At 64.2% G+C, this 364,206-nt stretch carries 369 protein-coding genes, 1 tRNA gene and 8 pseudogenes (1 of these 378 running past the window's edge); 156 read left to right on the top strand and 222 right to left on the bottom strand.

Annotation, left to right across the window (positions count from 1 at the left end):
- The 3 genes from EHH60_RS08860 to EHH60_RS08850 all read left to right on the top strand — a co-directional run.
- On the top strand, positions 1-525 hold a 525-nt coding region (locus tag EHH60_RS08860; RefSeq protein ID WP_148090213.1), incomplete at its 5' end, for a BA14K family protein.
- 242 nt (positions 526-767) lie between these two features.
- A complete protein-coding gene (locus EHH60_RS08855) occupies positions 768-1,190 on the top strand; it encodes a response regulator (RefSeq protein ID WP_124159036.1) in 423 nt (140 codons plus the stop codon).
- Positions 1,187-3,427 (top strand): CHASE3 domain-containing protein, encoded by a 2,241-nt coding sequence (locus EHH60_RS08850; RefSeq protein ID WP_199751353.1) that lies wholly within the window; start codon positions 1,187-1,189, stop codon positions 3,425-3,427. Before EHH60_RS08855 ends, EHH60_RS08850 begins: the two co-directional genes overlap by 4 nt.
- Here the strand turns inward: EHH60_RS08850 and EHH60_RS08845 are convergent.
- A complete protein-coding gene (locus tag EHH60_RS08845; protein WP_124159035.1) occupies positions 3,424-4,323 on the bottom strand; it encodes a DMT family transporter in 900 nt (299 codons plus the stop codon). The genes EHH60_RS08850 and EHH60_RS08845 overlap by 4 nt on opposite strands.
- Before the next feature lie 805 nt (positions 4,324-5,128).
- On the opposite strand from EHH60_RS08845, the gene EHH60_RS08840 reads away from it, so the two are divergent.
- The gene (locus EHH60_RS08840; protein WP_124159034.1) at positions 5,129-8,899 is read left to right on the top strand and encodes a vitamin B12-dependent ribonucleotide reductase; all 3,771 of its coding nucleotides are present in this window, start codon (positions 5,129-5,131) and stop codon (positions 8,897-8,899) included.
- Positions 8,900-9,378: 479 nt separating this feature from the next.
- Here the strand turns inward: EHH60_RS08840 and EHH60_RS08835 are convergent, their stop codons facing one another.
- The 9 genes from EHH60_RS08835 to EHH60_RS08795 form a co-directional block, all read right to left on the bottom strand.
- The gene (locus tag EHH60_RS08835) at positions 9,379-10,092 is read right to left on the bottom strand and encodes an ABC transporter ATP-binding protein (RefSeq protein ID WP_124159033.1); all 714 of its coding nucleotides are present in this window, start codon (positions 10,090-10,092) and stop codon (positions 9,379-9,381) included.
- Complete coding sequence (locus EHH60_RS08830) at positions 10,073-10,804, bottom strand: ABC transporter ATP-binding protein (RefSeq protein WP_124159092.1); 732 nt, start codon at positions 10,802-10,804, stop codon at positions 10,073-10,075. The genes EHH60_RS08835 and EHH60_RS08830 overlap by 20 nt, the downstream gene beginning before the upstream one ends.
- A gap of 32 nt (positions 10,805-10,836) precedes the next feature.
- Positions 10,837-11,814 (bottom strand): branched-chain amino acid ABC transporter permease, encoded by a 978-nt coding sequence (locus tag EHH60_RS08825; protein WP_502697399.1) that lies wholly within the window; start codon positions 11,812-11,814, stop codon positions 10,837-10,839.
- A 28-nt stretch (positions 11,815-11,842) separates the two neighbouring features.
- Complete coding sequence (locus tag EHH60_RS08820; RefSeq protein ID WP_109144605.1) at positions 11,843-12,712, bottom strand: branched-chain amino acid ABC transporter permease; 870 nt, start codon at positions 12,710-12,712, stop codon at positions 11,843-11,845.
- Positions 12,712-12,975, bottom strand: coding sequence for a hypothetical protein (locus tag EHH60_RS08815; protein WP_124159031.1), 264 nt, complete (start codon positions 12,973-12,975; stop codon positions 12,712-12,714). The genes EHH60_RS08820 and EHH60_RS08815 overlap by 1 nt, the downstream gene beginning before the upstream one ends.
- A 64-nt stretch (positions 12,976-13,039) precedes the next feature.
- Entirely contained in the window at positions 13,040-14,215 is a 1,176-nt protein-coding gene (locus EHH60_RS08810; RefSeq protein WP_124159030.1) for an ABC transporter substrate-binding protein, read from the bottom strand.
- A 32-nt stretch (positions 14,216-14,247) separates the two neighbouring features.
- Positions 14,248-15,690 carry a glutamine synthetase family protein gene (locus EHH60_RS08805; protein WP_124159029.1) on the bottom strand — a complete coding sequence of 481 codons (1,443 nt, stop codon included), beginning with the start codon at positions 15,688-15,690 and terminating at the stop codon, positions 14,248-14,250.
- A gap of 34 nt (positions 15,691-15,724) precedes the next feature.
- Complete coding sequence (locus tag EHH60_RS08800; RefSeq protein ID WP_124159028.1) at positions 15,725-17,083, bottom strand: aromatic ring-hydroxylating dioxygenase subunit alpha; 1,359 nt, start codon at positions 17,081-17,083, stop codon at positions 15,725-15,727.
- Positions 17,084-17,140: 57 nt separating this feature from the next.
- On the bottom strand, positions 17,141-18,826 hold the full coding sequence (locus EHH60_RS08795) for an amidohydrolase (protein WP_124159027.1): 1,686 nt from the start codon (positions 18,824-18,826) through the stop codon (positions 17,141-17,143).
- A gap of 218 nt (positions 18,827-19,044) precedes the next feature.
- On the opposite strand from EHH60_RS08795, the gene EHH60_RS08790 reads away from it, so the two are divergent.
- The 3 genes from EHH60_RS08790 to EHH60_RS08780 are packed head-to-tail and all read left to right on the top strand — an operon-like array spanning position 19,045 to position 21,458.
- Positions 19,045-19,368, top strand: a complete 324-nt coding sequence (locus EHH60_RS08790; RefSeq protein WP_124159026.1) for a 2Fe-2S iron-sulfur cluster-binding protein — start codon at positions 19,045-19,047, stop codon at positions 19,366-19,368.
- Entirely contained in the window at positions 19,365-20,603 is a 1,239-nt protein-coding gene (locus tag EHH60_RS08785) for an NAD(P)/FAD-dependent oxidoreductase (protein WP_124159025.1), read from the top strand. Before EHH60_RS08790 ends, EHH60_RS08785 begins: the two co-directional genes overlap by 4 nt.
- A 60-nt stretch (positions 20,604-20,663) precedes the next feature.
- Positions 20,664-21,458 (top strand): IclR family transcriptional regulator domain-containing protein, encoded by a 795-nt coding sequence (locus EHH60_RS08780; RefSeq protein WP_124159024.1) that lies wholly within the window; start codon positions 20,664-20,666, stop codon positions 21,456-21,458.
- Between the two features lie 28 nt (positions 21,459-21,486).
- Here EHH60_RS08780 and EHH60_RS08775 read toward each other — a convergent pair whose 3' ends face one another.
- The 5 genes from EHH60_RS08775 to EHH60_RS08755 all read right to left on the bottom strand — a co-directional run bounded on the left by EHH60_RS08775 (position 21,487) and on the right by EHH60_RS08755 (position 25,373).
- Entirely contained in the window at positions 21,487-21,828 is a 342-nt protein-coding gene (locus tag EHH60_RS08775; protein ID WP_124159023.1) for a 5-carboxymethyl-2-hydroxymuconate Delta-isomerase, read from the bottom strand.
- Positions 21,829-21,855: 27 nt separating this feature from the next.
- Positions 21,856-23,544, bottom strand: a complete 1,689-nt coding sequence (locus tag EHH60_RS08770; RefSeq protein WP_245454438.1) for an amidohydrolase — start codon at positions 23,542-23,544, stop codon at positions 21,856-21,858.
- Between the two features lie 206 nt (positions 23,545-23,750).
- Positions 23,751-24,032, bottom strand: coding sequence for a flavin reductase (locus EHH60_RS08765; RefSeq protein WP_349629060.1), 282 nt, complete (start codon positions 24,030-24,032; stop codon positions 23,751-23,753).
- A gap of 241 nt (positions 24,033-24,273) precedes the next feature.
- Complete coding sequence (locus EHH60_RS08760; RefSeq protein ID WP_245454436.1) at positions 24,274-25,044, bottom strand: ABC transporter ATP-binding protein; 771 nt, start codon at positions 25,042-25,044, stop codon at positions 24,274-24,276.
- 62 nt (positions 25,045-25,106) lie between these two features.
- Positions 25,107-25,373: a DUF2312 domain-containing protein gene (locus tag EHH60_RS08755; protein ID WP_025575662.1), complete on the bottom strand. Its 267-nt coding sequence runs from the start codon at positions 25,371-25,373 to the stop codon at positions 25,107-25,109.
- Between the two features lie 108 nt (positions 25,374-25,481).
- Between EHH60_RS08755 and EHH60_RS08750 the strand changes: the two genes are divergently transcribed.
- The 4 genes from EHH60_RS08750 (at position 25,482) to EHH60_RS08735 (ending at position 30,313) form a co-directional block, all read left to right on the top strand.
- Positions 25,482-26,264, top strand: a complete 783-nt coding sequence (locus EHH60_RS08750; protein ID WP_124159022.1) for a class I SAM-dependent methyltransferase — start codon at positions 25,482-25,484, stop codon at positions 26,262-26,264.
- Positions 26,265-26,603: 339 nt separating this feature from the next.
- Complete coding sequence (locus EHH60_RS08745) at positions 26,604-27,806, top strand: calcium-binding protein (protein WP_124159021.1); 1,203 nt, start codon at positions 26,604-26,606, stop codon at positions 27,804-27,806.
- A 258-nt stretch (positions 27,807-28,064) separates the two neighbouring features.
- On the top strand, positions 28,065-29,270 hold the full coding sequence (locus EHH60_RS08740; protein WP_124159020.1) for a calcium-binding protein: 1,206 nt from the start codon (positions 28,065-28,067) through the stop codon (positions 29,268-29,270).
- Between the two features lie 248 nt (positions 29,271-29,518).
- Positions 29,519-30,313 carry a transglycosylase SLT domain-containing protein gene (locus EHH60_RS08735; protein ID WP_124159019.1) on the top strand — a complete coding sequence of 265 codons (795 nt, stop codon included), beginning with the start codon at positions 29,519-29,521 and terminating at the stop codon, positions 30,311-30,313.
- 149 nt (positions 30,314-30,462) lie between these two features.
- Here the strand turns inward: EHH60_RS08735 and EHH60_RS08730 are convergent, their stop codons facing one another.
- The 6 genes from EHH60_RS08730 to EHH60_RS08705 all read right to left on the bottom strand — a co-directional run bounded on the left by EHH60_RS08730 (position 30,463) and on the right by EHH60_RS08705 (position 33,619).
- Positions 30,463-30,741, bottom strand: a complete 279-nt coding sequence (locus tag EHH60_RS08730; protein ID WP_124159018.1) for a hypothetical protein — start codon at positions 30,739-30,741, stop codon at positions 30,463-30,465.
- A gap of 177 nt (positions 30,742-30,918) precedes the next feature.
- A complete protein-coding gene (locus EHH60_RS37990) occupies positions 30,919-31,065 on the bottom strand; it encodes a hypothetical protein (RefSeq protein WP_245454435.1) in 147 nt (48 codons plus the stop codon).
- A 279-nt stretch (positions 31,066-31,344) separates the two neighbouring features.
- Positions 31,345-32,010: a cell envelope biogenesis protein TolA gene (locus tag EHH60_RS08720; protein ID WP_124159017.1), complete on the bottom strand. Its 666-nt coding sequence runs from the start codon at positions 32,008-32,010 to the stop codon at positions 31,345-31,347.
- 62 nt (positions 32,011-32,072) lie between these two features.
- Positions 32,073-32,477 carry a VOC family protein gene (locus EHH60_RS08715; RefSeq protein ID WP_124159016.1) on the bottom strand — a complete coding sequence of 135 codons (405 nt, stop codon included), beginning with the start codon at positions 32,475-32,477 and terminating at the stop codon, positions 32,073-32,075.
- Between the two features lie 212 nt (positions 32,478-32,689).
- On the bottom strand, positions 32,690-33,049 hold the full coding sequence (locus EHH60_RS08710; RefSeq protein WP_124159015.1) for a c-type cytochrome: 360 nt from the start codon (positions 33,047-33,049) through the stop codon (positions 32,690-32,692).
- 117 nt (positions 33,050-33,166) lie between these two features.
- Complete coding sequence (locus tag EHH60_RS08705; RefSeq protein WP_124159014.1) at positions 33,167-33,619, bottom strand: pyridoxamine 5'-phosphate oxidase family protein; 453 nt, start codon at positions 33,617-33,619, stop codon at positions 33,167-33,169.
- 167 nt (positions 33,620-33,786) lie between these two features.
- On the opposite strand from EHH60_RS08705, the gene EHH60_RS37470 reads away from it, so the two are divergent.
- Together EHH60_RS37470 and EHH60_RS08700 are read left to right on the top strand one after the other, a co-directional pair.
- Positions 33,787-33,960 (top strand): hypothetical protein, encoded by a 174-nt coding sequence (locus EHH60_RS37470; protein ID WP_018644642.1) that lies wholly within the window; start codon positions 33,787-33,789, stop codon positions 33,958-33,960.
- Between the two features lie 110 nt (positions 33,961-34,070).
- Complete coding sequence (locus EHH60_RS08700) at positions 34,071-34,421, top strand: zinc ribbon domain-containing protein YjdM (RefSeq protein WP_124159013.1); 351 nt, start codon at positions 34,071-34,073, stop codon at positions 34,419-34,421.
- 6 nt (positions 34,422-34,427) lie between these two features.
- Here EHH60_RS08700 and EHH60_RS08695 read toward each other — a convergent pair whose 3' ends face one another.
- The 3 genes from EHH60_RS08695 to EHH60_RS37985 form a co-directional block, all read right to left on the bottom strand.
- Entirely contained in the window at positions 34,428-35,348 is a 921-nt protein-coding gene (locus tag EHH60_RS08695; RefSeq protein ID WP_124159012.1) for a DMT family transporter, read from the bottom strand.
- A gap of 200 nt (positions 35,349-35,548) precedes the next feature.
- Positions 35,549-35,803, bottom strand: a complete 255-nt coding sequence (locus EHH60_RS08690) for a hypothetical protein (RefSeq protein ID WP_124159011.1) — start codon at positions 35,801-35,803, stop codon at positions 35,549-35,551.
- Positions 35,804-35,972: 169 nt separating this feature from the next.
- Positions 35,973-36,383 (bottom strand): hypothetical protein, encoded by a 411-nt coding sequence (locus EHH60_RS37985; protein ID WP_245454434.1) that lies wholly within the window; start codon positions 36,381-36,383, stop codon positions 35,973-35,975.
- A gap of 50 nt (positions 36,384-36,433) precedes the next feature.
- Between EHH60_RS37985 and EHH60_RS08680 the strand changes: the two genes are divergently transcribed.
- Positions 36,434-37,741 (top strand): M15 family metallopeptidase domain-containing protein, encoded by a 1,308-nt coding sequence (locus tag EHH60_RS08680; protein WP_124159010.1) that lies wholly within the window; start codon positions 36,434-36,436, stop codon positions 37,739-37,741.
- Positions 37,742-37,745: 4 nt separating this feature from the next.
- Here the strand turns inward: EHH60_RS08680 and pdxY are convergent, their stop codons facing one another.
- Together pdxY and EHH60_RS08670 are read right to left on the bottom strand one after the other, a co-directional pair.
- Positions 37,746-38,564 carry a pyridoxal kinase gene (pdxY, locus tag EHH60_RS08675; RefSeq protein ID WP_124159009.1) on the bottom strand — a complete coding sequence of 273 codons (819 nt, stop codon included), beginning with the start codon at positions 38,562-38,564 and terminating at the stop codon, positions 37,746-37,748.
- Between the two features lie 40 nt (positions 38,565-38,604).
- Complete coding sequence (locus EHH60_RS08670) at positions 38,605-39,246, bottom strand: FMN-binding negative transcriptional regulator (protein WP_124159008.1); 642 nt, start codon at positions 39,244-39,246, stop codon at positions 38,605-38,607.
- A gap of 262 nt (positions 39,247-39,508) precedes the next feature.
- Between EHH60_RS08670 and EHH60_RS08660 the strand changes: the two are divergent.
- Positions 39,509-39,808, top strand: a pseudogene (locus tag EHH60_RS08660) (O-methyltransferase); the annotation flags it as partial.
- Between the two features lie 180 nt (positions 39,809-39,988).
- Positions 39,989-40,333, top strand: coding sequence for a DMT family transporter (locus EHH60_RS08655; protein ID WP_124159089.1), 345 nt, complete (start codon positions 39,989-39,991; stop codon positions 40,331-40,333).
- 21 nt (positions 40,334-40,354) lie between these two features.
- Here EHH60_RS08655 and EHH60_RS08650 read toward each other — a convergent pair whose 3' ends face one another.
- From EHH60_RS08650 to EHH60_RS08635, 4 genes are all read right to left on the bottom strand, one after another.
- Positions 40,355-40,675, bottom strand: coding sequence for a hypothetical protein (locus EHH60_RS08650; protein ID WP_124159007.1), 321 nt, complete (start codon positions 40,673-40,675; stop codon positions 40,355-40,357).
- A gap of 72 nt (positions 40,676-40,747) precedes the next feature.
- A complete protein-coding gene (locus EHH60_RS08645; RefSeq protein WP_124159006.1) occupies positions 40,748-40,927 on the bottom strand; it encodes a hypothetical protein in 180 nt (59 codons plus the stop codon).
- A gap of 257 nt (positions 40,928-41,184) precedes the next feature.
- A complete protein-coding gene (locus EHH60_RS08640) occupies positions 41,185-41,466 on the bottom strand; it encodes a hypothetical protein (protein WP_124159005.1) in 282 nt (93 codons plus the stop codon).
- Positions 41,467-41,593: 127 nt separating this feature from the next.
- The gene (locus tag EHH60_RS08635; RefSeq protein ID WP_199751352.1) at positions 41,594-43,516 is read right to left on the bottom strand and encodes an FAD-binding monooxygenase; all 1,923 of its coding nucleotides are present in this window, start codon (positions 43,514-43,516) and stop codon (positions 41,594-41,596) included.
- 106 nt (positions 43,517-43,622) lie between these two features.
- On the opposite strand from EHH60_RS08635, the gene EHH60_RS08630 reads away from it, so the two are divergent.
- Together EHH60_RS08630 and EHH60_RS08625 are read left to right on the top strand one after the other, a co-directional pair.
- The gene (locus EHH60_RS08630; RefSeq protein WP_124159003.1) at positions 43,623-44,087 is read left to right on the top strand and encodes a MarR family winged helix-turn-helix transcriptional regulator; all 465 of its coding nucleotides are present in this window, start codon (positions 43,623-43,625) and stop codon (positions 44,085-44,087) included.
- A 118-nt stretch (positions 44,088-44,205) separates the two neighbouring features.
- Positions 44,206-44,637 (top strand): COG4315 family predicted lipoprotein, encoded by a 432-nt coding sequence (locus EHH60_RS08625; protein ID WP_124159002.1) that lies wholly within the window; start codon positions 44,206-44,208, stop codon positions 44,635-44,637.
- 62 nt (positions 44,638-44,699) lie between these two features.
- On the opposite strand, the gene EHH60_RS08620 is transcribed toward EHH60_RS08625, so the two are convergent.
- The gene (locus tag EHH60_RS08620; protein ID WP_199751351.1) at positions 44,700-45,296 is read right to left on the bottom strand and encodes a L,D-transpeptidase; all 597 of its coding nucleotides are present in this window, start codon (positions 45,294-45,296) and stop codon (positions 44,700-44,702) included.
- Between the two features lie 345 nt (positions 45,297-45,641).
- Between EHH60_RS08620 and EHH60_RS08615 the strand changes: the two genes are divergently transcribed.
- Positions 45,642-46,694: a hypothetical protein gene (locus EHH60_RS08615; RefSeq protein WP_124159000.1), complete on the top strand. Its 1,053-nt coding sequence runs from the start codon at positions 45,642-45,644 to the stop codon at positions 46,692-46,694.
- Positions 46,695-47,046: 352 nt separating this feature from the next.
- A complete protein-coding gene (locus EHH60_RS08610) occupies positions 47,047-47,283 on the top strand; it encodes a DUF6894 family protein (RefSeq protein WP_124158999.1) in 237 nt (78 codons plus the stop codon).
- 22 nt (positions 47,284-47,305) lie between these two features.
- On the opposite strand, the gene EHH60_RS08605 is transcribed toward EHH60_RS08610, so the two are convergent.
- On the bottom strand, positions 47,306-48,091 hold the full coding sequence (locus EHH60_RS08605; RefSeq protein ID WP_124158998.1) for an SDR family NAD(P)-dependent oxidoreductase: 786 nt from the start codon (positions 48,089-48,091) through the stop codon (positions 47,306-47,308).
- Positions 48,092-48,217: 126 nt separating this feature from the next.
- Between EHH60_RS08605 and EHH60_RS08600 the strand changes: the two genes are divergently transcribed.
- Entirely contained in the window at positions 48,218-48,610 is a 393-nt protein-coding gene (locus tag EHH60_RS08600; protein WP_124158997.1) for a hypothetical protein, read from the top strand.
- A gap of 111 nt (positions 48,611-48,721) precedes the next feature.
- On the top strand, positions 48,722-48,970 hold the full coding sequence (locus EHH60_RS08595) for a hypothetical protein (RefSeq protein WP_124158996.1): 249 nt from the start codon (positions 48,722-48,724) through the stop codon (positions 48,968-48,970).
- 21 nt (positions 48,971-48,991) lie between these two features.
- Here the strand turns inward: EHH60_RS08595 and EHH60_RS08590 are convergent, their stop codons facing one another.
- The 4 genes from EHH60_RS08590 to minC form a co-directional block, all read right to left on the bottom strand.
- Positions 48,992-49,177: a hypothetical protein gene (locus EHH60_RS08590; protein ID WP_124158995.1), complete on the bottom strand. Its 186-nt coding sequence runs from the start codon at positions 49,175-49,177 to the stop codon at positions 48,992-48,994.
- A 183-nt stretch (positions 49,178-49,360) separates the two neighbouring features.
- Positions 49,361-49,642, bottom strand: a complete 282-nt coding sequence (minE, locus tag EHH60_RS08585; RefSeq protein WP_124158994.1) for a cell division topological specificity factor MinE — start codon at positions 49,640-49,642, stop codon at positions 49,361-49,363.
- Positions 49,639-50,454, bottom strand: a complete 816-nt coding sequence (gene minD / locus EHH60_RS08580; RefSeq protein ID WP_124158993.1) for a septum site-determining protein MinD — start codon at positions 50,452-50,454, stop codon at positions 49,639-49,641. The genes minE and minD overlap by 4 nt, the downstream gene beginning before the upstream one ends.
- 19 nt (positions 50,455-50,473) lie before the next feature.
- Positions 50,474-51,172, bottom strand: coding sequence for a septum site-determining protein MinC (gene minC, locus EHH60_RS08575; RefSeq protein ID WP_124158992.1), 699 nt, complete (start codon positions 51,170-51,172; stop codon positions 50,474-50,476).
- A 267-nt stretch (positions 51,173-51,439) separates the two neighbouring features.
- Here minC and panB point away from each other — a divergent pair, with 267 nt between their 5' ends.
- Positions 51,440-52,261 (top strand): 3-methyl-2-oxobutanoate hydroxymethyltransferase, encoded by an 822-nt coding sequence (gene panB / locus EHH60_RS08570; protein WP_124159088.1) that lies wholly within the window; start codon positions 51,440-51,442, stop codon positions 52,259-52,261.
- Between the two features lie 23 nt (positions 52,262-52,284).
- On the opposite strand, the gene EHH60_RS08565 is transcribed toward panB, so the two are convergent.
- Positions 52,285-53,301: an ABC transporter substrate-binding protein gene (locus EHH60_RS08565; RefSeq protein ID WP_124158991.1), complete on the bottom strand. Its 1,017-nt coding sequence runs from the start codon at positions 53,299-53,301 to the stop codon at positions 52,285-52,287.
- A gap of 100 nt (positions 53,302-53,401) precedes the next feature.
- Between EHH60_RS08565 and EHH60_RS08560 the strand changes: the two genes are divergently transcribed.
- The 6 genes from EHH60_RS08560 (at position 53,402) to EHH60_RS08535 (ending at position 58,598) form a co-directional block, all read left to right on the top strand.
- The gene (locus EHH60_RS08560; RefSeq protein ID WP_124158990.1) at positions 53,402-54,049 is read left to right on the top strand and encodes a TetR/AcrR family transcriptional regulator; all 648 of its coding nucleotides are present in this window, start codon (positions 53,402-53,404) and stop codon (positions 54,047-54,049) included.
- An 84-nt stretch (positions 54,050-54,133) separates the two neighbouring features.
- Positions 54,134-54,904 (top strand): ABC transporter permease, encoded by a 771-nt coding sequence (locus tag EHH60_RS08555; RefSeq protein WP_124158989.1) that lies wholly within the window; start codon positions 54,134-54,136, stop codon positions 54,902-54,904.
- 15 nt (positions 54,905-54,919) lie between these two features.
- Positions 54,920-55,957, top strand: a complete 1,038-nt coding sequence (locus EHH60_RS08550; protein WP_124158988.1) for an NAD-dependent epimerase/dehydratase family protein — start codon at positions 54,920-54,922, stop codon at positions 55,955-55,957.
- Positions 55,944-56,765, top strand: a complete 822-nt coding sequence (locus EHH60_RS08545; RefSeq protein WP_124158987.1) for a GNAT family N-acetyltransferase — start codon at positions 55,944-55,946, stop codon at positions 56,763-56,765. Before EHH60_RS08550 ends, EHH60_RS08545 begins: the two co-directional genes overlap by 14 nt.
- A gap of 7 nt (positions 56,766-56,772) precedes the next feature.
- Positions 56,773-57,828 carry a dihydrodipicolinate synthase family protein gene (locus EHH60_RS08540; protein ID WP_124158986.1) on the top strand — a complete coding sequence of 352 codons (1,056 nt, stop codon included), beginning with the start codon at positions 56,773-56,775 and terminating at the stop codon, positions 57,826-57,828.
- Positions 57,816-58,598: an ABC transporter ATP-binding protein gene (locus EHH60_RS08535; RefSeq protein WP_124158985.1), complete on the top strand. Its 783-nt coding sequence runs from the start codon at positions 57,816-57,818 to the stop codon at positions 58,596-58,598. Before EHH60_RS08540 ends, EHH60_RS08535 begins: the two co-directional genes overlap by 13 nt.
- Positions 58,599-58,621: 23 nt before the next feature.
- Here the strand turns inward: EHH60_RS08535 and EHH60_RS08530 are convergent, their stop codons facing one another.
- The 3 genes from EHH60_RS08530 to EHH60_RS08520 all read right to left on the bottom strand — a co-directional run bounded on the left by EHH60_RS08530 (position 58,622) and on the right by EHH60_RS08520 (position 61,184).
- Positions 58,622-59,713 carry a TRAP transporter substrate-binding protein gene (locus EHH60_RS08530; protein ID WP_124158984.1) on the bottom strand — a complete coding sequence of 364 codons (1,092 nt, stop codon included), beginning with the start codon at positions 59,711-59,713 and terminating at the stop codon, positions 58,622-58,624.
- A gap of 124 nt (positions 59,714-59,837) precedes the next feature.
- Positions 59,838-60,095: a hypothetical protein gene (locus EHH60_RS08525; protein ID WP_024338019.1), complete on the bottom strand. Its 258-nt coding sequence runs from the start codon at positions 60,093-60,095 to the stop codon at positions 59,838-59,840.
- 66 nt (positions 60,096-60,161) lie between these two features.
- Complete coding sequence (locus tag EHH60_RS08520; RefSeq protein ID WP_199751350.1) at positions 60,162-61,184, bottom strand: DUF2778 domain-containing protein; 1,023 nt, start codon at positions 61,182-61,184, stop codon at positions 60,162-60,164.
- A 119-nt stretch (positions 61,185-61,303) separates the two neighbouring features.
- On the opposite strand from EHH60_RS08520, the gene EHH60_RS08515 reads away from it, so the two are divergent.
- Together EHH60_RS08515 and EHH60_RS08510 are read left to right on the top strand one after the other, a co-directional pair.
- On the top strand, positions 61,304-61,744 hold the full coding sequence (locus tag EHH60_RS08515; protein WP_124158982.1) for a DUF1810 domain-containing protein: 441 nt from the start codon (positions 61,304-61,306) through the stop codon (positions 61,742-61,744).
- 91 nt (positions 61,745-61,835) lie between these two features.
- Positions 61,836-63,917 carry a methyl-accepting chemotaxis protein gene (locus EHH60_RS08510; RefSeq protein ID WP_124158981.1) on the top strand — a complete coding sequence of 694 codons (2,082 nt, stop codon included), beginning with the start codon at positions 61,836-61,838 and terminating at the stop codon, positions 63,915-63,917.
- Between the two features lie 96 nt (positions 63,918-64,013).
- Here EHH60_RS08510 and EHH60_RS08505 read toward each other — a convergent pair whose 3' ends face one another.
- Both EHH60_RS08505 and EHH60_RS08500 read right to left on the bottom strand, forming a co-directional pair.
- Positions 64,014-64,604 carry an NADPH-dependent FMN reductase gene (locus EHH60_RS08505; RefSeq protein ID WP_124158980.1) on the bottom strand — a complete coding sequence of 197 codons (591 nt, stop codon included), beginning with the start codon at positions 64,602-64,604 and terminating at the stop codon, positions 64,014-64,016.
- A gap of 50 nt (positions 64,605-64,654) precedes the next feature.
- The gene (locus tag EHH60_RS08500) at positions 64,655-65,602 is read right to left on the bottom strand and encodes a helix-turn-helix domain-containing protein (RefSeq protein WP_124158979.1); all 948 of its coding nucleotides are present in this window, start codon (positions 65,600-65,602) and stop codon (positions 64,655-64,657) included.
- Between the two features lie 300 nt (positions 65,603-65,902).
- Here EHH60_RS08500 and EHH60_RS08495 point away from each other — a divergent pair, with 300 nt between their 5' ends.
- The 3 genes from EHH60_RS08495 to EHH60_RS08485 are packed head-to-tail and all read left to right on the top strand — an operon-like array spanning position 65,903 to position 68,521.
- Positions 65,903-67,015, top strand: a complete 1,113-nt coding sequence (locus EHH60_RS08495) for a DUF2336 domain-containing protein (protein WP_124158978.1) — start codon at positions 65,903-65,905, stop codon at positions 67,013-67,015.
- Complete coding sequence (locus tag EHH60_RS08490; RefSeq protein ID WP_124158977.1) at positions 67,012-67,341, top strand: PilZ domain-containing protein; 330 nt, start codon at positions 67,012-67,014, stop codon at positions 67,339-67,341. Before EHH60_RS08495 ends, EHH60_RS08490 begins: the two co-directional genes overlap by 4 nt.
- 58 nt (positions 67,342-67,399) lie before the next feature.
- Complete coding sequence (locus EHH60_RS08485; protein ID WP_124158976.1) at positions 67,400-68,521, top strand: HD-GYP domain-containing protein; 1,122 nt, start codon at positions 67,400-67,402, stop codon at positions 68,519-68,521.
- Positions 68,522-68,548: 27 nt separating this feature from the next.
- On the opposite strand, the gene EHH60_RS08480 is transcribed toward EHH60_RS08485, so the two are convergent.
- Positions 68,549-68,752: a hypothetical protein gene (locus EHH60_RS08480; RefSeq protein ID WP_124158975.1), complete on the bottom strand. Its 204-nt coding sequence runs from the start codon at positions 68,750-68,752 to the stop codon at positions 68,549-68,551.
- Positions 68,753-68,883: 131 nt separating this feature from the next.
- Entirely contained in the window at positions 68,884-69,561 is a 678-nt protein-coding gene (locus EHH60_RS08475; RefSeq protein ID WP_124158974.1) for a nitroreductase, read from the bottom strand.
- Positions 69,562-69,691: 130 nt separating this feature from the next.
- On the opposite strand from EHH60_RS08475, the gene EHH60_RS08470 reads away from it, so the two are divergent.
- Entirely contained in the window at positions 69,692-70,654 is a 963-nt protein-coding gene (locus tag EHH60_RS08470) for an alpha/beta hydrolase (RefSeq protein ID WP_124158973.1), read from the top strand.
- A 6-nt stretch (positions 70,655-70,660) separates the two neighbouring features.
- On the opposite strand, the gene EHH60_RS08465 is transcribed toward EHH60_RS08470, so the two are convergent.
- Complete coding sequence (locus tag EHH60_RS08465; protein ID WP_124158972.1) at positions 70,661-71,125, bottom strand: cupin domain-containing protein; 465 nt, start codon at positions 71,123-71,125, stop codon at positions 70,661-70,663.
- 201 nt (positions 71,126-71,326) lie between these two features.
- On the opposite strand from EHH60_RS08465, the gene EHH60_RS08460 reads away from it, so the two are divergent.
- Positions 71,327-71,575 (top strand): hypothetical protein, encoded by a 249-nt coding sequence (locus EHH60_RS08460; RefSeq protein ID WP_124158971.1) that lies wholly within the window; start codon positions 71,327-71,329, stop codon positions 71,573-71,575.
- Between the two features lie 144 nt (positions 71,576-71,719).
- On the opposite strand, the gene EHH60_RS08455 is transcribed toward EHH60_RS08460, so the two are convergent.
- From EHH60_RS08455 to EHH60_RS08445, 3 genes are all read right to left on the bottom strand, one after another.
- Positions 71,720-72,595 carry an MBL fold metallo-hydrolase gene (locus EHH60_RS08455; protein ID WP_124158970.1) on the bottom strand — a complete coding sequence of 292 codons (876 nt, stop codon included), beginning with the start codon at positions 72,593-72,595 and terminating at the stop codon, positions 71,720-71,722.
- A gap of 70 nt (positions 72,596-72,665) precedes the next feature.
- Positions 72,666-74,288 (bottom strand): ABC-F family ATP-binding cassette domain-containing protein, encoded by a 1,623-nt coding sequence (locus tag EHH60_RS08450; protein ID WP_124158969.1) that lies wholly within the window; start codon positions 74,286-74,288, stop codon positions 72,666-72,668.
- Positions 74,289-74,465: 177 nt separating this feature from the next.
- The gene (locus tag EHH60_RS08445) at positions 74,466-74,816 is read right to left on the bottom strand and encodes a hypothetical protein (protein ID WP_124158968.1); all 351 of its coding nucleotides are present in this window, start codon (positions 74,814-74,816) and stop codon (positions 74,466-74,468) included.
- A gap of 495 nt (positions 74,817-75,311) precedes the next feature.
- On the opposite strand from EHH60_RS08445, the gene EHH60_RS08435 reads away from it, so the two are divergent.
- Positions 75,312-76,085 carry a DUF3750 domain-containing protein gene (locus EHH60_RS08435; RefSeq protein ID WP_124158966.1) on the top strand — a complete coding sequence of 258 codons (774 nt, stop codon included), beginning with the start codon at positions 75,312-75,314 and terminating at the stop codon, positions 76,083-76,085.
- Between the two features lie 11 nt (positions 76,086-76,096).
- On the opposite strand, the gene EHH60_RS08430 is transcribed toward EHH60_RS08435, so the two are convergent.
- From EHH60_RS08430 to EHH60_RS08400, 7 genes are all read right to left on the bottom strand, one after another.
- Complete coding sequence (locus tag EHH60_RS08430) at positions 76,097-76,555, bottom strand: DUF2892 domain-containing protein (protein WP_124158965.1); 459 nt, start codon at positions 76,553-76,555, stop codon at positions 76,097-76,099.
- Positions 76,556-76,783: 228 nt separating this feature from the next.
- A complete protein-coding gene (locus EHH60_RS08425) occupies positions 76,784-77,488 on the bottom strand; it encodes a hypothetical protein (RefSeq protein WP_124158964.1) in 705 nt (234 codons plus the stop codon).
- A gap of 253 nt (positions 77,489-77,741) precedes the next feature.
- Positions 77,742-77,891: a hypothetical protein gene (locus EHH60_RS08420; RefSeq protein WP_007609497.1), complete on the bottom strand. Its 150-nt coding sequence runs from the start codon at positions 77,889-77,891 to the stop codon at positions 77,742-77,744.
- Positions 77,892-77,962: 71 nt separating this feature from the next.
- A complete protein-coding gene (locus EHH60_RS08415) occupies positions 77,963-78,784 on the bottom strand; it encodes a tetratricopeptide repeat protein (RefSeq protein WP_199751364.1) in 822 nt (273 codons plus the stop codon).
- 32 nt (positions 78,785-78,816) lie between these two features.
- A complete protein-coding gene (locus EHH60_RS08410; RefSeq protein ID WP_124158962.1) occupies positions 78,817-79,500 on the bottom strand; it encodes a substrate-binding domain-containing protein in 684 nt (227 codons plus the stop codon).
- 18 nt (positions 79,501-79,518) lie between these two features.
- Positions 79,519-80,220: a GrlR family regulatory protein gene (locus EHH60_RS08405; protein WP_124159087.1), complete on the bottom strand. Its 702-nt coding sequence runs from the start codon at positions 80,218-80,220 to the stop codon at positions 79,519-79,521.
- Positions 80,221-80,411: 191 nt separating this feature from the next.
- Positions 80,412-81,446, bottom strand: a complete 1,035-nt coding sequence (locus EHH60_RS08400) for a glutamine synthetase beta-grasp domain-containing protein (RefSeq protein ID WP_124158961.1) — start codon at positions 81,444-81,446, stop codon at positions 80,412-80,414.
- 539 nt (positions 81,447-81,985) lie between these two features.
- On the opposite strand from EHH60_RS08400, the gene EHH60_RS08390 reads away from it, so the two are divergent.
- Positions 81,986-82,189: a DUF2735 domain-containing protein gene (locus EHH60_RS08390; protein WP_061876531.1), complete on the top strand. Its 204-nt coding sequence runs from the start codon at positions 81,986-81,988 to the stop codon at positions 82,187-82,189.
- A gap of 109 nt (positions 82,190-82,298) precedes the next feature.
- On the opposite strand, the gene EHH60_RS08385 is transcribed toward EHH60_RS08390, so the two are convergent.
- Positions 82,299-82,625: an MliC family protein gene (locus EHH60_RS08385; RefSeq protein ID WP_124158960.1), complete on the bottom strand. Its 327-nt coding sequence runs from the start codon at positions 82,623-82,625 to the stop codon at positions 82,299-82,301.
- An 86-nt stretch (positions 82,626-82,711) separates the two neighbouring features.
- Between EHH60_RS08385 and EHH60_RS08380 the strand changes: the two genes are divergently transcribed.
- Entirely contained in the window at positions 82,712-83,455 is a 744-nt protein-coding gene (locus EHH60_RS08380; RefSeq protein ID WP_124159086.1) for a tyrosine-protein phosphatase, read from the top strand.
- On the opposite strand, the gene EHH60_RS08375 is transcribed toward EHH60_RS08380, so the two are convergent.
- Positions 83,456-84,205 (bottom strand): SGNH/GDSL hydrolase family protein, encoded by a 750-nt coding sequence (locus EHH60_RS08375; protein ID WP_124158959.1) that lies wholly within the window; start codon positions 84,203-84,205, stop codon positions 83,456-83,458. It lies immediately after the preceding gene.
- Positions 84,206-84,325: 120 nt separating this feature from the next.
- Between EHH60_RS08375 and EHH60_RS08370 the strand changes: the two genes are divergently transcribed.
- The 3 genes from EHH60_RS08370 (at position 84,326) to EHH60_RS08360 (ending at position 86,190) form a co-directional block, all read left to right on the top strand.
- Positions 84,326-85,006, top strand: coding sequence for an SDR family oxidoreductase (locus EHH60_RS08370; RefSeq protein WP_124158958.1), 681 nt, complete (start codon positions 84,326-84,328; stop codon positions 85,004-85,006).
- A gap of 96 nt (positions 85,007-85,102) precedes the next feature.
- Complete coding sequence (locus EHH60_RS08365) at positions 85,103-85,789, top strand: DUF2161 domain-containing phosphodiesterase (RefSeq protein WP_124158957.1); 687 nt, start codon at positions 85,103-85,105, stop codon at positions 85,787-85,789.
- Positions 85,790-85,884: 95 nt separating this feature from the next.
- Positions 85,885-86,190 (top strand): hypothetical protein, encoded by a 306-nt coding sequence (locus EHH60_RS08360; RefSeq protein WP_028182079.1) that lies wholly within the window; start codon positions 85,885-85,887, stop codon positions 86,188-86,190.
- An 80-nt stretch (positions 86,191-86,270) separates the two neighbouring features.
- Here EHH60_RS08360 and EHH60_RS08355 read toward each other — a convergent pair whose 3' ends face one another.
- On the bottom strand, positions 86,271-86,876 hold the full coding sequence (locus EHH60_RS08355) for a GNAT family N-acetyltransferase (RefSeq protein ID WP_124158956.1): 606 nt from the start codon (positions 86,874-86,876) through the stop codon (positions 86,271-86,273).
- A gap of 153 nt (positions 86,877-87,029) precedes the next feature.
- Positions 87,030-87,428: a PaaI family thioesterase gene (locus EHH60_RS08350; protein ID WP_124158955.1), complete on the bottom strand. Its 399-nt coding sequence runs from the start codon at positions 87,426-87,428 to the stop codon at positions 87,030-87,032.
- 118 nt (positions 87,429-87,546) lie between these two features.
- On the opposite strand from EHH60_RS08350, the pseudogene EHH60_RS08345 reads away from it, so the two are divergent.
- A pseudogene (locus EHH60_RS08345) lies at positions 87,547-88,322 on the top strand (cobalamin-binding protein).
- 47 nt (positions 88,323-88,369) lie between these two features.
- On the opposite strand, the gene kynU reads toward EHH60_RS08345, so the two are convergent.
- The 5 genes from kynU to EHH60_RS08320 form a co-directional block, all read right to left on the bottom strand.
- Positions 88,370-89,572, bottom strand: coding sequence for a kynureninase (kynU, locus tag EHH60_RS08340; RefSeq protein ID WP_199751349.1), 1,203 nt, complete (start codon positions 89,570-89,572; stop codon positions 88,370-88,372).
- 9 nt (positions 89,573-89,581) lie between these two features.
- On the bottom strand, positions 89,582-90,421 hold the full coding sequence (kynA, locus tag EHH60_RS08335) for a tryptophan 2,3-dioxygenase (RefSeq protein ID WP_124158953.1): 840 nt from the start codon (positions 90,419-90,421) through the stop codon (positions 89,582-89,584).
- A 33-nt stretch (positions 90,422-90,454) separates the two neighbouring features.
- Positions 90,455-91,264 (bottom strand): hormone-sensitive lipase, encoded by an 810-nt coding sequence (locus tag EHH60_RS08330; RefSeq protein ID WP_124158952.1) that lies wholly within the window; start codon positions 91,262-91,264, stop codon positions 90,455-90,457.
- Between the two features lie 340 nt (positions 91,265-91,604).
- Positions 91,605-92,882 carry an ArgE/DapE family deacylase gene (locus tag EHH60_RS08325; RefSeq protein ID WP_124158951.1) on the bottom strand — a complete coding sequence of 426 codons (1,278 nt, stop codon included), beginning with the start codon at positions 92,880-92,882 and terminating at the stop codon, positions 91,605-91,607.
- 55 nt (positions 92,883-92,937) lie between these two features.
- Positions 92,938-93,663: a pyridoxamine 5'-phosphate oxidase family protein gene (locus tag EHH60_RS08320; RefSeq protein WP_124158950.1), complete on the bottom strand. Its 726-nt coding sequence runs from the start codon at positions 93,661-93,663 to the stop codon at positions 92,938-92,940.
- A gap of 75 nt (positions 93,664-93,738) precedes the next feature.
- Between EHH60_RS08320 and pdxR the strand changes: the two genes are divergently transcribed.
- Entirely contained in the window at positions 93,739-95,208 is a 1,470-nt protein-coding gene (pdxR, locus tag EHH60_RS08315; protein ID WP_124158949.1) for a MocR-like pyridoxine biosynthesis transcription factor PdxR, read from the top strand.
- 66 nt (positions 95,209-95,274) lie between these two features.
- Positions 95,275-95,520 (top strand): DUF6719 family protein, encoded by a 246-nt coding sequence (locus tag EHH60_RS08310; RefSeq protein WP_124158948.1) that lies wholly within the window; start codon positions 95,275-95,277, stop codon positions 95,518-95,520.
- Between the two features lie 12 nt (positions 95,521-95,532).
- Here EHH60_RS08310 and EHH60_RS08305 read toward each other — a convergent pair whose 3' ends face one another.
- Positions 95,533-95,895: a hypothetical protein gene (locus tag EHH60_RS08305; RefSeq protein ID WP_124158947.1), complete on the bottom strand. Its 363-nt coding sequence runs from the start codon at positions 95,893-95,895 to the stop codon at positions 95,533-95,535.
- A gap of 32 nt (positions 95,896-95,927) precedes the next feature.
- Positions 95,928-96,092, bottom strand: a complete 165-nt coding sequence (locus EHH60_RS37465) for a hypothetical protein (protein ID WP_199751348.1) — start codon at positions 96,090-96,092, stop codon at positions 95,928-95,930.
- Positions 96,093-96,498: 406 nt separating this feature from the next.
- Between EHH60_RS37465 and EHH60_RS08300 the strand changes: the two genes are divergently transcribed.
- Positions 96,499-96,693: a hypothetical protein gene (locus tag EHH60_RS08300; RefSeq protein ID WP_124158946.1), complete on the top strand. Its 195-nt coding sequence runs from the start codon at positions 96,499-96,501 to the stop codon at positions 96,691-96,693.
- Here the strand turns inward: EHH60_RS08300 and EHH60_RS08295 are convergent.
- Positions 96,687-97,235, bottom strand: a complete 549-nt coding sequence (locus EHH60_RS08295) for a CreA family protein (protein WP_124158945.1) — start codon at positions 97,233-97,235, stop codon at positions 96,687-96,689. The genes EHH60_RS08300 and EHH60_RS08295 overlap by 7 nt on opposite strands.
- Before the next feature lie 208 nt (positions 97,236-97,443).
- Between EHH60_RS08295 and EHH60_RS08290 the strand changes: the two genes are divergently transcribed.
- From EHH60_RS08290 to EHH60_RS08270, 5 genes are all read left to right on the top strand, one after another.
- Positions 97,444-98,973 carry a L,D-transpeptidase gene (locus tag EHH60_RS08290; protein ID WP_199751347.1) on the top strand — a complete coding sequence of 510 codons (1,530 nt, stop codon included), beginning with the start codon at positions 97,444-97,446 and terminating at the stop codon, positions 98,971-98,973.
- A gap of 90 nt (positions 98,974-99,063) precedes the next feature.
- Complete coding sequence (locus EHH60_RS08285) at positions 99,064-99,633, top strand: glutathione peroxidase (RefSeq protein WP_124158943.1); 570 nt, start codon at positions 99,064-99,066, stop codon at positions 99,631-99,633.
- Positions 99,634-99,796: 163 nt separating this feature from the next.
- On the top strand, positions 99,797-100,822 hold the full coding sequence (locus EHH60_RS08280) for a polysaccharide deacetylase family protein (protein WP_124158942.1): 1,026 nt from the start codon (positions 99,797-99,799) through the stop codon (positions 100,820-100,822).
- Positions 100,823-100,829: 7 nt separating this feature from the next.
- Positions 100,830-101,381, top strand: coding sequence for a dihydrofolate reductase family protein (locus tag EHH60_RS08275; RefSeq protein WP_199751346.1), 552 nt, complete (start codon positions 100,830-100,832; stop codon positions 101,379-101,381).
- A 296-nt stretch (positions 101,382-101,677) separates the two neighbouring features.
- The gene (locus EHH60_RS08270) at positions 101,678-102,793 is read left to right on the top strand and encodes a helix-turn-helix domain-containing protein (protein ID WP_124158941.1); all 1,116 of its coding nucleotides are present in this window, start codon (positions 101,678-101,680) and stop codon (positions 102,791-102,793) included.
- Between the two features lie 3 nt (positions 102,794-102,796).
- Here EHH60_RS08270 and EHH60_RS08265 read toward each other — a convergent pair whose 3' ends face one another.
- Together EHH60_RS08265 and EHH60_RS08255 are read right to left on the bottom strand one after the other, a co-directional pair.
- Positions 102,797-103,249 carry a DoxX family membrane protein gene (locus tag EHH60_RS08265; protein ID WP_124158940.1) on the bottom strand — a complete coding sequence of 151 codons (453 nt, stop codon included), beginning with the start codon at positions 103,247-103,249 and terminating at the stop codon, positions 102,797-102,799.
- Between the two features lie 319 nt (positions 103,250-103,568).
- Entirely contained in the window at positions 103,569-105,878 is a 2,310-nt protein-coding gene (locus EHH60_RS08255; protein ID WP_124158938.1) for an NADP-dependent malic enzyme, read from the bottom strand.
- A gap of 246 nt (positions 105,879-106,124) precedes the next feature.
- Here EHH60_RS08255 and EHH60_RS08250 point away from each other — a divergent pair, with 246 nt between their 5' ends.
- Complete coding sequence (locus tag EHH60_RS08250; protein ID WP_349629057.1) at positions 106,125-107,876, top strand: hypothetical protein; 1,752 nt, start codon at positions 106,125-106,127, stop codon at positions 107,874-107,876.
- Positions 107,873-108,091, top strand: coding sequence for a hypothetical protein (locus tag EHH60_RS38660; RefSeq protein WP_349629056.1), 219 nt, complete (start codon positions 107,873-107,875; stop codon positions 108,089-108,091). Before EHH60_RS08250 ends, EHH60_RS38660 begins: the two co-directional genes overlap by 4 nt.
- Positions 108,092-108,286: 195 nt before the next feature.
- Here the strand turns inward: EHH60_RS38660 and aspS are convergent, their stop codons facing one another.
- On the bottom strand, positions 108,287-110,059 hold the full coding sequence (gene aspS / locus EHH60_RS08245) for an aspartate--tRNA ligase (RefSeq protein ID WP_124158937.1): 1,773 nt from the start codon (positions 110,057-110,059) through the stop codon (positions 108,287-108,289).
- Between the two features lie 188 nt (positions 110,060-110,247).
- Between aspS and EHH60_RS08240 the strand changes: the two genes are divergently transcribed.
- A complete protein-coding gene (locus EHH60_RS08240; RefSeq protein WP_124158936.1) occupies positions 110,248-111,720 on the top strand; it encodes a protein adenylyltransferase SelO in 1,473 nt (490 codons plus the stop codon).
- A gap of 119 nt (positions 111,721-111,839) precedes the next feature.
- Here EHH60_RS08240 and EHH60_RS08235 read toward each other — a convergent pair whose 3' ends face one another.
- Positions 111,840-112,373, bottom strand: a complete 534-nt coding sequence (locus tag EHH60_RS08235; protein ID WP_124158935.1) for an REP-associated tyrosine transposase — start codon at positions 112,371-112,373, stop codon at positions 111,840-111,842.
- Between the two features lie 192 nt (positions 112,374-112,565).
- Between EHH60_RS08235 and EHH60_RS08230 the strand changes: the two genes are divergently transcribed.
- The 4 genes from EHH60_RS08230 to EHH60_RS08215 are packed head-to-tail and all read left to right on the top strand — an operon-like array spanning position 112,566 to position 116,575.
- Positions 112,566-113,414 (top strand): phosphodiesterase, encoded by an 849-nt coding sequence (locus EHH60_RS08230; RefSeq protein WP_124158934.1) that lies wholly within the window; start codon positions 112,566-112,568, stop codon positions 113,412-113,414.
- Between the two features lies 1 nt (position 113,415).
- On the top strand, positions 113,416-114,366 hold the full coding sequence (locus tag EHH60_RS08225; protein WP_199751345.1) for a carbohydrate ABC transporter permease: 951 nt from the start codon (positions 113,416-113,418) through the stop codon (positions 114,364-114,366).
- Positions 114,363-115,232 carry a carbohydrate ABC transporter permease gene (locus EHH60_RS08220; protein WP_124158932.1) on the top strand — a complete coding sequence of 290 codons (870 nt, stop codon included), beginning with the start codon at positions 114,363-114,365 and terminating at the stop codon, positions 115,230-115,232. The genes EHH60_RS08225 and EHH60_RS08220 overlap by 4 nt, the downstream gene beginning before the upstream one ends.
- Positions 115,233-115,243: 11 nt before the next feature.
- Positions 115,244-116,575, top strand: a complete 1,332-nt coding sequence (locus EHH60_RS08215; protein ID WP_124158931.1) for an ABC transporter substrate-binding protein — start codon at positions 115,244-115,246, stop codon at positions 116,573-116,575.
- Positions 116,576-116,650: 75 nt separating this feature from the next.
- On the opposite strand, the gene EHH60_RS08210 is transcribed toward EHH60_RS08215, so the two are convergent.
- The gene (locus EHH60_RS08210; RefSeq protein WP_124158930.1) at positions 116,651-117,640 is read right to left on the bottom strand and encodes a zinc-dependent alcohol dehydrogenase family protein; all 990 of its coding nucleotides are present in this window, start codon (positions 117,638-117,640) and stop codon (positions 116,651-116,653) included.
- A 103-nt stretch (positions 117,641-117,743) separates the two neighbouring features.
- Between EHH60_RS08210 and EHH60_RS08205 the strand changes: the two genes are divergently transcribed.
- Positions 117,744-118,643 carry a LysR family transcriptional regulator gene (locus tag EHH60_RS08205; RefSeq protein ID WP_124158929.1) on the top strand — a complete coding sequence of 300 codons (900 nt, stop codon included), beginning with the start codon at positions 117,744-117,746 and terminating at the stop codon, positions 118,641-118,643.
- A 352-nt stretch (positions 118,644-118,995) separates the two neighbouring features.
- Positions 118,996-120,144 carry a ribonuclease D gene (gene rnd, locus EHH60_RS08200; RefSeq protein ID WP_124158928.1) on the top strand — a complete coding sequence of 383 codons (1,149 nt, stop codon included), beginning with the start codon at positions 118,996-118,998 and terminating at the stop codon, positions 120,142-120,144.
- A 348-nt stretch (positions 120,145-120,492) separates the two neighbouring features.
- Here the strand turns inward: rnd and EHH60_RS08190 are convergent, their stop codons facing one another.
- The 5 genes from EHH60_RS08190 to EHH60_RS08175 form a co-directional block, all read right to left on the bottom strand.
- Positions 120,493-121,875: an aspartate aminotransferase family protein gene (locus EHH60_RS08190; protein ID WP_124158926.1), complete on the bottom strand. Its 1,383-nt coding sequence runs from the start codon at positions 121,873-121,875 to the stop codon at positions 120,493-120,495.
- Positions 121,876-122,092: 217 nt separating this feature from the next.
- Positions 122,093-122,263, bottom strand: coding sequence for a hypothetical protein (locus EHH60_RS37460; protein WP_162832002.1), 171 nt, complete (start codon positions 122,261-122,263; stop codon positions 122,093-122,095).
- A 30-nt stretch (positions 122,264-122,293) separates the two neighbouring features.
- Positions 122,294-122,857, bottom strand: a complete 564-nt coding sequence (locus EHH60_RS08185; protein WP_124159084.1) for an isochorismatase family protein — start codon at positions 122,855-122,857, stop codon at positions 122,294-122,296.
- Between the two features lie 25 nt (positions 122,858-122,882).
- The gene (locus tag EHH60_RS08180) at positions 122,883-123,503 is read right to left on the bottom strand and encodes a GNAT family N-acetyltransferase (protein WP_124158925.1); all 621 of its coding nucleotides are present in this window, start codon (positions 123,501-123,503) and stop codon (positions 122,883-122,885) included.
- Complete coding sequence (locus EHH60_RS08175) at positions 123,490-124,107, bottom strand: hypothetical protein (RefSeq protein ID WP_199751344.1); 618 nt, start codon at positions 124,105-124,107, stop codon at positions 123,490-123,492. Before EHH60_RS08175 ends, EHH60_RS08180 begins: the two co-directional genes overlap by 14 nt.
- A 71-nt stretch (positions 124,108-124,178) precedes the next feature.
- Here EHH60_RS08175 and EHH60_RS08170 point away from each other — a divergent pair, with 71 nt between their 5' ends.
- Positions 124,179-125,219, top strand: coding sequence for a LysR family transcriptional regulator (locus EHH60_RS08170; RefSeq protein WP_124158924.1), 1,041 nt, complete (start codon positions 124,179-124,181; stop codon positions 125,217-125,219).
- A 51-nt stretch (positions 125,220-125,270) separates the two neighbouring features.
- On the opposite strand, the gene EHH60_RS08165 is transcribed toward EHH60_RS08170, so the two are convergent.
- Complete coding sequence (locus EHH60_RS08165) at positions 125,271-126,455, bottom strand: autotransporter outer membrane beta-barrel domain-containing protein (protein ID WP_124158923.1); 1,185 nt, start codon at positions 126,453-126,455, stop codon at positions 125,271-125,273.
- A 382-nt stretch (positions 126,456-126,837) separates the two neighbouring features.
- Here EHH60_RS08165 and EHH60_RS08155 point away from each other — a divergent pair, with 382 nt between their 5' ends.
- On the top strand, positions 126,838-127,044 hold the full coding sequence (locus EHH60_RS08155; RefSeq protein ID WP_124158922.1) for a cold-shock protein: 207 nt from the start codon (positions 126,838-126,840) through the stop codon (positions 127,042-127,044).
- 29 nt (positions 127,045-127,073) lie between these two features.
- A complete protein-coding gene (locus EHH60_RS08150) occupies positions 127,074-127,307 on the top strand; it encodes a DUF6678 family protein (protein WP_124158921.1) in 234 nt (77 codons plus the stop codon).
- Between the two features lie 172 nt (positions 127,308-127,479).
- Here the strand turns inward: EHH60_RS08150 and purN are convergent, their stop codons facing one another.
- Complete coding sequence (gene purN / locus EHH60_RS08145) at positions 127,480-128,133, bottom strand: phosphoribosylglycinamide formyltransferase (protein WP_199751343.1); 654 nt, start codon at positions 128,131-128,133, stop codon at positions 127,480-127,482.
- Positions 128,133-129,206: a phosphoribosylformylglycinamidine cyclo-ligase gene (purM, locus tag EHH60_RS08140; protein WP_124158919.1), complete on the bottom strand. Its 1,074-nt coding sequence runs from the start codon at positions 129,204-129,206 to the stop codon at positions 128,133-128,135. The genes purN and purM overlap by 1 nt, the downstream gene beginning before the upstream one ends.
- A 156-nt stretch (positions 129,207-129,362) precedes the next feature.
- On the opposite strand from purM, the gene EHH60_RS08135 reads away from it, so the two are divergent.
- The 4 genes from EHH60_RS08135 (at position 129,363) to ppx (ending at position 134,553) form a co-directional block, all read left to right on the top strand.
- Positions 129,363-129,905 carry a CDP-alcohol phosphatidyltransferase family protein gene (locus tag EHH60_RS08135; RefSeq protein ID WP_124158918.1) on the top strand — a complete coding sequence of 181 codons (543 nt, stop codon included), beginning with the start codon at positions 129,363-129,365 and terminating at the stop codon, positions 129,903-129,905.
- 121 nt (positions 129,906-130,026) lie between these two features.
- The gene (locus EHH60_RS08130) at positions 130,027-130,704 is read left to right on the top strand and encodes a P-loop NTPase family protein (RefSeq protein ID WP_124158917.1); all 678 of its coding nucleotides are present in this window, start codon (positions 130,027-130,029) and stop codon (positions 130,702-130,704) included.
- Positions 130,705-130,845: 141 nt separating this feature from the next.
- Positions 130,846-133,035 carry an RNA degradosome polyphosphate kinase gene (locus EHH60_RS08125; protein ID WP_199751362.1) on the top strand — a complete coding sequence of 730 codons (2,190 nt, stop codon included), beginning with the start codon at positions 130,846-130,848 and terminating at the stop codon, positions 133,033-133,035.
- A gap of 15 nt (positions 133,036-133,050) precedes the next feature.
- Positions 133,051-134,553, top strand: a complete 1,503-nt coding sequence (gene ppx / locus EHH60_RS08120) for an exopolyphosphatase (RefSeq protein ID WP_124158916.1) — start codon at positions 133,051-133,053, stop codon at positions 134,551-134,553.
- 56 nt (positions 134,554-134,609) lie between these two features.
- Here ppx and EHH60_RS08115 read toward each other — a convergent pair whose 3' ends face one another.
- From EHH60_RS08115 to EHH60_RS08105, 3 genes are read right to left on the bottom strand one after another with little or no spacing between them, the layout of a single operon-like run.
- Positions 134,610-135,971 (bottom strand): sensor histidine kinase, encoded by a 1,362-nt coding sequence (locus EHH60_RS08115; RefSeq protein WP_124158915.1) that lies wholly within the window; start codon positions 135,969-135,971, stop codon positions 134,610-134,612.
- On the bottom strand, positions 135,968-136,633 hold the full coding sequence (locus EHH60_RS08110; RefSeq protein ID WP_124158914.1) for a response regulator transcription factor: 666 nt from the start codon (positions 136,631-136,633) through the stop codon (positions 135,968-135,970). Before EHH60_RS08110 ends, EHH60_RS08115 begins: the two co-directional genes overlap by 4 nt.
- Positions 136,633-136,959: a PepSY domain-containing protein gene (locus tag EHH60_RS08105; RefSeq protein ID WP_124158913.1), complete on the bottom strand. Its 327-nt coding sequence runs from the start codon at positions 136,957-136,959 to the stop codon at positions 136,633-136,635. The genes EHH60_RS08110 and EHH60_RS08105 overlap by 1 nt, the downstream gene beginning before the upstream one ends.
- A gap of 229 nt (positions 136,960-137,188) precedes the next feature.
- Between EHH60_RS08105 and EHH60_RS08100 the strand changes: the two genes are divergently transcribed.
- From EHH60_RS08100 to EHH60_RS08080, 5 genes are all read left to right on the top strand, one after another.
- Positions 137,189-137,464, top strand: a complete 276-nt coding sequence (locus EHH60_RS08100; protein WP_124158912.1) for a PepSY domain-containing protein — start codon at positions 137,189-137,191, stop codon at positions 137,462-137,464.
- Between the two features lie 11 nt (positions 137,465-137,475).
- The gene (locus EHH60_RS08095) at positions 137,476-138,036 is read left to right on the top strand and encodes a cytochrome b/b6 domain-containing protein (RefSeq protein ID WP_124158911.1); all 561 of its coding nucleotides are present in this window, start codon (positions 137,476-137,478) and stop codon (positions 138,034-138,036) included.
- A 507-nt stretch (positions 138,037-138,543) separates the two neighbouring features.
- Positions 138,544-139,620 (top strand): efflux RND transporter periplasmic adaptor subunit, encoded by a 1,077-nt coding sequence (locus tag EHH60_RS08090; RefSeq protein ID WP_245454440.1) that lies wholly within the window; start codon positions 138,544-138,546, stop codon positions 139,618-139,620.
- On the top strand, positions 139,621-142,695 hold the full coding sequence (locus tag EHH60_RS08085; RefSeq protein ID WP_124158910.1) for an efflux RND transporter permease subunit: 3,075 nt from the start codon (positions 139,621-139,623) through the stop codon (positions 142,693-142,695).
- A complete protein-coding gene (locus tag EHH60_RS08080; protein WP_124158909.1) occupies positions 142,692-143,003 on the top strand; it encodes a DUF3240 family protein in 312 nt (103 codons plus the stop codon). The genes EHH60_RS08085 and EHH60_RS08080 overlap by 4 nt, the downstream gene beginning before the upstream one ends.
- Before the next feature lie 7 nt (positions 143,004-143,010).
- Here the strand turns inward: EHH60_RS08080 and EHH60_RS08075 are convergent, their stop codons facing one another.
- The 3 genes from EHH60_RS08075 to ndk form a co-directional block, all read right to left on the bottom strand.
- On the bottom strand, positions 143,011-145,347 hold the full coding sequence (locus tag EHH60_RS08075) for a TonB-dependent receptor (RefSeq protein ID WP_245454432.1): 2,337 nt from the start codon (positions 145,345-145,347) through the stop codon (positions 143,011-143,013).
- Between the two features lie 347 nt (positions 145,348-145,694).
- A complete protein-coding gene (locus tag EHH60_RS08070) occupies positions 145,695-146,555 on the bottom strand; it encodes a TerC family protein (RefSeq protein ID WP_124158908.1) in 861 nt (286 codons plus the stop codon).
- Between the two features lie 44 nt (positions 146,556-146,599).
- On the bottom strand, positions 146,600-147,022 hold the full coding sequence (gene ndk / locus EHH60_RS08065) for a nucleoside-diphosphate kinase (protein WP_035670008.1): 423 nt from the start codon (positions 147,020-147,022) through the stop codon (positions 146,600-146,602).
- Between the two features lie 312 nt (positions 147,023-147,334).
- Here ndk and EHH60_RS08060 point away from each other — a divergent pair, with 312 nt between their 5' ends.
- From EHH60_RS08060 to EHH60_RS08055, 3 genes are all read left to right on the top strand, one after another.
- Positions 147,335-147,592, top strand: a complete 258-nt coding sequence (locus EHH60_RS08060; protein WP_124158907.1) for a sulfur globule protein precursor — start codon at positions 147,335-147,337, stop codon at positions 147,590-147,592.
- A 211-nt stretch (positions 147,593-147,803) separates the two neighbouring features.
- Positions 147,804-147,977, top strand: coding sequence for a hypothetical protein (locus EHH60_RS37455; RefSeq protein ID WP_199751342.1), 174 nt, complete (start codon positions 147,804-147,806; stop codon positions 147,975-147,977).
- A 46-nt stretch (positions 147,978-148,023) separates the two neighbouring features.
- Positions 148,024-149,883 carry an ABC-F family ATP-binding cassette domain-containing protein gene (locus EHH60_RS08055; protein WP_124158906.1) on the top strand — a complete coding sequence of 620 codons (1,860 nt, stop codon included), beginning with the start codon at positions 148,024-148,026 and terminating at the stop codon, positions 149,881-149,883.
- Positions 149,884-149,972: 89 nt separating this feature from the next.
- Here the strand turns inward: EHH60_RS08055 and EHH60_RS08050 are convergent, their stop codons facing one another.
- Entirely contained in the window at positions 149,973-150,938 is a 966-nt protein-coding gene (locus tag EHH60_RS08050; RefSeq protein ID WP_124158905.1) for a tripartite tricarboxylate transporter substrate binding protein BugD, read from the bottom strand.
- A 189-nt stretch (positions 150,939-151,127) separates the two neighbouring features.
- Between EHH60_RS08050 and EHH60_RS08045 the strand changes: the two genes are divergently transcribed.
- Entirely contained in the window at positions 151,128-151,916 is a 789-nt protein-coding gene (locus tag EHH60_RS08045; RefSeq protein WP_124158904.1) for a class I SAM-dependent methyltransferase, read from the top strand.
- A gap of 42 nt (positions 151,917-151,958) precedes the next feature.
- On the opposite strand, the gene EHH60_RS08040 is transcribed toward EHH60_RS08045, so the two are convergent.
- The 3 genes from EHH60_RS08040 to EHH60_RS08030 all read right to left on the bottom strand — a co-directional run bounded on the left by EHH60_RS08040 (position 151,959) and on the right by EHH60_RS08030 (position 154,568).
- Entirely contained in the window at positions 151,959-152,444 is a 486-nt protein-coding gene (locus EHH60_RS08040; RefSeq protein WP_199751361.1) for a hypothetical protein, read from the bottom strand.
- 165 nt (positions 152,445-152,609) lie between these two features.
- Positions 152,610-153,062, bottom strand: a complete 453-nt coding sequence (locus EHH60_RS08035; RefSeq protein ID WP_124158902.1) for a DNA polymerase III subunit chi — start codon at positions 153,060-153,062, stop codon at positions 152,610-152,612.
- A gap of 6 nt (positions 153,063-153,068) precedes the next feature.
- A complete protein-coding gene (locus EHH60_RS08030; RefSeq protein WP_124158901.1) occupies positions 153,069-154,568 on the bottom strand; it encodes a leucyl aminopeptidase in 1,500 nt (499 codons plus the stop codon).
- A 338-nt stretch (positions 154,569-154,906) separates the two neighbouring features.
- Here EHH60_RS08030 and lptF point away from each other — a divergent pair, with 338 nt between their 5' ends.
- The 9 genes from lptF (at position 154,907) to EHH60_RS07985 (ending at position 164,870) form a co-directional block, all read left to right on the top strand.
- Positions 154,907-156,076: an LPS export ABC transporter permease LptF gene (gene lptF, locus EHH60_RS08025; protein ID WP_124158900.1), complete on the top strand. Its 1,170-nt coding sequence runs from the start codon at positions 154,907-154,909 to the stop codon at positions 156,074-156,076.
- Complete coding sequence (gene lptG, locus EHH60_RS08020) at positions 156,073-157,170, top strand: LPS export ABC transporter permease LptG (RefSeq protein WP_028178692.1); 1,098 nt, start codon at positions 156,073-156,075, stop codon at positions 157,168-157,170. Before lptF ends, lptG begins: the two co-directional genes overlap by 4 nt.
- The gene (locus EHH60_RS08015) at positions 157,170-159,659 is read left to right on the top strand and encodes an LPS-assembly protein LptD (RefSeq protein ID WP_199751341.1); all 2,490 of its coding nucleotides are present in this window, start codon (positions 157,170-157,172) and stop codon (positions 159,657-159,659) included. Before lptG ends, EHH60_RS08015 begins: the two co-directional genes overlap by 1 nt.
- Before the next feature lie 61 nt (positions 159,660-159,720).
- On the top strand, positions 159,721-160,656 hold the full coding sequence (locus EHH60_RS08010) for a SurA N-terminal domain-containing protein (protein WP_124158898.1): 936 nt from the start codon (positions 159,721-159,723) through the stop codon (positions 160,654-160,656).
- Positions 160,656-161,693, top strand: coding sequence for a 4-hydroxythreonine-4-phosphate dehydrogenase PdxA (pdxA, locus tag EHH60_RS08005; RefSeq protein ID WP_124158897.1), 1,038 nt, complete (start codon positions 160,656-160,658; stop codon positions 161,691-161,693). The genes EHH60_RS08010 and pdxA overlap by 1 nt, the downstream gene beginning before the upstream one ends.
- Positions 161,693-162,547, top strand: a complete 855-nt coding sequence (gene rsmA, locus EHH60_RS08000) for a 16S rRNA (adenine(1518)-N(6)/adenine(1519)-N(6))-dimethyltransferase RsmA (protein ID WP_124158896.1) — start codon at positions 161,693-161,695, stop codon at positions 162,545-162,547. Before pdxA ends, rsmA begins: the two co-directional genes overlap by 1 nt.
- 25 nt (positions 162,548-162,572) lie before the next feature.
- Entirely contained in the window at positions 162,573-163,631 is a 1,059-nt protein-coding gene (locus EHH60_RS07995; RefSeq protein WP_124158895.1) for an alcohol dehydrogenase, read from the top strand.
- Between the two features lie 74 nt (positions 163,632-163,705).
- The gene (locus tag EHH60_RS07990) at positions 163,706-163,942 is read left to right on the top strand and encodes a hypothetical protein (protein ID WP_124159080.1); all 237 of its coding nucleotides are present in this window, start codon (positions 163,706-163,708) and stop codon (positions 163,940-163,942) included.
- Positions 163,943-164,150: 208 nt separating this feature from the next.
- Positions 164,151-164,870, top strand: a complete 720-nt coding sequence (locus EHH60_RS07985) for a Crp/Fnr family transcriptional regulator (protein ID WP_124158894.1) — start codon at positions 164,151-164,153, stop codon at positions 164,868-164,870.
- 11 nt (positions 164,871-164,881) lie between these two features.
- Here the strand turns inward: EHH60_RS07985 and EHH60_RS07980 are convergent, their stop codons facing one another.
- Positions 164,882-165,619 (bottom strand): Crp/Fnr family transcriptional regulator, encoded by a 738-nt coding sequence (locus EHH60_RS07980; RefSeq protein WP_124158893.1) that lies wholly within the window; start codon positions 165,617-165,619, stop codon positions 164,882-164,884.
- A 154-nt stretch (positions 165,620-165,773) separates the two neighbouring features.
- Here EHH60_RS07980 and EHH60_RS07975 point away from each other — a divergent pair, with 154 nt between their 5' ends.
- The gene (locus EHH60_RS07975; RefSeq protein WP_124158892.1) at positions 165,774-166,010 is read left to right on the top strand and encodes a hypothetical protein; all 237 of its coding nucleotides are present in this window, start codon (positions 165,774-165,776) and stop codon (positions 166,008-166,010) included.
- A 16-nt stretch (positions 166,011-166,026) separates the two neighbouring features.
- Positions 166,027-166,728 (top strand): Crp/Fnr family transcriptional regulator, encoded by a 702-nt coding sequence (locus EHH60_RS07970; RefSeq protein ID WP_124158891.1) that lies wholly within the window; start codon positions 166,027-166,029, stop codon positions 166,726-166,728.
- A 20-nt stretch (positions 166,729-166,748) separates the two neighbouring features.
- Here EHH60_RS07970 and EHH60_RS07965 read toward each other — a convergent pair whose 3' ends face one another.
- Together EHH60_RS07965 and EHH60_RS07960 are read right to left on the bottom strand one after the other, a co-directional pair.
- The gene (locus EHH60_RS07965) at positions 166,749-167,126 is read right to left on the bottom strand and encodes a low affinity iron permease family protein (RefSeq protein WP_245454431.1); all 378 of its coding nucleotides are present in this window, start codon (positions 167,124-167,126) and stop codon (positions 166,749-166,751) included.
- 16 nt (positions 167,127-167,142) lie between these two features.
- The gene (locus tag EHH60_RS07960; protein WP_124158890.1) at positions 167,143-167,757 is read right to left on the bottom strand and encodes a cupin; all 615 of its coding nucleotides are present in this window, start codon (positions 167,755-167,757) and stop codon (positions 167,143-167,145) included.
- A 325-nt stretch (positions 167,758-168,082) separates the two neighbouring features.
- On the opposite strand from EHH60_RS07960, the gene EHH60_RS07955 reads away from it, so the two are divergent.
- Complete coding sequence (locus EHH60_RS07955; protein WP_124158889.1) at positions 168,083-169,078, top strand: dienelactone hydrolase family protein; 996 nt, start codon at positions 168,083-168,085, stop codon at positions 169,076-169,078.
- A gap of 78 nt (positions 169,079-169,156) precedes the next feature.
- Here the strand turns inward: EHH60_RS07955 and EHH60_RS07950 are convergent, their stop codons facing one another.
- Positions 169,157-170,140: an ABC transporter substrate-binding protein gene (locus EHH60_RS07950; protein WP_124158888.1), complete on the bottom strand. Its 984-nt coding sequence runs from the start codon at positions 170,138-170,140 to the stop codon at positions 169,157-169,159.
- A gap of 777 nt (positions 170,141-170,917) precedes the next feature.
- Between EHH60_RS07950 and EHH60_RS07945 the strand changes: the two genes are divergently transcribed.
- A complete protein-coding gene (locus tag EHH60_RS07945) occupies positions 170,918-172,141 on the top strand; it encodes a hypothetical protein (protein WP_199751340.1) in 1,224 nt (407 codons plus the stop codon).
- On the opposite strand, the gene gmk is transcribed toward EHH60_RS07945, so the two are convergent.
- From gmk to EHH60_RS07900, 9 genes are all read right to left on the bottom strand, one after another.
- A complete protein-coding gene (gene gmk, locus EHH60_RS07940) occupies positions 172,074-172,733 on the bottom strand; it encodes a guanylate kinase (protein WP_124158886.1) in 660 nt (219 codons plus the stop codon). The genes EHH60_RS07945 and gmk overlap by 68 nt on opposite strands.
- 3 nt (positions 172,734-172,736) lie before the next feature.
- Positions 172,737-173,624, bottom strand: coding sequence for a YicC/YloC family endoribonuclease (locus tag EHH60_RS07935; protein ID WP_124158885.1), 888 nt, complete (start codon positions 173,622-173,624; stop codon positions 172,737-172,739).
- A 113-nt stretch (positions 173,625-173,737) separates the two neighbouring features.
- Positions 173,738-175,012, bottom strand: a complete 1,275-nt coding sequence (gene mltG / locus EHH60_RS07930; RefSeq protein WP_124158884.1) for an endolytic transglycosylase MltG — start codon at positions 175,010-175,012, stop codon at positions 173,738-173,740.
- A 126-nt stretch (positions 175,013-175,138) separates the two neighbouring features.
- Complete coding sequence (gene fabF / locus EHH60_RS07925) at positions 175,139-176,404, bottom strand: beta-ketoacyl-ACP synthase II (RefSeq protein WP_124158883.1); 1,266 nt, start codon at positions 176,402-176,404, stop codon at positions 175,139-175,141.
- A gap of 108 nt (positions 176,405-176,512) precedes the next feature.
- A complete protein-coding gene (locus EHH60_RS07920) occupies positions 176,513-176,752 on the bottom strand; it encodes an acyl carrier protein (RefSeq protein WP_008551805.1) in 240 nt (79 codons plus the stop codon).
- Between the two features lie 310 nt (positions 176,753-177,062).
- Positions 177,063-177,800: a 3-oxoacyl-[acyl-carrier-protein] reductase gene (gene fabG, locus EHH60_RS07915; RefSeq protein WP_124158882.1), complete on the bottom strand. Its 738-nt coding sequence runs from the start codon at positions 177,798-177,800 to the stop codon at positions 177,063-177,065.
- An 11-nt stretch (positions 177,801-177,811) separates the two neighbouring features.
- Positions 177,812-178,771 carry an ACP S-malonyltransferase gene (fabD, locus tag EHH60_RS07910; protein ID WP_124159078.1) on the bottom strand — a complete coding sequence of 320 codons (960 nt, stop codon included), beginning with the start codon at positions 178,769-178,771 and terminating at the stop codon, positions 177,812-177,814.
- A gap of 173 nt (positions 178,772-178,944) precedes the next feature.
- Complete coding sequence (locus EHH60_RS07905; RefSeq protein WP_124158881.1) at positions 178,945-179,970, bottom strand: fatty acid desaturase family protein; 1,026 nt, start codon at positions 179,968-179,970, stop codon at positions 178,945-178,947.
- 3 nt (positions 179,971-179,973) lie between these two features.
- Positions 179,974-180,672 carry a TetR/AcrR family transcriptional regulator C-terminal domain-containing protein gene (locus tag EHH60_RS07900; protein ID WP_124158880.1) on the bottom strand — a complete coding sequence of 233 codons (699 nt, stop codon included), beginning with the start codon at positions 180,670-180,672 and terminating at the stop codon, positions 179,974-179,976.
- 341 nt (positions 180,673-181,013) lie between these two features.
- Here EHH60_RS07900 and rpsF point away from each other — a divergent pair, with 341 nt between their 5' ends.
- From rpsF to rplI, 4 genes are all read left to right on the top strand, one after another.
- Entirely contained in the window at positions 181,014-181,490 is a 477-nt protein-coding gene (gene rpsF, locus EHH60_RS07895; protein ID WP_124158879.1) for a 30S ribosomal protein S6, read from the top strand.
- A 5-nt stretch (positions 181,491-181,495) separates the two neighbouring features.
- Positions 181,496-181,735 (top strand): 30S ribosomal protein S18, encoded by a 240-nt coding sequence (gene rpsR, locus EHH60_RS07890; RefSeq protein WP_007592020.1) that lies wholly within the window; start codon positions 181,496-181,498, stop codon positions 181,733-181,735.
- A gap of 133 nt (positions 181,736-181,868) precedes the next feature.
- Positions 181,869-182,846: a YybS family protein gene (locus EHH60_RS07885; RefSeq protein ID WP_124158878.1), complete on the top strand. Its 978-nt coding sequence runs from the start codon at positions 181,869-181,871 to the stop codon at positions 182,844-182,846.
- A 48-nt stretch (positions 182,847-182,894) separates the two neighbouring features.
- Complete coding sequence (gene rplI, locus EHH60_RS07880; RefSeq protein WP_124158877.1) at positions 182,895-183,494, top strand: 50S ribosomal protein L9; 600 nt, start codon at positions 182,895-182,897, stop codon at positions 183,492-183,494.
- Between the two features lie 114 nt (positions 183,495-183,608).
- Here the strand turns inward: rplI and EHH60_RS07875 are convergent, their stop codons facing one another.
- From EHH60_RS07875 to EHH60_RS07865, 3 genes are all read right to left on the bottom strand, one after another.
- On the bottom strand, positions 183,609-184,076 hold the full coding sequence (locus EHH60_RS07875; protein WP_124158876.1) for a PaaI family thioesterase: 468 nt from the start codon (positions 184,074-184,076) through the stop codon (positions 183,609-183,611).
- Between the two features lie 11 nt (positions 184,077-184,087).
- Complete coding sequence (locus tag EHH60_RS07870; RefSeq protein ID WP_124158875.1) at positions 184,088-184,684, bottom strand: TetR/AcrR family transcriptional regulator; 597 nt, start codon at positions 184,682-184,684, stop codon at positions 184,088-184,090.
- A 108-nt stretch (positions 184,685-184,792) separates the two neighbouring features.
- The gene (locus EHH60_RS07865) at positions 184,793-185,737 is read right to left on the bottom strand and encodes a hypothetical protein (RefSeq protein ID WP_199751339.1); all 945 of its coding nucleotides are present in this window, start codon (positions 185,735-185,737) and stop codon (positions 184,793-184,795) included.
- A gap of 277 nt (positions 185,738-186,014) precedes the next feature.
- Between EHH60_RS07865 and EHH60_RS07860 the strand changes: the two genes are divergently transcribed.
- A complete protein-coding gene (locus tag EHH60_RS07860) occupies positions 186,015-187,265 on the top strand; it encodes a cyclopropane fatty acid synthase (RefSeq protein ID WP_199751338.1) in 1,251 nt (416 codons plus the stop codon).
- Positions 187,266-187,274: 9 nt separating this feature from the next.
- Here the strand turns inward: EHH60_RS07860 and EHH60_RS07855 are convergent, their stop codons facing one another.
- Positions 187,275-187,481, bottom strand: coding sequence for a transcriptional regulator (locus tag EHH60_RS07855; RefSeq protein ID WP_124158873.1), 207 nt, complete (start codon positions 187,479-187,481; stop codon positions 187,275-187,277).
- Between the two features lie 548 nt (positions 187,482-188,029).
- On the opposite strand from EHH60_RS07855, the gene EHH60_RS07850 reads away from it, so the two are divergent.
- Both EHH60_RS07850 and alr read left to right on the top strand, forming a co-directional pair.
- A complete protein-coding gene (locus EHH60_RS07850; RefSeq protein ID WP_124158872.1) occupies positions 188,030-189,541 on the top strand; it encodes a replicative DNA helicase in 1,512 nt (503 codons plus the stop codon).
- 46 nt (positions 189,542-189,587) lie between these two features.
- A complete protein-coding gene (gene alr, locus EHH60_RS07845; RefSeq protein ID WP_199751360.1) occupies positions 189,588-190,835 on the top strand; it encodes an alanine racemase in 1,248 nt (415 codons plus the stop codon).
- Positions 190,836-190,945: 110 nt separating this feature from the next.
- Here alr and EHH60_RS07840 read toward each other — a convergent pair whose 3' ends face one another.
- Complete coding sequence (locus tag EHH60_RS07840; protein ID WP_124158870.1) at positions 190,946-191,167, bottom strand: cysteine rich repeat-containing protein; 222 nt, start codon at positions 191,165-191,167, stop codon at positions 190,946-190,948.
- Positions 191,168-191,207: 40 nt separating this feature from the next.
- Between EHH60_RS07840 and EHH60_RS07835 the strand changes: the two genes are divergently transcribed.
- A complete protein-coding gene (locus EHH60_RS07835) occupies positions 191,208-191,978 on the top strand; it encodes an exodeoxyribonuclease III (RefSeq protein WP_124158869.1) in 771 nt (256 codons plus the stop codon).
- A 265-nt stretch (positions 191,979-192,243) separates the two neighbouring features.
- Here the strand turns inward: EHH60_RS07835 and EHH60_RS07830 are convergent, their stop codons facing one another.
- The gene (locus EHH60_RS07830; protein WP_124158868.1) at positions 192,244-193,020 is read right to left on the bottom strand and encodes a potassium channel family protein; all 777 of its coding nucleotides are present in this window, start codon (positions 193,018-193,020) and stop codon (positions 192,244-192,246) included.
- A gap of 516 nt (positions 193,021-193,536) precedes the next feature.
- Between EHH60_RS07830 and EHH60_RS07825 the strand changes: the two genes are divergently transcribed.
- On the top strand, positions 193,537-194,262 hold the full coding sequence (locus EHH60_RS07825; protein ID WP_124158867.1) for a sulfite exporter TauE/SafE family protein: 726 nt from the start codon (positions 193,537-193,539) through the stop codon (positions 194,260-194,262).
- A gap of 11 nt (positions 194,263-194,273) precedes the next feature.
- Here EHH60_RS07825 and EHH60_RS07820 read toward each other — a convergent pair whose 3' ends face one another.
- Both EHH60_RS07820 and EHH60_RS07815 read right to left on the bottom strand, forming a co-directional pair.
- Positions 194,274-196,334: a putative bifunctional diguanylate cyclase/phosphodiesterase gene (locus tag EHH60_RS07820; RefSeq protein ID WP_124158866.1), complete on the bottom strand. Its 2,061-nt coding sequence runs from the start codon at positions 196,332-196,334 to the stop codon at positions 194,274-194,276.
- Positions 196,334-197,482 (bottom strand): ABC transporter substrate-binding protein, encoded by a 1,149-nt coding sequence (locus tag EHH60_RS07815; protein WP_124158865.1) that lies wholly within the window; start codon positions 197,480-197,482, stop codon positions 196,334-196,336. The genes EHH60_RS07820 and EHH60_RS07815 overlap by 1 nt, the downstream gene beginning before the upstream one ends.
- A 196-nt stretch (positions 197,483-197,678) precedes the next feature.
- Here EHH60_RS07815 and radA point away from each other — a divergent pair, with 196 nt between their 5' ends.
- From radA to EHH60_RS07790, 5 genes are all read left to right on the top strand, one after another.
- Positions 197,679-199,124: a DNA repair protein RadA gene (radA, locus tag EHH60_RS07810; RefSeq protein ID WP_028178043.1), complete on the top strand. Its 1,446-nt coding sequence runs from the start codon at positions 197,679-197,681 to the stop codon at positions 199,122-199,124.
- A 167-nt stretch (positions 199,125-199,291) separates the two neighbouring features.
- A complete protein-coding gene (locus EHH60_RS07805) occupies positions 199,292-199,921 on the top strand; it encodes a CvpA family protein (protein ID WP_124159076.1) in 630 nt (209 codons plus the stop codon).
- A gap of 28 nt (positions 199,922-199,949) precedes the next feature.
- Entirely contained in the window at positions 199,950-201,473 is a 1,524-nt protein-coding gene (purF, locus tag EHH60_RS07800) for an amidophosphoribosyltransferase (RefSeq protein ID WP_124158864.1), read from the top strand.
- Positions 201,474-201,604: 131 nt separating this feature from the next.
- Positions 201,605-202,345 carry an SDR family NAD(P)-dependent oxidoreductase gene (locus tag EHH60_RS07795; RefSeq protein WP_124158863.1) on the top strand — a complete coding sequence of 247 codons (741 nt, stop codon included), beginning with the start codon at positions 201,605-201,607 and terminating at the stop codon, positions 202,343-202,345.
- A gap of 338 nt (positions 202,346-202,683) precedes the next feature.
- Positions 202,684-203,910, top strand: a complete 1,227-nt coding sequence (locus EHH60_RS07790; RefSeq protein WP_124158862.1) for an ABC transporter substrate-binding protein — start codon at positions 202,684-202,686, stop codon at positions 203,908-203,910.
- Positions 203,911-204,051: 141 nt separating this feature from the next.
- Here EHH60_RS07790 and der read toward each other — a convergent pair whose 3' ends face one another.
- From der to EHH60_RS07755, 7 genes are all read right to left on the bottom strand, one after another.
- Positions 204,052-205,434 (bottom strand): ribosome biogenesis GTPase Der, encoded by a 1,383-nt coding sequence (der, locus tag EHH60_RS07785; RefSeq protein WP_124158861.1) that lies wholly within the window; start codon positions 205,432-205,434, stop codon positions 204,052-204,054.
- A 50-nt stretch (positions 205,435-205,484) separates the two neighbouring features.
- On the bottom strand, positions 205,485-206,024 hold the full coding sequence (locus tag EHH60_RS07780; RefSeq protein ID WP_124158860.1) for a hypothetical protein: 540 nt from the start codon (positions 206,022-206,024) through the stop codon (positions 205,485-205,487).
- A 46-nt stretch (positions 206,025-206,070) separates the two neighbouring features.
- Positions 206,071-206,724: a tetratricopeptide repeat protein gene (locus tag EHH60_RS07775; RefSeq protein WP_124158859.1), complete on the bottom strand. Its 654-nt coding sequence runs from the start codon at positions 206,722-206,724 to the stop codon at positions 206,071-206,073.
- 166 nt (positions 206,725-206,890) lie between these two features.
- Positions 206,891-208,483, bottom strand: coding sequence for a class I adenylate-forming enzyme family protein (locus EHH60_RS07770; protein WP_124158858.1), 1,593 nt, complete (start codon positions 208,481-208,483; stop codon positions 206,891-206,893).
- A gap of 72 nt (positions 208,484-208,555) precedes the next feature.
- Complete coding sequence (locus EHH60_RS07765; RefSeq protein ID WP_124158857.1) at positions 208,556-209,140, bottom strand: NnrU family protein; 585 nt, start codon at positions 209,138-209,140, stop codon at positions 208,556-208,558.
- 196 nt (positions 209,141-209,336) lie between these two features.
- Positions 209,337-209,879, bottom strand: a complete 543-nt coding sequence (locus EHH60_RS07760) for a UCP034077 family protein (RefSeq protein WP_124158856.1) — start codon at positions 209,877-209,879, stop codon at positions 209,337-209,339.
- Positions 209,880-210,037: 158 nt separating this feature from the next.
- Positions 210,038-211,660 carry a peptide chain release factor 3 gene (locus EHH60_RS07755; protein WP_124158855.1) on the bottom strand — a complete coding sequence of 541 codons (1,623 nt, stop codon included), beginning with the start codon at positions 211,658-211,660 and terminating at the stop codon, positions 210,038-210,040.
- A 157-nt stretch (positions 211,661-211,817) separates the two neighbouring features.
- On the opposite strand from EHH60_RS07755, the gene sugE reads away from it, so the two are divergent.
- Complete coding sequence (gene sugE, locus EHH60_RS07750) at positions 211,818-212,132, top strand: quaternary ammonium compound efflux SMR transporter SugE (protein ID WP_124158854.1); 315 nt, start codon at positions 211,818-211,820, stop codon at positions 212,130-212,132.
- Here the strand turns inward: sugE and EHH60_RS07745 are convergent.
- From EHH60_RS07745 to EHH60_RS07715, 7 genes are all read right to left on the bottom strand, one after another.
- On the bottom strand, positions 212,125-213,132 hold the full coding sequence (locus tag EHH60_RS07745) for an inorganic phosphate transporter (RefSeq protein ID WP_124158853.1): 1,008 nt from the start codon (positions 213,130-213,132) through the stop codon (positions 212,125-212,127). The genes sugE and EHH60_RS07745 overlap by 8 nt on opposite strands.
- Before the next feature lie 69 nt (positions 213,133-213,201).
- Positions 213,202-213,846: a DUF47 domain-containing protein gene (locus EHH60_RS07740; protein ID WP_124158852.1), complete on the bottom strand. Its 645-nt coding sequence runs from the start codon at positions 213,844-213,846 to the stop codon at positions 213,202-213,204.
- A 155-nt stretch (positions 213,847-214,001) separates the two neighbouring features.
- Positions 214,002-214,970 (bottom strand): branched-chain amino acid ABC transporter permease, encoded by a 969-nt coding sequence (locus tag EHH60_RS07735; protein WP_124158851.1) that lies wholly within the window; start codon positions 214,968-214,970, stop codon positions 214,002-214,004.
- A 1-nt stretch (position 214,971) separates the two neighbouring features.
- Positions 214,972-215,835: a branched-chain amino acid ABC transporter permease gene (locus EHH60_RS07730; RefSeq protein ID WP_124158850.1), complete on the bottom strand. Its 864-nt coding sequence runs from the start codon at positions 215,833-215,835 to the stop codon at positions 214,972-214,974.
- Positions 215,836-215,907: 72 nt separating this feature from the next.
- On the bottom strand, positions 215,908-217,131 hold the full coding sequence (locus tag EHH60_RS07725; RefSeq protein WP_124158849.1) for an ABC transporter substrate-binding protein: 1,224 nt from the start codon (positions 217,129-217,131) through the stop codon (positions 215,908-215,910).
- Between the two features lie 113 nt (positions 217,132-217,244).
- Positions 217,245-217,991 carry an ABC transporter ATP-binding protein gene (locus tag EHH60_RS07720; RefSeq protein ID WP_124158848.1) on the bottom strand — a complete coding sequence of 249 codons (747 nt, stop codon included), beginning with the start codon at positions 217,989-217,991 and terminating at the stop codon, positions 217,245-217,247.
- Positions 217,984-218,739: an ABC transporter ATP-binding protein gene (locus EHH60_RS07715; RefSeq protein ID WP_014495850.1), complete on the bottom strand. Its 756-nt coding sequence runs from the start codon at positions 218,737-218,739 to the stop codon at positions 217,984-217,986. Before EHH60_RS07715 ends, EHH60_RS07720 begins: the two co-directional genes overlap by 8 nt.
- 307 nt (positions 218,740-219,046) lie before the next feature.
- Here EHH60_RS07715 and EHH60_RS07710 point away from each other — a divergent pair, with 307 nt between their 5' ends.
- Positions 219,047-219,727, top strand: a complete 681-nt coding sequence (locus tag EHH60_RS07710) for a hypothetical protein (RefSeq protein WP_124158847.1) — start codon at positions 219,047-219,049, stop codon at positions 219,725-219,727.
- Positions 219,728-219,739: 12 nt separating this feature from the next.
- On the opposite strand, the pseudogene EHH60_RS07705 reads toward EHH60_RS07710, so the two are convergent.
- A pseudogene (locus EHH60_RS07705) lies at positions 219,740-220,090 on the bottom strand (ArsC family reductase); the annotation flags it as partial.
- A 100-nt stretch (positions 220,091-220,190) separates the two neighbouring features.
- Here EHH60_RS07705 and EHH60_RS07700 point away from each other — a divergent pair.
- On the top strand, positions 220,191-220,562 hold the full coding sequence (locus tag EHH60_RS07700; RefSeq protein ID WP_124158846.1) for a tRNA-binding protein: 372 nt from the start codon (positions 220,191-220,193) through the stop codon (positions 220,560-220,562).
- A 6-nt stretch (positions 220,563-220,568) separates the two neighbouring features.
- Here EHH60_RS07700 and EHH60_RS07695 read toward each other — a convergent pair whose 3' ends face one another.
- Together EHH60_RS07695 and EHH60_RS37450 are read right to left on the bottom strand one after the other, a co-directional pair.
- Positions 220,569-221,273, bottom strand: a complete 705-nt coding sequence (locus tag EHH60_RS07695) for a glutathione S-transferase family protein (protein WP_124158845.1) — start codon at positions 221,271-221,273, stop codon at positions 220,569-220,571.
- A gap of 89 nt (positions 221,274-221,362) precedes the next feature.
- Positions 221,363-221,509 (bottom strand): hypothetical protein, encoded by a 147-nt coding sequence (locus tag EHH60_RS37450; RefSeq protein ID WP_199751337.1) that lies wholly within the window; start codon positions 221,507-221,509, stop codon positions 221,363-221,365.
- Positions 221,510-221,675: 166 nt separating this feature from the next.
- Here EHH60_RS37450 and EHH60_RS07690 point away from each other — a divergent pair, with 166 nt between their 5' ends.
- The gene (locus EHH60_RS07690; RefSeq protein WP_124158844.1) at positions 221,676-221,888 is read left to right on the top strand and encodes a hypothetical protein; all 213 of its coding nucleotides are present in this window, start codon (positions 221,676-221,678) and stop codon (positions 221,886-221,888) included.
- A 2-nt stretch (positions 221,889-221,890) separates the two neighbouring features.
- On the opposite strand, the gene EHH60_RS07685 is transcribed toward EHH60_RS07690, so the two are convergent.
- Positions 221,891-222,556, bottom strand: a complete 666-nt coding sequence (locus EHH60_RS07685) for a DUF429 domain-containing protein (RefSeq protein ID WP_124159075.1) — start codon at positions 222,554-222,556, stop codon at positions 221,891-221,893.
- 1,218 nt (positions 222,557-223,774) lie between these two features.
- On the opposite strand from EHH60_RS07685, the gene EHH60_RS07680 reads away from it, so the two are divergent.
- Positions 223,775-225,100 carry a TROVE domain-containing protein gene (locus EHH60_RS07680; RefSeq protein ID WP_124158843.1) on the top strand — a complete coding sequence of 442 codons (1,326 nt, stop codon included), beginning with the start codon at positions 223,775-223,777 and terminating at the stop codon, positions 225,098-225,100.
- Positions 225,101-225,209: 109 nt separating this feature from the next.
- Entirely contained in the window at positions 225,210-226,550 is a 1,341-nt protein-coding gene (locus tag EHH60_RS07675; RefSeq protein ID WP_124158842.1) for an RtcB family protein, read from the top strand.
- Positions 226,551-226,633: 83 nt separating this feature from the next.
- Here EHH60_RS07675 and EHH60_RS07670 read toward each other — a convergent pair whose 3' ends face one another.
- From EHH60_RS07670 to EHH60_RS07655, 4 genes are all read right to left on the bottom strand, one after another.
- The gene (locus tag EHH60_RS07670) at positions 226,634-227,821 is read right to left on the bottom strand and encodes a serine hydrolase domain-containing protein (RefSeq protein ID WP_124158841.1); all 1,188 of its coding nucleotides are present in this window, start codon (positions 227,819-227,821) and stop codon (positions 226,634-226,636) included.
- Positions 227,822-227,890: 69 nt separating this feature from the next.
- Positions 227,891-228,583, bottom strand: a complete 693-nt coding sequence (locus tag EHH60_RS07665; protein ID WP_199751336.1) for a GNAT family N-acetyltransferase — start codon at positions 228,581-228,583, stop codon at positions 227,891-227,893.
- A 4-nt stretch (positions 228,584-228,587) separates the two neighbouring features.
- Entirely contained in the window at positions 228,588-228,935 is a 348-nt protein-coding gene (locus tag EHH60_RS07660) for a Lin0512 family protein (protein ID WP_124158839.1), read from the bottom strand.
- Positions 228,936-229,107: 172 nt separating this feature from the next.
- The gene (locus EHH60_RS07655; protein ID WP_124158838.1) at positions 229,108-230,772 is read right to left on the bottom strand and encodes an acetolactate synthase large subunit; all 1,665 of its coding nucleotides are present in this window, start codon (positions 230,770-230,772) and stop codon (positions 229,108-229,110) included.
- A gap of 154 nt (positions 230,773-230,926) precedes the next feature.
- Between EHH60_RS07655 and EHH60_RS07650 the strand changes: the two genes are divergently transcribed.
- Together EHH60_RS07650 and EHH60_RS07645 are read left to right on the top strand one after the other, a co-directional pair.
- The gene (locus tag EHH60_RS07650; RefSeq protein WP_124158837.1) at positions 230,927-231,799 is read left to right on the top strand and encodes a bifunctional helix-turn-helix transcriptional regulator/GNAT family N-acetyltransferase; all 873 of its coding nucleotides are present in this window, start codon (positions 230,927-230,929) and stop codon (positions 231,797-231,799) included.
- A 55-nt stretch (positions 231,800-231,854) separates the two neighbouring features.
- Positions 231,855-232,241 carry an ester cyclase gene (locus tag EHH60_RS07645; protein WP_124158836.1) on the top strand — a complete coding sequence of 129 codons (387 nt, stop codon included), beginning with the start codon at positions 231,855-231,857 and terminating at the stop codon, positions 232,239-232,241.
- Between the two features lie 21 nt (positions 232,242-232,262).
- Here EHH60_RS07645 and EHH60_RS07640 read toward each other — a convergent pair whose 3' ends face one another.
- From EHH60_RS07640 to EHH60_RS07630, 3 genes are all read right to left on the bottom strand, one after another.
- Positions 232,263-233,483 (bottom strand): MFS transporter, encoded by a 1,221-nt coding sequence (locus EHH60_RS07640; protein ID WP_124158835.1) that lies wholly within the window; start codon positions 233,481-233,483, stop codon positions 232,263-232,265.
- Positions 233,484-233,953: 470 nt separating this feature from the next.
- Positions 233,954-234,937: an NAD(P)H-quinone oxidoreductase gene (locus EHH60_RS07635; protein ID WP_124158834.1), complete on the bottom strand. Its 984-nt coding sequence runs from the start codon at positions 234,935-234,937 to the stop codon at positions 233,954-233,956.
- Complete coding sequence (locus EHH60_RS07630; RefSeq protein WP_124158833.1) at positions 234,934-235,485, bottom strand: hypothetical protein; 552 nt, start codon at positions 235,483-235,485, stop codon at positions 234,934-234,936. Before EHH60_RS07630 ends, EHH60_RS07635 begins: the two co-directional genes overlap by 4 nt.
- Positions 235,486-235,608: 123 nt before the next feature.
- Here EHH60_RS07630 and EHH60_RS07625 point away from each other — a divergent pair, with 123 nt between their 5' ends.
- Together EHH60_RS07625 and EHH60_RS07620 are read left to right on the top strand one after the other, a co-directional pair.
- Complete coding sequence (locus EHH60_RS07625) at positions 235,609-236,526, top strand: LysR family transcriptional regulator (protein ID WP_124158832.1); 918 nt, start codon at positions 235,609-235,611, stop codon at positions 236,524-236,526.
- Positions 236,527-236,593: 67 nt separating this feature from the next.
- The gene (locus EHH60_RS07620; protein WP_124158831.1) at positions 236,594-237,055 is read left to right on the top strand and encodes a cupin domain-containing protein; all 462 of its coding nucleotides are present in this window, start codon (positions 236,594-236,596) and stop codon (positions 237,053-237,055) included.
- 18 nt (positions 237,056-237,073) lie between these two features.
- Here the strand turns inward: EHH60_RS07620 and EHH60_RS07615 are convergent, their stop codons facing one another.
- On the bottom strand, positions 237,074-237,646 hold the full coding sequence (locus EHH60_RS07615) for a DUF308 domain-containing protein (RefSeq protein WP_245454430.1): 573 nt from the start codon (positions 237,644-237,646) through the stop codon (positions 237,074-237,076).
- 90 nt (positions 237,647-237,736) lie between these two features.
- Complete coding sequence (locus EHH60_RS07610) at positions 237,737-238,321, bottom strand: TetR/AcrR family transcriptional regulator (protein WP_124159073.1); 585 nt, start codon at positions 238,319-238,321, stop codon at positions 237,737-237,739.
- 76 nt (positions 238,322-238,397) lie between these two features.
- On the opposite strand from EHH60_RS07610, the gene EHH60_RS07605 reads away from it, so the two are divergent.
- The 4 genes and pseudogenes from EHH60_RS07605 to EHH60_RS07590 form a co-directional block, all read left to right on the top strand.
- A complete protein-coding gene (locus EHH60_RS07605; protein WP_124158830.1) occupies positions 238,398-238,895 on the top strand; it encodes a peptide deformylase in 498 nt (165 codons plus the stop codon).
- A 192-nt stretch (positions 238,896-239,087) separates the two neighbouring features.
- Positions 239,088-240,947 carry an alpha/beta fold hydrolase gene (locus EHH60_RS07600; RefSeq protein ID WP_124158829.1) on the top strand — a complete coding sequence of 620 codons (1,860 nt, stop codon included), beginning with the start codon at positions 239,088-239,090 and terminating at the stop codon, positions 240,945-240,947.
- A gap of 85 nt (positions 240,948-241,032) precedes the next feature.
- Complete coding sequence (locus EHH60_RS07595; protein ID WP_124158828.1) at positions 241,033-241,866, top strand: alpha/beta fold hydrolase; 834 nt, start codon at positions 241,033-241,035, stop codon at positions 241,864-241,866.
- Between the two features lie 50 nt (positions 241,867-241,916).
- A pseudogene (locus EHH60_RS07590) lies at positions 241,917-242,271 on the top strand (LysR substrate-binding domain-containing protein); the annotation flags it as partial.
- Positions 242,272-242,306: 35 nt separating this feature from the next.
- Here EHH60_RS07590 and EHH60_RS07585 read toward each other — a convergent pair.
- Together EHH60_RS07585 and EHH60_RS07580 are read right to left on the bottom strand one after the other, a co-directional pair.
- The gene (locus tag EHH60_RS07585) at positions 242,307-242,669 is read right to left on the bottom strand and encodes an ArsR/SmtB family transcription factor (protein WP_124158827.1); all 363 of its coding nucleotides are present in this window, start codon (positions 242,667-242,669) and stop codon (positions 242,307-242,309) included.
- Entirely contained in the window at positions 242,669-243,331 is a 663-nt protein-coding gene (locus EHH60_RS07580) for an SRPBCC family protein (protein ID WP_124158826.1), read from the bottom strand. The genes EHH60_RS07585 and EHH60_RS07580 overlap by 1 nt, the downstream gene beginning before the upstream one ends.
- Before the next feature lie 182 nt (positions 243,332-243,513).
- On the opposite strand from EHH60_RS07580, the gene EHH60_RS07575 reads away from it, so the two are divergent.
- Positions 243,514-243,858: a EutQ-related cupin domain-containing protein gene (locus tag EHH60_RS07575; protein ID WP_124158825.1), complete on the top strand. Its 345-nt coding sequence runs from the start codon at positions 243,514-243,516 to the stop codon at positions 243,856-243,858.
- Between the two features lie 25 nt (positions 243,859-243,883).
- Here the strand turns inward: EHH60_RS07575 and EHH60_RS07570 are convergent, their stop codons facing one another.
- The 4 genes and pseudogenes from EHH60_RS07570 to EHH60_RS07550 form a co-directional block, all read right to left on the bottom strand.
- A complete protein-coding gene (locus EHH60_RS07570) occupies positions 243,884-245,143 on the bottom strand; it encodes a serine hydrolase domain-containing protein (RefSeq protein WP_124158824.1) in 1,260 nt (419 codons plus the stop codon).
- Between the two features lie 191 nt (positions 245,144-245,334).
- A pseudogene (locus tag EHH60_RS07565) lies at positions 245,335-246,401 on the bottom strand (linear amide C-N hydrolase).
- Positions 246,402-246,658: 257 nt separating this feature from the next.
- On the bottom strand, positions 246,659-247,669 hold the full coding sequence (gene cydB, locus EHH60_RS07555) for a cytochrome d ubiquinol oxidase subunit II (RefSeq protein WP_124158822.1): 1,011 nt from the start codon (positions 247,667-247,669) through the stop codon (positions 246,659-246,661).
- A complete protein-coding gene (locus EHH60_RS07550; RefSeq protein WP_124158821.1) occupies positions 247,666-249,114 on the bottom strand; it encodes a cytochrome ubiquinol oxidase subunit I in 1,449 nt (482 codons plus the stop codon). Before EHH60_RS07550 ends, cydB begins: the two co-directional genes overlap by 4 nt.
- A 188-nt stretch (positions 249,115-249,302) precedes the next feature.
- Here EHH60_RS07550 and EHH60_RS37975 point away from each other — a divergent pair.
- A pseudogene (locus tag EHH60_RS37975) lies at positions 249,303-249,395 on the top strand (NADP oxidoreductase coenzyme); the annotation flags it as partial.
- 27 nt (positions 249,396-249,422) lie between these two features.
- Here the strand turns inward: EHH60_RS37975 and EHH60_RS07540 are convergent.
- The gene (locus tag EHH60_RS07540; protein WP_124159072.1) at positions 249,423-250,076 is read right to left on the bottom strand and encodes a glutathione S-transferase; all 654 of its coding nucleotides are present in this window, start codon (positions 250,074-250,076) and stop codon (positions 249,423-249,425) included.
- Positions 250,077-250,190: 114 nt separating this feature from the next.
- Between EHH60_RS07540 and EHH60_RS07535 the strand changes: the two genes are divergently transcribed.
- Complete coding sequence (locus tag EHH60_RS07535; protein ID WP_124158820.1) at positions 250,191-250,754, top strand: TetR/AcrR family transcriptional regulator; 564 nt, start codon at positions 250,191-250,193, stop codon at positions 250,752-250,754.
- A 36-nt stretch (positions 250,755-250,790) separates the two neighbouring features.
- On the opposite strand, the gene guaA is transcribed toward EHH60_RS07535, so the two are convergent.
- A complete protein-coding gene (guaA, locus tag EHH60_RS07530) occupies positions 250,791-252,389 on the bottom strand; it encodes a glutamine-hydrolyzing GMP synthase (RefSeq protein ID WP_124158819.1) in 1,599 nt (532 codons plus the stop codon).
- A 145-nt stretch (positions 252,390-252,534) separates the two neighbouring features.
- On the opposite strand from guaA, the gene EHH60_RS07525 reads away from it, so the two are divergent.
- Positions 252,535-252,906, top strand: a complete 372-nt coding sequence (locus tag EHH60_RS07525; RefSeq protein ID WP_124158818.1) for a nuclear transport factor 2 family protein — start codon at positions 252,535-252,537, stop codon at positions 252,904-252,906.
- 18 nt (positions 252,907-252,924) lie between these two features.
- Here EHH60_RS07525 and EHH60_RS07520 read toward each other — a convergent pair whose 3' ends face one another.
- Positions 252,925-253,377 carry a winged helix-turn-helix transcriptional regulator gene (locus EHH60_RS07520; protein ID WP_124158817.1) on the bottom strand — a complete coding sequence of 151 codons (453 nt, stop codon included), beginning with the start codon at positions 253,375-253,377 and terminating at the stop codon, positions 252,925-252,927.
- A gap of 95 nt (positions 253,378-253,472) precedes the next feature.
- Here EHH60_RS07520 and EHH60_RS07515 point away from each other — a divergent pair, with 95 nt between their 5' ends.
- The 3 genes from EHH60_RS07515 (at position 253,473) to EHH60_RS07505 (ending at position 255,601) form a co-directional block, all read left to right on the top strand.
- The gene (locus EHH60_RS07515; RefSeq protein WP_124158816.1) at positions 253,473-254,735 is read left to right on the top strand and encodes an MFS transporter; all 1,263 of its coding nucleotides are present in this window, start codon (positions 253,473-253,475) and stop codon (positions 254,733-254,735) included.
- Positions 254,736-254,800: 65 nt separating this feature from the next.
- Positions 254,801-255,133 (top strand): DHCW motif cupin fold protein, encoded by a 333-nt coding sequence (locus tag EHH60_RS07510; RefSeq protein ID WP_124158815.1) that lies wholly within the window; start codon positions 254,801-254,803, stop codon positions 255,131-255,133.
- A 258-nt stretch (positions 255,134-255,391) separates the two neighbouring features.
- A complete protein-coding gene (locus tag EHH60_RS07505) occupies positions 255,392-255,601 on the top strand; it encodes a cold-shock protein (RefSeq protein ID WP_015686739.1) in 210 nt (69 codons plus the stop codon).
- A gap of 119 nt (positions 255,602-255,720) precedes the next feature.
- Here the strand turns inward: EHH60_RS07505 and EHH60_RS07500 are convergent, their stop codons facing one another.
- Positions 255,721-257,022 (bottom strand): RsmB/NOP family class I SAM-dependent RNA methyltransferase, encoded by a 1,302-nt coding sequence (locus EHH60_RS07500; RefSeq protein ID WP_124158814.1) that lies wholly within the window; start codon positions 257,020-257,022, stop codon positions 255,721-255,723.
- Between the two features lie 27 nt (positions 257,023-257,049).
- Positions 257,050-257,472, bottom strand: coding sequence for an MAPEG family protein (locus EHH60_RS07495; protein WP_124158813.1), 423 nt, complete (start codon positions 257,470-257,472; stop codon positions 257,050-257,052).
- 288 nt (positions 257,473-257,760) lie between these two features.
- Here EHH60_RS07495 and EHH60_RS07485 point away from each other — a divergent pair, with 288 nt between their 5' ends.
- A complete protein-coding gene (locus tag EHH60_RS07485; RefSeq protein WP_124158812.1) occupies positions 257,761-258,603 on the top strand; it encodes a metallophosphoesterase family protein in 843 nt (280 codons plus the stop codon).
- A gap of 14 nt (positions 258,604-258,617) precedes the next feature.
- Here EHH60_RS07485 and EHH60_RS07480 read toward each other — a convergent pair whose 3' ends face one another.
- From EHH60_RS07480 to guaB, 3 genes are all read right to left on the bottom strand, one after another.
- Positions 258,618-258,914 carry a hypothetical protein gene (locus tag EHH60_RS07480; RefSeq protein WP_124158811.1) on the bottom strand — a complete coding sequence of 99 codons (297 nt, stop codon included), beginning with the start codon at positions 258,912-258,914 and terminating at the stop codon, positions 258,618-258,620.
- A 152-nt stretch (positions 258,915-259,066) separates the two neighbouring features.
- Positions 259,067-260,089, bottom strand: a complete 1,023-nt coding sequence (gene curA / locus EHH60_RS07475; RefSeq protein ID WP_124158810.1) for an NADPH-dependent curcumin/dihydrocurcumin reductase — start codon at positions 260,087-260,089, stop codon at positions 259,067-259,069.
- Positions 260,090-260,320: 231 nt separating this feature from the next.
- Positions 260,321-261,814 carry an IMP dehydrogenase gene (gene guaB / locus EHH60_RS07465; RefSeq protein ID WP_124158809.1) on the bottom strand — a complete coding sequence of 498 codons (1,494 nt, stop codon included), beginning with the start codon at positions 261,812-261,814 and terminating at the stop codon, positions 260,321-260,323.
- A 380-nt stretch (positions 261,815-262,194) separates the two neighbouring features.
- Between guaB and EHH60_RS07460 the strand changes: the two genes are divergently transcribed.
- Positions 262,195-263,685 carry an MFS transporter gene (locus EHH60_RS07460; RefSeq protein ID WP_124158808.1) on the top strand — a complete coding sequence of 497 codons (1,491 nt, stop codon included), beginning with the start codon at positions 262,195-262,197 and terminating at the stop codon, positions 263,683-263,685.
- A gap of 105 nt (positions 263,686-263,790) precedes the next feature.
- On the opposite strand, the gene EHH60_RS07455 is transcribed toward EHH60_RS07460, so the two are convergent.
- On the bottom strand, positions 263,791-264,477 hold the full coding sequence (locus tag EHH60_RS07455) for an RlmE family RNA methyltransferase (RefSeq protein ID WP_124158807.1): 687 nt from the start codon (positions 264,475-264,477) through the stop codon (positions 263,791-263,793).
- Between the two features lies 1 nt (position 264,478).
- Positions 264,479-265,564, bottom strand: coding sequence for a Ppx/GppA phosphatase family protein (locus EHH60_RS07450; protein WP_124158806.1), 1,086 nt, complete (start codon positions 265,562-265,564; stop codon positions 264,479-264,481).
- 209 nt (positions 265,565-265,773) lie between these two features.
- Between EHH60_RS07450 and EHH60_RS07445 the strand changes: the two genes are divergently transcribed.
- Entirely contained in the window at positions 265,774-268,146 is a 2,373-nt protein-coding gene (locus tag EHH60_RS07445) for a xanthine dehydrogenase family protein molybdopterin-binding subunit (RefSeq protein WP_124158805.1), read from the top strand.
- A gap of 124 nt (positions 268,147-268,270) precedes the next feature.
- Here the strand turns inward: EHH60_RS07445 and EHH60_RS07440 are convergent, their stop codons facing one another.
- Positions 268,271-269,071, bottom strand: a complete 801-nt coding sequence (locus tag EHH60_RS07440; protein ID WP_124158804.1) for a hypothetical protein — start codon at positions 269,069-269,071, stop codon at positions 268,271-268,273.
- A 104-nt stretch (positions 269,072-269,175) separates the two neighbouring features.
- Here EHH60_RS07440 and EHH60_RS07435 point away from each other — a divergent pair, with 104 nt between their 5' ends.
- The 3 genes from EHH60_RS07435 to EHH60_RS07425 are packed head-to-tail and all read left to right on the top strand — an operon-like array spanning position 269,176 to position 272,564.
- Positions 269,176-269,667 carry a YaiI/YqxD family protein gene (locus EHH60_RS07435; RefSeq protein ID WP_124158803.1) on the top strand — a complete coding sequence of 164 codons (492 nt, stop codon included), beginning with the start codon at positions 269,176-269,178 and terminating at the stop codon, positions 269,665-269,667.
- Between the two features lie 2 nt (positions 269,668-269,669).
- A complete protein-coding gene (locus tag EHH60_RS07430) occupies positions 269,670-271,481 on the top strand; it encodes an ABC-F family ATP-binding cassette domain-containing protein (RefSeq protein WP_124158802.1) in 1,812 nt (603 codons plus the stop codon).
- 3 nt (positions 271,482-271,484) lie between these two features.
- On the top strand, positions 271,485-272,564 hold the full coding sequence (locus tag EHH60_RS07425; RefSeq protein WP_124158801.1) for a D-TA family PLP-dependent enzyme: 1,080 nt from the start codon (positions 271,485-271,487) through the stop codon (positions 272,562-272,564).
- A gap of 112 nt (positions 272,565-272,676) precedes the next feature.
- On the opposite strand, the gene EHH60_RS07420 is transcribed toward EHH60_RS07425, so the two are convergent.
- The 8 genes from EHH60_RS07420 to EHH60_RS07385 all read right to left on the bottom strand — a co-directional run bounded on the left by EHH60_RS07420 (position 272,677) and on the right by EHH60_RS07385 (position 281,863).
- Positions 272,677-273,894 carry a BaiN/RdsA family NAD(P)/FAD-dependent oxidoreductase gene (locus EHH60_RS07420; protein ID WP_283811810.1) on the bottom strand — a complete coding sequence of 406 codons (1,218 nt, stop codon included), beginning with the start codon at positions 273,892-273,894 and terminating at the stop codon, positions 272,677-272,679.
- A complete protein-coding gene (locus EHH60_RS37970) occupies positions 273,891-274,808 on the bottom strand; it encodes an SDR family NAD(P)-dependent oxidoreductase (protein ID WP_124158799.1) in 918 nt (305 codons plus the stop codon). The genes EHH60_RS07420 and EHH60_RS37970 overlap by 4 nt, the downstream gene beginning before the upstream one ends.
- A gap of 121 nt (positions 274,809-274,929) precedes the next feature.
- On the bottom strand, positions 274,930-275,409 hold the full coding sequence (locus EHH60_RS07410; RefSeq protein ID WP_124158798.1) for a MaoC family dehydratase: 480 nt from the start codon (positions 275,407-275,409) through the stop codon (positions 274,930-274,932).
- Positions 275,410-277,122, bottom strand: a complete 1,713-nt coding sequence (locus tag EHH60_RS07405; protein WP_124158797.1) for an AMP-binding protein — start codon at positions 277,120-277,122, stop codon at positions 275,410-275,412. It lies immediately after the preceding gene.
- A complete protein-coding gene (gene mmsB / locus EHH60_RS07400) occupies positions 277,122-278,129 on the bottom strand; it encodes a 3-hydroxyisobutyrate dehydrogenase (RefSeq protein WP_502697398.1) in 1,008 nt (335 codons plus the stop codon). Before mmsB ends, EHH60_RS07405 begins: the two co-directional genes overlap by 1 nt.
- On the bottom strand, positions 278,039-279,106 hold the full coding sequence (locus EHH60_RS07395; protein WP_124158795.1) for an enoyl-CoA hydratase/isomerase family protein: 1,068 nt from the start codon (positions 279,104-279,106) through the stop codon (positions 278,039-278,041). The genes mmsB and EHH60_RS07395 overlap by 91 nt, the downstream gene beginning before the upstream one ends.
- Positions 279,103-280,248, bottom strand: a complete 1,146-nt coding sequence (locus tag EHH60_RS07390) for an isobutyryl-CoA dehydrogenase (RefSeq protein WP_124158794.1) — start codon at positions 280,246-280,248, stop codon at positions 279,103-279,105. The genes EHH60_RS07395 and EHH60_RS07390 overlap by 4 nt, the downstream gene beginning before the upstream one ends.
- Before the next feature lie 118 nt (positions 280,249-280,366).
- Positions 280,367-281,863: a CoA-acylating methylmalonate-semialdehyde dehydrogenase gene (locus EHH60_RS07385; protein ID WP_124158793.1), complete on the bottom strand. Its 1,497-nt coding sequence runs from the start codon at positions 281,861-281,863 to the stop codon at positions 280,367-280,369.
- A 102-nt stretch (positions 281,864-281,965) separates the two neighbouring features.
- Between EHH60_RS07385 and EHH60_RS07380 the strand changes: the two genes are divergently transcribed.
- Positions 281,966-282,877: a LysR family transcriptional regulator gene (locus EHH60_RS07380; protein WP_124158792.1), complete on the top strand. Its 912-nt coding sequence runs from the start codon at positions 281,966-281,968 to the stop codon at positions 282,875-282,877.
- A 20-nt stretch (positions 282,878-282,897) separates the two neighbouring features.
- Here the strand turns inward: EHH60_RS07380 and EHH60_RS07375 are convergent, their stop codons facing one another.
- Positions 282,898-283,518: a TetR/AcrR family transcriptional regulator gene (locus EHH60_RS07375; protein ID WP_124158791.1), complete on the bottom strand. Its 621-nt coding sequence runs from the start codon at positions 283,516-283,518 to the stop codon at positions 282,898-282,900.
- A gap of 64 nt (positions 283,519-283,582) precedes the next feature.
- A complete protein-coding gene (locus EHH60_RS07370) occupies positions 283,583-284,116 on the bottom strand; it encodes a PaaI family thioesterase (protein WP_199751335.1) in 534 nt (177 codons plus the stop codon).
- 156 nt (positions 284,117-284,272) lie between these two features.
- Here EHH60_RS07370 and EHH60_RS07365 point away from each other — a divergent pair, with 156 nt between their 5' ends.
- From EHH60_RS07365 to EHH60_RS07355, 3 genes are all read left to right on the top strand, one after another.
- Positions 284,273-285,043, top strand: a complete 771-nt coding sequence (locus EHH60_RS07365; protein WP_124158789.1) for an enoyl-CoA hydratase — start codon at positions 284,273-284,275, stop codon at positions 285,041-285,043.
- Between the two features lie 277 nt (positions 285,044-285,320).
- Positions 285,321-286,517: an acetyl-CoA C-acyltransferase gene (locus EHH60_RS07360; protein WP_124158788.1), complete on the top strand. Its 1,197-nt coding sequence runs from the start codon at positions 285,321-285,323 to the stop codon at positions 286,515-286,517.
- 115 nt (positions 286,518-286,632) lie between these two features.
- Positions 286,633-287,922, top strand: coding sequence for an MFS transporter (locus EHH60_RS07355; RefSeq protein ID WP_124158787.1), 1,290 nt, complete (start codon positions 286,633-286,635; stop codon positions 287,920-287,922).
- A gap of 139 nt (positions 287,923-288,061) precedes the next feature.
- Here the strand turns inward: EHH60_RS07355 and EHH60_RS07350 are convergent, their stop codons facing one another.
- Positions 288,062-288,556 carry a hypothetical protein gene (locus tag EHH60_RS07350; protein ID WP_124158786.1) on the bottom strand — a complete coding sequence of 165 codons (495 nt, stop codon included), beginning with the start codon at positions 288,554-288,556 and terminating at the stop codon, positions 288,062-288,064.
- Positions 288,557-288,913: 357 nt separating this feature from the next.
- Here EHH60_RS07350 and EHH60_RS07345 point away from each other — a divergent pair, with 357 nt between their 5' ends.
- Complete coding sequence (locus EHH60_RS07345; protein ID WP_124158785.1) at positions 288,914-290,389, top strand: FAD-binding oxidoreductase; 1,476 nt, start codon at positions 288,914-288,916, stop codon at positions 290,387-290,389.
- A 920-nt stretch (positions 290,390-291,309) separates the two neighbouring features.
- Here the strand turns inward: EHH60_RS07345 and EHH60_RS07335 are convergent.
- The 3 genes from EHH60_RS07335 to EHH60_RS07325 all read right to left on the bottom strand — a co-directional run bounded on the left by EHH60_RS07335 (position 291,310) and on the right by EHH60_RS07325 (position 295,756).
- A complete protein-coding gene (locus EHH60_RS07335; protein ID WP_124158784.1) occupies positions 291,310-293,007 on the bottom strand; it encodes a GMC family oxidoreductase in 1,698 nt (565 codons plus the stop codon).
- A 285-nt stretch (positions 293,008-293,292) separates the two neighbouring features.
- Entirely contained in the window at positions 293,293-294,852 is a 1,560-nt protein-coding gene (locus EHH60_RS07330) for an acyl-CoA carboxylase subunit beta (protein ID WP_124158783.1), read from the bottom strand.
- Positions 294,782-295,756, bottom strand: coding sequence for an IclR family transcriptional regulator (locus EHH60_RS07325; RefSeq protein ID WP_199751334.1), 975 nt, complete (start codon positions 295,754-295,756; stop codon positions 294,782-294,784). Before EHH60_RS07325 ends, EHH60_RS07330 begins: the two co-directional genes overlap by 71 nt.
- Before the next feature lie 94 nt (positions 295,757-295,850).
- Between EHH60_RS07325 and EHH60_RS07320 the strand changes: the two genes are divergently transcribed.
- The 4 genes from EHH60_RS07320 (at position 295,851) to glsA (ending at position 301,591) form a co-directional block, all read left to right on the top strand.
- Positions 295,851-296,072: a biotin/lipoyl-containing protein gene (locus EHH60_RS07320; protein WP_124158781.1), complete on the top strand. Its 222-nt coding sequence runs from the start codon at positions 295,851-295,853 to the stop codon at positions 296,070-296,072.
- Between the two features lie 166 nt (positions 296,073-296,238).
- Positions 296,239-297,405 (top strand): TAXI family TRAP transporter solute-binding subunit, encoded by a 1,167-nt coding sequence (locus EHH60_RS07315; RefSeq protein ID WP_124158780.1) that lies wholly within the window; start codon positions 296,239-296,241, stop codon positions 297,403-297,405.
- 244 nt (positions 297,406-297,649) lie between these two features.
- Positions 297,650-299,722, top strand: coding sequence for a TRAP transporter permease (locus EHH60_RS07305; RefSeq protein ID WP_124158779.1), 2,073 nt, complete (start codon positions 297,650-297,652; stop codon positions 299,720-299,722).
- 21 nt (positions 299,723-299,743) lie between these two features.
- Positions 299,744-301,591 (top strand): glutaminase A, encoded by a 1,848-nt coding sequence (gene glsA / locus EHH60_RS07300; RefSeq protein WP_124158778.1) that lies wholly within the window; start codon positions 299,744-299,746, stop codon positions 301,589-301,591.
- A 242-nt stretch (positions 301,592-301,833) separates the two neighbouring features.
- On the opposite strand, the gene EHH60_RS07295 is transcribed toward glsA, so the two are convergent.
- The 14 genes from EHH60_RS07295 to EHH60_RS07230 all read right to left on the bottom strand — a co-directional run bounded on the left by EHH60_RS07295 (position 301,834) and on the right by EHH60_RS07230 (position 314,775).
- Complete coding sequence (locus EHH60_RS07295) at positions 301,834-302,136, bottom strand: nucleoside triphosphate pyrophosphohydrolase family protein (RefSeq protein ID WP_124158777.1); 303 nt, start codon at positions 302,134-302,136, stop codon at positions 301,834-301,836.
- Positions 302,137-302,162: 26 nt separating this feature from the next.
- Positions 302,163-302,690, bottom strand: a complete 528-nt coding sequence (locus tag EHH60_RS07290) for a carboxymuconolactone decarboxylase family protein (RefSeq protein WP_124158776.1) — start codon at positions 302,688-302,690, stop codon at positions 302,163-302,165.
- 474 nt (positions 302,691-303,164) lie between these two features.
- The gene (locus tag EHH60_RS07285) at positions 303,165-303,524 is read right to left on the bottom strand and encodes a Zn-ribbon domain-containing OB-fold protein (RefSeq protein WP_124158775.1); all 360 of its coding nucleotides are present in this window, start codon (positions 303,522-303,524) and stop codon (positions 303,165-303,167) included.
- Positions 303,521-304,657, bottom strand: a complete 1,137-nt coding sequence (locus tag EHH60_RS07280) for a thiolase family protein (protein WP_124158774.1) — start codon at positions 304,655-304,657, stop codon at positions 303,521-303,523. Before EHH60_RS07280 ends, EHH60_RS07285 begins: the two co-directional genes overlap by 4 nt.
- Positions 304,658-304,804: 147 nt before the next feature.
- Positions 304,805-306,004: a CaiB/BaiF CoA transferase family protein gene (locus tag EHH60_RS07275; protein ID WP_124158773.1), complete on the bottom strand. Its 1,200-nt coding sequence runs from the start codon at positions 306,002-306,004 to the stop codon at positions 304,805-304,807.
- Positions 306,005-306,133: 129 nt separating this feature from the next.
- The gene (locus EHH60_RS07270) at positions 306,134-306,340 is read right to left on the bottom strand and encodes a hypothetical protein (RefSeq protein WP_124158772.1); all 207 of its coding nucleotides are present in this window, start codon (positions 306,338-306,340) and stop codon (positions 306,134-306,136) included.
- A 122-nt stretch (positions 306,341-306,462) separates the two neighbouring features.
- Positions 306,463-307,632 carry an acetyl-CoA acetyltransferase gene (locus EHH60_RS07265; protein ID WP_124158771.1) on the bottom strand — a complete coding sequence of 390 codons (1,170 nt, stop codon included), beginning with the start codon at positions 307,630-307,632 and terminating at the stop codon, positions 306,463-306,465.
- A 60-nt stretch (positions 307,633-307,692) separates the two neighbouring features.
- Positions 307,693-308,343 (bottom strand): bifunctional 4-hydroxy-2-oxoglutarate aldolase/2-dehydro-3-deoxy-phosphogluconate aldolase, encoded by a 651-nt coding sequence (gene eda, locus EHH60_RS07260; RefSeq protein ID WP_199751333.1) that lies wholly within the window; start codon positions 308,341-308,343, stop codon positions 307,693-307,695.
- Positions 308,344-308,353: 10 nt separating this feature from the next.
- On the bottom strand, positions 308,354-309,322 hold the full coding sequence (locus EHH60_RS07255) for a sugar kinase (protein ID WP_124158769.1): 969 nt from the start codon (positions 309,320-309,322) through the stop codon (positions 308,354-308,356).
- A gap of 23 nt (positions 309,323-309,345) precedes the next feature.
- A complete protein-coding gene (gene denD / locus EHH60_RS07250; protein WP_124158768.1) occupies positions 309,346-310,332 on the bottom strand; it encodes a D-erythronate dehydrogenase in 987 nt (328 codons plus the stop codon).
- Between the two features lie 64 nt (positions 310,333-310,396).
- On the bottom strand, positions 310,397-311,323 hold the full coding sequence (locus tag EHH60_RS07245; protein WP_124158767.1) for a carbohydrate ABC transporter permease: 927 nt from the start codon (positions 311,321-311,323) through the stop codon (positions 310,397-310,399).
- On the bottom strand, positions 311,316-312,233 hold the full coding sequence (locus tag EHH60_RS07240) for a carbohydrate ABC transporter permease (protein WP_370140920.1): 918 nt from the start codon (positions 312,231-312,233) through the stop codon (positions 311,316-311,318). Before EHH60_RS07240 ends, EHH60_RS07245 begins: the two co-directional genes overlap by 8 nt.
- A gap of 101 nt (positions 312,234-312,334) precedes the next feature.
- Complete coding sequence (locus EHH60_RS07235) at positions 312,335-313,654, bottom strand: ABC transporter substrate-binding protein (protein ID WP_124158765.1); 1,320 nt, start codon at positions 313,652-313,654, stop codon at positions 312,335-312,337.
- Positions 313,655-313,707: 53 nt separating this feature from the next.
- The gene (locus EHH60_RS07230; protein WP_124158764.1) at positions 313,708-314,775 is read right to left on the bottom strand and encodes an ABC transporter ATP-binding protein; all 1,068 of its coding nucleotides are present in this window, start codon (positions 314,773-314,775) and stop codon (positions 313,708-313,710) included.
- 202 nt (positions 314,776-314,977) lie between these two features.
- Between EHH60_RS07230 and gntR the strand changes: the two genes are divergently transcribed.
- The 5 genes from gntR to EHH60_RS07205 all read left to right on the top strand — a co-directional run bounded on the left by gntR (position 314,978) and on the right by EHH60_RS07205 (position 320,121).
- On the top strand, positions 314,978-316,078 hold the full coding sequence (gene gntR, locus EHH60_RS07225) for an HTH-type transcriptional regulator GntR (RefSeq protein ID WP_124158763.1): 1,101 nt from the start codon (positions 314,978-314,980) through the stop codon (positions 316,076-316,078).
- A 123-nt stretch (positions 316,079-316,201) separates the two neighbouring features.
- Positions 316,202-318,031: an IlvD/Edd family dehydratase gene (locus EHH60_RS07220; protein ID WP_124158762.1), complete on the top strand. Its 1,830-nt coding sequence runs from the start codon at positions 316,202-316,204 to the stop codon at positions 318,029-318,031.
- 134 nt (positions 318,032-318,165) lie between these two features.
- Entirely contained in the window at positions 318,166-318,897 is a 732-nt protein-coding gene (locus EHH60_RS07215) for an SDR family oxidoreductase (RefSeq protein WP_124158761.1), read from the top strand.
- Between the two features lie 120 nt (positions 318,898-319,017).
- Positions 319,018-319,764, top strand: a complete 747-nt coding sequence (locus EHH60_RS07210) for an SDR family NAD(P)-dependent oxidoreductase (protein WP_124158760.1) — start codon at positions 319,018-319,020, stop codon at positions 319,762-319,764.
- Positions 319,765-319,788: 24 nt separating this feature from the next.
- The gene (locus tag EHH60_RS07205; protein ID WP_124158759.1) at positions 319,789-320,121 is read left to right on the top strand and encodes a hypothetical protein; all 333 of its coding nucleotides are present in this window, start codon (positions 319,789-319,791) and stop codon (positions 320,119-320,121) included.
- Positions 320,122-320,201: 80 nt separating this feature from the next.
- Here EHH60_RS07205 and EHH60_RS07200 read toward each other — a convergent pair whose 3' ends face one another.
- Entirely contained in the window at positions 320,202-321,113 is a 912-nt protein-coding gene (locus EHH60_RS07200) for a DMT family transporter (protein ID WP_124158758.1), read from the bottom strand.
- A gap of 86 nt (positions 321,114-321,199) precedes the next feature.
- Between EHH60_RS07200 and EHH60_RS07195 the strand changes: the two genes are divergently transcribed.
- The 3 genes from EHH60_RS07195 to EHH60_RS07185 all read left to right on the top strand — a co-directional run bounded on the left by EHH60_RS07195 (position 321,200) and on the right by EHH60_RS07185 (position 323,305).
- Complete coding sequence (locus EHH60_RS07195) at positions 321,200-322,066, top strand: LysR family transcriptional regulator (RefSeq protein WP_124158757.1); 867 nt, start codon at positions 321,200-321,202, stop codon at positions 322,064-322,066.
- Between the two features lie 77 nt (positions 322,067-322,143).
- Positions 322,144-322,824, top strand: coding sequence for a site-2 protease family protein (locus EHH60_RS07190; RefSeq protein ID WP_124158756.1), 681 nt, complete (start codon positions 322,144-322,146; stop codon positions 322,822-322,824).
- Positions 322,825-322,882: 58 nt separating this feature from the next.
- The gene (locus EHH60_RS07185) at positions 322,883-323,305 is read left to right on the top strand and encodes a hypothetical protein (protein ID WP_124159069.1); all 423 of its coding nucleotides are present in this window, start codon (positions 322,883-322,885) and stop codon (positions 323,303-323,305) included.
- On the opposite strand, the gene EHH60_RS07180 is transcribed toward EHH60_RS07185, so the two are convergent.
- From EHH60_RS07180 to EHH60_RS07155, 6 genes are all read right to left on the bottom strand, one after another.
- Positions 323,293-324,105 (bottom strand): energy transducer TonB family protein, encoded by an 813-nt coding sequence (locus tag EHH60_RS07180; protein WP_124158755.1) that lies wholly within the window; start codon positions 324,103-324,105, stop codon positions 323,293-323,295. The genes EHH60_RS07185 and EHH60_RS07180 overlap by 13 nt on opposite strands.
- Before the next feature lie 9 nt (positions 324,106-324,114).
- Positions 324,115-324,573, bottom strand: a complete 459-nt coding sequence (gene exbD, locus EHH60_RS07175) for a TonB system transport protein ExbD (RefSeq protein WP_124158754.1) — start codon at positions 324,571-324,573, stop codon at positions 324,115-324,117.
- A gap of 3 nt (positions 324,574-324,576) precedes the next feature.
- Positions 324,577-325,533, bottom strand: a complete 957-nt coding sequence (gene exbB, locus EHH60_RS07170) for a tonB-system energizer ExbB (protein WP_124158753.1) — start codon at positions 325,531-325,533, stop codon at positions 324,577-324,579.
- Positions 325,530-326,219 carry a Fe2+-dependent dioxygenase gene (locus EHH60_RS07165; RefSeq protein ID WP_124158752.1) on the bottom strand — a complete coding sequence of 230 codons (690 nt, stop codon included), beginning with the start codon at positions 326,217-326,219 and terminating at the stop codon, positions 325,530-325,532. Before EHH60_RS07165 ends, exbB begins: the two co-directional genes overlap by 4 nt.
- 2 nt (positions 326,220-326,221) lie before the next feature.
- Positions 326,222-328,621 carry a TonB-dependent receptor gene (locus EHH60_RS07160; RefSeq protein ID WP_124159068.1) on the bottom strand — a complete coding sequence of 800 codons (2,400 nt, stop codon included), beginning with the start codon at positions 328,619-328,621 and terminating at the stop codon, positions 326,222-326,224.
- A gap of 205 nt (positions 328,622-328,826) precedes the next feature.
- The gene (locus EHH60_RS07155) at positions 328,827-329,066 is read right to left on the bottom strand and encodes a hypothetical protein (RefSeq protein ID WP_028170951.1); all 240 of its coding nucleotides are present in this window, start codon (positions 329,064-329,066) and stop codon (positions 328,827-328,829) included.
- 376 nt (positions 329,067-329,442) lie between these two features.
- Here EHH60_RS07155 and EHH60_RS07150 point away from each other — a divergent pair, with 376 nt between their 5' ends.
- The 3 genes and pseudogenes from EHH60_RS07150 to EHH60_RS07140 all read left to right on the top strand — a co-directional run bounded on the left by EHH60_RS07150 (position 329,443) and on the right by EHH60_RS07140 (position 334,385).
- Positions 329,443-330,609, top strand: coding sequence for an efflux RND transporter periplasmic adaptor subunit (locus EHH60_RS07150; protein WP_124158751.1), 1,167 nt, complete (start codon positions 329,443-329,445; stop codon positions 330,607-330,609).
- Positions 330,606-333,752, top strand: a complete 3,147-nt coding sequence (locus EHH60_RS07145; RefSeq protein ID WP_124158750.1) for a multidrug efflux RND transporter permease subunit — start codon at positions 330,606-330,608, stop codon at positions 333,750-333,752. The genes EHH60_RS07150 and EHH60_RS07145 overlap by 4 nt, the downstream gene beginning before the upstream one ends.
- A 64-nt stretch (positions 333,753-333,816) precedes the next feature.
- Positions 333,817-334,385: pseudogene (locus tag EHH60_RS07140) on the top strand (invasion associated locus B family protein).
- 9 nt (positions 334,386-334,394) lie between these two features.
- Here EHH60_RS07140 and EHH60_RS07135 read toward each other — a convergent pair.
- A complete protein-coding gene (locus EHH60_RS07135; RefSeq protein ID WP_199751332.1) occupies positions 334,395-334,757 on the bottom strand; it encodes a DUF1428 domain-containing protein in 363 nt (120 codons plus the stop codon).
- Between the two features lie 299 nt (positions 334,758-335,056).
- On the opposite strand from EHH60_RS07135, the gene EHH60_RS07130 reads away from it, so the two are divergent.
- A complete protein-coding gene (locus tag EHH60_RS07130) occupies positions 335,057-336,832 on the top strand; it encodes a site-specific integrase (RefSeq protein WP_124158748.1) in 1,776 nt (591 codons plus the stop codon).
- A gap of 3 nt (positions 336,833-336,835) precedes the next feature.
- On the opposite strand, the gene EHH60_RS07125 is transcribed toward EHH60_RS07130, so the two are convergent.
- The 11 genes from EHH60_RS07125 to EHH60_RS07080 all read right to left on the bottom strand — a co-directional run bounded on the left by EHH60_RS07125 (position 336,836) and on the right by EHH60_RS07080 (position 345,352).
- Positions 336,836-337,270: a hypothetical protein gene (locus tag EHH60_RS07125; RefSeq protein ID WP_124158747.1), complete on the bottom strand. Its 435-nt coding sequence runs from the start codon at positions 337,268-337,270 to the stop codon at positions 336,836-336,838.
- Positions 337,271-337,339: 69 nt separating this feature from the next.
- Positions 337,340-337,501, bottom strand: a complete 162-nt coding sequence (locus EHH60_RS37080) for a hypothetical protein (protein ID WP_158626721.1) — start codon at positions 337,499-337,501, stop codon at positions 337,340-337,342.
- A gap of 47 nt (positions 337,502-337,548) precedes the next feature.
- Complete coding sequence (locus tag EHH60_RS07120) at positions 337,549-337,782, bottom strand: hypothetical protein (protein ID WP_124158746.1); 234 nt, start codon at positions 337,780-337,782, stop codon at positions 337,549-337,551.
- 56 nt (positions 337,783-337,838) lie between these two features.
- Positions 337,839-338,336 (bottom strand): hypothetical protein, encoded by a 498-nt coding sequence (locus EHH60_RS07115; protein WP_124158745.1) that lies wholly within the window; start codon positions 338,334-338,336, stop codon positions 337,839-337,841.
- 132 nt (positions 338,337-338,468) lie between these two features.
- Positions 338,469-338,729 carry a hypothetical protein gene (locus tag EHH60_RS07110; RefSeq protein ID WP_124158744.1) on the bottom strand — a complete coding sequence of 87 codons (261 nt, stop codon included), beginning with the start codon at positions 338,727-338,729 and terminating at the stop codon, positions 338,469-338,471.
- 1,135 nt (positions 338,730-339,864) lie between these two features.
- Positions 339,865-340,338, bottom strand: coding sequence for a hypothetical protein (locus tag EHH60_RS07105; protein ID WP_124158743.1), 474 nt, complete (start codon positions 340,336-340,338; stop codon positions 339,865-339,867).
- Between the two features lie 145 nt (positions 340,339-340,483).
- Entirely contained in the window at positions 340,484-342,742 is a 2,259-nt protein-coding gene (locus EHH60_RS07100; RefSeq protein ID WP_124158742.1) for a phage tail tape measure protein, read from the bottom strand.
- Positions 342,735-343,049, bottom strand: a complete 315-nt coding sequence (locus tag EHH60_RS07095; RefSeq protein ID WP_124158741.1) for a gene transfer agent family protein — start codon at positions 343,047-343,049, stop codon at positions 342,735-342,737. The genes EHH60_RS07100 and EHH60_RS07095 overlap by 8 nt, the downstream gene beginning before the upstream one ends.
- Complete coding sequence (locus tag EHH60_RS07090; protein WP_124158740.1) at positions 343,042-343,443, bottom strand: HK97-gp10 family putative phage morphogenesis protein; 402 nt, start codon at positions 343,441-343,443, stop codon at positions 343,042-343,044. Before EHH60_RS07090 ends, EHH60_RS07095 begins: the two co-directional genes overlap by 8 nt.
- A gap of 3 nt (positions 343,444-343,446) precedes the next feature.
- Positions 343,447-345,072 (bottom strand): terminase large subunit, encoded by a 1,626-nt coding sequence (locus EHH60_RS07085; protein WP_124159067.1) that lies wholly within the window; start codon positions 345,070-345,072, stop codon positions 343,447-343,449.
- Positions 345,047-345,352 carry a P27 family phage terminase small subunit gene (locus EHH60_RS07080; RefSeq protein ID WP_245454427.1) on the bottom strand — a complete coding sequence of 102 codons (306 nt, stop codon included), beginning with the start codon at positions 345,350-345,352 and terminating at the stop codon, positions 345,047-345,049. Before EHH60_RS07080 ends, EHH60_RS07085 begins: the two co-directional genes overlap by 26 nt.
- A 119-nt stretch (positions 345,353-345,471) precedes the next feature.
- On the opposite strand from EHH60_RS07080, the gene EHH60_RS07075 reads away from it, so the two are divergent.
- Entirely contained in the window at positions 345,472-346,239 is a 768-nt protein-coding gene (locus EHH60_RS07075) for a hypothetical protein (RefSeq protein WP_124158739.1), read from the top strand.
- Between the two features lie 2 nt (positions 346,240-346,241).
- Here the strand turns inward: EHH60_RS07075 and EHH60_RS07070 are convergent, their stop codons facing one another.
- The 18 genes from EHH60_RS07070 to EHH60_RS06985 form a co-directional block, all read right to left on the bottom strand.
- On the bottom strand, positions 346,242-346,559 hold the full coding sequence (locus tag EHH60_RS07070; protein WP_124158738.1) for a phage head closure protein: 318 nt from the start codon (positions 346,557-346,559) through the stop codon (positions 346,242-346,244).
- The gene (locus tag EHH60_RS07065; RefSeq protein WP_124158737.1) at positions 346,556-346,978 is read right to left on the bottom strand and encodes a DUF3168 domain-containing protein; all 423 of its coding nucleotides are present in this window, start codon (positions 346,976-346,978) and stop codon (positions 346,556-346,558) included. The genes EHH60_RS07070 and EHH60_RS07065 overlap by 4 nt, the downstream gene beginning before the upstream one ends.
- Position 346,979: 1 nt before the next feature.
- Positions 346,980-347,267 (bottom strand): head-tail connector protein, encoded by a 288-nt coding sequence (locus EHH60_RS07060; protein WP_124158736.1) that lies wholly within the window; start codon positions 347,265-347,267, stop codon positions 346,980-346,982.
- A gap of 2 nt (positions 347,268-347,269) precedes the next feature.
- A complete protein-coding gene (locus EHH60_RS07055; protein ID WP_124158735.1) occupies positions 347,270-347,641 on the bottom strand; it encodes a hypothetical protein in 372 nt (123 codons plus the stop codon).
- Positions 347,638-347,979 (bottom strand): HNH endonuclease, encoded by a 342-nt coding sequence (locus EHH60_RS07050; protein ID WP_124158734.1) that lies wholly within the window; start codon positions 347,977-347,979, stop codon positions 347,638-347,640. The genes EHH60_RS07055 and EHH60_RS07050 overlap by 4 nt, the downstream gene beginning before the upstream one ends.
- The gene (locus EHH60_RS07045; RefSeq protein WP_124158733.1) at positions 347,979-348,554 is read right to left on the bottom strand and encodes a hypothetical protein; all 576 of its coding nucleotides are present in this window, start codon (positions 348,552-348,554) and stop codon (positions 347,979-347,981) included. Before EHH60_RS07045 ends, EHH60_RS07050 begins: the two co-directional genes overlap by 1 nt.
- A gap of 5 nt (positions 348,555-348,559) precedes the next feature.
- On the bottom strand, positions 348,560-349,720 hold the full coding sequence (locus EHH60_RS07040) for a phage major capsid protein (protein WP_158626720.1): 1,161 nt from the start codon (positions 349,718-349,720) through the stop codon (positions 348,560-348,562).
- A gap of 20 nt (positions 349,721-349,740) precedes the next feature.
- Positions 349,741-350,238, bottom strand: coding sequence for an HK97 family phage prohead protease (locus EHH60_RS07035; RefSeq protein ID WP_124158731.1), 498 nt, complete (start codon positions 350,236-350,238; stop codon positions 349,741-349,743).
- 2 nt (positions 350,239-350,240) lie between these two features.
- A complete protein-coding gene (locus tag EHH60_RS07030; RefSeq protein ID WP_124158730.1) occupies positions 350,241-350,510 on the bottom strand; it encodes a hypothetical protein in 270 nt (89 codons plus the stop codon).
- A 65-nt stretch (positions 350,511-350,575) separates the two neighbouring features.
- Entirely contained in the window at positions 350,576-350,857 is a 282-nt protein-coding gene (locus EHH60_RS07025; RefSeq protein ID WP_124158729.1) for a hypothetical protein, read from the bottom strand.
- The gene (locus EHH60_RS07020; protein WP_124158728.1) at positions 350,847-351,173 is read right to left on the bottom strand and encodes a gene transfer agent family protein; all 327 of its coding nucleotides are present in this window, start codon (positions 351,171-351,173) and stop codon (positions 350,847-350,849) included. The genes EHH60_RS07025 and EHH60_RS07020 overlap by 11 nt, the downstream gene beginning before the upstream one ends.
- Positions 351,173-351,841 carry a tail assembly protein gene (locus EHH60_RS07015; RefSeq protein WP_124158727.1) on the bottom strand — a complete coding sequence of 223 codons (669 nt, stop codon included), beginning with the start codon at positions 351,839-351,841 and terminating at the stop codon, positions 351,173-351,175. The genes EHH60_RS07020 and EHH60_RS07015 overlap by 1 nt, the downstream gene beginning before the upstream one ends.
- Positions 351,841-352,995, bottom strand: coding sequence for a phage portal protein (locus EHH60_RS07010; protein ID WP_245454426.1), 1,155 nt, complete (start codon positions 352,993-352,995; stop codon positions 351,841-351,843). The genes EHH60_RS07015 and EHH60_RS07010 overlap by 1 nt, the downstream gene beginning before the upstream one ends.
- Before the next feature lie 310 nt (positions 352,996-353,305).
- A tRNA-Gln gene (locus EHH60_RS07005) sits at positions 353,306-353,379 on the bottom strand.
- A 204-nt stretch (positions 353,380-353,583) separates the two neighbouring features.
- Complete coding sequence (rnz, locus tag EHH60_RS07000) at positions 353,584-354,486, bottom strand: ribonuclease Z (protein ID WP_124158725.1); 903 nt, start codon at positions 354,484-354,486, stop codon at positions 353,584-353,586.
- 30 nt (positions 354,487-354,516) lie between these two features.
- The gene (locus tag EHH60_RS06995) at positions 354,517-355,500 is read right to left on the bottom strand and encodes an antibiotic biosynthesis monooxygenase (RefSeq protein WP_124158724.1); all 984 of its coding nucleotides are present in this window, start codon (positions 355,498-355,500) and stop codon (positions 354,517-354,519) included.
- Positions 355,501-355,511: 11 nt separating this feature from the next.
- Positions 355,512-356,909, bottom strand: a complete 1,398-nt coding sequence (guaD, locus tag EHH60_RS06990) for a guanine deaminase (RefSeq protein WP_124158723.1) — start codon at positions 356,907-356,909, stop codon at positions 355,512-355,514.
- Positions 356,910-356,923: 14 nt separating this feature from the next.
- Complete coding sequence (locus tag EHH60_RS06985) at positions 356,924-358,141, bottom strand: multidrug effflux MFS transporter (protein ID WP_124158722.1); 1,218 nt, start codon at positions 358,139-358,141, stop codon at positions 356,924-356,926.
- Between the two features lie 381 nt (positions 358,142-358,522).
- On the opposite strand from EHH60_RS06985, the gene EHH60_RS06980 reads away from it, so the two are divergent.
- Entirely contained in the window at positions 358,523-360,019 is a 1,497-nt protein-coding gene (locus tag EHH60_RS06980) for an amidase (protein WP_124158721.1), read from the top strand.
- Positions 360,020-360,165: 146 nt separating this feature from the next.
- Here EHH60_RS06980 and EHH60_RS06975 read toward each other — a convergent pair whose 3' ends face one another.
- A complete protein-coding gene (locus EHH60_RS06975) occupies positions 360,166-360,654 on the bottom strand; it encodes a hypothetical protein (protein ID WP_124158720.1) in 489 nt (162 codons plus the stop codon).
- Between the two features lie 107 nt (positions 360,655-360,761).
- On the opposite strand from EHH60_RS06975, the pseudogene EHH60_RS06970 reads away from it, so the two are divergent.
- A pseudogene (locus tag EHH60_RS06970) lies at positions 360,762-361,287 on the top strand (MFS transporter); the annotation flags it as partial.
- 133 nt (positions 361,288-361,420) lie between these two features.
- Here EHH60_RS06970 and EHH60_RS06965 read toward each other — a convergent pair.
- Positions 361,421-362,026: a TetR/AcrR family transcriptional regulator gene (locus EHH60_RS06965; RefSeq protein WP_124158719.1), complete on the bottom strand. Its 606-nt coding sequence runs from the start codon at positions 362,024-362,026 to the stop codon at positions 361,421-361,423.
- A 200-nt stretch (positions 362,027-362,226) separates the two neighbouring features.
- Between EHH60_RS06965 and EHH60_RS06960 the strand changes: the two genes are divergently transcribed.
- Together EHH60_RS06960 and EHH60_RS06955 are read left to right on the top strand one after the other, a co-directional pair.
- Positions 362,227-363,471 (top strand): efflux RND transporter periplasmic adaptor subunit, encoded by a 1,245-nt coding sequence (locus EHH60_RS06960; RefSeq protein ID WP_124158718.1) that lies wholly within the window; start codon positions 362,227-362,229, stop codon positions 363,469-363,471.
- A 178-nt stretch (positions 363,472-363,649) separates the two neighbouring features.
- On the top strand, positions 363,650-364,206 hold the start of the coding sequence (locus tag EHH60_RS06955; protein WP_124158717.1) for an efflux RND transporter permease subunit. It continues 2,632 nt past the right edge of the window; 557 of the gene's 3,189 nt are visible here — the first part of the coding sequence; its start codon is at positions 363,650-363,652; its stop codon lies off the right edge, out of view.

Raw genomic sequence — 364,206 nt, 5'->3', positions numbered from 1 at the left:
GGCGGCGGCGGCGGGAATTTCGGGGCCGGGGCCGCGGCACGTCCGAGCGGAGGCGGTTTCGCAGCCGGCACCGGGATGCGTCCAAGCGGCGGCAGTTTCGCAGCCGGCACCGCGATGCGTCCGAGCGGCGGCAGCTTCGTAGCCGGCGCGACACCCCGTCAGTCCTTCTCGCCGTCCTTCAGCGGCACCCGCAGCGTCGCGACCGCGGGCAACTGGCAGGGCGGAAGCAACTGGGGCGGCCGTCATTGGCATCATCATCGTCACGGCGGCTTCTGGCCAGGCTTCGCGACCGGCGTCGCAGTCGGCGGCCTCGGCTCGTACGCTTATTATGGCGGCTACGGCGGCGGATACGGCTATTACGATGATCCCTATTACTACGGCAGCTACTATGACGAACCGTCGGTTGCTGTGGTGCAGGATGGCGGCGGCGACTCCGCTGCCTATTGCGCGCAGCGGTTCAAATCGTACGACCCGGCTTCGGGCACCTATCTCGGCTACGACGGCCGGCGGCATCCCTGCCCGTAAGCAGACCGCCTGGGCATGAGGCAAAAGGCGCCGCAGCGATGCGGCGCCTTTCTCGCAATCGGCGTATCCCTCGCTCCGCCAGGGCTCCGTCCCGCGGCTGCCAGAGGAAGGAGAGAACCGGTGCAGACGACCTTATGCACTGCGCCGTGCATATCCTTGCGGGCCCAATCCAAAATTGACCGGACACACGATTCGCGGATATCACCAAATGCAGTGGGGACTTCGATCACCTGGGAAGTGTCATGCCGCGTGTTCTCGTGGTTGATGACGATCCGATGGTCGGCGCGACCATCGAGGTCCTCCTCCAACGTCAGGGCTTCGACGTCACGCTAGCCGACGGCGGCGAAACAGGACTGGCTGCGCTGGAATCGCAGGCCTTCGACGTGATGCTGGTTGACATCTTCATGCCGCATATGCGCGGATTCGAATCCATCCGCATCTTTCACGAGCGCGCGCCGACCACTCCGCTGATCGCAATGTCGGGCTACGCCTTCGCCTCATCCGCCGCGCCCTCTCCCGATTTTCTCCGCATGGCGCTGGAGCTTGGCGCAACGCGCTGCCTGCGCAAGCCGTTCACGCCGGAAGCGCTGCTGACCACGATCCGGGAATGCCTCGCCGGCGCTGGCGAGAGCGCACAGCCGAAGGACAAGAAAGAGGCCCCTTGATTCCAACGCAGCGCGTCATTTTCGGTGCTGGACTTGCCATCCTCCTGATCATCGCCGCGGCCTCGATCGCCCTCGACGTCAAGTCGCGGTCCGACGCGACATGGGTCAACCATACCGCGCAGGTGCAGAAGAAGATCTCCGATCTGCGCGTGCTGCTGCGCCGTGCCGAGAGCGCTGCGCGCGGCTACGAGCTCTATCGCACCCCGGGCTTCAGCGAGGACTTCCAGACGGCGCACGCCATGATCGCGCCGGCGCTCGCCGACCTCAAGCGCGACGTGCGCGACAATCCCGATCAGGTCGCGCTGCTGGAGGGCACCGAACCGCTGGCGCTGCGCCGGATGGAGATCGCCGCCACGGCGATGCGCCTCCGTGCCGAGAACGACCAGGCCGGCATTGCCGCGCTCAACAGCAAGGCCGAGGGCCGCGGCCTCATGGACACGGTGATGGCCAATCTCGACCGTCTGAGCGCCGCGGAAGAGCGCCTGCTCACCGAGCGGTCCCAGGATTCGCGCCGTACCGGCATTGTGCTGCTCGGTATCGACGTCGCCGGCGCCGTGCTGATCCTGCTCCTGGTCGCGCTGGTGATGCGCGAAAGCCGGCGCACCACGGGTGAGCTCCAGAGTTCGCTTGAGCAAACACGAGCCGCCAAGGCGGCGCTCGAGGAAGCGGTGGCGGAGCGGACCGAGCACCTGGTCACCGCACATGACGAGCTGCGCCTGTCGGTCAACGTGCTCCAGAGCACGTTTCGCAGCATGGCGGAGGCGGTGCTGGTCATCGACGACGAGGGTAATGTCCTTCTGTCCAATCCGGCCGCCGAGCGCATGCTGTTGCATCGCGCCGGCATGAATTTGAACAATCTGCGCGCGCTGTCCGATGTGTTTCACGGCGACGGCGTCACGCCGCTCGAGGCCGACGAGCTGCCATCGACGCGCGTGCTGCGCGGCGAGCAGTTCGAAGAGCTGGAGATGATCGTCCGCCCGCACAGCGGCGATCCTCCCCGCCATCTCATGATCAGCGGCCGGCCGATGCGGGACGGGCAAGGCAATGTCTCGGGCGCGGTGCTGGTCTATCACGATGCCACCACCTCGCGCGAGACCGAGCGGCAGCTGCACCAGTCGCAGAAGCTGGATGCGATCGGCAAGCTCACCGGCGGCGTCGCGCACGACTTCAACAACATGCTGACCGTCATCTCCGGCAACACCGAGACGCTGGTGGAGAGCCTGAAGGACCAGCCCGAGCTTCAGCGCACGGCACGGCTGATCGACGACGCCGCCGAGCGCTGCGCCGAGCTGATCCAGCATCTGCTGGCGTTCGCGCGCCGGCAGCCGCTCGAGCCGCGCAACGTCGAGATCAACGCCGCGATATCGGACATCGCAAAGCTTCTGCGCCCCACGCTCGGTGAGCAGATCCAGATCGAGACCGTGCTGGAACAGGGACCGATGACGGCGCATATCGATCCGTCCAGGCTGACCAATGCCGTGCTCAACATGGCGATCAACGCCCGCGACGCCATGCCGAACGGCGGCAAGCTGCTGCTGGAGACCCACCGCGTCGTGCTGGACGAGGCCTATGCGCAGGCCAATGCCGACGTGACGCCCGGCCCCTATATAATGCTCGCGGTCAGCGACACCGGCACCGGCATGTCGGTGGAGACCCAGCAGAAGGCGTTCGAGCCGTTCTTCACCACCAAGGAGGTCGGCAAGGGATCCGGCCTCGGCCTCTCCATGGTCTACGGCTTCGTCAAGCAGTCCGGCGGCCACATCAAGATCTACAGCGAGGAAGCGCACGGCACCACGATCAAGCTCTATCTGCCGCCCGGCGAAGGCATGGCGGAGGTGACCGCTCCGGTCGCGCCGCAGGCCGAAGGCGGCGCCGAGACGATCTTCGTCGTCGAGGATGACAATCTCGTGCGCAACTTCGTCACCGCGCAGCTGCAAAGCCTCGGCTACAAGACCGTGGCCGCGTCCGACGCCAAGTCCGCGCTGGAATTGATCGAGGCTGGCCAGAAGTTCGATCTCCTCTTCACCGACGTCGTCATCCCCGGCGGCATGAGCGGGCGCGAGCTCGCCGAGAAGGTCGCAGCACTCCGCCCGGGGCTAAAGGTGCTCTACACCTCCGGCTACACCGACAATGCCATCGTCCATCATGGCAAGCTCGATGACGGCGTGATGCTGCTGACCAAGCCGTACCGCCGAAACCAGCTCGCCGAGATGATCCGGAAGGCGCTGGGGAGCTAACCCCGCGTCGCCAGCACCACCGCCGCCAGCGTGAACACCAGCCCCGCGATCTGCCCTGCCCCGAGCGGCTCGCCAAGTGCGACCGCCGAGGCCACCACGCCGATCACGGGCACCGCCATGGTGCCGATCGCGGCGACCGAGGCCGGCAGGCGCGCGAGTGCGGCGAACCAGCTGACATAGGCGATGCAGAACTGCCCGACGACCGAATAGACCAGGAGCCACCAGCCGACCGGCGTCACCTTCGATAGGTCCGTGGTCTCGATCAGGAGGCCGACGATCGAGATCGGCAGGCAGCCGATCCCGATCTGCCAGGCCGCGGCCGTGATCGGCGGCAGCTGGATCGGGTACTTCTTCGAGAGCACCGTGCCCAGGGCGAAGCCGAACGCGCCGACCAGCACCATGATGATGCCCGGCAGCTTCGAAGTGCTTGCGGCAATGCCGTTGCCGCCCATGATCGAGCCAAGCCCCGCAAAGGCCAGCACCAGCCCCAGCGTGCGCAACACCGTCGGCCGCTCCCCGAGCACCGGCCAGGCGATGATCGAGGCCCAGACCGGCATGGTATAGGCGATCAGCGCCGCCTCGCTCGCCGGCAGCCAGAGCAGCGCCAGTCCCATCAGCACCATCCAGCCGGTGACGTTGAGCGCGGCTGCGGTGAGCAGGCGCGGCCAGACCCCGCCCGGAACGCGCAAGCTCTGCCGACGCATTACCGCGAACAGCGCCAGCAGCACCGCCCCGAGCACGCCGGTGACCCCGCGCAGCGTCAGCGGCGGCAGCTCACCGAGCAGGAATTTGGTCACGGGCCAGTTGAAGCCCCAGCCGATCGAGGTGATCGCGAGGAACATCAGGCCGGCCGGGGCGATGCGCGGCCGCGCATCCCGGCGAGTCGAATCATGCATGTCAGGTGGTCCGGCGAAAATCGGGCTCAGCTTGGCCCGGATTCGCTGGCCAAACCACCGCCGCAACGGGCATGCCTGCCCTCACCTTCCGTAGGGCTACGTGAGTCCCCCCGACGCAATCCCGGTCCTGAAAAATATACCTGCCCTGTGAACAGCGGGATGAAGCCTCCGCAGCTCACCTGATGCAAATTTTTTCGGTTGGGAATCCCTGAGGACTCACTGATACTTGGGCCCACAACAGGCGCGGCGAAGACCCCTGTTATCCCCCACAATCCACCATATTTAGTATTTGATTCAGGAACTCGCACTAGTTCTTGACGGGCGCAACGGAGAGTCCTAGCTTTCGGTCCGTTCGGCGCGAGTGAGTTTGCGTCCCGCCGGCACTCCCCCAAAGGGTCACGCAAATCTCAGCTCCGCCGGCCAGCCAAAGGCAGCGGCATGAGGGCTTGTCTGCCCTCGACATGCGGACTCCCGGGGGCGCCAGAACGGGCCGGCAACAGGCTCGGAAGGCAGACTTCGCGGTGGTGCCGAAGTGACACCTGCGTGAAGTGAGACAAGTTGCGGCGTTGTGGGGCGTTGAACGCATGTCGCGCACATCCCCTTGGGGGCGGATGGGTGTGGACGTGCCGGCGGGATGATCGATGCACGCATCGACGTCGCGCCGGGAAAAACAGGGCCGGATCCACCGGCTGAACTGCGGAACCTCGAGGCCGGACGGCCGGAAGGAGCCGCGAAACGAAATGTCGACCCGGCACGCCCACAACGAGGGGCGGGACCGGTCATAGATTAAGGACGGGGCAAGACCATGCGGATTGAGCGGCGCCACACCACTTCGGGACAGTCACCTTATGCGGGAATCGAATTCCGCCTGACCACGTCGGAGATTCGCAATCCCGACGGCTCGGTCGTGTTCAAGCTGGAGAACGTCGAGGTGCCGGCCGAGTGGTCGCAGGTCGCCTCCGACGTGCTCGCCCAGAAATATTTCCGCAAAGCCGGCGTTGCCGCGCGCCTGAAGAAGGTCGAGGAGGAATCCGTCCCCTCCTTCCTGTGGCGCTCCGTGCCCGACACCGATGCCCTAAGCCAGCTGCCCGAGAAGGAGCGCTACGTCAGCGAGCTCTCGGCCAAGCAGGTGTTCGATCGCCTCGCCGGCTGCTGGACCTATTGGGGCTGGAAGGGCAAGTATTTCTCGACCGATGACGATGCCCAGGCCTTCTATGACGAGCTCCGCTACATGCTCGCCAGGCAGATGGTCGCGCCGAACTCGCCGCAATGGTTCAACACCGGCCTGCACTGGGCCTACGGCATCGACGGCCCCGGCCAGGGCCATTATTACGTCGACCCCTTCACCGGCAAGCTGACCAAGTCGAAGTCGGCCTACGAGCATCCGCAGCCGCACGCCTGCTTCATCCAGGGCGTCGGCGACGACCTCGTCAACGAGGGCGGCATCATGGATCTCTGGGTGCGCGAGGCGCGCCTGTTCAAATACGGCTCCGGCACCGGCTCAAACTTCTCGCGCCTGCGCGGCGAAGGCGAAAAGCTTTCCGGCGGCGGCCGCTCGTCCGGCCTGATGAGCTTCCTCAAGATCGGCGACCGCGCCGCCGGCGCGATCAAGAGCGGCGGCACCACGCGTAGAGCCGCCAAGATGGTCGTCGTCGACGTCGATCACCCCGACATCGAGACTTATATCGACTGGAAGGTGAAGGAGGAGCAGAAGGTCGCCGCCCTCGTCACGGGATCCAAGATCAACCAGAAGCACTTGAAAGCGGTGCTGAAGGCCTGCGTGAACTGCGAAGGCTCGGGCGACGACTGCTTCGACCCCGAAAAGAACCCTGCCCTGCGCCGCGAGATCAAGCTCGCCCGCCGCAGCCTAGTGCCCGACAATTACATCAAGCGCGTCATCCAGTTCGCCAAGCAGGGCTACAAGGACATCCAGTTCGACACCTACGACACCGACTGGGATAGCGAAGCCTACCTCACCGTTTCGGGCCAGAACTCCAACAACTCGGTCTCGCTCAGGGACGACTTCCTGCGCGCCGTGGAAACGGATGGCGACTGGAATCTGACCGCCCGCACCTCGAAGAAGGTGACGAAGACGCTGAAGGCGCGCGACCTCTGGGAGAAGATCGGCTACGCCGCCTGGGCCTCGGCCGACCCGGGCCTGCACTTCAACAGCACGATGAACGACTGGCACACCTGCAAGGCGTCCGGCGACATCCGCGCCTCCAATCCGTGCTCGGAATACATGTTCCTGGATGATACGGCGTGCAACCTCGCCTCGGCGAACCTGCTGACGTTCTACAACACCGAGACCAAGCGCTTCGACGTCGAGGGCTACGAACACCTCTGCCGGCTCTGGACCATCGTGCTGGAAATCTCCGTCATGATGGCGCAGTTCCCGTCGAAGGCGATCGCCGAGCTCTCCTACGAGTTCCGCACGCTCGGCCTCGGCTACGCCAATATCGGCGGCCTCCTGATGACCATGGGCCTGCCCTATGACTCCAAGGAAGGCCGCGCGCTCTGCGGCGCGCTCACCGCGGTCATGACCGGCATCACCTACAAGACCTCGGCGGAGATCGCCGCCGAGCTCGGCACTTTCCCCGGCTACAAGAAGAACGCCGCGCACATGCTGCGCGTGATCCGCAACCACCGCCGCGCCGCGCATGGCCAGTCCAACGGCTATGAAGCGCTCAGCGTCAACCCGGTGCCGCTCGACCTCGTCTCCTGCCCGCAAGCCGACCTCGTCAGCCATGCCCAGGCGGCCTGGGATGCGGCACTCGAGCTCGGCGAGCAGCACGGCTATCGCAACGCCCAGACCACGGTGATCGCGCCGACCGGCACGATCGGCCTCGTCATGGACTGCGACACGACAGGCATCGAGCCCGACTTCGCCCTCGTCAAGTTCAAGAAGCTCGCCGGCGGCGGCTACTTCAAGATCATCAACCGCGCTGTCCCCGCAGCGCTGCGCGCGCTCGGCTATCGCGAGAGCGAGATCGCGGAGATCGAGGCCTATGCCGTCGGCCACGGCTCGCTGGCGAACGCCCCCGGCATCAACGTCACCACGTTGAAGTCCAAGGGCTTCACGGATGAGGCGATCGCCAAGGTCGAGAAGGCCCTGCCGACGGCCTTCGACATCAAGTTCGCCTTCAACAAGTGGACCTTTGGCGAAGACTTCATCCGCGACCAGCTCGGCATCGGCGCTGAAGCGATCGCGGCCCCCGGCTTCGACCTGCTCCAGGCCGTCGGCTTCACCAAGCGCGAGATCGAGGCGGCCAACGTCCACATCTGCGGCGCGATGACGGTGGAAGGTGCCCCGCACCTTAGGCCTGAGCACTATCCGGTGTTCGACTGCGCCAATCCCTGCGGCAAGATCGGCAAGCGCTATCTGTCGGTCGAGAGCCACATCCGCATGATGGCGGCGGCGCAGCCCTTCATCTCGGGTGCGATCTCCAAGACCATCAACATGCCGAACGACGCCACGGTCGAGGACTGCAAGTCCGCCTACATGCTGTCGTGGAAGCTCGCGCTGAAGGCCAACGCGCTCTATCGCGACGGCTCCAAGCTGAGCCAGCCGCTCAACTCGCAGCTCATCAGCGACGACGAGGACGAGGACGATGCGGTCGAGGCGCTCCACGAGAAGCCGATGGCGGCGCGCGCCACGCACGTGGCCGAAAAGGTCGTCGAGAAGCTCGTCGAGCGCATCATCGTGATGCGCGAGCGCGAGAAGATGCCGGATCGCCGCAAGGGCTACACCCAGAAGGCGGTCGTCGGCGGACACAAGGTCTACTTGCGCACCGGCGAGTATGACGACGGCCGTCTCGGCGAGATCTTCATCGACATGCACAAGGAAGGCGCGGCGCTCCGCTCCTTCATCAACAACTTCGCCATCGCGGTGTCGCTCGGCCTGCAATACGGCGTGCCGCTGGACGAATATGTCGACGCCTTCACCTTCACCCGCTTCGAGCCGGCGGGCCCCGTGCAGGGCAACGACTCAATCAAGTACGCGACCTCGATCCTCGACTACGTCTTCCGCGAGCTCGCGGTGAGCTATCTCAGCCGCTTCGACCTCGCCCACGTCGATCCCAACGAGACGGGCTTCGACGCGCTCGGCAAGGGCGTCGAAGAAGGCAAGGAGCCGGACGAGGACGGCGGCCATCACGCCACCAAGCTGGTCTCGCGCGGCCTCACCCGCTCGCGGACGGACAACCTGTTCGTGATGCGCGGCGGTTCGACCGCGGTCTCGCAAGGCAACGACAGCGCGCCCTCAGGCGGCAGCAAGGTCACGGCGATGGCCTCGCACGGCGCGAGCGCCCGCGTCGGCGACGCCCTGGAAGGCGCCGTCGCCCTGAAACAGGAAGCCCAGCACGACCTCTCGCCGACGGAGAAGCTCGAGCAGCTCCAGTGGAGCAAAGCCGGCACCGCGCAAACGCTCGTCCCCACCAAAGCCGAGCGCCGCGCCGAAGCCAAGGCCAAGGGCTACGAGGGCGAGATGTGCTCGGAGTGCGGCAACTTCACGCTGGTGCGGAATGGGACCTGCATGAAGTGCGATACTTGCGGAAGCACAACCGGCTGCAGTTGATATTCCGACTTGCATGTGGGGTGGGTAAAAGTTGTTCACCCCGCATACTCTTGTGCCCACTGTGCCCGGCTTTGGATGTCCATTCCATAATCCGAGTAAGCGACTGCCCACCGTCCGCGGTGGGCTTTCGTCTTTAAAATCTCCGTCCATGCCAAGACGGAGGCACCAAAGCTCAGAGGGCAACTGCCGCAGCCGGTCGGCAATTGGAGCCGATCAGCGCGCATCGTACAGGCATCGCGCAGCGCGTGGCAGGTGCTCTCGCCGGCTTTGGGCCTTGCGAGAGGCTGCTCGCTTCAGAGACTTTCTTCAGCCGCAAAAGCACGCACTGATCTTCAGCCGTTTTCCCCTGATGGCCTCGTGAGATCGTCGGCGGCGACCCAGGCAATCACCAGTCAGGTTGCGAATGGTCAGGACAAGCGCTCCTCGAAAAGGTGATACGAGCTTGCCCATTTTCTCAATGACAAGGAAAACCGCATGCCTTAATGCACCCCAACACCGAGCAAGCGGTCGACCATCTTAGGGTCGTCGCGTAGCTGCGAGCATTCCCCACTCCAGACCGCCTTGCCGCGTTCAACCACCATGACATGATCAGCAAACCGCAGCGCTCGTTCGATCTGTTGCTCGACCAAAACGATGGTCATCTCACCAGAACTCGCCAGCGCGGTGATGATTTCCATGATCTGATCGCAGATCACTGGCGCGAGCCCCTCGAGCGGTTCATCCAGGAGGAGAACTGAAGGTCTTCCCAGCAGCGTCCTGGCGAGCGAGAGCATCTGCTGCTCGCCGCCCGACAATTGCGTCCCGAAATGGCGTCGACGTTCGGCCAATCTCGGAAACAATACGTAGACCTCTTCAAGCGCATCTCGACGGCGGTCCTTGAGTCCCGCGACCAGATTTTCTTCCACCGTCAGCGATCGGAAAATGTCCCGTGTCTGCGGCACGTAGCCCAGGCCCAGCTGAGCGCGTGTAGACGCCTTGGAATCTGTAAGATCGACCTCGCCGAGGAATACTTTTCCCCCATGATGTGTTGTGAGACCCATCAGCGATGCGAGCAATGTCGTCTTGCCGACTCCGTTGCGGCCAAGGACGCTGAGACGGCCTCCAGGCAACACCTCGAAGGACATCTCATCAACGACGCGCGTGGGGCCGTACCCAGCACTCAAACCTTTGACTTCAAGACGCGTGGCGGGCATCTGCGTAGCTACCTAGATAAGCTCGACGGACTTCCTGATGGTGCGTGACTTCTCTCGGATCGCCCTGGAAGATCAGCTTTCCGTTGGCGAGAACGAGCACACGGCGGGCAAATCTGAAGACCAGGTCCATGTCATGCTCGATCATCAAAACCGCAATATCAGATGGCAATCTGTCGATCGCCTCGATGATCTTGGAGGACTCCTCTGACGGCACCCCTGCCGCAGGCTCGTCCAGGAGCAGGACCTTCGGCTCGAGAGCAAGCCCGATTGCCAGGTCAAGAAGGCGCTGCTGACCGTACGCCAGTTGCGAGACCTGCCTATCCGCCAGATGGGCGATACCGAGCGTTCCAAGGGCCCGCTCCCACTCCCGGCGAACGTCCGGCCGATCTATCGGGGAGGAAAATATATTACTCGTGAGCCCCTTTCGTTGCATCACGGCGAGCGCGACGTTCTGCGCGACCGTCAGGCTCTTGAAGAGCCTCGTAATCTGAAATGTCCGGACCAAGCCGGCATCGACGCGATCGGAAATCGGCAGCGCGGTCACATCAACACCGGCGAGGTGTACGGCGCCTTGTGAAGGGGTCAAGTCACCGGAGATGACGTTGACGAGCGTGGTTTTGCCCGCGCCGTTCGGGCCAATCAACGCGACCCTTTCTCCCTTTCCGATACTGAAGGAAATATCATCGTTCACCCTCATCCCGCCGAAGGACATCGAAACGTTTCGCAGCTCAAGCAGGGACTGGCTCACGGGCGCCTCCTCATCACGTACGTGGCGCGACCAGCAAGCAAGCCCCCCAGGGATACCAGGCCTTTGGGGGCGAACAACACGACCGCAATCAGCAACGCACCGACCATGGTCATCCAATGGAATGGATTCGCGGCCGAGACATAGTGCTCGAAAACCTGGAAGACGATGGATCCGATCAGCGCGCCCCACAGACTGCCTGCGCCACCCAGGACGAGCATGACGAGAGCTTCAGCCGACCGCTCAAATCCGATGCTATCGAGTCCTACGACGCCCGTATTGATGGCGTTGAGAGCACCCCCAATTCCGCCAACCACCCCCGACAGGCCATACATCAGCACGAGCCGGGGATACACGCGGGCACCGATCATCCGTGCCCGAAGGCTGTCATCCTTGATTGCCTGACAAAGAAGGCCGAAGGGAGAGTGCACGATTCGAAGCAGCACCACGAAAACGACCATGAGCACCGCAACGGAGAATACGTAGCCGGTGCGGCCGTACATGTCGAACGCATAGATCCCGAAGAGTCGTCCAGGCGAAATGCCGGACAATCCGTCGCTTCCGCCTGTGACGCTGGACAGTTTATTGGCTAGCGCCGCGATGAGCTGTCCGACGGCAATGGATAGCACGAGTTGGGGGAGACCCCTGAACCTCGTGACAAGGGCCCCTGAGACCAGCCCCATCAGAGCACCAGCCACCGCCCCCACGAGCAACAGCAGCAGGGGGTCGGAATGTCCGGCAAGGCAGGCGTTACCAACGACATAGGCGCTCACACCGTAGATCGCCGCATGCCCGAGGGTGGCGACACCGCAATATCCCGTGACCAGATCGAGCGACAGCACCAGAAGCGTGATGCTGATCAGTCGCGTCAGAAACGCGAGGTCATCAGGAAAAAGCGTGTAGCCGAGCGCTCCGAGCGCCAGCGTGATTGCGACGGCGCGCAGCTCGAGCGGGACGGAGAAACGAGGCGCGCTCACGCCATTGACCAGGATTCGATCGGTCACGTCAGTGTCTCCTGCCCAAAAGACCGTTCGGAAACAGAAACACGACCAGGATGACCGCAAGATAGAAGAAGAACTCACCATATTCGGGTGCAAGGTACTTGCCGGTCGTGTCCGCAAGGCCAAGCAATATCGATGCCGCCACGGCGCCCGGTATCGATCCGGCGCCGCCGACCGAGACGACGACAAGGAAAGTCACCATATATCTGAGCGCGTAAAATGGTTCGACGGGCAAGAGTTCGGCGCCCACCACACCTCCGAACGCCGCCAGGCCGACCGCAAGCGCGAATGTCGCGGAAAAAAGGATCTGCGTCTTGATTCCGAGCGACTCGGCCATATCACCGTTGTCGACCGCGGCGCGCAGCCGGATCCCGAACTCGGTGCGGTCGATCAGTAGCCAGAGCAAGCCTGCGGTGCACACTCCGCAAATCATCACGAAGATCCGATGAGCTGGGATCATTCGGAAACCGAGATCGACGGGACCGCTCAGCAGCGGAGGCAGCGGAATGGATTTGGTTGTCGGGCCAAGAATGTAGTTGGCAACGCCGATGATGACGAACGCAATGCCGATCGTGAGCAAAATCTGGGTCAGCTCATCGGACTTGCGATAAATCCGGCGGTAGAGAAGAAACTCGAGCGGAAAGGCGATCGCGATGGTGCCCAGGACCGCCAGGACAATCGCGAGCGGATATCCAACTCCTGCGTTCTTGAGCGCGAAAGACGCGAGATATCCCCCGATCATCGCAAATGCGCCATGGGCGAGGTTCACCACCCTCATCAGGCCCATCATGATGGACAGCCCGATGGAGATGATGAAAAGCACCATGCCGTACGAGAGGGCATCCAGCCCGATGCTGAGACCCGTCCACGCCATTAGTTGAATACTTCTACGGCTTTGCTGATATGGAGCCGTCCGGCAGCGATCCCGAACAGATGGATGTGTGCGTCCGTCACGCCGGGTATCACAGTTGCTCCGCACAGATCGACCGTGGCGTCTGCGGAGGGGGCCTCGTCCTGAGGGCCGACAAAACCAATGGCGCCATTTTGCGTCACCAGCGTAGCGGCCGGAATCCGGTCGCTGGCATCGCGATAGATGCGACCGTTGACGAAGCGAATAGACTGCGACCGACCACTCATTCTGGGCCCTTCTCCGACACGATGAAGAGATTGCTCGCGAGATTTACTTCGCGAGCGATCCGCTCTAGTTCTTCGCCAGGCCCCAGTCCGGCTGCGCATCGAACGTTTGCAGCTCCTTGTTGAGGAACTTGCCGTCCTGCTTCACGACTTCGCGCAGATACACGTTCTGACGAATATGTCGGGTATCCGGGTCGATCGACACGGGTCCGCGCGGACTGACCCATTTCATACCCTTCACGGCCGCAAGGGCTTTGTCCGGATCCTTTTGACCGTTCGTGGCCTCAACCATCTTGTAAATGAGCCGAGCACCGTCATAGGCGGCGACAGACGCCATGGTGATGTCGTCAGGCTTGGCGCCAACCTTGATCATATCGGCCAGGAAGGTTTTGTTCTCTGGCGAGTCATGCGAGACCGCGTAGTGGTAAGTCGACAAGATGCCCTCGCCGCTGTCACCGATATTCGGAAGGTCGGGCTCGGTCACGACATCACCCGTGGACAACAACTTCACACCGGACGCTTTCAGTCCGTTGTCGATATAGGCCTTGACGAATCCCAGGGTTGGCGGACCGGCCGGCAAGAACGTGAAGATCATGTCTGCGCCGGAATCCTTGATCCTTTGCATGATCGGGCCGAAGTCGGTCGTATTGAGCGGCATCCTGATCGATTGGACGATGGTGCCTCCATCTGCCTCGAACGTCTTTTTGAAGGCTGCTTCAGCATCGATGCCGGGGCCGTAATCGCTGACGGCGATCGCCACTTTCTTGGCCGCTCTGGCCTTCGCCACCTTTGCCGCGGGGACTGTGTTCTGCCACATCGTAAAGGACGTCCGCACGATGTAGGGGCTCTTCTCGACGATCGCGGACGTAGCGGCGTTCATGACGACCATAGGTACCTTCGCTTCCTCAAGAAGTGGAGCGACGGCCAGGGCGTCCGGAGTGAAGTACAGTCCCGCGATGTACTGAACCTTCTCCTTGACGATCAACTCCTGAGCCAATGATTTCGACTTGGCGGGGTTCGGCGATTCTTCGTCGCGGTAGACAAACTCGATCTGATGACCGCCGACTTTCGATCCATGCTCGGCCACCCAGGCGTCAATGCCGTACTTGAAGTTCTGGCCGAACAGGGCATACGGACCGGACATGGTGCCAATGATCCCCACCTTGATCGTGTCGCACTGCGCCGGCGACATCCAGGCAGTGGCAATCGCGACGACCCCAACAAGTCCAAACCTCAAGCTCATCTCTGTCTTCTCTCCGCTTCAGTGATGCTGTTTCAGAACATTTCAAAATATTCTCGCTGCTCCCACTCGGTGACCGTGGATTGGAAGCGCTCGATTTCCGCGTTCTTGATGAAAACGTAGTAGTCGACGAATTTCTCTCCCAGAGCCTCGCGGAAGAAGGGGTCATCGCGCAACGCAAACACCGCCTCGCGCAAGGAGGTCGGCAGGAGGTTCGCCTTGGTCTCGTAGGGAGTGTCCGCCGACGGACCGGGATCGAGCTGGCGATCAATGCCGTTGAGGCCGGCCAGAATCTGCGACGCCATGTACAGATAGGGGTTTGCGGCCGGCTCGCCGATCCTGTTTTCGAGCCGGGTGGCTTTGTCGTCGGGACCGCCCAGGACGCGGATCATGACGCCCCTGTTGTCGCGTCCCCAGATCGCCCGATCCGGAGCCAGCGAATAGGAACGGTAGCGCTTGTAGCCATTGATCGTCGGCGTCGAGAAGACCGCGGATGCCCTGGCATGCTCCAGCAACCCGGCCATATAGTGCTTGCCAAGTTTCGACAGACCGGCCGGTTCGCTCGTCATGAACGCGTTGACGCCGTCTGTTCGCGAGACCAGCGATTGGTGAAGATGCCACCCCGATGACATCACGTTCGGTATCCGCGGCCGGCACATGAAGGTCGCGTGATAGCCGTGGCGGTTGCAGATCTGCTTCACTGCCGTACGAAACAGCACCATGGTGTCCGCCGGCTCAATGCCGACGGTGGGCTGAAACACGAACTCGCATTGGCTCGGCCCGTACTCCACCTCGATCGACCGAAGCGGCAAGCCCAGCGCCACGATGTTTTGCCTGATCAGCTCGAGCGCAGGCTCCATCTGGTCGTAGCGTTGCTCCGTCAGGTACTGATAGCCCTGCGAAAGCAGGCTGACCTCCGGAGGCTCACCGGGTTGACCGGGACTGCCGGCGTCCCAAGGGGCTAGTCGGGGATTCTCGACTTTGAAGATGTGGCATTCGACCTCGAGGCCCGCTTTGAAGTCATAGCCCCGGTCTTTGAGCTGCCCCAGCACGGATTGGTACAGGCCCCTGGAGGCGAAGGGCACGGGTCGTCCGTCGGAGAAGTAGAGGTCGCAAAGCACCCACCCGGTTTTTGGTGCCCAGGGGAGAACCTTGAAGGTGGTGGGATCGGCGACCATCACGACGTCGCCTCCCCCCTGCATCTCGTTCATCCCAAAGCCGCCGCCAGCGGTGAAGACGGGAAACACCGTGCGGTGAGAGGTGTCCTTCGCGAGCAACGTCGTCGTTATCGAGCAGCCGCTCTCGATCGACGAGAGCGCCTCGGAAGCGACCAGCGCCTTGCCGCGCAAGATGCCGTGCTGGTCCGGGAAGGAGAGCCGGATCGTATGCAGCTCCTGCTCCTCAGCCATCCGCCGCATGCGGATGGCAGCCTCCTTCTGTTCGGTCGACCAGAGGCCGTGCTTTTCGACGAAACTCAACGACATCTCCTTTGCTGAGCTGGGCCGGCCTGGGTCATTCGGCGGCGGTCAGGTGAGGCACCTTCTTGGCGAGCTCGGCGGGCACCGGCGCGGCCCAGGGAGCGCCCCGACGGCGCTTGACGTCCACTTCCATCCAGTAGGTTTCCCAGCCCTTCGTCGGACCGATGCCGTCCATTGTGGCCGGCCCCTGGATGCTGCGCGCGCTGGCAGCGTCGAGGAACAACAGCGGCTTGCCCCCGGAGGCCACCTTCTCGATCTCCTGGCGAAGCAGCCGGCGGTACTGAATGATCGCCTTGTCGGATTGCCCGAGATGCTCACGCGTCCGGTCCTGAATGGCGCCCATCGACTCGACGGCCCACTGGTCATGGACGTTGATGTCCGCGCCCATGCCGGTGTAAGTCTCGGTCGCCTGCTCGTGCGGGTCGAAGCCGTAGTCGTTCGACTTGTTCTTCCGCGAGCGGTATTCCGGCAATTCGTAAAGCTCGAGGCGCTGGGCGCGCATTTTCGCCTTGTCGACGGGCGCGGCGTAGCTGGTGAAAATCGCATACCAATAGCAATTCTCGTCGTCGACGGGCACATGCCACTGGGTAATCGTCATCTCCGTGCTCATCGGAATGACGAACGCATGCGGGAATAGCTGGTTGGTGACGCGAACGTGGGTGCGCTGCTCGTCGATTTCTCGCAAGGCGATGAGCCGCAGGCCGTATTCAGTGTGCTCGACGTTGATGATCGGCCGGTCGTATTCGCGCAGGACCTTCGTCATGGGCATCTCCGAGTCGGCCGACGCACCGCGGAACTGCTTGCCGTAAGCCGCCGATACATCCTCATCCTCGAAGAACCGGTGAAGGAACGAGGCGTGAGCCGGGTCGATGCCGACTTCCAGGGCCTGCAGCCAATTGCATTCGATCAGGCCCTTGAAGGCGAAGGTGTATTCGCCCGGCGCGGCGAAGCAGTCGATCTCCGGAAACGCCGGCGGCTCGCCTTCACCCAAATACGCCCACAGGATTCCCCCCTTCTCCAGGACAGGATAGGACCGCTGCTTGATGTTCTTGCAGAGCGAGGAGTTTGCGGGCTCGGCGGGCGTCTCGAGACACTGTCCCGTGGCATCAAACAGCCACCCGTGGAAGGCGCAGCGCAGACCACCGTTCTCGAGCCGGCCGAAGGCAAGGTCGGCGCCCCGATGCGGGCAGTCGCGATCGAGCAGGCCATAGCGCCCCGTTTCGTCCCTGAACAGAACGAAGTTCTCACCGAGAAGCTTGACGGCCTTGATCGGGCGCCCCTCCTCGAGTTCGTCGACAAGTGCAGCAGGCTGCCAATACATCCGCATCAGCTTTCCCGCGGGCGCCTTTGGTCCGACGCGGGTAATGAGGTCGTTCTGCTCTTGGCTCATCATGACTTGGATCTCCTCTCTCCGGCTTCGAGATGCGTCCTCCGGCTATCGGGACGCGGACTAACGCTGAAACACGATCTTGCCGCCGACAATCGTCAGGTCGGCTTTGATGTCTTTGATCTGCTCCTCGGGGACCGTCATGAGGTCCGCCGACAACGCGGTCAGATCCGCCAGTTTTCCCGCCTCGATCGTCCCCTTCTCGTTCTCCTCGAACATGTAGTGCGATGCCGCGCTGGTGTAGAGGCGCAGCGCCTGCTCGCGGCTGACGGCTTCGTTCGCTCCATAAACGCGTCCGGCGGGATCCTTGCGGGTCACCATGATGTACATATTGATGAAGGGATTGATCGTGTTCACCGGGAAGTCGGTGCCTGCGCCGAGGCTGTTCAGCCCCACCTTCTCGATGAGAGTTCTGGTGGGCACGGCCCGATTGGCGACCGCCGCACCCAGGAAGCGCTCGACGGTCGCCGCCTTGTCCCACATGAACACGTTCTGGAAGTCGACTCTGACACCGAGGCGCTTCGCGCGCTCCATTTGCTCCGGCACTATCAAGCTTCCATGGATCAGGACGAAACGCCGATCCTTGATCGATTTTTCCTTGTCGGCCGCTTCGAATGCATCAAGGACTTGGTCGATGCCCTTGTCGCCGACGGCATGGATACCCACGCGCCAGTTGTGGCGATTGCAAATGGACAGCAGCTCCTTGAGACGTTGCGGCGATTGCTGGGCAATGCCGTGGTAGTCATCATGCGAGTCTGGATAGGCCTCGCGCATGAGCGCCGTCTTGAGCGTCATGCCGCCATCGTAGAGGATCTTGATTCCGGCGAACTTCAGCCAGTCATCGCCAAAGCCCGACGAGGCGCCATTGCCTTGCATGATGGCCTCCCAGGCCGCGTTCTCGGCGGGGGGCTCCGGGCGCCACATGAGGCCGACCCGTAGCGTTGCTTCACCCGCCTGCGCCACTCGCTGCAGGGCCGCGATGTCCCTGGGCGAGGTGGCCCCTTCTACGGCGCTGGTGATCCCGAACGAGTTCAGCACACCTTCCGCGAGCTTGAATTGGCGAAACTCGTCGTCCGCGGTCCACTCCGGAACGGCCTTTTCGACCTGATCGATCGCCGTCTCGACCAGAACGCCGGTCAGGTCACCGGCACTGTCGCGCTCAAACGATCCGCCGCTTGGGTTTGGCGCGGCCTTGGTTACGCCGGCCTTCTCGAACGCCATCGAATTGGCCATCGAGAAGTGGCCAACGGTCCGCAGATAGACCGGATTGTTCGGCGCGACGCCATCGATCTCCTGACGTGTGAGGTAGCGCTTTTCCGCGAGTTGTGACGGCGGATGCCAGGCGCTTCCGATGATCCACTCGCCGGGCTTCTTCTTCGCCACGAACTGCTTGATGCTTGCGAGGGCATCCGCAACAGTCTTGGCGCCGCTCATACTCACGACGTAGTCGGACAGACCGGCGGCCCTGAAATGCGCGTGCGTGTCGATCAGCCCGGGAATGACAGTCTTGCCCTGCAAGTCGATCGTGCGGGTGCGATTTCCGGCCAACGCCTTGATCGTCGCGGTGTCTCCTACGGCCAAGATTTTTCCGTCGCGAACGGCAAGCGCTTCCGCAACCTTTGACTGACCGTCCATGGTGAGAATCTTGCCGTTGATCAAGGCCAGCGAGGGGGCGTTGGGCTCCTGCTGCTGGGCAAATGCCGCGCTTGATGTCAGCACAACTCCGAGGATCGCCGTCGTCAGCTTCATCGCGCCTTCCTTGTTTGTTCGGTAATCGAACAACCGGTCGGTTTACATCAGAATGACTCCAATGTGACGAGCTAGCAAGCAAAATATTTCCGCAACCTCTGCCCAATGCAACCGCATCGGCGCCAACCAGATCGAGATTGAGAGGTTTTTAGAATTGCTGTAACCGATGAACGAACTTATGTTCTTATAACGAACAACTGCAAAGGAATTGAGGTCGGATGCCGCGAGTGAGATTTGTCCAGCGGGACGGCAGCGAAAAATCCATCGAGGTCGGACGCGACCTGAGCGTGATGCTCGCGGCCGTTCGCAACGGTATTCACGGTATCGACGGCGAATGCGGCGGCAGTCTCGATTGCGCGACCTGTCACGTCTACGTCGATGAAGAACAAGCAAGCTCTCTCCCCCAGCCGGACGAAGAAGAGCTCGAGTTGCTATCCGCCGTGTCGGGAGAGCGAAGGCCGAACAGTCGGCTGAGTTGCCAGCTGAAGGTGCTGCCCCCTCTCGATGAGTTGGTGGTCCATGTGCCGGCGAGGCAGTCATGACGGGACTGGTCATCATCGGCGCCTCATATGCCGGGGTTCAAGCCGCTCTCACTGCTCGTGACGCCGGCTATTCTCAGCCCATCACCATTGTGTGCGACGAAGAGTGGTTGCCGTATCAGAGGCCGCCGCTATCCAAGGACTTCCTTCTCGGGCGCATCAGCGAGCAAAATCTGATCTTGCGCGACGAGACCTTTTTCGAAGGCAAGCAGATCGATCTCGTTCTTGGGCACCGCGCCACGCTGCTTGATTTGCGCGCGCGACAGGTCACTCTGGCCGGCGACAAAGCTCTGGAGTTTGAAAAACTCCTCATCGCCACAGGCTCGCGCGCGCGGCGCATCGCGGTCGAGGGCGCGGACTTCGATGGGATCTTCTATCTGCGTTCAGTGAACGATGCGATCGACCTGAAGGCACGTCTGGCCGATGCCGCGGAGATCGTCATCGTCGGGGGTGGCTTTATAGGGCTGGAAGTTGCGGCCTCCGCGGCAAAGCTGGGCAAGAAGGTCACCGTCGTGGAAGCAAGCAGCCGCCTGCTTGAGCGTGCGGTCTCGCCGGTCTTGTCGGCCTTTCTTCTTGATACGCATGTGCGGGCTGGCGTCGACGTGATGCTCAACGAAACGATTACGTCCTTCAAAGGAAGCGATCGAAAAGTTTCCGCTGTCGTGCTGGGCAACGGTGCCAGTGTCCGCGCCGACCTGGTGCTGGTGGGGATTGGCGGTGTCGCCAATGACGAGATCGCGCGCTCGGCTGGGCTTAGATGCACGAATGGAATCGTTGTTGACGAGCACGGACAATCCGAAACATCGGACATCTTCGCGGCCGGTGACTGCGCCAACCACTTCAACCGCTTTTGCGAAAGCTGGGTCAGATTGGAATCGGTGCAAAACGCCCAGGATCAAGCGAAGGCCGCCGGATTTGCGATCGCCGGGACTCGAGCGCCCTATGAGAGTGTGCCGAGGTTCTGGTCCGACCAATACGACGTCAAACTGCAGATTGTCGGGCTGGCCGGACAGTATGATCGGCAGGCGGTCCGAGGTGCGGTCGACGACGGAAGGTTCTCGGTCTTCTACTATCGCCAGGGCCGATTGGTCGCGGTGGACACCGTCAACCGGCCAGGCGAGCAAATGGCAGCCCGACGCCTGATTGCCGCGGGGATCTCCCCTGCACCGGAGCAAGCCGCAGATCCTTCCTTTGACCTCAAATCCCTGGTGACAGCCGGAGACAAGGCTGGCGCCTAGCCCGCGGATTTGTGATGGTTCTCACTTTCGAGAGGCCGCCGACAGGGACCGCCCAATAGAATGCCCAGACTGAAGCGTACGGAAGAAGAGGAAAAGGCGCGCGAGGGAAGCGAGTTCATCGAGACCCTGGATCGGGGTCTTCGCGTGATACAGTCATTTGGCATCGATCGCCGTCCAATGACCCTCAGCGACCTGTCTAAGAGCGCGAATCTTCCGCGGGCGACGGTGCGCCGGATCCTGATGACCCTCGTAAGATCCGGATTCGTCGTGGGCGACGAGCGGTTGTTTTCGCTTACGCCCAGGGTGCTGCTTTTGGCTTCGGCCTATTTGACGTCGAACCAAATCAGCACCGTGATGCAGCCGTTGATGGACGAGGTCGCCGGCAAGGCCAAGGAGGTCTGCTCCCTTGCGATCCTGGATGGCGAAGAGGTCGTCTTCATCGCCCGTTCGAGTCCGGCGCGGGTATTTTCGACGGGACTGGACATAGGATATCGACTGCCGGCTTTCTGCACGTCAGTGGGACGCGTTCTGCTGGGCAGATTGGCCAACGACGAGCTGACGAGAACGGTCGACGGCATGAAGCTGGCGGCTCAGACCCAGTCGACGCTGGTCGACAAATCGGCAGTGATTGCGACAATCATTGCCGACCGCACCAAAGGGTACAGCCTTGTCGATCAGGAAGCCGAAGAGGGCTTTCGGTCGATATCGGTGCCAATTCGCCGCTACGATGGCGCAGTCATCGCAGCCGCAAATATTGGGGCTCATGTCGATCGCATCACGACCGGTGAGATGATCGATCGCTTCCTGCCTCTTCTCAAAGAGATGTCCCTCGCCGCGCAGCCCCTGCTCGTCTGAGAAGCTGCCGCCTTTCGGCGAGCCCCCGTCATTTCAGCCGTTTCTTGTAGGCGACCGGGTCCATATCACGGACATCCACGCTTATACTGACCACATCCGGGCATCGCTCAGTCATCGTCCGTCGAAGGCTCGTACTCAGCTCGACCTTCTGGTCGGGCGACCGACCTTCGAGCAAGTAGACCGACAGATGCACGAAGCTGTCACGCTTCCCGGCAACCAGGAAATCGTTGTAGACGCACGCTCGCACCTTGACGTCCTCCGCCTTCATGATCCCCGTTCGCCAAGCGGCTTCAAAGACCGCTTCCATCAAGCCTGCTACGTCGTCGCGAGCGAGCGCCCCTTCCGAATATTCGATCACCAGGTGCGGCATGACATTATTCTCGTTTTCAGGTCGCGTTCATGAGATGACCCCACCGTCGTAGACCGTTCGCCCCTCAACGATGGTCCGCACAGCCGTGATGTCCTTTATGCCTTCTTCCGGAATCGTCATGATATCGTCGGACAGAACGACCATATCGGCATACTTGCCCGGTTCTATCGATCCGACTTTGTCCTCTGAAAACGAATATCGAGATGCTGCGCTCGTGTAGAGCTGGATAGCTTCCTTCCGGCTGATCCGTTCTCCTTCTCCATACACGTCGCCATTCTTGTCGCGGCGGGTCACCATGACATACATATTGACGAATGGATTTAGGAGGTTGATCGGATAGTCGGTACCTTGCCCAATCAAGTTCAAGCCCATGACGTCGATCATGGTTCGCATGGGGAAGGCCCTATCGGCGGTATCTTTGCCGAGAAATTTCGCCACGACAGCCGCCTTGTCCCAGAGGAACGAGGTCTGCGCGTCGACACGCACGTCCAATTTCTTGGCACGCAGCATTTGATCTGGCCGCATAAGGCTGCCATGGATGACGATAAAGCGCCTTCCCTTGATCGACCTCTCAGCATCCGCGAGCTCGTAGGCGTCCATGACACGGTCGATGGCGGCGTCCCCAACGGCGTGGACACCGACGCGCCAGCCATAGCGATTGGCCGCTGCAACCAGGGCATTGAACCTGGATGGCTCGATAACGATGGTCCCCTTGTATTCGCGATCGTCGGGGTAACCGTCCCGCATCGCGGCTGTTCGCAATGTCATCCCGCCGTCGATCTGAAGCTTGACGCCGGAATAGCTCAACCAATCATCGCCGAAGTCTGAAGCTGCGCCGATGCGAGAGAAGAACAGCTCCCATTCTTCGATCGTCATGCTGGGATTGAGACCGCCCGTCGGCGCGTACATGGCGCTGATGCGCAAAGACGCATGTCCGGTTTGCCGGACTCGCTGATGGGCGCGGAAGGTTGCGGGATCGACTGCCGCGCTAATTGCGGAGGTCAGCCCAAATTGATTGAAGTATCGCATCGCGAACTTCATCTGCTCATCGCGATCCTCGTCCGACCATTCGGGCAGAAGGCCGTGAACAAGGTCCTCCGCGGCCTCCTCCAATGTACCGTTCGGCTCGCCGGTGGATTTGTCGCGATGGATGATCCCGCCATCCGGATCAGGCGTGTCCTTCGTTATCTTTGCGAGGGCCAATGCCTGCGAGTTGACGAGAGTGAAGTGGCCAATCGGCAAGCACACCGGATTGTGGGGAGCGGCCCGATCGAGCTCCTCGCGCGTCAAGAAGCGCTTTTCGGCCAATTGCGAGACCGGGTGCCATTGTGCACCGCGCACCCATTTCCCCTTGGGCAATCTGCCAGCGTGCTCCCCGATACGAGCCAATGCCTGCTCGACCGTGGTGACGTCGTTCAGCTGCACCGTGTACCTGATCAATCCCGCCTGCTCGACATGAGCATGGGTATCGATCAGGCCCGGAAGGACGGTTCGACCGCCCAAATCGATAACGGCCGTGTTCGGGCCCGCGAGCGCAGACATTTCATCGATCTTGCCGACCGCGACGAAGCGGCCGTCTCGCACGGCGACCGCGCTCGCCACGCCAAACAGCGGGTCAACCTTGAGGAACTTGCCGTTGGTGTAAATCGTGTCCGGCGTGCCGATGGACTCGCTGCGGTTCGCGCCGCGGGCACTATGGCCACGTAAATCCATCATCCATCCATTTTGTTGTCAGTTCGACTACCGAACATTCGTTCGTACTTGTCGTCTTTACGACTCCGGTTCGCAATTGTCAAAAAGATGGCGATCGTCCAGGACGACAGATTGCAGCTGCACAGTAAGGAACGCGCTGAGCGACCGCGTGACGATTCTTTTCCATGACATGGAGGCCACTGGAACGGCTGGCGATAGCCGCCGGCCCATCAGGATCGGCCAAGAGCCGATTTGGGACCAGCTTCAGCCGGATTGATCACTCCAATCGCGTGGTAGGCGCGGCCGAAATAGATCAGATTGTCGGTGCAGCCCGATCTTTGCAGCGCGACGACCCGGCAGAACAGCACATCATGCGTGCCGACATTGACGATATCGGCAATCCGGCAGTCGAACGCGGCGGCACAGTCGACCAGCACCGGCGCACCCGTTGCGAGTGTCGACCAATCCGCGGCGGCGAACCGCTCTTCGGCAGGCACCTTGCCGCCGAACAGGCGGGACAGTTACTCGTGCCTCGCCGAGAGCACATTGACGCACACCGCCTTGTTGCGCATCACGATCACCCAACCAAGCCCGCCATGCGAAGGCGACGCGCAGTGCCTGCCTGAGCGCCCCGCGCCCATCGCATGGTCCGCAGGAAGCCTCGTGCGTATAAGGCGCGGCCCGCCCATGGCTACGCGCCTCACGACTCGCGCGCTTCGGGGGGAAATGCCACGACATCGTCAGACCCCACGATCAGACGGATTCGGCACCGGCCGGGCAGGACGACAAGGCCGCGATCCCCGGCGCGCGCAGCAGGACGGGCGCGCGCGCAACGCCGGCGACTTCGATGTAGAGATCGATGTGATCGCCCTGGAAGACCTGTGTCGTCACTGTTCCACGCAACGATCCCGGCGTGCTTCCCGACGTCACGGCCAGATGCTCCGGCCGAATGAAGACGTCCACATCGTCACCGATGGCAAGCTTCGCGAGCGGCGCCGCCGGAACCTCCAGGCGCATGTCGCCGACGGAAACAGTCGCGGCCTCTCCGCGCCGCTCGACGAGACATCCGGTGAGAACATTCACATTCCCGACGAAGGATGCAACGAAGCGATCCGCGGGACGGCAATAGACATCACCAGGCGCGGCAATCTGACGTATCCGCCTCGCCGACATCACCGCAATACGGTCTGACATCGACAGCGCCTCGCCCTGGTCGTGGGTCACGAAGATCGTCGTGACGCCGAGCTCGCGCTGGATCTGCTTCAGCTCGACCTGCATCGACCCGCGCAGATTCTTGTCGAGCGCGGAGTACGGTTCATCGAGCAAGAGCACCTTCGGCTTGATCACGAGCGCGCGCGCCAGTGCGACGCGCTGCTGCTGACCGCCCGATAGCTGCCGCGGCTTGCGGTCACGGAATCCGTCCAGCCTCACCAGCGCCAGAGCCTCGTCGACCCGGCGCGCAATCTCTTTCCTGTCGATGCCGCGGGTCTTCAGACCGTAGGCGATATTGTTGGCGACACTCATATGCGGAAAGAGCGCGAGATCCTCCGATCGCGGCCATCTCCTCGCCGATCAGACCGATCGTCTCACGCCGCTTTCGCCTGCTCCGGCGAGGCCGTCTCCATCGCGCGCATGTAGAGGTCGAGCAGGCTTTCGCGCTCGTCGCGCTCGTTCTTGTCTTCCTTGCGCAGCTTGATGATCTCCTTGAGGATCTTCACGTCGAAGCCCTCGCCCTTGGCCTCCGCGAAGACTTCCTTCTTCTGTTCGCTCAACTCCTGCATTTCGCTGTCGAGGTTCTCGATCCGCTCGACGAAGGAACGGATCTTGCCGCCGGGAATGGTGATGTCGGACATGGTGCCTCTTTGCTGACTGAGGTCGTGAAAATGACCGCAAAGAAATGACCAATGTGTTAACCTCGCCCCCGCGCATAGCCTGATGAAGAGCGCCGAGGGAGCCGTTCCATGCCCGAGCTTCGCTTCGATGACGGTGCCGCCTCTGAGCAGGTGATGGGAGTCTGGAGCCGTTCGGTCGGCGAGGTCTTTCTCGACTGGCTTAGGCCTGCGCAAGGGCTGCGCTGGATCGATGTCGGCTGCGGCAGCGGCGCCTTCACCGAGCTCATCCTGGCACGTTGCGCCCCCAGCGACCTGCAGGGCACCGATCCCTCCGAGGGACAGCTCGCCTTTGCCCGCTCGCGTCCCGGCGCGCGCGGCGCCGTGTTTCAAACGGGCGATGCCATGGCACTGCCCTTTGCGACGGCGAGTTTCGATGCCGCAGTGATGGCATTGGTCCTCGTCTTCGTGCCGGATCCGTCGAAAGGTATCGCGGAACTGGTGCGGGTCGTTCGTCCCGGCGGCCTCGTCGCGACCTACATGTGGGACATGCTGGGCGGCGGATTTCCGCTCGATCCGATCCTCGATGAGATGCACGCGATAGGGCTGTCGCCGACGCGTCCACCGCGTATGGAGGTGTCCACGCTTGCCGCGCTTCAGAAGCTTTGGCCCGCGGCCGGGCTGCAGCAGATCGAGACCCGCGAGATCACCGTGCAGCGGACGTTTCGCGATTTCGACGAGTTCTGGAACGTGGAGACGAAGGCCCCCTCCACCGCGCCGGTGATCGCGGCCATGCCGGCGGCCGATGTCGCCCAGCTCATGCAGCGCGTGAGGGCGCGCCTGCCCGCTGACACGGATGGCCGCATCACCTGCAGCGCCCGCGCCCACGCGATCAGCGGACGCAAGCCGGGCTGAGGATGTGAGGAAGCAGGACGACAGCCCCTAGGAAGGGTGGAGCGAAGCAAAGTCCATCATCACCCTGATCGAGCAAAAATGATGGGTTTCTTCGCTGTACCTATGCTGCGCGCTGGAGATGGATCATCAAACCTTCACGGGAGGCGCCATCTTGCCGAGGCGGTCTCGACGAACGCCGCCGCGGTTCCATGCACGCCATCAAACTCTCTCCCGAATTCCTACAAATCTCCGCCATCTACCAAAGGTAGATTTCTCCCACGAAGCGTGGTCAACAACGCGACTTGCAAGAAACTCTGCAGGCGTAAGGCTCGCTTCCGACAATGAAATGGGAGTTACGCCATGCAGCATCTGCCGAACGACACCTTCGACGTCGCCCTCGATCAGTTTGGTCAGATCGAGACCGTCTATGGAGACCCCGGCTTTCCCGCAGCCAAGGACGTCTGGGGCGGCAACGATACCGTGACGGCCACCGTCACGGAGCTCAATACCCGACTGACGATTTTCGGCGACGACCACACGATGCTGCTTGGTCACTCGCAAGGCGGCAATGACACGCTCATTGCCGACATCGGCGGCGGCTGGAACACCGGTCTCGTGGTCGGCGATACCCAATCGATGATCGACGACGCCAGGGGCGGCAACGACACCATCGTCGCGGATGCCTATGGCACGGTCTACACCACTGTCTCGGCCTTCGGCGATGTCGCGGGCGACATGTCGGGCAATGCGCAGGGCGGCCATGACGACATTACCGGCTCGATCGGGTGGCGCGGTGGCGCCAACCTGTTCGCCGGCGATGCCGGCGGTTCCATGATCGACACCTCGCACGGCGGCAACGACACGCTCGACGTCAGCGTGCTCACCACGGACGGCGGGGCGACTGTCAGCGGCGACGCCATCGGTGCCCTGCGCGGCCTTGCGCAAGGCGGCAACGACAGTCTGACCGTCACGCTGAACGGCGACAGCCCCATCTCCGGCGCATCCCTGTCGGGGGATTCGTCGACGTCCCTGATGGATTTTGCCCAAGGCGGCGACGATGTCCTCACCGTCCAGATCGAGGGCCAGTACGCGGATGCGATCTCGTCGCTGTTCGGCGACGCGCCGATCATGACGGGTCATTCCCATGGCGGCAACGATATCCTCAACGGCGGCGCCGGCCGGGACTTCATGTATGGCGATGCGCGGATTTATGAACCCGCATCTCCCGGCTCGATCACCGGCGGCATCGACACGCTGAACGGCGGAGCCGGCGACGACCAGTTGTGGGGCGGGGGAAACAGCGACCTCTTCGTCTTCAACACCGGCTCCGGAAACGACACGATCAACGACTTCGATCAGGGCAACAAGGCCGTCGGCAGCACCGCTGTGGAGCACGATCTGATCGACGTGCAGGACTACGGCTTTGCCGACTGGACGGCGCTGTCCAGCCTGATTAGCGACAACGCCGCCGGCGATGCCGTGATCCATCTGTCGGCCCATGATGCAATCACGCTGGACGGCGTCCAGGCGGCGAGCCTGCATCCGACCGACTTCATCATCTGAGGAATCGAATCGAAAAGCGGCGATTGTCGCCCCGTGGCGCACAGGGGGCGACATCGGAGATTGCAACGGGACGATGACGGGTTCCCGTCGCGCGGCGCTGGCAATCTTCACCGCCATCGAACTCTGTCCCGAATTCCAGCAAACCCCTGCCATCGACCAGAACTAGATTCGTCTCCGTGAAGCCTGGTCAACAACGCGTCCTGCAAAACTTCGGCAGGCGTCAGACCGGCTTCCGACAAATGAAATGGGAGTTACGCCATGCAATATCTGCCGAACGACACCATCGACGTCCTGCTCGACCAGTTTGGTCAAATCGAAACCATCCACGGCGACCCGAATTTTCCGACCACCACGGACGCCTGGGGCGGCAACGACACCGTGACGGCGACCATCAGCCAACCCGAAGCAGAGGTCACGATCTTCGGTGAGGACGACACGACGTTGCATGGCCACTCCCGCGGCGGCAACGACACGCTCACGGTCAACTTCAACTACGGCTGGAACGCAGCCCTGGTGGTCGGCGATGCCCAGGCGATGACCGATGACGCCAGGGGCGGCAACGACACGATCAGTGTCGATGACGACTCGCTGTACACCAACGCGCATGCTTTCGGCGACGTCGTCGGCGACATGTCGGGCAATTCGCATGGCGGCAGCGACGTCATCACCGGCGCGGTGGGCTGGCGGAGCTACGACAATGTGTACGCCGGCGATGCCGGCGGTTCCATGACCGGCACGGCGCAGGGCGGCAATGACACGCTAGATATCACTGTGGACACCCTGCAGGGCTTTGCGACGGCTAGCGGCGATGCCATCGGCCCCATCGGTGGCGATGCGCATGGCGGCAACGACAACATCACCTTCACCTTCGGCACCGAGGTCGTCATGACTGGCGGATTTGGCTACGGAGATTCGGTGACCTCGCTGACCGACAATGCCCGAGGGGGGAATGACATTCTCACACTCGAATTTGATGGCGTCGACACCATCCGCTTTGCGCACCCGGAGCTCTACGGCGATGCACCGACCATGTCCGGCAATGCCCAAGGCGGTAACGATATCCTCACCGGCGGGGCAACTCACGATCACCTCTATGGCGATGCCGCGAGCTATGCCCCCGCCACGCCGGGCTCGATCACCGGCGGCAGGGATATCCTCAACGGCGGCGCCGGCGATGACCAGCTTTCCGGCGGTGGCAACAGCGACACCTTCGTCTTCAACACCGGCTCCGGCAACGACCTGATCACCGACTTCGACCAGGGCAACAAGGCGGTCGGCAGCACCGTGACCGAGCACGACCTGATCAATGTGCAAGATTACGGGTTTGCGGACTGGGCGGCGCTGTCGAAACTGATCAGCGACAATGCCGCGGGCGACGCCGTGATTCATCTCTCCGCCAGCGATTCGATCACGCTCGACGGCGTCCAGACCGCGAGCCTGCACCCGATCGACTTCCTCATCTGAGCAGGTTGCTCCGGGAGCAAAGCGAGGCGATACTGATCCACAACGAGCTCCTTCGCAGAGAACAAAAACCCGCCGGCGAGGCGGGTTTTCTTCTAGAACGGCCTTGTCCTGGGGAGCCCGCCCAAAACGGCCGCCGAAGGATGGCCCTGGAGCCGTTCTCAAGATGCGGAAGCTACGGTTTCGGTTCACGTCGGGTAGACAGCGTCAACCAGGTCCACAGTTTCCTGCAATTGCACGCTCACAACGCCATGGCAACGAAAAGCAAGAGCCTCCTGCCCAGCCTTCGCAGCGTTCGGCGTGGCGCCCGGTGGGTGCGAACGAGGTTCGCGCGCGCACCGCGGATGGTTCGCATCGCAGGCAGCGTGGCGGTGTTGCTTGCGGCTCTCGCGCTTGTGAACATCGCCTATCAGTTGATCCGCAAGCCGACCGAGTTGTTCGTCCTCATCGGCAACGTCCTCGACAAGGAGCCGGCGGAGACCTGGGCGAGATACGGGCCCCTCTTCCGCAATCATTCCACCGCGACGGTCACGCCGGAATTGCTGGCCGCGCTGGCGCAGGTCGAGAGCTCGGGTAATCCGGTGGCGCGCACCTATTGGCGCTGGCGATGGAGCTTCAATCCGCTGGCGATCTACCGGCCTGCCTCCAGCGCGGTCGGCCTGTTCCAGATGACCGACCCGGCCTTCGCGGAGGCCGCGCGGTTCTGTGTCCGCGGCAACGCGGTCACGCAGACCGGCTGCGGGTTCACGGGCTTCTACATCCGTACGATCCCGAGCCACGCCGTCGAGCTGGCCTCGGTGTATCTGGACCGCCAGGTGGCCGTGGTTCTCACCCTCGCGGGCGATGTGAAGGCGAGCACGCAGCAGAAGCAGGATCTGGCCGCCTTCATCCATCTCTGCGGCGCGGGTCCAGCAGCGGCCTATGTGCGGCGCAAGTTTCAGATGATCGCGGGGAAACGTTGCGGTGATCACCTCGTCGCGGGTTATCTCGCCAGGGTCAATGCGATGAAGCGGCAGTTTCTGCGGCTTGCGGCGGAGGATCCTTAGGGTGGGTTAGGCTGCACAAACGCAAAGTGCGGCTGCTGGCGTAACCCACCTCTTTTCTCCGGTAACAGAAGTGGTGGGTTACGCTACGCGAACTGCGCTTTGCGCCGTCGCACCCTACGCACCTATCAATGAGCCGCGTTCGGTGGCCTTCACCACCAATACGGCCAGCGCCATCCCTCGTAACGAACGTAAGACGGCACCAGCGGCGGACCGTAGGGATCGACCTTGTCGTCTTCCGGGCGATACCGGTAGCGGGGAATGATGTTGTAGTCCCACGGCGTGGGCCGCAGCACCGGCGCCGTGACGATCAGCCTCTCCTGCGGTGCACGGACCACTTGCTTCCGCGGCTTTGCTTCGGCAGCCGATGTTGCAAGGCCGCTCAGCACCAGGGCCGTTCCGAGCGCGTAGGCGATAGTCATTTTCTTCATTACATTGGTCTCCTTGCCGCCAGAGTGCAAAAGGACGGACAGCAAGGCAAGCGAATTCGCGCGCGAATTTTGCGGGAATGACCGATCCCACTCTTCCAACGCCCTGCGTCGTTGCGAACGAAGCTCCGGACTGTCTCAGCAGGCATGCCACGGCCAAGCGTCGGCCGCGCGCGAGCCTCACGCGCCGCCTTCATCATCCAACAGCGCGAGCGCCCGCGGCACCTGAGCGCGATCCGCGACCAGCACATATTCCTGTCGCGAGAGGCTGGCGCCGCTCGCGAGCACGATCGAAGTCTTCGGGCAAAGGCCGAAGCATCCGGTCATGACCAGCTTTGCCGGCTTGCCACCGTCGCGCTTGCTCGCCTTGAGTTCGGACTTCAGCGCACGCCTGACGTCGCCGCCCTCGTCGGCACTTTCGGCATACCAGGACCGGCGCCGCGCGGCGCGATCTGGCGATCATCGAGTCTTGCGATTTCGGCATTGCAGATTTCGAGGGCTTTTCAGGCACTACAGACCAATATGGGGCTTCACCTCATATAGGGATGGAACCGCGATCTTGCTGCCTGGGCGAAGCGATGCACGGTGGATCGGCGCTCGCGGACCCTACTCGCGCGCGCGACGCAGCGCCTGCTCCAGCTTCATTCGCTGCTTGTCCCAGCGGCCCTGCTCGGCCTCGGCGCGTTCGTCGAGCGCGATCCGCTCGGCCTCGATCTCCTCCGCCCGCGCCTCGTGCTCCCGCCTCGCTCTATCCAGCGCCGCCTGCGCTGTCGCGACAGCCTTCTCCCGGCGCTCCCTGGCGCGAGCGGCCTCCTCTTTCCGGCGCTCGTCCTCGCGCCGTCGCTCTTCCTTCTCGAATGCCGCGGCAGCCTTGCGCGCCGCCTGATCGTCGATCTTGCGCGATGCCTTCCGTGCCGGCTTTATGGTGCGCCTGTTCGATCGCGAGTTGCTCTTCGACCTGCCATTGCGCTTGCTCCCGGATCTGGCCTCGCTCTCGCCGAGATCGGTCGGCAGCTCCGCGCTCTCGGTGAACGGGCCGTTCGAGCCGACCGGACGTCTGAGCACGACACCCGGCTTCGCCATGGCCGCCGCGACGATATCGGGATCTTCGGTCTCCTTCGCGACGCCCTGATGGAACAGGTTGGAGCTGGCGCCCCAGGCCTGCAGCGCCGCCTTCATCGAGGGCGCGGCGATCGCCTGATCGTAGAAGCCGAGCGAGGTCTGGTAGGTCTTGAGTTTCCTCGTCGATCTGCTTTTCGCTTCTTTTGGCATGCCGCCCTGATTCTGGCTTCGCTGTCCGCTGGCGATCGTAGCAGGCGCAGTCCGGTCGCGAACTACGAACTTCCCAACAACGCGTCATAGCCTTTCTCGCTGAACGCCAGCAGACAGAACCCGTGCCCGAACGGATCGGCTAGCATCGCGATCCGGCCATAGGGCGCATCGCGCGCGGGCGCCTCCAGGATCGCACCCGCACTGAGCGCACGCGCCACGGCGGCCTCGACGTCGTCAACGACGACGTCGATATGCACCGGCGTCCAGTGCCGCTGGTAGCGCCGGCGATCGCCGCCGGCGCCGATCGTACCGGCCTGCTTGGTCAACAGATACACCGGCGCCGGCCAGCCGTTGAGCTCGACGAAGTCGGCGCCGAAGCGGCGGCCGACCGTCAGGCCGAACGCTTCGGTGTAGAAGGTCGTGGCTGTCCCGACGTCCGGGACGTCGATGTTGAGGAGGAAGGTCATGGCGGGCTCGTCGGCGAGGTTTCCGGATGAGCGGAAGCTACGCACCAAACGCCGAGACGTCGAGGGGACTCCACCGTGACATCATGCAACTGTTTTGCGCGACAGGCCAAACGTAATTCGGTATTATCGAAGTCAAATCAAATCCCGAATGATTCCATGGCGATGTCTACTGTGCATGGGGTTGTTTTCGCAGATATCGTCTGGCCGGGCCTTCAATCGCCCCTCAGGCTCAGGATATACGCCGAGAGCGCCTCGGCCTGTTCCGGCGAGATCACCAGGTTCGGCATGTTCTGGTGGCTGGTCCGCCAGAACACCTTGAGCGACAGCGCGGTGGTGCCGTGCCGTTCCGCGATGGACTGGAAGCTCGGGGCCTCGTCGAACACTCCGGTCATGTGCGGCTCGACGGCGTGACACGTTTGGCACCAGGCCCGCGCCAGGCGATGTCCCTCCGCGATCGTGCGCGAGCCGGGCCTTGGGGCCCCCGCGGCGGTGTGGACGACGCTGAAGAGAAACAGCACCGACAAGGCGATCAGGATGACGATGCCGATGTAGATTCGAACAGTGTGCGACATGGCCAGACCTCACTGAATCATCGGCCCAGCCTAGATTTTCACCGGAAGGCCTAGTTGATCTGCCTCAAGCGAGGGGCGGATGGCCGCTCTCGCCTTCGCAGCTTGCCGCCCACCTCCTCAGCACGTCACAAGGTCGGTGTGACCGAATCCCTTGGAATAATCGAGCAGCGAGATCACCGTCGGTGTGAGACGGATCAGCCGCACCTCTGAAGGTTTCGGCACGGTGAGGCCGGAGGCCTTCTGCTCGGGATAGCGCGCCATCAAAAGCGCGATCGCCTTCTCGGCTTCGGCCGGATCGGTCACGGCCACCGCCCGCGCCGCCATGGACAGGCCGGTGATCTCCATCACTTGCGCCGGGTCGTCGTCGATCGCCAGCGAGACCCGGTCGTCCCGGGACAGGTTCTGCGCCTTCTGGCTGTCGATGCCGCAGAGGAAGTAGATGGTGAAGCCTTCGTTGGCATAGCCAACGGTCGTCACCTGCGGCCAGCCATCCGGGCGAATGGTTGCGATCCGCATCGTGCGGTGCTGGTCCAGCAGGGCCTGGATTTTTTGTCTGAGCATATTGTCCATCGCACGGCCTCCGGTGGTCATTTCCCAAGAGGATACGACCCTCACGCGCAATGCCGTTGACGCTGCTCAATCCCGCGCGGGCGACGTTGGCTCATTGATCATGCCGCTCGCCAGGATCACGGCGACCGCTTAGGCTTGCGCTCAGTTACGGTGCAGGAGGCATCACCATGAACGGCAATCGCTATTACGGCGTCCGGGTCGAAGGCGCCAAATACGGCGTGGGATTCGGCTCGGCGCTCGCCATCGCGATCTCCTACACCAACAACCATTCGATTCTGTGGGCAATCATCCACGGCATCCTGGGTTGGCTCTACGTGATCTTCGTCGCGCTGTTTCGGTGATATCGCACCGGCAGGCGAGCCGCGGCCGGCGCGGCTTGCAGCTTTTCCTTGCTTTCCCGGTTCCCGTCTCTACGGTCGCGCCGCGCACGAACCGTTGAGACGAGACAGACATGACCGACACGATGAAATGCCCGGCCTGCAGCTCCGAGCACGCCTATCAGGACCGCGATCTCTGGGTCTGCCCGGAATGCGGCCATGAATGGAGCGGCGCGGCGGAAGCAGCCCCGGACACGGCGCAGGATGCGGGCGTGCGCGATGCCAACGGCAATGTGCTCGCCGACGGCGACAGCGTCATCGTGATCAAGGATCTCAAGATCAAGGGCTCGTCCTCGGTCGTCAAGGGCGGCACCAAGGTGCGCAACATCCGCCTGCAGGACGCCAGTGACGGCCACAACATCGCCTGCAAGATCGACGGCATCGGCGCGATGAATCTGAAGTCGGAGTTCGTGCGGAAGGCGTAAGGTCCGCTAGCTTTGCCGCTGGGCCAGATAGAATCCGCACAGCACCGTCACGAGTCCCGCCGTCTGCAACATCGTCGGCGGCTCCCCGAGCAGCAGCCAGCCGGTGAGCAGCGTCAGCGCCGGCACGCAGGCCGGAAACACCGCGGCGCGGGCCACGCCGAGACGCTGGACCGAGACGGCATAGAGATAGAGCGCGGCGGGCCCCGCAAGCACGCCCTGCGCCAGCGCCTGGATGGCGTTCTCGGTCACGCCGATCGCCGCAATATGGGCAAGGCCCACGGTTGCGACGTAGAGCGGCAACAGCAGCAGCGACAGCACGTTGATCACGAGCGCAGCCGACACGGCGGAGACGCGCCAGCGGCGCAAAGCCGCACCGAAGCCGGCGAACATGAACCCGGTGAGCACGAAGATCAGATCGCCCTGCACCCCGTCGGTGCCGATATGGCCGATCGATTCCGCGCCGATCACGCCGAGGCCGCCGACGATGACGATCGCCCCGGCGAGGCGCGAAGCGGAGATCCGCTCCTTCAGCACGACCGCCGCGAGCAGGAGGCCTCCCAGCGTCGCGCAAGAGGGCTGGATCACGCTGCCATGGCCGAGCGGCACGAACAAAAAGCCGGTGTAGGAGATCAGCGACATCACGGGGCCGCCGAGCACCATCAGCACGAGGCCCCTGCGCCAGCCGATGCCGCAGAGATCGGAGATGCCCGCACGCGCGACCAGCGGCAGGAACGCGATTCCCGACCAGACATAGCGATGCACCAGCAGGTCGATCGGCGTGAAGCCGATCTTGAGGCCGTGCCGCGTGGCGGCAAAGCCGAGCGCCCAGAACAGCGCCGCGGCAAGGCCGCAGACCACGCCGAGCAGTGCCGGCGCTGCGTCATTTTTCTGAGTGAGAGCGTCAGCACCGCTCGTCCGCTGATCCATGGATCAAGCGATATGTCGGCGCGCTGAGCCGCTCAACCCACGCGGCTGCAGGACTGGCACGCAGGCATCGCGACGATGCCGCGTTAGGACGGTGATTGCCGCACACGCAATGATCGTGCGGCGGCGGCGTGTCAAGGGCCGCACGAGGCGGCGAAATCTCGGTCAGCGCGAGATCCCACCTGCCTCAGGCGAACGTAGGCTTAGCGGGCTGCGCCCGTGGTCACGTCCGCAGTCGTCACCTTGCGGGGGCTGAGCACCTTCGCCTGGTGGACCGAGGCGATCGTGGTGGGCGCGGCGACCTGCTGCTCGACATGCTGAGCACCGAGCACGCGCACCTGCAGCGGGGAGACCGGCAGACCGTTGGCCTCGTAGGTCGGCAACTCGGCAGCGAAAGCGGCGGTGCCGCCCACGATGGTCAGGATGGCGGCGGCGATCGACAAAGTCTTCTTGTTCATGGTGATGCTCCGAGGGGGAAGGTCGGAGCCTATTTAGGCGTGTTTTGCTGCATTGCGACATGTCTTGTTGCATTGCAACATCGCGCGCGGCGCATGGCGATATGCCTAATGCGTACAAGGTCTTGGGCGGATCACGCTGGCGGCGACATGGCGTTTCCGTGGGCGGTGCTCAGCCACCGAGCACGTTGCCCCAACCATCAAACAGATAGGTTTTCCAGGCCACGGTTCCGTCCCCGCCGGGCCTGCTGGAGCGGCGATAGTCATCGGCCTGATCGGCCGTCCAGGTGATGATCGTATCCGAAAGACGATCGTGCAGGATGGCGGGCTCGGCGGGATCGAAGGCGTCCATGGGACGAAGCGTGGGATGCGTCATGGCGCCTCCAACGCGGCAGCGACCGCAAAGTTGCGGCACGGCCTCGGGCAAAGCACCGGGTGGAACCGCGCGTTGCAGCTCGGCAACACCCAGCGCGAAAAGCCCGCATCCGCCGATTGCGCCATTGCGCCGCCACACCATCCCCCGAACAATCGACGAACTGCGTGCCTTTCCGTGCAAGACTGTTTCGTCAACTGTTTGCATCATGACTGTTCGAACAAGATGGTTCGGACAGAACCGTTTGGAGGCAGGGGATCATGAACGATCGGCGGTCTCTTCTGGTGGCGGTATCGTGTCCCTCAGCCGTTCTCGCCGGCTGGCTGGTGTTGTCTCTTTCCGCCTATGCGCCTGCCCTCATCGAGAACAGCGGTGCCAATGCGGCTGCTGTCTCGCACGTCAAGGATGTCGGTCGCCTTGACCTCGCCGACGTGCCGCGCGCTGCAACGATTGAGGACGGCATCGCCTTGACCGCCGACATCGCCGCCGCCGTCGCTGCGGCGCCTGCCCCGGCGGCGACTGCGCAGGAAACGCCGGAGGGGCTCGCCTTTGCCATCAAGCTCGCTTCGGCCGACCCGGCACTGATCCTGCCGACAGAAGCGGCGCCCGCGCCGCAGATTTCGCCTGAACCGGAAGCCATCGTCGGCGAGGCTGCCCCTGCTCCCGCGCCAGAGCCCGTCAAGCTCGCATCCGCCGATCCCACCGAGATCGTGACGACGGACGCACTGTCGCCTGCGGCAATCGCGAGCGGCCCCGTCACGCCCGCAAGCAAGGCCTCGCCGCCGGCGGACACCGTCGCCGTGCTCGACGAATGCTTCGTCATGGAGGCCTGCATCGACCGCTACCTCTGGGCGCTCTATCAACGCACGGCCAAGGAGGACACGATCAAGGTTCAGGAACGGCGCGCCGTCACCGTCAAGCGCAAGGGCAAGACCGTCACGGTGATGCGCAGCTTCACGAAGCTTGTCGATCAGGACTTCGGCTGGAAGGATCCGAAGGCGGCCGAGCGCGCCGGCATGTCGATGATGGACTACGTCATCGGCGGCATGGACAAGAGTTTCAAGAAAAAGCTGTTCCGCACGCTGCTCGCGGCCGAAGCCGCCGGCCTGTCGCCCGGCATCACCAGCGCATTCCGCGACGACTATCGCCAGTCGATCGCGAGCGGCCTCAAGGCCGCCTCCGACCGCTCCTATCATGGCGGCAGTACGCGCGGTGGTTATGGCCACGGCATGGCGGCCGACATCGTCAGCACCCAGGGCGATAACCGCGCGCAGCGCTGGGTCTCGACCGAGATCCTGTGGAAGTGGGTCGACGCCAACGGCAAGGCGTTCGGCATCGGCCGCCCCTATCTTGGCCGCGATCCGCCGCATGTCGGCCCGATCGACGGGAAGGAATACATCTCGCGCCGCGGCGTTGCGACCGACAGCAAGGAAGCCGCGAACGTCAAGCCGAAGAAGACGCGGGCTGCCGCCAGCGGCAAGCCGCCTAAGGCGCACGCCGCACGCGAGCAGAAGACCCCGGCCAAGCAGCAGAAATCGGCGCAATCGGCCCTCAAGCCCGCGACCTGAACCCTCAGGCGTCGGGCCCGCGCGTCGGCAACGGCACGAGCCGTATCTCGGCGGAGCCGGCTTCTTGCGTGCGCACCAGCACCGCAAAGATCGTGTCGACCGCAAGCCGTACGGCCGACTCCATCGCTTCGCCCTTGGCCAGATGCGCGGCGATCAGCCCGGTGAGGAGGTCGCCGGTGCCGTAGGGCCGGATCGGCAGGCGCGGCGTCGCAAAGCAGGACAATCGCCCGCCCGCGCACAGGATCGTCTCCACCTGCCCCGCCACTGTGTCAGCGAGCGTGCAGCCGGTGGCCACGACGTCGATGTGACCCGCCCCTGCCAGCGCGGAGCACGCCGCGCGGAGGCCCTGGACATCGGCAATGGTGAGACCGGAGAGCAGCTCGAGCTCGAACTGATTCGGCGTCGCGAGGTTTGCCGCCGGCAGCAGCCGGTGCCGGACCACGTCCAAGATGCCATCCGCCACATAGACGCGGCCGTCATCGCCGATCACGGGGTCGCAGAGATAGACCAGCTTCGGATTCCGCGCGAGCGCCCGCTCGACGAAATCGGCGATCACGGCGGCGTTGCCGGACGAGCCGAGATAGCCGGTGACGAGCACCGCAGCCTCGTCGACCAGGCCGCGCTCCTCGACGCCCTTCAGGAGATCGGCGACGAGTTCGGTCTCCAGCATCCGCCCGCGCAGGCTCGGATAGCGTGGATGGTTGGAGAGCAGCGTCGTCGGCACCGCCGCAACATTCACGCCCTCCGCCTGCATGGCGTAGGCAGCCGCGCTGTTGCCGACGTGGCCGTGCACCACCTGGCTCTGAATGGAGATAACGAGCATGAGAAAGGTCCGTAAGGTCAAACGTTGCGCGGGGCAAGCGTTACGGCATCTCGTATTCAAGCCCCTGCCGCAGCGCCTGCATTTTGCGCGCCAGCCGCCGGTGACCCGACTCCTCCGACCGCGCCAATCGATCGGCGACCGCGACATGGTCAGCATCGCTCTTGTGCTGGTTGAGCTTGGCCTGCCCTTCGACCTCATCCACCACGAGATCGACGACGCGGATCGCAGCCAGCATGCTCTCGCGCTTGCCCGGCTCCATCTGCGTGAGGTCCCAGGGTTCTTTGGGTAAGCGCGCCTCGGAGACTGCGAGCAGCGCATCGCCGTGTCCGCGGTTCTCGTCGAGCCCCCGTAGATGAGCCACGCCCGACAGGTGCACCGCTTCGTAAAGCCAGGTCGAGACGTTGTCGCGTGAGGCATACCAGTCGTTGGAGACATAGGCATCGTCGCCCGTAACGATCAGCAGAAATCGTCTGCTGCCATCGGCCAGCGCCACAAGCGGATTTTTGGCGGTGAAGTGAATCTGCACGACAGTGTGCCCGTCGCGCTCGATCAGCACGAATGGCACGTGCGAGGCCCGCGGACCGCGCTCGTCCGTCGCCACGATCACGCCGAAGCCGCGAGATGCGGCAAATTCCAGCGCGCGCTGCGTCTCGATGCGGAACTGGGCGCGGAGAACGTGCATGGCGCGAGGACTCGATGAATGGATGGCGAACGCGGCGAGGCTAACCCATAATCCCCCGAAATCTGAACAACAATCGACCTTCGACCGCCTGCCGGCAATTCCTCAGCGCCGCGAAAACCTCGCAAGACAGGCGCAAAACATGCGATCTCCGCCTCAATCCGCATCTGTTCCGAAAAACTCTTGCCGACTTCGCTCAGCGTCCTCGTGATCAGGTCGCCGGCGATGGTGCGCGTCGCATCCGAAGCTTTGGGCAGCGCTTCGCGCGCGGGCCCGGAACAACCTTTCGGCCGGCGGCGTGATCGATCTCGTCGACATTCACGAAGGCGATGCTTGACGACACTGAAATCCGATCTGCCAGAAACCATCGATCTCGTGCTGCTCGACGGTGCCAACGCTCTCCCCGGATATCCTCGATCTGGTCGAAGACCGTCTCGAGCCGGGCGCGATCGTCGTCGCCGACAACGCCGACGACAGCCCAGACTATCTCTCCCGCATGCGCAAGCCCGGAAGCGGCTATATGCCCACGGCCTTCGCCGACGACGTCGAGCTTTCGGTGCGGATCGAATTGAAGCCACGTTCGACCGTCGCTGTGTCACGGAGCCGCTGCGCGAATCATTGCGCGGCGGCTTGGTCATCCGGTCCGACCGCGGAGCCTTTGTGCCGCGCTCCAAGCTGTCGCAGGCACGTCACCCCGGCGTGGTACGCGCCGTCATATGTCAGCCATCGTCGGCCCCGTCTCCGCATGAGCTCCGTCTTCAACGCCTATTCGGCTCTCGCCCTCGCCATCGTGTTCGAGGTCACCGCGTCGGCGTTCCTGCAGCAGTCCGCCCAGTTCACCCGTCCCTGGCCGACGCTGGCGATGGTGCTGTTCTACGTCGCCTCGTTCTACGCGCTGTCGGTGGCGATCCGGGTTATCCCGTTGAGCATCGCCTATGCGATCTGGGGCGGGGTCGGCATCATCCTGACCGCCACCGTCTCCTTCGTGCTGTTCCGCCAGATACTGGACGCCGCAGCCTTCGTCGGCATCGCGCTGATCGTGTCCGGGGTCGTGGTCATCAACCTGTTCTCGGACACCACGGTGCGTTGATGGCGGCCAATGCCGGCACGCCTATTGGCTCTGCACCGGCTTGGGCTGACGTGGCGCGGATCGAGACGACTTTGCGCCAGCCTTGGCCGCCCCCCGGGGCGGCGACTCGTCGACCGACACGAGGTAGGCGGCGAGTGCTTTGGCGGAGTCGGCACTGGTTGCGTAATGGTCCTTCAGGAACCAGGACAGCGTCAGAGTGAAGCGGCCTTTGGCCAAGCCGCGCGGGCTGCGATGGCAGGTCGCGCAGCCTTCAGCGAAGAGCTTCGCCGGCGGTTTACCGGCATCAAGATTTTGCGCGGCCGCAACCGTCGCCGTCAGCATTGCGGCGGCCGCAAGCATCATCGAGGGCGCGATCAGGTCGCACCAGGATCGAAACTGCGACGTCAAATTGTCGTCCTCTCGCCCGTCTCGCGATCACGCCGCCGACAGCTGATCGAATTCGGGCGGGGCGTAGGCTTTGCCGTCCTGGTCGGTGATGACGACCCGCCACCCCTCGCTCGCCCACACTTTCGCTTTCGCTACGATGACCAACCGGCTCTCGCGGGCGAAGCTGTACTTCTCGTTGTCGCGTTCTGCGACCATTTTGTAGGCCAATTCGCATCCCCTTTGCGTCGCCCTGCGCCCTACCTCGTCGTGGCAGCGGGCTTTGGCGGCAATTCGCCGGGAGCGTGGCAATTTGGTGCCATCCGCAGACGGTAGGCCGGCCCCGTGCATCGGCAACGGAGCCGATCCTGCTGCGTCGGATCGGCGCTAGAGCATGACCCGGAAAGGTGCGGAGCGGTCCTCCGGAAAGATCATGCGCAAAAAGCAGCTTGAAGCGCGATGACGATTCATCCAAATCTCATCGCGCTTTAATGCACGCGGATAATGTGGGGGCGGCCGAGATTGATCAGGCCCTGCACCGCCGAGAGGCGGTCATCGAGGGCCGCAATGGTGAGCAGCAGATTGTTGCGGCGCTCGTCGAGCACACCCATCTCGGCACCCGTGAGCTTTGTGCTCGCCCGTTCCTTGTGGATCGCTTCGAGGGATTTGCGCAATCCGGCAATCAGTCCGGTGAGCTGCTTGGCCTCCCTGGTCATCGACCGCTTCGCGACATTTTGCTGACGGCGCGTCTCCGCCTGGCTCTGTCTCATCTCATCCTCCCGTGCCCCGCTGCCCCGAGTGGATGCTTACATCTTTGGGTACACATCTTACGATCGATGAAATCTGCCCGCGAAGATCTTTCTTAAATTGTAAGCGCAGGGAACTCGACGCCGGCAGTCAGAGCACCTTCAGCATGAAGCGGTCGAAGTACGATGCAAGCCCGGCATAATCGTCGAGCGGCAGCACATTCGCGACATACTGGTCCGGCCGCACCACGACCATGCAACCGCTCTTTCGATCGATGCCTCGCATTGCGAAGATGTCGTGGCCGCCCTTGAGGTCCGGACAAAACATCTTTTCGTAGTCGATCAGACCATAGCGGCCCTTGCGCGGGAGCAGCAGCGACGGCATCGCCGCGACGGCAAGCTGACGATGATCCTGCTGGAAGACGGCACGCAGGTCGATCACGCTGTCGACGTCGGCGCCGGCAGACGTGTATCGCCGCAATGGTGATTCCCGAGCCTCGGTGAGGAAGCCGCACAGCGCGCGAATGGCGGAGCCGGCGGCCGCAGGATCTTCCGCGGGTGAAAACGCGTAGATGCGGAAACGGCCGTCGGCCTGCGCGGCGTGGCCGAGATGGACCGGCTTGGCGTCCGCCAGCCGGATCACCGGCGCGGAATGGAAGCGCTTGCCGATCACGAGGCCTTGCGCGAGGTGCTGATGAGAAGCCGCGCCGGTGAGCACCGATGGCCTGTAATGCGTAGCCGTACCCGCGGTGTAGCGCCCGTGCCTGACGAAATAGTCCTGCGTTTTGGCGGCATCGGCGCCGCCGGCTTTAGCGGCGGAGGCGAGAATCCCTGCCCATTCGCGGTCGAAATCGATCAGCTCTTTCGCGACCGCCTGGCGCTCCGCCGAATAGGAATGCAGCAGGCTTGGGGCGCACTGCCTCCTCAGCACGGCAGCGAGCTTCCAGCCGAGATTGAAAGCATCCTGCATCGAGACGTTCATGCCCTGCCCCGCCTTGGGGCTGTGCGTATGGCAGGCATCGCCGGCGATGAAGATGCGCGGCAGGCGCGTATCGGTCTCGGCCTCCGGCACGTCGTCGAACTTGTCGGTGAGGCGCTGGCCGATCTCGTAGACCGACCACCAGGCGATCTCCTTCACGTCGAGCGTATGCGGCTTCAGGATCCGCTGCGCCTTGGCGATCACGTCGGCGGCGGTGATGTTGCGGTTCGCAACGCGCTCGCCGACATCGAGTTTTGCGAGCTCGACATAGATGCGGACCATGTAGCCGCCCTCACGCGGAATGATCAGCAGGCTGCCGTCCTTGGACGACTGGATCAGCGACTTGAAGCGGATGTCAGGAAAGTCGGTCACCGCCAGCACGTCCATCACACCCCAGGCATGATTGGCGGAATCGCCGTGCAGCTCGCGCCCGATCGATTTGCGCACGATGCTGCGTGCGCCGTCGCAGCCGATGACGTAGCGCGCCCTGATCGTCTCGATGCGGCCCTCGTTCGCGGCATCGACGCGTTCGAGGCGCACGGTCACGGCATGATCGGCGGCATCACCGGCAGGATCGACGTGGAGATCAAGCACCCGTCGGCTGTAGTACGGCTCGACCTTCGCCGGCGATTTGCGCATGACGTCGAGGAAATGGTCATGGATGCGCGCCTGGTTCAGAATGACGTGCGGGAGTTCGGACAGCCCGTCCTCGACGTCCTGAACCCGGCCGCTGCGGATGATCTTCTCCGGCGTCCGCTCATCCGGCTTCCAGAACGTCGTTTCGTTGACCCAATAGGCTTCCTTCAGCACCCGCTCGCTGAAGCCGTAGGCCTGGAACATCTCCATGGTGCGGCAGGCGATGCCGTCCGCCTGACCCACCAGCAACCGGTCCGGCTTCTGCTCGACGATGCAGGTCTTGATGTCGGGGAATTGCGCAAGCTGGGCGGCGAGCGTCAGGCCGGCAGGCCCGCAGCCGACGATGAGAACATCGACCTCGCCCGGCAGGGCGCCCGTTGCGCCCGATGCCTGAACGCGCTCGGCGGGATCGGCAATTTCGGGATCGCCCGGCTGAAATCCATTCAGATGGAATTGCATGAGCACCTCTCCCGCCAAATTTCTGTTTGGATATTGCTCAGTATGCTGACTATCAGTATACTTGTCAATGACGCTCGAAACCTGCCTGCTCTCCGCGGAGACTTCGGTGAAAGACAACAACGACATGCCCGGGCATCTGGCGCGCCGCTTCCAGCAGATCGCGGTGGCGGTGTTCCTGGCCGAGGTCGAAGACGCCGGATTCGATCTTACGCCGGTACAGTACGCCGCGCTCGCGACCATCAAGGCCAATCCGGGGCTCGACCAGGTGACGCTCGCCGGACTGATCGCCTACGATCGCACCACCATCACCGGCGTGATCGACCGCCTCGTACAGAAGGGCCTCGCGGAGCGCCGTCCCTCCAGCCGCGACCGCCGCGCGCGGGAGCTTCAAATCACCGATGAAGGCCGGCGTACGCTGCGCAAGATCACGCCAGCCGTCGAATCTGCGCAGCGCATCATGCTGCGTGGCCTCAGCGCGAAGGAGGGCGAGGAGCTGATGCGGCTGCTGCGCAAGGCCATTGCCGCCGCCAATGAGCTCAGCCGGGCCCCGCTGCGCGACGTTCAGGTCTGATCCCGGACCGCATCGGTCATTGTCGCAGCGCACGAAACCAGGAACTAACCTTCGCCTGCTAACGTCAGCCGCATTGGGCGCTTAACGCGCGATTAACTTTGCGGGGCGGAGTTTCGGAATGCTCAGGTTCCTCGTTATGACCGCAGCCATGACGCTCTCGACCAGTCATGCAGTCGCAGGCGGCCACGGCGGCGGCGACCCTCCTCCGCCGAAGGTCGAGGCGCCGGCAGCTCCGGCGAAGGTAATCCTGACCAAACAGGGCCCAAAGCTCGTCGATCTCAATGGCATGACGCTTTATACTTACGAGCGCGACACCACGGGTAAGACGTCGAACTGCAACGGCAAGTGCACCGAGAGCTGGGTTCCGCTGGCGGCGACGGCCGACGCCAGGGCCGTCGGCGACTTCACCGTGATCAGCCGCAACGACGGCAGCAAGATGTGGGCGTACCGCTATCGTCCGCTCTACACCTCACCCACCGACAAGGCGCCGGGCGATACCAACGGCAATGCCACGACCTTGCAATGGCGGATCGCGCGGCCCGAGAACTAGGGCGAGAACATCGGCGGATGACGGACGATCCTGCGACGGAATGCAACGATCCGCACAAGCCCTCACCCGCGCCAGCCCACGCCCATCTGCGCCTGCGCGTTCTGCCCTGGCGGCAACACCACGACCGTCGAATTGAGCTTTACCCGGTCGTAGAGATCGATGACATCCTCATTGCGCATCCGGATGCAGCCGGACGAGATCGCCTGGCCGATATATTCGGGCTGGTTGGTGCCGTGGATGCGGTAGAGCGTGTCCTTGTTGCCGACATATAGATAGATGCCCCGCGCGCCGAGCGGATTGGCGGGACCGCCGGGAACGCGCGCCGGATACGGTCCGAGCCGCGCCTGGATATCCGCCGTCGGAACCCAGTCCGGCCATTCCGCCAGGCGGCCGACCCGCGCGACGCCGGAGAACGCCATGGCTTCCTCGCCGACCGCAACGCCGTACCGGATCGCCTTGCCGTCGGGGAGCACATAATAGAGGTAGCGCGCATCGGTATCGACCAGGATCGTGCCTGGCTGTTCCTTGCGGTGGTAGTCCACGATGTGGCGGAGATATTGCTCAGGCACCTTCGCCTGAGCGTAAGGCGTATGCGCCAGCAACTGACGGTCGCGCGGCGTCATGCTCGCATCTGTCGATGGCGAGAGTGTCGTCTGCATGCAGCCGCCAAGCGGCAACAAGACTGCGACGAACAAAACGAGTAGAGATCTTGGCACCGCCGGCCCCCCGATAGCGGATCGCAGCACCCCCAGCACCGCCACATATCGCCAAAATCGTGCTGAAAACAAGGCGGGAGAGGAACACGTGCGCGTGTTCGATCAGCCGGGTTCCATCACCACAAACGGCGGAAGACCGTCGCATCATCTCCATCCCCTCGCCTTGCTTTGGTCAAACCCGGCTGGACTCGTGCGCCACGGGGCTCGGGATGGGCTCACCTCAACCGATCGGCGCCGCGCCAATGCGGACGACCTAGGCTTCAAACACCAGGCTTCAAAGGAGTTGCGATGCTCGCGACGCTGAATGCCAAGCAAATTGTCGATGAGATCGTGAAGGACACGGTCAAGGACAACGACCCCCACGACGCGGTTCAGATCTCTCCCGAGATCGTGCTGGCCTCGCGGCCCACCAGCGCGTCCCCTGCGCTGGCGCCGGAGATCGCGCCGCGTCCGGAGCCCAGGTTCACTCCGGAGCCCAAGCTTACTTCGGAGCCGAAGTTCACGCCGGAGCAGACGCGCGCGCCCGAGCCCATCATCCACGTCGTCTACGGAAAGCCCGCCGCGGCACCGTTTGTCGACACGGCTGTCCGCGTCACGTCCAGCGACGGTCCTGTCGTGCAGAAGCGATCCTCGCTCGGCAAGTGGCTGCGCGGTGCGTTCGTCGCGTTCCTGTTTGCCGGCGCCAGCGTGGCCGCCAGCATCGCGTGGGAGAAGCACGGCGACACGGCAACGCAAATGCTGGCCGAATGGACGCCGGCACTGGCTTCGCTGATACCCGCGACCTCGCTGCTACCTGCGACATCGCAGACCACGCCGGTGGCCGCCTCGCAGGCCGCACCGCCCACAGTGGAAGCCACTTCGGATCAAGCGGCCGACCAATCTGCAACGCCGCCCGCCGCTCAGCTTGCCGCGGTCGCGCCTGCCCCGACACTGCCCGTCGACACAACGCAGTCGATGCAATCGATGACGCGCGATCTCGCCGCGATGGCGCAGCAGATCGAGCAGCTCAAGGCCAACATCGCCGAGCTGAAGGCGGGACAGGAGCAGATGGCGCGTGAGATGACGAAGCCACCCGCACCGAAGCCCCAGGCCGAGGCGAAGCCACCGGTCGATCCCCGCGCGCGCGCGTCGGTGCTTCCGCCGCGGCCTCCGGCGCCGCCGGTTCGCAAACCGAAGCCGGCCGTGTCGCAGACCTACGTGCCGGCTTATGCGCCGACGCCGCTCGCGCCCCCGCCGTCGCAGTCTGCCGCGGCCTCACCACCAGCTGCGCCGGTCACGACGACACAAGCCGTTGCCGATGACGATGGGCCGGTCGTGCGCCCGCCAATGCCGCTGCGATAAAGCGACAACGTCGCGCAGGCTGTCCGAGTCGGTGTGATAGGTTGAGTCCGGGCGATTACGGGAGCGAGGCCGCGCATCTTTCGCTCAAGAGAAAAGGCCGTCGGGATCTATGCCGCCGGCCTTCTCTTGCAGCTGCCGGTTCCCGGAGCCCGGTTCTGCTGCAATTCCATGCCTTATGGTCGCGCAAGCATATTTAATAAAATGTTAACGCACTCACACGTTGCACATCATTTCTGAGCCATAAGCACAGAGATTGCGCGGCCTGTTCATTCGGCAGCTATCGACTCAGTGGTATCATCCGAGATGTGTTGAGACTTGCACTGAAGCTCAGATCGTCACACGGGGAATCCACATGCCCTACTACTATTTCGATCTTGTGGTTGGTGAAGAGTTCAAGAACCAGGGGGGAATCATCCTCGAAGACATCGAGGTTGCCTCCGATCGCGCCGATCAGCTGGCGTGCGAGCTGTCGCAGGTGAAGCCGGAGCTGCAGCAAAAGGGTTGCGCGGTGCGCGTCACCGATCGCGATCACAACGAGCTTTATCGCACGCCGCTCGATCCGGTGCCGGCCTGGCAACGCCAGGCATAGCGGTTTCAAGCGAACTGGATCTTTACTCTTCAAGCGTCGGCGGCTCGAACCAATTCGTCAGCGACAATCCACCGTCAACGACGAAGGCGGCGCCGGTGACGTAAGCGGAGAGCCTGTTCGACAGCACTGTGAGCGCCATCGGCACGAGGTCCTTGGCCTCGCCGAGACGCCCGAGCGGAATGTGCCGCGCCAGCGCGGGATCTGCAACGAATCCACCGGCCGCGATCGCACCGGGCACCAGTGCGTTGACGCGGATATCGTGGCGGCCAAACGTCTTGGCCAGCTCCTTCACCAGCATCCCCAGCCCCGCCTTGGCCGTCGAATAATGCGGCAGGTTGCGCGGGGTGCCCGCATGCAGCGAGGTCAGCAACAAGAACGAGCCCGGCCGTTTCGCCGCGATCAGCCGTTTTGCGAGTTCACGCCCGAGGTGAAAGCCGGCATCGAGATTGACGGCATGCATCTCCTGCCACGTCCTGCGATCGACCGCGAGGGCATGATCGGCCTCGCGCCGCGGCGGCGAGGCGCTGTGGACGAAATGCGTGACCTCGCCCAGCTCGGCATATGCGGCGGCCAGCAGCTCATCGCAGGCCTCGAGCCTGGCGAGATCGCCGACCCAGGGCACGGCCAGTGCGGGCCTCTCGCTCGCGCCGATCGCGGCATGCACCCGCTCCGCGCTCACATCGGCAAACACCGTCCGCACGCCCTCACCGACCAGTGCCTGCGCGATTGCGCGGCCGATGCCATTCCCTGCGCCGGTGACGAGCGCGGTGTCGCGTGCGGAATCGAAGGGCGTGCTGAACAGGCTCATGTCGTGCTCCGAGGCTGGGGAGCGGCAGGTTAGCCCACCGCCTGGACCGACGACAATTGTGCCTCGCACCATTGCGGAGCGCCGTGCCGGGCGCTAGCCTCTCAAAAAACGGAGGAGGTTCCAAGGATGCGCACCGGTTTTCTGATGGCGGGCCTGCTGCTGCTGACCGCGCCGGCCCATGCGGCCGACGCGCCGCCGCGATCGGTCTATGTGACCATGGTCTTGCAGGCCTTCGCGGCCAAGGTCGAGTGTCCCAACACAGACCTCGTCTATCAGGACCTGGTGCAGAAGGCGCAGCAGATGCACCTGCCCGACGGCACCACGGAGAAGGTGCGCAAGGCGATCGCCTGGATGCACACCGGCGGCAAGATGGGCGAGAAACAGGACGATGATTTGATGGCCGAGGTCGCGGTCGCGACCCAGGCGACCGACATGGATCAGCGCCGTCTCGGCATGTCCGGCTGGTGCGAGGCCCAGAAGACCAACCTCGCCGGCCTGATCCGAAGCAAGGGCGGCTAAGCTAGCACACCATTCGTGCTAAGCACGCCGCGACGGAACCTCCGCTGCGGCCCAAAATCGTCACAATCCTCGAAAGCATGCGGCCTCTTCGAATCCGAACAGGAGGTCCTCATGCGGAGTATCCATTTCGTTTTCGCCGGCGCGATTGCAGCCACCACGGTGCTGGTTGCGCCCGTGCTGGCGAGGAATTCCGACGCCCAGAAAGGCCAGGAAAAATCCACCTCGTCGTCCTGCAGTGCCTATCAGCAGGCGCCGGATGGCTCGTGGGAGCCACTCCCCTGCAAAGAAACAGGCGAGCGTGGGCAGCCGCAGACACAGAACCGAACGTCGCCCCAAGGCGCCGATCGCGGGGAACGTTGAAGCCGATCGCGCTGACGAATGTCAGCTCTGATGCGGGCCGCGCATGATCTTCATGGCGTCGGCTATGTGACGCCACTCCCTGGCCTCGTCGGCCTCGCCGCGGCTCTCGCAGGCCTGGGCTTGCTCGGCGGCCTTCGCGATCGCAACAAAACCGTGCTGTTCGAGCATCTGCCGGGCAACGGTATGGACCTGGACCTCGGACATCATGGGCGCTCTCCCGTTTGAGGGAACTGCGGTGCAGTGCACAACTGCCACCGCGGGTGTCTCACAACGATCGAGGCCCGGAGCTCGTTCCGTCCCGTCGATGTGAGCCAAGACAAAGGCGGCCCGCCATGCCCGGCGGACCGCCCTTTCACCCACCCCAGAACTTTCAGTCTTCGGCCGCGGCCCCTACGCGACCGCCGCCTTCTTGCGCTCGAAATCGTTCGGCACCTCGATATCGACCTCCAGGGTCGAAACCTCGTCGCCGCGCTCGAGCCGGACGATGACCTTGGTCGGGTCCAGCGCCACATGCCTGGACACGACGGCGAGAATTTCCTCGCGCAGCACACCGAGCAGATCGGGCTGGCCGCGCATTCCACGTTCATGGGCAAGCAGGATCTGCAGCCGTTCGCGAGCGACGGGAGCCGAGGCCTTCTTGCCGCGGAGAAGTCGAAGCAGACCCATGCTCATGCAGCCCTCCGTCGCAGCAAACGATCCATCAGACCTCGGCGCTCGGCAGGAACATGCATCGTCACATTCTCGCCGCAGAGGCGCTTGGCCGCGTCCATATAGGCCAGCGCCGGCGCTCCATCCGCGTTCGACAAAGTCACGGGCGTACCGACGTTGGACGCCTTCAACACGTCCTGGCTCTCGGGGATGATGCCGAGCAAGGGCGTGGCAAGGATCTCGAGGATATCGTCGATGGTCAGCATCTCGCCGCGCGCGGCCCGGGAGGGATCGTAGCGGGTGATGAGGACGTGCTTCTCGACCCGCTCGCCCTTCTCGGCCCGCACGGTCTTGGAATCGAGCATGCCGATGATGCGGTCGGAATCGCGCACCGAGGAGACTTCCGGATTGGTGACGATCACGGCCTCGTCGGCAAAGCGCATCGCCATGGAGGCGCCGCGCTCGATGCCGGCCGGGCTGTCGCAGATCACCCAGTCGAAACGGCTGCGCAGATCGGCGATGACCTTGCCGACGCCCTCTTCCGTCAACGCGTCCTTGTCGCGGGTTTGCGATGCCGGCAGCAGCCAGAGATTCTCCAGCCGCTTGTCACGGATCAGCGCCTGCGGCAGCTTCGCAACGCCCTGCACCACGTTGATGAGATCGAACACCACGCGGCGTTCGGCGCCCATCACGAGGTCGAGATTGCGCAAGCCGACGTCGAAATCGACGACGACGACCTTGTCGCCGCGTTGCGCGAGCGCCGCTCCCAGCGCGGCTGTCGTCGTGGTCTTGCCGACCCCGCCCTTGCCTGATGTCACGACCAGTACCTTGGCCATCTCAATTATCTCCTTCTGGTCAGTTCAGCGCAGTAATTCGCATGGTGTTGCCTTGCAGGAAGGCCTGGGCGGGTCGCCCGCGCAGGGCCTCGTCGATGTCGTCGGCGGTCTGATAAAACCCATCGATTGCAAGCAGTTCGGCTTCGATCTTCTGACAATAGATGCGCGCGCTCGTGTGACCGTTCACGCCCGCCATGGCGCGGCCGCGCAGCGCGCCGTAGACGTGGATGGAGCCGCCGGCGACGACCTCGGCGCCGGAACCGACCGAGCCGAGAATGGTGACGTCGCCTTCCGGGAAGATCACGGTCTGGCCCGAGCGCACGGGGTTTTCGAGAAGCAGCGAGGTCGGCTTGGTCTCCACTTTCACGTCGGCCTTCTTCGGCGCGCTCGGCTCGATCACGCAGCTGCGGCCGCCCGACAGCAGCGGCGGCATCACGGAGGTCAGCCGGCTCTCCTCCACGCCCTCGATGCCGAGCACGCGGATGTTGCGCTCCTGGAGGCTGGTGAGCAGATGGCCGATGCCGGCCTGGCTGAGATCGACCGAGGACAGGTCGATCACCACGGGCCGGCCGGCAAAGAAGCCCGGCGACCGCGCAATGGTGGCGTCGATCTCATGCAGCCAGTCCTGGACCGGAACCGTCGGCGTGAACACGAACGCCACATAGGAGCGTCCGCGCAGGCGCACCATCTGACGTTGGACTTTTGCTGCAGCCTGCATAGCGGCCGACTCGTTCCCTGTTATTGAATGGTTAACGATGCGGCGGATATGGTTAACGACCAGTTAATTTCCCGTGGCATCACGTGGAAAGGTGAACCGCTGGACCGCCGCTGGCTTTTCCGGGTCGCGCTGCGAGCAGTCACGCGGAAGCGATCATGTCCACCACCCTCGGATGTCGTACCATCCATGTGGTTGCTGGCCCGGCTGCCCGGATTGACACGGTCGTGCCATCTGGTTTCGATGCGCGTCCCGCAGACGGAGCCGATCATGTCAATTCAGTCCTCCATCAGACGCAAGACAGCGCCGGACATCCGCGCCCGCAAGCAAGGCGAGCCGGTCGTCATGCTGACCTCCTATCATGCGCACACGGCAGCGCTGGTGGATCAGCATTGCGACGTCATTCTGGTCGGCGATTCCCTTGGGAACGTCATGCACGGCTTCGAGACGACAGTGCCGGTCACGCTCGACATGATGATCCTTCAGGGCGCGGCCGTGATGCGGGGATCGAAGCGGGCGCTGGTCGTGGTCGACATGCCGTTCGGATCGTATGAAGCCTCCAAGGAGCAGGCATTCAATTCCGCGGTACGGATCATGAAGGAAACGCAGTGCGGCGCGGTGAAGCTTGAAGGTGGCGTCCGCATGGCGGAGACGATCGCATTCCTGTCCGGGCGTGGCATCCCGGTGATGGGTCATATCGGCCTTACGCCGCAATCCATCAACACGCTCGGTTCGTTTCGCGCCCAGGGGCGCAACGAGATCGACTGGGGGCCGATCGAGGACGATGCGAAGGCGGTCGCCCATGCCGGCGCGTTCTCAGTCGTCGTTGAAGCCGTGGCCGAGCCGTTGGCGCGCAAGATCACGGAAACGATCGCGATCCCCACGATCGGGATCGGCGCGAGCGCGGCCTGCGACGGCCAAGTGCTCGTGCTCGAGGACATGCTTGGGCTCTCGCCTCGAACCCCTAAATTCGTTCGGCGCTACGGCGATCTCGGTCCGGCCATCGAAGCGGCGGTCGAACGGTATGCCGCCGACGTGCGGTCGCGTGCCTTTCCCGGACCGGAACACGTCTACGACATGAAGAAGGGCTGACGCAGCCAGCAGTCAAGCGCCGCTCACTTCTTCACCTTGCTCGCATCCATCTTGATGTTCGGATCCAGCATCTTCGTTGTGAACGCCGTCGTCACGTCGAACGGCTTCTCCATGCCGAGATAGGTGTGGACGAGCTCGTAGTCCTTCTTCATCCGCTCGCCGTCGATCCAGCCGAGCCCCTTGGTGGTGGTGAACTCGTCCGTCATCAGGAACTTGATGCGCTCCCACTGGCGTTCCTGGTTGGCGCGGTCGAGCCCCGAGACCTGCTCGAGCAGCGCGTTCAGGCACGGGGCCACGTCGGCGACGCAGGCCGCAAAGGCCTTCTGCGTGACGCGCACGAAGTCTTCGACGACCTTCGGATTCTTCTGCAGATAAGCTCCGTTGACGATCAGCGAATTGCCGTAAGGGTTGAGCCCGATGTCCTTCCAGTTGACGTAGCCGAGATCGGCACCGAACTCGATCACCTTCAGGTCGTGCTCGTTGTAGAAGTCGCTGATGATATCGACGGTGTGGCTCTTCAGCGCCGCGATCTTGGCGGTCGGCCCGACATTGACGAAGCCGACGGAGTCGGGCGCAAGCCCTGCCGCCTTGGCGAAGGCCGGCCACATCACGCGCGAGGCATCGCCGGGCGGGTTGCCGATCTTGTGCCCGGCGAAATCCTTCACGCCGTTCACGCCGTAGCTCTTCAGCCAATAGAAGGTCTGGCCGGTATTGGCATAGACGCTCATCACCGCGACCGTGTCGGCGCCCTTGCTCTTGGCCACCAGCATGGTGGCGAGATCGGCGACGCCGAAGGGCGAGCCGCCGGAGCCGACCTTGGCCGCGGAGACGCCGGAGCCCTTGCCGGTCTCGATGGTGAGATCGATGCCCGCCTTCTCGTACCAGCCCTGCGCCTTGGCGTAGTAATACGGCGAGTGGTCGGCCGTCGGCGTCCAGTTCAGGATCAGATTGACGGCCTCTCCCGCATGCGCGGGCGCCGCCGGCACACCGAGCGCGAGAGCCAACACCAGGGCCGAGCCCGCCGCCTGCAAACGCTTCATCGTATCTCTCCTCGTTGCCGCGACCCGGCTTGTCGCTCTCCCCTTGTGAGGATACCAATGCAACAAGCCCGCCCTCCGCTTGTCAACTGTTTGGTTGGAAATGCCCGCAAAACGATCTGGCGACACCGTGCCGCAGCGCCGCGACCCCGTCGCCACCCGCAAGAAGCTCCTGACCGCGGCGCGCCAGGAATTCGCCCGGCACGGCCTTGCGGGCGCTCGTGTCGACGAGATCGCCGAGCGCGCCGGCGTCAACAAGCAGCTCGTCTACCACTATTTCGGCGACAAGGACGCGCTCTACCTCGCCGTGCTCGAATGGGTCTATGAGGACATCCGCGAGCAGGAGCGCAGGCTCAATCTCGAAGGACTGCCGCCGGAGAAGGCGATCCGCAAGCTGATCGAAGCTTCGTTCGACCATCTGGCGGCAAACCCTGATTTCATCGTGCTCCTGAACGACGAGAACCGCGGCGGCGCCCGCCACGTCCGCGGCTCGACCCGGCTGGAAGCGATGCACTCACCGCTCGTCAAAAGCGTCTCCCACATCCTCAACGAGGGGGTGCGCTCGGGCGTATTCCGCAAGGGGATCGACCCCGTCCAGCTCTATATCTCCATTGCCGGCCTCAGCTATTTCTTCTTCTCGAACACGCCGACGCTGTCGGCGATCTTCGGCAAGGACCTGTCGAGCCGGGCCCAGCGGCGCGCCCGCCGCCGGCACGTCGCCGATCTGGTGCTCCAGTCGCTCCGGCCCTAATCAACCAATTGGTTGAAACTTCCCTCGAGTCCGGCTAGGGTTGCGACCCGCGGCAGGGTTGGCTGCGAGCAACGGGAGCAATCGGTGGCAGGAGACGGGGCACGCAGCTGGCGCAGCTTTGCGATCGTCCTGATCGTGCACCTTGCCGTGCTCATGCTGTGGCAGGTCGCGGTCGACGCCTTCCACGTGCCGAAATTCATCCTGCCCTCGCCGCTTGCGACAATTCAGACATTGGGAACCACGGGCTACGCCTGGGGTGCCAATACGCTGGTGACGGCGATCGAGATCCTCGGCGGCTTTGCGCTCGGCGCATTCGTCGGCGTCGCGCTCGCCGTGATCTTCAGCTGGGCACCGCTGCTCAGCCTCGTGCTGCTGCCGCTGTTCGTCACGCTGAACATGATTCCGAAAGTGGCGCTCGGCCCGCTCTTCATCGTCTGGTTCTCCTACGGCATCGTGCCGAACATCCTGATTGCCTTCAGCATCTGCTTCTTCCCGATCCTGCTCACCACCGCGCGAGGATTGCGCGAGGTCGAGCCTGATCTGCTCGATCTCGTCAAATCGCTGCGCGGCTCGCGCTGGACTCTGTTCCGCAAGATCCAGCTGCCGGGATCGCTGCCTTACGTGTTCTCCGGCATGAAGGTCGGCGCCATCCTCGCGGTCGCCGGCGCCATCGTCGGCGAGTTCATCGCCTCCGAGCGCGGGCTCGGCTACCTCATGATCCAGGTGCAGTCCTCGCTCGACACGCCCGCGATGGTGATGGCGGTCGTGCTGCTCACGTTGCTTGGTGTCGCTCTCTACGGCCTGGTCCTCGCCCTCGAACGCATGTTCGTGGTCGGCGACGCCAGGCAGAACTAGCACTGGGATAAATTCATGCTGCTCACCCGCCAGACGCTGCCGAAGACCATTCCCGACATCGCTGCGCTCGACGACCTCCTGTGCCGGCCGAGCCAGGCCCTGATCGACGACCTCAGGAAGGTCGAGGGCGACATCATGATCCTCGGCGTCGCCGGCAAGATGGGCCCGACGCTGGCGGGACTTGCGAAGGCGGCCGCGCCCGATCGCCGTATCATCGGCGTCGCCCGCTTCAGCGACGCCGATGTGAAGGACTGGCTGCACGCGCGCGGGATCGAGACGATCAACTGCGACCTCATGGACGAGAAGGCGATTGCGGCGCTGCCGAAGGCGCCGAACATCGTCTTCATGGCCGGCCGCAAGTTCGGCGCCGAGGGCGATCTGTCGCTGACCTGGGCGATGAACGCGCATGTGCCGGCGCTGGTCGCGCAGGCCTTCCCTTCCTCGCGCATCGTGGCGTTCTCGACCGGCTGCATCTATCCGTTCGTGCCCGTCGACGGCAAAGGCTCGACCGAAGACATGGCGCCGAACCCGCCCGGCGAATACGCCCAGTCCTGCGTCGGCCGCGAGCGCATGTTCGAATATTTCTCGCGCAAATTCGGCACGCCCGGGCGGCTGTTCCGCCTCAACTACGCGATCGACATGCGCTATGGCGTGCTGCACGACATCGCGACGAAAGTGCTGACCGGCACACCGATCGACGTCGGCCTCGGCCATGTCAATTTCATCTGGCAGGGCGATGCGTCCTCCCAGGCGCTGCGCTGCCTCGCGCATTGCACGACGCCGACCTCGCCGATCAATGTCAGCGGCCATGAGATCTTGGCGGTCCGCGATCTCGCGCAAAAATTCGGCGCAAGGTTCGGCCGCGCGCCGGTGCTGACCGGCAAGGAAGAGCCGACGGCCTGGCTGACCGACACGTCGAAGGCGGTCGAACTGTTCGGCCTGCCCGTCGTTGACACCGAGCAACTGATCGCCTGGACCGCGGATTGGGTCTCTCGCGCCATGCCGAGCCTCGGCAAGCCCACCAAATACGAGGTGCGCGATGGCCGCTACTGACGGGCCGCGCATCGTCCGGCTCGGCGTCGAGGACGCCGCGGCGGGCCTTGTGCTCTCGACCGAAGCGCACTGGAACCAGACTGTCGAGGACTGGCGCTTCTTCTCGAGCGAAGGCTTCGTGTTCGGCATCCGCGACGGCGCACGGCTGGTCGCGAGCGCGGCTCTGCTGCCCTATTCCGGCAACAATGCGTGGATCAGCATGGTGCTGGTGACGGAAAGCCACCGCCGCCGCGGCTTTGCCACGCTGCTCGTCGATGCTTGTCTCGATACGGCGCGCAAGAGCGGGCTGACCTGCTGGCTCGATGCGACGCCTGACGGCGCCAAGGTCTACGGCCCGCTCGGCTTCACCCCGACTTCGCAATTGCGCCGCTTGAAGCTGGTGAAGCCGGGACAAGCAGCCGCAGCGGCCCCGTCAACGGCAACGCTCGATGCGCTTCGCGATCGGGACCGGCGCGCGACCGGCCTCGACCGCAGCGCCCTGCTCTCCGCCTTCGCGCGGCGGCCTGGCTCGCGCATCGTCTCCGCGAACGGCGCCATCGCGCTGGTGCGGGACGGCCGAGCCGCGTGCCATATCGGTCCGCTGTTCGCGGATCAGACCGCAGCCGCGCTGATCCTGGTCGACGCGATCGCGCAATCGCAGGATGGACCGCTCCTGCTCGACGTCGTCGCGTCGCAAGGAGCGTTCCTCGAAGGACTGACGGCGTCCGGCTGGACCATCGAACGTCCCTTCCAGCGGATGCGTCTCGGCCCCGCCACCATTACCGCGAAGGAAACGCCATTCGCCGTCGCCGGCCCTGAATTCGGATGAGGACATCATGCACCACAGCCAGATCAACAGCGCCGTCCGCAAGCTGATCGCCGAGGGCACCGTGCTGCCGGCGCATCCGCTCGCCCTCACCGCCGAGCGCCAGCTCGACAAGACGCACCAGCGCGCGCTGACGCGCTATTACATCGATGCCGGCGCTGGCGGGCTTGCCGTCGGCGTGCACACGACGCAGTTCGCGATCCGCGACGTCGGCCTCTATCGCCCCGTGCTGGAGCTTGCCGCCGAGACTGCCGCGAACTGGACCAAGCGACCGCTGGCGCTGGTTGCAGGCCTCGCGGGTCCGACGAAGCAGGCGGTTACCGAAGCCCGCACGGCACGGGATATCGGCTATCACGCCGGCCTGCTCAGCCTCGCCGCGATGAAGAACGCGTCCGAGGACGAGATCATCGCGCATTGCACGTCCGTCGCCGCCGAGATTCCGCTGGTCGGTTTTTACCTGCAACCCGCCGTCGGCGGCGTCGTCCTGTCCAGCCGGTTCTGGCAGCGCTTCGCCTCGATCGACAATGTCATTGCGATCAAGATCGCGCCGTTCAACCGCTACAGGACCCTCGACGTGCTCCGCGGCGTCGCAGCCGCCGGCGCGCTCGACCGCGTCGCGCTCTACACCGGCAATGACGACCATATCCTGCTCGACCTGATGCTGCCGTTCGATCTCCGCGACAAGGGCGTCACCACGCGGACCTATTTCAAGGGCGGCCTGCTCGGCCACTGGTCGGTCTGGACCGCGAGCGCGACCAAACAATTCGAACGCTGCAAGGCGGCGCGGCACAAGGACAGCGTGCCCGCCGACCTGCTCGCGCTCGATGCCCGCGTCACCGATTGCAACAGCGCCTTCTTCGATGTCGCCAACAACTTCCACGGCTGCATCGCCGGCTGCCACGAAGTGCTGCGGCGCCAGGGCCTGATGAAAGGCTTGTGGTGCCTCGATCCCGACGAGGGCCTCAGCCCCGGCCAGAAGGAGGAGATCGATCGCGTCTGCCGCGAGCACGCCGACCTCAGCGACGATGCCTTCGTCGCCGCGAACTTGAACAAATGGCTGGCATGAGCTCGGCCCCCTTCATCAGCCTGCAAGGCGTCCGCAAGGTCTATCGCAGCGGCGGCACCGAGTTTCTCGCCGTGTCCGACGTCACCATGGACATACAGGAAGGTGAGCTCGTCTCGCTGGTTGGCCCGTCCGGCTGCGGCAAGACCACCGTGATGAAGATCCTGGCCGGGCTACACGGCGCTGACGGCGGCACCGTCAAAATAGGCAATGCCAGGAGCCCGTTCGATCCGACCCGCGACATCGGCATGGTGTTCCAGCAGGCGCTGCTGTTGAAATGGCGGACCATCCTGGACAACGTGCTGCTGCCGGCCGAGATCGTCGGCCTGCCGATGAAGGCCGCGCGCGAGCGGGCACGCGACCTGCTCAACCTCGTCGGGCTCGCCGGCTACGAGCAGAAATATCCGCAGCAGCTGTCCGGCGGCATGCAACAGCGAACGGCGATCGCACGCGCCTTCATACACGATCCGAAGCTGATCCTGATGGACGAGCCGTTCGGCGCGCTGGATGCGCTGACGCGCGAGCAGATGAATCTGGAGATGCTGCGGATCTGGCGCGAGAGCGGCAAGACCATCATCTTCGTCACCCACTCGATCCAGGAAGCCGTGTTCCTGTCCTCGCACTGCGCCGTGCTGACGGCGGGCCCGGCGAAAATGGCCGACTATTTCGCGATCGACCTGCCCTTCCCGCGCGACCTTCCGCTGAAGACGACGGACGCATTCGGCGCCTATGCAAGACGCATCTATGCGAAGCTGGGGCTGGGCGCGGCGTAGGACACCGCGCCCCGTTCTTGCGATCAGCTCTTGTTGCGCATCTTGCTCAGCAGGTAATTGTCGTAGAAGTTCTCCGCGATCTGCGTATAGAACAAGAGCTCCTTCATATACGCGTCGTGGCTCTCCTTGGTCCGCTTGAACAGGTCGCTCTTGGCGGCGAGCTCGTTCAGATGGTCCTGGGTCGCGTTGTAGCAGGCCTCCAACACCGGTTGCGGGAAAGCCTTCAGCTCCGCGCCGCCGGCGATCAGCCGCTTCAGCGCCGCCGGATTCACGCTGTCGTATTTCTCCAGCATCCAGGCGCCGGCCGCTGCGCCCGCCTGGTTGACGATCGCCTGGTACTGCTTGGGCAGCGAATTCCACTTCTCGTCATTGACGATCATGTGCAGCATGGCACCGCCTTCCCACCAGCCGGGGAAGTAGTAATATTTGGCGACCTTGTAGAAGCCGAGCTTCTCGTCGTCATAGGGGCCGACGAACTCGACGGCGTCGATCGTGCCCTTCTCCAGCGCCGGATAGATATCCCCTCCCGCGATCTGCTGCGGCACGACGCCGAGCTTTGCCAGCACGTGGCCGCCCATGCCAGCGATGCGGAATTTGAGACCCTTGAGGTCGTCGACCGACTTGATCTCCTTGCGGAACCAGCCGCCCATCTGGGTGCCGGAATTGCCGCAGAGGATCGCATGCGCCTTGAACGGCTTGAGCGCCTCGTTGGTGAGATCAGCGCCGCCGCCGAAGTGCCACCACGATTCTTGATGGCGATGGTTCATGCCGAACGGCGCGCCGGTCGCATAGGCCAGCGCCGGCTCCTTGCCGATGTAGAAATAGAGCGGGGTCTGCGCCATCTCCACCGATGCGGTGCTGACGGCATCGAGCGCCTGGAGGCCCGGAACGATCTCACCGGCCGCAAAGGTCTGGATCTGGAATTTGTTGTCGGTGGCCTCAGCCACGTATTTCGCAAAGGTCTGCGCCGTACCGTAGATGGTGTCGAGCGACTTCGGAAAGCTCGAGGTCAGGCGCCATTTGATCTCGGGCGCGCTCTGCGCGATCGCGGGTGCAGCAACCAGCGTCGTCGCGCCGGCGACGGCGCCGCCCTTCAGAAATGTACGGCGTTTCATGATGTGGACTCTCCCTGGAAGTAGATTTCGAACATATGGGCTTTGTGGCGACGGTCTTCGCGGACCGTTTGCCCGTTCCTGTAGCGGAGTTCAAGTTACGAGGAGAAGGCCCCGTACGGAGCTCTCAGAGCAGCTTGGCGCTGACGAACAGCGCGCGCACGGCGTTGGTCGCCTGCACCGCCAGCATAGCGTTGCCGGCGGCGCCTTCCAGGGCCGCGACCGCGTCCTCGTGCAGGGAGCGAAATTCCATCCACTCGACCGACTTGAAGTTGGTGAGGAATTGATAGGCCTGACCGACGGTCGCGATCGCCAACGTGTCACCGTTCAGCTTGATCTTGAACGTCGTGCGCAGCGGGGTTTCGGAGCTTGATGGATCACTCATGGGCTGCTTCTGGACGAGGACGGCTTAACGAAGGGGAAACGGCAGCCCCGCCGTCGCAGGCGATGGTCAGGAATTGGTGCTCGCGCGCTGCGAAGCGGTGGCCGCCCCGCGCAGGCTCGGCACCACGACCAGGCGGTTGAACTCGCCATTGTCGTAGGCCTTGATGAAACGGTCATAGTCCTTGATCGAGACGCAACCGTTGGAATCGCCGCGCGGCCCAAGCAAGTAGTTGTGCGTGAGCAGACCGACGCGGCCAAGCGCACTGGTGCCCTCAGTCGGCGTCATGCGCAATGCCCGGACGCCGTGGAACGGCTTTTCGCGCGGCTTGAGATCGTACGTCGCCGGCGGCGTCGCGCCGACCATCCGCCGGTCGACATGGTCGGGGTTGTCCATCAGCGCACCCAGGCCGGAATGCGCTTCCAGTGCCACGCCGCTCGGCAGATAGACCGCCTTGGCCGAGATGTCATAGACCGCTGTCCGCGAGTCATAGCCTAGGGCGGCGAGATCCGGCGCCTTCGACAACAACCCGCTATCCGGCGTCAACGAAGCCAGCTTGATCTTGTCGGTGAACCTTTCGAAGAAGTTGCGGTTGTCGGCCCTCGAGCCGGTATCGGCATAGGCTTGGCTGGAGGCGATCTGGGCGGCCAGATCCGCCTGGACCGGACGCGAGCGCGGCATCGGGATGGCCTCGGCCCGCTGCGAGGGCCTCGCCTCTTCGGCTGCAGACGACTGTTCGTCATCGGTCAGCATCGAGCGCCAGTCGTCGCCCTGGAGCTTCTGCGCGAGCATCGCCTTGGCATCTCGCAGCTTGAGCTGGACCGCGTTCACCGCGGAGCGCTCGAGCGCCCGCAGGCCGAACTCGCGGGCCGGCGGGCTGCCGGAGGCGGACGCGAAACGGTCTTCGAACGAAGGGGCATTGGCCGGCGGCAAGGCGGCGGAGACCAGCGGGGTCGAATCGCCGATATCGGACACCCACGCGGCCGCGCCAAGCGCCAGCGCAAGCGCTGCCACAGACAGTAGAATCGTCTCGGCCCGCCCGACACGGCGGCGCGACAACAGCCTCTCGGCGTTTGCTGCGTCGGAAACCATCAGATCCCCAAATCGACCCCGGGGGTGCCCACCCCCACCCGGAGACTCTATACCAGCTACCACATTGGGAGCCAAAAGTTAGGCATAATCGCGGCCGGAAAGCCTCCCGAAGGTATCCAATGACCGATCCGTTCGATCTCAACCGCTTTGTCCGTGCCCAGGAGCCGGTCTATCGCGACGTCCGGGCCGAGTTGACCCGGGGCCGGAAGGAGACTCACTGGATGTGGTTCGTCTTCCCGCAGGTCGGAGGTCTCGGCTTCAGCGCCATGTCGCAGCGCTACGCCATCAGGTCCCGCGCGGAGGCCGAGGCCTATCTCGCCCATCCCGTCCTCGGGGCGCGCCTGATCGAATGCACGAGGCTCGTGCTTGCCGTCGAGGGCCGAACCATCAACGCGATCCTCGGCGCACCGGATGACGCTAAATTCCGCTCGTCGATGACGCTGTTCGGCGCGGTGTCCGACGAGCCCGTCTTCGATCAGGCGATCGCCCGATATTTTGCGGGTGAACGCGACGGTGCCACGCTTGAGATCCTGTCGAGGCTCGACCGCGCGTCCGGCTGAATTGGCCGCCGGGGCGTAACCCGAGATTAACACGGGCTATCTATCGTCCGTGCAACTTTAACTCTCGTCGCACGCCATTGCCGGACAGATCATGAAAATCGGTACGCTCCTGACCAGCGCCATTGTCTCGCTCTCGACCGTCGGCGGCGGCCTCGCCGTCTACGTCGCCGTGACGAAATACGAGACCATGGAACGGGTCGGCGAGGCGCAAGGCCGCCTGGCCATCGTCCGCGCTGTCAGCGATATCCCGCGCTATCTCAATCCAGAGCGCGGCTTTTCCACTAACATTCTCTACGGCCCTGCGAGTATTGACCCGGCACTGCTCACTGAGCAGGACAAATTGCGCAAGCAGACCGACGGCGCCCGCGACAGGATGAACGCACGACGCAAGGAGCTGCCCGGCTCCTTCGACGACGGCAGCACCATGGGCAGCAATATCGACGGGATCGATGCGAAATTCACCGCCTTGCGCGAAGCCATCGACAAGGCGCTCGCCGGACCGGCGGAGGCCCGCAAGGACGCGGCCAAGAAGATCGTCGCCGACAATGCCGTGCTCAATGCAGGTGTGACCGCGCTTCTCAACGAGCAGGTCCGCCGCATGGCGATCCTCAATGGCGATGCCTACCGACAGGCCAGCTACGCCAACATCGCCATGACATTGCGAGACGTCGGCGGCTTCAATTCCAGCCTCCACAAGAATCTGGTCGGCGGCAAGAAACCGGCAACCGACGCCGAAAAGGCCGACATCGCCCGCTCACAGGGCCGTAACGACCAGATCGTGATGGCGCTGCAGGAACTGCGCGGAAATCCGTCAACCCCTGCGAACGTAGCCGGGGCCCTGGAGAAGTTCAACGCGATCTATGTCGAGGAGTTCGGTCGCGAGCTCAAGCTGGTGAAAGACGGCGCCGTCACCGGCAAATACGAGCACGATATGGACACCTATTACGCCGCAACACAGCGCGGCCTCGGCACCATCATTGGCGTTCGCGATGCCTTCTACGACAATGCCGAGCAGATTCTCGCCAGCGCATCTTCGGCCGCCCGCACCAGCTTCATCATCGCCCTTGGAGGTCTCCTTGCCGTGCTGATCGCCAGCGCCGGCCTGATCGTGATGGTCCGCCGCCGCGTCTGCGCCCCGATCGTCGGCTTGACGACGCGCATGACAAAGCTTGCCGATGGCGACGTTGCCGGCGAGATCCCCGGCGCCGAGCGCTCCGACGAGATCGGCGCGATGGCGGCGGCGGTTCAGGTCTTCAAGGACAACATGATCCGGGCCGACCGGCTCGCCGCCGAAAAGCAGGCTGAGAACGATGGCAAGATGCGGCGCGCGCAGGCGCTCGACAGCCTCACGCTAGCCTTCGAGGCGAAGGTCACCGAACTCGTCGGCGGCCTGTCCCAGGCCTCGGCGACCATGGAAAGCACCGCGCAGTCGATGACCTCGACGGCAGCGCAGACCAACAGCCAGGCCGCGGTGGTCGCCGCCGCCTCCGAACAGACCTCGAGCAACGTGCAGACCGTCGCCAGCGCCACCGAAGAGCTGACCTCCTCGATCGCCGAGATCGGCCGCCAGGTCGCCCAAAGCACCGAGATCGCCGCTCGCGCTGTCGACAACGCGCGCCGCACCGGCGACACCGCCCGCGCGCTCGCCGAGGGCGCGCAGAAGATCGGCGACGTCGTCACGCTGATCCAGAGCATCGCCGAGCAGACCAACCTGCTCGCGCTGAACGCGACCATCGAGGCCGCCCGCGCCGGCGATGCCGGCCGCGGCTTCGCTGTGGTCGCCTCCGAAGTGAAGTCGCTGGCCGGCCAGACCGCCAAGGCCACCACCGAGATCTCCGAGCAGATCACGGCGATCCAGACCGCAAGCGACGAGACCGTGGCCGCGATCCGCAACGTCGCCGACGTTATCGCCGAGATCGATCAGATCGGCACCGCCATCGCCGCCGCGATCGAGGAACAGGGCTCGGCCACCAAGGAGATCGCCCGCAGCGTCCAGGAGGCCGCCCGCGGCACCCAGGAGGTCAACAGCAACATCTCCGGCGTGCAGCGCGCCGCCGACGACACGGGAGCTGCCGCGAGGGAGGTGCTGGGCGCCGCCGAGCAGCTCTCGACGCAATCGCGCGATCTCGCCGGACAGTTCGACCGCTTCCTCGGCGAGGTCAGGGCCGCTTAAGCACGATACGGAAGAGTGCGCAGCGGTTTTCCGAAACGATCATGCTGAAACGAAAACCTGAAGCGCGATGACGGTTCATCCTGGTCGCATGGCGCTTCAGTAAGGCGGCGCCTTCCGCGCCCGCTGCGCTTTCGCCGCCTCGATCCACCACAAGAGATCGTCGGCAAAGCGCGGGAACGAGCGCTCCAAGGCCTTGCCGCCCTCTCCGATCGGCTCTGCATCCGCCGACAATGTCTGCGCGATCGGGCCGACGCCGATTGTGCTCGACACCACCACCATGCCCATTTCCGACAGCGTGCCGTGCCAGGCCGTCGCGGCGCGCGCGCCGGACAGTCGGCCGGCGGAATAGCTCACGATCGCGGCCGGACGCCAGAACCACTCTTCGAGGAAGTGGTCGGTGAGATTCTTCAGGCCGGGCTGGATGCCCCAATTGTACTCGCCGGTGACGAAGACGAAGCCGTCCGCGTCCCGGATCTGCCCGGCCAGCTTCTCCAGCGCCTCGGGCGCCGAGCCCTTGGGATATTCCTTGTACATACGGTCGAGCATCGGCAGGCCGATCGCTTTGGCGTCGATGAATTCGACTTCCTCGCCGCGGCCGCGCAGCCGATCGATGACGAAGTTCGCCAGGCGGATGCCCATGCGGTCGGAACGGTAGGAACCGTAGAGAACGAGAATGCGATTGCTCATGGCCGGACGGTAGCACGAAACCGGTGTCCGATCCTACCCGGTTTGGCGAACTATCGGCCGCGACCGCGTCCCAGCGTTTGCGACGGCGACTCGCCGAACTGGTCGCGGTAGCTTCTGGAGAAATCACTGAGGTGCCAGAAGCCAAACGCCAGCGCGACCGCCTTGACGCTATCGGCCCCGGCGAGAAGCCGCCGCCGCACCAGCCACAGCCGGCGCAGGCGCAAATAGCGATGCAGGCTCATGCCCCGATAGCGGCGGACGACGTCGTGCATGGTGCGAACGGACAGCCCGAGCTTGCGCGCGATCTCATCGCTGTAGATCGGCTGCGACAAATCCTCGGTCAGCAGTGCGCGGATGTCGTGGAACATCCTGAAATTCCGCCCGTCGTTGGGGCCGAGGGTCCAGCGGGCCGAGACGACGGTTTCGAAGACCTCGTCGACGGCTCCGAGCAGGGACTCCTTCATCGCCGCGCCCTTCGACGAAAGCTCCGGCGCCTCGGCCGGGCCGGAGGCCTCGGCCAACACCTCACGAACCACGGTGCGCAGCCGGTGCAAGCCGGCCGCGGAGACCTCGAAAATCTTGAAGCTCGAGAGCGTGGGCGGCCAGCCTCGATCCTGCACCTCCGGTCTGAACACCACCGAGGCGATTTCTCGCTGCACCTCCTCAACGGTGGTGTAGGCCGCGCCGCCGCTGCCGATGACCACGACCGGCCGGGCGCGTTGCGAGCCATTGAAGCGAACGGGGACGTCGAGGTCGTCCATCGTGAAGCCGATCGCCGTGCAATTCCCGACGAGCTGTGCATCAACGACCCGCGGAAACGCGTGCGTCAAATTCACGTCGCAACCGGGCAACGACAGGATCGTCTGCTCAGCCGAAATCTTCCGTACGAAAGGCGTGAAATCGAAATTCAGCCCGCGTATGGCACTTCGAAATTCGTCGACGTCTGAAAAGCGAAAAGTGTTGAGTGCCAGTCTCGGCACATCGTCAATGCTGTTCATGAAAATATGAAACGCAACGTGGCGTAGACGTGCGTCCGGCCGCGACGCCGGTTCGTTTCCCCCTTCGGTTTTCCGTTACCTTGAAAGGATCAATCTTAACGTGTCCTGACCAATTAGCGAGGAGCCAGTTGAAAGAAAAAGCGGGCACGTCTGTCTCTCGCCAAATTTCGATAGCGTTTCCCGCCCAGTTGACGGTGCCGGATTACCCGACTTTCGATCCCTAAAATTCAAAATTAACGACTTTGAGGCGCAATAGCCGTCGTTTGATCGTCAAAGTTATTTCGAATTTCAGGCCCTGCCATGACGGCAAATTCGCCTGCTGATGTTCTGGTCGAATTGGAGGACGCGGTCGCAACGTGTCCGCTAGACCGCTGCGCGCGCGTTCTCTCCGGCATCATGCAGCTGCTCGCCAGCAGCCGCGACCGGTCCCAGGAATTGCTCGCCAATGTGGTCGACGGCGTTCTGCTGCGACTGACGGAGCGGGTCGAGGCCAGTGCGCTGATTGAGCTCAGCACGGCACTTGCGGAGCTCGCGGTAGCTCCGCCGAAGACGGTGCAACGTCTCGCCTCACACCACGATCCGAAGGTGGCGTGCCCTGTCTTGCTGAGATCGCAGTCACTGTCCACGGCCGATCTCAAGTCGATCGCGGCCTCGAGCGACGAGCGGCAGCAACGCGCGATCGCAGCCCGCGCGCCTATCGATCCGCCGGTGATCGAGACGCTGATCGAGGGCGGCGCCCGCAGCGTTTGCATTGCGCTGATCGCCAACACAGAGGCACGATTCTCTGACGCTGCCTACGCCAGGCTCGTCGAGAAGTGCCTGACGGATGATGAACTCACGAAGGCGCTGGCGCTCAGGCCGGACACGCCGGATCCGATCATGCGAAAGTTGCTGTCGGCCTCACCGGCTCCGACATCCGGCACAGGGACGAAGGCGACCGTCTCGCCTCCAGCCGCAACGGCCGCGCCAATCGTCCCCAAGCTGCCCAGCGCGGCCGCCTATGCAAGCGCGCGCCCGGAGATCGTCGCGCTGAACCGCATCGGCAAGCTCAACGATTCCACGGTCAACCGCTTCGCCATCCGCGGCGAGACCGCCAACCTCGTCACGGCGCTATCGGTGCTTTCGGGGACTCCCATCGAAATCGTCGAGCATGTCATGACCGACGACGATTGCGAGGGTCTCGTGATGGCCTGCCGTGCCTCGCGGCTGAACTGGCAGACCACGTTGGCCATCTTGAGCAATCGCTGCGGCAGAAGGCTTTCCTTCGCCGAACGCGAACGCGCGCAGCACATTTTCGAGACACTGCTTCTGTCGACCAGCCAATGGACGGTGCGCTGGGGAGAAATTGCCGCGAACGCCAAGGAGAGCAGTCGGGAACATCGCGGTGCAAAAAAGATGGGGATTAACCGATGAAATTCGACGGTCGCAAGGCCTCTCGCGTGAAAATGGACCACAGGCAGCCGGTCAACCTCATGGGATCGGACGGCACCTGGCGACGCCGTTGCGTATTGCTCGACGTGTCGCAAAGCGGCGCCAAGATCGAGGTCGAGGGCACGCTCGACGTGCTCCAGGCCAAGGAGTTCTTCATGCTGCTGTCGTCGACCGGCCTCGCCTATCGGCGCTGCGAACTGGTCTGGATCGACGGCACCACGGCTGGAGTCCACTTCGTGACGGCCGACGGCAAGAAGAAACCTGCAGGCACACCAGCGCCTGCGCAGACCGCGGCTCAGAGCAAATAGATTCGAATATTCCACCCGCTGTTTGACATTGATACAGTCGAAAAGTGCAGGTCAGATCGTGCAGCACGCGCCAACCAGATCCGGCCCGGTCAATGGTGAAGGCGGCATCCGTCAGTCGCGAACGGATCGCCCCTTCCTGCACGTGCTGGCGGACACGTCCGACAAGCTTTCGGGCGTCTGCTCGATCCTCGAAGAGAAATTCACCATTGCTGGCGAGCGGCTCGTTGCCGATTCCAAGCTGTCGCAGACGCCGGCCGCCATCGTCATCCGCGCGGAGCTCCGCGACGTCGACAACATCGCCGCGATCAAGAAGCGCGCCACCAAGCTGGCGAAGGCCAGGAAGCGCATCTTCCTGCTCGAGCACGCCTCCCACGTCTGCATCTCGCAAGCCTACGCGCTCGGGGCGACGCTGGTCCTTCCCGCCACAGTCAGCCGGACCAGGCTGCTGGCGGCGCTGGCCGATCCGGCCGACGGCGTACCCGCTTCGTCAGGCGACACGTCGCAACCTGGCAACGCCGTCGAGACCGCCGCGACCGCGATCGCATCGATGTTCACGGCTGTGACCCTCGGCCAACCGCTCGACGTCGACGGCGCCAGGGAAGCCGGTCGCCAGATTGCCGACCGTATCACCCAGCATGGCCTGACGGAATGGCTCATGACGGTGCGGCGCCATCACGAAGGAACCTATCAGCATTGCCTGCTCGTGACCGGCGTGGCCATCGACTTCGGACTGAGCCTCGGCGTCGGCAGGACCGACCTGGAACGTCTCTACTCGGCTGCCATGTTCCACGACATCGGCAAGGCGCAGATACAGCTCGCCATCCTCGACAAGCCGGGCCGACTCGATGCCGCCGAACGCGCGCTGATCGAAACGCATCCCGCCGCCGGCTACGAATTTCTCAAGGGGCATCACGGGATCTCGCCGGAGATACTCGATGCCGTCCGCCATCATCACGAGTACCTCGACGGCAGCGGCTATCCCGACGCGCTCTGCGCCGAGAGCATTGGCGACATCGTACGAATTCTAACGATCTCGGATATTTTTGCGGCGCTGATCGAGCACCGGCACTACAAGCCGACCATGCCGCGCGCGGAGGCCTACAAAATCCTGTGCGGGATGAATGGGAAGCTGGAAAAAGCACTGGTCCACTCATTCAAGCCGGTCGCGCTCACGCGGTGAGCGCGGCAGACCCGCCTCGAACGCGGCCTAATGGGTGGCGCGGTAGCTGGCGCGGTGCGGGATGGACCGGCAGGCCAGCCCCTCGGCCAGCAGCTTCATGTCCTCGTGCCGGCCGCTGCGTATCAGCCGGCCGAACTCTTCGGCTGTGAAAGGAAGACTTGGATCGTCATCGATCGTGTGCCGCACTCGCGGACCGAAGAACCGTCGAACCAGGCTAGCCAGCCGCCGCATGTCAATTCCCTCGCGCCAGCAACAAACCTATCAGTCCGCATATTGTTCCTCCTGCACCCTCGAGATTGCAAGAGGCCACTCGCGACACCGCAGCAAAAATTTCCGCCAGAGAATAATCTCCTCCTGTCGTGCTAATCGGCAAAACCCACGTAACGCACGAACTCGTCGTTGTGCTCGCGGTCCGAGCGAACGGCATTCGCGGCGAAGCTGTCGTCGGGATAGCCCATCGCGACGCAGGTCATGATGACCTCATTCTCCGGAATCCTGGCGACCTCGCGCACGATGTCGGAACGCATGATGCCCTGTCCGTTGATCACGGAGCCGAGGCCGCGGTCCCACGCCGCAAGCACGATACCGTAGCAGAGCGCGCCGAGATCGAAATGGCAGACCGCGCCGGGATCGAGGACACGGTCGTAAGTCAGCACAAGCGAGACCGGCGCGTCGAACTGGCGGAAGCCGCGCAGCACCCAGTCCTGCCGCATCGGCTTGTCGTCACGCGCGATTCCCATCGCGCCGAACAGCTTCTTGGCGATGTCGACCTGGCGCGTGCGGTGCACACCCTGATACTCGCCGTGGCTGACGATGTCGCGTTTGACCGTGGCGCCGCTGGCCATCTCCTCCATGTTGCGGCGGCGCACCTCTTCCAGAGGTGTGCCGGTGAGCACGTGGACATGCCAGGGCTGTGTGTTCATCGACGACGGCGCGCGCTTGGCGCTTTCGATGATCGCCTCGATCACCGCGCGCGGCACCGGCTCGTTCCGGAAGCCGCGCACGCTGCGGCGCGACTGGACCAGCGTTTCGAATTCCACCTCGTGAACCTCCCTGCCTCGTTCGTTGCAGCGCGGTGCCGGTTGCCGACGCGGCGCGCAAAACCTATGCTCACGACCAAGCAAGACCAAAAACTCTGTGTGGACCCGCCACACCCCGTGAGGACTCAAAATGGCCGCGCCGCTCGATCCCGTCATCGCCCAGATCATTCCGCTCATGCCGATGCGCGATCCCACCACGATGACGCCACAGAGCGCCCGCGATTCCTTGCGCGCACTGGCTGCCTCGCGCGCGGCCATACCGCCCCCGCCCGTCGATAGCGTGCAGGACGTCAAGGTGAAAGGCGGCGCCGGACCGCTCGATGCACGTATTTATCGGGCCGGCACCACGCCGGCACCGACCGTGGTGTTCTTCCACGGCGGCGGCTGGGTTGCCGGCGACCTCGAGACCCACGACCGGCAGGCGCGCAATCTTGCGATCGAGACCGGCGCGGTGGTCGTCTCCGTCGACTATCTCCGTCCGCCCGAGACGCGCTTTCCCGGTGCGTTCGAGGATGCCTTTGCCGCCGTGAGCGACGTGTTTGGCCGCGTCGCGGAATTTGGCGGCGACGCAAGCCGCATGGGCGTTGCCGGCGACAGCGCCGGCGGCAATCTCGCGGCCACCACCGCGATCGCCTGCCGCGACGCCGGCATCAGGCTGGCCGCGCAATTGCTGGTCTATCCCGTGACCGATGTCTTCGGCGCTTACGCCGATGCGGGCGAGAACGCGCGCTTTCCGTCTCGCGCCGAGAATGCCGAAGGCTACTTCCTTACGCGCGCCACGATGGAATGGTTTTGCGGCCACTATCTCGCCGATCCCGGCCATGCCGCGGACTGGCGCGTCTCGCCACTGCGCGCGGGATCCCTTGCCGGCGTCGCACCCGCGGTCGTGACCACCGCCTGGTTCGATCCCTTGCGCGACGAGGGCGCCGCTTATGCGCGGGCACTGGAAGCCGCCGGCGTCCGCGTCAAGCATCATGAGGGCCCCGGCCTGATCCATGGCTATTTCGGCATGGGCGATGCCTCCGAGGTCGCACGCGCCGAAGCGCAGCGCGCACGCGCTGACTTCAAGGCACTGCTCGCGCGGGGTGCCTGAAGTCGGTCAGATGCTCCGCGCGCGCTGCGCCGCGGTGTGCCCCCACGTCTCGTCCCAGTCCTGACCGGAGGCGTCGACGACGCGGCCGTCGGCTTCGAAAAACTTGTTCGGCACCTGGAAGATCGCCAGGATCAAGGCTCCGTCCGGACACCACGCGGCGTGCCGGCTGCCCGCCTCGCGCCAGATGAATTCGCCGGCCTTGCATGCGATCCCCTCGGCCGGGCCCTCCTTGTCGACAAGTGCGCCTTCGATCACCCAGCTCTGCTCGATGCCGACATGCTCGTGATCGGGCAGCACCGATCCCGGCGCAAAGCGCATCAGGGCGGTCATCAGGCCCGTGCGGCGATCGAACAGCAGCGTCTTGGCCTCGCACCCCGGAAAGCGGGTCTTCTGCCAGTCCATGTCCTGGGGCCGAACCAGGTGGGAATGCCGATCGGCCAATCGTTCGCCCCTCGGGATCGTGGCGTCCATAACGATGCTCCATCCAGCCAAGCTGATCGAAGCTAGCAGGATCGCCCGCCGGGGTCAGCGAGCAGTGCAACAAGGATGGACGGCCACCGACCGCGCCCGAAAAATCGGTACGTCGACCGGACGACGTCCGCTCATCCTGCTTGATTGCGCCATGATTCCCGGCTCCAATCTCCCGGCCATTTCTGGTTTCAGGAGACACCCATGATGAAGCGGATTTTCCTCGCAGCGATTGTTGTCACCTTTGCAGCGGGCTCGGCATTCGCACAAGAAACCTGCGAGAGCAAAGCGATCGGCAAGGACGGCAAGCCGCTGGCCGGGGCCGCCAAGTCCTCGTTCCTGAAGAAGTGCAAGGCCGACGCCTGCGCACCCAAGGCCGTCGGCTCCGACGGCAAGCCGCTCGCCGGCGCCGCCAAGAACAGCTTCATGAAAAAGTGCGAGACCAGCGCGTAAGGGCGCTGCGAGTTCGTTGATTCTTTAGCGAGCAATTGCTCCACGAACTCATCATGCCCGGGCTTGTCCCGGGCAACCATGTTCTTGCTTCCGCGCGGCAAAGCACGTGGATGGCTGGGATAAGCCCGGCCATGACGGAAAGAGTCACTCCCGCTTGAAGCGGTAATCGAACGCCCCATCCAGCGGCCTGATCCATCCCACCGTCGGCGTCGGAAAATGCACCGGCAGGATCAGCGTGTCGGTATCCGCGACGGAGGCGAAGAACTTCCGCCGCGACACCGCCGACTGCTTCGGATCCCAGTCCGGCTTCGCCGACCAGTCCGGCTCGCGGCACTGGATCTGGTGATGCATGAGATCGCCCGCGATCACCGCACTGTGGCCTCTGGAGAATATGTTCACGCAGCAATGGCAGGGCGAATGCCCCGGCGTCGGTGTCAGCGTCACGGTATCGTCGAGCGCGTAATCGTCATCGACCAGCAGCGCCTGCCCGGCCTCGACGATCGGCAGGCAATTGTCGCGGAAGACCGTGCCCGGCGGATTGCTGCCCTTGGCATGCTCGGCTTCCCAGGCCGCATATTCGCCCTTGTGGAATACGTATTTCGCGTTCGGAAACGTCGGCACCCAGCGTCCATCGCGCAAACTCGTATTCCAGCCAGTATGGTCGATGTGCAGATGCGTGCAGAAGACGTAGTCGATCTGCTCGAAGCCGATGCCGAGCGCGAACAATTCGTTGCGCCAGCGTTCCTTGCCGGGAAAGTCGAACGGCGGCGGATGACCCTTGTCCTCGCCGGTGCAGGTATCGACCAGGATGGTATGGCGCGGCGTCCGCACCACGAAGGTCTGATACGTAATAACCATCATACCGCACTCGGCGTCGAACACCTCCGGCTCCATCGTCGGCAGATGGCGGGCGAACACGCGCTCGTCATAGGCCGGGAAGAAATCCTGCGGCCGCCGCCACGGCCCTTCCCGCTCGATCACCGCATCGATGGTAATGTCGCCGATCCGGAGTTGCTTCATGGTTGTTTCGCTCCCTTTTTTCGAGGAGCGTAGCGCGAGGCGTCAACGCGTCAAGCCGCGCAGCGGAATGCTAGCTCCGCAGCCCCGGAGCCTCCTGACCGGTCCGCGCGACGTATTCCGTATAGCCACCGCCGTACTGATGAATCCCCTCCGGCGTCAGCTCCAGCACGCGGTTCGACAGCGTCGCCAGGAAGTGCCGGTCGTGCGAGACGAACAGCATGGTGCCCTCGAAGTCCGACAGCGCATTGATCAACATCTCCTTGGTGGCGAGGTCGAGATGGTTGGTCGGCTCGTCCAGCACCAGGAAGTTCGGCGGGTCGAACAGCATCTTGGCCATCACGAGGCGCGCCTTCTCGCCGCCTGAGAGCACGCGGCAACGCTTCTCGACATCGTCGCCGGAGAAGCCGAAGCAGCCGGCGAGCGCGCGCAAGGAGCCCTGCCCCGCGGTCGGAAACGCATATTCGAGTGACTCAAACACCGTCTGCTCGCCGTCGAGCAGGTCCATCGCGTGCTGGGCGAAATAGCCCATCTTGACGCTGCCGCCGAGCGCCACCGAGCCCTCGTCCGGCTCGCTCGCACCGGCCACCAGCTTGAGCAGCGTCGACTTGCCCGCGCCGTTGACGCCCATCACGCACCAGCGCTCCTTCCGGCGGATCATGAAGTCGAGCCCGTCATAGATGCGCTTAGCTCCATAGCCCTTGTGCACGTTCTTGAGCGCGACGACGTCCTCGCCGGAGCGCGGCGCCGGCGGGAAGTCGAACGCGACGCTCTGGCGGCGGCGCGGCGGCTCGACGCGCTCGATCTTGTCGAGCTTCTTGACCCGGCTCTGCACCTGGGCCCCATGCGAGGCGCGCGCCTTGAAGCGCTCGATGAACTTGATCTCCTTGGCGAGCATGGCCTGCTGTCGCTCGAACTGCGCCTGCTGCTGCTTCTCGTTCTGCGCCCGCTGCTGCTCGTAGAATTCGTAGTCGCCGGTATAGGTGGTGAGCGAGCCGGAATCGATCTCGATCACCTTGGAGATGACGCGGTTGATGAACTCGCGGTCGTGCGAGGTCATCAGCAGCGTGCCTTCGTAGTCGTGCAGGAATTTTTCCAGCCAGATCAGGCTTTCGAGGTCGAGATGGTTGCTCGGTTCGTCGAGCAGCATCACGTCGGGACGCATCAGGAGAATGCGCGCCAGCGCCACGCGCATCTTCCAGCCGCCGGAAAGTTTTCCGACGTCGCCGTCCATCATCTCCTGGCTGAAGCCGAGACCGGACAGCGCTTCGCGCGCACGGCCGTCGAGCGCGTAGCCGTCGAGCTCCTCGAAACGATGCTGCACCTCGCCATAGCGCGCGATGATCTCGTCCATCTGATCGGCCTTGTCTGGATCGGCCATGGCGGCCTCGAGCTCGCGCAGCTCGGCCGCGACCTCGCTGACGGGGCCGGCGCCGTTCATCACCTCGGCCACCGCGCTGCGGCCAGACATCTCGCCGACGTCCTGGTTGAAATAGCCGATGGTGATGCCGCGATCGGTCGAGACCTGCCCCTCGTCGGGCAGCTCCTCGCCGGCGATCATCCGGAACAATGTGGTCTTGCCGGCGCCGTTCGGCCCGACGAGGCCGATCTTCTCGCCCCTATTCAGGGCGGCGGAGGCTTCGATGAACAGGATCTGGTGGCCGGCTTGCTTGCTGACGTTGTCGAGGCGGATCATGAGGTCTTTTGGGGGATTTTTGCGTTGCAGCGTCATAGGCCATGCGGGCTTCCAGGGGAAGCCCGGCACCAGCGCACCACCCCGGCCGCAATACCGTCGTTCAGACCGCAGCTTTCGGGATTAAAGACCCGATGACCCACCTCCTGGTGGTCGAGCCGCCGCCGGTCTTGACGATCGTCACTTCTTGAGGATGCCCGTATTGGTATTTCCGAGCTGCTGGATGGCAGCGTTTGCGGCGGGCGTGTTGTAACTCGGTCGAGATCCACCGCCTTCCTGATCAGAAGGGGTAGCACCGGGTCTTGCGCCCGTCGTTCTCCGGTTTTTTGCATCGAGGGTGTTGGGGCCTGGCGAACCGCCAGTTCCGCTGAGCGTCGTCCCGTTCGAGAGCGTCGAGCCACCCGCGCCGCTCGAACCAGCCGTGCTCGCGCCGCCGGATGAAGAACCGCCTGAAGAGCCTCCCGAGCTTTGTGCCATGGAGAACGAAATGGTGCCCAGAAGAATGATCACGACCGCCGCAAGAAGCCTCATTTGTCCTCTCCCTCGATCCGTTGCCAGCTCCGAAATCGCTGGGTTCCTCGTGATGAATCGCGCACACGCGCAGCTCCTATCGACGGCGAGCGATCCATGCTCCGGCTAGAAAAGCCACAAGCAACGACCTCAAAGGCGCCTTGACTGTCACCTGGCGCAACTGGTCGGCCCATCGCTTCGCGGTGTCCGACGAGGGCGAACGAAGTTGCGGGCCGAAAGCCCGTGTTTGCTCTCGGGGCCCCGACCGGGGGCTGGACGTCTGCTGTATGCCGCCCTGATCGTCCGTCAGCCCGGAGGCTTCGGTCATTGCCGCGGCGTCCTTGATGTCCATGCGCGCGCTCCAATCCTGGTCCGTTGCGGAACTACTTGATCCCAGACGCCCGTCCGGCTCTGATGACAAGCGCGTTGGGAACCATGGGAGCAGCTATGGCGCCGGCATTCGTGCGAACTATATGATTTCGAAGGCCCTGCCGTACTGCTCCCTTGAAGAAACCCTTGCTCATCTTTCTGTTCCTCGTCATCGCACCGCTCACCGCATCGGCGGCGAGATATTTCTGGCTGGGCGATGACCGCCAGAATTGGCAAACGGCCGACCGGTCGAGTGCGGGTCTTCTGGCCGCCGCAGCCGATCATCGCGAAGCCGTGATACGGGTGTTCGGGGCGAGAACGGTGAGATGGCGCAGCATCTTCGCGATTCACACCTGGATCGTCGTCAAAGAGAAGGATGCGGCGACCTACACCCGCTATGACTACACGGCGTGGGGCGAGCCGATCCGCACCAACGGCTTCGCTCCGGACGGGCGGTGGTTCGGCGCTGTGCCGGAAACCATCGTAGCCGTCGATGGAGAGCGCGCGGCGGCGCTGATCCCGAAAATCCGATATGTGATCGAAAACTACAAGTTTCGATCCTATGGAGATTACAGCGTCTGGCCTGGTCCCAATTCGAACACCTTCGTGCAGGCGGCACTCGACTCCGTCCCTGAGCTCCGCGCCGTCCTGCCGCCGACCGCGATCGGCAAGGACTTCCCGTACACCGGCAAATGGTTCGGCCTGACGGCGTCCGGCACGGGCATCTACGCCTCGCTTGCCGGATACATCGGCTTCTCGCTCGGCTGGGTCGAAGGTCTGGAGATCAATTTCTTCGGCGCCGTGCTCGGGCTCGACATCCGACGCCCGGCGCTCAAGCTGCCTGGGCTCGGCCGCTTTGGGGTAACGCCAGGCCTGTGCCGGCAAGGATTTCAAGTCGGGCCGTCGGCTGGTTCACGCTAGCCTCGGCGGGGCTAGGTCGAAACGGCCAGGTTCGCCGAGCCGGTGGAAACTCGGAGGGCCTCATCCGCACTCTCGGCTCGGTGCCCGAAATCGCCTCTCAGCGCCATGAGAGCTCGGCGTTCCTCCTCGATTTCATAGGAAGTGCGAAAGCCCAGCTTCCTCAACACCGGGACGGGAGGGCACCAGCCTTGGATGGCGTGCTGAAACAGAAAGCTCGTCACCAACGCCGGAAGTGCAAGCCAGCGCCGGCTGTTGGTGGCGGCCAGCGCGACGCCGGCGAAAGCGATCACCGCGGCATTGGCTTCGATCGCTCTCTCGATATCCCATTCTTCGTCGATTTCTCGTAGGCGGACGGGGATTTGATCGCGGTGCTGGGCGAAATAGGCAACGTTGGCCTGCATCGTGCGTTTGATGCGGCGGTTGTCGGTCTCGGATGAATGGAGAGGCACCCGGTTTCGCGTCGTCGTCATCAAAGCCTCCACGCGCTCGCCCGACTACGCATGAGGTTCTGGTTTGTTCCTAAGCCGTTGCCATCGGTCAGGTCGCGATTGCCGCTCCGATCATCCGGAGATTGGCTCCGTGCCGATGTAAAACGCGGTCTCGTCCCCCAGAGCTGCCCCGCCCAAGAAGAACGTTCAATCTGCCGGCATCCGTCTCCGCGATTTCGAGTGGCCGACAGTGCAAGTACAGGTCGCCGTCTACGCCCTTCTCATCAGCTTGAGCGAGGCTGCAAGGCGCAAGCTTCGCTTCCCCGCGAGCGCGATGCCTTCGAACTCGCCGCTGTCTTCCGTGCAGGTCCCGGAGAAGCCGATCCCCACCTCGAGGCCGCCGAACACCGGGTTCTCGCCTTTCGCCGGCGTGTGCTCCTGGTTCAGCATCTCGCCCTTCCAGCGGCCGTCCGCCGAGGAATAGGAGCCTAGATAGTAGAAGAACGCATCGCCGCCGAGGATGCGGCCATCGATCAGGAGCATGACGCCGGAGAGGCCGGCCTCGACGCCATCGAGCGCACGCAGGCCCATCCCATAGAGTCCGTTGGCGATGCCGCCCTGCCCGATCGTGCCGCGCGGCGGCAGCGCGCCGTCATCGAGCCGCGTGAGGTTGGCCCAGAAAGGAGCGCCCGGCATGGTGTCCGCGCCGCCTTCCAAACGAATCTGGTTGCCGTAGAGCCGGCCGCGCGCTGCGATCGAGGCGACATCCGCACCCATCAGCGGCTTGTAGCTGGGGTCCAGATTGTGCCGCTCGGTGATGACCTGGGCGATGATCTCGCCGTCACGCTCGACATAGCTGCCAAGATGCGCAAAGCCCGAATTGCCGCCCAGCATCTTGCCGTCATGCAGGCACATGATGCTGCGGCCGAACCCGTCGTTGACGCCGTATTCAACCTTGTAGAGCCCGTCCAGCAATGCCCTGAATCCACAAATCGGAAAACAATTGTCGGCTACCTAGCATCGTCGCCGCACTGAAACCACCGGCTTTTCCGCGCAGCACCGGCCACGGAACGCACGTCCACCACGATGCCATCATGCCCCTGTTTTGCCCGACGGGTCAAATCGACTTCGCAAAATCCGCATGCGTGTGATTTCAACGGCTTGGCTACTGTGCATGGGGTTGTTTTTTCGACTTTTGTCTCCGGATCGCGGAAAAGGCCCTCACGCGTCAGTGACGCTTGAAGTACTGCACCTCGCGCTCGTGCTTCTCGGCGGCTGCACGGCTCTTGAACGTGCCGAGATTACGACGCTTGCCGGTCTTCGGATTCACCTTGCGGGAATAGAGGCGGTATTCGCCCGATGCCAGTTTGCGGATCATGATCGCGCTCCGTTTTGTCCGGACGTCAACGACGTACGCGCGAGCCAGGTTCCGTCAGGTCCCGGCTCTGCTCAGAAGCACAACGTGGTGACGAGCTTGCCCTGCTTGTCCTTGATCGCGTAGGGACAGCGAATGCGCTCCAGCGCCTTCTTGGCGTCCTCATCGCCGAGCGCTGCGGCGCGCTCGTAATAGGCTTTCGCGGCGTCCTTGTCCTTCGGACCGCCGCGGCCTTCCTGCGCGAAGGCGCCCATCCGCTCCAATGCGCCGGGATGGTTTTGTGCCGCCGCCTTCTCGAACAGTGCACGCGCCGCGGCGTCGTCCTTGGCACCGCCCGTGCCTTCGGAGAGCATCAGGCCGAGCTGGTACTGCGCTTCTGCGTTGGTCTCGGCAGCCTTGCCGAGCAGCGCGCGTGCCTGCGCGGGATCGGCCGGCGCGGCACCACCTGCGCCGCCGAGCGCGGCAAGATTGCTGACGCCACGGGGATTGCCGGCCTGCGCCGCCTTCTCGAACAGCTTTCGCGCTTGCGCTTCGTCCTTGGCGACGCCCGAGCCGGTGGCATAGACGACACCGAGCTCGACCATCGCCGCACTCGATCCCTTGTCGGCGGCCTTGCGCCAGGCCGCGATCGCGTCGGCCGTCTGCCTGTTGGCCGCATAGGCGCGGCCGAGCGCGAACATGGCGCGCCGCGAGGATGGCGCGGCCTGCCTGCAGAACTTGATGGCGGTCGCGATGTCGGAGGACGCGATCTCCGCCACGCCCTTCACGTCCGCCGGCTTGTCGGGATCGCTGGGATCGCCAGCGACCCGGTCGCATAGAACGAGATCGGCCGACTGCGCCTGCGCCGTCAGGGGCACGGCGAGCGCGAAGAGCATGGCAAGGAGGTAAGTCCGCATGGTCATCACGTTGCGTCTCCGCCTCGGCAAATTCAAGGCTCAAGTCCCGACTGGCGCAGGACGGGGGCGACCTCCGGCGACGCCAGATGGCGCAGCAAGCGATCCGCGGCGTCGGCATGTTTCGCGTTCGTCATGCGGCCGGCGGAGAACACGGCCGGCGTCTGCAAATCGTGCGGGATCGGGCCGACGACCTCGATGCCGCCGACCTGCTTCAGCTCGCTGATCTGCTGCACGGCGAGGTCCGCCTCGCCGGTCACGAGCCGCTCCGCCGTAAATCCCTGCTCGACGATGGTGGCCTTGGCGTTGATCTCCGCCGCGATCCCCATCCGCACGATCAGCTGGGCGAAGTACACGCCGCTCGCACCGAGCCGCGAATAGGCGACGGACCGCGCTGCGAGCAGGGTTGCGCGCAGCGCCGCCTCGCTGCCGATACCGGGGTGCGCCTGCCCGGCCCGCACGGCGATGCCGACGAAGGACCGCGCCAGATCGGCCGCGCTCTCGGCAATCACGCGCCCCTCGCCGATCATCTCGTCGAGCCCTTCGCGGGTGAGGATGACGAGGTCGGCGGCCTCGCCCTCGCGCAACCGCTTCAGCAGCGCCAGGGTCGGCGCGAAATCGGCATCGACATGGATGCCGGTCGCAGCCTCGTAGGCAGACGACAGGCTGCGCATCGCGCCCATGAGGCCGAGCGTCGAGAGCATACGAACGTTTTCCATGAGCAGTTCCTGGCGCGATCAGGCGCGATGCATCAGCTTGAGCGTGGCGGTGAGGCGCAAGCTGCGCTTGCCGGCCAGCGCCGTCGCCTCCAGCACCACCTGTTCGCTGTCATAGCTGCCGGAGAAGCCGATGCCGACCTCGCGGCCGCCGAAGATCGGATCGTCCTTGGCCGGCGTGTGCTCCTGGTTGAGAATCTGGCCCTTCCAGCGGCCGTTCGCGGCGGTGTAGCTGCCGAGATAATAGAACGACGCGTCGCCGCCGAGGATGCGGCCCTGGTTGAGCAGCATCACACCGGTGAAACCGCCGCCAAGACCGTCGAGCATCCGCAGATGGAGCGAGTAGAGACCATCGGCGATGCCCGCTTCGCCGACGCCGCCGGCGATCGGCACTTCGTCTTCGGTGATAGGCGTCATCAGCGATTGGAAGGGCACGCCGGGCAGCTCCTTGAGCTCGCCCTTGAAGCGATAGAGATCGCCGTCGGCCCAGCCCTTCGCGATCAAGGTGGCATCGTCGGTGCCGGCCATGGCGCGGTAGCTCGGATCCGGGTTATGGCGGACGGTGTTGATCACGACGTCCACGCCCTCGCCGGACTTCACGTAAGTGCCGATATGGGCGAAGGCCGAATTGCCGCCGAGCATCTTGCCGTTGCCGGCATGCATCACGCTCCGGCCGACGGCATCGCCGAGCTGAAATCTCACCTTGTAGAAGCCTTCAAACACCAGCCGTGTCCCCGGCCCTGCGCGCATCTGCCTCCACTATCCCGCGTTCGGCGGCGATCGACAAGTTTCGCGAAGCCGAGATCGGCAGACACAGGAACGGCTTCCATCCAAATGCAAAAATCCGCCGGAGCCTTTGCTCCGGCGGATTGAGCTCCAACCCGGGCCAGCCCCCAGCCCGGGCCGGGAGGATCTTAGGCCGCAGCCTTCTTGTCGGTGGGCACGGAAGCGATCGTCTTCAGGATCTGCGAAGCGATCTGGTAGGGGTCGCCTTGCGAGTTCGGACGGCGGTCTTCCAGATAGCCCTTGTAGCCGTTGTTGACGAAGGAATGCGGAACGCGGATCGAGGCACCGCGGTCGGCAACGCCGTAGCTGAACTTGTTCCACGGCGCAGTCTCGTGCTTGCCGGTCAGACGCTTGTCGTTGTCCGGGCCGTAGACGGCGATGTGGTCCATCAGGTTCTTGTCGAAGGCGGCCATCAGTGCCTCGAAATACTCCTTGCCACCGACCGTACGCATGTACTCGGTCGAGAAGTTGGCGTGCATGCCGGAGCCATTCCAGTCGGTGTCGCCGAGCGGCTTGCAGTGGAATTCGATGTCGATGCCGTACTTCTCGGTCAGGCGCAGCATCAGGTAGCGGGCCATCCACATTTCGTCAGCGGCCTTCTTGGAGCCCTTGCCGAAGATCTGGAATTCCCACTGGCCCTTCGCGACTTCCGCGTTGATGCCTTCATGGTTGATGCCGGCAGCGAGGCAAAGGTCGAGATGCTCTTCGACGATCTTGCGGGCGACGTCGCCGACGAACTTGTAGCCGACACCGGTGTAGTATGGGCCCTGCGGCGCCGGATAGCCGTATTCCGGGAAGCCGAGCGGACGGCCGTCCTTGTAGAAGAAGTATTCCTGCTCGAAGCCGAACCAGGCGCCGGCGTCGTCCAGGATGGTGGCGCGCTTGTTGGACGGATGCGGGGTCTTGCCGTCCGGCATCATGACTTCGCACATCACCAGCACCCCGTTGGTGCGCGCACCGTCCGGGAACACCGCGACCGGCTTCAGCACGCAATCGGAGCTGTGGCCTTCGGCCTGCTGGGTGGAGGAGCCATCGAAGCCCCAGAGCGGAAGCTGCTCGAGCGTCGGGAACGACGCGAATTCCTTGATCTGAGTTTTGCCGCGCAAATTCGGAGTCGGCGTATATCCGTCGAGCCAGATGTACTCGAGCTTGTACTTGGTCATTGAGCCTCTCTGTAGATGATGCGAAAGGTTGGGGGCCTGGAGGCCCCCGCACGTTTTGTACCCGGCCATCATCGGCCGGCGCTTTCCAAGCATTTTACGTGCCAAAAAGCCGCAGGACGGGCGGTTTTCCACCGCGGCCGGCCCTCCCGCGACCCCGGCGAACCACTCACGGCCCTGTGCGTCATAGCCGCGCACCTTCCCGTGAAGCTGCACTGCAAAATCCCTCGGAAAACGCCCGATTCTGGAGCAGTGAGCATCGCCCCGGAAGCTGCCGACTAAACGCGCATCAACGTCCGGCAATTTTCGCAAACTCTTCGGCCCCTCTCCGGCAACCTTCGGAATGGCCCACGCGTTGGTCAGCGGCATCGTGCCTTCGAGGATGCAGAAGGCCACCTGCCTACAAAATGGGCGGAAACTGATTTCCTTTTCAGCACTTTCCAATCCGGGAAGCGCGGCCGATATGGGGATTCCAGTAACCACAATCGAACGAGTCGGGCGCACCATGGAGGCCAAGGCGCTTCGACCAAGGAGAAATCGTAATGATGAACAATGGTCTTAGTCACGGATCTGCGAAGATCTACCAATTCCCCGTCGGCGGCCGTGCGGCGCTCGGGGGACGCCGTTATGGCGAGACCCGCCTTCCTGCCGATCACGCCTCGCTGCCCTCGAACGTCTCGATCTGCAGCGACAGCTGGTATCACCAGGATGCGGTCGACGAAGCCAAGCCGAAATGGGATCGCTGATGCCAGCCACGGAACTGACAGTGCCGGGCTTTCGCAAGCGACCGGCGACGGTTTGAAAGAGGGTCGAAACAACGGCGTTTCGGCCCTTTTTTAATTCCAGCGCCCCCGGCTAGATCCCGGGCTTTTCGACCACCGCGCATGCCGTGACCGGCCGCTTCAGGTGCTTGACCGTGGCAGGTCCGGTCTTGGGAATCCTCAGCGTGACTCCCGCCCCCGAATAGCGCGCCCCCGAAACCGCCAGCCGCTTGGCGAGCGTGACGGGCTCGCCATCGATCTGGAGGAAGGCGCGCTTGTCGTAGTCATAAAACCCGACGATGAACTGCGTACCATCGGCGCAGCGGTAGGTTTGGAAGGTCTGCGCATCGGCCTGCCGCGCACCGGGCATTGCGCCCGCCAGCATGCTGACCGTTAAGGCAATGGCCTTGTGCCGGCCCATGATCTCCCCCTGTAATAGACCGCAAGGACGCCAAAGGTGCATCCAGTGGAACCATAACCCAAGCTGACCCCATGCAAGACTCCTCGCTGAAAGACTCCCCTGCCCGTCATCTCGCCCTCCAGGGTGCGAGCAATTTCCGCGACCTCGGCGGCTACCCGACCATGGATGGCCGCACCACACGCTGGCGGCACATTTTCCGCTCCAACCATCTCGGCCAGCTCACTGCTGCCGACATCGAGGTCATCCGGGCGCTGGGCGTGCGCAGCGCCTTCGATTTCCGTGGCCTGGAGGAGCGCGCGGCCGGCATCTGCGTCGTGGACGAGATCACGGTGCATTCGCTTCCGATCGAACCGACCGTCGTGGCCGGGCTGCGCGCCGAGCTCGCGAAGGGCACGCTGACCGCGGTCGTGGCGCTCGAGCTCATGCGCGAGTCCTATCGCAATTATGTGCGCCACAACACGCACAGCTTCCGTGCGCTGTTCGGCCATCTGCTAGAAGACCGCGCGCCGCTGGTCATCCACTGCACCGCCGGCAAGGACCGCACCGGCTTCGCCAGCGCGCTGATCCTGCATGCGCTCGGCGTGGCGGACGAGGTCATCGCCGAGGATTATCTCTTGACCAACCGGCACTACAGGCGAGACCCGTCGAACGCCTCCGATCTGCCCGCAGATGTTCTCGACGCGATCGGCAGCGTCGAGGCCTCGTACCTTGCAGCCGCTTTCGAAGCGGTCGGCAGCGAATATGGCGATGTCGAAACCTATTTGCGCGACGGGCTCAAACTCGGCACGGCAGAGCAAGACGCGCTGAAGGCGCGCTATCTGCAAGCGTGATCAGGGCTTCACTTCGGCCGCTAACCAGCCCGCCGCGCTGGTCGCATCCGTAATCGCTTTGCACAAGGCTTTGGAAAGCTGGAGCGTGCTCCAGTCGCCCTGATGAAGCATGTCGGGCAGATCGGTCGGATCGAGCATCTGCTCGAATGACACGCCGTTCTGCACATGCCAATGCCGCATCAAGGCCCATCGCTGAAACAGGTTCACCTTCGCGGCTCTTGCGATCTCACGGATCGCCGACACGATCTCTTCGGAGAGCTCGGCGTAGTCGTCCCGAAGCATGGCGGTCACGTATTGCGGATCGATCAATACGACATCCATCGCAGGCTGACGCGACGGAAGCAATCGCTGCACCCCTTTGGTGATCGCGCCGACGACATCCTTGAACTTGTACTTCTCCTTGTGAAAAACAGCATTGGTTCCGACCTGCCAGAGCACCAGCGACGGGGCGTCGCGAAAGATGTCGGAATTGAACCGCTCGAGTTCTTCCGGCGCCTCCTGACCACCCTTGCCACGGTTGAACACGTCGATCCGCACGTTCGGTAACGGTTCTGCGTAATGCCGCCTCAGATACATTTCGAGACGATAGGGGTAAGGCACAACGTCCTCCCGCCCTGCCGTCGAAGACGACCCCATTGCCACGACACGAACTGGCCCTTGTCCGTGCAGCGCGTCGTAGAAATTTCGCAGCGGATGTTCGAGCTTGATGATGCCTTCGGGAAAGTCCACGGCCGGCAGACTCTCGGACATATCAATCCTTCCCGCCATTCAAGGTTGCAGCGACCATTCAGCCTTGAAGCCGCCGCCATTGCAAGTCCAATTCGGACCGCGCAAATAGTCGGCGCAGTTTTCGACGGACGGAGAAGCACCGTGCAGGGAAAAGTCATCATCGTGACCGGCGCGCTCGGCGCACTCGGCAAGGTCGTTGCCGAGGCCGCGCTGGCGCGCGGCGCGCGCGTTGCCGGCATCGATCACGCGCCTTCGCAATTGTCAGCGACGCCCGAACGCATCGAGATCGGCGGTGTCGACCTGTCCGACGCAGCGCAAGCGAACAACGCCGTTGAGACGGCCGCAAATCATTTCGGCCGGCTCGACGCACTGATCAACATTGCCGGCGGCTTCGCCTTCGAGACCGTTGGCGACGGCGACATGAAAACGTGGCAGCGCATGCATGCGCTCAACGTACTCACCGCGCTCAATGCCTCGCGCGCGGCGCTGCCGCATCTCGCCGGGTCCAAGGTTGGCCGCATCGTCAATATCGGCGCGATGGGCGCGCTCCAGGCCGGCAGCGGCATGGGTCCCTATGCGGCCTCGAAGGCCGGCGTGCATCGCCTCACCGAGGCGCTCGCCAACGAATGGAAAGGCAAGGTCACCGTGAATGCCGTGCTGCCCTCGATCATCGACACCGCGGCCAATCGCGTCAACATGCCAAAGGCCGATTTCTCCAAATGGGTGACGCCACAGGAACTCGCCGAGGTGATCCTGTTCCTCGCCGGCGATGCCGCAAGCGGTGTCACCGGTGCGCTGATCCCGGTGGGCGGGCGGATGTAAGTCGAAGCTTGTCGGCAGCATCGGAGCGGCTGTGATTCAATCTGGACCGAGAAGGCCCTAGACTGCTCCCGACCGATTCTCCGACCGGACGCTCCCTTGGAAACCGCACTCTATCTTCCCGTCAAACGCTTCCTCGAGGAGCTTGGCTTCACGGTCAAGGGCGAGATCGGCGGCTGCGATCTCGTCGGTCTCAGCGCCGGCGATCCGCCGGTCGTGGTCATCGGCGAGCTCAAGCTTGCCTTCAATCTCGAGCTGATCCTGCAGGCGGTCGACCGTGCGCCGGCCGGCGACGAGGTCTGGATCGCGGCGAAGATGTCGGCGCGTGGCAAGGGACGCGAGAGCGATGCGCGCTATCGCAATCTCTGCCGCCGTCTCGGCTTCGGCATGCTCGGCGTGACCGATCGCGGCCAGGTCGAAGTGCTGGTGAAACCGCCGACTGCGGCGCCACGCCGCGAGCCGAAGGTGCGCTCGCGCCTCGTCGCCGAGCATCAGCGGCGCCAGGGTGATCCCGTGCTCGGCGGCAGCACCCGCGCACCGATCATGACGGCCTATCGGCAGCAGGCTCTGGCCTGCGCGTCGGCGCTCGCCGAAGGCCCGAAGCACGTGCGCGAGCTGCGGGAACGCTGTCCCGATGCCGGCAAGATCTTGCTTAACAATGTGTATGGCTGGTTCGAACGCACTGAGCGGGGGATTTACCGGCTCACCGAAGCCGGAGACGCAGCCCTGAAGCGCTGGCCTCAGCAACGGGTGGAGGTCGTTGCAGGTGCTGTGTCACCGCCATGACACCCGAACGGTGCATAGCTGAGCTGCCACACCGATTTCATATTGCAATGCAACATTCAGGGCACTAGGTATCCCGGCATCAAAACGAGGCCGTTATGAGCGCAGACTGGAACACCAAATATGGCACGCGGCGCGTGCGCCACGATCCGCCCACCCTGGACGAGGCGATCTTCGCCGCCGTTGGTATCACCGACGATCAGGCGCAGCAGGCCGAAATCGCCGCAGCCTTGATGGGAATGCCGCTCGACGTCGTCCAAGCCGAGGTGAAGAAGCAGGCCCGCACCAACAGCCGTATCACTGCCACGCGCGTCATCGCCGGTGAACAGGGCGCGCAGCGCTCCGTGGTGGTCGAGCGCCGCGTCGTCCGCCGTTTCGGCAACGACAAGCGCACCGGCACCTGAGCGTTCACTTCACTACCCAGAATACGAAAGCGGACCGGCCGTGCCGGTCCGCTTTTTGATTCCTGGCCGTTACTCTCAGGCTATGCGGCGCGATTGCCGTACATGCTCGAGATCAGCTTCCAGCAAGTGCTGTTGAAGCTGAGAAGAGCGCGCCCGGCTATGAACGGCGAGGCCGCGAGATCGGCGAGTTCGGCCTTAGGGGTCTTGGCGAGGTCGATCGTACCGGTCGATTCGCCCTGGCGGAATGCCAGATGCGCCCCAAACTTCCTGGCGAGCGCCCGCATCGCGTGATTCTCGGCGCCTGTGGTGATGCGCAGCTGCTTGTAGCCTTTCCAGCGCGCCTCCGCGATCAGACGACGGAACAGCACCGTGCCGACACCCTGGCGGCGTGCGGAAGCTTCCACGCTGAAGGCGACCTCGGGCAAGCAACCATCTTCCGGGGGATGCAGCTCGGCCGCGCCGCGGACCACGCCATCGACGATATAGGCAACGATCACGGTGCCGTCCTCGGCGCAGCGGGCGGCGTAACGCTCGATGAAGCTGTCGTCGAGAAAACCGTTGAAACGGTCATGTCGGCTGCCGGCATCAAGCCTCAGCAGATGGTCGCGCAGGAGCGGCAATTCTTCCTGCTGGATCAAGGTCCGTACATAGCCGGGAACGGTGCGGACCGTCTCTTCAAGTACCACGTCAGAACTCCTCTTGGTGTCCCTCGAGGAGGCGTTCGAATCCCTAGGCCTCTCATATTGTGCATCGCACCATAATTTTCAAGACGGGGACCTGCCCAAGTTAGAAGGCACCGGAAGCGACTAATTCGTTAATAAAATCAAGCCCCCGTAGTCCTACAGGACCAGCTGCGTCTGGGTCACCACGGCGACCAGCTTGCCGTCCTCGGTTTCCAGCCGGGTGGTCCAGATCTGGGTCCGGCGACCACGATGAATCGGAGTGGCCGTGGCGATGACCATGGTTCCCTCCTTGGCCCCGCCGATGAAATTGGTCTTGCTCTCCAGCGTGGTCGTGCCCTTGGCGTCCTCGGGCAGATTGATCACGGTCGCCGCCGCGCCGACGGAATCGGCCAGCGCCATCACTGCCCCGCCATGGATGGTATGGTGAAGCGTGCAGAGATCGGGCCGGACCGTCATCCGCGCCACCACGCGGTCCTTCTCGGCCTCGACGAACTCGACGCCCTTGAACTCGGCGAACGGCATCTTCATCGCTTTAAGTCTCTCGAGCGGCGTCATTACATCTCCTCCCAATTGCTTGTTGTCTCAGGGTGAATTGCTTCGCGCGGCAAAGCAATGACCTCCGAGGTAAGCGCGGTGCTGACATATGCGCCGCGTTCGCGCATATGCTCCCTCCATGCGCCACTTTCCGCCCCGCCGCGTCGTCTGTCTCACCGAAGAGACGGTCGAGACGCTCTATCTGCTCGGCGAGCAGGATCGTATCGTCGGCGTCTCCGGCTACGCCGTGCGCCCACCGCAGGTACGGCGCGAGAAGCTGCGAGTAGCGGCTTTCGTCTCCGCGGACATCCCGAAGATCCTGGCATTGGAGCCGGACCTCGTGCTGGCGTTTTCCGATCTCCAGGCCGGCATCGTCGCTGACCTCGTCCGCGCCGGCATCGATGTCCACGTGTTCAACCAGCGCGACATCGCAGGGATCCTGGCGATGATCCGCACGCTCGGTGCACTGGTCGGAGCCGCGGGGTGCGCGGAGCACCTCGCACAAGGTTTCGAGCGGCGCCTCGCGGCGATCGCAGCAGCGCCCCGCCCTTCACCGCGGCCAAAAGTCTATTTCGAGGAATGGGATGATCCGTTGATCTCGGGCATCGGCTGGGTCTCCGAGCTGATCGAGATTGCCGGTGGCAAGGACGCCTTTCCGGAATTGCGCCATCGGCAGGCGGCGAAGGATCGCATCATTTCACCGGACGCCGTGCGTGAGGCTGCGCCTGACGTGATCCTCGCATCATGGTGCGGCAAGAAGGTCGTGCCCGCTCGCAGCAGCGCGACGGATGGAGCGGAATCCCGGCCGTACGCGACAATCGCGTCGTAGAGATCAAGTCTCCGGTGATTTTACAGCCGGGACCCGCGGCGCTGACGGACGGACTCGATGCGATCGTGGCGGCGTTGTGGTGGTGAACGCGCCCAATCTGTTCGTCGCAATGACGTCTGAGGAGTCGTCTTCCTCACGTCACCGCGTTGACAATCTGGTACTCCGGCCGACGCCAGACCTCGCCGACGATGACATCCTCGATGACCTCGGCCGCCTTCATCACTTCGCGCTCGCCGACATAGAGCGGCGTAATCCCAAACCGCATGATCTCGGGGGCGCGGAAATCGCCGATGACACCGCGGGCGATCAAGGCCTGCATCGCGGCATAACCACCATCGAAAGCGAAGGAGACCTGGGAGCCGCGACGTTCATGTGCGCGCGGCGTCACCAGCTTCAGGGATGGGCAGCGGCGCTCGACCTCGGCAATCAGGAGATCGCCGAGCGCGAGCGAGCGCGCGCGGACTTCGGCGAGGTCGACGCGGTCCCAGATGTCGAGCGAGGCCTCCAGCGCCGCCATCGCCAGCACCGGCGGCGTGCCCACGCGCATGCGCTCGACGCCGCCGGCGGCGGCATAGGCGAGCTCGAACGCAAACGGCTTCGCATGGCCCATCCACCCGGACAGCGCGGCGCGAGCGCTGTCGGCGTGGCGCGGCGCGACGTAGAGGAAGGCCGGCGCGCCGGGACCGGCATTGAGATATTTGTAGGTGCACCCCGCGGCAAAATCGGCGCCGCAGCCCGCGAGATCGACCGGCAGCGCACCGGCCGAATGCGCGAGATCCCAGACAGTGACGATGCCGAGAGCATGCGCTTTCGCCGTCAGTCTCGCCATGTCGTGGCGGCGGCCGGTGCGGTAGTCGACCTCGGTGATGTAGAGCACCGCGACCTCCTCCGACAACGCGGCCTCGATCTCCTCCGGCGGCACCAGGCGCAATTGATGGCCGCGCCCGAGCGTTTCGATCAGGCCCTCGGCCATATAGAGATCAGTCGGGAAGTTGCCGGTATCCGACAGGATCACCTTGCGCGAGCCATTCATGTCGAGCGCGGCCGCGAGTGCCTGATAGACCTTGAGGGACAGCGTGTCTCCGACCATCACCGAGCCGGCAGCAGCACCGATCAAGCGCGCGATGCGATCGCCGACGCGGCGCGGCTGGACGTACCAGCCGGCGGTGTTCCAGGCGCGGATCAGCTCGTTGCCCCATTCGGTCGTGATGACGCGATTGACGCGCTCGGCGACGCCCAGCGGCAGCGCGCCGAGCGAGTTGCCGTCGAGATAAATCACGCCGGCAGGCAGATGAAACAGAGCCTTGGTGTCGTCATAGACGCGATATCTGGTCATGGGCATTTTCTATAGAATCGTACGCACGCGCCAGAGTTCGGGAAATAGCTCGACCTCCAGCATGCGCTTGAGATAGCTGACGCCGCCAGTGCCGCCGGTGCCGCGCTTGAATCCGATGACGCGTTCGACCGTCGTCACGTGGTTGAAGCGCCAGCGGCGGAAATAATCCTCGAAATCGACCAGCTTCTCGGCCAGTTCGTAGAGCATCCAGTGCGTCTCCGGCGCCTCGTAGACGATACGCCAAGCCTGCAGCACGCCCTCGTTGAAGCTGTGCGTCTCGCGAACATCGCGCGCCAGCACCGCGGCAGGCATCTTGAGCCCGTTGCGGTCGGCAAGCCGCAACACCTCGTCATAGAGGCTGGGCGCCGCGAGTTCAGCTTCGAGCAGCTTCGTCGTCTCCGCATCGTGCGCGTGCGGCTTCAGCATGGCGTGGTTGCGGTTGCCGAGCAGAAATTCGATCAGCCGGTATTGGCGCGACTGGAAGCCCGAGGATTGCCCGAGTTGCGAGCGGAAGCGGGTATACTCGCTGGGAGTCATCGTGCGCAGCACGTCCCAGGCGCCGTTGAGCTGCTCGAAGATGCGCGACATCCGCGCCAGCATTTTCATCGCAGGTTGCACCTCATCCCGCGAGATCGCACTTCGCGCCGCACTGAGCTCGTGGATGGCCAGCCGCATCCATAGCTCCGTGGTCTGATGCTGGATGATGAACAGCATCTCGTCATGCGCCTCCGACAGCGGATGTTGCGCTCCCAGGATCGCATCCAGCGCAAGGTAGTCGCCATAGGACATCCGCCGGGTGAAATCGGTCTCGGCGCCCTCGCTCGTGGGATCGTAATCGCTGGACGTCATGCCAGGTCCTTTCGATCGATCTTCCATGCTTCGTCAGTCGAGGCCGATCAGGCGGGCGGTGATCGGCGACGACGGATCCTTCAGTCCGTCGATCACGGTGAAATGGTTGAGGCCGGGATCGATGACGAGGTGGGTCGGCACGTCGAAACCGGTCCAGACATTGGCCATCAGATCGGACTGGCGGATGAATTCGGGCCGCTCGCTGCCGCCGACCCAGGCAGTCACAGGCGAACGCCCGCGCGGCAGATGCAACGCCGCGCTTTCCAGCGTCGCCTCCTCGATCGTCATGCGCAGCGTCTCGTTCATCTTCGTCTTCAGCAGCGGACGCAGATCGTGCAGGCCGCTGATCGAGAGCGTGCCGGCGATGCGGTCGTAGACCGCGGACTCGAGGCCGCCGTCTTCGCACAGCATGCGCGTGACGAGATGGCCGCCGGCGGAGTGGCCCGCGAGCCGGATCGGCCCCGAGACCAGCGAGGCCGCCTTGGCGATCGCGGCCGCAATTTCCGCGGTAATATCGGAGATGCGCGCGGCCGGCGCCAGCGTGTAGCTCGGCAGCGCGACCGTCCAGCCCTGATGGCGCGCGCCTTCGGCGAGATCGGTCCACGTCGATTTGTCGAAGCGCATCCAGTAGCCGCCATGAACGAATACGACGAGACCCTTGCTGTCGCCGTCGGGCAGGATCAGGTCGAGCTTCTGGCGCTCGCCAGCGCCATAGGCGATGTCCGGGCGAAACTCCTTCAGCCCGTCGCGGTAGGCCGCCGCCCGCTCCGCCCACAGCGCCGGCATCTTGTCCGAGCCCGGGATATGGGCCGAATTGGCGTAAGCGTCATCCCAATCGCGCATTGCTGCTCCTGAGGACCCGTCCAGCGAACCGGACACCAGTCTGCCACCGGCACGGCCGGCATCCTAGTCTTTATTTTAAGCTTAAAGCATTTGGATGCGCCCCTGTTTCGGACAGCGCGCGTCCCGACGGCGACGCCGTAGGATGGGCAAAGCGACAGCGTGCCCTGCTTCTCTTTCGAGGTTGAAGAACGGATGGTGGGCACAGCGCAAGAGCGCCCTTGGCTACCCTACAGGACTATCATCCGTCATTGCGAGCGCAGCGAAACAATCCAGTCTGTCTCCGCGGCAACAGCCTGGATCGCCTCGTCGCAAGGGCTCCTCGCAATGACGGCGGAGAGGCCTACGCCTTCTCCACGCCACACCATTCCGCGATGAACAGCGCCATCGCCTTGGTCGTCTTCTTCAGCGACTCCAGGTCGACGAACTCGTTGAAGCCGTGCATCTCGCCTCCACTGGCCCCAAAACACAGGCTCGGAATGCCGTGGTTGAGGCCGTAGAAGCGCGTGTCGGTCAGCGCGGTGAAGACGAGGTCCTCTGGCATGCCGCCATAGACCTTGTTGAAGGCCCTGCCGAACGCAGCCTCAGGCTCCGCCGCGTCGGTCAGTTCATAGCCTTCCGATAGGAAGCCCGACCATTCGATCTCCGGCGGATTGTTGGCGAGGAAGCGGTGGTTTCGCGCTGCAGCAGCAACGCAAGCCATGATCTCCTTCTGGTGATCGGCGATCGACCAGCCCGGCAATACCGCAATCCGGCAGTCGACGTCGCACCAGGCCGGCACGCTCGAGGCCCAGTCGCCGCCCTTGATGATGCCCGGGTTAAAGTTGATGGGATGATTGAGCGTCTTGAAATAACGGTCGGCCTTGGCGCGCTCGTTCCATTCGATCTCAAGCTTTTGCAGTGCCTGGATCAGGTGATACGCCGCCATGATCGCGTTCGCGCCCGAACCGGCGAAGGCAACGTGGGTCGGATGCCCCTTCACGCGCAGGCGAAACCAGATCACGCCAACCTGCGAGCGCACCATCTTGCCACCGGTCGGCTCCGGAATGAAGCAGGCGTCCGCGCGATAGCCGCGCTGCAGCGTGGAGAGTGCGCCGACGCCGGTGCTCTCTTCCTCGATCACCGATTGAAAATGGATCCGCGCCGTCGGCCTGAAGCCGGCAGCCTTGATCGCGTCCAGCGCATAGAGCGCACCGATCGTGCCCGACTTCATGTCGCAGGCGCCGCGGCCGAACATCTTGCCGTCCTTGACGACCGGCGTGAATGGCGGCGTATCCCACAATTCCAGCGGGCCGGCCGGCACCACGTCACAGTGCCCCTGCAGGATCAGCGATTTGCCGCCATTGGTCTGCGGACGGTAAGTACCCACCACGGAACGAGCCTTCGAAAAATCGTGCTCGATCGGACCGAAGCCGCGCAGATCCTTCAGATCGTCGACATTGATGCGCCAATCGTCGACCTCGTAGCCACGTTGCCGCAGGAGATCGCCGATCATGTCCTGGCACGGCCCCTCCGCCCCGCGGGTGGAAGGGATCGCGACGAAATCGCGGGTGGTTGCAAGCTGAGCTTCGAAGCCGCTATCGACGGCGTCAAGAATTCTCTGCTGCGCTTCGGCATTCATCAGGGCAACTCCAGGCATTTCAATGGTTCCCAAGGAGTGCGCAAACTAGCCGATTTCAGCCGTCCGGGTACTCCACAAAATAAGCATCCCGCAATGCATCTTCGAGCAGCCGGCCTTCGGAATAGCCATTCAGCGTCGCAGGCCGGCTCACACCGTCAAGCAGGCGAGGGCACGGCTCTGGGGCGCCGAGTACGGTGCGGACCGGAATGCGCTCCGCATAAATCGGCAACTCATAGTCCTCATCGTCGTCAGCGACACCCTTGGCGCGGATCTTGGCTGAGGCCTCCTCGATCTCCATGGCGATAAAGAACGTTGCCTTGATCTCCTGCGTGGTGCTCTGTCGCAGGCCGGCGGTGCGATGCGGAAAGAAGCGGTCGACCATGGCGATCACCGCCCGCTCCTTCTCCTCGGGGTCGGTGACGAGATAGGCCGTGCCGAATGCCATGACCGCGCGGTAGTCGGCGGAATGGTTGAAGCCGCAGCGCGCCAGCACGAGGCTGTCGAGATGGGCGACCGTCAGGCAGACGCGCTCGCCCTTCGTCTGGTTGCGCAGCATGCGGCTGGCGCTCGAGCCGTGCCAGTAGAGCTTGGTGCCCTCGCGCCAGAAGAAGGTCGGCGTGCAATAGGGCTGGCCGTCGATCACATAGGAGACGTGGCATAGCATCGAGGAATCGAGGATGCGATGGACCGTGGCGTGATCGTAGAAGCCTCGGTCGTGCCGGCGTTTCACCTGGTTGCGCGCCGACGTCGGATAGGAATTTGAAGTCTCGGTCTGGCTCACGGCCGCTCCTGATCGGATTGGAAGAATTCCAGAGCCGTTGTACCCGCGCATTTGGTCTGCGATAGTTCCAATTCCATGCAAAAAATTCCGACCAATTCGTCCTCGCCCGCCAAGACCGAGCTGCCGCTCGACCTTACGGGGCCGCACATCACGGCCGGCGCTTCCGCCGCGCACCGGCTTTATCAGGCGCTGTGCGAGACGATCGTCTCCGGCCTCATCAAGCCCGGCGAGCTGCTGCCGCCATCGCGGGCTCTGGCCAAGCAGACCGGCTTCCGGCGCAACGCCGTTGTCACCGCCTATGAGCGCCTGATCGCCGACGGCCTTGCAGACGCAACCGTCGGCTCCGGAACGTTCGTCGCCGCACGAATCCCTGCTCGGGCGGCCGAGCCGAACAAGCCGAAGGTGGTTGTCGAAATGCCCGGGCAAGGCGCGTTTGCGCTCGGCTGCACCCATATCGACGAGCGCGCGGTGCAGCGCTTTCGCGCCTTCGTCGGCCGCCGCATGCGTGCGTTCGGGGCCGAGCACCTGCATTATGGCGATCCCCGCGGCAGCGGCGAGCTCCGCGCGGCGATTGCCGATCATTTGCTGTCAGCGCGCGGCCTGCGCTGCGATCCCGATCAAATCATGCTGACGTCGGGCACGCTGCACGCGCTGCGCATCGTGCTGAGCGCGATCCTGAGATCCAACGACCAGGTATGGTGCGAGGACCCCGGCTATCCCGCCGCGCGAACAACCATCGCGCATTGCGGCTATCGCGCCGTGCCTGTCCCCGTCGACGAGCACGGGATATGTGTCGCCAACGGCCGTATCGCGGCGCCGTCCGCGCGCGCAGCTTACGTCACACCGTCGCATCAATTTCCACTTGGCGTGCAGATGTCGATGTCGCGGCGGCTCGAGCTGCTGGATTGGGCAAGGCAGGCCGGCGCATTCGTGCTCGAGGATGATTACGACAGCGAGTTCCGCTATGACGGCGCACCGCTGATGTCGCTCGCCGGCATCGATCGCCTCCAGCGCGTGATCTACCTGGGCACGTTTGCCAAGACGCTGTTTCCGGGCCTGCGCATCGGCTATTGCGCCCTGCCCGAGCGTCTGATCGCGGACGTGACGGCTGCGCGCGCGGCGCTCGACCGCTTTCCCGGCACGCTGATGGAAGGCGCGGTGGCCGACATGCTCAATTCCGGCGCTTTCGCCGCGAACCTGAAGCGCGTGCGAAAACTCTACCGCGAGGCGCGTGAAGCGCTGGCCGAAACGCTGGAGGCCAAATCAGACCGCGCGCTATCCGTGCCGGTGCCATCACAGGGCCTGCATCTTGTCGCCCGGTTCGATCCGTCGATCGACCCGTCTGTGGCAGCGCAAGCCAAACGAGCGGCCGGCGCCGAGGGCTGGCTATTGGCCGACACTTATTCGCGCGCGCGTCCACTGCCCGGCTTCGTGCTGGGGTTTTCGGGACATGCAGTTCCACAACTCGTAGCGTCCGCCGAGCGGCTCGCGCGGGAATCGCGCTCGGCCTTGCGCGCGAAAAGCAGAGCGGGCCGGCGAGCGTAACCAGGCTTCACTATCAGAATCGCTAATCCGCCCCTACATTGCGGCATCATTCCGGGAGCTTCCGTCATGTCACTCCGTCGCGCCGCCTGCTTTTCGCTCCTGATCGCCACCGTGCTTGCTCCGACGGCGCGTGCAGGCACCATCGGGCGCGAGCAGGACATCGTCGATCTGAAGCTCGGCCAGCGCGTGCTCGTGGACGACGGAACCTGCCCCGCCGGTCAGGTCAAAGAGGTGCGCGGCGCCAAGATGACGGACAAGGGTGTCTCGCGCACGAGTTCCTGCGTGCCGCGGCAGGGTCCGAGAACGAGATGATCTGCTGACAAGCTACTTCGCCGGATCGAACATGCACTGCAAGGTCGGCTTGGCGATCTTGGTGAAAGTCGGCCCGATCTCACCCCGCTTGGATACCGGTACCCAATCGGTCTCGATCGTCGGCACGCCGGTCTCGGTGATGCCGCGCAGCAGCGCCTCGCGCAGATCGCGGTCCTCGACGGCAGCGGCGGCATGGTCGTGGAGGCAGCCGCAAACCGCTTCCGGATGCTCCCAGCGCCCGAGCATGTGCGGCGCGCACTGGCGCACGAATTCGCTGCGTGGATCGGGTAGCCGGTAGGGTGTGCGAACCTGCGCCTGAACGGAACCGATCGTCAGAAGAGACACAAACGCCGCGGCGCAGAGACGAAGCAACATGATGGCCTTACCGGCTTTTGTCTTGTGTGCGGTCAAAAGCGTGCGGCGACCATGATCGGCTGTGCTGGCGTGATCGTGACGGGCGAGCCGCTGTACTGGAAGGTACCGATACCGGGGAGATTCCCTTCAGGCGTTCCCGCAAACGAGGGGCCGACGAGCACGAACCCGAAAGCAAGGATGAAGGTGAGCGCGCGCATGATTTATCTCCAAATTCCGTGGCCGGCCGTGCGCCGTCGTCGTTGTGACGCTGATAACCATAGGCGGTTTCGCGCGTGATGCGCGAAAAGCTGAAAATGGTTTCGTCTCAGTGAGAATTGTTTCATCCGGACCGAGACGACGAAACAATTCTCGGAAAACGCCAGTCATTTCAGTGAGGTCAGGCTGCAGCTCAAAGTGGCCCGGCAAGTTCCTGCCTCAGCGCGGAAACGCACCTTGCACCGAGGCCGTCATGCTCCCGCCTCGAGCGCTTCACACGCATTTTACGTTTTTCTGCTGAAGAGAGGGCGGCGAACGAGGGCTGGTCCTTGAATCAGGGGCGGTTCGGCCGCGACCCAAGCCATCGAAACCGAGAGGCCCGATTCATCGGGCGCGTTCACGTGAGGAATGGCCACCATGATGGCGGGAAATCGCGCAACGCCGCGCGATGCGGATCCAGCGAAAGATCGCGGAGATGAACCACCAGTTCGCGGCAGCGCCGGCCAAATGGCGCTGCAATCGAGCCGCGGGTTCGAGGCTGCGCCGCAGATGTTCGTGCGGCTGACCGGTTCGCATCTCGCGAAGCCGGGCAATCGTCACTGATTGAAGAACTCGCCGCACTTCTGGACGTTTGCGTCCGCCGGTCCCCATGGCATGATCGGCACGGTCGAGGTCGAGTTCTTGGGCGACCCCTCGATCAACTTGTCCGAATAGACCATGTAGACCAGCACGTTGCGCTTGGCGTCGCAGCCGCGCACGATCTGCATCTTCTTGAAGAACAGCGAGCGCCGCTGGCGGAACATGTCGTCGCCCTGCTCCATCTTGTGCTTGAACCTGATCGGGGCGACCTGGCGGCAGGCGAGCGAGATGTCCGAGACCTCCTCGGCAAGGCCCAGCCACCCCTTGAAGCCCCCCTTCTCCGGCACCGTGAAATGACAAGCGACGCCCTCGACTTCCGGATCGTCGAGACCATAGGTCGCGAGCTTGTCGTTCGGGCTCATCCATTTGAACACGGTCGAGCGGCGGAAGATCAGATCGGGCTCGTCGGCGGCATATGCCGACGCCATTGGCGCGGTCAGAGCCAGGAGAAATAAAGCGAGGCCTTTCAAGCGGATGCTGGAAAGACCGGGGAAACGAGATGACATGAAGCTCTCCGGTAACACGTCCCTGCAATGTAGGAACGCGAGAGCCCGACAGGAAGGCGACAGGCAGTCGGGCGCGGCCGCCGTTTACCGCTCCGTGAGGCTTTTCTGCTACGGCTTGGACAAAAGTAGCTGATCGCAGAACCACCCTGCTGGTGAACGCGTATCCCCTTTGCGAGACTAACGTCTGATTTGGGTTGTGGATTCGAGGATGAACAGCGTGAGCGGGTCGGGTTCTTCCGCCAAGTCGGCGCGGCTTTGGCAGGTCGTCGTTTTGACGGCGGCGGGTGCGATCGGCACGACCAGCCACGCAGACGCGGCGTTCTACTATTGGACGGATTATTCCGACGGCTCCTATTACGCCCGGCAGCGTCCCGAGCCACTGCGCCAGAAGCCGCAGAAGAGCCGCACAGTCGGCAAGAAAGAAGTTAAAGCCGAGAAGGAAGCCGGCACCAAGCCGCAAGGACCGCTCGTTATCGTCGTGTCGATCGACCGGCAGAAGGTGACGGTCTACGACAGCAAAGGCGCGTTCGCAGAATCCCCGGTGTCGACTGGCATGAAGGGCCATTCGACGCCGATGGGTGTATTCAGCGTCATCCAGAAGCACAAATTCCACCGCTCCAACATCTATAGCGGCGCACCGATGCCGTACATGCAGCGGATTACCTGGTCCGGCGTCGCCATGCATGCCGGCGTGTTGCCGGGTTATCCGGCCTCGCACGGCTGCATCCGCATGCCGATGTCGTTCGCGGTGAAAATGTGGAATTGGACCAGGATGGGCGCGCGCGTCATCGTCGCCCCCGGCGAGATGACGCCGCAGAGCTTCTCCCACCCCCTGCTCGCGTCCGTGCGAGTGCCGCCGCAGCCCACGGTGAGCCTCGAACCGCAGACCAATGCCGTCGAGAAGGGCGATAAGGGTGCCGCCGAAGCCGATCCCGTGGAGACGAAGACTGCGAGCGCCGACAGCGTGCTCGAGCTGCGCGCGTCGGTCGGCCACGCCGTGATATCGGATGTGACCACTGGCAGAGCGCCCGCACGCGACGAAGCCGTCGCACCGGCCGATAAGGCCAGGATCGCCGAGGCATCTGATTCGGCCAAGCCAAGTCGCGACAACAAGCCCGCCGACAAGATCGAGGCCGTCAAGTCCGAGCCGGTCAAGACGGAGGCGGTGGACTCGGCGAAGACACCTGGTGCACCGGCCACGTCGCCGACGATGACTGCTTCGCCCGACGCAAAGAAGGACGAGACCCGCGTTGCCGACCCGGCGCCGGCCGCAAAACCGGAAACGCCCAGGCGGGCCAGCCAGATTGCCGTGTTCATCAGCCGCAAGGATTCCAAGCTCTATGTGCGGCAGAATTTTGCACCGCTGTTCGAGGTGCCCGTCACGATCGCCGCGAGCGACCGGCCGCTCGGCACGCATGTCTTCACCGCCGAACTCGACAAGGCGGATGCCAATTCGCTGCGTTGGTCCGTGGTGTCGCTGCCCGTCTCCACCCGTTCCGCGGCACGCGCGGACGACAGCCGCCGCGAGCGCGGCGCCGCCGTGATCCCCGTCGCCGTCAGGCCGGTGGTCACGCCGGACAGCCCGGCCGAGGCCCTCGACCGCATCTCGATCCCCGCGGAGGCCATGGCGAAGATCAACGAGATGCTGACGTCCGGCGGCTCGATCATCGTCTCCGACCAAGGCATCAACCAGGGCGAGACCGGCGAAGGCACCGATTTCATCGTCCGCCTGTACTAGGCTTCGCCGTTCCCGATAACGCGGTGTTGAGCAGTCCGGTCGTGCCGGCGGGGTAACATGCGGCCCGGATCATTTCGGGGGGACGCCGTCATGATGAATCGCAGGACCATGCTCGTCGCAACGTTCGCGGGCGCGATCGCGCCGGCAACCCGCGCGTTCGCCGATGTCGGCATGAGCCGGATCTCGGCATACGCCTTCTCCTTCCCCGCATTGTCAGGCGACGACATCCGCCTCGCCGCGTTCACCGGCAAACCGCTGCTGGTCGTGAACACCGCCTCGCTCTGCGGCTACACGCCGCAATATGCCGGCCTGCAAGAGCTCTGGAACGAGTTTCGCCCGCGCCGGCTCACCGTGGTCGGCGTGCCCTCCAACGACTTCGGGGGCCAGGAACCCGGTGGCGCGAGCGAGATCACGCAGACCGCGCACCACCAATATGGTGTTACCTTCCCGGTTGCGGCCAAGGCCGTGGTGGTCGGAGCGAAAGCGCATCCATTCTACAAATGGGCCGCCGAGGCGCGGCCGAAGGAAGTTCCGAGGTGGAACTTCCACAAATACCTGATCGGCCGCGACGGCTACATCGCCGACGTCTTTTCCTCCGCGGTCGAACCGGCCGACACGCGGATCAAAACGGCCATTGCGAGGGCGCTGGCCGACAGTTGACGCAAGCGCCGCATCCGGCTGGGCACAATTGGGCCCGGGCGTCAAACAGCCGTTGCAATGGCGATGCCGCACCATCTAGGCTAGGATCGTTTGGGGCAGGACGGTTTTTGCCACAGGCGAAAAGCCGCGGCGGGACAACGGGGCCAATCTCGAGGACAACACCATGCGTGTGGCGGCAGGACTGATTTTGGCAGGCGCGATGTCGGTTGCGATGACCGGCGCAGCATGGTCGCAGACACCGGCCGCGAAGCCGGCAGCCGCGACGCAAGCCGCACCGGCGGCAACGCCGGTCGCATCGGCGCCCGCGACGGCTCCGGCCGCCGCTCCCGCGACAGGCGCCGCGCCAGCAGGCTTCGTCAATCCGCCCCCGCCCAAACAGCCGCCGCAGCCGGCACGCGCGGCCTGCAACACGCCGGGCGCGCTCGGTGTCGCCCGCACCGTTGAGATCGACACCACGGGCGGTCCCGGCTTCGGCTTCGAGCATTTCAAGGAGCTCGACTTCCTGCGCGACCACGAGGTGGTGCTGACCTTCGACGACGGCCCCTGGCCGCGCAACACGCCCGCGGTGCTGAAGGCGCTCGCCGACGAATGCACCACCGGCATCTTCTTCTCCATCGGCAAGCACGCGACCTATGAGCCGGAAATCCTGAAGCAGGTCTACGCGGCAGGCCATACCGTCGGCGCCCACACCTGGTCGCACGCCAACCTCAACAACAAGAAGCTCACCGAAGCGCAGCGTAAGGACGAGATCGAGAAGGGCTTCAGCGCCGTGAGATGGGCGCTCGGCGGCATCTCGCCATCACCGTTCTTCCGCTTCCCGGCGCTCCAGCATCCGGCGGAGATGGTCACCTATCTCGGCAACCGCAATGTCGGGATCTTCTCCTGCGACATCGACTCGTTCGATTTCAAGGCTTCCAAGCCCGAAAAGGTGGTCGAGACCGTAATGAAGAAGCTCGAGACCAAGGGCAAGGGCATCATCCTGATGCACGACTTCCAGAAGCACACCGCGGAGGCGCTGCCCGAGTTGCTCAAGCGGCTGAAGGCCGGCGGCTACAAGGTGGTCGCGATGCGCGCCAAGTTCCCGGCATCGACGCTGCCGGAATACGACCAGGAGCTGCTCAAGGACATCAAACTGCCGACGGTGAGCCAGCGCCCGGTCAACTCCGTGGTGACGACCGTTTCCGAATAGAAGGCCGTTGTCTTTCCGTATCGAAGGCTACGTGATCGTCTCGGCGGACGGCATGCTTGCCGACGCCGATCGCGTCATGCCCGACAGCCTGAAGTTCGAATCCGACAAGCTGTTCTTCGAGCAGGCGCTCGATCGCGCTGCGCTGATCGTACATGGCCGGCACTCGCACGAGCAGCAGCCGAATTCGCCGAAGCGCAAGCGGCTGATCCTGACCCGCAGGATCAGGGACCTCACCGTCGATCCGGAGATGCCGAATGCGACGCTGTGGAATCCGCAGCACGCAAGCTTCGAGGCGGCCTGCGCCTTCGCCGACATCGCCTCCGGCATGATCGCGATCATCGGCGGTCCGGTCGTGTTCGACATGTTCATGGACCGCTACGACACGTTCTGGCTGTCGGAGGCTCCGCACGTGCGGCTGCCCGGCGGCGAGGGCTGCTTCGTCGGCGTGCCCCAGCGGACGCCTCACGAGGTGCTGGCTGCGCATGGGATGAGGCCGGGTGCGCCCTACCTCCTCGACGCGGCGCATGAGGTGACCGTGACCCCGTGGCGGCGGGGTTAGCCTGCCGGCAGCGCCGGCGCTCCCGCCGGCTTCAACTCAAAACTGGAAAACAACCCCATGCACAGTACCGGCAACAGAATACCGTTTGGTATCTTGCTGGTTTGGTGAGCTAAAATTGGTCCCGCCGCCGGCCAGCGCAAAGCCGGCTAGCATATTTGCCGAGACCTGATAATCGGCCCCGACGGCGGTCGTGGCGCTATAGCCAACGTCCGAGGCGCGGCGTCAATACGAGCTGACGACTGAGACACACCGCATCAATAGACTGAGACAAAAGAGCAAGACTGACCACGGCGAGAATGAGCGACGACTGCACGACCACAGGTCCGACGGACGCCTCCGGATTGAACGATGATGTCGGCCCGATATCGTCCCTGCTGCCGGCATTCGGCTTCAGCGCCGATCAGATGGAGACGGAGGCGAACGTCGCAGCGTGGCGGGAAGCCGTCGCCACGCTGTTCGAGGTCGACGAGCTCGCCGCCGGTGAACCTGGCCCATTTCGCGCCGACCTCAGCTCCTACGCCATGGGACCGGTGCTGATCGGGCTGAGCCGTGCCAGCGGCCAGCGTTTCCGTCGCACCCCCGAAACGATCGCGCGCAGCGGCGTCGACCATATCATTCTCCAGCTCTATCTGAAGGGCGGCTATGACGGCGTCGCCGGCACCCGGCCAATGCACGTGCGCGCCGGCGACATCTGCCTGTTCGATCTCGCCCAGACGCTGGAGACCAAGGCCACGGCGTTCGAGAACGTCACGCTGGTCGTGCCGCGCCCGATGTTCGGCGCCCATCTCTTGCGGGTCGACGATTTGCACGGCCTTGTCCTGCCGGGCAGCAGCGTGATCGCACGATTGCTGGCGGGGCATCTCACCGCCCTCTTCGAATTTGCGCCGCGCATGAACCTCGACGAATGCCAATCCGTGGTCGAGGGCACGGTGTCGCTGCTGGCCGCATGCCTTCGCAACGAAATCGAACGGGGTGAGGCCCATGTCGACCATAGCGTCGCGGCGAGCCCGTCCCTGATGCGGATCCGCCAATACATCGAGGCTGGCCTTGGCAGTGAGGATCTGTCGGCCAATTCGATCGCCGCCCATTTTGGGCTGTCCCGAGCCTCGCTGTACCGGCTGTTCGCCCCGGTCGGCGGCATCGCCGACTACATCCGCAGCCGCCGGCTGCACCGCGCCTTCTTCGACCTCGCCAATTCCGGTGCGCGCGGTCCGCGGATCAGCGAGGTTGCGCGGCGCTGGCAGCTCGGCACCGACGCGCATTTCACGCGCTCGTTCAAGGCGGCCTATGGCATCACGCCCCGCGCCGCGCGCGAGGCCGCATTGCTCGGCCTGCAGCACGGCAGCGATGGAGCGAGCAGCGCAACGATTTCCCGCTGGATGCGCGAGATCGCGCCCCCGAGAGCGGATTGACCGCTAGACGTCGCCGTAGGCCGCCTCGGCCGGACGCGTGGCGCGGCCGTAGCCGATGATCATGCAGAGCGCGCCGATGATCGACAGGTTCTTGAGCGCGTCGACCAGCATCTTGGCGTTGTCGGGCGGGGTCTGGTTCCAGAAATCGTAGAACAGGACGGTCGCAACGCCGACATAGATGATCAGCAGCATCGCGAAGAAGCGCGCGCCAAGATTCAGCGCGATCATCAACCCCGCGACGATCTCGATTCCGCCGACCGCGATCGCCAGCAGCTGCGGCGTGGTCATGGCCGTGGCGGTCTCGACCTGCTTGGCGTAAGGCGAGATGACTTCGGGCACCACGAGCTTGGTGGCGATGAAGTCGGCGGTCTCCTGGATGGCAAAGAGCTTGGTCGCGCCCGTGTAGATGAACAGCACGGCGAACAGGATTCGCCCGAAAGTCACGAACGCTGGCATGATCGGCCTCTTGGCAAAGCGCTACAGCACGGAACGCTTGAAGGGATTATGAAGAGTCGTGCGCCGGTTTACAAACGGGGAAATGGAGAACTGCGAGGAATTCAAAAGAGAGCGGCGCTCCGCTCGGTTGGCGCTCTCTAGCGGAATCGAACCGAGAGCGGTGATCGGCCAAAACGCCCTCGGCGTCATGGCCGGGCTCGACCCGGCCATCCACGACTTGCCTCGCGGGACGAAGAACGTGGATGCCCGGGACAAGCCCGGGCATGACGAGTCTCGCGGTGCGAACGCCTCTCAAAGCCGTCCAGGGAGTGCTAAGCAGCTACGTGAACAACGTCGGCTGCTGCCGGGCGGCGCGCTCCTGCGCTTCGACGACTGAAACAGCCGTCATGTTGAGGATGCCGCGGGCAGTCACCGACGGCGTCAGGATATGCGCGGGGTGCGCCGGGCCGACCAGGATCGGACCAACGGGGAGCGCGTCCGCCAGCGACTTGATCATCTGATAGGCAACGTTGGCGGTATCGAGGGTCGGCATGATCATGATGTTGGCCTCACCCTCCAGCTTGGAGTGCGGCAGCACCATTCTTCGCGCAGTGGCGGAGAGTGCAGTGTCGCCCTGCATCTCGCCGTCGGCCTCGATCTCCGGATGCTTCTCCTTCAACAACTGGGTCGCCCGCCGCATCTTGCGGGAGGATTCGGTGTCGTAGCTGCCGAAATCCGAGTGCGAAACGAAGGCGATCTTCGGCTTGATGTTGAAGCGCTGCACGTGAACCGCGGCGAGTGATGCGATCTCTGCGAGCTCTTCCGCGGTCGGGTTGGGCCGAACTTGCGTGTCGGCGATGAAGAAGGCGCCCTTGCTGGTGATCAGCAGCGCCAGCGCCGCGTAGTCGCTGATCCCCGGCGAGAAGCCGATGATCTCGCGGACATGGCGCAGATGGCTCATGTAGCGGCCCTCGACGCCACAAAGCATGGCATCCGCCTCCCCGCGCGTCACCGCGAGCGCCGCGATCACGGTGTTGTTGGTGCGCACGACCGTGCGGGCGGCATCCGGCGTGACGCCGCGGCGGCCGGCGACCTCGACATAAGACTGCACATAGGAGCGGTAGCGCGGATCGTCCTCGGGATTAACGAGGTCGAAGTCCTTGCCGGCGCGGATCGAGAGGCCGAAGCGCTTGATGCGCGCCTCCACGACCGAAGGACGGCCCACCAGGATCGGCCGCGCCAGATTCTCCTCCAGCACCACCTGCGTGGCGCGCAGCACGCGCTCGTCCTCGCCTTCGGCATAGATCACCCGCACCGGCTGGGTCTTGGCCTTGGCGAACATCGGCTTCATGACGAGGCCGGAGCGGAAGGCGAAGCGCTCGAGCAGCGCGGTGTATTCGTCGAAATTGGTGATAGGCCGCGTCGCGACGCCCGACTCCATCGCCGCCTTGGCAACAGCCGGCGCAATGCGCAGAATCAGGCGCGGGTCGAACGGGCTCGGGATCAGCGAGCCCGGGCCGAACCCTTGGGTCTCGCCGGTGTCAAAACCCTGCGCGACGGCATCGGACGGCGCCTCGCGGGCGAGCTGCGCGATGGCTTCGACGGCGGCGTGCTTCATCTCCTCGTTGATGGCGGTGGCGCCGACGTCGAGCGCGCCGCGGAAGATGAAGGGAAAGCAGAGGACGTTGTTGACCTGGTTCGGATAGTCGGAACGGCCGGTGCAGATCATGGCATCGGGGCGCGCCTTGCGCGCCTCCTCCGGCATGATCTCCGGCACCGGATTGGCGAGCGCCATAATCAGGGGCTTGTCGCCCATCGCCTTGGCCATCTCCGGCTTGAGCACGCCGGGTGCCGAGAGCCCGATGAAGATGTCGGCGCCGCCGATGACGTCGGCGAGCGTGCGCTTGTCGGTCTTCTGCGCATAGACCGCCTTCCAGCGGTCCATCGAGGTGTTGCGTCCCTCGTGCACGAGCCCATCGATGTCGCAGACCCAGATGTTCTTGCGCTGCGCGCCCATCGACACCAGAAGATTGAGCGTCGCGATCGCCGCGGCCCCTGCCCCCGACGCCACGATCTTGACCTCGGACAGCTTCTTGCCGTTCAGCCTCAGACCATTGCTGATGGCGGCGGCTACAATGATGGCGGTGCCGTGCTGGTCGTCATGGAAGACCGGAATCTTCATGCGCTCCTTCAAGCGCGCCTCGATCTCGAAGCACTCCGGTCCGCGGATGTCCTCCAGATTGATGCCGCCGAAGGTCGGCTCGAGCGCCGCCACGGTCTCGACCACGCGGTCGATGGTGTCGGCGGCGATCTCGATGTCGAACACGTCGATGCCGGCGAATTTCTTGAACAGGACCGCCTTGCCTTCCATCACCGGCTTGGAAGCCAGCGGGCCGATATTGCCGAGGCCAAGCACCGCGGTGCCGTTGGAGACCACCGCGACCAGATTGGCGCGGGTGGTGAGCGTGGCCGCCTCGGCCGGGTTCTTGGCGATCTCGGTGCAGGCCGCGGCAACGCCCGGAGAATAGGCAAGCGCGAGGTCGCGCTGGTTGGCAAGCGGCTTACTTGCCTGGATCTCGAGCTTTCCGGGGCGCGGCAAACGATGATAGGCCAGCGCCGCCTGGTGGAGATCATCAGAGTAGGAGGACATGCGGAGTCTCGCCTCGCGTTACCGGCATCAAAATGCATGATCCGGGCTGCCGCCCAAGCGGAACGGTATTTCCGGGTCATGGAAACGGGATGAAGCACGCCGGGTGCCCCGGTGGCAACATCCGATTGCGTCCCCGTCAACAGGGCGCGCATTCAACTGTCTGAAAACCATAGCTTTCCCTGGACCGCGCGGCGTTTGCCGAATATGGCAGGTTGCGCGGTGCGGAACGAGCAACTGGAGCTGGGAATGAAGCGAATCCTGATCGGCCTGATTGTGGCAGCCGGGCTCGGCGTAGGCGGATGGTTCGGCTTCAATTTCTACGCACAGCATCGCGCCGCCGCGGAGGTCGAGGCTGCGTTCGAGCAGATCCGCTCAGGCGGCGGCAAGGCGAGCCATGGCAAGATCGCCTTCGAGCAGTCGAGCCGGACGCTGACAATCGAGGACATTGCAGTCGATCCCGGCAAGCCGTTGCAGGGGCACGTCAAGATCGGCGCCTTCAAGAGCACGGGCGTCCGCCAGATCGGCGAGACGCGCTTTGCCGCTGACGGCATCGACCTCTCGGGTATCGAGATCGCGTTGGACGAAGTCGGCCCCGGCAAGTTGAAACTGGCCTACAAGATCCCGCAGATGACGCTGCGCGACTATGCGGGCCCCCTCCGCGTCCAAAACGCGCCGGCATCGGGCTCCCTCAGCGACATGTACCGGTTCGTGCTCGACCAGTTCGCGAGCGTGACGGCAACGTCCGTGATGATTCCGTCCATCAACATCAGTTTCGACGCCGGCAGCAGCAATGGCAGCGGTGAAGTGGTCTATTCGGGCCTCACGCTCCAAAACCTCGGCCGCGGCAAAGTCGATGCAATGAAGATGGACCGCGCCACCTTCACGATCAACGTTACGCAGCCGAGCAAGGCGGACAAGCTGACTGGCGAAATCTCCGACATGATCGTCAATGATTTCGACTCGACCCCGATCCTCGCCGCACTCGATCCGCAGAGGCGCAGTGACGACAGCTACCGCAGGGTCTACCGGCAAATTTCCACCGGCCCTTATGTCCTCAAGTCCGCGCTGGGAATGCGTATGGATATCGACGGCTTCGCGATGGAAAACATCGACGTGCAGCCGTCGAAGCTCCATTTGTTCGAGATGTTTAACATGCCGCTGGACAAGTCGGCCCCGCCAACGCCGGCGCAAACGCGCGAGCTGATGGAGAAAGTCGCCGGATTCTACGACGGTATTCGCATCGGCAAGGCCGAGATCGGCAAGACCTCGATTGGCACACCGCAAGGAACAGCGAAGATCAATGCGATCCGCTACCGGCAGGGCGAATTCGCGATCGAGGGCGTCGATGCACCCTCGCCGCAGGGCCAGTTCAAGATGGAGCGCTTCGCGCTCAAATCTCTCAGCATGCCGAACCTGATGCGCTGGGCCTCGGGTCTCACCAATCCCGGGCAACCGCCCTCGCCCGATCAGATGCTCGGCCTGTTCCGCGTGCTCGAAGGCGCCGAGATCAAGGGCGTGGTTGCGCCGCATAACAACGCGCGGCAGCCGATCACCATCGACACGATCAGCCTGAACTGGGGCCAACTGGTGGAATCGATCCCAAGCAAGGCCAACCTGGTCGTGAAGATGGTCACGCCGACCGATCCCGCCAATCCGGCGCTGCAGCCGCTGATCGTGGCAGGCGTGGACAAGCTCGCGATCGATCTCGATCTCGGCGCGGCCTGGGAGGAATCATCGGGCGCGTTCGCGCTTGCGCCTGCCACGCTCGATCTCGGCAACCTCGCCAAGGCGCAGGCGCGTCTGGCGCTCGCCAATGTGCCACGCGGCCTGTTCACCACCGATCCGGCGCAGGCCATGAGCCAGGCCGAGCACATCGAGGCCGGTCCGATCGAGCTCTCCTTGCGCGACAGCGGCGTGGTCGATCTCGCAGTGGCACACAGTTCGCGCGCATGCAGAAAGTCAGCCGCGACACAGCGCGCAGCGCCATTGTCGAGATGATCCGGACACAGGGCGAGACGGTCGCCGCCTCCAATCTCGATGTAAAGGCCGCGGTCGACGCACTCGCCGGCTTCGTCGAGACGTCAGGGCAAACGCTGACCATCAAGCTGACGCCATTCGGCAAGCTGCCGATGCTTCAGCTGATCGATGTCCTCAACAACGAACCCATCATCGCGCTGGCGCAGTTCAGGATCGAGGCGTCGACGGGGCTGTAGGGCGAGCTCTCACGTGTCCCGGACGCGGTGCAGCGCGCCAGCGCTGCTGCGCAGAGCCGGGACCCAGAGTGCTTCCTGTTCGCTGAGAGATGGGTCCCGGCTCTGCACCACACCGCTGACCGGACGATGCTTCGCATCGCCGGGACAGCGCTGCGTTGCGTCCGGGGGCACGAGATCGAAGTCTCGCTGAACCCCTCACTTCTGCGGCAGGTTCACCCGCACATGCAGTTCGCGGAGCTGCTTCGTCGTGGCTTCCGAGGGCGCGCCCATCAGGAGGTCCATGGCTTGCTGGTTCATCGGGAATAGCGAGATTTCGCGCAAGTTCGTGGTGCCACAGAGCAGCATCACGATGCGGTCGACACCCGCGGCCATGCCGCCATGCGGAGGGGCGCCGTACTGGAAGGCGCGGTACATGCCGCCGAAACGCTCGACCACTTCCTGCTCGCCGTAACCTGCGATCTCGAACGCCTTCACCATCGCCTCCGGCACGTGGTTGCGGATGCCGCCGGAGGCGATCTCGTAGCCGTTGCAGGTGATGTCGTACTGGAACGCCTTGATGGTCAGCGGATCCTGGCCCTTCAGGGCCTCGAGGCCGCCCTGCGGCATCGAGAACGGGTTGTGCGAGAAGTCGACCTTCTTGTCGTCCTCGTTGTACTCGTACATCGGGAAGTCCACGATCCAGGCGAGCTCGAACCGCTCCTTGTCGGTGAGGTTCAATTCCTCGCCGACCTTGTTGCGGGCCAGGCCTGAGAACTTCCAGAACTTGTCGGGATCGCCGGCGACGAAGAAAGCGGCATCGCCTTCCTTGAGGCCGAGCTGTGCGCGGATCGCGGCGGTGCGCTCAGGCCCGATGTTGTTCGCGAGCGGGCCTGCGCCCTCGCCGCCCTCGCGCCACATGATGTAGCCGAGGCCGGGCTGGCCTTCGCCCTGCGCCCACGAATTCATGCGGTCGCAGAACGCGCGGCTGCCGCCGCCCGGTGCCGGGATCGCCCAGACCTGGTTCTTGGGGTCTTCGAGCATGCGCGCAAAGACCTTGAAGCCGGAGCCGCGGAAATGCTCGGAGACGTCCTGCATCTCGATGGGGTTGCGCAGGTCCGGCTTGTCGCTGCCGTATTTGCGCAAGGCTTCCGCGAACGGAATCCGCCGCCAGCCCTTCGTGACCGGCTTGCCCTTCGCGAACTCTTCGAACACACCGGTGATGACAGGTTCCATCGCCGCGAACACGTCTTCCTGGGTGACAAAACTCATCTCGACGTCGAGCTGGTAGAACTCGCCCGGCAGACGGTCGGCGCGCGGGTCCTCGTCGCGGAAACAGGGCGCGATCTGGAAGTAGCGGTCGAAGCCCGACATCATCAGCAGCTGCTTGTACTGCTGCGGCGCCTGCGGCAGCGCGTAGAATTTTCCCGGATGGATGCGCGAGGGCACCAGGAAGTCGCGCGCGCCTTCCGGCGAGGATGCGGTCAGGATCGGCGTGTTGAACTCGAAGAAGCCCTGCCCCTCCATGCGCCGGCGCATCGACTTGATGATCTCGACGCGCGTCATGATGTTCTGGTGCAGCTTCTCGCGACGCAGGTCGAGGAAGCGGTACTTCAAGCGGATGTCTTCGGGATATTCCTGGTCGCCGAACACCGGCAGCGGCAGATCGCCGGCCGGGCCCAGCACCTCGATCTCGCTGATATAGACCTCGACCTTGCCGGTCGGCAGATCGTCGTTGTCGGTGCCCTCGGGGCGGCGGCGGGCCTTGCCGTCCATCCGCACCACGAATTCCGAGCGCAGCTTCTCGGCCAGCGAGAACGCCGGCGAGTCCGGGTCGACCACGCACTGGGTCAGACCGTAATGGTCGCGCAGGTCGATGAACAGCACGCCGCCATGATCGCGAACGCGATGGACCCAGCCTGACAGGCGGACCGTCTCGCCGATGTTGCTCTCGCGGAGCGCGCCGCATGTATGTGACCGGTAGCGATGCATGGTCGTCCCAAAATCAATGTCGGAGGATGCGAATCGAACGGCCTGTCACGGCCGGTCCGAGATTGCGGCAGGGTTTACCCCGGGAGGACCAAGGCGGCAACCAAGGGAACGCCCTGTTTTGGGCCGGAAGTGCCCATTTTCAGGGGCCGAGCCTTTGCCATCAGGCGTTCCAGCCCTATCTTGAGCCTATGACGGTGCATTTCCCCTTCCAGAACTCCTATTCGGCGCTGCCGGACAGCTTCTTCGCCCGCGTCGCGCCGACCCCCGTGGCTGCGCCCGGGCTGATCAAGCTGAACCGGCCGTTGGCGGTCCAGCTCGGGCTCGATCCAGACCTCCTGGAGACCCCTGAGGGTGCCGAGATCCTGGCCGGCAAGACGGTTCCCGCCGGAGCCGACCCCATTGCCATGGCCTATGCCGGCCACCAGTTCGGGCAGTTCGTACCCCAGCTCGGCGACGGCCGCGCCATCCTGCTCGGCGAGGTGATCGACAGCGGCGGTGTCCGTCGCGACATCCAGCTCAAGGGCTCGGGCCCCACCCCGTTCTCCCGCCGCGGCGACGGCCGTGCCGCGCTCGGGCCGGTCCTGCGCGAATACATCGTCAGCGAGGCGATGTACGCGCTCGGCATCCCGACCACGCGCTCGCTCGCCGCGGTCGTCACCGGCGAGCACGTGATCCGCGAGACGGCGCTGCCCGGCGCGGTGCTGACCCGCGTCGCCTCCAGCCATATCCGCGTCGGCACCTTCCAGTTCTTCGCCGTCCGCCGCGACACGGAGGCCATTCGGCGGCTCGCCGACCATGTCATCACCCGCCACTATCCGGACCTGCTTCAATCGAAGCGGCCCTATCACGACTTGCTCGCGAGCGTTGTCGCGCGCCAGGCCGAGCTCGTGGCGCGCTGGCTCCTGGTCGGCTTCATCCACGGCGTGATGAACACCGACAACACGTCGATATCAGGCGAGACCATCGATTACGGCCCCTGCGCCTTCATGGACGCCTACAACCCCGCGCAGGTCTTCTCCTCGATCGACGAGATGGGCCGTTACGCCTACGCCAACCAGCCGCGCATCGGCTTGTGGAATCTGACGCGCCTCGCCGAATGCCTGCTGCCGCTGTTCTCCGACGAGCAGGAGAAGGCGGTCGCGGAGGCCCAGGACATTCTCGGCGCCTTCTCCGACCAGTTCAGCGCGGCCTATCAGGTCGGCCTGCGCAGCAAGGTCGGCCTGTTCACGGAGCGCGACGGGGACGATGCGCTGATCCAGGACCTGCTGGATGCGATGGCGAAGAACCAGGCCGACTTCACCCTCACCTTCCGCAAGCTGGGTGACGCCGCGGCCGATGACCGCGCGGACGTGCGCGCGCAATTCATGGAGCCCGCCGCGTTCGACGAATGGGCCGGCCGCTGGCGCGCGCGCCTCGCGCTGGAGCCGCAAAGCGCCGTCGAACGGCAAGCCGCCATGCACTCCGTCAATCCGATGTTCATCCCGCGCAACCACCGCGTCGAAGCCGTGATCCGGGCCGCGGTGAACGACGACAATTACGAGCCGTTCGAGGAATTGGTGAAGGTGCTGGCGAAGCCGTTCGAGGATCAGCCGGACTACGCCGCCTATGCCGATCCGCCGCTGCCGGACCAGCGGGTCCTGCAGACGTTCTGCGGGACGTAGGCACAACCGTGGTGCGTAGGGTGGATTAGCCGAAGGCGTAATCCACCACCTCTCTCAACGACCGAAGGTAAAGAGGTAGATTACGCTTCGCTAATCCATCCTACAGGCCAACCCAGCCATCACACCCGCTCACCAAACTCACCGACGACCTTGTTGTCTCCGCCCCAATCCTCCGGAAACAATCCCGCGCGGACATCGCGATGAAAGGACGAGTAAGGCCAGTCACAAACCTTCGAGACGTGACCGTGCTTGACGGGATTGTAGTAACAATACTCGACGTGGCGTGCGTAATCGGCCTCATCGCGGATGAGATGCTCCCAAAATCGGCGCTGCCAGATGCCGCGTTCGTTGCGTGCGGCACGGACTGCGCTCAGCCGCTCGTTCGCCGGCAGTGCTTTTGCAAAACGTGTCTTGATCAACCGCCAACGGGCTGAAAAATTGGCGTCACCCTTTGGAAGTTTCCAGATCGCGTGCAGATGATCCGGCAAGACCACAAAAGCATCGATCTCGAATGGATGGCTTTGGCGCGTTGCGGCCACCGCTCCGCGTAGGATTTCGATCTTGTCCGTCAAGAGCGCTTGGCGTCGGTTGAGCAAATTCACCGTGAAGAACCAGCATCCCCCCGGAACAAATGCGCGGCGATAGTTGGACATGAGCACTCAATAGCACAACTTGACGTTGGCACACAGAGGTGGATTACGCCTTCGGCTAATCCACCCTACGACGTCGGCCGCCTGTGGAATGGGGAACCGCTGTTATCAAACTGAAACATACGCACTCTAATGGGCTGGCAGGGTCGTCTTGCCGGAGGCGTCCATCCTCTAACGGTCCCGACATAGCGCGCCATGCCCTTCAAATTCATCCACATCACCGACACGCATCTCGCGAACCCCGGTTCGACGCTTTATGGCCTCGACCCGCGGGCCCGGCTGGACGCTGCGATTGCCGACATCAACCAGCATCAATCCGACGCCGCCTTCGCGGTGGTGACAGGCGATCTCACGCATTGGGGCGAGGCTGAATCCTACGCCAATTTCGCCGAGGCGATGGCGGCGCTGAAAATTCCCTACATCGCGATGGTCGGCAATCACGACAAGCGCGTCACCTGCCTCGATGCGCTGAAGGCCGCGCCGCGCGATTCGAACGGCTTCGTGCAGGGCACGCGCACCACCGAGCACGGCCTGTTCGTCTTCCTCGACACGCTGGACGAGACCAGCCATGCCGGCGAGATGTGCGCTAAGCGCCTCGGCTGGCTGGCGAGCACGCTTGCGGCTGCGCCCGCGGACATGCCGCTCGTCGTATTCATGCACCATCCGCCCTTCCCGGTCGGCGTGCATGCGATGGACGAGATCGGGCTGAAGCAGAGCGCGGAATTTGCCGAGGTGATCGCGCCCTATCGCGCGCGCATCCGCCATCTCTTCTTCGGCCATGTGCACCGGCCGATCTTCGGCAGCTACGGTAAGATCCCGTTCTCGACGCTGCGCGGCACCAACCATCAGGTCTGGTTCGAGCTCGACCAGAGCGCGCCGCACCTTGCCAGCCACGAGCCGCCGGCCTACGGCGTCGTGCTGATCGACGACGAGAACCTCGTCGTGCACAGCCATGACTTCCTCGACCAGAGCCTGCGCTTCCCGTTCGCCCCGCCCGCGGGAATGGATGGCCGCGACTACGCGCTCAGTTTCCCGGCGCGGTGAGATGAGCCTCGCCGAACCCGCGACTCTCTCCGTCGCGACCCCGGCAGCGCCGCGCCTGCACATCCTCAGGCACGTCACGAAGCGTCTCAAAGCCTCGCTGCCGGCCTATCTGCTGCTGTTGCCCTCGCTGGTCTCCCTCGCGCTGTTCACGTATGGCGCGATGGGCCGCGTGCTCATCGACGCGCTCTACCAGCGCGCCACACCGAAGGCGCCGCTGCGCTTCGTCGGTCTCGACAACATCGCAGCGGTGCTGGCCGATGCTGCCTTCACCGGGGCCGTCGTCAACAACCTGATCTACGCCGTTGGCACGGCGGCGCCGAGCATCGCCCTCGCGCTGCTGTTCGCGCTGGCGCTGGCGCGCACCCATGCCGTGAACAGCGCGCTGCGCGCTGCGCTGTTCCTGCCGGTGCTGATCCCGATGGTCGCGGCGTCCGCACTGTTCCTGTTCATCTTCCTGCCCAATGTCGGCCTGCTCGACTACTACATCGGCCGGCTGCTTCCGGTGCTGCCGAACTGGCTCGGCGACCCCGACATCGCGCTCTATGCGATCATGATCATCACGATCTGGAAGAACGCCGGCTATTACATGCTGTTCTTCCTCGCCGGTCTCCAGGCCGTGCCCGAGGACGTGATGGAAGCCGCGCATCTCGACGGCGCCGGCCCATATCAGCGCCTGCGCCACATCATCCTGCCGGAGCTCAAGCCCACCTTTCTGTTCGTCACCGTCATCGCCATCCTCAATGCGGTGACGCAGGTCGACCACGTCTTCGTCATGACCCAGGGCGGGCCGTCCAATTCGACCAATCTCGTGCTGTTCTACATCTACCAGCAGGCGGTGGAGCATTACGACATCGGCAAAGCCTCGGCGGCGACGCTGCTGACGCTCGCAGCGCTGATGGGCCTCACCGCGCTCTCCTTCCGGACCATGGCGAACCGCGAGGGCGGGCCATGAAGCTGATCGACCGCCTGTTCAGGGACGCCCCGCTCGCCACCCGGGGCGAGATCACGCCCAAGCTCGGCTTCGCGCTGACGGTGCTGCTTGCGATCGTCTGGCTGATCCCGTTCCTGTGGATGGTCGTGGCGACGCTGCGCCCGGCCTCCGACGGCATCAACGCCATGGCCGAGCTGATGCCGAGCCTGAAGCCGACGCTCGACAATGTCAGGGATGCCTGGGAGATCGGCGATTTCCCGCGCTACACGCTCAACACCACGATCATCTGCGCCGGCATCCTGCTGGTGCAGTTCGTCACCATCACGCTGGCGGGCTTTGCCTTCGCCCGCCTCGACTTCGCCGGCAAGACGCTGATCTTCTACCTGTTCCTGATGCAGCTGATGCTGGTGCCGGTGCTGCTGATCGTGCCGAACCTGAGGCTCGTGGCGCAGCTCGGCCTCTACGACACGCTGGCCGGCGTGATGATGCCGTTCTTCGCCTCGGCTTTCGGCACGTTCCTGATGCGCCAGGCGTTCGAGGCGATCCCGACCGAGCTGGAAGACGCCGCCCTGATCGACGGTGCCAGCCTGCTCCAGCGCATCCGCCACATCTACGTGCCGCTGTCGATGCCGAGCTTCTCCGCGTTCGCCATCATTTCGGTGACCAGCCACTGGAACGACTTCCTGTGGCCGCTGATGGTGATCAATTCGCCCGACAAGCGTCCACTCACGGTCGGCCTCTCCGTCTTCACCAAGACCGCGGAAGGGACGCAGGCCTGGGGCACCATCGCCGCGGGCACGCTGATGGTGATCGCGCCGCTGCTCGTCACTTTCCTGATCTTTCAGAAACGCTTCATCAGCTCTTTCGTCACCTCAGGCATCAAATAGGAGATTTTCCGATGCTGTTCTCCCGCAGGCTCATGCTCGGCCTTGCCATGATAGGCACCATGGCAGGCGCCCTCGCCTTTCCGGCGCTGGCCGAAGGCCCCACCGAGGTCGACCTGTTCTTCCCCGTTCCCGTCGACGGCAAGCTCGCCCGCGACATGGGAACCCTGATCAAGGAGTTCAACGAGACCCATGCCGACGTCAAGGCGACCGCGGTCTACACCGGGTCCTATGACGATACGCTGATCAAGACGCGCGCCGCGATCAAGGCCGGCAAGCCGCCGGCCGCCGTGATCATGTCGGCCAACTTCCTGCTCGACATGCAGATCGAGAACGAGCTCACCAATCTCGACAGCCTGATCGCCGCCGACGGCACCACCAAGGAGAAGTTCCTGGGCCAGTTCTTCCCGGCGCTGCAGGGCAATGCGGTGATCAACCGTTCGGTCTACGGCGTGCCCTTCCACAATTCGACGCCGCTGCTATACATCAACGCCGACAAGGCCAAGGAAGCCGGCCTCGATCCGAACAAGCCGCCGCAGACCTGGGCCGAGCTCACCGACTGGGCCAAGAAGCTGACCAAGCGCGAGGGTGACAAGGTGACCCAATGGGGCATCGCGATCCCCTGCGCCTACGATTATTGCGGCTGGATGATGGAAACGCTTACCATGAGCAATGGCGGGCGCTACTACAACGAGGAGTTCGGCGGCGAGGTCTACTACGACACGCCCTCGATGCTCGGCGCGCTCACCTGGTGGAACGATCTCATCCATAAGCACAAGGTGCATGCGCCCGGCGCCACGCCCGGTCCGGCCGTGAGCACCTCCTTCGTCTCCGGCAATGCCGCGATGATGATGCTGTCGACGGGCTCGCTCACCTACGTGCGCGACAACGCCAAGTTCGCCCACAAGGTCGCCTTCATCCCGCGCAACGTCCGCAACGCCGTGCCGATCGGCGGCGCCTCGCTGATCATGCCGGCAGGGCTCGAGGCAGACAGGCAGAAGGCCGCCTGGACGCTGATCAAGTGGATGACCTCGCCCGAGAAGAACGCCTGGTGGAGCCGCGCCACCGGCTATTTCGCGCCCAACATGGCCGCCTACAAGACGCCCGACATGGTCGAATTCCTGGGCAAGAACCCCGACGCCAAGACCGCCGTCGAGCAGCTCGACGTCGCCAAGCCGTGGTTTGCGACCTACAAGACCGTCCCGGTCCGCAAGAACCTCGAGGACGAGGTGATGCTGGTCCTGAACGGCAAGAAGCAGCCGAAGGAAGCCCTCGCCGCGGCCCAGAAGGCCGCCGACGAGACGCTCAAGCCGTACAACGCGGAGACGTCGCTGAAGCTGCCGTAGGGCCGGCGACAACGCGCATACGACCTCGGCGCTCCACAGCGTGGAGCGCCGAATCCGTCGCTCGGCGAGGCGATCTCAGATCGTCACCACGATCTTGCCGAACTGCGTGTTGGACTCCAGAAAGCGGTGCGCCTCGACGATCTCCTCGAACCGGAACGTCCTGGCAATGATCGGCGTCAACGTTCGGTCCGACAGCCCATCGAGAATGAACGCCTTTGCCTTCGCAAGTCGCGCAGGATCGCGAATGATCTCGTGCACGAGGTAGCCGCGCAGTGTCAGGCTCTTGCCGAGCACGTTGAAGAGCGGGAACGGCGTCGGTTCGGAGCTCAAGCCGCCATATTCGATCAGGATTCCGCCCGGCGACATCGCCGCGGTCAATGGCTCGAATGCGGGGCCACCGACGGCGTCGAATATCACGCGGACGCCCTTTGAACCGGCGATCTCCAGCAGTTGCGCTCCGATAGGCTCCTCGTCCGAGACGACCACGTGAGCGGCGCCGGCATCGAGCAAGGGCCGCCGCTTGATCGAGGTCCGCGTCAGGGCGACCGGGACAGCGCCGATCCGGTTCGCAATCTGGATCGCCGCGAGCCCGACACTGCTCGATGCCGCCGTGATGGCGACGACGTCTCCTCGCATGAGTCCGGCAATGTCGACCAGCGCGCCGTAAGCGGTCAAATACTGCATCCACATCGCAGCGGCTGCCTCGAAGCCAAGCTCCGGCGGATGCTTCACGACGAGCTCGGCCGGAAACGTCGCTAGCTCGGCATAGGCCGGCCATCGCACCATCGACAGCGGCGGGACGATGCTCACGGCATCGCCTGGCACGAAGCTGGTCACATCATCCCCGACCGCTCCGACGACGCCTGCCGCCTCCAGACCCAGCCCCGACGGAAATGTCGCGGTCTCGATAAAAGTCCCCTTCCGCAACAGGGCCTCGGCACGGTTGAGACCGAGTGCCCTGACGCCGATCTGCACCTCGCCGCTTGCCGGCGGTGGAACATCGACGGTCTCGATGCGCAGCACTTCGGGACCACCATGTTGATGAAAGCGAACGACGCGGGCCATGGATACACTCCAAAACAGTTGAACTGAACGGAGCTATGCCGATCCGGCAGAAACGGATAAATCGCCTGGCCAAGCGAACAGTCGAAACCAGGAGTTTTCAATCATGGACCGCCTGACCAGCATGGCCGCCTTCGTCAGGGCTGTCGACCTAGGCTCGTTCGCGGCCGCGGCAGACGCGCTGGAGATGTCGGCGCCGATGGTCGGCAAGCATGTGCACTTCCTCGAAGAGCGCCTCGGCGTCCGCTTGCTCTACCGCACCACGCGGCGCCAGAGCCTGACCGAGGCCGGCCAGGCCTATTACGAGCGCTGCCGCGCGGTACTCGCCGAGGCGGAAGCCGCCGACGCCGTCATCACCGACGAGTCCTCCGAGCCGCGCGGCAGGCTGCGTGTGACCATGCCGGCCCTGCTGGGACGGCACTGCATCGCTCCCTTGCTGATGAAGCTCGCGCGGAAGTACCCGCATCTCGAGCTCGACCTCTCGTTCGGCGATCCGATCGCTGACATCATCGAGGCCGGCTACGATCTTGCGATCCGGACCGGCGATCTCGACGACCAGTCCGGTCTGATCGCGCGACGGATCGCAAGCCAGCGCATGGTGGTGTGCGGAGCGCGCTCGTATTTACGGACCAACGGCAAGCCAAAATCACTCGACGATCTCGCTGCACATCAGGCGATCATCTATCGCCGCTCAGGGCGCGTCAGGCCGTGGCTGTTCCCGCAGCAAGGCGAGTCTCCGCGCGAGATCATGCCCACAGGCAGGCTCAGGCTCGACGATTTGGAGGCGATCGCCGATGCCGCCGCGCAAGGCATGGGGCTCGCATGGCTGCCTTACTGGCTGGTTCGCGAACGCCTCGACACCGGTGCGCTGGTCCGCCTCTTCGGCGGACAGCGTGAATTCCTCTACGACTGCCACGCGCTGTGGCCCCGTTCGCCCCGGCTGCCGCCAAAGGTCCGCAGCGCCGTGGACACGTTGGCCGCCGCCCTGCCGAAGCTGATGACGTGACAGTGGCCTTGCCGCCATTAACTCCCCGTCCACCATCCGGCCTGCCCTGCCGCCGGTAACCACGAGAATTAACAGACCCTCAACGCACTCCCTACAAGTCTATCAATGTTTCTGGAGATTTCGCCGTGGATCTGTTGGTTATCGAGTTCCTGGGGCTGGCGCTGGTCGCCATGTGCGTGATCGTGGTGGCACTGCCCTGCGCGCGAAAACCCTCGCAGCGGGTTCGCTACGAATAGGATTTTGGTCAGAAAGTCCCGATTCCGGCCCGATGCAAGGCTCGAATTCGCTTAGAGCCCCTTGACATCACAGCACTTTCGGCAGAACGGCTGATACCAAGTGTCATGGGCCGTTCATGGATTTGATTACCACCACCGCTGACCTCGCGGCTGCCTGCAGCCGGCTGGCCAAGCACCCCGTCATCACCGTCGATACCGAGTTTCTGCGCGAAACCACCTATTACCCGCTGCTGTGCGTGGTGCAGATGGCAAGCGCCGAGGAGGCCGTGGTCATCGACACCCTGGCCGAGGGGATCGACCTCAAGCCGTTCTTCGAACTGATGGCCAATGAGGGCGTGCTGAAGGTGTTTCACGCCGCCCGCCAGGACATCGAGATCATCTGGCACCAGGCCAATATCATCCCGCATCCGGTGTTCGACACCCAGGTTGCCGCAATGGTGCTCGGCTACGGCGACAGCATCGCCTATGACGCGCTGGTCGAGAAGGTTACCGGCCACCGCCCGGACAAGACCCACCGCTTCACCGACTGGTCGCGCCGGCCGCTGACCAAGGAGCAGATGCATTACGCGGTGTCCGACGTCACCCATCTGCGCGATGTGTTCGCAGCGCTCGACGCCGACCTGAAGAAGCGCCGCCGCAGCGAATGGGTCTCCATCGAGATGGAAGTCCTGACCTCGCCGAGGACCTACGACTTCCACCCGGAGCGCGCCTGGGAGCGGCTGAAGACGCGGGTCCGCAAGCCCAAGGATCTCGCGGTGCTCATGGAGGTCGCGGCCTGGCGCGAGCAGGAGGCGCAGAGCCGCGACGTACCGCGCGGCCGCGTGCTGCGCGACGAGGCGATCACCGACATCGCGACCCACGCGCCGACCACGCTGGAAAAGCTCGCACATCTGCGCTCGGTGCCGAAGGGGTTCGAGAAATCCAAATGGGGCGCGGATATCATCGCCGCTGTCGAGCGCGGACTGGCGCGGGATTTCTCGAAGCTGCCCAAGCTGGAGAAGCCGCGCAACAACTCCAACGGCGCGGCCATCGTCGAGCTGCTGAAGGTGCTGCTGCGGATGACCGCCGAGCGCCACGCCGTCGCAAGCAAGGTCATCGCGACCGTCGACGATCTCGAAGAGATCGCTGCGGACGACGAGGCGGATGTACCGGCCTTGCGCGGCTGGCGCCGCGAGCTGTTCGGCGATGCCGCCTTGAAGCTCAAGCGCGGCGAGCTGGCCCTTGCGATCGAGAAAGGCCGCGTGATCGGGGTTCAGCGGGCGTAGGGCCTCGTTGCCAACTGCCAACGCGAAAGCAATGTTGCACCGTTATCCTGAGGTGCGAGCCGTGCGGTGCGAAGCACGGGACGGGGAGCCTCGAAGGATGCACGCCCCCGCTGCTGGAGCAGGGACGTCGCCCTTCGAGGCTCGCCGAAGAGGCGAGCACCTCAGGGTGACGGCTTTGGGATTTGGGCTTATTGCTTCCACCCCATCATTGCGAGGAGCTCTTGCCAAGAAGCAATCCAGACTGTTCCCGAGGAGGAATTCTGGATTGCTTCGCGGAGCCTGTCATCGGGCCGCGCTCTGCGCGGACCCGTTGGCTCGCAATGATGGAATTTGATGCGACAGCGTGCCCTACGCCGGCGTCAGCTTGGCCACTTCGCCCTTCATGTCGTTCAGCACACCAGAGATCGACGCGACCAGATCGTCGATCTGGGCCTTGGTCGTGATCAGCGGTGGGCAGATGGCGATGGCATCCAGCATGTTGCGCGAGATCACGCCGCGCTCCTGGAGCATGCGGCTAGCGATGCCACCGATAGCGCCCGGCGTCGCCGCTGCGGTCTTGCGGCCCTTGTCGAGCACGAGCTCGAGGGCTGCGATCATGCCGACGCCGCGGACCTCACCGACCAGCGGATGGCTCGCGAGCTCGCGTAAGCGGCCCTGCATGTAGCCGCCGAGCTCGGCGGCATGCGCGACCAGGCCGCGCTCCTCCATGATCTTGAGGTTCTCAAGCGCAATCGCAGAGCCGACGGGATGGCCGCCCGCGGTGAAACCGTGGCCGAGCACGCCGATCTTATTGCTCTCGTCCGCGATCGGCTCAAACATGCGATCGTTCAGGATGATCGCCGACAGCGGGAAATAGCTCGAGGTAATTTGCTTGGAGACCACGATCGCGTCGGGCTTGATGCCATAGGTCTCGCAGCCGAACATCTTGCCGGTGCGTCCGAAGCCGCAGATCACCTCGTCGGCGACCAGCAGGATGTCGTACTTCTTCAGGACCTTCTGGATCTTGTCCCAATAGGTCGCCGGCGGCACGATGACACCGCCAGCCCCCATCACCGGCTCACCGAAGAAGGCGGCGATCGTATCGGGCCCCTCCTTCTGGATCAGCGCATCGAGCTCCTCGGCGCGGCGCGTCGCGAAGGCTTCCTCGCTCTCGCCGGGCGCGCCGTCCTTGTAGAAATGCGGCGAGCCCGTATGCAGGATATTCGGCAGCGGCAGGTCGAATGAGCGGTGGTTGTTCGGAAGGCCCGTGAGGCTCGCTGAGGCGATGGTGACGCCGTGATAGGCGCGCAGGCGGCTGATCACCTTCTTGCGCTGCGGCTGGCCGAGCGCATTGGAGCGATAGGCGATCAGCTTCAAGACCGTGTCGTTCGCCTCCGAGCCGGAATTGGTGAAGAATACCTTGCTCATCGGCACCGGCGCGAGCGCGACCAGCTTCTCGGCGAGGTCGATCGAGGGCCCATGCGATTTGGCGGAGAATGTGTGGTAGAACGGCAGCGCCTGCATCTGCCTGTGCGCCGCCTCGACCAGCCGCTTCTCGTTGAAGCCGAGCCCGACGCTCCATAGGCCGGCCATCGCTTCGAAATAGCGCTTGCCGGTCGCGTCGAAGACATAAGGCCCCTCGCCGCGCTCGATCACGAGGGGGCCCGCCTGCTGATGCGTGCGCGCGTTGGTGTAGGGATGGAGCTGATAGGCCACATCCCGGGCCTCTTGCGAATTGGGCAGCATGGACATTTGCGAAGATCCTTGAAAGCGTCACGTCGCAGGCAGAGCCGGCGTCATCACTTGATGGCAGGTACCTTGGCTATTGCGACAGCGCAAAACATGCAACGCCAATTCATCGGCAGCAAACGCTCAGCAGCGATGCACAAAGCCGCATGTCACAAATCCGCACATGACAGAACCGCTCATGGGCAGAACCGCAAACGACAGAACCGCGCGGGGGCAGCTCTCACGCCGCGCCGTCATCGCCACCATCGTCGGCGGCGGCACCGGCTTCCCTCACCTCCACCAGCGCCATCGAGAGCAAGTAGAGTGTCGTGGGCAGACCAAGCCTGCGCGCCCTCTCGGCGGCACGCGACAGGTCGCTCGCCAGCTCCTTGAGCTCCTCTCCCCGTGACAATCTCTCACCCCATCCGCCAGTTGCGGACGCCTACACCGCAACGGCGCCGCTGGTTCTGATCAGTTCGGCGCTGGACTGCATTGTAGCAAAATTTCCAATGACATTCACTACCGCATACCTGTAGGCGGCGGCATCGTCCGTGCCCGGCTGACGGCAAGCCGCGGCGTCAGTGACCACCTGGTAGCGATGGCTGCGATGAAACCCGTCGACGGCGGTGGCCAGGATCGTCTCGTCCAGGGAAAAGCCGATCACAATGCAGCGCGTGGTGCGGATGCTGGACATGTAGTCTACGAACCGCGACGAGCTGTAGGCGGACGGCAGCGGGTGCTCGAACGTCATCTCCCCCGGCCGCGGCCTGGTTTCCGCGATCCAATCGGTCAGCCCCGATGCCGGATTGAACCAGGCCGCCTGCGCGATGCGCTTCAGATGCATGACCGGCCACAGATTGCTGCGCCACAGCGTGAGGAGTTCCAGGCAACGCGCCGTCACCGCATCGCCGTCGAGGACGACATGACGACGGCCCGGGGTCAGATATTCGACCTGAAGATCCGCACAGACCAGGATCGGCGGATCATCATGCATGGAAGCCAGCATTTTGTTGCGCGCAGCTGCACCAGTTTCAACGGTCGGCAAATGCGAGGTCCCGCAGCGGTGAGGTCACCGCCCGCCCCGCCGAGGCATCAAGCACGCCCGGCCGGTCCCAATCGCCCTCGGGACGGATAATCACATAGGGATCGCTGTCCAGCGTGATGGCGTCCGGACCCGGCTCGATCTCCAGCAGCATTTCTGTGTAGGAGAAATCCGAGAACGTGATCTTGCGGTTATGACCGAGCGGCTTGGCGCCGAAATGGGCCCAGAAATCGACCAACCGGTCCTGCGCCTGGCCGTAGATCTTGCGAAAACCCTTGCGCTTCACATAATCGACACTGGCCTGGACCAGCTTGAATGAGACGCGCGAGCGCCGATACTGGTGACGCACCGCAAGCCGCTCCACCTTGGCGAAATCGCCGAAGAAGCGCACCCGCAGGCAGCCCGCAGGCTCATTGCCGACGAAGCCGATGAAGTGCGCGGCGACCATGTCGTTGCCGTCGAACTCCTCCTCGAACGGACAATCCTGCTCGGCGAGATAGACCGCCGAGCGGATGGCCGTCACCAGCATGAGATCGTTCGGATCGCGCGCGAGGCGGATGGTGATGGCGCGGGAACAGGGTTTGGCGAGAGGAATCCTAGTACCGTGCATCTGCAATGCTCCTTGATTGGATGATCGCGCCTGGCATGCCCACCGGCTGCCGATGCCAGGGACGCTCGTAGCACCAAAGGTCGGGTTGGAAGCTCGGGACCGGCACAAAGCCCGTCGACTTCATGATGTCGCGGCCGGCCACCGTTGACGGCTGCGCATAGCAATCCGCGCCGCGAAACCTTATCTGCCGGAGATGAGCCGCGGCCTTGCCGAGACCGGCGATGCCGCGGCCCGTCGCCGCGATCGCCCAGATGTAGATGGCTGCGACGTCCTCGTTCGCCGACGCGAGATAACACGTCTCCGGCGCGGTGAGACAGATCTCGTCGAGCAGCAGCGCATCGTGCCCGCGATCATTGAGAAACAGGAAGGCCATACCGCCGACGAGGTTGCCTTTCCGGCTGAACGTCAGGATACTCTGCGGGTCGAACGTGAAGTACCTCGCAAGCTCCGCTGCGCCGATCTGCACGCCCGGCACGAGCCGGTGTGCCATATCCGAAAGCGCCGCAATTTCGGAGAATTGCGCGCAACGGACCTCGACATCCGGGCTCAGCGGCAAGGCATCGAATTCATGCCTTGCGGCAAACGGGCCCCTTTCCATACTCATGTCACGCCTCTATCGTTCGAGGCTTTCGTGCCCCGCTATGACGACGAGCTTAGCGGTTGGGGATCAGGAGTATGCAGCAGTTATTGCACCGGGGTGCTGCGATGATGCAGCACCGTGAAGAAGCCCTGGATGCGTCCTGGGACGATTTGAAGCTGTTTTTAGCGTGCGCAAAATATAAAAGTTTTCGCAATGCCGCCGAGGAGCTCGGGCTCACCTCCACGACCTTGATGCGCCGCGTCGACCGGCTCGAAGAGAGCATCGGATGCAAGCTGTTCCTGCGCGACCAGAGCGGGCTCACGCTCAGCGATGAAGGCACCGCAATGATCGCCGACGTTGCACATATGGAGCGTCATGCCTTCAACGTCTTCCGCCGCGCCTCGCGATCGTCGAACGACACCTCGGGCACCGTGCGCGTCGCGGTGACGGAAGGCCCCGGCAATTTCTGGATCCTGCCGCGACTGATCGACTTCCAGAAGACCTACCGCAAGATCACCGTCGAGCTGCGTTGCGCGATGGAGCAGGCCGACGTCGCCCGGCTCGAATCCGATATCGCGATCCAGCTCGAGCCGCCGACCAATCCCGATCTGATCGTCACCAAGCTCGGTCGCCTGCACATCTATCCCTTCGTCTCCAAGGAATACGAGAACCTCTACGGCGTACCGGCAACGCTCGCCGAATTGAAGAACCACCGCATCATCAAGCAGAGCGCGCCGCAGGTCGACGACGGCGCCTATGCCCGCGTGCTCGGACTGAACTCGCTCGAGGGCATCGTCGGCATCAAGACCAACTCGTCGGTCGGCGTGCTCTATGCCGTCGAACGCGGCGCCGGCATCGGCTTCCTGCCGACGGTGTCGATCGCGCTCGGTGCGCCGCTCGTTGCGGTCGATCTCGGCGTCAGCCACCACGCCGATCTCTGGCTCACCTATCACAGGGAGTTTCGCACCTCCGAGCGTCACAAGATCGTCGTCGACTGGCTGAAGAAAATCTTCGATGCCAGGACCTATCCCTGCTTCCGCGACGAGTTCATCCATCCGAATGCGCTGGTGCCGATGATGACAGCCGTGCGCGAGGGGTTTGGATTGGCGGGCTATGTCGCGGCAACGCCGACGTGAGCATGATCTCGTCGGAAAACCGCTACGCACTGTTCCGAATCATGCTCGCGCTCACCATTTGTATTCGAAGCCGACCGTACCCTGGTGCAACGTGAGCTCCTTGCGGAACTTGCCGTCGTAGTTGACGTACAGCCGTGCCACGTTGGTCAGGCTGAGCGAAGCCGAGGCACCGGCATCCGCGCCGTAACGGCTCTCGCCGATGCCGGGCACCACGATGCTCTGGGTGCCCAGGCTGACCTGAATGGATCCCAAGTCCTGGTGGACATTGTCGACGAACTTGCTGTAGGCGGAGAGGTCCAGAATCTTCTGGTCGAAGATGAAGTAGCGGCCGATCTCGGCGCCGATCATCACGCGTGCGCGGGAGAGCGCCGTCGAACCGACGTTGAGCGGGTCGAGCCCACCGGATTCCTGGAACGCGGCACTGGTGGCGCGCACATATTCCAGCGCGCCCTTGGGCACGATGCGCATCTGGTCCTTGGTCCAGTAGTAGCTGATCTCGGTCAGCGCACCGTCGACCGCGGCGTGATAGCCGGAGGTCGCAAGGCCAAGACCGGTGTCGCGGCTGGAATGGACCTTGCCGAAACCGTGCACCAACGCAAAGGCCCAGGTCCAAGGGCCCTTGTCCACCGAGCCGTTGAAGCCGAACTGAGTGAGATCGAGCGTTGCGGACTGCAGCGCGAGCGGCACGTCGATGTCGGTGTGGCTCTGGTCGATGGAGAAGCCGATGTTGACACCGGGCGCGAGCCGCGCGCCGAGACCGGCGACGCCGCCAAACGTTCTGCGCTTGTCGCCGACGAAGTCACCCTGCGCGTCGGTCCGGACTGACATGCCGTAGCCTTCGAACCAGGTACGGTAGCGCGGATCTTCCACGCTCGCGGAGGCACCGCTGCCTCCGGGATTGGTCCGGAACGATCGGTTGAAACCATTGGCGGCCTGGTTGCCCAGCCGCTCCAGAAATCCCGAGCCGAAATTGAGCATGCTGTTGCCGGCCGACTGATCGTAATTGATCGCCGTCGGCAGCGGGATCGGCGTCGGCGACGGTGTGGGCGTCGGGGTCGGAGTGGGTGTCGGGCTTTGCGCGAGGACGGATGTCGCGGCCGACATCGTTACGACCAGCGCAAGCGCCATATCTGCCAAGGCCTTGGCTGCAAAGGTGTTGGCGACCGCAGCGATCCGGCGGACGCGGTCCAGCCCGATCGTCTGCCGTGTCCCGGACGGCTGCGAGGTGCAGCGCATGGCGACTAATCCCGAAGCAAATGTGGCGGCCAGCAAAAATGCAACACGAGCGGCTCGCGCTATGTGGCGATTTGTGCCGAACTGCAACGAAGGGTCAACCGGTTGGCCCGCTGCCGCTAAGGCTATTGCCCTCGATTGTGGTTCCGCGGCCACAGGTCGCAAATAGCAGATGATGGCACCGATCGCGGTCTTGAAATTCGCGCTTTGCTTGCTAACGCGCGCTTTTCATGTTGCAATATCGGACACAATCGGAATTGGCCGCTCTGCTGTGCGTTTCGCGACATTGAGACTCAAGACTCGAACAGACTTCCGGAAGCCCGTTTGTGGCGTGGCACGCGAAAAGCGGCCGCGTCTTTTTTGTATCTAGTGGAGGAGACTAACGATGCCGCAGAAGGGCACCGTCAAATGGTTCAACCCGACCAAGGGCTATGGGTTCATCAAGCCGAATGGCAGCGACAAGGACGTGTTCGTCCATATCTCCGCCGTCGAGCGTGCCGGACTCTCCACCCTCAACGAAAACCAGGTGGTTGAATTCGACCTCGTGGAGAACCGCGGCAAGACATCCGCGGAGAACCTCAAGGTCTCCTGATGTCTCTCGAGCCTGACAAGCGAGAGATCATGACGTTGCCCCCGGCTCTGCCGGGGGATTTTGTTTGGAGCGAGCGCATGGCTCAGCAATCCGGATATTGCTTGGTCGCCAATAACACTAAATGGCGCGAGCTGCGCGAGGCCGTGCTCGATCTTGCCTCGTCCGATCAACCTCGATTTCGCTGCAAAAACCTGGAAACCGGAGGCCCGAGCCAGTGGGACGGCGAGTGGTTCTATCACTGGACGAGCAGCGGATCGGCTTAGATGGAATGGGCTGAACTATCCACCGAGACTACGCAGCAACGCGAACTTGTCCGCGCAATCCTGAAACGCATCCGCTTTGCGGGAGAGGAAACGGCCGCGGGTTTCCGCGTCTACGGATATGTCCGCAATGGCGAGGCAGTAGGTTACATCGCGTAAGCCTGAAGTGCCCGGCTCAGCCCACCACCGGCGCAATCAGGAAATTCTCCGACGCCGCGCTGCCCGTCGTCTTGCAGACATCGCCCTCGATCTTGACCTTGCCGGTTGCGAGCAGCCGCAGCGCTTCGGGATAGATGCGGTGCTCGACTTCGAGGATGCGCTCCGACAGCGTATCCGCCGTGTCGTGGTCGCTGACGGGCACCGCGCCCTGCATCACGATCGGGCCGGCGTCGGTCTCGGGGATGACGAAATGCACGGTGGCGCCCGACAGCTTGACGCCGGCGCGCAGGGCCTGGCCGTGCGGATCGAGGCCGGGGAAGGACGGCAGCAGCGAGGGATGGATGTTGAGCATCCGCCCGTACCAGGCCCTGGTGAATTCCGCCGTGAACAGGCGCATGAAGCCGCCGAGACAGATCAGCTCGATGCCGTGCCGGTCGAGCGCTGCCTGCAGCACCTTCTCGAAGCCTGCGCGGTCCTTGCCGAACGGCTTGCTTTCGATCACCTCGGTCTTCACGCCGCTTGCCCTCGCCCTTTCGAGTCCGAGCGCATCGGGCTTGTTCGAGACGACGAGCGAGATCTCCGCCGGGAAATCCGGCGTGCTGGCTGCCCTGATCAGCGCGGCCATGTTGGAGCCGCGCCCGGAGATCAGGATGGCAACGCGGCGCTTCATCACAGCGCCAGATCGAGGTGGCCGTTATAGACGACGCGATGCTCGCCTTCGGCCGGGATCACGGTGCCGAGCTGCGCCACGGTCTCGCCGGCGTCGGTGAAGACCTCGACGACCTCATCGACCTTGTCGGGCTCGACGATCGCGATCATGCCGATGCCGCAATTGAAGGTGCGCAGCATTTCCAGCTCGGCGATGCTGGCCTGCGCGGCCAGCCATTTGAACACCGGCAGGACCGGCAGGCGCGCGAGGTCAATGCCGACGCCGAGATGCTTCGGCAGCACGCGCGGGATGTTGTCGGTGAAACCGCCGCCGGTGATGTGGGCGAGCCCCTTCACCGCGCCGGTTTCGCGGATCGCACGCAGGCAGGATTTGACGTAGAGCCGCGTCGGCGTCAGCAGCGCGCCGCCGAGCGTCATCACGGGCGCGAACGGCGCCTGTGCCCCGAAGCCGAGGCCGGATTGTTCCACGATCTTGCGCACCAGCGAGAAGCCGTTGGAATGCACGCCTGATGAAGCAAGACCGATCACGGCGTCGCCAGCGGCGATGTCCTTGCGCGGCAGCAGCGTACCGCGCTCGGCGGCGCCGACGGCAAAGCCGCCCAGGTCGTAATCGCCGTCCTTGTAGAGGCCGGGCATCTCGGCGGTCTCGCCGCCGATCAGGGCGCAGCCGGATTCGCGGCATCCCTCCGCAACGCCCGCGACGATCGCGGCGGCGGCCTCCGGATCGAGCTTGCCGCAGGCGAAATAATCCAGGAAAAACAGCGGCTCGGCGCCCTGCACCACGAGGTCGTTGACGCTCATGGCAACGAGGTCGATGCCGATGCCGCCATGCAGCCCGGTCTCGATCGCGATCTTGACCTTGGTGCCGACACCGTCGGTCGCGGCCACGAGGACGGGGTCCTTGAAACCGGCCGCCTTGAGGTCGAACAGGCCGCCGAAGCCGCCGATCTCGGCGTCGGCGCCCGGCCGTGCGGTGGCGCGCACCATCGGCTTGATCAGGTCGACGAGGCGGTTGCCCGCGTCGATATCGACGCCTGAATCGGCGTAGGTGAGGCCGTTTTTGCGGTCGGTCATGCCCGATTTCCAGTGGGTTTGCGGCTGGTTACGTCGAATTCCGGGGACACGCAATGGCTCGCATGGCGCCCCGCCCTATACTATGTAGATATCAACCGGTTCAGCCTCCCGAGGGGGTCGGATTCGAGGTCAGGCCGGGTGCCGGGAAGCGCTTTCGTGAGTATTCCGAACATCATTACCCTGGGCCGCATCATGCTGGTCCCGATCATCGTCTGGGCCATCGTGTCGAGCCAGATGGAGGTGGCATTCGCCGTCTTCTTGATTGCCGGCGTCAGCGATGCCGTGGACGGCTTCTTGGCCAAGCGCTTCAATATGACCAGCGAGCTCGGCGCCCTGCTCGATCCTCTCGCGGACAAGGCGCTGCTGGTCTCGATCTACATGGCGCTCGGCATCTGGGGTGCGATCCCGCGCTGGATCGTGATCCTGGTGGTCTCGCGCGACATCATGATCGTCGCCGCCGTGATCGTATCCTGGCTGTTCGACCGGCCCGTCGAGATGAAGCCGTCGAAGGTGTCCAAGCTCAATACCGTGGCACAGGTGGCGTTCGCGGCGCTGGTGCTGGCGGCGCTTGCCTTCGGCTTCAAGCCGGCACCTTATGATATCATCCTGATGGGCCTCGTCACGATCTTCACGCTCTCCTCGGTGTCGCTCTATCTCGTCGAGTGGCTGCGGCACATGAGCACGATCGAGGCCAAATGAGCCGGGATGCGGCCCTGCAAAAGGCCAAGTCTCGCAAGATCAAGTCTCGCAAGATCAGTCTCGCAAGATCAAGTCGAACCTCTTCAAACGGGCCGGCGCGCCGGCATGGAGCAAAGCAAGCGTGGCAGGCCGCGTCCACCCCCGACAATTGGCGTTCTCACTGCCGCATGCGGAGAGCCTCAGCCGGGACAACTTCCTCGAAGGCCCCGCCAATGCGGCCGGTCTCGGCCTGATCGACAGCTGGCCGGAATGGCCGAACCGGATCATGTGGCTGGCCGGCCCGGAAGGAAGCGGCAAGAGCCATCTCGCCGCGATCTGGGCCGAGGAAGCCGGCGCCCGCTCGACCACGGCCAATTCACTGACCGCGGCAGCCGTTCCGGGCGCGCTCGCTACCGGCGCGCTGGTGGTCGAAGATCTCAAGGCCAGGAGTTTTGACGAGCGCGCCCTCTTTCACCTGATGAACCTTGCCCGCGAGGACGGCGCCTACGTCCTCCTCACCGGACGCGAGGCGCCGGCTTCGCTGGAGGTCGAGCTTCGCGACCTGCGCTCGCGGCTGCGGGCTGTTCCGGTGGTCGCGCTGCTGCCGCCCGACGACCAGCTCTTCCGCGGCCTGATCGTCAAATTCTGCGCCGACCGCCAGCTCACCGTGGACGAGAGCGTGGTCGGCTACCTCGCCACCCGCCTGGAGCGCTCCTCGGCGGCCGCCCGGCAGGCCGTGGAGCTGCTCGACAGCGAAGCCCTGCGGCTCGGCCGTCCCGTCACCCGGGCGCTGGCCGCCGAGCTGCTCCGGGACGCCTGATCGGCCCGCGCCTGAAGCCCGCTTGACCCGGCGGAGCGCCGGAACATCAATGTCATCGAAACGTCATCGGTGTAACACATGCTCCCCGGGGTTTTGCGCATAAGTCGCAAAGTGAGGCGAGACAGGATGGACCGACTTCTGATGGACTCTGCGCAAGCCATTGAAACCAAAGAAAAACCACCGGAGACCGAGGGACTCCCGGCGATCGCATCCAGCCCCGAACGGTTCATTAACCGCGAGCTGTCCTGGCTGCATTTCAACCGCCGCGTCCTAGAGGAATCGGTCAATCCCAGCCACCCTGTGCTGGAGCGGGTGCGGTTCCTGTCGATTTCGGCGAATAACCTCGACGAGTTCTTCATGGTCCGCGTCGCCGGCATCAAGGCCCAGGTGCGCGAGGGCATTGCCGAGCGCAGCCCCGATGGCCTGACGCCGTCGGAACAGCTCGCGCTGATCAACCGCACCGTCTCCCAGCTCGCCTCGGACCAGCAGGCGATCTGGCGCGACCTGCGCAGCACGCTGGCCGAGGTCGGCATCGTGCTGGTCGACGGCAAGGACGTCACCAAGGCGGAACGGACCTGGATCGAGGACTATTTCCTCAACAACGTCTTCCCGCTGCTGACGCCACTGGCGATCGATCCGGCCCACCCCTTCCCGTTCATTCCGAGTCTCGGCTTCACCATCGCGCTCCAGCTCACGCGCGCCGCCGACGGCAAGCAGATGAACGCGCTGATCCGCATGCCCGGCAAGATCGACCGCTTCATCCGCCTGCCCGCCGAAGGCACGGTGCGCCTGATCTCGCTGGAGCAGGCGACCGCCCTGTTCATCAACCGCCTGTTCCCCGGCTACAATCTGCACGGTCAGGGCTCCTTCCGGATCATCCGCGACTCCGAGCTCGAAATCGAGGAAGAGGCGGAGGACCTCGTCCGCTTGTTCGAGACAGCGCTGAAGCGCCGCCGGCGCGGATCCGTGATCCGGCTCGAGATCGACGCCAAGATGCCGGAGGAGCTGCGCAGTTTCGTGCAGCATGCGCTATCGGCGGCCGACGACGAGGTGTTCCTGGTCGACGGCGTGCTCGCCATGAACGAACTCTCGCAGCTCACGCGGCTCGACCGGCCTGACCTCGAATTCACCCCTTATGTTCCGCGCCACCCCGAGCGCGTGCGCGAGCATGGCGGCGACATCTTCGCCGCGATCCGGCAGAAGGACCTCATCGTCCATCACCCCTATGAATCCTTCGACGTGGTGGTGCAGTTCCTCCAGCAGGCCGCGCGCGACCCTGATGTCGTCGCGATCAAGCAGACGCTCTACCGCACCTCCAACAACTCGCCGATCGTGCGCGCGCTCGCGGAAGCGGCGGAAGCCGGCAAATCCGTCACGGCGTTGATCGAGCTGAAGGCGCGCTTCGACGAAGAAGCCAACATCCGCTGGGCGCGCGATCTCGAACGCGCCGGCGTGCAGGTCGTCTACGGCTTCCTCGAATTGAAGACTCACGCAAAACTTTCGATGGTGGTGCGCCGCGAGGGTGGCAGCCTCACGACTTACGTCCATACCGGCACCGGCAACTATCACCCGGTCACCGCGCGCATCTACACCGATCTCTCCTATTTCACCTCCGATCCGACCATCGGCCGCGATGCCGCGCGCGTGTTCAATTTCATCACCGGCTATGCCGCGCCCAGCGACCTCGAGAAGATGGCGGTGTCGCCGCTGACGCTGCGCAAGCGTATCATCGAGCACATTCAAGGCGAGACCGCGCATGCGCGGCACGGCCGGACCGGCGCGGTCTGGATGAAGATGAACGCGCTGGTCGACCCCGACATCATCGACGCGCTCTACGAGGCCTCCCAGGCCGGCGTCCAGGTCGAACTCGTGGTGCGCGGCATCTGTTGCCTGAGGCCCGGCATCCCCGGCCTGTCGGAGAACATCCGGGTCAAGTCGATCATCGGGCGCTTTCTCGAGCACGGCCGAATCTACTGCTTCGGCATGGGCCAGGGCCTGCCGAGCGCGAAAGCGGCTGTGTATATCTCGTCGGCCGACATGATGCCGCGCAACCTCGACCGCCGCGTCGAGGTGCTGTGCCCGCTGCAGAATCCCACGGTGCATCAGCAGGTTCTCGAACAGATCATGGTCGCGAACCTGAAGGACAATGAGCAGAGCTGGCAATTGTTGCCGGATGGGTCGTCAACGCGTATGAAGACCGCGAAGGGCGAGGAGCCTTTCAACGTCCACAACTACTTCATGACAAATCCGAGTCTGTCTGGCCGTGGAAAGTCGCTCAAAGAATCCTCGCCGCGTCGTCTCACGCGCCGGAACGAACGCCATCACTCCTGATCGGGGATTTGCGACGTGAAGCGGCCGCGCAAGCGCGGCTCGAGCGTCGCGGTTATCGACATCGGCTCCAACTCGGTCCGTCTCGTCGTCTACGAGAGACTGTCGCGGAGCCTCATCCCGATCTTCAACGAGAAGACGCTGTGCGGCCTCGGGCGCGAGGTGCAGAGCACGGGCCTGCTCGCGCCCGACGCCGTCGACAAGGCGCTGACCTCGCTCAAGCGTTTCCGCGCATTGTGCCGCGTGATGCAGGTCGGGCGCGTGTTCGCGATTGCGACCGCTGCCTGCCGCGACGCCTCCAACGGCCCCGACTTCATCGCCAAGGCCGAGCGCATCTGCGCGGTGAAGATCGAGATCCTGTCAGGTCCGCGCGAGGCGCGGCTGTCGGCGCTCGGCGTGATCTCCGGCATCCATCTGCCCGACGGCATCGTCGGTGACCTCGGCGGCGGCTCGCTCGAGCTGATCGATGTGCGCAAGAACACCGTGCGCAGCGGCGTGACGCTGCCGCTCGGCGGGCTCGCGCTGCAGGACCTCGCGCACAAATCGCTCAAGCGCGCCGATCGCATTGTGCGCGAGGAGCTCGACGAGGTGCCGCAGCTCACCGCGGGCCGCGGCCGCACCTTTTATGCCGTCGGCGGCACCTGGCGCGCGCTCGCGCGCATCCACATCATCCAGAGCGGCTATCCGCTCCAGGTGATGCACGGCTATTCGATTTCGGCCGCCGAGGCGCTCGACTTCTCCCGCCGTCTGCGGCGTCTCGCTGCCGCCGACATGCTCGCGGACATCGAGATCGTCGCCGATGCGCGGCGCCCGCTCCTCACCTATGCGGCGCTGGTGCTCGAGCACGTCATCCGCGTTGCAAAACCCAGGAACATCGTGTTCTCGACCTTTGGTGTGCGCGAGGGCCTCCTGCACGAGAAGTTGCCGGAGGCCGCACGCAACGAGGACGGGCTGATCTGCGCGGCCGAGGAGCTGAACCAGTTGCTGTCACGCTCGGCGAAACACGCCCGCGAGCTGATCGCCTGGACCGACCGCCTCGTGCGCGTCGTGAAGCTGCGCGAGACGGAAGAGGACCGCCGCCTGCGCCATACAGCGTGCCTGCTGTCCGACATCGGCTGGCGCGTGCATCCCGACCATCGCGGCGAGCAGACGCTCAGCCTCGTCGTCAACGGCAATTTCGGCGCGATCACCCACACCGAGCGCGCCTTCGTCGGCCTGTCCGTGTTCTATCGCTATGCCGGCCTCAGCGAGGAAAACCAGCCGCCGACCAACATGCAGGAACTGCTGACGCCGGCCCAGCTCGAACGCGCCCGCCTGCTGGGCGCTGCATTCCGCGTCGCGCATCTGATCTCGGCGGCCCGTCCGGGCGTCCTGCCGGCCACGCATTTCCGCAGCGTGGGCCGCAAATTGATGCTGGTGTTCGAGCACCGGCTCGGCGACCTCGTCGCCGACCGGGTCGGCAGCCGCTTCCGTCAGCTCGCCCGCCTGGTTGGCCGCGCCGGCTCGATCGTGAGGCGCTGACAAACACAGACAATGCAACGCTGCCTGGCCATCGGGGCGCGCAACGAGCAGGCTGGTCAGAGGCGGCGGCTGTCCTCCGGCGCGACGATGGCTTTCAGTCCGCCGAGTTCGGAATCGGTGAGAACAAGCTGCCACCCGTAGGCACTGAGCACGTCCTGAACGATAGCGAGTCCGAGTCCGGCACCTTCACCGCGCTCATCCAGCCTTACACCGCGTTCGAGCACGCGGGCACGTTCAGCGGACGCGATTCCCGGGCCGTCGTCCTCGATAGAGATCGCCGGATTCGCGGTAGCATCGGCGGCAATGCGTACCTGGCTTTTGGCATGACGGGCGGCATTTTCCAGAAGATTGCCCAGCACTTCGGCCAGATCAGTGCGATCGAGCGGCAGGCTCGGCTCGCCCTTTATACAGGTCTTGAATTCCAGCCGCTGCGCAGCGGGCGTGCGCGCCAGCGTTAGCATCAGGGACTGAACAAGCGGTCTGAGGGGCGTGGAAATACCGCGCTGTCGTGCCGTCCCCCGCGCCCGGGCGCGCGCCAGCTCGCGGTCGACGCGACGGCTCATCGTATCGCCGACGGCTTCGATTGCCTGGGCGACGTCCTGCTCACCTCGCTGACGCAAAAGCGCGACATCGGCCGCGAGTGCGGCGAGCGGCGTCTTCAGCCCATGCGCCAAGTCGGCGGCGCGGCTGCGCGAACGCTCGATCTCGCGTTCCTGGGCGTCGATCAGGCTGTTCACCTCTTCCACCAGAGGCCTGACCTCGGCAGGGACATCAACGGGAAGATGCTTGCGTTGCCCGGAGCGGACGTCCGCGACGCCACGGCGAAGTGCGTCGAGCGGACGTAAGCCCAATCCGACCTGGATCGAGGTGGCCGCCGCCAGCACCACCCCCAGCACGCCGAGCGCCAGCGCCAGATCCTTGGCGAATTGCGAGGCGGCGGCCGTCACGCGGGCGAGGTCGGCCGCCACAGCGACACGCACCGGCGCGCGGCGGTCCCCCATGGTGAGCAGCACGCGGCGTTCGCTGACCAGGAGCCGTGCGTTCGCGGGCCCAACGATGACATGATGGTGCAACTCGCGAGGCGACGGCTCGTCCTGCGGCAGGTCCAACGCCGTGTCCCACAGCGAACGTGAACGCAGCACCTGACCGCCGTCGTCTGATACCAGCCAGTACAAGCCCGAGAGAGGATCGGAAAAGCGAGGATCGGTCGGCGGCCGGCCCACCACCAGCTTGCCCTGCGCATCGACATCGATGCCCGAGACGAGCTGCTTCAGATAGACGTCGAGGTCGTCACCGATGGTACGCGTGACGTGGCGTTCGAACAGCAACGTCAGCCCGGCGCCGGCAATCGTCAGCGCGATCAGGATAGCTAGGAGTCCGCCAGCGACCAGTCGCAGCCGCAGCGAGCCCCAGCTCATGGCGTCGTCTCCGGTACCAGATAGCCGAAGCCGCGCCTGGTCTCGATCAGGTCGGCACCGAGCTTCTTGCGCACTCGGCCGACCAGCACTTCGAGCGCGTTCGACTCGTGGTCCTCGCCGTGGCCGTAGACGTTTTCGTCGAGCTCTTGCTGCGACACCACGCGGCCGCGGTGGTGCAAGAGAAAGGCGATCAGGCGGTATTCCAACGGCGACAACGCGACGGGCACGCCGCGCAGCGTCACCTTCATCTGACGCTCGTCGAGTTCGACGTCGCCGGCGACAATCCGTGGGGAAGCATGCCCCGCCGAGCGGCGCACGATCGAGCGCAGCCGCGCCAGCAATTCCTCCATGCGAAACGGCTTTGGCAGGTAGTCGTCGGCGCCCGCGTCGATACCATCGACGCGCTCGGCCCAGCTGCCGCGCGCCGTCAGGATCAGCACCGGCATGGACCGTCCGTTCGCGCGCCAGCGCTTGAGTACCGCCAGACCGTCCATTCCGGGCAAGCCGAGATCGAGGACGACGGCGCCGTAGTCCTCGGTGTCACCGCGGAACCAGGCTTCCTCGCCATTGCGGACGGTCTCGACCACGTAGCCGGCTGCGCGCAGCGCCCTCTCCACATCGGCCGCGATCCGTCGGTCGTCCTCCACGAGCAGCAGGCGCATCACTTCTCCTTGATGCGTTCAATCTCGCCGCTGCGCGCGTCCACGTACGCTTCGTAGAGGCGGCCCTTGTCGTCGATGAGGCGAAACTCATAGATCCAGCGGCCGCGCTCACGTTCTATTTCGACGCCGGCGACCTCGCCCGGCAGCTTGCCACGGACGGAAGCGAGAATGTCGGCGAGTGACTTGATTTCACCCGCCTCGACCGCGCGGCGAACCGCGTCGGGCGCGCCTTTGTCGCGGTCGCTTGCTGCCGCAGGCACAGAGGCGAGCAGGATGCCCGCCAACAATGGCGCTGCGAGGAATCCCAGAAAGCGAGCTGGTTGCATTAGCGAAGACTACCGCAACCGACCTGACAAATCGCTGACGTGGATCAACGTAGTCCGGCGGCCCGCTCGCTGCCCGCGCTATTGGGAACTGGCCGATTGTCTCCTGACCGGTCGATTGGCTGACAATTCACTGACATGACCCAACAGGTGGCGGTCAGGGCTCTTCTGCCAATGTCCGCACATCGCCTCGCCGCATGACGCGGCCGGGCGCCACAAGCCGGAGAGAACCATGCGCAAGATCGCCATCTTCACCGCTACCGCAGCCTTGCTCGCAGCCGCCGCGACCGCTCATGCCGGCAGCCTCGGGCGGCCCTGCACTGCAGCCCCGCAGTCAAGTTGGCTGTCGCTCGAACAACTGCAGGCCAAGATTGAAGCCCAAGGCTACAAGGTTCAAAAGACCAAGCTCAAGAATGCCTGTGGCGAACTCTACACCATCGACAAGTCCGGCGGCCGGGTCGAACTGTTCGTCGATCCGACTAGCGGCCAGATTGTCGGTCAGCTGTGAGGGGAAGCACCATGAGCGCCATCCGCGACGCAATCGTGGCCGACGGGAAGCCGCCGGCCACGATCAAGGTCTGGGACCCTTTCGTGCGCCTGTTCCATTGGTCGCTGGCCGCACTGTTCCTGCTCGCTTATGCGACCGGCGACGAGATAGAGAATGTCCATATCGCCGCCGGCTACACGGTTGCCGGGTTGCTTGCGCTACGGATCGTGTGGGGCTTCGTCGGGCCGCGCCATGCGCGCTTCAGCGACTTCTTGCGTTCGCCGCGCGCCGTGCTCGCCTATATGCGCGACGTGGCGCTGCTTAGGGCGCCACGCTATCTCGGCCACAATCCAGCGGGTGGCATCATGGTGGTGGCGCTGATCGTGACGCTAATCGGCACCTGCACCACCGGTTACATGATGACCACCAGCAGCTTCTGGGGAGCAAAATGGGTCGAGGAGGTCCATGAAGCGTTCGCCAACCTCATGATCGGCCTCGTCGTCGTCCATGTGCTTGGCGTCCTGTTGGCGAGCTTCGAGCACAGCGAGAATCTGGTGAAGGCGATGATCACGGGAAGGAAGCATCCATCGTAACCGATGTCGGGGAGCCGATACGAAAGGTTCTCGCTATCTCTCGACGAATCGGCTCCCGTTCCACGCAGCGTTCGGCCCTTGCCGCTCCCGTCCAGAACTTCAAGGAAGGCCTGATCGCGGGAAGAAGCCGAACGTCGTGTGCGTGGACGGCCAGCACACGCCCATAGCTCCGCTTTTCAAGACATACAACTCGTGCAGGCAACCTGCGGACCTGCAATGAACCGCCCTGTTGCGACAATGGAAATCGTCGAAATGAAAAGCCAGAAATTCAGCTCTCGGCACGGTCAGATAGAGAGCAAAGCGTCGGGCGGCAGCGATCGGGCCACCGCACGCAATTGGGAAGCTCGCTTGAGCCGCTTGAGGCAGATCAACTCACCAACGCGGTGGTGGAGTAAGCCAAACGTGCAATCGAACAGCACTTCGCTCGCCGGTGAGCGTGGGACATTCCTCATGCGAGTCCGCCACGAAATTCTCCTTCCCGCCTCTTCTCGGGGCGCGCTCGCTCGCATGCTCGTTGCAATTGCATTGAGCTTGTTTCCTTCCATGGCGATGGCTGAGGATGAGCTGAAGCTGAGCGATGCGCAGGCGCGCAATCTCGGAGTGCGTGTTACCCATCCGATCGCGATCCGGACCGATCTGACGCTGCCCTATCCCGTCCAGATCGTGATCCCCACGCAGCAAATGTGGGTCGTCAGCGCGCCAGTGGCCGGCATGGTCGCCACTCTCCTCGTCGGGCGCGGTGACCGGGTCTCGGCCGGCCAGCCGCTTGTCACCCTGGAAAGTCCAAGTTTCGTCTCCCAGCAGCGCGACTACCTGCACGCGATCGCACAGGAGCATCTCGCCAGCCAGCAACTGAAGCGGAACGTCGATCTGTTCGAGGGCAAGGCCGTGCCGCAACGCGTGCTGGAGGCCAGCCAGGCTGAAGCACGCCAGGCTGCTCTCGTGGTCGCCGAGCGACGCCAGATGTTGCATCTGAGCGGGATGTCCGACGAGGCAATTCTTCGGCTCGGCCAGGAGGCGGCGATCAGCGCGACGCTCACGGTCAATGCGCCGCAAACCGCATCCGTCGTCGCGGTCACGGTGTCGCCGGGGCAACGGCTCGAGCAATCAGCGCCGCTCGTCAAGCTGGCGCGGCTCTCACCGCTATGGGCGGAAATCGCAGTTCCTGCGGCCAATATCCACGCGATCCGCACCGGCGCGAACGTCGAGATTGAGGGTTATTCCACCCCCGGCAAGGTCGTGCTGGTCTCCGAGACCATCGACCCTGCCACCCAGACCATCCTGGTTCGCGCGGAATTCCCCAACGACGGAGAACTGCATCCCGGTCAGACCACCGCTGCCCGCATCGGCTTTCTCTCCGCCGGCGAAAGCGCGTGGGAGATTCCCTATAGCGGGCTGGTGCGGCGGGGCGAACGGACCTCGGTGTTCGTTGCTAGAGCCGGTGGCTTCCGGCTGGTCCCGGTCAAGCTTGTTGCGGACGACCAGGACCATGTCGTGGTGTCCGGTCCCATCACGGAGCAGGACGAGATCGCGATCGGCGGCATCTCGGCGCTTCGCGGCATTCTCTCGGGCCTGGGGCAATAGATGCTCCGGCGCCTGGTTGCGTTCGCGCTTTCGCAGCGATTGTTCGTTCTGCTGAGCGTGCTGCTGCTGGTGGGCGCCGGCGCCGTCCTCCTGCCCGGCCTGCCGATCGACGCGTTTCCCGATGTCTCTCCGGTTCAGGTGAAGATCATCATGAAGGCGCCGGGCCTGACGCCCGAAGAGGTCGAGCAGCGCATCACGGTCCCCGTCGAGCTCGAACTGCTCGGATTGCCGCACAAGAAGGTCCTTCGTTCGACCACGAAATATGCACTGGCCGACATCACCGTCGATTTCGAGGACGGCACCGACATCTACTGGGCGCGCAACCAGGTATCGGAGCGGTTGTCGAATATCGCGCGTGATTTCCCCGAGGGGGTGAGCGGAGGACTTGCACCGATCACGAGCCCCCTAGGCGAGATGTTCATGTTCACGATCGACAGTCCCGAGCTTTCGCTCGCCGAGCGCCGGACCCTGCTCGATTGGGTGATCCGTCCCGCGCTGCGGACGGTCCCCGGCGTTGCGGACGTCAACGCGCTCGGCGGCTATGTCCGCGCCTTCGAGATCGTGCCGCGTAACGATGCGCTCGCCGTGCGCGGCATTTCCTCCGACGTGTTTCGCCGCGCCATCGAAGCCAATAGTCGCAACGACGGCGCCGGACGGGTGAACCAGGGCGAGGACAGCGCCCTGGTCCGGATCGAAGGCAGCATCCGATCGATCGAAGACATCAAGGCCATCGTCGTCGACACCCGCGAGAGCGTGCCGATCCTGGTCAACGACGTGGCGAGCGTCAAAGTCGGGACGCTGACGCGCTATGGGGCAGTCACGTCGGACGGCAACGGAGAGACGGTCGAGGGACTCGTCCTCGGCTTGCGCGGCGCCAACGCCGGTCAGCTCGTCCGCGACGTGCGCGCCCGGCTCGCCGAGCTGCAACGCTCGCTGCCGAAAAGCGTCTCCATCAACATGTTCTATGACCGCAGCCACCTGGTCAACCGCGCGGTCGGCACCGTGGTGCGGGCGCTCGGCGAGGCGACCGCCCTCGTCATCGTTCTCCTGCTGCTTTTCCTCGGCAACTGGCGGGCCTCGCTGGTGATCGCTCTCAGCCTGCCGCTGGCCATCGTCATCGCATTGATCGTCATGCGCGTGGTCGGGATGTCGGCCAACCTGATGAGCCTCGGCGGACTTGCGATCGCGATCGGCATGTTGATCGACGCGCTGGTCGTCGTGGTCGAGAACATCGTCGGCAATCTCGGCAAGCACGAACCGGGAAAAGCTGCTCCGGTGATCCACCTGGTGTACCGGTCGGTCTGCGAAGTCCTGGAACCGGTAGCCTCGGGCGTCCTCATCATCATCATCGTGTTCATACCCCTGCTGACGCTGCAGGGATTGGAGGGGAAGCTATTCATCCCGGTCGCGCTCGCCATCATCTTCGCGCTCACCGGTTCACTGCTGCTGGCGCTCACCGTGATCCCGGTCATGACCTCCTATGTGCTCAAGTCCGGGTCGCATCGCGATCCCATGCTGGTCCGTGCGGCGCAACGAATCTACGCGCCTGCGTTGGACTGGGCCCTGAAGAACGAGCGTAAAGTGATGACTGCGGCGCTGATCGGCCTCGTCGCCGCGGGATTCGCCTATACCAAGCTCGGCAAGACCTTCATGCCGACGATGGACGAAGGCGACGTCATCGTCAGCGTGGAGACGTTGCCTTCCGTCAATCTCGACGAGTCGCTCGCCATGAATACGAGACTCCAGAAGGCACTTCTGGCCGTGCCTGATATTGCCGGCATCGTCGCGCGGACCGGGTCGGACGAACTCGGCCTCGATCCCATGGGCCCCAACCAGACCGACACGTTCCTCGTGCTCAAGCCCGCTGCCGAGAGACAGACCGATAATCGCGAGGCCCTGCTGCAGAAGCTCCGCGAGGTCCTTTCCGGCTTTCCGGGAATCTCGCTCAGTTTCACCCAACCCATCGACATGCGCGTGCAGGAGATGATCAGCGGCGTACGTGGCGACGTCGCCGTGAAGATCTTCGGCCCCGATATCGCCAGGCTGAACGAAGCTGCGGCCAAGCTGTCCGCCATCCTGTCCAGTATTGACGGCGCCGAGGACGTCTACACCACGCTGAACGAAGGCGCTCAATATTACACGGTTGCGGTCAACCGCATGGAGGCCGGCCGCCTCGGCCTGACCGTGGATTCCATCGTCAACTCGCTCCGTACGCAGATCGAGGGTCGAACGATCGGGACGGCGCTCGAGGAGGGCCGCCGCACGCCCATTCTCGTCCGCGGCAGCGAGACGACCAGGGAGGCGCCGACGCTGCTGGCGAGCCTGGCGCTGACGCTCGCATCCGGACAGCATGTCGCGCTGTCGCAGGTCGCGCGAATCCAGCGCGTGGACGGGCCGGTAAAGATCGACCGCGAAGACGGCGCGCGCATGAGCGTGGTTCGCGCCAATGTCCGCGGCCGCGACATGGTCGGCTTCGTCGAAGCGGCCCGCCAGAAGGTTGCGACCGAACTTTCGCTCCCAAACGGCTACCGGCTGACATGGGGCGGGCAGTTCGAGAACCAGCAACGCGCAGCCGCACGCCTGTCCATCGTGGTCCCCGTGGCGATCGGTCTCATCTTCCTGCTGCTCTTCACCACATTCGGCGCCATCCGGCAGGCCTTGCTGGTGCTGGTCAACATTCCCTTTGCCCTGATCGGGGGCGTCTTCGCACTGGTCCTGACGGGCGAGTATCTGTCGGTGCCGGCCTCGGTCGGATTCATCGCGCTACTCGGTATCGCCGTCCTCAATGGAGTCGTTCTGGTGTCCTACTTCAACCAACTCCGGGCCCATGGCCTGGGCGAGGATCGCATCGTCGTCGAAGGGGCCATGCGCAGGCTCCGGCCGGTGCTGATGACCGCGAGCATCACGGCGCTGGGCTTGATCCCGCTGCTGTTCGCGTCCGGGCCGGGGTCCGAAGTGCAGCGACCGCTCGCGGTCGTCGTGATCGGAGGGCTGATGTCCTCCACTCTGCTCACCCTGATTCTCCTGCCGATCCTGTATCGCCGCTATGGCGGAACGTCGAAGATGGCGAAATGACCGACCAGCCGGTCTGTCTCACCCTGATCGTACCGCGTCAGCTCCGCGAGGAGGTGCTCGACTATCTCGCCGAACAGACCGACCTCGTTTCGGGATTCACTGCGTCGCACGGAGCCGGTCACGGCGCCGAAGTTCGATTGCAGACGGCCGCCGAACGCGTGAAGGGCCACGCCGATCAGACCGCCGTGCAGATGATCCTGGCGGAAAGAGATGCCGGCAGCTTGCTCGACCGGCTGCGGGTCTCATTTGCCGGAACCAAGCTCGTCTATTGGACGATGCCCGTGACCGAATTCGGCACGATCAATTGAAATCACCTCAGAAGTCGGTCGACATCGACAAGAGCAGGGTTCGCGGCGAGCCTTGCGCCAGTGCGGAGAAGCTTGCGACGCCGGCCCAGTAGTTGGTGTCGAACACATTCTGGACCAGAGCCCGAACCGTCACGGGCCGGTTATTGATGCGCGTGTTGTAGCGCGCGCCCAGGTCGAGCCTCGTCCAGGCCGGAACAACCTGGGTATTTGCCCGATTGAGATATTGCTGCCCGGTATAGATGGTGTTTGCGACCAGCGTCAGCCCAGGAGCAAACGGGGTGTCCCATTCGGCGGACAGATTGGCCTGCACCTCCGGCACTCCGATCGGAGTCCTCCCGAGCTCGGACAACGTGCTCGTCTTCGTCAGCTCCGCGTCGATCAACGTTACGCCGCCGAGAACCCGAATGCCCGGCTGCACTTCTCCGAATACGGTGAACTCCACGCCGCGATTGCGCTGCTCTGCGTCGGCCCGGAACACATTGCCTGCACTCGTTTGTCCGGACGGCTTGGTGATCTCGAACAGGCTGACCGTCGTTGCGAGCGTGCCGAAATCGACCTTGACGCCCGCTTCCTTCTGCTTGCTGAAATACGGCGCAAGAACCTCGCCTTGATTGGCCGCCGTCGTCGGTGCGGTATCACCCTTGCTGAGCCCTTCGATGTAGTTGGCGTAGAGCGAAACGTTACTCCAGGGCTTGACCACCACGCCGACCATCGGCGTGTACGCCGTCTGATCGTAGGCGGAGGTCACGGCTCCCGTGGTGGTGTTGTAGTTGTTCGACTTGACGCCCTGTTGCCTGACGCCGAGGGTCAGCTGAAGGCGTTCCTGGAAAACCGACATGGTGTCGGCCAGCGCAAGACCGGTCAGCTCGGTGTCCGACAGTTTCGGCACGGTCGCGGGAGCCGGAACGAGCTGCTGGGGACGAGCGATCGGCGCGTAGATGTTGGACAGCACCGGCGTGCCGTTCACCGTGCCGCGCGAAACCTCGTCCATGTAGTAGCTGCCCTGAAAGGTCACGGCGTGACTGATCGCTGCGGTGTCGAACCGGGCGCGCAGGCCGGCGTCGGCCACGTTCCTGTCTATGTCGAACTTGAAGCGTCCTGGTATCGACGTGGTATTGCCGGCCGCGTTCAGGATCGTCGGCGTGCCAAAAAGACGGTCGACCTGGGTCCTGCCGCCTCCGGCGTCGGCGAACACCGTCACAGACTCCGTCACATCGTACTCGGCGCGGGCCAGCAGCGAGTTGTCGTGAACCTTGGCCCATTCCCAAGACTGCGTGACGTTGCGCCGCCCGACCGGTGCGGTCGGGACGGCCACGCCGGTTGCGACCAGGAACGGCCTCGTGGGCGCGTCGAATTTTTCTTCCTGATCGATGAAGTCGAGCGAAGCTCTGAATTTCTCACCGCGATAGTCGAACGCCGCGGAGCCGACATGCGCCTCCCGGGTCTGGTTGTCCAGCGGCGTATCCCCATTGTGATAGCTGCCGTTGACGCGAATGCCGAATTCGCGGCTCTCGCCGAACCTTCGGCTCACGTCGATATGAGTGCCGAGCTGGGTGTTCGTCGCGTAATCGGTCGTGACCCGCGTTAGGTCGACGTCCCCTGCCCGCTTCGGAACGATGTTGATGGTGCCGCCGACACTGCTGTTCGGCGCCATGCCGTAGAGCAGCGCGGTCGGGCCCTTGATGATTTCGATGCGCTCGACATAGTCGGTGAACACGCGGTAGTTCGGTGCAACGCCGTAGACGCCGTTGAACGCGATCTCTCCGACATTTCCCTCGCCGATGGGAAAGCCGCGGATGAAGAAGGAATCGAAAATGCCGCCGGGCTGGCTCCCTAAGCGGACCGAGGGATCGTTGGTGACGACATCGGCGACGGTGACCGCCTGTTGATCTTCAATCTTCTTCGCCGTGTAGCTCGTGATGTTGAACGGCGTATCCATGAAATCCTTGTTGCCGAGCAGGCCGACCTGGCCTCCACGTGCCACCTGCCCGCCTGCGTAGGTCGGCGGCAGTGCACCGGGCTTCGCAGCCGTCGGAGTCGCTTCCGCCTGCAACTTGGCCCGATCATTCGCAGGCGCGACGCGGCCCGCCCTCCTGACTGGATTGGCCCGTTGACGCACGCGCGGCTTCGGTGCGTCCGCGGTGACGGTCACCGCCGGCAACGTGCTTCCCCCCGCCGCCTCGGGCGTGGCGCTCTGCGCGCTGGTGCTGTGCAGGACGCCGTCGCTGCAAAAGGCAATGGAGACTACGGAAACCGCGAAGGCTCTCGGGCTGGCGCACGTCAGAAGCGTCTTGATGCGAGCGGCAACAACGGCAACAGGACGACAAAGCACTTTCGACGACATCGCACCTTCCGATTTCATGAACATGAACGTCGGGGCGAGGTGCCGTGGGAACCTTCATCGAGTCAACGAAAGTACCCTTGAATCTCAGTAGTTTATAATAAGACAAGATCTAAATCGCGTGAGGGTTGCGCAGGACGACTCTCCACGCAACGTCCGCGCGCACGACGCGAGCTCCCGCGAAGCGCGATGCAGGCCGGTCATACGAACGCAACGATGGAGTGATTCGGACGCCTGCGCCGAACCTGCGGCTGGTGATCGCTCGCGTCCTGCCGACGCGGCACGCGTCTCGGTGATGTGGTCGCCTCTCATCGCTGGAGAGAAAGGCCGCGCCGATCAGCGCCGCAGCGTCACTCCGCGGAGGCCTTGGCGTGGCGCTCGGAGGATTCGAGCGCTGCCTGAGTCAGGCTGCGTCGGCGCCAGATGTAGCCGACCGCCAGCACGACCACGACGCCGAGCACGGCGCAGAGATATTCGCCGCCTGCCCCGCCATGGCCGAACTGCGGCGGGATGCGCAGCGCGCCAAGCATGCTGTCCAGCGAGGTGCCCAGCGGGCCGTCGAGCAGCGTGTGCAGCTTCGGCGTGACGCCCGGGTCGGTCGCGATCACCTCGCCCGCGATCCAGCCGAGCAGCGCAGCGCCAGCCCAGACCAGGACCGGCAGTCTTGCGAGCAGCGCCATGATCAGCGCGGCGCCTGCGACGATCAGCGGCACGCTGATGGCGAGGCCGAGGATCAACAGCGGCACGCTGCCATTGGCCGCGGCAGCGACCGCAATGACGTTGTCGAGACTCATGACGATGTCGGCGACCACGACGATCTGGATGGCATGCCATAGATGCGAAGCGGACTCGACGTCGTCCTCGTCCTCGTTTTCCGGCACCAGCAGTTTGGCCGCGATCACGATCAGCGCGAGACCGCCGATGAGCTTGAGGTACGGCAGCCCCATCAGGGTGGCGACGATGCCGGTGAAGATGATTCGCAGCATCACCGCTGCGCCGGCGCCGAAGATCATGCCCCAGAGCCGGTGGCGCGGCGAGAGACCGCGGCAGGCGAGCGCAATCACCAGCGCGTTGTCGCCGGAGAGCAGGATGTTGATCCAGATGATCTTACCGACCGCGAGCCAGAAGGTCGGTTCGGCCATCTCGTTGCGGAACTGGGTGAAGAATGCCCCGATCGTAGCGGGATCGAAGATCTGCCAGAGCCAGTCCACAATCAGTCCTTTCGCCCGTCGTCCCTAACCTGTCGGCCGATGGATCAGCCGACGATCTCGTTGCCCGAGAAGAACTGCGCGATCTCGATCGCGGCGGTCTCCGGCGCGTCCGAACCGTGCACCGAGTTCTCGCCGATCGACTTTGCGTAGAGCTTGCGGACGGTGCCCTCGGCGGCCTTGGCCGGATCGGTCGCGCCCATCACCTCGCGGTACTTGGCGATAGCGCCCTCGCCTTCCAGAACCTGAACCACGACCGGGCCGGAGGTCATGAACGCAACGAGCTCGCCGAAGAACGGGCGCGCCTTGTGGACGGCGTAGAAGGTCTCGGCCTGCTCCTTGGTCATGCGGATTCGCTTCTGCGCGACGATGCGCAGGCCCGCCTTCTCGATCACGGCGTTGACCGCGCCGGTCAGGTTACGCTCGGTCGCGTCGGGCTTGATGATCGAGAAAGTGCGTTCGATGGCCATAATCTTGTCCCTTGGGAAGAAAGCGGTGGTTCGGAGTTGCGGGGCTTATATCGGCGCCTTTGCCGGACGGCAAGCGACCGGCGAAACGGCCCTCGCAGGCGCTTCGGCGCGGGGGCGGGCTCCCAATTCAGCATGGATGACAACAATTTCACCCAGATGAACCCAATCTGAAACCGCCGTCAGGGATCGGTTCAGCTTCACCGGCGTAAGGTCGGGCCCATCGAAACCGAAGCCTGATCACCAGGCGGACCGTTTCGGCGGCCTTTCGATCGACGCGGCCCCCGCCGCGCCGGCAGTTTTGAGGAGATCACCATGTTGAGGAAACTTTCGCTTGCCGCTGTCGCTGCGGTTGCGCTCGGTGCCGCTCTGGCCCCGACCTCGGCCTCCGCTCACTGGCGCGGCGGCGGCTGGGGCTGGCACGGCGGCGGCTGGCACCACGGCTACGGCTACGGCTGGGGCGGCCCGCGCTTCTATGCCCCGGTCTCCTACGGTTATGGCGGCTGCTATGTGCGCCGGCTGGTCCCGACCCCCTGGGGACCTCGCTGGCGGCTGATCAACCGCTGCTACTGAGCCCGTCAGCACCTTTCCGAGGTACCTAAGCCCCCCAGGTGCCTTCCAGGAGAAGCCCCGGCGCCCCCTCGCCGGGGCTTTTCCTTGAGCGGAAAAGGCGCAGTTCATACAATTTTTGCGAGAATGCCTGGCATGGCCCGCCGCCGGCGAAACTATTTGGGCGGCAATGACTTGGTACCGTGTCCTTACCTTGAGAGCACGGAACCTCGCGATGGCTGGCCTGCTTGCCGATGACAGCGAACAGATCGACCGGCGCACCAGCCGCTCGATTTGCGATGCCGTGGGCGAGCGGCTGCAACAGAGCCTCCGGCCAGAACCTCGCCTCCCGACCCATCTCGAGCAACTCCTGAACGAGCTGCAGCGGCGCGAGCGGGAGCCACACTGACGGAAAAACGAGTTGCGTTCGACGCGCCTTGCGGTGACAAGGCCGCATGCTCGCTATCACCGATCTCTCCATCCGTCTCGCCGGACGCCTTTTGATCGACCAGAGTTCCGTGCAGATCACGCCCGGATCGCGCGTCGGCCTGGTCGGGCGCAACGGCACCGGCAAGTCGACGCTGTTCAAGGTGATCCGCGGCGAGCTCGCGGCCGAGCACGGCTCGGTGACCCTGCCGCCGCGCTGGCGCATCGGCAGCCTGGCGCAGGAAGCGCCGAACGGCCCCGAAAGCCTGATCTCGGTCGTGCTCAAGGCCGACCTCGAACGCGATGCGCTGCTCGCCGAAGCCGAGAGCGCGACCGACCCGCACCGGATCGCCGAGATCCAGACCCGGCTGGTGGATATCGACGCGCATTCGGCGCCGAGCCGTGCGGCCGCGATCCTCTCCGGCCTCGGCTTCTCCGCCGCGGACCAGTTGCGTCCCTGCGCCGAATTCTCCGGCGGCTGGCGCATGCGCGTCGCGCTCGCCGCCACACTGTTCGCGGCTCCCGACCTTCTGCTGCTCGACGAGCCCACCAACTATCTCGATCTCGAAGGCACGCTGTGGCTGGAGGATCACCTCGCGCATTATCCGCGCACGGTCATCGTGATCAGCCACGACCGCGACCTCCTGGAAAGCTCGGTCGACCAGATCCTGCATCTGGAGCGCGGCAAGCTCACGCTCTACAAGGGCACCTACTCCTCGTTCGAGGAGCAGCGTGCCGCGCGCGAGCTGCTCGATGCGAAGGCGGTCAAGCGACAGGAGGCCGAGCGTGCGCGCCTGCAGGCCTTCGTCGATCGCTTCAAGGCCAAGGCCTCCAAGGCGACCCAGGCGCAATCGCGCGTGAAGATGCTGGAACGGCTGAAGCCGATCACGGCGCTGGTCACCGAGGACGTGCGCGAGATCAGCTTTCCCGCGCCGGAGAAAATCCTGTCGCCGCCGATCATCGCGGTCGACAACGCCTCGGTCGGCTACGATCCGGCAACGCCGGTGCTGAGCCGCATCACCCTGCGCATCGACAATGACGACCGCATCGCGCTGTTGGGCGCCAACGGCAACGGCAAGTCGACTCTGGTCAAACTGCTCGCCGGACGTCTCGCGCCGTTCTCCGGCAAAGTGACCCGCGCGGACAAGCTGTCGATCGCCTATTTCGCGCAGCATCAGCTCGACGAGCTGAACGAGGACGCCTCCGCCTACGACCATGTCCGCAAGCTGATGGGCGACGCGCCCGAAGCCAAAGTGCGCGCACGTGCCGGCGCGATCGGCTTCTCCGGCAAGGCGGCCGACACCAAGGCCGGCAAATTGTCGGGCGGCGAGAAGGCGCGGCTGCTGCTCGGCCTTGCCACCTTCTTCGGCCCCAACATGATCATCCTGGACGAGCCGACCAACCATCTCGACATCGACAGCCGCGCCGCGCTCGCCGAAGCGATCAATGAATTCCCAGGCGCCGTCATCATGGTCTCGCACGACCGCTATCTGATCGAGGCCTGCGCCGAGCGACTCTGGATCGTCGCCGACCGCACCGTGACCAATTACGACGGCGATCTCGACGAATACCGCCGCTTGGTGCTGTCCACGCGCAACGCGGAAGCCCCGCGCGAGCGCAGCGCCGCGAGCGAGAAGCCGCAGCGCGTGAGGTCGGACAATCGCGGCTCGCTGAAGAAGCGCATCGCGGAAGCCGAGGCCGAGATCGCCCGCGTCAGCGAGATCATCACGAAGATCGACACTGCGCTCGCCCTGCCCGACATTTTTACGCGCGATCCCAAGCAGGCCGCGCAACTGTCGAAAGCGCGCGCCAATGCCGCCGACGCGCTGGCGCGGGCGGAGGAGCAGTGGCTGGAGGCAAGCACGCAGTTCGACGAGGCGGCGGGGTAGACTCAAAATCTTGAAAACAACCCCATGCACAGTACGGGTAGCAAATTACCCGACTACAAGTCACTGAGCTGCATGTTCTTACGGCTGGCTTAGTCCGCATACTGCCCCGCCGCCTTGATAATCGGCGCCCAGCGGTCGATCTCGCTGTTCAGCATCGCACCGAGCGCCTCGGGCGTCGCCTTGTCCTGCGGCACCGGCTCGGTGTTGATGTCGTTGAACCGTGCGACCAAGGCGGGATCCTTAAGAGCGGTCTGGAGCGCCGCCGTCAGCTTCTGAACGTTCGCGGGCGGCGTGCCCTTGGGAGCGTAGAGGCCGTGCCAGACGCCGAGCTCGAAACCCTTGAGGCCGGCCTCGTCGGCGGTCGGCAGGTCAGGCAGGCTCTTCAGCCGCTCCTTGGTGGTGATCGCGTAGGCCTTGACCTGCTTGGCCGTGATCGGACCGGTGGTGTTCGTCGCCTGGTCGCAGGTGAGATCGATCTGCTTGCCGAGCAGATCGTTCATGATGGGACCGTTACCCTTGTAGGGCACCGTGGTGAGCTGCTTCTGGATCGCGGTCATGAACAGCATGCCGCACAGATGTGATGCGGCGCCGAGCCCGGCGTTGGCGTAAGTCAGCTTGTCGCCTTGCTGCTGGGCGTAGGCGACCAGTTCCTTGAGCGTGTTGGGCGGGAAATCGGAACGCGCGATGATCGTCATCGGCGCGTTGGTCACGAGCCCGATCGGCGCAAAGGCCGTCTTCGTGTCATAGCTCAAATTGCGGTACAGCGTCGCGGCGGTCGAGATGCCGACATGATGGATCAGCAGCGTGTAACCGTCCGGCTGGGCGCGCGCAGCACGGGTCGAGCCGATGGTGCCGCCGGCGCCGGTCGCGTTCTCGACGATGACCTGCTGTCCCAGGGATTTCGCCATGCCGGCCGCGGTCAGGCGTGCGATGGTGTCGGTCGGTCCGCCCGCGGCGAAAGGAACCAGTATGGTGATCGGCCGGATTGGATAGTCCTGTGCGACAGCCGCACTGAGTGGCAGAAGCAGCGCTGATACGAGGGCAATGAACCACATAGTTTCCTCCGGATTGTTGTTGACGCCATACAAGCGCATTCCGGGACGCGCGGCCATCACGAAAGCGGTGCACGCTGGAGGCGCATCTGCTGCGGCACATCGCACGTCATGCGGCTTCATGGTACGACGTAGGCGCTGACTTTTTTGCCAAAGGATATTTTGAATCGTCAATCTTCAAGGAGATCCCGGATGTCGTCACCCGAACCGATCAAATTCACCGACGGCGCGGCTTACGAACGCTTCATGGCGCCCTGGAGCCGATCCGCCGGCAATCTGTTTCTCGACTGGCTCGCGCCCCGTCCGGGACTGGCCTGGGTGGATGTCGGTGCAGGCAACGGCGCGTTCACCGAACTCCTTGTTGCAAGATCCGCCCCTTCGTCGGTTTGCGCGATCGATCCCTCCGACGCGCAGATTGCGACGGCGCGAGAAAAGTTGTCGGCAAAGCAGGTCGAACTCTCGATCGGCGATGCGATGGCCTTGCCCTACGAGCCCAACCGCTTCGACATCGCGGTGATGGCGCTGGTGTTGTTCTTCGTTCCCGACCCGCGCAAAGGCGCCGCGGAAATGGTCCGCGTCACCAAGCCAGGCGGCCTGGTCGCGTCCTACACCTGGGACATTTTGCGCGGCGGCACGCCCACCCAACCATTATGGGAGGAGTTGGATGCACTTGGCATCGCGGCAGCGCGCCCGCCGAGCGCGGACATCTCGCGTTTCGAGGCGCTGAAGGCGCTCTGGGCAGAGCTCGGTCTGCGTGACATCGAAACCCGCGAGCTGGTGGTCGAGCGAACGTTCTCCGACTTTGACGACTACTGGCTCTCCATGGTCGTGAGCAGCCCGACGGGCATCGTGGGAAAGCTATCGGAAGCCGAGGGTGCGGAGCTCAAACGTCGGCTCCAGGCGCGACTGCCGGTAAGCGCGACAGGCGTTATCACCGTTCATGCCTCGGCCACGGCAGTGAAGGGGCGCAAAGAGGCTTGATGACCTGGACGGTCTGCGCAGTCGGCAGCCAATCGAGCCCGCCTACCCGTGCTTCTTCTTCGGCTTGGTCGCCTTCGGCACCGGCTGCGGCTCGGGATTGCCCTCGATCGAGGACAGGCGTCCGGCCGTGAACGTGTAGATGCCGGCGCGCGGGCCGGTGGTCCAGGTGACGACGGCGACGCGTCGGCCGATGGCGTCGGTGGACAGGTTGACGTTCGAAGGCGCGCCGATGCCGCGCACCACGTCGCATTCGGTATGCCCGAGCGCGACCGTGCCGCCCATCGGAGCGGGGGCCGTCGTGGACGCATTGGCGTCGGCCGGCCCGGGAGGCGGCGCCATGCCGGGACAGGCGCCGTCGGCGCTGACGAGGTCCTCGGCTCCCACCGGCTTGTCAGGTGTCAGCGGCGGCGATTCGATCGAGATGTTCTTGATGAACAGACGGCCCGGCTTCTGGAACCATTCTGCGTCCTTCGACAGCAGATCAGTGCCGCCTGAGCAGCCCGCAACCAGCGGTGCTACGGCGGCCAACGCAATCATGAGCGAGCCGGGAAGCTTTTGATGTCGCACGATAAAGTAATTCCCCGCCTGAAGGACCAGCCCTAGACGATTGTCCCAACATCCCTTTGCGGCACGAAGGTGACAAAAGCCAGCATCGTTCACAAACTGCAAATTATCATTAATTGCTGACGGCCGCTAATTCCGCTTCTGCCACCGGCCCCGCTCATCGGCCTGCCAGTAGGTGACATCAAATCCCCGCGCCTTGCAATCGGTCCAGGCCGCGCGGGCGAGCGCAAGCGCATCCGGATCGTCGCCGTCGAACAGCAGCACCATGCGCTCGTAGCCATGCGAGTCCTCCGGCAGCGCGGCGTTGTCGATCAGAAAGCGGACATTGGCACCATTTGGATTCCCCCCCTCGATCGCCAGCACGATCGGCTGATCGGCAACGTCGTTCACCCGCCATGTCGCGTGCGGCAGGAACGAATCGTCGCGGTAGGTCCACAAATGCGAGTCGAGCGCATCGGCGCGTTCCTCCGAGTTCGACTGCACCACGACGCGCCAGCCGCGCTCGAGCGATTTCTCGAGAAGCGGCGGCAACACATTCTCCACCGTCATGTTTTGCAGATGGTAGAACAATACTTCAGTCATCTCAGGTCATTTGCGCTCGTAATGGTCGGAGACCAGCCGATCGAGCAGGCGGACGCCATAGCCGCTTCCCCAGCTCTGGTTGATGTCGGTCTTCGGCGCGCCCATAGCGGTGCCCGCGATGTCGAGATGCGCCCAGGGCACACCGTCGACGAAGCGCTGGAGGAACTGTGCCGCAGTGATCGAGCCGCCATGGCGGCCGCCGGTGTTCTTCATGTCGGCGAACTGGGAATCGATCAGCTTGTCGTATTCGGGGCCGAGCGGCATCCGCCAGACCTTCTCCCCACTCTCGACGCCGGCCACGAGCAGCCGGTCGGCGAGCTCATCATTGTTGGAGAACATGCCGGCGTGCTCGGTGCCGAGCGCAACCATGATCGCGCCGGTCAGCGTCGCCAGATCCACCATAAATTTCGGCTTCACTTTCTTGGCGACGTACCAGAGCACGTCGGCCAGCACGAGGCGGCCTTCCGCGTCGGTATTGATGATCTCGATGGTCTGACCGGACATCGAGGTCACGATGTCGCCCGGCCGCTGGGCGTTGCCGTCGGGCATGTTCTCGACGAGACCGATGGCGCCGACGACGTTGACCTTGGCTTTACGCGCAGCGAGCGCATGCATCAGGCCGACGACGCAGGCCGCGCCTCCCATGTCGCCCTTCATGTCCTCCATGCTGCCGGCCGGCTTGATCGAGATGCCGCCGGTGTCGAAACAGACGCCCTTGCCGACGAAAGCGACCGGCGCCTCGCCCTTCCTGGCCCCGTCCCAGCGCATGATCACGGTGCGGCTCGGCCGCGCCGAACCCTGGCCGACGCCGAGCAGCGCACCCATGCCGAGCTTCTGCATCGCCTTGACGTCGAGCACCTCGACCTTGACGCCAAGCTTGCGGAGCTGACCGGCGCGGCGCGCGAACTCCTCGGGGAAAAGCACGTTCGGCGGCTCGTTGACGAGGTCGCGCGCGATGATCACGCCGTCGATGACGTGGGCGGCCGAGGCAAACGCCTTCTTCGCGGCACCGGCATCGCCAACCGCGAGCGAGACGTCGGCGCGCGAGCCGCCCTCCTCGCCCTCCTTCTTCTTCGTCTTGTAACGGTCGAACTTGTAGGTGCGTAAGCGCAGGCCCGAGGCGATCGCCACCGCCTGCTCGCTCGTTATGGCGCCGCCGGGCAGCTCCGCCACGATGGTCATAGCGCTGGTGCCAGCGGGCAGCTTGCTCGCTGCCACCCCGCCGAATTTGAGGAAATCGTTCGCCTTCAGGCCGGTCGCCTTGCCGGCGCCGATCACGATCAGCCGGGTCGCCTTCACGCCCTCCGGCGCCAGAATGTCCAGCGCGGCCCCGGTTTTACCTTTGAAGGCGGCCGCAGCAGCCGCACGCTTCACAAGATCGACAGCGCCACCCAGTGCCTTGGCCGTCGCCGGGCCGAGCTTCAGGCCGTCATCGCAGAACACCACCAGGATGCCACGGGGGGCGGCAGACAAGGGGACAAAGCCGACCTTGATGGCATCGGACATAGATAACTCCTTTGCTGGATGTAACTTTTCGCCGTTCGGCGGTGCCGGTCCCAGCCGAAGCTGAACGGCGATTCACTGAGGCTTGCCCTACTATGGGCCAGCGGGCTGCCCGATGCCAAGCGCTGCCGTGGCCGCCCGGCCACAACCTGCGAAATATTAACCACAAAGTGAAGGTGCCACGGGGCAGCCATTTTGTTGACGGATCAAAGGGATGGTAGTGAGAAAGTGAACCGCCGGAAGAGCTGATGGCCAACCTTGGGGATCCCCTGATCGGGGATTGGTTGGACAGCTGGAATTCTGGTCGACATCGGGGCTGATGGGGATTCGTGCGGTAGCGCATGGGGTCGATCGATAGGTATATTTTCCGCACGACGCTGGCGTCGTTTGCGCTGGTCCTGGTCAGCCTCACCGGCGTGATCTGGATTACGCAGGCGTTGCGCGGCATCGACCTGATGACGAGCCAGGGTCAGACCATCCTCACCTTCCTCGGCATCACCAGCCTGGTCATTCCCGCCCTCGTCCTGATCATCTCGCCGATCGCGCTGATGATCGCGATCTCGCACACGCTGAACAAGCTCGCGACCGATTCCGAGATCATCGTGATGAATGCCGCCGGCTTCTCGCCGTTCCGGCTGTTCTATCCGTTCTTCTATGCCACCTGCGTGGTGGCGCTGCTGGTTGCCTTCATCGCGGCCTATCTCGCCCCCGACGGCATGCGGCGGATCAAGCAGTGGGACGCCGAGATCACCGCGGACGTGCTCACCAACATCCTCCAGCCCGGCCGCTTCGCCCAGCTCGACAAGAACCTCACGATCCGGATCCGCGAGCGCCTGCCCGGCGGCATCCTCGCCGGCATCTTCATCGACGACCGCCGCGATCCGAACGAACGCGTCTCGATCGTGGCCGAGCATGGCGAGGTCGTGAAGAACGACACCGGCTCGTTCCTGGTGCTGGAGACAGGCAATCTCCAGCGCTTCGAGGCGGGCAAGCGCGATCCAGCGCTTGTGGCCTTCGGCCGCTACGGCTTCGACATGTCGAAGTTCTCGGGCCAGGGCCGCGACGTCACCCTCGGCATCCGCGAACGCTATCTCTGGGAGCTGTTCTCGCCGTCCGAGGACGATCCCGTCTACAAGCAGATTCCCGGCCAGTTCCGTTCGGCCCTGCACGACAGCATCTTGGCGCCGATCTATCCCTTCGCCTTTGCGGTACTGACCTTCGCCTTCCTGGGGGCGCCTCGCACCACCCGCCAGAGCCGCAATTTCTCGATCAGCTCCTCGATCCTCGCGGTGTTCGGCCTGCGCATGGCGGGCTTCGCCTGCTCGGTGATGGCGGTGAAATCTTCGGGCGCGGTGCTGGTCCAATATGCGATGGTCATGGGCGCCATCGGCCTCGGGTTGTGGATGATTGTCGGCGGCGTCGTGGTCGAGCCGCCCCCTGGCCTGATGGAGGCCATCAACAGGTCGAACGCACGGATCGCGCGGCTGTTCGGACGCCCGGCCGCCGCATGAGCATGCTCACCAACACACTCGGGCGCTATTTCGCCGGCCGTTTCGTGGTGGCGGCGCTCGGCGTGTTCGCCAGCATCTTCCTGCTGCTGGTGCTGGTCGACTACATCGAGATGGTGCGCAAGACCTCGGGCCTCGCATCCGCCTCCGCGATCATGGTGGCCGAGACCTCGCTGTTCCGGGTGCCGCAGCTGCTGGAGAAGCTGACGCCGTTCTGCATGCTGATCGGCGCCATGACCTGCTATCTCGCCCTCTCCCGCCGGCTCGAGCTCGTGGTGGCGCGCGCCGCCGGCATCTCGGCATGGCAGTTCATCTCGCCGGCGCTCGGCAGCGCGCTCTTGATCGGTGTGATCGCCACCGTCGCCTACAATCCGATGTCGGCCAATCTGCGCGAGGCGTCCAAGCGCATGGAAGCCGAGCTGTTCGGCTCGGCGCCCGGCGGCGGCATCCAGGACGCCTCAGGCTTCTGGCTCAATCAGGTGACCAGCGATGGCCAGACGATCATCAATGCGGCGCGGAGCGAGCAGCAGGGCATCCGGCTCACGGGGCTCACGCTGTTCCGCTTTGACCCGGACCAGCACTTCAAGGAACGAGTCGAGGCGCGCGAGGCGACGCTCGAGGCCGGCCGTTGGCTGTTCAAGGGCGTCCGCCGCTTCTCGCTGGACGCGCCGCCGATCGAGCAGGCCAGCCTGGAGATTCCGACCACGCTGACCGAGGCGCAGGTCCGCAACAGCTTTTCCACACCCGAGACTGTGTCTTTTTGGCAACTACCGAGCTACATCCGCTCATCCGAAAGCTCGGGCTTCGCGACAGCCGGTTACCGACTCCAGTATCAGAAGCTTCTGGCACAGCCGTTTTTGCTTGCTGCCATGGTGATGCTCGCGGCCTCCGTGTCGTTGCGCTTCTTCCGGATGGGCGGCGTGCAGAAGATGGTTTTGAGTGGCGTGGGCGCAGGCTTTCTGCTCTACGTTCTGTCGAAAGTAACTGAGGATTTGAGCAAGGCTGAGTTGATGCATCCGATCGCTGCGGCGTGGTTGCCCGTTGTGGTGGGCGGCCTCACCGGCTTTTTGGCCTTGCTCTATCAGGAGGACGGATAGTGACTGCCGTCCACCGAGGGCTCGTGTCTCGTTTGACGCGACGCACGTTGGTGCGCGCGAACGAGTGCGGCTGGTCCATTCGCAGGCTCCTGATTGCTGTCGTCGCGGCGTCCTCGCTCGGCGGGCTGATCGACGTTGCCGCCGTGGCACCGGCCCATGCCCAGAGCTTCACCTACAATCCGCGGCCGCCGCGTGCGAAGCCGCCGAAGGTCGCCAACGACAACCAGATGCTGGTTCAAGCGACCGAGGTCGACTACGACTACAACAATTCGCGCGTCTCCGCGGTCGGTAATGTCCAGCTGTTCTACAACGGCACCAGCGTCGAAGCCGACAGGGTCATCTACGACCAGAAGACCAAGCGGCTGCATGCCGAAGGCAACATCCGCATGACGGATGCCGACGGCAAGATCACCTATGCCGAGATCCTGGATCTCTCCGACGATTACCGCGACGGGTTCGTCGATTCGCTGCGGGTGGACACGGCCGACGAGACCCGCATGGCCGCGAGCCGCGCCGACCGATCCAGCGGCAACTACACGGTGTTCGAGAACGGCGTCTACACGGCCTGCGCGCCGTGTAAGGACGATCCGAAGAAGCCACCGCTGTGGCAGGTCAAGGGCGCGCGCATCATCCACGACCAGCAGGAGAAGATGCTGTATTTCGAGACCGCACAGCTCGAATTCTTCGGCGTGCCGCTCGCCTACATGCCTTACTTCTCGACGCCCGACCCGACCGTGAAGCGGAAGAGCGGCTTCCTGATGCCGGGTTATATTGCCGGCACCGATAATACGGGCTATGGCGTCGAGGTTCCCTATTATTGGGCGATCGCGCCCGACATGGACGCAACCTTCACCCCGCGCTTCCTGTCGCGGCAAGGCGTGCTGCTGCAGGGCGAATTCCGCCAGCGCCTGATCGACGGCGCCTACCAGATCCGCGCGTACGGCATCAACCAGCTCGATCCCGGAGCGTTTGCCGGGCAGCCCGGCGACCGCGACTTCCGCGGCGCCATCGACACCAAGGGTCAGTTCGCATTGAACGACAAATGGGTCTGGGGCTGGGACGGCGTCCTGATGTCCGACTATTATTTCTTCTCGGACTACCGGCTCTATCAGTACCGCGATCCGCTCGGCTCGTTCCTGCTTCTGCCGACGGAAGCGCTGTCGCAGCTCTATTTGACCGGCGTCGGCAACCGCAGCTTCTTCGATGCGCGCACGATGTACTGGCTGAGCTATTCAGGTAACCAGAGCCAGGTGCCGATCGTCTATCCGGTGATCGACTACTCCAACGTGCTCAACTATCCCGTGTTCGGCGGCGAGTTCAGCTACAAGACCAATTTCGTGAACCTGTCCCGTGACGAGGCGGTGTTCGATCCGATCACGACGGTCGCCAACACGAGCAGCCTGTGCACCACGGCGTCGGCCGATCCGCTGGCCCGTACGCCCTCGCAGTGCCTGCTGCGCGGCTTCCCCGGCACCTATACCCGCCTCACGGCGGAGGCGCAGTGGCGCAAATCCTTCACCGATCCGCTCGGCCAGATCTGGACGCCGTTCGCCAGCCTGCGCGCCGACGCGATCAACTCCTCGGTCTCCAACCAGCCCGGCGTGGCGAATTACCTGCCCGTCGGCGATACCCAGGCGTTCCGCCTGATGCCGACCGTCGGCCTGGAGTACCGCTATCCCTTCATCAACATTCAGCCCTGGGGCTCGACCACCGTCGAGCCGATCGCGCAGATCATCATCCGCCCGAACGAGACCTATGCCGGCAAGCTGCCGAACGAGGACGCCCAGAGCATGGTGTTCGACACCTCGAACCTGTTCAGCGTCGACAAGTTCTCCGGCTACGACCGCGTCGAGGGCGGTGGCCGCGCCAATGTCGGCGTGCAGTCCACCACGCAGTTCGACCAGGGCGGCGCCGTCAAGGTGCTGTTCGGCCAGTCCTACCAGCTGTTCGGCCTGAACTCCTTCGCGGTCCAGGACACCATCAATACCGGCCTGGATTCCGGACTCGACAAGCCGCGGTCCGATTACGTCGCAGGCGCCAGCTACTCGCCCAACAGCACCTACACGTTCAGCGTCCGCTCCCGCATGGACGAGCAGACCTGGAACGTGCAGCGCTTCGAGGCGGAAGGCCGCGCCAACTTCAATCGCTGGTCGGTCAGCATGCTGTACGGCAATTACGCAGCGCAGCCGGAGCTCGGCTATCTGACGCGCCGCGAAGGCATCCTGACCACGGGCTCGCTGAAGATCGCGACCAATTGGGTGGTGTCGGGCTCGGCGCGCTGGGACCTCGAGGCCAACAAGATCAACCAGTATGTGGTCGGGGCCGGCTATGTCGACGATTGCTTCGTGCTGGCGGCGAACTATGTAACTTCGTATAGCTATTCGGCGGGCAACGCACCGCCCGTGCTGAGCCACGCGTTCATGTTCCAAATCGGCCTGCGCACGCTGGCAAACTCGTCGACGACCAGCGGTCCCACCGGCCTCCAGTGAACGGTTTGAAGTGCCGGCCGCGTTTGCCTCATCACGACGCGGCTGACCTGCGAGCGACATCATGACGATCCCATCGACTGTCTTCCGCCTCCTTCTCGCCCTCGGTGCGGGGCTGATGCTGACCGCCCTGCCCTCGCCGTCGCGCGCGCAGAACATCGTCGTCATGGTCAATGGCGATCCGATCACCGATTTCGACATCGAGCAGCGCTCCAAGCTCGACCAGCTGACGACGCAGAAGACGCCGAGCCGGCAGGAGGTCATCAACGAGCTGATCGACGACAAGGTGAAGCTCAAGGAAGGCAAGAAGTACGGTGTCGACCCCGGCGTCTCCGACATCAACCAATCCTATGAAGGCATGGCGCAGCGCATGCGCATCACGCCGGATCAGCTCACCAAGTCGCTCGAATCCAAGGGCGTCCGCCCCGAGACGCTGAAGGGCCGCATGAAGGCCGAGATGGTCTGGACCAGCCTGGTGCGCGGCCGCTACAAGGAGCGCCTCCAGGTCGGCGAGCGCGACGTCGCGCAGGCCGTGCAGGCCCAGACCGGCGAGAAGCTCCAGGTCGAGGGCACCGAATACAAGATGCAGCCGATCGTGCTGATCGTGCCGCGCGGCTCGTCCGCTGCGTTCCTGGAAACACGGAAGAAGGAAGCCGAGACCTATCGCGCGCGCGTCGGGAGCTGCGAGGAGGCCAATTCGCTGTTCCGCTCGACACCGAACGCGACCATCCGCGACACCGTCACCAAGACCACCGCGGAGCTGCCCGAGCCGCTGCGCAAGGTGCTCGACGACACCCCGATCGGCCACCTGACCGCGCCGGAGGTGACCAAGGCTGGCATCGAGATGGTGGTGCTGTGCTCGCGCAAGCCGACCATGATCGACACGCCGAAGAAGCGCGAGGTCCGCGAGAAGATGTATCAGGAGAAGTACGAGAAGACCCAGAAGGCCTATCTCGACGAGCTCCGCAAGGCGGCGATGATCGAATATCGCAACCGCTGATGGCCAAGCCCCCCTCAGAGCCTTCCGCCAGGTCCGCAGCCAAGCCTCTTGCCCTGACCCTGGGCGAGCCCGCCGGTATCGGCCCCGACATCACGATCGCGGCCTGGCTGAGGCGCCGTGAGCTGAACCTGCCCGCCTTCTACCTGCTCGGCGACGAGGCGCTGATCGCGCAGCGCGCCAAAGCACTCGGCGCCGACATCAGGATCGCCGCGGTGAGCCCCAGTGAGGCCGCTTCCACCTTCACCGATGCCCTGCCCGTGGTCGCGACCGGCGAGCGCGCGACCGCCGAGCCCGGCAAGCCCGACGCATCCAGCGCGCCGGCCGCGCTCGCCTCGATCCGGCAGGCAGTCGTCGATGTGCGCGCAGGCCGCGCCGGCGCCGTGGTCACCAACCCGATCGCAAAGAGCGTGCTCTACCGCGCCGGCTTCCGCCATCCCGGCCACACCGAATTCCTCGCCGAGCTTGCCGCAGAGAACGGCCGCGTGCCGCAGCCGGTGATGATGCTGTGGTCGCCGCAGCTCGCCGTGGTGCCCGTGACCATCCACGTCGCGATGCGCGATGCGCTGGCCCAGCTCACGAGCGCGCTGATCGTCTCGACCGTACGCATCGTCGCTACCGAACTGAAATCCCGCTTCGGTATCGCAAAGCCGCGCATCGCGATCTCCGGCCTCAATCCGCATGCCGGCGAAGACGGATCGCTCGGCCACGAGGAGCAGACCGTCATCGCCCCTGCGCTGAAGGTGCTGCGCAACGACGGCATCGAAGCCAGGGGCCCCTTGCCCGCCGACACCATGTTCCACGAGGCCGCGCGACAGACCTATGACTGCGCGGTCTGCATGTATCACGACCAGGCGCTGATCCCGATCAAGACGGTCGCCTTCGACGACGCCGTCAACGTCACCCTCGGCCTGCCCTTCATCCGCACCTCGCCCGACCACGGCACCGCCTTCGACATCGCCGGGACGGGCAAGGCCAATCCGGCGAGCCTGATCGCGGCGCTCAAGCTTGCGAGCCGCATGGCCGCTTCGCAAAGCTGATGGGCGCGATCGATGACCTCCCGCCGCTGCGCGAGGTCATTCGCCAGCATGCGCTATCGGCCAGGAAATCGCTCGGCCAAAACTTCCTGCTCGACCTCAATCTGACCGCACGCATCGCGCGTGCGGCCGCGCCGCTGGACGAGGCAACGATCGTCGAGATCGGCCCGGGCCCGGGCGGGCTGACGCGGGCGCTGCTCGCGCTCGGCGCCCGCCGCGTCATCGCCATCGAGCATGATGAGCGCGCGATCCCCGCCTTGCAGGATATTTCGGCGCGCTATCCCGGCCGGCTCGAGATCGTGCATGGCGACGCCATGACGTTCGATCCGCGCCCCCTGCTCTCGGGCGAACGCGCAAAAATCGTCGCCAACCTGCCCTACAACATCGCGACCCAGCTTCTCATCAACTGGCTCACCATCGACCCCTGGCCGCCCTGGTACGAGATGATGGTCCTGATGTTCCAGCGCGAGGTCGGCGAGCGCATCGTCGCGCGCGAGGACGAGGAGGCCTATGGCCGGCTCGGCGTGCTCGCCAACTGGCGCTGCGAGACCAGGATCCTGTTCGACATTGCGCCGTCCGCCTTCGTGCCGCCGCCCAAGGTCACCTCCTCCGTCGTGCGCCTCGTGCCGCGTCCGGAGCCGTTGCCCTGCGATCGCAGGCTGCTCGAGCAGGTCGCCGCTGCTGCGTTCGGCCAGCGCCGCAAGATGCTGCGGCAAAGCCTGAAGTCGCTCGGCGTCGATCCCACGCGGCTGGCGAGCGCCGCCGGCGTCGATGCGACGCGGCGCGCCGAGACCATCCCGATTGCCGGCTTTGTTGCCATGGCGCGTGAATTGGCGGATATACGCAGCGAAACGTGACAATCAGAATTTCGGAGGAAGGAATATGGCGTTGATGCGTCGGCAATCCCTGGTCAAGTTCGATGCGCCGCTGTGCGAGACCATCGTGGATACGCCCAAACCGCAAGGCCGCGAGGTGCTGGTGCGCATCGAGCGCTGCGGCCTCTGCCATTCCGACCTGCACATCCAGGACGGCTATGCCGATCTCGGCGGGGGCAAGAAACTCGACACCACGCGCGGCATGACGCTGCCCTTCACGCTCGGTCACGAGATCGCCGGCGTCGTCGACGAAGTCGGCCCGGACGTAGCCGCCGGCCTCGTCGGCGCCAAGAAAGCCGTCTTCCCGTGGATCGGCTGCGGCCAGTGCCGCGATTGCCGGAACGGCGACGAGAACCTCTGCGTCAAGCAGCGCTTCCTCGGCGTCTCCATCGACGGCGGCTTCGCCACCCACGTGCTGGTGCCCGACGCCAAATATCTGCTCGACTACGATCCCCTCCCCGTCAACCAGGCCGCGACCTTGATGTGCTCCGGCGTCACCGCCTACGGCGCGCTCAAACGACTGGTCGACCGTCCGCGCCAGCGCAACCTCTTGCTGATCGGCCTCGGCGGCGTCGGCATGATGGGCCTGTCGTTCGCGCAGGCGATGTTCAAGCAGCCGATCACGGTCGCCGACCTCTCACCGGCCGCGCGCGACACCGCGCTGAAGAACGGCGCGGCTGTCGCCTATGACCCGGCCGAGCCTGATGTCATCAAGCGCATCCTCAAGGAGACCGAGGGCGGCTTCGACGAAATCGTCGATTTCGCCGGAAATGAGAAGTCGATGGCGTTCGCGGTTGCCGTCGCTGCGCGCGGCGGCAAGATCGTCGTCTCCGGCCTGATGGGCGGCCAGTTCACGCTGCCGATGGTGCAATGGGTCTACAAGCGCATGACCATCGAAGGTTTCATGGTCGGCACGCTCAGCGAGGCTCACGAGCTGATGGCGCTGGCACGCGCCGGCAAGATCAAGCCGACGCCGATGCGCGAGGAGCCGATGGGCGACGTGCAGAAATGGATCGACGAATTGCGTGCCGGCAAGGTCGTCGGCCGCATCGTGCTGACAAACTGACGGAAGCGCGGCGGGCACGACGCAAGTCTGGCCCGCCGCACGGAACGCCTTCGGCTGCGCTGCGTTGGCAGCGCATGTCGATCCGTTGCACCGTTGAAAGCGCATTCTTCATCGCCTGGAGCTGCCTGGAAAAGAGCGGCGAGCTCGGCCCGCCTGACGCGAGCGCGAATTTCCTGCTCGATGCCATCGAAGCCCAGCTTCGAACCGGCGAACGCCGGCAGTTGATGCTCGCCAACAAGGCGATCGACGCCTACCGCGCGGCTGCGGCACAAGACCGATCGTCGCGAGACCGCGGAGCGCACTTCGGCTGACGATCGTCGTCGCCCCTCGGACGCGCCGTTCCGGCGGTGTTCGGGCTTGAAGCCGCGATGATGCCGGCAATCTCCGGAAGCCCGGCAAGCCGAGGCCAAATTTTCAACGCGCTGACGTCCGTTGTGTGCACTTTGGAACCGTCGGTTCCTCCGCGGAAACGTAGGTTTCCCGCTGGCGCCGATTCCGGCCCGCCCAAGAGAACACATTGTGACCGGTCGGCCCCAGAACGATCTGCTCCGGCAGCTCCCCCCTCAAGATTTTGAGCTGCTCGCGCCTCACCTTCAGCCGGTCGAGGTCGAGGCGAGCCACATCCTGCACCACGCCGGCGACGGCGTCGCGGCGGTCCATTTTCCCTGTGGTCCCGCACTCGTGTCGTTCGCCGTGCCGGTCGAGGACGATCGCGAGGTCGAAAGCCTGCTGGTGGGGCGTGAGGGTGCGGTGGGCATTGCCCCCGGCCGCACCGTTTCGATCGCCTATTCGCGCATCGTCGTGAAGCTCGGCGGCACCCTTCTTCGGCTGCCGCTGCGGGCGTTCGAGCAGGCGCAGCAGAGGTCGCCCACGCTCCATGAGGTCTTCTCGCGCTATGCCGACTGCCAGTTCGCGCAGCTGCTGCAGGCTGCGGCCTGCAACGCCGCGCATTCGATCGAGCAGCGCGCAGCCAAGTGGATCATCTCGGCGCAGGAACATATCGGCGGAGCCGAGATCCCTCTCACCCACGAGCAGCTCGCCGGCATGCTGGGCGTCTCCCGCAGCTATGCCAGCCGCGTCATCCAGATGCTCAAGGCGAGGCGTATCCTCGCGACCCGCCGCGGCGCCATCCTGATCCTCGACGCGTCGGCGCTCGAAGCAAGAGCCTGCTGTTGCAAAAATTGGGTGAACAAGTATTTCGACGAGGTGCGGGGCGCAGCGGCAACTGCAGAGGGCTAGTGCCCTTCGTCTCACGCACGCGGCGGCGACTGTCGCTTCTGGTGCAGATAGACCGGGCTGAAATCCCCGAGCCGCTGCAATTCACGCCATTTCGACACGATCAGCTCGCCCTCGCGCAGGTCCATGGCTCCACTCCGCCTGAGGTCGGCGAGCGTCCGGTTCACCGTCGCGATCGCCATGCCCAGCGCCTCGCCGAGCTGGGCCAGGCTGATGGGCACGCGGCAGCGATTGCCGCGGACCAGCTGCGCCGCGCGGGCGCGGTAGAACAGCTCGCAGAACAGGTGCGCCATGCGCGCCTGCATCGGCCGGGCGCTGTTGTTGGTGATGGCCTCGCGAAAGATCGCGGCATCGAGCAGCGTCTCGCGCCAGACGGCCAGCGCGAAGGTTGGCCGCCGCCGGAAGGCGATGAACAATTCGCGATGCGGGATGAAGGCGACTGTGGCCGCCCCCAGCGCACTCAATCCGTGGTCCATCTGGTCGATGAACAATCCCTGCGCATCCGGAAGGTCGCCGATGAGATGGAACGCCAGATACTGCCGCCGGCCGCTCCCGAGCAGGTGGTAGCGCGCGACCATGCCCGAGACGACCAGCACCGAATGTTCGGGTTCGTCGCCCTGGCGGATGAAATCCTCGTTAGGTTCCAAATCGCGCTGCGTGAAGGTGAGCGCGCGGATTTCCGCGATGTCCTCCTCTGCCAGAGCGGTATGCTCGGAAAGGTTCCGGATCAGTACGTCGTGCGCGTTTTCCATGTGGCCGCCAAAAATCGCGCCGGTTCTATCAATTGATACGTCCGGCTTGCATTCAGCGGACTAGAACGCTGGTTGGAAGCACAGGTTGCTAATCGGCCTGCGACGTACCGGATCGCAGCCACACATCCCAATCTCGGACCGAGCCGGATTTCTCATGAGCCCTACGACCATCCTGGAGCGCATCCGCGTGCTGTTCGCATCTGACACGGGCGGGCACCTCGACAGCATCAGCGACGCCCTCCTCAAGGGAACGCTGCAGGAGCCGGCCCGCCCGATGTCGGATCAGGAGCTGGCCCGCGCCATTCGCGAGTTCCGCTCGGTGCCGGTCTCGGATCGGACCATCGCAAGACTCTCGCGGCGCCTGCTCGTGGCGTCCCGGCGGGACGTCTGAGCACGCCACTCGTCTCATGCCGCATCCGAAGTTCATCGCGCGTCTCCAGGCGATCGAAGGCCTGTCCGAGGACGAACGCCGGCAGATCGCAGGCTTGCCGTCCACGCTGCGCCAGGTCGCGGATGGCGAGATCGTGCTGCGCCAGGGTGAGGCCGCCTCACGCTGCGTCTTCGTCGTCAGCGGCTTCCTCTACCAGGCACGTATCGTCGGCGATCGCAGCCAGATCCTTGCCTTCCACGTTCCCGGCGACATGCCGTGCCTGCACACGCTGCTGGTCTCGTCGCTGGATGCGGACCTCGTCGGGCTCGGCCCGACCATCGTCGGCACCGTCGCGCACAACCAGCTGCGCCAGCTTCTCGACGGTTCGATCCACCTGACTCGCGCCTTCTGGCGCGAGACGCTGATCGACGCGGCGATCTCGCGGCAATGGATCGCGCGCCTCGGCGCACAGGCGGCACTGCCCAAGGTCGCGCATCTCATCTGCGAGATCTCAGCAAGGCTGGAGGTCGTCGGCCTCGTCAAGGACGGCAGTTTCCAGATGCCGATGACGCAGCGGCACGTTGCGGACGCCTGCGGGCTCTCGATCGTCCACGTCAATCGCACCATCCAGGAGCTGAGGCATCGCGGGCTGATTGCATGGGAAGGCAGCGAGATCGAGCTGCTCCAGCCCGACGAGCTGCGCAAGCTTGCGGACTTCAGGCCAGACTATCTGAGCTGAGCGAGCCGGCATACGATGCGCTAGCTCGTGCGTCGAATTTCCTCCCGCTGGGTCTCGACCTCCTCGGCGTCCTCGTCATCCACCTTCATCAGTTCGTCGCGGCCAGCGGCCTTGAGCAGCTCGTCGAGCTTGGCGTGAATCGCCTGGGTGTCGCGGTGCTCGGCGCGCTGGATCACCAGCGTCATGCCCCATGTCGCCAGCGTCGCGAACGAGTGCCATTCGAGTCCGTTGCCCAGCGTGATCCAGGCGATGCCATAGACCACGTAAACGGCGAACGCGGCCGGGCGCGAGGTGGCGACGCCGATCTCGGTGAGCCAGCCTTTTGACTTCGGAAGAGACATGTGCGGCAACTCGCCTGGAGCGCCGGCGTTCCCGGAGAAGCCGGGATGCGTCGGCACGCGCGCATCCAATCCTTCACGATCGCGGCGGCTGCGTCCGCCAGTGTTGGACCAGCGCCCCGCCGGGTCCGAGGACAGGATCTGTCTTCGGCTTGCGGACCTTGGCGATGCGCTTGACGGCATCGGGACGCTCCCGCGTATCCGTGCACTCGTCGTACGTGCCCTCCTGCGGGTACGCTCCGACTACAAGAAAGTCCCGGCTGGACTCGATCAACCGGTGTCCCGTGCCCGCGGGCAGGACCAGAACGTCACCGGCTTTCACATTGAGGATGCGGCCCTTGATGCCGCCGCACTCGATCCTGGCCGTGCCGCGCGCCACGCCCATCACTTCGTGGATTTGCGAATGATAATGAACGAAGTCGTATACGGTGTCGCGCCACGACCGGCCCCAGCCATTCGAGGCGAACAGCGTGTCGATGATGACCTCGGGCGGAAAACGCCGGCCCTTCAGCTTTACCGCCCCGCGATAAAGCAGCGCCGGAAGTTTCGGATTGTTCGGCACGATGCCATCGTCGCGAAAATGGATGGCTGTCGGTTTCCGCGCCCGCACCAGCGCCCGCAGCGTCGCCGCATCGGGATGCTCTTCAACGAGCTTCCTGGCAAAGTTCTTGATCTGATCCTTGACCGGCATGCTTGCTCCTCAGCCGCGATTCAACGACGACGGGGGCGAGAAGTTTCGAGGTGGAACGGGCCTGATCGGGAGGGCTAACAGGGGACATTGCACGCGGACACGTAGAGCAGGATCAAGAAGTGTGTCTGCCCAGCAATTTTGACGGCGGGTGGTGGACCTTGGGCCACAAGCCGCGGTCAACCCTACAATCTTGGTATGTCCCAACTCCCGCCCGCTGCCATAGCGGCGGCTCTCGAGTTATTCAGCTCGATGCCAAGAACGGAGGTGGCTTTCGCAGAACCGGCTGAGTAGTTTGTCCGAGCAACGCGAAGCAAAGGCACCCTCGATGTACCGCATCTTGTGCTTAGTGATGGCGGCGTTCGCATATGGAACGGCGACTGGACATTGTCAGACGTCGCAGCCAGGCACGACCACAATCACGTTTCAATCCGCCACCTATGGCGACATGCGCCAGCTTTTGGCGCAAGAGGCGACGACGGGGCCGGTGACGATCAAGGCTATCCTCGCGTTTCCCGAACAGACCAAGGATCACTACCCCGCCGTCATCGTCGTGCACACACTCGCCGGCTATCGCAACGCGAACGAGGGTTATGTCGCCGCCGGATTGCGCAAGGCAGGCTTCGCCACATTGACCTATGACAGTTTTGCTGCGCGCGGAACCACGGGCACAGCACTGCAGGGATCACCTGGCTATCTGCCTATTGGCGTTGCGGATGCATATGCCGCGCTGCGCTTTCTTTCCGCCGAAAACCGGATCGACGCGAGGCACATTGCGATCATCGGGTTCTCGTATGGCGCTGAAGTAGCCCATCTTGCAGCAATGGAGGCACTGCGATCGGCGCTCAATCCCGGACCAAACCGGTTTGCCGCCCACGTCGCATTCTATCCTGGCGGAACTTTTGGCGCGATTGCGGGACCGGGCGCCTATACTGGCTCCCCGGTGCTGATGCTGCTGGGCGAAAAGGACGATAATCTGCCGGTGACAAAGATTGAGAATTACTTGGTCTACGCCCGCGTCGCCGGTGCGCCCGCTCCGATCCAGACTGTAATTTATCCAGGCGCCTACCATGCCTGGACAGTCCCCGATCTCGCTACTGCCCGCTTCTACCCGGACCTCGTCAGCACGAAAAAATGTCCGTTCATCCTGCTTGGACCGAAGCGGCCGGTCTCACTAATCGATGGCGGGCCGAAGCCATTCGATCCAGCCGCCTTTGGTGCCTGCCTCGCCGCAGCGCCCGGCTATTGGATGGGGTTTGACGCTGCGGTTCGCGCTCGATCGATCGCTGATATGATCTCCTTCCTTCAACGAATCCTGCCGTAGAGCCAGATCAGCGTCATTGCTGCATATCGTGGAGGGTGTTGCCAGTTCGCTGATGGCCAGAGCCGGACTCCCGAGGCGTCACTCGATGACCTGGTCGGCCGTGGCCAGCAGCGAATGCGGAACGGTGAGACCGAGTGCTTTCGCGGTCTTCAGATTGATGACCAGCTTGAGACGAGTCGGCTGCTCTATGGGCAGATCGCCGGGCTTTGCGCCTTTCAGGATCCTGTCGACATAGCCGACCGCCCGCCGGAAATGATCGGGAAAATCCGGTCCATAGGAGAGCAGCAGGCCGTAAGGGACCTGTTCAGCGTTTGATGCAATTGTCGGCACCTTGTGCGCCATGGCTGAGGCACCCACCTGTACCCGTTCATTGTACATCGGCGGCCCAACAGCAAATGCGCCATCGAAGCTCTCGCGTGCAATGACCGAAAAGGTCGGGTCAATCTCATCCGCCGTCGTCACTTCGAACACTTTTATCAGGCATCCCGCAGCTCCTCCCGCTCTTTCGTTAGCGATGGCGGTGGGCTTGGAAGACGGCTCTCGCGGATCGAGCACGAGGGCCAGGCGGGTCAATTTCGGAACGATTTCCTTGAACAGCGCAAGCCGCTTGCCGGAGAGATCAACGGTCATCAGTGAAAGTCCGGTCACATTGCCACCAGGACGCGCGAGGCTCTCGACCAGCCCCCTGCCGACCGGATCCGGGTCCGCGACAAGTACGATGGGAATAGTGCTGGTCGCTCGCTTAGCCTCCCTGGCGCCAAGTCCCGTCACGGCGACAATCACATCGACTTTGCCTTCGGCAAGTTCCTGCGCCAGGGTGCGAAATCGTTCCGGCTGCTCGGCAGGAAAGCGGTGCACCAGTTGGATATTCTTGCCGTCGACGTAACCAAGCTCCTGAAATGCCTTGGTCAGGACGACCAGATATTCCTCTTCCTGCTTGGCGTCGGCGGCATGCCAGAGAACGCCGACGCGCGGGTTCGGTTTGCGTCGCTGCGCGCGCGAGGTTAGTGGCCATGCTGCAGCAGCGCTTCCGAGAAGCGTGATGAATTCGCGGCGTTTCATTCGATCACCTCACCACGTTTGGCTGAGCTGCGGACCGCATTGGAGCACGATCCAACCGACGTGAAACACAGGTTGCTACGAGTTGTCCGCTAATGCTGCTCCATGAACGCAAGCACCGCTTGATCATAGACGCCGGCGGCGGCACCGGCGAAAGGTATTGCTAGACGACATTTCTGCCTCCGCGCAATGGCGGTTCGCTCTGTCGGATCTCGTCTCGGAGACGTCCTCAACTACGAATTCTTGCACGATTCCGACAGGCGACCAGGAGAACAGATTGCGCACTCATTGTGAATGAACACCGGGGAAGATCTTTTTCAGAAAGCACGATTGCCCTCCGAAGAGAATGTCCGCCCCAGGCCACACGCGGCGGCCGAGGCGAGCGCGTCCCCGCGTCCGGGTGACCCGTAGCCTATCGTCGTGCGTCAGTGGCGCTGCGCCCTTTGGCCTCCATCGGGCCGGACCGACAGCAATCGCCGGCGACACACGCCGCGAGATCGCGACGGTATGTCCGCTCGCCGGGTTCGAATGGACAGGCCGCATCGCACGGCATATATCACGCCGCTTTCCGTCGGCACGTGGCATCGCTCCGACGACTGCGGCGGAACCTGGAGGTCAGCCAAGCAGTAAGACTGAAAAAGCCTGACATCGCCGCGGAACGAGCGCGCCGCAGGCCCGATTCAAGCCACATCCTCTCCGGATTTGCGGCTCATTGCCACCCAACTCTTTGACGAGAAAGGGCTGGTTGAAAGTTGCGTCATGCGTAACCGGGAGACCAGGATGGGCAACCGAACCGCAAAATTCATATCTGCGCTTGTTGGCAGCATCATTGCCGGCACACCACTGGCTGCCGTGTCGCAGAACGCGCCGACCCCATCGAGCGCTGTCAGCGCAGCCTCCGACTGCCTCACAGCACCAAAAGGCGCCGCGCCACAGGGACAGCACTGGTACTACCGCCTCGAACGCACGACCAAGCGGCAATGCTGGTACCTGCGTGCCGCCGGCGACAAGGACAGCGTCAAAACCGCCCAGACCGCGCAGACCACGAGCGATACTCCGACGACAGATGCGCCGGCGCCGCAGCAGCACGCGGTGCAGGACGCGCGCGCCGAATATCTGACGCCGCGGAGCGGCGCCGCCGCCCAGAAGACGCCGAACGCGCCCGCGCAAGCTGCCGCCCCGACGCCGGTACAACAAGCCGCGGAGCAGACCGCTGACGGCAACGCGCAGCAACCCGCTGCCGCTACGCCCTGGCCCGATGTCTCCGCAGCCTCCGCTCCGCCTGCGCCGCCGGCACCAACCGTCGTCGCAGCACCCGCGCAGCCGGGCGCAAAGCCGTCAAAATCTCCCTCCCCGGTTGCGCTTGCTGCCGCAGACGGCACGGCCGACAAGCCGACCGGCTCGCTCCAGACGCTGCTGCTCGTGATCGGCGGCGCACTGGCGCTCGCCGGAATGCTCGGCAGCGTCATCTACCGTTTCGCCGGCGCGCGCGTCCGCCGCCAATCCGCCGACCGTCACGGACACTGGGGCGATCGGGAGATGCAGGACCAGGACGGAGGCCGTGCGCCCTGGCTCCCTTCAGCGCCGGCCGACACCCAGCCGCTGCACCCCATCGACTTCGACGCGGTACGTCCGCAACCGAAAAAGCAAACGACGAAACTCGCCGCGATCGGCCGCGAGATGGAGCTGATCGACGCGCGGAGGCAACGTGCCGCCACCCCGGCCGAACCTATCGGGATCAGAAGAGACAAGGTCGAGACGAAGGCGGTCGACAAGAAAATCGAGTCCGTGGCCACAGCTCCCCGGCGCGCCGCCAACGAGATCGGCGAGAATCGCGATGACGCGCCGGCAGGTCGTGACGCCGATGCCGTCGACATCGAGGTCATCACGACGATGCTCGAACAGCTGGCGAAGGAAGGGCCGCGCCTGTCGCGGCCTAACCTTGAAGCTGACCTTGCAAACTTCGCACGAAGCCTACGAGGCCAATCCGCCGCTCGCGCTTGAGGCGTTCGGCCTTCAGGATCGACTGCACCTCGGAGAAGGCCTCGTCGACGTCGTGATTGATCACGATGTAGTCGTACTCGGCCCAGTGGCTCATCTCGTGGCTGGCGCGGCTCATGCGCTTGCGGATCACCTCGTCGGAATCCTGCGCCCGCGAATGCAGCCGCTTCTCGAGATCGGCCGCCGAGGGCGGCAGGATGAAGACGCTGACGACGTCCTCGCGGGCCTTGTGCTTCAATTGCTGCGTGCCCTGCCAGTCGATGTCGAACAGCACGTCCTGCCCGGCCGACAGCGCCGCCTCGACAGGACCACGCGGCGTGCCGTAGCTGTTGTCAAACACCGTCGCCCATTCCAGGAGCTCGTCGGCCTTCACCATGGCATCGAACGTGGCCTTGTCGACGAAGGTATAGTCCTTGCCGTTGACCTCACCCGGGCGCATCGGCCGCGTGGTCGCCGAGACCGACATTTTCAAGCCCGGCATCCGCTCGATCAGCAGACGCGACAGTGTCGTCTTGCCCGCGCCCGAGGGCGAGGACAGCACGAACATCAATCCGCGCCGCTCGACACCGTCAGTTCCGTGACCGCCCGTCGTCATCGATCACTCCAGATTCTGGACCTGCTCGCGGAACTGCTCGACCACGTTCTTCATGGCCAGCCCCCTGTTGGTCAGCTCGATGTCGTTCGACTTCGAGCAGCAGGTGTTGACCTCGCGGTGAAACTCCTGCGCCAGGAAGTCGAGCTTGCGCCCCATCGGGCCGCCCTTGCCGATCAGCTCGCGCGCCTGCGCGATGTGCGAGGCGATGCGGTCGAGCTCCTCGCGGATATCGGCCTTGGTCGCGATCAGGATCGCCTCCTGCATCAGGCGGTCGGAATCGAAACGGTCGGAGGTGTCGAGCAGGGCTGCAATCTGCTCGGCGAGCTTCGCCTTAATCGCCTCCGGCTTGCGGCCCGGCGCAGCTTCCGCCTTGCTCGCAAGCTGCTCGATCTCGTCGACACGCTGGGTCAGGATCTGCCCGAGCGAAATCCCCTCGCGCCTGCGCATCTCGACGAGGTCGGCGAGCGCCTTGTCGAAGGCTTCGGCCGCAGCGGCACGCGCGGCCTTGTCCTCCTCCTCGTCGCCCTCGGGCTCGGCGATCTCGACCACGCCCTTGATGGCGAGCAGGCCGTCGATGCTCGGCGCCACCGCGTCGACCTTGCCGGAGATCAGCGCGGCGGCCTTGAGGACCGCATTGAGCACGTCCTCGTTGATGCGGACCGTGGCGGCCGCATTGGTGCGCTTGACGTTGAGATTGGCGTAGACAGTTCCGCGCGACAGAAGCTCACCGGCGCGCTTCTTGGCATGGGCCTCCAGCTCCTCGAACCCCTGCGGCAGCCGCACCCTGAGGTCAAAGCCCTTGGCGTTGACGGATTTCAATTCCCATTCGAACGTGTACGGCCCGCTCGCGCCGTGGCTTCGGGCAAAGCCGGTCATGGACGACAGCGCCATCGGTTCAGATTCTCCAGGAACACGGGATTCGCAAGGCTATCAAGCCACGCGAATCTTAAGACTATTTTGCCGGAAAGTGGAATCCGCAATGTCCGCAGGCAAGCTCCGCAAGCCTAGCGCTGGACCACCGGCGGCGAGGACTGCACCGCGCCCTGTCGGGCCGGCGCGGGATTGGCGGGGCGCGTGGCCGGCGGCTTTCTCTGCTGGCTCGGCCGCGCCGGCGTGGTCGCGGTCGGCGTGTCGGCGGCAGCCGGCGCGCTGGCCGCCGGCGGCTGCGCCTCCTCGGCCGGCTCGACCGTGTCATTCTGAATCTGCTTCTCCATCGCGCGCAGTTTCGCAACGTTCTTCTGGTGCGCGTCGTAGGTTTCGGTGAAGGCATGCCCGCCGGTGCCGTCGGCGACGAAATAGAGATCGCGGGTGCGGGCCGGGTTGGCGGCAGCCTCGAGCGAGGCGCGGCCCGGATTGGAAATCGGGCCCGGCGGCAGGCCGTCGATCACATAGGTGTTGTAGGGCGAAGGCTGCGTGATCTCGCTGCGCTTGATCGGGCGGCCCAGCGTGCCCTTGCCGCCGACGAGGCCATAGATGATCGTCGGGTCGGATTGCAGCTTGATCCTCTGCTTCAATCGGTTGACGAACACCGCGGCGACGCGGCTGCGCTCGTCGGGCTTGCCGGTTTCCTTCTCGATGATGGACGCCAGCGTGACCAGCTGCTCCGGCGTCTTGACCGGAATGTCCGGATTGCGGCGCTCCCAGATCTCGGCCAGCACGCGCTTGTGCGCCTGCTGCATGCGCTGGACCACCTGCTCGCGCGGGGTGCCGCGCGGGAATTTGTAGGTCTCCGGCAACAGCGTGCCTTCGCGCGGCAGCTCGCGCACGCTGCCGGTGAAAATGTCGTTGTCGGACAGCCGCGCCACGATCTGCTCGGAGGTCAGGCCTTCCGGAATCGTGACGGAATGCTGCACCACCTTGCCCTCGACGATGGTGGCGATGACGTCGCGCAGCGATGCGTTCTTCTGGAAGGAATATTCACCCGGCTTGAGGTCCGAACTCGCCTTCAACGCGGCAACGCTGGCGATGAACACCCAGGGATTGACGTCGGTCACGCCTTCCCGGTTCAGCGTCTCGGCGATGTCACGCTTGCCCGCGCGTTGCGGGATGTTGACGATCTTGTCGTCCTTCAGCGGTCCCGGCGCCTCGAGCATCTGGCGGCCGTAATAATAGACGCCGCCGGCGCCGAGCATGGTGATCAGCAGAAGAGTGATAATGGCGTTGCCGACGATCACGAGCGGATTGCGCGCGCGGTCCGATCGCCTGGGCGGCGGCGGGAGCTGCTCGGGCTCGAGCGCGGCCCGCGGACTCCGGGGTGAAATGGGCGGCCTTTCACTCATCGAGACAACCTGAATCCTGCCGGTTCAATCGCGGCCCGACAATCGCTTGCCCTGCCAAAATGCACGCGCCCACGTCCATGACTATCGCCGAATGCGGCAAAACGGTGGTTTCGTCCCAAACGCAAACTAACTGGCCAAGCGGCGGAAGATCACCGACGCATTGGTACCGCCAAAACCAAAAGAGTTCGATAACGTGACGTTGACCTCACGCTCCTTAGACTTGTGCGGCACGAGATCAATCGCAGTCTCGACCGAGGGATTGTCGAGATTGATCGTTGGCGGCACGACGTTGTCGCGAATCGCGAGGATCGCGAAGATCGCTTCGATCGCACCGGCCGCGCCGAGGAGATGGCCGGTCGACGACTTGGTCGAGGACATCGCAACCTTGGAGGCGGCATTGCCGAGCAGACGCTCGACCGCGCCGAGCTCGATCTCGTCGCCGAGCGGCGTCGAGGTGCCGTGCGCGTTGATGTAGTCGAGATCGGACGGCGTGAGGCCGGCGCGCTTCAGCGCCGCCGACATGCTGCGGAAGCCGCCGTCGCCGTCGGGCGACGGCGAGGTGATGTGATAGGCGTCCCCCGACAGGCCATAGCCGATCACCTCGGCATAGATCCTGGCGCCGCGGCGCCGGGCGTGATCGAGCTCTTCCAGCACGAGGACGCCGGCGCCCTCGCCCATCACGAAACCATCGCGGTCCTTGTCGTAGGGACGCGAGGCCTTCTCGGGCGTCTCGTTGAAACCGGTCGAGAGCGCACGCGCGGCATTGAAGCCTGCAATGCCGATGCGGCTGATCGGCGACTCGGCGCCGCCTGCGACCATCACATCGGCATCGCCGAGTGCGATCAGGCGGGCAGCATCGCCGACCGCGTGCGCGCCGGTCGAGCAGGCCGTGACCACGGCATGGTTCGGCCCCTTCAGCCCGTGCGCGATCGAGACGTAGCCGGAGGCGAGATTGATTAGACGGCCCGGAATGAAGAACGGCGACACCCGGCGCGGTCCGCGCTCCTTGAGGAGGATGGCGGTTTCGGCGATGCCGTTGAGGCCGCCGATGCCGGACCCGATCATGGTGCCGGTCGCGCACTTGTCTTCTTCAGTCTCGGGATGCCAGTTGGCATCCTCGAGCGCCTGGCCGGCCGCGGCCATGCCGAAGATGATGAAGTCGTCGACCTTGCGCTGGTCCTTCGGCTCCATCCACTTGTCGGGATTGAAGCTGTCGTTGGTCCCGTCGCCGCGCACGACCGTACAGGCGATCTTGGTCTGAAGATCGGAGACATCGAAGCTCTCGATCCTGCGCGCACCGCTTTCGCCGTTAAGAATGCGCTTCCAGGTCGGTTCGACGCCACAGCCGAGTGGCGAGACCATGCCGAGGCCCGTGACGACAACCCGCCTCATATCCGAAAACTCCGCATCGAAAGATTCACGGCCAATAACAAGAAACCGGCTGACCGCTGCGAAGCGGCCCGTCCGGTTTCAATGTTGTCCCCGCGAAAATAGAAGAGCTTAGCTCTTCGCGTTCTTCTCGAGAAACTTCGTGGCATCGCCGACGGTGAGAATCGTTTCCGCGGCGTCGTCCGGAATCTCGCAACCGAATTCCTCTTCGAACGCCATCACCAGCTCGACGGTGTCCAGACTGTCGGCGCCGAGGTCGTCGATGAAGCTCGCGTTGTCGACAACCTTCTCGGGCTCAACACCAAGGTGTTCGACCACGATCTTCTTAACCCGCTCGCCAATGTCACTCATTGCTTAACCTCGTGTTGTTCCCTGTAGACCCGACCCCCCGGGACGATACGAGCCGTCGTGGTCGTTTGACTGCCTTCGCTTACGAACTTGATTTGGCCCATCCTAACCGATGCAGGCCCCGGCGAAAGACGGCCAAAGGCTCCGCATCGCCAATATACAGGGTTTCAAAAACCTGCAATGGCGTTCTTTGCCCATCCGTTGAAGGTCCGGTTATCATACTTCAATTGCCTTGACTACAAGCCTCATTTCGCTCCGGAAACGGCCGTTTGCCGCATCGGGCACCGCCTTGACGGCGGTGCGGCACGAGGCGTCAGATCATGGCCATGCCGCCGTTGACGTGGATGGTCTGCCCGGTGACATAGGATGCTTCGTTCGAACTCAGGTAGACCGCGGCCGCTGCGATGTCCTCGGGCGTCCCCAGTCGGGCGGCCGGAACCTTGGTCAGAATCGCTTCGCGCTGCTTGTCGTTGAGGGCATCCGTCATCGGCGTCTTGATGAAGCCGGGTGCGATGCAGTTCGCGGTGACGCCACGCTTGGCGTATTCGGCGCCGAGCGTCTTGATCATGCCGATCAGGCCTGCCTTCGACGCAGTATAATTGCCCTGTCCCGGATTGCCGGTGACCCCGACCACGGAGGTGATGGCGATGATGCGGCCGAAGCGCTTGCGCATCATCAGCTTGGTCGCGGCGCGCGCCAGGCGGAAGGTCGCGGTCAGATTGACGTTGATGACCTCGTCCCAGTCCTCGTCACGGAGTTGCACGAAGAGATTGTCGCGCGTGATGCCCGCATTGGCGATGAGAATGTCGACCTGACCCATCGCCGCTTCCGCAGCCGGCACCAGCGCCTCGACCTCATCGGCCTTGGAAAGATTGCATGGAAGCACATGGACGCGCTCGCCGAGCTTGCCGGCAAGCTCGTCCAGCACCTCCTTCCGCGTTCCCGATATCGCGACGGTGGCGCCCTGCGCGTGCAGCGCCTGCGCGATCGCGCCGCCGATGCCTCCGGTCGCTCCGGTGACGAGCGCCTTTCGGCCAGTCAGATCGAACATTGATGACTCCTTTAGGCCTGCTTCGCAGCGGTCAATGCATCCTTGGCGGCGGCAATATCGTTCGGACCGCCGACAGCAATGCCGACGGCACCGTCCGCAATGCGCTTGACCAGACCCGTCAGCACCTTGCCGGCGCCGATCTCGAAGAAGCGGGTGACGCCCTGCCCGGCCATATAAGCAACCGACTCGCGCCAGCGCACCGTGCCGGTGACCTGCTCGACCAGGCGGCGACGGATCTCGTCGGGATCGGTGATGGCGCTCGCCAGCACGTTCGACACCAGCGGCGCGGCCGGTGCCTTGATCGTGACCTTGGCCAGGGCGTCCGCCATGGCGTCCGCAGCCGGCTGCATCAGCTTGCAATGGAACGGCGCGGACACCGGCAGCAGCATCGCGCGCTTGGCGCCCTTGGCCTTGGCGATCTCGACGGCGCGATCGACCGCGGCCTTGTCGCCCGAGACCACGACCTGTCCGCCGCCATTGTCGTTGGCGGCCTGGCAGACCTGTCCCTGCGCCGCCTCGCCCGCGACCTCCATGGCGGCTTCGTAGTCGAGACCGAGCAGCGCGGCCATCGCACCGGCGCCGACCGGGACGGCCTTTTGCATTGCGAGACCGCGCGTGCGAAGCAGACGCGCGGTATCCGAAACGGTCAGGCTGCCGGCCGCAGCCAGCGCCGAATATTCACCAAGGGAGTGGCCGGCCACGAAGGCCGCATCTCGTCCCACGGAAAAACCAGCCTCAGCCTCGAGCACGCGCAGCGTGGCGACAGATACCGCCATCAGCGCCGGCTGGGCGTTCTCGGTGAGTTGAAGGGTTTCGGCCGGACCTTCCCAGATGATGGCCGTCAGCTTCTCCCCAAGCGCGGCATCGACCTCGTCGAACACGGCGCGTGCCACCGGAAAGGCGTCGGCCAGGGCCTTGCCCATGCCGAGGGCCTGGGAACCCTGCCCAGGAAATGTGAATGCAGCCGTCATCGGCGCTCCCTGCTTGTCGGGCATGGTCCCTCTCGAGAACCGGCAGCCGATTACGCACGGCCTTGGGCCATGGTTCCGGATCATGCTCCAAAGGGGGCCGTAGACACCGTCCGGGGCTGCACTGTCAAGCCGAGATGGGAGCTTCGACCAGCATTCAACGGGGAATGCGCCCCTTAGAACCCGCCGGCGGTCTGGTTGGCATCGACGTCCGCCCCGGCCTGCGCGCGGCGCGCACTGTTGACGAGTTGCCCCGGCCGATCCTCGCGGTTCGGCCTGGCCGTCGCCAGCCGCAGCACCGCCGCGTAATTCGGCTGCACTTCCATGCGGCCGGCATATCGGCTCTCACTGAGGAGGCGATGCACCTTAGGCAGATTGTAGCAGGGCACGTAGAACAAGAGATGATGCTCGAGGTGATAGTTCACGTAGTACGGCGCGATGAACAGGCGCTCGAGGAGATTGGCATGCGTGGTGCGGGTATTGCGCAGGGGATCGCTGCTATCGGGGACGACGGCGTGCTCTGCAATGTTGCGAATGCGGGTGATGACCATCATCCAGGTCAGCAGCGGCACCAGCCAGAGAAGCGGATAGGCCCACCACACACCAGCCGCGGCGAGCGCGGCAAACATGATCGCATTGACCACACATTGCGGGCCGAGCTTCTCCCAGAAATGCGCCGCACGCTGCCGCCATGACCAGTCCTTTGGCCCGAGCGCGTTGAGCAGTTGCGCCTTGCGCTGCTGATAGCCGGTCTGCCCAGTGATGTCGCGAATGAACTTGCGGCGATAGCTCAGCCTGGTGATCGGAAACGGCGCCGACAGCACGAGATCGGGATCGTCCTCGTGCTGGGTGCGCGCGTGATGCTGCAGGTGATAGCGCCGGTAGCTGCGCGTCTCCGCAAACAGCGGATAGGCGCAGAACCACTGGCTCAGTGCCAGATTGGTCTTCTCGTCGGCGGACAGGCAGCCATGCGCACCGTCATGCATCAGGATCGCAAGGCCGAGTTGGCGCGAGCCGATGATGGCGACGGCGAGGACGTAGGTGATCGGATTGGGCCACCACGCGACCAAGGCGATCGCTGCTGATATCAGCGCCCAGGCGTGCGCGATCAGCGCAGCGCCTTTCCACGTCACGCGCCGGCGCACATCGGCCAATTGATCGTCGGTCAGGAAATCGCGGGCACGCATGCGAAGCGCGGTCATGGCCTAACCCTCCCCATTCGAATTGCTGGATGCGCCGGCCTCCTCGACGAGACGCAGGCGCCCGGTGTCGTCGGCGGATTTCGCCTGCTCGCCTAGCACGCGCAGCATCTCGGCACAGAGCTCCTCGGGCGAGCGGCCCATGGCGTTACCTTCGAGAATGACGCCGATGGCGACGGCCCAGAACCGCCGCGAGCTTTCGTCGGGCGCGCGCAGCGAGCGCCAGCCGTGCCGCTCGACCTGCCCCGCATAAGCGCGCGTACCCTCGCTGTGCAGACGCTCGATGGTGCGCTCCACGAGGGGCGCGAGATCCTGGCGACGACGCGTCAGCGTCAGCGCTTCGGCGAAGAAGGCAACCGAATCGCTCGCCGTCACGGACTTGGCCAGCGCGTGGGTGTATTCCCCAGGCGTGCGCGCCTTCAGCGCCGCCTGCTCGGTGGCGCGCGCCAGATACAAGAGATCGCGGCAGGCGCATTCGACGAACAGCGCCTCCTTGGTGCGGAAGTAATAGGTGATCTGGCTCGGGAACGCGTCCGCGGCGGCCGCAATGTCGGTGATAGCCGTGCCGGACAGCCCGCGCTCCCGAAACAGCGGGCTCGCAGCATCCAGGAGCAGCGACCGCATTTTGCGGCCGGCCGAGCGCGTCGCACGCGCGGCGTGCTTGGGGTCGCCCTCGAGCGGCTCATGGGCCAAGGTCTCTACCATGGAGGTCCTCTGCGTCGATTTGTTTGTATGACAGACAAACAAACGGGTCAAGGGATATGATGGTATGGGAGGATGGTCCGGCTTCGCCGGCGTGGGATCCGGCCGAGGCTTGGCCCCAAAACTTGCAAAGCCGGCCAAAATCCGTATAAGGCGCGCATCCGCAGACCCCGGCCGGGAGCTGAACGGACGGTCTCAGCAAATCATTCGTGATTTTGGTGTGGCAGGGCCAGTCGGCCCGTCGTCCCGTGTTTCCGCCTTCTGAGCTTCATCCCAGAGTCCTTTCCGAAGGTCTCTTAAGGGCTTGACGCCGGGCGATGCGCCAACATGAGGAAAGGACGTCCATGCCTCTTTACGAGCATGTTTTTCTCGCGCGTCAGGACGCGAGCCCGCAGCAGGTCGAAGAGCTGACTGCGCAGATGACCGGAATCGTCGAAGGTCTCGGCGGCAAGGTCACCAAGACCGAGAATTGGGGCGTGCGCTCCCTCACCTACCGCATGAACAAGAACCGCAAGGCGCACTTCGTGCTGCTCAACATCGACGCGCCGTCCGCGGCGATCGCCGAGATCGAGCGCCAGGAGCGCATCAGCGAAGACGTGATCCGCTATCTCAGCGTCCGCGTCGAGGAGCTCGAGGAAGGCCCGTCCGCGATGATGCGCAAGGCCGACCGCGATCGCGAACGTGACGACCGTGGTGGCGGCTTCCGCGGCGAGCGTGAAGGCGGCTTCCGTGGCGGCGATCGCGACGGTGGTGGCTTCCGCGGTGACCGCGGCCCGCGCCGGCCGCGCGAAGAAGCTGAAACCACGACGGAAGGGGAGTAAGAACAATGGCTGAAGCTGGTGCACGTCGCCCGTTTTTCCGTCGTCGCAAGAGCTGCCCGTTCACGGGCGCCAATGCGCCGAAGATCGACTACAAGGACTCCAAGCTGCTGATGCGTTACGTCTCCGAGCGCGGCAAGATCGTGCCGAGCCGCATCACGGCGGTGTCCGCGAAGAAGCAGCGTGAGCTCGCCCGCGCCATCAAGCGCGCGCGCTTCCTGGGCCTGCTGCCCTACGTCATTCGCTAACACGACCAATTCGACCGGCGGCCATCGCGCCGCCGGTCGCAACTTTTCGAACTCATAAGGCTTCCGGGTCGTCCGGTCGCCGATGGTTGGGGCAAGCGACGCCTCTAACCGCTCGAAGGGAGCGGGACAGCTGATGATGGCTTTTGGACTGATAGCCCTGATCGCCGGCGCCGCGTCGGCCCTGATGTTCGCCTCGATCATCTCGGGCGCGCTGATCTCGCTCGTCCTGTTTTACCTCGCACCTCTGCCGCTGATGGTCGCCGCGATCGGCTGGGGACCACTTTGCGCGAGCCTCGGCGGCATTGTCGCCGCGATCGGCCTCGGCGCCCTGTTCGGCCTGCCCTACTGCATCGCCTTCGCCGTCACCGTCGCATTGCCGGCCTGGTGGCTTGGTCATCTCGTCCTGCTCGGCCGGCAGGTGGGAAGCCTCGCGCCGGACGCAGCCGCCGAACCGCCGGCAAAGCCCGAGATCGAGTGGTATCCGATCGGCCGCATCCTGCTCTGGATCGCAGGCTTTGCCACGCTGACCACGATGGCCGCCCTGCTCACGCTCGGCACCGACGCCGAGACCATCACCGGCACGCTGCGGCGCGGCCTGATGCGCCTCCTCCGCGCCACCGACCCGCAAACCTCGGGCGAAGCCAGCCAATTCGTCGACGCGCTGGTGCGGATCGTACCGGCCGGCGCCACCATCATCGCGATGATGACACTGACTCTCAACCTCTGGCTCGGCGCCAAGGTGACCGCGACGTCGGGCCGGCTGCGCCGTCCCTGGCCGGATCTGAAGACGGCAGAGCTGCCGCCAATGACCCTGGTGGCACTCTGCATCGCGCTCGCCTTGTGCTTCACCGGCGGGCTGCCTGCCACCGTCGCGCAGATCGCCACGGCCGCGCTGATGATGGCCTATGCGCTGACCGGTTTCGCCGTGCTGCATACGCTGACGCTCGCGCTGAAGAGCCGCACGTTCTGGCTCGGCTCGACCTACGCCGTCGTCGTCGTGTTTGGATGGCCCGTGATCGCGATGGTGATCCTGGGTCTTGCGGATGCCGTGTTCGGTTTTCGCGAGCGCTTCCTGCGCAGCCGGCAGCCGCCCCCGCTGCCAACCCCTTAAGTCCCCCCGAAACTGAAACCTACAGAGCACTTCAAGAGGAGAACGAATATGGAAGTCATTTTGCTGGAACGCGTCAACAAGCTCGGCCAGATGGGCGAAGTCGTGAAGGTTCGCGACGGCTACGCTCGCAATTTCCTGCTCAAGCGCGGCAAGGCGCTGCGCGCCACCGCCGACAACCGTGCCAAGTATGACGGCATGAAGGCCGAGCTCGAAGCCCGCAATCTCCAGGCCAAGGGCGAAGCGTCCAAGGTCGCCGAGAAGATCCAGGGCAAGAACATCATCGTGATCCGCCAGGCCTCCGAAGCCGGCCAGCTGTTCGGCTCGGTCACCGTGCGCGACATCGTCATGGCGTTCGAAGCCGACGGCGTCCACCTCGAACGTCCGCAGGTGCAGCTCGACGCGCCGATCAAGACCATCGGCAAGCACACGGTCACGGTTGCGGTTCACCCCGAGGTCGAGGTCGAGATCACCGTCACAGTCGCGCGCAGCCAAGACGAGGCCGAGCGCATCAACCGCGGCGAGGACATCTCGACCCGCAACGAGGATCGCGATGCGGCGGCCGAGGCGATCGCCGCCGCCGGCGAGTTCTTCGATCCGGAAGCCCAGCACGACGAAGTCGAGCCGGCCCCTGCTGCGGAAGAGAAGTAAGCCACAAGCCGTCATGCGCGGGCTTGCCCCGCGCAATCCATCGTCAAAGGATCTTTTTGATGGATTGCCGGGTCAAGCCCGGCAATGACGAAGAGACAACGAAGCCCGGCTGCCTCACGCGGCCGGGCTTTTCGTTTTGCCGGCGACGTCTTCGTTCAGCATCGCGATCGAGGCCAGCGCCGTTGCCGTGTGCTTCTCGACGCCGTCGCTGACGCAGAACACATCGGCGGCAACCACCGCGACCTGTCGGCCCGGCTTGATCACCTTTGCCCGGCAGATCAGCTTTTCGCCGACCGCTGGCGACAATAAATTGAGCTTGTATTCGGCCGTCAGCGCCGGCTGGCCGCGGGAGGTGGCGGCAGCGATCGTCGTGGCGTTGTCGACCAGGAAGGCGGTAACGCCGCCATGAAAGAAGCCGTGCTGCTGAAGCAGCTCGGGCCGGCGCTCCACCGCGATGGTGCAGGTGCCGCGCGACAATTCGCACAGCTCGGCGCCCACCAGGTTCATAAAGCCCTGCCGGCCGACATTGGCGTGGATGCGCTCGGCAATCGGTGCGAATTCCGGATCAGCTTCGGCCCGCATGCAGTCTCTCCCTATTTCTTGATGATGCGATCGAACGGCCTCAGCGCACGATTGGCGCAGGCGATCAGCGTATCCGCCTCGATGCGCGGATCGGTGCGGTCGCGACCCGACAGAAAGGCACGGCAGAAGATCTGCGCCGGACCGATCAGCTGGCTGACGAACATCACCGGCGTCATCGGCAGAAGCTCGCGGCTTGCAACCAGCGGCGCGCGCCAGCGCTCGATGCCTTCGGCGAGCCGCGCGTTCTGCGCGCGCTGGGCATCGCGCACGTCCTCGCCCCATTCGCTGCGCGAAATCTCGAAGAGGTAGCGCGCCTCGCGCCGGCTGGTGACGACCCAGTCGAGATGGGCCCGGATCAAGCGATCGATGCCCTGCTCCGCATCGGGCGCAGGATCGAGCGCGGCCAGCACCGCGGCATGGTAGTGCCGCAAGACCTCGAGAAACAGCGCGCCGGCGAGCTCCTTCTTCGAGCCGAAGACGTGAAAGAAGCTGCCGTTGGAGGCGCGGGCCCGGGCGCGGATCGCGGCCACCGTCGCGGCTTCGAAACCGACGCGGTCGAACACCTGCAGCCCGGCCGCCAACAGGTCGTCTCGCACGCTCGTCGCCATCGCCATCTCCTGGAGTCTTACTCTAGAGCAGTACTCTAGTGCGGGTCAATATGATACGGAGGCCGCGATGAAGGCGGCCTCCGTATCAAGCTAAAGAACGTCGCGGACTTAGCGCGAGATTGGCGGTGCGGGCGGACCGGATGACTCGGCTGGAGCCGCGGGCGGAGCTGCAGCGGCCGCGGGCCGTGCCGGCTCCTGCTGCGGCTTGGCTGCCGGTTCGGGGCTGGTCGCAGGCGCGGCCGGCTTGGAAGCAGCCTCTTCCGCCGGCTTGGGCAACGCCGGCTCGGCGGGCTTTGCCGCGGCAGGTGCAGCCGGCGTCGCCTGCGGGACCGGGTCGGATCGCAATGCCGGAGCTTCGCTGCCGCGCGGCTCGACCTTTGAGCTATCCGGCTTGGTCTCAACGGGAGTCTCGGTTGCCTTGCCGCTGTCGGGCTCGGCCTTGGCGCTGTCAGGCTTGACGGTCTGAGGCCTTGGCTCGCTCTTCTTGTCCTCGGCAGCCGGCGCGGCGGCATCGACCTTCGGGGCTTCCTCAGTGCCCGGCTTAACGCGCCGCTTGCCTTTGCGCGGCTCGGGCGCTGCCTGTCCCTCCGGCGGCGCGCTTTCCCCGGCGGGCCGCGCAGCGCGTTTCTGGCGCGCGCCCTCGGGCGCCGGAGTAGCACCCTCGCCGTCCGGCTTGGCGGCCTCTTGCGAACGGTGGCGGCGGCCCTGATGCTCAGGCGACTGGCCCGGAGCAGTATTGGCTCCGTCCTTCTTGCCGTCCTTGGCCTGGTAGCGGGCGTCGGTGGCACCGTTGGAGATCAGATAGGAGGCAAGGACGCCCGCCATGTCAGAGCTCGTCGTGTAGTGCTGGCGCAGGAATCCGGGCAGCGAACCCGGCGCCACGGATTTCAAAAGTCCGCGCGGGCTCTTGTGGCAGGCATTGCAGGTCTGCGCGAAAAGCTGGGACGGGGTCTTGCCGGCCTCGAGGTTCGTCGCCTGCGCAAAAACGGTATCGGCCGCGCCGAAGCCGGTCAGAAGCAATACCGTCGCGAGGCTGAGCGCTCGGCTCGACATTCCCATCATCTCCATTGAATTTACGCGAATGCAGCCGGCCTCCGGCGCGGCGCGGTCAACCTTTTAACCGATTGAGCTGCGAATGGAAGCAGGCTCCGCGCGCAAGGATGTGATTAAGCTATTTTCGAATATCGGCTTTGAATACAGCGCAATAGCGCGGCCGGAACCGCATCGCTAGATTTGGATGCAAACGCATAGGAACCGCTGCGGCGCCTGGGCGTCAGATGTGAAGGCCGGGTTAGTCGCATCTTTCGGGTTCGCTCGAGAGGACATGTCGATGGACCGTTTGTTACGCAGATTCCTGTCTCAGTTCATCCGGCGCGGGTCGATGACGGTGACCAGCGCAAACGGATCGAAGTTCACCGTCGGCGACGGCTCCGGCGAGCCGGTCGCGGTGCGCTTCGTCACCGCGGACGCGGAGCGGAAGAGCCTCGTCAATCCCGAGCTCGGGCTCGGCGAGGCCTATATGGACGGCGAGTTCGTGGTCGAGCGCGGCACCATAGCAGATGCCCTCGCGATCCTGCTCGATCAACCCGACCTATTGCCGCACTGGGCGAAACCGTGGTGGCACCTGCGCTACCTGACGCGGCACCTGAAGCAATTCAATCCCCGCACCCGCTCCCGCCACAACGTCGCCCATCACTATGATCTCGACGGCCGGCTCTATTCGCTCTTTCTCGATGCCGACAAACAATATAGCTGCGCCTATTTCGAAACGCCCGAGACGCCGCTCGACGACGCGCAACTTGCCAAGAAACGGCACATTGCAGCGAAGCTCCTGATCAAGGACGGTCAGCGCGTGCTCGACATCGGCTCCGGCTGGGGCGGCCTCGGGCTCTATCTCGCCGAGATCGCCGGCGCCGATGTCACCGGCATCACGCTGTCGACCGAGCAGTTGCAGGTCGCCAATGCGCGCGCTGCCGAAAAGGGCCTGACGGACTCGGCCAGATTTCAGCTCCAGGATTATCGCGACGTTGACGGTACGTTCGACCGCATCGTCTCGGTCGGTATGTTCGAACATGTCGGGGCAAGGTTCTACGACGCCTATTTTCAGCGCTGCGCCGAATTGCTGAGCGAGGACGGCGTCATGCTGCTGCACGCGATCGGCCGTTCGCAGGGCCCGGACTCGACCAATCCCTGGATCGCCAAATACATCTTCCCTGGCGGCTACATCCCCGCCCTGTCGGAGGTGCTGCCGGCGATCGAGCGTGCGGGCCTCCTGGTCTGCGACATCGAGATTCTGCGCCTGCACTATGCCGAGACGCTGAAGGCCTGGCGAGAGCGCTTCATGGCGCGGCGCGAGGAGGCGGTGCAGCTCTACGACGAGCGCTTCGCCCTGATGTGGGAGTTCTACCTGGCCGCCTGCGAGATGACGTTCCGCAAGCAAGCCATGATGAACTTCCAGATCCAGCTTACCCGTCGCCAGGGCGTGGTGCCGATGACCCGCGACTACATCCAGCGGGAGGAAGCCCGGTTGCGGGCGCGTGAAGGCTCCGCCGTGCCCAGACTCAAGCTGGCTGGTGAATAGACCCTGGTCCTAGTGACGCAGGGTCGACATCAGGGAGGTCCGGACGGAGGCCGTTAGCGCCAGTTGCGCGCGCAGCTGGATCAGGATCTCGGGCGCGAGCGGCTGGCGACGGACGTCGGGCCGTTCGGCGTGCTCCATGGCCGCGATTAACCCGGACAGCCAGAGCCGGCTGCCGGCCTCGCTTTGCCAGTTCAGGTGCTGCCGTTCTGGCTGCATCGCTCGCCTCATGTCCCTGTTGGCGGGGGAATAGGACAATCCCGGGCCGGCCTTGCTGTTCCGCATTATCCCCGAAAGAATCCGGGGAGATGTGATCTGCTTCACACAAGTCTGGTCGGGCCTGTCTTAGACCGTCGCCATGAGCAAAGAGACCCGAACCTCATTGGACGTGCCGGACGACCTCCGTACCGATTATGCCCTGATCGCCACCGGCGTTGGGGCCGCCCTGGTTGCGCTGGTCTACCTCCTGCTGGTCTGAACCGAGCCGAATGCGGCCAGCGTGCGTCATTTCGCGCGCTCTCAATAGGTCTCTCAGTCAGTCGATAGGGTTCATGGGTTTCAGGATTTTTCCATGGCACGCTCGCGGCCTCCTGGGACGAGTAAGTTCCGCGGAAATCCGTCAAGCGCGGCGCATGCTGCGACTGCTAATCATCCACCATTTTAACTGAGCGGTTGATAGCGGTCAGCTTTTGCTTCCGCTTTCGCCTAAGGCGGCGCTTTATCCCGGCCCCGCATCCGCCCAAGAAAATTGCTAAGCACGTCCGACCATGGCCCTGACTGATTCGAACGTTCTCAAACTCGCGCCCGATGCCGGAACTCCCGCCTATCGGAGCGCGCCGCACAATATCGAGGCGGAACAGAGCCTTCTGGGCGCGATCCTAGTCAACAACGACGCCTTCTACCGCGTCTCCGACTTCCTGGAGGCGAAGCATTTCTTCGAGCCGCTGCACCAGACGATCTTCGAGACCGCCGGCAGCCTGATCCGGATGGGCAAGATCGCAACGCCCGTCACGCTGAAGACGTTCCTGCCCGCCGATACCGATGTCGGCGGCATGACCATCGGACAATATCTGGCGCGGCTCGCCGCCGAAGCCACCACCATCATCAATGCGCAGGACTACGGCCGCACCATCTACGACCTCTCGCTCAGGCGCGACCTGATCGGCATCGGCGAGGACATGGTCAACGTCGCCTATGACGCGCCGGTCGATTTCCAGCCGCGGGCGCAGATCGAGGACGCCGAACGCAAGCTTTACGAGCTCGCCGAGTCGGGCCGCTATGACGGCGGCTTCCAGAAATTCTCGCAGGCGCTGGCGGTCGCGGTCGATCTCGCCGCCAAGGCGTTCCAGCGCGACGGAAAGCTGTCCGGCATCTCGACAGGCATGCGCGACCTCGACACCAAGATGGGCGGCCTGCAGCACTCCGACCTCATCATCGTCGCGGGCCGTCCCGGCATGGGCAAGACCTCGCTCGCGACCAATATCGCCTACAATGTCGCACGAGCCTACGTTCCGGAACTCCAGGCCGATGGCACCACGAAGGCCGCCAATGGTGGCGTGATCGGCTTCTTCTCCTGCGAAATGTCGGCCGACCAGCTCGCCACGCGTATCGTGGCCGAGCGCACCGGCGTTCCCTCCTCCCACATCCGCCGCGGCGGCATCTCGGAAGCCGATTTCGAGAAGATCCGGGAGGTCTCGATCGAGCTGCAATCGCTGCCGTTCTATGTCGATGCCACCGGCGGCCTGTCGATCGCGCAGCTGATGGCGCGCGCGCGCCGGCTGAAGCGCCAGAAGGGCCTCGACCTTCTCGTGATCGACTACATCCAGCTTCTGTCCGGCTCCGGCAAACGCGCCAGCGACAGCCGCGTGCAGGAAATCACGGAGATCACGACCAGCCTGAAGGCGCTCGCCAAGGAGCTCAACGTTCCCGTGATCGCGCTGTCCCAGCTTTCACGCCAGGTCGAATCCCGCGACGACAAACGGCCGCAGCTCTCCGACTTGCGTGAATCCGGATCAATCGAGCAGGACGCCGACGTTGTGCTGTTCGTTTACCGCGAGGAATATTACCTCGCGATGAAGGAGCCCCGCCCAGGCACGCCTGAACACGAGAAGTGGCAGCTCGACATGAGTCTTGCGCACGGAAAGGCCGAAGTCATCATCGGCAAGCAGCGCCACGGCCCGACCGGCACCGTCGATTTGGCGTTCGAAGCCTCGGTTACGCGGTTCGGCGACCTTGCGCCTGACAGTCAGCTGCCGGCTCGCAGCGACAACGACTACTGAGTTCCTTGAACCGGACCGGCCACTTGCGTAAAACGGCGCCATGACAATGGCGTCCGACCCGAAAACGATCCCGCAATCCGGCCCTCTCTCCGCAGATGCCAACCAGGCTGCTGCGCTCGCCGCCTATGGCGGCGTGCTGACCGTCGATCTCGACGCGATCATCGCCAATTGGCGCAAGCTCGAGAAGACGGCGGTACCGGCCGAATGCTCGGCGGTGATCAAGGCCGACGCCTATGGTTGCGGCGCCGAACAAGTGTCACGAGCCCTGAGCAAGGCGGGCTGCAGGACCTTCTTCGTCGCCACCCTCGAGGAGGCGCGCAAGGTGCGCGCCGCGGTGCCGGAGCCCACGATCTACGTGCTCGGCGGCTATTTCCAGAACACCGGCGAGCACTACGCCAGGATCAATTGCCGTCCCGTGATCGGCGATCTCAACGAACTCGCCGAATGGGACGTATTCTGCCGCCGGAGCGGCTGGACCGGCGGCGCGGCTGTTCACATCGACACCGGCATGAACCGGCTCGGCCTGACGCTTGCGGACGCGCAGGCCATCATTCCTCGCATCAATGCCGGCGATCACGGCATCACACTGGTGATGAGCCATCTGGTCTCGGCCGAGCAGCTCAACAGCCCGCTGAATGCCAAACAGCTCGCGACCTTCCGCAGCATTGCCAGTGAATTCTCAGGCGTCCCGGCGGCCCTCGCCAATTCCTCCGGCATCTTCCTCGGCGCGCCATTTCAGTTCGACCAGGTGCGACCGGGGGCTGCGCTCTACGGCGTCAACCCGACGCCGGAGGCCGATAATCCCATGCAGCCGGTCGTCGAGCTCAAGGCGCGCATCGTGCAAATCCGCAATATCGAGCGCGGCGAGAGCGTCGGCTATGGCGGTACCTGGACCGCGCGGCGGCCGACGAAACTTGCGATCATCGCGGTCGGCTATGCCGACGGCTATTTCCGCGCCGCCAGCTCCAATGACGGCACCCGCGGCGCCGAAGTCATCGTGGCCGGCAAGCGCTGCCCGATCGCGGGCCGCATCTCGATGGACCTCATCGCCATCGACATCACCGACCTGCCGCCGAACGCGGCACGGCGCGGCCACATGGTCACGCTGCTCGGCGACGGCATCACCGTCGACGAACTCGCACACCATTTCGGCACGATCGGCTACGAGGTGCTGACCAGCCTCGGCCGCCGTTATGCCCGCATCTACAAGGGCGGCGATGCGGTGGAGCCGCTGGAACGGCCGGCGCCGCCGACGGGAGCCGAGCAGCCGCACTCCTCGCCGCCAATCGAGTAGCCGGCAGCCCCGCTGCCGAACTGAGCGCCGGGGTCCATCTCTCCGCATGGACTTGCCGACCTCCGTGTCCGGGCTCGCGCTACGCACGTCCGGGACACGGAAGGGATTGCTTACTTCTTCTTCCTGCTGTCCAACGCCGTCTTGCAGGTGTCGCTGAGCTGGTCGCGCTTGCCGTTGAGGCAGGCGACGACGCGGCCGCCGCCCGGCGCGATGCCGGCGCAGAATTTGTCGTAGTCCGCCTTGCACGCGCCGCGCGGATCGGACGATTGTGCCGATGCGCCTCCGGAGAACGCGACGACGAGTGCGATGGCAACAAAACTCAATTTGGACATTGTATCTCCGGGTACGGAAGGCGGGAGCCGGTAGCTCTACATGAAGATCGCGACATTCAACATCAACAACATCAACCGACGCCTGCCCAATCTGTTGGCATGGATGCGTGTCGCAAAGCCCGATGTCGTCGCGCTTCAAGAGTTGAAGGCAAGTGATGGCGAATTTCCGGCGGCTGCGATCGAAAAGGCCGGCTACGGCGCGGTCTGGTGTGGACAAAAGACGTGGAACGGCGTCGCCATCCTGGCCCGTGATGCCGAGCCCATTCTCACCCGCGAGCGCTTGCCGGGAAAGCCTGAAGATCTCGAAGCCCGCTACATCGAAGCCGCCGTGCGCGGCATCATCGTCACCAGCATCTACCTGCCGAACGGCAATCCGCAGCCGGGACCGAAATTCGACTACAAGCTCGACTGGTTCGCACGGCTCAAGCGCCACGCCAGAACGTTCATCAAGCAGGACCTGCCCGTCGTGCTCGCCGGCGACTACAACGTCGCGCCAACCGAGATCGACATCTACCCGACGCGCTCGTGGGACAAGGATGCGCTGATCCAGCCGAAGAGTCGCGCGGCCTTCGCGTCGCTGGTCGAACAAGGTTGGTGCGACGCGGTGCGCGAGCTGCACCCGGGCCAGCGCATCTACACGTTCTGGGACTACAAGCGAAACCGCTGGCCGCGCGACGCAGGCCTGCGGCTCGATCATCTCCTGCTCAGCCCTGCCCTCGCCCCGCGCCTGGCAAAAGCCGGCGTCGACAAGAAGATCCGCGCAGAGGATGGCGCAAGCGATCACGCGCCGGCATGGGTGGTGCTGCGGTGATCCTCATCACACATTCCTGCCGTCGATCACGTTCACCGGCACGGCATCCAGATCGAAATCGTAGCCGGCCCTTCCGCCGGCATGCTCTCAACAGCGGGTCGGTCAAAACAAAAAATTGAAAAACAACCCCATGCACAGTAGCCGACCCCTGTCCGCTCAATGAACTACGGTTATTCCGAAATACATCGTTGATCCATCGGGCAAAACACTGGCATGATGTCACCATCAAAAGACGTCCATCCGCATCGCCGGCAGTTAGAGCCCTTCAGGTTGCCCCTTCGTCGGGGATATTGAGAATCTTGCCGCAGGCCTTGCAATGCACGGCGTCGGCATCGTGCCTCTGGAGCCCGCAAGTCGGGCATGGAAATCGCACCTTGTGGGGACTGAGGAGCGCGCGGGCGAGATTGAAGAACAGCGTCACGCCGAAGATCATGATCACGACGGTGATCAAGCGGCCGAACGTGCCTGACAAGGTAATGTCGCCAAAGCCGGTCGTCGTCAGCGCGGTGACGGTGAAATACAGGGCATCGGCATAGTTTCGGATATCGTCGTTGCGAAACTTCTGGGTCTCGTACACGATTCCGGTCATGACGAAGATGAAGACGGCGAGGTTCGTGACGGCGAAGATGACCTCTTCGTTGCGACGAAAGAACGGAGAATCGATGCGCAGCCTCACCAGCATCTGGTAGTCGCGAAGCAGCCCCAGCGTTCGCAGGATCCGGAGAAAGCCGCCTGCCTCGCCGGCAAGCGGTGCCAGGAAGGATACGATCGCAACCATGTCGGCCCACGTCGCGAGTTGACTGAATTTTCGAAACGGATGCGGATCGACGAGGAGCCGTGCCGAGAAGTCAGCAAGCAGCATGACGCCGAACAGGACATCGAGCGTTTCAATGATCTCACTGGGCTGCAGGAACGAGGTTGCGATGATGAACAGCACCGTCACGATATCGAAGGCGAGCAGCGCATAGCGGAAGCGTACGCCGCTCGGCGTTGCGCCCTCGTAGAGGCGACGGACGTTGCTTCTGAGAGACGTGAAGGTCATTGAATCATGATTGCGACTTGCACCGCTGATTGCAACTCTGAACGCGCGGCAAACTCCAACCCGATCGCTGCCATCTCCGGCTGAAACAGGAGATCATCTGCCGACCTGAGGGGCGGCCCGGACGATTCAGGAACGAGAAAGTCGACTCGGCGTTCAGCTCCGTTTCGGGAGCTGAATGCTCTAATCCGAGGAATACCGGAAGCTCGCCGAGCAATATCGCGCGCGCCAACGATGCAAGATCGGCTCGTCGATGTTCTTCTGAGCGTCTCCGCCTATCCCGCAGTGGCGGGCCGGCTGGACCTCCTTTGCGTCCAACGAAAACCAGGAGAACGGCAGGATGGCCGGTCGGGACGTCTCGGACCGAGTCCGTGCCCTGAAGCGAGTGGCGGGACAGGGGCTGTCTCGAAAGGAACCGTTGGGAGTCTCGTCACGGCCTGCGGTTTCACTGAGCGCGCCCGGCATTCGCCCTCGCCGCCGCCTCCGGTTACACTGCTCCGATTCCGGGAGCGACCGCCCTTGGCCTTTCTCTTCGTCCTCAGCGTCGGCCTCGTCGCCGGCACCATCTCCGGCATCGTCGGCACCGGCTCGTCGATCATGCTGATGCCGGTGCTGGTCTATGCCTATGGGCCGAAGGAGGCCGTGCCGATCATGGCAGTCGCCTCCGTGATGGCGAACTTCTCGCGGATTCTGGCCTGGTGGCGTGAGGTCGATTGGCGGGCCTGCGCGGCCTATTCGGTCACGGGCATTCCGGCCGCAGCGCTCGGCGCGCGGACGTTGCTGGCGCTGCCCTCGCACGTCGTCGATCTCGCCATCGGTATCTTCCTGATCGCGATGGTGCCGGTGCGGCACTGGCTGGCGCGGCATGACCTCAAGGCCAATCTCTGGCATCTGGCCGTCGGCGGCGCAGTCATCGGCTATCTCACAGGCATCGTGGTCTCGACCGGCCCGCTCAGCGTGCCGCTGTTCCTGTTCTACGGCCTCAGCAAGGGCGCCTTCCTCGCCACCGAAGCGGCCTCGTCGCTCGGGCTCTACTTCGCGAAATCGGTGACATTCGAGCGCTTCGGCGCACTGACCGGCGACGTCTTCATGAAGGGCCTGATTGCGGGCTCCTCGCTGATGTCGGGCGCCTTCATCGCAAAACGCTTCGTGCTGCATCTGAAGCCGGACGTGTTCCGCCTGGTCATGGACGCGATCATGATCGCAGCCGGGCTCTCGATGCTCTGGAGCGCGGCTCAGCCCTGAGACGGCCGCGCTCAGGCGGCGAATTCCGGAGCGATCGATGGGCTCTCGGAGATGCCGCGTCCCGGCACCGCCGGCTGCCGGCGGAGCCATTGCAACAGGGCCTCGAGCGGCTGCGGCCTCTGATAGAGGAAGCCCTGCCCGAACCTCACGCCCATGTCACGCATCGCCTCGGCCTGCTCGGCGCGCTCGATGCCTTCTGCGACCAGGGTCAGCCCCAACGTGCCGGCAAGCGATGCGATCACGCCGACGATGGCCTTGTCCTCCGCGCTCTCGGGGATCTCCCGGATGAATGCCTTGTCGATCTTGACCTTGTCGAGCGGGAAGCGCCTGAGATGAGCCAGCGAGCTGTAGCCGGTACCGAAATCGTCGAGCGCGATCGTGGCACCCAAGCGCCGCAGGCGATGCAGCGTTTCGGAGGCGCTGGCGATGTTGTTGATCAGCGATCCCTCGGTGATCTCGAGCTCGAGAGATGAGGCCGCAACATCGAAGCGCGCACAGGTCGCACGCAGCTCGGCGGCGAGCGAATGGTCGGCAAGTTCGGACGGCGGCAGGTTGATCGCGATCCGGATCTGCGGCCTGCCGGCGGCGGCCAACCGCTGCAAGGCCCGGCAGGCATCGGTCAGCACGTAGCGAGTCAGCCGCGCATTGTTGCCGCTGCGCTCGATCAGCGGCAGAAATTCGCCGGGGCCGATCACGCCATGCTCAGGATGCCGCCAGCGGATCAGCGCTTCCAGACTGACAACCTCGTGGGTTTCGAGATCGACCTGGCTCTGGTACCAGACCTCGAACTGTCCCTCGGCGAACCCGGTGGGAATGGCGAGCTCGAGATCCCTCCGGCGGCGATAGTCGCGCTGCAGCGCCTCGTCCAGTACGGCGACCGTGCCGGGCGCCTTGCTCTTGGCATGATAGAGCGCGATGTCGGCGAGCGTCGGCAGATGCGACAGCTCCGGATCGTCGGCGCGACGCACGGCAAGCCCGATGCTGGCGCGCGGCACCACTTGCTTGTCGTGGAGGCGGATCGGCTCGGAAATGGCGTCCAGCACCTGCTGAGCGAATGCGTGCGCGGCCTGTTCGTGGCTCACCTCGGGACGAATGACGACGAACTCGTCGCCGCCGAGCCGTGCAACCCAGTCCTCCACCTCGACCGCTCCGCGAAGACGCTCCGAGATCTGAACCAGGAACTTGTCGCCGGCCTCGTGACCGAAGGTGTCGTTGATGCCCTTGAAGTCGTCGAGATCGATGAAGCAGAACGCGACCAGCGTATCCGGCGAGCCCCCGTCCCGGCTTGCCACGGCCAGGCGCTCGGTCAGGGAGCGCCGGTTCGGCAGCCCCGTGAGCGGATCGTGCGTCGCCATGTGCCCGAGCCGGTCCAGCGCGCCTGACGTCGTGTGCTGCATGGCGTTGAAGGCGCGCGCGAGCTGGCCGAATTCGTTCGAGGACGTGACGTCCGCCGGATAGGCCCGGCCATCCTGCTTGCTGCGCTGGATCGCCGACATCATGGCCGCCAGCGGCCGGCCGATGAAGACGTTGGCGGAGATCCGCATGGCGATCAGGGTCGCAACGGTTGCGAGCAGGCCGACCACCAGCAGCAGCACCAGGCGGCTGCCCGCATCCGCGTACAACGTCGCGCGCGAATAAGCGATGGCGATGCGACCGGCCTGAACGGCCATGTTGCCATTGCTGTAGCGGATCGGGCGCGAGATTTCGACGACCTGGTCGTCGGGCCGGGCGACCACGCGGGCAATCGCGGCGCCGGTATCGTCATAGACGGCCGCCGCGATGGTCTCGTCGTGCATGATCTCGTTGAGCACGCCCGTGACCTGGTCGTAGCGCATCTTCCACAGCGGTTCGGCGATCAGCTCGGCCCGGCTCTCGGCGACCCGGACCATGCGGGCGTCGAGCTGCCTGACGCGCGACCAGAAGCTCGATGCCTCGACACCGGCAGAGGCCAGAAGTTGCACCAGCAGCAGAACGGGCACCGTGGCCCAGATCATCGCGTGGACGACCGAGCGCAGGCGCGGCGCTGGCTGCTGGTCGCGATCCGGATCGGTCATCGCCTCATCCTTGCGCATCAGTCCGCAACGCCTTCGGGAAGCGGCAGCGACGAGATCAGCGCATCGAGGGAGAAGTCATATTGGCCGCAGCGTCCGGCCTTGGCCCGGAACCGCGTAAAATCGATCCGGTCGAACGCACGCATCCTGATGAGGTCGCCAACCGAAGCGAGGTTGTCGCGCGTGATCGCAGACGTCTTGACCTCGACATGGGGCGAAACGGCCGCGAAATCGCAGCCATCGGCATAGTCGCGCAGGAGAACGATCGACCAGCCGCCGAGCAGGAAATGCCCGCCGTCGGTCAGCAGCAGACGGCCCGCCTTGATCTCGCGCAGCGCGTCCTCCGACCAGTTGAGTCCAACGACCTTGATGTTTCGACCGGGCACGAGGCCGGCAGCGATCGCAGCGCGGAGCGCGCCGAGCGCCATCGGATCGTTTCCGGCCCATATGCCGGCAGGCCGGATCTCCTTGCGAGAAGCCCAACCCAGGTAGTTCGCCGTGACCCGCTCGGCCTCCGATTGCGTCCAGTTGGCGAACAGCAGCCGGTCCACCACGACGTCAGGCGCGGCATCCACGGCCAGCTTGAGGCCGGCGTTACGGGCAATCGAGGCCGGAGTGATTTCGTCGCCGCCGATTCCGAGAATATGGATCTTGCCGTCGGGGCTCTGCCATTTCTCGGCACGCGCCGCCCCGATCAGCGCATTGGCCATCCGTGCACCCGCGGTCTGCAGATCGGTCGTGATGTCGCCGAGCCAGGTCTTGAGCTTCTCGCGCGGCGGTCCAAAACGCGCCGCATCCTCGCCGATCAGCGTGTTCGAGAGCAGCAGCGTCTTGACGCCTGCAGCCTCGGCCGCCTCCAGGATCGGGACGGCAGCGGACTCCTCGTTCGACAGGATGAGGAAATCGGGCTTGTCGGGACGTGCCACCACGCCGAAGCCGAGCTCCTGCATGGTGCGGTAATTCCGCTCACTGGTCAGCACCTCGACATGCGCGTCGAGCCTGCGGCCGGCGGCCTGCATGGTCTGCGCGACCATGTCCCAGTAGACCTCGCCGGTCTTGCCGGGATTGACGAAGACGATGTCGAGGGGCTTGGCAAGGCTACCGCCGGCGGACGCGATAACGCCGCAGACGATGCCCGCAGCGAGCAATATTCGCAGGAATCTCGTCATTTCTCTTCGCCGGCCCCCATTGGTCCTAGGGTGGACCCGCGTCCGCTAATACTTCGCAAAATCAACCCGGCCACAGCGGCACAGAGCTAATGAACGGTATATCTATCGTGTCGGATTGAGATAATCGAAGCGCAGGCCATCGCGGCCGCCGTTCCGTGCTATCCAGCAAGTTGAAACCTCGACTCATCTGTTCCCCATGGCCAAGAGCACCCTCTCCTTCGTCTGCCAGAACTGCGGCGCGGCCTATAACCGCTGGCAGGGCAAGTGCGAGTCCTGCGGCGAGTGGAATACACTCGCGGAAGAAGACACGAGCGGCAGCGTTCCGGTGTCGATCCGCTCCAAACGCAAGGGCCGAACGTTCGCGCTGGAGAGCCTTGCCGGAAAAAGTCCGGATGCGCCGCGCCTGTCCTCAGGGATGACCGAGCTCGACCGCGTCACCGGCGGCGGCTTCGTCCGCGGCTCGGTGCTGCTGGTCGGCGGCGATCCTGGAATTGGCAAGTCGACGCTGCTGACGCAGGCGACCAGCCTGCTGGCGCGCGCCGGCCACCGCGTGGTCTACATCTCCGGTGAAGAGGCGGTCGCCCAGGTGCGCCTGCGCGCCGAGCGGCTCGGGCTGTCGGACGCACCGGTCCAGCTCGCCGCCGAGACCTCCGTGGAGGACATCGTCTCGACGCTGTCGGAGGGCGCGGTGCCGCGGCTGATCGTGATCGACTCGATCCAGACCATGTGGACCGACACGGTGGAATCGGCGCCCGGCACGGTGACGCAAGTACGCGCCTCGGCGCAGGCGCTGATCCGTTTCGCCAAGAAAACCGGCGCCGCCATCATCCTGGTCGGCCACGTCACCAAGGACGGCCAGATCGCAGGTCCCCGCGTGGTCGAGCACATGGTCGACGCGGTGATGTCGTTCGAGGGCGAAGGCTCGCAGCAATTTCGCATCCTGCGGGCCGTGAAGAACCGTTTCGGCCCGACCGACGAGATCGGCGTGTTCGAGATGACCGGCCTCGGCCTGCGCGAGGTCACCAACCCCTCTGAGCTGTTCTTGTCCGAGCGCGATCTCGGCACGCCCGGCACCGCAGTCTTTGCGGGCATCGAGGGCACAAGGCCCGTCCTGGTCGAATTGCAGGCGCTGGTGGCCCCGACCTCGCTCGGCACCCCGCGCCGCGCCGTGGTCGGCTGGGACCCGAGCCGGCTGTCGATGGTGCTGGCGGTGCTGGAGGCGCATTGCGGGGTCAAGCTGTCCGGCCACGACGTCTATCTGAACGTCGCCGGCGGCCTGCGCATCCACGAGCCCGCGGCCGACCTCGCCGCCGCCGCGGCGCTGGTGTCGTCGCTGGTTAATGCGCAGTTACCCACCGATGCCGTCTATTTCGGCGAGATCTCGCTCTCGGGCGTGGTCCGCCCCGTGGCGCAGACCCCGGCGCGGCTGAAGGAGGCGGCAAAACTCGGCTTCCAGCGCGCGGTGCTGCCCGAATCGGCACGCGGCGAGACCGGCGGCGATGCCGGATTGTCGCTGAATGCGGTGAACAGCCTGACGACCTTGGTGGCCGAGATCGCCGCCCGCGGCTCCCGCCGAGGCGAATCGAACGCCCCGGCAGAGAAAAATGCCACACCGGCAAGATTCCGCCGCGGAGAGGGTTAGGTGGAGGTGACGCCGGAGGCCCTCGCCGCTATACAGCCGTCACAAAAGCAGCATGGGATTGCGTGGTTGCGGCCTTGCCGGGAACGCCGTCTGCCCTTCTTTTAGGGCAGCGGCCAAACACCGATTCGCTGAGCGCCTTCGACAGTACGAGCGGACCAGACCAGCCGATGCCAGTAACACTCCTCGACCTGATCCTGCTCGGTGTGATGCTGATCTCGGGCCTGCTCGCCATGGTCCGCGGCTTCATGCGCGAAATCCTGTCGATTGCGGCCTGGGGCGCGGCGGCGATCGTGACGCTGTACTCGTTCTCGAAGCTGCTGCCGACGGCCAAGACCTATTTCAACAACGACACGGTCGCGAGCGTCGTCGTGGTCGCCGGCGTGTTCGTAGGCACCCTGGTCGTGGTCTCCGTGATCACGGTGCGCATCTCCGACATGATCCTGGATTCGCGGATCGGCGCGCTGGACCGCACCCTCGGCTTCCTGTTCGGCCTGGCTCGCGGGCTTTTGATCGTCGTGGTCGCCTTCCTGTTCTTCACCTGGCTGGTTCCGGACAAGCAGCGTCCGGACTGGGTCACGGGGGCCAAGTCCCGCGTGGTGCTCCAGGGAACCGGGGACTGGCTGATGGCCCTCTTGCCTGACGACCCCGAGAACACCATCTTGAAGAGATTCAAGAAAAACAAACCAGATGATGATCAAGCTGAATCCGAGCAGCAGCCTTCGGGCAGTGCCGACGGATACAGTAAATCGGCTCGTGACGGCATGAAGAAGCTGATCGAGAAACCTGCGGCGCGTTGATTGGCCCCTAAAGAAAGGCGCGGACGAGATGCGACACCCTGACCAGGACGCCCAGTTTGATCTTGATCTCAGGGCCAGTTCGGGCCCGGCCGCGCTCGAGCTTCAGGACGATCTGGAGGGGGATACGCTGCGCGAGGAATGCGGCGTGTTCGGCATCTACGGTCACCCTGATGCGGCCGCGATCACCGCGCTCGGTCTTCACGCCCTCCAGCACCGCGGCCAGGAAGCCGCCGGCATCGTCTCCTACGACGGCAGCCGCTTTCACTCGGAACGCCGCCTCGGTCTCGTCGGCGACACCTTTTCCCGCCGCGAGGTGATCGACCGCCTGCCCGGCAATGTCGCGGTCGGCCATGTCCGCTATTCCACCACCGGCGCCACCATCCTGCGCAACGTGCAGCCGCTGTTCGCCGAGCTCAATGCCGGCGGTCTCGCCGTCGCCCATAACGGCAACCTCACCAACGGCCTGACGCTGCGCCGCGAGCTGGTGCGGCATGGCGCGATGATGCAGTCGACCACCGACACCGAGGTGATCCTGCACCTGGTCGCGCGCTCCAAGCGGAGCCGCTTCATCGAGCGCTATATCGACGCGCTGCGCGAGATCGAAGGCGCCTATGCGCTGGTCTCGCTGACCAACAAGAAGCTGGTCGGCGCGCGCGATCCGCGCGGCATCCGCCCGCTCGTACTCGGCGATCTCGACGGCTGTCCGATCCTGACCTCGGAGACCTGCGCGCTCGACATCATCGGCGCGCGCTTCGTGCGCGACATCGAGCCCGGCGAAGTCATCGTGTTCGACGAGAGCGGCCAGGACATCCACAAGCCGTTCCCGCCGATGGCGCCGCGTCCCTGCATCTTCGAATACATCTACTTCTCGCGTCCGGACTCCATCGTCCACGGCCGTTCGGTCTACGAGGTGCGCAAGGCCTTCGGTGCGCAGCTCGCGCGCGAGAGCCACGTGCCGATCGACGTCGTCGTGCCGGTGCCGGATTCCGGCGTGCCCGCCGCAGTCGGCTACAGCCAGCATTCCGGCGTGCCGTTCGAGCTCGGCATCATCCGCAACCATTATGTCGGCCGCACCTTCATCCAGCCGACGCAGGCGATTCGCGAATCCGGCGTGCGCATGAAGCATTCGGCCAACCGCGCTGCGATCGAAGGCAAGCGCATCATCCTGATCGACGATTCCCTGGTGCGCGGCACCACCTCGAAGAAGATCGTGCGCATGATGCGCGATGCCGGCGCCAAGGAAGTCCATTTCCGCCTCGCCTCGCCCCCGATCCTCTATCCCGACTATTACGGCATCGACCTACCCGACCGCGGCGGCCTGCTGGCGGCGACTCATTCGCTGGAGGAGATGCGCGAGATCATCGGCGCGGACTCGCTCGCCTTCCTGTCGATCGACGGCATGTACCGCGCCATGGGCGAGCCCGGCCGCGACCCCGCCAATCCGAAATTCTCGGACCATTGCTTCACCGGCGCCTATCCGACCCACCTCACCGACCAGACCCAGACCGAGCCCCAACCGCGGCAATTGTCGCTGCTGGCCGAGGCGAGCTGACGAAGGCGTCACCCCGGGGCGGTCCGTAAGGACCGAACCCGGGATCCTGGGTCTGGTGCTTTGCACCATCCCGGAATGACAGGTGCCGTGATGGGGCTTGTCCCGGCCATCCACGCCTGTAAAACCCCGCCATGACCAAGTCCCTCGCTGACCGCATCGCTCTCGTTACCGGCGCCTCGCGCGGCATCGGCTTCGCCACGGCCAGGGCGCTGGCCAAGGCGGGTGCGCATGTCGTTGCGGTGGCGCGCACGCAGGGCGGGCTGGAAGAACTCGACGACGAGATCCGCAAGGACGGCGGCAGCGCCACGCTGGTGCCGCTCAACCTCAGCGATTCCGACGGCATCGCGCGGCTGGGCGCCAGCCTGCACGAGCGCTACGGCAAGCTCGACATCCTCGTCGGCAATGCCGGCGTGCTCGGCCCGTCCTCGCCGCTCGGCCATATCGAGCTGAAGACGTTCAACGAGGTGATGGCGGTGAACGTCTCCGCGAACTTCCAGCTGATCCGCTGCATGGAGCCGCTGCTGAGGCAGTCGGACGCCGGGCGCGCCGTGTTCATCACCTCCGGCGCCGCCAGTAAGGCGACCGCCTATGTCGGCCCCTACGCCGCGTCCAAGGCCGCGCTGGAAACGCTGGCCCGCGCCTGGGCGCAGGAGACGGCGAATACGAAGCTGCGAGTCAATTTGCTCAATCCCGGCCCGGTCCGCACGCGCATGCGCGCGACGCTGATGCCGGGCGAGGATCCGGCGACGCTCGACACGCCCGAGCAGGTCGCCGAATTCATCGTGCCGATGTGTGGGCCTGGCTGGACCGAGACCGGCAAGTTCTACGACTACAAGACCCGCACCGTGATGAGCTTCCGCGCGCCGGCCTGATTGACCCGATTGCCTCCCCACGATTGATGGCCCGCGCTTAGGCGGCAGCAACGTCGGCAGTTCGGTCACATCGGGCACGGCGATCGATGCCAAGGGTAACGACTATACCGCCGAGGCCGATATCGGAAAGCACATCCGGAAATTCAAGCTGACATCAGCGCGCTCAAATAGCGTCTCAACGCATTTTGCCCGAAGGTTAACCGACGGATGACGCTACGACGCAGCGTCATCCAGCTTTAGGCGCATTGCCGCCGGCCGTGGGACAGGCTAGAGCCATCAGCCGGAACAAGGCTCCGCAAGAGAGCCGTCCGCATATTTGACAATGGAGGAAACCTTTTATGACGACGACGTTCGCGCGCCGCTCCGCGGCCCTTCTGGCCTGTGTCGCCTTCAGCTTTGCCACATCCGCCTTCGCCCAGGACAAGACGGTCAAGATTGGCGTGCTCAACGACATGTCGAGCCTTTATGCCGATATCGGCGGCCCGAACTCCGTGGTCGCGATCAAGATGGCGGTCGAGGATTCCGGCCTGCTCAAGAAGGGCTGGAAGATTGAGGTTTTGAGCGGAGATCACCAGAACAAGCCTGACGTCGGCGTCAATATCGCCCGGCAGTGGATCGACAACGAGAAGGTCGACGCGATTGCGGACACGCCGAGCTCGGGCGTAGCGCTCGCGGTGAGCAATCTCGTCAAGGAGAAGAACGCGGTGCTGCTCAATTCGGGCGCGGCCACGGCAGACCTCACCGGCAAGGCCTGCACGCCCAACACCATCTCCTATACCTACGACACCTACATGCTGGCCAACGGCACCGGCAAGGCGCTGACCAAGGCCGGCGGCGACAGCTGGTTCTTCCTGACCGCCGACTACGCGTTCGGTCACGCCCTGGAGCGCGACACCAGCGCCGTGGTCACCGCCAACGGCGGCAAGCTGCTCGGTGGCGTCAAGCACCCGCTCAACACCGCGGACTTCTCCTCCTTCCTGCTTCAGGCGCAATCGTCGAAAGCCAAGATCATCGGCCTCGCCAATGCCGGCGGCGACACCACCAACGCCATCAAGCAGGCCGCCGAGTTCGGCATCGTCCAGGGTGGCCAGAAGCTCGCCGCGCTGCTGCTGTTCATCAACGACGTGCACTCGCTGGGCCTCAAGACCGCGCAGGGCCTGACCTTCACTGAATCGTTCTACTGGGACCTGAACGACAAGACCCGCGAATGGTCCAAGCGCTTCTCGGCGCTGGCCAGCAAGAACGCGATGCCCTCGATGACCCAGGCCGGCAATTACGCGATGGTGCTGCATTATCTCAAGGCGATGGAAGCGCTCGGGGGCAATCCCCATGACGGCGCCAAGGTCGTCGCCAAGATGAAGGAGCTGCCGACTGACGATCCGCTGTTCGGCAACGGACCGCTGCGCGCCGACGGCCGCCGCCTCATCCCGGCCTATCTGTTCGAGGTGAAGAAGCCCGAGGAGTCGAAGGGCCCGTGGGACTATTACAAGCTGGTCGCCACCATCGCGCCTGAAGACGCAGCCAAGCCGCTCAAGGACAGCGACTGCCCGCTGGTGAAGAAGTGACCGCGTAGCGGTTACGCGACGTCACACAGATCATGCCCGGGCTCGTCCCGGGCATTGGCGTTTCGGACTGTCTTCGTCGCCGCCAGCGATCGCGCCGGACTGGCGCAGCGCCCTGCGCTGTCGCCTCGCCGGAGCCGTCGCTCACGACGGCCGCTTGCGCTTGTGCGCGAAAGGATTGGCCTTCTCGCGAAGAGTGATACGCACCGGCGTGCCCGGCAGCTCGAAGGTCTCGCGCATGGAGTTGGTGAGATAGCGCAAGTAGGATTGCGGCACCACGTCCGCACGCGAGCAGAACAGCACGAAGCTCGGCGGGCGCGCCTTGTTCTGGGTGATGTAGTTCAGCTTCAGCCTGCGGCCGGACACCGCCGGCGGCGGATTGGCCTGGATCGCCTGCTCGAACCAGCGATTGAGCGCGGCCGTCGGCACGCGCCTGTTCCAGACCGCGTAGGCGTCCTGGATCGCCTGCATCAGGCGGTCGATGCCCTCGCCCATCAGGCCTGAGACGGCGACGATAGGCACGCCCTTGAGCTGCGGCAGCCAATGGTCGGCATCGCGGCGCAGGCCCGAGATCGCGCCGCCCCCCTTGGTCTCCATCAGGTCCCATTTGTTGACGGCGAGCACGACCGCCCTTCCCTCGCGCTCGATCAGATCGGCGATGCGCAGGTCCTGCTCCTCGAAGCGGTTCTGCGTGTCCATCATCAGCACGACGACCTCGGCAAAGCGCACCGCGCGCAACGCGTCCGCGACCGAAAGCTTCTCCAGTTTCTCCTCGATCCGCGAGCGTCGACGCAGGCCTGCCGTGTCGAAGACGCGAAAATCGCGGCCCTTCCAGTGGATCTCGACTGCGATGGAATCGCGCGTGGTGCCGGCCTCCGGGCTGGTCAGCAGACGCTCCTCGCCGAGCAGATGATTGATCAGCGTCGATTTGCCGGCGTTGGGCCGGCCGACGATGGCAACCCGGATCGGACGCGTCGCGGCCTCCTCCTCCGAGAGCGGCGCATCCTCCTCGCCCTCGTCCTCGTCGACGGGCTCCGGCATCAGCTTGGCCAGTGCGTCATAGAGCTCGCCCATGCCCTCGCCATGCTCGGCGGATATCTGGATGGGATCGCCGAGGCCGAGCGCAAAGGCCTCCATCGCGCCGGCATCGCCATGCTTGCCCTCGCTCTTGTTGGCGATCAGCAGCACCGGCTTGTTGGCCTTGCGGGCGAAATCGGCGAAGGCGCGATCGGTGGGCGTGAGGCCGATGCGGGCATCGATGACGAAGAACAGCGCGTCGGCCTGCGCGATCGCAGTCTCGGTCTGCTCCTGCATGCGCGCGGTCAGCGAGCCCCTGGCGCCCTGGTCGAGGCCGGCGGTATCGATGATCGTGAACTGGAGGTCGCCGAGCCTGGCCTCGCCTTCGCGGCGGTCGCGGGTGACGCCCGGCAGGTCATCGACCAGCGCGAGCTTCTGTCCGACCAGGCGGTTGAACAGCGTCGATTTGCCGACATTGGGCCGGCCGATGATGGCGATCGTGAAGGACATCGGTCATTCGTGCGCTGCCGAGGCTGCGCCTGTCAATGCAATGGGAAATATCAGCGCGAGAAGCTGCCGCTCGGCAGCGGCGCCGGGAAGGCGCTCTGGGTTTGCTGCTGCGCGGGCTGGGCGGGCTGCGCCTGCTGGACGGGCTGGTCCGGCGGCGGCGCGGTGGTGCGCCTGCGGACGATCTTGTGCTTGGGCGGCGGAGCGGCCGGCGCGGCCTCGGGCTGGGCTTCGCCGTCGACCTCACCGGCCGGCGCTTCGGCCGGCGCGGCGGCGACCGGCTGTCGCGATTTCGCGGCCTTGGCGCCCTTCGCCGGCTTGGCCGGCTCCGGTGGCGGCTCCGCAGGCAAAGCTGCGACGGCAGGCGCGTTCGGATCGGGCTGCTGCTGCGCGCCCTTGTACAGCTCCTTCGGCACGCCCTGCTCGAGGCCCGGCACGCCCTCCGGGAACACCGGCTTGCGGTCGCCCGGCAGCTTCTTCTTGGTGTCGAGGAAGTCGAGCATGTCGCTTGGATCGAAGCTGGAGCAGCCGCCCAGCACGCCGGTGAAGGCGATGAGGACGGCGGCTGCGATCAAGCGTGGCGTGCGGCGCATCTTGTGTCTCGTCTCAAGTCAGAGGGCCGTCGTCAGCTGTTCTTGCTCAGCTCTTGGCGACGGGCGGCAGCAGAGCCTGGAGCGCCTCGGCACGCGAGCGCAGGCCGGGCGGCGTTTCGCCGTCTCCGTCAATCGCGTCGAGCCATTTGCGGGCTGCGGTCATGTCGTTGTTGCGCCAGGCCGACAATGCCAGCATCTCGCGGGCGCTGTGGCGGAAGGTCGATTTCGGTGCGGCGGAGGGCTCCAGCCGCTGCTGCATGTCGGCGTAGCTGGCGCTGTCGAGCAGCAGGCCGGCGGCGCGGATCTTCGCCAGATCCTGCCACTCACCGCCAATGCTGCGGTCGGCGGCAATGTCGTCATACATCTTCGCGGCGGCCTTGGGATCGCGGCTCGCGGCCTCGGCGGCAGCGCGCAGCCGCGCCAGGGTTCGATAGCCCGACGGAGCCTTGGCGGCGAGCTCGGTGAAGGCCTTCTCGGCGTCGGCGTGCTTGTTCTGCTCGGACAGCTCGACGGCCTTCTCGAAGGCGGCGCCGGCCTCAGCGGCCTTCTTGGCCTCCAGATATTGGTAGCCGCGCCAGCCACCGACGGCGGCCACGACCAGCACCATCAGGGCGATGAAGTAGATCGAATACTTGTCCCACAGCTTCTTGAGCTGTTCGCGACGTACTTCCTCGTCGACTTCGTTAAATAATTCAGACACTTATCTTAATCCCATGCCCGTCCGGGTGCGCGCGCCAAAGCGTTCGCGTCAGGAATCCCGTCCCCACGTGGCCGCGGGGTACCCTAACGATATGGCGGTGGCAAGGCAAAGCGAGGCCGATCAAGGCGTTAACCACCCGGGGCAGGCCCGGAGAACCCCGTCCGGCTCAGCTTCCGAGCAGCTCCCGCAGCTGCCGTTTCAGCACTTTGCCATTGGCGTTGCGCGGCAGCGGCTCGGCCGTGATCGCCAAGGTCTCGGGAACCTTGTAGTCGGACAGCCGCTCCGCGCACCAAGCCCGCAAGTCGGTGTCGGCCACCGGCGTGCGTGTCACCACCACGGCGTGGACGCGCTCGCCCAACACGGGGCACGCCTTCGCAATGATCGCGCTCTCGACCACGGCGGGATGCCCCGCCAGCACGGATTCGACCTCGGCCGAATAGATCTTCAGGCCGCCACGGTTGATCATGTCCTTCTGCCGGTCGAACACGCGGACAAACCCCTCCCCGTCGACCGAGCCGAGATCGCCCGAGTGCCAGAACCCGCTGGTGAAGCTTTCGGCCGTGGCTTTGGGGTTATTCCAGTAGCCTTGGATGACGGAGGCGCTCTGGATCCAGAGCTCGCCGATCTCGCCAGGAGGAAGCTCCCGCCCGTCCGGTCCCATGGCAATGATGCGCGCGCCCGGACACGGCAGGCCGACGCTGTCGATGTGGCTCGCCGTCAATTCGCCCGGCATGATCGTCGACGGCGACGTCGTCTCGGTCGCGCCGTAGCAGTTCATCAGCTTCAGGCCGGGAATCTTCGCCTTGAGCTTCTCGATGGTCGCGACCGGCATCGGCGCGCCGCCAAAGCCGCCGATGCGCCAGCTCGACAGATCATAGCTGTCGAAATCGGGCTGGAGCAGGCAGAGATTGTACATCGCCGGCACCATCACCGTGTAGGTGACGCGCTCGCGTGCGGCGAGCTTGAGGTAATCGGCCGCCTTGAATTCTGGCATGATGATCAGCGCGCCGCCGCAGCGGATCATTGTCGTGATGTTGGCGACGACGCCGGTGACATGGCCGAGCGGCACCGCGGCGATCGAACGGTCGACGTCCGTCAACTGCAGGCAGGACACGAACACCATCGAGGAATGAACGATGTTGCAATGGGCCAGCATCGCGCCCTTCGGCTTGCCTGTCGTCCCCGAGGTGTAGAGGATCATCGCGGTGTCCTCCTCGCTCGTCTCGACCGGCGCCGGCGCCGGGGGGTTGTCGGCGAGCACGGCGAAACGCGACCGAGCCGGATCCTCGTCGACGGCGATGCGATGGATGACATCGGGCACATCCTGCGCATCCGGCAGCCGCTCGGCGAGCGAGGCCTCGTGGATCAGGATCTTTGCGCCGCAATCGGCCAGCACATAGGCGATCTCCGGCTTCTGCTGGCGGGTGCTGAGCAGCACCGTCACCAGGCCCTCATGCGCAGCGGCGAATAGCAGCAGGGGAAATTCGATGCGGTTGCCGAGCAGGATCGCGACACGATCGCCGCGCCGCAATCCGAGCTTGCGAAATCCCGCTGCAATCCGTGCGGCCTGCTCCACGGCCTGCTGCCAGTTCAGGCGGACATTCCCCGCGATCAGCGCTTCACCGCTGGCGTTGCGGGCGCAGGCTTCCGCGATCATCGCCCACAGGCTCGCCGGCCGATCCCGGAAGGCGGGCACGACCCGATCGCCAAAGCGCGCTTCATACCGCATCGGCGGGATCTGCGAATGCGACCAATCCATCGAAGGCCCTCTGCTTGTTGCTCTTACCAGCTTCCGCGCATGGACATCCGGGTCTCGTCTTGTGCTGACCGGCTAGACACCGATGACGGGAACACCGATCACGACCGGATGGAACGCGAACGCAAGCGCCAAATAGGCGACGATGCCGACCGCAACTGCGATCAGATCGTTGGTGATGCCGCCGACCGGAATCGGCGGGCCGCCGGCGTCGGTGCGATGCTTGAGCGAAATACGGTCATACACCGCCCAGCCCAGGAACGAGCCGAACAGGATGATCGAGCCGAGATCGCCGTTGGCGAGCAGGTGCGCGGCGGCCCACAGCTTGATGCCCGCCAGCATCGGATGCTTCAAGGTCGCATAGATGCGGCCGCGCAAGTAAGAGGCCACCACCAGGATGACCGCCGGCAGCATCAATGCGAGCGTAATGTGCTTCATGGCCTTCGGCGGATACCAGACGTCGATCCAGCCCGTGGCGCGATAGTGGGCATAGCCCCAGATGATCATCGCGAGCCCCGCCAGCGAGATGAGCGAATAGAGGATCTTGTAGGATCCCTCGCCGAGCCTTGCGATCGCCTCGGCGCGCATCTCGCGTTTGGTGGTGAACACATGCGCCGCAAAAAACAGCGCAAGCCCCAGGATCATGACCAGCAGACCCACGACATTCTCCCCTTTTGACCAGCGCCCCAGCCTCTGAGGTATCATCGATTGGCTCGCTGTCGCAACTCTTCCTCATGGTGAGGAGGCGCTCAGCGCCGTCTCGAACCATGCAGGCCCGGCTGTGCGACAGCGTCGCCTTTCATCCCTTCGAGACGCGCGCGGTGCGCGCTCCTCAGGATGAGGAGACAGAGCGGTGCTACTTCGCAAGCTCGCGATTGTCGACGTAGCGGATCGCGATCGGCTTGCCGGCCAGCGCGCCGCCAAAGCTGCTGGTGAATTTCAGCGGCAGGCATGCCTTCAACGATGCGTTGATGGCATCGAGATAGGTCGCGCGGGTGTCGGCGGGGACACCCGCAGTCGCAAATGTCATGCGCGGCGGGCCGATCAGACCGCCCGATCGGTTGAGGCTGAACCGCACCGACATCTGCATGCCCGCCCGCGCATGGTCAGCGGGAGGAGGTGACCAACACGAACGCAGCTCGGCGAAGAGGTCGCCGATCGTATCAAGGTCATGATCGGGCCGCCGGTACTTCGCAATGTCGGCTTGCGCAGGAACGCTCTCGACCGTGAGCTGGAGAGTCTCGCCGAATGGAAATGGAATTTCGGTGATGCAAGGTCCCTGAAAAGGCCCGCCGCACGGCTCATACGAGAACGGCTCCTCTTCGAGAGGGCGGCGCCACGCGTCGGCCGATGCCGGCAGGATCGTCACAAGGAGGAGCACAAGGATGAAGCGCCACATGACCACGAAACCACAGGACCCATCCCGATGGAAATCGGCACCGGCCGCCCCGGTATCAAGCCTGCGCTCGTTCACATACGCGTTCAAATCCGCTCTTGAGGTCATGCCGGGGCATGGCAGCGGACAGTATGGCTGCACGGCGGAGGGACGTGGCTGCCCTACCCCTTCTTCTTGACGTCCTTGACGTTGCTGAACTCGATGCCCTCGGCGCGCTCCCTGGTGTAGCCGAGATAGAATTCGTTCCGGGCGAGATACACGGGATCGCCGTCGACGTCGTCGGCGATGCTGGAGGTGTTGGCAGCGATGAAGGCGTCGAGCTTCTTGCGGTCCTCCGAGGAGACCCAGCGTGCCAGCTGAAATTCGCTGACCTCGAACTCGACCGGCAGCGAATACTCCGCCTCGAGCCGAGCCTTCAGCACGTCGAGCTGGAGCGCACCGACCACACCGACGAGAGCCGGCGCGCCGTCACGCGGGCGAAACACCTGCACCACGCCCTCCTCCGACATCTGCTGCAGCGCTTCCTTCAGCTTCTTCGCCTTCATCGCGTCGGTGAGACGGACGCGGCGGACGATTTCCGGAGCGAAGCTCGGCACGCCGACGAAGTTGAAATCGTCCCCTTCCGTCAGCGTATCGCCGATGCGCAGCGTGCCGTGGTTGGGAATGCCGACGACGTCGCCGGCGAAGGCTTCGTCCGCCACGGAGCGATCCTGCGCGAAGAAGAATTGCGGGCTCGACAGCGGCATGCTCTTGCCGGTGCGCACGAGCTTCGCCTTCATGCCGCGGCTGAGTTTGCCGGAGCACAGCCGCGCGAAGGCGATGCGGTCGCGGTGGTTCGGATCCATGTTGGCCTGGATCTTGAACACGAAGGCGCTCATGCGCGGATCGGTGGCCTCGACCTTGCGCTGGTCGCTGTCCTGCGCACGCGGCTCGGGCGCGAACTTGCCGAGGCCTTCCAGCAGGTCGCCGACGCCGAAATTGCGCAGCGCGCTGCCGAAATAGACCGGCGTCAGATGGCCTTCGCGGAACGCCTCGAGCTCGAACGGCTTTGACGCCTCCGTGACGAGCTCGAGCTCGTCCTTCACGGCGGAGACGTCGAGATTGGCGTTGAGCTTGGCCAGTTCTTCGATCTCGATCTGCTGCGCCGCACCGGTCTTGGCGCCGCCGCCTTCGAGCAGGCGCACGCCGCCATTGACGACGTCATAGGTGCCGAGGAAGTCGCGGCCGCGACCGACCGGCCAGGTCATCGGCGTGGTGTCGAGCGCCAGCGTCTTCTCGATCTCGTCGAGCAGCTCGAAAACGTCGCGGCTCTCGCGGTCCATCTTGTTGATGAAGGTGATGATCGGAATGTCGCGCAGGCGGCACACCTCGAACAGCTTCCGGGTGCGCGCCTCGATGCCCTTGGCGGCGTCGATCACCATCACCGCGGAATCGACCGCCGTCAGCGTGCGATAGGTGTCTTCCGAGAAGTCCTCGTGGCCCGGCGTGTCCAGCAGGTTGAACACCAGCCCTTCGAACTCGAAGGTCATCACCGAGGTCACGACCGAGATGCCGCGTTCGCGCTCGATCTTCATCCAGTCGGAACGCGTATTGCGCCGCTCGCCCTTGGCCTTGACCTGGCCGGCCAGATTGATGGCGCCGCCGAACAGCAGCAGCTTCTCGGTCAGCGTGGTCTTGCCGGCGTCGGGGTGGGAGATGATCGCAAAGGTCCGCCGCCGCGCCACTTCTGCGGCAAGCGGGGAACGGGCCGGCGATTCGGCTGTGGTGATGGCGATGTCGGACATGGCGGGAGCGTGTGGCAGGGAAAACGGGCCTGATCAAGCCTCATTTGGTGATTGCGGAGCCATTCGGCCAGTCCCATATCGGCTTTCGGGAAGGACGGCCTTCCGTTTCTCAGCACCTCAGCCGCGGGGACGACCCTGCCTTGAATGGAGGGCCGTCATGGCCTGGAGCATCCTGTTCGTCGCCGGCCTTCTCGAGATCACCTGGGCGATCGGCCTGAAATACACTGAGGGTTTCACCAGGCTTCTGCCGTCGGTGATCACCTTGGCGGCCATGGCCGGCAGCGTCATCCTGCTTGGACTTGCGCTCAAATCGCTCCCGGTCGGAACCGCCTATGCGGTCTGGACCGGCATCGGCGCGGTGGGCACTGCGACGCTCGGCATCGTCCTGTTCGGCGAGCCGGCAACGGCCTTGCGCCTTGCCAGCATCGCCCTGATTGTCGCCGGGATTGCCGGACTGAAGCTCGTCACTTGACGAAGATCTGGACCAGCCACCAGGTCAGCGCCGCGACGATGGCTGAGGCCGGGATCGTGATCACCCAGGCATAGACGATCGAGCTCGCGACGTTCCAGCGGACGGCCGAGACGCGGCGGGCGGCGCCGACGCCGACGATGGCACCGGTGATGGTGTGGGTGGTCGAGACGGGAACTCCGAGATAGGTCGCCATGAACAGGGTCGCGGCGCCCCCCGTCTCGGCGCAAAAGCCCTGCATCGGCGTCAATTTCGTGATGCGCAGGCCCATGGTGCGGACGATGCGCCAGCCGCCCATCAGCGTGCCCAGCGCCATTGCCGCCTGGCAGGACAGCACCACCCAGAACGGCACCGAGAACTCGCTGCCGAGATGACCCTGCGAATACAGCAGCACCGCGATGATGCCCATGGTCTTCTGCGCGTCGTTGCCGCCATGGCCGAGCGAATAGAGCGAGGCGGAGGCGAATTGCAGGATCCGGAAGGCACGATCGACCGCGAACGGCGTCGAGCGCACCGAGGCCCACGACACGATCGCCACCAGCATCATCGCCAACAGGAAGCCGACCAGCGGAGACAGCACGATCGCCAGCACCGTCTTGGACAGGCCGCCCCACACCGCGGCCGAAATCCCCGCCTTGGCCATGCCGCCGCCGACGAGGCCGCCGATCAACGCGTGCGACGACGAGGACGGAATGCCGAGCGCCCAGGTCACGAGGTTCCAGACAATCGCGCCGATGAGCGCTGCGAAGATCACCTGGGCATCGACGACCGCGGGATCGATGATGCCGGTGCCGATGGTCTGGGCGACGTGCAGTCCGAACACCATGAAGGCGATGAAATTGAAGAAGGCGGCCCAGAACACCGCGAATTGCGGCCGCAGCACGCGGGTCGAGACGATGGTCGCGATCGAATTGGCGGCGTCGTGCAGGCCGTTCAGGAAGTCGAACAGCAGCGCGACGGCGATCAAGCCGACCAGGATGGGAAGACCCAACGCGGCGTCCACGGCGGCCCTGCCCTAAAGTTGGCGCATGATCTGAACGGAAAACCGCTGCACACTGTTCCGGATCATGCGCTAAACCTGCTCGATGACGATGCTGTTGATCTCGTTCGCGACGTCGTCGAAGCGATCGGCCACCTTCTCGAGATGGTCGTAGATCTCGACGCCGACGATGAAATCCATCGCATTGCCCTCGCGATGCTTCAGGAACAGCTCCTTCAGGCCGATGTCGTGGAGATCGTCGACCCGGCCCTCCAGCTTGCCGAGCTCTTCGGTGATCGCGGTCAGCATGGCGACGTTCGGGCCGATCGACTGCATCAGCGGCAGCGCACGCCCGACCAGATTGGCGCATTCGATCAGGAGCCCGCCGATCTCGCGCATGGGCGGCTCGAAGCTGCGGACCTCGAACAGCATGACCGCCTTGGCCGTCTGCTGCATCTGGTCGATGGCATCGTCCAGCGACGTGATGAGGTTCTTGATGTCGCCGCGGTCGAACGGAGTGATGAAGGTGCGCCGCACCGCCGTCAGCACCTCACGGGTAATGTTGTCGGCGTCGTTCTCGAACTGGTTGACGCGCTGGCAATAGACCGGCGTCTCCTCGCCCCCATTGAGCATGCCCTGGAGCGCGATCGCGCCCTGGATCACGGTCTGGGCATGCCGGTCGAACAGGTCGAAGAACCGTTCTTCCTTGGGCAGGAACGCACGAAACCAACGCATCATGGGGATAGGCTACCGGTTAGAATGGTCAGGCCCCGGAGGGCTGTCATGAAACTGTCATAGACCATTTTCGATCCGCGCGCGTGTCATCTCACGCCCACGGAGCCGGGTCATCCACCGCTTTCACGCATCAATGAAATTGATGCAATTTCAACTACTTATAGCGATCGACGGAAGTAATGCGCGATTTCGCCGATGACGCCGCGGCGGAAGGTGAGCACGCAGATCACGAAGATCGCGCCCTGGATCACCGTCACCCACTGTCCGAAGCCCGCCAGATATTGCTGCATGGCGATGATGACGAAGGCGCCGACCACGGGTCCGAAAATGGTCCCAAGACCACCGACCAGCGTCATCAGCACGACCTCGCCCGACATCGACCAGTGCACGTCGGTGAGCGAGGCGTTCTGGGCCACAAACACCTTCAGCGCACCGGCAAAACCGGCCAGCGTACCCGACAGGACGAAAGCCAGGAACTTGTACTGGTCGGTGCGGTAGCCGAGCGAGATCGCCCGCGGCTCGTTCTCGCGGATCGCCTTCAGGACTTCGCCGAACGGCGAGTTGATGATGCGGAAGATCAGGAGGAAGCCGGCAAGGAAGCCGGCCAGCACGACGTAATAGAGCACCGTCGGCTTGGAGAGATCGAAGACGCCGAACATGTACCCCTGCGGGATGCCCTGGATGCCGTCCTCGCCGTGGGTGAATGGGACCTGGAGATAGATGAAGTACAGGAGCTGCGACAGCGCCAGCGTGATCATCGAGAAATAGATGCCCTGGCGGCGGATCGAGATGTAGCCGGTGATGATCGACAGGACGAACGCCGCGGCGATGCCGACGAGGATGCCGAGCTCCGGCGGCAGCGCCCACACCTTCAGCGCATGCGCGCTGCAATAGCCCGCTGTCCCTAAGAACATCGCGTGGCCAAAGGACAGCAGGCCGCCGTAGCCGATCAGCAGATTGAAGGCGCAGGCGAGCAGCGCAAAGCACAGCGCCTGCATCACGAAGAAGGGATAGACGCCGGTGAACGGCACGGCCGCCAGCAGCAGCGCCATCAGCACGAACACGATCATCTCGTCGCGCATCGCGCGAGGGGTCACCGGCAGCGTGTCGTCCGTCAGGGTTGTCATCTCAGGCGGCCCTTCCCGTCAATCCCGTTGGCTTCACCAAGAGCACCAGCACCATCAGCACGAACACGACGGTGTTGGAGGCCTCGGGGTAGAAATACTTGGTCAGGCCCTCGATCACGCCGAGCGCGAAGCCGGTGATGATGGAGCCCATGATCGATCCCATGCCGCCGATCACGACCACCGCGAACACGACGATGATGAGGTCGGCGCCCATCAGCGGCCGCACCTGGTTGATCGGCGCCGACAGCACGCCGGCGAGTGCCGCAAGGCCGACGCCGAGACCGTAGGTCAGCGTGATCATGCGCGGCACGTTGATGCCGAAGGCGCGCACCAGCGTCGGGTTCTCGGTGGCGGCGCGCAGGTAGGCGCCGAGCTGCGTCTTCTCGATCAGGAACCAGGTCGCAAGGCACACGACGAGGGAGAACACGACGACCCAGCCGCGATAGATCGGCAGGAACATGAAGCCGAGATTCATGCCGCCCTTGAGCTGGTCCGGAATGGCATAGGGCAGGCCGGAGGAGCCGAAATAGTTCTGGAAAACGCCCTGCACGATCAGCGCGATGCCGAACGTCAGCAGCAGGCCGTAGAGGTGATCGAGCCCCGTCAGCCATTGCAGCATGGTCCGTTCCAGGATCATGCCGAAGATGCCGACGATGATTGGCGCGAGCAGCAACGCCCACCAGTAGCTGATCCCGCCGAGGTTCAGCAGGAAATAGGCGACGAAGGCGCCCATCATGTAGAGCGCGCCATGGGCGAAATTGATGATGTTGAGCATGCCGAAGATTACGGCAAGCCCGAGACTGAGCAGCGCGTAGAACGAGCCGTTGATCAGTCCCACCAGTAGCTGAGCGTATAGAGCCTGCATCGATCCCGCACCCGGTCCCTTCGGCGTTCCCTGAAAGTCGCCCGCGGGCCTCAAGGCCTGCGGGCCGTTATCTTACTTCTTCAACAGCGCGCACTTGCTCGCGGACAATGGCGTGAAAGCCTGGTCGCCCGGCACCGTGCCCACCAGCTTGTAGAAGTCCCATGGCCCCTTGGACTCCGAGGGCTTCTTCACCTCGAACAGATAGGCGTCGTGGATGGTGCGGCCGTTGGGCTGGATCTCGCCCTTGGCGAACAGATCGTCCTCGGTCGGCATCGACTTCATCTTCTCGACGACCTTGACGCCGTCATGCGGGTTGCCGCCGAGCGCTTCGAGGGCCTTGAGATAGTGGCGCACGCCGGCATAGACCCCCGCCTGCACCATCGTGGGTGGCGCGTTGTTCTTCATCTTCTCGGCGAAGCGCTTGGAGAACGCCCGGGTCTTGTCGTTCATGTCCCAGTAGAACGTCTCGGTGAAATTGAGTCCCTGCGCCGTCTCGAGGCCGATCGCCTTGACGTCGGTGAGGAAGAGCAAGAGGGCCGCGAGCTTCTGGCCGCCCTTGACGATGCCGAACTCGGCCGCCTGCTTGATCGTGTTGGTGGTGTCGCCGCCGGCGTTGGCAAGGCCGATGATCTTGGCCTTGGAGGCCTGCGCCTGGAGCAGGAAGGACGAGAAGTCCGGCGTGTTGAGCGGATGCTTGACGCCGCCGATCACCTTGCCGCCGTTGGCCGTGACCACCGCCGTGGTGTCGCGCTCGAGAGCAGCACCGAAGGCATAGTCCGCGGTCAGGAAGAACCAGGTGTCGCCACCTGCCTTCACCAGCGCCTGGCCGGTGGTGTGCGCCAGCATGTAGGTGTCGTAGGTCCAGTGCACGGTGTTGGGCGAGCACTGCGCGTTGGTGAGATCGGAGGTCGCCGCACCCGAATTGATGTAGACGCCGTTCTTCTCCTTGATGACGTTATTGACGGCGAGCGCCACGCCGGAATTCGGCACGTCGACGATGACATCGACCTTGTCGACGTCGAACCACTGCCGCGCGATCGCGGTGCCGATGTCCGGCTTGTTCTGGTGATCGCCGGAGATGATGTCGATCTTCCAGCCCTTCGCAGCCAGGCCGGAATCCTCGACGGCCATCTGCGCGGCGAGCGTCGAGCCGGGGCCGCCGAGGTCGGCGTAGAGCCCGGACTGATCGGACAGCGCGCCGATCTTGACCGTCTTGTCCTGCGCCGACGCGACGCCTGTTGCGGCGAAGGTGAGCGCGGTGGTCAGCAGCAATGACGCAATCGACCTGGTCTTCATGCAACTTTCCTTTTTGAATTTTCTCGTTGGCAGCTCTTCAACTCGAGCACGATCTCTTCGGAAAACCGCTACGCACTTTGCGCTGACGTGGCCCTCCGGATCCCGATCATGCTCTAGACGCCCAAATAGGTGTGGAGCTTGTCCATGTTGGCGGCAAGCTCCGCGTTGGAGAATCCGTCAATGATCTTGCCGTGCTCGACCACGTAGTAGCGGTCGGCGACGGTGGATGCGAAGCGGAAGTTCTGCTCGACCAGGAGGATCGTGAAGCCCTCCTTCTTGAGCCGCGCGATGGTGTGACCGATCTGCTGGATGATGACGGGCGCGAGGCCCTCGGTCGGCTCGTCCAGCATCAGGAAGCTCGCGCCGGTGCGCAGGATGCGCGCGATCGCGAGCATCTGCTGCTCGCCGCCCGACAGCTTGGTGCCCTGGCTGCTCAGCCGCTCCTTCAGGTTCGGAAACAGATCGAAGATCTGGTCGAGCGGCAGTCCGCCCTCGCGGACGACCGGCGGCAACATCAAATTCTCCCGCACGTCGAGGCTGGCGAATATGCCCCGCTCTTCCGGGCAGAACGCGATGCCCATGCGCGCGATCCTGTCGGAGGTCGCGCGAATGATCTCCTGGTTGTTGAACTTCACCGAACCGGAGCGCTTGCCGATGATGCCCATGATCGACTTCAGCGTGGTCGTCTTGCCGGCGCCGTTGCGCCCGAGCAAGGTGACGACCTCGCCCGCGTTCACGTCGAAGTCGATCCCGTGCAGGATGTGGGACTCGCCGTACCAGGCTTCGAGGTTGCGGACTTGAAGGATGTTTCCGCCGCTCGCAGCCCTGGCCGGAGCCTCGGCGATCGCAGTGTCAGGCATGACCGGCTCCCAGATAGGCTTCCTTGACGCGCTCGTCCTTGGTGAGCTCGGAGTAATGACCCTGCGCGAGCACCTGCCCGCGCGTCAGCACGGTGATGATGTCGGAGAGATTGGCCACGACGCTCAAATTATGCTCGACCATGAGAATGGTGTATTTCGCCGAGATACGCTTGATCAGCGCCGCGATCTTGTCGATGTCCTCGTGGCCCATGCCGGCCATCGGCTCGTCGAGCAGCATCATCTCTGGGTCGAGCGCGAGCGTGGTTGCGATCTCAAGTGCGCGTTTGCGTCCATAGGGCATTTCGACCGCGGGCGTGTTCGCAAACTCGCTGAGGCCGACATCGTTCAGCAACTCGCGCGCGCGATCGTTGAAGCGATTGAGCACGGACTTGGAACGCCAGAAATCAAACGAAGAGCCGTGCTGGCGCTGCAGCGCGACACGGACGTTTTCCAGCGCGGTGAGATGCGGAAATACCGCCGAAATCTGGAATGAACGCACAAGACCCAAGCGGGCCACGTCGGCCGGCGCCATCGCCGTGATGTCCTGCCCCTTGTAGAGGATCTTTCCGGCCGACGGTTTGAGGAACTTGGTCAAAAGATTGAAGCAGGTCGTCTTGCCGGCCCCGTTCGGGCCGATCAACGCATGAATGCTCCCACGGCGAACCTTGAGCGCAACGTCGCGGACGGCGAAGAAGCCCGCAAACTCCTTGGTCAAGCCTTCCGTTTCGAGAATGAACTCATCGGCCAAACAGATTTCCCCCTGCCCGCGAGGCGCGTGGCTGTCCTTGTTGCTTCGGCTGTCCGGAGGACTTGCAGCCCACCCGGGGCGCCGCCTCCGGGCGCGGAATATGCCGGAGGTGACGGGGGTTAGGCAAGGCGGAAAGCTGAGCAGATCAGGCCTCCGGCTGGGGTACAAATGCTCCCTTAGTCGGAGACGTCTCGATGTCGTGCCTGCCCGGCCTCCCGGTTCGCAAGGCACCGGTCATCAAGCCGTCGTTAACGGTCTTTCGTTCCGTACGCCAGCCTTCATCAAAAATTTTCCCACAAGCGGGATCATGCGCGCCTCTTCACGTGCGGAGAATATTGCTTTGGATTTTGCAGGCGCCGCTCCCTCCGTCGTCATGTCGATCCGGCAACGCGATCTCCTGAACACGTGGCTGCGACTTTATGCACGCCAGCAGATCGCGTCGGCGATCTGGGAGTATCAGCCCGCGCGACTCGAGGAGGAGCTCTCGGATCTCATCTACTATACGGTGGAATTTTCGACGCCGAAGCCCCGCCTCATCATCCAGAGCGAGGGCACACGCATCTCGCACGCCTATGGACATACCGGCAAGGGCGTTCTGCTCGATGATTATGTCGGGCCGCGGCTCGCCCCGTTCGTGATGCCGATCTATCATGAATGTGTGGCACGCGGGCTGCCCGTCTACAGCGTTGCCAACGTCGAGGACATCTACGGGCGCATGGTCGCCTATGAACGGCTGCTGCTGCCCTTCCAGACCGACGGCAAGGTCTGTCACGTCATCGCCTCGATCAAGACCTTCTGCGAGGACGGCGGCTTCGAGATCAAGAATCTGATGCGCGGAAATGACGCGCTGCCGCGTCCAAAGATGCGCGCCGTGATCGATCGCGAGCTGTTACATCGCGCCCCGGGCCGCATCGCGTCCGCCGAGACGGTCGAGTTCTGCGACCAGCAGGGTCCGGGCATCACCGCCGAGATCATCGAGCTGAACTAGCGGTCGGCGCGCTTTGCCGCCGACCTCCTTTGCATAGACATCCGGCTTGAAGCCGACCAGCAGCTTGCCGCCCATTTCCAGCACCGGCCGCTTGATCATCGATGGTTGCGCTAGCATCAACGCCAACGCCTTTTTCTCACTGAGGCCTTCCTTGTCGGAGTCGGGGAGCTTCTTGAAGGTCGTCCCGGCGCGATTGAGCAGCGTCTCCCACCCGACCTTGTCGCTCCACTGCTTGAGCTTGTCCTTCTCCACGCCCGCCGCCTTGTAGTCGTGAAACTCGTAAGGCACGTCATGGGCATCGAGCCAGGCACGGGCCTTCTTCATGGTGTCGCAGTTCTTGATACCGTAGATGATGTTGGGCAAGACGTTCCTCGCGCATGGCGTATCGTGCTGTGCGTGGTGTTGTACGAAACTCCGGCTCGCGCGACAATATTGCGGACCACCCTCTCCGAACGGACATCCCATGCACGTTACCCACGATCCCGCAGCCGCCGCCTCGCCGACCATCGACTTCAACAGCTTCCTCGCGGTGGATGTCCGTGTCGGCACCATCGTCGACGCCAAGCCGTTTCCGGAGGCGCGCAAGCCCGCCTGGCGTCTCTGGATCGATTTCGGACCCGCCATCGGCGTACGCAAGAGCTCGGCCCAGATCACCGAAAATCACCCACTCGAAACCCTCGTGGGGCAACAGGTTGCGGCCGTCGTCAATTTCCCGCCGCGCCAGATCGGCCCAGTCGTCTCCGAGGTGCTGACGCTCGGCTTTCCCGACGCAAACGGCAAGGTCGTGCTGGTGCAGCCGAGCAAGCCTGTGCCAAACGGCGGACGCCTGTTCTAGGGAAGATCACGGCCGCTTCGGAATGTTCAGCCCGCGCTGTACCGCCGGACGCGCCAGCCCGCGTTCGAGCCAGCTACCGACCGCCTTGAACTGGCCGAAATCCACGAGATCGCCGGCGCCGTAGAATCCAATGAGATTCCGCACCCAGCCGAGCATGGAGATGTCGGCGATGGTGTAGTCGTCATCCATGAACCACTGCCGGCCGGAAAGGTGCATCTCCATCACGCCGAGCAGGCGTTTGGACTCATTGACGTAACGTTCGAGGGGCCGCTTGTCCTCGAAATCCTTGCCGGCGAATTTGTGAAAGAAGCCGACCTGGCCGAACATCGGCCCGATGCCCCCCATCTGGAAGTGCACCCACTGGATGGTTTGATAGCGGCGAGCGGCATCCTCCGGCAGAAGCTTGCCGGACCTCTCCGCGAGGTATTGCAGGATCGCCCCGGACTCGAACAGCGGCAGCGGCCTGCTCCCGGGACCGTTGGGATCGAGGATCGCGGGGATCTTGCCGTTCGGATTGAGCGACAGAAACTCCGGTGTCTTCTGATCGTCCTTGCCGAAATCGACCAGATGGACTTCGTAGGGGAGTCCGATCTCCTCCAGTATGATCGAGACCTTGACGCCGTTCGGCGTGGGCAAGGAATAGAGCTGAAGCAGTTCGGGATGTTTCGCCGGCCAACGTTTGGTGATGGGAAAGGCGGACAGATCGGACATCGGGACCTTTGGTGCATGGACTGAGGCATGCTCAATCTAGGCGAGGCGCCGTGCGGCGCAAGTCACACTTCGTCCCGGCTAACCTGTGCCTATGGCGGCAGCGTTGCCACCACCACGGTCGGGGTCGTTGCTTCATGCTGGAGGCGATACTCGACGAACCATTCCCCCGTGATCAACAGCAGGGCCGTAAAGGCGATCGTCAGCATCGCGGTCGCCAATTGGCGCACGTCGTACATGGCATTTTGTCCCTCGACAGCCCTTGGCGTAAAACGTCGGCTCAAGCGCCACGTTCCGAAGTGACACGAAAATATTGCTATTTTTCCCCGTATTTTGCTGCGAGGCCTTCGCGCTGTTCCGGCATCCCGCACAGGGACCAATGGCGTCCTCGAGCGTTGTTGCTGGATGAACATCGAAAAACGCGCCCTGCTCGATCACGCCGAACGCTGTCGCCGCGTAGCGAACGAGCTCGCTCACAGCGAAGCCGCGCAACGGCTGCGAGCGATGGCCGACGAGTACCAAGCGAGAGCAACAAGACTGGACGACGAGGACGTCTCCTCGAATCCCGGCCGCAATGGTCACGGCCACTTCGAAGACAATGGCGATCGGGAGGACTGACTTCAAAAATTGATCTCCATTCGCAAGCCGCGCGGATCGAACTCCTCGCCACCAACGCGCTGTGTGCTGTCACGTGCCGCGACCGCGCAGGCACAGGCGTCGATGAGATCTTCGCGGCCGATACCCGTGCCGTGGCGTTGCGTCAGCCATTTCTGCAGGCGCGTGAAACCGCGTTGCGCCAGCAGCGCTATGCGCTGCTCGCGGCCCTGCGCCGACGTCTTCCTTGCGAGACGCACTCGCCCTGCGAGATTCCAGAAGATCAGCTCCGGATGCGCTTCGCCGATCGACACCTGCCGCGTTGGCGTCATGGCTTCGTCGACCTCTCTCATCTTGTCCCGGATGTTCCAGAGCTGCGCCGATACTCCCCTGCCCTTGCCTTCATGCGTCCAGTAGAAGCGGTTGGCCGCCGCCATGTCGCGAAAGCTCCAGAGGTCTCTCCGCGCGCCAAGAAACACGGCAGGGCCGATCAGCTCGCGCGCACGCAGATCGCACGCGCGATAGCCGCCTGGATTCAAGCCGATCGGCATGTCGATCATCGCACGCACATGCGGCAGCGCGAGCAGGCGCGTCAGGCCCGGCGAGTAATCGAAGCCATGATCGCCACGCTCATCGATCCAGGCAGCGACCCAACCGAAGCGAAATCCGTCGAGACCGAGATAGGTTGGCACGACAGGCATCCGTGTCTTGTCGTCAATGTCCTGCAATTTCCACACGCGCCTTGCTTGACATCCGCAAGTTGCGGGCGTATGTCCCGCGCCCTCGCAAGCACTTCCGCTTGCGACAGACACCATGAACCGAGCGATGTCATACCGCTACGAAAGAATTGTCCGCATATCGAATGGCCTACGGCCAGTCGATTTTGCATGCCCGGCTCGTGGGAGCGATCGTGCCTGACCGCAAGATCGACCGTCCGCTTCTCACGGACCCTCCCGAGCCTGCCGCTCCGGAGGGTTTTTTGTTGCCCGCCGCGCGGCCCTACCGAACATCCCGGCGATGGCCGGAACGAGAGACCCGGATCTCGGGGCTCGCGCTGGAGAGGCGCGCGCCCAGGTGCGCGGGGCCTGCCGGAGGGAACGAGGCGATGAGCCGGACACCGATGGCAGAGCGAACCCAAAGGGTTCGCAACATGCGGCGCGTCGACAGCGCCGCAAACGAATTTTTGTAACTCGGTATGCCGTGAGAGATCGCGGCTCAACCGACGCTGGTGGTGAAGATGTCGGATACTTCTCCACCCGGCAAAGCGGGTATGCCTCCCGCCTTTGACACACGCACCGGGATGCGGCCTCGGAAAAGGTACGCACGCGGCCCGGCACGGGATCCGTCCGCAAGGAGGGCGACTGTGTTGTCGTCACTGAAAGCCGATATCGCCCGTTCCCCAGCGTACCCATCAAAGGCGGACGCGAAAGCATCGGCCTGGCGGTGGTGAAGATGTCTGTTACTTCGGTAGAGCGCCGTCCCGGCTTGCCGGGACGGAGGTCGTGGGTTCGAATCTCGCCGGCTGAAATGCCGTAGCAGTTCTTGCTCTTCGGAGCGGCAACAGCATCGCCCGTTCCCCGCCAACCCCATCACGATCCGTGGTGAAGATTCCTGTTACTTCGCCTGCAACGCGAGAGGTCGCGGGTTCGAATCCCGCCCGGTGTCCCATGCACCGGTAGCTCAGAGGATAGAGCGCTTTCCGGCGAGCTTCGGCTCGTCGGGTACAGCAATCGCCCGTTCCCGGATCGTGTCCCTTAGCCACCGCCGGTGGTGAAGAGCGCTGTTACTTCGGTGTCGGAGGTTCGAACCCTCCCGGACGCAAGTCCGTAGCTCAGTGGGTAGAGCACGAACAGCCTCGCTTGTTCCCCGGCCCCCTTTTCATTCGCCCATCAACCCAAGAGGAGGCCGTCATGGTCAGGCTCAACAAGATCGCTCGTGCCTTCACGCGGGAGGGCGCGCGCGCAATCCGCTTCACGCCCGAGATGGAGCTGAAGCGCGCACTGATGAACTGCCTCCTGTGGGAGAACCAGTTCTACGAGGACGGCGTCGCCATCGCCGACCGCATCAAGGCACTCGTGCCCAAGGTCGCGCCCGCGCGCGTCGCGCAGCTTGCGATCGAGGCGCGCGAGGTGATGAAGCTGCGGCACGCGCCGCTGCTCGTCATCCGCGAGATGGCGCGCAGCGAGAAGCACCGCACCCTCGTCGCCGACACGCTCGCCCGCGTGATCCAGCGGCCCGACGAGATGACAGAGCTGCTCGCGATCTACTGGGCGGACGCGCTGGGGCCCCAGCAGCAGCGCAAGCGTCAGCCGGTCTCCGCGCAGGTCAAGAAGGGTCTTGCCCGCGCGCTGACCAAGTTCGACGCCTATCAGCTCGCCAAGTGGGACCGCGACGGCTCGGTGCGGATCAGGGACGTGCTGTTCCTGGTGCACGCCAAGCCCAGGGATGCCGAGCAGGAGAAGGTGTGGAAGCAGCTCATCGAGGGTGAACTGCCTTCTCCCGACACCTGGGAGGTTTCGCTCTCGGCCGGCAACAGCAAACGCGAGACCTTCGAGCGGCTGATCGCGGAGCGGAAGCTCGGCGGCCTGGCGCTGCTGCGCAATCTGCGGCTGATGCAGAACGCGCAGGTCCCGCGCGAGACCATCGCAGGCGCGCTCGAGGCGATGCGGACGGATCGTATCCTGCCCTATCGCTTCATCACGGCGGCGCGCTATGCACCGGACTTCGAGCCCGAGCTCGAGGCTGCGATGCTCAAGTCGGTCAAGGACCATGTGCGGCTTCCGGGCCGGACGCGGCTCCTGATCGACGTGTCCGGCTCGATGTTCACGCCCCTCTCCGCGCAGTCGGAAATGACGCGTGCGGAGGCGGCGTGTGGTCTTGCCATCCTCGCGCGCGAGATCTGCGACGAGGTCGAGATCTTCACCTTCAGCAATGAGGTCGTGAAGGTCCCGCCCCGCCGCGGCTTCGCGCTGCGGGATGCGATCATCAACTCGCAGCCGCATGGCGGCACGTATCTCGGCAAGGCGGTGACGGAGATCGACCGCAAGGGCGATCGCCTGATCGTCTTCACCGACGAGCAGAGCCACGACCAGGTGCCCGAGCCCAAGGCGCGCGGCACCATGGTCAACGTAGCCTCGTATCAGCATGGTGTCGGTCACGGCGCCTGGACCCGCGTCAACGGCTTCTCCGAGGCCGTGGTCGCGTGGATCGCAGCGTCCGAGACGGCGTTGAACTGATGCGCGACGACAACGGCCCCGGACGCGAGACGCGCCCGGGGCCAGCGAAATCTCTGAAACGATCCGCCCCCCCGTTATGGTGCGCGCGGAATGACAAGGACCTAGGACCATGCGACGACCCGATCCCTACATGGAACGCGCCCGCGAGCTCTGCCTCGCCGCCGGTATCGATCCCGACTCGCGCGTCGGCGAAGGACGCGGCCAGCCGGCCTGGTGCCTGTACAAGGACGCCGCGCGCAAGGAGCATCTTGCCCGCGAGGCCAATGCGACCGCGAGCTCGATCGCCGCGTTCCGGACACAGGACGCCCGCTTCCAGAATGCGCCGCTGAAGGTGTTCGGCCCGCACGAGGAGGCGACGATTGCGCAGATGCGCAATTGCATGGCGATCGGCAACGTCGTCTCCGGCGTGATCTGCGCCGACGGCCATCTCGGTTACGCCCAGCCGGTCGGCGGGGTCATCGCCTATGAGAAGCAGGTCAGCATCTCCGGGGTCGGCTTCGACATCGGCTGCGGCAACATGGCGGCTCGGCTCGACACCCGCTTCGACGACATTGCGGAGATCGCCCCCACGATCATCCGCGACGTCGCCAAGGTGATCTCGTTCGGCGTCGGACGTGCCAACGCCGAACGGGCCGAGCACAACCTGTTCGACGACGGCGACGCCTGGCGCGAAAGCGACATGGAGGACTACCGTCAGAAGGCGGTGAAGCAGCTCGGCACGGTCGGATCGGGCAACCACTATGTCGATCTCATGCGCGACGAGGAAGGCTTCGTCTGGATCGGCGTCCACTTCGGAAGCCGCGGCCTCGGACATACCTCCGCGACGCGCTACCTCAAGGCCGCCGGCGGCAAGGACGGCATGAACGTCCCGCCCGCCGTGGTCGACGAGGACAGCGAGCTCGGCCGCCGCTACATCGCGGCGATGCAGCTCGCCGGGCGCTACGCCTATGCGGGCCGCGAGTGGGTGGTCGAGCGCGTCCGCCGGATCATCGGCGGCAGCGTGACCGAGAGCGTGCACAACCACCACAATTATGCCTGGCGTGAGACCCACGACGGCAAGGATTTGTGGGTGGTGCGCAAGGGCGCGACGCCGGCGTTTCCCGGCCAGAAGGGGTTCGTCGGCGGCTCGATGGGCGACGACGCCGTCATTCTCGAAGGCGTCGACAGCCCGGAAGCCAGGGGCTCGCTCTACTCGACCGTGCACGGCGCCGGCCGCCTATTCGGACGACGTGAGGCGAAGCGGCGCTTCTCGCGCGACGAGATGGACCGTTGGCTGAACGAGCGCGGCGTCACCTTGATCGGTGCCGACCTCGACGAGAGTCCGATGGCCTATCGCCGCCTACCGGACGTGCTGGCGCAACACGCCGGCACCGTGAAGGTGCTGCACACGTTGCGGCCGTTCGCCGTCGCCATGGCCGGCGAAGGCGAGTTCGATCCCTGGAAGGACTGACGACAACGACGAGCGGGAGGGCCAACCCTCCCGCTCGCTTTGCCCTTGTCGCAGCCCGACAGACGAACGAGCCGCCTCTCGCGTCAGCCCGCGCCGACTGCCTGAAAGGCCAGGCGCTTGAACTCGAAGAAGAACGGATTCCAGAAGCCCATGTAGCGCTGGGCCATCAGCACACCCGCAGTATTGGCCTCGGGGCAGATCCACCAATGGGTGCCGGCAAGACCGCCCCACTGGAATTCGCCGGTCGAATTCGGAGGGTCGAACGGCGCCGGCGCAAAGGTCACGGCGCCGCCGAGACCGAAGCCCTTGCCGGGGATCGGCCCGAGAGTTGCGAAACGGATGGTCTGGCCGGCGGGCAACTGGTTCGTCATCATCTGCCGCAGCGTGTCCGGTTTCAGTAGCGCATCAGACCCGGGTAGCAGCGCACGCACCAGTGCGAGCATATCAGGCAAGGTCGAGACCAGACCGCCGCCGCCCGAGAGCCTCGGGAACGGCCGCCGATAGGCCTGCGGAAAGGGAAGATTGTCGGCACGCGTGAGACCCGGCTTCGTAGGATCAAGCACGTCAGCGCCATTGTAGAGCGCGACCAGTCTGCCCTGCTGCGCCTCCGGCACGTGGAACCCGGTATTGATCATGCCGAGCGGCTCGAAGATGCGCGCTTTGAGAAAGACATCGAGCGCCTGGCCGGAGACGACCTCCACGACACGGCCGAGCACGTCGGTCGCCACCGAATATTCCCAGGCCGTGCCGGGATGATAGGACAGCGGCAGATCAGCCAGCCTGTCGATCAGGTCCGAGAGCGGGGTCAGAGGATTGAGCACACGTGCATCGTTGTACCCCTTGAACAGCACCGTGCCGGGATCGAAGATGCCGTAGCTGAGGCCGGAGGTGTGGGTCAGAAGCTGGCGGATCGTGATCGGGCTCTTCGCCGGCTCGACATCGGCAAGGCTCGAAGCGCCCTGCTTCAGCACCTTGCGATTGCCGAGCTGCGGCAGGAATTTTTCGACTGCGTCATCGAGCCCGATGCGGCCTTCCTCCACCAGCAGCATGATCGCGCAGGTGATGAAGATCTTGGTGTTGGAAAACGCGCGGAAGATATGGTCGGGCCGCAGCCCAGTGTTGGCCTCGCGATCGGCAAAGCCGACGCATTGCTGATCGACCACCTCGCGGCCGCGCAGCACCGCCCAGGATACGCCGGGAATGATCTCCTGGTCGACGTAGCGTTGCATCGCCGTCCGTACGGCGGAAAAATCAGGTGTCCTCGCGTCCATGTATTCCCCCCAATTGTGGTTGGGATCGATATAGCGCGATTTGCCGGGATATGAAGCCCACAGTACAGCTCATTCCTGCTTCATCAGCACGGTGACCTGCAGCCGGCGCCGAATCCGCATGCCCTGCCGCTGGTACAGCGCAATGGCGGACGTATTGCTCGAGAACACGTGCAGAAACGGGATTTCGCCGCGCGCCTCGATCTGGCGCGCGATGGCGGCGAGCAACCCCTGTGCGTAACCGCGGCCGCGATGATCGGGATGTACGCAGACCGCCGTCATCTCGGTGAAATTGCCCGGCTTCATCCGCTCGCCGGCCATGGCGACCAGCTCGCCGCGCGCGCGGATGCCGAGGAAGGTGCCGAGCTCGTGCGTCCGCGCCGCGAACGGCCCGGGCTTGGTCAGCTCGGTCAGCGCCATCATGGCGGGAACGTCAGTCGCGCTCAGGCGGATGATCTCGGCATCGCGCAGCGCAGTGTCGGCGGGCGAGCCGATCATCTGTTCGCCGGGTTCGGCGAGCAGCACCTTGAAGCCGGCGGGAATTTCGACCGGCTCGGGCGTGAACAACACCGCGACTTGCGAGCCCGACATGAGATCGCCGAGTGCCGCAAAACTTGCCGCCGACATGTCCGCCATATCGGCAAACGGCGTCATGTCTACGGGATAGCGCAGAGCCCGCGGCCCGCCCTCGGCCAAATGCTTCTGGCTCGTCGTCAACGCGCTCCAGATCGGACGATCCAGCAGCGCCTCATCGCTCGCGGACATCGGCCTAGTCCTTGTCGAAGCTGACGATGACGGCAGCATTGGCAATCAGGATGGGATCGTTGGCCACTTCCGTGGCCGAGGGAATCTCCAGCCCGCCCTTGACGGCAGTCACTGTCACCGTGCCGTAAGGCAGCTCCCTGGCGACGGCTTCCTTGTCCACGCTTTCCGGATTGGGCACGCCGATCGTGACATCGACGAACATGTCGTTTGCGGTCTTGCCGATCATCCGGAAGAAGCCGAGGCTCGAATGCCTGATGGCATCCGACACGGCACGCTTGGCCGCCTTGGTGGCGTCCCTGCCGTGAACGTCGACGCCCATGCCCATCTCGGTGACACAACGAACGCGAGTCATTTCATAGTCCTGTGGTTGTTTGAGTGATTGAATGATTATGAGTGTCGGCGATGTGAGACCGCGATACAAGTTCGGTCATCCTCTCCTGTCCCGGACGCGCCGCAACGCTCTCGCGTTGCTGCGCAGAGCCGAAGAGGCGCTGCGCTGCGTCCGGGGCACGAGTCCGCGGTCCTCACGCCTTCGATTTCTCATGCGCGCGCAACTCGTCGACGAGCACCCGCACGTTCTCCGAATAGTCGATCGGGATCGAGACCAGATGCACGCCGCCCTCCTCGAATGCCGCCTCCAGAGTCGGGACGAAGCGGTCGATGCTCTCGATCCGATGCCCTTTCGCCCCGTAAGCCTTCGCGTAGAGGACGAAGTCGGGATTGCCAAAGGTCATGCCGTAGTCGGCGAAGTGATCGACGGCCTGCTTCCAGCGGATCATGCCGTAAGCGTTGTCCTCCAGCACGAGCACGACCAGATTGAGCTTGAGGCGGACCGCCGTCTCCATCTCCTGGCTGTTCATCATGAAGCCGCCGTCGCCGGCAACGGCGAGCACGCGGCGGTCGGGATAGAGCATCGCGGCCATCATCGCCGACGGCAGGCCGGCGCCCATGGTCGCCAGCGCATTGTCGAGCAGCAGCGTGTTGGCGACGCGAGTGCGGTAGTTGCGCGCGAACCAGATCTTGTACATGCCGTTGTCGAGCGCGACGATGCCGTTCTCAGGAATCACCTGGCGGATGTCGTGCACGATGCGCTGCGGCGTCGGCGGCCAGCGCGCCTCGGTGGCACGATCGGCAATATGCCCCAGGATCTCTTCGCGCAACGGGAGCAGCGCCGCGGCCTGCGGCAGCTTGCCTTCGAGCCGATCCGCCAGCAGCTCCAGGCTCGGGCCAACGTCCCCGACGACCTCGGCATCGGGGAAATAGACCTGCTCGACGCTCGCCGGCGTGTAGCTGACGTGAATGACCTTCGGGTCCGAAGGCCCCATGATGAAAGGCGGCTTCTCGACGGGATCGTGCCCGATGGCGACGATCAAGTCGGCGGCGTCGATCGCATCGTGGACGTAATCCCGCTCGGACAGCGCCGCAGTACCCATGTAGAGGTTGGTGCCGCCGGGCACGGTCCCCTTGCCCATCTGCGTCGTGAAGAACGGAATGCCGGTGCGACGCACGAAACTCGCGATGCCGTGCGTCGAGCCCGGCCGGCTGGTCGCCGCGCCCATCATCACCAGCGGACGCCTTGCGGCCAAAATCAGATCGGCGGCCCGATCGAGCGCGACGCGATGGGCAACCGGAATTTCGATCGGATGAACCGGGATCACGGGAACCGGCGATACTTCGTCACCCGCGATGTCCTCGGGCAGTTCGAGATGCACCGGCCCAGGGCGCTCCTCCATCGCGGCGCGGAACGCATCGCGCACCACGGTGGGAATGCTGGAGGCACTGACGATCTGCCGCGACAGCTTCGTCAGCGGCTTCATGGTCGCGACCACGTCCACGATCTGGAAGCGCGCCTGCCGGCTGCTCATGATCGGCTTCTGGCCGGTGATCAGGATCATCGGCATCGCACCGAGATGCGCGTAGGCGGCGCCGGTCGACAGGTTGAGAGCACCAGGGCCCAGCGTCGACAGACAAACGCCGGGCTTGCCGGTCAGCCGCCCATGCGTGGCCGCCATGAAGGCGGCGGCCTGCTCGTGGCGGGTCAGGACCAGCTCGATCCTGGAGGCGCGCAGCGATTCGACCAGATCGAGATTCTCCTCGCCGGGTATGCCGAAGATGCGATCGACACCTTCATTCTCCAGGGCGGCGACGAATAGATCCGAACCCTTCACCTTGCGCTCCTGCCCGCTCATGTCGTCTCCGCTTGCCGTGCCGGCTCTTGAGTTCCAGTAGAGCCTGCGCATGGTAGTCGCCCGCAGCCAGGTAACAACTCACAATGAGGAGCGCGCCGGCCGACCAACTCTCGGCCGATTGACAGCCCCGGATATCTGACTAAAGTCAGATATCATGCTCGACCCCGTCTCCCGCGTCCGCCGCTTCAACCGGGCCGTCACTTCTGCTGTCGGTGCGCTCGACAATTCGTTCCTCGGGCGCAGCCGGCCGCTTGGGGCGGCGCGGGTGCTCAATGCGATCGGGCACGGGCGCTCGGACGTGGCGGAAATCCGCGACTATCTCGGTCTCGATTCGGGGTTGATGAGCCGGCTGCTCCGCAGCCTCGAAGACGAAGGCCTGATCGAGACCACCGCGCGTGAAGACGATGCCCGCCGGCGCATGGCAAAGCTCACGCGGGCGGGCCGTCGCGAATTCGCGGCCTATGAGGCGCTGTCGAACGCGCAGGCTGAAGGCTTCCTCGCGCAACATTCGCAGCGCGAGGCGCTTCTGGCGGCGATGGACCTGATCGCCTCTGCACTGACGCGCGAGCGCGTCACGCTGGACGAGATCGATCCGCGATGCGAGGAAGCGCGCTACTGCCTCGGCGAATACTATGCCGAGCTCGGCCGTCGCTTCAGCCAAGGCTTCGACGTCTCGCTGTCGCGCGATCCCGATGCCAAGGACATGCGCCGCCCGCGCGGCACCTTCATCGTCGCGATGTCGGACAGGCTGCCGATCGGCTGCGTCGGCTTGAAGGGAAGCGATCACGGTTATGCCGAGATCAAGCGGCTGTGGGTGGCGCCTGCCGCGCGCGGATTGCGGCTCGGGCGGCGCCTGATGCATGCGGCCGAGAGCGCGGCGCGGGAACTCGGCATCACGCTGCTGCGGCTCGACACCAACAGCGCGCTGCCCGAAGCCGGTCAGCTCTATCGCAGCACGGGCTGGCGCGAGATCCCCCGCTTCAACGATGATCCCTATCCGGACCTCTTCTTCGAGAAGCGCCTCTGAGCCGGACCGGTTCGCGATGTCAGCGCGTTATGATCGAAGCCCCAGGAGCTTCGATATGACGAGAGACGACCTTGCCGCCATCTACCGCGACTACATCGCCTGCCTGAATCGGCGGGACTGGCCGGCCCTCGGACAGTTCGTGCATGAGGAAGTCATCCACAACGCCCGGCCGCTTGGGCTGGCCGGTTATCGCGCGATGCTGGAACGGGACGTTCGGGAAATCCCGGATCTGCGGTTCGACATCGAGATGCAGATCTCCGATCCTCCCCGCATCGCGGCCCGGCTGAAGTTTGATTGCACCCCGGCCGGGACATTCCTGGGTCTTGCGGTCAATGGAAGGCGCGTGTCCTTTTGCGAGAACGTGTTCTACGAGCTTCAGGACAGAAAGATCCGGCAGGTCTGGTCGGCGATCGACAAGACCGCGATCGAGGCGCAGCTCTGACGCCGCGCCTCGAGCAGGAGCTCACGCCGCCGCCGGCGCCACCTCCCCTTGCGGCTTAGCAAAGGGGCGGAACGTCATCGCCATCAGGAAGGCACCCAGGCCCATCGCCCAGGAGGCGATATAGAGCCAGGCATAGCTCGAGAAGGCGTCATAGATCAGGCCGCCGGCGAGCGGACCGGTCGCCATGCCGAGGCTGCCGGCCATCGCCGTGCCGCCGATCACCGTGCCCATCATCTTGAGCGGGAAGTTCTCGCGGATGAGGACGGCGTAGAGCGGCATGGTGCCGGCATAGATGAAGCCGAAGATGGCGCCGACCGCATAGAACGTCGTGAGCTGATGCGCGAAGACATAGGCGAGCGCGCCGAACGCCTGCAGCAGGAGGCCCGAGACCAGCACGCGCTTGGCACCGAAGCGGTCGCCCATCAGCCCGAAGGCGATGCGTCCCCCGAGGCCGGCAAACCCCTCGATGCTGTAGATCGTCACCGCCGCGACCAGCGGTATGCCGCAGCTCACGGCGTAGCTGACGGTGTGGATGATCGGGCCGGAATGGGTCGCGCAGCAGAAGAAGTTGGTGGCAAGCAGAATGAGGAATTGCGGCGAGCGCAGCGCTTCGCCCATCGACATCTCGCCTTGCGCAGCGCCCTCGCCCGCCGGTGCGGCCGCTGCCTGCACCAGCGCGGGCGGACGGCGCACCAGGAACGAGACCGGGATCATGATGGCGCCGACCACGAGCGCGACGATCTGCATCGAGGTCCGCCAGTCGTGGCCGGAGACGAGCCAGGCCGCCAGCGGCGACATCGTCATCGGCGCCATTCCCATGCCGGCGGAGACCAGCGACACCGCGAGGCTGCGATTCGTGTCGAACCAGCCGGTGACGGTCGCCATCATCGGCGCGAAGATCGCCGCACAGGCGGCGCCGACGAGAAGGCCGAATACGACCTGGAACACGAGGAGCGAGGTCGCGTGGCTCGCCGCGAACAGGCTGAGCGCAAGCACGGTCGACCCCGTCAGCACCACCGGCAGCGGCCCGAACCTGTCCGACGCCGTGCCCCAGGCCATGCTAGTGAAAGCCATCGCCAGAAAGCCGATCGTCATCGCGCTGGAGGTGCCCGTCACCGACCAGCCGGTGTCCTTTGCGATCGGCTGCAGGAACACCGGCAGCGAAAACATGCCGCCGATCGCGACGCAGCCGAGCAAGCCGCCGGCGGCGACGATCACCCAGCGATAGTTGGAAGAAGTCATTGCGGTCTCCCGTCAGGTCTGTCCGGGTGAAAGACGAAGGGGAACGGCGCCGGCCGACAACGGGTCACGTCATTTTTTCCGCACGCTCTTGTGATCTGCCAACAAGAAAGTCGAAAACAACCCCATGCACAGTAGCCGGCCGCTGTGAGATCAATGACTTACCGATCCAGGAACACTGCCAACTTAGCGGATCCCCTTTCCCGTGGCCGACATCATCACAGACCGGTTTGACACGTCGGGCAAAACAGATCGAGAATCATGGTGAAACCGTGCTCCATGCTGGGATTGCGCGACCTTCCCCAAGGCAAGCGACAACGGCCATCACAGGGTCAACGGGGTCGAACGTGACGGCGGTCTATTTCGCGGTCGGCTCGCGTTCGCCTGAGACCCCGCGACGTGCCCCGATTCGACAGGATGAGCGTGAATTTGGACGGCCGGTTCGTGCACAGGGACGATACCCCGGCCCGCGCTCAATCCACCACCAACACAACCTTTCCAAATCCTCCGCCGCGCTCCACGCTGCGATGGGCGTCGGCGGCGCGTTCGAGCGGAAACACCTGGTCGACCAACGCTTTCAGTCCCCTCGACGCAAACAGCGGCAAGAACCCTTCAGCGAAACGACGGACCATCGCCCGCTTTTCGTTCATGCTTCGCGATTTCATGACTGTGCCCACCAATTGCAGGTGGTTGTGGAGCAGCAGATTGAGCGGAATCGAGGCGGCGTGCTGACCGCTCAAAATGCCGACCTGAACCAGGGTTCCGCCCGGCCGAAGGCTGCGAAGGTTGCGCGGCAGGTAGTCGCCGCCGATGAAATCGATCACGGCCTCAACGCCGCGATGATCGGTAAGCCTCGCGACGACACTTTCGAAATCGTCGGCACGATAGTCGATCACGGCGGCTGCGCCGATGCTGCCGACATCCGCCAACCGCGAAGCGCTCGCCGTTGCGTAGATGGTGGCGCCCAGCGCATGGGCGACCTGCACGCAGGCGGAGCCCACTCCGCCCGCGGCACCGTGAACCAGGACGGTTTGACCTTGCCCGACGCCGGCAACATGTGAGATCGATTCGACGGCTGTGACGAATGATTCCATGATCGCCGCGCCTTCGACGAACGAGAGATTGCCTGGAATCCTTGTCGCCATGCGACGGTCGACCCGGGCGAATTCGGCATACGCCCCCCCGCCGACGATCGCCATCACACGCTGCCCGATCGATACGTCGTCGACTTCGCTGCCGACGCCAACGACTTCACCGGCCAGTTCGAGGCCAAGCAGGGTGCTCTCGCCAAAGCTCTGGTTGCCGTAGGCGCCGTTTCGCTGGAGAATATCCGCGCGGTTGACGCCTGCCGCCTTCACACGCACCAGCAGGTCGTGGGGACGAACCTCCGGCCTCGGCACTTCGGCCAGGCGGAGAACCTCCGCCGGACCGAAACCGTCATAGACGATGCCTTTCACTTTGCCTGCCCCTGCGCATGGGCCTCGGCGCGCCGCGCGATGCTGGCGGCGAATAACGGCGTCTCGCGGCGATTGTGGTCGCTTCCGGCCGCTTGGCGGGCGTTGGCAGCGTCTTCGAAGGAAATGCCGTGCTTGTCCAGGAATGCCGTGAAGACATCGGTCGGATGTGCCGTGACGCTGTTCGTATAGCGTGTGCGCTTGTCATCGATGGTTTCGGCCTTCAGCTCCCAGATCACGTTGACCTGGGTCCGGCCATTTGTCGTAAACACGTCCGAGATTGAATTCATTCGGCAGTACGTCTTGCCGGCCTCTTCCGCGACGTAGTGTTGGATCACCAGCCCGGTGCCGATCTGCTCGACATTGATCATCATGCGGTGTCCGTCGTCCGTGGTGCTGACGCCGGCCGCAATGTGATCGGGCGGGCAGCAGCGCAGATATTCGGCTTCGGAGAGCGTGAACAGCCATTCGGCGATGTCCATCCGGTCGAGCGGCATATCAATCACCGCGGTGTAGGCCGATTGCGACAGGATGCGATCGAGAACCTTCATGATAATCTCCTTTCATTCAAGGGCTTGGACCAGTAAGGCCCACCTTCGAGAGAGGAGATACGGCCTTTGAGGATTGGTGATAATGAACGTTGAGCTCGAAACCCTTTTGCGAAAGGCGCAAAGATGAAAGACCCGCGTTTTGCGGAACATCTGGCCATCTATGTTGACGTGGTTCGTGGCGGGAGTTTCTCCAGCGCCGCACGTCATCGCGGTGTGACACCCTCGTCCATCGTCAGGCAGATCGACGCGCTCGAGCACAGCGTCGGAGTGCCCCTGCTGGTGCGCTCGACACGCGCGCTCGCGGTGACCGACGCCGGAGAACGACTGTTCGAGCGCGCGCAGCGGTTGCTCGACGACCTTGCCGACACGCACGCCGAGATCGCCGCTTTCGATGGTGCGGTCGCTGGTGTTCTTCGCCTTGCCTGCTTTCCCACCTTTGGCAAGCGCTACGTGATCCCTACCCTGGAAACGATCATGCGGGATCATCCCGGCCTCACGGTCGAGCTCGATCTCACGGAGAGGCTCGCTGATCCCGTGCTGGAGCGGCTCGATGCAGTGATCCGGATCGGCGAACTAGCCGACAGCACTCTCATCGCGACCAAGCTGGCATCGCAGAACAGGATGCTGGTCGCCGCTCCTGCTTATCTCGATCGTCACGGCATACCGACCGAAACGAAACACCTCGCCGGCCATCGGCTAGTCGACAAATTGCACGGCGCCGACCTGCTGGGCTGGACGGACGTGCTTGGTCACCCGGCGGGCGCAGCGCCCGGGCCGCAAGCCGTGTTTCGGTGCGACGACTTCGAAGCGATGCGGCTCGCGGCACTCGCCGGCATCGGCATCGCATTCCTGGCAGACTGGGTTGTCGGGACGGACATACACGCCGGTTCATTGACACGAATCCCGCTCGACGACGAACGGTGGAATGAGGCAAAGGCCGGCGTCTATCTGTTGCGAGCTCTGGCCCAGCCGTCTGCCAAACTGACGATCCTGACTGCCGCGTTGCGGGATTCAATCGGGTCGCCGCCGGTGTGGGCGTAGTATCCACGCCAATTACATCATGACCACCCGCCCCATCGTCTGTCCCTGAATTCAGGAAATCCCATCCATGCCGAAGATCGACATAGCTGCCGTGCCGCTTCGCAAGGGGTCCGGCTACCCTGCGCCCTTCAGCACTCCCTGTGCCGAGCGCATCCGGCAGCGTCTCGGCGATGCCGGCGGCCTGAAGGATTTCGGGATCAACCTGATGCGCCTGCCGCCGGGCGGCTGGTCGAGCCAGCGGCACTGGCATTCGCACGAGGACGAATTCGTCTACATCCTCGAAGGCGAGGTGACGCTGATCGAGGACGACGGTGAAACGGTGCTGCGCGCCGGCGATTGCGCGGCCTTCCCCAAGGCAAGCGGCAACGGCCATCACATGATCAACAGGTCGAACGCGACGGCTGTCTATCTCGAAGTCGGCTCGCGCTCGCAAGCCGACCTCATCACCTGCTCGGACATCGACATGATGAGCCCGGCGTCCGACGGCCGCTTCCTGCACAAGGACGGCACGCCCTATCCGGACGCGTGAAGCGTCTGGAGCAACGCCTCACATCGCCGCGCTACGGCGCCACGTGCTGACGGTGAGCCAGACCGCCGAGACGAGGAAGTAGAGCGCGCCGACCGCAGCATAGCCCGCGACGTTCGCGATCGATGGCACCGCAGGCACCGAGGCCTGAAAGATGAAGAAGCCACCCGCCAGCGCCGACTGGCCACCGCTGAGCACCATGGCCCATTGCGCGCCGAAACGCTTCCAGCGCCGCACGGCCGTGCCGAGCTGGAGCAATCCGGACAGGATCGCCCAGGCCCCGAAGATTCCGAGCACCCAATTCATGCTCACCTGCAAGGCGAGGATGACCGCGACGGTGGTCGCCAGACTGACATTCAGGACCTGCGTGCGGTTCTGGTTCAAGCCGCCGCTACTGAGCCCGTCGAGATAGTTGGCGGCAGCGTCCCAGGCCGGATAGGCGACGAGCAACGCCGCTGCGATCACCGCGGACGTTGGCGCGATCACGAAGGCCGCAATGACCCAGGCGACGGAAAACGCGGCGCGCAGGAAGTAGTATTGCTTAAGCCATTGCGCCTGGTCGGCCGCCTCCAAAGCCATGTCACGATCTTCCATGTGCCTTTTCCTTACCTACTAGTTGGTAGTTTGTGTGCGACACGAAATACCCGAGCCGCCCTGAGCGGCATGGGCCTGTGTCGATCCTCGTCAGTGCCTGGTGGAAAGCCGGTCCAGCAGCGGCCGGATGATGGTGCCGAACATCTTTGGATCGCCATAAGCGCGCGCCGACAGCATCGCGCCATGAACGGTCGCCATGAATCCCTCCGCCTCGACCCGTGCCGTGCTGGAGAGGTGGAGCCGCCCCTGCCGCTTGCCGCGTTCCATGACCGATGCCAGCCAGGATGACAGGACGCGGAAGTGCGCGCGGACTTCGAGCGCCACCTCCTCAGGCAGGATCGGAAGCTCGCTGGCAAGGAGCGCACATACGCAGAACGGGGCTGTCGCGTCCTTGATGCATGCCTCCCAATACCCCACGTAATTTCTGAGCTGCTCGGCGGGATCAGCGACATTGCGTTCGAGGGCCGACAACCCCGCCTGGGCCTCCTCGCGATAGCGAGCCACGAGGGTGCGGACCAGGTCAACCTTGCTGGCGAAATGGTGGTGGATGCTCGGCTTGCGGATGCCCACGACATCGGCGATGTCGGCGTAGCTGAAGCCGTTATAGCCGCCCGCGATGATCAACGTGCGGGCGCAGGCAAGAATGTCGTCGGCCGTGGATGAAGGCATGCTCATGGCAGGACATCTACCTTCCAGTTGGTAGACATTCAAGGCGGGGTGCATCAATGATCCGTGAGTGGTAGGAGCCTCCATGACCGTTCGTCCCCTGCTCCGCTATCCCGATCGTCGGCTGGCGATCGTCGCCCGTCCCGTCACCGCTTTCGACGACGGCTTGCGCGACCTCGCGCAGGATTTGCTCGACACGATGCGAGCCGCGCCCGGCATCGGCATCACCGCGCCGCATATCGGCGTGCTCTTGCGTGTCGTGGTGCTGGAGCTCGATGCCAGGGACGGCCCGCAGACCTATGTCAATCCGGAGATCACATGGGCCTCGCCCGAGATGATCCTGCACCGCGAAGGCAGCGTCTCGATGCCCGGGGTCAACGACGAGGTGCAGCGCCATGCGCGGGTACGGATCAGCTACCAGGATCTCGATGGCGACATGCACCGCGAGGAGTCGGAAGGTTTGCGCGCCGTGTGCCACCAGCACGAGATCGATCAGCTCGACGGCTTGTTCTGGATCCAGCGGCTGTCGCGGCTGAAGCGGGAACGGCTGGTGAAGAAATTCGAGAAATTGTCGCGAGGGTGAAATCCGGCGGCCCCACGTCGATCCCGGTTCCTGGAAGACTCCGCCACGTCGGCAGGACCGACGACGCCCCGTCGCGCGGCACACATCGCTTGATTTGAAAGAGGAACCTGACCGTCTGGGAAGTGGTCGCTGAGACCGACCTAACAATCATATCCGGAAGAAACCCGATCGCGCCGCCGCCGTTGGTCGGGGATGTCGGTGCGCACCCTCCAACCTGCCGTCGACGGCAGTGTCGGGGAACGTAACGTTCACGATATGAAAGCTCGACGCATGAATGTGACTCGATCGGAAGTCAGGGAACACCTCCTCGGCGTCTGGACGCTCGTCGAGTGGTCGGAGCAGCAGCCCGGCAAATCGAAGGCATATCCGCTCGGCGAACACGCGATCGGCAAGATCATCTACACTGCGGATGGGCATGTCTCGGCGCAGCTCGCCCGCAGAGGACGGCGATCGTTTCCGTCCGGCGACTGGCGCGATGCTGACAAGGACGACGCGGCACACGCGTTCCTGAGTTATTTCGGCTATTTCGGGACTTTCTCGATAGATACCGATCGGCACGTGATCACGCATCGCGTCGAGGGCTCCTGGTATCCCAATCTCGAACGTGATGACCAGCAACACCACTACCGGTTCGAGAACGGTCTGCTGGTGCTCGACGCGGAGACTGAAAGGGGAACGGTCAGGATCGTCTGGCGGAGAGCGGCGGCGGCACGCGAGAAGACCAGAATCGTCGAGAGCGTACGAATCGCCGAACAGGCGGACACTCTGGCGCGGGGCATCGGCGCCTTTAGCGCCGTCGGCGAATGGCACCCAATGCTGACCAAGGTCACCAGCGAGGGTGAACGAAATGGCAGCCGCCGCATCGCCGAAGCGCGTGACGGCAGCCGGCAGACGGAACGTCTGCTCGAAGTCGCTCCCGACCATCGCGGCTATCGCTACCTGATCGATGAGACCGCGATGCCCGTTCGCGATTATGTCGCCGAGTTCCGCATTATTGACGATCGCGATGGCGCCAGCACCGTCCAGTGGTCGGTGCAGTTCGAGCTGACCATGCACGACGCGATGACCGCTGAAGGCATCCGCACCTTCATCAAGACCGGTCTCGACAGCATCGCGACCCGCTATGGCCGGGCAGCAGCCAAGGCTCGCAAGGAAACCACGAGGTTACGACGGTCCCAATCCACCTGTCGCACGAACGAACTCGAGGTCGCCTACGAGGTCTGTGGGCCCGCGGATGGGCGCCCGCTCGTCCTGGTCCACGGCTGGCCTGATGACGTGCGCTGTTGGGACAAGGTGATCGACAGACTCAGCGGCCGGAACTTCCGCATCTATGCGCCGTATTTGCGCGGCTCGGGCCCGACGCGATTCCTGCGTAGCAGCACCATGCGCAGCGGCGCTATTGCGGCACTCACGCTCGACCTGTCACAGTTCATAGACGTACTCGACCTCAACGATGTCGTGCTCGGCGGCTATGATTGGGGAGCACGGGCCGCCTACGGCGTGGCGGCTCTGTTCCCTCACCGCTTGGCCGGCGTCGTCGCTGCGGCTGCGGGCTATGCCACGGCCATTCCGGCGAGCCGGATGCCGCATGACCTGGCTCGCGCCTACTGGTACGAATGGTACGCCGCCACGAGCAACGGGCGGACCGCCTATCGCGACGATCGCAAACGGCTGTGCCGCTATCTGTGGCAAAGCTGGTCGCCGGCATGGCCGGACCGGGACGTCGAATTCGAGGCAGCTGCGAGCTCCCTCGACAATCCAGACTGGGCCGACATCAGCCTCCATGCCTACCGCCAGCGCTGGCGCGACGCGGAAGGGGCGCCGGACCATGAAGATGTCGAGCGCCGTCTGGCTGAGCCACCCACGATCAACGTTCCGACGATCATGCTGCAAGGTGCCGAGGATGGTGACGACCTCCCCGTCACGTCCGAGCACAAGGAGCGGTATTTCGGCAGCAGCTACGAACGACGCCTTCTTCCCGGCATCGGTCACTTCGTGCCGCGTGAAGCGCCCGATCGTTTCGCCGCGGCTATCCTCGACATCCCGAAATAGCCGGGCGCCAGAGTCTCCATCAGGACGACTGTCGGCGGACGCTCGACGAATGATCTCGAGGACAGGTCGAAGTAAGGAGAATGAGATGACGGCGAACTGGACTTTGCCCGAACGTTTCACTTACCAGGGGCATCGCATCGCTTGGGGCATGGTTGGCGAAGGGCCACCCGCCATCCTCGCGCATGGCTCGCCATTCTCCTCGCTTGTATGGCGACGGATTGCGCCATGGCTCGCGCGGCACCGCCGGGTGTTCTATTACGACTTGATCGGCTTTGGCCAATCCGACAAGCCGGACGCAGATGTCCTGCATGGCATTCAGAATCGACTATTCGCGACGCTCGTGAACTATTGGGGCATCGAGCGGCCGGACATTGTCGCACATGATTTTGGCGGTTCCGCTGCACTGCGCGCTCATCTCCTCGACCGTGTCGAGTATAGCAGCCTCGTATTGATCGATCCGGTCGCAATCAGCCCGCAAGGATCCGCGCTGGTGCAAGCAGCCAAGGCGCACCGAGAAGTATTTGCCGCGCTGCCCGCCTACATTCACGAAGCCGTCCTGCGCGCCTATATCGGCGCTGCGGTGATGCACAGCTTGCGGGAGGAGGAAATGCGGCTCTACCTCGCGCCGTGGCTCGACGACGGGGGCAAGAAGGCTTTTTGGCGGCAGATCGCACAGATGGATGACAAGTACAGCGAGGACGTTGAAGGACGATATGATGAGATCCGCTGCCCCGTAACGATCCTTTGGGGCGAGAAGGACGAGTTCATCCCGCTCAAGGACGGCGAAGAGCTCGTCCGACGCATTCCTGGCGCCCGGTTCATCGTCGTGCCGGACGCGAAGCATCTGGTGCAGGAGGACGCTCCCGAAGCAATCGTTGCAGCCGTCCTCGACGTCTGGCGCCAGGGGGCGAGGCCGTGACGGCATGTTCTGGATCCAGCGGCTGTCGCGGCTGAAGCGGGAATGGCTGGCTCCTGCGGCTCGAAGCGGCATTTGGCGTCCAACTGCTTGCAAGAACGACGCGCGGGGCTGCGCTCCCGGAAGCCGGCGTCACTTTCCAAGACCGTGCCGCCAGGGTGGCGCCGAGATCGATGCAGCGAGGGAGGCAGTTCTACCAGCCGGCGACTTGCGCGGCCGCTTGCGAGTTGCGGTGCCGCTTTCTTTCGGCCCGATCCACTTCGCTCCCATCCTTGCGGAATGGGCGGGCGCCATCCTCATCTTCAGATCCAAACCTGCTACAGTGATCGGTTCGTCGATCTGATCGCAGAAGGATATGATTGCGCGATACGAGTTGGCTATCTTCAGGACGCCAATCTGATCGCAAGACTAACTTCGCTCCTCACGCCCAATTCGCGATCACCTCAAGCTCTCTTCCCGCTCGTTTTGGCGAGCGGAGCCTTGCGACGCGCTCGTTTGCCACGCGCGATCTCGGTGGCCAGTGCGTCCAGCTTCGGCTCCCAGAAATTCCTGAACTGACCGATCCACGCGTCGACCGCTTGCAGCCCGGCAACGTCGACCGAATAGAGCCGCCTTTGCGCCTCCGCCCGAACGCTGGCAAAGCCGCTCTCTCGCAGCACCTTGAGGTGCTGCGAGACGGCCGCCTGGGTAATGCCGAACTCGGCCCCGATCACCTCGACGACCTCGCCGGACGCCATTTCCCTGAGGCCGAGCAGCTCGAGGATGCGGCGGCGCACGGGATCGGCGAGGACTTCGAAGGCGTGCATCAGCTTCCTGTGCCGGGATGCGTGATATCGGGCGGCGTCTCGCCGCGATAGAATGCGATGGTGCGGTCCGAGCGCTCTTTCGCCGCGGCCGGATCGAACCCGCTCGCGACGTGCGCCGCACGCCAGGACTCCCCGCTGGTCGTCATGAAGTCCTTGCCCTCCGGCGAGCCCATCCACGCCTCGGCCGTCTCGTGGTCGACCGAAGCCCCGGTCGCAAGGTATCGGTCAAGTCCCGCAAGAGCGAGGTCCCAACCGATGCCCACCGCACCGGGGCCGAACTGATTCCAATGGTCCTCGATGATCGCGGTGTGCTCAAGCGTCAGGCGCGCCTGGCTTCGTTCCGCGCTCAGCCTGACGTCGATCCAGCTCGTGGCGCCACCGAATTCCCAGGTCGCGGCGAAATGCGTCTGCGGCGTACAGGCCGTGATGGTGCCGCCCGCATTGCCCTTGACCTGGTATCTTCCGCCGAGCTGGAGGTCTCCCTCGACCGGCGCAAACCAGCGCGGGATGCGCTCCCGGCTGGTCACGGCGTCCCAGAGATCGTCGACGCCGGTGTCGTAGAGCCGCGTCAGCGTCACTGTACTCGCCGGCTTGCCGTTTTTGTTGAAGCTCCTCACCGAGCGTGTCACGAGCCCCAAGACCCTGGCGACATCGATCTGCATGACGTTCCTCCTCGTTGCTGCGTGGAAGCGACGGATATCGATCGGCGCTAATATAAGTCAATACTTATACTAGATGATCCGCTGCGTCAAACCGCCTCGCGAGGTCATGCGAACCAAATGTCTGCTCGAGCGTCTATCGGTGCCCTCCCCACCCGCAGGCTTGGTCAAGACGGAAGGAATTCATGAAAGTTTGCAAATTCGCCATCGCCGATGCTTCGCTCGCACGCTCGCCGGGACAGGACGGCGACATCTTCGTCAGCAATATGGTCGACCAGCGTCACGGCGGACCGATTACGATCGGCTACGGCCGCTACGCCCCGAACCAGACTCTGGACGAGACGATGAAAGTCGACGATGTCATGATTGTGCTGGAGGGGAAGCTCTCGGTCACGAGCAACGGCAACACCGTCACCGCGGGGCCCGGCGAGATCGTCTACATGCCGAAGGGCGAGAGGGTCACCATCCGCTCGCACGAGCAAGGCGCCCTCACCGCTTACGTCACCTACCCGCATTGGCAGGAGGGGTAACGCCTCCGCCTGGCCGCTGATAGCCCTACCCGCCCGCCATCAGCGCCTTTGCCAGTGCCATGTAGGCCGGCAGCGTCACCGGGTCGTTGGCGGCGTTGCCGGCCATGGGATGCGAGGCGTAGCGCGCGATGACCATCTCGGCCTTGGGATCGATATAGATGCCCTGGCCGTATACGCCGCGCGCCATGTAGGCGCCGTGCTCGTTGTGCGTGACCCACCATTGATTGCGATACGACGCGCCCGGTAGCGTGGTGTAGCCCGCCGGCTTGAACTTTTCGGGGTCGCCGCCACGTGCGATGTCCTCGACCGCCTGTGACGGCACGATCTGGCGGCCGTTGAAGCGGCCGTGATTGCGCATGGTCTCTCCGAAGCGGGCGAGATCGCGCAACGTCGTGGAGAGACCGCCGCCGCCGCTCTCCGTGCCGATGCGGTCGACATGATAGTGCGCGTCCTCCTCCGCACCCATCGGCTGCCAGATGCGCTCGGAGAGCAGGTCGGATAACGTCATGCCGCTGGTGCGGCGGCAGATCCAGGCGAGCACGTCGGTGTTGACGGTCTTGTAGGCAAACGCCTTGCCGTGCTCGCCTTGCTTCTTCTGCGCGACAAGGAAGTCGAAGATGGTGGTCGGGCCCGCATAATCAGGCGGGATCGGCGCCATGCCGTTGGCGCGCCGGAGGCCCCACACGTCCGAATTCTTGTCGGTGTAGATTTCGGTGTAGGCGAGCCCCGTGGTCATATCCATGACCTCGTGCACGCACGCGTCCCCAAACGCGCTGCTCTTCAACTCCGGCACATAGTCCGTGACGGGCGCCTGCGGATCGATCTTGCCCTCGGCAACCAGAATACCGGCGAGCACCCCGGTGAACGACTTCGTCACCGACATGGCGATATGCGGCTTGTGCGGCTTCAACGCGCCGAAATAGCGCTCATAGATCAGCCTGCCCCGATGCAGCACGGCGATGCCGTCGGTGTACGTTTCCTCCAGCATCTTTTCAAAGGTCATGGGCCGCCCGTCCATCGTGGTCGAGCCGACCGCACCGATGTCATGATCCTGGCGCGGCAACACCGACGCCGGCCCTGCTCCGCGCCAGACGTTCACGGTCGGCACCAGCTGGCGGATGTTGCTCCAGGCCCAGCGCAGCTCGGGGAAGCTGCGGAACGAGCCGTTCTGGAAGGTGATGGTGCGGTCGAGTGCCGGCGGGAAGCCGCGCATCCAGCCAAGGGTCTCGGGATCGGTGGAGGTGGCAGTGGCGGACAGTTGGCTGGCGGCGGTGGCGACGGACATGAAGGCGAGCTCCGGAGGGGACCATACGGATCACGTATCACGGGAGAGCGTGACGGACATCCGACGTTTATGCCGGGGGGCTAAGCGCGGTCAGGACGGCGGCAACGCGAAGGGCCTGGCCCCGCCAGGCACAGCGCTAACGGCCAGAAATCCCATTGGCCTCGTCGTAACGCCGTCGCGGCGGGTGATGCTCACATCGGCAGACCCAGGAACTTGAATGGCTCAGCCTCCTGGAAATTCGTGGTCGCATCGCCGGCAAAGGTACGCGACTGTTCGGGCCCGAGATCGAGCTTCTTCACATTTCCCTTCTCGGGTGAGAAATCGATTCCCTTGAGATCCACCCAGAATACATTCGGGGTCAGCACGGATTCGAAGAAGTACAGCTTGCGCTGATGGTCGGCGACGGTGCGCCACCGGGTCGAGGAAATGTTCGGTTGATCCGAGGTTGAAATGCCGAACGGCACGGACACGTTGCGGATCACGCTGAAGACGCTGGCCAAAGCGCGGTCGGGATTTTCGTCTTTCGGAATCGCATTGACGTAGAAGGACGCGCGCGCGAACCGATCTGCGGCGCGATTCGTGCCCGGCAGCATCACCGTGCCGCCGATCTCCTTCCAATATTCGTTCAGCGCCAGCTGCTGTTCGAAGGTCGGGGAATTGGTCATCACCTGGTACTTGCGATCGTGATGGATGACCGGCCGGCCATTGATGTATTCGACGATCGCGCTGTCACCCGTGGCGTCCGAAAGAGACAGGTGAAGCGTGGCGAGCAATTTCTGTCCGGGCACGTTGTCGGTGACGATCGTGAATGGATCCGTCTCGAGCACCGCAACCGCGTCCTGAACGGTGGCGAAATTGTCGAGCACGTATTGGGCCCAGGCGGCGATGGACAGGCCTGGCTTGCCGGGATCGAACTTCGGGTATTCGGACTCGGTGAGCCAGAGGACGTTGGCGACCAGTCCCGCCTCGTTCATGCCGTCCGACGTCGAAACGTCGTAGGCGGAGGCAACAACGCTGCCGAATTTGGACGTCCATTCAGCGAGTTCGGCCCGACCTCCCCGCTGCGCGCCATGCCTCTCGGGAAGATCCAGAGATTGGTCGGCATCTCAAAGCGCCAGTCCATCGACCGCGCAGTGACGACCTGATTGTTGGCGCCGAGATAGACCAGCCGCGTACAAGCGAGCGAGAGCGATGGCGCGATGGCGATCACAGCCACCAGGCTCGCCGAGAAAATGCGCGATAGGGCCAGACTCTTCATTGTCATCGACCTCGCAACGCCGCTTGAACCGACCGGAACACGCTACCTGCTTCGAGGATCGTCACAATGACGTAGGTCAAAGTCCGTTCTGCTCGCGTTCCTTGCCGCGGCTTCCACACGCCAATCGATCGGCAGCTTCTACCCCGCCTTCAGCAGCCATCGGATCGGCATTGCAATCGCCAGCAGCGTGATCACACCTGCCGCCCACAGCGCCACGAACCATAACAGCTGCCTCCAGGGTCGAGACACTCGCAGCATCAGTGATACCCCTCACCGTGCCGCACCTTGCCGCGAAATATCCAGTAGACGTAACTGGTATAGACAAGGATCACCGGCACCAGCACCGCCGCGCCGACGAGCAGGAACAACTGGCTGCTGGGATGCGTGGCTGCCTGCCAGATCGTGATGGAGGGCGGCACGATCATCGGCCACATGCTGATGCCAAGCCCGATATAGGAAAGCACGAAAAAGCCAAGCGCGCACAGGAACGGCACCCCATCCTCGCCCTTGCCGAGCGCGCGGTGAAAGCGCCATGCCAGCAGCGCCAGGAGAACTGGCACAGGCGCTGCGTAAAGCATGTTTGGCAGCGTCAGCCATCGCGCGCGGAACGGCGGGCTTTGGATGACCATCATCACCGATATGAGGGCGATGAATCCGAGCGTCGCGAAGCCGAGAACGCGTGCATAGCTGCGGCAGCGTGCCTGAAGCGCGCCGTCGGTCTTCCAGATCAGCCAGCACGCGCCGAGCAGGCCATAGCCGACGACGAGGGCAACACCGGTCAGAACCGAGAAAGGCGTCAGCCAATCCCACCAGCCGCCGGCGTAGGCACGCCCCTCCACGCGAATGCCCTGCACGATGGCGCCGAGGCAGACGCCCTGGAGGAAAGCGGCGGCAAAGCTGCCCCACGAGAAGGCGCGGTCCCACCATAGCTCACCGGCGGAAGTCCGCGCCCGAAACCGCATCTCGAAGGCCACCCCGCGAAACACCAATGCGAGCAGCATCAGAATGAGCGGCATGTAGAGCGCAGGAAAAATCGTCGCGTAGGCCAAAGGAAACACAGCGAACAATCCGCCGCCCCCCAGGACGAGCCAGGTTTCGTTGCCATCCCAGACTGGCGCCACGGAATTGACCATGACATCGCGGTCGGCTCTCGCCGCCTCGGCCGGAAACAGGATGCCCACGCCAAGGTCGAAGCCGTCCATCAACACGTAGAGCAACACGGCCGTGGCGATCAGCAGGGCCCAGATCAGTGTGAGATCGATGCTCATGGCCTGATCCCCGCTTGCCGCGGCTCTGCTCTGTGCGTCTCCGGCGCCAGGTCTATCAAGGCTGGCGCCGGCGTAATGCCGGCGGTGCGGACCGGCTGGCCCTGTGGCGGTCCGTGCTCGCCGGCTTCAGGCGTCTGGCGGAAGAGATGAAACAGATAGGCGATACCTGCGCCGAACACGACGAAGTACACGACGACGAATGCGGCGAGCGATGCGGCGACCGCCGGCGCGGCGATCGGCGAGATGCTATCGGCGGTCCTCAGGAGTCCATAAACGGTGAAAGGCTGTCGTCCGGCCTCTGTCACCGTCCATCCGGCGGTCACCGCGATCAGCCCGGACGGCCCCATGGCCACGGCAAAGCGGTGGAGCCATGGCGCGTCATAGAGCCTGTTGCGCCGACGCAGCCACAGCGACGCCATGCCCAGCACGATCATCAAAACCCCCAGACCGACCATGATGCGGAACGCCCAGAAGACGAGTGGGATATTGGTCGGCCATGTATCTTTCGGGAAAGCCTTGAGTCCCTTGACCTCTCCATCAAGGCTGTGCGTGAGGTAAAGACTCGCGAAGGCGGGAATGGCAATCTGGCCGCGAGTCACGCCGGCATCGGCATCCGGCATGCCGAACAGGATGGAAGGCGCGCGGCGCTCGGTTTCGAAGTGACCTTCCATGGCGGCGACCTTGGTGGGCTGGTGGTGGTACGAATTCACGCCATGCAGATCGCCGATCAGGAGCTGCAGCGGGGCCACGATCGCGGCCATCCACATCGCCATCGAAAACATGATGCGAGCGCGTTCGTTCATCCTGTCCCGCAGGAGATGCCAGGCGCCCACGGCGCCCACGATCATCGCAGTCGTCAGGTAAGCCGCCGTGACCGTATGGGCGAAACGGTAGGGGAACGACGGATTGAAGATGATCGCGAGCCAGCTGTCGGGAATGAACTGTCCGTCCGGACTCGTCGCATGTCCCACCGGCGTTTGCATCCAGGAATTGGCCGCCAGAATCCAGAAGGCCGAGAGCAAGGTGCCGCCCGCGACGAAGCAGGTCGCGACAAAATGCAGGCGCGGACCAACGCGGCCAAGGCCGAACAGCATGACCCCGAGAAAGCCGGCCTCCAGAAAGAATGCCGTCAGCACCTCATAGCCAAGGAGCGGCCCCAGAACCGGTGATGTCTTGTCGGCAAACACGGACCAGTTCGTCCCGAACTGGTATGACATGACCAGACCGGACACGACGCCCATGGCGAAGGCGACGGCGAAGATCTTCAGCCAATAGCGATAGGTATCGAGATAGGCGCCGCGGCCCGTCCACAACCACAGACCTTCGAGCACCGCAAGATAGCTCGCCAGCCCGATCGTGAAGGCCGGAAACAGGAAGTGCCAGACCACCGTGAAGGCGAACTGAAACCGCGCAAGATTCAACGCGCTGGGCAGTAAGTCGGACATAGCTCCGCCCCCGACATCAATTGCGGCCCACAGCTAACGCTTTCAACCTGCGGTGGTTCCAGCTGCCTCGATCATCTGACGTCGAGGGCTTGAGCGTTCTGCGGGCACTGTCCCTGGACGATATCGTTGGCACAATACGGTCTCAATATGCCTGAATGTCCTACCCCGCGGTCTGCAGCCGACGAGCTGCGAGTGCACTCGAGGCCGGCACAAACTTCTTGGCGGTCCCGTTCGGGGAGCATCGCGATGTTGCGAAGGCTCTGCCGAGTTGGGAAGGCAAGATCCGCCCTTGCGCAAGACGATCTCAATCAAGATGCCTTGGTCGGCTCGGACATTGTTATCCGGTTTTTGACGCTCGGACGCTCCTGCATCCTTGCATACCATGCCAAGAGAGCCTCGCACTCCACCGGCACCGGCACGCTCACGAGTCCCGCGAAGATCAAGCCGCCTATGAGGGTGATATCGGCCATCGTGAACGCCTCGCCGGCGACGAACGGCTGTTCTTTCAGAATGCCGTCAAAGTAGTGCATCCCCCTGAGCGCCTTGTCGCGCTGGCGGAATCCCCATTCGGGATTCTGATAGATCTCGACATGAGGCCCAAGGCCCGGCGTGGCGTGGTGGAAATAGACACTGATAGCGTCGAGCAGCTCCAGTTCGGCGCGCTTGCTCATCATGTGAATCACGCCCTTTTCGCGCGGGGTCCTGCCGGTCAGCGTCGGCGCGCCATCGAGCGCATCAAGGTACTCGGTAATTGCCGTGCACTCGCCAATGAAGGTCCCGTCGTCGAGTTCGAGCACCGGCAGGGTGCCGGAGTAGTTCTTGGCGAGGAATTCGGGCGTCTTGTGCTCGCCCTTGTAGAGATCGACCAATACGAACTGCACGTGCGACGACAGGTTCTTCTCGGCCAAGGCGATGCGAACGCGGGCCGGATATGGTCCAGTTGGCCAATCATAAATCTTCATCACGACTCCTATCTTGTCTACCTGTCACTTGGTAGGCCCGATATGAAGTCTTCCAATTCGGCGGGTCAAGCCCTACCTGTCACTTGGTAGATAACGAAGCAGTGAGACGACGAAGTGAGTTCAAGCGCTCGGGAAGCCATCTTGGCGGCAGCAAAGCGGACCGCGCAGGCGCACGGTTATGGCGGCCTGAATTTCCGCGATCTCGCGGGCGAGGTCGGGATCAAGGCCGCCAGCATCTACCACCATTTCCCAAGCAAGGCCGATCTCGGCGTGGCCGTCGCACGGCGCTACTGGGAGGACACCGCCGCCCAACTCGAGGCGATGCTGGCAGAAACCGCCGATCCTGCGCGCTGCCTGCGTCGATATCCCGATGTGTTTCGCAAAGCGCTCGAGAACGACAATCGCATGTGCCTCTGCAGCTTCATGTCCGCGGAAATCGAGGACCTGCCGGGCGCAGTGAAGAAGGAGGTCCAGACATTTGCCGACGTCAACGTGGCGTGGCTGAGCAAGCTGTTGGTGGCTGCGGGCGTGGTCAGTTCGAGAAAGAGCGAACAGCGGGCTCGCGCCATTTTCGCCGCCATCGCCGGCGCGCAGCTGATGGCAAGGAGCCGCTCCGATATTTCGCTCTACGACACGACGATCGACAACTATCGCGCCGCGGGTCTGCTGCCGGCGTAGATGGTGCCGACATCAGACCGCTGGGGCGGCGACGCCCTACTCCCACTCGATCGTCCCAGGTGGCTTGCTGGTCACGTCATACACCACCCGGTTCACGCCCTTCACCTCGTTGATGATGCGCGTCGCGGTCTCGCCTAGGAACTTCATGTCGAACTGGTAGAAGTCCGCGGTCATGCCGTCGGTGGAGGTGACGGCGCGGAGGCCCACGACGTAGTCGTAGGTGCGGCCGTCGCCCATGACGCCGACGGTTTTCACCGGGAGCAGCACGGCGAAGGCCTGCCAGATCTCGTCGTAGAGGCCGTGCTTCCTGATCTGGTCGATGTAGACGGCGTCCGCCTTGCGCAGGATGTCGAGCTTGTCGCGGGTGATCTCGCCGGGGCAGCGGATGGCGAGGCCCGGGCCCGGGAACGGGTGGCGGCCGACGAAGATTTCGGGGAGGCCGAGCTCGCGGCCGAGCTTGCGCACCTCGTCCTTGAACAGCTCGCGCAGGGGCTCGACGAGCTTCATGTTCATGCGCTCGGGCAGGCCGCCGACATTGTGGTGCGACTTGATGGTGACGGAAGGCCCGCCGGTGAAGGAGACGCTCTCGATCACGTCGGGATAGAGCGTGCCCTGCGCGAGGAAGTCGGCGCCGCCGATCTTCTTGGCCTCGGCCTCGAACACCTCGATGAAGAGACGGCCGATGGTCTTGCGCTTGGCTTCGGGGTCGGTGACGCCTTCGAGCTCGCCGAGGAACTGCTTCGATGCATCCACGTGCACGAGCGGGATGTTATAGTGGTGACGGAACAGGTCGACGACCTGCTCGGCCTCGTTGAGGCGCATCAATCCGTGATCGACGAAGACACAGGTGAGCTGGTCGCCGATGGCCTCGTGGATCAGCACGGCCGCAACGGCCGAATCGACGCCGCCGGAGAGGCCGCAGATCACCCTGCCCTTGCCGACCTGCGCGCGGATCTTGGCGATCTCCTCCTCGCGGAAGGCGCGCATGGTCCAGTCGCCGGTGAGGCCGGCGATCTTGCGCACGAAGTTGCGGATGAGTTTCGCGCCGTCGGGCGTGTGCACCACTTCGGGGTGGAACATCAGGCCGTAATATTTGCGCGTCTCGTCCTGGATGATCGCGAACGGGGCGTTCGGCGAGGTGCCGGCGACGGAGAAGCCCGGCGGCATCCTGGTGATGCGATCGCCATGGCTCATCCAGACCTGGTTCTTGCTGCCGGAGGACCAGACATCCTCGAACAGCTTGCTCTCAGCCTTCACCTCGACGTCGGCGCGGCCGAACTCGCGGTGATGACCGCCCTCGACCTCGCCGCCCAGCTGGGCCGCCATGGTCATCTGGCCGTAGCAGATGCCCATCACGGGCACGCCGGAGGCGAATATCAATTGCGGCGCGCGGGGCGAGCCGGCCTCGTGCACCGATTCCGGGCCGCCGGACAGGATCACCGCTTTCGGTTTCATCTCCTCGAAGGCGGCTTCGGCCTTGTTGAACGGGACGATCTCGCAATAGACGCCGTCCTCGCGCACGCGACGCGCGATCAGCTGCGTCACCTGGCTGCCGAAGTCGACGATGAGAATCTTGTCGTGCGCCGAGGCCACCGGGGGCGTCGACGCGGAGCGGTCGTTCTGTGCTGCTGTCATGGCCAGCAGATACGCTGGCGCGGCCCGGGCCGCAACCGCGCACGGGGCGCGCCCACATGCTTCTTTGGGCATGGACAAATGGATATAGGTCAGTAATATTGACCTATTATATTCGCCCTCAAGAGGGCCCATCAGGGAGAACGTCATGCCGCAGCATCATCCACCGTCAATGCTGGCCGCGCTCGGCCGCACCTGGGTCGAGGCCTGGAACGCGCGCGATCTCGAGCGCGTGCTTGCGCTCTATGACGAGGCGGCCGTGATGACCTCGGACCGCATCCCCGCGATGGGGTTCGACGCCAGCGGAACGTTGCGCGGCAAGGAGAGCTTGCGCGCCTATTGGGGCAAGGCGCTGGGGCTGCTGCCGGAGCTGCACTTTTCGCTGATCGATGTGTTCGTCAGTCCCGACAGCGTGGTGGTGTTCTACGAGAACGAGCGGGGGAAGAAGATCTGCGAATATCTGCGGGTGAACGACGCCGGGCTGATCGTGCAGGGCTCGGCGAATCATTTGCCCCATTGATCCGTCTGCGCCGCGCCATCAGCGCTTGCGCGCGCCGACCTTTCGCACCTTCGTTTCGGACCACGTGAGCGGCCGCCCGGTTCGCGACGGCAGCACCAGTTGCCCGACCGGCTGGCCTGCCTGGTCCACCAGGTCGGAATGCGCCTCGCCGCGCGCATAGAGATGCGCCTCGCCCCATTGGCGCAAACCGACGATGACAGGAAACAAGTCGTGTCCCCGCCGCGTCAGCGCGTATTCCTGATACGCGCTGCCGTCGGAAGCCGGAACCAGCTCGAGCACGTCGAGTTCGACCAGCTTGCGCAGGCGCGTGCTGAGCATGCCCTTGGCAATGCCGAGGTTCTTCTGGAAATCGCCGAACCGGCGCAGCCCGTCGAAGGCATCGCGCACGATCAGGAGCGACCACCAGTCGCCGATTGCATCGAGCGCGCGCGCCACCGGGCAGTCGGCCTCGGAAAAACCAGTCCGCTTCATGCTCCCACTCCAATCTGGTTCTAAAATAAGACTAGACAACGCCGCACGCAACTGGTCCTATGATAAGACTAGATAGGCCGTGCGGGAGATAACGGATGACGAACAATGACCTCGCCAGAGGCAACCCGAAGACTGGTGCCGGGCCGGCCGGGCACGGGCTTTCTTCCGCGATGGCGCTGCTGCTCGCGCTGGCTTGCGGCCTCAGCGTCGCCAACATCTACTTCGCCCAGCCACTGCTCGATGCGATGGCCGAGGACCTCGGCATCGCTCCCGCGGCGATCGGCATGGTCGTGACCTTCACGCAGATCGGCTACGCCCTCGGCCTGATCCTGATCGTGCCGCTCGGCGACCTCTGGGATCGCCGGCGCCTGATCGCCGGCCAGATTGCACTCTCAGCGACCGGCCTCGTGGTCGTCGGCACCGCATCGCACACCGCGGTCCTGCTCGCGGGACTGACGCTGGTCGGCGTGCTTGCCGTCGTCGTGCAAATCCTCGTCGCCTTTGCCGCGACGCTCGCGACGCCGGACGGCCGGGGCCGCGCCATCGGGACAGTGACCAGCGGCGTCGTCGGGGGAATCCTGCTTGCGCGCTTCGCCTCGGGCGCGCTGGCCGATATCGGCGGCTGGCGCACGGTCTACCTGGTTTCGGCCGGCCTCATGCTCGCCATGGCCATCCTGCTGTTGCGAGTCCTGCCCCGCGGTCCGCACGCGGCCATGGCCGGCTCGTCGTATCTGTCGCTGTTGCGCTCGACGGCGGCGCTGTTCGCCGAGGAGCCGATCCTGCGCGACCGCGCCCTGTTCGCGTTCCTGATCTTTGCCGATCTCAACGTGTTCTGGACCTCGATCGTGCTGCCGCTTTCGGCGCCCCCTTTCACGCTGTCGCACACGGCGATCGGACTGCTCGGGGTCGCCGGCTTCGCCGGAGCGCTCGGTGCGCGCAATGCCGGCCGTCTCGCCGACCTCGGATGGGCCCAACGCACCACCGGACTGTCGCTGATGCTGATGCTCGCCGCTTGGGGCGCGATCGCCTGCCTGCATGTCTCGCTCTGGTTCGTCGTCGCAGGCGTGATCATGCTGGATCTCGGGCTGCAGGCCGTGCATGTGACCAGCCAGAGCCTGATTGTGGCCGCCCGTCCCGACGCAGCAAGCAGGCTGGTCGGGGGCTACATGGTGTTCTACTCGATCGGCAGCGCGGCCGGCGGAATCGCGGCAACCATGGTGTATGCGATGATGGGCTGGGGCGGCGTTTGCATGCTGGGCTCCGGCATCAGCGCCGCCGCTCTGCTGGTCTGGGTCATCAACGCGAGCAGGCTGCAAGAGGCGGCCGGCTGTGCGCTGACGCCCTCGCCGCCCAGGTAAAGTGCACGACCAGGAAACCGGCATAGGCTACCAAGCGATGCACCGCATCAAGGCAGGATCCTTCCATGAAACTCCCCAGCTCCCCCTTTACCGTCACCGACTGGAGCCGGATCGAGGCAACCACGCATCCCGGCGAGACCGGTGAGGCCAGGTGGCGCACGCTCAACATCGGCGATCTCCGGGTGCGGATGGTGGAATATTCGCCGGGCTATCTCGCCGATCATTGGTGCGATCGCGGCCACGTGCTCTACGTGCTGAAGGGCGAGCTCGACTCCGAGCTGCGCGACGGGCGCAAATTCAAGCTGACGGCAGGCATGAGCTACCAGGTCTCGGATTTCGGCGACGCCGCGCACCGGTCCTCGACGGCCACCGGCGCCACGCTATTCATCGTGGACTGACGCGCCGGACGGTTTATTTGCACCGCAAAATAGCAAAGAGGCGCGACATCCCGAACCACGGGTGATGCCTTGAAGTGGCCCCAAATTCTCGCTATATTGTGATCATCGATACTTGGCCGAACGACTGGGCCGCTTCGCTTCGTTACAGACGGGCGCGCACGCTTCAGATGACTTCTCCAAAAATCGACTGAACAGGATCATGGGCGCAGCGACGCGTACCGGTCCGCGTGCGTACCATCTCTAACAAAGGAAATACCCATGGCTATGGGCACCGTGAAGTGGTTCAACACCCAAAAGGGTTATGGTTTCATCCAGCCGGACGACGGCCAGAAGGACGTGTTCGTGCACATCAGCGCGGTCGAGCGCGCCGGCCTCTCCACCCTCAACGAGGGCCAGAAGGTCTCGTTCGACATCGTCGCCGATCGCCGCAGCGGCAAGTCGTCGGCTGACAATCTCCGCGTCGGCTAATAGCCCACGCAGTAGCGCTTCTGACCACGGACGTACCGGCAGAAGCGCCAGAGTTAGAAAGCCCCGCGACCGGGATCCGGTCCGCGGGGCTTTTGTTTGCCCCGGAATGACGGCCTTGATCAGGCCGTCTTCCGCAGCACCGAGACGAAAAACCCATCCGTGCCGGTCCGTCGCGGTGTCATCAGCCAGCCCTCGGGCGATTGCAGCGCGGCGTCCGCGAAGGCCTCCGCCTTGTCCCAGAGCACGCTGGCGGTCTGCTCCGGAGGCACGACCGCGAATTCTGGATGACGCGCGACGAACGCCCTCACCTGCTCGCCGTTCTCTTCCGCCAGCACCGAGCAGGTGATGTAGGCGATGCGGCCGCCTGGCTTCACCAGCGGCACCGCACGCGCGAGCACCTCGGCCTGGTCGCGCCGGCGGATCTCCAGCGCGCCCGGGCGCATCCGCCATTTGGCATCGGGGTTGCGACGCCAGGTGCCGGTTCCCGTGCAGGGGGCGTCGATCACGACGAGGTCGGCCGAGGCGCGAATGTCCGCCAGCGGATCGGCCTCGCCCTTGGGCGTGCGAACGTCGGCATTGTGGACGCCGGCGCGCGACAGCCGCTCGTGGATCGGGGCGAGCTGGCGCTTGTCGCTGTCGGTCGCGATCAGCCGTCCCTTGCCCTGCAACATGGCCGCGAGCGCCAGCGTCTTGCCGCCGGCGCCGGCGCAGAGATCGATCACCTGCTCGCCGGGTTTTGCCGCGGTAAACTGTGCCGCAAGCTGCGATCCTTCATCCTGCACTTCAATGGCGCCCTTGATGAAAGCCTCTTCCGCCTGGATGCCGGGATTGCGCGCATCGGCCGAAAGCTCGATGCGCAGGCCCGTTGCCGACCACGGCGTCGGTTTCGCATGAAGATGAGCAAGCGTGTGCAGCACCTTGTCGCGATTGGACTTTAGCGTGTTGACGCGCAAATCGAGCGGCGCCCGGCTCGCCATCGCGGCGGCTTCCGCCGCGCGGTCGTCACCGAACACTTTTGCCAGATGCGGATCGAGCCATTCGGGATAGTCGCCGGCGACCGCGGCCGGCGCGTCCTCGAGGGAGCGCGCTGCGAGCGCGGCCTGCTCGGCCTCGGTCAGCGGCGGCGGCGCGAACCGGCTGCCGTCGAACAGCGCGGCCATGGTGGCCGTGTCCATATTGCGCTCGAGGCGGAGCATGCCGATCAGCCGCGCCCGCGCGGTATCGGAATCCATCAGGAACGCGCTCGAGGCGTAGCGGCGCAGCACGTCCCAGACGAGACCGGCGATCGCGGCGCGGTCGCCCGAGCCGGCGAAGCGGTGCGCGGTGCCCCACTCCTTGAGCGCCTTGGCCGCGGGCACGCGGTCCCTCTCGATGGTGTCGATCAGTTCGATGGCTGCGGACAGCCGGGCAGCGGGGGTCATTTGAATTCTTTCAAGCGGCGCAAGCGCCTAGATCAGCAGCAAAAGCTTCAGCGCGAAATACAACCACATCGCCAGCAGCACCAGCACACCGGCAAGCCAGACGGTGGAGCGCCGGCCCAGATCGTTCGAGGACACGAAGATCCCGGCATGGGCAAAGCGCGTCACGACGAACACCCAGGACATCAACACGATGAAGAGATCGGCGCGGCGCAAGGGCAATGCCAGCGCGATCAGGACGTAGAACAGCACCGGCAGCTCGAACTGGTTGCGGTAGCAATTGGCGATTTGGGTGGCGCCCTTCGGCCAGTTCGGCTCGCCCAGCGCGATGTCGCGAATCCTGGTTTCGCCGGAGACCAGCGTCTTGCGGCGCGCGACGACCATCCCGATCAGAAGCGCGAAGGTGAGAGCGACCTGCACGAAAACCGGCAGCAAGACCATTTGGACGGACATCGGAACTTTCCCGGCGGGCGGACTGTCTCCGACCGTCATTAGCCGCGCCTTCCGGCGCTGACAATGAACGACTTGAACCGGCGTTCCCGGCCTTGCGGCCAATCACCGATAGCCAAAGCGATTTCGGCCCCTGGCATCTCGCCGACCGCATCGCCTCGCCGCTCGCCGGCACCCCTCGCCCCGTAGGACGGCTACACGATCCGCTACCGCGTGCTTTAAACTTTGTTCGCTGCGATCCATGCCCGCGCCGTCATCGTTCCGACGCGCGACGACGGGTAGGATGATCGCATGCCCGAATTTCGCCTGACCCAGATTTCCGACACCCATCTCGGCCGGCGCTTTCCCGGCCTGATCGCCAACTTCCACCGCATCAGCGAGCACATCGACGCCGGCAGGCCGGATTTCGTCGTCAACACCGGCGACGTCTCGTTCGACGGGCCGGCCGGCCGCGACGACGTCGAATTCGCGAAAGGCCTGCACGACGCCCTGCCCGTCGCCTGCCGCTACCTGCCCGGCAATCACGACATCGGCGACAATCCGACCGCGATCGGGCCGGCGCCGAAGCCGCCGGTCAGCCCGGCTCACCGCCGGCAATTCTGCGACATCATCGGCGAAGACCATTGGTCGTTCGAGGCCGCGGGCTGGCGCTTCATCGGCCTCAACTCGCTGGTGATGAATTCGGGGCTTGGCTTCGAGGCCGAGCAATTCGACTGGCTCGCCTCCGAGATATCGCGCACGCACGGCAGGCCGGTCGCGCTGTTCCTGCACAAGCCGCTGTTTCTCAACCTGCCCGACGACCCCGAGACGCCGGAGACCGCGATCCGCTATGTGCCGCAGCCGGCACGAGCGCGGCTGATCGAGATGTTCGGAAAGGTCGACCTGCGTCTCATCGCCAGCGGTCACGTGCATCAGCGCCGCGACTTCACCTTCCGCCACACCCGCCACGTCTGGGCGCCATCGGCGGGTTTCGTCATCAACGATCGGCGCCAGGACCGGATCGCGATCAAGGAAGTCGGGCTCGTCGAGTACCGCTTCCAGCCCGACAATCTTGAGGTTCGTCACGTCCGCGCGGCGGGCCAGGTGGACGTCGACATCGAGGAGCTGCTCGCACAGATGGGCGGCGAGCATTAGCTCGCGACCGGTTCTCAGGCGACGCTCTTGAGATCCTGCTGGATCGCGGCGAGCAAGGATTGCAGCGCCTCGCTGTTCACTGGCTTGGCCGCCGGATCACTGGCGGGCGGATGCCCTGGAGCTTGCGCAACCTTGACCGGACGCTTCGGGAACGGCGGCGGCGCCGGCATCGCGGCTTGCGCGAAATCGCCTTCGTCGTCGACGTGAACGAACTTGCCATGGATGACGTCGTCGCGACGGCCCATGACGAACATGGTCGCCCAATAGGCGGCGGCCAGCACAATGACGCAGAAAATACCAATCTCTAACATCGCAACACCTGAAATATGCGCGATGATTCAATGCCTTCGTGGGCCCGTCAATCGATCGGCGTTCACACCTGCGGCTTTTGCGAGCAGGTGTGGCCGATCGGTGACTCTTTCTTAACCAACTCCGGCCTCTCCTGGGGACCGGAGGCGGCCGCTCAGGCCTTGTCCGGGCCGACCCGGACCAGCTGCTTGCCGAAATTGGCGCCCTTCAGGAGGCCCATGAAGGCAGCCGGCGCGCTCTCCAGGCCCTCGGTCACGAACTCCTTGTACTTGACCTTGCCCTCGCGAACCCAGATGGACATGTCGCGAAGGAAGTCGCCATGGCGCGCAGCAAAGTCGGAGACGATGAAGCCGCGGAAGGTGAGCCGCTTGGTGAGCGTTGCGCGCATCAGGGACGCGGCCCATTTCGGCGGCTTGGCCTCGGTGTCGTTGTAATGGGCGATCAGGCCGCAGACCGGCACGCGCGCGAACGGATTGAGCAGCGGGAACACGGCTTCGAACACCGCGCCGCCGACATTCTCGAAGTAGACGTCGATCCCGTTCGGGCAGGCCTCCTTGAGCCTGGCGGCGAGATCGGGATCGCGGTGATCGATACAGGCGTCGAAGCCGAGCTCCTTCACCACGTAGTCGCACTTGTCCTTGCCGCCGGCGATGCCGACCGCGCGTGCGCCCTTGATCTTGGCGATCTGGCCGACGGCCGAGCCGACCGCGCCGGAGGCGCCGGCAACGACGACGGTCTCGCCGGGTTGCGGCTTGCCGATGTCGAGCAGGCCCGTGTACGCCGTCATGCCGGGCATGCCGAGCACGCCGATCGAGGTCGAGATCGGCCCGAGCTTGGGATCGACCTTGATCAGGCCCTTGCCGTTCGAGATCGCATGCGTCTGCCAGCCGGAGCGGATGCGCACGATGTCGCCGACCGCGAAATCGGAATTGTTGGAGGCCGCGACCTCGCTGACCGCCTCGCCTTCCATCACCCCGCCGATCGGCACTGGTGCAGCGTAGGACGGCCCCTCGCTCATGCGCCCGCGCATATAGGGATCGAGCGACAGCCAGATCGTGCGCAGCAGGACTTCACCCTGCCCGGGCGTCGGAACTGCGAATTCCTCCAGGCGAAAATCAGACGGCTTGGGTTCGCCGACGGGACGCGCGGCGAGAACGATGCGTTTGGCTTGGGCCATGGCTTCCTCCACTTCTTTGTCTTTGCGAGCGAAGCGAAGCAATCCAGCCGCGTCAACATAAAAGGATGGAAGTGGGCAGTCGCGCTTGCAATGACGATATGAAGAAGGCCGGCGCCTCATTCTCCGTCGTCATGCCCGGACTTGACCCGGGCATCCACGAAGCCGCGGAGCAAGACCCCGTGGATGGCCGGGTCCAGCCCGGCCATGACGATGGAGAGAGCGAAGCGAGAACTAACCCCCGCCCGGATAATTCGGGCTCTCGCGCGTGATGGTGACGTCGTGGACGTGGCTTTCGCGCAGGCCGGCGCCGGTGATGCGGACGAACTGGGCCTTCTCGTGCAGCTCCTTCATGTCGCGTGCGCCGACATAGCCCATCGCGGCGCGCAGGCCGCCGGCGAGCTGGTGCATGACGTGGCCGACCGCGCCCTTGTAGGGCACCTGGCCCTCGATGCCTTCAGGCACGAGCTTGAGCGTGTCCTTGATGTCCTGCTGGAAATAGCGGTCGGCCGATCCCCGCGCCATCGCGCCGACCGAACCCATGCCGCGATAGGCCTTGTAGGACCGGCCCTGCCACAAAAACACTTCGCCGGGCGTCTCGTCGGTGCCGGCGAGCAGCGAACCGACCATGGCGATGTCGGCGCCGGCAGCGAGCGCCTTGGCGAGGTCGCCAGAGTATTTGATGCCGCCGTCGGCGATGACGGGGATGTCGGCCTTCTTCGCCGCCTCCACCGCATCCATGATCGCGGTGAGCTGGGGAACGCCGACGCCGGCGACGATGCGGGTGGTGCAGATCGAGCCCGGGCCGATGCCGACCTTGATGCAATCCGCGCCTGCGTCGATCAGCGCCTGCGCGCCTTCGGTGGTGGCGACGTTGCCGGCCACGACCTGCACCGAGTTGGACAGACGCTTGATCCGGTTCACCGCGTGCAGCACGTGGCGGGAATGGCCGTGCGCGGTGTCGACGACGACGAGGTCGACGCCGGCATCGATCAGCCGCTCGGTGCGCTCGAAGCCGGTATCGCCGACGGTGGTGGCGGCGGCCACGCGCAAGCGCCCCTGCGCGTCCTTGCAGGCGAGCGGATGGGCGACCGCCTTCTCCATGTCCTTCACGGTGATCAGGCCGACGCAGCGATATTGCTCGTCGACGACGAGCAGCTTCTCGATGCGGTGCTGGTGCAGCATCCGCCGCGCCTCGTCCTGGCTGACATTCTCACGGACCGTGACGAGATTTTCGTGCGTCATCAGCTCGGAGATTTTTTGCTGGCGATTGGTCGCAAACCGCACGTCGCGGTTGGTGAGAATGCCGACCAGCTTGCCGGGGGTCGACTTGCCGGCGCCGGTGACGACGGGAATGCCGGAAATGCCGTGGTCGCTCATCAGCTTGAGCGCGTCGTCGAGCGTGGCCTCCGGGCTGATGGTGAGCGGGTTCACCACCATGCCGGACTCGTAGCGCTTGACCTGCCGGACCTGGGCGGCCTGCCCTTCGGGATCGAAATTGCGGTGGATGACGCCGAGGCCGCCGGCCTGCGCCATGGCGATCGCCATGCGGGCCTCGGTGACGGTGTCCATGGCGGAGGCCATGATCGGGATGTTGAGCGGGATGGCGCGGGTGACGCGGGAGCGGATGTCGACCTCGCCCGGCATGACGTCGGACAGGCCCGGCTTCAACAGTACGTCGTCGAACGTAAAGGCTTCGCGGATGCCCTGAAGTTGCACCGTGGCCATCTGCCAACTCCTTCCTGCGGCCCTGCCGCAAACGCTAATGGATGAGCGCCGCCCTCGGCGTACCTTGCGGCATCGCCTTGAGAATCGGAGCCCATCGGTGGGGTTGACGCGGGTCGATAGCACGGCCGCGTGACGAATCAAAGCGATTCAGGCCGCCGGCCAGCCATGCACAGGCTTTTTACGCAAATTCCGCGAGGATAGCCCCTACGCGGCCATTCGGGGGCGCGACGAAGTCGCGGGCCCGGAACGCCGGAGGCGGAGGGTCACACCGTTGTTATGCAGGATTTAGGTGCCATGCGTCGATCCGCAATGGTCGGGAGCAGGCGGCGGTGATAAGCCGAAATCGCGCCCCTCCTCCCGATTTTCATTACCAATCCGTCATGGTCGACAAGCAACGCGTCATTCCGCTGATCGTGGCCACTGCTCTCTTCATGGAGAACATGGACTCCACGGTGATCGCCACCTCGCTGCCGGCGATCGCGGCCGACATCGGCACCAGCCCGCTGACGCTGAAGCTCGCGATCACCTCCTATCTGCTGTCGCTCGCGGTGTTCATTCCGGCGAGCGGCTGGACCGCCGACCGCTTCGGCGCACGCATGGTGTTCGCGATCGCGGTCGGGGTGTTCATGGTCGGCTCGGTCGGCTGCGCGCTCTCGACATCGGTCACCGACTTCGTGTTCGCGCGCATCCTGCAAGGCATGGGCGGCGCGATGATGACGCCGGTCGGACGCCTCGTGCTGCTGCGCTCGGTCGACAAGAGCGCACTGGTCAATGCCATGGCCTGGGTGACGGTCCCTGCCCTCATAGGTCCCGTGATCGGCCCGCCGCTCGGCGGCTTCATCACCACCTACGCATCCTGGCACTGGATCTTCCTGATCAACATCCCGATCGGGCTGCTCGGCATCTTCATGGCGCTGCGCTTCATCGATCCCATCAAGAGTGAGGAACGCGAGCCGTTCGACCTCTATGGCATGGTGCTCGCTGGGCTGGGCCTCGCAGGCATCGCCTTCGGCCTGTCGGTTGCCGGCCTCAATCTGCTTCCGTGGAGCACCGTCGCAGCGTTGATCGCGGGCGGTGCGATCTCGATGACGCTCTACGTCATGCATGCCCGGCGGACGGGATCGCCGGTGCTGGATTTCTCGCTCCTGAAGCTGCCGACGCTGCGCGCGGCCGTGTTCGGCGGCTTTCTGTTCCGCCTCGGCATCGGCGCGCTGCCCTTCCTGCTGCCGCTCTTGATGCAGATCGGCTTCGGCCTGTCGCCGTTCCATTCCGGCCTCGTCACCTTCGCCTCCTCGCTCGGCGCCATGGGCATGAAGACGCTGGCCGCGCGCATTATCCGCACCTTCGGCTTCCGCAATCTGATGACGGTGAACGCGATCGTCAGCGCGTTCTTCCTCGGCGTCTGCGCGCTGTTCACGGTGTCGACGCCGCTGCTGATCATCATGGTCATCCTGGTGGTCGGCGGCTTCTTCCGCTCGCTGGAGTTCACCGCCATCAACACGGTCGCCTATGCCGAGGTCGAGACCGCGCAAATGAGCCGCGCCACCACCCTCGTCAGCGTCAACCAGCAGCTCGCGGTGTCAGCCGGCGTCGCCGTCGGCGCGGCCTGTGTCGAGACCACGATGTGGCTCAGTCATGTCAGCGAGCTCAACGCCACCGTGTTCGCGCCGGCCTTCGTCGTGGTCGCGGTGACCTCGGCCGCTTCGAGCTGGTTCTTCTGGCAGATGCCCGCCGACGCCGGCAACGAGATCTCCGGCCGCAAGGCCGTGGAGATCGCTAGCCGCAAGGGCGCGGGCAAAGGCGCGGCGAAAGCCGCCGTCAAGGCGGCAAGCGAGGATACGCAGGACGTGCGGGATCAGAGGTTGGGGTAGTTTCCCGTCGTCATTGCGAACGCAGCGAAGCAATCCAGACTCCGTCTGCGGGGAAAGTCTGGATTGCTTCGTCGCAAGAGCTCCTCGCAATGACGGAAGTCGTGCCTACGCCTTCGCCCCAGCCCTAAATCCCGTCGCCAGCACGTAGCGCTCCGACGAGTCCTGCCGGCTCGCGGCGGGCTTCACATGGCGCACCGTCGCAAAATCGCGCTTGAGCTGGGCGAGCAACTCGGCGTCGGCACCGCTCTGGAACGTTTTTGCCAGGAACGTGCCGCCGGGCTTGAGCACGTCGCAGGCAAAGGCTGCGGCGGTCTCGACCAGGCCGACGATGCGGAGCTGGTCGGTCTTGCGGTGACCGGTGGTGTTTGCGGCCATGTCGGACATCACGACGTCGGCGCCGCCGCCCAGCATCGCGGTGAGCTTCTCGGGGGCATCGTCGTCCATGAAGTCGAGCTGCGCGAAATCGACACCGGGGATCTCCGGCATTTCCAGCAGGTCGATCGCGACGACTCTGCCCTTGCCTTCCGCGGAGCCGACGCGCTTGGCGGCGATCTGGCTCCAGCCGCCGGGCGCGGCGCCGAGATCGACCACGGCCATGCCGGGCTTCAACAGCCGATACTTGTCATCGATCTCCAGAAGCTTGAACGCCGCGCGCGAACGATAACCTGCCGCCTTGGCTTTCGCGACATAGGGATCGTTGAGCTGCCGCTCCAGCCAAAGCTTGGACGACAATTTGCGCTTGCCGCCAGTCTTGACCTGGACGTGCAAGCGGCCGGTGGTGTCCTTGGCCATCTCACCAGCTCCTGAGCGCGCCGTCCTCGCGCATCATCTCGACCAGCATGCCTTCGCGCAGGCCCCGGTCGGCGACGCGCAGGCGCGGCAGCGGAAAGGCGCGGCGGATGGCATCGAGGATGGCGCAGCCGGCGAGCACGAGGTCGGCGCGCTCGACGCTGATGCAGCTGTTGTTCGCGCGCTCCTCATAGCTCATGCCGAGCAGCTTGTTGATGGTCGCGGTGATGTCCGCATCGTTCATCCAGATGCTGTCGATACGACGGCGGTCGTAGCGCGGAAGGTCGAGATGGATGCCGGCGAGCGTCGTCACCGTGCCTGATGTGCCGAGCAGGTGCATGCCGGTGAGATCGCGGCCGTGCTCCTCCGCGAATGGGGCGACGTGGCGCGCAACCTCCTGCTCCATCGCCGCATAGATCCCGGTCGTCACGTCACGGCCGCCGAACTGCTCGGCGAGCGTGACCACACCGTACGGGATCGACATCCAGGCCTTGATGCGCGGCTCCGGATTGGCGGGATCGCGCTCGATCCGCACCAGCTCGGTCGAGCCGCCGCCGATGTCGAACAGGATCGCGCCCCGCCCCCTGGGGTCGACCAGCGGCGAGCAGCCGAGCACGGCGAGCGCGGCCTCGGTCTCGCGGTCGATCACCTCGAGCTCGATGCCGGTCTCGGCCGCAACGCGGCTGCGGAAACCTTCCGCGTTGGAAGCCGCGCGGCAGGCTTCGGTCGCGATCAGCCGCAGCCGCCGTGCCTTCCGCAGATTGATCTTGTCGCGGCAAATGCTGAGCGCGGCGATGGCGCGCTCGATCGCGGCGTCGCTGATGCACCCCGTCGCCGAGACGCCCTCGCCGAGCCGGATGATGCGCGAGAAGGAATCGACCACGCGAAAACCGTCCTGAGTCGGACAGGCGATCAGCAGCCTGCAATTGTTGGTGCCGAGGTCCAGCGCCGCATAGACGCCGGTTCCCGGCGCCTGCGCGCCGACGGCCGGATTGGTGGCCAACGCCACCGCCGCCATCGACCCCTCGAGCTTACCGTGCGGCCCATGTTGGCTGACATGGCCGTCGCGGAGCCGCGTGTGGTCATTCATACAAACTGTCTTTCCGCGGCCGGTCGGGCCGGTCTGGAATTGATTATTCGCCTGAAACATTAGCAGCGCGGCAGGCCTGCGCAACAACGCATCACATGGGACCATGTCCAATCGTGCGTTGTCGTGAACCGGGGTGGTGGGTTATTTGAAGGACTCCGGTCCCCCGCTGCCGCAAAAATGCGCAAATACCGGCTTTTCAGGTCGATTCCATGCAAGAACACACCAAATCGTCCACGCTCGAGAATGCTATTGCACTGCAAAAATATGGCGTCGGGCAACCGGTCCGCCGCAAGGAGGACGACACGCTGGTGCGCGGCAAGGGCCGCTACACCGACGATTTCAACCTGCCCGGCCAGGCCTATGCCGTAATTGTCCGCTCCACCCATGCCCATGGCCTCATCCGCGGCATCGACAGCGAGGCCGCCAAGGCGATGCCGGGCGTGCTGGGCGTGTGGAACGGCAAGGATCTCGATGCCGCCGGTTATGGCCCCTTCACCTGTGGCCTGCCTCTGAAGAGCCGCGACGGCTCGCCCCTGCTCCAGACCAATCGCCAGCCGCTCGCGACCGACAAGGTCCGCTTCGTCGGCGATCCCGTCGCCTTCGTGGTCGCGGAGACGCTGGCGCAGGCGCGCGACGCCGCCGAGGCGGTCGAGCTTGACATCGAGCCGCTGCCCGCGGTGACGGATCCCGAGGAAGCCGCCAAGCCCGGCGCGCCGCAGCTTTACGACCACATCCCTGGTAACGTCGCGCTCGACTACCATTATGGCGACATGGACAAGGTCAACGCGGCCTTTGCCAGCGCCGCCCATGTCACCAAGCTCGACATCGAGAACACCCGCGTCGCCGTGGTCTCGATGGAGCCGCGTGTTGGCCTTGCCTCCTACGACAAGAAGACCGAGCGCTACACGCTACAGGTGCCGACGCAGGGCGTCGCCGGCAACCGCGCCAATCTTGCCAAGAACCTCAACGTGCCGAATGAGAAGGTGCGCATTCTCACCGCCAATGTCGGCGGCTCCTTCGGCATGAAGAACATCAACTATCCCGAATACATGTGCATCCTGTATGCGGCGAAGGCGCTGGGACGGCCGGTAAAGTGGCTGGACGAGCGCTCCACCAGCTTCCTCTCCGACAGCCACGGCCGCGCGCAGAAGATTCATGCCGAGCTCGCGCTCGATGCCGAGGGGCACTTCCTCGCCGCAAAACTGTCCGGCTACGGCAATCTCGGCGCCTACATCACCGGCGTCGCGCCGGGGCCGCTTTCGCTCAACACCGGCAAGAACTTCTCCAGCGTCTATCGCACGCCGCTGATGGCGGTCGACATCAAGACGGTGCTCACCAACACCACGCTGATGGGCGCCTATCGCGGCGCCGGCCGGCCCGAGGCGAACTACTACATGGAGCGCCTGATCGACCGCGCCGCCGACGAGATGGGCATCAACCGGTTGACCTTGCGCAAGCGCAACTTCATCAAGCCGAACCAGATCCCGTTCGCGGCCTCCTCCGGCGTCACCTATGACAGCGGCGACTTCCAAGCCGTGTTCGACAAGGCGCTCGAAATTTCCGACCACGAGAATTTCACCAAGCGCAAGAAGGAGAGCAAGAAGGCCGGCAAGCTGCGCGGCATCGCGATCGGCTCCTATCTCGAGGTCACGGCCCCGCCGAGCCCCGAGCTCGGCAAGATCGTGTTCGATCCGGATGGCACCGTGCAGCTCATCACCGGCACGCTCGATTACGGGCAAGGTCATGCGACGCCGTTCGCGCAGGTGCTTTGCCAGCAGCTGGGCGTTCCCTTCGAGAGCGTCAAGCTCGTGCAGGGCGACAGCGACATCGTCCACACCGGCAACGGTACCGGCGGCTCGCGCTCGATCACTGCGAGCGGCCAGGCCATTGTAGGGGCCGCCAAGCTCGTGATCGAGAAGGGCAAGCGCGCCGCCGCGCATATGCTGGAAGCGTCCGAGGCAGATATCGAGTTCGCCGACGGCAACTTCACCATCGCCGGCACCGACCGCAGCATCGACATCATGGAGCTCGCCAAGAAGCTGCATGACGGCAAGGTGCCCGAGGGTGTGCCTGACAGCCTCGACGTCGACCACACTAGCGAGCCGGTGGCATCGGCGTTCCCGAACGGCTGCCACGTCGCCGAGGTCGAGATCGATCCCGAGACCGGCGTGGTGCAGATCGTGCGCTATAGCGCAGTCAACGACTTCGGCACGGTGATCAATCCGCTGCTGGTCGCGGGCCAGCTCCATGGCGGCGTGGTCCAGGGCATCGGGCAGGCGCTGATGGAGCACATCCGCTATGACGACAGCGGCCAGCCGATCACCGGCTCGCTGATGGACTACGCCCTGCCGCGCGCCGAGGACGTGCCGAACATGACGGTGGGCGATCATCCGGTGCCGGCAACGACCAATCCGCTCGGCAGCAAGGGCTGCGGCGAAGCCGGCTGCGCCGGCAGCCTGTCGACGGTGGTGAATGCGGTGATCGATGCTCTGTCGGAGTACGGCATCAAGCACATCGACATGCCGCTGACCCCCGAGCGGGTGTGGCGCGCGATCCAGGAGGCGAAGACCAAGGCGGCGTAAGGGAGCGCACCCTCTTTCAGCCGTCATGGCCGGGCTTGTCCCGGCCATCCACGCCTTCGCGCACCAAGAACGTGGATGCCCGGACAAGCCCGGGGATGACGATGTGACGATGGTGGCCCCGCGCCTACGCCGCCGCCTGCTCACGCGGCTGGTAGATCGCGGTGTGCTGGCAATGCGCTAGCGGCGTCGTGCCGTTGGCGACGACGAGCGCGTCGAGTTCGACGAAGCGGTGGCCCTTCTTCTCGTAGTTCGCGGTGACTTTTGCCCGCGCGGTAATCTCGTCGCCGGCGCGCGCGGCTGACAGCAGCTGCATGCGGCTGCCGACATGAATCCAGGGTCCCAGGATGGTGTTGTCGACGAGGACGCGGTTCATCACGCGCTGGATCAGTCCGGGATGGCCGAGATCCTCGCGCGTGAAGATCGGGTCGGTCTCCCTGATGTCGGCGAGATAATCATTGGCGTCCCGCCCGGCCCAGCGCCGCGGCGTCGTGCCGAGCCATTTGCCCATCTCGAACGTCGCCGGGCTGACCGGCTTGCGCTCGGCGACGGCGGGGACTTCGACAAAGTCACTCAATGACACCGCCGGCACGGCCGCCGGCAGCGAGGCCGTCCCGGTCGCGCAGAGCTCTGTGCGGCTGAAAACCTCGATCGTCAGCAAGCCGTTGTGCTCGGTGGCATCGACATCGGCGGTCTCGCCGTCATAGACCGGCTTGATGAAGCGGGCCTCGATCAGTCCGCGCGACAGGAAATCGTGCCCCCAGCGCGCGATCGGCACGTGCATCATGTAGGCGAACACATCGACGCCGGGGACCAGTCCGCCGGAAAAGCCGAAGCGGCGTGCCACATTGTCGTCGTGCATCTTGTTTTCGGACTGCTTGGCGGTGTTGAAGGCCTCGACGCGGTAGGTTTCGAGCCGGTTCGGCATGGGTATCTTCCCTGTGTTCTTGTTGTTCAGGGGCGATCGTAGGGCCTGAGGAACCAGGGTCAATCCCCTCGCCTTTGCGGTCCGAATGGGGTACCACGCGGCGAATGACTGACACCCCCACCCGCATCTATGTCGACGCCGACGCCTGTCCGGTCAAGGACGAGATCTACCGCGTCGCGCTCCGGCACGGCGTGCCCGTGAGCGTCGTCGCCGGCAATTTCATTCGCGTGCCGCAGGACCCCTTGATCGAGCGCATCGCCGCGGGTGCCGGCATGGACGCGGCGGACGACTGGATCGCGGAGCGCGCCAGGCCCGGCGACGTCGTCGTGACATCCGACATTCCGCTGGCGAGCCGGTGCGTGAAGGCGGGCGCCGACGTGATCGCGCCGAACGGCAAGCCGTTTACCGAAGAGTCGATCGGAATGACACTGGCGGTGCGCAATCTGATGACCGACCTGCGATCGGCCGGCGAAGTCACCGGCGGACCGCGATCGTTCGCGCCGCGCGACCGTTCAGCCTTCCTCTCGGCGCTCGACCAGACGCTGCGCCGGATCCAGCGCCGCCGCACGGATGCGGCCGCCACCAGTCGGGGCTGATCATGGCGCCCCCGCTGATCCAGCTGAAAGACATCAGGCTGACCTTCGGCGGCACGCCGCTCCTGAGCGGCGTCGACCTCAATGTCGCGCCGTCCGAACGCGTCTGCCTGATCGGCCGCAACGGCTCCGGCAAATCGACCCTGCTCAAGATCGCCGCCGGCCTGGTCGAGCCGGACGGTGGCACGCGCTTCGTGCAGCCGGGCGCCACGGTTCGCTATCTGCCGCAGGAGCCCGATTTCGGCGAGCACAAGACCACGCTCGCCTATGTCGAGTCCGGCCTTGCCCCCGGCGACGATCCTTACCAGGCGCGCTATTTGCTGGAGCAGCTCGGGCTGACCGGCAACGAGGACCCGCATAATCTCTCCGGCGGCGAGGCCCGCCGCGCGGCGCTGGCTTATGTGCTTGCGCCCTCGCCCGACATCCTGCTGCTGGACGAGCCGACCAACCATCTCGATCTCGCCACCATCGAGTGGCTGGAACAAGAGCTCGACAGCCGCCGCAGCGCGCTGGTGATCATCAGCCACGACCGCCGCTTTCTCACCAATCTCTCGCGCTCGACCGCCTGGCTCGACCGCGGCAGGATCAAGCAGATCGACCGCGGCTTTGCCTCGTTCGAGACGTGGCGCGACGAAGTGCTCGCGGAAGAAGAGCGCGACCAGCACAAGCTCGACCGCAAGATCGTCGACGAGGAGCACTGGCTGCGCCATGGAGTCTCCGGCCGCCGCAAGCGCAACGTCAAGCGGCTCGCCAATCTGCACGCGCTACGTGACCAGCGCCGCAATTATCGCGGCACGGCGGGCACCGCCAGTCTCGCCGCCGCCGAAGCGGAGCAATCCGGCAAGCTGGTGATCGAGGCGAAATCCATCACCAAGGCCTATGGCGAGCGCAAGATCGTCGAGAATTTCTCGACGCGCATCCAGCGCGGCGACCGACTCGGCATCATCGGGCCGAACGGCGCCGGCAAGACCACGCTGGTCAATCTGCTCACCGGCGGGATGCAGCCTGACTCCGGCACGGTGCGGCTCGGCGCCAATCTGGAGATGGCAACGCTCGACCAGCACCGCGAAAGCCTCGATCCCAAGTCGACGCTGGCGGAAGCCCTCACCGGCGGCCGCGGCGACCAAATCATGGTCGGCGGCAAGCCGAAGCATGTCGTCGGCTACATGAAGGACTTTCTGTTCGCACAGGAGCAGCGCGGTACGCCGCTCGAAGTGCTCTCCGGCGGCGAGCGCGGCCGGCTGATGCTGGCACGCGCGCTGGCAAAGCCGTCGAACCTCCTGGTGCTGGACGAGCCGACCAACGATCTCGATCTCGAGACCCTCGACGTGCTCGAGGAGATGCTCGGCGACTACGAAGGCACGGTCATCCTGATCAGCCACGACCGCGATTTTCTCGATCGCGTCGTCACCTCCGTGATCGCGCCCGAGGGCAACGGCAAGTGGATCGAATATGCCGGCGGCTACAGCGACATGCTGATCCAGCGCGGCGCCGACCTGAAGCGTGAGACAGCGAAGGCGCAGCCGCCTGCAGAGAAGAAAGAGGAGCGCGCCGCCGCTTCCTCGTCCGCGCCCAAACGTAAGCTCAGCTTTAACGAGAAGCACGCGCTGGAAACGCTGCCGAAGAAGATGGAAACGTTGCAGGCGAGTATCGCCAAACTGCAGCGCGTGCTCGACGATCCCAGTCTTTATGCGAAAGATCGAAAAAAATTCGACGATACGTCGGCCGCGATCGCCAAGGCGCATGAAGAATTGTCCGCCGCCGAGGAGCGCTGGCTCGAACTTGAAATGCTCCGTGAAGAGATTGAACAGGCATAACTTATGACAACAACTCTTGCCGCCAGGATCGCCCGCGAATACGGCACGCCCTGCGCCGTCATCGACATGGACCGGGTCGAGCGCAACATCGCACGCATCCAGAAGGCCTGCGACGACGCCGGCATCGCCAACCGCCCCCACATCAAGACGCACAAGAATCCGACGATCGCCAAGATGCAGGTCGCGGCCGGTGCGAAGGGCATCACGTGCCAGAAGCTCGGCGAAGCCGAGATCATGGCCAATGCCGGCATCGACGACATCCTGATCAGCTACAACCTGCTCGGCGAGGAGAAGATGGCGCGACTCGGCGCGTTGCAGGCGAAGGCCAACATGACGGTGGCCGCCGACAATTCGACCGTCGTCGCCGGGCTGCCGAAGGCTGCGGCGGCGTCAGGCCGCCCGCTTTCGGTCGTCGTCGAATGCGACACCGGCCGCAAGCGCGCGGGTGTCGAGACGCCGGCCGAGGCGATTGCGCTGGCGCGTGAGATCGCCTCGTCCAAGGGGCTCGAATTCGCCGGCTTCATGCTCTACCCTACTGAGACCGGCTGGACCGAGGCGCAGAAATTTTATGACGAGGCGCTGGCGGGCGTCCGGGCGCACGGGCTCGATGCCAAGATCGTCTCGACCGGCGGCACGCCGAATCTCGTCAATATCGGCAAGCTCAAGGGCGGCACCGAGCATCGCTTCGGCACCTACATCTACAACGACCGCATGCAGGTGGCCGCGGGCTCGGCGACCTGGGACGATTGCGCGCTGCACATCTATTCGACCGTGGTGAGCCGCGCCGCGCCCGAGCGCGGCATCCTCGACGCCGGCTCGAAGACGCTGACCACAGATACCGGCGGCCTCGACGGCCACGGCCTGATCCTGGAGCATCCCGAAGCGAAAATCGCGAAGTTCGCCGAGGAGCACGGTTTTCTCGATCTGTCCCGCAGCAACACGCGGCCCAATGTCGGCGATGTCGTCCGCATCGTGCCGAACCATGTCTGCGTCGTCGTCAACATGATGGACGAAGTGGTGATGGTGCGCGGCGAGGAGATCATCGGCACGCTGCCGGTCGCGGCGCGGGGGAAGCTGCGGTAGCGGGCACGTTCTTTTCACGACCGTCATTGCGAGGAGCTCTTGCGACGAAGCAATCCAGAATCTTTCCATGCAGAAACTCTGGATTGCTTCGCTGCGCTCGCAATGACGGTGGTTATCTCTTTAGCCAGTCCAACATGCCTCTGCCCGCGGCAGCCCCAGTCGCGAACGAGGCCTGCAGCAGATAGCCGCCGGTCGGCGCTTCCCAGTCCAGCATCTCGCCGGCAGCGAACACGCCCGACAATTTGCGCAGCATGAAGCGATCGTCCAGCTCGTCAAAAGTTATTCCGCCCGCTGTCGAGATCGCCCGATCAATCGGGGCAACGCCAGTGAGCCGAACCGGAACTGCATTGATCAGGCGCGCGAGCTCGGCCGGCGAGAGCGATGCCAGCGGCCGGCCGGACGCGATGGCGGCCTCCTGCATCAGGCCGATTCCGACCGGCGACAATTGCGCCGCCTTGCGCAGGAAGTTGGCCAGCGATTGCTTGCCGCGCGTACCCGACAGGCGCGTCGCCAGATCGGCGACGGCAAGATCCGGCCGCAGCGCGATCATTAGCGTCGCCTGCCCGAGACCCAGCACCGCCTCGCGCAGCTCGGCCGACAGCGCGTAGATCGCACCGCCTTCGATGCCGCTGCGCGTAATCATCGCCTCGCCGCGCACCGTGTGTGCATCGATCGTCAGCGCCACGCCCTTGAGCGGCTGGCCCTCGAAACGGTCGCGAAACACATCGGACCAAGCGACCTTAAAGGCGGAATTGGCGGGCCGCAGCATCGAGACGGCAATGCCCTTTGCGGCGAGAAGATCGACCCAGCCGCCGTCCGATCCGAGCCGCGGCCAGCTTGCGCCGCCGAGGGCGAGCACCACTGCCCTGGCCTCGATCGACCGTTCGCCGTCGCCGGTGCGAAACAGCAAGCGGCCGTGCTCGTCCCAGCCGATCCAGCGATGACGAAAAGCAAAGCGCACGCCGGCGGCATCGAGCCGCCGCAGCCAGGCGCGCAGCAAGGGCGAGGCCTTGAACGCTTTCGGGAACACCCGCCCGCTGGTGCCGACGAAGGTCGCCTCGCCCAGTGCCTCGCTCCAGGCGCGCAGCGCGGCCGGCGGGAATGCCTCGATCGCCGCTTGCAGCTTCGGTGCCGCCTCACGATAGCGCGTGATGAACTGCGGCAGCGGCTCGCTGTGGGTGAGATTGAGCCCGCCGCGGCCGGCCATTAGGAATTTACGGCCCGCCGACGGCATGGCGTCATAGACGGCGACGCGGACGCCGTCCTGCGCCAGCATCTCCGCCGCCATCAGCCCGGCAGGGCCGGCGCCGATGACGGCGACGGCCGTCAGAGCTTGATCCCCGCCCGTGCGGCGGCCTGTGCGACGTATTTCTGCGTCTGCTCGAACGCGCCTTGCAGCGCTTTCGCCTTCGACATGTCGCTGATCTCTTCGAAATGCGCGGCGACCGCGTCGGGCGTCCATTCGGACTCCGGCAGGTTGATGCCTTCGCTCTCCAGGATCTTGATCACGGCGAAGGACCCGGCGCCGGCGCCCATGATGGTGCGGGTGGGCGCGTCCTCGCTGAGCATATACTCGACCGCCGGGGTGATCGCGTTCGGCTTCATCAGTTGCAGCGCCTGTGGCGGCAGCAGCTCTTCGGTCATGCGCGTCGCCGCGGTCGGGGAGATGATGTTGACGCGGATGTTGTTCTTGCGGCCTTCCTCGGCGAGCACGTTCATCAGGCCGACCATGCCGGACTTGGCCGCACCGTAATTGGCCTGGCCGAAATTGCCGTAGAGGCCGGACGACGACGTCGTCAGCACGATGCGGCCGTAATTGCGGTCGCGCATACCGGCCCAGGCCGCCTTGCAGCAATAAAAGGTGCCGACGAGGTGCACGTCGAGCACCTTCTGGAAATCGGCCACCTCCATCTTGCCGAACGACTTGTCGCGCAAAATGCCGGCATTGGCGCACAGGAGATCGACGCTCCCCCACTCCTTGGTGGCGCGCTCGACCATGGCGGTGACCTGCTCGAAATTCGACACGTCCGCGCCGTCGGCCATCGCGATGCCGCCGGCTTTGCGGATCTCCTCGACCACAGCTTCGGCCGGCGATAGCGAGCCGCCGCTGCCGTCACGCGCCCCGCCGAAATCGTTGACCACGACCTTGGCGCCGCGGCTGGCCAATCCCAGCGCGTGCGCCTTGCCGAGACCATTGCCCGCGCCGGTGACGATAGCGACGCGTCCGTCGAACCTGATTGCCATGAGTGCATTTCCCAGATGTTAGCCCGTCATGGCCGGGCTTGACCCGGCCATCCATCAAAATCGTCAGGCTTTTGAGCAGCGATGGGTTGCCGGGTCAAGCCCGGCAACGACGGCCTGGGACTTACGCGAAATAGATCAACCCAAGCCATTCGGCGACCAGCGCCGGCTTGTCCTCGCCCTCGATCTCCACCGTGACGTTGGTACGGGACTGTAGCTCGTTGGGCTTGCGCAGCTTGGCCTCCGCCAGCACGAAGCGGCCGCGCACGCGCTTGCCTGACCGGACCGGGGAGATGAAGCGCAGTCTGTCGAAGCCGTAGTTCACGCCCATCGTGGTGCCGGCGATGACAGGCATCACCTCGTAGGACATGATCGACAGCAGTGACATCGTCAGGAAACCGTGCGCGATGGTGGTGCCGAAAGCGGTTTCGTTCTTGGCTCTTTCAGGGTCGACATGGATGAACTGGTGATCCTCGATCACGTCGGCATAGGTGTCGATACGGGGTTGGTCGATCAGGTGCCATGAGGACACGCCGATTTCCTTGCCGACCATGGCCTGATAGGCCTGAAGCGTAATCGGCGGCTTCTTCCAGACTTCGTTCACTTAGGTCTCGCTCCGTGTCTTTGCCAGCTCCGGAAAATCCTCCTCGCGGAATTCCCGGCCGCGCAGCGGATCGTCGCGATCATTGTCGCGTTCCAGCCGTCGTAGCTGGACCCGACGGATTTTTCCAGAGATCGTCTTCGGCAGCTCGGCGACGATTTCGAGACGGCGGATGCGTTTGAATGGCGCGAGGCGCGTGTGCAGATGCCTGAAGATGGAGAGTGCCGTTTCGGATGAACGTTCCGCGCCCGACGTCAGCAGCACGAAGGCCTTGGGAATGGCGAGCCGGATCGGATCCGGGCTCGGGACCACCGCAGCTTCCGCGATCAGCTCATGCTCCATCAGCACACTCTCGAGCTCGAACGGACTGATGCGGTAATCCGACGACTTGAAGACGTCGTCGGAGCGGCCGACGAAGGTGAGATAGCCCTCGTCGTCCTCGAACACGACGTCGCCGCTGCGATAGAGCTCGCCTTCGGCGCCCAGCAACTCGCCATTGTCGCCCTGATAGCCTTGCATCAGGCCGGCCGGGCGCTCAGTCCCGAGCACCAGCGTGACCTCGCCCTCCTTTGCGGGATTGCCGTCGGCATCGCTGATCTGGACGCGATAGCCCGGCAGCGGCCGGCCCATCGAGCCGACCTTGATCTTCTGGCCTGGCGAGTTGCCGGCGAGCGCCGTGGTTTCGGTCTGCCCGTATCCGTCACGGATGGTGAGGCCCCAGGCCGCCCGCACCTGGTCGATCACTTCAGGGTTCAACGGTTCGCCGGCGCCGCAGACCTCGCGCAAGGCCACGTTGAACGATGCAAGGTTCTCCTGGATGAACAGCCGCCATACGGTCGGCGGCGCACACAGCGTGGTGACGCCGCAGCGACCGATGGTGGCGAGCAGCGCCTTGGCATCGAAACGCGGCTGGTTGACCACGAACACGGTCGCGCCGGCATTCCACGGCGCGAAGAAACAGCTCCAGGCGTGCTTGGCCCAGCCGGGCGACGATATATTGAGATGGATATCGCCGGGTTTCAGACCGATCCAGTACATGGTCGAGAGATGGCCGACCGGATAGCTGCGCTGGCTGTGCCGCACCAGCTTTGGTTTTGCGGTCGTGCCCGAGGTAAAATAGAGCAGCATCGGGTCGTCGGCATTGGTCGGACCGTCAGGCGCGAAGCTCTCCGAGGCGTTCGCCGCCTGATCATAGGCCAGCCAACCATCGGAAGCCGCGCCGACCACGATGCGAACGACATTCTCGGTGCCGAGGCTTGCAAACTTCGCCACCTGATCCTCGGCGGCCACCACCGCCCTCGCCCTGCCGCGATCAAGCCGGTCGCGCAGCTCGTCGGCGGTGAGCAGCGTCGTCGCTGGAATGACGACGACGCCGAGCTTCATCGCCGCCAGCATGGTCTCCCACAACGGAACCACATTGCCGAGCAGCAGCAGGAGATGATCGCCGCGCTTCAAGCCCTGCGCACGGAGAAAGTTCGCGACCTGGTTGGAGCGGCGCGACAGCGCCGCGAAGGACAGCTTCGTCTGCTTGTCCTGGGCGGCATCGACGATCCAGAGCGCGGGACGGTCCTTGCTGTTCGCCGCCAGCTCGGCGTCGAACCAGTCGAGCGCCCAGTTGAACGCAACCGGATCGGGCCAGCGGAAACCTCTGACTGCTGCCTCGTAATCCGTGCGGTGCTTTAGCAGAAACGCGCGCGCTTCCTGGAATGTCGTCATCAAGCTTTCCCGGCCAGACTCCTAACGTGCTTGATAATTCCGGAAAAATCCACCCCGCCCTGCCCGGCTGCGTCGAAAGATTGATAAATCTCCTGCGCATGTTTGCCGAGCGGCGTCGCCGCACCGGCCGCCTTCGCGGCGTCCTGCGCCAGGGTCAGATCCTTCACCATCAGCGCCGAAGCAAAGCCCGGCTTGTAGTCGTTGTTCGCGGGCGAGGTCGGCACCGGGCCCGGAACCGGGCAATAGGTCGTCAGCGACCAGCACTGGCCGGACGAGGTCGAGGCGACGTCGAACAGCGCCTGGTGCGAGAGCCCGAGCTTTTCGCCGAGCGCGAACGCTTCGCTCACCGCGATCATGGAAATGCCGAGGATCATGTTGTTGCAGATCTTGGCCGCCTGCCCCGCGCCGGCACCGCCGCAATGGACGATCTTCTTGCCCATGTTCTCCAGCACGGGCTTCGCGGCTGCGAACGCCTTCTCCTCGCCGCCGCACATGAAGGTGAGCGTGGCGCCCTTGGCGCCGCCGGTCCCGCCGGAGACCGGCGCGTCGACCGAAAGCACACCGTTCTTGTTAGCCAGCGCGTGCGCGGCCCTCGCGCTTTCGACGTCGATGGTAGAGGAGTCAATGATCAGCGCGCCCCTGGTCATGACGGGCACGACCTCGTTCCAGACACCGAGCACGTGCTTGCCTGCGGGGAGCATGGTGACGACGACATCGGCGCCCTTCACCGCACCCGCGGCGCTGTCGGCGATGCTGGCGCCGTCGGCCTTGGCCTGATTGCGGGAGGCCTCGACGAGGTCGAACGCCACCACCTTGTGGCCGGCCTTGACCAGATTGGCGGCCATCGGGCCGCCCATGTTGCCCAGACCAATGAATGCGATCGTGGCCATTGTCGTTTCCTCCGCTGCAGTGTTGATTAATTGAACTTCAGCTCGTCGGCGCCGATCTCGGCGAGATACGGCGCAAGCATTTCCGGCGTCACATCCTCGATCCGCGGCGGCGACCAGGTCGGATTGCGGTCCTTGTCGATCACGGCGGCGCGCACGCCCTCGCGGAAATCATCGCTGTGGAAGACTTCCAGCGCGGCACGGTATTCCCGCACCAGGCACTCTTCCAGAGTCGACGTGGTCCGCGCGAGCCGCAGCAGTTTCAGCGTCACCACCATGCCGCGCGGCGACTTTTCGTTGAGCGTCTTCAGCGTCGCCTGTGCGAATTCGGAGCCGTCACGTTTCAGTGCCGCGAAAATGTCCTCCATGCGGTCGAAGCCGAACAGCGCGTCGATCATCGCCTGCTTCGCGGCCACCGGCCCGGCGATCTCGTCGGTCGCAAAGGCCTCGATCAGCTTGGCGACCTCGGCCGCGGTCGCTCCGGAACTAACCCTCGTCAGCGCCTCGCGCAGCTCCGGGAGTTTCGCGGCCGGCACCACCCAGTCCGCGAACTTCGCGTGGATGGCATCCGGACCGTTCATGGTCTGGCCAGTCAGGCCGAAATAGGTGCCGATCTCGCCCGGCGAGCGCGACAGCAAATAAGTGCCGCCGACATCGGGGAAGAATCCAAGCCCGACCTCGGGCATCGCCAGCTTGGTGCGATCCGTGACGACGCGGTGGCTGGCATGAGCCGACAAACCGACGCCGCCGCCCATCACGATACCGTCCATGAAGGCGACATAGGGCTTCGAAAACTTCTTGATCCGGGCATTGAGGATGTATTCCTCGCGCCACAGGATCTTGCCGAGGTCGCCACCAGCCTTCGAGCTTTCCCAGAGCGTGCGAATGTCCCCGCCGGCGCACAGGCCGCGCTCGCCGGCGCCTTCCAGCACGATCACGGCGACGGACGGATCGGCCTCAAAGCGGTCGAGCGCCTTCTCGATGTCGCGAAACATCTCCAGCGTCACGGCGTTGATGGCCTTGGGACGGTTGAGCCGGATGATGCCGGCCGCCCCCTCGACGCGGGCGACCAGATCGCCCTCTTCCACTGCCGTCATCGCGCGCCCTCGATCAGCTTGCGCGCCACGATGAGCCGCATGATTTCGTTGGTGCCTTCGAGGATCTGGTGCACGCGCAGATCGCGCACGATCTTCTCGATGCCGTACTCGCTGAGGTAGCCGTAGCCGCCGTGAAGCTGGAGCGCGTGGTTGGCGACCTCGAAGCCGACATCGGTGCCGAAACGCTTGGCCATCGCGCAGAGCATGGTGGCATCGGGGTCCTTCCGATCAAGCGCCGCAGCGGCGCGCCACAGGAAGGTGCGGGCGGCCTCGAGTTCGATCGCCATGTCGGCGAGGCGAAATTGCAGCGCCTGGAACTCGTCCAGCCGCTTTCCGAACGCCTTGCGCTCCTTCATGTAGGCACGCGACTTGTCGAGCGCAGTTTGGGCACCGCCAAGAGAACACGCCGTGATGTTGAGGCGGCCGCCGTCGAGACCGGCCATCGCGATCTTGAAGCCTGTGCCCTCCTCGTTGAGCCGATTGGCGACGGGCACGCGGGCGTTTTCGAACATGACGGCGCGGGTCGGCTGCGCATTCCAGCCCATCTTGCGCTCGTTGGCGCCAAAGGCGACGCCCGGCGTCTTGCCCTCGATGACGAGAGTCGAGATGCCGCCGGGGCCGTCGCCGCCGGTCCTGACCATCACGACCAGGAGATCGGTGCCGCCGGCGCCGGAGATGAATTGCTTCTGGCCATTGAGGACGTAATAGTCGCCGTCGCGCACCGCGCGGGTGCGCAAGGCCGCCGCATCGGAGCCCGCGCCCGGCTCGGTCAGGCAGTAGCTCGCGATCAGCTCCATGGTGCAGAGCTTTGGCAACCACATGTGGCGCTGGGTGTCGCTGCCGAAGGCATCGATCATCCAGCTCGCCATGTTGTGGATGGAGATGAAGGCCGAGGTGGTCGGGCAACCCGTCGCCAGCGCCTCGAAGATCAGCGCCGCGTCGAACCGCGTCATGGCGGAGCCACCGACATCGTCGCGGATATAGATGCCGCCCATGCCGAGCGTGGCAGCTTCGCGCATGACGTCGACGGGAAAGTGCTTCTCCTCATCCCAGCGCAGCGCATGCGGCGCGATCTTTTCGGCCGCAAACGCCAACGCCATGTCGCGAACCGCGATCTGATCCTCGTTCAGAGCGAACTGCATGCCGGCTGCTCACTATTCTCGTCATTGCGAAGAGCGCAGCGACGAAGCAATCCAGTGTATCCGAGGAGAAAGTCTGGATTGCTTCGCTGCGCTCGCAATGACGGGCTGGGCTACAGCCTTACTTCATCAGCGGGATCGAGAACTCCGCACCCTCCTTGACACCGGACGGCCAGCGCGAGGTCACCGTCTTGGTCTTGGTGTAGAAGCGGATCGAATCCGGGCCGTGCTGGTTGAGATCGCCGAAGCCCGACTTCTTCCAGCCGCCGAAGGTGTAATAGGCGATCGGAACCGGGATCGGCACGTTGATGCCGACCATGCCGACGTTCACCTTGGCCGCGAAGTCGCGCGCTGCGTCGCCATCGCGGGTGAAGATGGCAACGCCGTTGCCGTAGTCATGGTCCGACGGCAGCGCCAGCGCTTCCTTGTAGTCGTGCGCGCGCACCACCGAGAGCACAGGGCCGAAGATCTCTTCCTTGTAGATCCGCATGTCCTTGGTGACGTTGTCGAACAGCGAACCGCCGAGATAGAAGCCGTTCTCATAGCCCTGCATCTTGAAGCCGCGGCCGTCGACGGCGAGTGTCGCGCCTTCCTTGATGCCGATGTCGATGTAGCTCTTGACCTTCTCGACCGCCTCGCGGGTCACGAGCGGACCGTAGTCGGCCGACGGATCGATCGAGGTGCCGATCTTCAAGGATTCGACGCGCGGGATCAGCTTCTCCATCAGGCGGTCGGCGGTCGACTTGCCGACGGGAACAGCGACCGAAACGGCCATGCAGCGCTCGCCGGCGGAGCCGTAGCCGGCGCCGATCAGCGCGTCGACGGCCTGGTCCATGTCCGCGTCGGGCATGACGATGGCGTGGTTCTTGGCGCCGCCGAAGCACTGGCAGCGCTTGCCGGTCTGCGCGGCGCGCTCATAGATGTACTGCGCGATCGGGGTCGAGCCGACGAAGCCGATGGCCTTGATATCGGGATCGTCGAGGATGGCGTCGACCGCCTCCTTGTCGCCGTTGACGACGTTGAGGATGCCGGCCGGCAGGCCCGCTTCCATCATGAGTTCAGCGAGCAGCATCGGCACGCCAGGATCGCGCTCCGACGGCTTGAGGATGAAGGCGTTGCCGCAGGCGATCGCCGGCGCGAACTTCCACATCGGGATCATCGCCGGGAAATTGAACGGCGTGATGCCGGCGACGACGCCGAGCGGCTGGCGCATCGAATAGATGTCGATGCCGGGGCCGGCGCCTTCGGTGTACTCGCCCTTCATCAGATGCGGAATGCCGCAGGCGAATTCCGCGACCTCGAGGCCGCGCTGGATGTCGCCCTTGGCGTCGGGAACGGTCTTGCCGTGCTCGCGCGCGAGCAACTCGGCGAGCTTGTCGTAGTCGCGCTGCACCAGCTCGACGAACTTCATCATGACGCGAGCGCGGCGCTGCGGGTTGGTCGCGGCCCATTCGGGCTGTGCCGCGCGCGCGTTCTCGACGGCGGCGCGGACTTCGGCCTTGGCCGCCAGTGCCACCTTGGCCTGGACGTCACCGGTCATCGGCTCGAAGACGTCGGCAGTGCGGCCCGAGGTGCCCTTCACCTCCTTGCCACCGATGAAATGTCCGATTGAACGCATGGAATGGTCTCCTTCAGGCCGAGCGTGGTCGCTTTGACAAATCCTATCGACCTGCATTTTATAGGATTCAAGTCTGAGATAATGCACCATAGATGTGCGAAAATGCTGGATCAAGGCGCTATCGACTGGGACGACTTTCGCTTCGTGCTGGCCATCGTGCGGGGCGGCTCGGTCTCGGCTGCGGCAAAACAGCTCGGCGTCGACCATGCCACGGTGATCCGCCGCGTCGATCGGCTGGAAAAGCACCTTTCGGCCAAGCTGTTTGACCGCCGCAAGACCGGCTACCTCCTCACCGAGGCCGGCCAGCGCGTCGCCGACAGCGCGGAAGCGATGGAATCGACCATCGTCGCCAACCAGGAGCAGGTCGGCGGCTCCGTGGCGCGGCTGACCGGCACGGTGCGGATCGGCGCGCCTGATGGCTTCGGCACCGCCTTCCTGGCGCCACGGCTGGCGCCGTTCGCCGACCGCTATCCCGATCTCGATCTGCAACTTGTAGCTACTGCGCGGCTGTTCAGTCTCTCCAAGCGCGAGGCCGACATCGCAATCAGCCTGACCATGCCGAAGGAAGGCCGCATCGTCGGCCGCAAGCTGCTGGATTATCGCCTCGGCCTCTACGCCGCGCCAGCCTATCTCGACCGCTTTCCGAAGATCTCCTCACGGCAAGACCTGCTGCAGCACCGCTTCGTCGGTTACATCGAGGAGCTGCTGTTCACGCCGGAGCTCGACTATCTGCCGCAGGTGTCGCCGCGGATTTCCGCGCGCTTTCGCAGCGCCAATCTGATCGCGCAGCTCAATGCTACGCTCTCGGGCTTCGGCATTGCGGTACTGCCGCATTTCATGGCGAGCGATCATCCGCAGCTCGTTCCGGTGTTGCCGGACGACATCTCGATCATGCGGACATTCTGGATGCTGATGCACGCCGACAGCAAGGACCTCGCTCGGATCAGGGCAGTGGCGGACTACATCAGCGAGATCGTCGAGCGCGAGCGGACGCTGTTTGCTGCGGGACGGTGAACGCCACTGCCGAGCTCGGCCTAACTCTGCTTCACCTTCTTCGCAGCAGGCGACTTCGGCTCGCGCTTCAAACCCCCGAGCGCGCTGTCGCGGCCTGCCTTCAGCACCTCGTCCGACAATTCGTTCGATCCCGCGATGCGCGCCAGCAGCATGGTGCCGACCATGGTCGCCAGCGTCGCGATCGCCTGCTTGCGCGCGGCCTTGCGCGGCATGTTCGGGACATAGTCGGTCATCATCTCGATCATCTGGTCGAGCTTGCCGGCAAAGGCCTTGCGAGTCTTCGGGCTCTCGCGGGCGATCTCGGCGCCCAGCGCGGGAATCGAGCAGCCATGGCCGGGATTGTCGCGATGCAGCGTGGAGAGATAGCTTTCCGCGACCAGCGCCAGCCGCTTTTCAGGAGCGGCCTCGCCGGTGAGCTTGCGCCAGTGCTCCATCGAGCGGTCCATGGCATAGCCAAAGGCCTCGATCACCAGCGCCTCGCGGGAATCGAAATGCGCGTAGAAACCGCCATGGGTCAGGCCCGCCTCCTTCATGAGATCGGCGACGCCGATGCCGTGGGCACCCTTCTCGCGCAGCCGCACGGAGGCCTTCTTCACGATGCGGTCGTGGGTTTCCTGCTTGTGTTCCGGGGAATAGCGCATGCTGGTCTCATTGGATGTCGGAGATCATCTCATAGCACGGAAGTCGACCTTACGGTGCATTAATTCATGTTAAGTTGTTGCCTATCATGGAGAAGGTTGCAGTTGCATGCACCGCCAGGGCTCCCTTCCCGTCGCGGACGAAACCTTCGGTGTAGCTGGTCTGGCGTCCCAGCTTGATGACCTTGCCTTCGGCCGAGATCAGCCCGGAACGAACCGACAGCGGGCGCAGGAACGTCAGTTTCAGGTCGAGCGTCACCGAACTCTCCCCCGCTTCCAACCGGGTCGAGATCGCGCATCCCATGGCGGTATCGAGCAGCGCCGCTGCGGTCGCGCCGTGCAGGAGGCCGATGGTATTTTCGAGATCTTCGCGCGGCTCCAGTTCCATGACGATCCGGCCCGGCTCGACAACGGCCATGATGAACCCGATCAGCTTCGCGAAAGGCGGCGGCGGCAGCCGGCCGTCGCGAATGCCCAGCATGGCGTCCATGCCCGACAGGCCCATCGCCGCTTTCGCGACCGGCGCCGGCACCTGCCAGTCCACCACGCGCTCCCGCCGCTGCGCCGGCGAAAACAGGGCGATTTGATCGATGTCGGTCATGACCACCTCATTGAATGACATGTGTCATACTATGCCACGGACTTCGCGCTGGCAACTCGGTCGCGCGGGCCTGCTTGACAAGCCGGGCGTTTCGGCCCGGAAGTGATCCCGACCAGTGCGCCTCGCACGCGTCCACGAAAGCTTCGAGATGCCCCGATGGAAATGCTTAACAACCACTGCGGCGTGACGCGCGATACGCGCGGCATCGTTCATGTTGCCATCTGCAACGCCGGCCCGCTCAACATTCTCGGCTCGCCCGTCACCGATGCCGTGCGCGAAGGCCTCCAGAAACTCGCGTCCGACCGCAGCATTCGGGTCGTGGTGCTGCGCGGCCAGAGCGAGAAGAGCATGATCGGCGGCGCAGACATCAAGGAGATGGCCAAGCTCGACCAGAGATCCGCCGAAGCCTTCATCAGCCGCCTGCGCGATCTCTGCGAGGCCGTGCGCAAATTCCCTGCCCCGGTGATCGCACGGATGCCCGGCTGGTGCCTCGGCGGCGGGCTCGAAGTGGCCGCGGCCTGCGACTTCCGCATTTCCGCGCATGATGCGCATTTCGGCATGCCGGAGGTACGCGTCGGCATTCCCTCGGTGATTCATGCCGCCCTCTTGCCGCGCCTGATCGGCTGGGCCCGCGCGCGCTGGCTGGTGATGACGGCGGAGAACATCGACGCTCCGACCGCGCTGGCTTGGGGACTGATCGACAAGGTCGCGCCGGACGGCGAGCTCGATGCCGTGATCGAGCACACCGTGAAGGCGCTGCTCGAATGTGGCCCCGAGGCGCTGCGATCGCAGAAGGCACTGCTGCGGCAATGGGAGGAACTTCCGCTGACGGAGTCGGTGAATCTGAGCGTCAAGGTGTTCGGCGAATCGTTCCTGACCGACGAGCCGACGCGGCTGATGGGCGCGTTTGTGAACCGGAAGCGGTAGGCGCAGGTTTCCGCGCCGCAGACGCAGCGCAGCGCCCCCTTGGCGGGCGCGCTGCTGAGCCGGGGCCCATGCACCGATGAGGTCGGCGCGAATCTGGGTCCCGGCTCTGCGTCGCAACGTTGCACGTCGCGCCGCGTCCGGGACACGGACGAGGAAGTCGTCCCACGACCAAATCTCATCTGAACCACGACATTTTCTCATCCCTGGCGCGGTTGCATTTTTTGCGTCGCATCATATGATGACCATAATCTTACCCGTCACTGCAGGGAGTTCCGTCATGGCTCAAGCCGCCGATCCCGTCGTCATCGTCTCCGCCGCCCGCACCCCGCTCGGCCGCTTCATGGGCGAATTGTCGCCGCTCCCCGCCCACAAGCTTGGATCGCACGTGATCGGCGCGGCGTTGGAGCGCGCCAAGCTCGCCCCCGAAAAGATCGACGAGGTCTTCATGGGCTGCGTGCTGCCGGCCGGACAAGGCCAGGCGCCGGCGCGCCAGGCGGCTCGCAGCGCCGGTCTGCCCGATGCCACCGGCGCGACCACGGTGAACAAGGTCTGCGGCTCCGGCATGAAGGCGACCATGCTGGCGCACGATATCATCCGCGCGGGCTCGGCGGAGATTGTCGTCTCCGGCGGCATGGAGAGCATGAGCAACGCGCCGTATCTGCTCGCCAAGGCGCGCGGCGGCTATCGCGTCGGTCATGACCGCATCATCGACCACATGATGATGGACGGGCTGGAGGACGCCTACGAGACCGGCCGCTCCATGGGCGATTTCGGCGAGGCGACGGCGGAAGCCTATCAGTTCACCCGCAAGGACCAGGACGCCTATGCCATGGAGACGCTGAGCCGCGCGCGCAAGGCGGTCGAGAACGGCGCATTCAAGGCCGAGATCGCGCCGGTCACGTTGACCGAAAAGGCCGGCCCGCGCGTCATCGCCAATGACGAGCATCCGCTGAAGGTTGACCCCGCCAAGATTCCCGGGTTGAAGCCCGCGTTCCGCGCCAACGGCACCATCACGCCGGCGGCCTCCTCCGCCAACGCCGACGGCGCCGCTGCGCTCGTGCTGACGAAGCGCTCGCTCGCCGATCGGGGCGGCCTGCCTGTTCTTGCCCAGATCAAGGGCCACGCCACTCACAGCCAGGAGCCGCAATGGTTCACCACGGCGCCGATTCCGGCGATCCGCAAGCTGCTCGACAAGGTCGGCTGGGCTGCCTCCGATGTCGACCTGTTCGAGATCAACGAGGCGTTCGCCGTGGTGGCCATGGCGGCGCAGCGCGATCTCGGCATTCCCCGCGAGAAGCTGAACATCAATGGCGGCGCCTGCGCGCTCGGCCATCCGATCGGTGCCACCGGCGCGCGGCTGATCGTCACGCTGCTGCATGCGCTCGAGGCGCAGAACCTCAGACGCGGTATTGCCGCGCTCTGCATCGGCGGCGGCGAAGCCACTGCGATCGCGGTGGAGCGGCCGGCGCACTAACCGTCCGTCATGGCCGAAATTAAGGGAAGTCTGTCATTTCAGACTTCCCTCGCCTGTGCCAGAGTGTAACGATGACGCGAGTCCTCCGGGGCTCGCCAACCAAGATTGAGGCCCAATGATTTCGAGCTGGCTCGCGGCAACGCTTTCCCGCCGCAACATTCACTACGGCTGGGTGATGGTCGGTGTGACCTTTCTCGCCGCGCTGATCAGCGCCGGCACGGTCGGCGCGCCAGGTGTGTTCATCGTGCCGCTTCAGAAGGAGTTCGGCTGGAGCACGGCGGAAATCTCCTCCGCGTTGTCGATCCGCTTCATCCTGTTCGGGCTCATGGCGCCGTTCGCGGCCGCCCTGCTCAACCGCTACGGGCTGCGCAACGTCACGCTCGCCGCCCAGCTGATCGTGGTCTCGGCACTGGTGCTCTCGCTTGGCATGACCGAGGTCTGGCAGCTCGTCGCCCTGTGGGGCGTGGTGATCGGGATCGGCACCGGCATGACCGCGCTGGTGCTCGGCGCGACCATTGCCACGCGCTGGTTCGCAGCAAGACGCGGCCTCGTCGTCGGCATCATGACCGCGAGCGTCGCCACCGGCCAGCTCGTGTTCCTGCCGCTTTTGGCAAGCCTCACCGACCATTACGGCTGGCGGCTCGCACTCGGCTTCGTCTGCGTCGCGCTCGGCGTGTCCGCGATCGCCGTGCTGCTGGTGATGCGCGACCGGCCGAGCGACGTCGGCCTGCGCCCGTTCGGCGATGAAGGTAGTGAGCCCCTGCCGGCCCCGTCGGTCAGCCACGGCACGATCACGGGCGTTGCGCTCGGCACGCTGCGCGATGCCTCGAAATCGACGGCGTTCTGGATCCTGTTCGCGACCTTCTTCGTCTGCGGCGCTTCGACCAACGGCCTCGTCCAGGTGCACCTGATTCCGATGTGCCTCGATTTCGGCATCCCGCAGGTGCAGGCGGCGAGCCTGCTGGCTGCGATGGGCATCTTCGACTTCTTCGGCACCATCATGTCGGGCTGGCTGTCGGACCGCTACGACAATCGCTGGCTCCTGTTCTGGTATTACGGCCTGCGCGGGCTCTCCCTGATCTTCCTGCCGTTCAGCGATTTCTCGTTCTACGGGCTCTCCGTCTTCGCAATGTTCTATGGTCTCGACTGGATCGCCACGGTGCCGCCGACGGTACGCCTCACCGCGCAAAAATTCGGACCCGAGCGCGCCAATCTGGTGTTCGGCTGGATCTTCGCCGGCCATCAGCTCGGCGCGGGCGCTGCAGCGTTCGGTGCCGGCTTCTCGCGGACGGTCTATGAGAGCTACCTGCCTGCGTTCTTCATTGCAGGCGCGCTGTGCGTGTTCGCCGCGCTGATCGTGCTGGCGCTGTCGCGGCAGCCCAAACCGCAGCCCGCGATGGCGTAGTCTCCGATCGTGCTGGTGACGCCGAACACGGCGGCGTCACCGATCCGCTCGAGCCGGCGACCCCCTCGAGCACCCGGCACGCCGAGGGCGGAGAGCGATTGCCGTATATGGAAGATTATGACGGCCACGAGGATTGGCGTCACTTCGAGTCCTTGTTCAATTCGATCGCGACCTCCGACATCCAGGACCCCGGCGCTTCCATCAGGAAGGATTGACGATTGCTCCTGGTCTGGGTCGTCACCAGTGCGGCCACCGTGTTTCCCTCGATTCGCGCCTCGATCAGGGAGTCCTTGTTCGTGCCGTAGACCTTGCCGCCTTGTCGGTATTCGCTCTCGAACCAGTTGCCGGAAAGCTCCGTCCCGCTCTGCTCGATGTTCGCGGACAGGACCATTTTGTACGCATCGCTTGCGCAGCGCAGATTGATGGTCAACGACCGTCCCGGTCTGGTGACGTCGTACGCCACTTTGCACCGGACCTTCTCGCGTGGTCCATCGGACGGCTTCATCGTGCCGACACCCGACCAAGCGCCGGCCAAACCGTCGAACACCGGCTCTGCGCGCAACGGGCTGATGCCGGCGAGCACGAGGCAGGCCACGCCAATGCCCATGTGCGCCGCCGAAAACTTCAATAGCATTCTTCCGATCCTGATCCGCAAAGTCCGGGCGCGTCCTACGCTCGAATAGCCACGGGATGTTGGCGAGGATGTTTAGTAATGTTGCAAAGCTTCCCTGAACGTTGCCGGGATCGGGATAGGTCGCAGTCCGGCGTCCGCATCTTGCGGAACAACTGAAGCAAGATCGATGGCGGCGATACACGCCGAAGAGGAAACACCGCGATCCGACCTCGATGACCGGCCCGGGACGTTGGTGACGCACCCGTGTGCGTCCACAGGTCGGGCTACATTCCCGTTAGACTCCGCAGCCCAAACGTGGACAATAGCCTCCGCACGTTACGTGCGCAGTGCACACCAAGATGCGCCAGAGGAAACAAAATGCCGGCTGCCTTCCTATCCTCCGATCCCATCATCCCGACCGCTCCTTTGACCTCCGGGATGCGCGGCGCGTTGCGCGCGATCGTGGGCGAGAAGGGCCTGATCGAGGACGAACACGGCAAGCAGCCGTTCGTGACGGATTGGCGGGGATTGCTCGTCGGCGGCGCCGGCGCCATCGTTCGTCCCGGCAACACCGAGGAGGTCTCGAAAGTGGTCCGGCTGTGCCATCAGCACGGCGTCGCGATCGTGCCGCAGGGTGGCAACACCGGCCTGATGGGCGGGGCGACGCCCTGGCCGGCGCATACCGGCATCGTGCTGTCGCTGGGCCGCATGAACCGCGTGCTGGACGTCGATGCCGTCGGCTACGCGATGACGGTCGAGGCCGGCTGCGTGTTGCAGACCCTTCAGGAGACAGCCGCCGAGCACGACAGGTTCCTGCCTCTCAGTCTTGGCGCCCAGGGCTCGTGCATGATCGGCGGCAATCTCTCGACCAATGCCGGCGGCGTTCAGGTGCTGCGCTATGGCAATGCCCGCAACCTCGTGCTGGGGCTCGAAGTCGTGTTGCCCAACGGCGAGGTCTGGGACGGATTGCGCGCGCTCAAGAAGGATAATACCGGCTACGACCTCAAGCACCTCTTCATGGGGGCCGAAGGCACGTTGGGCATCATCACCAAGGCTGTGCTCAAGCTATGGCCGGCGCCGAAGGACGTCTGCACCGCATGGCTGGCGATCCGGGATCCACGCGCGGCCCTGGAGATCCTGTCCGAAGCCCATAGCGCCTCCGAAGACAATGTCGGCTCCTGCGAGCTGATGAGCCGCAGCGCAATCGACATGGTGCTGCGCCATATTCCCGGCACCCAAGATCCGCTCAAGGCGGAGACCCCATGGTATCTTCTGCTCGAGTGGTCGTCCGCGCGGGCACGCCGGGATGGGGCCGAGGGCATGTCCGAGAAGCTGGAGCAGTTTCTCGCCGATCAGCTCGAGGCCGGCCGCGTGCTCGATGCCGCGATCGCTCACACCGTCGGCCAGTCGCGCAACATGTGGCGGATCCGGGAGGGTGTGGCCGAGGCCTCCCGCGCCGAGGGACCGGGGCTGAGCTACGACGTCTCGGTGGCGATCTCTCGTATCCCGGAGTTCATCGACAAGGGGACCAAGGCGGTGCTCGACATTCTCCCGAGCATCAGGCCCTACCCGCTCGGACACATCGGCGACGGCAATCTGCACTTCTCGTTCATGGGACCGGTCGGCATGGATCAGCAGACACTGATCCAATACAAGGGCGCCATCACGCGGGCCGTGAACGATCTCATCACCTCCATGGACGGCTCGATCTCGGCGGAGCACGGCATCGGCATCGAGAAGCTCGATGAGCTCAGCCACTACCGGTCGAAGACCGAGCTCGACATCATGCGCACCATCAAGCGCGCGCTCGATCCGCAGAACATCATGAATCCCGGCAAGGTGCTGCGGCTGTGACCCAAGCTCGGCCCAACGCCGGCGATTGGTCCAGCGTGGCAGGGTCGCAAAGATGTTGCGACCCATCCATGGTCATGTCGAGGTAGTGTTCGCTGTGCTCAGGCCACCGAACCGCCGCGGGGGTTGACGATCGTATAGCCTCGCAATGAACGTGCGTGGATTCGCGTCGCGCGCCCGCCCGAGTTGGCGTCATAGGCCATCCAGACGTCGCCCCCGAGGTGCTGCTCCAGGACGAAAACGTGTCCTCGTCGCGCAGCGACCATTCCTGGTGCGGGTGATGTCCGCGGAAAGCGCAGCCAGTTGGACGCAAGATTCAATTCCGGCACAATACGGCCAAACACGCGCAGGGCCGCGCCGCAGCCGCAGAAGGACGAAGGACAACCGGCCGGGCGACCACCGACAATGCGAGCGCCGGAGACACCGGAGACGGTCGCCGACGTGGCGGTGCCCCCTGCATCAGTCACTGTCAGTTGCGTCGATCGGTAGGCTTGCAGTGGGGACCTGGAAACCGGTGAATATCTGGAAGCCAGTGAGGATCGCGAAGTCCGCTCGCGTCGCGTCTGCGAATACGAGAAGTCGCAGGGCATTGTGACATTGCATTCAGGAGCTTGATGAATGCGATAAGGCCGTGCTTCCGAAGCGACAGAACCCAGAACAATGAAGAGGCACGCAGAAAATACTCGCTTGAACATTGCAGGACTCCAAATGAGAGACCCCGCCCCGGATGATGACAAACAAATACAGTTTGGCTGAAATGGGCCTAAAGAGCGGCTGAAAATGGCTGCATTGCGCGACACGACCTGCAATCGTCTCATAGACTACGCGTAGCGGCTGAGATGATTAACTCGCAGCGCACGAATGCCCGCTCAGCGCGTCGAGCTTGCGGCATGCAATCAAGTCAAGACAGAACCCACTGCCGCTCACTGCATCATCGCGGCTGCGATCTTCTCCGCCGACATCAGCACCGGAAAATTGGTGTTGGCGCATGGCACCACCGGGAAGATCGAGGCGTCGACGACGCGCAGGCCCTGGATGCCCTTGACCCGGCCCTGATTGTCGACCACCGCCATCGGATCGTCGGCGCGGCCCATGCGGCATGAGCAGGAGGCATGCCATACGCCGATGGTTGCCTTGCGCACGAAAGCTTCGAGGGCCTCGTCGTCGTTCATCACCTGATCGAAGGTGAAACCTTCCACCACGAAATTGTCGATCATGTAGTGGCGCAGCGCCGCCGGCCCGTCCATCAGGGCCGCGGCGATCTTGGTCAAAATCCTGTTCCTGGTATTGACCACGCCGATCTTGCGGACCTTGTCGGTGTAGGCGGCCGGGAACGGCTTGTCCGTCACCTTCTTCACGATGTCGCTCATTTGAATGGCCGCCATCTTGCGGAAGCCGCTCATCAGGCGATCGAGATCGCGCCGGTCGGACAACAGATTGAACTCGACGATCGGCTCCGCGGCAGGATCGCGCGAGGCCAGCTCGACCTGTCCGGTCTCGGAATAGGTCTTGTTGACGAAGGTCAGGAGCGAGCCGATCTGCTCGCCGACCGCGTGCCAGGCCGACTTCGAGAGCAGGACAACGAACATGTCGCCGTTCGGCACGCCGGCAAGACCGGAGGAATAGCGCAGCCCGAGCTGCATGTGGCGCCTGGTGTGCTCGTTCATGCGGGCGCCGCGGCGAACGAAGGACGACAGCGAGATCGAGGGATGATCCATCAGGCGCTGGCCGACGCCCGGCAAGCCCATCAGCACGGGAATGCCCATGTCCTTGAGGTGACCGACCGGGCCGATGCCGGCGCGAAGCAGATGCGCCGGCGAATGGATGGCGCCGCTGGAGAGAATGATCTCGCGTCCGCGGAATTCCTGCTCGCGTCCGTCGACTGTCGCCTTCACGCCGACGCAGCGCGTGCCTTCGAACAGCAGCTCTCGCACCTGCGTGTTGGTGGAGATCGTGAGGTTGGTGCGTTTGCGGGTGTCGCGATCCAGATACCCCATCGCCGCCGAGACGCGCTGCTCGGCCTGGTTCGAATGCGTCACCGGGAAATAGCCGTCGACGAATTCGCCGTTCTGGTCCGGCAGAAACCGGTGACCGGCCTGCTGAAAGGCTTGCGCGAACGCCTCCGAATGCCGCGTCCAGTGCTCCCGCGGAATGCGGCGCACCGGGATTCTGCCGTCCTTGCCATGGTACGGTCCGTCGAAATCGAGGTCGTGCTCGACCTTCTTGAAGAAGGGCAGCACGTCATTCCAGCTCCAGCCTTCGGCGCCCCGCGCTTGCCATTCGTCGTAGTCGGTCGGTGCGCCGCGATTGGCCATCTGACCGTTGATTGAGGAGCCGCCGCCGAGCACCCGCGCCTGCTCGTATCTGCGCAAGGGAGGACGCGCTTCGTTCGGATTGTTGTAGCTGATGACCTGCGTGGTGACCTTCAGTTCAGTCCAATGGAAGCGCGGATCGAAATAGGCGGTTCCGGGATAGCTGTCCCTGATCTCGGCCGGCTCATTGCCGGGCGGCGTGTCCTGCCCGGCTTCGCACAGCAGAACCTTGTTGGCGCTCCTTGCGGAGAGCCGGTGGGCAAGCACGGACCCCGCCGAGCCGCCGCCCACGATGATGAAGTCGTACACGATTGACGTTTCCTCTTGTTCTTGTTGGGGGAGCTTAGCGCGTTATTGTTTTCGACTGGAAGGGGTTTGGATTTGTCGACGCCGCACCTCGTGTCCCGGACGCGCTGCAACGCTAAGCGATGCGGCGCTGAGCCGGGACCCAGCAGGCTGCGAGCACGGTGCTGCATGGGCGCCCCGGCTCTGCGGCGCACCGCTGCCGGACGATGCTTCGCATCGCCGGGGAAACACTGCGCTTCGTCCGGGGCAAGAGGGTCGTCTTTGGCAGACACCTGCGACAACATCGCTTTACGGCCGGATCGAAAAATTCTCCGGCGGTCCCGGCTTTCGCAGCGGCTCCGCCAGCCGCGCGAACTCGCACAGCAGCGACCGCGTCTTCCTGGGATCGATGATCTCCTCGACCCAGAACTTTTCGGCCGAGCGGAACGGGGAGCGCAGCTTGTTGAGCCGCTCCTCGATCTCCTTCAGCTTCGCCGTCTTGTCCTCTGCGGCGTCGATGTCGGCGCGGTAGGCCGCTTCGATGCCGCCTTCGAGCGGCAGTGAGCCCCAATAGGCCGACGGCCAGGCATAGCGGATCGAAAAGCGGTCGGCGGGCTGATGCACGACGCCTGCGACGCCGAAGGCGTTACGCAGGATCACGGTGCACCAGGGCACCGTGGTCTGGTTGACCGCGGCCATGGCGCGGACGCCGTGGCGGATGGTCGCCGCCTTCTCGGCATCGAGGCCGATCATGAAGCCGGGGCAATCCATGAGATAGACGATCGGCAGATGGAAGGTTTCGGCGAAGTCGACCCAGCGCACCACCTTCTGGCAGGCATCGGCCGTCCAGGAGCCGCCATAGTGAAAGCTGTCGCTGGCCAGCAGCAGCACCGCCCTGCCCTCCAGCCGGGCGAGGCCGACAATGACCGGCTTGCCGAAATTCTTGGCAACCTCGAAGAACGAGCCCTTGTCGACGACGGACTCGATGATCGGCCGCATCTTGTAGACCTGCTTGCGGTTGCGCGGCACCGCATTCATCAGCGCTTCGTCGCCGCGCTCCGGATTGTCGGTGCACGGCAATGTCGGCGGCAGCTCGTAGACCGACGACGGCAGATAAGAGAGGAAACGACGCGCGCAGGCGAACGCCTCCTCCTCCGTGTCGACGGCGTGATCGACCGCGCCGGCGCGGGTCTGGATGTCGGCGCCACCGAGCTCCTCCTTCGTAAGATCCTGACCCAGCGCCTTCACAACCGGCGGGCCAGCGACGAACATCGCGGACTTCCGGGTCATGATGGAATAGTGGCTGGCGGCAAGACGCGCCGCACCCAGGCCCGCCACCGAGCCGAGGCCGAGCGCGACCACGGGCACGCGCGACAGGTTTTCCGTCGTGAAGCGATACCAGCGCGTGCCGCCGATGCCGCCGGGCAGGTTCGCCGCGCCCTTGGTCTCGATGGTCTTGACCGAACCGCCGCCGCCGGAGCCCTCGATGATGCGGACGATGGGCAGGCGGAAATCGTGTGCCATCTCCTCCGCCATCAGTGGCTTTGCGGAGATCGACGCATCGGCCGAGCCGCCGCGCACGGTGAAATCGTCGCCGACCACGACCACGGTGCGGCCGTCGACGCGCGCGCGGCCGAACACGCAGTTCGCCGGGGTCAATTTCTGCAGTTCGCCGCTGGAATCGTACTCACCGATGCCGGAGACGGCACCGATCTCGTGAAAGCTACCTCTGTCGATCAGCTTGTCGATACGCTCCCGAACAGTCAGCCGGCCCTGGTCATGCTGTCGCTTGACCTTGTCAACGCCGCCCATCTCCCGCGCGAAGGCTTCGCGCCGGGCGAGCTCGTCGAGTTCCGGCTTCCAGTTCATTCACTCCCTCCGAATTGATCGGCTTGTTATTGTTGTGCACGGCCATGGCGACCGGTTTGCGCGAGATGCGGTTGTTGAAGGCGTCGCCTTCTGCGCCTTCCATCAGGCTGCCGAGCGAGCGGCCAAGCTCGAGCATCCGCGGGGCGACTTCGTCATGCAGACGCTGCTCGTCATACATCGCAGCCAGGAGGCCGATCGTGATGACGACGAAGGTCTGGTATTGCGGCGACCAGATCGGCACCGCGAGGCCGTTGATATGCGGGCTCCAGAGGCCGCAGGCCACAACATAGCCGCGCTCGCGCAACGACTCCCGGTTGGCCTCGATGCGGGGCTTGAGAATCTTCGCGGCCTCGGGGGCTTCCCGCTCCATATCCGCGACGAAGGCGTCGCCGACTTCCGGCGCCAGGGCCGCGGTGTAGGCCGCGCCCGCGGCGGTCGACGCCATCGAGATGCGGCTGCCGGTGCCCTCGTGCAGGCCGAGTGCGCTCGCCGAGCGCGCGAACAGGAGATAGACGAGATGGAAGCGATCGGGGACGACGAAGCCGACGGTGCCCGGCAGTTGCTCGGCCACTTCCTGCAGCCGCTGGCGGATCATGCTGCGCAGCTGCGCGCCCTTCATCATCGAGGCGCTCATCGCCACCGCGCTCGGGCCGATGCGATATTTCTGATCGCGCGGCAGATAGACCAGCTGGCCCATGCGGGTCAGCGTGTGCGTGAGCCGCGACACCGTCGAACGCGGCAGACCGCAGCGGTTTGAAATCTCGAGATTGCCAAGCCTGCTATCGTGGCCCTCGAAGCATCGCAACACGTCGAATGCGCGCGAGACCACCTGGATGACATCACCTTCGCCGGCATCGCCAGCGAGCGCGCCTTGCCTACTCAACCGCTCCGATCGTCGTCCCATGTTCCCTACCACTTGTTCCGCTGTGCGGAATTAAATTCCACTTGCAGACGACGCTACCTCAGGCATTTTGCGACGACAACAAAAAGGCGATGGCATGCCAGAAATTAAGATCGTCACGGAGATCGCGGGACGCGTCTGCGCGACTCCCGTGCAAGTTGGAGGAACCGTTGCGGATGGCGATGACGTTGTAGTTGTCGAAGCAATGAAGATGGAGATCCCGATGCCCTCACCAGCGAGCGGCATAATCACATCGCTTCTGGTGAAGCTCGACGATGTCGTTGCCGAGGGACAGGCTATCGCGATCGTCGCGAACTGACTGTATTCTCCGCGGTTTCCGCGACAATCTGTCAGGCTCATTCCCGCATGCAAGGTACAGCGTTGCCATCGCCTGATCGCGGTGACATGATCTGTTGCAAACAAAACGTTGTTTCAAACAAAGAAAGAAACTCCTCGCGACAAAGCGAGGATCATTGGAGGGAAACATGCTTCGTGGGCTGCTCGTGCTCGCGCCTGCCTTGGTGGCAGGCATTTCTTTTGTGTCTACACGCTACTCGTTCGCCGAAGACATCAAGCTGCCGGCGACACTGACCTTCACGGCCTATGACACCGGCACCGCCGGCTTCAACATCGCGGTCGGCGTCGGCAAGATGATGAAGGACAAGTACGGCACCGACGTGCGCGTGCTCCCTGCAGGCAACGACGTCGCCCGCCTCGCGCCATTGCGCGCCAAGCGCGCGGCCTCATCGGCGATGGGATCGGGCACCTACTTCGCGCAGGAAGGTGTGTTCGAGTTCGGCTCGAAGGAATGGGGGCCACAGGCGCTCCAGATCCTGCTCTCGACCGTCGACTGCAATTGCGGCTCGCTCGGGGTCGCCGCCGACACCGGCGTGAAGGAGCTGAAGGACCTCAAGGGCAAGCGCGTCGGCTTCGTGGTCGGCTCTCCCGCGTTGAACCAGAACTCGCTCGCGGTGCTCGCCTTCGCCGGGCTGACCAAGAACGACGTCAAGGCCGTCGAGTTCGCGAGCTATGGCGCGATGTGGAAAGGCCTGATCAACAACGATGTCGATGCCGCCTTCGGCACCACCATCACCGGTCCCGCCAAGGAGGCCGAGACCTCGCCGCGCGGACTCATCTGGCCCCCGCTGCCCGCCAAGGACAAGGAAGGCTGGGCGCGGATGCAGAAGGTCGGCTCGTTCTTCTTCCCGCAGCTTGCGACCTGCGGGGCCGGCATCTCGCCGGAGAAACCGGTCGAGCTCGGCAACTATCCCTATCCGATCTTCGTCGCCTATGCTTCGCAACCGGCCGATCAGGTCTATGCGATGACCAAGGCGATGATCGTGAACTACGACGCCTATAAGGACTCCGCGCCCGGCGCCGGCGGCCTTGCGGCCGACCGCCAGACCAAGAACTGGGTGGTGCCGGTGCATCCCGGCGCGGTGAAGGCGCTGAAGGAGGCCGGACAATGGAGCGACGCGCAGGAGGCGCACAACGCCAACCTGATCAAGCGACAAGAGGTGCTGGCGGGCGCGTGGGCCGATTACGGCAAGTCCAGTCCGCCCGCGGATGACAAGGCTTTCCTCGACGGCTGGATGAAGGCGCGCGCCGCCGCGCTTGCCAAGGCCGGCATGCCGAACGGGTTCGAGGACTAGAGGGCGGTGTTGTTGGGCTTGATGGCTGAGCCGCGAGAAGTGCGCTCCCTCTCCCGCTTGCGGGAGAGGGTTGGGGAGAGGGTGTCTCCGCAATGGGACAATCCCCCAGAGGAGAAAGCCCTCACCCGCGCCTTCGGCGCGACCTCTCCCGCAAGCGGGAGAGGTCAACGAGCCAGCGGGCCCGATCGAGTCAACCAACGTGCCGTCGCCTAATTATCCTACCAGCCCAGACGCGGGATCGGTGATGTCTTCTGCCCCTACCTCCACCGTCCCGCAAGACGAGACCAAGCGGGTCGTGTTCGACGATCCGCATGGCGCTGCCGGCAACATGCAGGAGGCGGAGGTCACGCGCGTGCGCGCACTTCGCGGTGCCTGGCGCTGGGCGCTGGTCGCCGCGACCGCGGCAACGATCCTGCTCTGTATCAATCAGCAATTCTCGCTACGCTTCTTCATCGGCTACACCCAGCTCAATACGGAGTATTTCTACCTCCTGATCGCGTTGATGCTGCCGTTCACCTTCCTGATCTTTCCGGGCACGCCGCGCGCGCCGCTCGATCGCATTCCCTGGTACGACCTCGTCCTGTTCGTCGCGACCTTCGCGGCAGCGCTTATGCTGATGCTGAACGTGCGCAAGGCGGCGGAGGCCGGCTGGGAATTCGGCGGCGCGCCGACCAGCGTGATCGCCGCCGGCCTCGTGATGTGGGCGATGCTGATGGAGGCGCTGCGCCGCACCGGCGGCTGGAGCCTGCTCTTGAGCGTGTTGCCCTTCACGGTCTATCCGCTGTTCGCCGAGGCCGGTTGGCTCGGGCCGTTCCGCGGCACGCAATCGACGCTGGAGCAGGCGACTGCCTATCACGTGCTGTCGGGCGAAAGCCTGCTCGGCATTCCCATCCAGGCCTTTGCCGACACCGTGATCGGCTTCCTCGTGTTCGGCACCGCGCTGATGATGACGGGGGCCGGCAAGTTCTTCATCAACCTCGCCTTCGCGCTGTGCGGCACGTTCCGCGGCGGCGCAGCAAAAGTCTGCATCTTTGCCAGCGGCCTGCTCGGCATGATGTCGGGCTCGATCATCTCCAACGTGCTGACCGCCGGTACCATGACAATCCCCGTCATGAAGAAGAGCGGTTTTCGCGCCTCCTATGCTGCCGCGATCGAGGCCTGCGCCTCCACCGGCGCGGTGCTGGCGCCGCCGGTGATGGGCGCCACCGCCTTCGTGATCGCGCAGTTCCTCAATGTCAGTTACGCCGACGTCGCAATCGCCGCGATCCTTCCGGCGGTGCTCTATTACATCGGCCTGTTCATGCAGGTCGACGCCTATGCAGCCCGCCACAAGCTGAAGGGCATCCCGCGCGCCGAGCTGCCGCGGATCATCGATACGATCAAGGACGGCTGGTACTACGTCTTCGTCATCGCGCTCCTGATCGTGATGCTGCTCTACTTCAAGCGTGAGAGCCACGCGCCGTTCTATGCGACCGCACTGCTCCTGGTTCTCAACCAGCTCTTCTCCCAGGACACGCGCTGGACGTTGGCGACGATCGGAAAATTCCTTGAGGTGAACGGACGTACCTTCGTCGAGCTCGTCGGCATCCTCGCCGGCTGCGGCCTGCTGATCGGCGCCTTCTCGATGACCGGCGTGGTCTCGAGCCTCGCCAACGACCTCTTGCATATCGCCGGCGACAATCCCTTCCTGTTGCTGGCGATGTGCGCCCTCACCAGCCTCATTCTCGGCCTCGGGCTGACGACGACCGCCTGCTACATCTTCCTCGCCATCCTGGTGGCGCCCGCGCTGGAGAAGCTCGGGCTCAACCGCATGGCCGTGCATATGTTCATCTTCTACTGGGGCATGTTGTCGTCGATCACCCCGCCGGTCGCGATCGCCTCCTTCGCGGCCGCAGGCATCGCAGGTTCGCCGGCGATGAAGACGGGCTGGGAATCGATGTGGGTCGGCAGCATCATCTATTTCCTGCCGTTCTTCTTCGTGCTTAATCCGGCGCTGGTGCTGCAAGGGCCGAGTCCCTATCTCGCCGGCCTCGGCCTGATGGGGCTCGCCGCCTTCGGCACGCTGTTCATCTGTGGCGGCATCCAGGGCTACCAGCCCTTCGTCGGCGATCTGCGCGGGGCCGGCGTGCTGGAATGGCCCATTCGCGTGCTGCTCGTGATCGGCGGCTTCGTGGTGGCGACCCCAGGCGGCGGGATCATGCCGCTGTCGCAGATGCAAGTCACGATGCTGGGGCTGGCGATTCTGCTGCCAACGCTTCTGCTTGCCCTGCTGCTGCGGCGGCAGACGATCGTTCCGGACGGGTTGCGCGTGCCCTGATTGCGTTGCACAAGAGAGGCGATGACGCCACATTCGCCTCTCGAAACCGCCTGGACCCGCTCGAAACCGCCTTTGCTGCGGTTTCTGAACAATTGCCTGAGCGAGTTCGCCGCCGAGACCTCAGGCAAGGTCGCCGACTACATTCCAGAACTGGGCAAAGCCGATCCTGCTTATTTTGGCATCAGCCTGGCGACCCTGGACGGCCATGTCTATGAAGTCGGCGACAGCCGGGTGCCTTTCACAATCCAGTCGATGTCCAAGCCATTCGTGTTCGCACTGGCCCTGGACCTGCTCGGTGCCAGCCGCGTCGAGAGCGCGATCGGCGTCGAGCCCTCCGGCGACCCCTTCAACTCGATCCGGCTCAATTCCGAGAACCATCCGTTCAACCCGATGGTGAATGCCGGCGCGATCGCCTGCACCGGGCTGATCTACGACAGCACGGGCGCGGACGCCTTCGAGCAGATTCGCGCCGCGCTCAGCCGCTTTGCCGGACGCGACCTCGCGCACGACGAGGCTGTCTATGCTTCCGAAAGCCAGACCGGCGACCGTAACCGCGCCATCGGTTATCTGCTCAAGACAAATGCGGTGATCTCGGACAATGTCGCCGGCGTCCTCGACGTCTATTTCCGGCAATGCGCCGTGCTGGTCACCGCGCGCGACATCGCGGTGATGGCTGCGACGCTCGCCAATCGCGGCATCAATCCTGTCACGGGCGAGCAGGTTCTCAGCGCTTACGCGATCTCGCGCACGCTCTCGGTGATGACGTCGTCGGGCATGTACGACTATGCGGGCGAGTGGATCTACCGCATCGGCATTCCCGCCAAGAGCGGCGTCGGCGGCGGCATTTTGGCGGCACTCCCCGCCCGCCTCGGGCTCGGCAGCTATTCGCCGCGCCTCGACAAGCACGGCAACAGCGTGCGCGGCATCAAGGTGTGCGAGGCGCTGTCCTCGCACTACGACCTGCACATGCTCAACCGCAGCGACGATGCGCGCAACGCCGTCATCGCGGACTACGACATCGGCAAGAGCCCGTCGCGCCGCGTGCGCCGCCCGCAGGAGCGCGAGATCCTGGCGGCGCACGAGCAGGAGGTGCGGATCATCGAGCTGGTCGGCACGCTGTCGCTGTCGGCCGTCGACTACGTCTCGCGCCGGCTGGCGGGACGACCGCGGCCGCAATTCGTGATCTTCGACCTTCACCGCGTGACCTCGACCACGCGCGCCGGCGCGCGGCTGGTCGCCGAAGCGTTCGAGGAGCTTGCGGCGCTGAACGTGACCGTCGTGCTGTCAGGCGTCAGGCGTGCCTCCAAGGAATGGAATACGTTGCGCGAATGGACCGCCGAGCTGAAGAACGTCCGCGATTTCTACCTGCTCGACACCGCGATCGAATGGGCCGAAGACCAGATCGTGTATCGCTACGGCGGCTCGATCGATTTTCACGAGACCACCGAGCTCGCCGAGCAGCCATTGCTGGCGGGACTGAGCGAGGAAGAGCTGACCGATCTGGCCTCGCTCTGCGCCATCAGAACCTATCAGTCCGGCGCGAAGATTCTCACGACCGGCGATCCTGCCGATACCTTGTACTTCCTGCGCAGCGGCGCTGTGCACGTCACCTTGCCCGACGGCATCAGGCTGGCGACGCTCACCGCCGGCATGGCGTTCGGCGAGATGGCACTGCTGGAGCAGATCCGCTCCGCCGACGTCTTCGCCGACATGGCGGCAACCGCATTCGAGGTGCCGCTGAAGGATTTCGAGCGCTTCCGCAAGCAGCACCCACGCGCCAGCGAATGCATCATGCGCAACCTCGCCCGGCTTCTGGCCGACCGCCTGATCGTCGCCAACGCCAAGGTCGATATTTTGACGGCCACGTGAGCGGCGACGCTCTTGCATTCTTCGCGAGCTGAGCAAGCGCCTCGTCCTTCGAGACAACCGCGTAGCGGTCTCCTCCGGATGAGGCTAAGCAGCATCGGCGCACGTTGAACCAACAGCCGCGCATACGGTCCTCATCCTGAGGGCCCGCCAACGGCGGGCTTCTCGAAGGATGGCTACAAGGGAGATCGCTTCCACCCTGCCGATGGGAGAGATCGATCCGGACTCCAACCCAGAGACCGGGCTCAGCGGCTCGCCGCTTCGCTCAGCCGCCGCTTGACTTTGGCAGCGCTGGCCTCGAGCAATTCGGATGGCTTCTGGCCGGTCGCGGCGCACAGGCAGGCCCAGTAGTAGATGACATCGCCGAGCTCATCGACGAGGCCCGCCTTGTCGAGCCAATCATCGCGCAGGAGCTTCTTGATGTGATCGGCGACCTCGCCGGATTCACCGGCAAGGCCAAGACCGAGGTAGGACAACCGCTCGTTGGACGGATGCTCGTCGACTTTGGCAACGCCAGCGGCCCAAGCCGCATATTCATCGATCGTCATCAGCTTCCCTCGCCGCTTCTGTCTGATCAGCCCACCACCTCAGTGACCGGCTGGAGGTCGATCTCGAACGTCTCGAGGAATTTCGAGGTCATGATGTAGAAGCCGACCGAGAGCTGCAATTCGACCAGCGCGGCCGGTGTCAGCTTCGATGCGATCGCCTTGAAGGTCGCATCCGTCGGCTTCTTCAGCTTCACGATCTCGTCGGTGAAGGCGAGCGCAGCGCGCTGCACCTCATTGAAGCAGGACGCCGCCTTCCAGTTCTCGAGCGCCTCGTTCTGCTCGTCGGTGACGCCGACATTCTTGCCGATGCGCTTGTGCGCGACGATCTCGTACGGCGCCTCGCACAAGATGCCGGTACGGGTGATTGCAAGCTCGCGCACGATGGGATCGAGCTCGCCCTTGTGCCTGATGGCGCCCCCTAGGCGGCAGTACTGCTCGAAATAGCTCGGCGAGTGCGCCATCATGCGGAAGATGTTGGCATGACGGTTCTTGTCGAGGATTTCGCGGGTGCGGTCGGATGCCTTGGACGGGTCGCTGTACTGAATACGGGCCATGATTTTCCTGAAGTTTTCCCTGAGCTTTTGATGCTTTTTGTCATTGTGGGGATAAGTTCCCAAAGACTCTATTCGCGGGCGGACGCAGGAGCAACATCATCGAGTCAAATTGCCGCCGCATTGCTGATCGACCCTGAGACAGTCGATATTCGCCGCGTGGGGACAGATCGCGGTGAATACTCGAGAGTGGGGTGTTCCGAGTAAAAACAATTGGCCGTCGGGTGCGCTCACCGCGCAACGATGAGTCACGCCCAAGTCTAGGGAGAAAACGGCATGAAGGAAGCCACCAAGGGGGCGGCCTCGGGAGCGCTTGCGCATATGCTGGCGGTGACGGCGATGCTCGTCATCGCCAGCATCTTGTTCTACGGGCGCTAGAGCAGAGTTTCGTCATTCCGGGGTGGCCCTCGCACAGGCCAGGCCCAGAATACCCGTTCCAGGCTCGGTCCTATGACCGCCCCCGAATGACGAATCCCTCTACGTCCCCTTCGTGAAGAACGGCACCAGCTTGCCGGCAAAGGGCTTGAAGCTCGCGACGACCGAATCGCCGATGGCAAGGTCATTCTCGCCATGCGCCATCATGCGAAATCCCTCGGCGCAATCGACCAGCAGAATGTTGTAGGGCACGTGGGCGCGCGTCTCCGGCGTTGCGGCACGGCAGACCAGCGAGGTCGCGTACACCCTGCCCTTGCCGCTGGCGCGCTGCTCGCGCTGGCCAGATGCACCGCAGGCCGCGCAGAAGGCACGATGAAAATACTGCACGTGACTGCATGAGGTGCAGACCTGGTAGGTGATGGCCTCTTCGCCCTTGGTCCAGTCCGCTAGACGCTCGCTCATCGCACCCGCTCCAGGAACATGCTCACGTGGGACGACAGCACGCCGCCGTCGCCGTGCAGCAGTGCAATGGACGCATCCCGCACCTGGCGATTCGCCGCCCGACCCGTCATCTGCACATGCGCCTCGACCAGATGCGCCATGGCGCCGCCGACGCCGCAATGGCCGTAGCTGAGCAGGCCGCCATGGGTGTTGAGGGGCATGGCGCCATCGCGGCCGAAATAGCCGGCGCGGACGCGCGCGGCCGCCTCGCCGCGGCCGGCAAGCCCGAGGTCTTCCAGCAGCATCGCGAGCGTGATGGTGAAGCTGTCGTAGATCGCGGCGTAACGCACGTCGGAGATCGCAATGCCCGTCGCCTCCCTGGCGCGCGCGATGGATATCTCGGCACCGAGCTCACTGAGACCAGGCGCGGCCGTGACATGCTGATGGGTATGCGCCTGGGCGCAGCCGCGGATGCGCACGCCCGCTTCCCCTGCCCGCTCGCGGCTGATGACGAACGCCGCGCCGCCGTCGGAGACCGGGCAGCAGTCGAGCAGCTTGAGCGGCATCGCCACCGGCTTGGAGGCCATGACATCGGCGACCGTGATGGGATTGTGGAATTGCGCGCCGGGATGGGTGCAGGCGTGCTTGCGCATCAGCACCGCGAACTCGGCGAGGTCCTGTTCGGTCACACCATATTCGTGCATGTAGCGGTTGGCGACGAGGCCGTAATAGGCGGGAATGGTCGGGCCGAGCGGCACCTCGTAATCGGGATGGCCGACCTGCGCCAGTGCCTGGAGCGAGGCATCGCGGCTCTGCCCCGTGAGACGGTTCTCGCCAGCGACGACGAGCACGTGGCGCGCGACGCCGGCGTCGACGAGCTGATGCGCGAGCATCGTCATCGCGAGACCCGTGGCGCCGCCGACCTGCACGGCGTGGGCGTAAGATGGGCGGATGCCGAAATGCTCGGCGAAGACAGTGGCCAGCATGATGTGCGGCGACACGGTGGAGTAGCCGCAGAGGATGCCGTCGATGTCCGAGCGTTTCAGCCCGGCATCGTCGAGCGCTGCTTGGGCGGCTTTGCTCATGAGGTCGAGCGAAGACAAGCCTTCGTGCTTGCCGAAGGGCGTGAGGTCGACGCCGGTGATGAAGCTCATGCTCTCTCCCCCTGGTCATTCCGGGGCGGTCCGCAGGACCGAACTCCGGTGCGCAATTGCGCACCTGAGAATCTCGAGATTCCGGGTTCGATGCTGACGCATCGCCCCGGAATGACGGATGAGAGATTGCGCGCCATCACTTCCTCCCTACTCCGGGGCCGCGCGCGTGACGCCGTCGCGCACCATGGCCGCGATCTCGTCGGCGGAATAACCGATCTCGCGCAAAATCTCGGCGCCGTGCTCGTTGAGCCGCGGCGCCAGCCGCACGGGCTCGGCCTCCGACTCCGACCAGGTCGCCGTCACCTTCATGCTCCGGATCGGGCCCTCGGTCGGATGGGACACGACCGGAAAGAAATTCGTCGCCTCCAGGTGTTCATCGTGCAGGATCGAGGCGAGGTCGTGCATCGGCATGACCGGCACGTCGGCCTTGGTGAGCAGGTCGATCCACTCGGCCGTGGTGCGCGTCTCGAAGATGCGCGCAAGCTCGGCGTAGACCACATCGATGTTGGCGGCGCGGCCGGCGAAGGTCGCGAATTTGGGATCGGCGCGCAGATCGTCGCGCCCGGTGGCCTTGAAGAAGTTCTCCCACTGCTTGTCGTTGTAGACGATGACGCTGAGATGGCCGTCCGAGGTCTTGTAGGGCCTGCGGTCGCGCGAGAGGTGGCGGGCATAGCCGCCCTTGTCGAGCGGCGGGTCGAAGGTGAGCCCGCCCATGTGATCGCCCATGACGAAGCCGGCCATGGTCTCGAACATCGGGATGTCGACGCGCTGGCCGCGGCCGGTACGGTCGCGGTGCACGAGGCTGGCGCAGATCGCCCCGACGGCGGTGAGGCCGACGATGCGATCGACCAGCGCATTCGGCACGTAGCGCGGCACGCCGTCGCCGGTCTGCGCCATCAGAGCCGGAAGGGCCGTCGCGCCCTGGATCAGATCGTCATAGGCGGGCTTTGCGGCATAGGGCCCATCCTGGCCGAAGCCGAACACGCCGGCATAGACCAGGCGCGGGTTGATGGCGGACACGACATCGTAGCCGAGCTGAAGCCGCGCCATGGCCTGCGGGCGGACGTTGTAGACCAGGACATCGGCGTCCTTCAGCAGCCGCAGCACGGCCTCGCGGCCGGCGGGCTTTTTCAGGTCGAGGCAGATCGAGCGCTTGCTGCGGTTGGTGTTGAGAAACACCGGGCCCATGCCGGCGTGTCGCATCGGGCCGATCAGACGGGTGACGTCGCCGTCCAGCGACTCCACCTTGATAACGTCTGCACCGTAGTCGCCCAGCATCTGGGTCGCATAAGGACCCATCAGCACGGTTGTCATGTCGATGACCTTGATGCCCTTCAGAGGCCCCATCGTTCGCTCCCGATTGCGCGAGGCTCAAGACGCGGCCCGCGAATTCGGTCCAGCTAACGGCAGCGCCGCCGCTCGCGCAAGGGCGGGCGGCGTATGGCGGCATGCGCAGCGCGGCGGCGATATCGGCCGCTATTTCTTCTGGCGGGATTCCCGGATCTTCAGGAGCCGGTCGAGCTCTTCGTTCTGCTGGCTGATCCTGTCGGCGATGCGCGACTCGTTCTGCTCGCCCGAGGCGGCAGCTGCCTGCTCGATGAGCTGGCGGATATTGTCCTCGAGGATCGCGATGCGGTCGTTCAGCGCGTCCATCGACAGCGAGTCTTCGTAGTCATTGCTCATGATGCATTCCCTGCCAATCAATCAGGTGCGCAGGGTGGGCAAAGCGAAGCGTGCCCACCATGATCTAGCGCAAGGAAAATGGTGGGCACGGCGCTTACGCGCCTTTGCCCACCCTACTAGACCTACTTCAGCGGCTCCAACACGGAAACGTAGTTGGCGACGGCCGCACCGCCCATGTTGAAGATGCCGCCGAGCTTGACGTTCTTGAGCTGCATGCCCTCGGGGGCCTGCCCCGCGAGCTGCATCGCGGTCATCACATGCATCGAGACGCCGGTGGCGCCGATCGGATGGCCCTTGGCTTTCAGGCCGCCGGAGGGATTGACCGGCAGTTTGCCGTCCTTGAGGGTCCAGCCTTCCTTGATGGCGCGGGCGCCCTGCCCCTTCGGCGTCAGGCCCATCGCTTCATACTCGATCAGCTCGGCGACCGTGAAGCAGTCATGGGTCTCGACGAAGGAGAGATCGGACAGCGTCACGCCCGCTTTCTCCAGGGCGCGCTGCCAGGCGACCGTGCAGCCCTCGAACTGGAGGATGTCGCGCTTGCTCATCGGCAGCAAGTCCTGGGCGTGCGCGGTGGCGCGGAAGCCGATCGACTTGCTCATGCCCTTGGCGGTCTCGGCATCGGCCAGCACCAGCGCCGCGGCGCCATCGGAGACCAGCGAACAATCGGTGCGCTTCAAGGGGCCTGCGACGTAAGGGTTCTTCTCGCTCTCGGCGCGGCAGAAGTCGAAGCCGAAGTCCTTGCGCATCTGGGCGAAGGGATTGGCGACGCCGTTCTTGTGGTTCTTGGCCGCGATCAGCGCCAGCGCATCGGACTGGTCGCCGTATTTCTGGAAATAGGAACTGGCGATCTTGCCGAACACGCCCGCGAAGCCACCGACGGTGTCGCCGTCCTCGGGCAGGTAGGACGCCTTGAGCAGGTTCTTGCCGATCTCGGCGCTAGGGGTGCGCGTCATCTGCTCGACGCCGACGACCAGCACGATCTTGGCGGCCCCTGCGGCAATCGCGCGCAGGCCCTGGTGTACGGCGGCGGAGCCGGTGGCACAGGCGTTCTCGACCCGCGTCGCCGGCTTGAAGCGCAGCTGCGGGTCGGCCTGGAGCACCAGCGAGGCGGTAAAGTCCTGCGGCGAGAAGCCGGCGTTGAAATGGCCAAGCACGATCTCGTCGACGTCGCCAGCCGAAACGCCGGCATCCGCCAGCGCCTCGTTGGCGACCCGCACGACGAGGCTTTCCACAGTCTCGGTGTCGAACTTGCCGAACGGCGTATGTGCCCATCCGACGATGCTGGCGGTCATGGTCTTCTCTCCCTGAGGTCTCTCACCTGAACTAAGTCCTAGCGCAGGGACGGCAAGACTTCACGCGGCTTTCAGGGCCTGGAGGGTCCGCTGGCAGATGGCAGTTATGCCGGCCCAGTTCCCAGCCCGGATCTCCGCCGTCGGGCACAACCAGGAGCCGCCGACCGCAACCACGTTGGGCTCGGCGAGCCAGGTCGCCGCATTGGCCTCGCCGATCCCACCGGTCGGGCAGAACCGCACGCTCGGAAACGGCCCGCCAAGGGCGCGCAGGCCCTTGATGCCGCCGGCCTGCTCGGCCGGGAAGAACTTTGCGACGTCGAAGCCGTAGGACAGCGCCATCATCAGCTCGGAGGCCGTGGCGATGCCCGGCGCGAACGGCAAAGAGCTGTCGGTTGCGGCCCTGAGGAGATCGGGGGTCAGGCCCGGGCTGATCCCAAATGCGACGCCGAGCTTCTCGACACGGGTGAAGTCGGCCGGATTGAGAATGGTGCCGATGCCGACGATCGCCTCGGGTACTTCGGCCATCATCGCCCTCGCGGCCTCGATCGCAACGGGGGTGCGCAGGGTCACCTCCAGCGTGCGGACGCCGCCGGCAACCAGCGCGCGCGCCAGCGGCACGGCATCCTGGATTCGCTCGATGGTGAGGACGGGAATGACGGTTGCCGCCTTGAACAGCGAGACGAGGTGGTTCTGTTGGGCAGTCGTGGTCATGGGTCTCGATTCATTTGGTCGCTTGACGAGAGGCCGCCGGCCGGTGCCGCTTCTTCGGCGGCATGGCATAGCCTGGAATGATGGCGCCGGGATAGCAGATCACGATGCTGGCGAGGCGATGTCCGGCCCGGGCGGCCTCGGCCGGATCGGAACCGGCGAGCCGCGCCGCGATATAGGCCGCGGCAAAACTGTCGCCGGCAGCGGTGGTGTCGACGACCGGCTTCGTCATGGGTTCGGCGCGAACCTCGCTGGTTCCGCCGGGAAAGCGCAGCAGGCTGACGGGCTCGGCGAGCCGGAACACCAGCTCCGGGCTCGGGATACGCGCCATCAGCTGGTCCTGGCTCTCGCCGGGATAGAGCGCGAGCAGATCCTCGGTCGAGGTCAGCACGATGTCGGCGGTCGCGAAGGCTGCAGCGAAGACCTCGCGGGCGACGTCGCGATCCGGCCAGCCCCGCGCACGGAAATTGGTGTCGAACACGAATCGGGTGCCGAGCAGGCGGGCACGCTTGATCGCCGCGAACAGGCGATCGCGCCCGACCGCATCATAGATCGAGAGCGTGATCGCGGAGAGATAGACGATGTCGTAGCTCATCAGCGAGTTGAGAATCTCGTCCGTCTCCGGCAGGCTCATCAGCTGCCGCGCCGCCGCGCTGTCACGCCAGTGGAAGAACTGGCGCTCGCCCTTCGCATCCAGCTGGATCATGTAGAGGCCGGGCAGCTTGCCCGCCAGCCGCACGACACGCCGCGTGCCGACGCTCTCCGCATTCCAGGCCGCGATCATCTCGTCGCTGAGACCGTCATCGCCCAGCGCTGTGAGATAGTCGACCTTGACGTCGAGCCGCGCCAAATAGACGGCGGTGTTGAGAGTATCACCGCCGAAGCCTCGTGAGTACAGTCCGCCCCCCTGCCCGGCAGACGCGCCTCCTTGCGCCTGCCTGAGCTCGACCATGCATTCGCCGATGCAAGCAACGCTCGCCATCACTCAACTCGTTCGGTCAGAGGTCAGGCGACGAAATTGCCGCCGAGCTCGTCTTCGATGTGAATGCGGATGATGTCGTCGAAAGTCTTCTCGGCGGTGGTGAAGCCGAGCTCGCGCGCACGCTTTGGATCGAAATTGCGCGGCCAGCCGCCGACGATGCCGACGATGAAGGGATCCGGCTCGCGCTTGATGCGGGCGGCGACCTTTTCGCCGGCAACCCGCTTCAGGGCGGCGATCTGCTCGCCGACCGTCGCCGACAGGCCCGGCATCGTCAGATTGCGGCGCGGGCCGACGGTGGCGAGGTCCATGGTGCCGGCGTGAACCAGGAAGCCGACGGCCGAGCGCGGCGTGGCGTGCCAGTGGCGGACGTCCTCGGACACCGGCAGGATCGCCTCCTTGCCGGCGAGCGGCTCGCGCAGGATGTTGGAGAAGAAGCCCGATGCGGCCTTGTTGGGCAGGCCGGGGCGGATGCAGATGGTCGGAAGGCGGATGCCGATGCCGTCGAGAAAGCCGCGGCGCGAATAGTCGGCGAGCAGGAGTTCGCCGATCGCTTTCTGGGTGCCGTAGCTGAGCAGCGGGGTGTGGAAGAACTCGTCGCCGATCGCATCCGGAAACGGGGCACCGAACACCGCGATCGAGGACGTGAAGACCACGCGCGGCTTGTAGCCGCCGCCAACGAGCCTGATCGCGTCGAGCAGCATCCGCGTGCCGTCGAGATTGATCCGGTAGCCCTTGTCGAAATCCAGCTCGGCCTCGCCCGAAACGATCGCGGCGAGATGGAAGATCACGTCGGGGCGGCCGGCGATCAGCTTCTCGGCCGCGCCCGGCACGGCGAAATCGCCCGACACGGTCTCGACGGGGAAACCGGCCTTCTCCGGCTTCTTGGGCTCGACCACGTCATGCATGGTCAATCTCGTGATGTCGCTCTTGCCGAGCCGGCCGTCGCGCAACAGCCGTTCGCAGAGCTTGCGGCCGACCATGCCGGCAGCGCCCAGAACCAGAATGTGCAACAGCCTACTCCTTCTTATTGGCTGGAGCGCACCGCTCCTGATGCGCCCTCGGCAAGCCCCGCGATCATTCCTTCACGGCGCCGGTCATCGCCGACACATAATGCTCCACGAAGAAGGCGTAAAGGATCACGAGCGGCAGCGAGCCGGCCAGGGCTCCGGCCATCAGCGAGCCCCAGCGGTAGATGTCACCGTCCACGAACTCGTTGACGATCGCGACCGGCACCGTCTTGTTGCTGGTCGACTGCAGGAAGGTCAACGCATAGATGAACTCGTTCCAGCACAGAGTGAAGCAGAAGATGAAGGCCGAGATCAGACCGGGAATCGCGAGCGGCACCACGATCTTGACCAGGATCTGCCAGCGGCTCGCCCCGTCGATCAGCGCGCACTCCTCGAGCTCGAACGGGATGGTCTTGAAATAGCCCATCAACAGCCAGGTCGAGAACGGAATCAGGATCGTCGGATAGGTCAGGATCAGCGCCAGCGGCGAGTCGAAAAGACCGTACTGATACACGACGGTTGCGAGTGGAATGAACAGGATCGACGGCGGCACGAGATAGGCGAGGAAGATCAGTCCCCCGACAAGATTGGCGCCCTTGTAGCGCAACCGCACGATGGCGTAGGCCGCGAACACCGATGCGACGATCGAGAGCACCGTGGCGCAGATCGCCACGTACATCGTGTTCCAGAGCCAGTGCGGATAATAGCTCTCGAACAGCAGCTTGTGGAAATGCTTGAAAGTCGGATTCCAGGTCCAGAACGGGTTGTACTTGTCGAGATCGAGCAACTGCTCGTCCGGCTTCACCGAGGTCAGCGCCATCCAGTAGAACGGAAACAGCAGGACCACGACGATGATCGTGAGCGGCAGATAGAGTGTCACGAGCCTGCGCGGCACCGACTGCAGGTAGCTCATGCCCTCGCTGTGGTCGGCCGTAGGCGCCGAGGCCGAAAGCACATTCTTGAGATCGATGGATCTGGTGGGCAGGTCAGTCATTGCTCTCTCCCTGCTGCCACTTGCGCCGCTGCAGGCCGAACCAGGACACCATGATCGCAGCGAGCAGGAACGGGATCATGGCGCTGGAGATCGCCGCGCCCTCGCCGAGCTGCCCGGCGATGATCGCCCGCTGATAGGACAGCGTGGCCATCAGGTGGGTTGCGTTGACCGGGCCGCCACGCGTCATTGCCCAGATTAGCTGGAAGTCGGTGAAGGTGAAGAGCACTGAAAACGTCATCACGACGGCGATGATCGGCGTCAACAGCGGATAGGTGATATAGCGGAAATTCTGCCACCGCGTGGCGCCGTCGAGCGTGGCGGCCTCATAGAGCGAGGGCGAGACGGTCTGCAGGCCGGCGAGCAGCGTGATCGCCACGAACGGAACGCCGCGCCAGACATTGGCGAAGATCACGCAGATCCGCGCCCAGGTGGTGTCGCCGAGGAAATTGATGTTCTGGCTGATCAGTCCGAGGTGTTTCAGCGACCAGGAGATGATCGAGAATTGCGAGTCGAATATCCACCAGAAGGCGAGTGCCGAGAGCACGGTCGGAACGATGAAGGGGATGAGCACCATCGCGCGCAGCATCGCCTTAAAGGGCATGTGCTCGTTGAGCAGCAGCGCGAGATAGAGTCCGATCGCGAATTTGAAGGCACTGGCGACGAAGGTGTAGAGCAGCGTGTTGAACACCGACAACCAGAAGATGGAGTCGTCCCAGAGCCACTCATAGTTCTCGGTGGCGACGAAGTGCCCGACCCTGCCGATGCGGGTGTCGGTGAAGGACAGCCAGATGCCGAGCCCGAGCGGATAGGCCAGGAAAAAGATCAGGAACGCCATGGCCGGCACCATGAACCAGAAGCCGAGCCAGTTGCGATTGTGTTTGAGCTGGGTCCAGGCGCTCGCCTCGCTCATCTGAGGCTTGGCCCGGGGAATTGCGACATCAGCCATGCCCGATATCCCTGATCGAAAGTGTTGGCGAGCGGGCGGCCGGACGGCCGCCCGCCCCGTGACCGTCAGCGATAGATGCGCTTCAGCTGGCGCTCGGCTTCCGCCATCGCGCTCTTCGCATCCTTGGCGCCGGTGCAGTAGTTGGCGAACATGTCGACGACGATGAAGTCGGCGATTGCGGTCGCCGCCTTTTCGCCGACCGTGCCGATACCGGACGCCGGCAGCGTGCGCTTGGACGCCTGCGCGAACACGGCATTCTTGGGATCCGCCGTCCAGATCGGCGCCGACTCATATGCGTTCAAGGTCTGCGTCAGATAGCCCTGCGCGCCATCCAGCCACTTCTCGTAGTTCTCCTTCTCCAGCATGAAGGCAACGAAGGCCTTCGCCGCGTTCGGATATTTGGTGAAGTTGAAGGCGAGGATCGGCAGCGCGAGCTGCAGCTCGGTCGGCTTGCCGACTGGTCCGACCGGCCAGAGCGCGTGATAGGTGTCCGCGGCAAGCTCCTTCTTGCTCGCGTCGGTCTTGGCAGCGACGTAGATCGAGATGCCGTTCGCCGTGCAGTAGAGCTCGCCCGCGAGGAACGCCTTGTTGTTGGAGGAATCGTTCCAGGACGCCGTGCCCGGGATGAAGCTCTCGTACAGCCCCTTGCAGTACTCCAGCGCCTTCGCCGTCTCCGGCGAGTTGATGATGATCTTGTCGTTCTGGTCGACCGTGTAGGCCCCGTGGCCCCACAGCACCCAGTGCAGCCAGGAATTGCCGTCGCCCGATGCGTGCCCGAGCGCGAAGCCGGCCGGCGTGTTGTTGGCCTTCAGGGCCTTGCACATCTCGAGGAAGCCGGGGAAATCCTTCGGGAATTCCTTGAAGCCCGCCTTCTCGAGCGCCGACTTGCGGTACGTCATGTAACCGCCATTGGTCGCGACGGGAATGCCGAGCCAGTCATTGCCCTGCTTGCAGGTCTTGGCAGCCGCATCGGTCCAGCCGCCGTATTTGTTGCCGAGATAATCGGCGACGTCGTTCATCTTCAGCACTTTGGTGGGGAACAGCTGCGGCAGCGTGTGCAAGCCCCAGGCAAGATCGAGCCCCGAGCCGGTATTGGCCGCAACCGAGGCCTTCGGCTGCACGTCCTCGAAGGATTCGCTGAACACGTTCATCTCGGTGCCGGTCGCAGCCTTGAACGCCGCCACCATCGCGTTGAATGCATCGTCCTCCTGCGGCACGAAGCGCTTCCACCGCATCACGGTCAGCTTGGCGCCGGGCTCGGCCTTCCAGGGCGCGCTCTGCGCCCAGGCCTTGGCGAAGTCGAACAGTGCCGGCCCGGTCAGCATGCCGGTCGCAGCCAGTGCCGTTCCGCCTTGAAGCAGAGTGCGGCGGGTAAAGTCTTGCATGTTGTCCTCCCTGTGATGCTTTTTTGTCGTGTTATGCTTCGTGGTCTAATGCGCTACGCGTTCATGCGCTTGCCTGTCGCATCGTCGAACAGATGAACGAGTGACGGATCGGGCTTCAGCCGTACCTTGTCGCCCGGGTTGAACTGGTGACGCTCGCGGAAGACCGCGACGACCTGCTCACCGCCGACCTTGGCGAACACCTGCGTCTCCGAGCCGGTCGGCTCGACCACGATGATCTCGGCCTCGGCGCCATCGTCGGCGATGGTGAAATGCTCCGGCCGCACGCCATACACCGCAGGACGGCCATCGGAGCCGGCCGGCGCAGTCTTGAGCGGCAGCTTGACGCCGTTCGGCCCCTCGAACGTGGCAACGCCGTTGACGCGCACATGGCCCTTGAGGAAGTTCATCGCGGGCGAGCCGATGAAGCCCGCGACGAACTGGTTGTCGGGCTTGTCGTAGAGCTCGAGCGGCGTGCCCATCTGTTCGACGATGCCGTCGTGCATGACGACGATCTTGTCGGCCATGGTCATGGCCTCGATCTGGTCGTGGGTGACGTAGACGGTCGTCGTCTTCAGCCGCTGGTGCAGCTCCTTGATCTCGGTACGCATCGCCACGCGCAGCTTGGCATCCAGGTTCGACAAGGGCTCGTCGAACAGAAAGACCTGCGGATCGCGCACGATGGCTCGGCCCATGGCGACGCGCTGGCGCTGGCCTCCGGAGAGCTGGCGCGGATAGCGGTCGAGCAGCGGCGACAGCGCGAGGATCTCGGCGGCACGCTTGACGCGCTTGTTGATCTCGTCGGCGCTCGCGTTCCGCAGCTTCAGCGAGAAGCCCATATTCTCGGCTACCGTCATGTGCGGATAGAGCGCGTAGTTCTGGAACACCATCGCAATGTCCCGCTCCTTGGGCTGGACATTGTTGACGACGCGGTCGCCGATCGAGATCGTGCCGGAGGTGATGTTCTCGAGACCGGCGAGCATGCGCAGAAGGGTCGACTTGCCGCAGCCGGAAGGGCCGACCAGGACGACGAACTGGCCATCCTCGATCGGAATCGTCACGCCGTGCAGGACTTCAAAATTGCCGAACGATTTCCGCACGTCGCGGATTTGCACAGACGACATCTAGCTCCCTCCTCGAAAGTCCACGACGCCTCTCGCGCCGCGACCGTCTTGTTTTTTCAGACTTCACCGAACGAAGCCCGATCTTGGCGGGCGACATTGTCGGCAGTTTGTGCGGTTTTGGCAATTTGTCTTTGGTTAGTCGTTGCTGGTAGCGCTGTCAACGTTCCTTTGTTTGCGGGACCGACTGTGTTAAGAGCAGCAAATGGGTCGAAAACGCACCAAGTCAGGCAAAATCCGGCTGGCCGAAGTCGCCGAGCTCGCCGGCGTCAGCCCGATTACCGCCTCCCGCTTCTTCCGCAATCCGGAGGCCCTGTCGGTCGCCAAGCGGACGCGGGTCGAGAGCGCCGCCAAGGAGCTCGGCTATGTGCCGAACCTTGCCGCACGCGCACTGGCCTCGCAGCGCACCGAAGTCATCGGTGTATTGATCCCCTCCCTCACCAATAACGTGTTCTCGGACGTGCTGCGCGGCATCTACGACGCGTCAGAGAGCAGCCGTTACTCGATCCAGTTGTCCAACACGCGCTACAGCATTCTCCAGGAAGAGAAGTTGCTGCGCCTGTTTCTGGCGCAGAAGCCGGCCGGGCTGATCGTCACCGGCATCGACCAGACCGCGGAATCGCGCGCGATGCTGGACGCCGCGGACTGCCCGATCGTGCAGATCATGGAGATCGGGCCGGATCCGGTCGACATGATGATCGGCTTTTCGCACTATGATGCAGCCCGCGCGGTGGTTGCGCACCTGTTCGAGCAAGGTCACCGCAAGATCGGCTTCGTCGGTGCGCGCATGGACCCGCGGGTGCAGCGACGGCTGGACGGATATGTCTCGGCCATGAAGGACGCTGGACTGTTCGAGCAGCGCCTCGTCGTAACGACGGCCACACCGACCTCGGTGACGCTCGGCGGAGCCCTGTTCACCGATCTCCTGGCGCGGGAGCCCGATATCGATGCGGTGTTCTGCGCCAATGACGACCTCGCGCTCGGCGTACTGTTCGAATGCCGGCGCCGGGAGATCGCCGTCCCCGGGCAGATCGCGATCGTCGGCTTCAACGACCTCGAATTCATGGCCTCCGCCGTCCCCACCCTCACCAGCGTCCGCACCAACCGCTACGAGATGGGGAAGACGGCCGCCACCATGCTGATCAACGCGATGGAAGGGCGACGCCCAGAGCATCCAGTGCTCGATCTCGGCTTTAAGGTGATCGAACGGCAAAGCTCGTCGGCACGACGTTCGGACAGCAGGCCGGCCGTTTCCGGCGCGGGCGCAGCGAACAAAATGATAGCGTTACCAAGTAGCCGCGACTAGTATTCGGACTCGTGAGGAAACGACCCGCCAGCGGGAACGCAGATCATCGCTCGCGCCGTTGGGCATCGCACATGCCGACACCATGAGACGCACGCCGGTGCGTTTGCATTGCAGGAGAAACCAATGACAAAGAAACCAACCAATGGGCATGCCGCCGGCAGCAACGGCTCTCGCCGCCATCTTCGCTCGCAGGAATGGTTCAACAACCCGCACAATCCGGGCATGACCGCGCTCTATATGGAGCGCTACCTGAACTACGGCCTCACCCGTGCCGAGCTGCAGTCCGGCAAGCCGATCATCGGCATCGCCCAGACCGGCAACGATCTCTCTCCCTGCAACCGCCATCACATCGAGCTCGCCCATCGCGTTCGCGAGGGCATCCGCGAAGCCGGCGGGATCGCGATGGAATTCCCGACCCACCCGATCCAGGAGACCGGCAAGCGCCCGACCGCCGCACTCGATCGCAACCTCGCCTATCTCGGCCTCGTCGAGGTCCTCTACGGCTATCCGCTCGACGGCGTCGTGCTGACCACCGGCTGCGACAAGACCACACCGGCCTGCATGATGGCGGCGGCCACCGTGAACCTGCCCGCGATCGTGCTGTCGGGCGGCCCGATGCTGAACGGCTGGCACAATGGCGAGCGCACCGGCTCCGGTACCATCGTCTGGAAATCGCGCGAGCGGCTCGCGGCCGGCGAGATCGACTATGAAGAGTTCATGGAGATCGTGGCCTCCTCGGCGCCCTCGGTCGGCCATTGCAACACCATGGGCACCGCCTCGACCATGAACGGGCTTGCCGAAGCGCTCGGCTTCTCGCTGCCGGGCTGCGCGGCGATCCCCGCGCCCTATCGCGAACGCGGCCAAATCGCTTACGAGACTGGCAAGCGCATCGTCGAGATGGTCTGGGAGGACCTCAAGCCCTCGGACATCCTGACCCGCAAGGCGTTCGAGAACTGCATCGTGATCAATTCGGCGATCGGCGGCTCGACCAACGCGCCGATCCACATCAACGCGCTGGCCCGCCACATCGGCGTCGAGCTCTCGATCGAGGACTGGCAGAAGGTCGGCCACGACGTGCCGCTCTTGGTCAACATGCAGCCGGCCGGCTTCTATCTCGGGGAGGAATTCCACCGCGCCGGCGGCGTGCCGGCCGTGGTGCGCGAGCTGATGAAGCACAAGCGCATCCACGAGGATGCGGTCACGGTCAACGGCCGCGGCATCGGCGAGAACTGCAAGAATGCGCCGACGCCCGACAACGACGTGATCTGGGCTTACGACAAGCCGCTGGTGAAGGATGCCGGCTTCCTGGTGCTGAAGGGCAACCTGTTCGACTCCGCGATCATGAAGACGAGCGTGATCTCCAAGGAATTCCGCGACCGCTATCTCAGCAACCCGAAGGACCTCAACGCTTTCGAGGGCCGCGCCATCGTGTTCGAAGGACCCGAGGACTATCACGAGCGGATCGACGATCCCTCGCTCGACATCGACGAGGGCTGCGTGCTGTTCATCCGCGGCACCGGTCCGATCGGTTATCCCGGCGGTGCCGAGGTCGTGAACATGCAACCGCCGGCAGCCTTGATCAAACGCGGCATCCTGTCCCTGCCCTGCATCGGCGACGGCCGCCAGTCCGGCACCTCGGGCTCGCCCTCGATCCTCAATGCTTCGCCGGAAGCCGCCGCCAATGGCGGTCTTGCGATCCTGAAGACCGGCGACAAGGTGCGTATCGACCTCAACAAGGGCAGCGCCAACATCATGATCTCGGACGAGGAGCTGAGGAGGCGCCATGCCGAGCTCAAGGCCAATGGCGGCTTCAAGCATCCGCCGAACCAGACGCCGTGGCAGGAGATCTACCGCAACACCGTGGGCCAGCAGTCGACGGGCGCCTGCATGGAGCTTGCCACGCGCTATCAGAACGTCGCCGGCACGTTTGGCGTGGCGCGGGATAATCACTGAGAGCCGCACCGTCATTGCGAGCGAAGCGAAGCAATCCAGAGCTATCTCCGTGGAGACAGTCTGGACTGCTTCGTCGCAAGAGCTCCTCGCAATGACGCTGGGTTCGGATCGGAACGCATAAGGGAGACAAGCAAATGGCAGACCGCCTCAAGGGCAAGCGCGCCGTCGTCACGGCTGCTGCGGCAGGCATCGGGCGCGCATGCGCCATCGCATTCGCGCGTGAAGGTGCGACCGTGATCGCCACCGACATCAACGAAGCCGGCATCGCGAGCCTGACCAAGGAAGGAATCGCCGAGGTCGCCAAGCTCGACGTCCGCAACACCGCCGACGTCAACGCCTTTGCCAAGCGCGTCGGCAAGATCGACATCCTGCTCAACGCGGCGGGCTTCGTGCACCACGGCACCATCCTGGAGTGCTCGGAAGAGGATTTCGACTTTTCGTTCGACCTCAACGTCAAATCGATGCACCGGACCATCAAGGCCTTCCTGCCCGACATGCTCGCGGGCGCCGGCGGCAGCATCGTCAACATCTCCTCCTGCGCGGCGCTACGGCCGCCGGCCAACCGCTACGTCTACAGCGCGTCGAAAGCGGCGGTGTCGCTGCTGACGCGCGCAGTCGCGCTCGACTTTATCACCAAGGGCATCCGCTGCAACTCGATCTGCCCCGGTACCGTCGAGACCCCTTCGATGCTCGACCGCGCCGCCGCGCAAGGACCGCAGGGCAAGGAGATGTTCATCTCCCGCCAGAAGATGGGCCGGCTCGGCACCGCCGAGGAGATCGCGTCCATGGCGGTCTATCTCGGCAGCGACGAGAGCGCTTTCACCACCGGCGTCGACCTGGTTGTCGACGGCGGCTACATGCTCTGATCACTCCTCATCCCGAGGAGGGCGCGACAGCGCCGTCTCGAGGGATGGGCCACGGGCTTCATGGTTCGAGGGCGCGCCAGGTGCGCGCTCCTCACCATGAGGGACAGGGAGGGTTTCTCGATGAACAAGATCGATCTCAACGGCCGCCTCGCCATCGTCACGGGCGGCGCACAGGGCTTTGGCCGCGCCATCACCGAGCGCTTTGTCGCTTCCGGCGCCAAGGTCGCCATCTGGGACTTCGACGTCGCACTCGCCGAAAAGACCGCAAAAGAGATCGGCGGCGAAACAAAGGCGTTCAAGGTCGACGTCACCGACACCGCGGCCGTCGAGCAGGCGCGCGATGCCACGCTAGCCAGCTTCGGCAGGATCGACATCCTGGTCAACAATGCCGGCATCGCCGGGGTCAACAAGCCGGTCTGGGAGACAGATCTGGAGGAATGGCGCAAGGTGCTGCGCATCAACCTCGACGGTCCTTTCATCGTCTGCAAGGCGATCGTGCCCCAAATGCTCAAGCAGAAATACGGGCGGATCGTGAACATCGCCTCGATCGCCGGCAAGGAAGGCAATCCGAACGCGTCGCACTATTCCGCCTCCAAGGCCGGCCTGATCGCGCTGACGAAGTCCCTCGGCAAGGAGCTCGCCGCCCATGACATCCTCGTCAACGCGGTGACGCCGGCGGCGGCGAAGACCGCGATCTTCGACCAGATGACGCAGCAGCACATCGACTTCATGCTGTCGAAGATCCCGAAGGGACGCTTCGTGCTGGTGGAGGAGCTCGCCGCGATGGTGGCCTGGCTCGCGTCCGAGGACTGCGCATTCTCGACCGGCGCGGTGTTCGACATCTCCGGCGGACGCGCGACTTATTGAGGAGCGCCATGATCCGGGAAGCGCGTGCGGTTCAAGGCGGAGGACGAGTCGCTCAACATCCGCATCTGCCACTGCGATGAGGAGAGCTTGATGGAGTTCTATTGGGAAACCAAAGACGGCAAGTGGTTGCTGCGTCCCGCCGTCGAGGCGCTGGAGCAGGCTCCTATCACCGTCGAGCAGGAGGACTGGTATTGGCTCGTGAAGATCGGCGGCCGTCCTCTCAATTTCCGCTTCACGGGTCTGATAGGTGCGAGGCAGAGCGCTTGGGAGTACGTCAAGCGCTACAGTCACATGCACTATGGCATCAAGTCGGTCACGCTGCGGACGATCGAGGAGCCTCAGCGATCAGCTTCATGAAGACCTCAGGCTTGCTCATCGCCTGCCTTGCGTCGCGCTGACCGCCTGACGCCGTATCCGGGAACGATCCCGACCTGACGTCAGGTCGGACGTGACGCAGACGCGCTCGCCTCTTGCGCATGACGGCGCGTCGTGGTCGCGATCCAGATCCCGGCAAACACCGCGACAATGCCCGCCGCCAGATTCCAGCGCAGCGGTTCGTTCAGCAGCCAGGCCCCGACCAGCGATGCCGTAATCGGATTGACCGTCATCGAGATCGCAACGCGCGTCGGCGTCGTCCGCTCCAGCGCGAACGCCCAGAGATAGAAGGTCAGCGCTGCGCCGAGGGCGCCCAAATAGAGGGCGCCCAGCCACTGTGGCATCCCGAAGCCCGCGACGGGCGCAAAACTGCCGCGGATAGACGAGAGCAGGACGAGGCAGGCCGCGCCGGCCGCCATGCTCATGGTCGTAAAGGCGATCGGACTGGAGCGCCGGATCAGCGGCTTCGACCAGATGCCGTAGAGCGCCATGCACAGCGCAGCCGCCATCATCAGGAGATCGCCGCGCCAGGCGCCCGACGGGGCTGATGTCAGGTCGGACAGAAGCGCCACAGCAACGCCACGCGTCGCGATCACGACACCGACCGATTTGCGCCAGGTCAGGGCTTCGGCCCCGAGCGCAGCCCCGATCACGAGCGACAGCAAAGGAAGCGTCGACAGAGCCAGCGCGCCGCGCGCGGCGGTCGTGAAGATCAGCGACGCGTTGAACAGGATCGGAAACAGCGCGAAGAACAGGACGCCGAGCGCGACGGCGGCAGCCCAATCGCCTCGCTTCGGCCAGCGATCGCCGCGCAGCAGCGCCAGCGGAAGCAACAGGAGAAAGCCGATACCGAACCGGAACGAGCCGATCGCGAGCGGATCGATGCTCCCCACGAGATAGCGCGTGGCACCAATGGATGTCCCGCCCAGCGCGCTCGACAGCACGGCAGCAAAAACGCCAAGAATCTCGCCCACGATTCCTCCCAACGGCTCTAGGGCAGCATAGGAGACGCGCCGAAACGGGGAATGGAATTTCCGTCATGCCAGGATAAGTTTTCGTCATGACCGCGTCCGATCTCGACCCCGACCTTCTGAGGGCCTTCCTCGCCGTTGCCGATCATCGGTCGTTCACGCGCGCGGCCGCGATCCTCAACCGCACCCAATCGGCGGTGAGCGTCCAGATCAGGCGCCTGGAAGAACGGCTGAACGTCAGGCTGTTTCACCGCACGAGGTCGGGCGTGGCGCTCAGCGCGGCCGGTCACGAGCTGCTCGTCTATGCGAGGCGGCTTCTCGACCTCAATGCAGAGGCGGTCGACGCGCTCCGCCCGCGCAAGCACGATGCCATGGTCCGCCTCGGCGTGATGGACGATTACGGCACGATCGTCATTCCGCCATTGCTGGCGTACTTTGCCAAGAGCCGTCCGGAGATCCGCGTCGAGATCGAGACGGGGCTGACGGCGACGATGCCGGCCCGGCTCGGCGAAGACTATGACCTCGTCATCGCCATGCATCCGGAAGGCAGCGGCAATGGCGAGCTGCTGCGACGCGAGCAGGCAGTCTGGGCCGCGGCCGTGTCATATTCAGCCGGGCCGCAACGCCCCACGCTGCCCGTCGCACTCTACCCAACGGGCTGCCTGTTCCGGCAGTGGGCCACTGAGGCGCTCGATGCCGCCGGCCGTCCCTGGCGGCTCGCTTATGTCAGCCGGACGCTTGCAGCGGTGGAAGCGATCGCGGCGCAAGGCCTCGCGATCACGGTCGTGAAGGCGGGCACCCTGCCCCCTCGCCTGCGCGTGCTGTGCGAGCGCTACGGCCTGCCGCCGCTGCCGGCGGCGGACATCCGCCTCCATCGCGCGCGCAACCTGTCGCGTCCGGCGGCCCTGCTGGCGGATCATTTGCACCGGGCAATTTCGGAATTGGGCGCGATATAACGGTAGATCGTAAAGGGTTGTGGCCCTATACGGCCTGCGTTGCAAGGCGCGCGGGCCGAACCGGGACGGATGAGCTGGTGAATATCTCCTTCTATGATCTTTCCGTCTGGGTGCTGCCGCTGGTGCTGGCGATCACCTTTCATGAGGCCGCGCACGCCTTCGTCGCGGACCGGCTCGGGGACAACACGGCCTCGCAGCTCGGCCGCGTGAGCTTCAACCCGCTCAGGCATATCGACCCGTTCGGCACCCTGATACTGCCTGCAATGCTGCTATTCGCGCATTCGCCGTTCCTGTTCGGTTATGCCAAGCCGGTGCCGGTGAACTTCCGGAAGCTGAACAACCCCAGGGTCGACATGGTCTGGGTGGCGCTGGCCGGGCCCGTCACCAACATCCTGCTGGCGCTGGCCGCGGCCCTCGCCTTCCATGCCCTGTCCCTGGTGCCCGCGAGCTCCGCGAAATGGGTTGCGGACAACCTCAAGAATGCGCTGGTGATCAACGCGATCCTCGCCGTGTTCAACATGATGCCGATCCCGCCGCTCGATGGCGGGCGCGTCGCCGTCGGGCTGTTGCCCCGTCCCCTCGCCGTTCCGCTGGCCCGGCTCGAGCCGTTCGGTATGCTGATCCTGATCGGCCTGTTGATCCTGCTGCCGCTTGCGGGTTCGCAGTTCGGTCTAAATCTTGATGTTATTTCAGCAATACTGCGAACGTTGACCGGTTATGTGATTCAGGCTGTTCTCTTCCTGACTGGCAACGTTTAGTTGAACACAGCACTCCCACGCCGAAGGGCCAGAGGCCGACTTGGTCAAAGCTGCCGATATGCTGATCGCGCGACGAGCCGATACCCGCGCTCGCGCCGATTTTGCCACCTGGAACATGATGGCCAAGCTCAATGGCTCGTCCGCACTGCCACCGGAGGCCCAGGAGTTCCTCGCCAGCTACAGGAACCTGCTGACGCAGATGAGCGATAACGAGGCCACGGAAGCCACCATCGGCGCGATCTACAAGTCCTATTATGCCGAGATGGGCGGTGCTGGAACGCCGCCCGACGTCCGCGTCCGTCCGCCCGAAACGGCGGCGGACAATGTTACCGCCTTTCGCCGCCCGGCGCCGAAGCCGAAGAGGGCCGCCTCCTTCGGAGCAGCGGCATTCGCCGGAAGCCAGAAACGGCCGCTCCCGGTGGCGCTGATTTTCGCGTGCCTGGTCGTGGTCTATGTCGGGATCCGGCTCTACTGGCGCTGAGCCGTCTTTTTCTTCTTCGCGTCCGGCGGAGTGAAGATGATGTCGACCGTACGTTCGAACCGGTCCTCGGTCAGTCCGGCAGGCGGCTGCGGGATGGGATCGGACTTGCGGACGATCGACACCGCCGCCGCATCGTAGGCTGCATCCCCCGACGACTCCACGACATCCACCGACAGCACGTTGCCCTTCCGGTTGATGGTGAAGCTCACCTTGACCTTCTGGTTGTTGGGCACCTTCCCGTCCGGATTGACCTTGTGCAGCGCCAGATGCGCGCTGATCTTGCGGTTCCAATCGGCCGTCAGCTTCAGGATGTCCTTGCCGATACCGATCACAGGTGCCAGCGCCTTCTCGGCCTCGCGCACATCCTCCTCGAGCGTCTGCCGTGCCGTCGCAACCGATTTCGGCGACGCTTCGGCGGCCGGAGTCTCGACCGCCTGAATCTTCGGATCGTCTTCCGTTGGTTTCTTCGCGTTGTTCTCGGTCACGACGCGGTCGGGATCCTCGACCTCCTGCGACTGATCCTTTGGAAGCTCCGTCTCCTTGGTCTCGGCCTTCTGCTCCGGAAGCGCCTGCTGTTCCTGCATCGCTTCGCTGTCGGGCCCGGGCGGCAGATCGGTTTCGGGCGCCTTGGGTGATGCCATTTCCACGGCGAACTCCGCACCGTTGGCACCCAGGCCGTCGCCGTCATCATCGGTGCGCAAATGGGCCAGCGCGAGCGCAGCACCACCCAGATGGAGCGCGAGCGCCGCCACTGCCGCCAAGATCCAGAGCCTCCGGGATGGTCTGAGTTCGTCCGACATGACGGGCCTCTAAGGCTGAGCGGCGCCTGGCGCAGGCGCCCCCGGCGCGCCTTCCAGCGCGACCAGCTTCACCCGCGTATAGCCGCCTGAGCGCAGCAGCTCCATCACGCCCATCAACTCTCCATATGGCACCGAGCGATCGGCGCGCAGGAACACATACTTATCCTTGCTCATGTCGGGCAGGCCGTCGAGGGTCCCGATCAACTCTGCCCGGTGAACCGGGCTCTCTCCGATCGCGAGCGTCAGGTCGGGCTTGATGCTCAGATAGGTCGGCTTGTCCGGCTTCTTCTGCGGTGTCGCGCTCGACGTCGGCAGATCGATCGGCAGATCGACGGTGGAAAGCGGGGCCGCGACCATGAAGATGATCAGCAGAACCAGGATGACGTCGATGAACGGCGTGACGTTGATGTCATGCGTTTCCGAGAAATCGTCGTCTTCGCCGTCGTTGTCTGCTAGCGAAACACCCATGGTTCACTCCGCTGCGCGCGAATGCACGCTGCCGTGGCTGCGGTCGAGATCACGCGAGAGCAGCCGCCCCGCCGCGCCCGAGGCGCGGCTGACGAGCTCGAGATAGCCCTTCGTCACGCGCGAAAAATGGTTGTAGATGATGACGGCAGGTATGGCGGCGACGAGGCCGATCGCGGTGGCGAGCAGCGCTTCGGCGATGCCGGGCGCGACCACGGCGAGGTTCGTGGTCTGCGACTTCGAGATTCCGATGAAGCTGTTCATGATGCCCCAGACCGTGCCGAACAGGCCGACGAAGGGCGAGGTCGAGCCGATGGTCGCGAGCACGCCCATGCCGATCCGGATGCGCCGCTGTTCCGCGCGCACGATCTCGGAAAAGCTCGAGGCCGCGCGCTCCTTGATGCCGGCATCGCTGGACAGGCCGGCCGACATCCGCGCCTCACGCAGCGCCGCCGCCAGGAAGGACGGCAGGATGCCCTGCTTGGTGCCGAGGGCCATCTGCGCCTCGGCGAGGGAGCGCGCCTCCGCAATCTTCTTCAAGGCCGAACGAAGCTTGCTGGAAGCAATCGACAGTTCGATCGACTTGGCGATGAAGACGGTCCAGGTCATCAGCGATGCGAAGGCCAGCCCGATCATCACCGCTTTCACGATGACGTCCGCTGACATGAACATCACCCAGGGCGACAATTCCTTCATGGAAGGCGCGACGGCGGCCGCATCGGGCTTTGCGGTCGTCGAGGCAGTGGCCGCAGGGGACGCCGTGGGAGCGGCTGGCGTCGAAGCCGAAGGCGCTGGGGCACTGGGCACGGTGGCTGCCGGCGCAGGACCGGCCGGCGGGGCCTGCTGAACCGCTTGCGCCGGGGCAGGCGCGCTCTGCGTCTGGGCGGAAACAGGAGACGCGAGCCAGGCGGCCGCCAGCAAGGCGGCAACGGCAAAGCTTGCTTGGAAGGTCATGGTCTTCATACTTCGGCCCAGTAGCGAATGAGGTTGTGATAGATACCCGTCAATTTGACCGTTTCGGGATCGTCACGCCCGAGCCGTTCCACCAGCGCCTGTATCGCGGTGTCGAGGTCAAAGATCATGCTCCGAGCTTGATCGTCCCGTATCATGCTCTGAAGCCAGAAGAAAGACGCAACCCGCGTTCCCCTGGTCACGGGGGTGACCAGATGGAGGCTGGTAGAGGGATAGAGCACGCAGTCCCCGGCTGGCAACTTGACCTCGTGCGAACCGTAGGTGTCCTCGATCACGAGTTCGCCACCGTCGTACTCCTCCGGTTCGGCGAGGAACAGCGTGACCGACAGGTCGGTGCGGATGCGAAGGCCGGTCAGGCGATCGCCGCGGATCGCATTGTCGACGTGCAGTCCGAAATGATGACCGCTGCTCGCCGCATAGCGGTTGAACAGCGGCGGAAAGATCTGCAGCGGGATCGCCGCGGCGATAAATCGAGGGTTCGAAGTCAGCGCCGAGATGATGCGGTTACCGAGCTTGCGCGCGACCTCGCTGTCCGGCGGCAATTGCTCGTTGCGCTTGACCATCGCCGACTGCGCGCCGGCGGTGGAGCGACCGTCCTCCCAGTCGCTCACGTCCATGATGCGGCGGAAATCCGCCACATCATCCTTGCTGAGAACGCCTGGCAGGCACGTCAACATGGTCAGAACTTCGCCGTTGTCACGACATAGAATGCCCGTCCCGGCGCGACCGCCACGAACGGAACGTTGCTGCGATAGAACGAGTCGTAATAGAGCTTGTTGGTCAGGTTCTGCGCGTAGAATTTCATGGTCCAGTTCTGGTCGATCTTCTTCTCGACGAACGCGTCGAAACGCCAATAGCTCGGCAGCTCGTTGGTGTTGGCCGCGAACGTGCCGCCATAGACCTTGGAGCGATACACCGCCTGGCCGCCGAGCTCCCAACCGTCATCGAACTTGTACTTGGTCAGCATGCTGAACGATTGGTGAGCGATGTTCGCAAGCTGCAGCCCGATATTCGAGGCGACGCCGCTCTGTGTGACCTTCGACTGCATCAGCACCAGGCCACCGAAGATGCTCCAGCGGTCGGTGATCTTGCCTTCCGCTTCGATGTCGATGCCCTGGATCCTGTAGGCAGCACCCGATGTGAGCAGGTTGTTGACGGTCTCGCGCGCGTTGTCCTTGGTGGTCTGGAACAGCGCACCGGTCACCAGCAGGTGGCGATCCGCAAGCTCCCATTTGGTGCCGAGCTCGATCGCCTTGTTGCGCTCGGGCCCGAGCAGGATGGTCGAGTTCGGGGGAACGCCGCCGTATTCGGTGCCGGTCGCGTCCAGCTCCGACCCGAACGGATTGGCCGACGTCGCATAGGCGGCATAGACGCTGCCGATCGACATCGGCTTGTAGACCACACCGACGTTGTAGTTCACGAGATCGGAGTTCTGCTTCACATAGTTCGGACTATTGTTCGAGGCGCTCTGGCTATAGCCGTCGTAGCGCACGCCGCCGTTGACGATGATGGTGTCCTGCCAGTTCGCGGTATCCATCACATACACGCTGCTGGTGTTGACGCCATACCGCGTCGGGTTTCCAAGCAGTGACGGCGTGCCGAAGGGAATGTTGGTGTATTGCGGGGAGTAGAGATTGACCCCCGTCACGGCACCGTTGCTCGTGAAAGCCGAGCCGGACAGTTCTGACGCGAGACCTGCATAGCGGTCGATCGAGATGTTCTCGTTCGAATATTCGACGCCGAACACCGCAGTGTGCTTGACCCCGCCGGTGTCGAGCTTGAACGTGGCCTCGTTCTGGTTGGCCCATACGTCGACGTTCTGGTAGCGGCTCTGCGCGCTCGCCGTCGTGGTCCAGAGCAACGGATTGGGACTGGTCGTGTTCGGGTTCTGCGGCAGCGTGCCGATGTAGTTGAGCAGCGAATGCTCGCCGCGCACCTTGCTTGTCAGGGTAATGGCCTCGTTGACCTTGTACTCGATGATGCCGGTGCCGAAATCCTGCCGCGCGGTCTGGAAATCGCGGTTGAGGAAGCCGTACCAATTGCCACGCGGAATGCCCGCCGAGGTCACCGGCACGTTGCCCTGCTTATAATAGGGCACGCCGAAATCCGGATAGCCGCTGAGATCGGTATGGACGTAGTTGGTCGTGATCTTGATGTCGTTGGTCGGGGTATACTTGGTCGAAATGAAGCTGCCCCAGCGATTGTCGGTGACGTAGTTGCGTCCGGCAACGTTGGCGTCCTGGAAAAGACCACCGGTGCGCACCGAGAAGGTCGGATCGATGACCTGGTTCACGTCGAGTGTGACGCGCTTGGTCATATCGGTACCGAACTCGCTATCCATCCGCTTGAAATTGACGTCGCCGGCCTGCTTGGTGACGATGTTGATGGCGCCGCCGGCGGTGCCGCGACCGGCATAGGAGGATGCCGGGCCGCGCAGAATTTCGATCTGCTCGGTGAAGAAGTTCTCGCGGATGGAAACGGCGGGATCACGGATGCCGTCGATGAAGACGTCGTTGCGCGCGTCGAAGCCGCGGATGAAAAAGCGGTCGCCGAACGCGTTGCCGCCCTCGCCCGAGCCGAGCGTCACGCCCGCCGTCGAGCGTCCGATTTCCTTCAGCGTCGTGGCGTTCTTGTCCTCGAGCACTTCCTTGCTGAGCACCGTGATGGACTTCGGCGTGTTCAGCATCTTCTCGGGAAACTTGCCCGAGGCCTGCACGTGATCGACCTTGTAGGGCGCCGCCGGGTCGGCATAGGGATTGCCGTCGGGGGCGCCGGACGGCGTGGTGGGAGCCGTCTGCTGCGCCTGCTGGCGTTGCGCGGCGCGGCGCAGCGCATTGCGGGCGCGCACCTGCTCAGGCGAAGGCTTCGAGGCCGCCGGACGCGGCCGCTCGACCGGAGCATCGACCGTCACCGGCGGCAGGTTCGACTGCTGCGCTTGGGCGCCGCCCGACACCGACGCCACCGCGATCAAGCTCGCGACCGCCGAAACCTTTTTGCCGTATACGCCCGTGGACCTCTCATCCAACGGATCGAATGCTGCGACCGAACGCAACGACTTCGGTGCGACCACCTGCCCCATTACCAAACGCCCCATCTTCCTGTTCGCTCATTCACTTCGACGAACGATGGCTGTTGGTATCGGCCACAAAATAGCGGGTCAATGCGAGCCGCTCGCGAGAACCCTTGAATCAATCCAGATCAAAACGATTCTAAACTGCAGCTTGAAATCGTTCTAAGATGATACTGGACTCGTTCTAAACACGACGCAGATAGACCACTCGCTCTCAGTCGCTGCTCGGCGGCTTCATCAGGGAGAACAATTCGTCGACGGTCTTCTGCGCGACGGCGCGCACGCGATCGGTGTTGTCCATGCCGGCGATGTTCACGCCCTTCACGACGGCTTTGATCTCGTCGCGAAAGTCGGTGAGGAAGCGCAAGGGATCGCGCTGCTCGTTGGCGACACGCGCGATCAATCCCGTGATCAGAATCTGACACGCGATCAGCTTGCCGTTCAGCTCGTCCATCCTGCGCTCCATTCATGGCGCCGCCGATATGAACGATGCCGAAATCCCTGACAACCGAAACGGCCTCCACGAGATTTAGAACCGTTCTCGTGACTGAACGAACCAAGACTCCGCGGCGCCATTCGGCCTGAACACACCACTATCGGTGCCGCGCAAGCGGGGGCGCGCCCGATCGGTCGCGGCCGAAAAAATGCAGCGCTGCACAGCGCCGCGCCAGAGCACTGCCCAAGGGGTGCAAAGCTTTCCAATTGTTTAGGTTTCTGGACCGATAGTGCTGTTTACACTGGAACTTGGCGTGTATTATACAAGCGCGCTGGAACCGTATGATTGCCCCATAATTCGTAAGCGTAGGGCACAAAAGCCGATACGAGACGATATGAAAAAGTCCCGGCCGATCCTCTGGATTTTGATCGTCGCGGCCGTGGCCTCCGCAGGTTACTATGGATGGCAGAGATTCGGCTCGGCCGGACAGACCCGGATAGCCCAGAAAGCGTCGCCGCGCCCGTCCGCTGTTCCTGTCAGCGTCGCGCCGGTCCAGAAGACCGACTTCCCGGTCTACCTGACCGGTCTCGGCACGGTTCAGGGCTTCAACACCGTCCAGGTCCGCAGCCGGGTCGACGGCCAGATCATCAGGCTCGAGTTCAAGGAGGGCCAGATCGTCCAGCAGGGCGACCTTCTGGTCTCGATCGATCCCCGGCCCTATCAAGCCGCGCTTGACCAGGCCAAGGCCAAGAAGGCGCAGGACGAGGCAAACCTCGCCAACGCCAATCTAGAGCTCCAGCGCGCCGTGAAGCTCGGCGAATTCGCAACAACACAGCGGGTGGATACCCAGCGCTCCACCGTCGCGCAGCTCACCGCCCAGATCGCCGCCGACGAAGCTGCGATCGCCAACGCCCAGACCCAGCTCGACTACACGCAGATCAAGGCACCGATCACCGGTGTCGCCGGACTCCGCCAGGTCGACATCGGCAACATCGTCAACGCCTCGACCCAGACGGGCATCGTCATGATCTCGCAGGTCGAACCGATCGCCGTGATCTTCACCGCTCCGGAAGACCAGCTCCCCTATATCACCGAGGGCCAGAAGGCCGGCGCGCTGAAGGTGATCGCCTTCACGACCGACGGCAAGAAGACGCTGGCCGAGGGCAAGCTCGCGGTCATTAACAACCAGGTCGACACGACCAGCGGGACGATCCGTCTCAAGGCAGTGTTCGACAACAAGGACCACGCGCTGTGGCCGGGCCGGTCGGTTTCGACGCGGCTCCTGGTGCGGACACTGAAGGACGCGACCGTTGTTCCTGATGACGCGGTCCAGCATTCCACCAACGGCCTCTACGCCTATACGGTCAATCAGGACAACAAGGCCGAGGTTCACAAGGTCAAGGTCAGCTATGGCATCGATGGACGTTCGGTCATCGAGGAAGGCTTGAGCCCGGGCCAGCAGGTGATCGTCGGCGGCCAGTTCAAGGTCCAGCCCGGAAGCCTCGTGTCGACGGCAGTGGCAAGCTCCGATCCGGCCCAGAGCAAGGTGCGACAGGAATGACCGAAGGGGGGATTTCGGCACCTTTCATCCGTTATCCCATCGGCACCTCGCTGCTGATGGCGGGGATCCTCTTCGTCGGTCTCGTCGCCTATCCGCTGCTTCCAGTTGCGCCGCTGCCGCAGGTGGACTTTCCGACCATCCAGATCACCGCCAACCTGCCCGGCGGCAGCCCCGAGACGATGGCCTCCTCGGTGGCGCAGCCGCTGGAGCGGCAGTTCGCCCAGATCCCCGGCATCGCGCAGATGACCTCGACGAGCTATCTGGGCACGGCGTCGATCACCATCCAGTTCGACCTCAATCGCAACATCGATGGCGCCGCGAATGACGTCCAGGGCGCCATCAACGCTGCCAGCGGCCAGTTGCCAAAAAACCTGCCCTCGCCTCCGACCTACCGCAAGGTCAACCCGGCCGACGCGCCGATCCTGCTATTGTCGGCGACATCAGAGACGCTGCCGCTGACCAGCGTCAGCGACGCGGTCGACGCCCAGCTCGCCCAGCAGATCAGCCAGCTGTCGGGTGTCGCCCAGGTCTTCATCGGCGGCCAGCAGAAGCCCTCGATCCGCATTCAGGTGGACCCGGCGAAGCTCGTCGCCAAGGGTCTGTCGCTGGAGGACGTGCGCAGCCAGATCGCGATCACCACGGTCGACAGCCCCAAGGGCAATATCGACGGCGAAAAACGCGCCTACACGATCTACGCCAACGACCAACTCACCCAGTCGAAGGACTGGAACGACGTCATCATCGCCTATCGCAACGGCGGTCCGTTGCGGATTCGGGACATCGGCCGAGCGGTCAGCGCCGCTGAAGACGCCAAGCAGGCGGCCTGGGCCAATGGCAAACGCGGCGTCTTCCTGGTGATCTTCAAGCAGCCCGGCGCCAACGTCATCGAGACCGTGGACCGGATCAAGGCGACCCTGCCGCGCCTCGTGGCAGCGATCCCGCCCGCGATCAAGATCGAGCTCATCAGCGACAGGACCACCACCATCCGCGCCGCGGTCGAGGACGTCCAGTTCACGCTGCTGCTGACCATCGGCCTCGTGGTCATGGTGATCTTCATTTTCCTGCGCAGCTTCTGGGCGACGGTCATTCCCACCGTCACGGTTCCGCTGGCGCTGCTGGGCGCGTGTGCCCTGATGTGGCCGGTCGGCTATTCGCTCGACAATCTGTCGCTGATGGCACTCACCATCGCGGTCGGTTTCGTGGTCGACGACGCCATCGTGATGCTCGAGAACATCACCCGCTACATCGAGGAAGGCGACTCGCCGATGGAGGCCGCCTTCAAGGGCTCCAAGGAAATCGGCTTCACCATCGTCTCGATCAGCATCTCTTTGGTCGCGGTGCTGATCCCGCTGCTCCTGATGGGCGGCATCATCGGGCGCCTGTTCCGCGAATTCGCCGTGGTGCTGGCGATGACCATCTTCGTTTCGATGTTCGTGTCGCTCACCCTGACGCCGATGATGGCCTCGCGCTTCCTGCGCGCCCATGGCGAGGTGCAGCACGGCCGCTTCTATCAATGGAGCGAGCGCGCTTTCGACGCGATGCTGCGCGGCTACGAATATGTGCTCGATCACGCCCTCGCCTGGCGGCGCACCACGCTTACGATTTTCTTCGTCACGCTCGGACTGTCGATCTACCTGTTCGTCCTGATCCCGAAGGGCTTCTTCCCGCAGCAGGACGTCGGTCTGATCACCGCCACCTCGGAAGCCTCGCAGGACATTTCGTTCAAGGAGATGACCCGGCGCCAGGAGGAGCTCGGCAAGATCATCATGGCCGATCCCGACGTTGCCAGCGTTGCCATGTCGATCGGCGGCAGCGGCCGCGCCGGCAACAACGGCAACCTGTTCATCACGCTGAAACCTCGCGATCAGCGCGAGGCCTCAGCTCAGAAGATCATCGCGCGGCTGCGTCCGCAGTTCGACAAGGTCGAGGGCGCCCGGCTTTACATGCAGGCGGCCCAGGACGTGCGGCTCGGCGGCCGGCCGACGCGCACGCAGTTCGAATTCACGCTGCAGGACGCCAATCTTGACGAGCTCAACGAATGGGCGCCCAAGATCCTCGCCAAAATGCAGACCCTGCCGGAGCTGCGCGACGTCGCGACCGACCAGCAGACTCAGGGCACAACGGTGCAGCTCAAGATCAACCGCGACACCGCCGCCCGCTACGGAATCCAGCCGCAGTTGATCGACGACACGCTCTATGACGCCTTCGGACAGCGGCAGGTCACGCAGTATTTCACCCAGCTCAACACCTACAAGGTCATTCTCGAAATCCTGCCGGAGATGCAGGGCAATCTCGACAGCTTGAACAAGCTCTATCTGAAGTCGCCGTTGACCGGCGACCAGGTGCCGCTGTCGACCTTCGCAATCTGGACCACCGACCCGGTCCGCCCGCTCTCGATCAGCCATCAAGGCCAGTTCCCATCGATCACGATCAGCTTCAACCTGGCGCAAGGCGTGGCGCTCGGCCAGGCTACGGAAGCCGTGCAGCGGGCAATGGCCGAGCTCGGGGCGCCGCCGACGCTGAACTCCAGCTTCCAGGGCACCGCGCAGGCCTTCCAGCAGTCGCTCGGCACCGTGCCGCTCTTGATCCTCGCCGCCCTCGTCGTGGTCTACCTGATCCTCGGCATTCTCTACGAGAGCTACATCCACCCGATCACGATCCTGTCGACGCTGCCCTCGGCCGGCGTCGGCGCGCTCGCGATCCTGATGGCGGCGGGTTTCGACTTCAGCCTGATCGCGCTGATCGGCATCATCCTGCTGATCGGCATCGTGAAGAAGAACGGCATCATGATGGTCGATTTCGCGATCGCCGCCGAGCGCGACGAGCACAAGACGCCGGAGGAATCGATCCGCCAGGCCGCGTTGTTGCGTTTCCGCCCGATCATGATGACGACGATGGCCGCGCTTCTGGGCGGTGTGCCCTTGATGCTCGGTCACGGCACCGGCGCCGAGATCCGTCAGCCGCTCGGCTACGCCATGGTCGGCGGCCTGATCGTCAGCCAGGCGCTGACGCTGTTCACCACGCCGGTGGTTTATCTCTATCTCGACAAGCTCAACAACTGGTTCGCCACCTGGGGCCGTTCGGGCGACGGCGAAGGCGACGAGGCCCCCGAGCACCGCAGCGTCAAGGAAGCCGCCGAGTAAGCTTGCGCTGCGGCTTCAGCGACGCTACAGCGAGCCGCCCGTTTCACGCCAGCGCAGTTTCGCCATGCTCATGCAATCCAGACTTGTCGCCCTTGCCGCAGCTGTCTTGTTGTCAATTGGCGCTGCGCATGCCCAGCAAGGCGCCAAGAGGAACACCGCGCCCCCTGCCCCGGCCACACAGCTAGCGCCTGCCCCGACGCAATCACAGGCGGACGGCACTCCCGGGCAGTCCGGCTGGATCGTCCGCTGCACCAGCGCCGGCCGCGATGCGCCGCTCGAATGCGCGATGGAGCAGAACGCGGTGCTGACCAAGACCGGCCAGACCGTCCTCCTGATCAACATCCGCATCGCGCCCGACACCCGCACGCCGGTGGCGCTGCTGCAGTTGCCGCTTGGCCTGAACCTTCCCATCGGTGCCAAGCTCCAGGTCGACGAAGGCAGGACGGTCGATCTCCAGATCCAGACCTGCGAGAACCGCGGCTGCTACGCCTCGACCCGGTCACGCCGGACCTGCTCGCCGCCTTGCGGTCGGGCAAGCAGCTGAAGGTCTCCTTCCAGAACATGGCCAAGGAGACGATCGCGATCCCGATACCGCTGGGCGATTTCGCTTCCGCCTACGACAAGATCAAGTAATGGAATTCGTCAGCTCGCGATGTCGCTCGCCCGCAGCAACGTCGTGAAGCCGCCGTAGATCATGCGCTTGCCATCGAACGGCATGCCTTCCATTTTCAGCCGGGGATCCGCCATCACCTTCTTGTTGATGGCATCGCGGCTCTCCCGGTCGCGGTAGACGATCCAGGCGAACACCACGACCTCGTCCTCCTTCGCCATCACTGCGCGCGGAAACGAGGTGAGCTCGCCATAGGGAACATCGTCGCCGATGCATTCGACATAATCGAGCGCGCCGTGCTCCATCCAGATGGCGCAGGCGGTCGCCGCCATCGCCTTGTAGGCCTCGATCTTGTCCTTCGGCACGGCGAGAACGAAACCATCGACATAGGGCATCAGGGATCTCCTTGGGTTGCACGGCCCAAGGACGATACTGCGCGTGGAGATCCGACCCGGAAATGCGAAATGCGAGATGAGGCAAAGCGTCGCGAGCGGCGACGCGGCCGATCAACGTGTCGTCCTGCTTGGGGGACCTGGAACTTCATCTTGGAAAGTGCCGGGAGCTGGCTGGGGAACCTGGACCCTCAGGACTCCCAGCAAAAATTCAACGATTTCAACAAAGCCATGATTCAAAACAGCTTTTCACGCTGAGTGGTTACGAGTAGTGGTTACGAATCACGGTTACGAGGACTCGAATGTCGATCGCCACGAACATCCAAAAGCGTCCTGGTCGCACGTCCTACTACGTCCGCGTTGGCGTGCCCCTGAAGCTCCAGCCGGTCCTCAAGCGCAAAGAGATTTGGCAGTCGCTAAAGACGAGCGACCCCCGGTTGGCGCGCGACAGGGCGGCACCCGTGATCGCTTCATTCCGTGCGCGCTTCGCAGACATGGAGCAGCGCCGGGAGCCCTCCCCCGCCGATCTCCAAGCCGCCGTTTGGTCGCATTACGAGACCGAGCTGGACCTGGATGGCCGGGCGCGCGCGGCGCTGCCGACCGATGCGACGATCCAGGAAGCAAAGGACAAGCTCGCGAGCGATATCGAGGCGGGCCGCGTGCCCTGGTCTTCCGACCCCATGGTGCAACTCAACGCCACCATCGACCTGATCGTCATGAAGGATGCGGCGAAGCTGGACCGCGACCGGCGTGCTATCCAACTTGCCGAGCTACGGAAGCACCTCGCGACCGGCGAGACGGCCCTGATCCAATGGAAGGCCGATGATGTGATCCAGAGCGAGCGGCTGCTGATCGCCAAGGGCTCGCCCGCCTATCGTGATCTTTGCCAACGGTTGCAGCGCGCACAGATCCAGGTCTTGGAGCGCGCGGCCGAACGCGATGCCGGCAACTGGGCCGGCGTCCCGTCCGATCCGATCGTCGTGCCGGCCGATCTCACGCAGGGCAAGCGGGTTGCCGCGCCGGGCGAAACGTTGATGGAGCTTTACGACAAGTTCAAAACTGAGCGGATCGGAGACGCGCGGCCGGACACCTGGGATCAGAACCGCAAGATTGTGAAGCTCTTTGCCGAGTTCGTCGGCGAGGCCTCCCACGTCTCGGTGATCACGCGCAAAGCTGTTCGCAACTGGAAACAAGAGCTGGCGCGCTGGCCGGTAAAGGCGGCGGACAGCAAGGCATTCGAGGGCATGTCGTTTCGCAAGGTGATCGAGGCTAACGAGACGGTCAAAAAGCCGACGATCAGCCAGAAGTCGATCAACAAATATCTCGCGGCGCTCGGCAGCTTCGCGCGATGGCTACTGCAAAACGAATACATCGACGACGACGTGATGAGCGGAATGTATCTGTCGATCGACAAGCGCCGCAAGAACCGATTCCCGTTCACCGCCGATCAGCTCAAGACGATCTTCAATTCACCTCTGTTCGCCACATGCCTGGGCGATGGTGCTGAGCACAAGGCGGGCAATGCGGCGATCAGGGATTGGCGCTACTGGATTCCGCTGATCGCGATCTATTCGGGCGCACGCCTTGGGGAGCTGTGCCAATTGTTGACGTCCGACATTTATGAACTTCATGGCACTTGGGTCTTTCACATCAGCGATTTAGGCGATGATGAGAAGTCAACGAAGACGGAGGGTTCAAAGCGCGTGGTGCCGGTGCACTCCAAGCTAATCGAGCTGGGCTTCATCGATTATCACGCCAGCTTGGCAGCGCGTGGTGAGCAGCGATTGTTTCCAGAAGCGGAGCGCGACAAGCGCGGCTATTTCGGCGAGGCCTCGAAATTCTTCAATGGCTACTTCAAAGCCGTCGGTGTGAAGGTGGACAGGCGCGTCAACTTCCATAGCTTCCGACACAACGTCGCGGACGCCTTTCGCGCCGCCGGTTACCTGGATGAGCAGCATGGCGTTCTGTTGGGGCACACGAAGGCGAGCACGACCGGACGCTATGGCGTGCTGCCGGAAGGGCCGCTGCGGGATCGCACAGCGATGATCGAGGCGATAAGCTATGCGATGATGGCGTGAATCTCAGCGATCAAGCCGACGCTTGATGTCGCTTCTAAACTCCTGATTCGAATTGAACTCGTTCACAAATTGACCCAACGCTTTGATGCCACCGCGCTGGGCTTCGCAATTGTCTCGGTCATAGTGCTCGGGTTGGCATGAATAGGCAGTGTCTTGCCGCGCGGACCCGTGGTCGTTCGACCCCCACGGCATAATGAACAAACCTCCGATGGACGCCAGAGCGGCGGCGCCTATCAATGCCCCTGCTACCTCCACGGCCGTCTTTTCTCTCTTGTAAATGACCAGAGCTACAAGGCCGATTGCGACACCAAAAAAGATCGTAGTGAGGAAATAGCCGCTGACCACAGCAAGAACGGGAATGCCGAAAACGAACACAACGAAAGGCCAGATAGTCGGCTCGGGTTCGCCGGGCGGCAATCCACGCCACTTTTGCTTCATCGTTGCCCCTCCATATAAAATCCCCGCGCAATCTAAGCGAGATGAACGATCTTGAGCAAGCGACCAGGATCAGCCCTTGTGCGCGAGGACCCTGTAGCCTTTCCGCTCCATGCAGACCGAGATTATGTCGTTGGTCCACATGGTCGTGGCGTTCGCCGCGATCTTCTCGTTGGTGCAGGCAGAGAGGTCGTTGTTGTAGCGGTTCTGGTCGACGCCGGTCATATCGACCACAGGCGGCTCCACGTAGGGCGTGCGGGCCGCGCAGCCGGCGAGAAGCCCTATCCCTTCGGAGTCAGGATCGTGTAACCGCGCTGCTCCATGCAGTCGGTGATCATACGGGCGTCACCGACGAAGCCGTGGGCTCGCTTTGCCTCAATGCACTCGTGCTGGTCTTTGGCGAGCTGTTCAGGCTTCCTGCCGTAGGAATCGACCACTGGAGGCTCGTAGCGGCCGTAGCCCTCAGAGCAGGCGCTGAGAAACAGCGCGGTCAACAGTATAGAAATCTGTCGCATGAAAAATCCCCCGCGCAATCTAAGCGCGAGGGACGATTTTGGGCAAGGGCTGGAGATCAGTTGCTGCGGAACAATTCCACCGTTTGTTTGAGCGTTTCCGATAGGTCCGACGCAGTCGCGGCACGCAATGGCTTGGTCGTCTTGGCATTGAAGCTTGCGGTCGATACCGACGACGCCGTTACTCCTCCGGCGAATTCGAGATCAGCGAGGAACTCGAACATCTGCTCATCAGAGAGAAGCATTGATCGCTGCGCTTTGTCCCCAATCACCTCGTCGCCCGCGATCTCAGCGCGGATAAGGTCGACGCAAAAGATGTAACCGCTGCTCGAGTGCTTAACCTCGACATAAGCCTTCACGTCGTCATCGTGGGTGTCCAAATAAGTTAGCCGCGCCATCGATCGCTTCCGTAGGCCTCGGACACGTTCGGCGAAGCGCACGGCGTCGTCGCTTTCGATCATTACTTTGCATTCTTGGTCCCATACTTTTAGACCGATGGCGACGACGCGCTCCGCGGCATTAACAATGGTGACCTCGGGAAGCACTACGGTAGGCATCTCATTACTCTCCATGTCATCAGTCGGAATGGTCCCCTGAGAAGAAACCAGCCGGCGGGGTGCGCCGGCTGGTATCGAACATGGAGGAGCGAACGGTCCCGACTGTGAGTGCCTTTCGCGTTGAGCCTGTAGTCAGGGCGATATGGGATCTCGCGGATTTTTTAGTGCGACAGATTGTCCACCTTCGAGCGCATCAATGATCAGGTCGCCGCGGATCTCCAGGGGCCAAATGTCACCAATCATGCCGAGGACAAGCTTGATCTCGTTTTCGCGCCATTCGCGGGCGGCTCGGCTGCCCTCGCTGAAGGGATTGCGGCGGTCGATCTCAGTCAGCGCTACGATGAGATCGTTGTAGGTGGAGGTCGGAATGAACGTTCCCAGGTCGGCGGTCATTTGTCAGCCTTATGTGGTGATGCACGGGAATCGAGATGCGCGATTTGCGAGTCGCCGGCAAGATGGCCGCCTTCTGAAATTCAGAAAATTAAGTAACTGCTGATATTCCGGATCGAGGCGGGACAGCGACTTAGCGCGGCAAGATTTATTTCTGCATCAGCCTCCCCTTACCAACCTTCAGATCGCCAGCTCCTACTGCCGACTGAGCTTCGTTGAGGCACTTTCTCCGGTAACGCCCGGATGTGTCGCTAAAGCAACATTTTCTGAAAGTTAGCACATAGCAGGCAAAAGCTGCCCAAATAACGGGCAAGTGCATGTTCGTAACCCAACGAGTGCCTGGATTGCGCGTTGCGTCGTGAAGGCGCCCGGGTGTTTGATGATTGCGGTGTGATGCACGCTGATTCGTCAGCGAGCGCTGCACTGAGGGGACAGGAAACCGGCCGCTGGCAACGGATAAATCCGGTCCCTGGCCCCTCTGGAGCGCACCCGCGCGGTGACGGTTCGTCAGGCAACTGATCGGACCGTCACCAGCGGATGAGTCGAGACAACGGTAGTCCTACCGAAAACTTTGTAAAGGGCACGACCGCCACACCAGATCAGAAGTTGTCACTGCTCGCGCCTCCTGGGGCCGGCGACGCGCCGGCCTCCTGGGGCCGGCGACGCGCCCCCTCTGTCAGGCCGGTGGCCCATGGTGAGCCGCCGGAGGCGGCGGAGCATGGCCGGAGGCAGTCCCGTCAAGACCGGAAGGTTCTCCTAGCCGGAAGCGTCCCATCTCCGGAGATAAGTTCAAGAGCCGGCCGCAGGCCGGCGGGGGCTCGGGGGCGGCAGCCCCCGGGAGCGAAGCGACCGAGCGGAGCGAGGGAGACCGCGAGTTTCGCTGTCACGCTTCCTAAGAATAGGGGAGCTAACGCTCCCCACTATCCTAAACAACCAAAATACTAACCACTTCTAGCAAGCGTGACAGGTCGAGTTTTCGAAAACCCCTTGTTTTATAGGGTTTGTGAAAACAGGGTGGAACAGAACGCTTTGAATCTGTTCCACCCTCCCTAAAATTGCGTTCCACCCTGCCGTTGCAAGCCCTTCAAGTCACTGCGCTTTTCTACGAGCGTTACGGCCGAAATTCCGAAATTGCAGGCTAGATCGAGTGCCACGGCCCGCCTTCAGCTTCGAGGTCAGCAACGATTTGGCGCAACTGCCACGCCTTCTTTCGAGTGAAGCCGTCGCCAAGATGCCGTGCGAGATTGGCGTCGGACATGGGGCCGTGCCGCGCAATGATGATCCGAGAGAGAAAGCGGAAGCTCGCAAGCTCCCCCACACGATGCCGGAATTGCTCGAGCTGTTTGTTGCCGCGCGGCTTGTCTGTCGCTTTGCGAAGTGTGCTCGCAAGCTTGGCGATACTCGTTTCGCGCGGTCGCGCGCGGTGCCGCCGCTGCCGGTTGCGCGCACGCCGCTTTTTCTTCTCCGCATCGTGCTCGCGGATCATAGCGGCGTAGTCGGGAATGAAGGTCCTGACGACTTCGTGGATGGGCGCGTTCGTCGCGTTCAAACTTTCTTTGAAATCGACTGCGAGAACCTGAGGTGAAGTGCTATAATTAGATCGTTCAGACATGGGCCTTGGAACCTTCGGTCTGGACCGTCCGGTCAGTGGTGACTCCGACTAACTGGACACTCCTTTGAAAACCCTCGCTCGCCGGCGGGGGTTTTCGTTTTTCGGGTGCTCTATAGCGTTTGCGAACGGACCTTCGCCGGGTTTGTCAGCGCAGCACGCCGCCGGGCCGCATTTGGGTCCGTAGCTCCTGGGCGATCATGGTGCGAACGTGATGCTCCAGCGACCGAGCGATGTTCTCCCCGGTGCGCTGGTGGTCCTGGTCCGACATGCCGGGGGTGCCCTGCACGGTGACCGAGATGGATGGCGCGATCACGTTCGACGGGGCGATCATCGGTGCCCCGCTGCTCCCGGCGTTGCCGACCAGCCCGCCATCGGCGAATCTGGGAATGCGGTCGCCGTTGATGGCTTCCAGCACGGCGCGGTGCTTCGCCACAGCGGAGGCGCGCACCACGAATTCGCCGTTGCTGAGCCGCGCCGGGATGCTGTCGGACGTTCCGGTCCCTGGTCCGCTGATGTAGCCGCCGTCCGCCTTGGCGACCGGCGCGCCGCCGCCGACCAGTCCGCCGTCGGCAAAGCCAAGGCCGCCGGATAGGGTCCGCATGATCGGCTGCACGATCAGCATTTTGATCATGGCCTCTTCCAGCGCGCGGACGATCGACCTTGCCATATCGGCAAAGCCCGCCGACACGCTCTTGGTGCCGTCTAGAATGTCCGCGAGGCCGGTCGTCAGACTGCTGCTCATGGTGCTGCCGATCGACCGCATGGCCTCATTGGTCCGCATGGCCGACGCCTCAACAGAGTTCAGGGCCGCTCCCACCTCCGGATAGAGGCCCCTCAGCTGTTCGGCAATCTGCACGTCCTGGGGATCTAGCAAAGCCGTCTGCCCGCCGCGCCGGATCGACTGAGCGACGGTCGCCTTTTCGATCGCCTCGGTGGCCTTGCCGTAAGCGTCGGTGACTTCCTCGATCCGCGCGCGCTGTTCCTTCGTGACGACGTTCTCGCCCAGGCCAGCCGCTGCGTTCGCTTGTTTCGCCACGGTCTCAAGCTGTGCCGCTACCTTGGCGCGCTCGCGTGCGGCGGTAGACAGGTCGAGAGCGGCTGCCTCTGCCTGCAACGCTGCGATGCGCTTTTCGATGCCGTCGGCGGCTGAGCCGAGCTTGTCGACGGTGCTACCGGTGCTGATCTTGGTCGGCGCCGGGCCGGTGCCGCGCGTCTGGCTGGGCGCGGTCGGGCCAGACTGATCCTGACCGGCTGTCAGTGCCGCAATTTCCTTTTGCAGCCGGTCGCGATGGGCCTCCAGGTCCGCCGTCGTGCCGGCGTAAACCTGCCCGATGCCGGGGATCGACAAAGGCGGAAGATTGACGCTGCCAAAGAGACCGCTACCGGTCCCGTTCAATCGGGCCTGAACCTGGGCCAGCGCGTCCCGCTTGGCCTCCAGGTCAGTCGAGCTGGCAGGCATGCCGGGGATGCGCGGGAGCTTGTTAGACAGCTCTACGGCCTTGGCGATGTAGCCGATCACGTCGGCCCAGGCGCTCTTGATATCCATCATGACGCTGGCGAGGTCATCCCAGGACGGCTTCAGCGCCGTCGAGAGCCGTTGGTGCGCAAGCTTGAGCTGGTCGTCGACTTCCTTTGCGCGCTCAACCAAGGCGTTGCTGAAGATGCCGTCTGAATTGGCGTTGGCCTCTTTGATTGTCGCCAGCATGCTTTCTGCGGACGTCTTGCCCTGCCGCATGCGGTCGACGATCTGGGCACCGAACATGCGTTCGCCAAGATCCAGGCTGGCGGCATGCTGCCCGATCTTGTCGAGCTGGATCATGGCCGCGAGCACTGCCTTGATCTTGTCCTCCTGGGTCTGAGCATCCCGGAACAGGACCAAACCGTGAAGTTGTTGGCCGGCATCCTTCGCGAGCGTCTCATTGTAGACGCGCAAGGCCTTCTCAACGGCGGTGATCTTTTCCTCGCCGACGCTCCATTCGCCGATGTCGATCGGCGAGCGGTCCTTAGTCGCCTGGAAGGCCTGGTCCAGGGCAGATTCGAGCTCGCCGGCCTCAACCTTGAGCTTGCGTGCTTCGCTGGAAAACGCCTGCAAGAATGCGGGCGAGACGCCAAGGCTTTGGGCCTTGTCGGCGATATCGATCATCTGTTGCATCTGCTCGCAGGCGCCGCTGATCGCCGCCGTCATGAGCTTGTAGGCGCCAACCGCGAGCGCGACCTTGCCGGCGAGATCAACGGCGCCGCGCGCCATCGTCGCAAAGATCGCGTCTTTGGCGAGATCCTTATTCATGTCGAGGAACTGCTTCGCAATCTGGCGCGTGGCGTTGGCGGTGAGCGACGACGTTTGCCGCAGCTGTTCCTTCAACTGGTCGAGGTTGAGCCTAACTGGGATCGTGAGACTAGCCATTGTCAGCACCCACAAACAGCGCGGACAGAACGGCGCTCGCAAGCATGACGTTTGGCGCCAGAGGCTTCCCGCGCACATGCGCATCGAGCAGCGGGTCAACGTCGCGCTCGGGCATGCCCCCGCCGATCAAACCTAGTTCGATCAGGCGCTCAATTTCCTCTGCGCTGTAGGTGCCCGCTTCCAACCGCGCCATCTGGGCAGCGGGCGCCGGGCCTCGATAGCTCATGACGCGCCGGACCCAGGGATGCCCCAGGTCGAATTTATTGGTGCCGCCGGCCCAGGTGATCTCGCGGGAAGTGTCAGTCATTTAGAACCTCGTTTACAGCTTCGTCGATCGCCTGCTGCATGTCGTCGCGCATGGCGTTGTAGGTGGAGTAGAAGAATGAGCGCGCGGGCTGGTGGCTTGTCCCGAATTCAAAGCCGAGCGCGTAGTCATAGGGCTCGCCGCTGCCCTCGCGGACTTCCTTCGTCGTCATGTCACCGCCGGCCTGCACTAGGTATTCAAGTTCGCTCTCGCCCTGGGCCACGGTGCAGGACGCTTCGAGCGCGCCGGTCTCGGGCGATTGCTCAAGTGATCGCAACGCGGCGCGCTGTGCATCGGAAAGGCGGAAGGCCTGCTCGCGCAGAACGTCGCCCAATTGCTCGGTGATCTTGTCCCGCAACGCCTCAAGGTATGCGTCGAGATCGTCGTTATCGGCCATGCGTCACCACGAAAGAAGTTCAACAGCGTTGGGGAGATCGTAAAGCGAGCGCGTGCTTTCGCCGGCCGCCGCGCGCGACACGGCCATCCAAGTCGCCGCCGCGCCGTCAATGCGATCGGTCGACTTGCTCTTGTGAATGATCCGGTTGTCGTTCGCGTCCTTGTGGATTGCGACATTGGCGAAGTTCCACCGCAACACGGGATGGCCCCCATGGCGGAAGTTGCCGCTGATGATCGCGCGCTCCAGCACGTTGAGGGCCGGCGATTGCGTCACCCAGCCTTGGCGAATAGTGACGACCGGGTAACCTTCGTCGACCAGGGGAGCCATGACGCCTTGGGCGAACGCCACGTCAAAGCCGATCTCCTGGACCTGGAAACGCTCCGCCAGTGATCGGATGTAGTCCGCGACGGCGGCGTTATCGATGACGTTGCCGGGTGTAGCTGTAATGAAGCCATCCTTGGCCCATGAGGCGTAGTTCACCCCGTCCAGGTCGCCCCGCTTGCGAATATCGGCCTCAGGGCAAAAGAAGTGCGGCAACACGGTGTAAGTGTCGCCATCCCGGAAGCAGGCAACCACGGACGAAAGGTCGGTCGTCTTGCTCATGTCGACGCCAATCCAGCACGGCGCCCCGCGCAAGGCCTCGTAGTCGATCGGCGCGGCGCCCTTGTCATAGGTCGCCATGTCCACAAAGGGCGATGTCGAATGGTCGAGCCAGACGTTCAGCTTGTATTGCAACAGGCTATCGCGCTCGGTCGGGCTATCCTTTGCGCGCGTGACGTGGTCCCGGTAGCCTTTGACGGACGGATAACCATGGACACTACCGGGATTGACGCGGCGCCATGCGTCCTCGCTGGCATAGTCTACGTCGGCCGGCGACTCAAAGAGCACCGGCAGGCAGGTCGGGTCGATGATTTCGCCGCGCGCAATCTTCCGCGCGCGCTCTATCACTTCATGAGCGATGTTGTCCTGCCCACGACCAGCCGTCGTCGCGACCACAAGCAATTTGTTGTCGGTCTTGTCGAGGCCATTGGTGAGCACCTTCCAGAGGTCCGCACCGCGCCAGACGTGGAGTTCGTCCGCCAGCACAAATGCAGGCGTCCGGCCTTCCTTACTCGGTGCGTCCGCTGAGATGACTTCCAATTCGGTCCCGTCGCGGGGATAGGCGATCTTTTTCGCACTGTTGAAGGCGTCATAGACCTTGGTCACCGGGACCAAATGCTTGGGATCGGCCTTTACAATGCTGCTCGCCTCCTTGAAGGCGATGCCAGCCTGCCCACGATCGCACGCCGCGAAAATGACCTCGCCCCCCGAAACACGCTCAGGGCCGATGGTGTGCAACAGCGCCAGTGCAGCGGACAGGCTGGTCTTGCGGTTGCCGCGCGGGACCAGGATCACAACGGTTGAGACGATCCGGTTGCCGGCGTCGTCGCGCGGCCCGTAGATCGCGCGCACGATACGTTCCTGCCACGGGTCGAGCTGGAATTGCTTCCGGGGCAACGTCGACTTGGGATGCTTCAGGCGCCGGAGGAATTCGACCGCGCGCTCGCCATAGCCGAACGGGTCGGTAATGGGCGAATCGTCGAAAATCCAGTGCGGATAGGTATCAGACGATGTTGAAGGGGTTTTCATCATCATCCTGGTCGTCATTTTCCCGCACGGCCGGCCGGGAACGGGACACGGGCGTCAAGCCAAGTTCGGCCGCGAGCTGGCGGGCCGTGACCATCGCCTTGTCTTGCATTCGACAAAGCTTGGGATCGATGCCGGCGCGTAGGAGGATCTCCAGCTCGCGGATGCGGCCGATCGCGATACAGTAGCTCTCCAGGCAGCCAAGATCAGCCGGCGTGAGGATTCGGCGCTTGGCGAGCTCTGGCATCACGCGGCGCCATTCGGCTTTGGCGTGCTTGCTCAACCAAGATGGCGGCTTGGTCGAGGCGTCGAGCGCGTTGCCGGCAGCGGCAAGGTCGGGTTTTCGGCCCCTCATGCGGCCCACCTCTCGACAAGAATCGAATCGCGCGGCAGGTTGCCGGAATGAATGGAAGCAACCTTCCCGGTCTGCCCACGATTGTGACGTTGATGTTGACGGCGGTCCTCGCCACATGGCTCGGCATTAGCGGAGCACTGATCTCCGACGCCAAGGCTCAGGGGCTCTTGAACGTCCTCAAAGATTGGCAAACACTCATCGGTGTAATAGGCGCAGCGCTGATTGGCTGGATGGCCGTTGCGCCGGTCTGGCGACAAGTCCGTATCATGGGTGCTCAAGCGGCTTCCCAACTCCAGCCGATACTTCTGGCCGACCTGGATGCGATCGATGCCGATATTGCCTTTATCGGAGAAATCAGGGCGATCGAAAGCGGTCTTGGTAAGCTGTCGGCGGCAATCGATTTCTGGGAAAAAGGCGATATCGCCTTGGTGGATGTTCTCGCCCAGGAACTGACCTCGTTTCAGGCCGCAATCGATCGCCTCGGAGCGGCACAGTGGGGACGATTTTGCGACCGCCTGAGATTGACCCGCACTCAGCGAACCGAGCGTGAGGAGCTGCGGCAAACCGTCGTGATAATCCGAGACCGGTCGCAGAACCTCAAGTCTAGACAACGGGGACCTTCCGACGAATCGAGAATGCAATTTCTTGATCGAATTGCTCCTAGTTTTGTGAAGAGCGTTCATGAATTCATTGAGGTTACCCGTCGCACGATGAGCGGTGCTCTGTTGCAGCATGAAATTCGATTGCTCGCCGAGCGTCGACGCTTGCTCGCCAAAGGCGAGGAAATTGACCGCGCGTTGGAACTCCTGCACTGAAGTCACGACCCGACCCGCTCGCACGTAACATCCATCCCGACGCGCCGGCCGATCTCGGTTAAGCCGGTGATCTCGAATTGCTGCCCCTCATAGAGAAGCCGATCATTGAGGCTGAGGCCGGCGAAGTAATACATCCGGATGGTCAGCACGGCGTCGGTCGTGTGCCCGCGCGCGCCCTCGCGATCGTCGGTGGCGTTCTTGAGCAGTTGCGCCCGCATGGTGGTAAGCGTGGTCCAGGTCTCTATGGGCGTGCCGTAGAGGTCCAGGCCAGTGGTCCGGCGCTGGATTTCAATGATGCGATCGAGGTTGCCGGCCCTCATGCCGCCCTCGGTTTTACGATCGCCGCGGCGGTGACGATGCCGTGGCTATAGGAGCCGTGGGGGTCGCGTAGATAGCGGGTCTGGGTGGCCTGCATGTCGTGCACAGTGAAGCCGTCGATTTGCAGCACGCCTTCTGCCTGGGCATCGATCCGCAGCGCTGCGACGATGGCGGACACGGCTTCCTTGCACTGGACCAAACCCGGCTCAGCGAACCAGACGTGCAGCGTGGCATGCGTCGTCGCATCCCAGCGCCGGAAGATGGTCTGCCCTTCGCCGATATAGACGGCTGGCATGATCTCCGGCCGGCCATTGGCGTCCAGGATGTGCTCAGCTTGGACCAGCGCCATCAGCTCCGGGCTCGCGATCAGGCGCTGCCGGATGGCCTTTTGGAGGGTGAGAGATGGGTCGGAAACGGCCATTTCAGAAGCAAAACGCGCGGTAAGGGGCCAACAAATCGAGGAAACCGAACGGCAATTCCTGGGCCGTGACGCCAACCAGGGACGCTTCCCGGTTCTGATAGAGGTGCGCCGTCATTTGCAGCACAGCCTCATTCACCGGCGCCGGTGTGCCGTCAGCGTCCACATTCGAGGCCGTATAGGCGCCAACCCACGCCTTTGCCGCCGCGAGCTTGTCGGAAATGATCGCGTCGTCGGCGTCCAAGGTGACGTTCAGGTGGACCTTGGCTTGGTCCAGGGTGATGCCGGGCATAGTCAGAAAATTCCCAATTTCGAGCTATCTTGTGCCGGTCGGGGGCACCGGTCGCGGACGATTTCTTGAGGGTTTTGAGCCACCCCCGGGGTATGCCTCGCTGAGAAGCGGACGCGGCGTTGCGGCGTGCGTTCAGGCATCGGCTGATCGTTCTTCGTTGCCTCTGCGATCAGGGGCAGCACGTGCTTACGCACCTTGATCGGGTCCAGCTCCGCGAGGCTGCAAACGTCCTCAAAGTCGCTGTTCGGCTCAGTAAGCCATTCGCGAGTGCGCATCTGGTCGAGGCGAACGGCTCGCCGCTTAGTCGAGAGGGGTTGAGTTGCATCCGTGATCGCTTGCTGGATCACCGCGCGCCAGAGGGCCTTGTCGCTCATTGCCGGCGCTCCGTGCGTTGTTTGCGGCTGGCATGGCAGGGTGAGCTAGCCAAGGCCTGCCAATTCGAGCGCTGCCAAAAAAGCTTCATGTCGCCGCGATGGGGAACCTTGTGGTCGACGCAATCGGCGATGCGACCGCAGCCGCAGGCACAGAAGTGGTTTTCAGGGAGGGCAAGGAATGCCTTGCTCTCGCGGCGCCACTTGCTGTCATAGCCGCGATCGTTGGCATTGGGGCGGCGCTGGTCGGCTTCTGCCTTTCGCCTGATCTGGCATTCACAAAGATCGGTTGCCGCAATGATCTTGCCGCAGTGACATACGCGGCGCGGTTTCCAGGCCATCAGCGAGCCCTCAATGAATGCACGGTAAGATCACCGATGGCGTTGAGATCGGCCTTAATGCTTCCCAGGTCGGAAGCGTCGGCGGTTTCTTCCTTGCTACCGAACAAGGCCTTGAGCATGTCCATGCGGCCCTTCTGAGCGTTGATGATCTCGGAAGCCGTTGCTTCCCAGGTGTCATCAGGTGTCCAGCCAAGCCAGCCGGTGCCGATCTGGAAAAGCTGGGTGAAGTATTCATCGAACGGAATCGGCTTGCCCGTATCGGCCTTGCCGCTTGTCTTGCTGTCGACGCCAGCGAGCAACATGACGAATTCGATCAGATCGCCGGTCGCGGTCATGAGGTCGCGCACGACGGCACCATTGACTGGCAGAGCGTATTGGCCCCAGGTCTTGGCGTCGACGATGGTGGCGCTGATGATATCGAGGGCGGCGGTCAGGCTTCCATCGGCAAGGTGGCGCGAGAGGTTATGGAAGCCGTCGTAACGTTCGTATAGGATGAATGCGGCTCGCAGCGACGGCTTCAAGTCGAAAGACTTGTCGCCGAGCTGGAGGGCAAAGGTATTCGCTGCGAGCCGCATGTTCGTTACGCCGTTGCCTTGAGGACCACGGCAGCCTCCGGCAGAACCGGCTTGCCACCGACGCGGCGACGGGCGCGAAGCTTCACGATGCCATTGTCGGCGCCGGTGAAGTCGTCGCGCATGACGGCGATGCCAACGCGATCGACGATCTGATAGGCGCTGGCATAGTCGCCGAAGATGACCGGGAACGTGTCGGCAGCCGGCGAACCGGCGCCAACCAGGCCGTCCATGTCGGGCGCTTCGAAGATCGGGCAGCCGAGCAGCGTGGCCGGCGTGCCCTTGGCGATGCTGTCCGACCAGATGCTGCGCCGGGTGGTCGAGGCATCCGCGAGCTTGCGGATGACGCCCATGGTGGAGCGCTTCATCATCCAGGCGCCGACGTTCGCGTATTCGCCGGGCAGCGCATAGAACAGGTCGATCAGCTTTTCCAGGAGGTCAGAACCGTCCTGGTCGGCCGTGATCTGGGTATAGTCGCCCGGCGTATGCAGGAGGCCGGTGGGCTTCCCGTTGCCGTCGCCGACAACGAAGGCGGATGCTTCCGCCTTGGCGAATTTCTTGGTGATCCAGCGCTGCAAGAGACTTGCGAGATCGACAGCGCTATCTTCCAGGAGCTGGACCGATACCGGAAGCGTGGCCGCATACTCGAAAGTCTTGATGTTCGCCTGTTCGAAAGCGGGTTCAGCCGACGGGCGAGTGCCGGTTTCGGTGACCCACCCGCCATCGGTGCCGGAGGTGAGGATCGGGATGTAGGTCTCGGTGGTGCCGATCGACATGGCACTGGCGAGCGAGCGCAGCGGCGAGAACTGCGTCAGGCCCTCGATGACGCGCGTCGAGTATTCCGGCGCGACCACATAGCCGCCGGCCGTGGTGGTGCCGAGGTTCAGGGTCTTCTTTTCGATATCGTCGAGCGACTGCGGGCCGTTGCGCAGGAAGCCGTTGAGCGCCTTGGTCTCGACCTGGGGCTCATTGTCGTTTGCCGACGACTTATTGCCGGGACGGTTGACCTTGGCCTCGATGCGGTCCAAGCGCTCGGTGAGCTTGGTGTTGTCGTTGGCAGCCTTCGTTTCGAGGGCCGCCTTCAGATCCGCCAGTTCCTTGGCGACGGAGGCAATCGGGTCATCGGCTTCGCCGGTGTCCTTGAATTCTAGGGCAGTGACGTTCTTCATTGGGTGGTCCATAGCTCCTATTAGGATTTCAGCGTCGCCGTGAAACGCTTGATGAGATCGGCCACGGCACGCGCCGCGTCGTCGGATTTCGCACCCGTGATCCGGGCACGAGAATGGGCTGGGTCGCGAACCAAGCTGATTTCAGCGAGGTCAAGCGCGTCGATGATGCGGCCTCGGGCTTGCTTACGCGCGGCCTTGGTCCGGAAGCCGATGGAAAGGCCGGTGACCAAACCCGTCTTGACCATCGCGCGAATTGAACGGGCTCGCGGCTGGTCGAGGTGAAGCTGGCCTTTGACGGACAATCCGTCGTCGGTCTCTTTCACTTCGTTCCAGGTGCCGACCAAATCATCAGGACGGTGCTGAAAGAGGATCGGCAAATCAGGGAGGATTGCGCCGAAAGCGCCCTTGGTGATCAGGTCGCCATAGCTGTCGGGACCCGCATTGAACGGCCATGCGATGCCGACGATTTCACCTTCATCCGTGACGCTGAGCGAGGCTTTTACTTCTAGGCGGTCCATGCTCAAATCCCGCCAATCGTTGTTCGAGCGCTCTTGAACGACACAGAGCCGTTAGAATGTCGGATGATTTTGAACGACACAGAAGCGGACGTTTTCACGCCCGCCAGATGTGCCCGCAACAAACACGGCGGGAGGAAAAAACCTGTCGTAAAATGGCGCTCCTCTAAGGCGAAGCTGCCCCATCCGACGTCATTGGTCCAAGTCACGCCGTTGTCCGCAGACGACTGCATGGCCATGGCGCCGCCGCCAAAAGTGCCCCAAAAGATGAACATGCCGGATCCACCAGACCAAGGCATTGGTTCGGAAAAGCCGTTTGCGGTGAGAGTTCCGAACGCGCTCACGATCGGTTGGCCTTGAAATTCAACGAGGGCGACTCTGCACTCGTGAGGTTTACGCGTAGAAGACAGGGAGCAAGCTCAAAGCCTGCCACTCCAGGTGTGGTGAAGGTGACGAAGCTGTCACCGGTGCGATCGACGTCCAGCCAAGTGGTGCCGCTGTCAGGCGACATTTGGAGTGTGACGGTGCCACCGCCGAACGTGCCCCAAACGGAGACCGAGCCACGGCCGCCAAACCAACGCACCGGGTCAGTTGCACCGTTCGCTGTGAGGTTAAATTGCATCTGATTTTCCATCCGGGTTGCCGAACAACGTCCGCTCAAGAATCTTCGCGGCGAGTTCGTAGGTTTCCGCCAGCGGCCGGTCGTCGACATACGCGACGATCAGTTCATGGGCGCGTTTGGGTGTGGTGCCGCCGCCGATCAGCGCGAGGCGGATGGTCTCGGTGAGATCGGCTTGACTGAATGAGTGTGCGAACATGCGATTGCTGAGCGCGCCGATCGGGCCGCACTTGGTCTCAAGCTCGCGGATCTGTGGCGGCATGAGCCTGAACGTGTGCCCGCCGTCGCCAAAGAACGCGGTGTAAGAGAGATCAGCCATCAGCCGGCCTCTCCGAATGCGGTCTCAATGGAGCCGGCGCTGTCGGCATAGACGCTGATGTCTTCAATGCTCGACCAGACCGAGATCGCGGTCGAGCCAACCATGCACTCGCCATAAATCAGCGGGATCGCATTGCCCTGCTGCCCTGAATTGCCGATGTTGCCGCTGTTGACGCTGAGGCCATTGGAGCCCTCCGTCGACTGACCGGCGGGCTTGGCGAGCAGCGTTGACGCGCCGGATAGAGCGAGGCCGAGACCAAGTGCAGCCACCGTGCCGTAGGTGGTGCCGCTCAGAATGCCGGACGCGGCGAGCGGCGTGGCGAGCACGCCGCCGGACAAGAAAATCGCGCCGCCGACGAGTGCGGCACCGAGCACGATCTTGGTTGTGCCCTTGGCCGTGTTGGAAGCCGCGCCCTTCGCGATAGGGATAATATGCAGATCGGCGCCGCCAAGGTTGAACTGATTGACCAAGTCGAGGTCGAGGTGCAACCCGTTGCGCTTGTCGCCGCGGACGACCTTGTAATAACCGTCCTGAAGTGCCTTCACGTAGCGACCAGGGAAAGCACAGTTGAGCGCGCGCAACGCTTCGCCGGCCGTCGCAACGTCAAAGCGATGGGACGCGCCGAATTCTTTGCCGAGCCTGCCGTGAAGGTGAACGGTCCTGAGCATCAGGCGGCTTCCTCTTGATTGTTATCGTTGCCGTTGAGCTTGCCGCCCTTGTGCGCCGAGCTAGTGTTGGGATTCTCAAAGATCTCGCCGCCAGCGTATGCCGGCAGGCCAAAGCCCATCTGTCGAGCTTCGTTCGGATTAAGGACACGCGATGAGACGGCGGTGCTCATTGCTTGCGCTCGCGTGAGAAGATCGGCACGCGCGAAGCCGTCCACGTTGAATTCGATGCAATACTGATCGCGCTCTTCCGGCGTGAGCAGCTTCAGTTCAAGCTCTTGCTCGAAAGCCTTGAGCCGGGGCAACAGAGCTTGCGAGAGGAATTCTTGGCCGATCGATTCAATCGAGCGAGGCTGAGCACGATCGACCTGCATCAGCATGTGCAGCGGCACGCGAAACAATCGGGCGATCTCCGCAACGGCATACGTGCGCATTTCCAGGAACTGGCTATCAACACTGTTGAAGGTCATTGCCTGCCAGCTTGCATCGCTGGGCAGAACCGCCGTGCCTCCGGAGTTGGCGCCGCTGTGTGCGGCCTGCCACGCCGCTTTCGCGGTCGTGAGGGTATCGACGGTGACGTTTCCTTTGAGCGAGAGAACACCGGACGGTCTTGCACCGTTGCCGAATAGCCGAGAAGCGTGACGCTCAAGCACAAGCGCCAGTGCGATGGCCTCCCTGCCCTCGCCCACCAAGCCCTTGCGCTGATCGTATGCCGGGGACGGGATATGGATCAGGTCAGCGGCAGCGATCTCGCGACCATTCACCTTGTAGATCGGTTCAATCTCGCTGTCGTCGACGGCAACCGGTGTGGTCCTGGGATCAAGCCGGATCAATTCGGCAGCTTTGCCGCCATCCACGCGGACGATCTGCGCAAACCCGCCGTGAGGCTGCAACAGCGCGTCAGCCATGAGCTGCGTGCGAAACAGCGCGGCCGGTGCAAACCCATTCGGCGCGTCATGCAGGAGTTTGTAGAGGGGATGATTGGTGGCCTTCTCTTTGCCGCCGTCCGGGAGCCGCTTGTAAATGTGGAGCGGGAGCGAGCCGGCCGGCTCAGAGATCGACCGCACCGCGCACGCGACGGGTGCGCACGTCATGGCGCTGTAGGGCGTGACAATCACGCCGGCCGAGGTCGGGGTCGCGCCGAACAGATCGAACAACCAGGACTCCGGCGAAGAAACGCCTGACGAGGCCTTGGTCTCGATACCGAGAAGGGATTTGAAGCGGGACGCGACAGACAAAAGGCACACAACAGAGCTGGCCCGCTGGTTAGGCGAGCTAGGAACCGATCTCTGTCTGTGCTTTTGTTTCGGGCAGACGCCCGTCAACGCAACTATATTACGCGCCAGAATTGCGGCTTTTCTATGTCGCGGCTACGGTCATCGGTGCCGAAAAGCGGTTACGAGCGGCACCAATTTTGTGCGCTGCACATCTATCTAACTATTTGATTTTTAGCAAGAAATAGTGATTTGGCTGGGGAACCTGGATTCGAACCAAGACAAACAGAGTCAGAGTCTGTTGTGCTACCGTTACACCATTCCCCACCGAAGCGCTTGGAATTGCTAAGCTTTCTTCGGAAGTCCTGCAAGACTGGCTGAAAGTTCTGCAAATCAGCGGCTCGCAGGCCGGTCATATAGCCGCGCCAGCGTTTGCGGTCCAGTCCTTCTGTGAACATCGTCGCGTGTTCTCGCTGCGTTCACGCCCGAGCGAAACGTCTTGCCGCTCTTTTCGGACAGTCCTGGCCTTTACTAGAGGACGATGCGATCGAAGTCCGCGGCGATCCGGGTGTTCGGGAAGATGTTTGCCGCTTCGGCGAGAATCTCCTCGTCTTCGTAGCGTCCGGACATGTGCGTCAGCACGAGCTGCCCGACTTTATTCGTGGCTGCAAAGGAAGCCGCTTCTGCCGCGGTGAGATGGCCGTAGTTCCGCGCGGTCGGCGCGTCGCGATCGAGGAACGTCGCCTCGATCACAAGCATGTCGGCGTCGGCAACGTATTGCGACAGCCCCTCGGTGGTCTCGGTGTCGCCGATCACGACGAGCTTCCTGCCGCCGCTCGGCGGGCCAAGGACGTCTTCCGGGTCGACGGTTCGGTCGGCAAGCACGATCGGGCGACCCGCGGCCAATTCGCCACGCAAGGGACCGTCGGGGACACCAAGCGCCATGAGCCGATGGGGCCGAAGACGCCGGCGCGCGGGGCTCTGGAAGACGAAACCAAAACTGTCGGTGTCGCGGTGGCGGACCGGAAAACAGTCGATGGTGAAATCACCGGCATCAATGACCTGTCCTGCGGTCAGCGGTGCGAACTCGACCGCGATCGGCGCCCGGCCCGCGCCCCACAGACCTGCGAGCATCCGGATGACGATATCGAGCGTTCCTTCCCCGCCGTGAACTGTCATCCCGTCGGAGGTCTGCCGCAGGCCCAGCGTCGAGAAGAGGCCGGGAATGCCGAGCACGTGATCGAGATGAGCGTGCGTCAGCAGGATGCGGTCGAGCCGCCGGAAGCCGGCGCCGCTGCGCAGCAACTGGCGCTGCGTGCCCTCGCCGCAATCGACCAGGACACGCTTGCCCGCGCCCTCCACGAGGAGCGCCGGATGGTTGCGCTCGGCTGAGGGAACGCTTGCCGAGGTCCCCAGAAATGTCAGGGCGAACATGGTCGTCACGCGGTTGGGCTGTGGACGGTCTCACCGTCCCCAATGCCACGCGAGCAGCAGCGCGTACAGGGCCATGGACGCAACGTAGAGCGTGGCAAGCAGCGCATAGCCCGCGATCTGGCGGCCGAGCGTCGCCTTCGGCGTCACCCACCAGTCGAGCGCCCTGAAGGCGGCGGGCACCAGCCACCAGCCGAGCAACTGGGTGCTGACGAGATTGCCGACGAACAGCGACAGCCAGACCGGCACGCCATGACTGTCGATCAGCGGCCGGCTGATGAAATAGCCCCAGAGGTAGACCACGGGATAGAGCACCAGCAGGACGATGAGATTGCTCTTCCAGATCAGCCCCGGACTTTGCTCCGGAGCCTGCGTCTTGCCGGCCGGAAACCAGAAATTGAATCCGTAGCTCGCCCGCTTCACGTTCATGCCGGCGTTGAAGCGCTCGCCCTCCTTCAGCAGCGTCTGCCGCAAGGACGAGTCGAGCCATGCATTGAGATTGGCATCAGAGTCGAACGACAGGATGATGATCCATTCGTCGTGCAGGCCTGGAATAGGCCGCTCGATCTTGTGGCGCAGGAAACCCTTGAACTCGGCCTCCGCCGCCTGGATGCGCTGCTGCCATTTCAGGAAAGCATCCTCGAGCCCGTCGGGGACTTTGAAAGAGATGACCGCCGAGACGGCGCTGTCTCGCTGGATGCCGGTGTCGGGCAGGATTTGGACGTCCTCCGAACCGACGAAGAAGCGTTGCACCTGCCCGATCAGTTTCGTCCGCTCCTCGCTCTGGAGCCAGGCGCGTGCTGCGGCCGGGCTGGCGAAACGCAGGATCGTCACCCAGTCCACATGTGCCGGCGGCTGTGGCGGCACCACCTCCTGGCCGAGGAAGCCGGGCCATGCCTTGAGCACCTCGCCAACCTCGCCGTTCCACCGCGCGAACGCGGCAAAGCCGTCGTCGGCGACGCGACGCTGGATGACGAGGGCGACCGGCTGGCCGGCCGTGTCAGGGGATGCGCTCATGAGCTGCCGTCTCAGCTCTTCTTGTAGAGACGCTTGCCCATCACCCAGGTCTCATCGACGCAGCGATCGTCGCCGACCATCATCACGGCGAACAGCATGCTCGCGGCCTCATCCATCGTGCGCGGGCCGGCGCCATCGGCGATCAGCGATTGATGCCACGCTTGCGCGACCTGCCCGCCATTCGGATCGAGCGCGACGAAATCGGCCTCCTTGCCGGGCTCGAAATTGCCGAGCTTGTCGTCGATGTAGAGACCTTCTGCGCCGCCGAGCGTGATCGACCAGAAGCCGCGATAGGGCGAGAGCTTGTTGCGCTCGGCCTCGGCAAGGTCCTTGCGCGTCGGATCGATGCTGCCGTCGAGTAGCGTGTTGTTGCACATGCCGACCTTGTAGGCGTCGTCGAGCACGGAAATCATCGAGAAGCGGTTGCCGCCGCCAACGTCGGTGCCGAACGACATCTTCACGCGATGCTCCGGATCGGTGGCGCGACCGAGCCGGAACAGGCCGCTGCCGAGGAACAGGTTCGAGCACGGGCAGAACACCACCGCGGCGCCCTTCTTCGACATGCGGCGGAACTCGTTGTTGGAGAGATAGACGCCGTGGCCGCCGGAGAATTTCGGCCCGACCAGGTCGAACTTCTCATAGACGCCGAGATAGTCCTGGCAATCCGGATGCTCGACCAGCACGCCGCTGCATTCGGCCGGGTTCTCGGAGATGTGGGTGTTGACCCAGCAATCCGGGTGCTCGTGCTTGAGGCGCTGACACGCTCTCAGCAATTCCGGCGAGGCACCGAAGGCGAAGCGCGGCGTGATGGCGTAGAGGTTGCGGCCCTTGTTATGGTACTGCGCAATCAGCCGCTTGCTGTCGCGATAGAAATTGTCGGGCGTGTCGATGAAATCGGCCGGCGCGTTGCGATCGATCCCGGTGAGGCCCGCGATGACGCGCATGTTGCGTCTGCTCGCTTCCTCGAACAATTCCTCGGTTGAAACGGGCGAGGAGCTCGTGAAGGCTTGGCAGGTGGTGGTGCCGGAAGCGAGCAGCGCATCGAGAAAGCGCTTCACGCCCTCGCGCGCGTAGTTGCGGTCCCGGTATTTGAGCTCTTCCGGATAGACCCACTTCTGGAGCCACGGCAGGAGCTGCTCGCCATAGGCCCCTAACACCCGGGTCTGAGGCAGATGGATGTGACCGTCGATGAAGCCCGGAACGATGATGCGGTCCTTGATGTGGGTGACCTGCACGCCCGGATGCGCGGCTCCAACTTTGTCGTAGGGACCGAACGCCTTGATGACGCCATCCGTGACGATCATGAGGCCGTCCTGATGGAAGCGCGCGGCGGCCTGTTCGTTGCCGATGTGCTTCCAGGGATCGTCGACGAAGTCGAAGAACGTGCCGCGAATAGCAACGGTTGTCATGATTGGTTCCCTCCTTAAGCCTGTGTCGAGTGGCGCGCCGATGGCAGCGAGATCGCGAGCAACGTTCCGGCGACAGCGCAGAGGCCGAGATAGAGCCATCCGAGCGGCGCCTGCGTTGCTTCAGGCAGGACCGCCGCGATCGCCATGGCGCCGCTCACCGCGAGATAGCAGAGTGCGCTGATGAGGCCGCCGATCAGGCCGTGGTCGCGTTCGAACAGGCCGAGCGCCATGCCGTACATCATCGGGCACAGCACGCCGCAGCCGCCGAGCATCAGCGCACCGCCGATCGTGATCGACGCGAAATCGAGTCCGATGGTCATGCCCGTTACGGTCAGGACCACCGCACCGGCGAGAAACAGCGCGAAGGCGCCGAAGCCCATCACGCGGGCCGGCATGAAGCGTGCGAAATGCGCGCAGCCCAGTTCGCCGGCGAGATTGATGCCGCCAAGGCCGAGCGCGACGAGGCCGTAGATGGCCGCCGAATAGCCAAGGCCGGTCTGGTAGAAGAACGGTGCGACGACGCCGAACGCCAGCTGCGCGCTCGCTGCCGCGGCAAAGACCAGCACGAAAGCCAGGAAGCCCCGACGAACGAGCGCCTCGCGCAAGATGCCGGCGGTGCGGCGCGGATCGAACGGCGCACGTCGTTCCGCTGGCAACGTTTCAGGCAGAAGAAATACGACGATCGTGGCAACGATTGCTGCAGCGATGGCAATGACGACGAAGACACCCCGCCACGACGTCAGCTCGACGATGAAGCCGCCGGCTGCCGGCGCAAGCACGGGCGCCAATCCCCAGGCGGCTCCAAGCAGACCCGAAATCGCCGTGAGCTCGCGGCCGCGGAAGCAATCGGCGGCGACCGCATAGGCGACGACGAGGCAGGTGCAGCCGCCGATGCCTTGCAGGAAGCGCAAGCCAAGTAGCAGCGAGGCGCTGGTCGCCAGCGCACAGGCGATGCTCATCGCGATCAGCACCGATAGCCCCGCGAGCAGGACGTTGCGGCGGCCGAGCGTGTCGGAGGCGATGCCGACCGGCACCAGCGCGAGACTCATGCCGAGCATATAGGCGGTGACGGTGTTCTGCATCGACGCCGCGTCAGCGGCGAGATCCACCACCATCTGCGGCAGGCCTGGCGTGTAGGCATCGAGCGGAATCTGGCTGAACGGCACGACGCACAACAGGATCGGCACGATCCCGCCCTTCGCGCGGCCGGCGTCCGAAGCAAGTGCAGTCATGGCTTACGCCCCCTCGATGTCCGCGGGTCCCGTCTTTTCGTGCGCGCAATGAGATGCGACGATGCAGGCTGCGGATATTGACGCGCGGAGCGTGCCAGAACTGTGTGTAGAAACTCTTAGGGGTGCCCGCATCGCCACGGATTCTGCCGGTGGATGCCGGGGCTCGGATGCGCTCAAAACAAAAACGCGAAAACAACCCCATGCACAGTACAAATCATTGAAGAATTTCGCTCGTGCGCGGCGAGCGCACTGATTTGACACGTCGGGCAAAACAGGCGCACGGTTACATCATCAGCCCAGGATCAATTCGCCGTTGAGCCGCCCCATTAACCTGTCGGAAGGCATGAGCAACTGCGACCAACTTCGCGCTCGGAGTTCGTGATGCAAAAGGAACTGAACGCAGATGCCGGCGGCTTGAGCTACGGCTCGATCAGCGCGCTACTGAGCGCTTTGCATCTGCGGAAGGTGTCTGCATCCGAGTTGCTCGAACACACCATTGCCCGCATCGAGGCCCTGGACGAGCCGATCAACGCGATCATCGTTCGTGATTTCGATCGCGCCAGGGACGCCGCGCGCGCCGCCGATGCCGCGCTTGGCCGGGGAGAGCGGCTGCCGTTGCTCGGCATTCCCGTGACCTTGAAGGAACCGTTCAACGTCGCGGGCTTGCCGACAACCTGGGGCTTTCCGCATTTCAGGGATTTTCAACCCGCCGACGATGCCCTCGTCGTCTCCCGGCTGAAAGCGGCGGGCGCCGTCATCATCGGCAAGACCAACATCCCGATCGGGCTCAGGGATTTCCAGAGCTACAACGAGATCTACGGGGTGACGAACAACCCGTGGGATCTCGGCCGCTCGCCCGGCGGCTCCTCGGGTGGATGCGGAGCGGCGCTGGCCGCAGGGTTCGGTCCGCTCTCGATCGGCTCGGATATCGGCGGCTCGATCCGGGTACCCTCGCATTTCTGCGGCGTGTTCGGACACAAGCCGAGCCTCGGCCTCGTCCCGCTGCGCGGATACAGCCTGCCGCCGGCATCGCCCGTCCCAGGCCACGGCGATCTCGCTGTCATCGGGCCGATGGCACGCACTGCCGCGGACCTCGCTCTGTCGCTCGACGTGATTGCCGGCCCTGACGAGGCGCGCGACGGGATCGGCTATCGCCTGGCGCTGCCCGCGCCTCGTCATGACCAACTCAGGGATTTCAGGATTCTCGTGATCGACACGCACCCGCTGATGCCGACCGGAGATGCCGTGCGCTCGGCGATCGGGCGGTTGGCGGAACGGCTCGAACAATCGGGCGCGCGGGTCGCACGTTCGAGCACATCGTTGCCGGATCTTGCCGAGTCCGCCCGGCTTTATATGAAGCTGTTGAACGCCGCGCGAAGTCCGCGCCTGACACCGGCCGCGCTCGCAGAGGCGCAAGGAGTTGCTGCGTCACTCGCGCCCGACGACCGCAGCCTGCAGGCCGAGCGCGCCCGCGGCTGGGGTCTGATCCATCGCGAATGGCTCGCGACCGATGCAGCGCGACTGCAGCTGCAACAAAAATGGTATCAGTTCTTCCGCGAATTCGATGCCGTGATCTACCCGGTCGCCGCCGTGCCGGCCTTTCCGCAGGACCAGTCGGAGCCGTTCGACGCGCGGCAACTCGACATCGATGGCAAGCACTACAACTATTCCGACGCCTGCTTCATCTGGGCCGACCCTGCCTCGACCTGCGGACTTCCTGCAACCGCCGTTCCGATTGAGCGCACGCCTGAGGGCCTGCCGGTCGGCGTCCAGATCATCGGGCCGTATCTGGAGGACCGTACGACGATTGCGTTGGCCGGGCTGATTGAACACGAGTTCGGCGGCTTTGTGCCGCCGCCGGGGCTAGCTGCAAAGTGATCCGCGCCCAGGCCGGCCAGGCCGCGCACCATTAAGCGGCTGGCCGCCTGATGTCGGCTCAAGCCTCGACAGCGACGGAGAAGCAGCATCCTCCGATGTCGCTGAAGGGCCAAAAGCGGAAGTGCTTGCTCTGCGTCGCTACTGACCTAGTTTACTTTCTCCTCGGACCTAAAAGGTCCCCAAGCATATGCCTCTTCGGGGCTGCTAAACGCTCGTATGATTGGTTCGGAGAAACCAAGCACTTCGTAGCAGTAGTCGCTTCCGACAAAGGAGAAGTGCCGCGGCTTCCGACCGACCGGATCGGTCGCAGCGTAGGCTTTCAGCAATGCCGAGTTCTCAGCTTCCTTAATGTAGACTCCGCCGTCGTAGCGTCCAGTTGTTTTGTCCCCGTGATCGGCGATCGAATAGATCATTTCGTCGATGCCCGAATAGATCTCGCAGGACATTTCGATGCCGTAAGCGCGAAGGCCGGGGTTCGGTGCCACCACGATGAGATAGAGAACGCGACGCCAAAGGCCTTGATCGAAAACAAAAGGTGGGCGTTCGATGCCATCGATTATCGAAGGGTAGGGCCGCCATTTGATAGTGGGATCAGAAAACAACTGGAGTCCTTTTCGGTTTGAAAGTTGGGTCATGGCCGACAACAAGGCGCTGGGTCGAGATTGTCGCAATGGGCCAATCGGCGGACGTGAACCACCGTATCGAATGATGTTGGCTTCTCCGATAACGCCGGCCTCCCAAAGTCAAGCAGGGCCTCTCGATCGCCACCTCGTTCGGCTATTCGCTGCTGATGGCGCTTGGTGCGCCGATCGGCGCGGCCATCGGCCGCACTGACCGCCGACCGCTGGGGCCGCAAGCCGACCATTATCGGCGCATCGTTGATCTCGGTGGCGCTCGGAATCCTGTATCCCGTGATCTCCGATCCGATCCTGCTGCCGGCCGTGGGCTTCGCGCTGACGGTGCCGATTTACGTCCTGGTCGCGCTCCTGTTCGGCATCTACATCCCCGAACTGTTTCCGACCGAGGTCCGCCTGCGCGCCTCCGGCCTCGTCAACACGCTGGCGCGCGGCGCCACGTTCGTCACGCCGTTCCTCGTTGTCTCGCTGTTCGAGTCGCGCGGCGTGGCCGGCGTGATGGCGCTGATGATCGGGCTGCTGGTGGTGCAGATCATCACGGTCTGGGCCCTCGGCATCGAGCCCCGTCATCGCAGCCTTGAGGAGCTCAAGGCGGAGGAAACGGCCGCGCCTGTTCTCAAGGAGGCGTCCTGAGAGGCCGCCGGACGAACGCGGCCTGCATGGTTCGAGACGCCCGCTTGCGGCGGGCTCCTCACCATGAGGGTCTGACATCTTCGGCGGCCTCGTCCCTCCGCCATTGCTGTCTGCAATGCGATCTGCGAGATAGCTACGTCTTGTCAGTCGACTGCGCCTCGACCGCCTGCACGGCGACATCAGCGACCTGCCGCAACGCTTCGCGATCTGCGCCTGAGGACGCCATCACGCCCATGCCGACGGACACCGCGGAGACATAACGCGCGAGCGCGGCGGGATCGGCGCTTTCCTTGAGATCACCTTCGGCCTTGGCGCGAACAAAGCGGTCGCGGAGCTGGTCCTCGTTCTGGGCGCGGCGCGCGGCCAATTCGAAAGGGACGTTCTCGGAGCCGCTGCCGCAGGCGATGCCACCTTGCACCAGCAGGCAGCCGGGCGGATTGGCGGGATCGGTCTGCTTGTCGGCGATGCCCATCAACATCCGCTCCGCGACGGCGCGGGCGGTCGGTGCTGCCACAACCTCCTCCATCCAGATGTTGCGCAGCTTGGTGTAGCGGTCGAGCGCCGCCTTCAGCAGACCTTCCTTGTTGCCGAAGCAGGCATAGAGACTGGGCGGGTTGATGCCCATGGCCTCGGTGAGCTGGGCGATTGTCGCGCCCTCATAGCCATGGCGCCAAAACACTTCCATCGCTTGGTCCAACGCCAATTCGGCGTCGAATTCGCGGGGGCGTCCCATGCCCATGTGCCTGTCTCCTCGGAATTCGCGTTCTGCAGAAGGCTTAACGTCGAATCCTAACTATTTGTTCTAATTCTACTTTCCCAGGGTCTTCCAATTCTTGCGGTATGTCGCTACAATTTTCTTAGCGAATGGTACATAAGTATCTTGCACTGCGGTATCCAGCTCCACATCTGTAGTGAACACTACATATCTGGAGCGCGCAAATGCCCCCCTCCCAAAATACCTCCCGCACCGGCCGTATCCGCCGCCTTCTGGCCGGGGTCGCCATCGTGGGCGCCCTCGCCGTGGCCGGCTCGATTGCGACCGGCCGCTACTTTCACGCGGCACAAGCGACGGCACCGGCCGCCGCGGCCGAACAAGCCGTTTCCGTCACCGTCGCGATGATCGAGCCACGGCAGACCGTGCTGTGGGACGACTTCTCCGGCCGGCTGGAAGCCATCCAGCGCGTCGAGCTCCGCCCGCGCGTTGCGGGTGCGATCCTGTCGGCCAACTTCACCGAAGGGGCGCTGGTGAAGGCCGGCGACGTGCTGTTCAAGATTGATCCCGCCCCTTATGCGGCCGAGGTCGACAAGGCCGCAGCCCAGCTCGAAGCTGCGAAAGCGCGCGTCGTCTTCACCCAGAGCGAGCTCGAGCGCGGCGCGCAGCTCGTCGGCAATGCCGTGGTGACGCGCCGCGACTACGACCAGCGCGACAACGCCAATCGCGAAGCGATCGCCAATGTGAAGGCGGCCGAGGCGACGCTCCAGACCGCAAAGCTCAATCTCGACTACACCGAGGTGCGCGCGCCCGTGGACGGCCGCGTCGGCAAGATCGAGGTCACCGTGGGCAATCTCGTCGCCGCCGGCACCGCGTCCCCGGTCTTGACCTCGCTGGTCTCGGTCAATCCGATCTACGCCTCGTTCGATGCGGATGAAGAGGTCGTGCTGCGCGCGCTGAACTCGATTGCGGATGCCTCCGGCAGGCGCGGCCAGCTCGACCAGATCCCGGTCGAAATGACGACCTCGGGCGACCTGTCCGCAAAGGGCCACATCCAGCTCATCGACAACCAGGTCAACGGCCAGAGCGGCACCATCCGCGTCCGCGCCGTATTCCGCAACGACGACGGGCGCCTCATCCCCGGCCAGTTCGCCCGCGTGCGCATGGGCCAGCCGAAGCAGCAGGCACTGGTGATGATCGACGAGCGCGCGATCGGCACCGACCAGGACAAGAAGTTCGTGATGGCGGTCGGCGACGATAGCCGTGCCGTCTACCGGCCGGTCACGCTCGGCGGCACCGTCGACGGGCTTCGCATCGTCACTTCGGGCCTGAAGTCCGGCGACCGGATTGTCGTCAACGGTCTCCAGCGCGTGCGTCCCGGTGCCCTCCTCAAGACGGAGGTCGCGGCAATGGGTGCGCGCGGACCGCAACAGGCCTCCAACCACAGCAACCAGGACGTGGTGCAACGCTAAGTCATTCCGGGGCGCGACGCAGTCGTGAACTCCGGTGCGCAATTGCGCACCTGAGAATCTCGAGATTACGAAGCTCCGGTCATTTCACCTCTGGATTCCGGGTTCGCGCGCGACGCGCGCCCCGGAATGACGGTGAAACGGTCGGAGATAGGGAAGATATTGCCCAGGGGCAAAAGCCATGAACCTCTCAAAGTTTTTCATCGACCGTCCGATCTTCGCCGGCGTGCTGTCGGTGCTGATCTTCCTGGCGGGACTGATCTCGCTGTTCGCGATGCCCATCTCGGAATACCCGGACGTGGTGCCGCCCTCCGTCGTGGTGCGCGCGACCTATCCCGGCGCCAATCCCAAGGTGATCGCGGAGACGGTGGCAACCCCGATCGAGGAACAGATCAACGGCGTCGAGAACATGCTCTACATGTCGAGCCAGGCGACCACCGACGGCGCGATGACGCTGACCGTGACGTTCCGCCTCGGCACCGACCCCGACAAGGCGACGCAGCTGGTACAGAACCGCGTGCAGCAGGCCGAGCCGCGCCTGCCGGCCGTGGTGCGCCAGCTCGGCATCATCACCAAGAAGTCGTCGCCCGACCTCACCATGGTCGTTCACCTGCTGTCGCCGAACGGCCGCTACGACATGACTTACTTGCGCAACTATGCGGTGCTCAACGTCAAGGACCGGCTGGCGCGGATCGACGGCGTCGGCGACGTCCAGCTTTATGGCGCCGGCGACTATTC

The sequence above is a fragment of the Bradyrhizobium sp. RP6 genome (assembly GCF_003837805.1).
Taxonomy (GTDB): Bacteria; Pseudomonadota; Alphaproteobacteria; order Rhizobiales; family Xanthobacteraceae; genus Bradyrhizobium.
This window is presented reverse-complemented; position numbering and strand designations above follow the sequence as displayed.

Bases quoted from the DNA above. Each gene is read 5' to 3' on its own strand.
- EHH60_RS07375 (WP_124158791.1), bottom strand. From the start codon at position 283,518: ATGCGCTATTCCCCGGAACACAAGCAGGAAACCCACGACCGCATCGTG.
- EHH60_RS08055 (WP_124158906.1), top strand. From the start codon at position 148,024: ATGCTCGCTATCACCGATCTCTCCATCCGTCTCGCCGGACGCCTTTTG.
- EHH60_RS08010 (WP_124158898.1), top strand. From the start codon at position 159,721: ATGACGATCCCATCGACTGTCTTCCGCCTCCTTCTCGCCCTCGGTGCG.
- EHH60_RS37450 (WP_199751337.1), bottom strand. From the start codon at position 221,509: ATGTACGACGTGCGCCAATTGGCGACCGCGATGCTGACGATCGCCTTT.
- EHH60_RS07955 (WP_124158889.1), top strand. From the start codon at position 168,083: ATGTACCGCATCTTGTGCTTAGTGATGGCGGCGTTCGCATATGGAACG.
- EHH60_RS08655 (WP_124159089.1), top strand. From the start codon at position 39,989: ATGAGCTCCGTCTTCAACGCCTATTCGGCTCTCGCCCTCGCCATCGTG.
- sugE (WP_124158854.1), top strand. From the start codon at position 211,818: ATGGCCTGGAGCATCCTGTTCGTCGCCGGCCTTCTCGAGATCACCTGG.
- EHH60_RS07740 (WP_124158852.1), bottom strand. From the start codon at position 213,846: ATGATGCGTTGGTTTCGTGCGTTCCTGCCCAAGGAAGAACGGTTCTTC.
- cydB (WP_124158822.1), bottom strand. From the start codon at position 247,669: ATGAGCATCGATCTCACACTGATCTGGGCCCTGCTGATCGCCACGGCC.
- EHH60_RS07630 (WP_124158833.1), bottom strand. From the start codon at position 235,485: ATGAAGGTTCTCGATCGCATCCTGTCGCAATCGGCCTACACCGCGGTG.
- gntR (WP_124158763.1), top strand. From the start codon at position 314,978: ATGGGTCGAAAACGCACCAAGTCAGGCAAAATCCGGCTGGCCGAAGTC.
- EHH60_RS08310 (WP_124158948.1), top strand. From the start codon at position 95,275: ATGTCACTCCGTCGCGCCGCCTGCTTTTCGCTCCTGATCGCCACCGTG.
- EHH60_RS07875 (WP_124158876.1), bottom strand. From the start codon at position 184,076: ATGCGGGCCGAAGCTGATCCGGAATTCGCACCGATTGCCGAGCGCATC.
- EHH60_RS07390 (WP_124158794.1), bottom strand. From the start codon at position 280,248: ATGCAGTTCGCTCTGAACGAGGATCAGATCGCGGTTCGCGACATGGCG.
- EHH60_RS07285 (WP_124158775.1), bottom strand. From the start codon at position 303,524: ATGAGCGAGCGTCTAGCGGACTGGACCAAGGGCGAAGAGGCCATCACC.
- EHH60_RS07520 (WP_124158817.1), bottom strand. From the start codon at position 253,377: ATGAAGCGGACTGGTTTTTCCGAGGCCGACTGCCCGGTGGCGCGCGCG.
- guaA (WP_124158819.1), bottom strand. From the start codon at position 252,389: ATGACAGCAGCACAGAACGACCGCTCCGCGTCGACGCCCCCGGTGGCC.
- EHH60_RS07450 (WP_124158806.1), bottom strand. From the start codon at position 265,564: ATGAATGACCACACGCGGCTCCGCGACGGCCATGTCAGCCAACATGGG.
- EHH60_RS07290 (WP_124158776.1), bottom strand. From the start codon at position 302,690: ATGGCCCGTATTCAGTACAGCGACCCGTCCAAGGCATCCGACCGCACC.
- EHH60_RS08845 (WP_124159035.1), bottom strand. From the start codon at position 4,323: ATGCATGATTCGACTCGCCGGGATGCGCGGCCGCGCATCGCCCCGGCC.
- EHH60_RS07645 (WP_124158836.1), top strand. From the start codon at position 231,855: ATGACGAGAGACGACCTTGCCGCCATCTACCGCGACTACATCGCCTGC.
- EHH60_RS07130 (WP_124158748.1), top strand. From the start codon at position 335,057: ATGTCGATCGCCACGAACATCCAAAAGCGTCCTGGTCGCACGTCCTAC.
- EHH60_RS07370 (WP_199751335.1), bottom strand. From the start codon at position 284,116: ATGACCGACATCGATCAAATCGCCCTGTTTTCGCCGGCGCAGCGGCGG.
- EHH60_RS07210 (WP_124158760.1), top strand. From the start codon at position 319,018: ATGAACAAGATCGATCTCAACGGCCGCCTCGCCATCGTCACGGGCGGC.
- curA (WP_124158810.1), bottom strand. From the start codon at position 260,089: ATGGCCCAAGCCAAACGCATCGTTCTCGCCGCGCGTCCCGTCGGCGAA.
- EHH60_RS08110 (WP_124158914.1), bottom strand. From the start codon at position 136,633: ATGCGCCTGCTGCTCGTGGAGGACGACCGACGGATCGCGGCCGATGTG.
- EHH60_RS07510 (WP_124158815.1), top strand. From the start codon at position 254,801: ATGAAACTCCCCAGCTCCCCCTTTACCGTCACCGACTGGAGCCGGATC.
- EHH60_RS07650 (WP_124158837.1), top strand. From the start codon at position 230,927: ATGCTCGACCCCGTCTCCCGCGTCCGCCGCTTCAACCGGGCCGTCACT.
- EHH60_RS07820 (WP_124158866.1), bottom strand. From the start codon at position 196,334: ATGCGCAAGGATGAGGCGATGACCGATCCGGATCGCGACCAGCAGCCA.
- EHH60_RS06995 (WP_124158724.1), bottom strand. From the start codon at position 355,500: ATGAGCGCATCCCCTGACACGGCCGGCCAGCCGGTCGCCCTCGTCATC.
- EHH60_RS08265 (WP_124158940.1), bottom strand. From the start codon at position 103,249: ATGCCAGCGTTCGTGACTTTCGGGCGAATCCTGTTCGCCGTGCTGTTC.
- EHH60_RS08740 (WP_124159020.1), top strand. From the start codon at position 28,065: ATGCAATATCTGCCGAACGACACCATCGACGTCCTGCTCGACCAGTTT.
- EHH60_RS07975 (WP_124158892.1), top strand. From the start codon at position 165,774: ATGAGCCCTACGACCATCCTGGAGCGCATCCGCGTGCTGTTCGCATCT.
- EHH60_RS07990 (WP_124159080.1), top strand. From the start codon at position 163,706: ATGTCGATCCGTTGCACCGTTGAAAGCGCATTCTTCATCGCCTGGAGC.
- EHH60_RS08840 (WP_124159034.1), top strand. From the start codon at position 5,129: ATGCGGATTGAGCGGCGCCACACCACTTCGGGACAGTCACCTTATGCG.
- pdxY (WP_124159009.1), bottom strand. From the start codon at position 38,564: ATGCTCGTTATCTCCATTCAGAGCCAGGTGGTGCACGGCCACGTCGGC.
- EHH60_RS08305 (WP_124158947.1), bottom strand. From the start codon at position 95,895: ATGTTGCTTCGTCTCTGCGCCGCGGCGTTTGTGTCTCTTCTGACGATC.
- EHH60_RS08185 (WP_124159084.1), bottom strand. From the start codon at position 122,857: ATGCTGGCTTCCATGCATGATGATCCGCCGATCCTGGTCTGTGCGGAT.
- EHH60_RS08495 (WP_124158978.1), top strand. From the start codon at position 65,903: ATGACGGCAAATTCGCCTGCTGATGTTCTGGTCGAATTGGAGGACGCG.
- pdxA (WP_124158897.1), top strand. From the start codon at position 160,656: ATGGCCAAGCCCCCCTCAGAGCCTTCCGCCAGGTCCGCAGCCAAGCCT.
- EHH60_RS07155 (WP_028170951.1), bottom strand. From the start codon at position 329,066: ATGGACGAGCTGAACGGCAAGCTGATCGCGTGTCAGATTCTGATCACG.
- EHH60_RS07700 (WP_124158846.1), top strand. From the start codon at position 220,191: ATGCACGTTACCCACGATCCCGCAGCCGCCGCCTCGCCGACCATCGAC.
- EHH60_RS08390 (WP_061876531.1), top strand. From the start codon at position 81,986: ATGATGAACAATGGTCTTAGTCACGGATCTGCGAAGATCTACCAATTC.
- EHH60_RS08735 (WP_124159019.1), top strand. From the start codon at position 29,519: ATGGCAACGAAAAGCAAGAGCCTCCTGCCCAGCCTTCGCAGCGTTCGG.
- mltG (WP_124158884.1), bottom strand. From the start codon at position 175,012: ATGAGTGAAAGGCCGCCCATTTCACCCCGGAGTCCGCGGGCCGCGCTC.
- EHH60_RS07840 (WP_124158870.1), bottom strand. From the start codon at position 191,167: ATGTCCAAATTGAGTTTTGTTGCCATCGCACTCGTCGTCGCGTTCTCC.
- EHH60_RS07730 (WP_124158850.1), bottom strand. From the start codon at position 215,835: ATGCAGGCTCTATACGCTCAGCTACTGGTGGGACTGATCAACGGCTCG.
- EHH60_RS07180 (WP_124158755.1), bottom strand. From the start codon at position 324,105: ATGTCGGACGAACTCAGACCATCCCGGAGGCTCTGGATCTTGGCGGCA.
- EHH60_RS07655 (WP_124158838.1), bottom strand. From the start codon at position 230,772: ATGAGCGGGCAGGAGCGCAAGGTGAAGGGTTCGGATCTATTCGTCGCC.
- EHH60_RS08700 (WP_124159013.1), top strand. From the start codon at position 34,071: ATGACCGACACGATGAAATGCCCGGCCTGCAGCTCCGAGCACGCCTAT.
- EHH60_RS08605 (WP_124158998.1), bottom strand. From the start codon at position 48,091: ATGAGCCTGTTCAGCACGCCCTTCGATTCCGCACGCGACACCGCGCTC.
- EHH60_RS07295 (WP_124158777.1), bottom strand. From the start codon at position 302,136: ATGACGATCGATGAATATGCGGCTTGGGCCGCTGGCGTTGCCAAAGTC.
- EHH60_RS38660 (WP_349629056.1), top strand. From the start codon at position 107,873: ATGATCCGGACACAGGGCGAGACGGTCGCCGCCTCCAATCTCGATGTA.
- EHH60_RS08115 (WP_124158915.1), bottom strand. From the start codon at position 135,971: ATGAGCTGGGGCTCGCTGCGGCTGCGACTGGTCGCTGGCGGACTCCTA.
- fabF (WP_124158883.1), bottom strand. From the start codon at position 176,404: ATGAGGCGGGTTGTCGTCACGGGCCTCGGCATGGTCTCGCCACTCGGC.
- EHH60_RS08095 (WP_124158911.1), top strand. From the start codon at position 137,476: ATGAGCGCCATCCGCGACGCAATCGTGGCCGACGGGAAGCCGCCGGCC.
- EHH60_RS07850 (WP_124158872.1), top strand. From the start codon at position 188,030: ATGGCCCTGACTGATTCGAACGTTCTCAAACTCGCGCCCGATGCCGGA.
- EHH60_RS08500 (WP_124158979.1), bottom strand. From the start codon at position 65,602: ATGAACAGCATTGACGATGTGCCGAGACTGGCACTCAACACTTTTCGC.
- EHH60_RS07020 (WP_124158728.1), bottom strand. From the start codon at position 351,173: ATGGCTGATCTCTCTTACACCGCGTTCTTTGGCGACGGCGGGCACACG.
- EHH60_RS06960 (WP_124158718.1), top strand. From the start codon at position 362,227: ATGCCCCCCTCCCAAAATACCTCCCGCACCGGCCGTATCCGCCGCCTT.
- EHH60_RS07305 (WP_124158779.1), top strand. From the start codon at position 297,650: ATGTCTTCTGCCCCTACCTCCACCGTCCCGCAAGACGAGACCAAGCGG.
- EHH60_RS08540 (WP_124158986.1), top strand. From the start codon at position 56,773: ATGCACCACAGCCAGATCAACAGCGCCGTCCGCAAGCTGATCGCCGAG.
- glsA (WP_124158778.1), top strand. From the start codon at position 299,744: ATGACGCCACATTCGCCTCTCGAAACCGCCTGGACCCGCTCGAAACCG.
- panB (WP_124159088.1), top strand. From the start codon at position 51,440: ATGTCAATTCAGTCCTCCATCAGACGCAAGACAGCGCCGGACATCCGC.
- minE (WP_124158994.1), bottom strand. From the start codon at position 49,642: ATGAGCATGGGTCTGCTTCGACTTCTCCGCGGCAAGAAGGCCTCGGCT.
- EHH60_RS08060 (WP_124158907.1), top strand. From the start codon at position 147,335: ATGTTGAGGAAACTTTCGCTTGCCGCTGTCGCTGCGGTTGCGCTCGGT.
- EHH60_RS07430 (WP_124158802.1), top strand. From the start codon at position 269,670: ATGGCGCCCCCGCTGATCCAGCTGAAAGACATCAGGCTGACCTTCGGC.
- EHH60_RS07805 (WP_124159076.1), top strand. From the start codon at position 199,292: ATGCCAGTAACACTCCTCGACCTGATCCTGCTCGGTGTGATGCTGATC.
- EHH60_RS08050 (WP_124158905.1), bottom strand. From the start codon at position 150,938: ATGTGGTTCATTGCCCTCGTATCAGCGCTGCTTCTGCCACTCAGTGCG.
- EHH60_RS07620 (WP_124158831.1), top strand. From the start codon at position 236,594: ATGCCGAAGATCGACATAGCTGCCGTGCCGCTTCGCAAGGGGTCCGGC.
- EHH60_RS07830 (WP_124158868.1), bottom strand. From the start codon at position 193,020: ATGACCTTCACGTCTCTCAGAAGCAACGTCCGTCGCCTCTACGAGGGC.
- EHH60_RS07585 (WP_124158827.1), bottom strand. From the start codon at position 242,669: ATGCACGCCTTCGAAGTCCTCGCCGATCCCGTGCGCCGCCGCATCCTC.
- EHH60_RS08190 (WP_124158926.1), bottom strand. From the start codon at position 121,875: ATGTCCATGCTGCCCAATTCGCAAGAGGCCCGGGATGTGGCCTATCAG.
- EHH60_RS07185 (WP_124159069.1), top strand. From the start codon at position 322,883: ATGCTGATCGCGCGACGAGCCGATACCCGCGCTCGCGCCGATTTTGCC.
- aspS (WP_124158937.1), bottom strand. From the start codon at position 110,059: ATGCATCGCTACCGGTCACATACATGCGGCGCGCTCCGCGAGAGCAAC.
- EHH60_RS08490 (WP_124158977.1), top strand. From the start codon at position 67,012: ATGAAATTCGACGGTCGCAAGGCCTCTCGCGTGAAAATGGACCACAGG.
- EHH60_RS08670 (WP_124159008.1), bottom strand. From the start codon at position 39,246: ATGCACGTTCTCCGCGCCCAGTTCCGCATCGAGACGCAGCGCGCGCTG.
- EHH60_RS07710 (WP_124158847.1), top strand. From the start codon at position 219,047: ATGCGCGCCTCTTCACGTGCGGAGAATATTGCTTTGGATTTTGCAGGC.
- EHH60_RS07145 (WP_124158750.1), top strand. From the start codon at position 330,606: ATGACCGAAGGGGGGATTTCGGCACCTTTCATCCGTTATCCCATCGGC.
- EHH60_RS08835 (WP_124159033.1), bottom strand. From the start codon at position 10,092: ATGCCCGCCACGCGTCTTGAAGTCAAAGGTTTGAGTGCTGGGTACGGC.
- EHH60_RS07480 (WP_124158811.1), bottom strand. From the start codon at position 258,914: ATGTTAGAGATTGGTATTTTCTGCGTCATTGTGCTGGCCGCCGCCTAT.
- lptF (WP_124158900.1), top strand. From the start codon at position 154,907: ATGGGGTCGATCGATAGGTATATTTTCCGCACGACGCTGGCGTCGTTT.
- rplI (WP_124158877.1), top strand. From the start codon at position 182,895: ATGGAAGTCATTTTGCTGGAACGCGTCAACAAGCTCGGCCAGATGGGC.
- EHH60_RS07920 (WP_008551805.1), bottom strand. From the start codon at position 176,752: ATGAGTGACATTGGCGAGCGGGTTAAGAAGATCGTGGTCGAACACCTT.
- EHH60_RS07735 (WP_124158851.1), bottom strand. From the start codon at position 214,970: ATGACAACCCTGACGGACGACACGCTGCCGGTGACCCCTCGCGCGATG.
- EHH60_RS08410 (WP_124158962.1), bottom strand. From the start codon at position 79,500: ATGGAAAACGTTCGTATGCTCTCGACGCTCGGCCTCATGGGCGCGATG.
- EHH60_RS07115 (WP_124158745.1), bottom strand. From the start codon at position 338,336: ATGCCTACCGTAGTGCTTCCCGAGGTCACCATTGTTAATGCCGCGGAG.
- EHH60_RS08780 (WP_124159024.1), top strand. From the start codon at position 20,664: ATGCCCAGACTGAAGCGTACGGAAGAAGAGGAAAAGGCGCGCGAGGGA.
- EHH60_RS07995 (WP_124158895.1), top strand. From the start codon at position 162,573: ATGGCGTTGATGCGTCGGCAATCCCTGGTCAAGTTCGATGCGCCGCTG.
- EHH60_RS07570 (WP_124158824.1), bottom strand. From the start codon at position 245,143: ATGTCCGTCGCCACCGCCGCCAGCCAACTGTCCGCCACTGCCACCTCC.
- EHH60_RS08155 (WP_124158922.1), top strand. From the start codon at position 126,838: ATGCCGCAGAAGGGCACCGTCAAATGGTTCAACCCGACCAAGGGCTAT.
- EHH60_RS07440 (WP_124158804.1), bottom strand. From the start codon at position 269,071: ATGCCGAACCGGCTCGAAACCTACCGCGTCGAGGCCTTCAACACCGCC.
- EHH60_RS06980 (WP_124158721.1), top strand. From the start codon at position 358,523: ATGCAAAAGGAACTGAACGCAGATGCCGGCGGCTTGAGCTACGGCTCG.
- EHH60_RS07025 (WP_124158729.1), bottom strand. From the start codon at position 350,857: ATGCAATTTAACCTCACAGCGAACGGTGCAACTGACCCGGTGCGTTGG.
- EHH60_RS08300 (WP_124158946.1), top strand. From the start codon at position 96,499: ATGGCCACCATGATGGCGGGAAATCGCGCAACGCCGCGCGATGCGGAT.
- EHH60_RS07665 (WP_199751336.1), bottom strand. From the start codon at position 228,583: ATGTCCGCGAGCGATGAGGCGCTGCTGGATCGTCCGATCTGGAGCGCG.
- EHH60_RS08250 (WP_349629057.1), top strand. From the start codon at position 106,125: ATGAAGCGAATCCTGATCGGCCTGATTGTGGCAGCCGGGCTCGGCGTA.
- EHH60_RS07935 (WP_124158885.1), bottom strand. From the start codon at position 173,624: ATGGCGCTGTCGTCCATGACCGGCTTTGCCCGAAGCCACGGCGCGAGC.
- eda (WP_199751333.1), bottom strand. From the start codon at position 308,343: ATGACCACGACTGCCCAACAGAACCACCTCGTCTCGCTGTTCAAGGCG.
- EHH60_RS37470 (WP_018644642.1), top strand. From the start codon at position 33,787: ATGAACGGCAATCGCTATTACGGCGTCCGGGTCGAAGGCGCCAAATAC.
- EHH60_RS08225 (WP_199751345.1), top strand. From the start codon at position 113,416: ATGAGCCTCGCCGAACCCGCGACTCTCTCCGTCGCGACCCCGGCAGCG.
- EHH60_RS37465 (WP_199751348.1), bottom strand. From the start codon at position 96,092: ATGCGCGCGCTCACCTTCATCCTTGCTTTCGGGTTCGTGCTCGTCGGC.
- EHH60_RS07120 (WP_124158746.1), bottom strand. From the start codon at position 337,782: ATGCGACAGATTTCTATACTGTTGACCGCGCTGTTTCTCAGCGCCTGC.
- EHH60_RS07345 (WP_124158785.1), top strand. From the start codon at position 288,914: ATGCCGGCTGCCTTCCTATCCTCCGATCCCATCATCCCGACCGCTCCT.
- EHH60_RS07675 (WP_124158842.1), top strand. From the start codon at position 225,210: ATGCGACGACCCGATCCCTACATGGAACGCGCCCGCGAGCTCTGCCTC.
- EHH60_RS07165 (WP_124158752.1), bottom strand. From the start codon at position 326,219: ATGTTGACGTGCCTGCCAGGCGTTCTCAGCAAGGATGATGTGGCGGAT.
- EHH60_RS07015 (WP_124158727.1), bottom strand. From the start codon at position 351,841: ATGCTCAGGACCGTTCACCTTCACGGCAGGCTCGGCAAAGAATTCGGC.
- EHH60_RS07670 (WP_124158841.1), bottom strand. From the start codon at position 227,821: ATGGACGCGAGGACACCTGATTTTTCCGCCGTACGGACGGCGATGCAA.
- EHH60_RS08030 (WP_124158901.1), bottom strand. From the start codon at position 154,568: ATGTCCGATGCCATCAAGGTCGGCTTTGTCCCCTTGTCTGCCGCCCCC.
- kynU (WP_199751349.1), bottom strand. From the start codon at position 89,572: ATGACCAGATATCGCGTCTATGACGACACCAAGGCTCTGTTTCATCTG.
- EHH60_RS08150 (WP_124158921.1), top strand. From the start codon at position 127,074: ATGACGTTGCCCCCGGCTCTGCCGGGGGATTTTGTTTGGAGCGAGCGC.
- EHH60_RS08525 (WP_024338019.1), bottom strand. From the start codon at position 60,095: ATGAGTGATCCATCAAGCTCCGAAACCCCGCTGCGCACGACGTTCAAG.
- exbB (WP_124158753.1), bottom strand. From the start codon at position 325,533: ATGAAGACCATGACCTTCCAAGCAAGCTTTGCCGTTGCCGCCTTGCTG.
- EHH60_RS08220 (WP_124158932.1), top strand. From the start codon at position 114,363: ATGAAGCTGATCGACCGCCTGTTCAGGGACGCCCCGCTCGCCACCCGG.
- EHH60_RS07040 (WP_158626720.1), bottom strand. From the start codon at position 349,720: ATGAAGAACGTCACTGCCCTAGAATTCAAGGACACCGGCGAAGCCGAT.
- EHH60_RS07455 (WP_124158807.1), bottom strand. From the start codon at position 264,477: ATGGCCAAGGACACCACCGGCCGCTTGCACGTCCAGGTCAAGACTGGC.
- EHH60_RS08750 (WP_124159022.1), top strand. From the start codon at position 25,482: ATGCCCGAGCTTCGCTTCGATGACGGTGCCGCCTCTGAGCAGGTGATG.
- EHH60_RS37970 (WP_124158799.1), bottom strand. From the start codon at position 274,808: ATGGCAATCAGGTTCGACGGACGCGTCGCTATCGTCACCGGCGCGGGC.
- EHH60_RS07500 (WP_124158814.1), bottom strand. From the start codon at position 257,022: ATGACCCCCGCTGCCCGGCTGTCCGCAGCCATCGAACTGATCGACACC.
- EHH60_RS07325 (WP_199751334.1), bottom strand. From the start codon at position 295,756: ATGGGACGACGATCGGAGCGGTTGAGTAGGCAAGGCGCGCTCGCTGGC.
- EHH60_RS08680 (WP_124159010.1), top strand. From the start codon at position 36,434: ATGAACGATCGGCGGTCTCTTCTGGTGGCGGTATCGTGTCCCTCAGCC.
- EHH60_RS07860 (WP_199751338.1), top strand. From the start codon at position 186,015: ATGGACCGTTTGTTACGCAGATTCCTGTCTCAGTTCATCCGGCGCGGG.
- EHH60_RS07255 (WP_124158769.1), bottom strand. From the start codon at position 309,322: ATGGCGAGCGTTGCTTGCATCGGCGAATGCATGGTCGAGCTCAGGCAG.
- EHH60_RS08550 (WP_124158988.1), top strand. From the start codon at position 54,920: ATGCTGCTCACCCGCCAGACGCTGCCGAAGACCATTCCCGACATCGCT.
- EHH60_RS08745 (WP_124159021.1), top strand. From the start codon at position 26,604: ATGCAGCATCTGCCGAACGACACCTTCGACGTCGCCCTCGATCAGTTT.
- EHH60_RS07160 (WP_124159068.1), bottom strand. From the start codon at position 328,621: ATGGGGCAGGTGGTCGCACCGAAGTCGTTGCGTTCGGTCGCAGCATTC.
- purN (WP_199751343.1), bottom strand. From the start codon at position 128,133: ATGAAGCGCCGCGTTGCCATCCTGATCTCCGGGCGCGGCTCCAACATG.
- EHH60_RS07885 (WP_124158878.1), top strand. From the start codon at position 181,869: ATGATGGCTTTTGGACTGATAGCCCTGATCGCCGGCGCCGCGTCGGCC.
- EHH60_RS08470 (WP_124158973.1), top strand. From the start codon at position 69,692: ATGGCCGCGCCGCTCGATCCCGTCATCGCCCAGATCATTCCGCTCATG.
- EHH60_RS08375 (WP_124158959.1), bottom strand. From the start codon at position 84,205: ATGTCCGAGAGTCTGCCGGCCGTGGACTTTCCCGAAGGCATCATCAAG.
- EHH60_RS07150 (WP_124158751.1), top strand. From the start codon at position 329,443: ATGAAAAAGTCCCGGCCGATCCTCTGGATTTTGATCGTCGCGGCCGTG.
- EHH60_RS08505 (WP_124158980.1), bottom strand. From the start codon at position 64,604: ATGAGCAATCGCATTCTCGTTCTCTACGGTTCCTACCGTTCCGACCGC.
- EHH60_RS08205 (WP_124158929.1), top strand. From the start codon at position 117,744: ATGGACCGCCTGACCAGCATGGCCGCCTTCGTCAGGGCTGTCGACCTA.
- EHH60_RS08295 (WP_124158945.1), bottom strand. From the start codon at position 97,235: ATGTCATCTCGTTTCCCCGGTCTTTCCAGCATCCGCTTGAAAGGCCTC.
- EHH60_RS08170 (WP_124158924.1), top strand. From the start codon at position 124,179: ATGCAGCAGTTATTGCACCGGGGTGCTGCGATGATGCAGCACCGTGAA.
- pdxR (WP_124158949.1), top strand. From the start codon at position 93,739: ATGCAAAAAATTCCGACCAATTCGTCCTCGCCCGCCAAGACCGAGCTG.
- EHH60_RS07950 (WP_124158888.1), bottom strand. From the start codon at position 170,140: ATGAAACGCCGCGAATTCATCACGCTTCTCGGAAGCGCTGCTGCAGCA.
- EHH60_RS08175 (WP_199751344.1), bottom strand. From the start codon at position 124,107: ATGAGTATGGAAAGGGGCCCGTTTGCCGCAAGGCATGAATTCGATGCC.
- EHH60_RS07220 (WP_124158762.1), top strand. From the start codon at position 316,202: ATGACAAAGAAACCAACCAATGGGCATGCCGCCGGCAGCAACGGCTCT.
- fabG (WP_124158882.1), bottom strand. From the start codon at position 177,800: ATGTTCGATCTGACTGGCCGAAAGGCGCTCGTCACCGGAGCGACCGGA.
- EHH60_RS08350 (WP_124158955.1), bottom strand. From the start codon at position 87,428: ATGACGCCGCTCGAGAGACTTAAAGCGATGAAGATGCCGTTCGCCGAG.
- EHH60_RS08290 (WP_199751347.1), top strand. From the start codon at position 97,444: ATGAACAGCGTGAGCGGGTCGGGTTCTTCCGCCAAGTCGGCGCGGCTT.
- EHH60_RS07770 (WP_124158858.1), bottom strand. From the start codon at position 208,483: ATGGATTGGTCGCATTCGCAGATCCCGCCGATGCGGTATGAAGCGCGC.
- exbD (WP_124158754.1), bottom strand. From the start codon at position 324,573: ATGGGTGTTTCGCTAGCAGACAACGACGGCGAAGACGACGATTTCTCG.
- rpsF (WP_124158879.1), top strand. From the start codon at position 181,014: ATGCCTCTTTACGAGCATGTTTTTCTCGCGCGTCAGGACGCGAGCCCG.
- EHH60_RS08165 (WP_124158923.1), bottom strand. From the start codon at position 126,455: ATGCGCTGCACCTCGCAGCCGTCCGGGACACGGCAGACGATCGGGCTG.
- EHH60_RS07230 (WP_124158764.1), bottom strand. From the start codon at position 314,775: ATGTCGTCTGTGCAAATCCGCGACGTGCGGAAATCGTTCGGCAATTTT.
- EHH60_RS07870 (WP_124158875.1), bottom strand. From the start codon at position 184,684: ATGGCGACGAGCGTGCGAGACGACCTGTTGGCGGCCGGGCTGCAGGTG.
- EHH60_RS07435 (WP_124158803.1), top strand. From the start codon at position 269,176: ATGACTGACACCCCCACCCGCATCTATGTCGACGCCGACGCCTGTCCG.
- EHH60_RS07905 (WP_124158881.1), bottom strand. From the start codon at position 179,970: ATGACCGCGCTTCGCATGCGTGCCCGCGATTTCCTGACCGACGATCAA.
- EHH60_RS07970 (WP_124158891.1), top strand. From the start codon at position 166,027: ATGCCGCATCCGAAGTTCATCGCGCGTCTCCAGGCGATCGAAGGCCTG.
- EHH60_RS07095 (WP_124158741.1), bottom strand. From the start codon at position 343,049: ATGACTGACACTTCCCGCGAGATCACCTGGGCCGGCGGCACCAATAAA.
- EHH60_RS08635 (WP_199751352.1), bottom strand. From the start codon at position 43,516: ATGCAATTCCATCTGAATGGATTTCAGCCGGGCGATCCCGAAATTGCC.
- fabD (WP_124159078.1), bottom strand. From the start codon at position 178,771: ATGACGGCTGCATTCACATTTCCTGGGCAGGGTTCCCAGGCCCTCGGC.
- EHH60_RS07075 (WP_124158739.1), top strand. From the start codon at position 345,472: ATGAATGGAAGCAACCTTCCCGGTCTGCCCACGATTGTGACGTTGATG.
- EHH60_RS07855 (WP_124158873.1), bottom strand. From the start codon at position 187,481: ATGCAGCCAGAACGGCAGCACCTGAACTGGCAAAGCGAGGCCGGCAGC.
- EHH60_RS07045 (WP_124158733.1), bottom strand. From the start codon at position 348,554: ATGCGGCTCGCAGCGAATACCTTTGCCCTCCAGCTCGGCGACAAGTCT.
- EHH60_RS07330 (WP_124158783.1), bottom strand. From the start codon at position 294,852: ATGAACTGGAAGCCGGAACTCGACGAGCTCGCCCGGCGCGAAGCCTTC.
- EHH60_RS08790 (WP_124159026.1), top strand. From the start codon at position 19,045: ATGCCGCGAGTGAGATTTGTCCAGCGGGACGGCAGCGAAAAATCCATC.
- EHH60_RS08445 (WP_124158968.1), bottom strand. From the start codon at position 74,816: ATGAGGCTTCTTGCGGCGGTCGTGATCATTCTTCTGGGCACCATTTCG.
- EHH60_RS08430 (WP_124158965.1), bottom strand. From the start codon at position 76,555: ATGACGACGACGCGAAACCGGGTGCCTCTCCATTCATCCGAGACCGAC.
- EHH60_RS08650 (WP_124159007.1), bottom strand. From the start codon at position 40,675: ATGATGCTTGCGGCCGCCGCAATGCTGACGGCGACGGTTGCGGCCGCG.
- rpsR (WP_007592020.1), top strand. From the start codon at position 181,496: ATGGCTGAAGCTGGTGCACGTCGCCCGTTTTTCCGTCGTCGCAAGAGC.
- kynA (WP_124158953.1), bottom strand. From the start codon at position 90,421: ATGACGTCCAGCGATTACGATCCCACGAGCGAGGGCGCCGAGACCGAT.
- EHH60_RS07540 (WP_124159072.1), bottom strand. From the start codon at position 250,076: ATGAAGATTTATGATTGGCCAACTGGACCATATCCGGCCCGCGTTCGC.
- EHH60_RS07215 (WP_124158761.1), top strand. From the start codon at position 318,166: ATGGCAGACCGCCTCAAGGGCAAGCGCGCCGTCGTCACGGCTGCTGCG.
- EHH60_RS07090 (WP_124158740.1), bottom strand. From the start codon at position 343,443: ATGGCCGATAACGACGATCTCGACGCATACCTTGAGGCGTTGCGGGAC.
- EHH60_RS07245 (WP_124158767.1), bottom strand. From the start codon at position 311,323: ATGACTGACCTGCCCACCAGATCCATCGATCTCAAGAATGTGCTTTCG.
- EHH60_RS07240 (WP_370140920.1), bottom strand. From the start codon at position 312,233: ATGAGCGAGGCGAGCGCCTGGACCCAGCTCAAACACAATCGCAACTGG.
- EHH60_RS06985 (WP_124158722.1), bottom strand. From the start codon at position 358,141: ATGACTGCACTTGCTTCGGACGCCGGCCGCGCGAAGGGCGGGATCGTG.
- EHH60_RS07110 (WP_124158744.1), bottom strand. From the start codon at position 338,729: ATGACCGCCGACCTGGGAACGTTCATTCCGACCTCCACCTACAACGAT.
- EHH60_RS07235 (WP_124158765.1), bottom strand. From the start codon at position 313,654: ATGCAAGACTTTACCCGCCGCACTCTGCTTCAAGGCGGAACGGCACTG.
- EHH60_RS08720 (WP_124159017.1), bottom strand. From the start codon at position 32,010: ATGCCAAAAGAAGCGAAAAGCAGATCGACGAGGAAACTCAAGACCTAC.
- guaD (WP_124158723.1), bottom strand. From the start codon at position 356,909: ATGACAACCGTTGCTATTCGCGGCACGTTCTTCGACTTCGTCGACGAT.
- EHH60_RS08730 (WP_124159018.1), bottom strand. From the start codon at position 30,741: ATGAAGAAAATGACTATCGCCTACGCGCTCGGAACGGCCCTGGTGCTG.
- EHH60_RS07695 (WP_124158845.1), bottom strand. From the start codon at position 221,273: ATGTCCGATCTGTCCGCCTTTCCCATCACCAAACGTTGGCCGGCGAAA.
- EHH60_RS08620 (WP_199751351.1), bottom strand. From the start codon at position 45,296: ATGCAGACGACACTCTCGCCATCGACAGATGCGAGCATGACGCCGCGC.
- EHH60_RS08515 (WP_124158982.1), top strand. From the start codon at position 61,304: ATGACCGATCCGTTCGATCTCAACCGCTTTGTCCGTGCCCAGGAGCCG.
- EHH60_RS06975 (WP_124158720.1), bottom strand. From the start codon at position 360,654: ATGACCCAACTTTCAAACCGAAAAGGACTCCAGTTGTTTTCTGATCCC.
- EHH60_RS07550 (WP_124158821.1), bottom strand. From the start codon at position 249,114: ATGTCCGACTTACTGCCCAGCGCGTTGAATCTTGCGCGGTTTCAGTTC.
- EHH60_RS07405 (WP_124158797.1), bottom strand. From the start codon at position 277,122: ATGACGACATTCCAGGAAGCGCGCGCGTTTCTGCTAAAGCACCGCACG.
- EHH60_RS08285 (WP_124158943.1), top strand. From the start codon at position 99,064: ATGATGAATCGCAGGACCATGCTCGTCGCAACGTTCGCGGGCGCGATC.
- EHH60_RS08420 (WP_007609497.1), bottom strand. From the start codon at position 77,891: ATGATCCGCAAACTGGCATCGGGCGAATACCGCCTCTATTCCCGCAAG.
- minC (WP_124158992.1), bottom strand. From the start codon at position 51,172: ATGCAGGCTGCAGCAAAAGTCCAACGTCAGATGGTGCGCCTGCGCGGA.
- EHH60_RS07900 (WP_124158880.1), bottom strand. From the start codon at position 180,672: ATGGTAGAGACCTTGGCCCATGAGCCGCTCGAGGGCGACCCCAAGCAC.
- EHH60_RS07055 (WP_124158735.1), bottom strand. From the start codon at position 347,641: ATGAGCGACAAGGCCCTCTGGCGCGCGGTGATCCAGCAAGCGATCACG.
- EHH60_RS08090 (WP_245454440.1), top strand. From the start codon at position 138,544: ATGCTCGTTGCAATTGCATTGAGCTTGTTTCCTTCCATGGCGATGGCT.
- EHH60_RS07065 (WP_124158737.1), bottom strand. From the start codon at position 346,978: ATGGCCGTTTCCGACCCATCTCTCACCCTCCAAAAGGCCATCCGGCAG.
- EHH60_RS07690 (WP_124158844.1), top strand. From the start codon at position 221,676: ATGAACATCGAAAAACGCGCCCTGCTCGATCACGCCGAACGCTGTCGC.
- gmk (WP_124158886.1), bottom strand. From the start codon at position 172,733: ATGACGACGGGCGGTCACGGAACTGACGGTGTCGAGCGGCGCGGATTG.
- EHH60_RS07575 (WP_124158825.1), top strand. From the start codon at position 243,514: ATGAAAGTTTGCAAATTCGCCATCGCCGATGCTTCGCTCGCACGCTCG.
- EHH60_RS07105 (WP_124158743.1), bottom strand. From the start codon at position 340,338: ATGTCTGAACGATCTAATTATAGCACTTCACCTCAGGTTCTCGCAGTC.
- EHH60_RS08415 (WP_199751364.1), bottom strand. From the start codon at position 78,784: ATGCGGACTTACCTCCTTGCCATGCTCTTCGCGCTCGCCGTGCCCCTG.
- EHH60_RS07050 (WP_124158734.1), bottom strand. From the start codon at position 347,979: ATGGCCTGGAAACCGCGCCGCGTATGTCACTGCGGCAAGATCATTGCG.
- EHH60_RS07460 (WP_124158808.1), top strand. From the start codon at position 262,195: ATGGTCGACAAGCAACGCGTCATTCCGCTGATCGTGGCCACTGCTCTC.
- EHH60_RS07495 (WP_124158813.1), bottom strand. From the start codon at position 257,472: ATGTCCGTCCAAATGGTCTTGCTGCCGGTTTTCGTGCAGGTCGCTCTC.
- EHH60_RS08560 (WP_124158990.1), top strand. From the start codon at position 53,402: ATGCCCGCAAAACGATCTGGCGACACCGTGCCGCAGCGCCGCGACCCC.
- EHH60_RS08360 (WP_028182079.1), top strand. From the start codon at position 85,885: ATGAGCGCAGACTGGAACACCAAATATGGCACGCGGCGCGTGCGCCAC.
- EHH60_RS08460 (WP_124158971.1), top strand. From the start codon at position 71,327: ATGATGAAGCGGATTTTCCTCGCAGCGATTGTTGTCACCTTTGCAGCG.
- EHH60_RS08210 (WP_124158930.1), bottom strand. From the start codon at position 117,640: ATGGCCCGCGTCGTTCGCTTTCATCAACATGGTGGTCCCGAAGTGCTG.
- EHH60_RS08690 (WP_124159011.1), bottom strand. From the start codon at position 35,803: ATGAACAAGAAGACTTTGTCGATCGCCGCCGCCATCCTGACCATCGTG.
- EHH60_RS08760 (WP_245454436.1), bottom strand. From the start codon at position 25,044: ATGAGTGTCGCCAACAATATCGCCTACGGTCTGAAGACCCGCGGCATC.
- EHH60_RS07945 (WP_199751340.1), top strand. From the start codon at position 170,918: ATGGGCAACCGAACCGCAAAATTCATATCTGCGCTTGTTGGCAGCATC.
- EHH60_RS08640 (WP_124159005.1), bottom strand. From the start codon at position 41,466: ATGAGACAGAGCCAGGCGGAGACGCGCCGTCAGCAAAATGTCGCGAAG.
- EHH60_RS08100 (WP_124158912.1), top strand. From the start codon at position 137,189: ATGCGCAAGATCGCCATCTTCACCGCTACCGCAGCCTTGCTCGCAGCC.
- EHH60_RS08795 (WP_124159027.1), bottom strand. From the start codon at position 18,826: ATGAAGCTGACGACGGCGATCCTCGGAGTTGTGCTGACATCAAGCGCG.
- EHH60_RS08755 (WP_025575662.1), bottom strand. From the start codon at position 25,373: ATGTCCGACATCACCATTCCCGGCGGCAAGATCCGTTCCTTCGTCGAG.
- EHH60_RS08775 (WP_124159023.1), bottom strand. From the start codon at position 21,828: ATGCCGCACCTGGTGATCGAATATTCGGAAGGGGCGCTCGCTCGCGAC.
- EHH60_RS08830 (WP_124159092.1), bottom strand. From the start codon at position 10,804: ATGTCCTTCGGCGGGATGAGGGTGAACGATGATATTTCCTTCAGTATC.
- EHH60_RS08530 (WP_124158984.1), bottom strand. From the start codon at position 59,713: ATGAAACGCCGTACATTTCTGAAGGGCGGCGCCGTCGCCGGCGCGACG.
- EHH60_RS07815 (WP_124158865.1), bottom strand. From the start codon at position 197,482: ATGACGAGATTCCTGCGAATATTGCTCGCTGCGGGCATCGTCTGCGGC.
- EHH60_RS08855 (WP_124159036.1), top strand. From the start codon at position 768: ATGCCGCGTGTTCTCGTGGTTGATGACGATCCGATGGTCGGCGCGACC.
- EHH60_RS07505 (WP_015686739.1), top strand. From the start codon at position 255,392: ATGGCTATGGGCACCGTGAAGTGGTTCAACACCCAAAAGGGTTATGGT.
- EHH60_RS08450 (WP_124158969.1), bottom strand. From the start codon at position 74,288: ATGATCCGCCTCGACAACGTCAGCAAGCAAGCCGGCCACCAGATCCTG.
- EHH60_RS07580 (WP_124158826.1), bottom strand. From the start codon at position 243,331: ATGCAGATCGATGTCGCCAGGGTCTTGGGGCTCGTGACACGCTCGGTG.
- der (WP_124158861.1), bottom strand. From the start codon at position 205,434: ATGTCCTTCACGATCGCCATCATCGGCCGGCCCAATGTCGGCAAATCG.
- EHH60_RS07270 (WP_124158772.1), bottom strand. From the start codon at position 306,340: ATGAGCAATGACTACGAAGACTCGCTGTCGATGGACGCGCTGAACGAC.
- EHH60_RS07595 (WP_124158828.1), top strand. From the start codon at position 241,033: ATGACGGCGAACTGGACTTTGCCCGAACGTTTCACTTACCAGGGGCAT.
- EHH60_RS08565 (WP_124158991.1), bottom strand. From the start codon at position 53,301: ATGAAGCGTTTGCAGGCGGCGGGCTCGGCCCTGGTGTTGGCTCTCGCG.
- EHH60_RS08330 (WP_124158952.1), bottom strand. From the start codon at position 91,264: ATGCGCGATTGGGATGACGCTTACGCCAATTCGGCCCATATCCCGGGC.
- EHH60_RS07760 (WP_124158856.1), bottom strand. From the start codon at position 209,879: ATGTGGCGCTTCATCCTTGTGCTCCTCCTTGTGACGATCCTGCCGGCA.
- EHH60_RS08695 (WP_124159012.1), bottom strand. From the start codon at position 35,348: ATGGATCAGCGGACGAGCGGTGCTGACGCTCTCACTCAGAAAAATGAC.
- EHH60_RS08240 (WP_124158936.1), top strand. From the start codon at position 110,248: ATGACGGTGCATTTCCCCTTCCAGAACTCCTATTCGGCGCTGCCGGAC.
- EHH60_RS37455 (WP_199751342.1), top strand. From the start codon at position 147,804: ATGGCTGGCCTGCTTGCCGATGACAGCGAACAGATCGACCGGCGCACC.
- EHH60_RS07360 (WP_124158788.1), top strand. From the start codon at position 285,321: ATGGCTCAAGCCGCCGATCCCGTCGTCATCGTCTCCGCCGCCCGCACC.
- EHH60_RS08545 (WP_124158987.1), top strand. From the start codon at position 55,944: ATGGCCGCTACTGACGGGCCGCGCATCGTCCGGCTCGGCGTCGAGGAC.
- guaB (WP_124158809.1), bottom strand. From the start codon at position 261,814: ATGGCCACGGTGCAACTTCAGGGCATCCGCGAAGCCTTTACGTTCGAC.
- EHH60_RS08465 (WP_124158972.1), bottom strand. From the start codon at position 71,125: ATGGACGCCACGATCCCGAGGGGCGAACGATTGGCCGATCGGCATTCC.
- EHH60_RS07720 (WP_124158848.1), bottom strand. From the start codon at position 217,991: ATGCCTGACACTGCGATCGCCGAGGCTCCGGCCAGGGCTGCGAGCGGC.
- EHH60_RS08230 (WP_124158934.1), top strand. From the start codon at position 112,566: ATGCCCTTCAAATTCATCCACATCACCGACACGCATCTCGCGAACCCC.
- rnd (WP_124158928.1), top strand. From the start codon at position 118,996: ATGGATTTGATTACCACCACCGCTGACCTCGCGGCTGCCTGCAGCCGG.
- EHH60_RS07680 (WP_124158843.1), top strand. From the start codon at position 223,775: ATGGTCAGGCTCAACAAGATCGCTCGTGCCTTCACGCGGGAGGGCGCG.
- EHH60_RS08180 (WP_124158925.1), bottom strand. From the start codon at position 123,503: ATGCACGGTACTAGGATTCCTCTCGCCAAACCCTGTTCCCGCGCCATC.
- EHH60_RS07835 (WP_124158869.1), top strand. From the start codon at position 191,208: ATGAAGATCGCGACATTCAACATCAACAACATCAACCGACGCCTGCCC.
- EHH60_RS07365 (WP_124158789.1), top strand. From the start codon at position 284,273: ATGGAAATGCTTAACAACCACTGCGGCGTGACGCGCGATACGCGCGGC.
- EHH60_RS07070 (WP_124158738.1), bottom strand. From the start codon at position 346,559: ATGAGGGCCGGCAACCTCGATCGCATCATTGAAATCCAGCGCCGGACC.
- EHH60_RS07385 (WP_124158793.1), bottom strand. From the start codon at position 281,863: ATGCGTTCAATCGGACATTTCATCGGTGGCAAGGAGGTGAAGGGCACC.
- EHH60_RS08800 (WP_124159028.1), bottom strand. From the start codon at position 17,083: ATGATGAGCCAAGAGCAGAACGACCTCATTACCCGCGTCGGACCAAAG.
- EHH60_RS08235 (WP_124158935.1), bottom strand. From the start codon at position 112,373: ATGTCCAACTATCGCCGCGCATTTGTTCCGGGGGGATGCTGGTTCTTC.
- EHH60_RS07865 (WP_199751339.1), bottom strand. From the start codon at position 185,737: ATGTCGAGCCGAGCGCTCAGCCTCGCGACGGTATTGCTTCTGACCGGC.
- EHH60_RS08105 (WP_124158913.1), bottom strand. From the start codon at position 136,959: ATGCAACCAGCTCGCTTTCTGGGATTCCTCGCAGCGCCATTGTTGGCG.
- rsmA (WP_124158896.1), top strand. From the start codon at position 161,693: ATGGGCGCGATCGATGACCTCCCGCCGCTGCGCGAGGTCATTCGCCAG.
- EHH60_RS07060 (WP_124158736.1), bottom strand. From the start codon at position 347,267: ATGCCCGGCATCACCCTGGACCAAGCCAAGGTCCACCTGAACGTCACC.
- EHH60_RS07085 (WP_124159067.1), bottom strand. From the start codon at position 345,072: ATGAAAACCCCTTCAACATCGTCTGATACCTATCCGCACTGGATTTTC.
- EHH60_RS07275 (WP_124158773.1), bottom strand. From the start codon at position 306,004: ATGGGGCCTCTGAAGGGCATCAAGGTCATCGACATGACAACCGTGCTG.
- purF (WP_124158864.1), top strand. From the start codon at position 199,950: ATGCGACACCCTGACCAGGACGCCCAGTTTGATCTTGATCTCAGGGCC.
- EHH60_RS07625 (WP_124158832.1), top strand. From the start codon at position 235,609: ATGAAAGACCCGCGTTTTGCGGAACATCTGGCCATCTATGTTGACGTG.
- EHH60_RS07315 (WP_124158780.1), top strand. From the start codon at position 296,239: ATGCTTCGTGGGCTGCTCGTGCTCGCGCCTGCCTTGGTGGCAGGCATT.
- EHH60_RS08600 (WP_124158997.1), top strand. From the start codon at position 48,218: ATGCGCACCGGTTTTCTGATGGCGGGCCTGCTGCTGCTGACCGCGCCG.
- EHH60_RS37985 (WP_245454434.1), bottom strand. From the start codon at position 36,383: ATGATGCAAACAGTTGACGAAACAGTCTTGCACGGAAAGGCACGCAGT.
- EHH60_RS07600 (WP_124158829.1), top strand. From the start codon at position 239,088: ATGTCGGTGCGCACCCTCCAACCTGCCGTCGACGGCAGTGTCGGGGAA.
- EHH60_RS37990 (WP_245454435.1), bottom strand. From the start codon at position 31,065: ATGACCGGATGCTTCGGCCTTTGCCCGAAGACTTCGATCGTGCTCGCG.
- EHH60_RS07725 (WP_124158849.1), bottom strand. From the start codon at position 217,131: ATGAAGACCAGGTCGATTGCGTCATTGCTGCTGACCACCGCGCTCACC.
- EHH60_RS08080 (WP_124158909.1), top strand. From the start codon at position 142,692: ATGACCGACCAGCCGGTCTGTCTCACCCTGATCGTACCGCGTCAGCTC.
- EHH60_RS08035 (WP_124158902.1), bottom strand. From the start codon at position 153,062: ATGACTGAAGTATTGTTCTACCATCTGCAAAACATGACGGTGGAGAAT.
- EHH60_RS07195 (WP_124158757.1), top strand. From the start codon at position 321,200: ATGACCGCGTCCGATCTCGACCCCGACCTTCTGAGGGCCTTCCTCGCC.
- EHH60_RS08215 (WP_124158931.1), top strand. From the start codon at position 115,244: ATGCTGTTCTCCCGCAGGCTCATGCTCGGCCTTGCCATGATAGGCACC.
- EHH60_RS07445 (WP_124158805.1), top strand. From the start codon at position 265,774: ATGCAAGAACACACCAAATCGTCCACGCTCGAGAATGCTATTGCACTG.
- EHH60_RS08610 (WP_124158999.1), top strand. From the start codon at position 47,047: ATGCCCTACTACTATTTCGATCTTGTGGTTGGTGAAGAGTTCAAGAAC.
- EHH60_RS07425 (WP_124158801.1), top strand. From the start codon at position 271,485: ATGACAACAACTCTTGCCGCCAGGATCGCCCGCGAATACGGCACGCCC.
- EHH60_RS07265 (WP_124158771.1), bottom strand. From the start codon at position 307,632: ATGACCGCCAGCATCGTCGGATGGGCACATACGCCGTTCGGCAAGTTC.
- purM (WP_124158919.1), bottom strand. From the start codon at position 129,206: ATGACCGACCGCAAAAACGGCCTCACCTACGCCGATTCAGGCGTCGAT.
- EHH60_RS08705 (WP_124159014.1), bottom strand. From the start codon at position 33,619: ATGGACAATATGCTCAGACAAAAAATCCAGGCCCTGCTGGACCAGCAC.
- EHH60_RS07035 (WP_124158731.1), bottom strand. From the start codon at position 350,238: ATGGACCGCCTAGAAGTAAAAGCCTCGCTCAGCGTCACGGATGAAGGT.
- EHH60_RS08590 (WP_124158995.1), bottom strand. From the start codon at position 49,177: ATGATGTCCGAGGTCCAGGTCCATACCGTTGCCCGGCAGATGCTCGAA.
- EHH60_RS08810 (WP_124159030.1), bottom strand. From the start codon at position 14,215: ATGAGCTTGAGGTTTGGACTTGTTGGGGTCGTCGCGATTGCCACTGCC.
- EHH60_RS07640 (WP_124158835.1), bottom strand. From the start codon at position 233,483: ATGACTTCTTCCAACTATCGCTGGGTGATCGTCGCCGCCGGCGGCTTG.
- EHH60_RS08820 (WP_109144605.1), bottom strand. From the start codon at position 12,712: ATGGCGTGGACGGGTCTCAGCATCGGGCTGGATGCCCTCTCGTACGGC.
- EHH60_RS08535 (WP_124158985.1), top strand. From the start codon at position 57,816: ATGGCTGGCATGAGCTCGGCCCCCTTCATCAGCCTGCAAGGCGTCCGC.
- EHH60_RS07605 (WP_124158830.1), top strand. From the start codon at position 238,398: ATGACCGTTCGTCCCCTGCTCCGCTATCCCGATCGTCGGCTGGCGATC.
- alr (WP_199751360.1), top strand. From the start codon at position 189,588: ATGGCGTCCGACCCGAAAACGATCCCGCAATCCGGCCCTCTCTCCGCA.
- EHH60_RS08255 (WP_124158938.1), bottom strand. From the start codon at position 105,878: ATGTCCTCCTACTCTGATGATCTCCACCAGGCGGCGCTGGCCTATCAT.
- EHH60_RS07135 (WP_199751332.1), bottom strand. From the start codon at position 334,757: ATGCCCTATGTCGATGGTTTCGTTCTCGCCGTGCCGAAGGACAAGATC.
- EHH60_RS08045 (WP_124158904.1), top strand. From the start codon at position 151,128: ATGTCGTCACCCGAACCGATCAAATTCACCGACGGCGCGGCTTACGAA.
- EHH60_RS08280 (WP_124158942.1), top strand. From the start codon at position 99,797: ATGCGTGTGGCGGCAGGACTGATTTTGGCAGGCGCGATGTCGGTTGCG.
- EHH60_RS07485 (WP_124158812.1), top strand. From the start codon at position 257,761: ATGCCCGAATTTCGCCTGACCCAGATTTCCGACACCCATCTCGGCCGG.
- EHH60_RS08595 (WP_124158996.1), top strand. From the start codon at position 48,722: ATGCGGAGTATCCATTTCGTTTTCGCCGGCGCGATTGCAGCCACCACG.
- EHH60_RS07515 (WP_124158816.1), top strand. From the start codon at position 253,473: ATGACGAACAATGACCTCGCCAGAGGCAACCCGAAGACTGGTGCCGGG.
- ndk (WP_035670008.1), bottom strand. From the start codon at position 147,022: ATGGCCATCGAACGCACTTTCTCGATCATCAAGCCCGACGCGACCGAG.
- EHH60_RS08125 (WP_199751362.1), top strand. From the start codon at position 130,846: ATGGACTCTGCGCAAGCCATTGAAACCAAAGAAAAACCACCGGAGACC.
- EHH60_RS07030 (WP_124158730.1), bottom strand. From the start codon at position 350,510: ATGTTCATCTTTTGGGGCACTTTTGGCGGCGGCGCCATGGCCATGCAG.
- EHH60_RS08520 (WP_199751350.1), bottom strand. From the start codon at position 61,184: ATGGTTTCCGACGCAGCAAACGCCGAGAGGCTGTTGTCGCGCCGCCGT.
- EHH60_RS07350 (WP_124158786.1), bottom strand. From the start codon at position 288,556: ATGCTATTGAAGTTTTCGGCGGCGCACATGGGCATTGGCGTGGCCTGC.
- EHH60_RS07395 (WP_124158795.1), bottom strand. From the start codon at position 279,106: ATGACGGCAGTGGAAGAGGGCGATCTGGTCGCCCGCGTCGAGGGGGCG.
- EHH60_RS08510 (WP_124158981.1), top strand. From the start codon at position 61,836: ATGAAAATCGGTACGCTCCTGACCAGCGCCATTGTCTCGCTCTCGACC.
- EHH60_RS07790 (WP_124158862.1), top strand. From the start codon at position 202,684: ATGACGACGACGTTCGCGCGCCGCTCCGCGGCCCTTCTGGCCTGTGTC.
- EHH60_RS07380 (WP_124158792.1), top strand. From the start codon at position 281,966: ATGCTGGATCAAGGCGCTATCGACTGGGACGACTTTCGCTTCGTGCTG.
- EHH60_RS08710 (WP_124159015.1), bottom strand. From the start codon at position 33,049: ATGTCGCACACTGTTCGAATCTACATCGGCATCGTCATCCTGATCGCC.
- EHH60_RS08270 (WP_124158941.1), top strand. From the start codon at position 101,678: ATGAGCGACGACTGCACGACCACAGGTCCGACGGACGCCTCCGGATTG.
- EHH60_RS07525 (WP_124158818.1), top strand. From the start codon at position 252,535: ATGCCGCAGCATCATCCACCGTCAATGCTGGCCGCGCTCGGCCGCACC.
- EHH60_RS08085 (WP_124158910.1), top strand. From the start codon at position 139,621: ATGCTCCGGCGCCTGGTTGCGTTCGCGCTTTCGCAGCGATTGTTCGTT.
- EHH60_RS08785 (WP_124159025.1), top strand. From the start codon at position 19,365: ATGACGGGACTGGTCATCATCGGCGCCTCATATGCCGGGGTTCAAGCC.
- EHH60_RS07280 (WP_124158774.1), bottom strand. From the start codon at position 304,657: ATGAGCTTCATCACCGGCGTCGACCTCACGCCCTTCGGCAAGCACGAA.
- EHH60_RS07960 (WP_124158890.1), bottom strand. From the start codon at position 167,757: ATGCCGGTCAAGGATCAGATCAAGAACTTTGCCAGGAAGCTCGTTGAA.
- EHH60_RS08715 (WP_124159016.1), bottom strand. From the start codon at position 32,477: ATGACCTTCCTCCTCAACATCGACGTCCCGGACGTCGGGACAGCCACG.
- EHH60_RS07610 (WP_124159073.1), bottom strand. From the start codon at position 238,321: ATGAGCATGCCTTCATCCACGGCCGACGACATTCTTGCCTGCGCCCGC.
- EHH60_RS08455 (WP_124158970.1), bottom strand. From the start codon at position 72,595: ATGAAGCAACTCCGGATCGGCGACATTACCATCGATGCGGTGATCGAG.
- EHH60_RS07125 (WP_124158747.1), bottom strand. From the start codon at position 337,270: ATGAAGCAAAAGTGGCGTGGATTGCCGCCCGGCGAACCCGAGCCGACT.
- EHH60_RS07780 (WP_124158860.1), bottom strand. From the start codon at position 206,024: ATGCGCCGCACGCCACGCTTGATCGCAGCCGCCGTCCTCATCGCCTTC.
- EHH60_RS07615 (WP_245454430.1), bottom strand. From the start codon at position 237,646: ATGGAAGATCGTGACATGGCTTTGGAGGCGGCCGACCAGGCGCAATGG.
- EHH60_RS08615 (WP_124159000.1), top strand. From the start codon at position 45,642: ATGCTCGCGACGCTGAATGCCAAGCAAATTGTCGATGAGATCGTGAAG.
- minD (WP_124158993.1), bottom strand. From the start codon at position 50,454: ATGGCCAAGGTACTGGTCGTGACATCAGGCAAGGGCGGGGTCGGCAAG.
- lptG (WP_028178692.1), top strand. From the start codon at position 156,073: ATGAGCATGCTCACCAACACACTCGGGCGCTATTTCGCCGGCCGTTTC.
- EHH60_RS07100 (WP_124158742.1), bottom strand. From the start codon at position 342,742: ATGGCTAGTCTCACGATCCCAGTTAGGCTCAACCTCGACCAGTTGAAG.
- EHH60_RS07755 (WP_124158855.1), bottom strand. From the start codon at position 211,660: ATGTCCGACATCGCCATCACCACAGCCGAATCGCCGGCCCGTTCCCCG.
- radA (WP_028178043.1), top strand. From the start codon at position 197,679: ATGGCCAAGAGCACCCTCTCCTTCGTCTGCCAGAACTGCGGCGCGGCC.
- EHH60_RS07660 (WP_124158839.1), bottom strand. From the start codon at position 228,935: ATGACTCGCGTTCGTTGTGTCACCGAGATGGGCATGGGCGTCGACGTT.
- EHH60_RS08480 (WP_124158975.1), bottom strand. From the start codon at position 68,752: ATGCGGCGGCTGGCTAGCCTGGTTCGACGGTTCTTCGGTCCGCGAGTG.
- EHH60_RS08385 (WP_124158960.1), bottom strand. From the start codon at position 82,625: ATGGGCCGGCACAAGGCCATTGCCTTAACGGTCAGCATGCTGGCGGGC.
- EHH60_RS08625 (WP_124159002.1), top strand. From the start codon at position 44,206: ATGCTCAGGTTCCTCGTTATGACCGCAGCCATGACGCTCTCGACCAGT.
- EHH60_RS07355 (WP_124158787.1), top strand. From the start codon at position 286,633: ATGATTTCGAGCTGGCTCGCGGCAACGCTTTCCCGCCGCAACATTCAC.
- EHH60_RS07795 (WP_124158863.1), top strand. From the start codon at position 201,605: ATGACCAAGTCCCTCGCTGACCGCATCGCTCTCGTTACCGGCGCCTCG.
- EHH60_RS08400 (WP_124158961.1), bottom strand. From the start codon at position 81,446: ATGACCAAGTACAAGCTCGAGTACATCTGGCTCGACGGATATACGCCG.
- EHH60_RS08075 (WP_245454432.1), bottom strand. From the start codon at position 145,347: ATGTCGTCGAAAGTGCTTTGTCGTCCTGTTGCCGTTGTTGCCGCTCGC.
- EHH60_RS06965 (WP_124158719.1), bottom strand. From the start codon at position 362,026: ATGGGCATGGGACGCCCCCGCGAATTCGACGCCGAATTGGCGTTGGAC.
- EHH60_RS07980 (WP_124158893.1), bottom strand. From the start codon at position 165,619: ATGGAAAACGCGCACGACGTACTGATCCGGAACCTTTCCGAGCATACC.
- EHH60_RS08815 (WP_124159031.1), bottom strand. From the start codon at position 12,975: ATGAGTGGTCGGTCGCAGTCTATTCGCTTCGTCAACGGTCGCATCTAT.
- EHH60_RS08770 (WP_245454438.1), bottom strand. From the start codon at position 23,544: ATGATGGATTTACGTGGCCATAGTGCCCGCGGCGCGAACCGCAGCGAG.
- EHH60_RS07320 (WP_124158781.1), top strand. From the start codon at position 295,851: ATGCCAGAAATTAAGATCGTCACGGAGATCGCGGGACGCGTCTGCGCG.
- EHH60_RS08325 (WP_124158951.1), bottom strand. From the start codon at position 92,882: ATGAATGCCGAAGCGCAGCAGAGAATTCTTGACGCCGTCGATAGCGGC.
- rnz (WP_124158725.1), bottom strand. From the start codon at position 354,486: ATGTTCGCCCTGACATTTCTGGGGACCTCGGCAAGCGTTCCCTCAGCC.